We start from the raw sequence: 461,373 nt of genomic DNA on the forward strand, positions 1-461,373 counted from the left end.
TAAACGACTGGTATATCCTTTATACAAAAGGCGGAGGCTTATTATAAATAAAAGTTGGAGAAACAATCTTTTCCTGCGGAGTATTGTATTGGGATACTACAACAAACGAACTTGGTATACTTTGCTGATCATTTTCTGTATAGAAATTACTATCATTGATTAAATCAAACTGATGAGCATCAACAATAATATCACAAAGTTCACAAGAAATGGAAGTATCATCATCTGATAGATGGCTTAAAGCGTGCAGATTTGCCACTCTTGGGGCAAGAAATGCAGCTGTAAACAACAGCGTAATGATATGTGTAAGTACACGTTTGTGCATCCCCGCAATTTCAGAAATAATAAAATAGAATTTTTTGTTTTAACAAAACTTTAAATCGTTCATTAGGTTTCATTTAACCAATTCCTTAGTGTTTTATCTCAACTGCGCAAGAAGAATTTGAATTTCTGAATGAGTAGAAATTTATTCGTATCAGAAAGAATATTTTATAGAGAATCAATAGAGCATAGCAGAATTACAGCTCGATCAAAAATAGATAGTTATAACAAATTTTAGTTTAGATTACATCGTCTGCTTAAGGATATTTTAAACAACACTATCTTTTCTATTATGTAAAGTTAAGACCATAAAAAAATCCTTGAAATAGTATTTCAAGGATTTTTCTAGTATGATTAGAAATTTTACTGCTCAGAGTTTTCTTCTGTTGCCTTCTCCTGATCTTCTTTTATCATTTTTTCATCTTCTTCTGTTATTCGCTTATGCTCAGCTGTTATACTTTTATGCTCTTTCTCCATGTTTTCATGTTCAGCTTTCATAGACTCATGTTCCTTTGTCATTTGCTCAAGTGTAATCTCACCAGAAGTATGTTTTGTTTCTAGTTCAGCATGTTTTTCGATCAATACTTTATGTGCAGCAATAAGTTCATTATGTTTAGCTAACAAGGCCTTATGGTTCTTTTCTGTTACCAGGTGAATGGAATCATTTTCGATAGCTTTATGAGCAGCTTCCATTTGTTGATGATCATCTTTCATAGAATTGTGTTCTGCTTCCATTTTACTATGAGACTCTTCCATTTCAGAATGTTCAGTTACCATTGCTTTATGCTCAGGAGCTTCAGCAGGGTTTTGTTTACAGGATACAAATAAAAGAACTGCTGCAATTACTGTTAATTTACTAAATGTTTTCATGATTTTCGGTTAATTGGTTTACGTTTTTAAATCTTTTATAAAACTAATTTTTTACTAAATTATTTTAATATTTCTTTTTAATATCAAAATAACTACACCTTCTTAATACTAATCGAATTAAAAAAGATTCTATTTTGTATAAAATAAACTAGATAAAAACATAGTATTAAAGGATGGCTTTTTTCTATTTTATCAAAAAAAATCTCTAATGACTAAAAAATTACTACTTTAGATAAAGTAAAGGAGTTTGAATACTGTACCATGGAAATCAAAAAATCAAGAAATACTGAAAAGCAAAATCTTGTTAAGAAAATCCTTTCTGAAACAGAACATGCTATGTCTGCGGAAGATATTATGGCTGCAATACCTATAAAAGTTAATAAGACAACTATCTATAGAATTTTAGATCGATTTGCTGATAAGGGAGAGGTTCATTTCGTAACAGGCAAAAATGGTAAAGCATATTATGCGCTTTGTAATGGCTGTGGAACATCTCATAAGATTCATAATCACATACATTTTGAATGTCAAATATGTAAAGAGGTAACTTGTCAACCTAATACACTACATATTCCAAATTTAGAAGGTTTTACAATTCAAGAGACGCAGTTCCTGGTAATCGGTATTTGTAATAAGTGTAAATAAAAATGAAACCACCTGCTCTCCAGCCGATGGTTTCGTAACTACACGTGTCCCAACTTAAAAACAAAGACTATGTCTTTTATCTTACAGCAATAGGATAGTTTTCTCCTCTGTTACTTACAGTACCAGATGTTCTTGGTCCATTATTTCTAGCATGCATAATTCCTGCTACGTGAGGTGATGCCATTGAAGTTCCGCTTAATGTAGCATAACCTCCATTTAAATATGTACTTCTTACACTACTACCAGTAGCGATTACATCCACAGGGTTCATATTATAATTTGAGAAAGATGAAAATCCTCGATTACAAGTCATGGAAGCCACTGTATAAATATTCGTTCCGTTCACACAAGCTGGTTGGTAATTCGCCGAATTAGCACTACTATTTCCTGCAGCAATTGCTACTCTTGTTCCTGCGTTTCCTAAAGCCAATAATGCACTTCTGTAAGAAGAATTACTTGAACACCCAGATCCAAAAAATCCTCCTAAACTTAGATTAGCTACATCTCCAGCTAAATCATATGTACCAACGTGATTTATTCCTGATAATATCGTAGCAGTACTACTACCGCCATTACATCCAAAAACTCTTACAGGTACTACACTTGCACCAGCAGAAACACCTATAACGCCAATACCATTATTAATAGCTGCTGCTGTTCCAGCCACGTGAGTTCCGTGTCCGTTACAATCATTAGCAGATCCTCCTACAAAAGATCTTGCATATGTAGTATTGGTAATTACATTTAGATCTGGATGGTCTAAATCGATACCACTATCAATTACCCAAATCCATTCGTCTCTACCTGCACCATTAGCAGCTCCTCCAGCTCTTGTGATACCACAAGGAGTTTGTTGCGCCATTTTTTGTGACATTTTTCCATCAATTACCTCTTCCACTTCGAACTTTGGCAGTTCTACAACTCGATTATACTCGATTGCAGCTATGCTAGGATCTTTAGATAATTTTTGGAATTCATTATCTCCAAGTTTAATAGCCATTCCAGAAATTTTGGTAGTATAATAGCTAAGTACTTTCGACTGATCCAAATTATTTTCTGATAAAATAGTATTCATTCTTTTAATGGATACTTCAGAAATGTCTCGAACTGATTTTGATTTTTCTTCTCTACTCGTAAAAGATCGTTTTTCTAAAACTTTCGATGCCGGTACGATTTGAGAATCTTTAAATACTATGATGTACTCCCCAGGAATTATTTTCCCTTCTGTACTACTAGGTTCTACAATCGATTCTACCGCTCCATCGGAGAGATTTTCATTTTGACAAGAAGTCATTACTAATGCTGCAAGTAGTGTGCCTACAGCTAGTTTACCTAAATTTTTCATATTGAGTTTAATTTGTGTTAAGGATCAAATGTATAAATTCAAATGAAAAATTCATTATGGCAAAACCACAAGCTAAGTTGTTGGTATACAAAAAATAAGAAGGAATTTATATCATATCAAAATACATTATTGCAATTTTGTTGCTTTAGCAAAAACAATGTATTAGCAAGTATTTAACCAGAAAAATCTTTCAATACATATTTTGTAGGAAATTTCCATAAATCAATAATTAATCTATTAACATATTTTAACAATAATTAACTATTAATTAACATGTTACACAAATAAATCAGATGTATTAATCCCAATCAACTTTACCTACATAAGTAATTTATCCAATCATAAATTTCATTAATATTTTACTTAAAGCAACAATGTTGCGTTTAATAAATAATACTATATTTGTTATGATCTAAAAACGTATCCCATTGAGGCTACCAAATTTTAAAATAGCAGAAAGTGTATGATTTTTAATATTCCGGAATCTGGCAATTGTCTGTTTATGATTTGCCCGACAGACAATATAGAAAGTGTTTTAAGGCAGACTTACGATTGTCAAGCATTTTTCTATACTGCCCTTGGAGCTAATTTTAGATGGGATATTGATACTGAGCAGAGTCTTATTACATTAATTGAGAATCAAAAAATTACTCAGCTAATTTTTATAACAAAATACACGAACCTTTTCTATAGGGAAATACTTGAACCAGAAATTGAACCTTTTTTTAATGTTAATGAGACATTATTACAAGTAGATAAAACTTTGCCAGATTACTTCCTAAGCCAAAGTCATCCAATTTTAAGAATGATGCTTTTTGCTTCTCGTCATTTACAAAGACAACAAAAGAATATACTGGAAACCCCTATACTCGGAAAAGCTTTAAAACATAATATGATTACTACACAGAGCTTTGTATATCACCCCAATAATCATTCTTTTTATCCTCCAAGAATAATCGAAAAGAAAGTTTTACTATATGGTAAATTATCTCCTAACTAAATACTGATGTTATTATCTATTATCCTAAACAAATGATATTCTATTTTATCAAATACTATTTAAAGATGTACAGTAATAAATTAATTCTTGTTATTAGAAAGATGAAAAACACTTTTAAATATGTATAAACTAATAAAGATTTATTTAATCCTTTCGATTTTTTTTAGTTCTTGTAATAAGCAAGAAAAAAAAGAAGATTCCGAGGTTATCATCGATCGAAAAAAAATTGATGCAACTTTCAATAAGGATGTATCTAAGTTACTATTAGATCATTTATACGTAGTTGTCGATAGTATTACTTATGAAAAATTGATAAAAAACAACAATTGGAAAAACAAATATGCTTCTATAGATCTAGGATTACCAGACTTTGCTCCTGTACATTATAAAGCATCTACTTGTTATTTAAGAGGACATCAGCATTATATCGAAATTTTAAGTCCAAAAAACCGCTATAATGAACCTATAGGAAAAAGCGGAATTGGTTTCTCTTTAAAAAATAACGACGAGCATTTTCACCTGGGTGTTAAACCTAAATTAAAAGCAACAAAAGACTCATTTCTTTATGCTACCGAAACTGTAGAGATGTCGTTAGGAAATCATAATCAGACTTGGTTTAAGGCTTTTTATACGCCTAGCCCTGGTACATCTTTACATACTTGGTATGGTTTTTATAATCCAGCTTTTTTAGACAACCTTAACGGAAAGAGCCATACCACATACTCGCGCGAAACATTCCTTGAATCAACTTATACTGATCAAAAACTTTTTAACGGAATTAAAGAAATTCACTTAAGTTGTATACCAGATGATTACCGTCGCGTAACCCAAGAACTAAGGCATTTAGGCTGTAAACTTTTAAACAAAAATGGAAATACCCTTTCCATAGCCAGTGGTGACATTACAATTAACATAGCACCTTCTAACCAAGTTGAGTACAGTCAAATTACAAAAATAATTTGTCGATTAAACAATAAAGACAACAGTACTACCCAATTAGGGAATATTACCATAACCAATCAAGGAAATGAATCTATATGGAATTTTGATGCACTTCATAAAAATAACCTTTAAAAAAGCATTTAATACTATTTTAAAATTAAACAAAATGAACAAAAAAACTCACTATCAAATTATTACAATATTCTTATTATTTCTTACAATTACCTCTTGTAAGCAAGAAAAAAAGGCTGAAGAAACTACCAACGAGCTAGAAGCCGAAATTACTGAAGAAGTAGAAGTAGTACAACCTAAAATTACATTAGAGAAATTAGAAGGTTCCCCTACTTATGCTGATGCTGCACTTATTTTAGATACTTCAGAAGAAATAATTGCTAAGAAATCTGGAGAAATGGATTTTTCTTTTAACGTAGAAAATTATGAGTTAGGTGCTCAAACTAAAGGCCCAAATGTGGAAAAACTAGCGAATTCTGGTAAAGGGCAACATATTCATTTTATCCTGAATAATCAGCCGTACTCCGCACATTATGAACCAAGTTTCAAAAAAGAAATTCCTGATGGGATTCATCATCTGGTTGCTTTTTTAAGCCGTTCATTCCATGAATCAGTAAAGAATGAAAATTCTGTAGTTGTTCGTAAACTAATAGTTGGAGAAAAACCTGAGGATAAATTAAGCCTTGATATGGAAGCACCAACATTAATTTATAGCAGACCTAAAGGTGAATATTCTGGAAAAGATACAAAGGAAATATTACTAGATTTCTTTGTTCTAAATACAAAACTTTCTAAAGAGGGAAATAAAGTTCGTGCAAAAATTAACGATAAAGAATTTACAATCACAGAATGGGTTCCTCACGTTATCAAAGGACTACCTATAGGAGAAGTTACTATTCAATTAGAGTTAATTGATGAATCAGGCACTTTAATTCCAGGACCATTTAACAGTGTAACTCGTACTGTAATATTAAAAGAATAAATAGGCTTTAAACAAAAAATCAAATCAATGAAAAAACTACCTGTAACTGTATTGAGTGGATTTCTTGGTGCAGGAAAGACAACGCTGTTAAATCATATTTTACACAACAAAGAAGGATTAAAAGTTGCTGTCATCGTTAATGACATGAGTGAAATCAATATTGATGTGCAGCTTGTTAAAAATGAAAACACGCTTTCTAGAACCGAAGAAAAACTTGTAGAAATGTCTAATGGTTGTATCTGCTGTACATTAAGGGAAGATCTAATGGTAGAGGTAGAAAAGCTAGCCAAAGAACAACGTTTTGATTATTTGATTATAGAAAGTACCGGAATTTCTGAACCTATTCCCGTAGCACAAACTTTTAGTTTCGCTAGTGAAGATGGACAACTGGATTTAAGCCGGTTTAGTTATGTAGATACTATGGTTACCGTTGTAGATGGCTATAATTTTCTAAAGGATTTCTCTAGTCCACAATATTTAACAGATAGAAACCTCACTAATATTGAAGGAGATGATCGCACCATTGTTAATCTACTGACTGATCAAGTAGAGTTTGCAAATGTAATTTTATTAAATAAAATAGATCTTATAACAGAATCAGAATTAAGAAATTTGTATGATATCATCCATAAATTAAACCCAAATGCTCGTGTCATTCCTACCCAAAACTCTCAAATCTCTTTAGGAGAAGTGATTGATACAGGTTTATTTGATTTTGAGGAAGCAGAAACATCAGCGGGGTGGATACAAGAACTGGAAAATGAACACATCCCTGAAACCGAGGAATATGGAATTGGTTCTTTTGTTTATAGAAAATGTAAACCTTTTCACCCACAGCGATTTTTAGATTTTGCAACGCATCACTTCCCATCAAATATTATTCGTAGCAAAGGATTATTTTGGCTTGCATCTCGTCCCAATCAAGCACTTATTTGGGGTTCTGCAGGAGGCTCACTCAAAACAGATCCGGCAGGAGTTTGGTGGGCATCAATGCCTTTTAGTGAACGAATTAGTTATTCCTCTTTTCTAGATAACCAAAAAATGATAGAAGCCGAATGGGATATTACTTTTGGTGACCGTAAAATTGAATTAGTATTTATTGGTCAAAACATTGATGTAAATCTAGTAGCTAAGCAGTTAGATGACTGCTTACTCACAGAATTAGAAATTGATCAATGGAAAAATGGAGCGTTTACTGCAAACGACGATTGGCCGATTCCTAATTATCAAGAATCATAAATACAACAGATATAAATGAAAGATTCGAAAGGAACAGTCCGGTTTGTACATAATCTTACCGGGCCTGTTTTCTTTGAATGATAAAAACATTATTTCAAAAACTATTAGCAGTAAATGAAGTTCATTTATACTGCAATCGTACTTCCTTTAGAAACCTTACTTTTATCGCTATCAAAATAGAAATCTATTCTTCCTAAATACAAACCATAGCACCCAACCTGATTCACGAGTACATCTTTATCTTTTCTGTTTTTTACTAAGGTCGGCTCTTTAAGAAAAGTATGTGTATGTCCTCCGATAATAAGATCAATATTTTCTGTAGCTTTTGCAAGACTCAAATCACTCACTTTATTTGGTTCATTTTTGTAATCATATCCTAAATGTGATAAACATATTACTAAATCACACTTTTCTTCATTTTTTAATCTAGCACTCATATCCTGTGCAATTTCTATAGGATCAAGATATTTAGTTTCCTTATATAAATCCCGCATAACGAGTCCTTCTAATGCGATCCCTAAACCAAATATTCCAATCTTAATAGTATCTTTTATTAGTATTTCATATGGTTTCACAAAAGTATCCATTACGGTATTCGTAAAATCATAGTTAGCGGAAACAAATTTAAAACCAGCGTAAGGCATCTGAGCGTGTAACCCTTCAATCCCATTATCAAAATCATGATTACCTATAGTCGCAACATCATATTTAAGCATACTCATCAACTTGAATTCTAGCTCACCACCATAAAAATTAAAATAAGGAGTTCCCTGAAAAATGTCACCTGCATCCAATAATAATGTATTAGGATTCTCTTTTCTTATATTTTCGATAATTGTAGCTCTTCGAGCTACACCTCCTTTATTTGAGTTTCTTCCATCATCTGGACCAAAAGGATCTATATGACTATGCACATCGTTGGTATGTAAGATTGTTATCTTTTTTGCTTTACTTGCAGAAAAAGATGATAAACCAGCTCCTCCAATTGTTAACAAACCTGCCGTTAATGCCGAATGTTTTACAAATTCTCTTCGTTTCATTTTTTTATTTAATTAGTTGGTTTGTAAAAATCTATCATCAATCTTTGGAGCAATTGTATCTACTTTTTTGAAATAGTCAATCATTGCATTTCGAATTTTATAATTTAACTTATGAGCGTTGTCTGCTTGCTCAAAAAAATACATTTCATCACCTCCATTGTATAAATAATCATTAGTTGCAACGAAATAAACCTGTTCATCCTTAATTTCTGTATTATTGATCAATGCACTCACAATATTAAAATCTTTATCAACAGTTAATTTTAATCCTGAAATAGGATGTGCTTTTCGAGATTTTTGTAAATAGGCAATCAGTTTTCTGATATGGATCCCTTTCATTTCGGCGACTATAATACTGTTCTCAAACGGCATCACTTGATAGGCAGTACGCGCCGTAATAGTACCTTTTGGTATTGCTGCACGTATCCCACCGTGGTTTAATAGCACCATATCAATTGCATTTTTAGTCTTTGATATAAAGAAAGGATTGGATTGCTCTAAAACAATATCTGCCATTAAATTACCTATAGCTGTATTCAAAATTCCATCTTTTTTAGAGTATGTCTCTGGAGCATACGCCAAAGCACTATCTAAAGTTTTATTTACATGTGCTCTGTATGGTTTTATAAAAGCCTCTATATCTGGGTTGCCAGTAACAGTATCATTGATTTCAATTCTTACTCCTTCTACTTTGACAAGGTGCTCTTTTTTCTGGCAAGATGAAATCACTATTATGAATGTGAGTAAAAAAAAACTTTTATAAATTATTTTTTTTTGCAGGTAATTATGATGTATCATTTTATTCACGTATTGTAAAACTTGATTAATCCTTTCTCTAACAGCTAATGTAAAATTTTAATTCTATTTACTCGATAATCGATATTTAAATATTCCAAGGCTAGCTCCGAAATTAAAAAAACTAATAAATGCCTCCTAAACCTAACCTAGTGGTCATTGTTTACTGCACCAATCTAGCCGTTGCTTCTTTTAATATATAATTACAGTGATCTACATCATCTACATTTAATTCCAATATTCCAGTAACTTCTATTACTTGATCTGTTTTATAGTTTTGTTTATCTTTAAAAATAACTTCTATAATAGTTTCAGGACCAGCACCTCCACAGAAAAAACAAGAAGACATAGGGTTTCTGGAAACCATATAAAATTCTTGTTCGTAAGAAAAATCTAAGAAATACCCTCTAATAGTAATTTTATCTCCTTCATATGATTTTATAATGGGACCAAATGTTGGTTTCAAAAAATAATCATCATAATGTACGTTATAAATATTATGAAAACTAACTTCTTCTAAATCCTCCCAAGACAACTTTTGCTGGGCAATGAGATGAAATGAAATACTCATAAAAATAAGTGATAAAAGTACTTTAGGCATCGGCTAAAATTTTTGAAACATTTAATTTAAATAAAGAATAAGACGCTAAAATCGAAGCAAGTATCGTCATAAAAACCACTATAAGTAACATAAGAAACTCCTGCATATCTGGTGAACTGATCTCCAAATGATATTTATATGCATCCGAAGCTAAACTGGAAAATAAAACAATGCCTACTCTTCCTAGAAACCATCCTAAGACAAATCCTATTAAGGATAAAAAAAAAGCTTCTAGAAAAACTAGTTTTAATAATTGAAATGTAGTTGCTCCATACGTTCTTAATAAAGCGAGTTCATGTTTTCTTTCTCTTACTGTTTTTATAAGACCTATAAAAATACTTAAACCAGCTACTAGAAGTATTGCGATAGCAATTCCATTTATTGCCCGAAAACCGATACCTAAAAACTTCAATAATCGGTCAATTTCGAATTTTGGGAGTGCTGCTTGTAAGGAGGTATCTTTATTAATAGATCTAGAAAGTTGTAATGCCCCAATAGGATTCCTGAAATTTAATAATAAAGCTGTAACCTCTTTGTGCTCTTCCTTATGTTCTATATGTTCTTCCTCATGTTCATGAACCTCCCAAACACTTTCAATATTTGTTATAATAAGGTGATCTATCACTGTCCCGGTAGGTCTTAAGACACCAGTCATTATGAAAGGTTTTTCATCATGCTCCTCTACTTCATTTTGTATTAGCCCGTGGGAACTTACAAAAGAGCTTCCTATATTAAGCTTGAGTTTTTTGGCTACTTCAGCTCCAAATATTGCTTCAAAGTTTTTTGTGTTCAATTTTCCTTCTTTTAAGGTCGCACCATATTTACCTACATATTGATCTGAGGTCCCCAGAATCCTGTAACCCATATAATTATCACCATAAGAAACCGGTATAGCTTCTTTTATCATAGGATTTTTACGTATTCTTAAAACTTCATCTAGAGATATATTACCTGTAGGATTGTCCATGTGTAGGATAGCAGATAATACCAACTGCAGCGGACTCCCTTTTGCACCAATTACCATATCAAATGGTTTACTGTTTTTTTCCAGATGGTGGTTAAGTTGTTTACTTATTTGCAAAACAAAAGTAGCTAACAAAATGCTTAACGTTAACAGCAAAACACTAAGCAACGTATTCAAAGGCCTAGAAACGAGATTCTTGAAAGCTAAGTATAACAATTTTATAGAATTATATGTTTGTCGAAATGTGATTTAACTCTTTGGTCATGTGTTATAATGACCAAATTACTTTTACAAATTTGTGCCTCCTTTTTTAATAAGGAAATGACCTTTTCACAATTCTTATCATCTAAATTAGAGGTAGGTTCATCTGCTAATATGACCTTTGGTTTGTGGATAACCCCAAGAGCAATCGAAAGTCGTTGCCGTTGGCCTTCGCTTAATTCATGAACTTTCTTATTACTAACTTCGGTTAGTTCTAATTGCTCAAGCAATTGTCTTCTTCTGTTTTGATTAGTTCTTTTTTTCGATAGTTTCTCTCGTATCTTCAGATTTTCTAATAAGGTTAAAGACTTAATAAAATACCCTCTTTGAAGAATTATCCCAATATGTTTTCCTCTGAAATTATTTAGTTGATTTCTTGTGAGTTGGTGTACACAAGTATTACCAATAAAAACATTCCCTTTTTTAGGAATTAAGAGACCTGCCATAAGATGCAATAAAGTGGTTTTACCAACACCAGAAGGTCCTAGAATTAATGCGTTCTGTTCAAATGATAAATCTATGTCAGGAAAATAAAAAGTATGCGTTTTTGTATTCTGATATGTAAACCTTAGCGATGTTGTTCGGATCATAAAATCATTTTGACAAAAATAAATAAATTTATTAACGCAACAAAGTTGCATTTATTAAATATATATTATCTTTGCCCCCACTAAAATATATACATTTTTATTTTGAACATTTTACACATACGTAGTAACTCTGACACACTAGGCATTATAGCCAGTAGTTTATGCTTAGTACACTGTTTAGCAACTCCTTTTTTATTTTTAGCTCATACAGGATTAATAATTTCTGAAGGAACACACCCTTTTTGGTGGAAATCTTTAGATTTTATTTTTCTAGGACTATCTCTCATAGCTGTATATAGAACTACTCAAACTACTTCGAATCACAAACTGAAGTATTTTTTTTGGTTATGCTGGTCTCTTCTATTCATTATTGTAATTAATGAGAAACTGGATTTAATACCACTAGCTGAAGAGTTTATCTACATTATTGCTATTTCTTTGGCTATCCTACATTTTTACAATCAAAAGTATTGTAGCTGTAATAATGATAAATGTTGTACAAATTAATTGATCATGAGCACTAGAAAAGAAAATGAAATAGAATTAATTGGAGATGCACATATTTCTAATTCGACAGAAACGCCTTTACGAGCAGATGCTTTTGATACATCGGATGATGAAAAAATTAAAAACATACAACATCATTTTGCTGAAATTATGAAGGAGTTAGGACTTGATCTAACAGATGATAGTCTCTCTGGAACTCCGTACAGATTCGCCAAAATGTATGTCAAAGAACTCTTTTACGGTTTAAATCCGAAAAATCGCCCAAAGACTTCGATTTTTGAAAATAAATATGGTTATAAGAAAATGTTGATCGAACAAAACATCAATATTGATTCTTCTTGCGAACATCATTTTCTACCCATTATAGGTACTGCACACATAGGATATATTCCTAATAACAAAGTAATTGGACTATCAAAAATTAATAGATTAGTTGATTATTATGCACATCGTCCTCAGGTACAAGAGAGATTATGCTTGCAAATCTTAAAAGATCTACAAGAAACCTTAGGAACTGAAGATGTTATCGTATTAATACAAGCTAAACATCTATGTGTTTCTTCAAGAGGAATTAAAGATAAAAGCAGTTTTACTACTACTGTAGAATATAGAGGACAGTTTCTAGAAACAGATACCAGAAAAGAATTCTTAGAGGTTGTAAATAAACCTTTCGATATAACTTAACTATTGTAATCATTAAGTAAAGTCATGTAATGAGATATATACTAACAACTGTCCTACTTCTAACTTTTCTTAATTGTTTTCTTTCTCATTCTCAGAATGGAAAAATTATAGAAAAAGAAAGGTTAATTTTAAGCGATTCTACCATTGCCAAAATTCATAAGGCGGATTCAACAATGATTAAGGCTCTTAAAGAGATTGAGTTTTTTAAAATTACCTATCTATCGGATTCTCTAAAGATTAAAGGTTTTATAGCCAAACCGATTCAGGCAGGTAGCTTTCCTTGTATTATTTCAAATCGAGGAGGAACGGGAGAATTTGGACAATGGAATGAAACTGGCGTAGGCTTCTTTTTAGGAAAACTTGCTAGCTGGGGATATGTTGTAGTGGCTAGTCAATATCGAGGAAATAGTGGCAGCGAAGGAAAAGAGGAAGTAGGAGGAAAAGATTTAAATGATGTTTTAAATCTTGTACCCACTTTAGATGAAATTGATAATGCTGATACATCAAGAATAGGTATCGAAGGCGCAAGCAGAGGTGGTATGATGACATATCTTGCACTTAAAGAGACCTGTCAATTCAAAGCCGCCGTTGTACTAGCTGGAGCAGCCAATGCTTTTAAAGCGCTAAAAAATCGACCAGAATTTGAAAAACACGTATACGAGAAATTCATCCCAAATTATCATAAGAATAAAGAAAAAGAGCTCACTGCTAGATCGGCAGTATTTTGGGCAGATAAAATGTGTAAAACCACTCCGCTTTTAATAATGCATGGCAGTTCTGATTGGCGTGTTCAAGCTTCAGAATCACTAGAGTTAGTAAACAAGTTATATACTTATAAACATCCGGTGCGCTATATTTTATTCGAAGGAGCTGATCACGGAATAAGAGAATTCCGAAAAGAGTTTTTTGCTCAAACCAAAAGGTTTTTCGATTTTTATGTAAAAGATCTTAACGACTTACCAAATATGGAATTACACGGAAGATAGCCGACTTGTGTTTAAGAAAATCAATAATCACTCGGAGAGAAAACGAGTCTAATTCCCAAACATAATTTCTACAAATTTTATACGATCAATACTTAGAACTATCTTTCATTTGCTTAATAGTATGATCAGGAATTTCATCATTTTAATATCTCATTTGATTATATAAATTAATACCTGTTCTATGGGTACTATTTAAGTAATCCCCAAAAATCTTCCGCTATAAAGAAAAAATCAGCTGACCGCTTCTTTTTCCAACCGCCTCTTATTTTCATTAACAAATGTTAAACAAATTAAAAAAACAACCCCATAACCGTCTTTATAACAGTTTTTTAACAGCATAAAGAAGTGTAAACCGTAGTTTCAGTAGTATTTTAGTATTAATCACAAAAACCATATATATACAGTAAAAATGTTCAAATAAAATCAATCAAGCATATGAAACTAAAAGCTCTATTTTTTTGGATATTCCTTGCAAGTTATCAACTTGCCATAGGTCAATATGAGATTACCATTGATGCATCTGTTTTAAATAAAGAAACAAAACAAGCAGTACCTTATGTTAATGTAGGATTTCTAGAAAAAGGTATCGGTACCGTAAGTCAAAGTGATGGCAGATTTGTGCTACGGTACGATGAGAGTAAAATAAACGATGACGATGTTTTGCAAATATCCAGCATTGGTTACAAGAGCATTAAACTTACTGCCAAAGAGTTATATAAACTCTTATTAAAAGATGATCATATATATATCGAACCGGATATTTTCACTTTAGAAGAAACTGTGATTATAGCAAAGGAAAGACAAAAAATGACGATTGGTCCTTATGATTATTCTAAAAAATTTATGGGATACTGGAAAGATAAAAAAGCATTAGGAGGTGAAATCGCATCTTCTATGAAAATTAGAAAGAAAAATACAAAGCTTGAAAAATTAAAATTTTATGTCTTAGAAAATTATAGTGATAGTCTATTAGTGAGAGTCAATATTTATAAAAAACACCAAGGAAAACCGAAAACAAACATTCTCACTAGTAATATATATCACACTATAGTTACAAAAGATGGAGAAGAAAGTATAGACTTATCTTCTCATAATATTGTGGTCAACGAAGATATCATTATAAGTTTAGAACTTGTAGAAGTTTATGGCGACGATATTGGTTTTGCAATTTGTGGAAGTAGTAACAAAAAGGGATTTGTAAAATATATTAGTCAGGATGATTGGGAAGTCAAATACGGAATTAGTATGGCTTTTAAACTAGACATTTCGTTTCCAGATTCCTCTAATACCATCAAAAAAAGAAAGAAACCAGAAGATATAACATTATATTGGGATACCTCACTATCCAGAAAAAAGGTAGACCTAGAAACAGAATTAGATTTTTTAAAGAAATACATTGATAAGCTTAAAGAAGCTAGGATAACTTTAGTACCCTTTTCTAATATTATCGGAAAGGATAAAGTATTTTACGTAAAACGAGGGAACAGTAAAGAACTGCTTTCTGAGATCCGTAAGCTACGATATAATGGTGGCAGTAATTTTGTCGATCTTTTTAAACAAACACAAACACCAGATCAATATTTGGTATTTACTGATGGTATTCACACCTATGGAGATCATAAATTTATGTATACCACTCCTGCATTTTATGTAAACAGTAATCCAAAAGCAAATCATACGATCCTTCAAGATGCAAGTATTTCTAACGAAGGATATTATATTAACTTATCAAAAATAAATACGGAAACTGCTGTCGATGTTATCATGAATGATATCGAAGATCAATCTGTATACAATATCGATCTCACAAAAAACAGCATTCAAGGAACCGTATTCACAAAAAACAACATGCCAATACAAGGATGCAGTGTATCTTTAATTGGTTCTCTAAATGAGGTAGAGACGAATGCCAATGGTGAATTTTCAATCAATGCTGATTACGATGATATACTTGTTTTTAAATCATTTGGAATGGTTTCCAAACAAGTAAAAATTGATAGATCAAAAAAAATATCAGTAACATTAAAACCCAAATATAAAACTCTTGATCAAGTATACTTAAAATCAAAAAATGATTCGCGATCAAAACAAGACATAAACAGAGAAAATGAAAAGAAAAGAATAGTTGGAGCTAATTTTACTATATATAACGAACAGTTTCCTAAATCTTCATTTTTCTTTGCTGATGTTTTTCGAATCATACCAGGTGTTCAGGTTACAGGGTTTGGTGATCAAGTTAGTATCGGTGTTACCAAAGCTCTTGCTTGGTATGGAACCGCTCCTATTTTTGTTGTAGATGGTGCTGTATATAAAAGACCTCCAATTCATATATTACCATCACAAATAAAAAGCATCACGTTGATAAATTCATTTGCTCAAATGACTCAATATGGTACAAGTGGTGGCGTATTTATTATTACAACAGTTTTTAATATAGATGCTTTAGAAAAAAAAGAGTCTACTCCATCACTTTTGGTTGAAGGTAATGAATACAAAGAATCCCACTTTTTATTAGACCCTAACCTAAAAAGACCTGCATACTTGAACGCCTTATGGAAAAGCGATAGCTACTCAAATGCAAAAAACATCTATTTTTCATTGCTAAAAACACATCGATTAGAAGTACCTTTTCACATCTACAGTATGTACTATTTTAAAAGGTGGGACAAAAAATTTTCGGATCAAATTTTATCAAACCTGGCAGAGTTATCCGAAAGCAACTATAGTGTATTACGGACCTTAGCCTTTTATCTGGAAGAAAGAAATGAAATAGAAAAGGCTTTATTGATCTATGAAAAAATAGGAGATTTAAAACCACATTATGCTCAATCCTATCTTGATCTTGCCAGAAGTTATAAAGAAAACAAAAAGTATAAACAATCGTTTGAACTTTATAAAAGAATTTTAAATAATGACGATAAGAATATCGATTTCTCGGAAATATTACCTCAAGCAAAAGCACAATTCAGACATTTTCTTAATAATCATAGATCCGAAATATCATATACTGATTTGCCAAAAGATTTACTAGTTGCAGAAAGCTTCAACGTACGTATAGTTTTTGAATGGAATAAACCTCTTACAGAATTTGAATTACAGTTCGTTGATCCTCAGAAAAAGTTTTATAAATGGTCTCATACGTTTGAAGAAAATCAAGAATTACTTTCGAACAGAATAAAAAGCGGTGTCGTATCAGAAGAGTTTATTATAGATGAACCTTTTATAGAAGGAGAATGGATCATTAATATTCAGTCTTTTGAAAAAGAATCAAGCCCTACTCCTCCCTTAATGAAATATACAATTTATAGAAACTATGGGCTTTCTAATCAAACAAAAAGTGTGAAAGTCATTAAGCTGTATAATCAGGAACAAAAAGTAACACTTGATAAATTTGTTTTATAAAACGATATAAAGAGAATCCTCTTTTGACATTCTTAAGGCATAAATATAAAAGCATTACTAAGCTCTTTATTTTCTGATCAAACTGTTCTTAAAATACATTAACCTTTTTTGGACGAGGATTTTTCTATAATTATATACTCTTTATGTACTCATAAAAAATGATTGATTTATTTAAAATTGATCATACAGCTCTTAGATTATCTAAACCATTTTACAAGGTTACGTGATCCCCGATTTCTATGACATAATATTTTAGAAATATATCTGAATCCATGTAAGTCTTTATTTTTTTAATAAGGATTACTGTTTCTACTAATCACGTAGAAAAATCAAAAATATTTAAGCAATTACTACCCTCTTAGAAATTTAAGAAAAAACCTCTTCAATAAAACTATTGCATTTTGGTCATTTCATCTTGTAAAATGGTTACGTAATACGCTGTTGCCTAGGGTAAATTTGTAGTGTAATTATTTAATAATCTAAAAGACATTACTAATGAAAAACTTAAATAAAAATAAAATCATTCCAGGACGCTTATCCCAAAAGCAACTCAATGATTCAGAAAAAATACAACTGCTATACGATAGAGAAGTTATATCACAAATAGTAAGCACTTATGCTTATAGTCTTGATAAAAAGGATTGGGAAATGCACAGAGCGCTATTCGCAGATAATTTACAAATGGACTTCTCAGTATCTATAGGAGGTGCTGGTGGCATAATGGAAGTAAAAGCCGATGACTGGGTGGCTGGTGCAGCCAAATTCTTTGATGCCTTGGATGCTACACAACACGACCTAACACCATATAAAATAGTAGTTGAAGGTGATGAGGCTTATGTTTCGGTAATGCTGCATGCACAACACTACAAGAAAAACAATTTTGGAAGTCCAGTACAGATTATGGTCGGAACACATAATTTTTGGATGCGTAAATCAAACGAAGTATGGAAAATCTACAAAGTTATCGAAGAATTAAGTTGGAATGAAGGCAATTACAAAGTGTTTGACCTTGCTGTCGAAGAATCTAGTAAATAAAATCTAAATAAATACAAAAATGGAAAATCATAAAAAGAAAAACATCCTCATCGTAGGAGCAACAGGACAAATAGGTAACAAAGTAATAGAGTTACTAAGTACAAAAAACCATTTACAGCTTTTTGGAACGTCCAGGAACAAAGAAAAAGTAATTGATCATGCTAATGTAACAGGAGTATATCTAGACCTCGAGGACAAAGAATCTATTAGGCCCGCTTTGAAAGGAATGGATAGTGCTTTACTGATGACTAGCTATACAGCTGATATGATGAGACAAAGCAAACGTTTTCTTGACATAGCAAAAGAAGAAGGTGTTAAACACATCGTTCATATAGGTGCATCAAGTACAAAAACCAATGAAGTATCGCATTGGGGTTGGCATCAGTTTATTGAAGCTTATATCGAAAAACTAGGATTTGATTATACCCACTTACAACCAGAATCTTTTATGCAGAATATCTTCAATTTTGGGTGGCTACAGGAAAATACTTTGCATGACTATATAGGTAATTCTAATTGGACTTGGATTGATACAGATGATATCGCAGAGGTTATTGCACAGATATTTATCTATCCCGAGAAATATCATAATGAAACCATTCCATTAGGGTATGATGCAAAAACTATAAAAGAAATTTCAGAGATAATGACTGAGGTAACTGAACAGAATTTCAATGTAGTTAAACATCATCCTGATGAGTTTAGAGATATGACCTATCAAGGTACTAAAGATTCTGTATATGCTGATGCCTACATGAAGTGTGTATCTGATCAATTTGCCCTCAATGCTTCAGGTGAAATTCCTTCTGGAAAAACATTTGACAACTTCGAATATATTACCGGTCGTAAACCTACTACCTGGAAAGAATTTATTCAAAAGAACAAACATCGAATCGGTACTAAAGCCGTGTTGGTTTAATCATAAAAATAAAAATGATTATGGAAGCGATTGTCATTGAAAAAGAGGAGGAAAAAGCAGTGCCAAAATTTAAAAACATAGATGAATCAACACTTCCCGAAGGGAATGTTCTCGTAAAAGTGAATTATTCTGCTTTGAATTATTCTGATGCTGCAACGATGTTTAATATTTGGAATATGGTGGAGTCTTTTCCCCATATTCCAGGTATCGATTTTGTTGGTACCGTTATTAGGAGTTCAAACGAAAAATTCAATAAAGGCGAACGTGTGTTACACACCAGCCACGGTGTAGGTTACAATCGCTTTGGTGGATTGGCAGAAAAAGCAGTTTCCAATGATGATTGGTTGATTAAAGTACCTGATTCTGTAACGGATATCCAAGCTATGGGACTTGGAACCGTAGGATTTACAGCAATGTTAGCTATTAATGAATTAGAAACTAACGGGCTTATTCCGGATGATGGAAAAGTGCTAGTAACCGGGGCAACGGGTGGTGTAGGCTCATTAAGCATTCAATTATTACATCAATTAGGTTATATCGTTGTTGCCAGTACTGGAAAAGTAGATTCATCATCAAAATATTTAAAATCGATTGGCGCGAATGAGGTTATTGATCGTAAGGAATTTGAAAATCAAACCCTAGAAAGTCTTGAAGAAGAAAACTATGCTGCCTTTATAGACTCAATAGGTGGTAATACAGTGTCAAGAGCCATTAAACAATTACAATATGAAGGTATTGGTATCTCAACCGGTATTGTAACTGGATTGGATTTAGATATATCCTTGGCACCCTTTGTAATGAGAGGTATTAAATTAATCGGAATCAATTCTGTATATACAGAAAAAGAAAAACGTGAACGCGCCTGGAAGCGGCTTTTTGAAATAGTAGACTTTGATAATTTAGAGAAATCAATAATCATCGAACCATTAAAGAGCGTGCCAGAACTCGCCCAAAATATGTTAGCTGGGAAGAACGTGGGAAGAATTGTAATAAACGTATAGATTTATAATTCTTAATCAATTGTTTTTTTTAAATTAGAAGACCAATAAAATATTGCTTCCGAATTGAAAATAGATGATATATACACGTTCTCACACATTAAAGATTATTATGACTTTATAAATTTTGATTGTGAGGTTTTTGAAGGATTTTCTGTTGGCAAGCTAGAAGATTCTGCAAAAAACCTCCCCCAAGTAATGCCTCCTTATCGCAAACGGTTTTTTAAAATAATGCTAATTTTAGGTGGTGAAATTGACATGAAAAACAACTCTGAAGAAAAGCATTTGGAAAACAATATGCTCTTCTTCTCAGGAGAAGGTCATATACAGTCTTGGGAAAGTATCAAACCTTTGTCAGGCTTTATAATTTATTTCACTTCGGATTTTTATTCAGTCGTTCATAAAAAGAATAAACTACATTCTGATTTCCCTTTCTTTACCCGGAATGCCTCAATGGGTATTAAGATTACTCCAGAAGAAACTGCACATTTAAAAAACACCTGCGAGAATATCATCCAATTATCTAAACAAGATTTAGCAAACAAGAATGATATCTTTAGATCATATCTCAATATTTTACTATTAGAATCAAATAATTTATATGAACAGAAAGTTGGTACGAGTAGTGTCACTCAAGATTCTGATACTCGTATTTTAAATCAATTTAATGAATTGATTGAAAAACAATACAGCACCAATAAAGAGAATATTTTAAAATCCGTAAAAGAATTTGCTAATAAAATGGCAATTCATCCTACTCATCTTAATTATGTAGTTAAAAATTTAACTGGTAAGACAGCATTGCAGACCATTCATAATAGAAGATTATTAGAGGCTAAATCATTATTGCTACAAACTTCTAAAACCATAAGTGAAATTGCTTATGACCTTCATTTCGAAAATCCAACACATTTTGTTCGTTTTGTAAAGAAGAAAACTGGTAAAACGCCTGTTCAATTTAGAAATACCTGAAAATTTATCACCCTTGCTTCATTGTTAGTATAACCGTTAATATATCTTACTAGCAGTATCTTCGTCTTTTAATTAATATTGAGTATATAATAAAGTAATAGTCATCAAAAACTAAATTTATAAAAAAGCAGGATCCCTATAAATATTAATATTTACAGAGGTTCTCAAACTTAGAGTGACCTAGAGAGGGATTAACTATATTGATCCCATTAAGCTCACTACTGCATATAAGAAACCTCGAGCTAGCACTCTTGTTATTCATTTTATTCCAAAGCTTCAGACTACGTTTGGCTTTCCCATAAAATAAAGAACCACGCCAAATGGCGTGGTTCTTGCTTGATGTGACCTCGGCAGGACATATGTCGAACCCTTTTGAAAATGAACTAATGAAAATCAATGAGTTAGCAAGGTATTTTAGAGTTACTTAACAAAAAGAAATTATACATTTTCTAACCTGTAACTTCAGAACTCATAACTGGAAGGTCACAGGTTCGAGTCCTGCTTCTGCTACGATTTATAACCGATTTAAAATGAAGAGGTTATTTTTGTTGTAGTCATTTTTCTCTTCTAATAAAGAGTAAAAAACAGCGCTTTTCTTAAAAAAGTACCGTTTCAAAGTACTATTTTAGTGATTGTTTATTTCAATAAGCTGCGACTGCCACAAAGAAATGCAAAAAGTACCTAAGACTTATGAATATAAGACTAGATGTGGTTGTAAAATATGTGGTTGGGCTTACTAGTTTAATAATTATTACAGCAATTTGTTTGGGAGAAATCAATCCTAAAGCATTAGCTGGTTTAATAGATTATAACTACAGAAAAATTGAAGAAAAAATTGTAAAGGCATTGAGAAAAGATTATTTATATGCCTTAAATGACAAATTAGAGGTATACAAATATCCACAAGAAAAATCATGATCAAATAGCTTTAAAAACAGATAATTTTATTGGTAAAGACTTTGAAGAAAGGACACCACTTCGATAAAAAGAAGCACAGAATAATCCATAAAAATACAACTAAAAATATGGACATTGACTTTAAATCATATCAAATGTTTAAAGACTTCGATTTACTCATTATTGAAGGAATAAGATATAATACAGTGCTTAACGCCATGAGTGAAATAGGATTTGAAGGCATACATAATTTTAAAATAACTAAACACTTTACCTCTTGATTAAGATTAGCTTCTAATAACAAAGTAATTGGAGAAAAAGGTATTGTCTAGTAAAATAGGTAAAGGGAGTAATCGCTTAAAAATAGCGTTAAGAAATGCAGCAAATGCGATAGTGAATTTAAAAGATAGTACGCATGGAGGTTTTTTTCATTGAATAAATTTTAGAAAAGGTAGAGCGTCAGTTATTACTGTAACAGTTAGAAAACTTGCTATAATTGTATGGAATATGATCGTAAAAGCAAAACAATATCAAAAACCGGAAGGATATCTATAACTGGACCAGAAAAGAAAACTCTGACTGGTGAAAAGAATTAAAAAACAAATCGATAAATTTGATTTAAAACCAGAAGATCTAGATTTTTCTACATCCTGATTTTCAAAAATAAAAATTAATGTTAGTCAGAATGAAAAAAATCATAAATGAACATAATATATATATTTAATTTAGTCTTATTACTCTCAACTTTTAATGTTAAAGGGCAACAGCAGATAATAGATACTAAAACCTTAAATGATGGTCCATATATTTTTATCGAAAAAGATAAATTAATTAAAAAGGAAATCGTCGATGGAAATTTGATAATCAAAGATTTACGACTAACATCTTATGACACTATATTCAGAATTGAAAAAAGTGTCTACAAAAAAGTAAAAAACATTGTAGTATTAAGTGATATTCATGGTCAATATGACTTGGCTGTTGAGTTATTAAAAAACAACAAAATAATTGACAAAAATTCTAACTGGAAATATAACAATGGACACCTTGTAATTGTTGGAGATATTTTTGACAGAGGCCCGAAAGTCAATGAAATGCTTTGGCTGGTTTACAAACTTGAAAAGCAAGCAAAAAAGAAAAAAGGAAAAGTACACTTTATATTAGGTAACCATGAATACATGATTTTACATGGAAATTTGAAATATATCAACGATAAATATAAAAAGACTTGCGAACTGTTAAAATTGAATTACTCTGAACTCTATGGGAAACATACAATTTTGGGAAGATGGTTACGCTCAAAACCTACAATCGTAAAAATAGGTGATAACACATTTGTCCATGGAGGTATTTCAAAAAAGTTTTTGTCCATTGGTTATGATATAGAAAAAACCAACAAGATTATGAGGGAATTAATAGACAAAGACGAAGTGAAATCGACTGATTTTTACAAAACATATTTTGGTGAAAACGGACCAGTATGGTACCGAGGCTATTTCAAGGATAATTTGAGAGATAATGAAATCTCAGATATACTAAAAGAAATATTATCAAAACATATTGTCGTAGGGCATTGCTCAAATGAAAAAGTTGTACAACTATACGATCACAAAATATTTGGAGTAGATTCAAGTATTAAGAAAGGAGAATATGGAGAGCTATTATTCATAAAACATGGAAAGAAATATTATCGTGGTACTTTGCAGGGAAAGAAAATAAGATTTAGAAAATAAGTCGAGTAGGTAAATGGGGAGACCTCTAACAGAACCTTACGTGACAGTCTTCCATCAATTACTCTTCTTAATAAGTCTAAGGTTTAAATCCATATTGCCAAGCTAGGCTACTCTTGACAGTTACTATTTGAGAGCATAGAGCCAATATTTATACCTAAATCGCAGATATTTGTTGCGTACCCTCTTTGTCAGCGGCATATTCAAAAAACGGAACACTTATTGTAATTCACTGATCCTAAACTTGTCTTAATATTAAATCCATCCTAGTTTTCTTTATCAGAATGAAAAATTAAATGATTACTTCTATTTCTATTAGAAAGCACGATTTTTAATACTTTAATAGATGTTTGAGTTGCTTTCATAGTGCTACTTAATTTCCAATCGATTACTTTACGCTCAAATAAGCCTTAAATATAACCACCTTCTTTTGTTCTTAAGTATGTGAGATCTGACACCCATACTTGACCCGAATAATCAACTGTAAAATTTATATTTAACGAATTAGGGGTTATTGGATTACTGTGTTTAGAATTCACGATTACTATCCATTTTTTCTGACTTACTTTGTATATTATACTTTATTATTCTAGCAACTCTTGGACATGAATGATACTTTATTTCCTAGATCATATAATTCTTTTTATATTCGAAAACTTCCATAAGTACCATTATGATGATGATCATAAATAGTTAGTATTTCTTCTAAAAACTTGTTGTTTTCTTTTTCTCTGTTTGAAACAGATCTTTTACACATCTTCTCAATAGGATATTTTATTTTGAAAGTGTCTATAAAAATATTTACCTGTTCTTGGAGAAGATACTAACTGCTTTTTTTAAGATATCAAGCTCTAATTCTGCATACCTTAATGCTTTTTAATTCTAAGATTTGCTTTTATTCTGGAGTTAAATTTGGACGACCGTTTCCTGCCCCTCCCTGTAGAATTTGAATTAAATTCTCGACATAATCTTCCTAATAATTCTTGACGAATACCTAAATCAGTAATGACTTCTCGCCTACTTTTTCTTGTATTAACTAATTCAACCGCCCTGATCTTAAGTGACTTTTAAATTCACTCCAGAATTTTACCAAATCAACTCCTAAAGGGTTAGATTGCTCCATAATTAACAACAATATCTTCGTAAAAAACGATTTTGAATTTAAACATATCGATCTGAATAGACAGAATTGACTACCTTTTTATATAAGAGAAAGAATCCGACAGAAAGAAAGCTCTAAGTTATAGAAAAAATCAATGCTTTTGAGAGGGTGACTTAGTCCAGTATATCTAGGATTATTTAATGGTTTTTTGTCTTAGTAAGAATTTAAAATAAAAAATATTTACCTTTATGATGAATTATTTTTATAATTGAAGCAAAGGGAACAAATAAAGAATAATTTTTTCATTGAGAATTTAAAAGAGGGAAACGAGGAAGCTTTCAAAATTCTTTTTGAGCTTTACTATGCCAAATTATTACATATTACTAAAGGATATATTTCTAATGCTGAAGATGCAGAAGAGGTCGTTCAGGATGTATTTCTCAAAGCCTGGAAAAAAAGAAAATATATTAAAAGTAATGTAAATGGGTATTTATTTAAGATTACAAAAAACTCATGTTTAGATTACCTGAGATCTAAAAAATATAAACTGAGTAGTTCCAAAAATACAATCCAATTAGAAGCATTTATTAATCATAAAGCTCTTAGTGATGAGGGATCATCTTCTATAATAGAAAAAGAATTGGCACAAAAGATACAGTTAGCTATTGATTTACTTCCTGAAAAATGTAAAAATGTTTTTTTGAAAAGCCGAATAGAAGGTAAAAAAAATAGAGAAATATCTGATGAATTAGATATTTCAGTAAAAACAGTAGAGAATCATATGTCCAAAGCTATCAAGCATATGAGAGTCCATCTTAAAGAGTTTTTATCTTTTTTCTAAAATTTTTAAAAATAACTTAGGGGTAGTTTCATTTTTATACGTCTTTATATGTATAAGACAATAAATAATGGAAGAAAGAGAACTCATAAAATTTATCAAAGGAGAAATTAATCCTGAGGATAAAAGAGATGTGTTGAAATGGATTAATGAAGATCAAGCCAATCAAAAAAGATATAATCTTCTTAAGGCAACATATGTTTCTTCTACACTGGATGCTTATGAAGATATCAATAAAGAGAAAGCTTATCAGAAATTTTATTCTAGAAAAACCAGCAGTAAGCGGGCCTATAAATCTATTGCAATTGCAGCTTCTTTTGTAGTTTTATGTATCGCGGGTTATACATTTAGTTCGGTTACAGGAAATAATTTGATAGTAACTACAGTAGATTTTTTTAGTAATGATATAAAAAGTATTGCTACAAACCCCGGTGATCAAAAAACAATTATCTTACCTGATGGTTCTACTGTGGTTATGAATGCTGATAGTTATGTAACCTATCCCAAAAAATTTGCAGATAGTATTAGAACAGTAACCTTGATAGGAGAAGCTTTTTTTGATGTTAAGCGAGATACTACAAAACCATTTATAGTACATACAGACAATATAAAGATTCGAGTACTTGGAACTTCGTTTAATATTAAGTCTTATCCAAACGATGAAAAAGTAGAAACTACACTGGTAACAGGAAAGGTAGAAGTTTTAAATAATAAAAATGAGACTCCAATAGTCCTGGAACCATCACAGCAAGCTGTTTATACTAAAAAGAAGAGCAGTATTAAAGTTGATAGTGTAGATTCTAAGAACATTATCGCCTGGAAAGAAGGAAAACTAGTTTTTGATAAAACACCATTAAAACAAGTGGTATTAGATCTAAAAAGAAAATATAATACAGAATTTATAATACGATCTGACACACTATTACAATATAAATATACAGGAGAGTTTGATAACTTATCTCTGGAAGAAGTATTAGAAATTCTTAAACTTTCATCACCTATTAATTATAAACACTTAAACAATAAAATTATGTTAGAATCACAGTAATTGGAACACATGATCTAAAAAAAGAGGATGCGGCAACATCCTCTCCAAAGATCATTTAATTAGACTCAAGAATTAGAATAATTAAAATCAAACAAAATTATGAAAAAAAATCTATCCGGTAACTTTCTTTCCGGGAAAGACCTTATAAGAATTATGAAAATTTATTCGCTTTTGCTTTGTATTACTATTTCGAAGATATTTTCATTCAGTTCTTATTCTCAAAATATTTCTATATCTGTAAATGAAGTCAAGTTACAGATGGCGATTGAGGAAATAGAACAAAAAAGTGAATACAGTTTCTTCTATAATAATAATTTGATCGATATTTCGACGAAAGTATCAGTATCGGCAACAAACGAAAATATTTATGCCGTTTTAAGAAAACTTTTTAAGGGAACAGATATTAATTTTAAGATTTATAAAAATAGTATTGTCTTATTTCCTAAAAACTCAAAAGCTTCAGTGAGAGAGATTCGGAAAATTTTGGACGATATAGAGAAGAGAAAAAAACGACAATCTTCAAAACAAAAAACCACTATTGCTAAGACTGAATATGCGCCACAGTCAATTGTAAAAGGAACGGTGAATTCAGATGATAATCTTCCATTACCAGGAGTAAATATATTAGTGAAAAATACAAATATTGGTGTCTTAACAGATTTTGATGGAGAGTATAGTATTGAAGCTAAACGAGGTGATGTATTAATTTTTTCATATGTAGGTTTTCAAACACAAGAAATTGTTGTATCAGAAACAAACGTAATAAACATAACTTTAATAAAGGATGTAAATAGTCTGGAAGAAGTAATAGTAACTGCTCAAGGAATTAAAAAATCAAGGAAAGCATTAGGATATGCTATTTCGCAAATAGACACTGAAGAAACTGAAAGTAGACCGGAAGTTGATATTTCCAGATCGTTACAAGGTAAAATATCTGGAGTTCAAATTTCTCCGAGTAATGGTAGTAGTGGAGCAGCTGCTAGTATTACTATAAGAGGTAGTCTATCATTAACACAGGGAAACGGAGCTTTAATAGTTGTAGATAATGTACCTTTTTCAGGAGGTCTCTTGGATATAGATCCAAATAGTATAAAGAACATTATTGTACTTAAGGGTTTGAATGCATCTGTCCTTTATGGAAGCCAAGGTAGAAATGGGGTAATTCTTATAGAAACAAAGTCAGCTAATGCACCCATTGGCAAAAAAAGTTTTAATGCTAAAATAACGCAGACCACTTATACTAATACAGTGGCTAATTTACCAGATTTTCAAAATACCTATGGTGTAGGAAATAATTTAGTTACTGATGCTAGTACTTTAGGAAATGTAGGTAGTAATGGTGCTCGTTTTACAGATATAGATTTTGTCCCGCATCCATTAGCGCAGAATCCAGGTTTCCCTCAGTTTGCAAATGAAGTGGTTCCATTTGAGGCTGCCCGAAATAATGTTAAGGATTTTTTTGATACAGGAATTGGGCTTATAACATCTGCGAATATTAGTGCTACCGGAGAAAAAACATCTCTCAATTTCTCATTAGGATATACTGATGAAGGAGGGATCCTGGGAAATAATGATTTTAAAAGGTTTACTCTAGGGTTAGGAGGTACATCCCAATTAACAGATAAACTGAAACTGTCTTCGTCTATTTCATATAGTTCTAGAGATAGGTTTTCATATGGTGCTGTAAGTTCTGATGATGATGCAGGACAAGATATTCTAGAAAATCTCTATATCATACCAAGAAGTTTGGATATACAGAGTTTCCCTTTTCAGGATCCTATAACAGGAGAGAGTGTATATTATAGAACCAATCGTGAAAACCCAAGGTGGACTATAGAGAATACGGGTAGAGAATCTGCAATACGAAGATTTAATGCAACTATAAACCTGGATTATCAATTACATAAAAATCATACACTTAGATATAGAGGAGGATTACAAGTTGAATCTTTTAATGGTTTAGAGTTTAGAAATAGAGGAGGGTTAGGCACTACCGCATCTTTAGGATCATTAGAATTAACATCGAATACGGAATTTGATGTGGATAATACGTTAATTTTAGAATCAAATTATGAGCTATCTGATAAAATAGGCTTCGAATCACAATTGGGAGTAAACTCAAGATATGAAACATTTAGATCACAAGATTCTGAATATGCTGAGCAGATTGTTTTTGGTTTTTTAAGACCTAATAATTTTAGAACTCCAGGAGAAGGAGATTTTGATACAAATAAAGAAAACCTTCTTGGAGTATTTGGCCAATTTCAATTTGATTATAACAATTATTTATATCTTAATTTATCAGGAAGGTTTGACAAAGGATCTACTATAGAACGAGAAAATCAGGATCTGTTTTATCCCGGAGTTTCTATTTCATTTGTACCAACATCAGCATTTAATTTTGGAGGGAGTTTGGTTAATTATTTGAAAATAAGAGGTGCATACGCTACTTCATCTGGTTTTCCAGGTAGATTTAACACCAGGCAAAGTTTATCATCAGATCCCAGAGAATTTATTGATGTCAATGGAAACCCATTGGTAACCAATTCGTTCTTTAATGAATTGGCAAATTCTAATCTAAAACCAGAATTACACAAAGAATTTGAATTAGGGTTAGAAGGTAATTTTATAAATAATGCTGTCACCCTACAAGCGTCGGTTTTTTCTCGTATTTCGGATAACCAAATTTTTGGAACTGCTATTGCTCCTTCTACAGGTTTTACAGAAACTACTATTAATACTGGTAGAGTAGATACCGAAGGATTAGAAATAGACTTAGGTATTAAACTGTTTAGAAAATCTTCTTTTAATTGGAATATAAGAAACACATTTACCACTTTTAAAACAGTTGTAGTTGATCTAGCCGGTGATATTACCAGACAAGGAAACCTTATAGAAGGAGAAGAGTTAGGCGTTTTTGTAGGAAGTTATGTTGTTCGCGATACACAAGGAAATCCACTTATTGATCCTGCTACCGGAAACATAATTGATAGTGATGATGTAGGATTACCAGATGAAATTATTGGAAATAGTGTACCCGATTTTAGAGCTACATCTATTCATGAATTTAGATACAAAAACTTTACACTTTCTACACAATTAGAATACACACATGGCGGCGATCGTAGATCCAGTGTTGTGGAACTTTTATTAGAAAGAGGAGTTACTACCGATACTGAAAATAGAGAAGGTAGTTTTATACTACCAGGTGTGTACGGAGATGTTTCCTTTGGAGAACCTTTGTTTGATGCGAATGGTAATACGATACCGAATACGATACAAGTAACAGGTAATAATGCAGTATTTAATAACTTTTATGAACCTGATGAAAACATCACTTTTGATGCTTCAGTATTTAGAATAAGAGAAATCTCATTGTCTTATAATCTCAATAAAAAAACGTTTAAAAAATTGCCTTTTAGCAGTATGGATTTATCCCTAAGCGGAAGGAATGTCTTTTTTAGTGCTCCAGATTTTCCTGACGGAATTAATTTTGATCCCGAAACAACAGGTTTGTCTACACCAACAACCAAGAGATACTCTTTGTCTGTCTCTGTTAATTTTTAATATAATATATATATAAGATGAAAAAAATATATCTAACAATTAGCTTGTTATTTTTGATACTTGCTACATCTTGTGAATTAGGAGATTTTGGTGATAGTTTTCAGGAAAATCCTAATCTATTAGTGCCTGATCAGGCGGATCCAAATTTCTTACTTAACAATGTTCAGAAAGAAGTAGCAGATCTTCTCATGGATTTAAATCGTACTACTGATGAAGTAATGCGTTATACCGTTTTAAATGAAACATATGCGGACGTTGCAAGCCCAACCGCTTTAAATGGAGAATACACGAATTATTATGCATTCGTAGAAGATGCTACTATTATATATGACTTGGCTTCAAATGATGAAAATCTATTGTTTCATAGAGGTATGGCTACTATTTTGATTGCTTATGCAACTGTAACGATGGTGGATTATCTGGGTGATATACCATTTTCTGATGCTAACAATGCCACCGGAGGCGAACAAATATTTAATCCTAAACCGGATGATGATGAAGCAATATACAACGACTTGCTAGCTCGCATTGACACTGCCATCGAAGATTTAATAAATGCCACTATCGTACCGACCAATGATCTATATTATGAAGGGGATGCAGATAAATGGATTCGATTGGCAAAGTCACTACAATTAAAAATGTTGGTTAATATTGGAGATGTAGCAGGGATAAACGCTTTATTGATAGAAGATAACTTTATTACCCCAATAGAGGATTTTCAATTTCAATATGGTACCAACCAAACAGAGCCTAATAGTCGTCATCCGGATTTTAATACGGGATACGCTCCAGGTGGATATAGTCAGTTCTTAGGGAACTCATTCCTAAACTTACTTCTAAATGATAAAACGATCAGAGATCCAAGACTTAGGTATTATGTATATCGTCAGAATGGAGCAGATCCTTCTGATACATTGTTAGGTTGCGTTGGAGCTACTAATTTTGATTTTTGTTATCTGGGTAATTCCTATTACGGAAGGGATCATGGCGATACGAGATCTAGAGGAACAGATGCTATTTTTAGAGCTACCTATGGATTGTACCCTGTAGGAGGAACTTTTGATGAGGATAACCCAAGTGCTCCGGATTTTGCCATAGATACACAAAATCAATCTGGCGCCGGAATTTTGCCTATTTTACTGTCTTCTTTTGTAGACTTTTTAAGAGCAGAAGCAGCATTGAGATTAGGCACTAATGATAATGCAGAAGCATTATTAGAATCAGGCATTAGAAAATCAATGGATAAAGTAGTGAACTTTGCCGGTGGAATTGCTCTAAGCTCTCCTTTTGCCGCTTCTACAGCAGATATAGAAACCTATGTGGCAGAGGTAATGACTGCGTATAATGCTACTGATGCTCAAGGCAAGTTGGATATTATTTTGAAAGAATATTATTTAGCTTCTTACGGAAATTCTACAGAATCTTATAATGGATATAGACGCACCGGATTCCCTTCTGTTTTTAGCGCTCCAATTTTTGATAGCAATACACCCTTCCCAAGGTTGTTTTCATTGCCAGAAGATGCTGTTAATTTTAATAACCAATTGGAACAAAGACCAATTGTGACTCAGGTTTTTTGGGATAGAAATTCAGCAGGTTTTATTAATTAATTTAAATACTATTATTGATGAAAAATATATATCTATTAGCATTACTGATATTAGGAATATCTTGTAATGACAACAACGATGTACTGGAAGATAATTTTACGAGAGGTGGATTAGTAGTATGGGATGAAATACCGGAATCATTTAGACTTAACTTTTTAGAAATCGACAACCTTGAGTTTTCTAATGGTGTTGAAGACCCAAACAATAATATCATTTCGTATGATTTATCATTGACCTACGGAGATATTACGGTTGATAAATTTATAACATTAACCTCTTTCCCAAATACATTAACTTTTACTGGACAAGATATTTTAACAGCATTAAATCTGACTAAAGAAGAGATTGATATTGCTATTCCTTTAGATTTTGTTGCTATCATAAGTACGACGAATGGTGTTTTTGATGGAGCAATAACAGTTTTTAATAGTGACGATAACACCAATGATGGAGGTGATTCCGGTCCTGGATTATTAGATAACCCTTCTTTTAATCAAGCAATAAATTTTAGAATGTCATTCTTTGTGCCACCGCCATTAAAACTAAGAGGAACATCTTTTGAAGAGCCTTTCGGTACCGATGATCGGTATACAAGACCTGACGCAGTTGCCATAGGCGAGCTATTAAATAATCCAGGAGAAAGACATGTAATGCATACTGCGACTGGTATTGGTGTAGATGATGAAATAGGATTTAGATCTTTTTTCTCCGACCCAAACACCACGGTAAGTAGTCCTGGATTTACATCAGAGCAAATTGGAGTTAGTAATGATGGCGGTCCAACTGGTGGTTCATTTTTAGATGGGAATCAAGCGTACCAGATAGAAGATATAGATGGAACGATTAGAATAGAATTTGATAGAGTACCAGTGGATGTTGCACAACATCCATCAACAGGTATACAGATTCAGTATTTTCCTATTGGAGGAAACAATCGCGAAGACGATGATTTTATTAGAGTAACGGCTATTATAGAAAGAGCAGATAACACCACTGAAAACCTAGTACTTCTTGATATAGATGGATTAACTGTTAATGATGGGTTAGATACCTGGAATCTCGTGGATTCTGGTTTTTTAACAAATGTTGCGGCGTATACATTAATTGTGGAGATAGCTGTCGATGGAGGCTCAGAAGATACTTATTTTGATCAAATGCTAGTGTATATACCAGGATAGAGCTTTGCTAAAACGCTAAGTAGTAATAGTAAAAAATATAAAAATGAATAATATATATATATATAATAAAGTATCGGTAGTGATGTCAGTACTGGCATTGATTATGACAGGTATAATATCTTGTGGAGATGATGATTTTAGAGTAATACCAGAATCAGATCCAGCTCAAACAATTACTAACATTGATCCAGATGTAGCAGATATTGGATCTGAGGTTATTATCACAGGTACTAATTTTAGTCTCGTACGTGCAAATAACAGAGTGAGTTTTAATGGAGTATTTGCATCTGTCATCTCTGTCAGTGAAACAGAGTTGACAGTGAATGTTCCCGAAGGAGCTACTACAGGACCAGTAGCTTTAACAATTGGTCAGATTACGGTAGATGGTCCTAGTTTTAGAGTTGTTAGTGCGCCAATGATTACAAGCTTAAGCGTAACCGGAGCCGCAGTTGGAGAAACAGTTGTGATTACCGGAGTAAACTTTGGAGAAACTATTGCGGATAACTCTGTAGCATTTAATGGAACCGAAGCCGAAATTATTGCAGCATCAACGACGGAAATAACAGTGGTTATTCCTGATGGCGCCACAACGGGTCCACTTACGGTTGAAGTTTTAGGTCAAACAGGAACCATAGAATTATTTACGATAACACCGACTATTACATCGTTTAGTCCAGAAAGTGGCGCAGCGGATGATGAAATAACAATCACAGGAACAAATTTTAATGTAGATGTAGATGTCAATAATGTAAGCTTTAACGGAGTTTTAGCTAACGTAATTTCAGCTTCGACTACAGAATTGGTAGTGGAAGTTCCAGCTGAAGCCAGTTCTGGAAGAATAGCTGTAGAAATAGAAGGTTTATTGGCTACTAGTGAAACAGATTTTATCACGATACCTTCTATAGTATCCTTTTCCCCAGAAGTTGGAGCATCAGGAATAGAAGTAATTATAACAGGAGGTAATTTCAGTACAATTCCTGGAGATAATGTGGTTAGGTTTAATGGTGTTGTTGCTGTAGTTACAGAAAGTACGGTCACCAGTATTACTACATCAGTACCAAATGGATCTGAAACTGGACCAATTACAGTAGAAGTTGATGGTCAAATAGGTACAAGTACTAGTGATTTTGTAATTGACAATAGTGTTGTAACCCTACTGGTAGCAATTAATAATGTCAATGATGACGTAGAAGAAGCTGAAGACGGTAGAATGTTATTGGAAAGCGGTGATCTCGAATTAGGAGAATTTGATACTTTTAGTACACCAGATGTAGGACTACAAAAAATCGGACTTCGTTTTAATAATGTCACAATTCCAACAGGAGTAACCATTCAAGAAGCAAAAATTATATTCGTAGCGGATCAAACAGAAGGAGCAAACCCAACAGAAATGACAATTTTTGGTGAAGACGTTGGCAATGCTGCAGCATATACAGAAGATTTAGGAAATTTATCCGCCAGACCTTTAACAATGGCCAATGCGGTTTGGAATATACCTGAGTGGATAGGAACAGATACCCCCATTGCCGATAGAACAACCGTAGATATATCAAATATTATTAATGAGATTATCGCAAGAGGAGACTGGACTGAAGGAAATAGTATGAATTTTATTTTTGAAGCTTCAGGAGTTTCTGCAGGAGCAACAGAAAATAATGTCGGCCGAGAAGCGGAGACTTATGATGTTGATAACCCACAAGAAGGAGCTCAATTAATGATTAAATATATGATCAACTAAGACCAAAAAGACTTGGTTATCAGATTCATTTTGAAAACCAGGTCTTTCTTTAGATGTATCAGACTAACAGGTTATTCTTGGATTCTAAACGATCCAGATAGCATCTGTTATAGCTATTTTACACACAAAATTTATAGAAATATGAAATCTACGATATACACCATAATTACTTTATCATTATTGATGATGAGTTGTCAGAGTGATGATGATATTACTGCTTCTATTCAAGAAGGAGGCAATGTTTTTTTTAATCTTGAAAGCATTGAGGTTGACCGTACTTCATCTCAGCCCGTAATGGTTGAATTGAGATATGATGGACCAAAACAAGATTTGGATATTACAGTACCTTTTACAATTAGTTTTCCCGGAGAGAACAATGCGGTAGAAAATGAAGATTTTTTGCTACCTCAATCTGATTCTTTTATTATTAAAAGAGGGCAAGCTGTTACAAGCGTGGTTTTACTACAAAGGGTATTAAACAACCCAGAAGCAAACCAAAATAGATCTTTGACTTTTACATTACAATCTAGCGAAGGAGTTACTATAGGAAATTCATCCAGTAATGGTAATTCAATTACTATTACATTAAATTCAACTACCGAAATCGAAGAAGTGGATCCTAATGACCCAGAAGATTTTATAGGAGATAAAAAATTTGCTATTACTGTGGGAACTTCTACTTTGAAAATTCCATACTTCTCAGGTCGAGAAGATATTAGAGAAACAGATAATAACGATATCACAAGGGCTATAGTTGTTTTGCACGGTTCAGGAAGGACTGCAAAAAAACAATATACACGCATGTTAGCAGCTGCAAATCTGGAAACTAATAAGCTTGATTCACTATTAATTGTTTCGCCACAATTTTTAGAAGAAGAAGATATTGACAACTTTGTTTTGGATGAAGAACATCTGTATTGGAGTGGATCTGGATGGCGTATAGGATTTACTTCACAAGATGAAGATAGTAATCCTCGACCAGAAAGGGTGTCTTCTTATACCGTTATGGATTCTATAATGGTAAACCTGTCAAAATACCCTAATTTAAAAAAGATAGTATTAACAGGTCATTCAGCTGGAGGTCAGTTTGTAAATAGATATTCTGCAACTTCTCCAATTGCAGATGATTTAATAGCAGATGGGATTGATATAAGTTTTGTGGTTAATAATCCTGCTTCTTATGTATATATGAACAATACCCGTAAGGTTCTTGGTACAGAAAATACCTTTGCCGTACCTACAATTAATTGCTCTGGCTATAATGATTATAGATATGGTTTGGATGATTTACCATCGTACTTAAGAGATATAGGAGGTGAAGATGTTATTAGAGATAGATTAAAACAAAGAAAAGTAGCATATCTAATTGGTCAGAATGATAATGACCCCAATTTTCCGAATTTTGATGATTCTTGTGAAGCAGTATTGCAAGGGAGAGACAGGTTTGAAAGAGCTATTAATTATTTTGATCACTTAAATGATTTTTACGGAACTTCTATTAATGATCTTCAAAAAATAGAAGTTGTTCCGGGAGCAGGACATAGTAGTGAAGATATGTATTTGTCAGAAGTGGGGCGCAGGAATATATTTAGAAACTAATATTGATTTCTAATCCGAGACAGTACTATAAAGTTTGCTTCCTGTTGATGAGGTTTACTACAATTTAAATACCCCGATACTTATTTGAGTTAGCCATTGGATAAATGAGCCTGATATTATGATGAATCATCAGGCTCTTTATTTGCTCAATTTTGACAAGATCGATTATAGACATTACATAATATTATTTAATACAATGAACCGTGACAAATAAGATATTAATTATTATATCAATATTCACTTTTTGGCAGAGTACATCCCAGAAGAAACAGCTTACACATAAGGATTATGACTTATGGAAGGAAATTACAGATATCAAAGTATCCGTTAATGGTAAATTGATAGTTTCTGAAATTAAACGGGTTACCAGAAGAGGAGATGGCTATTTAGAAATATATAATTCTGATACTCAAAAAAAATATCAGTTTGAAAATGGATATGCTGCATCTATAACGTGCGATGAAAAGTATATCATTTTTAGGCAAAAACCCGAATATGAAACTTTAAGAAAAGAGATAAAAAAGAAAACAAAAAAAGAGGATCAATCTAAAGATAAGTTGTTAATTTTTAATGTAAAATTAAATAAAATAGTGGATACTATTCAGAGCGTAAAGGGATACAAAGTACCTGAAAAAACGCCTGTTTATATAGTTATAGAACATTTTAAAAATAGGAATAGAACTTCGAAGAGAGAAAAACAAAATACTGTAAAAGGAGAATATAGAACATCGTTTATTCAGGATTATATATTGATTTATAACCTGAAAAATAAACGAAAAGACACTGTTTTACAGATAAAAGATTATGTATTACCGGAGTTTGGAGATATCTTCTATTATTCTACAACTACAGGGAAAAATCAGAAAAAGAATAATAAAAGAGATATCGGTGTGTATTCATATAATATCCGAACTGGAGTGTCAAAAGTTATAGATACAGGAAAATACAAATACGATAAACTTTCTACGAATCAATGGGGCGATCATTTTGCCTACTTGTCGGCAAGGGATTCTACATCGTTAGATTCATTGCGATTCGAATTACAAGTATATGTAAAGGATACTTTGAAAACACTGGTTGATGTATTTGGTAATAATTTGCAAGATGGTTGGATGATTAGTAAAAATCAAAAACCTAAATTCTCAAAGAACAGCAAGAGATTATATTTCTACTCAAAACCAATACCAACATATTATAAAGACACAACACTTTTGGAAAATGAAATTCCCGAGGTTGATATATGGAACTGGAAAGATAAAATGATTCAACCAGAACAAGGATCAAATTACAAGGAACTAAGTGAAAAAGCATATTGCTCATACTATGATATCCAAAAAGAAGTTTTTGTGAGAATTCAGGATGAAAATATTGATGCTTTGTATATGAATCAGTTTAAAGAACAAAAATATATTCTAGGATCGGATAAGAGTCCTTATCAAAGAGAATACTCCTGGAAACATCCTAGAACCCAAGATTTTTATGTCGTTAATACGGAAACGGGAAAAAAAAGAGTAGCAGTACAAAATATTAAAACCCGTCCATTCTTATCTCCTGATAATAAGTTTGCTGTATATTTTGATAATAACCAGCAACATTGGTTTTCCTTAGAACTATCTACCCTAAAGCTTAGAAACCTTACGGGTAAACTTGATGTAATCTTTTATGATAAGGAAAATGATCGCCCTTCATCACCTTTACCCCATGGTTTTGGAGGGTTTGATCAAGACGGTAACGCGTTGATATATGATCAATTTGATATTTGGAGAGTTTTCCTCGATGGAAGTAAAAGGCCACAGAATATTACTAGAATTGGAGTAAGTAAAAAAATAGTATTTAGAACAGAAAGGTTAGACCCAGAACAAAAAGCAAAAGCAACATATGTTAATAAAAAATTATTAGTAACAAGCTTTGATAAAAAAACAAAAGTATCGGGGCTTTATCTTTTGAATAAACAACAATTAATAGAAAAAATAAAACCTACTTCATTTTTAATAAAGAACTATACAAAGGCTTCAAAAACGGATATTTTAGCTTTTACTAAAGAAAATTTCAATACTTCACCAAATCTATATTTTTCTAATAAAGAGTTTAAAAACATTTTGAGAATAAATGATATAAACCCACAACAAGAAGAATTTAAGTGGGGAATAGCAGAACTTTTCTACTGGAAAGCGTATGATGGCAAAAAGCTAGAAGGTATTATTTATAAGCCAGAAGATTTTGATCCTTCTAAGAAGTATCCTATGATAACTCACTTTTATGAAAAAAAATCTGATACATATTCGAAATATCATATTCCCAAACCTAGCAAATCAACAGTAAACCGTAGCTATTTAGTGAGTAATGACTATGTGCTTTTTGTTCCTAATATTATTTATGATGAAGGAAAGCCAGGAGCTAGTGCATATAATTGTATTGTATCGGGAGTAGAAGCAGTAGAAAAATTGGGATATGTCGATAGTAACAATATAGGGATTCAAGGACAAAGTTGGGGAGGATATCAGGTAGCGTATTTGATTACTGTGACCAATAAATTTAAAGCGGCTATGGCGGGAGCACCTGTAAGTAACATGACTTCAGCATATGGTGGAATTCGATGGGAATCAGGAAGAAGCAGAGCTTTTCAATACGAAAAAGGGCAGAGTAGGATTGGAAAAAGTCTATGGGAGCGTCCTGATTTTTATATAAAAAATTCTCCATTATTCGGAATACCAAATATAGAAACCCCCTTATTAATAATGCACAATGATCAAGATGGAGCTGTACCTTATTATCAAGGTATAGAGATGTTTATGGGGATGAGACGTTTAGAAAAGCCTGTTTGGTTATTAGTTTACAATAAAGAAGCTCATAATTTAAAAAAAATGAAAAACAAGCAGGATCTATCTATTAGGATGATGCAATTTTTTGATCATTATCTTAAGAACAAACCAGCACCTATGTGGATGACTAATGGAGTATCTAGAGTAAATAAAGGGATTGATTTGGGATATGAACTTGATATAAAAAATAAAAGCTAAATGCTTTTTTGAAATAATATTAATTGTATACAAAAAATTAGATAATTCACATGAAGAAACTTGCATTGCATTGGCAGATAATGATCGGAATGATCGCTGGGATATTATTCAGATTTCTTGGTGACCCAAAAGTCAAGGGTTGGAATGATCATTAATAAAAATAGACCTATAAATATGCTAAATGATTTCCTACACTTTAGTATTAAATCTGAAAATTATTATTTAAACAAAATATGAAAACAAGAAAAGAAACAGATCTCTTGGGAAGCTTAGAAATTTTAGAGAGTTCATATTATGGTATACATACTCAAAGAGCTATTAATAATTTTCAATTTTCAAATTCAAAAATTGGTCACTTTCCTATTTTTGTCAGAGCATTAATTTTAACCAAAAAGTCCTGTGCATCTGCAAATAGGGACATTGGTGCTATTCCTGAAGATAAAGCCAATATGATTCTTCAAGCCTGTGATCATATTTTAAGTGATTTAGAAAAATATACTAAGTATTTTCCTTCTGATGTATTTCAGGGAGGAGCGGGAACTTCTGTAAATATGAATGCAAATGAAGTCATTGCCAATGTTGCTCTTGAATTAAAAGGTTATGCGAAAGGTAGCTACGATGTTTTACACCCCAATGATCATGTTAATAGATCTCAATCAACGAATGACGCATATCCTACAGCTTTTAGAATTGCAATTTTTTACTATATAAATCATCTATTAGAGCGTATTGAGATACTATGTACAAGTCTTGATAAAAAAGAATTTGAGTTTAAAGAAATCATTAAAATGGGAAGGACTCAATTACAAGATGCAGTCCCAATGTCTTTAGGAGATGAATTCGGAGCTTGGTCTTCTAATTTAAAAGAAGAAATAAAGAATTTAAAAAATTGTCGTGACCTAATTTTAGAAGTTAATTTGGGAGCAACTGCAATTGGTACAGGTGTCAATGTACCCAATGGTTTTTCTAAGTTATCCATCGATTATTTAAAACAATATACAAAAGTCAATTTTGTTCCTTCTGATAATTTAATTGAAGCTACTTCGGATTGTGGTGCTTATGTTATGATTTCTGGGGCTTTAAAACGAACTAGTGTTAAGCTATCTAAAATTTGTAATGATTTACGTTTACTATCATCTGGTCCTCGATGTGGACTCAATGAAATAAACTTACCAGAAATGCAAGCAGGCTCTTCCATTATGCCGGCAAAAGTAAATCCAGTAATTCCTGAAGTTGTTAATCAAATTTGTTTTAAAATAATAGGTAACGATGTTACAATTTCTTTTGCCGCAGAAGCTGGACAGTTACAGCTCAATGTTATGGAGCCCGTAATTGCACAATGTATGTTTGAATCGGTAGAATTATTATCAAATGCATGTACTACACTCGCCAAAAAATGTATCGATGGTATTACATCTAATGAGGAGGATACCAGACAAATGGTCTTTAATTCTGTGGGTATTATTACATTTTTGAATCCATATATTGGTCATCATATGGGTGATCTTTTAGGTAAAGAAGCAGTAACCACAGGTAAAACAATACGAGAGCTAGTATTAGAAAAGGAACTTTTATCCGAAAAAGATCTGGACAATATTCTAAGTGTAGAAAATATGATGAATCCTAAATATAAAGCCACTTTACATAAGTAAAGTAATTTTTAATCTAATAACTTCTGTGGGAAAAAGAACAAATCTCGAAAAAAATGAAAATGAAGTTTTTACTTTTTATTAATTTCATATTTATTTTCAGAAGTTTGGGCACTCGGCAAGATATTAATGCTCGTACCCAAAATTTAATTCAGAACCTAACTTCTTAAAAACCCATTATTATCTAATTAATTTATTGATATGAATCTCTCTTTAAATCCAAAATTGTTGTTTTTATCATTTTTCACCTTAAGTATAACAGTCTTGTCACAAGATTTTAAAGCCTTACAATATCGCACTGTAGGTCCCGCTCGCGGCGGTCGTGTTACGGCGGTAACTGGAGTAGCTATGAAACCAGGCAATTTTTATTTAGGAGCTTCTGGAGGAGGTGTTTGGAAATCTGAAGACTATGGAACCACTTGGAATAATGTTTCTGATGGATTTTTTGACACACCATCGATAGGAGCAATACAGGTAGCAGAGAATGACCCAAACATAGTATATGTTGGTACTGGTTCTGACGGATTACGAAGTAACGTCATTAGTGGAAAGGGAGTATACAAATCAATTGATGCTGGAAAAACGTGGGAGCATATCGGGCTTAAACATGTAGGTCAGATTGGTGCTGTAGAAATTGATCCTACTGATAGTAATGTGGTTTGGGTAGCTGCTATTGGTAATGCTTTTAAAAGTAATCCGGAGCGAGGTATATTCAAAACTACAGATGGGGGAAAAAATTGGGAAAAAATACTATTCATTTCTGATAAAGTAGGATTTTCGGATCTTGAATTATTACCAGGAAATCCTAATGTAATTTATGCTGCGGCATGGAAGGCAGAACGTAAACCTTGGACTATCATATCAGGAGGTTCTTCGGAAGAAGGAGGTATCTACAAATCTGTAAATGGCGGTAAAGACTGGATACAACTTAAAAACGGACTTCCAAAAGGAAAGATTGGAAAGATTGATTTAGCCGTTTCACCAGTTAATTCTAGTATTATCTATGCTGTTATCGAAGCTCCAAAAGGAGAGCAAGGACTTTATAAATCAGTAGATCAAGGGAAATCATTTGAGCATGTTTCAGACGATAAGCGTTTAGTGAATAGGCCTTTTTATTATACCAATATAGAATTGGATCCAACAAACCCTGATATCGTTTATTCCAATGCAAATCCATTAATTAAATCAAAAGACGGTGGAAAAACATGGAAAGAAATGAAAGTCCCGCATGGAGACAATCATGATATTTGGTTGAATCCAAATAATCCTGAACTATTAATCCAAGCAAATGATGGTGGTGCTAATGTGAGTTTTAATGGTGGAAAGACTTGGTCTTCACAATTCAACCAACCAACCGCCGAATTGTATCAGGTTGAAGTTGATGATCAATACCCATATTGGTTATACGCAGGACAACAAGACAATTATACTACCATTGCTGTGCCAAGTTTTCCACCCAGCGCAGTACAGAGCGTTGGTTCTGCTTGGGTTATCAATACAGGAGGTTGTGAAACTGGTCCCGCTGTCCCAAAGCCTGGTAACCATAATATCGTGTATGTTAATTGCAAAGGGCGTTTTGGAGTATTCAATAAGTTAACTGGCGTTGAAAAAAGTCATTATGTAGGTGCAACTAATATCTATGGACACAATCCCAAAGATTTGAAATATCGCTTTCAGCGAGTGGCGCCAGTGCATGTTTCGCCACATAATTCAGATGTGATTTATCATGGATCTCAATTCTTGCATAAAACAGATTCTGATGGGTATTCATGGGAAATTATCTCGCCAGATTTAACGGCTTTTGAAGAAGATAAACAGGTAATTTCAGGAAGTCCCATTACTCGTGATATTACAGGAGAGGAATATTATAGTACATTATATTCTATAAGAGAATCTGAATTACAAGAAGGTTTAATCTGGATAGGATCCAATGATGGAGTCATCTCGGTGACCAGAGATGGTGGTAAAACATGGAAAAATGTAACTCCTAAAAAACTGCCAAAAGGAGGTAGAGTAGAATCGATTGCACCATCAAAACATGATGTTGCTACTGCTTACATAGCAGTAGATAGACATATCTTGGGAGATACACGACCTTATCTTTATAAAACTACGGATTATGGTATGAATTGGACCTTATTAAGTACAGGATCTAATGGAATTCCTGGTGATTACACCACCCGTGTTTTGAGAGAAGATCCTGTAAAACCAGGATTATTATATGTAGGAACGGAATACGGTATGTTTGTTTCATTTGATGATGGTATAACTTGGCAGTCGTTTCAACAAAATCTTCCTGTAACACCAATTACGGACATTAAAATTTTTAGAGGTGATTTGGTATTGAGTACAATGGGACGTGGTTTTTGGATTTTAGATAATATTACCAGCCTTAGGGATGAAATGATGCCAAATCTAGGAATAGCATCACACCTTTTTAAACCCGATACTACCATTCGATATCGGTATCCAAAAGTACGTGCTAATAATAGCTTCCCAAAATATCCAAGAACAGCTGTGCATATCGACTATTATTTACCGAAGGCAATTAAAGGGTTGAAATTAGAAATTTTAGATGTGAAAAAATCACCTATTATCACAGTTTTAAATGATAGTACTTTGCTGAAATCTTCAATAAACGAGGAAGAAGATATGAATCTAAGTACTACCTTTCGTTATGTCAATAAGAAATTAACATCAAAGAAAGGACTGAATCGTTTTGATTGGGATCTTCTGGAAAAAGGACCGTGGCATAAGGAGATCAAAAAAAGATACAAAAACGGACCGATGGTTCCTCCTGGAAAGTACACTGTTAGACTTACAGTTGACGATCAAACTATGGAACAAGAATTTGAAATATTGATCGATCCTCGTATAAAAGCAGATAGTATGACTCAAGAACTATTTCAAAAACAGCACGATATGCAAGTAAAAATAATAGCATTGTTATCTGAGGCTCGTTTAGAACAAGATCGATTGGAAAAAGAAGTGAAGGAATTAGAAGCCAAAAAAGATAAAGCGAATAAAGATAGGTTGAAAGATATAAAAACAGCTCTAAAACTACTTAAGAATGCAGAAGGAGCGTATCCCCAACAAATGCTAGTATCACAAATATCATACATCTACAATATGGTTAATAGCGCTGATCAAGTGATTGGAGAAGATGTGATGAATCGTTATAATGAATTGATGACCGATTTTAAAGAAATAAAAAACAAGATCCAGTAAATTTAATTCAACATAAGAAGCAGTTTGTCCTATAGACGTATTGAAATATACTAAAAAGAGAACTAGACTTCTATGTCTTGAGTATTACTCAAAGTAGAACAACATAAAAACAAACTGATCGATATGTTAGAAAAAGAGTAATTTAAACTCCTCATAATTTTAACAAAAATACGCTACTAAATATGCTTCTTTTCCTGAATGGATTAGTTAGTTTCTATATCGGCGTAATAAACTTAAATACTCATATTGTTTTTCAGTTACAATATTTTGTTGATATAATAATTTAAATCTGACTGAGACTAAATAAGTTCTATTATCTTTTAATCTAGTTTTCTGGCTATCAGAAGTTTTATTTGGAACAAGTTTTTTCCATATACACTCTATTATAACCTGAACTTGATCTAAGGATTTAGCAGAACAGTGCTAATTGATCAGTTTTAATGGTTTCAAATTTGATTGCAGGTTTCCCGCTAGTAACATATCTAATTCTTATAGGTATTGTGAATTTACTATTCAAACCCTTCCCTAGATTTGGAATAATTTATCTGAACATCAGCAATTACATATAGAGCATCACGTATGCGTTCAACCTGCTCATCGGTGAGATTTTCTCTACCAGATTTTTCTAAAACTTTTCTACAATAGGTTATACTTAACTTCTTTTCCATAACATGACCTCTGAAAGGATTCAAACCTCCTAAAACACTAAAAAACAACCACTTAAAATATGTTTTACTTAAATTAAAATTTAAACAAATTTTGCCGAACCCTATCACAATTATCTTAAGACCTTGATTATCAGTAATTAAAATAAAAAAGGACAAGTGAAGTTTTCACTTGTCCCCTGTGGTGACCGTGGAGGGATTCAAACCCCCAACCCTCAGAGCCGAAATCTGATGCGCTATTCAGTTGCGCCACACGGCCTAATATGTTGTTTCCTCCATCTTCTTCCCGCAGCAGACTTGAGATATTTCTCTCTAATCCTTGCTTCTTGTCGAGTTTCAAAAACTTCTTTTAAAACTATCTTCCAAGGTTTAAATGCCTTAGTTGACTGTGTTTTTCCTAAGTTATGCTCAAATAACCTTCTGTCCAAATTATCTGTCATACCTATATAATATTTGTCGTAATCCACACTATAAAGAACATACACATAATACATACTATTCGTTTTATGCGCCCCGCCCAAACGAAACTAACGTCAGTTCGGATCGGGAGGGTATTTAGTTGCGCCACTGGGCCTATTAAAAATCTTTACGATAATTTAGCTTTTACAATGGTAGAAATCGTTTTTCCATCAGCTTTACCGGCTAGTTGTCCAGATGCCATTCCCATTACCTTACCCATATCTTTCATTCCTGCAGCACCTGTTTTAGCAATTATATCAACAACTACTGCTTCTATTTCTGCTTCACTCATTTGCTCCGGTAAAAATTGCTCAATTACTTTTGCCTGGTCCAATTCTGGTTGCGCCAAATCATCTCTTCCCTGCTCTGTAAAAATAGCTGCACTATCCTTACGTTGTTTCACCTGCTTTTGTAATAGTTTCAATTCCTGATCCTCTGTCAATTCTTCTTTAGCTCCACTCTCAGTCTGAGCTAATAAAATTGCAGATTTAATAGCACGCAATGATGTCAAAGCATTAGTATCTTTAGCTTTCATTGCTTCTTTCATAGCAGTCATTACTTTTGCCTGTAAACTCATAGATAATCGGTTTTAATCTTTTGGATTGCGAAGATAAAAAATAAACCGATAATCCATTTTAGATTATCGGTTTAGTTTACACAATACTGTTAAATTTTGGATTCCAGTCTTTCATTTATTCTGAGTTGTCGAAGGGCTGGAATGATAAATGATTAATCTACATTATCATGTAGAAAAGAATTATTTTTTCTTAATTGAATATCATCATTACTATCAGTCCCTAAAGAAGTTCTTGATAATTCTGACGATCCTGGTTTAGAGTCTACATCTAGTCCTGCACGCTTATATGCAGGTTCTTTCTCGATATCATCAATATTAGATGCATTATTTCTAAACTTATAATTAAACTCCTTCATTTTAGCTCTACGCTCTGCAGCTCTGGCTTTTAAAGTTTCAGAAATTGGTTGATCTATTGGATCAGCATTTTCTGAAGGTTCTGATTCTTCGGCTGGAGCAATGGTTTTCTTCTCGAAAACTACTTCTTTATCCTCTTCTATTACCTGAGTTTCAGGTTTAGCCTCAGTTAATCTCTTTTCTTCTTCCATGTATTCCTCAAGACTATACTTACGAACACCACCTATTTCAGCCTCAGTTACCGGAACAACTTCTATTGGTTCATTAACCTCTACTTCTAAAATATCATCAGTAAGATCAAAAACAATTGGTTTTTCATCTTCTTCTTTTTTAGCAATTGGAGGTATGCTTTCCTTAGTAGTAGGCGGGTTACTTTCTTCCTGGTTTCCGCTTACCGGCATATCAAATGCCAAGGTAAACTGATCTTCTTTTTCCTGTTCGTTTTCTGCAGCAGCTACTTCATTAGCATCGTTTACCTCAATTTGGTTTATAATATCCTGAGCATTAATGATTACAAAATCATTATCTGTTGAGAATGGGTTTACTACTTCCGCATCTACCACATCCAAATTTTTCAAAAACTCAGTGGTAGGCAATAATAAAGATTCTTTGATATCTTCTTCCTCTTCCTCAATCAATTCGTGCTTAATTATAGGCTCTTCTTTTACCTCTTCTTTCTGAGTTACAGGTGCTATTATTGGAGTAGTTCTAGATGTCGACTTAGGAGTTAAATCCTGAGTTGTCGCTCTTTGTTCCTCTTCTAAAGTATGAATGATCCTTTTTGTCTCAGTATTTACAATTTCATCTTGTTGTTCTACATCAAAACCTGTTGCTATTACTGTTACAGAAATTGCATCTTCTAGTGATTCATCTTCTCCAACACCCATAATGATATTGGCACCATGACCTGCTTCTTGCTGAATGTGATCATTAATTTCTCCTATCTCATCAATAGTAATTTCTTCTTTTCCAGAAACTATTAATAATAATACATTTTTAGCACCGGTAATTTTATTATCATTAAGTAATGGTGAGTCTAATGCTTTTACAATAGCATCGTGAGCACGTTTTGCACCAGAGGCATTAGCTGACCCCATGATTGCCGTACCACTATTACTAAGTACAGTTTTAGCATCACGTAAATCAATATTCTGTGTATAGTGATGTGTTATCACTTCAGCGATTCCTCTGGATGCTGTAGCTAATACTTCATCTGCCTTAGAGAAACCAGCTTTAAAACCTAAATTACCATATACTTCGCGTAATTTATTATTATTAATAACTACTAAAGAATCTACATGTGCACGTAGTTTTTCTACACCTAACTGTGCTTGTTCGTTACGCATTTTTCCTTCGAACTGAAATGGAATTGTAACGATACCGACTGTAAGAATATCTAATTCTCTTGCCATTTTAGCAATGATCGGTGCTGCTCCAGTACCAGTTCCTCCCCCCATACCAGCGGTGATAAATATCATTTTGGTATTGGTATCCAGCATTCTTTTGATTTCTTCGTAGCTTTCTACTGCAGACTGTTCTCCTACTTCAGGATTTGCTCCTGCACCTAATCCTTCTGTAAGAGACACTCCCAACTGTATCTTATTCGGAATAGGACTATTTTCTAATGCTTGTGCATCAGTATTACAAATAACGAAATCAACACCTTTGATTCCCTGCTGGAACATGTGATTAATGGCATTACTACCACCTCCTCCAACTCCAATAACTTTAATTACATTTGATTGATTCTTGGGTAAATCAAAAGAAATGTTCTCGAACTCCTCATTGTTACTCATAATTGCTAATTTTCTTGTTCTCTTACTTTTATTTCTTACTATCTTTTTATGTTCAAAACTGAACTATATAACTTTCCAACTATTCTGCATTATCCAAAAACTCCTTGAACTTCTCTGTCCATTTCTCTAGAATATTTTTTCTAGGTCTGTTATCAATTACAGGTTTTTCCTCTTCGATACCTTCTCCTGCGATCGATGCGGTTTCTTCTTTTATCTCCTCTTCTACAATAGCTTCTTTTATAGCCGCTTTTTTCTGTTTACTGATATGTACTAGGCTATCCATGACTAATCCTACTGCAGTTGCGTACATAGGACTTGTAGTTTCTGGATCGCTATTACCTGCCAGATGCTCATTAGGATATCCGATACGGGTATCCATACCTGTAATATATTCTACTAATTGCTTTAGGTGTTTTAGTTGAGATCCTCCACCTGTCAAAACGATACCTGCAATTAATTTTTTCTTAGGCGACTCATGCCCATAGTTTTTGATTTCTAAAAAAACTTGTTCTATAATTTCCACAACACGTGCGTGTATAATTTTAGATAAGTTTTTTAGTGTAATCTCTTTTGGTTCTCTTCCTCTTAATCCTGGAATTGAAACAATCTCATTGTCTTTATTTTCTCCAGGCCATGCTGATCCAAATTTGATCTTAAGCAATTCTGCTTGTTTTTCTATAATAGAGCAACCTTCTTTAATATCTTCAGTAATCACATTTCCACCAAAAGGAATAACCGCAGTATGACGAATAATTCCATCTTTAAAAATGGCTAAATCTGTTGTACCACCTCCTATATCAATTAATGCTACACCTGCTTCTTTTTCTTCCTGACTTAGGACAGCATTAGCAGACGCTAAGGGTTCCAAGGTTACATCTGACAATTCTAATCCAGAACTTTTTACGCATCTCCCGATATTACGAATAGAAGTTACCTGACCAACCACTACGTGAAAATTAGCCTCTAATCGCCCTCCGTACATCCCTACAGGTTCTTTTATTTCTGCTTGACCATCTACTTTGTATTCTTGTGGCAACACATGTAAAATTTCTTCACCTGGTAACATTACTAATTTGTGCACCTGATTACATAGTGTATCAATATCTTCTTCGTCAATAACTGCATCTGCATTAGGGCGTGTGATATAATCGCTATGCTGTAAACTTCTTATATGTTGACCAGCAATACCTACCGTTACTTCACTTATTTTAACTCCAGAAACGCTTTCTGCTTCTTGAACAGCTTGCTGAATTGATTGTATCGTCTGGGTAATATTATTTACCACACCACGGTGTACACCAAGGCTTTTGGATTTACCAACACCCAATACTTCCATCTTTCCATACTCATTATATCTCCCCACCATAGCAACAATCTTTGTTGTTCCTATGTCTAATCCTACCGCTATTTCATTCTCTTCTCTTCCCATATTGGTATTATTTTATTGTACACACAACTTGGTTTCTAAACTGTAAACTGACTTTTTTATATTTATCCAGGCTCTGGTCTTTTAAAGCTTTTTGATAAAAAGCTTTAAAATTTTTCACCTTACTATCCAATTGTTCTACTTTACCAAAAACTACTTTAAAAGCATACACTCTTAATCCTAACTCATAATCTCCACTCTGGTTTCTATATACACTAACCACATGTTTTTTTAAAAACTCATCTTGTTGAATTTTTCTTAACAATGGGAAAATTTCAGAAACTTCTCGTTCTGAAACATTACTAACCAGAGGAACATGAGCTGAATAATTATCCGACAACGGCATCGTATTACCCGTGATATCTACATAAAAAGGAACAACCGCATTCACCCTAGCTATTGGAGTACGCTGCTTGATTCTTGCCTTAAGTTGTCCGTTTACAGTAAGATACACATCTGAATCTTCAATCATTTTGTGTGCATCCAGCCCCTTCTCTACAATATTCAAAACTAAAATTTCTTTACCTACGTCCGTCACTCCCACTTGATTTTGTATTAACAATTTATTAACCGTTAATTCATTTACGTATGGATTCTGCTCTTCGACAAATTCTATTTCTACTTCTTTGATCTTTCTACTATCATTTCTACTGCCTGTAAAAGCAAAAAGAAATGCTATCAAAGCAACAAGACCTACAAATTTCGCATATATCAAAATCTTCTTCATAACGCCAATAATGCTTGTTTTATATTCGTTACCTCTTCTCCTATATCACCTGCTCCAATGGTTGTAATAACCTGAGCATTACTTTTCAAAATTTCCTTTATTAAATTATTTTTATTAACTATTTTTTTATTTTCTAAGTTTATCATTTCCAGCAACCATTCTGAGGTCACACCTTCAATCGGTAACTCTCTTGCTGGGTATATATCCAACAATAACAATTCATCGAATTGACTAAGGCTTTCTGCAAACTCAATTGCAAAATCCTGCGTCCTGCTATACAAATGAGGTTGAAAAATTGCTAACACTTCTTTACCAGGATGCATCTCCCTTATAGCCTGATGTAATGCATTAATCTCTGTTGGATGATGGGCATAATCATCTACATAGACTAAATCATCGGATTTAATCTGATAACTAAAACGTCTCTGAACTCCTTTAAAAGAAAATAAAGCCTTTGCTAAGGCAGCGGTCGGGGAGCCGTATAGCAATGCCATAGCAAAGGCTGTTGTAGCATTTAACAAGTTGTGTTTACCTGGCAGGTTTAAATGCAAATCCTTGATGAGTTGAGTTGGTGTTTTTAAATCAAAAATATATGTACCATTATCAATCCGTACATTTTGAGCACAATAATCAGAATCATCTTCTATTCCGTATGTATTACCAGAAATAGGTAATCCATTACAAACCAAAAGATGATCTTTTGCTCTAGATGAAAATTCTTTAAATGATTCTTCTAGTGCATTGGCTTTTTTATAAATATCTAGATGATCTGCATCCATAGATGTAACCGCAGTAATGTCTGGATAGAGTTGTAAAAACGATCTATCAAATTCATCTGCTTCTACAACTACTACTTCATTTCCTTCTAGTATAAGGTTTGAATTATAGTTTTCACTTATACCGCCTAAAAAAGCTGTTACTTTTGCTCCACTTTCTTTTAACAGATGAGCCAAAATTGCTGTCGTAGTTGTTTTTCCATGAGTACCTGCCACCGCCAAGGTGTAGGTGTTTTTGGTAATAATCCCTAAAACCTCGGCTCTTTTCTTAATCGAAAACCCATTGTTTTTCACATAGTTCAATTCTGTATGATTCGCTGGAATTGCTGGAGTGTATATAATTAGTGTTTCATCAGGATTTAAAAATAATTCAGGTATTGCGGTAATGTCATCCCTAAAATGAATCTCAATCCTCAATTCTTCTAAACCCGAAGTAATCTGAGTTGGTGTTTTATCATATCCAGCTACATTTTTACCCAAAAACTTAAAATATCGTGCAAGAGCACTCATTCCGATACCACCGATACCGATAAAATATATATTATTTATGTCTTTTAAGCCCTTATTCATTCCTCAATTTTCTACCTTTTCTTTACTTATTATCTGTTCGATTTCATTTACAATATCTTTGGTTGCATTGGGCAATGCCATTTTTTTTATTGCGTGGGTCAATTTTATTTGCATAGCTTCAGATTCTAATAATTGAGTGATCGTTTTCTGAAACTTTTCATCCAGCTCACTTTCTTTTAACATCTTAGCTCCTTTTTGACTTACGATCGCATTCGCATTCTTAGTTTGATGATCTTCTGCTACATTAGGTGATGGAATAAACAATGTTGGCTTTGCCACAATACATAACTCTGAAACAGAACTAGCTCCAGCTCTTGAAACAATCGCATCAGCAGCAGCATATGCTATATCCATAGTATCCAGAAACTGATGCACTTGCACATCTTTATTAGCATCATACTTTTTATACTCATTGTAATATAACTTACCACATTGCCAGAGTATTTGAACTTCTTTCTTTGCAAAAAATTCAAGTTCTTTTTCTATTAGCTGATTAATTCTTCTAGCTCCAAGACTTCCGCCTATAATAAGAACTGTTTTCTTTTCTGGATCAAGATTGTACTTAGAAATTGCGCCCTTTCTCTTACTGTTTATCTCCAGTAAATCCTGACGAACTGGATTTCCTGTCTTTATAATTTTATCTTTTGGAAAAAAGCGTTCCATATCATCATAGGCTACACATATTTTATCCGCATCTTTTGCCAGCCATTTATTGGTAATACCTGGAAACGAATTTTGTTCCTGAAGTACTGTTGGGATCTTTGCTGAATTTGCCATTTTCAATAATGGCCCACTGGCAAAACCTCCTGTACCGATTACTATATCTGGATTAAAATTTTTAATAATTTTTTTGGACTTCCAAAGACTACTCAATAATTTAAAAGGAAACAACAAATTGCTCAACGACAACTTACGCTGAATTCCGCTAATCCATAAACCTTCTATCTCATACCCTGCTTGCGGAACTTTTTGCATTTCCATGCGATCTTTGGCACCTACAAACAATATAGAAGCTTCAGGATATCTATTCTTTAATTCATTGGCAATAGAAATTGCAGGATAAATATGTCCTCCTGTACCTCCACCCGATAGTATGATTCTTGGTTGTTGCTTCATATTGCTTCACTCAAAACCTCTAATGGATTTTCTTCTTTTATATTTAAATCATCCTTCTTTTCACTACTAAAGCCAGACTGATCTGATGCTAACATCTCCTCTCTACTACTACTTATACTTAATACCATTCCTATTGCCATACATGTCATCCAAATCGATGTCCCTCCACTACTAACTAGAGGAAGTGTCTGACCAGTCACTGGAAATAATTCTACAGCAACTGCCATATTAATCAATGCCTGAAAAACAATAGGTAATCCTACCCCGATTACTAGTAATTTACCAAATACATCAGAGCTTTTATGAGCAACGATGACCAATCTAAATAAAAGCATTAAATAGAGAAACATTAGAAAAACACCTCCAACTAATCCCCATTCTTCAATAATTATGGCATAAATAAAATCAGATGAAGATTGTGGCAAAAAGTTTCTTTGCACACTTTTACCTGGGCCTTTTCCCATTACACCACCTCTCGCTATCGCAATTTTGGCACGTTCTATCTGATAATCTTCTGGAGTATCTTTATCATTAAAAAAGTTTTCCGCTCTACTCACCCAAGTATCAACTCTATTCGGAAAAGCATCGGGAAAGGCCTTAGCTGTTAAAATAAAAAATGTCAGCGCTAATAAACCTGTTCCAAGCACTACAAAAATATGTCTTAAGGGATATCCTCCCAGGAACACCAACATAATTACCATAGAGAAAAGAATCGCTGCAGTAGAAAAGTTAGCTGGCAATATCAACATAAGAATTATAAAAACAGGCAACCAAAGCGGGATCAAAGACTCTTTAAAAGTTATTTTCTTATCTTTAATTTTCGACAAATATCTAGCTACATATGCCATTAGCACCACAGCTGCTAAGGTAGATGTCTGAAAGGTAACCCCCACAAAAGGAAGACGAATCCACCTACTAGCATTTGCTCCGCCTATTGTATTATTCTGAGCCATAGTAAACAACAACAAGATAACTACGACGGGTAACATGATAATAGAAAGTCCCTTAAAATAGTGATACGGGATCTTATGAACCCAGTACATAATACCAAACCCCAAAAGCAAATGTGCAAAATGCTTTACTAAAAACACAAAAGTATTTCCATCTCCATATAAATATGCTAAATTACTACTAGCACTATATACTGGCAGAAATGAAAACAAAGCCAATAGCGCGACGATTGCCCATATTACCTTATCTCCTTTTATATTTTTTAAAACCTTTGTCACTTTTATATTATTACTTATTTTTTATTTGAATTATTTATTCAACGCTACCTTACTAATCAATTATAATTCTCTTACCGCTTCTTTAAATTGCCTTCCTCTTTCTTCATAGTTTTTAAAAAGATCAAAACTTGCACAAGCCGGTGACAACAACACATTCTCATTACGCTCTGCAATTTTATAGGCCATATTAACAGCTTCTTTCATAGATTGCGTCTCTACTATATTATCTACACAATTACCAAAAGCATTAATTATCTTGGTATTATCTACTCCTAAACAAATAATTGCTTTTACTTTTTCGTTAACCAACGGATACAACTCTGTATAATCATTTCCTTTATCAACACCACCAACGATCCACACTGTTGCTGATTTCATAGCATCTAGTGCATAAAAAGTAGCATTAACATTTGTTGCCTTAGAATCATTCACATACTGCACATTGTTTATTTTGAGTACATTCTCGAGACGGTGCTCAACTCCGTGAAAATTTTCAAGACATTCACGTATTGTAGTCTTTCTAATTTTCAATAATTGTGATACCGTGGCTGCCGCCATTGCATTCTTAACGTTGTGATTTCCTTTTAATGCTAAATTTTTTGTTGGCATGATAAATTCGTTGTTGTCTATTGTTATTTTTATATTTTCTCCTTCCAAATACGCTCCATTTCTCACCTTTTTCTTTAATGAAAATGGTAATAATTTTGAACGAATAGGATGCTCTTCTATATATTTTGTAATTACTTCATCATCCCCATCATAGATGAAATAGTCACTTTCTGTTTGATTCATTGTAATCCTAAATTTTGAAGCGATATAATTTTCAAACTTATATTCATATCGATCCAAATGATCAGGTGTAATATTTGTCAGTACTGCAATATGCGGCGCAAATTTTTTAATACCATCAAGTTGAAAACTACTCAACTCCAGCACATAATATGGAGTATCATTTTCTGCCACTTGCTTTGCAAAACTATCTCCGATATTCCCTGCCATACTCACATCCAACCCCCCATCTTTAAGCACGTGATGTGTAAGCATTGTGGTAGTTGTTTTACCGTTACTTCCGGTTATTCCAACAATTTTAGCAGATGTAAACTCTGAAGCAAATTCAATTTCTGACACCACAGGTATTCCTTTCTCCAGTAGTTTTTTAATCATCACTACTTTATCCGGAATTCCAGGGCTTTTCATTACTATATCAGCATTCAGAATTTTATCTTCAGTATGCTTTTGCTCTTCCCATTCGATTTCAAAATTTCTAAGAACTTCTTTATATGTATCTGTAATCATTCCTTTATCAGAAACAAATACGTCGAACCCTTCCTTCTTTCCCAAAATAGCAGTCCCCACTCCACTTTCTCCAGCTCCTAAAACGACAAGTCGTTTTTTAATTTTTGAATTACGATTCACGATTTACGATTTCTCATTGTTTTTATTGAAGCAACAACTATTGATAATAATTCATTTGCTTCAGCCAACAACCTTTTTATTTCTTGATGTTCTTTTTGTGATATTTCAAAAAAGATCTCCAAAAAGTACATGCACTCATCTGCCTCTTCCTCAACAATTTTTAATTTATGTATGAAATCAGCATCAGATTTGGCTCTACAAGCCGCTCTATAATTAGCTCCAACAGAGCTTGAACATCTAATCAATTGTCTACAAAAAGCATCATATTCTCTTGTTACTGGAAACTTTCCACATAAGTGCCAACAATCAATTGCAAACCTCTTTGTTCTATTTTTTAATACTTCTTTCACAAATCGTTAATCTAAAATCTCTCTCATATCTTAAATTCTTATCTGACTTTTAAGGTAATAACAGCAATTATTGCTAGAAAAATTCCAATAATCCAGAATCTCGCTACAATCTTACTTTCATGAATTCCTTTTTTCTGATAATGATGATGTAATGGTGACATTAAAAATATCCTTCTTCCTTCTCCATATTTTTTTCTGGTATATTTAAACCAACTTACCTGCATCATAACCGATAAGGTTTCTATAAAAAAGATTCCGCATACAATCGGAATCAAAAATTCTTTACGTATTGCAATTGCTATTACAGCTATTATCCCGCCTATTGTCAAGCTACCTGTATCTCCCATGAAAACTTGTGCCGGATAGGTGTTATACCATAAAAATCCTACCAAAGCACCTGCAAATGCAGCTATATAAATCGTCATCTCACCAGAGTTGGGGATATACATTACATTTAGATAATCAGAAAAGACAATATTACCTGATACCCAGGCAAATAAAGCTAGTGTAAGCACGATAATCGCAGAAGAACCTGCTGCTAATCCATCAATTCCATCTGTAAGGTTTGCTCCATTAGAAACCGCTGTTACAATAAAAATCACAATTGGTATAAAGACCAACCAAGCATACTTTGCCAAATCAGGATTAATCCAAGTAATCAAACTTGAATAATCAAATTCATTATCCTTGAAAAAAGGAATAGTTGTTTTTGTAGATTTAACAGCCGGATTAAATTCAGATTCACCTTCTACTGATACGACTTGTTCTATATCGGAAATAGTCTTTTCTTCTTTGATGGTAATATCCTCATGAAAATACATAGTACATCCAACAATAAGACCAAGACCTACTTGACCAATTACTTTAAATCTTCCTGCTAATCCTTCCTTATCTTTCTTTTTTATTTTCAGATAATCATCCGTAAAACCAATAACACCCATCCACAAAGTAGTTATGATCAAGAGAATGATATAAATATTGTCAAGCTTAGCAAAAAGTAGTGCAGGAACTAGTGTAGCCAAAATTATTATAATACCACCCATAGTTGGAGTACCCGCTTTTTCTGCCTGTCCATCCAAACCAAGTTCTCTAATGCTTTCGCCCATTTGTTTTTTCTGCAGAAAACTTATAATTCGTTTACCATAAATAGTAGAAATCAATAGCGATAGAATAATTGCCATTGCTGCTCTAAATGTGATAAACTGAAACAAAGATGCTCCAGGAAATTGGTACTCACTTTCTAAATATTGAAACAAATAATATAGCATATATATCTTCACCTTTATATCCGTTCTAAACCGAACACAACAGAAAGGATTTATTTATTTTCCTATTTTTTTTAGTTCTTCTTTTACTATTTCAAAATCATTAAAATCTATTCGCTCTCCATTTATCTCCTGATAGGTTTCGTGACCCTTGCCTGCTATCAAAATAATATCGTTTTCTTCTGCAAATTGACAAGCGGTTCTTATGGCTTGCTTTCTATCGGTAATTGATATTATTTTCTTATAATTCTGTGGCTCAACCCCTTTCTCTATATCCTCAATAATTTGTTCTGGATTCTCTGTCCTTGGATTATCACTTGTAAAAACTACTTTATTACTTAGTGTTGTAGCGATATTACCCATTACTGGTCTTTTCCCTTTATCTCTATCCCCTCCGCAACCAACTACAGTAATTAAGGCTTCATTATTAGTTCGTATATCATTGATAGTCTCTAATACATTCTTCAGTGCATCTGGTGTGTGAGCATAATCAACTATAGCAGTAATTTTTTTATCAGAAATTAGATATTGAAATCTTCCGCTAACGCTTTCCAAATCACTTAATAGTTGTAAAATTTCTAATGTTTCAAGTCCTAATAATTCTGCTGTTCCAAAAATTGCTAACAGATTATAAGCATTAAAACTGCCTATCAGTCTTGTCCAAACATCATTATCGTTTATCTTCAACAGTAGACCTCCAAGACTATTCTCTAGAATTTGCCCTCTAAAATCTGCATACGATTTTAGTGCATATGTATATTGTTTAGCCTTCGTGTTTTGAAGCATAAAGCTTCCATTTTTATCATCTTTATTAGTTAATGCAAATGCCTTATTACCTAATTCATCAAAGAACACTTTTTTTACATCCCTATACTCTTTAAAGGTATTGTGATAATCAAGATGATCATGAGAGAGATTCGTAAAAACCCCTCCTTCAAATACCAATCCAGCAGTACGCTTCTGATCAATTCCATGAGAGCTTACTTCCATAAAACAATACTCTACACCAGTATCATTCATTTCTTTTAGGTAGTAGTTTATTGTTAAAGAATCTGGTGTTGTATGTGTTGCTTTATACTCCAAATCATCTACAAGGATTTTCACAGTTGACAACAAACCTACTTTATAACCAGCTTTTTTAAAAAGTTGATACAACAAAGTAGCTATAGTTGTTTTTCCGTTAGTACCTGTAACTCCAACAAGTTTTAAATTCTCTGATGGAGATCCATAGTAGTTAGCTGCGATAATAGCCAGTGCTCTCTGCGCATCCTCTACCTGAACATATACTAAACCGTCAATCAAAAATTCGGGCATGGTTTCGCATATGATAGCTATTGCACCTTGGTCAATAGCTTTTTCTATGTAATCATGACCATCTACTACAGTTCCCTTAATCGCAACAAACACGTCATTCTGCTCGACTTTTCTTGAATCGAATTCAACCTTTTTGATGCTTGTAGTTGTGTTTCCTACAACAGCATCCATAGGGACTTTATATAAAATATCTTTTAACTCGATCACGATAACTCTATTCTAATAGTTTGATTGGTTTGTACTTTGGTTCCTGGTTCTATCGATTGACTCTTTACTTTGCCCGAGCCTTTTACCTCTACTTTTAATCCCATATTTTCTAAAAGTGAAATAACATCCATAGCGGGCATCCCTTTTAAGTTTGGCATTATAGTTTTATACTTTCTTGCTTTCTGAAAATATTCTTCATAGCTCTTTGATATTTCTTGGCTTTCAACTATACCAGGAGACACCTCATCCACAACTGGTATATCGTTATAAACTTTTAAAGCTATTGTTTTAAAAACCGGAGCTGCAACAATATTTCCGTAGTATCCTTTTTCCTTATTAGGCTTATGAATAACTACGATACAAGAATATCTAGGATCTTCTGCAGGAAAATATCCTGCAAAAGAAGATATATACTCTCTTTCTTTAGCTTTTCCATAATTACCCCAACATGTACCTGTTTTTCCGGCAATCTGAAAATTCTCAGTCTGTATATTATCCGCTGTTCCTCTAATCACTACATTTTTCATCATTTCCTGTACAATCTTTGCTGTTTCTTTAGAGCATATTGCAGGATTAAGCACCTCTTTATCAAATCTTTCTCTAGTCTTATCCCAAGCTTTCACTTCTTTTATGAATCTGGGTTTTACCATCTCTCCATTATTGGCTATTGCATTATAGAAAGCTAATGTTTGAAGTGGAGTTATTGCAACACCATATCCATGTGCCATCCATGGTAATGTAGTACCATACCAATCTTTATCTCCTGGATAAGGAATTTTTGGTTTACCTTCACCTTTAATGGATAAGCCTAAGGTTTTATGTAACCCCATATTCATTAATCGATTCACAAACTTCTTAGGATCACTCTTATAATTTTCGTCAATTATCTTTGCAAAAGCAGTGTTTGATGATAATTCAAATGCTTTTGCTGCAGATATTTTCCCATATCCTCCCCATTTAGAATCTTTTACAACTCTATCATAAAATTTTACACGCCCATTTTCTGTATCTACCACATAGCTAGAATCGATAACTTTATCCTCTAAAGCTGCTACCATAGCCATTAGTTTAAATGTTGATCCTGGTTCGTGAGATTCACCTACCGCATAATTCAATTTCTCGTAATATTTACCCGATTTAGTTCGACCAAGATTAGAAATTGCTTTTATTTCTCCAGTTCTGGTTTCCATTACCACAACAGTTCCGTGTTCTGCTTCAAACTTTTCTAATTGTGCTAACAAAGCATGATGAGTGATATCCTGAACATTCACATCTATTGTAGAAATCACATCATATCCATCTTGAGGCTCTACTTCATTAGCATCTCCAATAGGTTTCCATTGATTTTTTGCGATTTTTTGTTTTTTACGTTTCCCTTCTTTTCCTCTTAAAAAAGGACCATATGCACCTTCCAGACCAACTCGAGTATAATATCCTTGATCATCGCGGCGTTCATACCCAACGGTTCTTTCTGCTATTTTCCCAATCGGATGCTCTCGAATTGTTCGCTGTTCTACGATCAACCCTCCTCGGTTCGCCCCATACTTCAACAAAGGAAAGTTTTTAACACGCATGTACTGAGAATACCCCAGATTTCTTCGAATTAAAAAGTATCTATTTTTATTGTCTCGAGCTCTTCGTAATACATCATCGTAATGTTCTGCAGACTTACCAAACTCTTTTGACAATGCCTTAGACAACTCTGTAATATTTTCTCTAAAATCTTTGTCTGTTACGGTAACTGCATCAAAACGGATATCATACTTAGGTACGGATGTAGCCAATAAGTTACCTTTGCTATCGTATAAATTGCCACGATTTGCTGGTATATCGAATGTTTTGAAAACACGCTGTTCTCCTTTAGCTCGATACATATCACCTTCTACAAATTGTGTTTTTGCCAGTTTCACCACAACTAAAATTGCGAAGATGAACATACATCCCGCAATGAAGTATAACCTATTTAATATGTTTTTATCTTTTACTGCCAAAACAACTTTACTCTTTTACTATTATTTTTTGTGGTGGTCTTGTTGGTCTTTTTATACCCTTTTTTGTCATTTTTTCAATGACAGATGATTCCATTTTTAATTGCATCAATTCTGTTCTACCATCTACAAACTGCGTTCTTAATTCTCGTACTTCATTATTTAATTTTGCAATTTCATGAACTTTACTTTCTGCATTATGAGAACTAGCAATCATAATAATTGCCAAAAACGACAAAAAAAGTAGCATACGCCAATTCTTCATTGCGTCGTCGGCAATTAGAAACTTACCTTTTAATATGTCATATACGGTTTGCTTCAAATCCTTTCAGCTATTCTTAATTTTGCACTTCGTGCTCTGTTATTTATTTTAATTTCTTCATCTGTAGGAACTATCAATCCTCCTACTTTCTTAAAAGGCACAGAAATATTACCATATATATCCTTCTCAGGTTCTCCTTCAAATAACCCACTTCTGATAAACCTTTTTACCAACCTATCCTCTAAAGAGTGGTATGATATCAGACTAATTCTTCCTCCTTCATCTAACATATCCTGTGTCTGCAATAAAAACTCTTTGAGCACTTCGATTTCCTGATTCACTTCTATCCTGATAGCCTGATATATTTGCGCTAATATTTTATGTTCTTTATGTTTTGGCATAAAAGGCTTTAGCACTTCCTTTAATTCTGCACTTGTTTTGATAGGTTTATCTTTTCTTGAACCAATAATAGCTCTTGCCAGCTTTGGAGCATTTCTCAACTCTCCATACTGAAAAAACATTGTTCTCAAATCCGACTCGTCATATTCATTAACCACATGATAAGCTGACAACTCATCACCTTGATTCATCCTCATGTCCAAGTCTGCTTCAAACCGAGTAGAGAAACCCCGTTCTGCTACATCGAATTGATGAGATGAAACTCCAAAATCACCTAAAATCCCATCTACTTTCCGCACTCCATGAAAACGAAGAAAACGCTTGATAAACCTAAAATTCTCATTAATCAGAACAAACCTCTCATCATCAATCACATTAAGTAATGCATCTTTATCTTGATCAAAAGCATATAACTTACCCTTATCCCCAAGTCTTTTCAAAATTTCTCTAGAATGTCCTCCTCCACCAAAAGTTACATCTACGTATACCCCATCAGGATTGATCGCTAGACCATCGACAGTTTCTTTTAGCAAAACCGGATTATGATATTCCATCTGTTTCATCGTCAAATCCCATTACTTCTTCGGCAAGATCAGCAAAGTCTACTGCGGCATCATCAATTGCTTTTTCGTACTGTTGCTTATCCCAAATTTCTATAATATTAACAGCAGAAGACAACACAAGTTCTTTTGTGATTCCTGCAAAACTTACTAAATCCTTTGGTATCAAAAGACGGCCACTAGCATCAATTTCTACTACTTTCACTCCCGCAGTAAACCTTCGGATGAAATCGTTGTTTTTCTTTTTAAATCGATTTAGTTTATTCATTTTTTGCATCAAAAGATTCCATTCTTCCATTGGATATAACTCCAAACAAGGCTGAAACACTGCTCTTTTCAACACAAAACCATCTTGCAATACAGGCGAAAGTTGTTTTTTAAAAGCAACAGGCATCATCAGACGTCCCTTAGCGTCTGCTTTACACTCGTATGTACCTATAAGATTTACCACTTTTGCTTTCTTACTGCTATAATTAGTCAAATATATTGAAAAATTTACCACTTTTTACCACAATCTACCACATTGTTAATAAGTTGTCACTGAAACGTAAGATCAACTTCATTCATAAACTTTAATATTTTGCTTATCCACAAAGCACATCAGAAGTATAAAATCTTGGTTTTGACGTATTCATGATCAAAAAAAATGACTGATTGAAAAAATCTAAAAAAATCATATCGCACTATTGATAAAAAATCTTCAAACTAATTATGAAAATGCTATATTTGCTTTTAATTCTTGTAAGAAGTATTAATGAAGCACGAATTAAAAAAAGACGGAAAATTCAGTTATCTTGAATTAGGGGAAGGCACACCAATCGTGATTTTACACGGACTGATGGGTGGCTTAAGCAACTTTGATGGCGTAAGCACTTATTTTCCGGAAAACGGATATAAGGTGTTGATACCCGAGCTTCCGCTATACGAAATGCCATTGATAAAAACCAGCGTTGGTACTTTTGCTAAATATCTTAAAGATTTTATCGACCAACTTGGTTACAAAGAAGTAATCTTACTAGGTAACTCTCTTGGAGGGCACATTGGATTATTATGCACTAAAATGTTTCCTGAAAAAGTAAAAGCTTTAGTAATAACTGGAAGCTCCGGACTTTACGAAAGTGCCATGGGAGAAAGTTATCCTAAACGAGGTGATTATGAATACATAAAAGCAAAAGCTGAAAATGTATTTTATGACCCAGCAATTGCCACTAAAGAAATTGTTGACGAGGTATACGCCACTGTTAATGACAGGAATAAGCTTATAAGAACATTAGCAATTGCCAAAAGTGCTATACGGCATAATATGGCTAAAGATCTGCCTAATATGAAAACTCCAACTTGTATTATTTGGGGCAGAAATGACAATGTTACTCCTCCTGAAGTTGCAGATGATTTTAATAGATTATTACCAGATTCTGATTTATACTGGATAGATAAATGTGGACACGCTGCTATGATGGAACATCCTGAAGAGTTTAATAAATTATTACATTCTTGGTTTCAGGAGCGTAATTTCTAATCAACTACAATTTATGAAGATTAGTAGCGCTGAATTTATAATGAGCAACAGCGATGTAGCAAAATGTCCAAAGAACAATTTACCTGAATATGCTTTTATTGGGAGATCTAACGTAGGTAAATCCTCTTTAATCAACATGTTAACCAGTCGCAAAAGCTTAGCAAAAACTTCTGGAAGACCTGGAAAAACGCAGCTAATCAATCATTTTTTAATTAATAAGAATTGGTTTTTGGTAGATTTACCAGGCTATGGATATGCAAGAGTTTCTAAATCATCTAAAAAAGTATTTCAGAAATTTATTACTGCGTATTTTTCTAAAAGGACCCAACTAGTTTCTGCATTTGTGCTAATAGATTGCAGACATGAACCACAAAAAATCGATTTAGAATTCATGCAATGGCTAGGTGAAAACCAAATTCCGTTTTCGATAATTTTCACAAAAGCGGATAAACTTACCAAGACCAAATTGCCTTTAAACATTGAGACTTATACTAAGGAAATGCTCAAGTACTGGGAAGAGATGCCTAATTATTTTATCAGTTCATCTTCTTCGGGATTAGGTAAAGAAGAAATATTGAATTATATACAAGAAATAAATCAGAAAATGGCTGATTCTTAGGCCAGCCTCTTTCGCAAAGTTTCTATTAAATCTTCTGCAGAATTCATCAAACTAAATTCATTAGCGCTTACCAGAACATTCAATATATTTCCTTTTTGCTCTAGAATTACAGGAAATTGAAACTTTTGATACTCAATTCCCTTAATTTCTTCCATAAGCTCATCTTTATACTTAAAAACAAATTCATAGGGAGCAAATTCTCTAAACTCTTTCCAAATTTTATTCTCTGAAAAATTCCCGTGTGTTAAGCTACAAAGATTACAAGAATAGGAAGATGGACTTATAATTTTATGCGCAAAATCTAATGATTTACTCCAAATATCAGAATCAGCGTTATATATAATTATAATTGTTCTTTTCAATCTTTCTTCTTTTAACAGTTTAGTCGATAGAAAGAACAATTTCTTATATCAAAATAATATTATTTTTCCTTGAGTTCCAGTTTCTCTGCGAAATAATCACAGAAATCCTTCATTGTTGCAGACATTTTTTCATCTTGAGTAGCTCTGTTAAAAGTTTCACTCATTGACACCAAAGTTTGATGAAAAAACACTTTCATTTCATCAACTGGCATATCCTTAGTCCATAAATCAATCCGAAGACTTTCCTTACTCTTATTATCCCAAACCGATAATAACATTGCCTTGGTTTCTTCGTTTTCAATCCCTCCATCTTTAGCAGTCCAGTGTAGCTTTTCAGGAACTTTGTTTTCATCAAGTTCTATTTCAATTTTGATTTCGGATTTATGTGTATTTGCCATTATCTTGAGGGTTTATATTTTGAAGCGTTAAAAATTGTCTCAGCATCTGTTAATAATAATTGCCGCAAAGATACATTGTTATTTTTCATATATGAACTAACTATTTTCCAACCTACATACTGCCCAACTCTGTCTGGCGCTTCTTGATCAATTTCTTCTAAATAAAACTTAGAAAAAGGCGCTGGATACAAGAATCTAGGTAACACCTCAGCTTCTGTACTATATAATAGTTGACGATCTATAAAGTACCTCCATATTTCTTCTTCATTTGCTTGCACCCAAGCAAATTGATCTTCTGTATATGCCATCTTCTGGCTATCTAAAAAACCAGGAAGAAATAAATCTTTTAAATACATCTCTTTCCCGTAATATATCATATTTGCCAAAAAAGTTCTATTTCTTGGCAACTCAACCAATTGTCTAGCGTACATAGTGGCCACATCTGGCAAGATTTGATCTCTCACAAAACGACTTTTAAGATACGCTTGTATACCTCCATAAAAATGATGATCTGCTCCCAAGTAAGTATCTAAGGAGATAATTAACAAATTATCCGACAATATAACTTTTCGTTGATAATCCACATTAGATGTTACCGTAATCACCCTTGGCACTGTAACCTCCGGGAAGTAATATTTTACATGTTGTAAAAGAGATTCGAGTTGTTCTTTTTCTGTTGAGAAATTGCTGAATGCCTTTTCTACTTCTTCATTAATCTCTAACTGTATCGTGTCTTTAGTTTTTTGAATCCAAACACTATCTGTAGTTTTTTCCGGAAACAAAAAAGGATATCTCATCTTTACATCGTCCAAATTTTCTGATGTTACATCTGCAAAAATTCTATCAAAACGTTCAATACCAATTTCTACGGGTATCGCCGCTATTTCTTTTTCGATTTTATTTTCTTTTGCACATGACGATAAAATGCAAAAAACCACAACTATTTTTAAAAACTTACTATACTTCATTATAATATTATCATATCTACATAAATAATTACCCTTACCCTCTAACGCGATCTTTTTTTATTAATTTTATAACCACAAATTTAATATTATCAAATTACGTTTTGCAAGATAATTGTTTACAAAAGCAATACTAACTTTAATACGATCATTACAAAAAAATAAAATATGCAAACTGAAAAAGTAATTGACCACATTGTAAATTGGTTAAAAGATTATGCGACTAAAGCAAATATTAATGGATTTGTTGTTGGAATTAGTGGTGGAATTGACAGCGCAGTTACCTCAACCTTATGTGCTAAAACGGGCTTACATGTTTTATGTGTAGAAATGCCAATACATCAGGCACAAAGCCAAGTAACCCGAGCACAAGAGCATATTTCTCAACTAAAAGAACGATTTAATAAAATATCTGATACTCGAGTAGATCTAACACCAGTTTTTGAAGAATTTAAAAATTCCGTTCCAAAAAGTGATTCAGACACTCGCTTAAACCTGTCTCTAGCCAACACTAGAGCACGATTACGGATGACTACCTTATATTATTTAGCCGGACTACATGGGTATTTAGTAGCCGGTACCGGAAATAAAGTTGAAGATTTTGGTGTAGGCTTTTATACTAAATATGGTGATGGCGGCGTTGATATAAGTCCAATTGCAGATTTATTAAAGAGTGAAGTTTATGAATTAGCAAGGGTACTGGAAGTACCTGATTCGATACAAGTTGCTACTCCAACTGATGGTTTATTTGGAGATAGCAGGAGTGATGAGGATCAGATTGGAGCGAGTTATGACGAACTGGAATGGGCTATGAAAATGAAGGACTTAGGCAAGAAAAATGAAGATTTTTCTGGTCGAGAACAAGAGGTCTTCAAGATTTATTCCCGTTTAAATACGGTAAATCAACACAAAATGATACCGATTCCTGTCTGCGAAATACCCGTTAATCTGATTTAAGTGACATTTTATCGATAACTTCATAAAAAAAAGTTTACGACTAGTAGTTCTTAGTAATTTTGCAATGAAAACAAATATCAGAATTACCCCTAGAGATGTTAACCCCTTTAAAATTAAAAATTAACATTTATCAATTGTAAACAAGAATGACAAACGTACTAATCGCAGATCATCATCCTATTACTAGAAAAGGGATCGTTTCTTTACTTAGAAACTCTGAAGATTTTGAAATCATCGGAAAAGTAAGTAATGGAAATGAAATGTATGATATTTTGAAATCTAATACTCCTGACATATTGATCATGGAATTAGACTTGCCTCAGATTAATGGCATTATGGCATTGCGAACCATAAAAAAAGAATTCACAGGAATTAAAGTTATTATTTTCAGCTCTCATCCTGAAGAAATGTATGCACTAAGTGCCATCAAAGCAGGTGCTTCTGCATATTTATCCAAAACAGTTGCTACTAAAACGCTTAAGAAAGCAATAGAGCGTGTTGCTCGGGGAGGTATTTACCTTAATGATAATCTAACTCAGCAGTTAGCTAATGGTAATACCAACGAAAATAATATGGTTGTGAAGTACAAGAAATTATCTTCTCGAGAAATCGAAGTATTAAATTTATTGTCTTCTGGAAAACGTAATAAAGATATCGCTAGTACTTTATCTATAAACGAAAAAACAGTTAGTACATACAAAACCAGATTACTTAAGAAATTAAAAGTAGATAATCTTGCTGATCTTATACATCAATCCAGATTATTACATATTAATTAAATAACACGATTTAGTTTCCTGTATAATAGTCTCCTTAGCGTATAATAATTATTAATATCCTCAAGGATGTTTCTATTATCATCAAAATTTTGAGCTTTCACTTCTTGTGAAAGCTCATTTATTTTTTCGTTAATTAAAAACCTTCTTAAATTAAGGATTGTATCAGAAACATATTGTGATACAGAATGTTCTTTTTTCTTTACGTGGATTTCCATATCCACCCATCGATGAAGAGAATGTCGCTCTTCATCCATCATAATTTCCGTAATTTCATAAGCAACCTCCGGTGGAATTTGATTTATGAAATGTTCAATTTTAAAATCCTCTTGCTGATTTAGCTGATCTATTAATATTTTATATACTTCCTTAAATGTACTTTGCGTGAATTCGATTTCATCTTCCTGAAGATCCAGGTATATTTTCTCAAAAACCTTCGTAGTATATAGTTCTGGTTCCAGAATTAACTCTCCTTCATCGTTTTCTTTCATAATGAGATCTTCAAACTCTTCTTCATGAGTCCCATATAACAATAAGATTTCGATAATCTTTTTTTCCAGACCATTTTGTTCATTTACCTTAGGTTGTTGCTGTACTGGTTGTTTAACAACTTCTAAAGGCTTCTTAGCTTCTTTTTGTTGTTTTCGTTGATCTTTGATATCAACATTACGAATTTGAGCTAACGTATCGAAAAGCACATCTTCTGAAATATCCATGATACGCGAACACTCCTGTACATAAATTTCTCGCTTAATGACATCAGGAATTTTAGCAATACTCGCCACCATATCCCTAACTAATTCAGCTTTTTTAATTGGATCTGTTTTAGATTCTTCTTGTAAAAGCGAAGCTTTAAACCGTATAAAATCCTGAGCATTTTCCTCTAAATAAGCTGTCAACTCTTCTAAAGTATTTTGCTTCGCAAAACTATCTGGATCCTCTCCATCGGGAAAACTACATACTTTTACATTCATCCCTTGTTCCAGAATCAAATCGATTCCTCTAATGGATGCGCGCATACCTGCAGCATCTCCATCAAACAAAACAGTAATGTTTTTGGTAAGTCGATTTATTAATCTAATTTGATCTGATGTAAGCGCAGTACCAGAAGAAGATACCACATTTTTCACTCCTGTTTGATGAAACTGAATCACATCTGTATACCCTTCTACCAAATAACAATTATCTTCTTTTGCTATTGATTGCTTTGCATGATATATCCCATAAAGCACTTTACTCTTATGATAAATATCACTTTCTGGTGAGTTTAAATATTTTGCAGCTTTCTTTTCATTAGTCAAAATCCTTCCACCAAAACCTAACACACGACCAGACATAGATTGAATAGGAAACATTACTCTTCCCTTAAATCGATCAAATTGCTTTTCTTCTTTTACAATGGTAAGCCCTGTTTTCTCCAAAAACTCCAGCTTATATCCCTTTTTTATTGCTTCGGATGTAAATGCATCCCAAGTATCGGGAGAATACCCTAATCCGAACTTCTCTATAGTCTCTGTAGTAAAACCTCGTTCTTTAAAATAAGACAAACCTATTGCCTTACCTTGTTCAGTCTTATGAAGTGTGTTTTGAAAAAAAGTATTCGCAAACTCACTAACCAAATACATGCTTTCTCGTTCATTAGCTTGTTCTTTTTGTTCGTCAGTTTGTTCTGTTTCTTCAATTTCTATATTATACTTCTTTGCAAGGTATTTAATCGCTTCAGGATAGGTGAAGTGTTCATGCTCCATTAGAAATGCTACTACATTACCCCCTTTGCCACTAGAAAAATCCTTCCAGATTTGTTTAACCGGAGAAACCATAAAAGAAGGGGTCCTTTCTTCACTAAAAGGACTTAACCCTTTAAAATTACTTCCTGATTTTTTAAGTTGAACAAAATCTCCTATCACCTCTTCTAATCTGGCAGTTTCGAATACAGTATCTATGGTTGACTTATGAATCATTAAGTAATCAATGTAATATTATACAACTAGCAAAAATAAAACAATTCATTGAAACTCCATTTCTCAATTATTTATATAAACAAAGAGGCTGCCTTAAAAAAGACAGCCTCCTTGTGGCTAAATATAGCTTTAACGAATTATTATTTCGAGATCACAAATTTTCTTGTTACTATAAGCTCTTCTTTATCAGAAATAAAACGGATAAAATAAGTACCAATAGCCAAATTACTTATATCTATTTGTTGTTGAGTTCCCTGGTCATTAATTTCTTTTACCAGTTGCCCATACATAGAGAAAATCTTCACATTATCAATAGACTTATCTCCAACAGTCACATTTAATATGTTTGAAGCTGGGTTTGGATAGATTTTAAACGCATCACTATCTTGAGAACGAAGTCCACTAAGAGGATATGTATCTAACCTAGCACCGCCTTCTATACAGAAATCTGTAGCTTCAGAATTACCAAATTCTCCTCCGGTTACGATAGTTCCAGCATCACTGGATAATGTATAAGAACCATTACCAAATCCACAGCAGATACCATCTCCAAATGAATCAGAAATTGTAAATGTATATGAACCATTTGCTAAACCTGAAATAGTCTCAGTAACTGTTGATCCATCTGGATTTGCAGTAGAATAGCTCTCTGAAGCCACTACAGTACCTCCAGAATCAGTTACCGTCCAAGAAGTTTCTTGAGGATAGTTATCAAAAGTAATACTTAATGTCACATCTCCTGAAGCACAATCTCCACCACCTGGTCCTCCGTCAGCACTTAATTGCACATCGTCAATAGCAGCATCGGCTCTCCAAGTTCCACCAGTTACTCTATTAAATCTTAATTGTACTCCCGTACCTACATAAGCAGCTAAATCGATATTAGCAGTTTGCCAAGAATTACCTTGATTACCACTTCTATTCCAAATACTGGTCCAGGTAACACCTTCATCATTACTCGCCTCTACATCTAATGATCCAAAATTATTAGCACCAAACATATGATACTGGAACGAGAAAGAAGCAGAAGAAGCACCTGTAAGGTCAAAACAAGGAGATGTTATAATCGCTTGTTTATCTGGGAATCCAATTCCATTACCAGAAGCTTCTACATAGATATAATTTGATCCATCTACAGCACTAGAAGGTCCTGTTCTATTAGATGGAGTTCCATTAGCATCTACAGTCCAATCAAGATCATCTCCAGCATCCTGAGTCCAAGCTGCAATACCAGCTTCAAAACTCTCAGCATAAGGTGGCACAACACCTCCTAAACAACCTGAAGCTGCTGGAGTTGTAACGCTAAGTGGCGCACTTGCTACTGATTCATTTCCTGCTGCATCTTTTGCTATAACTGTAAATTCATAAGTGGTTTCCTCAGTTAACCCACTAATTACAGCTGTAGTATCTGAAACCGTTGCAACAACAACTCCGTCTTGTAACACATCGTATTCTGCTACACCAACATTATCTGTAGAAGCATCCCAACTAAGTGTGGTTTGCCCTGAAGTAGTATTAGATGCGGTAAGATTTGCTGGAGCAGTTGGAGCTTCTGTATCAGGAGCTTCTGTAGTTACTGTTATTGCTGCGCTGGCTGCTGATTCATTTCCAGCGGCATCTTTAGCTACAACTGTAAAATCATATGAAGTTGCAGGAGATAATCCTGCAATATCTGCAGATGTAGTAGCAACTGTTGCCACTAAAACTCCGTCTTGAAATACATCATAAGCGGTAACTCCAATATTATCTGTAGAAGCATCCCAACTAATCGTCGTAGAAACATCTGTTGTATTAGATGCTACTAAATTCGCCGGCACTGTTGGAGCTTCTGTATCTGGTGTATCAGGTTGTAATTTAAATGCCACAACGTGACTTCTTCTTACATTAGGAGCAGGTCCTTTCATATACTCACTAATATGCCAAAAGGTCATATCATCTAAAGGATCAATCGTCATTTGTCCATAATCTCCATAACGACCATCTCCTCTATTATTTTGCGCATCACCATCAGCAGAAACTTGCTCTGCCAGTGTCATAGTACCCGAAGGATCACTCGCCAATCTACCTGTATATCTTAATGAGGTAAACACAGTGCTACTTACTACAGTATACGCCAAACCAATATTACCTTGAGCATCTTGTGCTATACTACCACAAAAAGCACTTAAGCCATCTGGTTGCACATATGTACCTTCTTGAAAAATTGTCCAAGGCTGTCCATCTCCTGTCTGTCTTAACTCGTACCAACGAATACCTGCAAGACTATCTGTTCCATCTAAATCAACTACAAAATTCAATACAATAGAATTGTGAGTACCAAAACGTCTATAGTTAGTCATGTACATCATTGTCGCTTGTAATGCATCGATATCAGGTCCATTTCCCGGCTCGTCCAAATTTTGGAATGATCCACCATCAAACACACTATCAAAAGGTGTAGTATCAATTTCCTGAGGTTGAGATATAGTTGAATTCCCAGGATTAGCCCAATCTACATCAGTAGTCCACACTTTTATGTGATCTTGAGAAACTCCAGACCAGCTATCATCTTGTAAATATAGTATAGAATGTCCTGTACCTACTGGTGGTAAATTTGGACCAGTAGAGTTAGAACCACCTGGACTGTAAAAACCATTAGTTGCTGCTCCTGGTAGCGGAAAACCTAAGAAACCTGCGTTAGGATCACCTACTAACATTTTATCTCTTTCTACAGCAAATACAACATCATTAGCACTTGGATTATTTTGATCTTTATTAGCAGTGATATAATACCCATCACTCCATATAGATAGTTTTTCGTAATCTGGAAATGATCCTGTATTAAACCTATACGTAAACCATCCGTCATTTACCGGATCCGGTCCTTGTCCAACTGCAATTAAAATACCGTTTGGAGTATTACTAAACTCCATGATAATAAATCGATCAGCATAATTATCATATACAACGATTGGATCTCCAAGAGTCTCACCAGGAAACAAAGTACCTAATGAAGCTTCTGGTAACAGTACATTACCCGATCTATCCAAAATACCGAATCCTGAATTAAAAGCATATACATAATGATTAGGTCCGATAGCTCCTGTTGCATCATTTAATACAGTACCAATATGTGCATCAAAAGAAGCAACTTCAGTACTAATCGCAGTCTTAGCATCAAAATTCTTTTGTACAGCCATAAGAGGATCATTCTGACCAAAAGCTGGGCTACCTTTTCCTGGAACAAACATATTTTGCCCTCTTTGTTTGTCTGGAGCTACATGTTGGAAATCTTGTGCGGATATTACATTATCCATTTTAGAAATTGCTGGTATGTTTCTTACATAAGCAGCTTTACTAATTGTTGAGGGGCCTCGTTTTGGTCCTACTTGGGCAAGCATACCAAAACTAAAAAGCATAAAAAATGCTACATAAAAGAATTGTGTTTTCATATATCTAAAATTTGGTTAACAGTTACATAGTTATATACCAATCTTAGCATAAGTAGTATCTTCATTAACTTGTGAAAAAAAGGGGGCATCACAAATCAGAGTATCAATCATTAAAAAATCATTTTTCAAGGGTTTTAAATATATGCTATTTATATAGAGAATAAAAAAAATAAATGTCATAAAATACTTACAACCAGTAACTTACTTTAAAACCGTAATTAAATTAAGGTATTCATGTTTGTTTACTTATATAACAATTGATGTGTATTTGTACAATATTTAACAAAAATAAAATAGCCCTAGTTCTCATAGTATATTAGTAGAGTATCTATAATCCCTTACAGAATCTAGGTAAAATAAAATGTCTTTTTTCATGAAGCTAAAAAAGAGTCGTGATTACTCACAACTCTTTCCCCGTAAAAATTGGCTAACACTAAAAAATTAAATTACACCCAATTTTGTATTTGTATTATGTATCAAAATTAAATTCTATAGAGAACCTTACCGATTATGGTAATTCTTAAAGGTCAAAACGCAACCCCAAAGACACATTGTTCTGATCTACTAATGCATTTTGGAAAATTGGAGATAAATCATACTTTGCGTATAATGACATGTCACCGAAACCTATATAGGTACTTAATCCATATATCAGATCACTTGTATTATAGTTTCTTTTTATTTTGTCTTTTACTCGATCACCGTCTTCTTTATATTTCAATTTCTGACGTGTACTAATATTTGCGCCAACATAACCTCCCAATCCAATCCTAAACTTTCCTACTGTTGAGAACCTGAGTCTTTTCTCTGTTTCTATTTTTTTGGAAGGCCCAAATTCCAGATGTACCGGAACCACTATATTATCCATTCTAAACTTTGATTTATCTAACTCTACCCTAAATTCCTGAAGTTCTGTTTGATCTCCATTTTCCACAAAATACCTGTTATCTGTAGGCTTTAATCCATTAGATTGATAGGAAATCCCATATTTTACTCTCATGAAATTCGAATTTTTAAACACCCTCGTTTTCCATGCCCAACCTAACTCAAAAAAACGACTTCCAGCGATCTTATAATCAGAATCATCCAGCGATTGCCCATCAACTATAGCATTATTCAATCCAAAGGCAACTACAAGATCTGAGTATGTGCGTCGGTCATATCTTACCTTTGTTTCCTTTCCAGTATTAACATTAATACCGAATAAAATATCTCCATCATCCTTATCTTTAGCTCCAAGACCTATTGAAATTTTACCTTTATTAGCATTTAAATAATCGCTATTATTCCTTCCTATTAAAGCAATTTGATTATCAATAATTGCCAACCTGTTTTCTATATTTAGTGCATGTTTTTCGGCTGCAACTTCTTTTAGCGTTTGTGCCTTTTCTTTAGTTATTTCTCCTTTTACTAATCTTTCATTAATAGCTTCTACTTCTTTTTTAAGTCCTTCTTTTTCTGAAATTATTATTTCTTCTTTTTCCTGTTTTAATTTTTCAATTTCAGCCGAATTATCGTTTTCCTGCGCATTTAGAAAATGAGCACTAAGCGTCATTGTCGTTAATACGACATACATTATTATTGTTCTCATAAATAGTAGATTTTACTTACTCTCCCTCTCAACTAAGAGAGGGAATTAGTAAGAATTGATTGATGAATGTTTAATTATCTCTTTCTGCTACGGTAGTTTTCAATTTCTCAAAACCTGTCTTTAGTGCTTCAAAAACACGATCTTTAAATGATTCATCAAGCTCGGATTCTACGTCTAGAAGCAAAGCTGAGGCACTTACCGTATTAGATTTTAAAATTTGTTGAGTAGTAATTTCTTGTTGGGCATTACGCAGTAATACTTCAATTTCTGCATCTGTAACTATTCCCTTATTCTTTTCGAGTTCCTTTACTTTTTCTGCAACACTGGCTATTTTACTATCTATAACCTCTGCTGTAACCTGTAAAGTTTTATCTCCTTTAGTAATTTCATTTTTAATGATTTCGGATTCCATAACAATAGCTTCTGAAGTATTCTCTTTGAAAACATCTTCCTGAATACTTGCTTTACTATTATTGGCTTTTACATCTTCCTTAGCTATGCTATTTCTTAATTTCTCATTCTCTTTTTTGTCTATTTCTTTTTCCTCTTTTTTTGCAATAACAACCGGTAATGTGAGATTTTCATCTATACTTTGATCTTTCTTTATTTCTGATTTAGATTCCTTAGTCATTATTTCTACAAAATCTGTTGATTTATCGTCTTTAATAACTTCTCTATCAATATCGACAAGCTCTACATCAGATGGTTTAATATCTTTATTATATGTAATAAAAACTGTTGAGATAATCAAGACTCCTACAATACTAGCTGCTATACCGAACCACTGATAATTTTTAACTTTTTTTTGACCCAATTGCTGCTCTAACTTATCCCAAGACCCATTAGATGGCTGTATTATGCGCTTCTCTAACTTCTCCTTTATACTATCTTCAAATTTTAATGGCGCCATTACTAATCTTATTTTGTTGGTTTAACTTTTGCTGTAGCATTTTTCTTGCCTTAAAAAGTTGAGATTTTGAAGTACTCTCACTTACTTTTAGCATTTTAGCGATCTCATTATGTTTATATCCTTCTACAGCGTATAATACAAACACCATTTTATAACCTTCCGGCAAACTATCTATCAATTCCTGTATCTGTTCAACCTCTAATTCTATATTAATGTTATTCCACGATTCTTCATGATACACTGAGATATCCTCTGTAAATAATATTTGTTTTTGTTTTCTTAAGAATGATATGGATTCATTAACCATTATCCTTCGGATCCATCCTTCAAAACTACCTTCAAAATTAAATTGTTTCAAATTTGTAAAAACCTTCAGAAAACCGCTTAGCATTACTTCTTCTGCAAAATGAATATCTCTAACATAACGCCTGCATACGCTTAGCATTTTGGGAGAATATTTATCATAAAGCTGACGTTGAGCATCGCGATGCTGTTTGGTAGCTTTGTTGATAAGCTGTGTTTCGTTTTTATAAAACTGAATAACTTTCAAAGTAAAAATCAATTATTTAAGACTCTCTATTTACATAGACGTGATAAAAATCAAAAAGGTTGCCTGGTACCAATAAAAAAATTATTTCTTTTGGTTGGACATTTTAATATCCTCTAAGATCCACTGTAATTCATTATCTACATCGTTTATAGTTCTTTTTATTGGAACATCTGGTTTTATACCATAGCCATCTGGTTCTATGGTATAAGGTGCATTTATTTTCATTAAACCTATACGCATATTAATTTTAGAATTGGGTAATTCTACTTTTGCATAGACTCCGGCCACTGTTCCGTTATAAGCACCACCTGTTTCTTCTCCAATAAAAGTGGCTCGCTTTGTTGCTTTTAAATGTGTAGCGAGAATACTACTTGCAGAAAAACTTTCTCCATTAATTAACACATATATTTTACCTGAGTAGGTATTAGATTTGGGCTTTCTTAATTTACTATACCTAAATTTAAAGTAAGGCTCTCCATTTTCATTTTTAACCTTGAAAATTTGATAGATTCCAAGTACTGGTGAAAAAATTGTTGCTACGGTTTTAGTCGCCCAAGATTTTGTATGAAAATATGGGTACAAAAAGCTTAGTCGTTTTGTCATTTTAGATTTCTCTATAAACACATACTCTTTATCTGTTAAATATGAATATAAGTCATCAATCTCTGTTAATCTACCTCCTAAGTTACCTCTTAAATCTATTATCAAATTTTCGCATTTTGAAGAGTCAATTTTAGCAAAGCTCTCTTCATAAAATTCTTTATAACCTCCGTTAGTGAAACTTCTAATTTTCATATACCCGATAGACGAAAGTGTGTCAGATTCTAAAAAGCTAAAATTTCTGTTATACTCGTTTGTTTTTTTGTTGTATCCATATTTATAATTCTTCTTACGTAGTTTCTTTCGAGTTTCTTTCGCTATTTTCTTATCTGATTTACTAAGCTTTTTCTTTTCTGAACGTATAGTGTCATTTTCTGTAGATACTTTTATTTTATCATAGTTCGCATACAGATATTTATCATACAAGCTGTCTTCATGTTTTAGGTGTAATAAAATACTATCTTTTTGTTTATGAGTATTTGAATAAAAGAAGCCAAAACGACTACCTATGAATTCAGGAATAAAAGTTTCATTATATCCATCACTAGAGTGCAATGTTTTAAAGTGAATTAGTAGATCACTAACTTTTTCATTGTCAACCGATATTACTTCTGATCCTGCTATTAATGTAGTATCTCCTTTAAAAACTTTTTTTACAAATAGTTTGTTAGCTGATGAATAAAAGGACAAAGAATTAAATGGAGAGTCTCTTTTTCCTTTTTCCTTTATTTCCTTTTTGGTTTGCCTTTTTGCAGGTGTATGAATTGACAAATGTCCTTGTTTTATACTTGTAATAACAGGCGCAAATAATTTATAGAATTCTTTAGTGGTTAGTGGTTCCTTTAATTGACTCTTTAGATCATCTATCTTTTTGTCCAGTTCACTTTTAGAGATATACCAATTTACATCTGGGTGTAATTTTTTAAGCTTTTTATAAGCATGATCAACATCGCGATGTAATTCTTCGGGACTATGGATTTTGCTTATTTGTTGATTGTACTTTTCTACAGATGCACAACTTGACAACAGTATAATGGTAACATATAAAAACAATTTTCTAATCATAAATACTATTTTTCTTTAAAATATAACAAACCTTATTTCTTACGGATAGACGTTAGAAAATACAAAAAGGTTGTCTGGTTATGAAAAAAATTCAAGCTTGATTAGTGATAGGCATCAAAACTAATACCAATATCTGTCTTTTAAATGAAATAAATATACTGTGTCTTCATTAAATGAAGTAGTGAGTTAAGATTATTTCTTGCGATCAATAACATAATTAACCATTAATTCTAATGAAGACTTGTATTCTGATTCTGGGTACTCAGATAATATAGCTAATGCATCTTCTTTAAATTGATGCATTATGTTAGTAGCATACTCTAATCCAGCACTCATTTTCACGAAATCAATAACTTCTTTAACTCGTTTCTTATCCTTATTATGATTTTTAACCGAGTTAATAAGCCATTTCTTTTTTTCTTTTGTACAGTGATTTAATGTATAAATTAACGGCAATGTCATCTTTTGTTCCTTAATATCGATACCAGTAGGTTTACCTATTGCTGTATCTCCATAATCAAACAAGTCATCTTTGATCTGGAACGCCATTCCGATAAGTTCTCCGAATTTTCTCATCTTTTCTACCGAATCAGATTCTGGTTCTACTGAACACGCTCCAAGACTACAACAAGCAGCAATCAATGTAGCTGTCTTTTGGCGAATAATTTCATAATATACTTCTTCAGTAATATCCAGATTACGTGCTTTCTCTATCTGCAACAATTCTCCTTCGCTCATTTCGCGTACAGCAACAGATATTATTTTCAATAGATCAAAATCACCATAATCGATAGATAACAATAATCCTTTAGACAGTAAATAATCTCCTACTAATACAGCAATCTTATTCTTCCAGAGCGCATTGATAGAAAAAAAACCTCTACGGCGATTAGAATCATCTACCACATCATCATGCACCAAAGTTGCTGTATGAATCAGTTCTATTACCGAAGCTCCTCGATAAGTTCTTTCATTAGTATCTCCTCCAGAAACCATTTTAGCCACTAGAAAAACAAACATCGGACGCATCTGTTTTCCTTTTCTATTTACTATATAATGTGTTATTCTGTTAAGCAAAGCTACTTTAGAAGACATTGATTGAGAAAACTTTTGCTCAAAAAGTTCCATCTCATCAATTATAGGTAGTTTTATTTGCTCAACGACTTTCAATCCCAGGTAGATAATTTTGTTTTCTAACTAGTTGCGAAGATAGTACAATCCTTTTTGAGCGTCAAAACTGATAATGAATAATTAACACCAGAGGTCTGATTATGTCTTATTTGCTAGTTGTCCGCAAGCTGCATCAATATCTTTACCTCTACTTCTACGCACATTTACTACAAAACCTCTTGACTCTAATGCGCTTATATAATTTTCTATTGCTGTATTTGAGGCTTGTTGAAACTCTCCATCGTCAATCGGATTATACTCTATTAGATTTACTTTACAAGGGACATAAGAACAAAATCGTAACAATGCATCTATATCTTCTTTTCTATCATTAATTCCTTTCCAAACTACATATTCGTAGGTTATTCTACTTTTAGTTTTCTCGTACCAATATTCTAATGCTTCTTTTAGATCTGCAAGCGGAAAGTTTTCATTAAACGGCATTATATTAGTTCTCACTTCATCAATTGCAGAGTGTAGAGATACTGCTAGTTTAAACCGTACTTCATCGTCAGCCATCTTTTTAATCATTTTTGGAACTCCAGATGTAGATAAGGTAATTCTTTTGGGAGACATTCCTAAACCTTCAGGAGAAGTGATCTTATCAATCGCTTTTAGAACATTGTTATAGTTCATTAGTGGCTCACCCATTCCCATAAAAACAATATTGGATAATGGACGGTTATGATATAATCTACTTTCATTATCGATAGCTACGACCTGATCATAAATTTCATCCGGATTAAGATTTCTCATTCTTTTTAAACGGGAAGTAGCACAAAATCTACAATCTAAACTACATCCTACCTGAGACGAAACACAAGCTGTAGTTCTACTTGGGGTAGGAATTAAAACCGATTCTACAACTAAACCATCGTGAAGACGCACTGCATTTTTAATAGTACCATCTGTACTGCGCTGCATTTGATCAACCTTGATATGATTAATTACAAAATTGTCTTCTAGTATTTCTCGTGTAGCTTTTGAAATATTGGTCATACTCTCAAAACTGTGAGCACCTTTATTCCATAGCCATTCATATACCTGATTTCCCCGAAAAGCTTTATCTCCATTTGTTACAAAGAACTCTCGAAGTTGCTCTTTTGTCAGAGCCCGTATGTCTTTCTTTTTTGACTTCATTTCTTTGCAAAAATATGCAAAAGATAAGTGGCTCTCTAACCGAAAGTGTAATCTATTTAAGAATTACCAAAGTTGGTAGGTTATATTTTTAGAATTTTACTGTACGAAAGTCCTCTCGGTTATCTTTACGTGAGTTTTCCACTCGCTTCCATTGATGCACACCGCCGCTTCCTTTATATCTTACATTAAGTACGTTCATATCATCTTCATCTATCCATATTTGACAGATTGATACTTTTCCACTTCTGATATCTGTAAATCTGCCATCTACATACTTAAACTCGCTTTTATTCCTTAAATTTTTTATAATAACCAATCCTTCTACTGGTTGATTTTTATCATCTCCTTCACATTGATAACATACAGCGTCTCTTTCTGATTGACGCAGCATCTGTTGTATAGATCCAAAAACCTTATTTTTTATCATATACAACTGAACAATATTAATTGCTACTCCTGTTTTTTTGTCATAAGCCTTCCACTGGCCTAATATCGGGTTAGTATCAAATGTTCCTAATAGATCTTCCTTTAGTTCTGAATCAACAGGGTTATCTCCTAACCAAATTTTAAAAAGTGCCCGTTTAAACTCTAAGCTGTTTTTTACGGCTCCAAGTCTTTCCTTATTTTTATAAAGGGTAAGACTTTCATCTTTGGTATAAACTATTTTAAAAATCTCATACTTATTGATCGCTTTTGGAAGAAGCTTAAGAAAATCTCTAATACTATCCTCCATTAGATAGCTATTACCATCAGTAGCACGTTCTAACCCATTTCGTATAATTTCTTTTAATTCCTCATTAGAAATATCAGAAATTGTTTTAATAGTCAGTGCCATAGTAGCGTTTTTGTCTGCTACCATAATCCCATCTTCGACTCCATCTACTTCAAAATCCAGATATAAGCCGATAGTATATAGTTTTCCTCTCTCTCCAGCTCCATTAAGCATTAGCTCGGTGTTTTCAAAAACATCAATATCATTAAAATGAAGATTACCGACTTTGGTTTGCGAAAATGAAATGAAGGTTACAAAAAACAAAACGATGTGTAAAATCCTGTTCATAGGTTACTATTTAGTTCACTTATTTATTTAGGGTATGCGCAATAAACGACTAATTTCTTAAAAAAGAAGAATCAATAATTCTCTCAATTCATCTTTTTCGACAAAAAACCAAATTAGTCGACATACAACTCGCTTAAACTACGGTAAAACCGTAATTTTTTTAAAAAGCTTCGCAAAATACTTATTTTTCATGAAACAAACATTATAACTTGTTAATTTTAAGATTTATACAACAAATACTTCTATACTTCATTTCATATTTATTGATTAAAAGCTACCAATTGTTATGAAAGTCTAATAATGAAAAAACTCTACTTTATATAGTAAAGTAGAGTCTTGTTTGGTATTTATTAAAAGATCTTTTGCTTATATAATTAGCATAGCATCTCCATAAGAATAAAACTGATATTTCTCTTTTACAGCTTCCTCATAGGCTTCTTTAATAAAATCGTGTCCTGCAAAAGCAGAAACCATCATTAATAAAGTAGATTTTGGTGTATGAAAATTTGTTATCATACTATTAGCTATACTGAAATCATATGGAGGGAATATAAATTTATTTGTCCATCCTCTAAACTCATTTAACGTATTGTCGGAAGAAACAGAACTTTCTAATGCTCTCATTACTGTAGTACCAACAGCACAAATTCTTTGTTTATTGGCAATACCATTATTAATAGTTTCAGTAGCACGTGCAGTTATATATGCTTCTTCACTATCCATCTTATGTTTGGATAAATCTTCTACCTCTACTGGGTTAAAAGTACCTAATCCAACATGAAGCGTAATCTCTGCAAAATCTACTCCTTTAATTTCTAAACGTTTCATTAGGTGTTTAGAAAAATGTAAACCTGCTGTAGGGGCAGCTACTGCTCCCTCATTTTTCGCATAAATAGTTTGATATCTTTCCTCATCTTCTGGCTCTGCATCTCTTTTGATATATTTTGGCAAAGGAGTTTCTCCTAAGTCTGTAAGCTTCTGTCTGAATTCGTCATATGACCCATCATACAAAAAGCGAAGTGTACGCCCTCTAGAAGTGGTATTATCTATCACCTCTGCTACTAAACTTTCGTCATCACCAAAATATAACTTATTACCAATTCTAATTTTACGAGCAGGATCTACAAGCACATCCCAAAGACGTGTTTCTGAATTTAATTCACGCAATAAAAACACTTCAATTCTAGCTCCTGTTTTCTCCTTATTACCATATAACCTAGCCGGAAAAACTTTGGTATTATTAAGAACCATAACATCGTTAGGCTCAAAATAATCAATAAGATCTTTAAATTGCTTGTGTTCTATTGTTTGATCTTTTCTATTAAGAACCATCAAACGAGCTTCATCCCTATTTTCTGAAGGATATTCTGCTAATAAATCTTGTGGAAGATCAAAACTAAAATGTGATAACTTCATTAGTGTTTGTTTTTTTGGAGGTGCAAATATACAATCTAGACATAGGGGTTGTCAAGTAAATGACCATATATATTTTTATTTACAGGACTTTAAAATCTAATTTCTTTAGATCATCCCAGAAATCCGGGTATGATTTTGATACTACATCGGCATCATTTATAAAAAGTGTTGTTCTTAATGCTAGTGGAGCGAAAGCCATAGCCATGCGATGATCGTGATAGGTATCTATAGCGATCTCTGATCTAATTGATGCAGCGGGAGCTAATCTCAGTGAATCCTCTGTTATAGTAACTACGCCTCCTAATTTTTCGATTTCCGTTTTTAGAGCTTCTAACCTATCTGTTTCTTTTATCTTTAATGTATGTAATCCTTTTAGATAACATGCTTTTCCTAACCCAAAACACGTAACAGCAATTGTTTGGGCAATATCAGGCGAGTTAGCCAAATCCAATTCTAATACTTCTGATTCATTTGACAATGAAACATTTTTTAAAGTAATCTTATTGTTCTCAAAGGTAGTTTCTACACCAAGGTTTTTATAAATATCTGCTAAAGCCGAGTCACCCTGATAACTATTTTGTTTATAGCTTCCTAATGTTATAGTACTACCTATAGACAACGCTACAATACTATAGAAGTATGAAGCAGAACTCCAGTCGGATTCAACCACTGTTAATTTTGGCGAAACTACTTTTACAGGTTTAATACTTATTACATTGTTTTTAAAACTTCCGGTAACCCCAACATCTTTAAGCAAACTTAACGTCATTTCTATATACGGTACAGAAGTGACTTTTCCTTCTAATATAATCTCCAAACCGTTCGAAAGTGATGAGGCAATTAGCATTAATGCTGAAATATATTGACTACTTACATTGGCTGCTAATGAAACTCTATTCGATATTGGATCTTTCCCAATAATTTTTATTGGTGGAAATCCTTCTTCTTTTTCGTAGTTAATATCACATCCCAATTGTCTAAGTCCTTCTACAAGAATTTTAATCGGGCGCTCCTGCATGCGTTTACTACCCGTTAGAATTGTTTGCCGTCCTTTTTGTACTGCAAAATATGCAGTAAGAAAGCGCATTGCTGTTCCAGCGTGGTGAATATCCACAAGCTCATCTTTGCTTGCTAATGCGGCTTGCATTAACTGTGAATCATCGCTATTTGATACATTATCAATTTCTATCTCCGGATATAGCGACTGTAAGATCAATAACCTATTCGTTTCACTCTTAGATCCGGTAATCTGTAATGTATTACTCTTAATGTTCGAAATGTGTTTTAATTCCAAATTCATTTTATTGGTTCGATTTGCGTTTTCTTAATTCAAAATAATAACCTAAAATCATCCCGTACAATGATCCTCCAATAATTCTAGACAATAGATATCGTATCCAAAGGCCATTATTTATTTTTTCATCTACAAAACTACTAAATGCCAAACCTCCATATTGCATGAAGTGTTCAATAACACTATATAGTACTATAAAAACAAGTCCTAACAAAAGTACTGACAACCAATATCTTTTCGAAGAAATAATTGATTTAAACATTATTTTAATTTATCGTTATTATGATGACGATCGTGGTCTCTTTTTGTTTTTATATCTAGCTTTTTATCAAATGCTTCCTGAAGATCTACTCCAGTCTGATTAGCCAAACATAAGACTACAAACATTACATCAGCCAACTCTTCGCCTAAATCTTTATTCTTATCACTTTCCTTCTCACTTTGCTCACCGTATCTACGTGCTATTATTCTTGCTACCTCCCCAACTTCTTCTGTGAGTTGAGCCATATTTGTTAGCTCATTAAAATACCTAACACCATGATTTTTAATCCAATCATCTACGGCTTTCTGAGCGTTTTGAATATTCATCTTATATTTTTTTAAGAACTACCTGTTCGTTTTCTTTCTGTATAATCTGATTATAAAATTCTTTAATAGCAGGATAATAATCAGCTGGGATAACAGGTGATGTAATGGTTTCATCTACCACAACCTGTATTACTCCATTAGACACAATAGATCTAAATGAAAATTTACCCATATCATCCGGCAGTTTAAATGCTGATGCTTTGGGATACTCCACAACTTCATACCCTTCTGGTATTTTAAGGTTCACCATATACTTATTTGAAAAACCATATCCAAAATCTATTGGAAATTTTCTATCGTCTGATTTAAAAACGTTTTCTTTATCCCTCAAAAATAATAAAGGAGAAAAGAATATCTCATCATCTATTGCTTCAATTTGATCTTCAATTATAAAATTGAATCTTTCATTGATGCCTTTACCATATTCTTTAACATCTTTTATGGTATATTCATCGAGTTCAGTAATTCCATATCTTTTTTCAAAACGTTTTACTTTACTCTCATCATCCTTTGCTCCATACACGGCTCTAAAGTTATGAGCTAAATAGTCTCTATGACTAATACTAACCTTCCCTTTTGCTATTCCCTGATCATCAATCTGGCATTGCACCTGATATATGTTTGCTGAAGGTTTTGTGGGTCTAAAACTTACCATCTGAGATGTTCCGTTTTTAGCAATTACTCTCCCCATTCCTTTTACAATTCTATTTGGCAAAATATTAGGCATTCCATACTTATCTGTAGCATCCAAATAAAAAACACTACCATCCGAAAGTTTAACTCTGGTGAGCACATAATTAAATCCATTTAACGTTGGAAAAAGAGATATCAATCTATCACTAGTACTCGCTATTACAGGATTTGCATCTATTTTAGCATAAGTAAGCATCGAAGTAAGCATTAAATTAATTTCTGAAGCATTACCGGTACCCTCTTTATATGCTTTTTTAACCCCTTTTCTAGTGTATACACCTCGTTTCTTATTCCAATTCATTTTGCTTTTTACAAAACTATAAATCAAACTTACCTTTTCCACTTCGCCCGTTGCTCCCTGAATAAGATTATTTACGTCTTCTTTGTAATACGATGTTTTCTTTAATTCATCACCAAAACTAGGGCTCTTATAAATCTTTTTAGTCACATCTTCCCAGGTGGTGGATCGATACTCTATAGCTTGATTTGGAAATTTAACAAATGACAATTCATAACTTAAAGATGAAATATAGTTTTCTGCATTACCAGAATAAGGTTCTTCTTTGAACGCTGGAACATTAGTGGACTGTATATTATCCTGCTTTACTCTAAAATCGACAGTGTTTTGATAAAAAGACGAGCCAGTACCGCGACCATGAGTAGGTCTTGTTCTAACCTTATTGTTAAAAGTAATCTTATCATTAAAACTAGATTCTTTTAAATTAACCGGTAAATATCCTGTAGAAAACTTCTTATAACTATAATATTCTGGTGATTCCACTTTCACCTCTATCTTTTTAATAGGAATCTTATACTGCAAATAAATTCTATCAATAATAGACAAAAAAGGCGAAACAATTCTGTATTTATAATCAATTACAGAACCTTCTTCTATAGAGGGCATCGTGAATTTTTGTTGATTATAATATTCGGAAAACTCACTTTTAAAAACACCATCCTTCTTAAGTTTAGTCTCCTTTATTTTACCATCAACCAATGTAAATGTGGTTCCTTTTAAACCAGTTATACTTTCTTTATCTCCACCATTTTTGTATAAAAACATCTCCTCTGTAGCATGTTCAAATCCATCTTTATTATATAATTTAATTCTTTTAAAAACCTCAGTTATGAGCTGGAAACCTTTTTCTGTATTATATTCTATACTTACTTTCTTCTTTTCGTATAATACTGCAGCATTAGCAGCGCTATCTAAGGGATATGCTTTTTCTAACAATTCCTCTTTAGATACTTTACCAAATTTATATTCTTGGGCTGACATATGAATGGTCAAAACCATAAACATGATCCCAATTATTTTATGTGTTTTTTTCATCACTGTTAATCGTTATTTATTGTTGTTTAAGTACTATTTTTGATTTATCTGCATTACGAATTTTAGACATGAACTGTCTATATTCCTCATATTTTTCTTTTGGATATGAACCATCATTAATTCTTAATGTCCTAGAATATTTCAAAGTGGATTCATCTATTTTTTCGAGACTGTTTTTATACATCCCAAAAACAGTTTCAAAAACTTTCACTTCTGGAAGTTTGTTAATCGAATACCCTGCTGGAATGTTAATTATATATTCATCGGTATCTACGTATCCTCTGGAAATTACTAATGGAGTTTTTCTATCCTTATACTTTGTCATTTTACCATTTAAACGATTAAAAACATTAGGAATCACCAACAATCTACTTCCTGCCTTTGTCGCATAGTTTCTAGCATTTATTTTTACTTTTTCTTGGTACTCAATATTATCTTTATCATCTTCTAAATCCATAGATAGAATATTAAGATTATTAATGTGATCCCAGTACTCTTTAAAATATAGTTTTTGATCTTTAACAGATTCTAACTTTGTCAAATATCTCCAATCATATTGTAAACCTTTGGATACAGAAGTTACTTCCGCTTCGATAGATGCATCTGGTTGCAATGAAATTGTTGCCATCGTATGCAAAGTATTTTCCTCTGGTATATACTTCTTGGTCCTTTTGATTTCTCCTCCATCAGGTTTAACAACCAGCACATTTCTATCATCAGTTGTGGAATCATTATAATCAAATGGCAGTGTCTGACTCGTACATTCTAACCAAATATCTTTCTCTCCATCAGGAATATTAAGAATCACATGGTTTCCTTCTAAAGAAGCAAATTCAGGATCAATATTCCTCTTATAATCATCTCTCCAAACTACGCAGTAGTACGATTCTATACCTTGACTATCCAATAGTGCTTTCGTATAATTGGTTAATGCCTTACAGTCTCCATACCCTAATCTATCCACATCACTTGCTAGCATTGGCATCCATCCACCAATACCTAATTGAATACCAACATATCTAGACTTTTTTTGAACATATTCATATATCCTCTTTGCTTTTTCTCTATTGGTCTTAGCATCTGACACTAAAGCATCCACTTTATGAATGGTTTCCGGAGAAAGTTCACCTCTCCCTGACACCAAATTATCATACTGCCATTTACCAAAGGATTTCCAATCCATTGCAGATCCTTCTACATTAACTAATGAAAAATCTTTTAAAGCTACTTTTGCATTGGGTACTAATTCACGAATAGGAGGTCCTTTTTGTTCTGGTTCGATTGCCGCGATTTTAGACAACTTATAAGTCAGTTCCTGATCTCCCCTTTTTACATCTACCGGATACCCATTAAATTGTTTTTCGTTTGTCCTTAATGGTATTTTTTCGGGATTAATCACAGTATACTTTGATTCTTCAACACTTAAATACACTCCTCCTATTGGAAACCAAGGTCTAATCCAAGCTGTACTTTTATTCTCAGTTATACATTCATAAACTAAAGTATAAGGGTATTCTGTTGGTGTGTGTTCAAAATAAAGTATACGATTATCATCTACTAAAGATCCACCATCATAAACACTCCTATCTTTAAAATCTTTCCTTTTAATTTTTTTTACCTCCTGTCCTAAAGCATTGTAAACAATTGCTTGAACCTTTTTAATTTTGATCTCAGGATCATAATACTCTCTAGAATTAGCGTGACGATTTCCATATTTATTCAATACGGTAACGACTCTTTTCGTTTTTACGGTTACAGAACTTACTGAATTAATAGTAATCGCAATATCTTCTGATCTCACGATAGCATTGGCATTTTTAGTAAGTACCGAATCAATAAGTATGGATTGCAGACTAAGATCATCTTGAGCATTAACTTTCGCAGAAACACATAGAAAAACGGCAACCAGAATTAGTTGTACTTTTTTTTGCATATAAAATTTTATTTTGGGGTAGTTATTATTCTTTGTTTTTAGTATCTATAATTATGGTTACTGGTCCATCATTAAGAAGGGATACTTTCATATCTGCTCCAAACACACCAGTTCCAATGTTTTTACCCAACTCTAACTCTAGCTGTTTTACAAAATCTTCATACAGAGGAATTGCAGTTTCTGGTCTAGCGGCCTTGATATAACTTGGTCGGTTTCCTTTACGTGTACTAGCGTGTAACGTAAATTGACTTACTACTATAGCTTCACCATGTATATCAAGAATACTTTTATTCATTATACCATTATCATCCGCAAATATTCTTAATCGGCTTATTTTTCCAGACAACCATACAATATCTTCTTTAGTATCTTCTTCTTCGACACCAATCAAGATTAAAAGACCACAACCTATTTGTGAAATTTTTTCTCCTTCAACCTTAACAGACGCTTCAGAAACTCTTTGAACAACAGCTCTCATATGTATGTGTCTTTTGGAAAGGAAATGTTACCCTCTAAATTCAAAAAAAATAATTAATTTTCATTATCGTAGTGATTTTTCCTATAATGCTCTTCTTCTCCTTCTAAAATCTGCAAGTAGCTTTTATAGCGTGACCAAGGAATCTCTTCATTATCTAAGGCTTCTTTTACTGCACATTTTGGTTCATTTATATGTAGACAATTATTAAATTTACATTGTTGTTTAAGTTCAAAAAACTCAGGGAAATAATCACCAACCTCTTCTTTATCCATATCCACAATCCCAAAACCTTTGATACCAGGAGTATCAATAATTTTAGCATCAAAACTAAGGTCATACATTTCTGCAAAAGTAGTGGTATGCTGGCCTTGCTGATGTTGATCACTAATCTCTGCTGTTTTTAAAGACAAATCGGGCTCAATCAAATTTACTAATGTAGATTTACCTACACCACTATGTCCAGAAAACATACTAACCTTTCCTTCCATCAACGTTTTTACCTTATCAATATTCTTACCTGTTTTTGCAGAGATACCAATACATTCATAGCCTATTTCTCTGTATAAAGCCGCTAAATATTTTATTTCAAGGAGTTCATCTTGATCATACGTATCTATTTTATTAAATAGTAACACAGCTTTAATATCATACGCTTCCGCAGTCACCAAAAAACGGTCTATAAACGCAGTAAATGTAGGAGGATTATTAAGCGTAATCAATAAAAAAACCACATCAATGTTTGCCGCAATGATGTGGGTTTGCTTTGAAAGATTAACTGATTTTCGGATAATATAATTCTGGCGCTCTCTGATATTTTCGATCACACCTGTTTCTGTATCATTATTAGTTTCTAGCTTAAAATCCACTCTATCACCTACGGACACAGGATTGGTACTTTTAATACCTTTAATTCTAAATTTACCTTTAATACGGCATTCATACACCTTACCATTATCTGCTTTAACGGTATACCAACTTCCGGTAGATTTATATACAGTACCTGTCATAGACGCAAAGATGCGAATAAATCTCTATATCAAATAGGTATTATACATATTTAAGATTTAGCAACTTTTTTCTGATGATTGATTGATTCCTGGTGAATCGCCTTATATATTCTTAACATAAACTCTTCACTTAATCCTTTTTCTTCTCCTTCCAAAATCATCTTCCCTAGAATTTCATTCCAACGTTTGGATTGTAATATAGCTACATTTTGTTTTGCTTTAGCTTTACCAATCTCGTCTGAAATTTTCATTCTTTTAGATAAAATATCTAGTAGTTGATTGTCAGCTACATCAATTTTTGCACGTAATTCATTTAAGGTTCTTTGATATGCCTCATCTACGCCAACTTCTTTACGGATTTTTAAGTCTTTCATATGTTGAATTAAAGTATCTGGTGTAATTTGCTGTGCAGCATCACTCCAAGCATTATCCGGATCATAGTGTGTTTCTACAATTAACCCATCAAAATTAAGATCCAAGGCTGTTTGCGATAGATCAAAAATCAGATCTCTTCTTCCTGCAATGTGTGATGGATCCAAAATCAAAGGTAGATCTGGAAAACGATTCTGCAAATCGATAGGTATCTGCCATTCTGGAATGTTACGATATTTTGTTTTTTCATAGGTTGAAAAACCTCTATGAATTACTCCAAGATTTTTGACATCACAAGTATAAAAACGCTCTACCGCTCCTAACCAAAGTGATAAATCTGGATTTATTGGATTCTTAATCAAAACTGGATTATCAATTCCTCTACAAGCCTCTGCAATATCTTGTACAATAAAAGGAGAAACAGTACTTCTTGCTCCTATCCATAATACGTCTACACCGTGTTCCAAAGCTAACTCAACATGATGAGGATTTGCAACTTCCGTAGCGATTTTCATCCCAGTTTCTTCTTTGGCGCGTTGCAGCCATTTTAATCCTAAAGCTCCAACTCCTTCAAAATTACCAGGTCTTGTTCTCGGTTTCCAAATTCCTGCACGCAAAACCGTTGCATCCGACTCCTTAAGTTGATGCGCGATTTTAACTACTTGTTCTTCTGTCTCTGCACTGCAAGGACCTCCTATTACTAAAGGGTGATCTAAATTATATTCGTCTAACCAGGTTCTAAGTTCTTTCTTATTTTCCATCTCTATTTTTTATTCTCTATTAGTATTTTATTTTATGTGGTTATTTTATGATATTCCTTTCAGAATTGTTTTTATATGATTCGTGTCTTCCATTTCCTTATAGATTTCTACGAAATTATCTTCTTCCATAAGCTCCTTAAATTGAGTAAGGTTTGCTATATATTCATTTAAAGTTTCAATTACGTTCTCTTTATTATGCTTAAAAATTGGTGCCCACATTTCTGGGGAACTTTTTGCTAATCGAACGGTAGATGCAAATCCACTGCCCGCCATATCAAAAATATCTCTTTCGTTCTTTTCTTTTTCGATTACTGTTTTTCCTAACATAAACGAACTAATGTGTGACAAATGCGAAACGTATGCGATATGTTTATCGTGTGATGCAGGATCCATGTATCGAATTCGCATTCCTAATCTCGTAAAAATTTCCATTCCTCGTTCTTGTAATTTAAACGCGGTTTTTTCTACTTCGCATATGATATTGGTTTTTCCTCGATACAAATTAGCAATAGCCGCTTGCGGTCCAGAAAACTCTGTACCAGCAATTGGGTGTGCTGCAAGATAATTTCTTCGTTTAGGGTGATCACTCACAGAGTTACATAATTTCATTTTGGTAGATCCTACATCAAACACTAGACATTCATCGTTTATCTTATCCAAAATCTCCGGTAAAATTTTTACTGTAACATCTACAGGAATTGATGTAATCACTATATCCGCTTGATCTAACGCTGAAAAATTTGATTTTTTATCTATAAGACCTAAAGAAATAGCTTTATCAAGATGCTCTTCATTTTTATCAATACCGTAAATCTCTGCCTCATTAAATGCTGCTTTGATATCAATTGCAAATGACCCTCCGATTAACCCTATACCAATAACGAATACTTTCATGCTATTTACGAATTACGATTTTTGATTTACGATGCTATTATTCGCTACTTGTAGTTCTTCTTTCTTAAATCTCTCGATTGCTTCTCTTATATTTTCCTTAGTTACACATAGCGAAAAACGAATATATCCTTCTCCGTTACTTCCGAAAATATCACCTGGAGTAATAAATACACTATTCTGATATAATATAGTATCAATAAATTCCATTGCATTTATTCCGCTGGGTAATTTTGCCCAAACAAACATTCCTGTTGCAGTTTTATCGTAGGTACAACCTAGAAGGGAAGCCAGTTCCCAAATCAATTCTCTTCTTTCTCTATAGATAGTGTTCATTTCAGAATACCAACTATCCGAAATATTCAATGCTGCAATAGCTCCTTTTTGAATACCCTGGAACATTCCACTATCCATATTACTTTTTACCTTAAGAATAGCTTCTATTTTATCTTTGCTTCCGCTTACCATTCCTACTCGCCATCCAGCCATATTAAACGTCTTACTCAATGAGTTTAACTCCAATACGACTTCTTTAGCTCCATCAATCGACAGAATGCTTAACGGACTATCATTTAGTATAAAACTATATGGATTATCATTTATTAATAGAACGTTATGTTCTTTAGCAAAGGCAATAAGCTTCTTAAATAAATTGACATTTCCGTTGGCGCCGGTAGGCATATGCGGATAATTAATCCACATGATTTTCACTTTACTTAAGTCTTTTTTAGATAAAGCCTCAAAATCAGGTTCCCATCCATTAGAGTTCACTAAATCGTAAAATACAGGTTTAGCTCCGACCAAATTAGTTACTGATGTATATGTAGGATATCCAGGATTAGGGACTAATACCTCATCTCCTTCATTAAGATATGCTAATGATATATGCATAATCCCTTCTTTGGAACCCATTAAAGGGAGAATCTCATTTTCCGGATTTAGCTTTACTTCGTATTTATTACTATAAAAATCCGAGATCGCCTGCCTTAATTCTGGTAATCCCTGATAACTCTGATATTTATGAGCCCCATCTAAAACTACCGCACTTTGTATCGCTTGCACTACTTCTTTAGGTGGATCTAAATCAGGACTACCTATAGCCATATTCAAAATAGGTTTTCCAGAAGCCGCTAGTGCTCTTACCTCGCGCAATTTTTTAGAGAAATAATATTCCTCTACCGTCTCTAATCGTTTTGCCGTCTGAATGCTCATCCGTTTTGATTTTTATATTCTCCTAAAATTTTAAGCTCTAAAGCCATGATTTTTAATATTGAAATAGCTTTCTGATAATCTTCATATTTATTAAAAGTAACATCTACGAAAAAGGAGTATTTCCAAGGCATATCGATAACCGGTAATGATTGAATTTTAGTAAGGTTTAATCTACAATCACTCATTACGTTTAATACAGTAGCTAAACTTCCTCTTTTGTGATCCGTTAGGAACTTTAAAGATGCCTTATTAATTTCCTTGCTATTAACACCTGAATCTTCTTTTGTGTTCAGTATAAAGAATCTCGTACTATTAGATTTAATTGTCTGAATCTCTTTTGCCAAGACATTTAGCTTATATATATTGGCTGCCGTTTCTCCTGCAACTGCTCCAACACCCTTCAATTGTTGTTCTTGAATTCTTTTTGCTACATCTGCTGTATCCGCATCTTCAACCAACTTAATATGCGGTAGTCCTCTAAAAAATTCTTTACACTGAAGTAATGCCATAGGATGAGAATATACTTCTTTTATATCCAAAATTTCTTGCCCATCCAATGCCATCAAACAATGATGAATAGGCTGAAAGTATTCTCCACAAATAGTTAAATTGTGCTCATCAATATATGCATAATTAGGAATAATAGAACCTGCTATAGAATTTTCTATCGCCATTACTGCGTCTGTACTTTTCTGATTCTCTAAACTATGAACAAGTTCTTGAAACGACATGCATTCATCTACATCAACTGCTTCACCAAAATATGCTTGCGCAACTCCGTGATGATATGATCCTTTTATTCCTTGTATGGCAACCTTCTTTTTCATCAGTTGTTCTTCTTCTTTTTCAATGGTCTGATGGAATTCGCTATTTTAACATTTTTACTCAAATTAATGCAATCACTATAGCTCATTTCAAACGTTATAAATTTTTATCTCAAAAAAAAATCCCGATTTTTCATCGGGATTCTAGTTTTATAAATTTTGCTGATTTATTTACATAGCGATCCCATTCTTACTTTTAAAATAAAAGAAGAAAAAATAAAATCGGTTCCAAGTAAATAAATTGCTCATTGTTGTTTCTTTATTACGTTGCTAAAGTAGCTAAAACTATAACTATACAAAATAAATTTTCATTTTTTTCATCGATTCATAGCTATTATCATTAAATATCAAATTTTTAATGATATTCAATGAAATATTTCAAATAAACAATCGCATATAATAAGAATCTTCTATGTTTTAAGACACTAACAAACGTTAGTAATTATATTACACCCAGTTCTTTACCTACTTTGGTAAATGCTTTTACAGCTTTTTCAAGATGCTTACGATCATGACCAGCAGACAATTGCACTCTAATTCGTGCTTTTCCTTGTGGCACTACCGGATAAAAGAACCCTATTACATAAATACCTTCATCTAACAACTTAGCTGCAAATTCTTGTGCTAGTGTTGCTTCATATAACATTACCGGAACAATTGGATGATCCCCTGGTACAATATCAAATCCTGCAGCGGTCATTTCTGATCTAAAATATCTGGTATTTTCTTCTAATTTATCTCTAAGTGCTGTAGACGAACTAAGCAAATCTAGTACTTTAATAGATGCTCCCACTATTGATGGAGCTACTGTATTAGAAAACAAATAAGGTCTGGAGCGTTGTCTTAGCATCTCCACAATTTCTTTTCTAGCTGCTGTAAATCCACCAGAAGCTCCTCCAAGTGCTTTACCATAGGTTCCTGTAATAATATCTATTCTGCCCATTACATCTCGATACTCATGAGTTCCGCGACCTGTTTTACCAAGAAAACCAGTAGAATGACACTCGTCTATCATTACCATCGCTTCATATGTATCTGCCAAATCACAAATTTTATCTAACTGTGCAATGGTACCGTCCATAGAAAAAGAACCATCTGTTACGATCAATATTCTTCTTGATCCTTTAGCAGATTCCAACTGTTTTTTCAGATCTACCATATTATTGTGCTCATATCTAAAACGTTTTGCTTTGCATAAACGAATACCATCTATGATAGATGCATGATTTAAAGAATCCGAAATTATTGCATCTTCTGCGGTAAGAATTGGTTCAAAAAGGCCTCCATTCGCATCAAAAGCTGCTGCATACAAAATACAATCTTCCATTCCTAAAAACGCTGCAGTCTTACGCTCTAATTCTTTATGAATATCCTGCGTACCACAGATAAATCGTACTGAAGACAATCCATAACCGCGAGAATCAATTGCATCTTTACCTGCTTTTATAACCTCAGGATTAGATGAAAGACCTAAATAGTTATTCGCGCAAAAATTCAATACATGTTTTGTATTTGTAGTATCTATTTCTGCTCCTTGGGGAGTTGTGATTATTCTTTCGGCTTTATATAGTCCTGCTGATTTAATTTCTTCTATTTCTTTTTGTAAGTCGTCTTTTATATTTGAAAACATGGTTAGTTATTCTTTATTTTTATTGCTAATTATCTATTTCTTATCTTGATGAGACATGTTTTAAAACATTAAAATCTCCTTATTTTGTGAACCTTTCTTATATCCTTCTTGTAATTTTTGGATCATTATCTCTGTAATATCTTTCAGATTAAACTCTGGTTGCCATCCCCAATCTTTTATAGCAGAGGTATCATCAATTGATCTTGGCCACCTTGAAGCAATTTCCTGTCTGAAATCCGGTTTATAATTCACTTTAAAATCAGGATATAATTTACGAATTTCGGCAACAACTTCTTCAGGAGAAAAACTAATTCCTGCAACATTATAAGAAGTTCTTACAGTAATACTTTCTTTTGGTGCTTCCATTAGTTCGATTGTTGCTCTAATCGCATCATCCATAAAAATCATAGGAAGTGTTGCATCTTCTTTCAAGAAACAATTAAATTCTTCTTCTAACACTGCTTTATGATAAATATCTACTGCATAATCGGTTGTTCCTCCTCCAGGTAATGATTGATACCCAATAACTCCAGGATACCTAATAGATCTAACATCCAAACCATATCTCATAAAGTAGTATTGTGCCCAATTTTCTCCAGCCGCTTTACTTATACCGTATACCGTTGCCGGATTAAGATACGCATCATCTGGTGTGTTCTCCAAAGGTGCACCTTCTCCAAAAACTGCAATTGAACTTGGAAAAAACACTTTATCAATATTATTATCCCTAGACACTTCCAAAACATTAAACAATGTCTTCATATTAATATCCCAAGTAGCTAATGGGGTTTCTTCACCCTTTGCCGATAAAATCGCAGCTAAATGATATATTTGAGTTATGTTATATCTTTCTACAATTTCCTGAATTCTACCCTTATCTGTGGCGTCTATAATTTCGAAAATGCCCTTATGATTATCGTTTTCTTTAAGATCTGAAGCTATTACATTTTCTATTGTATACTTCTTCCTAAGTTCCTTAGTCAACACTGAACCTAATTGACCATTTGCTCCAATTACTAAAATTTTTGTATCCATCTTCGTTCTTAAAATTTTAACACTTACTAAGCATTATTCACTTACTAAATTACTAATAGCAACTTTTATATCCGATTTTTATCAAAAACTAAGTAATTATTCCTTCATATTTAAATTATACAAGCTATATTTACTTTTACAATACGCTTAATTATCTATTTTAAAGTAATTTTTTACCATAACTAAATGGAACAATTAGATCAGACTGACACCACAATTCTTAGAATTCTTCAGAGAGATTCTAAAAAAACTGCAAAAGAAATAGCAATGATTCTCAATCTAACACCATCTCCTGTTTATGAAAGAGTTAGGCGATTAGAAAAACAAGGTTTCATAAAAAAATATGTAGCAATTCTTGATAAAAAACTAATAGACAGATCAATAACAACTATCTGCCAAGTTTCTATGCGATATCATAATGAAGCTTTTATCGAGAAATTCGAAGAACAGATTCAGAATTTAGATGAAGTTCAGGAGTGTTATCATATGGCTGGACAAGTAGATTTTATTTTAAAAATCCACACCAAAAGCCTGGAAGAGTATCATGATTTTGTAAAAACGAAGCTTTCCAAAATTGAAAACATTGGAGTACTGAACAGTACATTTGTTTTAAAAGAAATCAAACATTCTTCTGAGTTTTATATTTGATCAAAACATAAATATCAATAAAACCCGTTAGTATGGGAAACTTTATTGTTTATTTTTGATAAAAATTATTTCATGTCGATTTCAGTTTCGAATATTTCCAAAATATATGATCAGCAAAATGCTTTAAAAGAAGTTTCTTTTGAAGTAAATGAAGGAGAAATTGTAGGTTTTTTGGGTCCTAATGGTGCCGGTAAGTCTACAATGATGAAAATCTTAACCACATATTTGGATCCTTCAGAAGGGAAAGCATTGGTGAATGGTTTTGATATAAGTACGCAACCAATTGATGTACAAAGGAATGTTGGCTATCTTCCTGAACACAATCCTCTATATTTAGAAATGTATGTAAGGGAATATTTATCGTTTAATGCTCAGGTATATAAAATTTCAAAATCCAGAATAGAAGAAGTCATTAAACTAACTGGTCTTACACCAGAATCGAACAAAAAAATAGGTCAATTATCTAAAGGTTATCGTCAAAGAGTTGGATTAGCTTGTGCATTATTACACGATCCAAAAGTTTTAATCCTCGATGAACCTACTACGGGTCTTGATCCAAATCAACTGGTAGATATTAGAGAACTAATTAAATCGGTTGGCAAGGAAAAAACTGTTTTCCTTTCTACACATATCATGCAAGAAGTAGAAGCCATGTGTGATCGTGTTATTATAATTGATCAAGGCACAATAGTAGCTGACAAGAACTTAAACGAAATGATGGATCAAACGGATCAGATTATTGAAGTCGAGTTTGATTATCGAGTTGAAGAAGCTTTCTTACTAAAACTTGACCACATAAAAAATGTTAAGAACATTCATGGATTTGCCTATCAACTCGTATTTGATACAACTACGGATATGCGCTCTACCGTTTTTGATTTTGCACATGATAATGAGTTAAAAATTCTTCAACTTTCAAGAAAAAACAAAGATTTAGAGAGTCTATTTAGAGAGTTAACAAAGTAAACTTATAACAAGTACATCTAGCTAGCATTTTCAAAGTCTTGTAATACTTCTTTTAACATTTCTACTGTAACTGGCTTTACAATATAATCACAAACTTCCTCATAAGATTTTGCTCTAAGCACATCTTCAGGATCAACAGATGAAGAAACTATATATATTGTTATCTTCTTTCTACAAGGGATTTTAACAAATTCATCTAGAAATTGCCACCCATCTAGTATAGGCATATTCAAATCTAACAAAATAACATCCGGAACATTTTGGTTTTCAGAAATAATAGATTTTAAATTATCTAATGCTTCTTTTCCATTTTTAAAAACCAGAAGATTATTACAAAAACCTATAATCTTTATTATTCGTTTAATACCGAAAACAAAAATTGGATCATCATCAATTACACAGGCTACATCAATCTTTCTCATGTTTCATAAAAATTTTAAAAGTTGTACCTGAATTCACTTTACTTTCAACTTCAATTCGACCACCAATAGCTTCTACTTGATTTTTGGTTATAAATAAACCAATACCTCTGGATTTTTCGATACTAGGATGAAATGTTTTATACATGCCGAATAACTTTGATTGATGCTTCTCAAGATCAATCCCGAGTCCATTATCTTCAATACTTAACACTACTTCGTTATTTTTCTTAGTAGTCCTTAAAGTAACATAACTATCTTTTTCTTTGGCGCTGTACTTAATCCCATTGGTAATAAAATTAAGCAATATACTATCTAAATATGCCGGAATAGCTAATACTTTAATCCCTTCATCAACCTTATTGTTTATAGTTACATTAGACTCAATTGCAATCGCCTGCACACTTCTTGTAGCTTCATCAATAGACTTTTTTAAATCTATAGGCACTAAACTTTCATTTATTGAGGTATTTATTAGTACAACTTCATTTAAATGTGAAATCGTTTCTGAAAGGTTTTGAGATGCTGTCTTAAAAAGCTGGGCTATTTCATTAGTTCGCATATCTGGATTCTCCTGAAAAAACAAATCCAAAAGCATTTCAAAATTTCCGGAATGGGACTTAAGGTTATGCGAAACAATATGGGCAAAATTTTTCAATCTTTTATTTTGGCCTTCTGTTACCTTCAGTAAAGATTTAAGCTCTTGTTCTCTTTTTATTTTTGTAATATCCGAAGCGTGAAATATTAGCCCTCCTACTTTGTTTTCATTAGAATACCAAGGGCGAAGTTCCCAAGACAACCACTGAATAGTGCCATCTTCTCTTTCCACACATTCTTCGTCATTTTTTATAACTTCACCTTCTAGACACTTTTGATAATTAGATTTCCATTTTTCAGCTATTTCAGGTAATACCCTAAAATGTGATTCTCCAATTACATTTCTATCTTTTATATTATAAACTTCAAACCACTTTTTTGATGCAGCTAAATAGTTCATTTTACGATCAAACATAGCAATTGCACTTGGTGTTTGTTCAATAAAAAGCTTATTACGCTCAAAATCCTTTTTCTTTTTAGTAATTTCTTGATGAGACCCTATCATCCATTCAGGGTTTCCTTGATCATCCCAACTTACTACTCTTCCTTTGTCCAACACCCATACATAGTCTCCGTTTTTATGTTTCATTCGAGCTTCACATTCATAAATTGAAGTCTCTCCATCAAAATGTTCTTGTAAAAGTTTATTAGATTTCTCAAGATCCTCTGGATGGGAGTATTCCATCCAAGTATTAATAGTAGTTGGTTCTAACTCATAAAGCGAGTAACCGATAATTTCTGCCCAACGTTCATTAAAAACAGTTTCTCCTGTTTGCACATTCCATCGCCAAGTACCTAAATCTGTACCATCGATGATATGTTCAAAGAAATTTATTCTCTTCCTAAGATCTTGTTCTGCTCTTTTAACTTGCGTAATATCAGTATGCGCACCAAGCATTTTTCTGGGCGTCCCTTCATCATCTCGTAAAATTATCCCCCTACATTTAATCCAAACCGTATGACCCAATTTATGACGATATCTTACAATTTGATCGAATGGATACGATGGATCTTGGGAATGTTTAGAAAAATTAGCGTATACTCGTTTTAGGTCATCTTTATTGATAATATCCTGCCAAGCGGATGATTTATGAGGCATTTTATTCGGATCATATCCTAACGTAATCCAGAACTTAGGATTCATCCATTCATTTTCAGGTTTGTCTAAATCCCAAAACCAAAGTCCATCAATCGCTGCGTCCTGTAAGAATTCAAAAATTGAATCATCTTTTTTGATAAGATTGTATAATTCCTTCTTTAAATAATTTTCTCTATCACTTGAAATAGGGTTTACTTCTATATTTTCTCGTTCTTTCATAGCACAATTCCTTAGATTTTATAATGGGGGATTCTATTGGAAGGATTACATCAATGTATGAATTATTAACCACATTATGCAATAATAAAAACGCAATACTTTTACGGTATTAGTGTATATTTCTCTTTGAAAAACATTTAAAAAACTATAATAACAAAAACAACATAAATTCCTTTAAAACATATAGGTAAGAGGACGCTAACAATACTAATGACTTCGTGGAAAAGTTTAATAAACAAAATAAAAACCCGAACAAAGAAAGCTCACACCTTTTTAATAAAACAGAGAATATTCCTTTATTTAAACAAGAATATGGTTTATTGAAATATTAATCTACCAGTAAAAAACTCTTCAACTTCTATTATTGAAGGTCTATTTATAGAAATAACGTCTCCAGTACTTAATATCTCTCCTTTAATCGATTGCTGAGGATTTACAATTATCTTATTTGTTCCTCGATGAAAGACTTCTACATTTTCTGCAATAAGTTCTGATCCTTCAAATCGTCCTGTTCCGGAGAAAAACCCGATGTCTAGGTTTATAACATTCCCTTTTACAAAAAAAGAAGCAATATTGTTTCCTACGACAGACAATCTTTCAGTATCAATTTCTATAGTAAAAGTACCCGTAGTATTACCCCCATTATCTTCATTAAAATCCTCTGACAACAATCTTAATGAAGGATATCTTAAAACTCCATCAGAAGAAATACCAAACTGTGTTTCACTTCTAATTTCAGTAATATTAGGAGCTGTAACAAAAATTTTGGTTTGATTAAAATCTCTGACAAAATTGCAATCGTTTGTATTACTCAGAATTAGACGATCTCCTTCTACAACTGTAGATACTTCATCGAGTAAATTATCCCCTGTTTCTATAATCACAGAAGTTGTTTCCCCTTCTTTTAGGATTAATTCAACTCCTGGATTGACTAAAATTCTTGTGAAATCAGAAATCTCAACTTCTTGTCTTATAATATCTCCGGTTCTTTGGAAACAGTCCAAAGCATTTTCCGTATCGCAAGCGATAAATAAAAAAACTGACACTATTAGGGTTATTCTTTTCATAATCTGTATCCAATTGAAAACTCTACCGCCTCGGCTTTAGCCGCATGCGATCTTACTGTAATCGATCCGAATATATTTTTATTGAAATAATATCGCGCTCCAAAACGATTATATACTTGTCCCTCAAAATCATAGGGATAATAAGCATAATAACCTAATTGAGTAAGTATTGATATTTTATTAATTCTTAATTCATGTCCAAAAAAAACTCCAACTCTTTTTGAGTCTTCATCACCTGTAGTTCCATCATTAAAACTTCCTGTAGATCTAAAATCTATAAACCTTTCGAGTGCTTCTGAAAAAAACAGTTCTACTCCTAACTGAACACTACTCTTCTTATTCAATCGCTTATCTGCAAAAGCTCCAATAGTATAGAACGGATATTGACCAGATCCTACGACATCACTTTCATTAATTCCTCCTCGAAAAATAAATCCATAACCAATACGTTCAGAACCTCTAACAGCTCCTTTTTCTTTTTCAATATATTTAGGGTATTCTGTATCTAATAAATAATTAAGACCCACATTAAAAACAAAAGTATTAGTACTTTTATTAGGTGCTTTAAAGTTCGCATTAGAATAATGAATCACTCCTAACCCAGTTTGCAACCCTAATCCCCCAATTATATTTTCTTTTTTTAGATTTAACATAGCAAAAGTAGAACTCATAAAATGAGAACCATAGGCTACATTTCTAAAGTTATTATCTTCATCATAAGGACTTGTTGTATATGCCAAGCCTTGCCCAAGTCGCAGCATCAAAATTCGGTTAAGAAAATAAAAATTATAATGCGCATAGAGTCCATAGTTTTCTCCTAAAAACTCATTATCCATATTTTGATAAATAAACGACACTCCATAATCTGGAGAATTATACAATTGCTGCCATTCTTTATTACCAAAAGTTTTTCGATTTACAGAAAGAATAACTCCTGATGGATGTCCTGTAATTAAATGTGATATATCAGGATTATGTTTCAGAATAGTTCCGTAGAAATTATTTACATCAAAACTATAGTACGCTTTGCTGTAATCAGAATCTGTCTGGTCTTCATATTGTGCAAACCCCTGAAGAGAAAAAATAAAAAAAAGTATAGTAGTCCGTAAAATCATTCCGGCAAATGTAGTAATACCTTTTTAAACACTCTAAGTACTTCTAAATTACTGTTAGAAATAAACTTATTATAAAACAAAGATTCTTTTAAAAAATTAATATCCTGGATTTTGAACTGTATTGGGGTTAAGATTAATTTCAATCTGCGGTATTGGCCAGATAAATTCATGGGATTGAAAATCTTTCACATCTCCTGGATTGTTAATATTAAATGAATTAATTGTTGATTCTAATCTTTGTGTTCTTATAAGATCATCTTTACGATGTCCTTCGAAACACAACTCCAATTGACGCTCTTTCAGAATTGCATCTAAAAACTCTTCCTGGGTTAAACCATCTGTTAATTCATAATCTATAGAACCAAAGGCCCGCCTTCTAACTTCATTAATTGCATTATAAGCTGCTGGTGTAGGTCCATTAATTGCGTTTTCTGCTTCAGCAATCAACAAGAGAATATCTGCATACCGTAAATAAGGAAAATCAAAAGATTCTCCATTCCTAATAACGGGTAATGATACATCTTTTTTAAATTTATAAGGCCTCCAATTGGCTATATCTTCAGTATTTGTTGCAATACCATTTTGTACTGTAAACGTGGATATATTCTGATTAAATCTTTGATCGTTTATGTTTAATGGAAAAGCTATTGGACCTTCAAAATAATTTTCTAAAAAACTAGGAACTAATAGCAGGTTATCTTCTATAGCCAACCCTAAAGGTCCCCAAAGCACACCATAATTACTCCCTTCGTTAGGATCATCTGAACTGAAATCTATTGAAAAAATAATCTCGCTATTATTAACTTCATTAGACACATTAAAAACATCTTCATAATTTGGTTCTAAACTGTACCTGCCTTGAAGTCTTTCAAATTGCTCTAATGCTTTTTGATACTTATCAGCTTGAAAAAGTGGAAAACCTGCCATTTGGATATATACCTTACCTAATAATGCTTGAGCAGCTGACACCGAAGCTCTATTATTGGGACCGGAAACCATTAGATTATCTTGAGCATATTCTAAATCTGCAACTATCAAATCATAAACTTGCTCTGTATCCTGAATAAAAACAGGAGGGTTATTAATATCAATATTATTTCCAGAAGTGGTCAAAACCGGGTTACCATATAATTTTACTAAATTAAAATATAATAATGCCCTTAAAAACCTTAATTCACCAGTAAGCAACTCTTTATCTATCTCCGGATTAGAAATCGGATCAATTGATTCAAGAAATTCTATTCCTGTATTAGCTTCTATTATGGTTTCGTAATGACTAACCCAAATATCATTTATAATCGTATTAGTTGGCGTAAGGTCGAATTTATCTAATCCTCTATAATTAGAAGAAATTGTAGTGTTAGTCGAGACTATATCTACTCCAATGTCCCCCCAGTACATAGAGTAACCACCAGAATCAAAAAGCGTATTATCTTTTAAACGAGCATAAATAGTATTAATAAGAAAATTAATATCTAAAGGATCTGGTTCTATAACTACCACATCATCTACTATAATAGTCAGTAAGTTAAGTTGACCAGGCTCTATGACAAATTCTTCATTTATTGTATCTCCAGGAACACTAACCATAACAGTATAAGTTCCTTCGGACAAATTTTCGAAAAACACTTCGCCATTTTCATTTGTGATTTTTTCAATATCGTTAGGTAGTATTTTAACAATAGCACCTAAAACTATAATATTATTTTCTGTTACTACTGTTATTTTTATATCTCCAGTGCGCAACTGAACATCATCATCATTTTTACATCCAAAAATAGTAAAAACAAAAACAATAAGAAAAAACACCTTATTTTTCATCAAATTACTTATTAAATTATCAATACAAAATAAAAGTTTATTTATGAGTAATTAAAATACTTCTGAAGCTATTTTCTTTATATTATCCGACTTACCCATTGAATAATAGTGTAAAACCGGAACTCCGTATTCCATCAATTCTTTTGATTGTTGTATAGCAAATTCAATTCCTACTTCTCTAATTTCTTTATTTGTTTTACAACTTTCTACTGCTCTTACCAATTCATCAGGCATATCCAATTTAAAAACTTGTGGTAATAGTTGCAAATGTCTTTTTACTGCTACTGGTTTGATTCCTGGAATGATAGGCACGTCAATACCTGCTTCTCTCGCTTTCTCTACAAAGGCAAAATATCTCTTATTGTCAAAAAACATTTGTGTTACCACATAATCTGCACCTGCATCTACTTTGTCTTTTAGTCTTCTAATATCAGAATCCATAGATGGTGCTTCCATATGTTTTTCTGGATATCCTGCCACTCCAATACAAAAATCGGATTGGTTATCACTCTCTATCACCTCATGAAGAAATCGCCCATTATTCATATTTACGATTTGTTCTACCAATTCATTAGCATAACAATGGCCTCCATTTGTGGGATTAAAATACTTTTCTTCCTTCATAGCATCGCCACGAAGCGCCATTACATTATCTATTCCCAAATAATGACAATCTACAAGTAGATATTCAGTTTCTTCTTTTGTAAAGCCACCACAAAGTACATGTGGAATAGTATCCACATTATATTTATGTGTTATTGACGCACAAATTCCTACAGTTCCTGGACGCATACGAGTCAACTTTTTATCCAATAAGCCTTCTCGATCGATATAAATAAATTCTTCTCTAGAAGTAGTTACATCAATAAACGGAGGATTAAATTCCATCAAAGGATCTATATTATCATAGAGTTCCTGTATACTTCTCCCTTTTTGTGGTGGTATTAACTCAAAAGAAAATAAGGTCTTTCCTTTTGCATTTTTTATGTGATCTGTAACCTTCATTAATGTATAGTTCTAAGTTGGTAATTTTCTTTTAGTTAGTCAATAAGATTTGGGTTGAGCCACTTTTTAGCGTATTCAAAGTCAATACTCTTTCTTTCTGCAAAATCTCTTACCTGATCTTCTTTTATTTTACCTAATCCAAAATATCGGGCTTCAGGATTTGCGAAATAGTATCCCGACACTGATGCCGCAGGCCACATTGCTAATCCTTCAGTTAGCTCAACATTTATTTTTTCTTTGACTTGTAAAACTTCCCAGATTGTAAGTTTTTCCAGGTGATCTGGACAAGCTGGATATCCTGGAGCTGGTCTAATCCCTTTGTATGATTCTTTAATTAACTCATCATTAGTGAGTTGTTCTTCACTAGCATATCCCCAGTCTTCTTTACGTACTTTTTTATGTAAATACTCTGCAAAAGCTTCTGCTAATCGATCCGCCAATGCTTTGATCATTATTGAATTATAATCATCGTGATCTGCTTCAAAAGCTTCAGCCAGCTCTTTGGTTCCAAAACCCGTAGTTACGCAAAAACATCCCATATAATCTTGTCTATTCGACTCTTTTGGTGCAATAAAATCTGCTAGAGCAAAATTAGGTTTACTTGCATGCTTCTTCAATTGTTGTCGGAGTGTTCTGAATCTAAAATTACCCGCACTTCGACTTGGCTCAGTGTAAGGGTATTTAATTTCAATATCATCATCATTAACTGTGTTAGCTTCAAACAAACCATAAACCGCTTTGGCGCCTAATAGTTTTTCATCAAACACTTTTTGCAATAACTCTTGCGCATCTTTAAACAAGGAAGTAGCTTGTTCTCCAACCACATCATCCGTTAAAATTGCTGGATACTTACCATGTAAATCCCAAGACCTAAAAAATGGTGTCCAATCAATAAAAGGTTCTAATTTTTTCAAATCAAAATCTTCAATAACCTCTACTCCTAGTTTATTAGGTCTAGTAATTTCAGAAAAAGACCAGTCAATCTTATATTTATTTATTCTTGCTTCTTCTATGGATAAATATTCTTTCTGTTTGGTTCTTTTCAGAAAACCTTCTCTAAACTTTTCATAATCCTCTTTAAGGTCTCCCACATACTTTTGATTGCTTCTCTTATTAAGCAAATCTCCAACAACCGTAACTGCTCTGGAAGCATCATTTACATGGACTACGGCATTCTTGTATTGCGGATCAATCTTAACTGCTGTATGTGCTTTAGATGTAGTAGCACCACCAATCAATAATGGAACTTTAAAATTTCTGCGCTCCATTTCTTTTGCTAAAAACACCATTTCATCAAGAGATGGAGTTATTAATCCACTTAGCCCAATGACATCTACTTGTTCATCAATCGCCGTTTGAATAATTTTCTCTGGTGGAACCATTACTCCTAGATCCACAATCTCGTAGTTATTACAGCCCAGAACTACTGATACTATATTTTTACCAATATCGTGAACATCTCCTTTTACAGTAGCCATTAAAACCTTACCAGCCCCTCCCGTCCCCAAAGGGGAAGCTTTTTCAATAGTTTCTAAAATTTCATCTAATACAAAATCAATTTCATTTATTACTTGTTTATTTGTAAAACGAATAACTTTATACCCTTCTTTCTCCAACCATTCGGTTCGTTCTTTATCACTTGATTTGTTTTCAGGAAGTTGATGAATTGAACCGTCTATTTCAATTATTAAGTTTTCTTTCAAACAAATAAAATCTGCTATATAAGAACCTATTATATGTTGTCTCCTGAATTTGTATCCATTCAAATTTTTACCACTTAAAGCTTTCCAAAGAAAAGATTCCGCTTCTGTTGGTTGGTTTCGCATTCTTCCTGCATGTTCCTTCATTAATCCGTACAAAACGGGATCTGCGGTTTTCCAGTGCTGCTCCCCCTTTGGGGGTTGGGGGGCATTCTTTTTTTTCTCTTCCTCTATATATGGCAAAAGATATGCTACAGCTTTTTTCATAACCCTTGCAGATTTTACTACTTGTGGCAAGAACATTTTACCAGATCCAAAAAGGTCTCCAACTACATTCATACCTACCATCAAGTTACCTTCAATTACTTCTATAGGCTTTTCAGCAGCTTGTCTTGCTTCTTCTACATCCTCTACGATATATTGATCAATTCCCTTTACTAAAGCTCTTGTAATGCGATTTTGTAGTGATTCTTCTCTCCAGGAAAGATCAACTGTTTTTTCCTTACTAGTTCCAACAACGGTTTCTGCAAAGTCTAATAATCTTTCTGTGGCATCATCTCTGCGGTCCAGAATTACATCTTCTACATGCTCAAGCAGGTCTTTTGGAATATCATCATATACTTCGAGCATCGCAGGGTTTACAATACCCATATTCATACCAGCTTTAATAGCATGATATAAAAACACTGAATGCATCGCTTCCCGAACCGGGTTATTTCCTCTAAATGAAAACGAGACATTACTTACTCCACCACTTACACTACAGTGTGGAAGATTCTCTCGAACCCATCTTGTTGCTTCAATAAAATCGATAGCATTTTTTCGATGTTCTTCCATTCCTGTTGCTACAGGAAAAATATTTAGATCAAAAATGATATCTTCAGGAGGAAATTTTACCCGATTTACAAGAATATCATAGGATCTTTTAGAAATTTCTATTCGACGTTCGTAATTATCGGCTTGACCAACTTCATCAAAAGCCATAATAATAACTGCAGCTCCATACCTTTTTATTTTCTTAGCATGAGCAATAAATTCTTCTTCTCCTTCTTTTAAGCTAATCGAATTGACTACGCATTTCCCTTGAACAACTTGTAGTCCAGCTTCAATAATATCCCATTTAGAACTATCGATCATAATAGGTACTCTGGCAATATCAGGTTCTGCCATTATGAGATTAAGAAATCGTACCATGGCTTCCTCACCATCGATCAGACCATCATCCATATTGATATCGATCACCTGTGCGCCACCTTCTACCTGATGTCTTGCAATATCTAAAGCTTCATCAAATTTTTCTTCCTTAACTAACCGTAAGAACTTTCGGGATCCTGCTACATTAGTTCGCTCCCCAACATTGATAAAGTTAGTCTCTGCTGAAACAATCATAGGTTCCAGTCCAGAGAGTTTTAGGTACTTTCTAGTTGATGGTTGAGAGTTATCTGTTGATAGATTATGTGGTTTATTTTCTATCATCCCTTATTTTTTTATAATAGTTTATAAATCCACTTAATAGCTTTTTACATTTTAAAATCTGGATAAAAAGATTTTCATGATCTTTAGTTTGAATATAATCCTGATCCAAAGCCAAATAAGATTGCGTCTCTAATTCGTATAATGACCCTCTTGAAACATGTAAAAACTGCAACGTATCCGCTGAAGTTCTTCTTCCACAACCTTCAGCTATATTTGATGGTATGGAAACTGCACTTCTTCTCATCTGACTTGTTAATCCATATAATTCATCCTTAGGAAACTCTTTTGTTACTTCATACAAAACATTAACCAATATTCTTGATTCTTTCCAAACCTCTAATTCTACGTACTCCATAAACTAAAAACTATCAACTGTTAACTTTCTTGGTTCATACTTTTTAGCTAAATCAGCAATTGCTTTTATATGTTCTGGTGTTGTCCCACAACATCCTCCAACAATATTTACCAAACTTTTATCCATATATTCTTTTATCTGACCTACCATTTGTTCTGGTGTTTCATCATACTCCCCAAATGCATTTGGTAAACCTGCATTAGGATGTGCAGAAACTCCAAAACTAGCTTTTTGCGCTAAAACTTCTAAATGTGGAGTTAATTGACTAGCTCCTAAAGCACAATTAAAACCTACAGATAACATTGGAATATGTGATACCGAAATCAAAAAAGCTTCTGCAGTTTGTCCAGATAATGTTCGACCACTTGCGTCGGTTATCGTACCACTTATCATAATTGGAACTTCTATATTTCTCTCGTCTTTAACCTCTTCAATTGCAAAAAGTGCTGCTTTTGCGTTTAACGTATCAAAAATAGTTTCTACCAAAAGAATATCGGAACCTCCATCAAGCAAAGCTTCTACTTGCTCTTTATAAGCAATCCTAAGTTCGTCAAAAGTAACTGCTCTAAAACCAGGGTCATTTACATCAGGTGACATACTTGCTGTTCTATTGGTTGGACCAATGGATCCTGCTACAAAACGAGGTTTATGAGGTTCTTTTGCCGTAAACTCCTCCGCAACTTCTTTTGCAATTTTAGCTGATTGAAAATTCAGTTCATACACTAATTCTTCCATTTCATAATCAGCCATGGCGATTGTAGTTCCGGAAAACGTATTAGTTTCTACAATATCGGCTCCAGCTTCAAAATACAATCGATGTACTTCTTTAATAGCTTCAGGCTGAGTAATGCTTAGTAAATCATTATTTCCTTGAACCGGAATGGGCCAATCTTTAAATCGTTCTCCTCTAAAATCTTCTTCAGTAAACTTATGCCGTTGTAACATAGTTCCCATGGCTCCATCGAGTACCAAAATTCTTTCTTCCAGTATTTTTTTTATGTCTTTCATTTCTATCGTTTATCAATAATACGAGGTATTATAAAATATCCCCCTTGACCAGCCTTGACTGGCCATTCCCCCTTAAAAAGTGGGAAAACCCAATTTATCCTTTAAAAAAGGAATTGAATTAAAGTTATATCAAGAAAAAAATGGAAATAGCGAAAGCTATGGTCATTGTTATCTATTTCGTTTAATATACGAATAGAACGTAGCACCTTCTTTTAAAGAAACCTTATAGATTTGTAGATTGAACTTTCAAAATAAAAGATCCCGCTATCCTGCGGGATTAATTCAACTACGAATTTTGAATTCGTGGTTAAACACTTTTCAAAATTAAGTTTCATTAAAAGGGTTGCTAAGGTATCATAGGGTCTATTCCCTCCACCTTTCTTGATAACATATTAAATAAATGTATGAACTAAACAGTTTTACCTGCTATTCTTCTTACAAATTAAAGGCATAGCCTTTTGTTTTGCAAGTTTATTCTATTTTTTTAAGATTCAGGTGCTAATTCAATTTCTAAACCGTCTAATTCCGGGGTTATTGGAATTTGACATCCAAGTCTACTATTATCTTCTACATAAAAGGCTTCGGCTAACATTAGATCTTCATCTTGGCTCATTTCCGGAAGTTCATGATCTGATAAAATATAGCACTGACAAGATGCACACATTGCCATTCCTCCGCAAGTTCCTTCTACAGGAAGTTCATATGCTTTACATACTTCCATAAGGTTCATCGCCATATCGGTAGGGGCTTGCACTTCGTGTAATTCTCCTTCTCTATCTTTTATCTTTATGGTAACATCTGACATATTTCTTGTCTTAATAGTATAAAAATCCTCGCAAATATACCAAATCATTCAGTATAAATTGCGAGGACTATGTTATTCTATGTTTTTTAAACTATGGCTTTTACAACCTCTTTTTTCGCTTCTTTTTTAGAACCATCAAATCCTTCAACACCACCAACAGTGGTATATTTCATCACATACTTCTTGTCCGGGAAGATTCTTTGATAGGCACTCTGACACATAATTGCTGCTTCGTGGAACCCTGAAAGAATTAGTTTTAATTTTCCTTTATAGGTATTGACATCTCCTATAGCATATATACCAGGTATATTTGTTTGGTAATCATAGGAATTATCTACTTTTATTGCATTCTTTTCAATTTCTAATCCCCAGTTTCCGATAGGTCCTAGTTTTGGTGATAGTCCAAATAAAGGAATGAAATAATCAGTATCTACCACAATATCACCTTCTGTTTTATGCTTGATACCAACACCAGTTACGTGATCTCCTCCTTTGATTTCTTTTACCTCTGCTTCAGTGATAAGGTTTACCTTACCTAACTTTGTTAACTCTGCAACTCTTTCTACAGAATCTAAGGCTCCTCTAAATTCATTTCTTCTATGCACTAAAGTCACTTCGCTTGCTACTTCAGCTAAGAAAATAGTCCAATCTAAGGCAGAATCTCCTCCTCCAGCAATCACCACTCTTTTATCTCTATATACTTCTGGGTCTCTAATAATATAGGCAACTCCTTTATCTTCAAAATCCGTAATATTAGGAATCGGTGGTTTACGTGGTTCGAAAGAACCTAATCCTCCAGCAATCGCCACTACTGGCGCATTATGTTTTGTACCTTTATTAGTTGTAACCAAAAAGGTATCATCTTCTAGTTTTTCGATGGTTTCTGCTCTTTCTCCTAAGGTAAAACCAGGTTCGAAAGGCTTTATCTGCTCCATTAAGTTATTCACCAAATCTCCTGCAAGAATCTCAGGAAATCCAGGAATATCATATATTGGTTTTTTTGGATATATCTCAGAACATTGCCCTCCTGGTTGAGGTAATGCATCAATAAGATGTGTTTTTAATTTTAGTAATCCTGCTTCAAAAACAGTAAATAAACCTGTTGGTCCCGCTCCGATGATTAGAATATCAGTCTTGATCATGTTCAACTTCTTTTTTTCCTATTAATCCTTTGGTAAATTCATTAAGTGTTTCCACTTTTTCTTCGAAATCACCTTTTATTGTTTTTCTATATTCATTTAAATTTTTGACTAAATCATCAATGTTTTCCGGAATTACTTCTTCAAAAAACTGACGTAGTCGTTTGGCTGTTGTAGGTGACTTTCCATTAGTCGAAATTGCCACTTTTACATTACCTTTGGTTACAATACCTCCCATATAAAAATCACAATATGGAGGGTTGTCTGCTACGTTAACCAGTTTACTTCTTTTCCTGCAATCTTTATACACTTGTATATTCACTTCAGGAACATCCGTAGTAGCAATCACAATATGTTTTCCTTTTAGAAAACGTCTGTGATATTTCTTTTTAATCATTTCTATTCCAAATTTATTTGCTAACACAATTGTATCATCACGATACATTGGTGACACCATTGTTACTTTAGCATCTGGACTAGATTTTAATAAGAACGTTAGTTTTTCTTCTGCTACATTTCCTCCTCCTACGATTAGGATTTCTAGATTTTTAACTTTCAGAAAAACTGGATATAAATTATTTCTTTCTTCCATCTTTATAGCTATCCTGAACTATCAAGATACGATTTCTTCTGTTACTTCTTTGTAAATCGAAGCTAATTTCGCTCTTTGCTCCACTACCTCACCTATCACAATAATGGCTGGTGATGACAATTCTTTTTCTAAAACTACCTGCTCTATAGTTCGTATAGATCCGTAGCCAAACTTTTCATTTTCAGTTGTTCCGTTCTGAATAATAGCTACTGGAACGTCCTGTTTATTTTCGGCTGCAAAGATACTAACTATTTCGCTTAACTTGCTCATTCCCATCAAAATTACCACAGTTGCATTAGATTTAGCTGCCAGGCAAACATCCTGTGATAATTTATGGGATTTCGTCGTTCCTGTAATCACCCAAAAACTCTCTGATGATCCTCTTTTGGTTAAAGGAATTCCTTGATAAGCCGGAACTGCTAACGAAGACGAAATTCCAGGAACCATATGGGTTTCTATTCCAAATTGCTCTACATAATCAATTTCTTCTGCTCCGCGACCAAAAATAAAGGGGTCTCCTCCTTTTAACCTTACCACATGTCCATGACTTTTAGCTCTGCTAACAATTAGCTCATTGATTTGTTCTTGTTGAAAAGCATAGCATCCTTTTCTTTTACCTACAAATATCTTTTCTGCATTGGGTGCATAGTCTAACAACGATTCATTGATGAGTGCATCATATAACACCACATCTGCAGATTCTAATGCTTTGATCGCCTTTAGCGTAATCAAATCCGGATCTCCTGGTCCTGCGCCAACTACTGTTAATTTTGATGTTTTAGTACTCATTTCCAATTACTTATTATCTTTATTCTAAAGCTTTTACGACTTTGTAAAGATATTATACATTTTCTACTTCAAGGGCTCTAAACACTTGCACTTTCTGTAAAAATTGCCCCGCTTTTTTGATATAATCCACTGCAAAATCCTTGTTTGGTGCGTTTTTCTGAAGTTGATATATCAGATCTGCAAATGTTCCATCCAGGTTTATCTTTCCGCTAGCTACAAATTCTTCATCGAATTGACTTATAATACCTGCATGCGTATTGGTCTTTTTATTTTCTGCTAACAATAATGCTTTTGCAGAATTCACTAAAGAACTGTAAGCGTGATATATTGCATCAGAATATATTTCATTCTCAAATGATCTTTTTGCATTTTCAATCTTTTCTTCACTTTCTAAAAACAAGGTAGCAATTAAATCAATGACCACCCCTGCACATTCTCCAACTCCAATGGCTTTCACATATTCCTCTTCTGTTCCCCAATCAATAAAATCTTCTTGAGTTAAATTGTCTACATTAGACAAATCAGTTAGAAAATTATAGAAATATTTTTCTCCTTTATCAGCATAGTAGTCTACAAAAGTCTTACCATTTGCATTTTCTTCAAAATCATTCAGGATTCTGCGTAATGCTTCTGGACCTCTTCTACTTGGAATTTTCACTACTTTATCTGCAAAACGGCCTTTTCCATCTCCCAAATTACCTCCTCCAAGCAATACTTGCAATGCTGGAGCTACTAACTTATCCTTAGTTCTTACTGACATTCCCTGAAAGCCGATATTCGCCATATTGTGTTGTCCACAAGCATTCATACATCCACTAATCTTAATAACTAGATCTTCTTTTTCTAAATATTGAGGATACTCAGTTTTAATCACTCGTTCCAATTCTTCTGCAATACCGGTGCTACTTGCAATTCCTAAATTACACGTATCTGTTCCTGGACAAGCCGTAATATCAATTGCTTTATTATAACCTGCTTCTACGAATCCTAACTTTTCTAATTCCTGATAGAAAAATGCGATCAAATCTTCTTTTACAAAAGGAATCAAAATATTCTGACGTAGTGATAATCTAATCTCTCCTGCCGCATATTTTTCTACCAAATCGGCTAACAACCTTGCTTTATCAGTATAAAAATCCCCTAATAAAACTTTAATCCCAATAGCAACATATCCTTCTTGTTTTTGAGGAATTACATTGGTAGATTTCCATAAATCAAAAGCTTTTTGATTTTTAATTTCTACTTCAGGTACTTCAACTGAAACAGGAACTGATGCTGTATACACCTCTGGGTCTATTGTGACGGTTTTTTGAAGAATTGCGTTTTGCTCTGCTTCTACTAGTTCCTTGAAAGCTTCTACACCAATATCTTTTACAAGGAATTTCATTCTCGCCTTGGCTCTACTTTTACGTTCTCCATGACGATCAAAAATCCTCAATACTCCTTCCATTAAAGGAATAATTTTATCTGATGGTAAAAAGCTATACAATTCATCTGCGTGCCTCGGTTGTGAACCTAAACCTCCAGCAAGCATTACTTTAAAACCTCTTACTCCGTTTTCAATTTTGGCTATAAAACCAAGATCATGCATATAGGACAATCCTGTATCTTCTTCAGTTCCTGAGAAGGAAACTTTGAACTTACGACCCATTTCCTGGCATATTGGATTTCTTAAAAAGAAACGAAACAGAGCATCTGCATATGGAGATACATCAAAAGGTTCTTTAGGATCGATACCGGCCGTTTCTGAAGCCGTTACATTACGAACTGTATTACCACAAGCTTCTCTTAGTGTGACATCATCACGTTCTAATTCTGCCCAAAGTTCTGGAGTTCTATTAAGATCTACATAATGAATCTGAATATCCTGTCGAGTAGTAATATGCAACCTTCCTCTAGAATATTCATCAGAAACTTCGCAAATTCTTCGTAATTGATTACTCAACACCTTACCATACGGTAATTTAATTCGAATCATCTGCACACCTTCCTGACGTTGTCCATATACTCCACGTGCTAATCGAAGACTACGAAATTTCTCTTCATCAATTTTACCCTTATGGAATTGCTCAATTTTATTAGCTAATTCTATAATGTCTTTTTGGACAATCGGGTTTTCTATTTCAGTTCTAAAACTTTGCATTTTTTTTCGTATTTCAACCTTTAAAAAAGGATATAGTTATGACTTTTGTGTAAAGGTTTTTAATTCTAAAAATTCTTGTTTTTTTCTTTTCAGCAAAAGGCTTTTATCTATTCAATAAATCCTACTCCTGAAGTATTATTGGTTTGAGAATCTATTAATATAAATGACCCCGATGTTTTATTATTACTATAGGAATCAATGGCTAAAGGTTTGCTTAATTGTATTTGGACTTTTCCTATCTCATTAAGACTCAATGAATTTTTGTCAGTATCTTCTCCAGAAAAATCCGTAGCCACAGTTCCGCTAATATTTTTCACTTTTGCTAAAATTCTGCTACTACCACTCTGAATGAAATAATTCGTCCCTGGATTTAGATCTCTACTATCCATCCAACAAACGGTAGCGGTAAGTTGTTTTTCTACTCTTGGCTTTTCTGATGATTTTACGATCATATCTCCACGACTCACATTTACATCATCTTCTAATGTAATCGTACATGAGCTACCTCTACCAGCTGTATCAAACTTCTGGTCAAAAAAGAAGATTTCCTTCACTTTAGATGTTGTTAATGAGGGCAATATTGTTACTTCATCACCAACAGAAATTTCTCCTCCATACAATTTACCTGCATATCCCCTGAAATCATGAAACTCATCTTTCTTAGGACGGATTACTGTCTGAATTGGGAAACGAACTTCTGCTTTTTCATAAACATCTTGTGCGTCCAATTCTTCTAAATGTTCCAATAGTGTTTGACCATTATACCAAGGTGTGTTTTTGGATGTATCAACTACATTATCACCTTGTAATGCACTAACCGGGATAAAGGTTACATTTTGTTCTTTGTAATCACTTTTTGCGATTAACTTTTCAAAATCAGATTTGATTGCTTCGTATTTCTCCTGCGAAAAATCAACCAGATCCATTTTATTAACCGCTACAATAACATCTTTTACTCTCAATAAATTATTGATAAAAAAATGTCTATATGTTTGTTCTATAACTCCTTTTCTAGCATCCACTAAAATGATCGAAGCCTGTGAAGTAGAAGCGCCTGTAACCATATTTCTGGTATACTCAATATGACCTGGAGTATCCGCAATGATATAACTCTTTGTCTTTGTTGAAAAGTAAATATGAGCTACATCAATGGTAATTCCTTGTTCACGTTCTGCTACTAATCCATCTGTTGCTAACGAAAAATCCAAGTAATCAAATCCATTGGCTTTGCTTCTGGTTTCAATGGCTTCTAGTTTATCGGTAGTTAATGATTTTGTATCATATAAAATGCGACCAATCAAGGTACTCTTACCATCATCTACACTTCCTGCTGTTGCTATTTTTAATACGTCCATTTCTTTATAGTTGATTGTTAATGGTTGATCGTTGATGGAAAAAATTTATTAACCAACAACTGACAACTATCAACTTATTTTAAAAATACCCTTGTTGTTTACGTTTTTCCATGGCAGCTTCGGATCTTTTATCATCAATACGAGCTCCCCTTTCTGAAATAGTTGATTCTCTAATTTCTGAAACTACCTTATCTATGGTAATTGCATCAGAAAGTACTGCTGCGGTACAAGACATATCTCCTACAGTACGGAATCTCACTAATCTTTCTTCAACCAGTTCATCATCTTCTCTATGTACCACATCATCTTCTGCTGACCAAATCATACCATCTCTTATAAATGTTTTACGTTTATGTGCAAAATAGATCGATGGAATCTCAATACCTTCTTTTTGGATATAACTCCAAACATCTAATTCTGTCCAGTTACTGATAGGAAATACACGAACGTTCTGACCTAAATCAATCTTTCCGTTAAGATGATCAAATAACTCCGGACGTTGGTTTTTTTCATCCCATTGACCAAAATCATCTCTTACGGAGAATATACGCTCTTTTGCTCTTGCCTTTTCTTCATCTCGACGAGCTCCTCCTATAGCAGCATCAAACTTAAACTCTTCTAATGCATCCAAAAGCGTAGTAGTTTGTAAGCTATTACGACTAGCGTACTTTCCTTTTTCTTCTATTACTTTACCCTGATCTATAGAATCCTGAACATTACGAACAATTAATTCTACTCCAAGTTCTTTTACTAATCGATCTCTAAACTCTATGGTTTCTGGAAAATTATGACCTGTATCTATGTGCAATAATGGGAAAGGAATCTTACCAGGATAGAATGCTTTTTGAGCTAATCTAACTAAGGTGATAGAATCTTTACCCCCGGAAAAAAGTAATACTGGTTTCTCAAATTGAGCAACAACCTCTCTAAATATATAAATCGCTTCACTTTCTAAGGGATTTACTTTTAGCACTTTTGCATTCACAACTTGTTCTTTTATTTGTTCAATTACTTCCATTCTTTTTAGTTTCTTTCTTGATTAACTAGTATGCAACCCACATTCTCTATTTCCTAATACCTTTGTTGGATCAAAATACTTAAACTCATTTGGTAAATTGTGTTGTTCTAAATACACATCTAATTCTGCATCACTGTAATAATAGAAAGGACTCACTTTCAACACTCCATCACTCCCTAAACTAAGAATATCCAAAGAATCTCTTAAAGCAGTTTGTCCTTTTCTAAGATTTGTAAACCATACATCTGGTTTAAAATCCGACATTGCTCTTTTAAATGGCTCTAATTTTACTTGCTGTGTAAATTCTTTATGTTTCGGATCTTCAATATCTGGAATCCCCATAACTACATCTCTATGAGCAGACGTTTGCTTAGGCACATATAATTGCACATTAAGTCCCAATAAATCAATAACTTCCTCAGCATGTTTATAGGTGTTAGGTGTATTATACCCAGAATCACACCAGATTACAGGAATATCCGCTAGCGAACTAGAACAAACACTAAGAATTGCGGCTTCATAGGGTCTAAAATTTGTTGTCACAACTGGAGCTTTTGCATTCAAAATCGCCCATTGAGTAATCTCTAAAGGCGTTTTATCCTTTAGCGTATTATTTAAGTTCTCTATTTCCTTTTCTGTAAATTTCATTTTTAATATTTCTTTTTCTATCACTTCGAACGTAGTCGAAAAGTAAAACCGCAATTATCTTCCCCATTTAATACGATTCCAGATTCTTTCGTGAAAGAAATACAGAATCATTTTCGTAATAAAATCAATAGATGCTATCGAAGTAGCTAGTGCTATCTCACCAGTTAAAACATACGAAACTATCAATGTATCTAATGTACCAACTACTCTCCAACTCACTGCCTTTGCTATACTCCGCAATGGTTTTTCTGAAGTCCTATCAGTCTCATACGATGTTTTCTTCGTAGCTACCTTATCTAATATCATTTGATCTACAATCATTTTTTTTCTTAAAACCTATTACCCTATCGGAATAGTAGGTTATTAAACAAATGTATATATAAAAATCTATTCATTAGTCTTAAATCATTGAAAAAATTACCAGAAATAAAAGAATTATGATATTATTAATAAAAAGCCTAGTGATTTAGTAGATTATTATAAAACTAAGCAATCTCATAAAGAATCCAATACAATAACTTCTATCTTTTTAGTGCTACAATTATTAAAAGAGTCCCATACTTTAATTTCTAAAGTGTGATGTCCTTGTGATAATCTACTTAATGTATAAGAAATTGATCCTTCCTGATAACTATTTTCATTATTAGTATAAAAATCATTTAGGATTACCTTATATTTTTCTTTTCCGTCGATAATCATTTTCATTTGATGTCCGATTCCCATTGTAGAAACATTAATTCCATTCTCGTCGGCAAGCTCTATTTTCAATTCTGAATTAGTTTTAACAACATTAATTGCTTCCGACTTTTTACCATTTATTAATACTTTAATTTCTGGTCCTTTAGTATCCTGTGATTCTACATTCGATATTCCACCTAATACTACATTTTCATATACACCAACCGCATCTTCCAAATCACTATCCATTTTAGCATATAAACTTATTTTACAATTCCCTACAGACATGCTTACATCTTTTGGGACTATAAATTCGAAATCAAATCCTCCTTTTTTAATATTAAAATTTCCATTATATAGTATTACATCTTGATCTTTATATTCTAGTTGTATAAGATTTCCTTTTCTATCCTTAATCCTATTATTTCCTAATGTCTTTTTAGTGTTTTTTTTATCAAATATCTTGATATAAATTTCTCCATCGTAATTCTTTTTAACCTTCCCCAAACCATCTACTAGTTGTCCAGATATCCTAATCTTATCCAGAGCTTTTATTGTGTCTTTAAACTTTTGAGTAGGAACACCATTAATTTTAGTGATACGAATACCGGGTCTTGGCATCTGAAGCGACATTGCGGGGTCTCCAATAAAAAAAACACTTCTTTTATCTTGATATCTTAGTTCATTTTTTAGTCTTAACACTGTTTCTGCAGGTTTCAAATAAGGGCCGTTTTCTGAAAAAAGAGTTTTCATTATTTTATTATTGATACTAACTCCTGCATTCATAAATATTTCTCTAGTTGTTGCAATCATAGCTATAGCACCTCCATCTGGGTTTCTAAAAACATGTTCTCCAATAGAGATATCAAAAGGATTATCAAATCGAGTTGCCAAACAGGTCACCGTAATAAATAGTGGCAGTTTATCTTTATTCCTAAGGTTAATAGCATCATTTTTAGTAAAGAAAAACTCTGTACCAAAACCTTCTTCCTCTGCGTGTCCAAAATAATCTAATACCGCAACACCTTCTTCTATTCTCTCTATTAGTCTTTTAGTTACATTTGGATATCGCTCACCACCAGATGTTGATTTTTGAATATATGTGTCGCTATATATTTTAGAAATATTTAAAAAGGGATATTTTTTAACTAAAGAATCTCCTAAATTATTCAAATTTCTTTGAATGCCTTGCTCCCACTGTTTATCTACATCATCTGATAATAGAAGGATATTATTTCTCCAATCTCCAAAAGATTTTCTCTGATAGTATCTTATAATTTTATCTACTACATCACCAGCCATAATATCTGTATCAACCAATATTCGACCAAGTACAATATCGAGATCATCTGTTGATTTCATTTCTCCTTCTTCTGGATCCATCATTGCAAAAAAATCATCTGAAACATATGACCTCGTATTCGAAAAACTATCATAACTCATAAAACTAGGAATGATACTTTTCTTGTATGTATTTAGTAGTGAAGTATCATTAAGCATATGTTTATAATCTACCGTGGCATTTCCCATAAAACACACATAAGAAAGCTTCTTGCTATCATCTGATGCGTTTTCATACACATATCGAATAAAATTACGGATTGCAACTATATCTTGTTTCCCACTGCTAAACTCATTATAGATTTTCTGTACAGGAACCACTTTAACATTCAACTTATTCTGTACTCTATGAAAATCGGCTAATCGCTCTCCGGCGACTAACATATCTTTTTGAGTAATAATGATGTAATCAACATTTTTAAAGTTATTTTCTTTATCTAAAAAAATGGTTCCTTTCAGATTTTGATTCTCTACAATACTTGCTTTCGGTTTTACAGGTTCATAAAAATCCGAAGTAGTAACTGTAACAAACTTTTTTTTAGTATTTAATTGAGTTCTGAAAGAAAATTTATTAGAAAAAGAAGTGTTTTCGAAAACTCTAACCGCTTCTGGATTGGTTACATCCCAAATTTCAGAGATTTTCTTAGCTTTTCTGAAGCTTATTTCTCCTATTTCGTATTCAGAATCAGCACTGGGAATCGTAAATTCTAATTGTTTATCTGTTCCTACCAATGATCTTTCTGCAGAAACCCGAATATAATCCAGATAACTTTCTCCTAGTGATTTCGCTTCTACTTCGTATTGTAAACCTATCTGAACAACATCATCCTGGTTTTTAATCTTTTTTTCTAAACTACCTTCTATTGCTATTAATCTCTTTGATACAGATCTAAATTTAATTTGCCCAGCTTCTTGTTTATTTACCCTAATTTTAAGTTTTGACGGTTTATGAGATTTAGCTACTGCAACAATTTTATATGTAATTGGTGTTGCATCCACTTTATCAGGAAAGTAAAATGAAAATTGTTTTTCTTCATTGTTTTTAATTTGATCTCCTAACCACCTTCTACCCATTATACCCAAATTATATTGATCGATTTCATAAAACTGATCTTCTTTAAACGTAGTAATAATTGTATCTGCTTTTTTATTAATGGAATCTGGATTGATTATTCTGCTTCCCCTTTTTCCAGATGTGGTTATAAAATAATACGATTTATCATCGTATACATTAATATGGGTTTTACTATCTGTATTGTATGCTTTTGTGCTTTGACCATAAAAGAGGATATAACCATCTGATAGTCCACCATTTTTTCCTACTACTACTTTTATGGCATTTTCCTTTAGATCAAACTCAGTATTTTCACTATTCTTAAGAGGAAGCATGTGTCCTCCATTTCCGTAAATTTTAATTGTTGCAGGATCTATTGTCGTAATATCCAACCCTAAATCAGATAAAAATTTTGGAGTAAGTTTATATATTCCTGTTTTCTCAATATAAAACCTGTACCAATTACCGGTTGCTAATACAGAGTGAGATAAAGGAATCTTTTTTACAATTTGTTTTACAGTATCTTTCTTTTTTTCGGGAATAAACTGTGTTTGATTTCCATAAAAAGAAGCACTCAATAAAGCAACAAAACATAATAAAACACTTCTTTTCATAAAAATAAAATGATAAAATAAATATACATTTTATATTTCATGAATCGTACCATTCTTATTTAGAAAGAAAAGATTTCATTTATAAAAAGCTTAACGAATTAATAGGTTATTAAGCAGATCTCAAAGCAAGTATGATTTATACATATGATGATGATTATTAAATTTTCAAAAACCATCCTTTTTGGGTGGGAAAATTAATAATAGGTAATTTTACTTTTACGTTTGGCTAAAATTTAATTAGTACACTTTCTACATTTGAATTTTACCATTCAGATAAATTTATAAACCGATTGATTATTTTGTTATGAAAAAACTTACGTTGCTTTTATTTTTAATCTCTACTACTCTATTCATTTCCTGCGGAAGTGATGATAATGATCCTTCCATAGGGATTGATGAAACTCAAATTACAGGAGATTGGAAATTAGAGGCATTCCGATTGGATAATGGTCAGACTTTTGTTGAATCTGAAGGAACTAGTGTTCTATTTTCTGAATTCTCTTCATTTGGAAAAGATTTTAATACGATTATTACTTTTTCTGAAGACCCTCAAACTTTCACAAGTGATGGAGGATACACTACCGTTCTTACGAATACAATTATTGGTCAGGAAACCACTACTCAAGAAATTCCTACTCCTGGTTTCGCAGCTTCTGGAGAATGGAAAATTGAAAGCGGGAATCTAATTTTAGACGTTCAAGGAACTGAAGAGTCTTTTAAAATTTCTGGTTTGAATTCTCAAACTCTTTTACTTGAAAAAGCGCTAAATGAATCCATTCCTTTTTCAGGATTCACACAGGTTTCAACAGGCATGACATTTTTTACATTTACAAAACAATAGACTTTCTAAAGATTTTTAATAAAAAGGGTAGAAAAATTTTTCTACCCTTTTTATTATATAACTTCCAAGGCCTGTTTAATATCGGCTATCACATCATCAATATGTTCTAATCCTACTGAGCATCTTACCATTCCGTCAGTAATTCCTACCGCCAATTTATCCTCACAAAATGATAAATTATAATTTTATTTCAAAATTCATAGTAACAAATTATAAGTTTAAGACATTAATATAAAGATACTCTAAACCGCTTTTCTGAATTCCTCAATTAAAGAACATTTTGAAAATAAAATATTTGGAAAACTGTATTTTCAAATATTTAAAATAGAAATTTATCAAGTTAAAGAAACATGAGACATACCGTATTTTTATTAGCAATTTTTATTAGCAATTTGTGTATTTCGCAAACCGCTCCCTTTACTTGCGTAAAAAAAATTAATCCAGACACAAGAGGTACCGAAATTACAATTTCAGCAGAAAACTCTACAAACAATATAATTACCGAAGTTCCACCATGGATAATTATGGGATGTTGGAGAGGGTATTTTTACAACGAAGTGGGCAGAAACACACGTTTTATAACTACTGCAAAAAATATGGTAGATAATACTGAGGCTGGATCATGTAATAGTTTTATAGAAGCTTGCATTCCTAAAAGAACAGATTTCAACGTCTCCGTTAGAATACCTAACTATACCATTAGCGAAGTCCATCACGCAAATTGGCAAACCAGATCAACTGATCATATAAGAAATTATGCAGGAATATACGCAGCAGAAACGGTTAAGCAATTAGATAAAATAATTAATATAGGATTTGTTCATGGTGAAAATGGTGCGAATTATAGTCATGAATATCAAAACAACTTTAGAAGTTACGACACTACTGCTGTATGGTCTGCTCCATTAGAAAATTACTATGCATTTTTAAGTATGGCATGGTTAAAAAGTAATCAAGAAAATGGATGGGGGCATGAAGAGTATAATGATATGGGACCAATTGCTTGGCCAAGTACTGGATATTTAAAAAATGCCACCAAGATCAACTATGACAACAATTCAACGGCTCCAACATTTTCACCATACTACATAGGAGGCGAAAAGTTAACTAGCGGATTACGACACCCTTCATCTATTAAACACAATGGATATATCTATGTATTCTTTTCTGAATCTAGCCCAAGAATGATTTCTGCTTCTGGCATCAAAGTCCTAAGAGTTCCAGAATCCCAAGCTACAAACCCAAATGCATACAAAATTTATTATAATGGCGGTTGGTATAAATCATTACCTGAAAATTTCACTAAAGAAAGGCTAGCTGATTTTCTTCAAGTAGAAGGACCAAAAAGCACTTCTATTTTAGGATCTAGTCATCGATTTAGCGTTGCAAAAGTTCGAGACACCAATTACTTTATCGGAGTTAGAGAATATCGCAATCACACAAATAAAACTTACCATATTTCTTTGCACAAATCGTTCGATCTCACAAATTGGAGCGAAGGATATGACATCTATTTTGCTGATGATCAAGATGGTCAAGCTTGGAGTAAAAGTGATTTACATTATCCTATATTTATGGATAAATACGGAAAATCAAATACAGTTATCGACAGAGATAAGTTCTATATCTTGTTCAGTAAAACTAATGGCTTCGATAAAATAAGAAGATGGGAGCTAAATTTAACCTGTTCAGACGATGAAATACCTTGCCTTAAGCCACTAGATTTTACATTATCAAAAGAAAACAACACTCCCTCAACAACATTATTAGATTGTAGTAACATATACATTAAAAACAACATATTAATGTTACCAGTACTCACAAATGGTTCTTATAGTATCGAAATTTACAACATTTCCGGACAAAGGATAATGAGCAAATCACTTTCTAATAAAGAAAACTTACTATCACTTAAGAACTATGCTCCAAAGAATTCTATCCTATTGTATACTCTAAAAAACACAACTACAGGAAATTATTGCAATGGAAAAATAGTTTTTTAATAAAAAAGTCATAAAACATATCTAGTTTTAAATTAGATATGTTTTATGATTGTTCTAAAGCTTGCTCCAGATCCTCAATAATATCATCAATATGTTCTAATCCTACTGAGCATCTTACCATTCCGTCCGTAATTCCTACCGCCAATTTATCCTCTACCGCTAGTTTACTATGCGTTGTAGATGCAGGGTGAGTTACAATAGTTCTGGTATCTCCTAAATTCGCAGAAAGTGAACACATTTTTATGTTATCAAAAAATGTCTTTCCTCCTTTTACTCCGTTTTTAACTTCGAAAGCTACGATATTACCTCCTAATTTCATTTGCTTCTTAGCTACTTCGTATTGTGGGTGCGATTTAAGAAAAGGATATTTCACCCAATTTACTTTAGGATGTTCTTCTAAAAACTCGGCTAATTTTAAGGCATTTTCGCAATGTCTATCTACTCTTACTGCTAATGTCTCCAAACTTTTTGACAACACCCAAGCATTGAACGGTGATAAAGCAGGTCCCGTATTTCGAGAAAACAAATAAATCTCTCTAATCAATTCCTTTTTCCCTACAGTTACTCCCCCTAATACACGCCCCTGTCCATCAATCAATTTCGTAGCTGAATGAATCACTAAATCTGCACCAAATTTTATAGGGTTTTGTAAATATGGTGTTGCAAAACAATTATCAATAACCAATAACAGCTTATGTTTTTTCGCAATCTCACCTAACAACTCTAGATCTAATACATCTACCCCGGGATTTGTAGGAGATTCTGCATAAATGATTTTAGTATTAGGCTGTATCAGGCTTTCTACTTTATCAACCTCATTAACTGGAAAATAACTTGTTTCTATATTCCATTTAGGAAAGTATTTAGTAAACAACGAATGTGTGGATCCAAATACGGATCTTGCAGAAACTATATGATCACCAGCATCTAATAATGCCGCAAATGTAGAAAATACCGCAGCCATTCCTGTAGCAAAGGCATAGCCGTCTTCTGCTCCTTCTAATTTGCAGATTTTATCCACAAACTCTGTGGTATTGGGGTTACTAAAACGACTATACAAGTTGCGATCTTTCTCTTCTGCAAAGGCTGCTCTCATTTCTTCAGAATCTTCAAAAACAAATCCTGAAGTTAGATACATAGGTGTAGAATGTTCTAAAAACTGAGTTTTCTCTGTTTGAGTTCTTACAGCCTGTGTTTCAAAATTTTGGCTTTTTAAGCTCATACTTCTTTATTATTAACGACTACTTTATACTTGATCGTTGCGGTTGGCTCTAATGTTTTAGAAACGGAACAATATTTTTCGAATGATAATTGTGCTGCTCTTTTGGCTTTTTCTGGAGCTATCTCTCCTTCTAAATACACAGTAACCGAAATCTCTTTAAATGGTTTCGCTCCGTCAATTTCTACTCGGGATCCATCTACTTCGGCTCTATAATCTGTAATTTCTTGTCGTTGTTTTTTTAATATAGAAATCACATCGATAGCACTGCACCCAGCAACTCCCATCAACACATATTCCATTGGACTTGGTGCTAAATCATGGCCTCCGACTTCGGGTTTACTATCAATATAGGTTAGATGCCCTCTTTCATTTTTTAGCTCAAAATGATAATCGTTATCTATTCTTTTTAACTCTATTTTCATTGTTTCTGTTTTATTTATGTTATTTGGGCGTACCCTTCGACTCCACTTCGACAACACTTCGACAACACTTCGACAACACTTCGACAAGCTCAGTGTGACATCTTAGTGTGGCATCTTAGTGTGACATCTCAGGGTCGGGCTTTCTGCTATATTTTTTCTGTTTACTTTTCGACTCCGCTCTAAGTACCAGAAAAGGATGCCACATCAAATGTTTTACATTCATGATTTCTTAAATCGATAAAAAACAATGAGTAATCTCTAATGCAATTAAATTTTATCCTTTTTCAGTCAATCTTAATATATCTCCAAAGACTCCTCTAGCAGTTACTGCTGCTCCTGCTCCTGCTCCCTGAATTACTATTGGTTGATCTCCGTATGATTCTGTATAAATTTCGAATATAGAGTCGGATCCTTTTACTTGTCCTAACGCACTACTTTCTTCAACAGATACCAATTTAACATCCAAAATACCTTTTTCTTTGAATAAATCACCGTGTAAATCTCCAATATATCTCAACACATGGTTAGGTTTTTGTTCATCCTTTATTTTTTGATACACGATATCTAATTCTTCTAATTTCTCCAAAAACTCATTCGCACTTCCTTCTCTTAATTTCTCAGGTATCAAATTATGGATATTGATATCTGTAAATTCGTTACTAAGATCTAGTTCTCGTGCTAAAATCAACAATTTCCTCCCTACATCATTTCCACATAAATCCTCCCGAGGATCTGGTTCTGTAAAACCTTTATCAATAGCTTCCTGCAATACATCACTAAACAACCTTTTTCCATTAGAAAAGGTATTAAACAAATAACTTAACGACCCAGAAAAAACACCTTTGATTCTTGTAATATTTTCGCCAGATAAGTGTAAAAGTTTGATTGTATCGATTAGAGGCAATCCAGCACCTACGTTTGTTTCGTATAAATATTGCTTTTGATGTTCTTCTAACTTTGCTCGAAGCTTTTTATAGAAATCAAAACTTAATGTATTCGCTACTTTATTTGATGAAACTAAATCAAATCCATTTTCTACTAAAGTGATATAATTACCTACAAACTCTTCGCTAGCTGTATTATCAATTGCAATTAAATTTTCTAAATGATGCTCATCTACAAACTTAATGAGATCATCTATTCTATAAGAACTTCCTTCTTTTATATCCGATTGCCAATTAGCATCGACTCCGTTTTTATTTAAAAGTATCTTTTTAGAATTTGCAATTGCAAAAATATTTAAGTCAATCTTTTTTCTTTTTTCAATCTTCTTTGCAGATTCTAAAATCTGATCAATCAATGTTCCTCCTACCAATCCATGCCCAAATACGGCGATATTTATTTTTTTTGCTATTCCAAAAATTTCTCCATGAATCACATTCAATGCTTTATGAAGTTGATTTTTATAAACAACTAAGCTTACATTTTTTCCAGAAACAGTATTATTAAAAAGCAGTGGAATAACCTGATTCTTGATTAATGCATTATACGGACGATGAAAAGTACTTAGGTCTTGTCCGATAATAGAAATTACAGATACATCATTTTCTACTGTAATTGTAGTTACATCTCGTTTATAGAAATCCGCTTCAAACTCTTCTTCTAATACTTTTTTAGCTTCTATTGCTTTATTCGCTTCTACTACTAATCCTATACCTCGCTCTGATGAACCTTGAGAAATTATACTTACACTTATATTTTTATAGGCTAATGCCTTAAAAATCCTTGCATCTACTCCTACTTTTCCTAACAGACCTCTTCCTTCTAAATTAATTAAAGAAACATTTTCTAAAACCGAAAGAGATTTAATTCCTTTCTCATCATTTTCTGCAGTGATCAAAGTTCCTTTGTTTTTATGATCAAAAGTATTTAAAATACGCAAAGGAATATTTTTTTCTATCAGCGGAATAATAGTTTTAGCGTGCAAAATATTAGCTCCAAAATAAGCCAATTCATTAGCTTCCGTAAATGTCAGTTTTTCTATCTTTTTCGCATCAGGTACTAAATCCGGATTTGCAGTATAAATACCACTTACATGAGTGAAATTTTGTAGCTCTTCTGCATCCAAGTAATTTGCTAATAAAGCGGCTGTATAATTACTTCCATTTCTACCGAGTGTTGTCGTTTCATTATTCGTGTTAGATGCTATAAATCCAGTAACTACATTGACGGTTGTCCCATTATACTTTTTAAAATGATCAACTACATTTTTTTTAGATAATGTATCCAAAGGTTCAGCCTCGCCAAATTTACCATCAGTTTTGATTAATTCTCTACTATCTGTAAAATTAGCGTTCACTCCTTTTTCTTTAAGAATATGCGTAAGCAGTTTTGCAGAGATCACTTCTCCTTGAGACAATACTTGGTCTTTTATTCTTTTACTATAATCTCCTAACAGGGATACTCCCTCAAAAAGCTTATCTAAGGTTTCGAACTCATCATCTACGTTAAAATTAGGATAATCAGCTACTTGATATTGCTTAAATACTTCTAGTTGTTTCTGATAACTTTCACTTTTAACGGCTTTATTTAAAATAGCTTCTAATTCATCCGTTGATTTCCCCCTTGCAGACAACACCACGGTAATTAATTCGCCATTACTAACTTTATCTTCTATTATATCAACCACTTTATGAATTCCTTCACCATTAGAAAGTGATTTCCCCCCAAATTTTAAAATTTTCATCTTTATATTATTTCAAAATACATCTACTAACAACTTACTGAGTTGATCAAATTCTATTAAAAACGCATCATGTCCGTGAACGGAATCTATAATTTGATGCGTCACATTTTGTTTTACCTCTTTTAACTCTTTAAAAGTGATTTCATCTTCTGCTGCAGTAAAAAAGCCATCAGAATTCACACTGATGATATGGATATTGGATTTAATTGTAGTTGCTAACTCTTTAAAACTATCTCTTCCTTCTGTTATATCTATATTTGCTAATATGTAATTCAATTCTTTATATGCAGAAAGTGTAAATCGATCATCTAGTTTATTTCCGTGATGAAATAACCAACTTTCTACGTTGTACATATTTTTTTCATCATTATAACTTCTATCAAATTTTTGTCTAAATGACTCTGGAGATCTATAGATAAGCATCGCATGTAATCTAGCGTCATGGACAGGGTTATCAGAATTCGATAAAATCTGTTCTTGTACCAAGCAATTTGCCTTTAACCAATCGGTAGATTTCCAATCTGTTGCTACAGGAATTAAATGTTCAATTAAACCAGGACTTAAAGCAGCAATTTCCCAAGCAATCCCTCCACCAACAGATCCTCCAATAACAGCATAGAGATTGTTGATTCCTAGTTGTTCCAATCCTTTTACAAAAATTGCCGCGATATCTCTGGCGTTAAAAAGTTTATAATCAGAAATTAAATTCTCTTCTTTACCGTCATAACCATTACCCGGAATATTAAATGATAATACCGTGTACTTATCTGTATCTATACATTTTCCACTTCCTATCAAACCGTTCCACCATCCTTGATCACCACAAACTTTAGAATTACCTGTCAATGCGTGATTAACCAAAACTATTGGAGCCTTATATAAAGGTTTCCCAAACACTTCATAAAACAAAGGAATTTGGTTAATATTTTTTCCTTTAGAAGTTATGAAATCAGATATTTGAACTTGTAGGAGCATATTTTACGTTAACTTCATAAGAGTACAACCAACCTTTTTACCAACTTATAGTTAATGGGTCAGAAACTCAATGCTTGTGAATTATATCTATTTTACTTTTTCGGCTACTTTAGCAAATGCACTTTTTAGGTCTGTTTTTAAATCTTCTACATCTTCTAACCCGACTGAAAGTCTTATCAAGTCCTGAGTTACCCCAGTCGACTCTTGTTGTTCCGGATTTAACTGTTGATGTGTAGTACTTGCGGGATGTATAATCAGAGACTTAGAATCTCCGATATTTGCTAGTAATGAAAATATTTTGGTTTCATTCGCTACCGTTTTTGCTGAATCAAAACCTCCTTTTATTCCAAAAGTTATGATACCGCTCTGCCCCTTAGGAAGGTATTCTTTTGCTAATTTATTATAGGAATCAGTTTCTAATCCAGGATATTTTACCCAGGTAACCTCATCTTGCTCTTGTAACCATTTTGCCAATGAAAGTGCATTTTCACTATGCTTTTTAATCCTAATCTCTAAGGTTTCTAACCCTTGTAAAATCTGAAATGCATTAAAGGGGCTTAAGGCAGCACCGTGATCTCGTAATCCTTCTATTCGTGTCTTAGCAATAAATGCTGCAGCACCTAAGGCATCATGATATACTAACCCATGATAACCTGGTGATGGTTCCGTAAATTCAGGAAATTTACCGCTTGACCAGTCAAAAGTTCCTGCATCAATAATCACTCCTCCAAGAGAAGTTCCATTTCCACTTATATATTTAGTTAATGAATGAATTACAATATTAGCTCCATGCGCTATTGGATTCAATAATGCAGGTGTTGCAACTGTATTATCGACTATAAGTGGGACTTTATAGGCTTTAGCTTCTGTAGAAATAGCTTTTAGATCTAATACATCTAATTTGGGGTTACCAAGTGACTCTACAAAAAATACTCTGGTATTCTCCTGTACCGCACTTTTAAAATTCTCAACATCTGATGGATCTACAAAAGTTGTTGTGATTCCAAATCTTGGGAGTGTAACATTTAAAAGGTTATACGTTCCACCGTACAAACTACTAGAAGCAACGATATGATCACCTGCTTTTAATAATGTTAATAATGTAGTATTAATTGCTGCTGTACCAGATGCGGTTACTACGGCAGCAATCCCTCCTTCTAAAGCTGCCAAACGTTGCTCTAAAATGTCATTGGTAGGGTTGTTTAATCGCGTATAGATAAATCCAGGTTCTGATAAATTAAACAGGTTAGCGGCATGATCAGCATCATTAAAAACATAAGATGTAGTTTGATAAATAGGAACTGCTCTCGTTCCTCCGTTAGTTTTCACATCGTGACCAGCGTGTAAAGCTTCTGTTGCAAATTTTTGTGCGCTCATAATTTTCTATTTTAAATTTTAATAATTAAATAAAATTCAAATACATCAAACACTATTTAGTGTGTGGTTATAGAAAATTAAAAAGAAAGGAAACGACAGTTACAAGAATTGTAATTGTATCGAGTTATCTTCTTCGTCAATGACGAATAGAATTTAGCACCTTCTTTAAAATCCTGATATGCATCAGAACAAATAAAGGGTTGCTAAGGTTTCATAGGGTCTATTCCCTCCACCTTTCTTAATAACTTACTAATATGTATAAGAAACTTCGAAGCAAAGCTAGTAATTATTTTTAAACTTGAAACAATTTGTTTTAAAAATTATATGTATCGAAAAAAACACCCTTAAAAGGAATTTTTTATTGGAAGAAAATTAATGATACGTTAAATACTTTCGAATATTATCATTTTTTTTACCTTTGCCGAATTATTAAAAGGGATAGATTTGACTGATTGCAACCCTAAAAGGATCTGAAAATACGAGTATTCATAGTTGAATATAGAATTGATTCAGTAATTAAATGCTAAAGCAGTTCGATACGGTTTTATTCTAATCGAAAGCTTCTATATTGCAATCCTGTCATATTTACTATAGTTTATTCTATAAAAACAACAAAGAATGGCATATTTATTTACTTCGGAAAGTGTATCTGAAGGACATCCGGATAAAGTAGCAGATCAAATTAGTGACGCTTTACTAGATAACTTTTTAGCTTTTGACAAAGATTCAAAGGTAGCTTGTGAAACTTTAGTAACTACCGGTCAAGTTGTACTTGCCGGTGAGGTCAAATCCAAAACCTATCTTGACGTACAGCACATTGCAAGAGAAGTAATTAACGAAATCGGCTACACTAAAGGAGCGTACCAATTTAGCGGAGATTCTTGTGGAGTAATTTCTCTTATTCATGAACAGTCTCAGGATATTAACCAAGGTGTTGACAGAGAAACTAAAGAAGAGCAAGGTGCAGGTGATCAAGGAATGATGTTTGGTTATGCTACTAAAGAAACTGAAAACTATATGCCTCTGGCATTAGACATTTCTCACAAGATTCTTATTGAATTAGCTAAACTAAGAAGAGAAGGAACCGAAATCACATACTTACGTCCTGATTCTAAAAGTCAAGTGACTATAGAATATAGTGATGACAATGTACCTCAGCGTATTGTAGCTATCGTTGTATCCACACAACACGATGATTTTGACATTGATGATGATGTAATGTTAGCAAAGATCAAAAATGATATTGTTTCTATATTAATGCCTAGAGTAATTTCTCAATTACCTAAATATGTAAGGGATTTATTTAATGATCAAATAACATATCATATTAACCCTACTGGTAAATTTGTAATTGGCGGACCGCACGGAGATACGGGGCTTACGGGACGTAAAATTATTGTTGACACGTACGGTGGAAAAGGAGCTCACGGTGGTGGAGCATTTTCTGGAAAAGATCCAAGTAAAGTAGATCGTTCTGCTGCTTATGCATCTAGACACATTGCTAAAAATCTTGTAGCAGCAGGAGTTGCAAGTGAAGCATTGGTGCAGGTATCATATGCTATCGGAGTTGTAGAGCCAACTTCAATTTTTGTTGACACTTATGGTACAAGCAACTTAGATATTACTGATGGAGAAATTGCAGAAAAAGTAGCGGCAATATTTGATATGCGACCAGCTGCTATTGAAGAACGTCTTAAGTTACGTAACCCTATCTATAAAGAAACTGCGGCTTATGGGCATATGGGAAAAGAACCAAAACTAGTTACAAAAGTTTTTGAAAGTCCATACTCTGGTAAGGTAGAAAAAGAAGTAGAATTGTTTACCTGGGAAAAACTTGATTACGTAGATCAGGTAAAAAAGGCTTTTAAAATCTAATTTTATCATTAATTTGATGTAAATTTGTAGCCTCCAATGCTTTATGGTATTCATTAGTATTAAAACAAGTTTTATTACTAAATCAGATACTATATAAAGACCTACGAATACTAAATAGTTAAAGTGAGTATTATTCTAAACGAATATCTTTAACACAAATGATTAAATTATCAAAAAAAGTATTGAAATGAGATTAAAAATTGGAATCGCCTTCATATTGTTTTGTGTCTGTAGCATATCTTTCGGACAAGATTATAAAAGCAATACTAAATCCCTCAAAGAAGTTGATATCAAAATAGAGGAAGGGCAATACAGTGCAGATGACTCGGTTTCTGCCGACAGATTAATAATTGAAAGTTCTGAAAATGCGAAGTTAGGTGAAGATTATAATACCGCTTTTACCGATGAAGAATGGGCTGACATTAAAGAACAAATTCTAAACAATAAAAAAAGAATTACAGAAAACAATGAAGTTTTTGTTTCTAAAACTATAGATACTGTTTTTGTTACTGCCGCTAGCTTCGATAAAAAATCGCAATTATCTGGCTGGTAAAACAAACACTGATTATTTTATAAAACACTATAAAGACTGTCCTAAAAGACAGTCTTTTTTTATAGCTAATAATTACTATTTCTTAGTTAGGGGGATAATTCCTAAATAAAAAGGGTTGTTTTCCCTCTGGCAATATTATTATAAACATATTAAATTAGCTTCTGAAAATCAAACAGTTATAAAAAAGAAAAAACTATGAAATTAAAAATGATAATGATGATAGCTTTGGTATGGATTGGTCAAAGCACATTCGGACAAGTTAATGAAACTAAAAGCAACGCAATAGAAAACAGTATCTCTGAAAACCTAAAAGAGAAAAATACTAAAGATACTGTTATCAAACCTATTTCTGAACAAGACATATCCTATAACAATAATAATGATGCATTTTATAGTGAAAAGGAATGGAAAAAAATGAAAAGACAAATTCGAAGAAATAAAAAAAGAATTACAAGTAATAAGGATGGGATTTATAACTCAAAAGTCTTAGACACTGTTTACTTAGAGATAAAAATCACTAAAACTAACTCGCAAATTACTGATTGGTAAAACAGTAGAAAAGTTTATCTAAGTTTTATATTAAAATGATATCTTATTAAAATTTTGAAAGGAATTAGAAAAGATTAGTAATTATATACTATATCGGCGTAATTTTTGATATCAATTTAATATAAAACACTTCATTATGAAAACCGACAGTTACACCAAAACTATCTTAACTATTATTGCCGTTTGTTTAAGTATTATCGTTTTAAAAGATATAAACATCATACCAAAAGCATACGCTAACGATACAGGAATCTCATCCAATTACGGAATAGTGCCTGTTAATGATGATGGAACAATTACCGTTAAACTCGACACCTCTGACGAAATTGATGTAAACATAAAACGTATCAATACCTACGATAAACTGAAGGTAGATATCAATAAAGTAAGTACAAGTGATGAACTAAATATAAACATTGATGAAATAGGCGGCAACTACGTATCAAGCGGAGGCCCGATCAAAGTTAAAATACAAAATTAATTTTATAAGTTATTATCTCTATTGCTGCATTTTCAGATAATAGTCCACAGAATGTTTTCCTGAACCGTAAAACATAAAGAATACGCACAACAAAAACACAACACTGGCGACAATCAAGTTAGCTATGTGCATCTCGCCTACAAAATTGATAATGATTGCTCCAATCAAAAGAGGTAATTGTGCAGCAACAGACCACCGGGTCAATAAACCGAAAGCGATTAGAATACCTCCCATTAAATGGGCAGGAGCAACATAATGAATTACGATCATTCCTCCAGCAAGGTTTTGAACCGGTTTTAGTAAGTCTACTAATATTTGACTATTGCTAATGAAGTTTATTCCTTTTAAAAATAAAAATACACCTAAGGCAATTCTAAGAAGGTCTAATGGATAATATGTATGGGCATTAGCCCATTTATTTAATGATTTTATAGTTGGCATAATATAAAAAGATATTGATTAGACAACTATAAGATACTGATTTTTAATATAATAAAAAAAATTACAGCATTACCAATTATAATCCCGATGCAACAGAAGTGATTTTGTCTAAAGCAGCACTTATCTTAATCAATATTTCTTGTACATCCTTTATCTCATGACGTTGTTGTAAATACTTTGGATCATTGTATGAAATTCTAACTACATCCTTATCATCTTGCCATACTAATATTTTCTGTGGGAGATCTAACCCTGTCGTTTGAGCACTTTGCATTAAAGGAGTTCCTAAATTAGGATTACCGAACATAACAATTCTTGTTGGATTTAGCTTTAACCCAACAGAAGCTGCATTAGCTTGATGATCTAATTGCGCTATTATTTTCAGATTAGGATTGTTCTCGATCACTTTAACAAGTGTATTATATGTTTCATCAAAGTTCTTGGTACTTTCTTTAGTTATGATTCCTTTTTGTGTTGACATTTCCATTGGTTCTAATACATTTTGTTCTGTTTTAGACGTGTCATTAACAACTTGATTACAGGAAAATAAAGTTAAAATAAATAGATAGCTAAAAATCAATCTTTTCATTTGAAATAAATTTTAGTATAAAACTTGATTATCATTTTTTTCATAGTTACAATCATTCCTATTGACATACCAGATTACTTTTACATCATCACTATAGTCATCACTTTTATTTACATCAGAATGGTCTAGATAAACTTGGGTCATTTCTCCAGTTGTTCCCAAAACCGATTGCCAATAATGAGTCTTAACAAGATTTATATGATTTCGTTCTCTAGATGGAGCTTGTCCCATAATTCTGGATAACTGAGCATATACGTGTCCTTTATTAATTGTTAAAAACTGCGCATCGGCTGTATGTTCAACAGCAAAAACCCCTGTTAAACCATCTTTCTTATATTCACTATATTGCCCCCATCCAACTCGTATTTCGCATCCCTGGCGAACAGCTTTTTTAAGATTATCAATATCGCCTAATAATGGATTCCCTTCACTATCATTACTATAAACAATCTGCCATCCCTTTAAATCATTTGTAGAGTTTTTATTTTGTTGTCCTTTACTACAAGAGCTACACCAAACTACCAATAGAAACATTGTTAAACTTCTAAACATCCAGTTACTTTTTATAATAAAGATAATCGAAAACCAAAACAAATTCTAATTTCACATAAGATTAACGTGTTATCAAACTCTCTTAAAACTTGACTAATGGATGCTCCTAAAAGGTTAAAATCAATTTTCAGTAATTATTATCATAGATTATATTTTATACTTAATATCCAAAATCGAGGTTGTACAATATAACTAGAAGTACTATTGAATAGCTCATTAAAGTTATCTCTATTTATACTCTCGGTATCTAATAAGTTGGTAACCGAAAATTTATATTCCCATTTACTATCAGGTTTTTGATAAAACACTTCAGCATCCCAAAAACTATACTCGTTCAATGTAGTATTTGTATCACTATAATTATAATAACTATAAGAAGATTTTAACAAAAAGCCCTTAGCAAATGTCCAGTCCAGCCTTGCAAAAGGACGACTGGTATAAAAAGTACTTTTAGCACCATTATTATCGTAATCATTTATAGAAATACTATATCCTAAGTCAAAATTTGGACCTTTTTTAAAATTAGTGGACCATTCTGTTTGGTACGTTTGCGTAAGACTTATACTCTCGCTTGGTAATGTATTTACAATATTATTAAAACTAGACCAGCTAATATTAGCATTTAGGTTTCCTTTAATCTTACCAAAAGTTCTTGTAAAATTTCCGCTAGCCGAAAGTACCTGATCTGCAAGATTAGAGTTAATTGGAGTATCTACTCTATTTATACCTGATACAACACTTGTATTCTTAATGGGATTGCGTCTATTTGTATAATTCAATCTAGCAAAAATATTAGTATAATTAAACATATTAAAACTAAAATAGTTTAATGAATAATTATCATACAAAGCATTCTCCAAGTTCCTGTTTCCTTGGGATAACGAGTTATAATTACTAAACACATATCCTTCGGCTAAACGATTGATGTCCGTATAATTAGCCGTGATTGAATAATTAAAACGTAAACTCTCGCTCTTTTTAAACTGAACCAAAGCAAAAAAATCCGGTAATACTTGCCATTCATTTTGATTAACTATGGTACCTAACTGTTCATCCTTAAGACTATAATTATGAACACTTACTCCTGGGTTAAATGTAAAAATCCCAGTGATAAACTTGTAGTGTAACCCAGCATAAATATCATTAAAATTATAAGTCACATCATTAGTAAACTCATCCGCTTCAAAATCATTTTGATTTCCATTTTCTAAAATCTGAAAAATATCAGAATCAAATTTCTGAGTGCTTAACGTAGAACCTACTGTAAAGTTTATATTGCTTTTTTTATTTAAAACATAGTAATAATCAAGTGTCGCATCCAATTTACTAGTTTTTATATTTTTTTGTTGGTTAATATTGTATCTATCTGATTCTTCTAAAGGATCGTATGTATCTAAACTAGGATCATCTGGATCAGTAATTTGTGTAAAAATTCCTCTAAAAGGAATTTCTGACCTAATAGCATTATAAAACGGATCTTCTTCTTGAAATAAGTATTGAGCTTCAAAAGCAAAAATGTTTTTTGAATCAAGAGTATAATAAGTGCTTAAATTCTGTTGTATAGAAAAAGGACTATTCTCAAGCATTTCATTGATATCTTCAGAAATTTCATCTCTTTCAGAAATAAAAGTATCTTCTTCTTCTTGTTTTGAAATCTTTCCAAAAATGTCATAATCCAGCCTAAAATTATTATTTGGATTATAACTTGCACTTAATTTCAGCAATCCTAATTTACTTCGTTGTTCTGTATTATCAAAAGTCTCTTCTATTGTATTATCTGTAGGATCCGGTGTATCATCAATATAAGTTCTTCGGGTGGTAGTGATCAAATCTGTTTTGGTATCACTAACAATTCCATATCCGCTAACATCTAATTTTTCACTAGCAGATAAGCTAAAATTAGCTGCCCCAAACTTTGTATTAATTTCATTAGCTCGATTGTTCTGTAATACGGCAAAAGCAAGATCATCTGTTGTTATATTAAAGGATGTCCCTCCTCTTTCTAAATTTCTAAAACCACCAGTAAAGTTGAAGTAATCTCTTCTGGTAAATGGTACTTCTCCTATATCATTAAAATCTGTTAAAATATTAATACTGTATGTAGGACTGTAATAAAATAGTTTTGGTTTTACTAAATACCGTTCGGTCTCGCCAACTCCTGCACCGGCTACAACCTCTCCAAACCAAAAGTTTTTTTTCCCTTCTTTTAACTTAATATTTATTGCTACTTGATCTTGAGTATTTCGCAAACCACGCATCTGCCCAACATCTTCGTAATTCCTTAGCACTTCTACTTTATCCAAAGCATCTGCCGGAATATTTTTAGTAGCCAATTTTGAGTCACCGTCAAAAAAATCCTTCCCCTCAACCATGACTTTTGATACCGTTTTGCCTTCTACTTCAATCTCTCCATCATCGTTCACCTCTATTCCAGGCAATTTTTCTAGTACATCACCTAACTTTTTTTCATTACCATTGGTAAATGAGTCGGTATTATAAACTAGTGTATCTCCCTTAACCACTACTGGCATCTCATATACTATTTCTACTTCATCAAGGTTATTCTCTTCTGCTATCATTTCGAAATTAGTTGTAACATCTTGATTCGTAACCTTGATAGTCTTATCATTCGCAGAGAGCCCAATAAAACTAACCTTAAGTATATATGCATCATTTACAGGTATGGATAGTTTATATTTACCTTTATCGTTAGTAATACCATAGGCAACCATAACATTGTCTACTTTTTTATAAGCGATAACATTAGCCATTTCTAATGGGTTGCCTAATGAATCTTTTACAAATCCAGTAACTTGAATCTTTTGCGCAGACATAGTGATCCCTAGCAACAATATTGCATACAGTATTTTTTGCTTCATTTTTTTGATTGATTTATGATATCATCTTTATTAGTCTTTTACCTTGGTGGTCCGAACCTGTAGAAGATCTATCAAGTACTTGTTTTCATTTTACGCTTTGACAACACTTCGATACCGTGTCTGCCTCTGGTGGAAGCATAATGTGACAGCTCTGTGTGTATGGATATGCCATTTAACTATATTAAATTTTTAAAGAATTTTAATTTCTTCGTCCTCTACCTATGCCTCCTCGTCGTTGTGTACTAAACTGTTCGATCATTTCTTCTATTTTCTTCTTTGTGATCTGATCAAATTCAGCTTGTGAGACACCTTTTCCTTTTGTTGGGGGTTTAATCTTTTCTTTTTCTTTAGCGTTCAAAACTATTTTATTACACAATAGTGTTGTTCTTTCTTCCTGAACTTCTAAAATCAAACCCGGTAAGCCCCAATAAGCTCCTGGACCATGATTGACCGGAATTTCTGGTGTGTACCAAGCAATTACTTCGATTTCATTTGGCATTTCTGACGCATCTGTACTTGCTTTATCAACATTACTTTTTTCTCTCTGATTTCTCTGCTGTCTTGCCTTTCTTCTCATTGCTCGCCAATCCATTATCTTACTTACTTTCTTAGTAGTTGTAGCCTTGAAACACATATAATTTCCAATTTTCTTAGTTTCATTAACCAAAATCCAATTGTATGATGATAATGAATCCTTGATTAAAAAGTTTTTTCCATAAAATTCTCGTTGATCATAATACTCAGCTGTTTTGATATTTTTATAGTAGTTATTGGATGTTATTCCAGAAAGCATTGCTCCCCATCTACCTCCTCCATCAGTTGATTCGAGTTTTGCTTCCTCTTTATAAGTAGCAACACTTTTATCAAAAGTGAGTACAAATGTTCTTTCTAAAGCAGATTTCATTCGATCAGCTATAGCTTTTTTCTGTTCTTCAGACATTTGTCGTCTCCCAAAATCCATATCCATTCCAGTTTTACTGAAATAATAGGCTTTTCCCTGAAAATCTTGTGCAATTCCTAGTGAACTTACAAGAACAGAAACTAAGGTGAGTATAGTTTTCATATTAGGCAGTTTTAAATATTTAGACTATAGCATTAGCATACAGTTTAATAGAAATAAGTTAATTGTATCCTAAAAAAACTAATGACTGTATATTCCTTTTGTTAATATAAAACTGCCCTGTATATGTTTTCTGTTACGTTTTTTGATTGATCTTTAATAATTATCCTCCTATTCTTATTTGAATATTATTTCCATCATCTCGGTTGGATCTTCTATCTTGCATCTCTGTCATCTTTTTCAGTGTGATTTCTTCAAATTTAGTTTCTGTTACCACTTTACCTTTAGTAGGTTCTTTAATCTCTATTTTTTTCTTTGGATTCAATATTATCTTACTACATAACATACTCTGCTGTCCGTCATTGACCTCCATAATTAATCCGGGTAGACCCCAAAAAGTAGAAGGACCATTGCTAACAGGAATCTCTGGTGTATACCAAGCTGTAATTGTTATTTCTTCTTTTTCTACATTTTCCTCTGAATCGGTATTGGTCGACATACTTATCATTCTCTCAATTGTTCTCTTAGCTGTAGCCTTATAACAGTTATAGTTTCCTATTTTCTTAGTTTTATTCTCTAATTTCCAATCATAATTAGTTAGCGTGTCTTTTACTAGAAACATTTTTCCTAACATTTCTCTTTGAGCTACAAATCGCTCTTGTTTATTATTTTTATACAAAATATCAGAGGCTCCTGATCCAGTCACCATTATACGAACTCCTGAAGCAGGTTGGGGAGCACCTAAATTTTCTTCCTCTTCATATACCGATTCCGTTGTATTAAAACGTAAGGTAAATTCTTTCTGAAATTGTTTTTTCATCATCTCATGAATTTGCTTCTGCATTTCAGAATTTAACTGAGTACTATCTAATTTAACATCAAACTTCCTATTGGTCTGATAGGTTGCAATTCCCTGAAAATCTTGGGCAGAGATATTCTCTATGCTTAATAGGATGATCAGTACGATTAATCTTATCATAATTATATTTTTTTTAGTTATTATTAAAATCTTAATTATTCTTTCACAAAGATGAAAACCAAATGCAAACTAAACCGTTAACCAGTGTTAACGAGTGTTAAGCGATAGTTTTTATCTCATTTAAGAATCCTATTTTTGAGGTATGCAAAAGAATAGTTATAGAAATGTATTGTACTTTATTACTCTAGTAATTTTAGTTACATTGAGCATTCAGGTTTATTGGAACTTTAAAAATTATGAAGCAAGCAAACGGCAGTTGATTAACGAAGTCCAAATAAGCTTGGACAATGCAGTAGATCAATACTATACAGAATTAGCAGAAAAGAACACTATTGGATTCTCTTCAGACTCTTCGAACATTAGTGCTTTTTTCAAAAGAAGTGGTTTTTCAAAATTTCTTAAGAAAATAGACTCAGGAAACGTTAATTTTAAGAGTTATACATTTTCTGATGATTCAGACCATAGTGATATTAGAATATTTAGAAGTCTATCCATCGATAGTATAGATTTAAGAGATCAGCATATTCATAATTCAGATTCCTCAGAAACTACTAAATTTTCAAGTTCGCTTAGTAAAGCCGAAAATAATGATTCAAGAAAAAAGATTTTTGAAGAACTTACCTCGAAAATTATAATTTCCATTAATGAAGATTCTCTAAAACTTGAGACTCTAGATAGTATTCTTAAAGATCAACTTAAGCGGAAACAGTTAGATATAAGTTATGGAATTACCTTGACCAATCAAACAGGAATATCTTCTAATCTCAATAAAAATATCATAAATCAATCTGATTTAAAAACTAAGACAAAATCATCCTATTTACCAAGAGGTAGCGACTTAGAATTGTATTTTATGAATACTACGCGCACAATTCTAAAGAAAAATCTATTCAGTATTATATTATCTTTTTCATTACTAAGTGCTGTAATAGGATGTCTTTTATATCTTTTAAGAATCATCAATCACCAAAAACAATTGGCAGAGTTAAAAAATGACCTTATTAGCAATATTACTCATGAGTTCAAAACCCCTATTGCTACCATTAGTGCAGCTCTAGAAGGTATCCAAAATTTTAATCAGAAAAACGATCTCGAAAAGACTAAAAAATATGTTGAGATGTCCTCTAACCAACTAGGAAAGCTAAACACTATGGTTGAAAAAATATTAGAAACCGCCACTATGGATAGTGAAGAACTCGAATTAAACTTAGAAGAATTAAATCTTGTGGATCTTACGCAAACTATTGTTAACAGGTATCAGTCTAACATTTCGGAAAAAACTATTAAGTTTCATGCAATACACGAGAACATTTGGAAAAAAATGGATGTTTTTCATTTTGAAAATGCGATAAATAACATATTGGATAATGCTATTAAATATGGTGGAAATACTGTTGAAGTCTTCTTAAAAAAGACAAAGTCACACATTGTTCTTGAGATTAAGGATAATGGAACATCCTTAACTAAATCGCAAAAAGATAAGATATTCGAAAAATTTTATCGAGTACCAAAGGGAAATACTCATGATGTAAAAGGATTCGGAATCGGACTATTTTATACTAAGACTATTATCGAAAAACACGGAGGAACAATAGAATTGCTTCTTAATCAAGAGGAAACTAATTTTAAAATCACTTTACCCAATGGATAAAATTGTTGAAATAGTATTGGCTGAAGATGAACCTTCATTAGGGCAAATTATCAAAGAAAGTTTAGAAACAAGAAACTTTAAAGTACATCTAGCACAAAATGGTGAAGAAGCGTATTCGATGTATAAATCTGTTTTACCAAAAATATTGGTGCTAGATGTAATGATGCCTAAAAAAGATGGATTTACACTGGCCAAAGAAATCCGGTTAGAAGATGATACCATTCCTATTATATTTCTAACTGCTAAATCACAAACACAGGATGTGGTAGAAGGTTTCACAATTGGAGGCAACGACTATTTAAAGAAGCCTTTTAGCATGGAAGAACTTATTGTCAGAATCAACAATCTTCTGCATAGAACTAAAACGCAACAAAATTCTGAAACACTTGTAATTGGCAAATACACCTTTGATTTCCCAAAGCAAATCCTTAATTATCACGGTGAATCTCATCAACTCACTCATAGAGAAGCACATTTGTTATTTCATTTAGTAAAAAACAAAAACCAAGTATTAGATCGCTCTATGATTCTCAAAAAACTTTGGGGGGATGATGATTTCTTTAATGGCCGAAGTATGGATGTGTTTATTACCAAACTTAGAAAAAAATTAAAACAAGACGATTCCATCCAGATTATTAATGTTAGAGGGTTTGGGTATAAATTAGTTTGTTAGAAATGGCCTTATTTTTGTACTTTGCTAATTCATGAAGAAGGTACTATTCTTTTTAATCTTATTCGGGTTTATCTATAGCGGTTACACTCAGAAGAACACAATTGTACGAGACTCCATCTCATTAGAAGCAGATCATTTTTTGGGTTTTGACTCTTTTGGCGCAGTTTATTACACCAAAGGAAATATTTTTTATAAAAAATGGAATGATCAAGAATGGCAATTTGGTGATTTTATTCTAGGTCAACTCACACAAGTATCTATTTTGAATCCTTTAAAAATTGTACTGTTCTACGAATCCTCTAACACCATTGTATTGGTTGATAAATATTTATCCGAAATTGATCGTATAAATTTTAATACTATTGCTGAGTTTAAGAGTGTTTCTTTGGTTTCTCCCGCAAATGATAATAGTGTTTGGGTTTTTGATAATAATACGCAGCAATTAGAACTGTTTAATACGAACTCTAACAAAACGCTAGTCACCACGCAACCTATTACCGAACTTCCTACTAAACTACATAGTAACTTTAATTATTGCTGGATACTTACTTCAGAAACACTTTCTCAATTTAATATTTATGGAAGTCTATTAACCAGAAGTGGTAATAAAGGATATACTGATATGAGGATCATTAATGATGATTTGCTATTACTTAAGGAAGGCAGGTTATACTATTATTCTACAAAGACAAAAGAAATAGAAAAGATGAATCTTCTGGAAATTCCTATAAAACAGTTTTATGTTACTAATGAAATCCTTTATATTTACCACCAAAGTAAGATTTACAGTTTTGATCTAACACCCCGAAAAAATTAATCAACTATGCATGTAGCCATTGCTGGAAATATTGGTGCCGGAAAAACAACATTAACCAAACTATTGGCCAAACATTATCGATGGGAACCTCAATTCGAAGATGTACTGGAGAATCCTTATTTGGAGGATTTCTATAATAAAATGGAGCGCTGGTCTTTTAACCTACAAATCTATTTCCTTAATAGCCGTTTTAGACAAATTTTAGAAATTCGTGAAAGTGGAAAAGATATTATTCAGGATAGAACGATCTATGAGGATGCTTATATTTTTGCTCCTAACCTTCACGCAATGGGGTTAATGACCAATCGTGATTTCGAAAACTACAAATCGTTATTTGATTTGATGGAAAGCGTAGTAGAAGGGCCTGATTTACTAATTTATTTACGGAGTAGTATTCCTAATTTGGTAGCTCAAATTCATAAACGTGGTCGTGAATATGAAAATACAATTAGTATTGACTATCTCAGCCGATTAAATGAACGTTATGAGGCTTGGGCACATGGATATGATAAAGGCAATTTACTTATTGTAGATGTCGATCATCTTAACTTTGTAGACAACCCAGAAGATCTTGGTAGTATCATCAACCGTATTGATGCAGAATTAAACGGATTATTCTAGAAATAACAAAAGGCCTTTCAATTAAGAAAGGCCTTCTTTTTTTAAACTTACTATTAGCAAGTTTCTTCTACTTTAAATTCTTAAGATTGTTGCTCACCCTCTTTTTCAGTCTCTTTATTGTCTTCTTTTACTGCTTTCTCTAAAGACTTTTCAAGCTCTTCACCAGTCTCTTTTACCGCTTGTTCTGCTTCTTCTATAACTTCAGCAGATTCTTTTACAGCTTCTTCAGTAGTATTTTCAACTTCTTTTTGTACTTCGCTGGTTTCTTCAGTGGCATTTTCTGTTTCCTTATTTGTATCTCTACAAGAAACAAATGCTACATTTAAAGTAAATAAAAACACTAAGGCTAAAATTACTTTTTTCATAATATAAAAATTTTAGTTGTTATTATATGGCTATAACGTCATTCTAATCCCACTATTTCTATTACCTTGGTAATGTTTTCACAAAAAATCTTAATTTTTTTAACAGAATGAATTTCAATGATTTATTTCAATTCCTTTCAGAATTACAGCAAAATAATAACAAAGAATGGATGGATGCTAATCGAAAATGGTATCAACAAATCCGAAATTCTTTTATTAATTGGTTAGATAATTTGGATACGGAGTTTGCCAAAATTGACTCCAATTATTATCCAACTCCAGGCAGAAAAGGAATTAATAGAATTAACAACAATCTCCTTTTTCACCCTAACAAACCAGTTTATAAAGATCATTTTGCCGCTGGATTAGATCAACGAACCAAGCAGGGAGACTTTTATATACAAATTGGCATCAATGATTGTGAACTCGCTGGTGGTTATTGGAAACCTGATTCTAAAATTCTGAAAAGCATAAGAGAAGCGATCGATTATAATGGAGATGAATTAACCTCCATTATTAATAAGAAAAGTTTTCAGAAGACGTTTGGTCCATTATATGATGATGGAGAATCTCTGAAAAAGGCTCCTAAAGGATATACAATGGATCACGAACATATAGATTTATTACGCCGTAAAACTATTGCTGTTATCCATCCTTTAACCAAAAAAGAAATTCTACAAGATGATTTTAATGAAAGAGTAATCGAAGTGTATAAAGAAATGCTTCCTTTTAGAAGATACCTGAATGAGGCAGTAACGGTTTAGTTGCTATCCAATTTCTCAACCAAATATTCTATAATCATATCAGTAGCACCGGTATTGCTATTGATAAAATGACCAGCAATCATACCTGTTTGCTGTCTGAATTTTTTGTTATCAATCAACTTCTTCATAATACTTGAAAACTCTGTAGCATTAGAAACCGAAAATAATCCTGCTAATTTTTGAAGTTGTTTCGCTTCTCTGAATTTTTCAAAATTCTTCCCAATTATAATAGGGATTCCAAAAGTGGCAGGTTCTAGAATATTATGCAATCCAGATGTCCCCATTGCTCCGCCGACATAAGCTATGTTGCCATAACTATAGACTCGCGACAAGTATCCAATTGTATTCATTATAAATACTTGATATTCAATCATATTCTTTTCTTCTTTTTCGGAAAACAGCACGGTCTTACCTATCAGTTTCTGTTTTAATGCCTGTACACCATTATCTTTTATTTCATGTGGCGCAATGATAAAACACAAATCATCCGAAGCTTGGTTAACAAAATCCACGAATACTTCTTCATCTTCTGACCAAGAACTTCCTATCACTACACAAAGTCTATCTTCAATAAATTCTGAAATAAAATCTACCTGATTATCCATTTCGATTTGATGAGACACTCTATCAAAACGTGTATCACCACTGATAGTAACATTGTTAAAGCCTACTTGGTTTAATAATCTTTGCGAAATAGTATCCTGAACAAAAAAGTGATCTACCGTTTGTAAAGCCTTTCGCATAAAACCACCATACCATTTAAAAAATGCTTGATCTTCTCTAAATGTTGCAGAAACTATAGCAATAGGAATATTGTGAGATTTTAGCTCTTTTAAATAATTTGGCCAAAATTCATATTTTACAAAAATCACAAGTTGTGGATTTACTAATTTTATGAATCTTTGGACATTTGCTTTGGTATCTATCGGTAAGTAAACTATTACATCAACCAGGGTACTATTTTTTTTAACCTCATAACCTGACGGGGAAAAAAAAGTCACCAATAAAGTATAATTAGGGTACTTTTTCTTAACCTCCTCCATTATCGGTACTCCTTGCTCATATTCTCCTAACGAAGCACAATGAAACCAGATTACGTGATCTTCTTTTTTTATACTCTTTGATAATATCTCGAATACCGTTTTCCGGCCCTTTACGAACAACGAAAGTTTGGGACTTAGTAACCCAATAACCGGAAGTAACACATTGAATGCTGAGATAAGAAGATTATAGAGAAAATTCAAGAGTTCTGATTTTATGCATCGCTAAAATACGCTCTTTCTTATAAAAACGGGTAAACATTTGACCCAAAAAACATATTTATCAAATTGATTAAAATTCAATGAAATTTTCATTTTAACAAAAATAAACATGTTTTTTTGTGTTTTTAACAAAATATATTCATTAAAATTACTAAATTGACATCAACTATCACACAAACTCTAAACCTTATGAAATTAAAAACTACTTTAATTGCATTATTTTCCTGTACAATATTATGCTCACAGAACTTTGTAGAAGTTCAACTCCCAAAACCAGATCAACTTAGTCCTTTTTTTATAGGGCCACTTTTTAAATCCACTATTCATTACGGTGTTACTCCACCTAATTATAATGGAGAAGTGATTTTATTTAATCACGGATACATCGATCTTAATCAAACGCAATTTTTATTTGATAACAATTTCTATCAAAAAACATATAACGAAGGATATCAAGCTGTTTTTGTTGCTACTACCAGAGGTGGTGGTATATGGGTTAATGGAGAATTACTAGCCGAATCCATCGATATTATTACAGAAAAATATAATGTCTCTGATGTATCCATTATTGCACATAGTAATGGAGGAAAAGCAGTAGAGGCCGCTATGATTGAATATGGAAAAAAGGATAAAGTAAATCAGGTTTTTGCTTTAGGAACTCCTTATTGGGGAACTTATTTGGCAGATATTTCTCAAATGCCATGGTTAAACTGGGCTTGGCGTTTAACCGGTTTGAACGAAGGTGCCAGAACCTCAACCACTTATTACTGTAGAGATGTCATACGTCCTTATCTAGATAACAATCCTAATAATGAACCTGATAAATTTGTGGTATTAGGAGCTTCTGGATATTTTAATGGATCTAATCTCCTTGCTAGAGCAGCTTTTACCGCTACAGGCGGAATTTTACTCCCTGTTCAAGGAGCCAATGATGGAGTTGCTCCCTATAGAAGTACGCTAAGACCTGGTGCAGAATATGTGTTCAGAAAAAATGATTTTCGTGCCTTTTTTGATCATATCGACGTAAGTTTGGGACAGTTTAGCTGGCCTTATGTAAAATCATATCTCCAAAATCGCTCCTACAAAAGCAGTCAAACTTCTGAAACAGAAAACCCACTTAATTTTATAACGAAAAGTAACTATTACATCATTCATTCTGAAAACGAGTATGATCAAGTGCTATTGGATAAAAATTCCACATTTGCAGTTGCAGAGATTCTTCATGAAAAACCAACAGCAGAGTTTCAAGGTTTTGATCAGGATCAAAAACAAGTACACACACTAAAAAGCCATAATGAACAATATCACAAAACCGTGATTCCTTTTTCTACAAGTAATATTAAACTAAAAAGTGATTCTCGTTTTGCTGCTTTTATAAAACAAAATAATGGAATTACGATGTCTTTAGAACATCTAATAAAAAACAACTACCCTACATTAAAAGTTGATGTTTTTTCAAAACAAAAAAATGACAACTTACTTGCAAACACAGAAATACGCGGCGTAATTACTAAAACCTCCAAAATTGATGGAACTTTATTAAAAAATGATCCAGAAGTAATTACTTTCTATAAAAAGAATGGTAGTTTTTATTTTGATACTAAAAATCTAGAAGAAGGCGTATATAGTCTATTTCTAAATTCTGAAAGTAAAGGTAATTTTAAAAGGAGTATTATCTCCGGTTTCGTTGTTGGAGATATTAATAAAGCTTTGAATACTACCGAAGAAGTAATTGATGTCTTTAATGAAGTTGAAAAATCAATAAAAATAACTCCTAATTCGGTTAAAAACTTCGCTTTATTATCTCTTGAGGGATATAATGTTTCTGATAAACTATCCATAAATATTTATGATATTACTGGAAAAAAGATTACAGATTTTGTTGTTCCTGTAAATCAAAATTCACAATATAACATTTCGGAAAAGCTCCAATCATTATCGGGTGGTATATATCTTTTACGGGTTAATAGTAACAAAACTATAAAGTTCGTAAAAGAATAAGATTATAAACATCTGAAAGAAAAGCGTTTGCTAATATGGTGCTATTTTGATGCTATTCGTTAATAAAAAACATATCAAAATTAGTCATCACATTGGCAATCGTGTCATTATTTCGTACTTTCGTCGGGTTACAAAATACATCCTATGAAGAAGATTCAAATGGTTGACTTAAAGGGTCAATATGAACAAATAAAGGAACGTGTGGATGCATCTGTTCTTGATGTTATCTCCTCTGCCGCATTTATAAATGGTCCAGAAGTACATAGTTTTCAAAAAGAATTAGAAGAATATCTGGATGTAAAACATGTAATTCCGTGTGCAAACGGTACAGATGCTTTGCAAATAGCGATGATGGGATTAGGCCTAAAACCAGGAGATGAAGTTATCACTGCAGATTTTACTTTTGCCGCCACTGTAGAAGTAATCGCATTATTGCAACTTACTCCAGTTTTAGTAGATGTAGAACCGGATTCGTTTAATATTGATCCAAATGCTATCCGCAAAGCGATTACTCCAAACACTAAAGCGATTGTACCCGTTCATTTATTTGGCCAAGCTGCCAATATGGATGAAATTATGGAAATTGCTAAAGAACATAACCTATATGTAATAGAAGATAATGCACAAGGTATTGGTTCGAGTTACAAATTTGCAGATGGAAAAGTAGCTAAAACAGGAACCATTGGTCATGTATCCTCTACTTCTTTTTTCCCTTCTAAAAATTTAGGATGTTATGGCGATGGTGGAGCTATTTTTACTAACGATGATGATCTGGCACATACTATACGTGGAGTTGTAAATCACGGAATGTACAAAAGATATCATCACGATGTAGTTGGCGTAAACTCTAGATTAGATTCTATACAAGCTACGGTACTTAGAGCCAAACTACCTAATCTTGATTCTTATAATAATGCCAGAAGAGCGGCAGCAAAAAAATATAACAAAGCTTTTGAAAGTGTAAAGAATATAATAACACCGAAAGTAAAAGGAAACAGTTGCGGAACCAGTGAGGATGTAATTTGTGATACGTGTAACTGTCATGTATTTCACCAGTATACACTTCGTGTTATCAATGCAGATCGTGATGCCTTAGCAAAACATCTCAATGATACCGGGATCCCTTGTGGTGTATATTATCCAATTCCTTTACATAACCAAAAAGCGTATCGAGATGAGCGTTATAATGAATCCTATTTTCCGGTTACTAATCAACTGGTGAAAGAAGTGATTTCTTTACCTATGCATACAGAATTAGATGATGACCAAATTGATTTCATCACAAACACTATTATCAATTTTATTACTAAATAAGCTAAAAAAGTTAATTATCCATATTTGTTTAATTAATTATTACAAAACTCATAAACACCTATAATGGATTCATTTTGTATTTGTTATAATCTAGTAGATCATAATAATTTCCCTGGAATTCCCCCTTTGCCAGAAACCTATATTGTACCTGTAAATAATGACCGTCTTGGTTATGTAGAAAAACAGGCTACTCCTCAGACTTTAGCTAGTTTCAAAATACCATATCTAGAGACACCTCATGAGCAGTTATTAGAAATATGCTCTAGTCTAAAAATCCCTGTTTTAGAACAGCAATTCAGACCAGCTAAAAAAAGAAAAACATTTGGTTTAGCAGACATCCTGAAAGATCCCAAAATCAAAGATGTAGTTATCAATTATATAAACAATAAGCTTTCCGTTTTTTATTCTCTTTTAATTGAGAACCAATATGCAGTTGTACATAATGCTCAAAGAAAAGACCCATTTGAAGTTCATAGACTATCAATTGGCGATAGTATCCTCAATCCAATTTTAGAATTTACTAAAACTGATGAAGGTATAGATTATGCGTTTTCTCTGAAAGATGGAGAAAAAATTATAATCCCTCAAAATCATAGCATTCAGATATTACTAAATGAGCCTTCCTGGATTACAGTTGACAAGTCTATTTATCACATTAATAATCTAAATGCCAATAAACTAAAACCTTTTTTCAGTAAGGAAAAGATTACTATTGCTAAAAAACATATTAAAACTTATCTAGATAAGGTTATTATTCCTGTTATAAAAAATGTTGATGTAATTGCAAATGGTTTTGAGATTATAATTCACAAAAACATAGCATCTTACGGAATAGAAATTATTCAGGATTTTATAAAGGAAAACTATGTTGCCAAAGTAGTTTTTAATTACGAACAAACCTCTTTTGACTACAATAGTGCCAAAAAAACTTCCTCTGATGTACATTTTGGAGAAAATGAAGAAATTCAAATCACTCAAATCAAAAGAGATCCTAATGCCGAAAAAGAAGTCATAGCATTACTAGAATCTAAAGGACTAACAATCAATGCTAATCTCTTATTAGAGCTTGAAACATCTGATGATCCTTTAGCCATTTTTAATTGGGTTCAAACACATCATAAAGAATTAGAAAAAGAAGGGTTTGAAATAATACTTCCAGATCTGGAAGACAGATCTGTAAACCTAGATCCACATAAGATCGAAATTAAAAATAAAAAAAAAATGACTGGTTCGATGTCAAAGGAATAGTTATTATTGGTTTACAGGAAATTCCATTTTCCAAATTTATTAAATACATAAAAGAGAATAATCGCTTTTTTCCAATAGACAATGAATCCGTTTTCATTATTCCATTGGAATGGATGACACGTTACAAGAAATTAGCAAATTTTGGAAGAGTAAAAGAAGATAGTATTCTAGTAAACAAAGGTAATTACACGCTCTTAAAAGATCTAGTACCTCCAGAAGAACTTGCTCTCGCTGATGGTATTGGTTTAGACTATGAACCCTCTTCTAAATTGAAAGCCATCTTAAGACCCTATCAGGAAGAAGGTGTAAAATGGTTAGTAAAACATTATCAAAATCAACTGGGAGCTTGTCTTGCGGATGATATGGGACTTGGAAAAACATTACAAACCATCGCAACATTAGTGTTTGTAAAAGAACAGCTTACGCCAGCTCCAGAAGACACTAAAACGATTCGATTAGATTTATTTAGTGATCCGTTGGAGGTTAGAACTTATCTAAAAGCATTAATTGTATTACCATCCTCATTAGTATTTAACTGGGCTCAGGAAATATTGAAATTTGCACCACATTTAACTATTGCAAAATATATAGGAAGCGATCGCAAAAAAATAATCCCATATTTAGAAACTTATGACATTATTCTAACTACCTATACTACATTATCCAAAGATATCGCTACGCTACAAAAAACAGAGTTTACATATTTAATCACTGATGAGAGTCAACAAATCAAGAATAAAGAATCTAAAATATTTAAAGCGATTAACGATATCAATGTAATACATAAAATCTCTTTAAGCGGTACCCCCATAGAAAACTCATTATCTGATCTTTGGTCTCAAATGGAATTTATCAATCCCGGAATGTTAGGAAGTTATCCTTTTTTTAAAGATCATTTTAAAACTCCCTTAGAAAAGCATCAAAACGAAGAGCGTATCCAAGAACTTAAAACACTAATAGAGCCTTTCATTCTAAGAAGAACAAAAGAACAAGTAGCTAAAGATTTACCCGAATTATCAGAACAAACAATCTTTACCGAGATGCTTACAGAACAAGAAAAAGAATATGAGTCTCAAAAATCAGCAGCTAGAAATTTACTATTAGGTATTGACACCGTTTCTACTAACAAAATTCATATTATAAATACATTAACGAAGCTTAGACAACTAGCCAACCATCCTAAACTATTAAATACTAACACAAAAAATTCTTCTGGTAAATTTAAAGATGTTACCTCCTATTTAGAAACCTTAGTGAAATCTAATAAAAAAGTATTGATTTTCAGTTCTTTTGTATCTCATCTAGATTTGTATCAAGAATGGTGCATAGCTCAGGGCATTTCTTTTGTTAGTCTTACAGGTCAGACCAAAAATGTTGATCGAGAAAAAATTGTCAATGAATTTCAGGAAAACGATGCAATCCCACTGTTTTTTATTTCTTTAAAAGCAGGAGGAGTAGGTCTTAACCTTACCAAAGCTTCGTATGTGCTTATCCTGGATCCCTGGTGGAATCCTTTTATCGAAAAACAAGCTATTGCCAGAGCACATCGTATTGGTCAAAAGAATAATGTTATGGTCACTCGTTTTATCACTAAAAACACCATCGAAGAAAAGATTCTTCAACTACAAGAACAAAAGAAAAACCTTTCTGACGAGATTATAGATATTGAAGCAATTCCTGATTATATAGAAAGTGATTTGGAAGAGTTGTTACAATGATGTTTTGCTATGCAATTAGCTTTAGAGTTAGAAAAACATGAAATTCCAGGAAACACAAAACAATACTCGGAACCATATTTCTAAAAGAAATCATAATTTTTCATCAATTACAGTATTTTATTTTAAATTGTTATTCTTATAATTTAGCACAAATTCATTCACAAACAACTTTACACAATTTACTAGCTTATGAAATTCTTTTACACCTTACTTTTTGTTTTAATAAGTACTACACTTGTTGCTCAAGACACTTATCTTCATTGCGGAAAATTAATTGATACCAAAACAGGAAAAACGCTAACCGAAAGAACCGTTGTAGTTTCCGGGAATAGAATTACAAAAGTAGAAATTGGGTATACCGAAGGAGAAAGTGGCGACGTTATTATTGATCTCAAAGATAAAACCGTAATGCCAGGGCTTATTGATATGCATGTACATATGGAAAGTGAGTCTAATCCTAAAGCATATTTAGAACGTTATACAAATAATAATGCTGATGTGGCCTACAATTCTGTTGGGTTTGCTAAAGCAACATTAATGGCAGGTTTTACTACGGTAAGAGATCTTGGAGGAAGTGGAGTTAATATTTCTTTAAAAAAAGCAATCGCTCAGGAAAAAATTATAGGACCACGAATTTTTACAGCCGGAAAGATCATATCCAGCACAGGAGGTCACGGAGACCCAACTAATGGAAGCAAAAAATCTATTATCGGAGATCCAGGACCTAAAGATGGTGTTATAAATGGCGAGGAAGATGCAAAAAAAGCGGTGAGACAACGATATAAAAATGGAGCAGATCTTATTAAAATTACTGCGACAGGAGGAGTCTTAAGTGTTGCCAAAAGTGGTTCTAATCCACAATTTACTTTAGAAGAAATAAAGGCAATTTGTAAAACTGCCAAAGATTATGGATTTCATGTGGCTGCCCATGCACATGGAGATGAAGGAATGCAACGTGCTGTTAATGGTGGTGTCAAAACAATCGAACACGGAACATTAATGAGTACTAAAACAATGGACTTAATGAAAAAAAAGAGAGCCTATTTAGTACCTACTATTACAGCTGGAAAAGAAGTAACCGAAAAAGCAAAAATTGAAGGATATTACCCCGAAGTTATTGTTCCTAAAGCGCTGGAAATAGGACCACAGATCCAAGACACTTTTAAGAAAGCACATAAACGTGGTGTTCGTATTGCGTTTGGTACGGATGCGGGAGTTTTTAAACATGGACAAAACGCTAAAGAATTTGGATATATGGTAGAAGCAGGTATGCGCCCTATAACGGCTATACAATGTGCGACAATCGTAAATGCAAAAGTATTGAATATGAGTAAGGAATTAGGACAGATAGCTCCGGATTTCCTGGCAGACATCGTAGCAGTAAACGATGATCCTACCGAAGAAATAAAAACTATGGAGAATGTAATATTTGTAATGAAGGAGGGTAAGATCTACAAGCAATAGTTTATCAAACAGACTATTGATTAGCATCCAAAAAAATTATGATTGTGAAAAAAATATTGAATTATAGTATTCTTGGAGTAATCATTTTATTTGGATTATTCTATGTCTATACAAAATGGTCGGCTGCAGATGAAGGAGATCTAGCTCCGGATTTTGAAGCTACTCTGATAGATGGAACATCTTTTAAATTATCTAACTTACAAGGAGGATATGTTCTCCTGGATTTTTGGGGTTCCTGGTGTGCTCCCTGTCTTAAAGAAAGTCCTGAATTAGTAGCTCTTCATAAAAAACACTCTGATAAATTAACTGTGGTCAGTATTGCTCTTGAGAAAGATTCAAAATCTTGGAAAAAAGTAGTATCGAAATATGGCTATACTTGGAAAAATCAAATTGTTGATCAAAATAGATTTGTTATGTTATCTGAAATTGCAAGAAAATATGGTGTATCAGAAATTCCAGCTAAATTTTTGATTTCACCCGAAGGTAATATACTGGGAAAATATTCCTTTAAACAAATTGATAGTCTGTTATCCAAAACCTCTTCTAACTAATAAAAATCATGAATACTAAATACCTTTATCTTATACTAATTTCAGTATGTATTATAGGATGTAAGAATCAAGTATCAAAAAATTCCGAAACTGCTCTAAAAACAGAAACAAAGGAATTCAAAACAGATACGGTTTTACTAAAAACTACAGCACAGCCTAATGTAAAAGTATTAGAAAAACAATTCGAAATAGCTAACTTAGACCGTAATCGACAGATTCGAATTTATGTCCCACCTAACTATAATACATCTGATAAAAAATATCCAGTACTTTATATGCACGATGCTCAAAATTTATTTGACAAATTCACTTCATACTCTGGTGAATGGGAAGTTGATGAAAGTCTTAACGAACTAGCAGAAACATCTGGTTTAGAACTCATTGTTGTTGGAATAGATAATGGCGCTGAAAAACGCATGAATGAACTAAGTCCCTGGAAAAACTCAGAGTTTGGCGAAGCAGAAGGCGAGGCATATATGAAGTTTATTGTAAATCAAATAAAACCATACATAGATAACAACTACAGAACATTAGCTGATAAAAGTAACACAGCGATTATGGGGAGTTCTATGGGAGGATTAATTTCTCACTATGCTATCTACCAATATCCTGAAATTTTTAGTAAAACAGGGATCTTTTCTCCGTCTTATTGGTATTCTGAAGAGGTTTTTACATTTACACGAAATCATCAAATTTCTAAAGAAACTAAGATATTCTTATTGATTGGCAAAAAAGAAGGACACGGAATGGTAGAAAATACAGAGAAAATGTATACTCAAATCCTGTCATCGAATCATCCTAAAGAAAATATCCATCTGATCGTTGATCCCGAAGGTGAACATAACGAAGCGTTCTGGAAAGGACATTTTACTTCGGCAATTGAGTGGTTGTTTACTAATAAAGAATAAAATTTAAAAGATTATTATGAGAACGGTTAAAATTTTTCTTTTGATTGCTATGGTCTCGATATCTGTCCAGAGTCAAGAAACTGATCTTTCTATATTTAAAAATTTAGTAGAAAAAACATGGAAAGCTGAAGGTAAATGGGGAGATGGCACACTATTTAAGCAAGAAACCATATTTAAATATGACCTAGATAACACCTTAGTTATTTCTAAATCCAAAGGATTCACAGATAAAAACCAAACAAAATATGGTTCGCGTAATCACGGAATCAGAAAATTTGATTCAGAAACGAAAACTATTAAATTCTGGGAATTTGATATTTTTGGAGGTGTAACAACAGGAACAGTAACAATAGACAAAAAAAATCTCATCTATCAATATCAATATGGAGAATCGTTAGTAACGGATATGTGGGAATATGTTGATGATTACACCTATAATTTCAAAGTAGGAGATTATACAGATGGAAATTGGAAACAAGTATATCTTGAAACTCAATTCAAGGCAGAAAAATAGTAGAAAAGTGATCATTGAATTCTTTAAACAATTCACTCCATTTATAGAAAACTACTAACACTCTACAAGTTTTTAAGATTTAAATTCAGGAAACAAGACCCGGAACGACCAATATGCTATAATTGCTAGAAATAGTCAACAAACATATAATATGCAAATTCTTAGACCAGATCTTACTCGTTTTGAAACTATTAAAGATTTCCCTTACAAGGAAAATTTTATTGATTTTGATAATCTCAAAATGCACTATATCGACGAGGGAAAAGGTGAAACTATCTTAGCACTACATGGAGAACCGACTTGGTCATATCTTTACAGAAAATTTATACCTTCATTAAAAGACTATCGTTTTATCGCACCAGATCTAATTGGGTTCGGTAAATCTGATAAAATTGTAGGTTGGAAAAATTATACGTTTGATCTTCATTTTAGATCTCTAGAACATTTTATTCAAAAATTAGATCTCAATGATATTACTTTGGTTGTGCAAGATTGGGGTGGCATGTTAGGCTTAAGTTTATTAGCAAAATATCCAGAGAGATTTAAACGAGTTGTAATATTAAATACTTTTTTACCTGTAGGTAAAAAGATGTCTCTTTTTTTTAAGATTTGGAGAATGTATGCAAAATATCATCCATCATTATCGATAAGCACAATTCTTAAACGAGGTTCTTATCAGAAATTATCTAAAGAAGTTCTGGATGCTTATAATGCTCCTTTCCCTAACCGCAAACATAAAGGTGGAGCTGTTGCTTTTCCGTTATTAGTTCCTGCTGATAAGAATGATCCAGCGGTTAAACCAATTCAGAAGGCAAGAGACGTACTTTCAACCTGGAATAAACCTGCCTTGGTATTATTCTCAGATAAAGACAAAATTCTTGGTGGATTGGATAAATTCTTTTATAAACTGATTCCTACTGCAAAAGAACAACAGAAAATTAAAATTAAAGATGCCGGGCACTTTCTACAAGAAGAAAAAGGTGAAGAAATAGCACAATACATTCTTAAGTTTATGAAAGGCGAATTGAAAGTGTAAGAATAGCACCTATATCAATCATAAAAAAACTCGAAGTTTATTGGACTTCGAGTTTTTAATTTTTAAAATTTCTTCTATCCTAGATCGAAGCAGAAATAGTTTCCATAGATCGATCTACTTTTTTCACTAATCCTGATAATACTTTTCCAGGCCCCACCTCTGTAAATGATGTAGCACCATCTTTCATCATATTTTGTACACTTTGCGTCCATTTTACAGGAGCAGTTAATTGTGCAATCAGATTCTTTTTAATTTCTTCTGGATCTGTAACTGCAGTTGTAGTTACATTTTGATATATCGGACAGTTAGGTGTATTAAAAGTTGTCGCTTCTATTGCTGCGGCTAACTCTTCTCTTGCCGGTTCCATTAGCGGAGAATGAAAAGCACCACCAACTGGCAATACCAATGCTCTACGCGCACCTTTTTCTTTCATCAATTCACAAGCTTTTTCTATTGCTTCTACTTCTCCTGAGATCACCAATTGACCTGGACAATTATAATTTGCTGCGACTACTATTCCATCAATTTCTTCACATCCTTTTTCTACTACCTCATCATCTAATCCTAGAACCGCTGCCATTGTAGAAGGTTTTAACTCACAAGCGTGTTGCATTGCTAATGCTCTTTTAGAAACTAGTCTAAGTGCATCTTCAAAATTTAATGTTCCATTAGCAACTAATGCAGAAAATTCGCCTAAAGAATGCCCTGCTACCATATCGGGTTTAAAACTATCTCCTAATACTTTACTAAGAATAACAGAGTGTAAAAATATTGCTGGCTGAGTGACTTTAGTTTGTTTTAACTCATCCGCAGTTCCCTCGAACATGATTTTAGTAATTTCGAAACCTAAAATATCATTGGCTTTATCAAAAAGTTCTTTCGCGATTTCCGAATTTTCATATAAATCCAGACCCATTCCTGAAAATTGAGCCCCTTGACCTGGAAAAACATATGCCTTCATGTAATATGTATTTTTTAAATTTTAACAAAAGTAAGTATAAATGTCAAAAGTAATTCATCTAAAAAATGTTTTTAAATATCCTATTTAATTTTAAAACTCTTAAAGAAATCTACTTTTCTTGTTTTAGAAATTGATAGTTTTTTTCCATCATCCATTACAACAAATCCTCCATCAGATTTACTAATACGAGTTATATGATCTTTATTGATTAAGCTAGAATTATGGATCCTCAAAAAACCAAAACTCTCTAGTAAGTATTCATAATATTTTAGATTCTGTGAAGCAACAATATTTTTATTATCCTTAAGTGTCAGCTGCGTATAACTGCCATCAGCCAAGCAATACAGAATAGAACTTATGGAGACAATTTCATATCCATCAAAGGTGGGAATAGAAATCTTATTAAACTTGTCTTTTTCTAACTTTAGCTGTTCTATCAATTCTTTTGCATTATTAGCAAAATACCTTTTTTCTAATCCTTCCAACAGTCGATTTATCGCTTTTTTAAAATCATCAATATCAATAGGCTTTAAAAGATAATCTAATGCCATAAATTTAAAAGCTTCTAATGCATGATTATGAGCAGACATAAAAATTATTTCAAAATCTATTTTAGTGAATTTTTCTAGAAACTCGAAAATACTTCTAGTACCTATTTGGATATCTAAAAATGCTACGTCAACATCATATGACTCCAACAGTGTTTGAGCTTCTGTAAAAGTTTGAGCTGTACCTACTATTTGAATTTTCGGATAGAATGTTACAATCAAAGATTGTAGGTTTTCAATTCCGTTTAATTCGTCATCTACAATAATTGCATTAATTATTTTTGTCATACATATTCTTTAACGGTAGAATTAATATACTTCTTGTTCCTTTAATATTACCACTTTTTCCTATAAGATCTTCAAAATAATATCTAGCATCTTTATATCCAGATTTTGCCAAAATATCTATTCGTTGTTTCGTGTTAATCGAGGTAATTCCTACAACACCTTTCGGTTTAGACATTTTTATTTTTTGAGCTTCTTTTCTTCCTATACCATCATCCTCTATTATAACTTTCAAATTACCGTTATAAGGTTCAATTATTAAAGAAACATGGCCCCCTTCTGGTTTATTACTAATGCCATGGATAATTGAATTTTCTATGATTGGTTGTAAAATCATTGCAGGAATATAAGGATTTTGCTCCTCGACATTAACATTTACATTCATTGTAAAATCTAATCTATTCCTAAATCGTATTTTTTCTAAATCTACGTATACTTTAATAAGGTCTAATTCTTTTTGTAATCTAATAAACGAATCATTCGAATTATCTAAAATCAACCTAATGGATTGAGAAAACTTACTCAGGTAATTATATGCGCTAAATTTATCCGACTTCAATATAGAATTTTGCACCCCATTTATTGTATTAAAAATAAAATGAGGGTTCATTTGTGATCGTAATGCAAATAATTTCATAGTAGAAATTTGCTTCTGTTTTTCTGCCAGATATACTCTATTACGGTAAACATATAATATAATCATTCCTATGATGGCAATTAAAACGATACTTACAATCCAAATGATTCGTTCTATATCTGATTCGAATTCTTTTTTATCTTCTGCTTTCTCTTTTGATAAAGAAGCATAAGCAACATCTTTTTGTTCAATTACTTTTGAAGATTCAATTTTTGATATCTGTTCAGAGAAGTTTTCATCCAATAGTTTAGATTCTAATGAAGTGAATTTTTCATAATAGGTAAGCGCTTCTTTATAGTTTTGTGTTTTTTTATGATATCTATATAGATCCTTGTAAGCATCAATAATAGCGGTTTTAATTTCATATTCTTCTGCTATAGACAATGCTCGATTAAGATTAGATGCTGCTTTTTTATAATCACCTATATCTAAATATACATTTCCCAAAGTACGATACGTTTGAGCTACTCTACTATCAAATAATTTGTCGGGTTTAATAGCCAAAGATTTTTTAGCATACATAAGGCTAGAATCATGTTCCTTTATTTTATAATAATTAAATGCCAGATTGTTATAACAAGTTTTCTTTTGATTCTGATAAGTAAGGTTATCATCTAGATTTTTGCCTATAATCTTTTTATATAATACAATGGCTTTTTCGAAATTTTCTGACTGGGTTTGTATTACCGCTAAGTTTATATAACTAGTAATTTCTCTATCTTTTTCGCCTAGACGTATTGCTACATCTAGTGCTTCAGTGAATATATCAACAGATCTATTATTTTTATCTAGTTTAGAATATAAAATCCCAAGTCTATTTAGCGATTTATGTTTTTCTACAGAAGGTTCTTTATCCTTAAAAAAATAATAAGCTTCCATCAAATTATTTAATGATTCTTTATAATCACTTTTCCTCTGGTATAACAAACCTATATCTGATTGAATATCTGCAATCAGAAAATAATCTTTCTCATCATTTGCAATACGTTTCGCTCTTTTAAAATAATTATGAGCTAAGTCTGCATCCTCAGAATACATATAAATGACACCTAGTCGTTTTAAACTACGCGCATACAAACCATAATCTTTATGTAACAATGATAGTTTCTTAGCCGTTTCTGCATATTGTAAAGAAGTATCCATGTCGACATCTTTGTAATATAAGCTGAGACCATAAGACGCCTTGGCTTGTTCAATATCCTCACAAATAGTATAAATAGTTAATAAACTATCTCTTTTAGCAACGTTCTTCTCAGTTTGAGCCTGTGATATCGCTACTATAGTAGAAAGTAAAAAAAACCAATACAAAGGTTTATCATATACAATTCCTCTCATAAAGAAGTCCTATTATTTCTTAAGCAAACGAGTTTATGTATAAGAACTTATATCAAAACTACCGATTGGCAAGAATGATAAATATAATAGTTAAAGTGAGATAAAAAAATATTAAAATATTTTACCGAACGTTTGGTAACTAAATATTTTTATTTACCTTTGTCATATGAGACCACAAAAAATTTTAGATGAAGAGTTAATAATTGGGTTAACCAAGACTTTTAGAGCCAAAGGTTATGAAGGAACTAGCCTAAACGAAATAGCGGAGGTAACTGGTTTAAAAAAAGCGAGCTTATACCATAGATTCCCTAAAGGAAAAAAAGAGATGGCAGAACGTGTTTTTGATCACGTAGGTAACTGGGTAGAAGATCATATCTTTTTTGCATTGACCGATGAAAACACCAAACCCAGACAACGGCTAGTAAATGCATTAGCTCATATCAGAACACTATACAATGAAGGAAATGAAACTTGTGTTTTTCGCGCGTTTTCAATGCAGGCGGGATTAGAACTATTTGAAAAACAAGTTAATAATGGAATGAAATCTTGGATTAATGCATTTACAGAAATAGGACTCGCTCTGAATTTGCCTTCTGCTAAAGCGAAAGAAAAAGCAATTCAAACATTAATCGAAATTCAAGGTAGTCTTATCGTAACTAAAGGCTTACATGACACTACTATCTTTGAGAGCACTATAAAAACCATCGAAAAGCGATATCTGGAATAAAAAAATTTAGTTTAATTTTTTACCGAATGTTCGGTAATTTTAATATCAAATGATATGAACAAAAAATATCCGTTACCTCCTTTTAATCAAGAAACGGCAAAACAAAAGATTCAAATGGCAGAAGATGCCTGGAACAGTAAAGACCCTATTGCTATATCAAACGCCTATAGCTTGGATACAGAATGGCGTAATCGAAATCAATTCATTAATGGACGAGCAGAAGTACAAATTTTTCTGTCTGATAAATGGAAAAAAGAGCTCGATTATAAACTTAAAAAAGAACTATGGGCATATCAAGATAATAGAATTGCGGTACGATTTGAATATGAGTATCGAGACAAAAATAATCAATGGTTCAGAGCATACGGCAATGAAAACTGGGAATTTGATGAAAATGGCTTGATGAAAAAACGATACGCAAGTATCAATGATTTAAAAATAAAAGAATCAGAAAGAAAATTATAAACTCTAAAAAACAAAACAACATGAAAAAATTAATCTCACTAAACCTTGTAATACTAATGTTTGTATTCGGGTGTCAAAAAACCGAAAACAAAAAAGTGACAAATGATCCAATTACGAATACTGAAAACGTATCTAAAATAACAAGTACAAAATTTAAAAGCACTAACATTAACGGTATCAAAATAGCATACCGAGAAGCTGGAAACCCTGAAAACCCAACAATTGTATTATTACATGGTTTCCCCTCTTCATCTCATCAATATAGAAAAGTCTTGAACGCGTTATCAAATGATTATCATTTGGTTGCACCTGATTACCCTGGATTTGGAAATAGTGATTTCCCATCACCTGATGAATATGAGTATACATTTGATAACATTGCCAAAACAATAAATACCTTTTTAGAGGAAAAGAATCTAAGCTCCTACACTTTGTTTATACAAGATTACGGTGCACCAGTTGGTTTTAGAATTGCTACCGCTCACCCAGAAAGGGTAACAGCAATTATTAATCAGAACGGAAATGCATATGAGGAAGGATTAGGACCAGCTTGGGCCGGTATTCAAGCGCTTTGGAAAGATAGAAACGAAAATACTGAAAAAGCACTATTACCCGCCTTTTCTTTAGAAGGATTAAAATGGCAGTATACTCATGGTACAAGAAATGAAGAAAATATTAATCCAGACACTTGGCATTTAGATTACCTAAGACTTTCTAGACCTAACGCTCACGATGTAAACATTGACTTATTTGACGATTATCAAAATAATCTAAAATTATATCCTGAATGGCAACAATATTTAAGAGATAATCAGCCACCATTATTAATCGTATGGGGTAAGAATGATAAATTTTTCCCAGAAACTGGAGCAGAAGCTTTTAAAAGAGATGTCAAAAAAATTGATTATAACATATTTGATACTGGACACTTTGTATTAGAAGAAGATAGCGATGCAGTTATAGAAAAGATTAGATCATTCATGAAAAATATCAGAAGACCAAATTAGGTAAACAATATGAATCAAGCATAAACACAAGGCTGGTTAAACGCTTCTTTCTGAGACTAGAGCACTATGCATTAAAAAAGTAATGAAATTTTATTAGGAATAAATTTAATTATCTATATTTGTACTGTAATAATTTTAATTACAGTAAATAAAATGGTAAAAAGTAAATTTTCCATATCGCTTCATATAATGACTTTGCTGGCGTACTATCCAGGAGAATGGCATTCATCTGCTAAAATAGCAGAGAGCCTCAAAATAAATCCAGTTTTAGTACGAAAAGAGTTAAAAGCGCTCAAAAGTAGTGGTTTAATAGATAGTAAAGAAGGAAAAAATGGAGGTGTGAAATTAGGAAAATCCGCTAAAAACATTTCGTTAGCAGATATTTTTGAGGCCGTGAAAGGAAGCAGTCACGTGCTTAATCTTTCTAGTAATGTTCCAGATGTGAGTTGTAAAATAGGAGGTCAGATTAATGAAAAGTTGCTATCAATATTTGATGAAGTAGACAACGCGATTATAGATATTTTAGAACCTCAATCCTTGGAAGCGTTTAAAAATCAGTTTTGATTTTTTTTAACCAAAACTGTAATAAAAAAAATAACAGTTAAAACATTATCATGAACAAAACAATCAAAATAGACGACCTATCCATTTTTTATAGAGAAGAAGGTCAGCAAAACAAAGAGACCATTTTGTTTCTGCATGGAAACCCTACATCATCACATATGTATAAAGAACTGCTGAATCTGCTAAAAGACAAATATCATGTTATTGCGCCTGACTATCCCGGGTTCGGATTCAGTGCTAGACCTACCAAAAACGAGTATGAATATTCTTTTGACAACATTAGTCGCACAATGAACCAATTCATAGATAAACTTGAACTCAAGAAGTTTTATCTATTCATGCAAGATTACGGCGGTCCCATAGGATTCCGTATCGCCACACAACGACCAGAATTGATCAAAGGACTAATCATCCAAAACGCAAACGTTTACCTAGATGGTCTGGGAGAATGGGCTTTGGAAATTGGAGAATATATACATAATAATGATCAAGAAAAACTGAATCAATATAAAAAACACTTGGTAAGCTTAGAAGGTATTAAAGAGCAATATATAACAGGTACTAAGGACACTAGTCTAATTGACCCATCCTCTTATTATCTTGATTACGCTTTTCTACAAAGACCGGGTGTACAAGAACTATTTTTAACACTTTTCGATAATTATGGAACAAACTTCGAAAAATACCCAATTTGGCAAAATTATCTAAAAAAGCACCAACCTCCTACCCTTGTAGTTTGGGGAACTAATGATAAGTTTTTCAGTAAACCTGGAGGAGAAGCCTATGCTAAAGATTTAAAGGATGTAGAACTCCATTTCTTTGATGGAGGCCATTTTATGCTCGAAGAATATAGCTCCGAAGTAGCTCAATTAATAAAGAAATTTATTTCACAATAAATCAAGTTTAACAATTAAAAAACAATAAAAATGAAAGTATTTGTAACAGGAGCCACAGGGTTCCAAGGTAGTAATATAGCACAAGCCTTATTAAATGAAAATCATAATGTAACAACACTCAAAAGAGACCCTAGTGCTGGCATGCCGCCAAGAGAAGGAATTGAGTTAATACAAGGAGGACTAGATAATCAGGATTCATTAGCAAAAGCAATGAACGGAGCGCAAGCAGCTGTATATTCTTTCCCTCTTATTTTTGATATAGAACTCGCTAAATCCTATACTGAAAACTTCATAACTGCAGCAAAACAAGAAAACGTAGGCTTGGTAATTTACAACACTACTTTTCATCTTGCAAAACAAGAGACCGGCTTTTTGGCACTTGACATAAAAGTAGCCATGAAAAAACTACTAGATGAATCTGGTCTAAATGTTATTACATTGGCACCTGATATTTATCTTGATAATATTGCCGCTCCCTGGTCTATACCGGTTATTTTAGAACATAAAATTGTCCCCTACCCATTAGTATCTGATAAAAAGACACCCTGGATCAGTCACTCTGATTTAGCACAATATGTAGTCAAAGCTATTTCTAAACCTGAGTTGGCAGGACAGACACTTCCGATCGGTGGTAATCTTATCACAGGAAATCAAATCGCAACAGCTATATCAGCAAAAATAAATCAAGAGCTCAATTTTGTTACAGTACCAGTGGATGAATTCGAGCAACAGCTTAAACCAGGATTTGGAGAAATAGCTGCAAAAGAAATCTCAAATCTTTATAGATATGTGGAGCAAAATTACACTGATTTTACAAATAAAGATTTCGCAAGAACCAACCAACTTTTAGGCATTGAACCACAACCCATTAATGAATGGGTTAATTCTGTAAACTGGAATTTGTCTTAAACCTGAATTGTGTATTCATATTTCGATATGAAACTTTGAGTTCATTGCCCAAAATTAGTATTAAAACATACAAAGATGAAAAAATCACATTTTCATAAAGGAGAATTAGAAATCCAGAAAAAATATAACATTTCGCATAATCCACGTCTTGCAGAACGCATGTTGAAAGATCACATTATGGATCAACTGATTCCATTTATAGAACAACAATCGACTATTATTGTAAGTACTACAGATGCAAATACTAATATTTGGGCATCTATGCTCATTGGTGATAAGGGTTTTGTTAAAGTTAAAACATCTAAGCAAATTGATATCCACTTAGATCAATTGAAAAGCACTCAAACAGAGATTCTATTTAAAAATATTCTTGCTGAATCTAAGATAGGAATGTTATTTATAGACACAGCCACAAGATCCAGATATAGATTGAATGGTTATGCCACATTACATTCTGATAAAATAGAAGTCACAGTGTCTGACGCCTATCCTAACTGTCCTAAATACATCCAGCAGCGTATACCCGTTTTATCTGAAGAACCATCTGAACTTGGAGTTGAAGAATTAAAAGGGACAACCTTAAACAATATCCACAAACAATGGATAAAAAATGCGGACACCTTCTTTTTAGGTAGTATGAATGCAAATCGTGATATGGATGCCTCACATCGTGGAGGCGCTACTGGTTTTATTGAGATCCTAGATGATGGTACTTTAAAAATCCCTGATTACGTTGGTAATAATTTGTTCAACACCTTAGGTAATTTTGTTCAAGTCCCCAAAGCAGGTTTACTCTTTATTGATTTCGAAAAAGGGCATTCTCTGCAACTTTCAGGCGAAACAGAACTATTTTTCGATCAAGAAGAAACCAAAGATTTAGAAAAAACCATGGGTACAGGGCGTTATTGGCTATTTAGAACCAAACAATGGATTCAAACGGAGTTTCACAACCAAATAGACTGGAATTTGATTAGCTTTTCTCCTTTTAACCCAGAAATAAAGTAGTCTTATAAAAACGAAAAAAATGAACAATAATTTAATACAAGAAGTTAGAAATGCTTTAGATGAATGGCTTAACGCATTTAACAATAATGACATAGAAGCATTAATGGCTGTGTACGATCCGGAAATCATGTATGCTAATAGTGACAAACCTTTAGAAATAGGAATCCCTATAGTAAAAGAAGGTTTCATAAACAGTTTTGCCATAAAGCCAAAAGTATTTTTTAAAGAAGAACAAGTAATTGCTGTAGAAGGTCTTGGTTATGTAGCAGGACAATTTAGAATCGAAGGTAACAATCCCGAAGACAGCAGTAAAATAGTAGAATCAGGACGTGTAGTTGTTATTTTCAGGAAGAATGATGCAGGAGAATGGAAATTAATATTTGATATGGATAATCGTCCCCCAGATGTAACTATTTAAAACAAAGAAAATGACAACAAAAAAAGCAATGCGACCAAGAGATGTCGCCAATCTAATTAGTGAATGTATAACAGAAGGCAATATCGATAATATTTTAGATTTTTTCCATCCAGATTATCTCATGTCATTTCCTCCGACCGAACCACTCAAATCTGGATTAGATACAATAAGAGCTAGTTTTCAACCTTTTATTGATTCAAAAGCTAAACTGATAAGTAAGGTGACCGGAGAGCTTATTAATGGAGACATTGCCGTTCTACAGGCTAACTGGAGGATCGTTGATGGTAAGGGTAACATTATTGGAGAAGGTTCTTCTACAGAAGTACTTAAACAAAGAAAAGACGGATCTTGGCAATATTTTATAGATTGCCCTCTAGGATTACCTCTTTCAGAATAACTTATTCGAGTTTTAATAAATACTTGTGTAAAATAAAACACAATATTTCTGTGTAAAAACAACAACCTTATATTAGATAAAGCAAATGATCTAGTTCGACATCTGCTTTATCTATATTAAATATATGGTTACAAGTTTTATTCTTTATAAATTTTAATTGTTTTTTGTTCTTTATTTTTTATTGAAAAGATATTCACTAAGTACACTCCTCTAGGAAGATCATCTACATTAATGCTGGTTGCAATATCATTTGTTTCTGATGTAAACGATTTAAGTACTCTTCCTTCAACATTTACAACTTTTATTAATAGCGATTGATTTTCTGTATTCTCTACAAAAAGAGCATGCTGAGCTGGATTTGGATACACTACTATTGATTCTATTGTAGTTTCTCCTCTTCTGTTTTGACTACAAGACAAATCACCAAAATCAAAATTCCCATTACAATATAACCACTCTGAAGAACCGCATCCTGTTCTACTCGAGTACTCTTCAGTTTGATATAAAGTGCCGCAAATTTTAATCCAATCGATATAAGCATTTAAATCACAAACACTATTATTATCATTTACAAAAGCTATTTTAATATTTTGACCTTCTTTATAATCAGTATAGCGATAAACTTCGATATTATTAGTTAACGTAAATTGAGCCACTGCTTGATCATTCAGAAGAATTTCTATTTGCTCACCAGAACAATTTCCTTTTGCTCCTACTTCTAAAACTCTGGTAATTCCAGAGCCACCCGAAACACAATCAATATTAGGTTTGTTAAGATTGTCTAATCGATTATTCCAATTTCCTCCAATGGGAGCAATATATACTTGAAACTGATATGTATCGTTGCCAATAGGAGTATTTTCTGGTATAGAAAGTGGTATATCTATTGTTCCTCTACCCACTGAGACTCTAGTTCTGTTAGACTTATATACCGTATAAGGATTTGAGTCTAATTGAAAAACTATTGATATATCTCTATTTTCTTTTGCTTCATATGATATTGTTATAACAACTTCTTGTCCAGGTTGAACCTGATCAGCTACTGATGTAGCAATAATCTTGTCCTCTGTTGAATTTATTGTTCCATCAAATTCCTTTGCCCCTATATCTATTGATGTTCCAATAATGGCTCCAAACCCCACATTAGCACCAGTATCGATTGCTGGACTACTAGATTGTAAACTCATATCATGAATTGGAAAATTATTATTCTTTGTAGGAGTAAATAGTTTTGCTGAAGCCCCATTTATATTAAATGGATTTGATGTAGTAGCTAATAAATTAGTTTGCGATTCATTTAATGCTTGAATACTTTTCAATTTTGGGTCCGCTATAAGATCATTGGAACTTAAAGGTTCTGGATTTCCAGTTAGGTTCCAATGTATATTTTGATCATAGCTTATGTTTTCATCCTGATATCTTGATATTGTAGTTTTTGAGGCATTAGAATTATATAAAATATTATTCTTCACACGAGCATTTTTTACTCTTCCTATTGATAATTGAGAATCCCCTACGGCAATCGGATATGCTGGATTAGAAATACGCGTACTTTGGGCATTATCAAATAACGTATTATTATAAACATCGACATTATCACTAGAAAACACATTAATTCCCTGGCCTCCATTACCATAACAAATATTCCCTATCAATAAAGTTCTACTATTATATGGAATTCCGTTTTCTTTTTGATCTTGGATATGATCATCAACGATAATTCCATTACCATCTGTAATTCTATTACCTCCTCCTAGAAAACCTCTAAGGTTTACATTGTATCTTGAAACATTATCTTTATAAATGATTCTGTGATTCGGATACTCCGGAAAGCTATTCACGTTCAAATTTGCAGGTTGATAAGATGAAATACCACTATTCCCATTACGACTTTGAAACGCGCAGTGTTCCACCAAATTTCCTTCTATCAAAACTACTTCTGATCCTCCAATGGCAATTCCATTTCCTGGAAAATCGTGTACATAATTATTCCGGATAATAATATGATGAGAACCATTATCAATACCAATAGCTCTTCTTGCTCTCCAGAGTTCTAATCCAAATGAAGGGTTATCAATCATTCCTTTTACATCTTCACTAGCCGGAATAAACTCCAAATTTTCTATAATCACATATGAGGATCCCAGTAGATCGATCCCCTTTACCGAAGCTGAAATTATTGTGGGCAATTTTCCTTGCGTATCTGGCACTCCAGAAAAGGTAATATACTTTCCTTCTGATCCAGATATAGACATAAATATTTCACTCCAAGGACTATCATTTCCTCCTGTATAGATTCCTGGTAAAATCTTTACAGTATCCCCTTCATTTACAGAATTAACTGCCCTCTGAATTGATTTAAAAGCTATATTTTGTTCAAGTCCTGAGTTATTATCATTCCCATTTTGAGAACTTACGTAGTATGTTTTCTGCGCACTTGCGAAAATCGCGCATAGCAGACAAAACATTATCGCTAATTTTATTTTTTTCATAATCTGATATATTGTAAACAATGTATATGCTGGTAATAAAAAGAAATACAAAGCAGGTATTCATGCTCAGTATTTCTTTTTTAACATAATTAATTAACGATTATCTATAATTATTTTTTTAGTTTCAACGGTCTTGGTCGTATGATCATACATCTTTAGTAGATACAAACCATTGTTTAGATGTGCTGTAATAATGGTACTGGTATTAGAAATATTATTTTCTTCTTTTACCTTTTTTCCTTCCATGTTGTAAATTGCAATAGTATAAAGTTCAGAGCCTTTTATGGTAATTTTATTACTAGTAACCGGATTTGGATACATATCAAAAGTTTTCTGAATATCTTCATTTGGTTTTTTATTATCACAACTAGGACCTCCGAAATCAAAATTACCGTTACAGAATAACCACTCCGAGTTTCCACAACCATTTCTAGAAGCTACATTTTCTGTCTGATACCTTGTCTCACATACTTTAATCCAATCTACATATACATTTTTATCACAATTATTTACGTTACCATCATTTGTAAATGCTACTTTTATATTCTGATTATTTTTATATCCTTCATATGTATAAACCGAAATATTATTTCCGAGGGACCATTCTGACACTTTTTTGTTATCAATTAACAGTTGCATTTTTTCTCCTCCGCAGTTTCCTTTTGCTCCTATTTCAATAGTTCCATTTTGATTTAAATTATTCCCATTTCCAAAATTGATATATCCATTACAATGAATTGCTTGCGTAAAACTTCCTCCTCCACAAGTTCCATCCCATGCACCCGTATTTTCTTCTCTGGATTCTGCTTGAATTCTTTCTCCATCAATTTCTAACCAATCAATTTCTACATCTCGTCCTGTATCATCATTAATGAAAGCTACTTTAAAGTTTCCTGAAGTCTCAGAAACTGAAAAGTTATAATTAGCAAAGCTATTAGTAAGCGTTACAGCATTATCAATTGATGTATCATTATAAAGCACTTCAATTTTTGAATTGTTAGTTCCTTTTGCTCTAACTACGACATTCGAAGGATTGTTAGTGTTTTCGACACAATCGATATTTATTTTAGAAATTGTATGTAACCTTTGGTTCCAATCACCTCCTTGTGGTGTGATGAAAATTTGAAATTTATAGTCTTTATTAACAATAGGAGTATTCGCATCGATAGGAATATCCAATTTAATATCATCAGAACCTTCAGTAACATTTACTCTTTTTGACCCATACACGGTGTAGGGACTTTTGTTTAATTGAAAAACGGCTACTAGATCTCTATTTATACTTGCGGAATAGGCTATTTCTACGGAAGCTTCACTTCCTTGGATTACCTGATCTGGAGCAATTAGTGATTTGATCATATCCTCATCCGTTCCTCCCGTATCATCACAAGCAGATGGAAGAGTATTCACTGACCTAAAATGATCTCTATTCCATTTTCCTTCTGCAGTAAGATCATTATTATAATTCCAATTACCGTTTGGACTTGCTGACCTATTTAAAGAGGAGCTGATTTCATCTTTATTACTCAACGACCATTTGCAGTAGCTAATATCATTATTATCCATCCATTGTTCCCAACGATTCCATTCTGCAGCATCTAGATTATTGTTAGGACCATAATTAGTACCCACTCTTCCACACTCAGTCATAAATAATGCTAACCCTTTATTAATCGCATAATTTGCTTTATCTCTTAATGATTGCCTATGGGCTCCCGCATACGCATGTATTGTATAAGCAATATTACTTACTGGTTTATTATTAATATCTACGGTTAAAGGATTATCAGCAGCAATATCTACTCGTTGGGAATAGAATGGAGTTCCTACCACAATAATATTATTAGGATCATTTGCTCTGATCTCTGCAATAACCTCTCTAGAATAACTTTTTATTTCATTCCAAGTACCTACTGCATTTCCATAATCTCCGATGGGTTCATTCCATATCTCATAGATTATATTAGGATACGCTCCATATTCTTTAGACATTTGCCTAAAAAAAGTTTTAGCTTCTTGCTTATAATTAGGATGCGCATGAAAATCTATAATAACATAAATTCCATGTTCAATAGCCGCATCTACAACTGCTCTAACCTGATTTACTGAACCTACAGGATCATCAATATAATCTCCGCCACCACCTCGAACACCCATGGCTGCTCTTACTATCTCAACCTTCCAATCATCTCTAAGCCATTTTAATGTATTACTGTTCCAATATTCTCCGCCTTCCCATTGATGCCAGAAATAACTCATTCCTTTTAATTGCGTATTCCTATTACATTTATCTTTTATTTTGGCTCCCTCTACTTTTAATTGTCCGTGTCTTTCCACGATGGTTTGCGACACTAGTTGGCTTACTATAAATAGCATCACTATAGCAGTTATTATGTCTAATTTTCTCATAATCAAGATTAATTTGTGTTAGACACCTAATATAGAGTGTAACAGAATGTATTGAAATGCCCAATTTTATGAATGGACTATCTGGATCAATAGCTGATCACTCTTAATTTGCAATACGATTTAGAGAAGGAATAAAGAACAGCTCTTTATAGATTGGTTACACATAAAAACATTCTAAAAATGCCTGTTTTTCATTATGAAAGAAATGTTAAGGAAAAACGTCAATTCAAATGATTTTCCAAAATGAAATGGAGGAAAATTGTACTTCGATAAGCTCTGCAGAGCTATCGAGAATAACTTTTTGATCCAAAATGCACAACGGGTTAAGAATATCTTTTTAAGATTGAATGCACTTGTGATAAATAGGAACTACCAAACAGATTTAGATGAACTAACAAATAGTATAATTGCCAAATAGCAATTCTTTCTTCCCAATTTTCAACTAGAGGAAAAGCCTCGTTATACACCTTAAACAGTTCCTGATCAAAACCTCCAAAAAGCTTCATCATAGCGATATCCATTTCTCTAGGAGCAAAAGCCACCGCAGGATCTATTAGACAAGGAACTCCATCCTGACCAATCATAAAATTACCATTCCATAGATCTCCATGAATTAAACTTGATACTTCATCTGGAATTTTGGTTTCAATACTAGCATAAAAATCATCTAAATTTTTAAAAGAAAAACCTTTTTGGATTGCAATCTTAAACTGTGGATGTAAACGTTGAGTTATGTAGAATTCTGAAGCAGTAGCATAATGAGTATTATACTGTGGTAAACTCCCTATATAATTGTCATTTTTAAAACCAAAATAGGATTCACTTTTCTTATGCAAATCTGCTAATTGTCTCCCAAACACTTGCCAAAAATTTTTGGCTTGTCTTCCAGTTTCTATATACTGCAAAATTAAAAAAGCAGTATCATTATATTCTCCAAATTGTAATACTTCTGGTACCGCAAAAGTCCTCGACTTCTTCAATTCTTTCAGTCCATTAGTTTCTGCATTAAACATTCCTGGATATCTGGAAGCACTATTGAGTTTGACAACAAATTTTTCGGCATTACTAATTAACAGGTAAACATCATTTATATCACCTCCGGATAGTGGCATTGTATTTATTATCTTCTTAGAAAGTAGATTTTCAAGGTGATGTATGAGATTTTGTGATAGCAAGGCTGTGCTACTTCTTCTTATAAGTCAAATACGTAAATGCAAACTCATGCCGCTCATCTGCACCGTGAAGTTCTTTATTTTCAATTGTCCATATTTCAGGATCTATTTCCGGGAAAAAAGTATCCGCTTCGAATGTTCCGTGTACTCTGGTAAGCTCTATACAATCAGAATATTCCATCCCAATTTTATAAATCTCTCCTCCACCAATGATAAATGGTTGTGGGTCATTTTTTGCTATTTTTAAAGCGGCATCCATAGAATGTACAACAACTGCACCTTCGGGTTTATAATTCTGATTTCGTGTAATTACCACATGGACACGATTTGGCAATGGCTTCGGAAAGGATTCAAAAGTTTTGCGTCCCATAATGATATGATGTCCCGTTGTAAGTTTTTTAAAACGCTTAAAATCATCAGGCAAATGCCAAACCAGATCGTTATCTTTCCCCAATGCATTGTTTTCTCCAGCTGCAGCAATCATTGTAATCTTACGATCAGATTCCTGTGGAGTTATTATCTCAAAAGCTTTAGGCTTTTGTTGTTTAATAAACTTCTCCTTCTTTTTGATTAACTCATCTTTTGGGTACATCAGATCCACATCTTTCTGAATTAATTCAATTTCTGCTTTTTGTTTGGCTATTAATCGTTCCATCTGATTACTTGTCCAATTGGCTCCCATAAACTTATGAAACAACCATACGTTACAAAAATGTAAGACAAAAAGGAATGCCCAACAAACAACAGCTACCATATACCAGTTTAAACCAAAAAATGTAATTTCTTTACCAACTCCTATTAATAGGTTAAGAATAACCAAAAAAACAGAACCTACTAAAAAAACAATAAAATGCTGAAATAGCCTTTTCTTTTGAACGATCCGTTTACGAGCATGTTCATACAATTCTCGCTGTACAGGGTCAATTTGTGGAGTTTCTTTTCTTTTTGAAAACATTTTAATAGTACCTTAGTAATGCTTGATTAATATGCGCTAGTAAATATAAAGGTTTTGCCAAAAAGCCCTAAACTAACTTATGAAGAATTTAAGAAAAGAATTTCCAATACTATCACAAAACACTTATCTTAATACAGCATCCTCTGGATTACTATATGATTCCTTATTAGAGTATAGACAAGAGCATGATTTTGATTTTCTAATTGGGGGAAGTATATTTAGAGATACACAACAAGATTTTTTAACTAGTGTAAAAAAGTCAGTCGGGGATTTTTTGGGATGTGAATCACAAAACACAGTATTAACTCCTAATTTTTCTCTTGGTTTCAATACGATCCTAAACGGATTAGAAAAAAACAAAAAAGTACTTCTATTGGATAAGGATTACCCTTCTGTAAACTTTTCAGTAATCAATAAAGGTTTTAAGGTTTGTTATGCTGAAGTAAATACATCTTTAGAACAAAATATCGAAGAAGCTTTAATAAAGCATACGCCTGATGTTTTTGCTTTTAGTTTAGTTCAATACATTAACGGAATTGCCATTGATCTCAATTTTCTAAAACAATTAAAACTAAAAAATCCTAAATTATTAATCATTGCAGATGGAACACAATTTTGTGGAACTAAGATCTTTAATTTTAGTACATCGGGAATTGACATTCTGGGGTCTAGTGGTTATAAGTGGTTATTAGGAGGTTATGGAAATGGTTTTATATTATTTAAAGAGGGGATTCTAGATCTAATTACACCTAACGCATATAAAAATGCGGGTGTTGATACCAATTATGATTCCTCGTATACAAGCTTACAAGCCAGATATGAATGCGGACACCTAGATACATTTAATTTCGGTAGTTTACAGTATTCTCTAGAATTCTTATCAAAAATAGGACTTGCTACAATTGAAAAAGACATAAACAAATTAACATCTTACGCTAAAACAGAATTTGGTAATTTAAATTTGTTAGAAAAGGACGTTTTAGAAAGAAATAATCATAGCTCCATTTTCAATATAAAGGGTGACCAAAAACTATATAATACTCTAAAAGAAAAAAATATTATTACATCTCTCAGAGGAGATGGTATCAGAATAAGTCTTCATTTTTACAATACAATCAATGATATTGATAAATTATTAGAAAATATCTAAAAAAATCTTCTCAAAAGAGTATATTATTTCTACAGTACATGTAGAAAAATAGCACAATAGTCATACTATCAAAATATACAATAAGTGATTTCTACTAAGATCTCAAAAATGGCATAATTTTTAGAATATCTAAGCAGTTGTTATTGATTAATTACCAACCACAAAATCATAACAGATAACTACAAATTGGTATTCACCAAATATTGTTTTGGTATCCAAATATATAGAAGCAAAGAAGTATCTTTCTTGTTATAACAATATAACCAATAGATTACCCAATTTTCTTAAATCGTAAACACAAAAAATGTCATGAAAAAACTCAACTTATTTCTCACATCTCTATTCTTATTAATCACTTTTTTAAGTAACTCACAAGAAGTACCTATACCTAATAATAATTCGAATAATATAATTGCTAAGGTAGTAGGTCAAGAAGACAAAGTGCTACATATGTCTGCTAATCTAGTAGTAGATACTCCTGAAGATTTATTCGTTTATATAGATAGAGCGAAAGCAGCGGGAGCCAATACTGTATTATATTCAGATTCTAAATTAAACTCTTATGGCCTTAATGGAACAGCAGGATCGAGATGGGACGAAAGGATTCAAGTATTAGTAGATGGAATTAAAGAAAGAGGAATGAAACTACATTTCATTACTATTACTATGGGTTTTGCTGGTTCATTAATAGCTTCTGATCCCAATTTAACTACTGGCTATCCAATTGAAGAACAAGAATTACAAGCCTTAAATGGAGAGCTTATTCCTATTAAGTCTTCTAATCTAGTTAATGGAGATTTTGAAAATTTTGATGGAAATGAAGTTCTTCAATGGGGATTCCAAGATGCAATAGGAGAACGTACTTTTATTGATACAATTATTAAAAAAAGTGGTAATGCATCTTTTAGAGCAGAAGCAGTTAACAATGAAGATTCAAGAATTTTTACAGTTTTTGATGTTAAGCCATTTCATCAATATACATTGAAGTTTTGGATTAAAACTGAGAATTTAACTGCTAGAAACCTAGCGGCTCTTATAAGAGATGAGAATAACAGGGAGCGTACTTTAACAAATTTACATTTATCTCTCCCTAACGATAATGGAGGAAGAAAATATTATAATGGATCCAATAATCTAACTACGGTTGGTTGGGAAGAAGTTCGTATTGCATTTAATAGCTTAAATGCGACACAAGTTAATCTAGCATTAGCAGTTTTTGGAGGTCAACAAGGGACTATTTGGTGGGACGATATAGAAGTTATTGATTCTCCTGCTCTTAACTGGTTAAATCGAGAAGATTTACCAAAATCTTTAAAACACAGTAATGGTCAAACGCTTTCGTTTGGGTCTGATGTTACACCAATAAAAGATGATCAATTAGGCATCTCCGGGTTTCCTGGCGCATTTGATACTCAACATTTAGCTCCTAAAATAATAATAAATAATTCTGCTAACATAAAAGAAGGTGATATCGTAAAAATAAACGGATATCATGGGCTTCCAACTGCAAGCGGACAAATATCTGCTTCTTGGAATCATCCCGAGATATACACCAGAATGCGTACAATACATCAAAAACTTTATAATGATTTTCAACCAGATGGATTTATGCTCAACTATTCGGAAATAAGAACAGGTGGATGGGAACCATTAGACACACAAATAGGAAATTCTGGTGCTGCCTTAGCAACCAGTATAGAGCGTGCTTTCGATGACCTTTTTGAAGTCGCACCGGATGCGACGTATTATTTTTGGAGTGATATGATCGATCCTGAACATAATGCTATTGCTGACTATTATCAAGTTAACAACACATTAGATCAATCTTGGGTAACCGTGGATCCCAATAAAGTTATACTAGCAACCTGGTGGGAAGGCCAAAAGATTGTCGATAAAGGTACAAAGTCGCTTAAGTTTTTCTCTGATTTAGGTTTTAAACAAATTGTAGGCGCATTTTATGATGCTGATGTCGATCTTAATTTCAACCAATGGCAAACTGCTTCTCAAGGTGTAGAAAATGTTATTGGTTCAATTTATGCAACATGGGTTAAACCTCGTGACTTCTCTCAAATAGAAAATTTTGGTAATTTATGGTGGTCACAAAATGAAATAAACGATGAAATCATATCGATAGATGGTCCTGACGTAGTTTCTCCCGGTGATACTGGAATAATAAATTTAGAGTATTCAGCATCGGCAACTAGAGATATCATTCTTTCTCTACAACTTAATAGAGCCCCGTGGACCAACTATGGTGTCGCGATCACTACAGTTCCTCCAGGAACAGATAGTATAGAAATTGAAGTTGTAGTAAATGAAAATATACCAATAGCGGATAACGATTATAAATGGTTATCTTATATAGTTCCAGAAAATGAAAATTGGAATAGTCGTTTTGATGATCTTCAAGAAATAAATATTAGCGCTATAAACAATGACACAGAAATAGATATTAGTGGAGTACTATGGAGGTTAGAAAATAAAGCTACCAAACAATGGATAAGAACAAAAGGATGTTCTAATGATTATAGCGAAACCATTCCATTAGTTGTCACTTCTACTAATAATACAGGAAACTGCACAATGTTTGAATTTATTCCTACCGATGATGGATATTACTTTCTACAAAATAAAGCAACGAATGGAAGATACCGACCAAAAGATTGTAGTAACACTTCTAATGATTCTATTGAAATAGTGCAAGTAAGTCCAGGTTCTTTTGGATGGTGCGAACAGTGGAAATTAGTAGCAACAGATGAAGAAGGATATTTTAGAATCCAAAATAGACAAACAAGTAGCTGGATAAGATCGCAAGGATGCTCTGCAATCATTGATGAATCTATTCCAATCACACAAGTATCTCAAGGGTATACAGGCAATTGTACCAAATGGAAATTAATTGATGTAAATGATAGTCCATTAAACAGAGACTTTGTTATTACTAATGATGAAGAGGAAATAAAACTATTTCCTAACCCTGTGAGTAATAAAATATCTATTCTAACATCCCAAAACAATGCCAATAAAATTGTAGCAATCAACATCTATGATTTACAAGGAAGAAAACAGATGACAATTGATACTCAGAAATTAGCAACCGAAAAAAACAATATTGAAATATCTGGTCTGTCCAATGGTCTTTACATATTATCAGCTAAATACCTGAAAAAAGGAACTCAAAATATAAAATTCATGGTTAAACACTAGTGATAAATCTAGCCAAATTAAAATCACAAAACATCAAAACGCAATAGAATATTGTAGCATTAGAATTTTAGAATAATAACTACATCGTTATCGTTAACATTTAACTGTTAATTGTTGATTAAATTATTGAAAATCTGACCGTTTCCTCTTTTGTGTTTTGATGTTTTGTGTTAATTTCACTTAAATTTTATTAACTGAGAATTAATTATAAACTGAAACCATGGCAATAACCAAGCAATACTTAAAATCAAAACCTATTTGCAAAGTAACCTTTTCCGTTCCAGCTAAAGAAGCTACTAATGTTTGTGTAGCAGGAGAATTTAATCAGTGGAATACCGAAGCTACTGTATTAAAGAAGTTAAAAAACGGTACGTTTAAAGGAACTTTAAATCTACCGAAAGACCAAAAGTTCGAATTTAAATACGTTGTAGACGGGCAATGGACTAACGAAACTGAAGCTGATGGATATCAGTGGAATGATTTTGCTGCTGCAGAGAATAGTTTACTCGTACTTTAATAAAGAAAAAAATTGAGGTTGTAGCTATTATTCTACGACCTCAATACCTTTCCAGAACGCTACATATCCTTTTATTTGCTTAGCTAAATCACTAGTCTCCGGATAATACCAAGCAGCATCCATATTTTCTTTACCGTTTACGGTAACCGTATAGTACGATGCAACTCCTTTCCAAGGGCAATTAGTGTGTGTTTCACTTGATTTAAAAAATTCTTTTTTAATCGCCTCTGGCGGGAAATAATGATTATTTTCAATCACCTTTATATCATTGCTTTCTGCTATAATCTCATTATTCCAAATTGCTTTCATAGTTTTATTTTTTTAATCAAAATCTATTCAGATTTTTTAAACACATAGTTTTTATAATACTCATTTTCATCAGTAAAAGCGCCTGTAATCTTAAATCCTGACTCTTCTGCTAACCACTTAACTGTATCATCATCATATTTCTGAGAAATCTCAGTATGAATACTTTCCCAAGCTTCAAAATGTACTTGCAAGGACAAACAATCTATATCTACCGTTTGTTTTTTTGTACTAACAAGATAACTTTTAGCTGTTCCGGTTTCTGGATCGTATACCTCCCAATGGATAAAAGAATCCAAATCGAAATTTCCTTCAAGTTCTTTATTGATTCTTGACAAAACATTTTTATTAAATGCTGCAGTCACACCAGATTTGTCGTTATAGGCATCCAAAACTTTCTGCGGATGTTTCTTTTGATCAAAACCCATAAATATAAGATCATCCGGATGCATTACGGCATTCAATTTTTTCAAAAACTGAATAGCTCTTGGATGCAATAGATTGCCTATATTCGATCCTAAGACCATAATCACTTTTTTACGGTCACTAATATCTTTTAACCTATCTAAAACTTCAAAATACTCTCCTATCTGTCCCTGTACTTTAAGGCTAGGTAATTCCTTAAAAAGATTTTTAACTAATCCATCAACAGCATTTTCACTAATATCTATCGGATGATAGGTAACCGCATATTTTTTATCAAGTAATTCGTTTAGCAATACCTTTGTTTTTTTACCATCTCCAGCACCCAACTCTACAAGATCAAAACCTTCTTTATTGGTATCGAAACTTTGCAAAATATCAGTCTTATGTAATTGAAAAATATCATATTCTGCATTAGTAAGATAGTATTCAGGTAAATCCATTATCTTCTGAAAAAGCTTATCTCCTACTTCATCATAAAAGAATTTAGAAGATAAATATTTAGGAAAAGTCGTTAGACCTTCGTGCACTTCTTTACCGAAAGTACAGGTTAATACGTTTTGATCTTTTGAATTCATGTATCGGGATTATTTATTTTTTACTAATCGCAATCCATTAAATTGCCATCTTAGCTGAGGGTGAAAAAAATTACGATAGGTTGGTCTTGTATGATTTTTAGGAGTAGCTATAGAACCTCCTCGAAGTACTTTTTGATTAACCATAAACTTGCCATTATACTCACCAAGGGCTCCAGGAGCTTTGGAATAATTAGGGTAAGGTAGATAAGCACTTTCTGTCCATTCCCATCTTGCTCCCCAATCAAAAAATTGTTGTGCTGCTTCCCATTCAAATTCTGTGGGAATACGTTCTCCTTTCCATTGGGAAAAGGCAAATGCTTCATAATAAGATATGTGTGTTATTGGAGCATTAAGATCCAAGGGGGTCAATCCTCTTAATGTATATTGATAATACTCCTCATCAATTTCATGCCAGTATAAAGGTGTTTTTATATAATTATTCTTGATCCAATCCCAAGCTTCTGCGTGCCATAAAAGACTATTTTTATAACCGCCATCATCAATAAATTCTAAATACTCTTTATTTGTCACAAGACTTTTAGCTATACTATATTCTTCCAAAAACACTTTATGAACTCCTAATTCATTATCATAACAAAAGTTATCTCCTTTATAACCAATCTCATATACTCCTTCGCTCATTGCATGATACCCTGAGGAAGATAGCATCTTAGGGTTTTCGTTAAAAGCATCATTATACTTAGGCAATAATGGATTATTTCCTAATATGTACTTAATATCCGTAAGTAATAATTCCTGATGTTGTTTCTCATGATGGATACCTATCTCTACAAGAGATCTAATTTCTTTAGTATCCACCTCCTCTAATAAAGCGTGCAAATTGTTAGTTACGTAATCTCTATACTCGTATACTTCACTAACCGTAGGTCTAGAAAGGTTTCCTCTATTAGTTCTTATCACACGTTTACCAATACTTTCATAATAACTATTAAAAACGTACGCAAAATTATCATGAAATCGAGAATAGTCCTTTTTATATTTAGAGAGGATAAACTCTTCAAAAAACCAAGTTGTATGCCCTAAGTGCCATTTTGGAGGAGAAACATCTACTATAGGTTGAACCACGTAATCTTCTGTCTGAAGTGAAGCACAAATTTCTTCTGAATGAGCTCTAGTCTCTAACAAAGAAGAAAGTAAATTATCAGTTATTACCATAAAAAAAGAGTGTATTCGATTTACGAATACACTCAAATTTAATCATTTTTATCTTGTCACTACTTTACATCAGAGTTAATCCAATGTTAAAAAACTCCAAATATTTATTTTGGTTTAATAAAAGTAATTGGCACTTCATAAGCAACTGCAATGGGCTTTTTACCCCATTTACCAGGTTTCATCTTAGGAATTGCCCTTATAATTCTAACGGCTTCTCTCTGAAGATATCTATGAGCTCCTTTTACATCTATTACCTCAGGTTTACCTTTATTATTTATTATAAACTCTACAGTAACGGTCCCCTCTAATCCATCTTTTTCGGCAATTTCGGGATATCTAAAATTTCTAATAATGTGATTTCTCAAATTATTATCAAAACATTTAAGTGGACCTTGTCTGGAATCCTCACACTTAGGCCACATCGGTGTAATTCCTTTTTCATTTGCATTCTCCTTAGACAGAATAATATTATCCTGAGCAAACAAAAAAGTTGAGCATAAAATTGTTACAATAAGTAGTAGTTTTTTCATCATAAAAATCAGTTTAAGTTTTGGGGGTTAAACTGCAACTGCACCCTTTATATGAGGATGCGGATTATAGTCTTCCAATATGAAGTCATCAAAAACGAAGCCAAAAATATTTTTCACCTCAGGATTAATCCTTATGGTTGGTAATTTTTTTGGAGTTCTGGATAACTGTAATTCTAATTGTTCTATATGGTTATTATATATATGCGCATCTCCAAAGGTATGTATAAATTCTCCAGCTTCATATCCACATACTTGTGCCATCATCATTGTAAATAAAGCGTAAGAAGCAATATTGAATGGTACCCCAAGAAATATATCAGCGCTTCTTTGATATAGTTGACAAGATAGTTTTCCATCCGCAACATAGAACTGAAAAAAAGCGTGACATGGAGGCAATGCTGCTTTTCCATTGGCCACATTTTCAGAAAAAGATTTTGAAGTATCTGGTAAAACACTAGGGTTCCAAGCCGACACTAACATTCTTCTACTGTTAGGGTTATTCTTTAAAGCATCTACAATTTCTTTAATCTGATCTATTTCATCACCATTCCAATTACGCCATTGGTGCCCATAAACAGGTCCGAGATCTCCATTTTCATCTGCCCATTCATTCCAAATACGAACTCCATTCTCTTGTAAATACTTAACATTAGTATCTCCATTCAGAAACCACAACAACTCATAAATAATTGATTTAAGATGTAGTTTCTTTGTAGTAACCATTGGAAAGCCCTCGCTTAGATCAAAACGCATTTGATAACCAAAAACACTTTTAGTTCCCGTTCCAGTTCGATCTCCTTTTTCATTGCCATTTTCCAGTACGTGACGTACTAGATCAAGATATTGCTTCATATTCCCTTCTTAACTTTCTTTTGGGTTTGTTAAATAAATACTAATTCCTGTCAAATATACAAAAAATAGGTTTCCAGATATCTATTAATATGTAGATTATGAAATAGTTGTAAAACCTATTTCATAAATGAATATCTTATAAAAAAAATCTAAGATTTTTATCCAATAATCATTCCTGCTATTGTAGCTGATAATAACGAAGCGATGGTTCCTCCGATTAGTGCTTTTATTCCAAACTCTGATAATGTTTTTCGTTGTCCTGGAGCAAGCGAGCCAATCCCACCAATTTGGATTCCTATTGATGCAAAGTTTGCAAATCCACATAACATATAAGTAGCCATAATAACGGATTTGTTATAGGTTAAATGCGTTACATTTGCTACATTTTTTAAATCTGCTAATTGTATATAACCGACAAACTCACTAGCCGCTAGTTTTATCCCTAAGAGTTGACCCATTAATGCTATATCTTCTTTAGCAACTCCGATTAGCCACATTAATGGCGAAAAAAGATAACCCAAAATAAGCTCAAGAGACAAGCCTTGATAAACCGTATTTGATGCTATCCAAACGTTTATAGAAGTAATATCGCCAACCCAATTTAATATACCATTTAGCATGGCAATAAAGGCCACAAACACTAATAACATCGCTCCAACATTTACAGCTAGTTTTAAGCCTTCAGTTGTTCCGTTTGCTATAGCATCTAAAATATTAGATCCTATTTTTTCTGAAGAAACATGTACATCCGTGTTAATTTCTTCTATTTGCGGGAATAGTATTTTAGAAATAACAATTGCTCCTGGAGCTGCCATTACTGATGCTGCTAATAGGTGTTTTGCAAATTGTAATCTTAAAACTGGATCGTCTCCTCCTAAAAACCCTATATAGGCTGCCAACACAGCTCCTGCAACAGTCGCCATTCCGCCAATCATAACCAATAGCATTTCAGACTTATTCATCTTTTCCAAATACGCTTTAATTAATAGAGGCGCCTCTGTTTGTCCTAAAAAGATATTACCGGCAACACTTAAACTTTCTGCTCCAGATATCTTTAGTGCTTTGGTCAATAACCAAGCTAAGCCTTTCACTACTTTTTGAATAATACCTAAATAAAACAGCAAGGAAGTTAAAGCAGAAAAGAATATAATAGTTGGTAATACTTGAAAAGCGAATATAAAACCAAAGGTATCCATGTCTACAACTAAACCTTCAAATAGAAATTTACTCCCCGCTCTAGTAAAATCTAAAACACTAACAAAAAGACCGCCAACCCACTCAAATATAGTTTGAACAAAAGGTACTCTTAAAACTCCAATAGCGATAATTAATTGAAATCCGACACCTAATCCAACCGTTTTCCAATTAATAGCTTTTTTATTACTACTAAATAAAAATGCAATTATCAATAACGTTAACATCCCTAAAACACCTCTCCAAAAGCTCGTAAAAGAAAAACCTTGATTTGGAATCAGTTCATTATTTGCTACTACAGGAGTTACTTCGGCTATTTCCTTTTTAACAACAAGGGAGTATTCAAGATCTTTTTTTGACAAAACCAATGTAGAATCGGTAATGCTCCTTATTTTATATTTTATAATAGAATCTTCTGCTTTTTCTGGAAAAAAAAGTAACACCTTATTTTGTGTTACGTAATCACCATTTAGTCTTTCTAATTCGTTATTAAATGAATAAGAAAATAAACCCTGATCCAGATGTAAATAATCTTTCTTACCAACCTGAAAAGTATTTTCAGATGCCCCTTTAACACTTTCTAGGATCCACTTTTTCTCAATGGATTGAGCTGAGATTATAGTAAAAGTAAATAATGACAACAGGAAAGATAATAGTCCTTTTTTCATAAAAATAGAAGTAACATTATAATATTTCGAAATATGTGGTGAAAGTGATTAAAATTTAACCACGTTTTGAAATTTCATCTCTGATTCTTGCTGCTAATTCATAGTCTTCATTAGCCACAGCTTGCTCAAGCATACGATTAAGTTCTTCAAGAGATAAATCCTGATAACTTGTTTCCTTACCCACCATTTCCACATCATCAGAAACCAATTCATCTACCAACAGACTTTCTGGATCGTCTTCATCATCTTTTTTAGGATTTACTTTTAAATAAATTCCTGCTTGGTCTAAAATGTTCTTGTAGGTAAATATAGGTGCTTGAAAACGTAATGCTAAAGCGATCGCGTCACTAGTTCTAGCATCGATAATCTCTTCGATTTTATCACGTTCACAAATAATACTGGAATAAAAAACGCCATCTACCAGTTTATGTATAATTACTTGCTTAACAACCACATCGAATCGATCTGCAAAGTTTTTAAATAAATCATGAGTTAATGGACGCGGAGGTTTAATCTCCTTCTCTAACGCTATTGCTATTGATTGTGCTTCGAATGCACCAATGACAATTGGTAATTTTCTTTCTCCATCTACCTCACTTAAAATTAGTGCATAAGCACCATTTTGGGTTTGACTGTACGATATTCCTTTTATGTTCAGACGAACTAAACTCATAGTAATTTTCAATAAAAAAAAGGCTGTTTGAACAAATGGACTTTACCTGAGTTCAAACAGCCCTTGATTGGGCACAATTTATGAAAATTATGCGTTATTCGCCTTAAATTCCTTTAATTTTTCGATTAACTGAGGTACTACCTCAAAGGCATCACCAACAATACCATAATCTGCAGCCTTAAAGAACGGCGCTTCTGGATCATTATTAATAACTACTTTCACCTTACTGGAATTAATACCTGCTAGATGCTGAATAGCTCCTGAAATTCCTACAGCGATATACAAGTTAGTTGCCACAGGTTTTCCTGTTTGACCAACGTGTTCTCCGTGAGGTCTCCACCCCATATCACTAACTGGTTTAGAGCAAGCTGTCGCAGCACCAAGAACATCCGCAAGTTCCTCTATCATTCCCCAGTTCTCTGGTCCTTTAAGACCTCTTCCTCCTGAAACTACAACTTCTGCATCTGCTATAGAAACTTTATCAGTAGCTTTATCTACTGAAGTTACATTCACTGTAAAATCTTCATCGGATAAAGAAGGTTCAAATCCTTCAGCAGTGGCAGCTCCTGAAACTTCTTTAAGTCCAAAAGCATTGTTTGACAATCCTATAACTTTAACATCTGTTGAGATCTCAGTAATGTTAAATGCTTTATTTGTAAAAGCTGTTCGCTTTACAGTAAAAGGAGAAGCACTTTCTGGTAATGCAACTACATTAGAAGCATATCCGGCATTAAGATGCACGGCTAAAAGAGATGCTAAAAACTTGCTATCCGCACTAGAACTCACCACTACCACTTTTGCCGCTTCTTTATCAGCAGCTTGTTTTAATGAATCGGCATACGCTTTTGCATTAAAAGTAGTTAGTTTCTCATTTTTAATCTCTAAAACTTTATCTACACCGTAGTTCCCAAGTTCACTACTATCATCGGCATTAACACTAACCGCGGTAACTGTAGTACCAAGCATATTAGCAACCTCTTTTGCATAAGACGCTACTTCGAAGGCTGCTTTTTTAAACTTTCCTCCTTCACTTTCTGTGTATACTAAAACTGACATATATACTATTTTTTTATACTGAACCTATAATTAATAGGTGTTCGTTTATATTATTATATTGCTTTAGCTTCGTTATGTAATAACTCTACTAATTGACCTACATTATCCGGAGAAACTAAAGTTACTTCACCTTTTGGAGCTGGTTTCTCGAATTTAACCGCCTTTGTTTCTGGAGCACTTTCAACTGCTTCTACAACAGTTAGTGGTTTTTTACGCGCCATCATAATTCCTCTCATATTAGGAATACGAAGATCACTTTCTTCTACTAAACCTTTTTGACCACCAACAACAAGTGGTAATTTTGTTGTAGAAGTTTCTTTTCCTCCATCAATCTCGCGAACAGCAGTAGCTGTATCTCCTTCTACTTCTAATCCAATACAAGTGTTCACAAAATTAGCTCCTGTTAGAGCAGCTAACATTCCTGGCACCATACCACCATTGTAGTCAATAGACTCTCTTCCTGCAATTACAAGATCATAACCTCCATCCTGTACTACTCTTGCTAATTGCTTGGCTACATAAAAACCATCAGTAGCTTCTGTATTTACTCTAATCGCATTATCTGCTCCGATTGCTAGCGCTTTTCTTAGAGTAGGCTCTGTTTCTGCTCCACCAACATTTACTACATCAACAGACGCACCTTGCTTTTCCTTAAACCACATAGCACGGGTTAATCCGAACTCATCATTAGGATTAATTACAAACTGTACTCCATTTGTGTCAAACTTAGTGTCACCTTCTGTAAAATTAATTTTAGAAGTAGTGTCTGGCACATGGCTAATACAAACTAATATCTTCATTTTATATAGGTATTTTTTGAGAATTTAATAATAAAAGCGAAAGTACAAATAAAATGTCGAATTTACTATGCATGCATAGTAAATTTTTCAATTTTCAATGATCAGTAAAGGGTATTAATTGCTACTTTTGCCTTTCGAGTAGCACAAAAATAATTATTTTATAAATGAAAACGATACAATTCAGAGAAGCAATTTGCGAAGCAATGAGCGAAGAAATGCGCAGAGATGAGTCTATTTACTTAATGGGTGAAGAAGTGGCTGAGTATAATGGAGCTTACAAAGCCAGTAAAGGAATGCTTGACGAGTTCGGATCAGACAGGGTTATTGATACACCTATTTCTGAATTAGGCTTTTCTGGAATAGCAATAGGGAGCGCTATGAATGGCAATCGTCCTATTGTAGAATATATGACATTTAACTTTTCATTAGTTGGTATTGATCAAATTATCAACAACGCTGCGAAAATGCGTCAGATGAGTGGCGGTCAGTTTAACATTCCAATAGTTTTTAGAGGTCCTACAGCTTCTGCGGGTCAATTAGGTGCTACACATTCACAAGCATTTGAGAATTGGTTTGCTAATACTCCTGGATTGAAGGTCGTTATTCCGTCTAATCCTAAAGATGCTAAAGGATTATTAAAATCTGCTATTCGTGATAACGATCCTGTTATTTTTATGGAAAGTGAGCAAATGTATGGGGATAAAGGTGAAGTACCAGAAGGAGAGTATACAATTCCTCTTGGTGTAGCAGAAACCAAAAGAGAAGGTAATGATGTAACTATTATTTCCTTCGGGAAAATAATTAAAGAAGCTTATAAAGCTGCAGACGAGCTTGCAAAGGAAAATATATCTTGTGAAATTATTGACCTAAGAACAGTTCGCCCTCTTGATCTAGACGCCATTTTCACCTCAGTAAAAAAGACAAATCGCTTGGTTATACTTGAAGAAGCGTGGCCTCTTGCAAATATTGCGTCAGAAATCACATATCAAGTTCAGTCTACTATTTTTGATTATTTGGACGCTCCAATTATAAAAATAAATACGGCGGATACCCCTACTCCATATTCTCCTGTTTTACTTGAACAATGGTTACCAAATAGTCAAGATGTTGTTAAAGCTGTCAAAAAAGTAATGTATAAATAAAAGGAACCCTTTTCTTTGTGTTTATATAGTTTTCAGATTTTAAACCGTTTTTTACTAATATTGGCTCGGAATTTGATAAAACTATGTTTAATTTATAAACATTAATACTTAAGGGTACTTTGAAATACTAGAATTATATTTAAAAATGTTTTGTTTTAAACTTCTTATTAAAGTTTAAAACAAAACATTTTTAAATTTGCGGGATTAGAAGGTAGGGTATTTTTGTATTGATGTGTTTTAGATAAAAAAACAACAACATTTAGATTGATTAAACAGCATTAAATTTTAGTACCGGTAACTAATATCAAAAAAAAGAGGGCTTAAATGTTCCTTTTTTGATTTAAAACAGATTGAATTATTTCAATCAAAAAAAACCGGTCTAATGATGTTAAATCATAATTATTTAAAAATATTAGATGAGATATTGGGTTTTAGGGTTTGTATTTTTTGTTTTTAGTAACTCTTTCATTTTCGGACAGACCAAAGTAAGTGGTCATGTATATGACAGTAACAAACAAGCTGTCCCTTTCGCAAACATTGTTTTTGTAAATTCTACAATAGGAACCATCACGGATGAAAATGGTAAATTCTATATGGAATCTGAACAAAACCACAATAGTATTAAAGTTTCTTTCATTGGTTTTGAAACAAAAACAATAAAGCTTTCTAAACGTACTACTTACAATATGGAGGTTGTTTTGGAAGAAGAAGCAGCTTCTCTAGACGAAGTCGTTATTTACAAAGGTAAAACCTCTAAAAAAAATAATCCAGCGATAGATATCCTTCGTAAAATTTGGGACAACCGAAGAGAAAATGGTGTTAAGAAATTCAAGCAATACAATTACGATAAGTATGAAAAGTTAGAGTTTGACCTTAACACGATCGATAGCGCATTAGTAAATAGCAGAATTTTTAATGGTATGGAGTTTATTTTTGAAGACATTGACACTTCTAGAATAACAGGAAAAACATACCTCCCTATTTTTTTAAATGAAGCTATATCCAAAGTATATGGTGATAATGAACTTAACGAACTTAAAGAAGTTCTTAAAGGAAACAAAAATGCCGGCTTTAGTGACAACCAAACACTGATTGCTTTTGTAAAAGACTTATATTCTGATTATGATATCTATGATAATTATCTAAAGTTCTTTGACAAAAGTTTTACAAGCCCATTATCCAGAACCGGAATAAACGTATATAACTATGTGCTTTCTGATAGTGCTTACATCGGTGATAAATGGTGTTATAACATTATCTATTATCCAAGAAGAAAAAATGAACTAACATTTAAAGGAGATTTTTGGGTAAATGACACAACCTGGGCAATTAAAGAAATCAATCTAGAAGTAACCAAAAGTGCCAACATAAATTGGGTAAAAGATCTATATATTGAACAGGAGTTTGATGTTCTTAACGATTCTATATTTTTAATTACAAAGGATTACTTTCAATCAGATTTTGCCTTTAATAAAAAAGAAAAATCTAGAGGAGTATATGGTAAAAGAACTACCCTTTTTGATAACTACAAATTTGACCAGAAAAAAGGCAGGAAGTTCTATCAGAGTCAAGTAGATCCTTATAATCAAGAAATTTATAATCGAGATGATTCATTTTGGACAAATGCCAGAATGGAAGACTTAAACAAAGATGAACAAAAGGTATATAAACTTTTAGACACGTTAAAAACGGTTAAAGCATTTAAAAGATTATATAACATTGGAACCATATTAGCTACAGGTTACGTAGAATTTAACGGTTGGGATTTTGGTCCATTATTTTCTACCGTTGGTTATAACACCATAGAAGGTTTTAGATTAAGAGCTGGAGGTAGAACATATTTCACAGCAAATGATCGATGGAGAATAGAAGGATATGGTGCATATGGTTTTAGAGATAACAAGTTTAAATATGGATTGTCGGGAAAATATCTTGTAGACCGAAAATCCAGACTAATTGTTTCTGCCGGGAATCGAAGAGATGTGGAACAACTCGGAGCCAGTCTTACCAATACTAATGATGTAGAAGGGAGAAGTTTAGCATCTTCTTCTATTGTGGCGACTGGAGATAACAGTAGATTAACTTCTATTAACCTATCTGCATTTTCTATGCAAATAGAACCCAGAAAGAACTTTACTCTTGGAGTTACAGGATCTTTTAGGACATTAAAACCCGCAGATGGCAATTTATTTAGTTTAGATTTTGTTGATCCTGATACTGGTGAGATTAGATCAGAAATAAAACAAGCAGAAATTTCGACTTCGCTTGCATACTACCCAAAAAGAAAAACTACTGGATATGGTGTAGATAGAGTTACTGTTAATGATGGCGACTTTGCTCAATTATTCCTTAATTATTCTTTAGGTTTAGATCACATATTAGAAAGTGATTTTGAATATCAAAAACTTCAATTTTTCTATCGTCAACCCTGGAATATTGGTGGATTTGGAGTTCTGAACAGTTCTTTAGAAGTAGGAAAAACTTTTGGAGAAGTTCCACTTGGATTATTAAGCGTAGTACCTGGTAACCAAACATATTTATCAATTCAGAACACATTCCCATTATTGAACTTTTATGAGTTTGTGACAGACACCTATGCTGCAGTTCATATTGAACATAACTTCAATGGAAGAATTTTTTCTAGAATTCCATTACTTAGAAAATTAAACTTACGTGAACTTGTTGGTGTTCGAGGAGTATGGGGAGAACTATCTGATGAAAATATCGCTCTGGATGCTTCTGGCTTTTTACAAACCGTAGGAGCTCCTGATGATGAAATATATTGGGAATATAGTGTTGGTGTTGGAAACATCTTTAAAATCTTTAGGATAGACTTCCATTTTAGAGGAAATTACTTTGATAATCCTGATGCTCGTGATTTTGGAGTTACGGGCTCTTTTGGTTTCTATTTCTAAAATCAATCAGTAAATCTTAATTTATCTATGATTAATTATTAGTGATTTCTTCCTAAAAAGTTACCAAATATATTTTACGAAAAGCTTATAGGTTACCATAACATTAAAATTTAATGTATAAACCTATTATTTTTAGCTATAAATTTTAACCAACCCCTTGTAATACTTATATTTGCCGCCCATAAAAATGAGAACAAGAATATGAGCGCAGCAACTCGCGAAAGTTTCGATGTACTAATCGAAATACCAAAAGGAAGTCGTAATAAATATGAATACGATTTTGATATAAAAAAGATCCGATATGATCGCATGATTTTTTCTTCTATGATGTATCCTGCAGATTATGGATTTATACCAGAAACTTTAGCATTGGATGGAGACCCATTAGATGTTTTAGTATTAGTAACAGAACCTACATTTCCTGGATGTGTAATGGAAGTAAAACCAATAGGTGTTTTCCATATGGCAGATGAAAAAGGTCCAGATGAAAAAATTATCTGTGTACCAGTTGCTGATCCGATTGCCAGTCGATTAGCTGACCTAAAAGAAATGAATCCACATTTAATAAAAGAAATAGAACACTTTTTCCAGGTTTATAAAGATCTTGAGAAAAAGAAAGTTGATGTTGGCGGATGGGGTAATATAGATGAAGCTAAACAAATCATCAAAGACTGTGTAAAACGTTTTGAGGATATGCCAAATAGACCCGAAGGTTTATTTAGCATTTACTAAAGTTATATACAAAAAATAAATAAAAGCGCAATATTTTCTTAGAAATATTGCGCTTTTTCTTTTTAGCTTTATTTTACTACATTTAGCCACTAATTAACTAAAAACACATTTAATGGAATCAAATATGATTTATATGCCAATTGTTTTGGCAATATTAGGGCTTATTTATATGCTAGTTAAAAAATCTTGGGTAATGAAACAAGATGCTGGTGATGGTAAAATGAAAGAAATTTCAGATCATATATACGAAGGAGCCTTAGCTTTTTTAAATGCGGAGTACAAATTACTTGCGATATTTGTGTTGATAGTTAGTGTATTACTAACAATTGTTTCTTTTGTAGTACCTACTACTCATTGGTTAATTGTAATTGCTTTTATATTCGGAGCTGTTTTCTCTGCTTTTGCAGGTAATATAGGAATGAAAATAGCTACAAAAACTAATGTAAGAACAACGCAAGCCGCTCGTACTAGTTTACCAAATGCACTTAAAATTTCTTTTGGAGGAGGTACTGTAATGGGACTTGGTGTTGCAGGTTTAGCTGTATTAGGCTTGACCGCTTTCTTCATATTCTTTTTTCACTTTTTTATGGGTGGAGAATGGACCAACACAATGGATATGACTATTGTCCTTGAGACTTTAGCCGGATTCTCTTTGGGAGCTGAATCTATTGCTCTATTTGCTCGTGTAGGTGGAGGTATCTATACGAAAGCAGCTGATGTAGGAGCAGATTTAGTAGGTAAAGTCGAAGCGGGTATTCCTGAAGACGACCCACGTAATCCTGCTACAATTGCAGATAATGTTGGAGATAATGTTGGAGATGTTGCAGGTATGGGTGCTGATTTATTCGGTTCTTATGTGGCAACTGTATTAGCCGCAATGGTACTTGGAAACTACGTGATCAAGGATATGGGAGGTGCAATCTCTGATCTTTTTGGAGGTATTGGCCCAATCTTATTACCTATGGCAATTGCTGGTGCAGGAATTATCATCTCTGTTATTGGTACCATGTTGGTAAAAATCAAAAGCAATGATGCTAAAGAAGCTCAAGTAATGGGAGCACTTAATGTTGGTAATTGGACATCAATTATATTGGTAGCGGTAGCTTGTTTTGCTTTGTGTAAGTGGATGCTTCCGGAAACAATGAAAATGGAGTTCTTTGGAGAAGGACTTATAGAGATTTCTGCAATGCGCGTATTTTATGCAACACTTGTTGGTCTAGTAGTTGGAGCTGTAATATCATCAGTAACTGAGTACTACACAGGATTAGGTAAATCTCCAATCCTTAAAATTGTACAACAATCAAGCACAGGTGCCGGAACCAATATTATAGCAGGTTTGGCAACCGGTATGATTTCCACCTTCCCTTCTGTATTATTATTTGCAGGAGCTATCTGGGCCTCTTATGCATTTGCAGGATTTTATGGAGTAGCATTAGCGGCTTCTGCTATGATGGCAACAACAGCTATGCAATTGGCAATTGACGCATTTGGACCAATATCGGATAATGCTGGAGGAATTGCAGAAATGAGCGAACAAGAACCAATCGTAAGAGAACGTACTGATATATTAGATTCAGTTGGAAACACAACGGCTGCAACAGGAAAAGGATTTGCGATTGCTTCTGCTGCATTAACATCTTTAGCATTATTTGCCGCTTATGTAACCTTTACAGGGATAGATGGAATCAATATTTTTAAAGCGCCAGTATTAGCAATGTTATTTGTCGGAGGAATGGTACCCGTAGTATTTTCTGCCTTAGCAATGAATGCCGTTGGGAAAGCAGCAATGGAAATGGTGCAGGAAGTACGTCGTCAGTTTAGAGACATCCCAGGAATTATGGAAGGTACAGGAAAACCTGAATATGATAAGTGTGTTGCAATTTCGACACAAGCTTCCTTAAAGGAAATGATGTTACCTGGACTACTAACTATTGGATTTCCTTTAGTAATAGCATTTGTTCCATTATTATTCGGAATGAACACCTTAGCAATTGCCGAAATGCTAGGAGGATATATGGCAGGGGTAACTGTATCTGGTGTTTTATGGGCAATATTCCAAAATAATGCAGGTGGAGCCTGGGATAATGCAAAAAAATCATTTGAAGCTGGCGTAGAGATTAATGGAGAGATGACGTATAAAGGTTCTGATGCTCATAAAGCTGCCGTGACTGGTGATACAGTTGGGGATCCTTTCAAAGATACTTCAGGACCATCTATGAACATACTAATCAAATTAACATGTCTTATCGGACTTGTAATTGCTCCAATTCTTGGCGGTCACACTTCTGAAACAGCTGTAGCGACTAATGAAATAGAAGTTATAGAGACTAAATCATCTTCTAACCCTGTTGAAAAACAAATTGAAGTTAAGATGAATATGAATGGGGACTTAGCGAATGCCGAAGTTACTATTACAAAGACTGAAAATGGCAATACTTCTGTAGAAACTAAAAAATTAAAAGGCACAGAAGAAGAAGTGAAAATTAAAATTGAAGAAATTAGAGCCTCTATAAAATAATTATCAAAAGCTATTTAATAAAGAGCCTCGCTAATTAGCGGGGTTTTTTATCTTTATACTTTAAGAAAAATCTATGTTTAAAAAAAAACCATTACGAATTAATTCTTATCTAGGATATGGTACAACAACCAGATTAAGAGCTACCGGCAGAGCTTTAGAAGACGAAAACATTAATTTTGATGGTAACACAGGGATTCTTAGAACATTATACAATATATTTAAACAGTTTGAAAGTGATGAAATAAAAAAAGCGCACATTGAACTAAAACTATCAAATGGCCAAAAATTCTCTACAACCACCGACTCAGAAGGATACTATAATTTTGATGAGCTTTTATCAAACCCTCTTGAATTAACAAATAAAGAAGAATGGACACCCTATATTGTTTCCTACAAAAGTAATAGTAAAAGGATCATACAGGATAACATATTTGAAGGAAAAATGTTAACACCTTCTATGAAGGCTTCATACGGTGTCATAAGTGATATTGATGATACAATTTTACATACTGGAGTTGCTTCGTTTTTCAAATGGAGAGTGATTGCAAATACTTTTTTTAAAAATTTTGACAGACGATTGCCTCTGGAAGGAACCGTTCAATTCTATCAAGAATTAAAACTAGGCAAAAACACTTCACCTGTTAATCCCATATTTTATGTTAGTAATAGTCCTTGGAATTTATATGATTACCTAACAGCTTTTCTCAAAAAACACAACTTTCCTGAAGGTCCTATTTTGTTAAGAGATTTTAGAACACCCTTTGATAAAACACCTAAACCTGTAGCACCTCATAAACAATCCGAAATTTTAAATCTTATAAAAATATATCCCAATTTAAAATTTATTCTTATTGGAGATAGTGGAGAAAAAGACGCAGACATCTATACCGATATTGCAATAAAACATCCGAACAGAATTTTAGCAATCTACCTGAGAAGTGTAAATCACGAAAGAAAAGAAAAAAGAATCAAGAAAATCATAAATTCTTTTACAACTACCCCCATCCTTCTTGTTCATTCATCACAAGAAGCTGAAGAACATGCCAGAAAACATGGATTTATCACTTAGTTTTTCAAACTTCTAACTTCTGAGGTAAGCGTTAACATTGCATCTTGTAATTGCTTAATACTTGCTGCATCAGAATTAGCGTCAATATTAAAGCTTAATTTACTATTCACTTCCCAAACCTCCACAACCTGATGTGTTTGAATAGTATATGGTAAATAGTCAATATTTAAAGAAATCAATGTTAATATAGAAGAATCTTCATTTTTCCTGACTTTTTTTACCACTACGCTATCCTGCAATACTACTACATAAAGTGCATTACTTCGTAACTCGGAAAGATTATTTACTGCTCTTCCTATAACCCATTCTTTGGGCTCTAAAACAGGTAACATACTATCACCTTCTACCTGAAAACCTCTATAAGTAGCATTTCTATATTCCGGAAGAGGAATATCAAAAGCAGGTAATTGCTGATACCAATCCACATCCTGAACATTATGCGGATAACCAGCTGCTGCCTTTACATTAACAAGAACTATATTCTCATTATTTTCTGAATCTACAGTAACTACTTTTGGTGCAACATCACCATTATGTAACTGTATTCTCTTTTGCTCACTTTCGCCAAACAACCAAAGAGGATTTACTCCAAATTCCTGAAGTAATTTGGAAACAACTTTTCCCGAAATTTTCGTTTTCCCTCTTTCTATATCCGCAGTAGAATTCTTAATATTCAGAACTCTAGCAAAATCAGATTGTGTAAAATGATTTTCCTCACGGATCGATTTAAAGCGTTGAATGGTTTGGTTAGTTAAATTATCCATACAACTTTGATTTATAAATTAGTATACATTTCTGTTACTCTGATTTGGGATAATTATGTAACAAATATACTCTTTTTTGGAATATTTCCAATTTTAACACAGTTTCATTTTTATTTTATTGGAATATTTCCATAAATTTGGAAAAATTACTAGTTAACTAAATCCATATGACACCACAAATTGTTTTACACCAACCAGAATCAGAAAAAACTATTAGATATTCATTAAACAATTCAATTCCTGCTACAGAGGAACTTTATAAACGTTTAAGGGAAAAAGGATTTTTCTTTAAAAGGAACTATAAGATTAATAATTATACTTTTGATTTTTATTGTCCTTCATTAAAAATTGCCTTAGAGATTGATGGGTATGCACACGAGTTCTCAGAAGTCTATAGTCAGGATACTCCAAAAAAGTTGCACATTCATTCTTTAGGGATCACAGTATTACGTTTTACTGATTATCAAATTTTAGTAGATATCGAAGAAATTTTCAGAGCCTTAAAACATCAAATCAAACTATCCAATAGAAGTCGATATGTCGTTTGAGAGAACGCGTGAAAAGCTCTCGATTCTAGCAGACGCAGCTAAGTACGATGTATCCTGTGCAAGTAGTGGAGGAAAACGAGAAAACACCAACAAAGGTTTAGGTAATAATACAGGAATGGGTATATGCCATAGTTATACCGAAGATGGTCGCTGCGTATCTTTACTAAAAATTCTACTTACCAATCATTGTATTTTTGACTGCGCATATTGTGTTACCAGAAAAAGTAATGACATAAAAAGGGCGGCATTCAAAATACAGGAAGTTGTTGATCTTACTATTAACTTCTATCGCCGAAATTATATAGAAGGATTGTTTCTTAGCTCAGGAATCTTTAAGAATTCCGATTACACGATGGAACGATTAGTTGCAGTTGCCAAAAAACTTCGATTAGAAGAAAATTTCAACGGATATATTCATTTAAAATCGATTCCAGGCACTAGCGATGAACTTATGAGAGAAGCTGGATTGTATGCGGATCGTCTTAGTGTTAATATAGAAATCCCTACTATATCAGGGCTTAAGCTTTTAGCACCAGATAAAAAACACGAAGATTTCATGAAACCTATGCGAAAGGTAAAAAATGAAATCCTTCAATATAAATCAGAACGAAAAATTATAAAAAATACTCCTAGATACGCTCCTGCAGGACAAAGTACTCAAATGATCATAGGTGCTACCGGAGAAAGCGATAAGGACATTATGTATTCTGCCACTTACTATTATAAAAAGTTCAACATGCGAAGAGTATATTATTCTGGTTATGTTCCGGTAATTACTGATAATCGTTTACCATCTTTACAAACCGAAGTACCTATTCTTAGAGAAAACCGATTGTATCAAACCGATTGGTTATTAAGATTCTATGGATTCTCTGTAAACGAATTATTAAATGACCAATATAAAAACTTAGCACTTGATATTGATCCTAAATTAAGTTGGGCATTACGCAATTTGGATTTTTTCCCTGTTGATATCAACATAGCGGACAAAAGTATTTTAGCTAGAATACCCGGAATTGGAATGCAATCAGTTTCAAAAATATTGCAAGCAAGAAAATTCAGAAAATTAGATTGGACACATCTTAAAGCAATAGGAATAGCATTAAACAGAGCAAAATACTTTATTACCTGCAACTCTAAAGATTTCTATCACAAAGATGTAACACCGCTAACATTAAAGAATATTATTCTAAAAAATTCCAAAAGTAAACACACTAAGTATTTTAAGAACCAATTGAGTCTTTTCTAATAAATACAGACATGAATCCACAGACAATTTTATTATACGACGGAAGTTTTGATGGATTTTTAACATGTGTATTTACAGTATATGAACAGAAAATAATCTCTCCAATTATTAGAAAAGAATCTGAATCAAATAATCAATTATTTACAATTTCAGAACAAATTATTACGGATGAAACAAAATCTAGTCGGGTATGGAAGGGTATAAAAACTAAAATTCCATCCTCGCAACAAAAAGTTCTTTTCAAAGCTTTTCTAAGCGAAATTAAAGGAGTAGAAAACACTCTTCTATGTTATATTAAGAATATATTCAATACAGCTAATTCTACTCTTATTGATTACAGTAATAAAGATATTCTTAAAATAAGTCAAGTAGCCAAAATGGTAGGAAGGGAAAAACATCGAATGGAGGCTTTTGTTCGGTTCCAACGAACAAAAGATGATATTTTTATTTCAACTGTAGAGCCTGATTTTAATGTTTTACCATTATTGATATACCATTTCAAAGATCGATACGCGGATCAAAAATGGCTAATCTATGATATTAAGCGATCCTATGGAATATATTATGACCTTGATAAAGTAGACATAATAACCTTAGACTTTTTTTCAAAACTAAAAACAAACATTCAGAAAGAAAATTATGCTGATAATGAGTTAGATTTCCAGAAGCTTTGGCAAACCTATTTTAACAGTGTTAATATTAGGTCTAGAAAAAATTCAAAACTACATATACAGCATCTTCCCAAGCGTTATTGGAAATACTTAATAGAAAAAAACGAGATATAAAATAAAATGTTAAATTTGGCGTTCAATAACCCAATTAACTAAATCTATCAATTATGAAAAGATTATTTTTAGGAGCAATTGCTCTAATGTTAGCAGTTTCGGTAACCTCTTGTAGGGATACGAAAAAAACAGAAGAAGCTGCCAATGATGCTGTGGAAGAAGTAAAAGAAGCAGCTGAAGAAGTAAAAGAAGAAGCAAAAGAAGCTGTGGAAGAAGCAAAAGAAGCTGCTAGTGAAGCAGTAGAAGATGCAAAAGAAGCAGTAGAAGATGTAAAAGATGCTGCTGGTGAAGCAGTAGAAGATGCGAAAGATGCTGCTGGTGAAGCAGTTGATGCTGCAAAAGAAGTTGTAAAAGAAGGTGCTGATGCAGTAAAAGAAGGTGCTAATAAAGCCACTGATGCATTAAAAAAGCAGTAATATACAAGCAGTATATATAACGTAAAAACCATCCGCCTGAGGCGGATGGTTTTTTATTTTTAATCGTGCCATTCTACCTTTTCCTCAATAGAATTTCGTTTAGAACTTATCACTTCGTCAGTATCATAATTTCCTAAATACAAAAAACCTAAACAACGTTCTCCTTCTTCAAATTCTAAAAACTCATTCATATATTTTATCAATGCGGGACTACTCCAATAGCAACCAACTTTATTAGCTGCACAAGTAAGCCACATATTCTGAACCGCCATTGCGGTAGCTGCAATTTCTTCCCATTCAGGAACCCTCTCTTTGGGATCTCGCTGCATACATATTACAATAATCGCACTAGCAGCTGTGCACTTATTCTTAATCTTTTTATGCTTAAAAGGCGAAAAGCTTTTCTCTGGAGTAATATCAGTATATGTATCAGATAAAAAAGTTCCTAAACGATCTTTCGTTTCTCCCTGCATAACTTTAAAACGCCAAGGTTCCGTTAATCGATGCGTTGGTGCCCAATTCGCGTTTTCTAATAAAATCTTTATAAACTCTTTTGAAACAGGTTTATCATTATATTGAGAAGGAAATATGGCACGACGTTCTCTTATGATTTGATTTAAAAACTCTTTATTCATAAAATTCTCTTTTAAATGTAAAGTTATTATTAATATTGAGACTAATGAAAATAAATACCCGCTATAGATTTTGAATTTTAGTACACGCTCGCATTCAACTGAACAACTGGATAACCTATCTTTATCTGGCGAAGTATTGTTACGAACGCTATCAAGTTTAAAGTTCATCAATAAAATCTTCGGAAATCACAAGCACTTAGCCAACAGTTTACTCGAGTATTGTCTGGCAAATCCAGAGAAAAAGTTGTTTCATATTATAGACCTCGGGTGCGGTGGAGGTGATAGTATTCATTATATTTCGAAAAGGCTAAACGAAAACAACATAAAAACTTCATTTCTTGGAATTGACGGAAATCCTCAAAGCATCGCTTATGCAACTTCTAAATACGAAAATAATAGTACAATAAAGTTTAAAACTGATGACATTTTAGATGAACAGTTCTCTATACCAAAATGTGATATTATCATAAGTAGCCATTTTATGTACCACTTTAAAAATAATGATCTCTCCATCTTTTTAAAAAAAGCACAACAAAAAGGAATTAGCCATGTTATATTTAGTGAATTAAGGAGGAGTAGATTTGCCTATATATTATTTAAATATTTTAGTTATATAATGCCGATTTCTAGTCTCGCAAAAAAAGATGGATTAGTAGCTATCCAAAGAGCTTTTACAAGTAACGAATTAGATTTTATTTTGAATAAAAGTAATGTAAAAAACTACAGTATTAGTAAAAAACATTGGTTTAGAACCTTAACAAAAATTGACCTTTAATTATGAAAGACATCCTATTTCGAAACCTAAAAAAAATAGAACAAACTCCTAAAACCTTACTTTTCTCTTATATAACTATCTATTTTTTATGGGGGTTAGGAATGAATCAATTTGGAGCCGAAATGGAAATAGCAAAATTTGCTAACTGGTGGCAGGTTATTACCTGTTATATTTTGTATATGGTTCCTATATCTATTATGCTAAAAGAATATAACTTCTTTAATCAATATGCTTATGGCTTAGTAGCTATGGGGATACTAGAATTTTTAGGGTATTGGCTACAAACCTCTTATGTATATCCTAATAATATTCTTGATCAACTATTCAATCCTCAAAATTTCAGCTTAGGAATGGCTTTATTTTTTGCGTTGTATTTTCCAGCTGGAAATTGGTTAGTTGACAAAATTCACGGGCTTATCTTTAAAAATCATAAGGTAGATTCATCTTCTACCTTGCAACAAGAATAAACTGTTGTTTCCCTTGCTTTTTAACCCTATACTTATCTTGAATTGCTCTGGCTCCTTTTAAATCCAATGAATCTGTTACATAGGTTATCCAATCTTGCCGATGTACGATAACATTATCCAGGACTATATCCGTGAGGTTAGCATCTTCTAGCTTTGTCCCCCATAAGGTCGCCTCTGTTAAATCTGCTTCAGTTAGATCAGCTCCATATAACTTAGCATTCGTAAGATCGGCACTTAACAACTCAGAATTACTAAGATTAGCATTCGTAAGATTAGCTCTTTTCAGAATAGCGTCAGAAAGGTTTATTTTTTCCATATTAGCTTCTACCAATTCGCTTCTTTCCAAATTAGCGGCAGGTAAATTTACTTCGGATAAATTTGAATGACTTAAATTAACATATCTAAGATTAACTCCTCTACCTAAAAATATATCTTTAAAATACGTATAACTAAAGTCTGAAGCATCTAAGATCTCTCTATAGGATTGATCTGCTAGATTACTTCTTATTAGACTAAATAATAACTGCCCTTTTTCCGGGCTTATTTTTTTATCAATCAACTCTCCATCTTCTTTATATTTATACGGTTTCATTGCTCTAGACAAGCTTGCTATCCTAGCTTCCAAAACCGGGCTAATATTACGCTCGCTAGATCCTTTGTACTTGAGTTCTTCACTAAGGTCAGAAAGTAAGTTATCCATAATAAAAACCAAAGAAGATCTTCTTTCGGCTTCTATCAGTTCATTTTGGTTATCTACTAATGTATTCTGATTGATAACAAGTTTTGTCTGGTATATCAGAATGATAGAAGGAATAAGAGTTACCAGTAACCCAAAAAGACCAATTCTGGTAATACGCCAAATAATATTAGAGGATACATCAGAAACTGTATCTACTGATACTGATTTGGTTTCTTTATATTCAGTAATAGCATTGTTAATACTACCCTTAAGTCTTACTCCAAGAAGAGGCACACTAGATTTTTTAAGTATCCAAAATCCAATACTCTTTTTCTTCTCTTTTCTTTTCTTTATTTGATCTAATTGATCTTGTAGTTGCTTTTTTTCTTGCTCTAGCTGTTCAATTCGTTCTTGCTCAGTCACTTTATCTTAGATTTCGGGATTTACGAAGCTCAATATATTAAAGTTATATGATTCATGCCAAAATAAAAAGAAAGCCTTTTTTAATTAAAAAAGGCTTTCCAAATCTAACATAATAAAATATACTCCAAAAAGTATCCCTTACTTCATGTAGTTAGATATATCTTCTGAAATGTTTTCTATCAAAGAAGCTTGTTCTTCACTATCTAATTGATTTACAATTTTGACCAAAAGAAGTACATAACTCGCAACATATTCACGCTTTTTATCATCATTTACATATTCCTTTCCATCCACAACGATAAAAGTAATTAGATTGCGTATAACCTGTCTTAAATCCGAAATATTTAACTCCTCTTTCATTATATCAACTTTAGACTTGTTCCTAAAATCTATATTGAAATTAACACTCTAACTTCCTAAAAATGAATATAAAACTTTATAAAAACGTGGATTTCCGATAAAAGGCATTTTTTATCGTTTTAGAGAATTATCCCAATATTGAACTGAAAAATAGCACTAATAATAACGGTTTATACTAAGCAAACAGCATTAAATCATTAGCTATACTTATAGGGGTTAATGAAGGAATTGTATCCTCATAAAAGATGTTTTCTCCCTAAAGAATATTTCCGATTTCATCAAACAATGATAATTATGCATAGAACGGAACGAGTTTAAAATAAGTATCTTCACTTATAATAAAAAAACAAACAAAAATAAAACTCAATAAACCTAATGACTATTTAGGATAAACCTATGAAACGAAAGGACAATAGAAAAACGAGTATAAATTGGCTAGAGAAAGCTCGTGAGAGCTGGAGCAATATAGGTAAGGAAAGACCTCCATTTGCAATAGCACCAAAAAAGGGTCAGCGATCCGTTTGGGATTTTCCTCGTCCACCAATTATTGAAAAAGTCAATAAACAAATAGTAGTGAATCATCAAGGTAAAAACATAGCAGATTCTCACAATTCTTTAGCTGTTTTAGAGACTGCTAGTCCACCAACATATTATATACCGAAATCTGATATTGAAATAAACAAATTGGTAAAAATACTTGGTAAGACCTCCATGTGTGAATGGAAAGGAAATGCAATTTATTGGACTTTGAAAACCTTGACTGACCAACCCATTGCTTGGTCCTATCCGAATCCTTTTTCAGAATTTTCAGCATTAAAAGATCATATAGCATTCTATCCTCAGCATCTTGAATGTTATATAGATGGAAAACAGGTTGAAGCACAAACGAGTAAATTTTATGCAGGATGGATTACTCCAGACTTAGTAGGACCTTTTAAAGGAGAAATGGGAACAGAACATTGGTAAGTTTATTGTTTTTAACAGAAAATCAAAAAATACTTAAACCAATACGTATATTGTAGTTTTTCTATCGTTGACTAACGTCTTCTCCCACCCGAATAAGTCATTGCCTCTCCTTTGCCAAAAGCATAACTTAGTCCAAAAGTAAAAAAGCGTCCGCGCTGTCCAAAATTGTACGTTTCAAAAGTGGGTTGGTTCACAAAACGTTCTTGAATTCTGGAAGCAAAGACATCACGAATACCAAGATTTGCCACTATTTTTCCCTTTAGGATTTTTTTGCGCATACCAATATCGAGGAAGGCAAAACCACTTTGCTCCCCTTGTACTGTTTCAAATCCTGAGCGGTAATTACCATTTAATTCTAAGTCAATATCTGCAGGCAAACTAATTTTCGAACCTAAGCGAGTGGACCATTGATTCCCCGTAAAGTCAAAACTCTGGCCTTCAAAAGTTCCTTTCCGATCAAAATAATTAAAATTGAAATCTCCGGTAAAAGTCAACCATTTTACAACATTATATTTCCCATTGGTTTCAAAACCTATAGAAGAATTTGTACCAATATTTTCCGGAGTAGTAAAATTCACATTATCTACAAAAGTCGATACTCGTTCTACTACATCTGTCGTATAGCGATGGTACAAACTGGAACTCATACTTGCCCTTCCTATTTTATAAATACTCGTTAATTCATAGGAATTAGTAAACTCCGGTTGTAATTCTGGATTTCCAGTTCGAATATTAAAATTATTTCGAATATTGAAAAAAGGATTTAAATCCCAAAGTCTAGGTCTGAATATACGTTTTGAGTAGCCAGCCTGCAATGAAAACTTCTCGCTAAACGTATAAGAGGTGTGAAAACTAGGAAAAAAATTGGTGAAATTTCGCGAGTTACCTTCATTAGTATTTGCTAATAAAGTTTCTAAATCCGTATTTTCTATACGCAGGCCTGCCTTGATTCCCCAAATCTTATTTTCATAAGCTATCGTTCCATAAATTCCCAATACCTTTTGATTCCACTCAAAGTCATTGGTCAGGTTTTCATTGATTACAAATTCTCCATCGATAAGATCCTCAACCTTAAAATCATTTCCTACATCGTTTATAACATATTGCGCTCCGGTCTCTATGGAACATTCTTTAGTTAATGGATTGGTGTAATCTGCTTTGAAGGTAAAATCTGCTTGCTGAAAATTAGTAGCAGTCCGTTGATTATTATCTACATCTTCTCCTTCTAAAGTAGTGTCTGTAAATAAAGAAGACTGATCTTTTCCGAAGAAACTCCCTAAAGCACTAAGCTGAAACGTATGATCTTTATTATTTTTAAATTGTTTTTTCCAATTAAACTCGTACTGCCATTTAGGGTTGGTAGCTTCAGTAGTTTCATCACGTACCCATCGAGAGACCAAAGTATTGCTTGCGTCCAAAAAACGAAAGTTAGTTTCAGAAGGCTGGTCTTCAATTTCGTAGGCAAAGTTTCCGGAGAGCGTAAAAACGTTGTATTTATTCAAATGGTAGTCTGTCCCCAACGTAATGTTGAAAAAAGTCTCATTTCTAAAGTTTTCTCCGTCACTAAAAATTACTTCCCCATTTTCAAGGTTTCGGTTGATCGCCTCATTATCTCTAGGCAGCGAACGATAACCTGCACCCATTTGAGTAAACAGATTAAATTTTTCAGTTCTTCGATTAAGGCTAGCTCCTATACTATGATTGTCAGGTATACCTGTATTAAGTGAAACAGAACCGTTCCAACCTTTTTTCTCTTCTTTTTTTAAGATAATATTCAAAATACCTGAAGTACCTGAGGCTTCATATTTGGCAGAAGGGTTGGTGATTACCTCGATACTTTGAATCATATCCGCTGTGATAGTTCCCAAAGCATTACTTGATTCATCGGCTAATACAGAAGGTTTTCCATTAATCAAGATTTGGACTCCACCAGCTCCTCGCAAACTTATCTCTCCTTCTATGTTCACATTAACTGATGGCACATTGTTAAGCACCTCTAATGCACTAGCTCCCGCGGTACTCAGATCTTTTCCTACGTTAAAAACACGTTTATCCAATTTAAACTCTGTCTTAGAAACTTCTCCTCTCACGACAACCTCATCCAGTGTTTGGCTATCTTGATATAACTTAATTGTATCTAAATAAACTTTATTATCTTTTATTTTAAAATCTCTAAGCTGAATGGTTTTAAATCCTATAAAACTTATTTCTACATAAAAATCTTTTTTTGTAGTCGTTATCTCGAATAAACCATCATCATTGGTGATAGCCCCAGCAATTGCAGCTTTAGAACCCGTATCATTCAAAACAACCGTGGCATACGGAATAGGTTGACCTGTTTCGGCTTCCACTAACGATCCGGAAACTAGTATTTCCTTATTTTGAGCACAAACGCCAATCGTAAAAAAGAATAGGATTAAAAGAAACCGTATGTTCATTATATTTTAATTATAATTTGATTACTCAAAGAAAAGCAGAAGAAAAGATTTATAAAAATACATTTGGGTAAACTACTATTGTAATCCTATAAACGACATTATTGTAATTGACCTCGATAGATCTGCCGTTTATAGTAATTATTAAGAGGATTACCTTTTAAATCTTATAGTTGAAGAAGCAAAAACTATATTTGTTATACAGCTTTCGATATTGTGAAAAAAATATTCTTAAATAAAGAGGTTTGGTTTCAGGTGATATTGCATATCGTGGTATTTACTTTTTATTCATTTGACCGTCGTAATCCTGAAATAAAACCTTATCAATATGTGTTCTTTTTGAATTTTGTAATTGCTGGTCTTATGGTGAATTACGTACTTCTTCCTAAATTTCTATATCCTGGAGCATATCTTAAGTTTGCATTCTATGTTGCATTGGTGGTGGTATGGGTAATTTTTGTGGAAGAAGTTATATTAGAAAAAATCTACTTCCCAGATACGCGTGGTGCTAGGTTTCTGGGCGTAGCATATAATCTTATGAGCACTTTGCCAACTTTATCGGTCCTAGCGGGATTCAAATTTGGTTGGGATGCCCTTATCAAACAAAAAGAGGTTAAAGAATTAAAAGATTCTGTAAAGGAAAGTGAACTCCAATTCTTGAAGTCACAAATTAATCCTCACTTCTTGTTCAATAATATGAATAATCTGTATTCATATGCTATCGAAAAATCCCCACGCACACCAGAGATCATCTTAGAATTATCAGGTGTTCTGCGTTATATGCTTTATGAGTGCAAGGCAAAATACGTTTCGCTTTCCAAAGAAGTGGAACAATTAGAAAATTTTATCAATCTTGGACGTTTGCAAATAGAAGGGCGTGGCACAGTTACTTTCTCGAAAAGTATCATCCAATCAAATTTTCGGATAGCTCCACTTATTTTGATCGCTTTTCTTGAGAACGCATTGAAACACGGGAGTTCTAGTCAAACGGGGGGTATAATCATTGTTGTGGATATCAAGATTACTGAAGACGGATTGCTTTATTTTACATGTTCGAACACTTATAAAACGCAAACCAACACAAACAATTTAGATAGCGGAATTGGCTTGGAAAATGTAAAAAAACGGCTTGCTATTATATATCCAAATGCACACACATTACAGATAAAGGCAAACGAAGAAACATATGAAGTTAAATTAACCATCGATCTAAAAAAGTCTCAGGAACAATGAAGTGTATCATCATAGAAGATCAACTACCAGCACAACGTATTTTAAAAAAATACATTGAAGATACAGGTTCGCTAACACTCATAGCAACTTTTACAGATGCTCTGGAAGCTATGGAAATGATGAAATTGACTAAAGTAGATGTGATTTTTTTAGATATTCATTTACCCAAGATATCAGGTATTGACTTTTTAAAAACACTATCCAATCCACCTCAGGTTATTCTCACAACTGCTTTCTCTGAGTACGCTCTAGAGAGTTATGAGTTTGATGTAGTGGATTATTTATTGAAACCATTTTCATTTCAGCGGTTTATTAAAGCTATTTCGAAGGTCCAGACCAAACAGCAAAACTTAATTCCGACTGCCGAGACCTCAGAAATAAATGAAGTATACATAAAAGTAGGCTACGACCTTGTTCGTGTTCTTATTGACGATATAACCTATATCGTATCTGATGCTGATTATACAGAACTTCACCTACAAAACAAAAAACACGTATCTTCTGAAAGACTTCGTTACTGGGAGGAAATTTTGCCTTCGAAAAAATTTATGAGGGTACATAAATCATACATCATCAACACCACAAAAATTGAGAGAGTATCTGCTAATCAAATTTATTTAATACATCAGAAAGCGATTCCTTTAGGAAGAGCTTATAAGAATAATTTTATGAGAAAATTCTTGTAAAAAGAGATTGATTGATATTGTATACTGCTTTAAAATGTTTTAACTCAAAACCGCCTCTTTAAAAACAAAAAAGCCTTCAAAATCAAAAGATTAAGAAGGCTTTAAGTACTCGGGACGGGACTTGAACCCGTACGTCCTAATGGACATTGGATTTTAAGTCCAACGTGTCTACCAATTCCACCACCCGAGCGTGGTATATTATCTCAGAGCGAAAGACGGGATTTGAACCCGCGACCCTCACCTTGGCAAGGTGATGCTCTACCCCTGAGCTACTTTCGCATTTTATAATTGCTAATCAAAGGTATCCATGTCTTATCATTATAAAAAAAATGAAGCGACCCATATCCGCCTCAGGCGGATGATGCTCTACCCCTGAGCTACTTTCGCAGTTATTTTAAGAACTTCGCAATGTGTTATTGCGGATGCAAATTTAAAACATTTCTAGTAATACCAAAGTCTTTTCTAAAAAAAGAATAAAAAACTTTACACTGTAGAAGCTTTCTTCCTGGTTAACATACGTTTAATCTCATTTAATTTCATCAAAGCCTCCACTGGTGTGAGTGTATCTATGTCAATATTTACAATTTCTTCCTTAATTTCTTCCAATAATGGGTCATCTAAATTAAAGAAACTTAATTGTAATTCATCTTCTTCTTGGATTCCCTTTATTTTATCAGTTAATTCTTCACTGCTATGGGATTTCTCTAATTTCTTCAGCATTTTATTAGCTCTATGCAACACTTGTTGAGGCATTCCTGCCATTTTAGCTACATGAATTCCAAAACTATGCTCACTTCCACCAGGAACTAGCTTACGCAGAAAAAGCACATTATCCTTTAATTCTTTTACAGCTACATTATAGTTTTTAATTCTATCAAAGGTCTCACACATTTCATTAAGCTCATGATAATGTGTTGCAAACAATGTTTTTGGTCTTACCGGATGTTCATGGAGGAACTCACTGATTGCCCAAGCTATCGAAATCCCATCATAAGTACTCGTTCCGCGACCAATCTCATCAAGCAACACTAAGCTTCTATCTGATATATTATTAAGAATATTTGCGGTTTCATTCATCTCTACCATAAAAGTAGACTCTCCCATAGAAATATTATCGCTGGCTCCTACTCTGGTAAATATTTTATCTACAGCTCCAATCTTTGCTTCATCTGCGGGAACAAAACTACCCATTTGCGCTAATAAAACGATTAATGCTGTTTGCCTTAATATCGCAGACTTACCACTCATATTTGGCCCTGTAATCATAATCATCTGCTGATCTTCTCTGTTTAAAGAAACATCATTGGCAATATATTGTTCACCTGGAGGCAATTGCTTTTCAATTACTGGATGACGTCCATTTTTAATTTCCAGATGATGAGAATCATCAATAACGGGACATGTGTATTTATTTTCTTTGGCTAACTGTGTAAATGAACACAAACAATCCAGTTGGCCAATTAAAGTAGCATTTAGTTGTACTGGCTTAATATATTCACTCATCCATACAATCAGATCACTAAACAATTGTTGTTCTAATGATAGTATTTTTTCTTCGGCACCAAGAATCTTAGCTTCATACTCTTTTAATTCTTCGGTAATATATCTCTCTGCATTAACTAATGTTTGCTTGCGTATCCATGTTTCAGGAACCTTATCTTTATGAGTGTTACGTACTTCGATATAATAGCCGAAAACATTATTAGAAGCTATTTTCAAAGAAGTAATACCAGTAGCTTCTGTTTCTCGTTCCAGCATTTTATCCAAGTAATCTTTCCCTGAAAAAGCTATAGAACGTAATTCATCCAACTCATCAAGATATCCGTCTGCTATCGTATTTCCTTTAAGAATATTTACAGGAGCCTCTTCATTAAGCGTTTCTTTGATTTTATTACGTAATAACTCACAATCGTGCAGCGTATCACCAATCACCTTTAACGCTTCATTATCACTATTTGTAGCTTGTGCTTTGATCGGCACTATAGCTTCCAGAGAATTCTTTAACTGAATAATTTCTCTGGGATTTACTTTTCCTGTAGCTACTTTAGAAATCAAACGCTCTATGTCTCCGATCTGCTTGATTTGATGTTGAATCTTCTGATGTAATACACTATCATCTATAAAATATTGTACTACTTCATGGCGTTTTTGAATACTTATAATATTTTTAAGCGGTAATGCCAACCAGCGTTTTAAGGTACGACCTCCCATTGGAGAGATTGTTTTATCAATTACATCTATTAATGTTACCGCATTGGCAGCATTCGGATTATACAATTCCAGATTGCGAATTGTAAAACGATCCATCCAGATATACTCATCTTCCGCAATACGTTGTATTGCCGTTATATGTTGTAATTTATGATGTTGTGTTTCTCCTAAATAATGAAGAATTACTCCTGCAGCAATAACTCCTTCCCGCAAATGATCAACTCCGAATCCTTTTAGAGAAGTAGTTTCAAAATGAGTATTCAGTGTCTCTTGTGCATAATCTGTTTTAAAGATCCAATCTTCCAAGAAAAAAGTATGAAAATCGTTTCCAAAATCATTCTGAAAAGCTTGTTTCTTTGGTTTAGGAATTAAAACTTCGCTAGGACTGAAATTACGAAGCAACTTATCCATTTGTGCCACATCCCCTTGTGCGGTTAGAAACTCTCCCGTAGAGACATCTAAAAAGGCAACACCTAATTCCTTTTTACCGTAATGTAAAGCGCAAAGAAAATTATTAGTCTTACTTTGTAAAACCTCATCATTTAAAGCAACTCCTGGAGTCACCAGTTCTGTTACTCCTCTTTTTACAATAGTTTTAGTTTGCTTTGGGTCTTCTAGCTGATCACAGATTGCAACTCGCTCTCCTGCCTTTACTAATTTAGGTAAATAGGTATTCAAAGAATGATGAGGAAACCCTGCCAAAGCTGTTTCATGCTCACTACCATTTCCTCTTTTGGTCTGAACAATATTAAGAATCGCTGCTGCTTTAATAGCGTCTTCGCCAAAAGTCTCATAAAAATCCCCTACTCTAAATAACAACAATGCATCAGGATATTTAGCCTTAATCGCATTGTATTGCTTCATTAACGGAGTCACTTTTTTTTCTTTTTTTGCTGCCAAAAGGATATGATTTTTCTACATTGGCTAAAGTAGGTATTCTTCATTTTTTTTTGAAACGTAGTTAAAAGGAGTTATTCATTTTTATTCACAATTTTTCATTAGAGATGTTAGTCTTTATAAGTTAGTGGTTAGTCATAAATAAAATGTCATCTCGGCGCAGGCTGAGATCCATTATACTCAACAAACTATTCTTTATTTTGGATTCTGACCTACGTCAGAATGACAATAAATGATATTTTTGCGGTAATGGAAAAGAGTAGAAAACTAAAAAATAGCGAACTTGATCGCAAAACAGTTGCAGAATTTAAAGAGGCAAAAAAAACTCCTTTGATCATTATTCTAGATAACATCAGAAGTCTTAATAACATCGGATCCGTATTTAGAACCGCTGATGCGTTTTTGGTCGAAAAAATATATCTCTGCGGTATCACTGCGACTCCACCGCACAAAGACATTCAGAAAACAGCACTTGGAGCTACTGAAACTGTAGATTGGGAATATGTAGAAAACACAATAGATGTTGTTACTAAACTTCAATCCGAAAACGTAAAAATCGTATCTATTGAACAAGCTGAAAATGCAACTTTGTTATATGATTTTCACCCGGTATCCGATCAAAGCTATGCGATTATTTTCGGAAATGAAGTAAAAGGTGTTCAACAAGAAGTAGTTTCTGCTAGTAACACCGTTATAGAAATTCCACAATACGGCAGCAAACATTCTTTAAATATTTCGGTTAGTGCTGGTGTCGTGATATGGGATTTGTTTTGTAAGTTTAAGGCTAACTAACTCAATTACTATTTTTCGCGATGAAATATATCTCCATAATACTAGTCATCTGTTTAACTTTAATAGGTTGTAATCAAAAAAAAGCGGCACCAAAAAAAGAAGAACCTATAACAGAGGATCAACTCATCATAAAGGCAAAAGAAATACATAAAAACGTTATTACACTAGATACTCATTGTGATATTAATATTAAAAATTTCACGGATTCCATTAATTACACACAAGATCTAAACTCTCAGATCACCTTACCAAAAATGAACAAAGGTGGATTAGATGTTGCCTGGTTTATTGTCTATACAGGACAGGATTCACTGACTACAGAAGGGTTTGACAAAGCTCATAAGATTGCTATGTCTAAATTTGATGCAATTCATAGATTAGTAGACTCCATTGCTCCAAATCAAATTGAATTAGCATTAACTTCTGAAGATGTTCGTAGAATTCATAAATCTGGCAAAAAAGTAGCTATGATTGGTATTGAAAATGGCTATCCGGTAGGAACGGACATCAATAACGTAAAAAAGTTTTACGATCTTGGAGGAAGATATATGTCGTTATCTCATAACGGACATAGCCAACTCTGTGATTCTAATACTGGCGAAGCTGATGATATATGGCTACATAATGGATTAAGTGATCTTGGAAAAGAAGTTGTGGCAGAAATGAATAAGTGGGGTATGATGATCGATGTATCACATCCGTCAAAAGAATCCATGCGCCAGATGATAGCGCTTTCTAAAGCTCCAATTATTGCTTCTCATTCTTCCGCAAGAGCCTTATGCGATCATAGTAGAAATCTAGATGATGAACAATTACAATGGTTAAAAGAAAATGGTGGTGTTGTACAAACAGTTGCTTTTACATCCTACTTAAACACTGAAAAATTCGAAAAGAGAGTTGTTAAAGAAGTAGAAATCGGAAAACAAATTGCCGATTCTATGGGAGTTACCTGGTTAGAGCGAGAAGAAGTAATGAAACTTAGTTCTGAAGAAAAAGAAACTTACTATGATTTTTTAGGAAAAATGGCTGCGATAAGACGCGCAAAAGTCAAAACAATGAACGACTTACCTCCTGCAGTTGATGTGGTAGATTTTGTAAATCATATTGATTATATGGTCGACAAAATTGGTATCGAACATGTAGGTATTAGTTCAGATTTTGATGGTGGTGGTGGAATCGAAGGATGGAGTGATGCTTCAGAAACCTTCAATGTGACCTTAGAATTAGTAAAACGCGGATATACTGAAGCACAGATAGAAAAACTTTGGAGTGGTAATTTACTTCGTGTTTTGGATGAAGTACAAAAAGTAGCCAGTGAGTTGCAAAAAGGGTAAACTATTCGATTAATTGATTTAATATCGAAATATAATCTCTGCGATTTTTCACAAAATCTAAATCTGATATATCAATAACTTTCACATTAAAATGTGATTGTGCTTTTATAAACTGCAGATATCCTTTATTAATTTTATCTAAATATTCTGCAGGAATTTTCTGTTCGTAATCACGCCCTCGTTTTTTTATATTTTCTAATAAACGCTCTGTATTTTGATACAAATAAACGTACAATCCCGGCTTTGGCAAATCTCTGTACATAATATCAAAAACTTTCTTGTAAAGCTTATACTCATCTTCTTGCAGCGTTACCTGGGCAAAAATCAATGATTTAAACACATCATAATCACTAACTACAAAATCTTTAAATAGATCCAATTGTCCGATATCATCCTGTAATCGCTGATATCGGTCAGCCAAAAACGACATTTCTAACGGAAAAGCATATCGTTCCATATCTTCATAAAACTTCGGCAAAAAAGGATTATCTGCGAAACGTTCTAACACCAACTTAGCATTAAACTCTTCTGCTATCAAATGCGCTAAACTTGTTTTACCAGCTCCAATATTACCTTCTATAGTAAGGTACTGAAAAGTCGACAAGGAATATTTTGCCTTAGGATTTAGCATAACTTCATTCAGTTTAGTCACCACGGATGTATCTGTAGTTTCTCCCAATAATTGATGCACAGTTCGATTTAATATAGGGTGTATTAATTCTCCTGCTATTTCTGCAAGAGGTTTCAATACGAATCTCCGATCTTGCATAGACGGATGCGGCACCGTTAACTTTTTAGTTTGGATGATTCCTTCCGAAGAAAAAACAACATCAAGATCTATCGTTCGTGCTTCATATCCCTCTGCATCCGTTCTGTTTCTTCCCAAGGAATTTTCGATTTCCAAAAGTCTCCCTAACACCTCTGAGGTAGAATAAAAAGTCTGCACATGAACGCATGCATTATAAAAATCATCACTACTAAAACCCCAGGCAGGAGTTTGATAAATACTAGAAAAACTTACTATATCACCAATAGTCTCATAAATTGCACACATAGCTTGTTGAAGATACTCCAGACGATTTCCGATATTACTTCCTAACGAAATATGTATATGATTAAATGTTTTCAAAAGTGAAAATTTATTTTTCTGATCAAAACTGTGTATTTTTAAGAGCAAATTAAGGAAAACAAAACCACTTCACCTTATTTTTGTGCGAAGTATTATGAACTAATTACATTTTGAATAAAACTCCTTTAAATCTTAAAGACAAAATAGCCGCATACAGGATTTACTTGATACTTGGAGCTTTATTTATTTCCTCTTTAGTAGCATCTAATCTTATTTTTCAAAAATTTTTTTATTGGGATTTTTTCGGGGTATATACTTTTGAAATTTCTGTTGGGATTTTACCATATCCTATTACTTTTTTAATCACAGATATTATTAGTGAAATCTATGGAAAAAGAAAAGCCAATCAAATTGTCACTGCGGGTATTTTCGCTTCGTTCTTTTCTTTACTGATTATATATGTTTCTAAAGAAGTGCCTGCTACTAGCTGGTCCCCTATTAACGACGAAACATTTACCAAAGTTTTTGGCGCAACTGTGGTAGCAGTTTTTGCTTCCATGATGGCATACCTTTTTGCTCAATATATTGACATTCAGATTTTCCATTTTTGGAAACGTACTACTAAAGGAAAGCACTTATGGATCAGGAATAACTTCTCTACTTTTGCCTCTCAGTTTATAGACACATTTACTGTGTTACTGTTGTTATGCGCTACAGGAGTCATTGATTGGAATCGTTTTGGTGTATTATTACTTAATGGATTTTTATTCAAAGTATTAGTTGCTGCTTTTGACACTCCTCTCCTTTATATGGCTGTTTACATCTTAAGAAAAAGATTTAAACTTGGACAGGGAGAAGAATTACATCTTGAATATTAAAAATCTAACAAATAGTTAACTCAAAAATAGCAACATAATACCCTGGTAAATCGTTACTTTACATAAAAGCATTAAAATGATCAAAAAAGCCCTTAAAATCTTCGGAATTTTTGTTGTTCTATTAATTATAGGAATCATTTCAATACCTTTCTTATTTGGAGGAACGATAAAAGATAAAATACGGTATTTAGCTAATGAGCATATAAATGCTAAAGTGGATTTTGCTGATGTAGATATTAGTTTGATTAGGAGTTTCCCAAAGGCGTCCGTTATCATTGACGAACTTTCAATTATTAATTTTGCTCCTTTTGAAGGTGATACATTGGCGTATGCTAAAAAGATATCGCTAGACATGTCTATAAACGAATTATTTAAAGATGCTGAAGAACCTATCAGTATCCAAAAATTTATAATTGACGAAGCAAATATTGCAATTAAGACCGACTCGTTAGAAAACTCTAATTTTGACATAGCAAAAGCATCAGAAAAAACAGAAGTAGCTTCTGAAGAAGAAAGTGGCTCTTTTACCTTTGAACTAGATCATTATGAAATAAATAATAGCAAACTTTTATACCAGAATGACATAAGCAAAATTGCTTTACTTATGACCAATGTAAATCATAGTGGTGATGGATCTTTATCTGGAGAAAATATAGTATTAGACACAGCATCCAGTTCTGAAGTTTCTTTTAGCTTGGATAGCACCAAATACTTAAATAAAAATGCACTAAAACTTGAAGCCGAATTAGAACTAGATCTCGAAAACCAACGGTACGCTTTCAAAGAAAATAAAGCTTTTGTAAATCAACTTCCTCTGGAATTTGAAGGGTTTGTTCAGCTTTTTGAAAAACACACGGATATAGACCTTAGTTTTAAAACTCCTTCATCAGATTTTAAAAATTTCTTAGCTGTTATTCCTGAAGTATATGCCAAAAATCTGGATGGAGTTCAAACTACAGGAGATTTCTCGGTAAATGGAAGCATCAAAGGAAAAGCCGATGATGTATATATCCCAAAAATGGATATTAAAATTGCATCGCATAATGCTTCTTTTAAATACCCTGATTTACCAAAAAGTGTTCAGAATATTAATATCGACACACAAATTAAAAACGACACTGGCCTAGCCGATGACATGTATATAAACATTGGAAATCTTACTTTTAGGATAGATCAAGACACTTTTGCTGCCAAAGGTAGTTTGCGAAACATAACAACAAATATGATCGTAGATATGGCAGTAAACGGAACTTTAAATCTTGCTAATCTGGATAAAGCATACCCTTTAGAGTTAGAACAACAACTTAACGGAATGCTTAAAGCAAATGTAAACACCAATTTTGATATGCGATCTTTAGAAAAAGAGCAATATCAAAATGTAAAAAGTTCGGGTACCGCCAGCCTAGATGATTTTACCTACGCTTCTCCAGAATTACCCAATGAAATAAAAATTAAAAATGCCAATGTTGCTTTCAAACCAGAAACCATTACGTTAGAGAAAATGGAGGTGACCACAGGAAAATCTGATCTTACCGCAGAAGGTACTATTAACAACTTGATGGGGTTTTTATTTTCAAAACAAGATTTAAAAGGGAATTTTGATATTAGTTCTCAAGTTTTTGCAGTAGATGATTTCATGGTAGCAGAAAATGAAGCAACCGAAGAAAAAACCGAAAACACAAAGGAAGAAGCGTTAAAAATACCTTCATTTCTTGATGCTACATTGAATTTTGATGCAAAAAAAGTACTCTATGACAACTTAGAATTAAAAAACACAAAAGGGAGTGTAAAAATAAATGATGAGACCGCTTATTTACAAAACGTAACATCGAATCTCTTTGATGGTGGGCTTGCTTTAAATGGTAAAGTATCTACAAAATCAGAAACTCCTAATTTTGGTATGAATTTGGACTTAAGTAAAATTGACATTGCTAAATCTTTTTCGAGTCTGGAGCTACTACAAGGATTAGCCCCTATTGCCAAAGCCTTAACAGGTGCATTAACTACACAAATTAACTTAAATGGTAATCTGAAAAATGACCTTACACCAGTTTTAAATTCTGTAAAAGGAAACGCATTAGCAGAAATATTAAATGCTAAAGTAAGTACCTCTCAGACTCCATTATTATCTAACTTAGATGGACAATTAGGGTTCTTAAACCTTGACAAGCTTAATTTAAAAGACATCAAAACATCTCTTAGTTTTGATGACGGTAAAATTAATGTAAAACCTTTTGAATTTGATGTAGAAGGAATCAAAATAACTGCTGGAGGCAACCATAGTTTTGATATGAATATGGATTACAATGTTTCATTAGATGTACCTGCAAAGTACCTGGGTAATGAAGTAGGTGGACTAATCTCTCAACTTAATAATCAGGAGGCAAATGAAATGAAAGTTGCATTGCCTATTGGTATATCAGGCAACTTTTCTAACCCAAAGATAAATCTTAATACAGGTCAGGCGGTTAAACAATTAACACAACAAATCATAAACAAACAAAAAGAAAAAGCAACCGGAAAGATAGTGAACGAGGGAACCAAAGTACTTACAGATTTATTAGGAGGTTCCAAAAAAGATAAAGACTCCACTAAAACAACTACGGATAATCCAGAAGACAAATTAAAAGATGTTGCTAAAGATATTTTTGGAGGGTTTCTTGGTAAGAAAAAGAAAAAAGATACTACAAAGACCAAGAACTAAATCTACCTACATAGTAAAGATTATCTAGTTTTTTTATAATTTTATAAGCTCAGCTGGTAGATTTCTAAACTTTGTCTAAAAATTCTAATTATATCAAAGTTCTACTAGTAATAAGTTTTTTTTAACCCGATTTCTTACTACATTAGTACTGGGAAAACTCAGAAAAAGTATTGGATTTTAATTGGATTCGAAAACGAATATTAACCATTTAAAATCAAAACATTAAGGCTTCACAAATAACATTCGATGTTTTTTGCAACTATTTCATAAAAGAAATAGCATCCTCAACACAATAAATTTATTAAAATTGGATTAACTATTTAATAAAGTTAGACGCAATAGGTAGAACACTTATAGTTATAATTTTATTCCCAAAATACAAAACCCCCGTAAAACAGTTATGAAATCAACTATTTTATCCCTAACAATACTAATATTTTTCCCTTCCATAATATTGTCGCAAAATACAATTAACGACGATTCCATGAAATGGATCAATGGATGGGCTAATTTCGACCCGAATCATGAAGCATATCCACAATCAGATGAAGATATCCCTGCGATAATTGATCAAGACACTCACTTAACAAATGATTCCGTTTATTTTCTTTCTGGCAGTGTATATGTCATTAATGGCGCCACACTCTCAATCCAAGAAGGGACAATCATTCGTTGTGATACCAAAACTCAAACAAGTCTTGTAGTAAGTAAAGGATCAAAACTAATTGCCAGAGGTCTAAAAGGGCAACCTATTGTATTCACTTCTAACAAATCGCCAAAAGCAAGAAAAAGTGGTGATTGGGGTGGGATTATAATCTCCGGATCCGGAATTATCAATTCTCCATCCAAAGTGGGCGTTATAGAAGGTGATTTTCTTCCGCAGCATTCTCTTTATGGAGGAGAAAATAGCGATGAGATGACTACTATTATGACTTATGTACGAATTGAGTATGCAGGAAAAAAAATTAATCAATCAAAAGAACTAAATGGCCTATCTTTATATGCTTTAGGAAAAAAATCAATCCTTAATAATATTATGATAAGTCATTCTGCCGATGATTCTTTTGAATTTTTTGGCGGCACTGTAGATATGAACAATCTTATATCATACAAGGCTAAAGATGATGATTATGATTTCACTTTAGGTTACCAAGGAGAATTATATAATATTATAGCAATTAGACATCCATATATTTCTGACATCAGCGGTTCTTATGCAATCGAAATAGATGGCTATGATAAAAAATTAGGTATGACATCTCTAGAACTATCTAATGTAGATATAAAAGATGCTACTTTAATCAATTTATCAGACAGCAGTAATTATCAGCATACCGGAGCGGCAATTTCTTCTAAAAATTTAGCTCGGCTACATGTCGCAGATTCTAGAATATCTGGTTTTGCCAATGTAGCAAAATTTGACAAATCTTATTCATCTTATGTTAATTTAGAGACATCATTTTCTTTAGAAAATAGTATTTTCAATGTGCACGATACAAATGTTTTGGTTCCAATAGAACCAAAAAATGAAGTACAAGGACTGCTTAAATATAATATGTTCACGACACAATTTAAAAACGTATCTGATTTCTTTGAAAAACCGTTAGATGCTAAAAACCCAAAATTTACGTTAAAACAAGCACGTGACACTTACACGGTCATGCAATAAAACTATTTTTACCTTAATTAATATCTTTATAATGAAATCAATTACCTTGTTTCTAGCTCTTTTTTTAACCGCTATAGGTTTTACTCAAACTAAAAAGAATATCTTTTTTGATCAAAGCACCTTAATTACTAAATTTCATACTATTGATGAATTAGAAGATTTAAAAAAAGGAGAACTTGTCAAATTATATATAGAACGAGCAAATGAAATTATTACTGTATTACCTTATATAGCACTTACTAATGAAGCAGATGTAAGTCTTTCTGATATTGGAATTAAAGAAAACTCAGACAATCTAAAACTCCTAAAAAAACATCACGAAACGACTACGGAAGCATTTGAGAGTACAGGTAATTTAATAACCGAATTTATACCCTATGCGGATACAGAGAAAATAGTATGGTCTATTCTCTACTACGAAGAAATGATTAAAAAAATTCGGATAGGGGTGAACGGGAATTTCTAAAATCCACATTCCATAATTTACAAAAACAGCCACTTAGGGCTGTTTTTTTGTTTTTACACAAGTCTATCTATTTAAAAATAAGCGGATTAAAACAAAAACAAGTAGTAACATTTTATAACTTATTATTATTTCAACTTTTACAAAAAAATGTTAATAAATCATTTTTCATGTAATCTTCATCCCATTTCACCGAACTAAATGGAGTACTAACAAACGAATTTTAATTTTTGGATGAATAATCCAATGTGGTTTAACAAAGTGTGAGACTAAAAAAATGAAGTTATGAAAAAAAGAGAACTGTTAAGCATATTTTTATTTATTGCAATTTCGATTTCGGGATTATCTCAAAGCAACTTTAATCCTAATAATATGAAGTGGACCAGGGATTGGACCAATTTTGAACCAAACAAAACCAATTATCTTACCCACGATGAACAATTACCTAATATTATAAACAAAGACACCTATCTAAGAAGTGACATTGTTTATCTAATGTCTGGAGACGTGTATGTAACTAACAATGCTACATTAACTATACAAGAAGGAACTCTTATAAAAGCAGATACAGAAAAGTCTACGAATCTAATTGTTACCAAAGGAGCTAAACTAATTGCAGATGGTAGCAAAGCTTTGCCGATAGTATTTACGTCTAACAAATCCCGTAACTCTAGAAAAAGTGGTGACTGGGGTGGAATTACTATTATCGGTTCGGGTAAAGCAAACACTATAGAAGGAGAAGGAACTATAAAAGGAAAATTCAATCCGTTATATAGCATATTTGGTGGAAATAATATTGATGAAGAAACTACAATTTTAAGATATGTTAGAATTGAATACGCGGGTAAATCTACAAATGGGCTTTCATTATATACGCTTGGGAATCAATCGATAGTAGAAAATATTATGGTAAGTTATTCTGCAGATGACTCCTTTGAATGGCATGGTGGAGCATCTAAAGCTAAAAATCTTATTTCTTTTAAATCTAATGATGATGATTTTGACTTTACACAGGGGTATAGAGGTGAACTTATAAATATTCTAGCTATTAAGCACCCATATATTACAAGCAATAACGGATCTTACGCAATAGAAGTAGATGGTTATAATAAAAACTTAGGATTTGAAAATTCGAAAATATTATCTAGTATTGACATCACAGGAGCAACGTTGATCACCTTGGTGAATGAAAGCAATTATTATCATTCCAGAGCGGCAATATCTATAAACAACCTTGGTGAATTATATCTAAATGACTCCAATATATCAGGATTTTCTGATGTAGTTAAATTAGACAAATCTTTCTCAACTCTTAAGATGATAGAAACAGCTTTTAAGCTTGATAATAGCTTTTTTAACGTGCATAATGAAGGGGTTATTACTCATCACAATATAACTGGTGACACATTCAATTTACTTAAATATAACCGATTTACTAAAGATTTTCAGCAACCTGAAGAGGTTTTTAGCAACCCCTTAGATAATGCTCATCCAGATTTTACATTAAAAAATTCATTAAACAACTATATGGTAGTTCAATAAACTACACTTACATCAAAAACTAACATCATGAAAAAAATAATTACTTTATTACTAATAACATTTGCAATAAGCACTACAAGCGGGCAAACAAAGAAAAAGGGAGTTTTTTTTGATAACAGCAAACTGATTAATAGATTTCATACTATTGATGAATTACAAGATCTTAATAAAGGAGCGTTAATAGAACTATATCTGGAACGTGCTAGAGAAATTTTTGTAGTGCTACCTTATTTATCGTTAACCAATAAACCTGGAACCAGTCTTAGTGACGTAGGTATCAAAGAAGATTCTGATAAAATCAAAATAGTAGAGAAAAATAATGAAATAGCAGATAGAGCATTTGTTTATTCTACAAACACTATAAAAGAACTAGTTCCTTATTCTGATACAGATAAGATTATCTGGGCAGTATTATATTTTGAAGAAATGATTAAAAAGATGCGATTAGGTAAGGAAGGGAATATTTAGACCTTCATTTTAATAAATAACAAATTAAAAACAAATCGATTAACTACATAAAAAACTGTCATACGACTTCATAATTTTGTTTATTTCTGAATTTTAAAATTCAAACATCTATATAAAACGCGAAAATTTGCAATAAAATAAGAAAAAGGCAAAAACTCATAAATAACTGTTTATCAATTATTTAAAATAAACAATAATCTCTTCAAAAAAATAATTCACAACTAAATACATTTTTGTTTATCATTTATCTATAAAAAATAAACAATTATTAAATTATTGATAATCAACGACATAAAACCCTATTAAGTAGGAATTATACTCTTAAAGTTTTATTAAATTAATTAAAAAAAACGACGAACGTACATATTTTACGGAAAACCCGTAACCTAGTCTTCAAAAAGTATCTTAACTTAGTGACTTCGAAAAAAGAAGAAAGAATTTTCTTCCTATTTATAACCCCAAAATAAAACTTTTATGAAACTAAGATGCGCCTTGACTACATGTCTCCTACTAACTATTACTGTTCTAACATCTAATGCACAAGATTTTAATGGTAACGATAGTAAATGGATAAAAGGCTGGACCAACTTCACTCCCAACACCACAAACTATCCTGAAGCAGACGAAAAACTTCCAAATATAATAGCAGATGATACGTATTTAAATAATGATACTGTATACTTACTTTCTGGAGATGTATATGTTATTGGCAATGCTACACTAACAATACAGGAAGGAACTGTTATCAGAGGTGATCATGAAAACCCTGCAAACCTAATCATAACAAGAGGTTCTAAATTGATTGCAGTTGGATCTGAAGCTTATCCTATCGTTTTTACATCTAACAAAGCTCCTAAATCAAGAGCTAGTGGAGATTGGGGTGGAATCATAATAGCTGGTTCCGGAAGAGTAAATTCAGTATCTGGTAATGGTGTAATTAAAGGAAACTTTAATCCTCAGTATTCTGTATACGGAGGAAGTGATCAAAACGAACAAACTTCAATTTTAAGATATGTTCGAATAGAATTTCCTGGTAATAAAACTAAAAGAAGCGAAAACTCTAATGGACTATCTCTATTCGGAATAGGGACTGCTTCAATCATAGATCATGTTATGGTTAGCTATTCTGGTCAGGATTCATTTAACTGGACCGGAGGAAATAATAATATGAGAAATATGCTTTCTTACAAAGCAGAAGATGATGATTTTCAAATTTCTGAAGGTTTTAAAGGAGACCTAGACTATTTAATGGCTATTCGTCACCCATATATTAACAGTCCAAAAGGATCATATGCAATAGAAATTGACGGTTATGATAAAAATTCTGGATACTTGAAACCTAATGCTATTACGGATGTAACCATTACTAATTCCACTTTTGTAAATCTTTCTGACAAAACCAATTATATACATACATCATCAGCTATTTCTGCAGCAAATTCTGCTTTAGTATACATACACAACTCTAAAATATCTGGTTTTTTAAATGTGGTAAAATTCGATGATTCTTATACATCCCTTGCTGTTTTGGAAAGAGCTTTTAAAATGGACAATAGTTTTTTTAATATACACGGAGAAGGCGTAGAAGTTAGCTATAAGCCTAACAATGGGGTAATGAATGTTCTAAAGTATAATAGATTCACTAAAGATTTTGTAAGTGTAGATAACCTTTTTGAAGATCCTACAAGCAAATCAGCTCCAAAATTTCAGCTTAAGAAGGCAATGAATAATTATATGGTAATGCAATAAGTGTCACTTTTTCAATAATAAAATAATACTTTTTTTGTTCCGGATCCCCTAAATCCAACAAATGAATTTTAATACTACAGTATAAATTATGCTTAATTCAAAATTATTAATAGGTTTCATCTTTTTTCTATTTTTCCAATATACGAATGCCCAGGAAAAAGATGAAGCCATTTTTTTTGTTAAAAAAGATCAAATCACCAAATTTCATACAATAAATGATCTAGAAAATTTAAAAAAAGGACAGCTTATCAAATTATATCAGGATCGAGTTAGAGAAATTGTAACTGTAATTCCATTTTTATCTCTAACCAATGAACCTGGAGTTCGGTTAGGCGATTTAGGAATTAAGGAGGATTCTGGTCATGTAAAATCACTTAAGAAAAGTAATGAAGCTACTAAAGAGGCTATAGATATAGCACAAACTTCTATTGAAGAGCTTGTGCCCTATGCAGACACCGAAAAAATTATATTAACAATCCTTTATTACGAGGAAATTATTAAAAAAATGAGAATCGGAGTTACTAGAAGTTTTTAAATCAACTGTTAAACACACAAACTACAACTATTATAAGCATCACAAAAAGAAGCGATAATTTAAAAAATTATCGCTTCTTTTTAATTACACACAATACACTTAATTAATGTAAGGGTAGTTATAAAATTACTACTAAAGCCATATGATCGCATTCTATCTTATCCTAGGAATCTTAACCTCAGTTGCTGGCGCTTTACCTCTGGGTGCAGTTAATATTGCTGTAATCAACACAACAATTAAAGAAGATACTAGAAAAGCATTCCGTATTGCATTAGCAGCAGGTATCGGAGAAGTATTATTAGCTCTTTTTGCTTTACACTGTAGTATGGAACTCACTGGGTTTTTCGAAAACAACCGATGGATTCAATTAGTGATTATTTCTATATTTTTAGCAATCGGTATTTATTTTCTAGTACGAAAAAACAAAAAAGAAATGAATGAGAAAACACCTAAAATTAAGTTAGGGAAATCTAAATTCATAACCGGTTTTTCTCTTGCATTTTTAAACCCTCCAGTAATTCTATATTGGATAATAGCGATATCCTTAACAAACAAGCATCTTTTCGAACTCACATTATATACTCCTATTGTTGCCTTATTTCTTTTCTTTTCAGGAATATATCTTGGTAAAATTGGCACATTGTATCTATATAGTCAATGGGGAAATAAGATGGCTCAAAAATCTAATAATTCTAAAACCAAATTATTCAAAATTATTGGTATAGCACTCATAGTCATTTCTTTTGTTCAAGGAATAAAATTCTTAGTAGCGTAATTCTCTTTTTTTTTAAACATTCAATATATTTCTATTCATTCGTTTTAACACCCTTCTAAACAAAAGCTATAATATATAGTCAAAAACGAACAATAAGAATTAAGAGACATTTTTGCGCTACCCTATTAAAAGATTAAGATTTTATTAAAAAACAGAAAAATATTTTTACGTATCACCGTAATCTTAATTGCAATGTATTTGTCAATATTATGATGAGGCAACCTCATAGATATTTCTTATTGCTGCATTCTAAAAGAAGAATACCTTTTTTTAATAAATATATACTAGTAGATACTTCTTGAAATCGTATATTTTTGCAAATAAAGTAGGTAAAAAGATCCCAATGAAAGAAAATAACCTCAACGCTAAACTAGAGTTATCTAAAGAAGATATGAAACAATATGGTTATACAATTATAGATCATATTGTAGAACATTTTGACACTCAAGACTCTAAAAAACCAGTAGCAATAGCTACTAGAGAGGAAATGGATAGCTTATTAACAGAAGATATACCACATCACTCTACAGAAGCCAATGAAGTTCTTAATTTTGTGATGGAAAATGTTATTCCGCAAAGCACTATTGTATCACACCCTAAATCATTTTCTTTCGTACCAGGTCCAAGTAATTACATCAGTGCGATGGCAGATACCATTGCTACTGGCTTCAACATTTTCTCTGGTGGCTGGGCGGCATCACCGGGAGCTGCAGAATTAGAAATACTTACGATGAACTGGCTATTAGAAATTTTTGGATTTGGCACTAAAGAAGGAGGAGGTATTTTTACAAGTGGAGGATCCATGGCCAACCTTACTGCATTAGTAACTGCCAGAAGAATAAAATGTGGAGATGATTTTTCTAAAGCAGTGATTTACTTATCAGATCAGGCGCACTCTTCTAACATAAAAGCGATTAAAGTAATAGGCTTTAAAAAGAGTCAAATAAGAATTATACCTACAGATCTGGAATTCAAAATATCTCTTAATAAATTAAAAAATGCTATCGCTAAGGATCGTCTTCAAGGGCTAGAACCTTTTTGTCTAATCGCCTCTGCAGGTACTACAAACACAGGAACAGTAGATCCATTAGATGAAATGGCTAAAATTTGTGCTGAAGAAAAATTATGGTTCCACATTGATGGAGCTTATGGCGGTGCAGCCATACTGGCCAACAACGGAAAAGAGTTATTAAAAGGCATTGAAAAAGCCGACTCTCTAACAGTCGATCCTCACAAATGGTTTTTTCAACCTTATGAAATGGGTTGTTTATTAGTTAAGGATCATAATTGGCTTAGCGGAACCTTCAGCGAAAAACCCGAATATCTAAGGGATGTAGAAGGCAATGAATCTGAAATTAACTTTTATGATCACGGTATTCAATTAACTCGTAGGTTTAGAGCATTAAAGTTTTACATGTCATTAAAGACATTTGGTTTGGATTCTTTTAAAAAGGCAATTCAATACAATATAGAATTAGCCGACCAAACCGAAAGTTTATTAAGAAAAAGTCCTAAATGGGAAGTAATATCGCCTGCGACTTTAGCAGTAATAAATTTTAGATATAATCCTATTGATAAAAATTTCTCAGAAAAAGAAATCGACATAATAAATCAAAAAATTTCTGAAAAAATGATTAATTCTAGAGAAGCCTTATTAGTCACTACTGTACTTTTAGGCCAAGTAGTATTAAGAATGTGTTTAATCAATCCTAGAACAACTATGGATCATATTAAAGAAACTATCGAGCAATGCGAATTATATGGAAATGAAGTATTAGCTATAGAAAACGCTAATTAAATCATAGTTAACTGAACTACATACCCTTCATTATTTCTAACATTAAAAACGGTATCATCTTCAAAAATTAAATATTGCCCTTTGATACCTTTTAGCACACCCGAATATTCGGGTGTTTTTTCCAGGTTTAAGCTCTTTAGCTTACTAGGATACGCTAAAACAGGAAAATCAAGTTCTGTTTCTTTATTGTTTTCTATGAAATACTCTTTTACCTCATCAGGAATAAATTCTTTAAGCTTATCTCTATATATTGATAAGTCTTCATCTTCAATCTCATTCTTGAGCATTTTCCGCCAATTTGTTTTATCAGCTACATGATCTTTTAAAGCAACTTCGGTAATCCCCGCAAGATATCGATTAGGTACTTCTACAATTTCAATAGCCTCATGAGCTCCCTGATCGATCCACCTAGTAGGAACTTGTGTTTTTCGAGTTACGCCAACCTTAATATTACTAGAATTTGCTAAATAAACAATATGTGGCTGAAGTTGTACTTTCTTTTCAAAATCCAAATCCCGATCTTCTATATCTAAATGAGCTTTACTTAGTTCCGGACGCATTACCCAATCACCTACCTGAGGTTGATTATAAAAATCATCATAACAATATCCTTGCCTATATATTTTCTTGTTTTCGCCACAAGCTAAGCACTGATAACCTACAAATTTTATACTTAGGGTTTTATTCAGTAGTTGATTCATATGAATAAAATCAGAATCAAACACTAAATAGTATTGAATGGGGCTCCCTACTTCTGTTTGCATTTTGGTTAATACTCCTTGATATTGCATAAAAAGTTCAGTTATAAGTTAATCTATAAAAAGAATGATATTATTTTTATTATTTTAGTTTCCGACGAAAGTCAATCACACAATCATATTAATGCTAATTACAGCCTAAAGATACATCAAAAAATGCCAATTCCTTTAGTAAATTCTATCGCTAGCTGGTTTCTAAAAAAGCGTTTTCATCAGATGGAGCTTTTTCTAAAATACCCTAATGAAGTACAGCTGGAGTTGTTACACGTTTTATTAGAAACAGCCAAGAACACAGAGTTTGGCAAGACTTATGATTTTTCATCTATACACAGTTATGAAACCTTTAAAGAGCGAGTTCCAATCCGTTCTTATGAAGATTACGAAGAAATGATCGAACGCAGTAGACTAGGAGAACATAATATATATTGGCCTACACCTATTAAATGGTTTGCAAAATCTAGTGGAACTACGAATGCTAAAAGCAAGTTTATTCCTGTGAGTCAAGAATCGCTGGAAGATTGCCATTATGCAGCAGGAAAAGATCTTTTATGCATGTATCTTAATAACAATGAAAACTCTAAACTTTTTACCGGAAAAAGTCTTCGCCTGGGTGGAAGTAAAGAGTTGTATAAAGAAAACGGAACCTCATTTGGTGATTTATCAGCAATTATAATTGACAATATGCCATTTTGGGCAGAATTCAGTTCTACTCCAAGTAACGAAGTTTCTTTAATGAGTGATTGGGAAACGAAAATGATGGCTATTGTAAATGAAACCGTTCAGGAAAATGTTACCAGCCTTGCTGGAGTTCCATCCTGGATGCTGGTTCTGTTAAATCAAGTATTAGAGACAACAGGTCAAGAACATCTTTTCGAAATATGGAAAAATATTGAAGTATACTTTCATGGAGGAGTAAGTTTTGAACCTTATATTGATCAATACAAAAAGATCCTACCGCGAGATTCTTTTCGATATTATGAAATTTACAATGCATCCGAAGGCTTTTTTGCAATCCAGGACCGAAACGAATCATCAGAGCTATTATTAATGCTTGATTATGGTATTTTTTATGAGTTTATCCCTATGAACTCTTATGGAACCTCCGATGAAAAGGTGATACCATTAAGTGATGTAGAAATTGGTAAAAATTATGCTGTTATTATTACTACCAATGCCGGTTTATGGAGATATAAAATTGGTGATACTGTTCGTTTTACCTCTATTAACCCTTATAGAATAAAAGTATCCGGGAGAACAAAGCATCATATCAATGTATTTGGCGAAGAACTTATTATTGAAAATGCAGAAGAAGCACTTAGGAAAGCTACGAAAGAAACCAATAGTGAAATCATTGATTATACAGTTGCCCCTATTTTTATGGAAGGAAAAGAAAAAGGTGCTCACGAGTGGATGATTGAGTTTAAAAAGCATCCTAAGGATCTTGATGATTTTGCTAATATTCTTGATCGAAATCTTCAGAACATTAATAGTGATTATGAAGCAAAAAGGTATAACAACACTACATTAAACATTCTACAGATTAATAAAGCCAGACCTTATTTATTTTATGATTGGTTGAAAAAAAATGACAAACTTGGAGGCCAACATAAAATACCCAGGCTCTCTAATTCTAGAAAATATCTTGATGAATTGCTTATATTAAACAAAATTGGTTCGTATTCACTTTAATCGAGTAAAGGCTTAAATCTATACTAAAATTAGTAAAATTCCCCATCACGACTTTTTTAGTTATGGTTTTTACGTAAAAAATCTACGTAAGAAATTCTATTTTTTGGCTAAAATTGAGTATTTCATCGATTAAAAAAAACGATTGAACTAAAAAACAAAAAATATCTTTCACACCCCTTGTTTTCGTATTAAATTTGTTATCAGTAAGTTATGATTTAACAAATGTCCCAAGTATGAAAAATCTTTTACTCAGTCTTATTTTTATTTTATGTTCTGTAGCAGTTAGTGCACAAGAAACAGTTACTATCTCTGATAATTCCGAAGGAAATATTTCTATTAACGGGACTATTTCTAATGAATCTTCTTCATCTGTATCTACTACAGAAAACATGATTTTGGACATAAACAAAGTGTGTTACGGAGAAACATCTAAAGTCGCTTTTTATGAAGTATTGATTGCTAAAAATGGATTTAAAATAAACCTTAAGGATAGTAAGGATTTAGTAATAAGAAATACAGAAGAAATCATTTCTAAGAAAATAGAAGAAATATTATATTCAGAAGAAGATTAATTCACGTTTAATATCAATTTGAAACATCATCAATACTTTTATTCTAACAAGAAAGTATTATAAATATAAAAACTCCTTAAGCATTTAAAACTTAAGGAGTTTATTTTTTATATAACCCTTATAGATTATGAAACTGCTTTGAGCTTATTAATTATGGATTTGTTCAATTTCTTTTCAGCATAATCCTTTGTTACTCTCAACTCCGTTTCTTCACTCTCAGGCAATTCATACATTGCATCCGTTAAAATAGCTTCACACAAAGAACGTAATCCTCTTGCTCCTAACTTATACTCAACAGCTCTTTCTACTATATAATCTAACGCTCCTGGAGTAATTGTAAACGTTACATTATCCATTTCGAAAAGCTTTTTATATTGCTTTATAATTGCATTTTTAGGTTCAGTTAAAATAGCTCTCAATGTATTATTATCCAATGGATTCATATGTGTTAATACCGGAAGACGACCAATTATCTCTGGAATTAACCCAAAATCTTTCAAATCCTTTGGAATAATGTATTGCAATAGATTGTCTTTTTCTATTATATCTTCTGATTTAGAAGCACTAAAGCCCATTGCCTGCATATTTAGACGCTTCTGTATAGCACTTTCAATACCGTCAAAAGCTCCTCCTGCTATGAAAAGTATATTTTCGGTATTTACTTCAATAAACTTTTGATCCGGATGCTTACGACCACCTTTTGGCGGAACGTTCACTACAGTTCCTTCTAACAGCTTTAATAAAGCCTGTTGCACTCCTTCTCCCGAAACATCTCTGGTAATACTTGGATTATCACTTTTACGAGCAATTTTATCAATCTCATCAATAAAAACAATACCTCTTTGTGCTTTTTCAAGATTATAGTCCGCTGCTTGTAATAAACGAGTAAGAATACTTTCTACATCCTCACCCACATATCCTGCTTCAGTAAGTACGGTTGCATCAACTATAGCTAAAGGAACATTAAGCATTTTAGCAATAGTTTTTGCTATCAATGTTTTACCAGTTCCTGTTTGCCCTACCATAATGATATTACTCTTTTGTATTTCGATATCATCATCAGTACTAGGCTGCAATAAACGCTTATAATGATTGTATACTGCAACAGACATAACTTTCTTGGTAAATTCTTGTCCGATCACATATTCATCAAGAAATTTCTTTATAGCCATCGGCTTACGAAGCATTAATTCTGAGCTAAGCTCTCCTGTTTCCTCGTCTCTCGCCTCTTCTACAACAATTCCATGAGCCTGTACAATACAACGGTCACATATATGCGCATCTAACCCTGCAATTAGTAAATTGGTTTCCGGTTTCTTTCTCCCACAAAACGAGCATTCTAAATCTTCTTTCGGCATAATTATCTATTTCAACAAAACTCGTCTACCTATGTGATATTCATTGATAGACTTATTCTAGGGGTGCAGATGATCTTTAATCTGCAATTATTATTAACTATAAATTTATTCTCTTTTCAGTATTTCATCAATCATTCCATATTCAAGAGCTTTATCAGATTTCATCCAATAGTCTCTATCACTATCTTCATAAACTTTGTCATAACTCTGACCCGAATGTTTTGCTATGATATTATATAATTCTTCTTTTAGTATCAATATTTCGCGAGCAGTAATTTCTATATCACTAGCTTGTCCTTGAGCACCACCAAGTGGTTGATGAATCATTACCCTACTATGTGGTAGACCAGAACGCTTTCCTTTTTCACCTGCGCATAACAATACTGCTCCCATTGATGCTGCCATCCCAGTACATATTGTTGCTACATCAGGCTTAATAAATTGCATGGTATCATAAATACCTAAACCTGCATACACACTACCTCCAGGAGAATTTATATAAATCTGTATATCTTTTGAAGAATCTACACTTTCTAAAAATAACAGTTGTGCCTGTATAATATTAGCTACCTGATCATTAATGCCAGTACCCAAGAATATGATACGATCCATCATTAAACGAGAAAACACATCAAAAATAGCAACATTCATTTGACGTTCTTCTATAATATTAGGAGTCATCCCAGTTGGATACATACTACTGATAATTTTATCATAGTAATTACTATTAATACCATGATGCTGTGTAGCGTATTTTTCGAATTCTTTTCCGTAATTCATATGTTCTTTTTCTGAAATTTTATTTTTATAAAAAAGGCGTTAATCCAATCTTGGTTTAACGCCCTAAATATAAGTATAAATTCCTTATTAGTGTATGTTGATTATTTGTAAACTTCTTTTACAAAATCATCAAAACTCACTTCTTTTTCTTTCAATTTAACGTTCTCCTTATAGTAGGCAAGTAATTTCTGACTCATTAGTTGTTCAGAAATTCTTTTCACTTCATCCTGATTCGATAAAATTCTGGCTGCGATATCTTCCAGTTCTTTATCTTCTGGTGACATCTGACCAAATTGAGCCATTTGCCCTTTTATTAAATCTTTAGCAAACTCTTTTAATTCTTCAAAAGTAACCTGAAGGTTGTTATCATTAATTATTTTTCCTTCTATTAATTGAAAGCGCAATCCTTTCTCACTTTTTTCATACTCATCCTTCGCTTCATCTTCAGTCAAAGGTTGCTCACCCGTAGCCTGAATCCATTTTTGTAAAAACTCTGCAGGTAGATCAAATTTAGTATTTTCAAGAACACTCTCTGTTACATCATTAAGTAACTGCTGATCCGATTGTTGAACAAACTGACGCGCGGCATCTTCTTTGATTTTTTCTTTAAGTTCAGTAACTGATTTTACACCATCCTTACCGTATAGTTTATCAAATAGATCCTGATCTAAATCAGCTAGTTCCTGATTGTTGATTTCAGAAATAGTAAACGTTACTTCTACATCAAAACCTTTAGCATCATCCTGACTAATCTTTAGTGCATTCACCAAATCCTGATCCTCAGAAAATAACCCTTTGGTTTTTAATGTTAAAACATCTCCAACTTTAGAACCAATAAATTTATCTAAGTTTCTTTTTCCTTTTATTTTATCTAAAGAAATAGTTGTTTGATTCTCTATCTCTTTTTCTTCATTTACAAAAGTACCATTGATTAGATCATCTTTCTCAGCACTCTCTTTTGGCACTAACTTACCATATTGCTTTTGGATTGTTGTGATTTGATTATCAATCATCTCATCAGTAGCAACAATTTTATAGTGAGTTATTGCTTTTTTACCATTAAGTTTAATTTCAAATTTTGGTGCTAGACCTAATTCAAACTCAAAAGAATAATCATCAGTATCCCAATCGAAGTTATCTTGCTCTTTAGGTAAAGGATTACCTAAAACATCAAGTTTCTCTTCTGTCAGATACTTATTAAGAGCATCCTGTAACAGCTTATTTACTTCATCTACTAAAACTGCTTTTCCATATTGCTTTTTAACCAATCCCATAGGAACGTGACCTTTTCTAAAACCAGGAATATTGGCGTTTTTACGATAATCTTTAAGAATGTTCTCTACTTTATCGTTATAATCTGCTTTTGCAATATCTACTGTCACTACAGCATTTAAATCGTCTACTTGCTCTTTTGAAATATTCATTATCTCTACTTTTTTGTACTAAAAATCGGGTTGCAAAAGTAATACTTTTTTACAACTCAACAAAGTTTTAACTCCCTGAAAAACAGTTAGCTTTTATCTTTCTTTAAAATAGAGTATAATATAGATTGAAACACGGATAATAAAACACTAAATATCAATGCCCACAGCCAACCGTTAACATTAAAGCCTGAAACAAAATGGTCCGCCATTAGTATAATTGCAGCATTAATCACCAGCAAAAACAATCCTAAAGTAATGATAGTTACCGGTAAGGTTAGTATAACCAGCAAAGGCTTAACAACCGCATTAAGAATCGCCAAAAGAACAGCTACAATAAGAGCACTCACATAATTATCGACACTTGCTCCTGGTAAAATTTCTGCCAATACCAATACGGCAACAGCACTAAGAATCATTTTTAATAAGAATTTCATAATTACGTGATTAAGTAGTCTTTAAAAAAAGTATACATAAAACTACAAATATTATAGTAACAATTCTCAAAATTAAGACACTATATAGTATAACCTTTTAACTTTTAATATATTATTATGAAAACTATTTTAAAACTAATTTTTCTTTTTTTATTGCTACCCCAGACAATAACCTCTCAATGCTCATCTGCATATAATGATCTAAATTTTGAATACGAATATTCCACATTTGATGGGACCGGTCTAAACTTCTACATAACTTTTAATAACAATGGGTTCTTCAATAGTGATATCGCAGGGAACAAACTCGGAGTATTCATAATCAAATACCGAACATTAGACAACAACTCGAATCCTACAGGTAATTGGGAAACACAGCTTATAAGTGGAAATGACGAAATAGCTGATGGAAATGGCTTAAAATTTTATTACAAGTCAAGTAGATTAAGATTAAATCTCGCAGCTAGATCTCGTATGGAGTTTGAATTTCGTCTTTATCAATTTGACGTATTCAATCCATTAGTAAGAAGCTGTTTTTTTAGGATAATTGGCCCTGAAGATCTAGATGGTTTTTCATTTGATAATGATAATGATGGAATACCGAATTCTGAAGATAATTGTATTAACACTCCTAACCCTAATCAATCAGATTCAGACAATGATGGCGTAGGAAATATTTGTGATAACTGCCCAAATAATAATAATGATAATCAATCAGATATTGACAATGATGGTCTTGGCGATGCATGTGATACCGATATCGATGGTGATGACATCCCAAACAATAGTGATACTTGTCCTAATGAATATGGTCCAACTTCAAACAATGGATGCCCCCTATCACAAAATCCTAACCTAGTCGTTGATCCAGATGTTTCGGTTGCTTTCTCGCAGTGCATAACCTGCCCTCCTTCTTTAAAACTTTTCTTTGATAGTGGAAAAAAGCATTTAATAGCCAATGGCGGCGTAGGCAATCTAACTTTTGATAAACTAGAAATTAGAAATATTGGCAACACTACCTCTAATAGTGCAAAAGTTAAATTTTACTTTTCTCTAAACAATTCGATTGGCAATACCGATAAACTCATAAAAACAGTTAATATACCTAGTCGTAATATAAATAGCTCCTTTGGCATTTCTACTTCAATTAATGGATGGGATATTAACAATAATGGAGAGCTTGCTAATGGAAATTATTTTATTCTAGTGGATATTGATTCTGACAACTCTAACAACGAAGGCACAGCTGGTGAAGCTGACAATCTTCTTATCATACCTATTACATATACGGAACAAAATATATTCTCAAGGTTATTATCAGAAAAATCAACCAAAAACTTTTATGAAGTTTCTATTTATAATATCTCTGGACTACTGATAACTAAAAAAATAGTTGCCACAAAAGAAGAAGAACATATTTTTACTAAAAGTTTACCTAGAGGGTTTTATATAATTAAGAACGGCTCAGAAACCTATAAAATATCAAACTTATAGATGTTTAAAATTCAGATTTACTGTTTTTAATTTTCAAACGTTCCAAACATCAGATCTGATATTAAAATAAACTTCTCAGGATAAACCATCGAAGTATTTCAAAGAAACACTTACAAACGAAACAATTATTGGAAATATTAAACCCTTGTAGAACAAAAAAAGAGGCTGTCTAAAACTTTTTAGACAGCCTCTTTTTAAATGAATAAAAATTATTCTATTTAATTCACCTCATTACTTAAGGTAACAGTCCCGTAATCTCCTGGATTTACAGAAGGCAAAGTAGCTCCATATGCAATCTCTATCGCATTAATAATACCATTAGTTACTAAAGCATGTGCTCTAGGTGTAGGGTGTACACCATCTAGAGAAAATCCACCACCAGTTACAAAATCAGAAGTTATTACTCCGCCATCAAATGGAATCCCACCGTTAGCAGCTTGTGTTAAATCATTTGAAACATTATAAAAGGCTAAATCATTAGCATTGGCAACAGTAGCAATCGTAGTATTAAAAGCCTGACGAGCATTCTCTACTGAGGATTGTTCCGCTGGAGTTAATACATACTGATCTTCCAATGGAAAACTCACACCATTAACTGAAAATTGTCCTGCCTGCTCTGGTGTTAAACCAAATCCTATCAATTCTGTCAATCTTGCTTCATTTACCTGACCAATAACACCGGAACTAGTCAACACTAATAAATCATTAGCTGTCGCTTGTCTAGCCTGTCCGTATTGTGCAGCAACAATTGGAGCTAAAGGACCAAATGTACCCGCTAACGCAACTGCTAAATCAGCTGAAACATCGTCTAAAGATTCATCTTTAATAACAACAGGGCTAGCAGCGCTAGTTGAAAATGATATTGCTCTTTCTGGAACACCTGCAAAAGCAAAAGCAGCATTCAATCCTGCATAAGTTGCATTTAATGTTGGGATTTGAGGACCAAAATTAGGATCTAATGGACTTAGAGGAGCAAATGGCACCGTAGTAAAGAAAGGCAATGTCGTTACATTAGGCAAATTAAGTACTACTCCTTTTGCACCGTTAGCTGTAAGTGCAGCAATAAGCTGACGATACGTTGAATCAAAAGTTCCGCTATTCGTAATATCGAGACCTTGAGGAGAGTAAGTACTTGGGTCCATATTACCAGTAACATTATGATCCAAGCCTACACCACCTGAAGTAGCGTATCCTAAAATATCATTATTTCCTATCCACAAACTAAAAAACGTAGGGTTTTGTGCTACAGCATCTCCAATAACGGTTGCATTAGGCTCACTAGCAAAACGTCCAAAATATGGATTTAATGCACCATATCCAGGAAAACCTAAATGATAAACTCTTGCTCCAGGAACTCCCATATTATTAAAAGAAACTCCTAAATTAGTTGTAATATCAGTCGATGGCGCAGCTCCAGTATATAAAGAAGGACCTGGATTACCTTCAGCATCAAAAGCCAACACTAACCTTGGAGGGAACCTATCAGTTTGACCTGCAAACCCACCTACATTATCAGCCATTAGTGGTTGTGTAAATTCTCCACCACCTACAAGAGCAAATTGTTGCGACAGTATATTAGGATAAGAATTTTCCTGTCCTGTTATATACAATGCATTATCTGCAAAACCCGCCGTTAAAGAATTTCCTAAAGCAACAAAGTTAGAGAAGTCAGCCTCTCCGCTAGAATATACTCCAGCTTCATCAATTGGATTATCAAACTCTGGTTCACAAGCTACTAAACCTAATGCCAGAATTGCTAAATATTTTATATTGTTTTTCATCTTCAAATTATAATTTATAAGTTAAACCAAGTCCTGGCGCAAATGCGCTTGATTTATAAGTCCCTCTAAAAGGTACATTTTGTCCGTTTTCTTGATAAAAATCATAAGACTCATTCACCTCTTCAAATCTTAAGTAAAAGAAAGAAGCATCTATCGCTAACTTAGGAGTAATAGCAAAACTAACCCCTCCTGAAAACCCATTAGAATCATTACGAGGTGTCTCTGGAGCAAAAAACCCTGACTGCACTGGGGATTCATCGAAATAGTACCCTGCTCTTAGAGAAATTTTAGAAGTAGCATCATACTGCAATCCGAAACGATATACAGAAGAGTTTTTATAATTACGAGGGTTTAGTGAAGTAGAACCGTTACCAAATTGAATATCTAATGACTCATACACATCCCAGAATTGTCTGTTATAATCAAAAGCAAACAACCATTTTTTATGGAACTGATACGAAAGACCAATTGTTAATTCTGCTGGCAAAGGTAATTCTGCATCAAATGTTGTAGTACCATTTGCAGGAGTAGCAGGAGAATTAGGGAAATTTGAGAATGTTGCTTCACCACCTTCTGCTTCAAGAATAATTTCGCTACGATAGCTAAATCCTAATCTAAAATTTTCAGTTGGATTAAACATGGCACTCACACTCCACCCCCAATTAGTTACTCCAGAATCATCAACGGTAATATTAGAACGATTACCATCTATATCCGCTAATGTTCTATTTGCATTTCTGTTAAAGTTAACTGAACCTGTAACAAAAATAGGACCCCCTCCAATACTAAATTGATCAGAAAGTTTTATAGAAACCACTGGTTGGATATAAATAGCCGCTAACTCAATATTATTTACTAGGTGAGAACCTGCCCAATCTGTTGGCCAAGTTACCTCACTACCATAAGGAGTATATACTCCAAGTCCTAAGGCCAACCAATCATTAACTTTATAAGATCCGTATAAATTAAGCGGTGTACCAACAGAGCTATCTGTCTCAGAAGAAGATCCAAAATCAGAGTTTTGATAAATCACATCTGTAAAAATACCACTGGCACCAACACTTACATTTAATTTGTTTTCTAAATACACAAGACCCGCAGGATTGAAGAATACTAGTTCCGCACTATTCACCACAGCAACACCTGTATGCCCCATAGCCATCGCTCTCTGCCCTTGCACACTAACTCTATATCCACCAGCATAGGTGACCAAAGTCACTAAGGCGAATAGAACTAATAATAGTAGTTTTTTCATAATAAATTAGAATTGTTTTTGTTTTTTTAAGAATATTGAAAAAATAATGCACCAAATTTAGTAGAAAATACCAATTATCCAACTAAATCATTAAAATATTATGCATACATAGCATTTTTTGTTTAATTTCTAATAAATTCTAACACGGACGCTAAAAATTCCGTGGGATTTTCCGCGTGCAGCCAATGCCCAGCATTAGAAATCTCATCGATTTTTACTTTAGGAAATTGCCTTTTAATTCGGCTCTCATCTTCGCTCAAAACATAATTAGACTTTGCTCCTTTAATAAAAAGTACTTGCCCATTATAAACTAAATCCCCTGGAAGCTCTACTCCTATTTCTGAGGAATTCTGTATCAAACTATCCAAATTCATTCGCAAACCAAGTTCGTTCTTTTCTCTCCAAAATAGGTTTTTCATCAAAAACATCCGTACTCCAATATCTTGCACATACGCACTTAAAGCTTTATCTACTTCTCCCCTACTTTTTAACACCTCAAAATCTAAAGAGCTAAGTCCATCTAGGATATCTTGATGATGTAATGGATAGTATTTTGGTCCGATGTCAGCGATTATTACCTTTTTAAGTAACTCAGGATGATTAACAGCAAAGAACATAGCGGTCTTACCTCCCATAGAATGACCTAAAAGTATTACATCTTTCAGATTATTAATATGGCAATATTCTAACAAGTCAGAAGCTAAAAGCTCATAACTAAATTCATCGCTATGAGGGCTGCGACCATGATTTCTTTGATCAATCAGATGCATTTGATATCCAGATTCTGATATCTTCTTAGCGAGGGTTTTCCAATTATCCCCCATACCCAAGAAACCATGTAAAATTAGAAATGGCGTCCCTTCTCCAAAAACGTTAGCGTGTAATCTCATGCTTTCATTATTTAAGTCTGTGTAAATACATATTAACGACGTTTTCCAAACCAAGATATAAGGATTCACTAATCAATGCATGTCCAATAGAAACCTCAAGCAATCCAGGAATATTTTCTTTAAAAAATTTAATATTATCAAGCGAAAGATCGTGACCTGCATTTATACCTATCTCTAAATCTAAGGCCAACTTAGCACATTCTGCGTATGGTAGAATTGAATCTAAATTACCTTTATTATATTCAGACGCAAAAGACTCTGTATACAATTCGATTCGATCAGCACCGGTTTCTTTAGCTCCTTCAACCATCTGTCTTACAGGATCTACAAAAATTGAAGTTCTGATACCGTTTCTTTTAAACTCTGAGATTATTTCCTTTAAAAAGCTTTTATGTTTTACTGTATCCCAACCCGCATTACTAGTTATAGCTTCAACTGCATCAGGAACTAGCGTTACCTGAGTTGGCTTCACCTCGTTCACAAGATTAACAAATTTTGGTATTGGATTTCCTTCTATATTATATTCCGTATGAACTATTGGTTTTAAATCATAAGCGTCCTGATACCTAATATGTCTTTCATCAGGTCGAGGATGAATAGTGATTCCTTCTCCTCCAAAATCCTGAATATCTGCAGCCACTTTAAGTAAATTTGGCGTATCACCTCCTCTTGAATTACGTAGCGTTGCTATTTTATTGACATTAACACTTAATTTTGTCATAGTTTTTGATATAACTTTTAATAAAAAGCAAAAATACGAACTTGAGAGTGCCTCGGTTACATATTTTTGATTAATTTGCATAAAAAGCCCCGGGAATATGAAGACAAGCTTATATATAATAAATGAAATAGATCCACTGTCTACAACCGCAAAGGTTGCGGACGCACAATTATTATTTAACGAACTTACCTACACTCATTTTCCTGTCTTAAAAGATGGTATTTATGTAGGATGCATATCAGAAGCAGATGTTAGATGTTTTGAAACTGAAGAAATATTAGAATCCTATCTTTATGCTTTAGAAGGTTTTTTTGTTAGAGCTGATGCCAACTGGTTAGATATTTTAGAATCCTTTGCACAAAATCATTCTAACATATTACCTGTTCTTGATGATGACAACAACTATCAAGGATATTTTGAATTAAGAGATATTATGAATCTTTTTAACGAAACTCCTTTTCTAAGTGAGCCGGGTAATATTTTAATTGTAGAAAAAGGTGTATTAGATTATTCTTTTAGCGAAGTTTCACAAATTGTAGAATCAAATAACGCTAAATTGCTTGGTCTTTTCATTTCTAATATGGAAAACGATGTAATCCAAATTACGTTAAAAATAAATGATAGTGATATAAATAATATTGTCCAAACATTTAGAAGATATAGCTACAACATTGTATCTAAGCATCATGAAGATTCATTTTTAAATAATCTTAAGGAAAGGTCTCAGTATTTAGAAAAATACCTTAATATTTAACAAATAATATAAACTAACACCTAAACAAATTAAATCATAATGAAGATAGGTATTTACGGCCAGTTCTATCACGAAAAATCTGGAATTTATATCCAACAATTACTAGAAGCGCTGGACAAAAATAATATCGAGGTAGTGATTGAGAAAAACTTTCTCGAACTCATTAATCTTCATGACGATATTGATAAAAGCTATTCTCATTTTAGCACTTTTGAGGAGTTAGACCACTCCTATGATCTTTTTTTTAGTATTGGAGGAGATGGAACTATCTTAAAAACGATTACTTATGTTAGAGACTTAGGTATCCCAATTGCTGGAATCAATACTGGAAGACTAGGTTTTTTAGCAACTATTCAAAAAGAAGAAATAAAAGACACGATCAACCTTATATTAGATAAAAAATTTCATATCTCTCCAAGAACCATTGTAACAATAGATACTGTCCCACCAACAGAAGAGTTTGGAGTTCTAAACTTTGCAATGAATGAAATTGCAGTTAGTAGAAGAAACACGACTTCTATGATAACAGTACACACTAGTCTTAATGATGAATTTCTTACCTCTTATTGGGCAGATGGATTGATTATTTCCTCTCCAACAGGTTCTACTGGATATTCTTTAAGTTGCGGTGGCCCCGTTATGATGCCTGATGCAGAAAGCATGGTACTAACACCTATTGCACCTCATAATCTTAATGCCAGACCACTAGTTATTCCAGATGACAAAGAAATCAAATTACAAGTTTCTGGAAGAGAAGACACATATTTAGTTTCTCTAGATTCAAGAATACACACGTTACCAAATGAAGCTACAGTTGTTATAAAAAAAGCGCCTTTTAAAATAAATATGGTTGTTTTAGAAGGCGATAGTTTCTTAAAAACATTGCGAAAAAAAATGCTTTGGGGTGAAGATAAACGTAATTAGACAATAAAATCTACTAAAAAGTGTTTTTTAATTCATACTATTTTACTCAAATTCTTGTGTACTAAAGTTAATTGTTATATTTGCAAACTTTTGAAAATCTATGAGATACTTAGCATCCTTTGTATTAATTTTGTTTTTTGGGCAATCTATCACCTCTCAAACCTATGAGGTTGGACTGATGGCTGGTGGTTCTAATTATATTGGAGACGTAGGATCTACCTACTATATTTCGCCTAATGCTTTTGCTATTGGAGCGATCGGAAAATGGAATCGAAGTAAAAGACATGCTTTTAGAGCATCTTTTTTATACGCCAACCTTAAATCAAATGATTCTAAAGGAGATGACAGAAGGGTTCAAAGAGGTTTTAGTTTTAATAATTCTGTAAAAGAATTATCTGCAGGATTAGAATTTAATTTTTGGGAATGGTATCTATATGATGGTGAACCTCAGTTTACTCCATATCTATACACAGGTTTGACCGGTTTTAACTATAGTGCAAAAGCGGTTGACCCTAACAATGGCAATCAAATTAGCTCCTATAGTGAAAAATGGAGTGTTGCTATCCCGATGGTAGTGGGTGTTAAGAAAACTATCGGACGTCATTGGGTATTAGGTGCAGAAATTGGTGCGAGATATACATTCACTGACAATTTAGATGGAAGTGATCCAGACAGTGCGTTTGGAACAGGATTTGGTAATTTGGATAATAATGATTGGTATGTATTTACCGGCATAACATTATCCTACACATGGGGTAGAATCCCATGTTATTGTGCATTCTAAAAATGAATAATAAAGAACAACTCAATTCTAACATTCCGGAACATGTAGCCATCATTATGGATGGTAATGGCAGATGGGCAAAAAAGAAAGGATTCTTTAGAGCTGTTGGCCATGAAAATGGAACAAAAGCCGTTAGAGAAGTTGTAGAAGGAGCTGCTGAAATAGGAATAAAGTATCTTACATTGTATGCCTTTTCTACAGAAAACTGGAACAGACCTAAGTTAGAAGTAGAAACTTTAATGAAGCTTTTGGTAAGTTCCTTAAAGAAAGAAATAAAAACACTTCAAAAAAATAATATTCGCTTAAACGCTATCGGAAACCTACAAGCACTACCCGAAAAAGCAAGAAAAGAATTACTAGAAGTTATTGAAAAGACTAAGGATAACAAGCACATGACGCTTTCTTTAGCCCTTAGTTACGGTAGTCGAGAAGAGCTAATAAAAACTATTCAAGAAATAAGCAATAAAGTTAAAAATAATGTACTTTCGCCACATCTTATAAATGAAGCAGTCATTAATGAGCATTTGTATACCAAAACGCTACCAGATGTAGATTTATTAATACGTACCAGTGGAGAACAACGTATTAGTAATTTCTTATTATGGCAGATTGCGTATGCAGAATTATATTTTACTGAAATATTATGGCCCGATTATAAAAGAACAGATTTATTTGAAGCCATTTTAAATTATCAACAAAGAGAAAGAAGATTTGGAAAAACTAGTGAGCAGCTTAGTTAAAAAGATGACAAAAAAATTACCCATTACGTATTTTGCATTTATTGCATTTTTATTAAATACAGTATTACTTTCGGCACAAAACTTACCAGGTACTAGCGGAAAAGAGTATATTATCGGAGATATTGAAGTTACAGGAATATCTACTTATAGTAAAAACACCATTATAACCTTTACAGGTCTTAAGAATGGTCAACGAATTTCATTGCCAGGTGATCGTATCAGTCAGGTTATAAAGAAACTTTGGGATCTTGAATTATTTAGCGATATAAATTTTTACATCACTAAAGTAGAAGGCGACACTGCCTATCTTGAGATTAATATCCAAGAGGTTCCGGAGTTAAACCAAGCTCGTATAGAAGGTATCAGAAAGCGTAAAGCGGAAGAATTAATTAAAGACAACAGTCTGACATCTGGAGCAAAGGTTACTGAAAACCTCATTACTACTACACGTAATTTTATTACCAATAAATATCGTAAAGATGGTTTTCTTAATACCAAGGTTATAATCAACACTACTCCCGTTAAGGATACTGTTCCTACTAACAAGGTTAATATGTTAGTTCGTATCGATAAAGGTGATCGAGTAAAAGTTGATAAGATTAGGATTAATGGAAACGAGCAATTTTCTGATGGCAAAGTGAGATCAGCAATGAAGAACACTAAACAGAAAAAATTCTGGAGATTCTGGAAACGCTCGAAATACATAAAGAATGATTATCAGGAAGACAAAGAAAATATTATTAGTAAATACAAAGAAAAAGGATACCGAGATGCTAGAATCACTACTGATTCTTTAATTATAGAAGATAATAACAGTGTGTCTTTAAATCTTGCTATAGAGGAGGGTAATAAATATTATTTCGGAGATATTAATTTTCTAGGGAACAGCGTTTATACTGATAATCAATTAGCAAGACAATTAGTTATCAAAAAAGGAGACGTATACAATGGAGTTCTTCTGGAAAAACAGATTGCTGATAACACTAAACCCGATGCAAACGATCTTACCAACTTGTATCAAAATAATGGATATTTATTTTCTAATATTGATGCCGTAGAAACTAATGTTAAAAACGACACCATAGATTTTGAAATAAGAATTCGAGAAGGAAAACTAGTACATTTTGATCATATTACAGTTACAGGTAATGATAAAACTAATGATCATGTTGTTTATCGAATCTTAAGAACTAAACCAGGTCAAGTATATAGCAAAGATTTAGTTGTAAGGACAGTTAGAGAAATAGGTCAATTAGGATTTTTTGATCCTGAACAATTAGAACCTCAGTTTAAAAATGCCGATCCGCAAGCTGGAACTATAGATATCAACTATCCTGTAGTAGAGAAAGGAGCAAGTCAGATTGAGCTTCAAGGTGGTTTTGGTGGTGGAGGTTTTGTTGGAACCTTAGGTTTAGCCTTCAGTAACTTTTCTATCAGAAATATTTTCAATAAAGAAGCATATAGTCCTTTACCTATGGGAGACGGTCAAACGCTTCGTGTTAGAGCACAAGCTAGTCAGTTTTTCCAAACATACAGCCTGTCATTTATTGAGCCTTGGCTTGGTGGAAAAAGACCATTTCAGCTTTCTACATCTTTTTCTCATACAATACAGTTCTTATTTAACAACAGAACTAGAGATGTAGATAGAGATAGTAAGTTTTTAATTACTGGTGGGTCTATTGGTATTGCAAAAAGATTGAATTGGCCTGATAATTACTTTACCTTATCACAGGCGATAAGTATTCAACATTATAACCTAAAAAACTACAATACCAGATTATTTACCTTTGGTAATGGTTCTTCTAACAATCTTGCATACACCATAGGAATTAACAGAAATAATACAGCTATTAATCCAATTTTCCCGACATCAGGGTCAGAGTTTAATCTTATCGCTAAGCTTTCTCTACCTTATTCTTTATGGGATGGTACAGATTATAGTCAATTGGCAGAAAGAAGATCGGATATCCAAGGACAATTAGATGATCCAAATTCAGGATTGAGTACTGAAGAACTTCAGACACTAGCGGATGAAAGAGGTGAGATTGACCAAGAACGATTTGATTGGCTAGAATATTACAAGATTAAATTTGACGCTACCTGGTATACTACCTTAGCTAAAATAGGCAAACAACCATTAGTCTTGAGAACCAGAGCAGAATATGGTTTTCTTGGAGCTTACAACAATGATAGAGGAAATATTCCTTTCGAAAGATTTTTCTTAGGAGGTGACGGATTAGGAGCAACAGCCTTGGATGGAAGGGAAGTTGTAGCTCTTAGAGGATATCCAAACCAATCATTAATACCATTAAGTAGAGCAAATGACCCAGATTTTGTAGAAGATGGGGCAACAATTTATAATAAATATTCGTTAGAGCTTCGTTATCCTATTACTCTAAAACCATCAGCCTCTATTTATATGCTGGCATTTTTAGAAGGTGGAGCATCTTATGATAGCTTTAGAGGATTCAATCCGTTTCAATTAAATCGTTCTGCTGGAGCAGGTTTACGTATCTTTATGCCAGCCTTTGGATTGCTGGGTATTGATTTTGGGTATGGTTTTGACCCAATTCCAGGTACGACAGGAAATAATGGATGGGAGACTCACTTTATCATTGGACAACAATTTTAATTTTGGCACGATTATTTCTATAAACAAAACAGGATCATGAAAACAAAAGTTCTTTTAGTATTAGCAGCTATCCTTTGGTTATCTTTCTCCAACACAGCAGAAGCTCAAAAAGGTATAAGAGTCGGTTATATAGATATGGATTATATCTTAGAGAATGTACCTGAATATAATGAAGCTTCAGCTGATTTGGAAACCAAAGTACAAAAATGGAAAGTGGAGATCGAAGCTGAATTAAAGGAAGTAGAACAAATGAGGAAAGACCTCAACAATGAACGTGTTCTTCTGACTAAAGAACTTATTGAAGAAAGAGAAGAAGATATTTTCTTTAAAGAAAAAGAAATCCTGGAATATCAACAGAAGAGATTTGGACCTAATGGGGACTTATTTCTTCAAAAAAAGAGATTAGTACAACCAGTACAGGATCAAGTTTTTGTTGCAGTACAAGAAGTAGCAAAAAACAAAAAATATGATTTTGTATTTGATAAATCTGCAGACTTAGTAATGTTATATTCTGCCGACAGACATGATATCAGTGATCAAATTTTGTTAAGAATTAATAGAGCTTCCAAAAGAAAGCAAATTAATAGTAAAAAAGAGAAAAAAGCACTAGAACGTGCTGAAAAAAGAAATGTTGAACAGGAAAAAGAAGTAACAGACAGAGAAAAAGCGGCATCACTAAAACAATCTGAAAGAGAAAGATTACTTGCAGAAAGAAAAGCCGCACGAGATTCGATAAGAGCTGCTAAGAAAAAGGAATTTGAAGAAAGAAGAGCTAAACTTATAGAAGCTCAAAAGAGAAAGAAAGACTCAATAAAAGCTTTAAGAGAGCAATTGAAAAACGACACACCTTCTAATGATGAGGATGGTGAGACCGAGGAAAATGATGACAATTAGAGAAATTAATTTTTAAATTTATAACACACTTAATATTACTTGAAATGAAAAAGTTTAGAACCCTATTAGTAGCCTGTGCATTCATCCTAGGAGCATCAAGCTTCGTAAATGCACAATCTAAAGTAGCACATATCGCTTCACAGGAACTTGTGGAAGCAATGCCTGCTTTTAAAGCTGCCAAAAGCGAAATTGAAAAGCTAAACAAAACGTACGAAGCAGAAATCAGAAATATGGTTTTGGAATTGCAAAATACGATGAAAAAGTATCAAGCAGAAGCTCCTACCAAAACTGAAGAAGAAAATGCTAAAAGAGCTCAAGAAGTTCAGAATACAGAAAAAAGTATTGGTGATTACAGACAGAATGCTTTACAAGATCTTCAGAAGAAAGAAATTGAATTACTAAAGCCTATCTATGAAAGCGCACGTGTTTCTATTCAAAAAGTAGCAAGAGCACAAGGATTTCAATATGTATTAGATTCTACAACAGGAACAGGAGTTATCTTAGCTGATGGAAAAAATCTAATGGCAGATGTGAAAAAGGATTTAGGTATCTAAAAAAATTACCTTTATAGAATAAAATAAAAAAACAGTGAGTCTAAACTCACTGTTTTTTTTATTTTTGAAACAGTACTATCTCAGAAAATGAACAAACAAGCAATAGGTATTTTTGACTCAGGTATTGGCGGAACTTCTATATGGAAAGAAATCGCCATAGCAATGCCAAATGAAAACACCATATACTTGGCAGATAGTAAATATGCACCTTATGGCAAACGCAGTACTGATGAAATTATATCACTAAGTATTAAGAATACCAAAAAGCTTATTGAATTAAATTGTAAAATCATTGTTGTTGCATGCAATACTGCCACTACAAATGCCATAAAAATACTTAGAGAACAATTTGATATTCCATTTATCGGCATTGAACCTGCTATAAAACCCGCCGCCTTAAACACAAAAACTCAAAAGGTTGGCGTTTTAGCAACAAAAGGCACTTTATCAAGTGAATTATTTGCCAAAACATCCGATTTATATGCAAAAAAAATAGAGGTTATTGAAGTTATTGGAACTGGATTAGTTGAACTTATAGAAGAAGGAAAGATCCAAACTCCAGAAATGCATCTCTTATTGGACTCATATATACAGCCTTTAATTAAAAAAAACATTGACTACCTTGTTTTAGGTTGTAGTCATTACCCCTACCTCATCCCTATTCTAAAAAAAATGCTTCCGGAGCATGTTGGTATTATAGATTCTGGTGAAGCAGTAGCTAGACAAACTAAAGTAATTCTTTCTAAAAACAATCTTCTAAATACTGATGCACTAGAAGGAATACATACTTTTTTTACGAATGGATCATTACACATTTTAGAAGAGATTTTGAAAAAACATGATATCTCTTCCGTATCGAAAACATTGATATTTTAAAAATGTAAGAATTAACTTTCTTTTTATAATAATTAAATGTTAAAAAACAACTCTTTAGCGAATTTTAACACTTTTTGCCGTTTTTTAAATTCTTTTTTTCTTTTATTTGATAATCTCTTGATTGTTAAGTTTTTACAATAAAGAAGATACTAATAAACCCTTTTACCCCTAATTCTGTAGTTATGAAGAAAAGCATTGTAACGCTTTTTGGATTATTCTGTGTGACCTTTTCTGTGGCACAAAATAATGTTCAAATAGACGGAAGACTAAAACCGCATTTAGACAAATTCTTCGAGTATTGTAAAGAATATAATATTGAATATTATGACAAACTTTTTGAACTAAAAAATATCGATATTGTTGATACACTTACTGTTTCTCCTCAAGCTTCTACTTTAGGAATGCTTACAAGAGATAAAAACAATAAAGTGGAAAATATAGTAATTAACTGGGTAGCCATGCTAGATCAGGAAATACTAAAGATAGTTGCTTTTCATGAATTTGCGCATTATTTCCTAGAATACGAAAAGCACATCTGTGATGATTGTGGAAAAATAATGGCTGTAGTTAACAGTAGCTATTTTGATATCGCCAAGGACTGGGATAATCAGGTAAAAACACTGTTTCTAGAATCTCCTTTATACAAAAGAAGAAAAACAGTTGCTTATACTAATTCATATAGCAGACAGGATCATTTAGCTAATTAGGCTTATTCTTTCTTATTTAAAATAATCCAATAAAGCTCCCTTTTTAGAAGAGGAAACCATAAGCTCTTTTCCTGAGGATAACTGTACACTGCCTCCTTTGCCTTTTTTATATCGCACAATCGTACTTACATTGACTAAAAAACTTTTATGAATTCTAACAAATCCTTGATCAGACAAAGAATCTTCAAAATACTTTAAGGTTTTACTAACTAGTTTTTGCCCTTGATTAAGGAATATTTTGGTATAATTATCATCAGCTTGACAGTACAAAATTTCAGAAATTTTTAACACCTCGAAACCATCCTGTTGCGGTATGGTAATCTTTCCATCAGCCGCGGCGGATACTTTTGGCGTTAAAACTTTATCCTGTAGTTCTTTTTCACGCTCTTTTATATGATTAACGTGATCAACTGCTTTAATAAGATTATCTATCGCTATAGGCTTCAATAGATAGTATGTAGCCTGTACATTTAGCGCATCTACAGCATAGTGGTCATACGCTGTTACAAAAACGGTTTCAAACGTTCGGTCAGGTACTTGTTCTAACAAATCAAAAGCATTTCCATATGGCATTTCTACATCAAGAAATAAGAGATCAGGATTATTAGATTCTAATAAGGTTAGCGTTTCTTGAACGCTCGCTGCTTCTCCTAACACTCTAACTGTCGGACAATATTTTTTAAGATAATTTTTTAAGATTGCTCGGCTATTAGCCTCATCATCTACTACAATTGCTGTTAAATTCACAGTTTTCAGATTTATTGATTATTTCCAAGTCACATATACATAATAGTTTCAAAAAAAGATGTTATTTATCTTTTTTGAGTACTAACTTCACTTGAGTACCTTCTTGTTCATCTGTAAGGTCCGAAATAAAAACATCTACTTTATCCTTGTACATCGTATTTAGAATATTAATTCTCTTTTTGATATTACTCATTCCTTGCGACTTTTGCTTCTTTTGATTTAAAGTCTTCAACGCTTTAGACTTTTCCCTTCCGATTCCATTGTCAGTAATCGTTATTTCTATTGTATCCACATATGTTTTAGAGAAATTTATAGACAATAGTCCTTTATCAGGTCTGTATCGTAATCCATGCCAAACAGCATTCTCTACATATGGCTGGAGTAACATTGGTGGAATCATGTATTGTTTAATATCAATTTCCGAATCTACTTCTATCGTATAATCGAATTTATCCTGAAATCTAAAATGTTCTAACTGAACATACAATTCTAGCAATTCTATTTCTTTTTCTAAAGGAATAAAGTCTTCTTCACTATTTTCTAAAACCGATCGCATTAACAATGAAAAGTCAGTCAAATATTTATTTGCAGCTCTTTCATCACTAGTGGCTATGAAAGTATTTACAGAGTTTAACGCATTAAAAATAAAATGAGGATTCATTTGAGAACGCAATGATTTTAATGCTAATAAATTATTAGCATATTGTTGTTGTTTTATATTGCGATACATTAAATATGCAGCCAAAAACAAAAATATAGACAATCCAATCAAGGAATAGATAATTATCTTTTGCTGTCCAGCTAATTCCTGAGATGCGAAAGCAAGTTTATACTTACTTTCATTAAGCTCTCTATCTTTTTCTAAGGTAGCTATGCGATTTGCTTTTAGCGCTAACTCTCTACCAAATCTGGTTGCTTGGGAGATCTCTTGCTCTTTTTGAATATAAAGTTTATCAATGATTACTTCATATTCTTCAAAAGCTTCAGAGGCTTTTTTAAGTTCACCTTTTTCGCGATACACCTCTCCTAATTTTCTTGTAGCATCTTTTTGAACAACCAAATCATTTTCTGAGGCTGCTTTCTTAATGCTTTCTTTTAGGTAAGGTATTGCTTCATCATATTCAGCTTGAGCTGCAAAAGCATTGGCTATTTTATAGTTCTGCACCTGTGATGTAATGGCTCGATCATCTATACTTGCTGGTGCCGATGAAATAGTATCCTTTGCTGTCGTACTAAACTCCTCTTTTCGTTCAATATCCTGAATATCCTCAAGTGCTTCTTTTCTTAATTCAATCTCTTTATCAAAACTGTTATTCTTATTATAAAAATCGGCTGCTTTTGCTCTTTGCCGCGCCGATGATTTTTTGCTTCTCCTACTGGCCAGTTGCACTGAATTGCCCAAATACTCCTCTGCATCATCCAGATTTCCTTGCCTCTGAAGTGTTTCTGCTAACTTAGAATTTAACTCAACAATGATATCTTCATACTTCTTTTTTTGTGCCAGAGATAATGCGTTATTATAACTATTTATTGCATTGGTATTATCGTTTTGCCCTTTATAGCTATCTCCTAACCCTCCATACACTTTCACTTTCTGTAAGGAATTAAGCCTGGATTTCTCCAATTCAATAAAAGTTACTAGTGAAGCTTGATAATTTTTCCCTAATAATTGGGCATTTCCTAATTTTATTTTTACATCGGTGCTATACTTATTGGTAAGACTGGTTGCATAATTACTTTCTGCTAAGTCTGGTTGTTTCCAGTGAACGTAAATATCTCCTAACGTTTCAAAAAGTTCAGCTTTTTTCTCATCCCCAAAGGTGTCGTTTTCCTCTATTGTTTCTAGCGCTTTTGTAACATAATCAATACTAGTTGCAGCATCTTTTTTCAAAGAATTTCTAGCAGCAGTAAGGTTCGCACCGTATGCCGCGGATGCTCTTTTTTGTTTTTCAACATTTTTTACGGATACTGATGGATCTTCTTGAACTTTAACATCTATTCTTTCTCTACTCGTGATTGTATAATAAATTGTATTAAAACTGTCATGTTTAATAATAATATTATCACCAATCTTAGCTTGTATTTTAAAATCACCTAAATTGTTAGTGTGATATACTTTACCTTCTGCTCCTACTACCTGAATTTCTACATCTCTTATTGGTTTTAGGGTTTTATCTTCTTTTACAGTACCTCGTATTATTATATCAGCCTCTGCTGCTCTTCTTATATCATCTTGAGCAAAAAAGGTGCTAGGCAACAGCCATATAACCAATAAAATGAAATAAAATTTATTCATCATATATTAAATAAGGAAGGTAAACTTAATCCATTTATATGGGATAATAAAATCAGAAATTACTCATGAGTAGCTTTCATAAGAATATTTAGACTATAAAACATTACTTCCCTAACCGATAAGGTCAATTCACTCATTCATAACAAAGCATTCCTCATTCTTAGTTTTTATCCAAAAAAGTTCCTCTTAGTTTTAGCCTAAATTTTAAAAAAAGCAACAATTATGAAAACAGTATGTATATGGAGTTTATTATGCTTGCTAATGATTCCTGTTTCATGTAAGGCAGAAAATGATTCACGTTCGGAGCTAACATTTCAATCAGAAAATTCACATCAGATTTACACTTCAAAAACAGATCCAGACACTAAAAATATTCAAGTAGCCCTATTGCTAGATACCAGCAATAGCATGGATGGTTTAATCGATCAGGCGAAAGCACAGCTATGGGAAATCGTAAATGAATTGTCTTATGCAAAATGTGGTCATTACAAAATAAAACTACAGATTGCTTTATATGAATATGGCAATGATCGTTTACCATCAAAAGAAGGTTATATAAGACAGGTATTACCTTTTTCTGAGGATCTTGATGAGATTTCTAAAGAACTTTTTGCCTTAACTACCAATGGTGGAAACGAATATTGTGGTAAAGTGATTAATACTTCTATAAATCAATTAGATTGGAAAAAGAATAATGATCATCTAAAGCTAATCTTTATCGCCGGCAATGAACCTTTTACACAAGGTCCAGTAAACTACAAAGATGCTGCAACTGATGCTATGGAAAAAGATATCACTATAAATACTATTTTTTGTGGCAATTACAAACAAGGTATTGAAACCAGATGGAAAGATGGAGCTGATTTAACCAAAGGAGAATATAGTGCAATTGATCATAATAGAGAAACTATACATATAGCAACACCTTATGATGATATCATTCTACAATTAAATCGAAAATTAAACAATACTTATATCTATTATGGAAGCGAAGGTTCCAAAAAAATAAGCCTACAGGCCGAACAAGATAGTAATGCTAGATCTTATAGTCCGGCTAATGCTGTGAGCAGAACTGTAAGTAAAAGTTCTGGGTTTTATAAAAACAAAAGTTGGGATTTGGTAGATGCAGCAGAAGATAAAAATTTCGAGTTAGAAGAAGTTTCCAAAGAAGAACTACCTCAAGAATTAAAGAATAAATCTAACACTGAGCTAAAACAATACATTACTGAAAAAAGTAATGAACGAAAAGAAGTACAGAAAAAGATACAAGAACTAAACAAGAAACGAATAACGTATATAAAAGACAATAGCAAAAAGGATACTGCTAACCTAGAAGCTGCACTTATTAAAGCTATAAAAACTCAGGGAGAGAGAAAATCTTTCAGCTGGAAAGAGTAATAAAAACTAAAACTATGAAAACAAATCTAATCATCCTATTAATCGTTTTAACACCTATACCCATGTTGTCTCAAAAAAAACAAGAATTAAAAAAATCTAAAGTTGATTATAATTCTTTTTTAGAAATCACAGAGGAAGTCATGGAATATCGAAAAAACAGACTAATACCTTTGGATCAGTTTCTTGATTTTACAAAAGACAATGGCACCGTTTTATTAGATACAAGATCAGAAGCTGCTTATAACCGGAAACACCTTAAAGGTTCGATCCATTTAAACTTTTCTGATTTTACCGAGGAGAAATTAGCCAAATTGATTCCGGATAAAAAAACCAGAATATTAATTTATTGCAATAATAATATCGATGGTGATACTCTGAATTTCCCCACCAAGAGTATACAACTAGCATTAAATATTCCAACCTTTATTAATCTATACGGTTATGGATATAAAAATATATATGAACTATCTTCATTAGTCCCAATACGAGATGAACGCTTAAAGTTTACAGGAACTGAAGTAGAATGAATACGTAAAAGACCGGCTAAAAAGCCGGTCTTATTTTATATTTAAACAAAAAAAAAATTTAATTGTTAACAGCTGGGCAATGACAATTCCAACGCTCTTTTCGTTTTCCGAAATCGTACCCTAATGTTAACTGATGAAATCCACCATTAGTTAACACCACAGAATTAGACTGATAACTATAGGTATATCCTACCATCCATTTTTTATAATTTATACCTAGAAAAGGTGTAATGTACTGTAGTTTTTGGCTTTCAATTTCTGTACCTGTCTGAGAGAACTCTGCTCCATCAAAACTTCTTCGATAAGACAATCCTCCCCACAGCGAAACAAGCTCTCCAAATCTTCTATACACTTTTAAGTTTGCATCTATAGTACTTTCCTTAGTTTGGTCAGTTGCCTGATAAAGAAGTGAAGGTTCTAAACTCCAAGGACCGCCATTTCCTAATCCAAACACATATCCCACAGAAAAAATATATCTTCTCTGATTATTAGGCTCTGCAATAGTATTATTAGAATTATCAAAAAGGCCTCTTGTGGTAGGCAATATATTTTTTACGGTAAAATGAGCAAACCAATCTAGATAATGATAAGACATTCCTACATCTATATTAAAATATCCATCTTTTTGCAGTCGACCTTGTATTGCCGGATCAGGGTCTAAAGGGTCATCGAACTCAGTTGTATCTAAGTTAGACTGAATAAACGCACCACTAATACCAAAAGACAACATATTTAGATCAGTTCGATCACGAGAAAATAATAAATGATACGCAAATGTCGCAAACACTCCTGTCTGCGAAAAAGGACCATTTTCATCTTGATATATTATTGCTCCAAGACCTACCTTATCACCTGTCCTAAAATTAATATTAGCTGATTGCGTATTAGGAGCATTATCCACATCAAACCATTGTTTTCTTGCGGTAAGCCTAATTTTATTAGCATTAGAAGCTCCAGCCATAGATGGATGAACCAAATATAAGTTATCAGAAAGATAATCTGCATACACCGGAATTCCTTCCTGAGAAAAAATAAATTGTGAGGTCAATAAAGCAAACAACAAATAATATTTCTTCAAATTCATAAGAGGCATTATGTTTTAAAGGAAAAACCAGGTTAATTATTTCAATATAAACTATTTAATTCAGCTTATATTGTGGGGCATTAATATTTCTTTTCCCAAATTAAAATATTATTTCTTGCCAGGCTCAAATATATAAATTTTTACCAGAACATATCTTTTTACCCCAGTATTAAAACATTCTTAATGTTATAAACCCTACCACAAAATGGAATTACTTTTTAGTAAATTTGCCAAAAATATATCATGGAAAAGAAATTTGACATAAAAATAGAACCTACTTCCAATCCGAGTATTATAAAATTTGAAGCTAATTATTTCCTGACCGAACATACTAGCTATGAATTTGAAAATATAGATCACGCTAAAAATTCACCATTAGCCCAACAGTTATTTTATTTACCATTTGTAAAAAGAGTATTTATTGCGCAAAACTTTGTTGCTATTGATAAATATGACATTGTAGAATGGACTGACGTACAGGACGAGGTTGCGGAACAAATAAAAGAATATTTAAACAGTGGTCAGTTGGTGATTAATGAGGCTACATCTGCGAAAAAGACACCTATAACTATTTATGCTGAAAGCACCCCAAATCCAGCGGTACTTAAATTTGTGGCAAATAAAAAATTAGTTACATCCGGGCACGAATTTAAAAGCATTGATGACACTAAAGAAGCTCCTTTAGCAGAAAAATTATTTCACTTCCCTTTTGTTAAGGAAGTATATATTGATGAGAATTATATTTCTATCAATAAGTATGATATGGCTGATTGGAATGATATTACCATGGAAATAAGGGAGTTTTTGAGAGAATACCTAGAACAAGGTAAGGAAGTACTCTCAGAAAACGCTACCGTATCTAAAAGCCAAGTAGAAAAGCAAGCAGAGGCAACTTTCGAGAAACTGGACGATACCTCAAAGGATATTGTGAATATCATTGAGGAATATATCAAACCTGCTGTTGCTAGCGATGGAGGTAATATTATGTTCGAATCCTATGATCCAGAAAGCAAAGTAGTAAAAGTAATTTTGCAAGGAGCTTGTAGTGGATGCCCTTCTTCCACCTTTACTTTAAAGAATGGTATAGAAAATATGCTAAAAGAGATGCTAAAAGATAAAGTAGCCTTTGTAGAAGCTATAAATGGGTAGTTCATCGAATTATCTTTAATAACATCGAAAAAATCGTATAAATAATAGTGGTTATTATTTAATAAAAACCAAAGTATCTCGTATATTAGAGAACCTTTTATAAAATATTAACCAAAAAATTATTAATATGGCAATTGTTAAAGTAATAGAAGTAATAGCAACCTCAGAAAAAGGTTGGGAAGACGCTGCAAAAAATGGAATAAAAGAAGCTAGTAAAACAGTGAAAAATATTAAATCTGCGTGGGTCTCTGATCAAAAAATGATTATTAAGGATAACGAAATTTCTGCATATAGAGTTATTCTTAAAATCTCTTTTGAGATAAATTAAAAATATATTACTTATTGTAAAAAGCATCTTAATAGTATTAAGGTGCTTTTTATATTTTTAAACGTTAATCTACTAGCTAAATAAACAATGCAGATAAATACTCCAGAAGCGAAGAAAATCAAGTAGTTAAACAACTACATGAAGATTATTCTTACAAAATTACAACGTTTTCGTTATCAAAATTACTGTTTTACCATAAAAAATAGGTGTTATATTTTCAATGAATCATAATATTTTCCGTCAATACCTTGTCAAAAAAGTTAATCCATTGACAAATCAATAAAAATATTGTATTAAAACTTATATTTTTGCATTTAATCTCACATTTTATTACATTTAATTCACCTAAATCAATAAGCCGTGAGAAAAATATTACAATTTTTATTTTTAATAATGTCGCCTGTTTTATTTGCACAACTTCCGCAATCTTTAGTAAAACCGACTAAGAGAATAACTACGTTTGATGAATTTGATGGTTCTATCTTTAAACATCTTCGATATAAGGATGCAAGCGTGATAGATGAAAAATCAGGAACCTTTGATACTAAACTAAGGTATAATGCCTATACAGATGCATTACAGTATAAAAAGGGTTCTGAATTATTTGAACTTGTAAAAAGCCCTACATCACATGCCAGAATAGATGGTGATTATTATTACTATTGTAACTTTAAGACGCAAAGAGGCTTAAAGAGACCTGGTTACTACGTTTTAGTGGAACTAACGGAACGTTACAGAATATACAAGAAATATTCTGTTAAAATAACGGAGCCCGATAAAAAAGGGTCTGCGAGTGGAACTGCAACTCCTGGTAAGGTGCAAATACAAACAGCATATTTTCTTGAAGAACGCGGTGTTATCATGGAATTACCTATGAATAAAAAGAAAATATTAGCTGCTCTTAGCGACAAAGAAGAGGAATTAAAAAATTATATAAAAAAGGAAAAAATAAAAGTACGTAAAGAAGAAGATCTCATTCGACTTGTATCAAGATATAATGCTTTAAAAAGTACAGATGGTGGTCCATCAAGAAGTTTACTAAGCACTAGATCTAGGAGAAACTAACCTTTTTTAAGCTAATACAATACTTTATTTAATATAGCCATCTCATTTGTAGATGGCTTTTTTTTATTAATTGGTTTTGTTCAAATGTTCTCATTAACATTCAATGTTTTTAGCAATTATCTATTTCATCTAATTATGCTTAAACCGTATTTTAACTATGTTTTTCACCTTTAATCGAATTATTTTTCTTATATTAGTGTAATTAACATGTTAATTATGAGAAATTTACTACAAATAATAATTTTTTTAACAACTCCAATCTTATTGGCTCAGTTGCCACAAGAGTTATTAAAAACAACTCAGGAAACAACAGTTTTTGACTCGTATGTAGGCTCCATTTATACAAATAAAAAGTATCAGAATGCAACTATAATTGCAGAAAAAGAGGGAACATTCAATGCTCAGGTTAGGTATAACATTTTTAACGATGCACTAGAATATACTGACAACTCTAATTTATATGAGATTGTAAAAACCCCTACAACTCATGTAAGGATTGACAATGATTATTTCTATTACTGTACTTTTAGAGATGAACGAGGTTTTAATAACCATGGTTATTTTGTTCTTATAGAACTAACTGAGCAATACAGGATATATAAAAAATATGATCTAAAAGTTACCGAACCAAAAAGCATGGATGCTGATACGGGCACTACACAGGTAGGTAAAATAAAAACTATAGAAACTTATTATCTAGAGGAAAATGGAACCGTAATTGATTTGCCTACTAAGAAAAAAGATTTATTAGCTGTATTTTCTGACAAGAAAGATGAATTAAAAGAATATATCAAAAAAGAAAAAATAAAAATTAAGAAAAAAGATGATTTAATAAAATTAGTAGCAAAGTACAATGCACTAAAAAATATCGATGCTAACCCGTCACGAAGTCTTTTAAGTAATAGGGTTCGAAGTAACTAACATCTTCGAAATCATTTTCTAAAAACTTAGTGTAACTCACATTGGCCATCTGCATTGCGGATGGCAATTTATCCGAAATGAATACCGCATTTTTATGTGTGTTAATTTCTTCAAATTTAGCTACCCCATTCCCAATAAAATATACGTTACTTTTATGTAAATAGGTTTCATAAGAAGCTTCTGTTAAGATTTCTGCTTCTGTAGATCTTAGTTCTTCATAATCATTAGAGAAAATTGCGGAATACACTTCCATTCTCCTAGCATCAATCATAGGAACCACAAAACCTTCTTTAGTTTTTACCTGTAAGGCTAACGAATGTAATGTATCAATAGAAATTAATGGAATATTTAATCCGTAACATAATCCTTTGGCCGCAGAAACACCGATTCTTAAACCTGTATAGGAACCGGGCCCTTTACTTACGGAAACCGCATCGAGCTCAGCAAAAGCTATTCCGGCTTCATTAACAACAATATCAATAAATTGATGCAAACGTTCGGCATGAGAGTATTTAGTATCATAATCCTCTTTGGATGCCACTACAAGACCATTTTTAATTAAGGCAACGGAGCAATTAGTTGTAGAAGTTTCTATACAAAGAATATAAGCCATCTTAAAAAAATTTATGCAAAGATAGCCTTAATTATCATAATCATTCTTCCGTATTTTTTTCCTTTTTCGAAGTCACCTTATCGCCCGTTTTTAATGTTTTGGTAACTATATTATAAGGCCCTGTAATTACTTGTTCTCCCTCTTTTAGGCCATCAGTAATTTCTATATTACTATCATCCTGAATGCCTGTTTTAATCACTCTTAATTTAGCAGCATCACCGTCTTTCACAAAAACGCATTCAAACTTTTCATCAGACTCTTTCAACTTTTCCTTTGTATAGGATCTTTTTGCTTTACTAGAAGTATCGCTCTTAATTACAATAGCACTAATTGGAACTCCAATAATATTCTCTCTTTTATTAGTAATAACATCAACTGTAGCTGTCATTCCTGGTCTAAAAGGCGAATAGCTCTCTGGCTTATCCTTTACTAAATCTTTATATGATCCTTCTAGGATACGTACTTTCACTTTAAAATTAGTTACTTGATCAGCGCTTAGTGTACTTTCTGCTGAGTTAGCAATCTCTGTAACTAAGCCTTTAAATTGCTTTTTGAGATAAGCATCTACTTCGACAACTGTAGAATCTCCCAAAGAAATCTTGACAATATCATTCTCATTTACATCTACCTCAACTTCCATATTGCTTAAGTTAGCTACTCTTACGATTTCCGTACCTGCCATCTGCTGTGTACCTACTACTCGTTCTCCTAATTCTACCGATAATTTAGAAATGGTTCCATTCATTGGAGCATAGATTGTTGTCCTATTAAGGTTATCTTTTGCTTCATTTACTGTAGCCTGAGCACTTTTTACATTATAGAATGCAGATTGCTTTGCTGCTTCGGCAACCTCATACGCCGAAACTGATCCATCCCATTCTGCTTTAGAAATTACTCCTTTATCAAACAATTCTTTATTACGATCATAGCTTAACCTTGCTTCCTTTAGACTAGCTTCTGCTTGTCTTAATCCTGCTCTTACGTTTTCTAATGCAGCTTGAGATCTGTTTAATCCAGATTGTATAATATCTGGATTAATTCTCACTAAAAGGTCACCTTTCTTTACTTGTTGTCCTTCTTTAATAGGTAAGTCAATTATCTCTCCAGAAACTTCAGAAGAAAGCTTAACCTCAACCTCGGGCTGAATCTTTCCTGTAGCAGAAACAGTTTCGATAATATCTAGCTTTTCAATTTTAGATATATCCACCTCTTTTAGGTTTCCATCTTTACCTAACCATCCTGCTTTTTTACCAAAGACCAGTCCAATAACTAAAATTACAACGATGATTAAAATGGTTAGTAAAGTTTTTCTACTCATGACTTACATTAAAAAATTAATTCTATTGGATGAAATTACAACCTTTTGGTTAACAGCCCAAACGCACTGATATTTATTTACAATTTTATATCTGCTAGTTTTATTCCGAAAAAAAGTTCTAACACTTTAATTTTAAAAATATAATCAAACTTAGCTTGCACCTCATTACTCTGTGCATTTTCTAATCTAAATTTAGATTGACTAAAATCAAATGCATTAGTTCTTCCTACATCATATCGATCTTTAGCATACTCATAGGCTCTCTCTTGCGCTTTTACCGCTACTAAAGATGCTTCATAAGCTTCTGCAGATCCTTTAGCATCTACATATGCTTGATATACATTACTATCTAAGTCTAACTCCGCCTGCTCTAATTGGAAAGCTGTACGCTTTACATTGATTTTACTTCTCTTTACACTATTCCTTGTTCCAAAACCGTTAAACAGTGGTATTGACAATGAAACTCCATAATTAAGACCATAGTTATCCGAAATTTGATCAAAAAAATCAGGAGGACCAGTCAAACTTCCTTCTCCCGTAATCTCGTCAAAAATAACTCTATCAGCACCTGATTCACTTGTTCCTAATCCCAGAGACGCACTAAGAGAAGGATAATATGCTCCTTTAGCAATTTGTAAATCCTTTTCCGCTAGTAGTTTATTTTGTTCTGCTATCTGGACTTCATATCTTGATTCCCTTGCGGTAGATCTTATTTCCTCAATAGACTTATTCAATATATTTGTACTTGGTACTAAATATTTCTGCTCGGCTATGTCAAATTTTTCGTAATCCTTAATCAGTAATGTTTGCGCTAATCCTACACGAGCTATTAGCACTGCATTTTGTGCTTGTACAATACGAGTTAATTCATCAGCAGAAGTAGCTTCAATCTCAAAAATATCACCTTCTGGCAGTACACCCGCTTCTACTAAGTCTTTGGTTCTTTTTAGCTGCTCCAAAGTAATATCGTGTTGCTTTTCTATTACTTTTAATGATTCTTTGTTTAGCAAAACCTGTAAATAACTATTAGCTATAAAAAGTGCAATATCATCTTTGGACTTACCCAAATTATACTGGCTTAACAGTTTATTCATTTTAGCTCTTTGAAATTGCCTAATATTCCTTAATCCATCGAATAATGTAACACCTGAGTTCAGACCATAATTAGAACTTCTAAATGTTTGATTACTATTGGTTCCTGAGATTGGATCTGGTCTTAGTCCTGAACTCCATGAGTTCCCAGCATTAGCATTTAGTGAAGGCAAAAAATTACCCATGGCATCACTTCTATCAATCTCCGCAGCTTCTAAATTAAGTGCAGATTGTTTAATTGTTATATTGTTCTCCAAAGCATATTCTACACACTCCCTTAATGTCCATTTTTTATCTTGTGCCTGGGTACTTAGCATCCCAAAAAGAACACAGCAAATAATCGAAATTTTAACTTTCATCCGTTTTTCTTTATTTTAAGAGGTCAGATGGAAACTAACCAAAAACAACAAAGTGTCTTATAGTTTATTTCACAACACCTATTTGTATACTATTAATCGTTGTTGTTACACTTATTTATAAAAAAAATCATTTCTTTATAAAATACCCATAATGAAATCAAAAATAGGTATTATAATTTTCAGTGTTATTTAGTTTTCGTTTCCTTCAGGTTCTATTTTAATTGGTTCAGTCTTATTCCAAACTTTAATCTCATCTTCTTCAGTTAAACCAGATACTATTTCGACATTAATACCGTCGGATAAACCAATCTCTATTTCTCTTTTCTCAAACTCCTGATCTCCTGTTTTGATCTCTACATAAGGTTCTTCTGTTTCCCTGTCAAATTGCAATAATGCTTCTTTAATTGCTAAAATATCTTCTTTAACATCTAATACAATAGAAGCGTTAGCACTATACCCTGCTCTCACAAAATATTCTTTATCCAAAAACACTTCTCCTTCGATCTTAAATTGAACGGCACCTTGTTCTTCATTACCTTTAGGCGCAATGAATTTAAGTTTTGCATCAAATTCTTTATCCCTAATAGCACCTAGACTTACCTTTAGAGGCATATCAATTTTTAACTTGCTTACTTCTGCTTCATCTACTTTACCTTCAAAAATCATTTTGTTTAAATCAGCAATAGTGGCTATAGAAGTTCCTGCATTAAAATTATTACTTTCTATCACCTGATCACCTTCTTTTACAGGTATTTCTAGAATCGTTCCTGATACCGTAGCCCTAATGTTTGTATTTGCCGAAGAAGACCCTCCAGCAGATCCTAATCTTATAATCTGAAGGTCAGTTTGCGCATTAGAAACATCTTGCTTAGCTTGATTAAAATTTAATTCGATTGCATTAAAATCTTGGCTAGAAATAACTCCTTTTTCAAACAGCGCTTTATTTCTGTCATACTCCGTTTTAGAATTATTTAATACAATTTGTGCATTTTTAACACGTCCTCTAGCACTATTTAATGCTTGTTCATTAGGCACTACTTTTACTTTTGCAATTAAATCACCCGTCTTTATTGGCTCTCCTTCTTCTACAAATATTTTTTCGATGATTCCTGATATTTGAGGTTTGATTTCTACTTCATCCTCTGGAATTACTTTTCCTGTAGCTACTGTTTTTTCTTCTATGGATGTTTTAAAAGCCTTTTCTGTAGTAAATACTATAGGTGATTTACTATTGGAATCTATAAGATACTTACCAGAAAAACCTAGTAAGGCTATAAAAACTACAACTAATAAAATTTTAAAAAACTTCTTCATTTTGATCGATTAGGTTATTTTGATTGTTATTTTATTCTTCTCTTAATGCTTCAATTGGTTTTATACTTACTGCTTTTTGGGCAGGAATTAGACCGATTATTGTTCCTAAAAGGACTATAGAGAGTAATGCTCCAACTACAGCAAAGAAATCTACTGTAGGATTCAGGATAGGCACATCATCGCTATTACCGATAGCACTATTTACTCCCCAAAGGACAATAGTTCCAAAAACAAAGCCTATAAGTCCTGCTATAAAAGTTAGCATAATAGACTCTAACATTATTTGTCCGCGTATTTCTGCTGGAGTCGCTCCTAATGCTCTTCTGACTCCAATTTCTCGTGTACGTTCTTTAACAGTTATTAATAAAACATTACCAATAGCAATCACACCTGCTATAAGAGTAGCTATACCAACGATGTAGGTTATCAATCGCATTCCAGACAAAAACCCATTTACTTTTGCTACTTCTTCTCCTAAATTAAAACTTCCAAATGCCTGATCATCATCAGGATGCACATCGTGCATTCGTTTAAGTGTAGTTTTTATTTTAGCTTCTGTATTAACTATATTCTTATCTGCTTTAGCTGTTATTACCATCCAAGAAATATTTCTTCCTTGATTAAAAATACTTTGAAACGTAGTAAAAGGAAGAAAAATAGAATCATCTCCTTCAAATCCTTGTTGGGTAGGTTTATATACACCAATTACCTTAAAATATATACCGTTAATTTTTACAAAATCACCTATTGCTTCTTCTTCTTTATCATAAAACTGTTTATAAATATCTTCGCCAATCACACAAACTTTACGCTCATATTTAATATCTTCTTCATTAATAAACCTACCGCCATCAAACATTTTTTTCTTTGATACTTTATCGATGGTTGGATAATCTCCAAATACTTTAAATGCTCCAGATTTAGATCCTCTAACAAATTGACCAGGAGGTGTTCCCCATTGCCCTGTAACATTACGCGGTGCGATATATTCTATATCGTTTACTTGTGATTCTAACGCTTCTACGTCATCCAGAGTAAGTTGCATACCTCTCCCTCTTTTAAAACCATTATTGGGCATACTGGTTTGTTGTCCCCAAAGAAACATAGTGTTTGTCGCAAAATCATTAAACTGACTTCTGAAACTATTATCCAAACCTTTTGCCATTCCTAAAAGAACCACAAATAAAAACACTCCCCAGGTCACCCCTATAACAGTGATTATAGTTCTGATTTTATTCTTACGAATTGCTCCGTATATCTCTTGCCAGGTATCTCTTTCGAATATAAATTTCATAGCAAATTATTATTATTTATTCGTCTCTAAGCGCAATGATCGGTTTGATTTTTGCTGCTCTTCTTGCGGGAATATATCCAGCTAACAATCCTGAAAGTATTAACGTAATTGTTGCTACTACGATAACACCTGTATCCACCTTTGGGTTAAGAATAAAAAACTCTTCTAAGCTATTACCTATTAGTTTCAAAATTAGCATCCCCAATATCAGACCTAAATATCCGGCTACTGCAGTAATCAAAACTGACTCCTGAAGTACCATTGCTATTATAGATTTAGGAGACGCACCTAAAGCTTTTCTAATACCCAATTCTTTTGTTCTTTCCTTTATACTGAAGGTCATAATATTACCAATACCAATTACTCCCGAAATTAATGTCCCTATTCCTACCACAAATATAAGTGCGTATATACCACCAAGGATCACCATAGTTTCTTTGATATCTTCTACAAAACTTCGGACTCTTATTGCACTTTGATCATCAGGCGATACGTTGAATTTTTTCTTAAAGTCTTCTTCAATCTTCTTAGAAAAAGCAATAGCTTGCTCTGTATCCATTGCCATATTATAGGATATATTGATTTGATCTAAATCTTCATTATTCCCGAAAAGTAACTGAACAGTTTTATAAGGCATATATAGTATTCGCTCTTCATTATCTCCACCACTATCTTGAAATACTCCAACAATTTTATAAGCTATACCATCTACATCAAGGTTTTTTCCAAGAGCGTTTTCATTTTTAAAAAGATCTTTTTCTATAAGCCTACCAATTACAATATTTTTAGTCCTTTCTACAAGATCTGCTTCGTTTAGATAACGTCCTTTCATCATGATCGTTTTTTCTAGATACTGATGATCAGGATGAACCGCTCTTATACTGTAGTTTCCTGATTCTTTTTTATACTTAGCTAATCCATTACGATAAATTCTTGGTGTAGCATATTCTACTTTACCGAAATAATTAGAATTTATAAATTCGAAATCTTCATTTTCAAACTGAATTTTTCTATTTTCTTGAAAGCCTTTAAAAGCTTTAGAAGTTCTTCCTGCTCTAATAAAAATTACATTCTGAGCATCATCTACAAAACTGTTTAGAAAACTATTAAGCAAACCATTACCTAACCCCAATAAAATAGTAAAAATCAATATTCCTAATGCAACAGTGAATCCTGATAAAAAAGTTCTTAACTTATTTTTACCTATTGCCTCAAAAATTTCCTGCCATCTATCTCTATCAAACATATTGTGATGCTCTTACTTGTTCTACAGGCTTATCTTCTACAATAACGCCATCTTTGAGATGCACAATACGTTTGCACATATTAGCAATATCTTCTTCGTGAGTTACAACTAATATTGTTTTTCCTTCATCGTTAATACCTTGGATTATATCCATTACTTCGTAGGAAGTTTTGCTATCCAAAGCTCCTGTTGGCTCATCAGCTAGTAATACTTTTGGGTCAGCTGCTAATGCACGTGCGATTGCCACTCTTTGTTTTTGTCCTCCAGAAAGTTCACTAGGTAAATGTGTTGCCCATTCTGCCAAGCTAACTTTGCCTAAGTATTCCATGGCCTTTTCAGTTCTTTCCTTTCTTTTCTTCCTTTGATAATACAGAGGCAACGCTACATTTTCTAATGCAGATTTGTAATTAATTAGGTTAAAAGATTGAAAAACGAAACCTAAGAACTTATTACGATACTGTGCTGCCTTTGTTTCATTTAATCCTTTAATAGGAACTTCATCAAGAAAATAACTTCCAGTATCTGCTTCATCTAACATTCCTAAAATATTAAGTAATGTAGATTTCCCAGAACCAGAAGATCCCATAATCGCAACTAGCTCTCCTTCTTTAACACTAAAATTAATTCCTTTAAGAACATGAAGGGAATTGCTTCCCATTTGGTAAGATTTATGTAAGTCTTTAATTTCAATCATAATACAAGATTAAGATTTATCAGGTATAAAATCACACCTATTTCTTTTTAACTAAGACTCACTGACTTTAAAATAATACTAAATTAGTAGATCAATTTTCTAGTTTCCCTCTCTAGAAATAATATGGATTGGTTAGTGCCGTCTTATACCATAAGACTTATACTACGCTAATTTCGTTACACTTTATTATGTTATGAAAATGTTAAAGATTTAGTTGTATTAAAACTCCAGTTGTCCGATTTGCAATGTTTTTTTGCCATCTTCTAACTGGATAGCAATTCGTTTTGCCATCTGATCTTTTCTACCGTAATTGGTATACATCGTTGCATATACCGTAACTGGACCTACAATACTTTGTCGGGACTCGCTAAAATAATTCACGTATATAGTATAAAATCCTCTTGGTGCCTTCTTCAGCGTAAACTCTTCTGGGCCATATCCTGCAGTAATGTCGGTACTTATCTTACCTCCTATTCCTGTTAGTTTATTCTGATAGTAACACTTTTCTCCTTTAGGGTCCATCACCCATAGATCTATATCATTATCATTACTACTCCAATCTACTACAATACGGACATCTATAGGCATTTCATAAATAAGCTCTTTGTTCACTTTAGAAACATCTAAATTCACCTTATGCTGAACAATCAACATATTCATTTCATTTAATACAATTTCTTTAATCGATCCAAATCGTTCCCATTTTGTATTTAAGATATGATTGAACAGATTCAAAGCTTTCTGATATTCTTTGTTCTGAACATAAGCAAGAGCTAGATCGCGATGTGATTGAGGTTCTTCTGGGCGAAGCTCCAGTATCTCTTTATATACCTCAATCGCTAATTCATTTTCGTTCTCATCCAATAGTCTTCTTGCAACCACCTTAAGAAGTTCTGTATTTTCCAGATCAAGCTCTAATAGATTAGACAATACTATAACAGCTTGTTTTTTATTTTTATTCTGAAAGAAGAAATCTGCTACTTCGATATAAAAGGAAGGAGTATGCTTATATTCTTCTTTTAACCTGTGATACAATACAACGGTTTTTCTGGGAGAAACGTTTCTTAAACTATCAAGGTACGGAGCTTCTGGTTGCCACGCCAGGAGTTTAATTTTAGGACCTGAAGTTTTACTAGATCTTTTCTTCTTATCTACACTAATAGATTCTTCAATTGCCACATCCTCAACAATTACCTCTTCTAATTCATCATCAGAAACCCCATATTCTGATGTTCTACTTTCTATACTTTCTGCCTCTGCACTTTTATTTAAGGTTCTTCGATTTGCCTCTTGTAATGCTCTTTGTGTTTCTGCCAATTCAGCCATCCTTCTTCTTTCTGCAGCTGACATATTACTATTAGCAGCTCTTAAAACTTTTTCAGTATCATTTTTAGGTCTCACAACTGTTTCATACCACTCTTTTAATATTGACAATTGTTTTACGTTACTTTTTTGTATGTGACGATCATCTTTCGTTTTCTCTTTCGCTTTTCGTTCCAGTAGTTTATAATACTCTTTTTGTAATTCTTTAGGAGGGACTATTTCATGCGTTACATAATCTTCTATACGATCCAAAACGATAAAAGAAGTATTGCGAGTGACAATACCATGCTCTTTCCCTAAATTAGTTATTGTTTGTTTATTTTTTTGATACTGCATGTCAAGCTCTCCTATCTTAAATCCAGCCCAAACTCTTGGGATGATTGCTCTATCTGTAGTATTACCACTTACCTTTACCTTTTTACTCCATACAGTCCCTTTTTCGTTTCCGAAATTAACTGTAAATTCTGCATCCTGTAGTAAGGAGATTCCAGCCATTGTAAAACTACCCGTTTCATAGTTCTCTGGAGCAACCACAATATCTTTGAATTCTTCTTTATCAATATCTAAAGACATATACTGAATACTAGAGGTATTCAATTTATTCAGCACATCATTTATAGATCTCTCAGAAAGTTTCAAATATTTACCATTAGTTTTTGAAGCTATATACTTTAAAGTACTATAATTTGATCCTGGAGAAGAACTAAATGTGTAAATAGGTGTTTTTGGCAATATCATGTTTTCATTTCCGATAGTAGAAATTCCATCCGAAAAGAGTAAAATTTCATCATAACTTTTAGCAAAACTTAAGTTATCTAATCTAGTAGCACCATCAGAAGGAATGCTTTTCAAGTATGCAATTAACATTGATGCATCATCTGTAATTCTAAACTCTTTATTACCGACTTCTTTATAATTAAAAGCATGAACACAAACTTCTTTTTCTCCTTTTAGCTTTTCTAGATATTTCTTTAAGATTCCAAGTTCTAGTTCAATATTTCGTTTTTCTCCAGAAAAAGAAGAATCCCAATAAATTGCGATATTTTTGGGACTCAATTTAGGTTTAGTTTCAAATTCAGGAATCTTAAAACTAGTATAAAAATAGTTTTGTCCTTCATACATTTCTGTGTAAGCAAACTGATCAGACTTGTTAAAAAACGGAACTCTAAAATCCAATTCCTTTGTGGGCTGATACTCTTCTCGATTGAAGTTCAATTGATAAATTTCAGAAATATTGTCAAAGGTAAATTCTGGATAGTCTTCTGACCCTATTATTGGTTTTTTCTCACTTTTTATTACATTCACTTCCAAAGAAAATGTATCCACTTCCTCAGTCATACTCATAGGTAACAAATAGTGTAATTCATTCCCTATTACAGGAAGTATATGCACTATCGCAAAGACTACTCTTTTATATCCTTTTTCAGGAATCGGATATATCCTGGTTTTATAAAAATTACCTTTGGTTTTAGACAAAATCCCAGGGTCTATATTCTTACGAACCACTGCTTCATATACTTGCCTGGCTTTGATTTTTTCAATGACTACACCTTCTCTAAGACTTCCATTAACATCTAAAGCGTACCTGCAAACATCTTGTCCTTCATTAAGAGGAAATGAAAAATCTCCTTCTAAAACTTTTTCATAAGGGTTATAAAAGGTAATATCAAATGTGGTTCTGGAAATATTACCTACTACATCTACCTGAATTGATAATTTATGTATTGGTAAATTGGTCTTCTTATCATCTTTATGAATAGCAAGAGTAGGAATCTGGCCAAAGCCAAATGTAAACATCAATGACGCAATAGTTAAAAGTATATTTCTTATCATATGCAAAACCCATTTTTAAAATTGAAATAGGTAATAAACAAAAAATATACCACTATTCACTGTCTTGTCTCAATCCTATTTAGCTTTCTTTTTATTCCTATACATAACATACCCGATAACACCAATAAGCACGTATGGAATAATCATTAAATATACAATTCCATTATTAATCCCTCTCGCTGTTTGTTGTCCTTCTTCACTTTCTAATACTGCTCGACACATAGCGCATTGCGCATCTACCGGAATTGCGAAGAGTAAAAATAAAATTAATATGTAAAGTGTTTTTGTTTTCATTTCGGATTCCGAACTACAATTGAATGACAAATTAAGTTTTTAATATTAAGTATAATATGGAGCTATCATTACATATACAACTACACCGGTTATTGCTACGTATAACCATAGAGGAAATGTGATTCTTGCAATTTTTCGATGTCTATCAAAATTTTTTGCTAATGCTTTTACATAGGTTACCAAAACAAATGGAATCACAACGATCGATAATACTATATGCGTAATTAATATGAAATAATATATATATCGAATAACACCTTCTCCTCCAAACTTTGTCGAATCACTGGTCATATGATAAGCAACATACATTGCCAAGAATAATACGGAGCATACTATTGCGGTCTTCATTAGCTTTTCATGCAATGCCACCTTCTTATTTTTAATTGCCCAAAATGCTATTATTAGAATAACAGCAGTCAATCCATTAATACTTGCATAAATGGGCGGTAAAAAAGTAAGTGGTTTTACATCAAAACCTAATTTACGTAGATTTACGCCAAATAAAATAGCTACCACTAAGGGTATCGCTATAGACAATATAACGATCCACTTATTATACTTACTTTCTACATCTGATATGTTACTACTCATCGTTTTTCAATAATTTTTTGATATCTTCTAATAAGATTGTAATCTGCTCCTCTTCTCCATTTTCATCTTTTTCTTCTTCAATTCCTATAGTACCTCTATAATATATAATTGGGTTTCCAGAAGCATCATAACGAGATCTAATATACCCTTCCTGATCTATTAAAGCAAAGTATCCATTATGCTCAAAACCACCCGGAACTTCAGGGTTTTCTGCTGCATAAATATTAAACCCAGCATTAGCCAAATCATATAAATCTTCTCGATCTCCTGTTAGTAAATTCCAATCAGGATCGGTAATCTCATAATTTTCAGCATATTTCTTAAGAATACGTGGTGAATCGCGTTTTGGATTAATTGTAAAAGAAGCTACTCCAAAATTCTCATAGTTCTTAAGTTTATTTTGCAAATACACCAGATTGCTGGTCATTTTAGGACAAATAGTAGGGCAGCTTGTAAAGAAAAAATCAACCACATATACTTTTCCTTTATAATCATGATTTGTAATTAACAAACTATCTTGATTCAGAAATGCAAATTCAGGAACTTTTCTGGGTTTACCGTTAATCTTTATATAAGATAGTTTTTCATTAGCTACAGGATTATCGGCACTCATCCTATCATTTTTAACAATAGAAGTATCTTTAACCCTATTCACAATCTTAGGAATAAAAATAATTCCAAAAATTAATATAACAAACGATATACCTACGTATGAATACTTCTTCATTTTCTATTTTTCTTTACGATCTGCTTTATATTTCTTCAATGCTAAACGATATTCAGCCAAAATAACCTTTACATCATCTACCATAACGTTATTAAGATCCGCCACCGAACTAGTATCATAACCATATACCTTTTGCTCTTTTTTCTTCAGATTCTCTTCTCTACCTCTTAGATTACCATCTTTATCAATAATAAACACATAGTTAGTAGCATTTCTTTGATCTAATGTATAAGGAGTTTTAAGGCCTTTAAAAAAACTCTGAATACTCTCTGGAGTTCCAAAAAGGAACTTCCATCCAGATACATCTTCTATATCATCTAGTTCATCTAAAAGCTCCTTAGCAGCATTTTCACTTCCATATGGTAAAATCATAACGAATTGGAAATCTCGAAACTCGTAGTTTTTCTTGTAAATTTTTTGATTTAAATTAAAAGCGTTTCCTTTTTTATTATAAATACCTTCTCCAAAAAAACCTACTATTGTGATTTTATCTTTTAAAGTAACCTGTTCTCCTGTAAGGCTTTCGAAGTGATTCACACTACCTATAGATTCTTCTAATACAGGAAGTTTAGAAAAGTTATCTACTGCTGAAGCGAAAAATAAATACATTACTATCGGTAGTATAAACAGTACTCCGAGAACTAAAAATTTTTTCATTAAATCGTAGACTTTACTCGATAATCGAGATTTAAATAATGTGAGGCTTTCCTCGAAATCAAAATTATTCTCCAACCAATGCCTTGTGGGCTTCCCACGAAGTGGTTTATTTCATTTGCAAAAATAAAAAAGACGGTTGAAAACAACCGCCTTTTACTATCTTTTATTATGCTTTTAACGTATCTCAAAAAGGAATATTAGAAGTCCCAACTTTTGTGTCCAGCCTTAAATACTTCATATATATAATCCCCTTCTGTTAGCAGTATAAACATTAAGTAACAGATTAAAAATACTGCCGTCCAAACTACTGCTCTTCTTAAACCTTTTGTTTCGCCTTCCATATGCATAAAAGCCCAAGTAATATAGTACGCTTTATATATGGTTAGAATAATAAAGATCCAATTCAGTAATTTCATGCTAATTACTGTAGTCTCTATCAAAAATGCAGGTTTTATAATACCTAGAATCACTTCTACTATCGTAACTACCGATAGTAAAATAAATACCATCCAAATTCTCTTGGTATTTGATTCGTGATGTGCTGTATCGTGTGCCATAATATCTATTCTATATTCTTTTTATTATTAAACCAGGTAGAAGAATGTAAATACAAATACCCATACTAAATCTACAAAGTGCCAGTAAAGTCCAACCTTTTCTACCATTTCGTAGTTCTTTCTTCTTTCATAAGTTCCTAATATCACATTAAAAAATATGATGATATTTATAACAACTCCAGAAAACACGTGAAATCCGTGAAATCCAGTAATAAAAAAGAAGAAATTAGCAAATAAAGGTGTTCCATATTCATTATGGACTAAATTAGCTCCCTCTACAACACCAATAGCATCCGTATTTAGTCTTCTTAAGGATTCTTCTCTAGATAATATTGTTTTTTCTCCTTTATCTGTAAGTACTTGGGTTCTTATTAAAAGATCACTTCTTTTTGAAAAACCAGCTTTTATTTCTTCCACAGTATATGTAGGAAGCGTACCTTCTTTATCATACCATACACCTAACTTACTTTCGTGTTGCAGTCTTTCATTATGATCATCGACAATAGCGATATCGTGTAATGCAACTCTATGACCCTCATTATCTACAAATTGTAATATCTGACCACCTTTTGTTTCTATCGCACCATATTCTCCTTTAATAAAGTTTTTCCACTCCCAAGCCTGTGATCCTACGAATATTGCTCCTCCGATAATGGTAAGAAACATGTAAAGAATTACTTTCTTTTGTTTCATATGATGACCTGCATCCACAGCCAGCACCATAGTTACCGAAGAAAATATCAATATAAATGTCATTAATGCCACATAATACATTGGTGCATCAACCCCATGAAGAAATGGAAAGTGATTAAAGACTTCATCCGCTATTGGCCATGAATCGATAAACTTAAATCTCGAAAAACCGTAAGCAGCAAGAAACCCAGAGAATGTAAGTGCATCAGATAGGATAAAAAACCACATCATCATTTTACCATAACTCACCTTAAGCGGTTGATTACCTCCACCCCAAGTTTTACCTTCTGTACCTGTGTTAGTAACAGTTGTTTCCATATATAGAATTTGGTATTGTTAAATTTTCCACAAAAGTAATCAATTTTATTATCTAACGAAATATAAAAATAAAAAGAGATAAACCCACAAAACATCTACGAAATGCCAATACATAGCACCCAGTTCTAAACCAAGGGTTTGCCCTCTTTTATACTTTTGTTTAAAATGATTATAAATTACGACTAAAAGCACTATTAGCCCGACAATTACGTGAACTATGTGCAATACTACTATTATATATAAAAAAGTAGGAACAATATTAGCAGAGGGGCCGGTAAAATAATATCCCTGCGCCATGATGTCTTCAAATCCTTGAAACTGCATAATCACGAACAAGATTCCAAGACTCAAAGTCGTTAACAACAAAATAGTTGCCAAGCTTCTATTTCCCTTTTCGATTGCTTTTTTAACAAAATAAAAAGCAATACTACTTGCAATAATAATTAATACACTTGTTATAAAAGCATCTGGAAAAACAAGATCAGTTAACCAATCTTCTCTGGTTTTACTTACCACATAAGCACTGGTAAGACCTGCAAATGTCATGGTCATACTTACCATAGCAAACCACATCATGGTTTTTTTTGCTCTTTTCTGTTTTTCTATTGTTGTCCCTTGCGTTAAATCCATGCACGAATAAATTTATCTGCTACATAAATAATTTGTAGCAATGTAATATAAGACACACTTGCCAACATCAATTGTTTTGCTGTTTTAGCATCTCTTACTTTATATAAACGAATTGCATATCTAAATAAAAATCCGCCAAGTATTAAAATCAAAATTCCGGAAACCGGAGTAATATATAATTTACCTGTAACCCCAAATACTGGGATTAATGAGGTAATCACAGTCCATAAAGTATAAATAACCACTTGAGTAGCCGTTCCTTTATCTCTTTTACCGGTAGGTAGCATAAAGAAACCTCCTTTCTTATAATCATCAAACAAAAACCAACCTATTGCCCAAAAATGTGGAAACTGCCAGAAAAATTGAATCATAAACAAAGTACCAGGTTCTATACCAAAATCATTTGTTGCTGCTACCCATCCTAACATAAATGGTATTGCTCCTGGAATAGCTCCAACGAAAACTGATAAAGGAGTTTTAGTCTTTAAAGGAGTATATAAACTAACATATATGAAAATCGAAATCGCTCCAAACATAGCAGTCTGAGGGTTAATGAAATACAAAACAGAAATCCCTAAAATGGTAAAAATAGCAGCAATTGCAAAAGCCGTATTCACAGACATCCTACCAGATGGAATTGGCCTATCTTTGGTACGGTCCATCAAAACATCTAAATCACGTTCTATAATCTGATTAAAAGCATTAGATGCTCCAACCATAAAATATCCTCCAATAGACAAAAGTACTAATGTACTCCAAGAAATGGTATCAACTCCTAACAAATAACCAGCAACGGAAGAAAAAACTACGCTTAATGCCAATCGCATTTTAGTGATTTCTTTAAAATCCTGAATCACAGAAACTTTGGCAGTATCGACTTGGGTTATACTCAAATTTTGCACGTTAACTATATAGCTTTTTTAAAAAGTGGTGCAAAGATATGTGTTAAAAGCATTTTAGACAACTTATAACTATTTATAATTCACCTTTTAACAACTGTTTTAGCTAAACAAACAGGTTTAAGCATAGTTTGGGCACAATTTTAACTGTCTAAAATAACTATCAAAAGTAAAACCCAGCTAAAATTAGCTGGGCCTCATCACTTAATCTACAACCTTAAAAGTAATTGGTAAAATATAATTTACTTTTACTGGTTTATTTCCAATTTTTCCCGGTTCCATACTAGAAAACTTTTTAACAACTCTTCTAGCTTCTTTTTCTAAAGCTGGATGTGGAGCTCTTACCTGTACTTCTTTAATAACTCCATCAGTATCAACCTGAAATTGAACGTGGATTCGCTGCAATCCTTTTAGACCATACACCTCTCCTAAACCGGCATTAAATTTATTAGAAACTAATCTTCGGATTTTACCAGAAAAGCAAGCAATTCTCTCATCATTGCTACTAAACTTTTCGCAACCTGGATAAATAGGTGCTATAGTAACCTTATCAATATCATAGATGATTTTTTCAGTTTCACCTACATCTATAATAGAATCTATTGAAACTGCTTTGGAATGAACATCATTATCTTCACCTTCTAATTCTTTTTTAAGCTTTTGTAAAGCAGTATTATTATCCACTACTTCTGGTTTTGTGAAATCAGGTTTTTTAACTCTTTTCGTTTTAACGACTTCTTTCTTCTTAGGCTTTTGTTCAATCTTAAAAACATCCAGAGTAAAAACAGTATCTACAGTTTTGGTAGAACCGATATCAGGAGGTTTCACTACCGAAACGGATGTATACATTTCGAACATTACAAAGACGAATAAAAGGCTTGCAATAAGCCCAATCTGAAAGTTTAGCAATGTACTTTTTCGTACATTAGCATCATGCTTGTTACTCATACTATTTAGTTTTAACGTTACAATTAAAATCTGAATCAACAAGCATACCAAAAAGGAATCCCGTATACGATTATCGTAACGGGATTCTTATATTTTAAAATCATTTTTATTTAATCCTGAACTTTAAATACAATTGGTAACTGGTATTTTACCGTTACAGGTGTTTTACGCTGTTTTCCGGGAGTCATTGTAGGAAACAAACCAATCACTCTTTCTGCTTCTTTTTTAAGCTTAGGATGTGGAGCTCTTACCCTTATATTCTGTATAGTTCCATCTGCAGCTACATCAAATAAGGCATATATTCTTTGTACACCTTCTAAACCATAATCACTTCCAATATCTGTATTAAACTTTTTAGAAATGATCTTCCTAATCTTCTCAGAAAAACAAGCCGCTCTTTCTTTATTCGTTTTTAAACGTTCGCAACCAGGAAAGATCGGTACATCTTCTACTACAGAAAAAGGGACATCTGTAGGGATATCATCTTCTTCTTTGTCTACAATTGCATCTGGATTGAATGGAGCTGATTCCACTAGTGGTTCTTCACTCTTAAACTCTTCTGTTAGATCATCAATAGCCTTATCATCCTCAACTACCTCAAATTCTGTAGGGTCAGGGATTGGCTCTGGTCTTTTTTGCGCAACCACTTTTTGTTCTGGTTCCTGATAGACTGTAAATTGTTCATTCCAAACAAAGGATTCATCTTCTAAGACTATTTCTTTATCAAAAGTCTTATCAATTGGTTCTGAGGTGTACACCTCAAACATTACATAGGTAAATAATAGACTTGCTATAAGCCCAATCTGAAAGTTTACCAATGTGCCTTTTCGCACATTAGCATCATGCTTGTTACTCATATCATTTAGTTTTAACGTTACAGTTACTACTAAACACAACAAGCATACCAAAAAAGAATCCCCTTTGCTTTTACAACAAAGGGGATTATGATATCTAAAAAAATGTTTGTTAATCCTGAACCTGGAAAACAATTGGTAGAGAATACAGTACACCTACCGCTTTTCCTCTTTGTTTACCTGGAGTCATTTTCGGAAGCATTTTTACTACTCTCTGCGCTTCCTTCTCTAATCTTGGGTGTGGACCTCTAGCCTGAACTCCTACAATATTTCCGCTTCTATCAATCTTAAAACGAACATATATTCTATTCACTCCAGAAAGACCCAACTCACTTCCTAATTCTGTATTAAATTTACGGTTAACAAATTTCTTAACCTTATCACTCATACATTTCTTTTTAGCTGCATTTCCTGATTCTTTTTCACATCCTGGAAAAACAGGAACATTTTCAATTACAGCAAAAGGTACATCAGCAATTTCTTCCTCTTCTTCTACATCTTCTACTTCTTCTACCTCAACGATTTCTTCCTCTTGATTAGTTTCAGTAGATTCTATAATAGTTTCCTCTACTTCTTCTTCATCCTCTACAACGTCGATGATTTCCGGCGCTGGTGGTGGTGGTGGTGGAGGTGGTGGTGTATTTAAGTTCTGAGTAATAGGAACTTCTTCTTCCTCTAGTTCATCAAGATTTACCTGACCTATATCGATATTACTTCTGTCATAGGTTTTCCACTCTATACTTTGCCACGTAACAAATAAAACTAAAATTAGTCCAAGCTGTAAAAACAAGGCACTTTTTTTGGTCAAATCTGCTTTCGGATTTTTCTTCGGTTCCATATTACAATGTTATTATATGATTGCTAAAATAGCTAATTTCTTTTGTATTTTCCAACTAATAGTAAAAATGTAAAACAAAAAATACAATTTTTAACTTTTATCAGACACAAATTATGCCGGGATTATCCACAGCTAATAGAATATTCTTACTCATCAACTTTATTTTTCTCTTAAGTTAACAAGCTTATTTTTAAGTGTTTTCAAAATAATTAATGCAAAAATAATGCCACTGGTATTTGCTAACACGTCATTCCATTCCGGACTTCGATAACTCGTTAGTACTGCCTGAAGGAATTCCATCAAAATCCCAAATAAAAAGCTTAGAATGGATGCCCAAATTAAACTTTGAGAAAATTTTCTATGTAATTTTTCGGAATAAAAGAAAAATAAAAACCAGACTATCGTAAAAACAAGATATGCTAACAAATGTCCTATTTTATCACTGCCTTTTACGCTAATATTTACCGGAATAAAAACTTTAGCTAATGACAACCATCCAATCAAGCTCGTATAAACAAACACAAGCGAGAGTAAATATTTATGCACCAATAAGTTCTTTATAACCATCTGCTGATAAAAGATCATCAATTTGAGACGCATCGGCTATCTTAATTTTCACCATCCATCCATCTCCATACGGATCACTATTAACTAGCTCTGGGTCACTCTCTAAAGTTTCATTAAATTCTGCAATTTCTCCAGTTAAAGGAAGAAATAAATCCGAAACTGTTTTTACAGCTTCTACAGTACCAAAAACTTCTTCTTGTTCTAGTTCTTCACCAACGGTTTCAACTTCTACATAAACGATATCACCTAATTCACTTTGCGCAAAATCAGTGATACCAACTGTTGCTATGTCTCCGTCAATTTTGATCCACTCGTGGTCCTTTGTGTATTTTAAATCTGAAGGAATATTCATCCGAAAAGTATTTATAAATTGTTATTATTTAGAAGACGAAAATAAATCTATTTTATCAGATTTTAGAAAAACTATATTAAAAATTATTAAAAATTAATTATTGACTTGTTTCACTCATAAAAACCTCGTCAAAATCAATACTTGTAACACGTCAAAGAAAGATTATTAATTTCCGAAATTATACCTTAGTGTAAAACCACCACGAATTGTAGTCTGCGGGAAAGCCGTAGAGATTGAATATTTAGAAAAAGTATGATCATAAAACAGCAATGCAGTTAAATTTTTACTTAGTGCATAGTCTGTAGTAAACTTAATTCCGTAAATATCCTGCCCAGCAGTAACCTGAGTATTATCAATATCCAGATATCTTATAATGGTTTCATTCTGACGAAGTGATAAATCCGCTCTAAAATTAAGATCACTCTTTAAAGTCGTCTTTTTACCTGCAATTCTGGTTACAAATGTCAAATCCTGAACTCTATATCCTAGCCCAATAATATATTCATTTCCTTGAATTTCTGTAAGAAGGTTATTATCAAAGCTTAATGACAGTGCTCTATCTTTTTTCCATTCGGCTAAAATTTTAATTGAATTCTTCATCTCCATATCCAATCGTATCAATGGACTAAATTGCTCTGTAAGATTTATGTTAGCATACAATTCAGGGTTTTTGAAATTATCCCCCTGATCTAATTCATCTGGATTATTTGGATTATACTCAAGATTGGTTCTAAATTGATTAATGGTATAATTAGCACGATATCCATGAGCCATAGAAAATCTTTTGAATCGTTTCTTAAACCACTTCAAATTCATTAAACCTGTATACTTAATATCCCAATTCGGAAGTGGAACATCTCTAAAAGCTCCTTTCTGAACGCTTTCTGCATCTGCACCTGTATAAGCCGCAAGAAAAGCCGGTAAAAGTACCGCTTGATTTGTCCTTCCATATCCATTAGGAAAACCATCACCATCCGAATCCTCTGTAACTCCTCTTTCTAAAGCCAGACGTCTTGCAATCACCAACCTATTTTCTCTAAACTCATCAAAAGTTTCTGAATTAAACTCATCACTTTTCGTAAATGCTGTTTTAATCAATAGGGTAGATATCGTATAATTACCAAAGGTATTCGGTGTCAACGATTGATATTCTAAATCATTATTTACGTCTATTTTATAATTCTCCGTAAAGGTCTCGGAATAATTTCTATTAGCACTAATATCAATTTTAAGATCTTTTAGTAAATCTACAGAAGCCTGAATATTAAGTTGTCTTCCTTCTACTTCTCTATATTGCTGATTGAATTCTTGATACAATGTAAGCCATCCATTTCTTGCTGCTATATCCCTTATTTCTGATTGACTACCAAAGGTAAAACCAACTGTAGGTTTTAATGTCCCAACAAACCCTGGTTCACGCAAATAACCCGGTAAGAAAATACCATTATCTTGTTGGTAATTAATATTTACTTTCTTTACAGCGGTAACTAAACCCATCGCTGTGTTTAATACTTTATCACCAATTGTAAGCTTGCTGGATTTCTTTTTAGTTTTCTTCTTTTTAGCATCAGCCAAAGCCGGCTTGGACGCTTCTTTCCCTTCTCCACCCTTAGCTGTTTTCTTTTTCTTTCCTCTATTTCTTCCTGGTTTTTTCTTCGTCAGACCTACATACTTATATAAAGTACTCATATCTAATGATCCATTAACAGTATGCACATTCGCATTCTGAATAGTATTACCCAAATCAGGTATGCCTTCCAAGTTTTTTAAAGCTTCACTTCCCTTGGTCCATTGAAAGTCTGCCGAGTATGAATATGTTGCTCTCATAAACTTAAACAACGGAATCTTATTAAAAGGAATTTCATAGTTTACCTGTAATTGCTGACTGTGAAAGTTAGGATCACCTACATCAAATAGACCACTCCAAATACCAATTGCATCATTTACAGCACCATCATCATCGATAAAATTCTTAACAATCCGATTGTTAGCAGAGTTAAAACTAAAATTAAGAGATTTCGTTAAATTATAATTAATACCATATTGCCAATCAAATAAGAAATTACGTTGTGTAAGTGCAGGTAACCTAAGGTCATCTGGCCCTAATGTAATATCTCTAAAAACCTGCTCATTGAACTGTCTTGTAATGTTAGAATTCACAGAAATACTTGTCGGCAACAGATTAAAATTAAAGTCTTTTATTAGATTAAAGTATTTACTTTTCCCTAAAAGTTTTACTTTTTTGAAAGGTTCAACTTCCTTAGGCTGAAAACTAAAATCGTAAGTACCTCCTAAACGTACACTCTGATCTAAAGACTTCTCTATCTCAAAATCTCTATGATCTGTTTGATTATAGGTTCCTGAAAAAGCAAAATTCTCTACATCATATGGCATTGGCTTACTATCACCTGTTCTATCCTTACGGAGTCCTATAACATTAAAACTTTGTCGTTTCGTATAGTCCGTTGACTGCTTTAAAATTCTATCTTTTTCATCAGCATCAGTTTCCCGATCTAATCTATCTTGCAATTCAATATCCAAAAACTCTGGATCATACTGTGGGGTGATTAATTCCTCTCCTCTAGTATAATTAAAAGGAACTTGTAATCCCCATTTCTTAGGTAATAGCTGTCCTAAATTTACATTTGTTGTAAGATCATATTGCTTAACATCTTCGATACTACGCTCATTTGGTCCTTGTTCTATCCCTCCGAAACCTATAGTACTTATTCTACCAGATGCACTTACTGTAGCAAAGTCAGCAATATTAGCATCCATACTTCCTACAGCAGCCCAACCTCCTTGATTTTTAAGATCGCTCAAACGCATTTCGTTAAACCATACGGTACCGGATTCATCATTACCACTGACATTTTTAACACCCACCATCATGACCTGTACATCTCCAAAATTAGGATTTCCTTTAATACCAACTCTTAGGTTATTAGGTCCAGGAAAAAAGTTAAGATCGGTGGTACTGGAACCATCTCCGATTACGGTTGCTTTTACTTCTTGCAAAAATTCTAACGGCAAGTTTAATCTATTTGCTAGCGGCCAAACTTCGTCAGGATCTCTACTATTTAGTTCAGAGACTGTTAGTGGTAGCTCTATCTGATAAAAATTATTCGTAAAATCGTTCCCCATTCTTATAAATGCAACCAACTCACCGTCCGTCAATGTTGTCTGTCCAGGTAGATTTTCTGCGTGCAAGAACATTTCAAGATTTTCATATTGACGCATATCAACATTAAAGTTCTTGTATACTCCTCTTGAATCATTAGCTTCAAGATCATTAACTGTTAATGCTAGCGATCTTTCATCTTCTCTGATTGTTGTATTATTGTTAATTAATTCTTCTCTTTGTACTCCTGGAGGAGTTACATAATTAGGAGTTTCTTCACTACTTACTGAGGTAACTAAAACTTCATTCCCGTCATTATTCAATCCACTCGTTAAATCATTACCAGTATTAAGTTGTACATACCTTCTGTAATCCCCTCTTACTAAATCTAATGTAGCTAACCTTAATATAACTGGCTGATCAAAATCAGTTACTACCATCCTCATAAAACGAATAGATCGAAAATCATTTTCTCCTATATTCTGTCTATCTGTTGGCTCATATATTGGAACCTTAAAACGAACCCATCTATATGCATGAGTCTGTCCATTAAGTACAGTTCTAACTCCTTCCTGTACGTCAGTAATGTATCCAGTTCCGCGATCATCGCCAATATCCATATTTGGAAAAATAGGGATTTCGTATTCATAATAACTGTCAATCGTATTCATTGTATTATCACGATTCACGTCTTCTGCCGTAGGAAAAGTAGTATTACCACGATCATCATTAGCAACACTAGTAGGAGAATTTCCCTGAACACCATTGTAATCATTATAGCGTTGCACGATATTCCCTTCGGCTTGAAGGTAATATGTATAATTATCATTTGCCGGGTCATTAGCGTCAAATGATGAAAATTGTGCCGCTTCCTGAGCATCATCAAGACCATCATAACCAACATCCTGATTCAGTCTTGCTTGTCCTTCTGTATCGAATGCATAAATCAAAGATTGATTCACCGGTACTTTACCAAAATCCGTTGGAAAGGTATCCTCATCAGAACCATCAGCAGGAAGTCCATTTTCATATTGTTTTCTACCGTCTTTTAATACATCCTCACTTATGTTTCCTAAATGAAAAATTATCGTTCCATCTGTAGCTTCTGTAAGTGGGCTTTCTCCTCCTCCCGGATCAAAAAATGGATCCATCAACCAAAACTCTATAAACTCTACATTTGATTGTTCAAAATTAGTGGAGGTTAGTTGCCTCATGATTCCACCAAAATTACCTTCAGGATCCGGTAATGTATTACCTGTAGCTCTATCACTAAAATTATAAGGTCCACGCTCAGAAGGTCTGTAATGAAGATCTAAAGGAAATAGAGATAATGTTTGACCAGGCGGCCTATCTGTTTCAGGAAATATCTCATCAATAAAAACTCTTCTTGAGGCGTTGAATTCTACATCTTCATCTGTAACACCACTAGGTCTAGAGTTACTATAAAATATTGGATCGACCGTATACCAAGATAAGTCTGCTCTTCTGAATCCAGACTCAATCCCTGGATTCACTATAGTTTCATTCGAATTATCTGAACCAAAACCAATAGGCACACTAGAAAGCTCCCAAGACAAGGCAGAACTTACATCAATTTGTGTCTGTGCTCCTTCAAAATCATCTATATAGGTAGTCACTTCTCCTCCAAAATCTGCTCCTTTTGGCGCTCCGGCAATCAGATATGCCCCTTCTGCTCTAACCGAAACATTAGAAGGAACATCTGTATCAATATTAGGTAGTTTGTTCACCATTCTAGTAAGAAATGGAACTTCTGTAGAGTAATTAACATTAAAACCTAACAACGTATTATTTATAGGTTCAAAATTATAACTGGATTTTTGGGTAATTGGTCTTTCATTAAGGTTCAAGTACGTACCCCCTATAATAAAATCATCACTAAATTTATGCTCAACATTTATTCCTGTAAAACGCTTAGTCTGTTGGCCAAATACTGCATTATTCTCTGTCGAAACCTGAATAGGTGTATTAGATGACAATAAGGCTTCATCCAAAATATTAACTCGCCCTAGTTGATAATTCACTGTATAATCTACACCTTCTTGTAAAGTTCTCCCGCCAGCAGTAACTGTAACTGATCCTTGTGGAACATTAAAAGCACCTAATGGAATCCCATCTTGTCCAGAAGATTTATACCGTCCTCTTAACTGAAAATATTTATTATCAGCTCCTTGCTGTTCTGCTATTATTTTGGTTTCTGTATACAGTTCTCTAAAAACATATCTCCTTTGGTTTTCATTATAACTTGTTGGATTATCAGGCGTATTATAATCGTTGGGGTTTGGCGCACCATCATTATCCAATTTATTAAAAAGATGTTGTCCAAAGGGTTCTACTGTTGTAAAAATAATCCTTCCATTTTCTGGATCGATTGTTAATCCAGGGACGTAATCAAAGAAACCGTCTCCAGCACCATCTGCTCCCTGCACAGGATCGTTATTAGGGTTTAATCGATCCATATTAAAAACTGTAAGCAATCTTGTCTGTTCTACATCATCTGGTAACGGAGTAGCAGAACCTTCTGCTTGAGTAATATAGTTTACAGGAGAGGGGTTTGCATATACTATATTCAGTCTGAAATCTTGTGAATCCAATCTAAAAGCTCCTGTGTTATAGATATTTTTCATCATCAAATCCCATATTGGAAGATCAACTCTGAATATTGGACTTTTAAGCAATTTTACCACTAAACTATTACTAGAACCAGATTGAACTCCTCCGCTAGTATCATCACCTATAGTAGCATCTATACCATCATTAGCAAATTCACCAACTTGATAAACATTACCTCCTTCAGTATATTGAAAAGCTACTGCCAAAACCTCATCATTATTTAGCTTTTGATTTAAGGATATATACCCTAATTGCGTATTTAATGTATATTCATTTTGATTTAGCTGTCTGGCATTTTCTAAAACGGCATAATCCTCTCCTTCTCTAAAGCCTGCTATAGCTCCTGTAAAACTTTGCTGAACAGTAGATATCTGACGCACAGCATTAGAAATTGAACCTGTACCACCAATAGCTGAGGGATCCAAATCATTATTGCCGTTATCAGGAAAAGACCCTGCCGGTCTATTAAACAATGAAGTTGGTATTGTAAAATTCCCAGTAACCGGAGATTCTCCAATATCCTGTAATGCTACGATATTTCTAGCATCTGTTAGTGTCTGCGCACTTGTAGCTCTGTTCGTTACCCAAACTTCAATACGCGTTATCTGTATGTTGTTATTTATAAAAGGATAGTTTGTAAGGGCATCATCGTAGGTATCTCTAAAAAAATGAGACAAGAAGTAGTGTCTATTATCATCGTACTCCCAAGCATTAACTTCAAAATCTTCAACGGTTCCTCCTCCTTCTACATTTACAGATCTCGTTTCAGATCGTTGTTCAGAATATACTGCAGTAACACTAGTTCTACCAAACTGTAATCCTAATTTTGCACCAAAAAGACTTTGTGATCCCTGAATTAAAGAATTATTTATTGGCATTGTAACATTACCAATTTCTATACTTCTTATAATATCATCTTCTGTCGGTGTATATTCTAATTTTATCTGATTTTGGAAATCAAATGTAGACTCGGTATCATAATTAGCTGTTATCTGAAGTCTTTTACCAACTTTTCCTAATAAACTCAGACTTATTCTTTGATCAAAATCAAACGTAAAATTACTACGGTTTCTTGGAGAAAAAGCAGGGTTATCTTGTTTGGTATATAAAATCCCTAAATCCATTTCTACAGATCCTTGTGGGATTATCTCGATTTCATTTCCTCCAAAAATAGTTTCGAAAAAACTAGAATTTACATAGAAAATAGGAAGAAGGTTTTTACGCTTCTCTTCACTTCCTTCCGTTTTACCACTAAAAGCACTTATTTTTTCCTTAAAATAATCTCTTCTCTGCTCTTCTTCGACTAGCGCTTCAAACTCTTCAGGGGTTAGAAAAAGGGGATATTTAACATTAAACGACCCCAACATTTCACGATAAATATAACGATTAGTAATTGGATCATATTCGTATTTCGCTACTATACTATTAGGGTCCGGAAGTGAAATCTCACCTAGAGAATATGTAGTACTCGTAGAATCTCGTACGGTTTCATTTTCCTGACCAAAAAGTACTCCTCCATAGAGCACGATTAAACAAACTAGTCTTTTTAAAAATTTAAAATATAAGGAATGTAATGAACTCAATGTTTTTATAAATTTTTTAGTGCTTGTTTAATAATATTTTCAACTGTTTCGACAGGGCTAACCTTTAGAATTTTGTCAACAACTTTTTCTACTTGTTTTCTATTAAATCCAAGGGTTTCTAAAGCAGATAACGCTTCATCTTTGTTAGTATTGTTTTGGGATACAGAAAGTTCATCAATATTATAAACTTTAAGAATTTTATCTTTTAAATCAATAATCAAACGCTGCGCAGTTTTTGCCCCAATACCTTTGATCGATTGTATCGTTGCTACATCATTTGATGCTATCGCATCTTTAATCTGATCAGGATGCAATGAAGACAACATAGTTCTAGCTGTACTCGCACCGATTCCCGAAACCGAAATCAAAAGCCTAAAGATCTCTCTTTCTGATTTCTCTGCAAAACCAAATAATGTATGTGAATCTTCTTTTACTTGTAAATGTGTATATAGCTGTATTACCTCCTGATCCGATAGTAAAGAAAAAGTATGCAATGAAATATGAAGAATATACCCCACCCCATTACAATCTATTATTACATCAGTAGGATTTTTTTCTACAAGTCGCCCCTTGATTTGTGTAATCATTAGTTAAATGAATGTTAAGCATCCAAAAGTAATAAAATTATACTACAATACAGGTTAAAAAAATAAGCTTCAAAAATGATAAGTTTTTGAAGCTTATTAAACTATTAAAATTTGGTCTTCGATTTAATCACTGAACCTATCCAGAAACTAAAGAAAACATCTCTTTTTCTCTTTTTTCCTTCTCCTGAGCATCTATTACCGCTACTGCAGCAACATTTACCATTTCTTCGACGCTCGCTCCTAATTGAAGAATATGAACAGGTTTTTTCATCCCCATCATTATTGGACCTATAGATTCTGAATTGTTCAATTCTTTTAGCATTTTATAGGTACTATTAGCAGAATCTAAATTAGGAAAAACTAATGTATTCACCTTTCGTCCATTAAGTTTTGAAAACGGGAATTTATCTTTCCGCATATCTCTATTTAAAGCAAAATCCATCTGCAGTTCTCCATCTACGATAAGATCCGGGTAATAACGATGTAAATACGAAACAGCATCTTTTACTTTGGAAGCATTTGGATGCTTTGAGGATCCAAAGTTAGCATAGGATATCATTGCTATTACAGGATCAACCCCAAACATCTCTACCGTTCTTGCGGTCATCTGAGCTATCTTAGCTAATTCTTTTGATGTAGGGTCAATATTAATAGAAGTATCACTTATAAACAAAGGTCCTTTATTAGTCATCATAACATTCATTGTAGCGATTCTGGTAGCTCCTTTTGCCAATCCTATAAGCTCCAACATAGGTTTTAACACTGTAGGATAGCTTCGAGAATATCCTGATAACAACGCATCTGCATCACCTTCATTAACCATCATAGCAGCAAAATAATTACGCTCACGCATCAATCGTTGTGCTCCATAAAGCGTTATTCCTTTTCGACTATTATCTTGCCAATACTTCTGAGCATATCTATTTTTCCTATCAATTTCTTCATCCGCCTTAGGATCTATAATAGTAACTCCAGTAGAGTCAAAATCAATCTCCTTCATCAACTCTACAATAATATCTTTTCGTCCTAATAATATTGGAAAAGCAATTCCTTCTTCTTTAACTGTTTGTGCTGCTTTTAAAACATCTAGGTGATCTCCTTCTGCAAAAACTACTCTTTTAGGACTTAACTTAGCTCGATCCATTAACAATCTAACTAATTTATTATCGTTACCCATTCGCTCCAATAGTTCACTCTCATATTTATCCCAATCTTCTATTGGTTCTGTAGCAATCCCACTTTCTATAGCGGCTTTAGCAACGGCTGGAGGCACTTTGGCAATTAGTCTTGGATCAAAAGGTTTTGGTATTATATAATCTTTTCCAAAATTAAGTCGAGTCTCTCCATAAGCTATATTTACCTGCTCTGGAACTGGTTCTTTAGCTAAATCTGCTAAGGCTTTAACGGCTGCCATTTTCATCTCTTCATTAATACCAGTTGCTCTAACATCTAATGCGCCTCTAAAAATAAATGGAAATCCAAGTACATTATTAACTTGATTAGGATGGTCACTTCGGCCTGTCGCCATAATAATATCCTTTCGTGTTTGTACGGCCAAATCATATCTGATTTCAGGATCCGGATTAGCCATAGCAAATACAATAGGATTATCTGCCATTGTCAATAACATTTCGGGTTCTACTAGATTAGCCATGGATAATCCAATAAAAACATCAGCATCTTTCATTGCATCTTCTAGAGTATTAAGATCTCTATCACTTGCAAATTCTGCTTTTTCTGGAGTAAGGTTATCTCTGTCTTTACGGATCACTCCTTTACTATCTGTCATTACTATATTTTCTGCTTTTGCTCCAAAGGCTTTGTACAATCTCGTACAAGAAACCGCTGCAGCACCAGCTCCGCTCACTACTATTTTTACTTTGCTAATATCTTTTTCTGCAATTTCTAAAGCATTCAAAAGTGCTGCTGCCGAGATAATGGCTGTTCCATGCTGATCATCATGCATCACAGGAATATCCAACTCTTCTTTAAGACGTCTTTCTATTTCAAATGCTTCAGGAGCTTTTATATCTTCTAGATTAATCCCTCCAAAAGTAGGTGCAATATTCTTTACTGTTTCTATAAATGCATCCACATCTTTTGTGTCCACTTCTATATCAAACACATCAATATCCGCAAAGATTTTGAACAATAATCCTTTCCCTTCCATCACAGGTTTTGATGCTTCGGGACCAATATCTCCTAAACCCAAAACTGCCGTACCATTAGATATTACAGCTACTAAGTTTCCTTTTGCGGTATACTTATAAACATTTGCTGTATCTTTTTCTATTTCTAAACAGGGTTCTGCTACTCCAGGAGAATATGCCAATGACAAATCTCTTTGCGTTGCATATTTTTTTGTGGGTACTACTTTGATTTTACCAGGAGTAGGTTTTGCGTGATAAATTAGTGCTTCTCTTCGTTTACTTTCGATACTCATACTAAATCAATAAAAATTGTGTGCTATACAAAGGTACAAGTCTATGCGAGATGCAAAAGGCAAAACACAGTAATCTTCAAAAAAATTGAAACTTCAGAAAACTATCTATCTTTTTATGAATTATATTATGAATTCACTACCTAATTACTCTTTTTATTAAAGATATCATCAGGATCTACAAGTTTATCTAATTGAGATTTTAATTTTTCATCTAAAAAACTTAATCCTAATTGATATGATGCATTCATCCACCCAAACCCGCTTGGTGTAATATAATCAAACTCTGTACCTACGTTACCATATTCAGCATACACCTTATGTGTACATTTTACAACATCATATTTTTCGGGGATGGTCCCATTATAATTAACCGCATTTTTTGTGATCATCCACAACCAACGGTAAATTAATTCTTGAGCTTCTTTTTCATATCCATATTTATTCAGCCCTCTCCAAAGCATCATCTGATGTGGCGCCCATCCGTTTGGGTAGTCCCATTGACGTTGAGGGGCGTTAAGGTCTTCTTTGTTAGCAATATCTGAAGTTCCAGCAACACCTCCTTTTTGAACTAAATCAACAAATAAGTTCTTTACCAAAGACGCAGCCTGCTCTTTGGAACATAATCCAGCCCATAAAGGATAATAATTTGTTACCGATTCTATCTTTTGTTGTTTTTGAGTCACAAAATTATAATCATAGAAAACTTTCTTTTCCGGATCCCACATCAAGTCATTCATTTTCTTTTTTCTTTCTTCTGCCTTAGCTAACCAAAATGAAGAAGTATACTCTTTAGACTCTACCTTGAATTTGTCATCAAAAACTTCTCTAATCAAATAGGCAATATCTTGTTCATATTTATATAACAAACTATTTATTCCGACTGTATTTAAATGAGCACAAACATCATCTAATCTATTGGATGTATCGTGACCACTTTCTCTCATAGATCGATCATGTGTAAAATACAAATCAAGCTCCGGATCCTTTATTTCTCCCGAATTATACTTTTCTGTAAATTCCTTAAGGTTGATTTTATGTTTTTCTGCATATTTATTTAGTATAAAATCAAAATGACCTTGTTCAGTTTCCGGCGGAACTCCAATCCCTTCTCCATAAAAACGACTTAAACCGGTATCTGTAAGTCGTACTCCTTTTTCCATCCAAACGGTTTCGTATTCTTTAATCACCATTTTTAGATTAGCTCTTAACCAATCTTTGGAAATTTTAGGGTTTTTTTGATATATTTCTTTGGTCAAAGAACTAAAAAAAGGTGGTTGTGTTCTGGTGAGATAATAACTTCTGTTCGCGTTTAGAATTTTTCCATAATGTTCTATTTGATATCCAAAATTATCTGCCATAGACATAGCAAGATCAGTTCGACCATCAATCAACAATCCTATTGATTCGAAATAACTATCCCAACCATACATTTCATTAAATCTACCTCCAGGAACTACAAATGGTTTCGCTTTATACTCTCCTTTATCATCTTTAGCATGAGCCAAATTTAAAATACCCGGAATCTCATTAAGTGTTTTTACATATTTTGGTGTGATATCTTCTGGTAATGTTATCACTTTAAGCTTAGGAATTTCTGATTTTATAGATTCAAAATATGCAATAGCTTCCTTATCTTTATATGGCACATATAACCTAAAGGTATCTGTCTCGGATTTAGTATCTTCTAATACTTTTGCTAACCCCGCTTTGTCCACCGATCTAGTGAGATTATCCCAATATCTATTTTTTATTAATCTTGAAATTCGGTTACTTGGAGATTCTGCAATTTTACCTAAAGAAATCGTATCATTTTTTTCAGCAATTGCTAATTCCTGAAGCAAATTAGATAATTGATATGTTCCTTTTATTTGATTTATTTTTCCATTAGCATCAATAAATTCAAAATGTTTCGGTCCTTTATCGTCAACTGTTATCTTTTTATCTCCATCCGTATCTTCCTGTTGAATTAGCTTTTCTAACGTTTTAGCATGACCTAAATATGTTATCTTCTTATCATTTTCACAATTGATCACCAATAAAGAAAATAAAAGGATTATGAAATATTCAAACTTAAAATTTCGCATATCTAATTATTTATATTACCAGAAAAAACCAACTACAATAGCAGTTACAACCAAAAGAATTATAGATAAAATTCTATAGTTTTTATACCAAGGTAATCCGGTAAGGTCTTTCGATTCTTCTTTAAACATTTCTCTTTTGTATGTATATTCTTTGATTTGTTGTTCGGATTGAGGTTTGGTGGCCAAACTTACGATCATATGTAACACAACACATATTACGAACAGCCAAGTAGCTTTTGCTAAGAAATGTAATTCGTTTACGGCAGGAACCCAATCAAATGTCTGAGAAAGAATCATTAAAACCGCTAAAGAGAAACCTGTAAGTAAACTTACTATCGATCCATTTCCGTTAGCACGTTTCCAAAATAATCCAAGAACAAAGGTCGAAACAGCAGGCGGACAGGTATACGCAATTACCAATTGCAAGTACGTCCATAAAGAATCACTTACACTCTCAATAAACGGAACCCATGAAATTGCCAACACTACCAGAATTACTGTTGTAATTTGACCAACTCTTACTAGTTGTTTACTGTTAAGTTCAGGTTTAAGTTGTTTTACAAAATCCATGGTCACCAATGTGGAAGCAGAATTAAAAGTTGCTGAAACCGATGACATCATAGCCGCCATTAATCCAGCCACTACTAATCCTAATACTCCTACCGGCAATAATTGAAATAATAATACTGGATATGTAAGGTTTGGACAATCTGCAAGGTTATCACAAATAGTACCATCGGTTAATGCATAATTAAGACTTGTAATATCTAAAGTACTAAACAATAATAAAGCCAATACTCCCGGAACTACCATTATAAAAATAACTGGCAATTTAAGTAACCCGGCAAATAAAGCTCCCCAACGTCCGTGATTAAGATCCTTGGCTCCCAAAACACGTTGTACCATAAATTGATTATTTGCCCAAAAATAAAATCCAAGTAAAGGCACTCCTGTTAACAATCCCCACCAAGGCATGAATTCATCATTACCTGGCCTAACAAGACTAAATACCTCGTCTGAGTTAGCAGGGATATACTTCCCTTCAGCTAAACGATCTCCAAAATTCACTTCACCAGCAGATAACATTGTGTCTAGTTTAGCCATCATTCCTGACCATCCACCGCCTAATTGCTCAAAAGCAAAATAGGTTAATAAACAAGACCCGATGATCAATAAAATTGCTTGAATAACTTCTGTTTGGATTACAGAGTTTAACCCTCCTGGAATTGTATATGCAGCAGCAGCAACTGCTAATATTACTAAAATTAGCGTAGAATCCATTGAAGGAAACAACAATGTCAGCACTATTTTTCCAACATACAATCCTGCAGCAGTATCTACCAGAATATTACCAACTACTGTAATAAATGAAAAATAATAACGTGATCTTTTATCATATCTGCGTTCTAAGAATTCAGGCATTGTATACACTCCCGATCGAAGATAGAACGGAAGAAAGAAAATTGCGAAGAAAATTAATACAACAACCGCAAACCACTCATAATTATATACGTTAATATTAGTTTGATACGCATCTGAGGCAAGCCCCACTAAAGTAGAACTGGATATATTAGCAGAAAACAAAGCAATACCAACGATTGGCCAAGTCATTGTTCTTCCTCCTAAAAAATAATCTTCTGAACTTCCTCGTTTTGATTTGGAAATTCCATAGATAATAATCCCGATGAGATACACTACAATTACTGTAATGTCGATATAAGATAATTCATTCATGTGTGAAATATTTAATGCTTTGTATAATTTTCAGCTTCTTAGAATAAAGACGTGAGTTAAAATTAGTTAATTATTAAGCTAAAAAGCTGATGAATATACAAGTTTATCCTAAAATTATTAACGTTTTTATACCAAAAACAGTTAAAAACACCTATACAACCGTTTGTATTATGGAATCTTCAAAATAACAAAAGTTTTTATTTCAAAAACTTAATGTTTCGGCTTAACCCTGAAAACTTAGTCCGTTTTACGGCCGATTTTTGAAATACTTTGGAAAACACTTCTTGGGTAATTTCTTCCCAATCTTTTTTAGTCATTTCTAGTAGTTCTGGCTTTGGATTAAAAAGAGGCTCATTGTGAGATTTAGAAAAACGATTCCAGGGACAAACATCTTGACACACATCACAACCAAACATCCAGTTATCGAACTTTCCGCTATAATCAGAAGGGATTTCTTCTTTTAATTCAATAGTAAAATAAGAAATACACTTGCTTCCATCTACAACATAGGGATCTACAATCGCTTGCGTGGGGCAAGCATCTATACAAGCCGTACAGGTTCCACAATGATCAGTCACTGGAGTGTCATATTCCAACTCTAAATCTACAATCAACTCTGCTATGAAATAGTAAGACCCAACTTTTTGAGTTAATAGATTACTATTCTTGCCGATCCATCCTAATCCACTTTTTGCCGCCCAAGCTTTATCTAACACTGGAGCCGAGTCTACAAAAGCTCTTCCATTTACTTCTCCTATTGTTTCTGTAATAAATTCTTGAAGTTGTTTTAGCTTCTGCTTTATTACATGATGATAATCTTGACCATATGCATATTTAGAAATTTTAGGAGCATCTGGATCTTTTTGAGTTTCTGAAGGGAAATAATTGAGTAATAATGATATAACACTTTTAGAACCTTCTACCAACTTTGTTGGATCAAGGCGCTTGTCAAAATGGTTTTCCATATAAGACATTTGCCCCTGCATATTTTGGTTTAGCCACTTTTCTAAACGAGGTGCTTCTTCTTCTAAAAATTCAGCCTTACTAACTCCACAAGACAGAAAACCTAAGCGTTTTGCCTCGGATTTTATTAATTGGGTATGTAAAGCTATATTACCCACGAATCTTTACCTTTTTTCGAATTTTAACATTGCATTTACTGGCTTTAATGTAATCAAAGGCTCAATTTCTATTTGTGATATAGAAGTAGAAATTTTATATTTTCTAACCAGTTCACTAAGTGTATAAATCATTTCATACATCGCAAAATTACTACCTACACACATTCTTGGTCCTGCCCCAAAAGGAAAATACCAGTCAGAATACTTCTTTTTATTGTCAGAATGAAATCTATCTGGATTAAAAACAGCAGGGTTCTCCCAAAAACCTTTATTCCTATGTATTTCAAAAAACGAAATAAGAATAGTTGTTCCTTTTGGTAATTTAATATCCCCGTATTCGTCGTTTTCTATATTCACGCGATCAGAGAAATACGCTGGTGGATATAGACGCATTGCTTCTTCGATACACTGCGTGGTATATTTACTCTTCTGAAACTGTTCCATTAACGGCAACTCTTCTGAGTCAAATTCGCTAGCTTCCTTAAATACTTTATTTTGAATTTCGGGATGTAATGCCAATAAGCTTAAACAAAAAGATAATGCATTAGAAGTAGTTTCATGTCCAGCGACAAACAAAATCAATATTTCATCTATCAATCTTTCATTATCCATTGAACTACCATCTTCATATTTAGAGTTCAACAACATATCTAAGAGATCGTCATATGTATCTCTGGATTTTCGCCTTTCTTCAATGATATTGTCTAGTATATCACGAGCCTCTTGAGTTAACTGTAGTGTACTTTTAATCTGACCACTAAGATGAAACCACCATCTTTTATATGGCTGTCTAATTTCTTTAATTAATGATTTTTGTGCAGTTTCAGTTATGTGCTGTAATCTAGCCATAGTATTACCGGTGTCTGTATAACTGAATAATGATTTTGCTACCACCTTAAAAGCCAAATCATTCATTAAAGGATAAACATCCATTGAGTTATTTGGCTCTATTCTCGAGAGTTCTTCACAAATTGTTTCTCGAATTGTTTTTGCTATTACATCTATCTTCTTTTTATAAAATGCCGGTTGTATTAGCCTTCTTTGTCTTAACCAATGATCTCCATTAGATGTTAACAAACCGTTTCCTATGTATTTTCCCAGGTCTTTTGTCTGAAGAGGAGACTTATAATATTTTCGATGTTGATTCTGCAACATATGTTTTGCAAAACCAGCATCTCTGGTGAAGATAACTGAATTTCCAAATCCCAGGTTTACCTCGAACACATCTCCATGTTTTTCGAAGTTCTTATGATGAAATGGTAAAGGATTACTCAAAATGTTTTTAGCATTTTTGAGAACTTCAAAAAAGGAAACTTTAGGGATTGCCATACTTTTATTTTTACTGGACCGAATTAAAATAATCCTCCTTGGATTCCTCCTTTTATTCGCCCTAGATGTTTATAAGCTGCTTCTGTAACCTCTCTACCTCTAGGCGTACGCATAATAAATCCTTGTTGAATTAAAAAAGGTTCATATACTTCCTCAATTGTTTCTGCACTCTCACTAACAGCAGTAGCAATAGTAGTCAATCCAACTGGACCTCCTTTGAATTTATCAATCATAGTAGTTAGAATCTTATTATCCATCTCATCCAGACCGTGAGCATCCACATTAAGCGCTTTAAGAGCGAATTTAGAAATCTCTATATCAATCTTACCATTACCTTTAATCTGTGCAAAATCTCGCACTCTACGTAGTAAAGCATTAGCTATTCTTGGAGTTCCTCTGCTTCTTCCAGCTATTTCGATCGCCGCTTCCAAAGAAATAGGAACATTTAATATCTGTGCACTTCTCTCTACGATGGTAGCTAATAGTTCTGTAGTATAATATTGTAATCTAGACTGAATCCCAAAACGAGCCCGCATTGGTGCTGTTAACAAACCTGATCTGGTTGTTGCTCCAACTAACGTAAACGGATTCAAGTTAATCTGAACAGTTCGAGCATTTGGACCACTTTCAATCATAATATCAATCTTGTAGTCTTCCATAGCCGAATACAAGTATTCCTCTACGATTGGACTCAATCGATGAATTTCATCTATGAATAAAACATCTCTATCGTCAAGATTAGTTAATAACCCAGCTAAATCACCTGGTTTGTCTAAAACTGGTCCTGAAGTAACTTTAATCCCTACTCCTAACTCATTAGCAAGAATATGTGCCAATGTAGTTTTCCCTAACCCTGGAGGCCCATGAAATAGCGTATGATCTAGTGCCTCATCTCTTAAATTAGCAGCTTGAACAAAAATCTTTAGATTCTCAAGCACCTGATCCTGTCCAGCAAAATCCTCAAATGCCAGCGGTCTTAAAGCTTTTTCTATATCCAGATCTTCATTAGAATAGTTTTCGCTTGATGGATTCAGGTTTTCGTTCATAAAAGTCAATTTTCTATATTCCTTAACAAAGATAACATACTAACTGTGAAAAGTTATTTTGATTTAGTATCAAATTTTCCAAAGAAGTTTTCATTATTTTTTAAATCACCTTACTTTCTTAAGTATTCGAATAATTCCTGTTATAATTGACAACCTATTATACTAAATAAAGTTAGAGTCAATATTTTCTTCTATCGGCTCCGCACTTATTAAAAACTTTAAATAGAAAAGCATGGCAATAATATCCGCAGAATAGATAACTGCTTCAAAAATTGAATTACGGTAGTATAACTCTTGGATAGGCACCAAAGCATTTACCAAAATACAACTACTTGCTGCAATTAATAAATAATAAGAGTGCGTATAACGATTTCTTAAATAAATAATAAAGTTGCAACCCAAGAAATAAAACAATGAAACAATGATCATTATCCCGTAAACAATAGAACTCTCTAAATTGGGCATTGTTAGATTAAATATAGAAAAAGCAAGATATATAACCAACAATAAGCCGATCAGCACTGAAGGAGAGAACATTTCTTTATATCTAATATCCTTAAAAGATATAAAGGGCATCAAAAGGTAAGAGCTTACTAAATAATACGATGATAGCAACACACCTATATAATTAAAAAACCGATCAAAATCACTTAAGACAAAAACGTCATTTACCATAATAATTATGATAATTAAGGGATATAAAACATTAACTTTCTCTCTATTTTCGAAATAGATCCAAATTAATGTCAGAGATGAAATAGGTTTTATAAAAATCAGTTCTGTATTCCCAAAAAACAATCCACAAAAAAAGACTACTACTACAGTTACATAACAAAAGATATGTGCTAGGGAGAAGGAGTTCAATTTTTATAATTGTATTTATAATCTAAAATAAAACTAAAATTCAACTTAACAAATTACCAAGTACCATCTTTTAAATTATAAGCTAACTACTCACTTGAAGGTTTTTCATAAAAAAAACCTTTTCATAAAAACGAAAAGGTTCTATATATTTCTTTTTTCGAATAACTGCTTCTAATGATGCATTTCTTCCTCTCCCTCTTGTAACGGGGTAATCTGAGAAACATAATCTTGTCCAGCAATTACATATTCACCATCTTCATTCGTTTTACTATAGTCATAAGGCCATCTATACACGTGTGGTATTGCTCCAGGCCAATTACCATGCATATGCTCTACTGGAGTAGTCCACTCCATAGTATTTGACTTCCATGGATTTTGTACAGCCTTCTTACCGTAGAAGATAGAATGTATAAAATTATATAAGAAAACTAACTGAGCCGATGCTGTAATCAAAGCAAAAACAGTAATTAAGACATTCGTATCTGCTAAATCATCAAAATAAGGAAAAGCGCTATTTGTGTAATAACGGCGTGGTAATCCTGCCATACCAATAAAATGCATTGGGAAGAATACCCCATAAGCACCTATTGCTGTTACCCAGAAATGCACATATCCAAGATTCTTATTCATCATTTTACCATACATCTTAGGAAACCAATGATATACTCCGGCAAACAAACCATATAAAGCAGAGATACCCATTACCAAGTGAAAATGTGCAACTACAAAATATGTATCATGAACATTAATATCCAGCGTACTATCACCAAGAATAATTCCTGTAAGACCTCCTGTAATAAATGTAGATACCAATCCTATAGAAAATAACATTGCAGGATTGAGTTGGAGATTACCTTTCCAGAGTGTGGTTATATAATTAAATGCCTTTACTGCAGATGGTATTGCAATTAATAGCGTTGTAAACGTAAATACCGAACCTAAGAATGGATTCATTCCTGAAATAAACATATGGTGACCCCAAACAATTGTAGACAAAAATGCAATTGCTAAAATCGAAGCGACCATCGCTCTATACCCAAATATTGGTTTACGAGCATTTGTTGCTATAATCTCAGAAGTTATACCTAATGCTGGCAATAATACAATATATACTTCAGGGTGTCCTAAGAACCAGAATAAGTGTTCAAAAAGTACTGGCGATCCTCCTTGATTGTGTAATACCTCTCCAGCAATATAAATATCACTTAAATAGAATGAAGTTCCAAAGCCTCTATCCATAATAAGTAATAGTGCTGCAGATAATAATACCGGGAATGATACGATACCGATAATAGCTGTTACAAAGAATGCCCAAATAGTTAATGGCATACGTGTCATTGACATCCCTTTAGTACGTAAATTAATAACCGTTACTACATAGTTCAATGAACCTAACAACGATGAAGCAATAAAGATTGCCATAGACACTAACCATAACGTCATCCCTGTACCTGAACCACCAATAGCCTGTGGTAAAGCACTTAATGGAGGATAAATTGTCCATCCAGCAGATGCAGGTCCAGCCTCTGCAAAAAGAGACAATACCATAATTACACTACTTAAGAAAAACAACCAATATGAAATCATATTTAAGAAACCTGAGGCCATATCTCTTGCTCCAATCTGTAATGGAATTAAAAGGTTACTAAATGTACCACTTAAACCAGCTGTTAATACAAAGAAAACCATAATAGTACCATGTATTGTAACTAATGCTAAATACATTCCAGCATCCATTACACCATCTTCTCCGAACTTACCTAATAATACCTCAAAAATTGTAAATTTATGATCAGGCCATGCCAATTGCATTCTAAACAATAAAGACATCGCAATACCTATAATCCCCATAATTAAACCAGTAATCAAATACTGCTTGGAGATCATTTTATGATCCTGACTAAAAATATATTTAGTTATAAATGTCTCTTTATGATGATGTCCGTGATCGTGATCTTCTTCGTGACCATCTACGTGTGCTATTGCTGACATACAGTTATTCTTTTTAATAAAAATATAATATAATTTCTCTTTTTCTCTCTTCTTAATTACTTGCTTGAGCAGATAGTTGCTCCTTAAAAGTCTGTTGCGTTTTCAACCAAGCATTATAATCTTCTTCTGACTCAACAATGATTTTCATTTGCATATTGTAATGTGATTTTCCACAAATCTTATTACACAACAAATAATAATCAAATTCATAATTTTCTAAAGCCTCATCACCAGCTGCAACTAATTGTTTACTTTTTTCCTTTCGAATTTTATTTATAGTAGCAACTTTTTCTACCATAAACTCACTATTTTTCATCTCTTCAGAAGTCAAAATAGGCGTATATGAGAATTCAGTAATCATTCCTGGCACTACATTCATTTGTGCTCTAAAAAAAGGCATATATGCAGAATGTAAAACATCCTGAGAACGCATTTTGAAAATAACTTTTCTATTTACCGGTAAATGCAATTCATTTACAATCTTATCATCCATACCATAAGAATCAGATGCATCTAATCCTAAGGTATTAACTCCCTCAATAAAACGAACATTCGCCTTCCCCAATTCATTATCTTCTCCTGCATATCTTGCTCTCCAATCAAATTGATATGCATATAATTCAATAATTAATGGATCTCCTTCTTCTTCGTCGATATTCATAATATCTGTCCAAGTAAATAATCCATATATAATTAATCCCGCTAAAACAATAACTGGAATAATTGTCCAGATAAATTCTAACTTATCATTGTCTGCAAAAAACAATGCTTTATTGTTTTTATTACCTCTATACTTATAAGAAAAGAAATGTAATAATCCTTGTGTAATAAATTGTACAATAAATATTAAGATCATCGATATAATCATTAATCTATCATACTCAACACCGTGTTCTGAAGCAGATTCAGGAAGGAAAAATGTATGATATTGCACAAAGCAATATATAGTTAAAAGGTACATGAATATTACAAAAGCAAGCATTAACTTACCTTGTAAGTTATTATCCTTGTCGTTAGCTACTTGAGAGTTATCAACACCTTTAACTTGAGACAACTTCAATATTTTTGACATCTGCCATAAGGAGATTCCAATAAGCGCTATAACTACTATGGTTAAGAATACAGTCATTTTTTATCTATCTTCTTTTTTACGATCTAATTTTTAATAATGAAAGTGTTTACTTTCTTCTATATAAGGATTACCCTTTGCTAACAATGGGGCTTTAGTAAGTGCTTTAAATACTATAAATAAGAACAATCCTAAGAATAGTAACACAGCACTGATCTCCGTAATACCAATAAACCAGGACTCTCCTACCGTTGCAGGCATTACCATATTAAATATATCTACATAATGTCCACATAAGATAATAACACCAGCCATTACAACAAACCAATTGATACGTTTGTAATCACTATTCATTAATACCAATAATGGGAAAATAAAATTCATTACTACCATCCCAAAGAAAGGAAGTTTATAATCCTCTATACGTGTAATAAAATAAGTTACTTCTTCAGGAATATTGGAATACCAGATTAACATGAACTGAGAGAACCATAAATATGTCCAAAATATACTTACACCAAACATAAACTTGGCCAAATCATGGATATGACTATCATTTACAAACTCCATATATCCTTTTGACTTTAGGTATATTGTTATTAATGCAATAGTAGTAATACCTGAAACAAATAAACTTGCAAAAACATACCAGCCAAATAAAGTACTAAACCAGTGTGGATCAAAACTCATAATCCAATCCCAAGAAGCCATAGATTCCGTATATATAAAGAATACTAGGAATCCTGCTGCAATCTTAAAGCTTTTTTTATACCATTTATTACCTGTTGGATCTTCATCTTGCTTTCTAGAATACTTCACAGCAAAATGACGATAAAGCAACCATCCTCCTAAGAAAATTGCAGCTCGAATAATAAATCCTGTTCCATTTAACCAACCTGATTTACCTTGAATCAATTTATCATGAGCCACCACTTCTGGATCCGCCCATACGAATAAATGATTTATATGAAAACCTGATAAAGCAAGTATTACGAAAAGTATAATTCCACCAGGAACCAAATACGCTGTAATAGCTTCCATTACTCTAAATAAAACCGGAGACCACCCTGCTTGCGAAGCAAATTGAATTGCATAAAAAGCTAACACGCCTAATGCAATCATAAAAAAGAAAAATGCTGCTACATATAATGCTGCCCAGGGCTTATTTTGTAATTGATGTAACAAATGTTTATAATGCTCATCTCCACCATGTGCATCTTCTTTTCCATGAGTTTCTGTACCATGATTTTCATTTGCGTGATCACCACTTGTTGCTTTTGCATCACCATGGCCTCCTCCATGAGCATCGTGGGCTGCCATCTCTTTTTTTACATCTTCGATAGTACTAGGAGCTGATAGAAAACCATAAGTAAGCCCTAAAGCGCCTATAACCACGAGGATGATAGAAAATAATCTTAATTTACTTGATAGCGTATACATATTTATATAATATCGTTATTCTTAACTTTTACTAGTGCACTAGTGTGCGTTATCATGATTTTCTTCTGTTGCTTGGTGTGGAGTTTCCTCTACTTTTGCTGCTACTACATCAGAATCAATACGGGGTGTTTTACCTTCTAAATCTGCCTTCAGTTTTTGTACATACTGAACAATCTGCCAACGTTCGTGTTCGCTTGTTTGAGAAGCATAAGATCCCATTGAGTTAATACCATAGTACATTACGTGATAAATACTACCTTCCGTAATTGCTCTACCAATATCATCATAACTAGGAACACCTAAAATCTTTTCCCTTTGTACTAATGTTCCTTTACCATCTCCTTTACCTCCGTGACAAATAGCACAGTAAATATCATATAAAGCTTTTCCAGCTTCCTCGTTCTCCTTAGTGTAGCGTATTGCATTCTTTAAAGAATCCTTAGCCAGTTGGTAACCTTCTGTAGAATTTTTGTAATCATATGGCATCCAACCTCTCGGAATAGAACCTTCTACAGGCAACATAGCTTCCTGACCTCCTGGAAAAACTCCGTATTGACCATAAGTTTCATAACCTACTGGCGCATACATATTAGGCATATATTGATAATTAGGCTTTGTATCTTTTTTACAAGAAACAATACTGATCATCATTATTGCTACTACTATTATATTTATACTATTCTTCATTATTACTAATGGTTATCTTCTTGCTTATCTATTACTTTAATCTCTACCGCACCTGTATTACTTAAGAAACTTGTCATGGCATCCACATCGTGATGACCTGCATCAACTTCCATTAAGAAATGGTCATCAGTAGTTCTTACATCAGGATTTTCAGCTTCTTTAAAAGGCCACAATTTACTTCTCATATAAAAAGTAATTACCATTAAATGCGCTGCAAAGAAAACTGTAAGTTCGAACATAATTGGAACAAAAGCCGGCATATTCTCGATATAACTAAAACTTGGTTTTCCACCAATGTTTTGAGGCCAATCTTCAATCATGATGTAATTCATCATAGTGATTGCTACCGTAAGCCCAACACATCCATACATAAATGCAGTGATAGCCAACTTTGTTGGAGCTAATCCCATTGCTTTATCAAGACCGTGAACAGGAAAAGGAGTGTAAACCTCTTCTATATGATAATGTTCCGCACGTACTTGCTTTACAGCGTCCATTAGGACATCATCATCTGTATATAATGCATGTATAACTTTAGATGCCATACTTCTAGTTGTTTTTTAATTTTTCAGCTTGTCCTGCCCAATCATCGCGTTGTGCTCTTCCTGGGAAAGATCCTGTGATACTATCTAATAAATTATATTCAGTCTCGGTCATTCTGCTTACCTGATCAAAGGTGAATATCCCGATTTCGTTTAATTTCTTTTCCATTACCGGACCAATACCATTTACTTTCTTAAGGTCATCCGCAGTTTGTGTATCCGCGTCAAAAGTACCTAAGTTTCCTAGTAGATTGTTTATATCATCCTGACTAGCCTCTTCAGTTGGAGCAGGAGTTTCAGTATCTACTGATATTTCTTCTGTAGTAACTTGAGTCTTCACTTTAGGTAATTCATCCCTATGATCTATACCAGCTTCTCTAAGTTTTTTATATTTCTCTCCTGATGATTTTAAAATTGTTTTCACCTCCGCTTGTGCAATTACAGGGAACGTACGGGCATATAACAAAAACAATACAAAGAAGAATCCTATCGTTCCTATAAATATTCCAATATCAACAAATGTTGGCGAGAACATTGTCCAAGATGATGGCAGATAATCTCTATGAAGTGAAGTCACAATAATTACAAATCGCTCAAACCACATTCCAATGTTTACAACAATAGAAATTATGAAAGAGAACATTATACTTCTTCTTAGTTTAGGGAACCACATAAACTGTGGTGAGAATACATTACAAGACATCATTGCCCAGTATGCCCACCAGTAAGGCCCAGTTGCTCTATTTAAGAATGCATATTGTTCGTACTCTACTCCAGAGTACCAAGCAACAAACAGTTCGGTTATATACGCTACACCAACTATAGAACCGGTAATCATAATTACAATGTTCATTAATTCTATATGCTGTATAGTAATATAATTTTCGAGGTTAGATACCTTTCTCATAATAATAAGAAGTGTATTTACCATTGCAAATCCTGAGAAGATCGCACCTGCCACGAAATAAGGAGGGAAAATCGTGGTATGCCATCCAGGAATAACCGAGGTAGCAAAGTCAAAGGATACAATTGTATGCACAGAAAGTACTAGTGGAGTTGCTAAACCTGCAAGTACTAAAGACACTTCTTCAAAACGTTGCCAGTCTTTTGCTCTACCACTCCATCCAAATGAAAGGATACTATATATTTTTTTATTGAAAGGTGTAATTGCACGGTCTCTGATCATTGCAAAATCAGGTAACAAACCAGTCCACCAAAATACTAATGACACCGAGAGATAGGTCGAAATTGCGAATACATCCCAAAGTAATGGGGAGTTAAAGTTTACCCATAAAGACCCAAACTGATTCGGAATAGGCAATACCCAATACGCTAACCAAGGACGTCCCATATGTATGATTGGAAATAAACCTGCTTGAATAACCGAAAATATAGTCATTGCTTCTGCAGATCTGTTAATCGCCATTCTCCATTTTTGACGGAATAATAATAGTACCGCTGAAATTAAAGTTCCAGCGTGACCTATACCTACCCACCAAACGAAGTTGGTAATATCCCAGGCCCATCCTACTGTTTTATTTAATCCCCAGGTTCCAATACCTGTAGACACTGTGTAAATTATACAACCTATTCCCCAAAGGAAAGCAATAAGAGCGATAGAAAACACAATCCACCAAGATTTATTTGCTTTACCTTCAACTGGTGCAGCAACATCCACAGTTACATCGTGGTACGTTTTATCGCCAGTTACTAAAGGTTTTCTTATAGGTGCTTCGTAATGAGACATAATCCTTTATAATTGAATTGATTCTTTATTTAGTTAATTAGGCTTCCGTAGTATTTCTTACTTTCGTCTGATACATCACATTCGGTTTAGTACCTACGTGCTCTAGTAAGTGATACATACGTTTATCCTCTGTTAATTTAGCTACTTCACTATCTTTATCATTGATATCGCCAAATGTCATAGCTCCTGAAGAACAAGCTGCTGAACAAGCAGTTTGGAATTCTCCATCTTTAATAGCTCTTCCATCTCTCTTAGCATCCAAAATTGTCTTTTGTGTCATTTGAATACACATAGAACATTTTTCCATAACTCCTCTAGAACGAACAGTAACATCAGGATTTAATACCATACGACCTAAGTCATTATTCATATGATAATCAAACTCGTCATTCTCATTATACAAGAACCAGTTAAATCTACGTACTTTATAAGGACAGTTGTTTGCACAATATCTAGTACCTACACAACGGTTATATGCCATATGGTTCTGACCTTGTCTTCCGTGAGATGTTGCCGCAACAGGACAAACAGTTTCACAAGGTGCATGATTACAATGTTGACACATTACAGGTTGGAATGCAACTTCTGGATTATCAGAAGGCACTTCCATCTCTCCAAATTCAGACAAAGAACTACTTAACCCTTTCATGTCATTCTTCTTTTGATTATCACCATCAAAGCTATCTTCTGAAGAATAATAACGGTCAATACGTAACCAGTGCATATCACGAGATCTACGAATCTCTGATTTACCTACAACAGGAACATTATTTTCCGCGTGACAAGCTATTACACAAGCACCACACCCGGTACAAGCATTTAAGTCGATAGAAAGATTAAAATGATGTCCGACTGAACGATCAAATTCATCCCAAAGATCAACTTCCGGAGAAGTAACTTCGAATTCGATGTGATCTTTACTTACATGAGGAACAGAATTCCACTCTTTCTTATCTTTTGTATTAAATATCTCTAGTGTCGTTTCCTTAATAATATCTCCACGACCCATTAATGTATTATGCAATTGAACACAAGCAAACTCGTGAGTACCTTCAGCTTTAGTTATAGCTACAGATTGAACTGCATTTTGATTTTGATATAATGCATACGCATTTACACCAACTTGCATCTCTTCTTTAAGGCCCGCTTTTTTACCATACCCCAATGCTAGACCAATAGAACCCTGCGCTTGACCTGGCTGTATAATAACTGGTACTGTTATACTAACACCATTAACCGTAACAGTAGCATAGCTTCCGTTTAAAGCACCATTAGCTACATTTTCATTTATCAAGCCATTAGCCTCTGCATCTGCCCTAGAAATTGTAAGGTAATTATCCCAAGAAGCTCTAGTAATTGGATCTGGCATTTCTTGCAACCAAGGGTTGTTCGCCTGTTGCCCATCACCTAATGCTGTTTTTGTGTATAATGTAAGTTCTAGTCCGTTTGATTTTGCAGTAGATAATCTTCTTGCCGCAGCCCCAACATTAGGACCAACCGGCACTTCAGTTTCTGTAATATCTCCTTCTGGAGCAGCAATAGCAGTTTCTAATGACTCCTTTGCCAACACTGGCTTAACCAATACTCCATCATGTAATGCCTGATTCCAAGAAGTTCCACCAAGAACACCTGTCCAAGCACTTTTTATATAATCGTTATAGGAAGCAGTATTTCCAGTCCACTTTAATAATGTTTCCTGAAACTGTCTTGTATCAAATAAAGGTCGAATAGTAGGCTGCATTAAACTGTAGCTACCTTTCTTTAATTCTACATCTCCCCAAGACTCTAAATAATGTGGAGTTGTAGCAATATAATTACAACTTGAAGCGGTTTCATCATCATGCATGCTAAATGCTACTGATACATCCACTTTTTCTAAACCTGCTTTAAACTCAGCCGCATTAGCAAGAGAGTATACAGGATTAACACCTGCAATCAAAAGACCACCAACACGTCCTGCGTTCATATCCTTTACTAACTGAGCAACAGCTTTTGCATTACCCTGACGTATTTTTCGTGGTGTGCTCTCATTAAAGGCTTTACTACTAATATGTTTATTAATAGCTAAAACCAATAATTGTGCATCTACATCCTGAATTCCCGAAACAACAACAGCGTTGCTTCCGGCTTTCTGAATTTGCTTAGCTGCTTTTACAACCGCTGCATCTAATTCAGCATCTAACGATCCTTTAGACCCAGCACCTGTTACATATTTATATAATGCGGCTAACACCTGCTTTTGTTGTGTAGGTGTTGCTTTAATTCTTTTATCAGCATTTGCTCCTGAAAGTGACATATTTGCCTCAAACTGAATATGCTTTGACATTTTTCCGTTTTTCGGAACACGCCCTTTAGCATAACCAGAATCGTATCCTCCTCCTTGCCAATCTCCTAAGAAATCCGCAGCAACACTAACAATAGTATTTACTTTAGAAAAGTCATAATCCGCTAATGCTCTTTCACCATACATCATCTCATACGCGTCCAAAGCTTCACTAGAAGAAACAGCATCATATACAACGTGAGAAACATTACTATATTTAGCTTTGAATTCTGCTATTAACTTAGAAGTTGAGGGACTAGAAAAAGTCTGAGTTAATAAAACAATTTGTTTACCTCCAAGACTATTTAACTTAGTGCCTACCTCTTTATCTAGTTCTTCCCAACTAATATCTTGTTCTCCTTTTCTAGGACCTCTCAAACGAGAATTATCATATAAAGAAAGAACAGATGCGTGAACTCTAGCATTTGCATCTCCATTAGAAGTAGCTAGGTTATTATTCTCAACTTTTATTGGACGACCTTCTCTTGTTTTAATTAAAACACTTGCAAAATCAAAACCATCAGCAATTGTAGTTGCATAATAGTTAGCAACACCAGGAACAATTCTATCTGGTTGCACAACATATGGTATTGACTTAATCACTGGCCCTTCACAAGCTGCTAAAGATGCAGCTGCTGTACTAAAACCTACATATTTAAGAAAATCACGACGAGAAGTCGAAGAATTTTCCAGAGATGATTTATCTCCTAAAAACTCATCCGTAGGAATTTCCTGAACGAACTCATTTTGTTGTAGCGTCTCAACAATAGAGCTATCTTCTTTTAGCTCTTCAACACTTTTCCAGTATTTCTTGTTTGATGACATATATAATTGATATTAGCTTCTTACTTATTTTCTCGCTTAAACGAATAAATCATTTATTAATAATGGCACTTACCACATTCCAGTCCACCCATTTGAGCAGCCGTCAATTTATCCACGCCATATTTCTTAGACAATTCGGCATGAATTTTTTCATAGTACTCATTGCCTTCTACTTTTACATTTGTCTCTCTGTGACAGTTAATACACCATCCCATTGTTAACGGAGCATGTTGATACATAATCTCCATCTCTTCTACAGGACCGTGACATTTTTGACACTCTATCCCTGCAACACTTACGTGCTGAGAGTGATTAAAGTATGCAAAGTCAGGAAGATTATGAATACGAACCCATTTTACAGGCTCTGTATCTCCCGTGTAAGATTGTGTGTTTTCATCCCAACCTACGGCTTTATATAATTTCTTAATCTCTCCATCATAAAACTCTTTAGAGTAGTCTGCAGTTGCCGTAGCATCCGCAACTTCACTAATTGACTTATGACAGTTCATACAAACATTTAATGAAGGAATTCCTGAATGTTTAGAAACTCTAGCAGAAGAGTGACAATATTTACACTCTATCTTATTATCACCTGCATGAATCTTGTGCGAATAATGAATTGGCTGAATCGGCATATACCCTTGATCAACACCTACTTGCATAAAGTATCCATATACAAAGTACCCACTAGCCAACAATAAAAATATTGCAGACACTAACACTAAGAATTGGTTTTGTACAAATGCTTTCCATATTGGAGTTCTAGCTTCTGTCTCTGGTAATTCAACACCATTTGCTTCTGCAAAACTTCTAAGTGTTTTGTTTACTAAAAACAATACAACTACTAACATTAGGAACACTAATGCCAACGCAGCTAAAACCAGATTAGAAGAAACTCCTGACCCGTCAGAACCTGAACCTCCCCCAACTTTCTCTTCTCGAGGCGGTGGATCAGCTTTTGGAACAGAAACATATGCTAAAATATCATCAATATCCGTGTTTGTTAACTGCGGAAATGCGTTCATAGCAGTTTTGTTGTACTCTTCAAAAATAGCAACAGCATCTGCATCACCAGAAGCAATCATTGCAGCACTATTCTTAATCCAAGAATATAACCATTCCGTATCACGCCTTTCTGTAACTCCAAACAGCGCTGGACCTGTCATCTTTTTATAACGCTTATGACAAGCAGCACATAGCGATTTAAATAACGCTTCTCCTTTAGCCACATCTCCGCCTGCGGCAGATTCTGCAGCAACAGCTTCAGTAGATGCTGCTTCTTCTTGAGCAAAAACTGGATTCAATAAAGAGAACAAAAAAACAGTTCCTAGAAGTAGGAGTTTTGAGGCTGAATTTCGGTATTTCACCTGTTTCATATTATTAAGTAGAATTATCGTCTAAATTTTGGTATGGTTTTTTCACTATTCGCAAAAAACAGGTAAAAACCACATCCATTTAATTCGACAGCAAAAGTACTATAATAAGTCGATTTTAGAAATGTTAGCGAACTGTTAAGTACTAATTTATAATAATTCTAAATAATATTTTTAAAGGAAATTGAGTTATTAAACTTTACCTTTGTATCAAATCTATTTGTAATGAGAATTTTAAACAAAAAAAACAACCTTTTACTACTAGGTTTTTGTTTTACAGGAATCACTTATATAAACGCACAAGACTCTACTAATTCCGATAATCCATCGGTTTTTACTACAATAGAGATGACTCCTCCTGCAGAAGCTGTAGTAAACATTAATCAAGACCCCAGAATTAAACAACTACTGGATATCAAGACAAAAATGGACAAAGACGGTGTTCTTAGCGAAAACTACCGTATCCAATTATATAACGGAAACATGAATGAAGCCCAAAAGGTTCTAAAAAAAGCAGAAGCAACTTTTCCGCAATGGAGAACTGATATAAAATGGGAAACTCCAGATTTCAAAGTCTGGATCGGTAACTATAGAAGTAAACTAGAAACCGATAGAGCTTTAAAAGACATAAAAAAAGAATTTGCAGGCGCATTTCCTTTTAAGCCAGAAAAAAAATAAACACAACACATTTAAAAAAAACAAAGCCCGATCATATGATCGGGCTTTTTCTATACCATTGTCCTGTCCTAAAATAAGTTGACACAAACTTGACTTATTTATGAAATATTCAGAAGCATCAAGGAGGAAACGGACTCAACGTGATTACAATTTAGGCTTTAAGTTGTCAGTAGTTTCGCAGGTAGAAAAGGGCGAGATGACCTATAAACAAGCTCAAAAAGCTTATGGTATCCAAGGCAGGAGTACGGTTTTGGTTTGGTTACGAAAACATGGTACTTTAGATTGGAGTAAACCAGTTCAACATCAAATGCCTAAATCAAAAGAAACTCCAGCACAAAAGATCAAGCGATTAGAGCGTGAACTCTCAGATGAAAAACTCAAAAATGAGATTCTCAATACTATGATTGATATCTCGGATAAACAGTATGGTACTGGAATCAGAAAAAAGTTTTCACCCAATCAATCCGATGCATCCAACAACAAAGGTCAGTAAGTTTGTCGCGTTGTTGTCGATTGTTTGGGATCAGTAGACAGGTGATCTATCAATCACAAAAGCGGTCATTAACTCGTAGTAAAGAACTTAATCAGGTAAAACATCTAGTACAACAAGTGCGGATGGATATGCCTCGGTTAGGCACCCGAAAACTATATTATTTACTAAAAAAGGAGTTTGATCGTCAAGGAATCAAAATAGGAAGAGATGCGCTATTTGATTACCTGGGTAGTGAATCCCTACTGATAAAACCAAAGAAAAACTATACAAAGACCACAAACTCTAAGCATTGGCTTAGAAAATACCCTAATTTGATGAAAGATGCTAAGGTCTCAAGACCCGAAGAGTTTTTTGTTAGTGATATTACTTACATCAAAAGTAGAAAAGCTACTCACTATCTATCCCTTGTTACTGATGCTTATAGTAGGAAAATAATGGGGCATCATCTGAGCCAAGATATGGCAGCTGAAAATGTGGTTAAAGCAATGAAAATGGCAAATCAAAATAGAGTAACAAATACTAAATTAGTACATCATTCTGATAGAGGACTACAGTATTGCTCTTCTGTATATCAGAGAGAATTAAAACGTACTAATGTGACCCCATCGATGACTGATGGATATGATTGCTATCAAAACGCATTAGCTGAAAGAATCAATGGAATATTAAAAAACGAGTTCTTAATTTATCAATGCAAGGATCAAGATGAACTCAAACAATTAATTATTGAATCCATTAATACTTATAATAATAAAAGACCACATATGAGTCTTAAAATGAAAACACCTAATTTTGTACATAACAAAAAAACCGGAGAAGCTAGCTTCTCCGGTCTAATTTAAATTATTAAAAACTGTCAACCTATTTTAGGACGACTCACATATATAATTTATAGATTCTATAATTTTTTCTTAACTGCAACTTCTTGGAAGCACTCAATCACATCACCTATCTTAATATCATTATAATTCTTGACTTGCAATCCACAATCGTACCCTTTCGACACTTCTTTAGCATCGTCTTTAAATCTCTTTAAAGAAGCCAATTCTCCGGTATAAACAACTACTCCTTCACGAATTAGTCGTATTCCAGCATTACGGATAATCTTACCAGTTTGTACCATACAACCTGCAATAGTACCTACTTTAGAGATCTTAAATGTCTCCCTAATCTCTGCTGTACCCGTAATCTCCTCTTTCATAACTGGAGAAAGCATACCTTCCATAGCATCTTTCAGATCATTAATCGCATCATAGATAATCGAATATGTTCTGATATCGATTTCTTCTTTATCCGCAACTTGACGAGCATTACCTGCAGGTCTTACATTAAATCCAATTATAATTGCATCAGAAGCGGAAGCTAATAACACATCACTCTCTGTTATAGCCCCAACTGCTTTATGAATAATATTCACGTGAATTTCTTCTGTAGACAACTTTTGGAAAGAGTCCGTTAAAGCTTCTACCGAACCATCCACATCACCTTTCAGGATAATATTCAATTCTTTGAAGTCTCCAAGAGCAATTCGACGTCCAATCTCATCAAGTGTAATATGACGTTGCGTTCTTACAGATTGCTCTCTATGTAGCTGAGCTCTTTTAGACGCGATATCTTTTGCTTCTCTTTCATCTTCTAACACACTAAATTTATCACCTGCTTGCGGAGCACCATCAAGACCTAAAATTGATACCGGAGTAGACGGCCCTGCTTCTTTAACATTATTACCTCTTTCATCTTGCATCGCCTTCACCTTACCACTATTCTTACCAGCTAACACATAATCTCCGACACGTAAGGTTCCTGTTTGTACCAAAATTGTAGATACATAACCTCTACCTTTATCAAGGAAAGCTTCCACAACTGTTCCGGAAGCAAATCGATCTGGATTAGCCTTCAATTCTAGGATTTCAGCTTCTAGCAATACTTTCTCTAAAAGCTCTTTAACTCCTTGTCCAGTCTTTGCAGAAATATCGTGGGATTGAATTTTTCCACCCCAATCTTCTACCAATAAATTCATAGAAGCCAACTTCTCTTTTATCTTTTCCGGATTAGCTTCCGGTCTATCCACTTTGTTTATTGCAAAAATAATAGGAACTCCTGCTGCCTGTGCATGACTAATTGCTTCTTTGGTCTGCGGCATCACATCATCATCTGCTGCAATTACAATAATAGCTAAATCTGTCACCTGAGCACCACGAGCACGCATCGCTGTAAACGCTTCGTGACCTGGTGTATCTAAAAATGCTATTTTTTGTCCATTTTCCAATTGCACACCATACGCACCAATATGCTGAGTAATCCCACCACTTTCTCCTGCAATTACATTCTCTTCACGAATATAATCTAGCAATGACGTTTTACCGTGATCTACGTGACCCATTACTGTAACAATAGGCGCTCTTAAAACAAGATCTTCAGGCGCATCAACAATTTCTTCAATTGACTCCTCTATATCCGAAGTAACAAAGTCTACTTCATAACCAAATTCATCCGCAACAATGGAGAGTGTTTCAGCATCCAAACGCTGATTCATGGTAACCATAATACCAAGAGACATACAAGCAGAAATTACTTGTGTTGTAGGAACATCCATCATAGTTGCCACCTCCGAAACAGTAACAAACTCTGTTACTTTCAACACTTTACTTTCTTGTTCTTGTTGCGCTACATCATCTTCCGCTTTTTGACGGTGTTGATCACGTTTATCTCTACGATATTTTGCTGCTTTAGATTTATTTGATTTCCCTTGAAGTTTTTCAAGAGTTTCTCTAACCTGCTTTTGTACTTCTTCTTCGCTTGGCTCCTCTTTAACAATAGCTGGTCTTTTTCCTTTTCCAGGACCACGATTTCCGGGTCCACGATTTCCAGGACCTCTATTACCAGGCCCGCGATTTCCACCTCTATTACCTGGCCCTCCTGATTTAGCAGCACCTTCTTTACTTATTCTTCTACGACGCTTTTTTGCATCTCCATCAGAAGATTTATCTGATTTTTCTTCTTTCTTTTTAGGCGGTTTCTGAAACTTAGTTAAGTCAATTTTTTGACCTGTAAAATTAGGTCCATCTAATTTTTTATACTGTGTCTCAACCTTTACTGGCTCCGCTTGAACATCTGGTTCTTGAGAAGCTGGAGTTTCTTTTTTTGCAGTTGGTTGCTCTGCAGGTTTTGCAGCCTTCTTCTGCTCTAAATCAATAGGAGCAATCTTCGCAATTTTTATACCTTTTTTTGCAGGTCTATTGGATACTACTTCAGGCTCTTGCACTTGCTCCTTTTCTTTTTCTTTTACCTCTTCTTTCTTAGGAACTTCGGCTGCCTTCGTTACTTCTTTTTCTTCGGACTGTTCAGTAACTTCTTCCTTCTCCTTCTTATCCAATTCAATCTTACCTACTTGTTTAGGTCCTGTTAATTGGGCTTTAGCTTTTACAACTTCACGAGCCTCAGCACGCTTACGTCTTTCCTCCTGCTCAGTTTCAATCTGCACTCGAAGCGCTTCTTTTTCTTTTCTTTTTTCTTCACCAACCTCTTTTGAAGCCACCTTCTTACTCTTGTCTGTCTGGAACTCATCAAACAACAGCTGATAGATCTCTGCAGAAATTTTTGTGGTAGGACGCGAGTCTATCTCATGACCTTTTGAATTCAAAAAGTCAACAGCCCGATCTAGCGAGATATTGAATTCGCGTAATACCTTATTTAATCTCATTGTTTTTGCTTCAGCCATAAATGCCTTTTATTTTATGCTCAAATATAAATTAATTGAAGTTATTAATCTTCAAATTCTGATTTTAATATTCTAATAACTTCACCTACAGTCTCTTCCTCAAGATCTGTTCTTTTTACTAAGTCTTTAATATCTTGTTCTAAAATACTCTTAGCTGTATCTAATCCTATTTTAGCAAATTCTTCTATAATCCAAGAATCAATTTCATCAGAAAACTCCGATAACTCTACATCTTCTTCTACACCTTCTCTGAATACATCAATTTCATATCCAGTTAACTGACCTGCTAATCTTATATTATGACCACCACGTCCAATTGCTTTAGAAACCTCTTCTGGTTTCAACATAACTTCTGCTCGCCCACCTTCTTCATTCAACTTAATAGAAGTTACTCTTGCCGGACTTAACGCTCTGGTAATATAGAGTTGTAAATTATTTGTGTAATTAATAACATCTATATTTTCATTTCCTAGTTCTCTAACAATTCCATGAATACGAGATCCTTTCATACCAACACAAGCACCAACTGGATCAATCCTATCATCATACGAATCTACAGCAACCTTTGCTTTTTCACCTGGTATTCTAACTACTTTCTTAACAGTTATTAAACCATCAAATACTTCAGGTATCTCAGATTCAAACAACTTCTCTAAAAACAAAGGAGAAGTTCTTGACATTATAATTGCAGGTTTATTACCTTTTAATTCCACGGATTCAATCACTCCTCTTACATTCTCTCCTTTTCTGAAAAAGTCAGATGGAATTTGTCTGTCTTTAGGTAAAATAATTTCATTCCCTTCATCATCTAATAAAATGATTGCTCTATGACGAATATGATGTACTTCTGCCGTATATATCTCTCCTTCTAATTCTTTAAATTGCTTATAGATATTAGTATTATCGTGTTCATGAATTTTAGAAATTAAATTTTGACGTAATGCCAAAATCGAACGCCTTCCTAAATCTATTAATTTAACCTCCTGAGAAACATCTTCTCCTATTTCAAAATCAGGCTCTATCTTTTGTGCTTCAGAAAGAGATATTTCCTGATTCCCATCCTCTACTTCTCCATCAGCAACTACAATACGGTTTCTCCAAATTTCTAAATCTCCCTTATCAGGGTTTATAATGATATCGAAATTATCATCACTACCAAATTTCTTTTTTAATGCATTTCTAAACACATCTTCTAAGATCGCCATTAGCGTAACACGATCGATTAACTTATCATCCTTAAATTCTGAAAATGAATCTATTAATGCGATGTTTTCCATATCAATTTATAATTAAAATGTTATCATAACTTTTGCTTCTTGTATTTCTTTGTACGAAACACAAGCTTCTTTTGTTACAGTTATTTTTCCTTTACCCACTGGTTTCGGTTCTCTGGTTTTCCAAACCAATGTTATATTATCATCTGTCACAGAAGTTAATTCTCCTTCAATCGTAGTATTATCTTCTGTTTTAATTTTTAATTTCCTTCCTACATTCTTCTTATACTGTCGCTGATGCGTTAGCCCTTCAGAAACTCCTGCAGACATTACTTGTAATGAAAAGTCTTCCTCTTCGCGATCCAAATTATGCTCAATTGCTCTGCTCACGGCAATACAATCTTCTACCGTCACCCCTTCATCACCATCAATGATGATCTCAATACTATTACCTGGTTGTATTTTTTGATCAATCAAAAAAAGCGTAGACCTTTCTTCTAGGGCTTCTTCTAATAAACTCTGAACTTTATCTTTTAATGACATAAGTAGATAAAAAGAGGGGACTTTTCGTCCCCTCCATCTGGTTTTTTAATTTCAACGGTGCAAAGATAGTAATAATATCTTAGATTCAAAACCTAGTTAAGAATGAATTTATTCGTAATTTTAAATGACTATTAAGGGATTACCTTTATAATTTATCTAAAACAACACTTGTAAGACATATTATATCACAACCCTTCTTTTAACCAAAAAATGAAATAAAAATGTCATTTAATTGGCATTTTTTCCTAAACAAAATTAATCATGATCAAAAAAATTCTAGTACCTACAGATTTTTCTTCTCAAGCTGAAAGTGCACTTAAAGTAGCGGCGCAAATAGCCAAAAAAAATGACTGCCAAATTTATCTTTTACATATTTTAGAAATGCCAGTTCATTTAGTTGACTTAATGTCTTCCGGAGCTTCTGCTCCTGCACCAGAAGCTATTTTTTTCATGAAACAAACTCATAAAAAGTTTGAAGAAGTTATGGCTAGTGATTACTTACAAGGTTTAGAAATAATCGAAACGGTAAGCTTCGAAGATGTACTTCACGGTATTATGGATTCATGCAAAAAAAATGATATTGATATGATCATCATGGGATCTCACGGCTCTTCTGGATTTGAGGAGTTATTTATAGGGTCAAATGCTGAGAAAGTAGTGCGAACATCTGAAAAACCCGTACTGGTTATTAAAGAAGATTGTGATATCTTTAATGTCAATGATATTGTTTATGCGACAAATTTTGATGATGAAGATAAACCTTCTTTAATCGCTGCCCACGAATTTGCAAAGCAATTAAACGCAAAACTTCATTTACTATGGATAAATACTGCCAATAGCTTTAAAACCACAAGCGAAACTGAGGAAAAAATGAATTTGATGATTGCTGACCTTCCTATTGACAACTATACTTTAAATATTTATAATGATATTAATGTAGAGAAGGGAATTCTAAATTTTGCAAATTCTGTAGATGCTGGCTTGATAGGAATTAGCACACACGGAAGAAAAGGGTTATCTCACTTTATAAATGGAAGTCTTGGCGAAGATGTAGTAAATCATGCTAAAAGACCTGTATTGACATTTAAGATATAAAACACTAATTTACATTAATAAAAAAAGGAACAACATTAAATTTGTTGTTCCTTTTTATGTTGGTCTACTAGGGCTCGAACCTAGACTCTTCTGGACCAAAACCAGACGTGTTGCCAGTTACACCATAGACCAATGTATCTTTGCGGGTGCAAATTTAATATATTCTTTTTGGTCTACAAACATTTTTTTTTAAAATTTTATCTTACACCTCTTTTTTAACAGTTTTTACAGAATAAATTTAAATCGAAGTTTTGTCAAAATATAAACTTCTGTTAAGCGTTTGCTAAAAAAACTAATAGAGAAGTATTTTTATTACTAAATTCGCCACACTTTATATAACAGTTATCTTATGAGTACATTCAACTTTAAAAAGTGGAATCAAATATTAGGATGGGTAGTTTTTACAATAGCCTTATTAGTCTATTACCTAACCGTTGAACCAACTGCCAGTTTTTGGGACGCCGGCGAGTATATAGCCACCTCTTCTAAATTACAAGTAGGACATCCTCCCGGAGCTCCTTTGTTCCAGATGATTGGTGCTTTTGCTTCGATATTTGCATCGGATCCAACTAATATAGCATTTGTAGTAAATATGACTTCTGCTTTTGCTAGTGCTTTTGCTATTCTTTTCATGTTTTGGTCTATTACGATTCTAGTAAAAAAGCTCGTTATAAAAGATGAAGAATTTACACAAGGTAAAGCTTTAGCAACACTAGGAAGTGGATTGGTCGGATCTCTTGCCTTTGCTTTCACTGACAGCTTCTGGTTTAATGCTGTAGAAGCGGAGGTTTATGCTATGGCAACTTGTATCTTATCTGTACTTTTCTACCTTGGACTACTTTGGGAAAGAGATATGCATAATCCTCGAGGAAATCGTTGGCTGATCTTAATTGCTTTCATAGCAGGACTTTCTTTTGGAGTTCACTTTATGGGATTACTTTCGATTCCGGCTATTGGATTACTTTATTATTTTAAAAATTATAAAGTTACACTTAAAAACTTCATCACTGCTAACATTGTAGTTGTTGCCATACTCTTATTTATTTTCAAATTACTTTTACCATCAACTTTAAAATTATTTGGATGGTTTGAAGTAAAATTCGTGAATAGTTTAGGGATGCCTTTCAATTCAGGAACTATCTTTTTAGGCCTTATAATTGCAACTGCATTCTATTTTATTTTAAAGCAAACACGAAAAAGAGAATATCCTTTAATTAACTCCGCAGTACTTTGCGTATTATTTATTTTCATCGGATTCTCATGTTGGATAATGCTACCTATTAGAGCAAATGCAGGAACTGTTATTAATGAAAACAACCCTAATAATGCTCGGGAATTATTAGCATATTATAATCTGGAACAATACCCAGAAACCCATTTATTTTATGGACCACAATTTACCGAAATATATGCTGGATTAGATGAAGAAAACCCTTATGAAGATGATAAACCTAAATACGAGAAAAACCTTAAGACAGGAAAATATGATATCGTAAACGACTGGAAAAATGCCAGACAGAATATCGATGATGCTCAAAAAGCATTTTTACCGAGAATGTGGAGTACGGAACATATATCAAACTATATGGATTTTACAGGTCCTATCAAGTTTACTATTAAGCCAGAATATCAGGATGAATCAGAATTATTAGAGGCTGTAACACAGTTTAGAAGAGAATATGCCGTAGGTAAGCTTGACAATGATGATTATAATAAATTCTTACGTTCTTTTGGAGATTATCTTAATGTAGAAAAACCTTCATTTAAGTCAAATATTCAATATTTGATAGAATATCAAATGGGATATATGTACTGGAGATATTTTATGTGGAATTTTGTTGGAAGACAAGATGATAACCAAGGAAAATATACAGACCTCGAAGGAAATTGGTTAAGTGGTATTAAGTTTATAGATGAAATGCATTTAGGATCACAAGATAATCTACCTACCGATGTAACAAAGAACAAAGCTCGTAACACATATTACTTCTTACCTTTATTATTAGGGCTTATAGGTTTTGTATTCCAGATGCAAAGAGACAAAAAGAATTTCTGGATTTTATTCGTCTTTTTCTTATTCACTGGTTTAGCGTTAAAAATATATCTTAATGAAAGACCTTTCGAACCTAGAGAGCGAGATTACGCCTTAGTAGGATCTTTTTATGTTTTTGCCATTTGGATTGGTTTTGGAGTGTATGCATTATTTGATATTCTCAAAAACTCGTTAAAACCAAAATTATTAGCACCTATAGTAACCACAATATGTCTTCTTGCTGTCCCTGTTTTATTAGCTGCACAGAATTGGGATGACCACGATCGTTCTAATAGATATACTGCTCAAGCTATGGCGAAAATGTATCTACAATCATGCCAGAAAGATGCAATTCTTTTTACTATTGGTGATAATGACACATTTGCCTTGTGGTACGCTCAGGACATAGAAGAATACAGAACAGACGTAAGAACTGTAAACACTAGTCTTTTTGCTACAGATTGGTATATCGATCAGATGAAAAAAGCCGCGTACGATGGCAAACCAATTCCATCACAGCTAACACATCCTTTTTATCGATTCGGAAATAATGATGCTATTTATTACAAACCAGTTACCAATGATACCATGTTGATCAAAAACTGGATGCGATGGATAGAAACAGATGACCCAAGAACTAAAGGAGACTTACAAAACGGAAAGCAGGTTAATACATTCCCGACCAAGCACATTAGAATTCCTGTGGACAAAGAAGCTGTTCTTAGAAATGGAATAGTACCACAAAAGGATGCTGATCTAATAGTACCTTATATAGACATACATTTAAAAGGAGATTTGCTTTTCAAAAATCGCTTACTAATGTTAGATATCATTGCTAATAATAATTGGGAAAGACCTATCTATTTTACTGGAGGTAGTTTTGGAGATGATGACTATTTATGGATGAAAGACTATCTACAGTTAGACGGAGTTACCTATAAATTAGTACCAATCAGAACTCCAATAGACAAACGTAATCCATATGATATGGGACGTATTGACACAGACGTAATGTACAACAATGTAACAAGCTGGAATTGGGGAAACAGTGAAAACCCTAACATCTATCACGACCCGGAGACTCGTAAAAATGCAATAACTTACAGAAGTAATCTTGCAAGATTGGTAGAAGCACTAATTAATGAAGGAAAAAAGGAAAAGGCTAAAGAAATTCTTGACCTTGGAATGGAAAAAATGCCTATCGAGTACTATGAATATTATACACTATTAGAACCTTATGTTAGCGGCTACTACGAAGTAGGAGAAAAAGAAAAAGCCCGTGAACTATGGAACAAGATCGCTAAAAAGTACCAAGAGCAACTTACTTATTTTGGAAGTCTTACATTAGAAAATCAATATCAGTATGCTAGCGAGATTGTAAGCAATGTAGAGCGCTATAGGAGTGTTGTAGATTTATTGCTTATAAATCAGGATAGAGATATGATAGAAGAAAAAGCAGAAGAATTTAATAGATACCTTAGATTGTTTACAAGACTTTATTCTGAAGACGAAGAGTACGATAGAGACCAACCGATGACAATAGAGGAATTAGATGAGAATAGTTCAATCGGAAAAGAACTTTTAGAAGACACCCAAACTATTGATTCTTTAGATAGTATACCAAATTCATAAAATTAAGTGAGCCTCTTTTTTAAAGAGGCTCGGCTTTTATTGCTAGTTTGAAAATAATACCAGCCAAAACACCAGATAGTATTAAACTACTATTCCCAAATTATATTTGGGATTTTTATGCTGGACAAGAGAAAACGATGTATCTCACCTTTGATGATGGTCCTATTCCAGAAGTTACGGAATTTGTGTTAGACCAATTAAACTTATTCGACGCAAAAGCTACTTTCTTTTGTATTGGAGAAAATATCAAAAAGCATCCTGATATTTTTAATAAGATACTATCAAAAGGTCATAACGTTGGAAATCACACTATGAATCACATAAAAGCCAGAAAAAGCACATTTTCTGAGTATCTAAATAACACTGAAGAATGCGAAAAAAAGATAAATGAACACGCAGAAATAAAAGAAAAACTTTTCAGACCCCCATATGGACAACTCAGCAAATCGAAACTAACAGAACTAAGAAAACGCGAGTATCAAATCATATTATGGGATGTTTTATCAAAGGACTGGGACAAAAACACATCTCCAGAACAATGTTTCAATAATGTAGTAAACAATTCAAAAAGTGGAAGTATTATTGTTTTTCACGACAGTATCAAAGCCTCAAAAAATCTAGAATTTGCTTTACCTAAAGTATTGAAATACTTCACAGAAAAAGGATATATTTTTGATAAGATATAATCAACTGTTGTTCGATTATAATATTCTTAAACATATTCTTTCATAAGACCTATTAGGGTATTGGCATCCTGCTCTCCACTTTGCCTCCATACCATCTCACCTTCTTTGTAAATCATCAAGGTAGGAAGACCTTTAATACGAAGTGCTGTTGCCAGCTCTTCATTTTTATCCACATCTATCTTTATCACCTTAGCTTTATCACCAAGGGCGGCAGCTACATCACGCAATACAGGATGCATAGACACAGATGGTTCATTCCATTCGGTATAAAAATCCAAGAGAACCGGAACTTCAATACCTATTAACTCTCCAAACTTTGACATGTTTTAAAAATTTTATCTTCTTACTCTGTCATAGTAACGAACAAAGCCTATATATAATTGTAAATATAACATTTTCTACGAATTAAGCCGGCTTGGCACCTTTTCTCAATTCAATCACAGTAATTTCTGGCCAAATCCCCACTCTTCCAGGAAATGCGTGAAAACCAAAACCTCTATTCACATTAAGATAGCGTCCCATTTCATTATACATCCCAGCCCATTGTTTATATACATATTGAACTGGACTCCATTTTAAAAACCCTGGAATTTCTATACCAAACTGAAATCCGTGAGTATGCCCACTAAGTGTGAGGTGGTAATGATCTTCATGTTTTTTCACTTCATATTCCCAATGAGATGGATCATGACTCAGTAAAATCTTAAAATCTTCCTTGGAAATACCTGCTGATGCTTTCGTTAGATCTCCTGCCTTTTTGAAATTATGACCCCAATTCTCTACACCGACAATAGCAATACGCTCCCCATCTTTTTCAACGAAGGCATTTTCATTAAGTAATAACTTAAAATCAATTTTAGAATGCACTTCTTTAATCGCTTCAAAATTATCTTCTTTTTCTTCTTCCGTATCCCAAGTCACATATTCGCCATAATCGTGATTTCCTAAAATGGAATATTTACCATAAAAAGGTGTTTTAAGCCCTTTAAAAATATCAATCCAATCATCCATCTCACTTGCCATCGTATTTACTATATCTCCAGTAAACACTAGTAAATCACTTTGCTGTTCATTAATTAAATCAACAGCATATTCAATTTTAGCAACTTCGTCAAAACTTCCTGAATGAATATCCGAAATCTGTGTTAAACGAAATCCATCAAACGCCTTAGGAAGATCTTCGAAATACAGTACATGATTAATCACTTTAAAATTATATTTCCCTCTAAATATTCCATGAACTAATCCTGCAAAAGGAATTGCAGCTACACCCAAAGCCAATTGGCTAATAAATTTTCTGCGATCGGGTAAATACTGAGTGGCGTTTCCGTCAAAAAAGGTATTTGTCATATAAGTATAACCTGCAACACAAAGTCTTATAATATCTTCACCAAACATAAACAACACCAAAATCAACTTAGGAACCAAAGTGACTAACAATAAACCACTAGCTCTAAGAGAATATTTGGTAGGCCCCACACTCCTATCATAATTCGTAAAAACATATATTACATAACCTATAATAAGCAAAGAGAAAATTAAATATGCAATTTGAAACCACTGGTTTTTAGAAATGGTCCTAATCACCTGATAAGCGTATATTTCTATTAAAACATAAAGAACTAATGGGATAATCCAGCGCATACAACTAACAATTTTTTTATGAAACAAAACTATCTCACCTTTTTACAACCATAGTTATATTTAAGTAAAAATTAACGGTTTACAAACAATCCACAGGAAAATAAAGCTTTTAGCTATACCTAGAGACGCTCAACACCATAAATCTTAGAATTTTCTTTCGTATGTAAATTTTTTATTCGTACCTTCGTTTAACCATTTAATTATGGGGATTTACAAAAAAAATCTACTTTATTTAGAAAATATTACTATCGTATTTATAGCAATTGATAACATTGTTATCAATTTTATTTTGGGGCGAAATGCCGTCATTCTTTGACGGCATTTCTTATTTAGTATAATTTTGAAACCATATTCATCAATCTTCTTTTTATATTGCATTTCTAAAAATTGAATACACACTATGTCACAAAAACGTCTTTTCCTTCTGGATGCTTTCGCGCTTATTTTTCGCGGATATTATGCTTTGATAAAAAACCCTAGAATCAATTCTAAAGGACAAGACACCTCAGCTGTCTTGGGATTTGTTAACTCGCTTTTTGACGTTATCAAAAGAGAAAATCCAGATCATTTGGCAGTTGCATTTGATAAACAAGGGAGTAAAGACCGTTTAGAAATATTTCCAGAATATAAAGCCAATAGAGATGAAACTCCAGAGGCGATAAAAATTGCAGTTCCTATTATACAGGAAATCCTAAAAGCCATGCATATCCCTATTATCGAAAGAGCTGGTGTAGAAGCAGATGACTTAATTGGAACTATTGCAAAACAAGCTGAAAAAGAAGGATATCAAACCTACATGGTTACTCCTGATAAAGATTATGCACAATTAGTATCCGAAAATATTTTTATGTATCGCCCTGCACGGATGGGTAATGGTATAGAAATATGGGGAATTCCGGAAGTACAAAAAAGATTTGAAGTAGAGCGACCAGAACAGGTAATAGACTATTTAGGAATGATGGGGGATGCTGTAGATAACATTCCGGGTCTACCTGGAGTAGGAGATAAAACAGCCAAAAAATTTATTGCTGCTTATGGATCCATGGAAGGTCTTTTTGAAAATATTGACCAACTCAAAGGAAAAATGAAAGAAAAAGTAGAAGCTAACCAAGAATTAGGATTGCTATCCAAAAAATTAGCTACTATAATTCTTGATTGTGATGTTACTTTTGACGCAAAAGATTATGAGATCTCAACTCCTGATGCAAAAAAGGTCCAAGGGATTTTTGAAGAATTAGAATTCAGACGACTCACTGATCAATTTAATAAAATTTTCTTCCCTTCAGAGACTGGCTCAACTCCAACAACCGCAACCTCATCATCTAAAAAACCGTCAGAACAAGCTGGTGCAGGGCAGTTCTCTTTGTTTGGAGACAATCAAGAAGCTGGTTCGTCATCTACTTCCTTTTCTAGTAGAAAAACAATTGCAAATACTGAACATTTTTACCAAAGTATTGCTCCTGGAATGGGAATGAAGTTATTTCTTCAGAATTTACTAAAACAAGAAAGCGTATGTTTCGACACAGAGACCACCGGTCTTAATCCATTAACCGCAGAATTAGTAGGTATTGCATTTTCCTGGGAAGCTGGAAAAGGGTTTTATATTCCATTTCCAGAAGATCGGAAGGAGGCACAAGAACTTATCGAACAAATACGACCCTTTTTTGAGGCTGAGAATATTACCAAAATTGGCCAAAACTTAAAATATGACATCAAAGTATTAGCCAAATATAACCTAGAAGTAAAGGGAAAACTTTTTGATACTATGTTAGCTCATTATCTTATCAATCCAGATATGAGACATAATATGGATGTACTTTCTGAAACGTATCTTAACTACACCCCTGTTTCTATAACTGAATTAATTGGCAAAAAAGGCAAAAATCAATTGTCTTTCAGACAAGTCCCGGTCGAAAAACAAACAGAATATGCTGTCGAGGATGCAAATATAACATATCAACTCAAAGAACATTTTGCTCCAGAACTTAATGACGCCAATATATTATCTTTATTCGAAAATATTGAAGTTCCTTTACTAAGAGTTCTTGCCGATATGGAAATTGAAGGTATTAATCTGGATGAAGAATTTTTGCAATCGCTTTCTTCAGCATTAGATAATGATATTAAAGCTTTAGAGTCTAAAATATATACCGAAGCAGGAGAAGAGTTTAATATTGCTTCTCCAAAACAATTAGGAGTAATCCTTTTTGAAAAAATGAAATTAGTAGACAAGCCAAAGAAAACTAAAACTGGTCAGTATTCTACTGCAGAAGATGTATTATCATATCTCGCAAAAGATCACGAGATTATTCAAAATATACTTGATTTTCGTGGTTTATCAAAACTAAAGAGCACCTATGTCGATGCATTACCAAATCAGGTAAACAAATCTACAGGTCACGTACATACGGACTATATGCAAACCGTAGCTGCTACAGGTCGTTTAAGTTCTAATAATCCCAATTTACAGAATATTCCGATCAGAACAGAGCGTGGAAGACAGGTCAGGAAAGCATTTGTTCCCAGAAATGAAGAGTACACCTTACTAGCTGCCGATTATTCTCAAATAGAATTAAGAATCATTGCAGCACTTAGTGAAGAAGAAACTATGATCAATGCTTTTAAAAGTGGAGAAGACATCCATGCATCTACAGCCGCAAAAGTATTTAATGTTACACTTGAAGAAGTAACCAGGGAACAACGTAGCAATGCCAAGACAGTTAATTTTGGAATTATATATGGTGTTTCGGCTTTTGGACTAAGCAACCAAACAGATTTATCTCGTAAAGAAGCCAAAGAATTGATTGACACCTATTACAAAACCTACCCAAAGCTTAGAAATTACATGAGTGAGCAGGTAGATTTTGCCAGAGAAAATGGATATGTACAGACGGTTTTAGGAAGACGTCGATACCTGAAAGATATCAACTCTGCTAATGCAATAGTCAGAGGAGCAGCGGAGCGAAACGCTGTTAATGCGCCAATTCAAGGAAGCGCCGCGGATATAATCAAAATTGCTATGATCAATATTCATAAAAAATTAAAAGAAGGAAATTACAAAACCAAAATGTTACTACAGGTTCACGATGAATTGGTTTTTGATGTCTTCAAACCTGAATTAGAAGCAATACAATCTCTTATAAAATCCGAAATGGAAAACGCTTACACCCTAGCAGTTCCTTTGGATGTAGATATGGGATTAGGAGACAATTGGTTAGAGGCACATTAAAAAATATAACTACTTCTAATAACCTTACACATATAAACACAACTAACTAATCAATATTTATTTTATGGAACAACTCTTTACACTCGATAGCCTATTCACTTTACTTATGCTAGTTTTACTACAAGCGGTACTAGGTTTTGATAATCTTTTATACATTTCTTTAGAGTCCAAAAAAGCACCTGCAGAAAAACAAAGCTTTGTTCGTAAAATGGGAGTTGGACTGGCTATCATTTTACGTATTGTATTACTTTTTGTATTGATGTCTTTAATACAGTTTTTTCAGGATCCTTTTGTAAGTCTGCATGGTAATAGCATCATTGAATTTGAATTCAATGTACATAGTATCATCGTTCTTGCCGGAGGTGTATTTATAATATATACTGCCGTAAAAGAGATTTGGCATATGATGTTACTTCATGAACACGAAGCGGCTGAAAAGGAAAACAAGAAAAGTTCTACCAATAAAATCATTTTTTGGATTGTAATAATGAATTTAGTTTTTTCTTTTGATTCTATCCTAAGTGCTATGGCTCTTACCAGTCACATGGAATATGTGCCGCAGTTGATCTTGATGTCTATAGCTATCGTATTTGGAGGTGTTTTAATGATTGTTTTAGCAGATAAAGTATCTGATTTCCTTCAGAAAAACAGAATGTACGAAGTATTAGGTCTCTTTATTTTATTTATAGTAGGTATTATGTTATTATCAGAAGGTGGCCATCTGGCACATCTACATCTTTTTGAGAATGCAATCACCCCAATGAGTAAAACTACATTTTATTTTGTGATCATTGTATTAGTGATTGTTGACATTGTACAAGGACGTTATCAAAAAAATCTGTTGCTCAAAAAGAGCCAACAAGAATCTATGGCACAAAAAACAGAGGACAAATAGCCCCTAAGAACTCTATTTATTCTAAAATCTTATAAATCAAAAAGCGCTTCTTTTTCGAAAAAGAAGCGCTTTTTGATTTATATATACTTAAATTATTGTCTGGTAAAAACCAATGCGACAGCTCCTAAATCTTCTACTTCATCGGTAAAAGAAAGTGTTGTATTGGTTAGTGTTATAGTAACTGTTTTTGGATCCAATCCTGCACCGGCAAATGTTAATTCATTACCATCAAGACTCCACGTTCCTGTTTCATTAAGAATAGTACCTGTACAGTCGGCAGTTACTACTGGAGGTTGTACAAGTATATCCACATTAACGGTAATCTCAGTTACTTCCTGGCTGTATGTATTATCACTTACCGTAATAGTATCTTCAAAACAAGATAGTTCGTCCAATAAATTTGTAGAAGCATTTCCATCCATATCTAGATCAACAGGTAATGCACCAGAAGCAGAAGTAAGCTCCCAGGTCCCAACAAGAGAAACTGTTGTAGGATCTCCGCCATCATCATCAGAGCTACAGGAAGTAAAAAATAATGCAAAACTAATTGCAAAAAGAAAAAAAATGATTTTCATGATTTTTAGAGTTTTAATTAATAACGGTTTATTGGAAATTTTTAGTATCACAAAAGAACAATATATAGATCTAAGAACACCCCTATTTGCGATTACTCTCCTATAGTTGCAGTAAAAAATTGTTATAATCTAAAAAAAAACGAATAATCACAGTAACAAATTGGTTCTTTATGCAATTAAACTAATACAGTATCAAACAATTAAAATTGAGATTATTACAAAAACCTAAACTAATTTATTAATTTCGCCGACTATTAAAAAAAGCCCTAAAATGAAAAAACTATTACTTTACCTATTTTTATTATTATCGATCACGGTATCTTCTCAAGAAATATCGGAGAATGATAGAAACGCCCTTGTAGCATTATATAATGCTACAGATGGAGCCAACTGGACAAATACTTGGGACCTAAATGATTCTCCAACAAACTGGTATGGAGTAGTGACCAATATTGTATTTGGATCATCTGGAGCAGAAAGACACGTAGATGAAATCAACCTTTCCGATAATAATTTAACTGGAATCATACCTCAAGAATTAGGAAATTTAAAAGATTTAAACACATTAGAACTTTCCAACAATAACATATCTGGATCAATTCCAGGGGAATTGGGTAATGCAGAAGATTTAAACTATTTATATCTTCAAAATAACAATCTAAATGGAGATATTCCGCCAGAGCTCTTCTCACTAAACGATAGACACTTTTTAGAAGTTAATTTAAGTTATAATCAACTTACAGGAAAATTACCTAATGAAGCTCGAAGGTCCTTCGCTAATGAAGGTGATCTTTTAGTATCAAATAATTTACTAACTGATTTACCGGATTACACGTCATCGGATCTCTTTCTGATAAAAACCTTAGATATTAGCAATAATAATATTTATTTCTCGGTTTTTGAACGAGCACCATCGATAGATAATATAGCAACAGTATTAGAAGATAATGTCGCTAATCTTACCTATACTCCACAAAATAAAATAGACGCAACTGAAAACATAGTGTTAATTGAAGGAGAAAACATTATGTTGTCCGTAACTGGTCTGACTAGCACAAACAATACCTATCAGTGGTTTAAAAATAATACTTTGATTGACGGAGCCACAAATTCGACCTTTGAAATTTCTAATGCTACAACTTCAGATATAGGTCTGTATTATTGTGAAATCAAAAATCCACAAGTTCCCAATTTAACAATCCAAAGAAACTCTATAAATGTAGATACTCAAGGTGCTATTATGGATAGAACTGCGCTGCTAGCTCTCTACAATTCAACCAATGGTGCAAATTGGTCAAATCCTTGGAATCTAAATATTAGTTTCAAAAACAACTGGTCAGGAGTAGCCGTAGACTCCGAAACTAATAGAGTTGTAAGTTTAAATTTATCACAAAGAGGTCTGGAAGGTGAATTACCTGCAGAAATCGGAAATCTTTCAGAGTTAACATATCTTAGTATAGTTGATGACGCATCCAATTCAATGCTTACCGGATCTTTACCAGAAGAAATTATTAATCTGTCTAAATTAGAATTTATTCAAATAAGTCAAACAGGTTTGTCTGGTGTAATTCCCTCTGATTTATTTGCGATAAACTCTTTAAATAGTGTAAATCTCACCTCATTTACATCAAATTTCTTAACATTAGATTTACCAAACGACTTATCCCACCTTACTAATTTAGAAAGTTTAAGTCTCCGACGTATTGATCTTTCTTCTGAAGGTTCTTTTCCTGAAGCACTTTTTCAATTACCTAATTTAATAACCCTATCATTAAACAGCAATCTATTAACTGGTGGAGCATTATCAAACGAAATAGGAAACTTAACTAAACTACAAAGATTGAGTTTACAAGCTAATGATTTTACTGGTCCCATTCCAGAAGCCATAGGACAACTTTCGAATCTTCGCAGTTTAAATATAACAAGATGCGGGCTTAATGGAAACCTACCAGAATTTATAGGTAATCTTATCAATTTGTCATCCTTAACTATTTTTGGTAATGATATAGAAGGGGAAATTCCTAACTCATTTGCTGGTTTAGCCAATTTAACATCCCTAATTTTAACAGGAAACAATCTAAGTGGTTCCATTCCTGATTTCTTGGCTGGTTTTAATAATTTAAACACTATACGATTTGATCAAAATAACTTTTCTGGTCAAATTCCAGATTTCACATTTCTTAATCCAAACAATAATAGTTGGTTATTTTTTGATGATAATAACTTTGTATTTGAGGATTTTGAAAATGAATTTCCCCAGTATCAAACGAATGCTACAGTTTTTCAATTCTCTCCTCAGTCTAATGTTGATTCAGAAGAAACCATTGTAATTACTGAAGGAGAAGAAATAATTTTATCCGTAGAAGCTACGCAAAGCAGTAACAATCTATACCAATGGCGTAAAGATGGTGTAGAAATTGCAGGAGCTATGGAACGAACATACACTATATCTAACTCAACTACTTCTGACATTGGAGAATACGATTGTATTATCACTAATAGTATTGTGAATGACTTAACATTGTTTAGAAACAAAATAACTCTTGATGTTACTCTGGGAACTGAGGATTTCGATACTGCAGGAATTAAAGCGTATCCAGTTCCTACAAAAGATCAACTTGTTTTATCCTTAGGAGCGATTAATGGAGAGCACATTACCGCTTCACTTTACGGAATGCTAGGAAATAAAGTTTTCGAACAAAAGAATCTAACAGATAACCAAATATTAGATTTTTCTAATTTACAAAGTGGAACTTATATTTTAAAGCTACAAACAAACACAAAAACCTATGTGTCTAGAATTATAAAGCAATAAAGTTTTAAAATTAGATAACAAAAAAATAAGCTCTGGGTCTCCAGAGCTTATTTTTTTATAAAGCAACTTGAAATATTTTTTTTATAAATTAAATTCTAGAAATATTACCTCATCCTTTAGAAACATCTGTAAAAAAATCATAGTAACTCAAAAAAGTTGGGATCACAGGACCATTAAAAGGATTTGGGCCATTAAATAAAACACAAACACCTATCTTATTTTCTGGATCTATCATCAATTGTGTTTTATATTGATTAACATTTCCTCCGTGATAAATAATCGTTCTATTTCTATAATCTAACACTCTCCAGCCTTTTGCATAATAAGAGTCTGTAACACCATCCCACAAATTCACATAGGTGTCTTTATCACTAGTACAAATCATTGGGTTAAAAACCTCTGTCAGGCTTTCTTTAGAAATGATATCAGGGCGATACCCTAACAATACTTTTAAATATTCTGCCATGTCAGAAATAGAAGCGTTGATTCCTCCAGCTGCCGCTACATTATAATAGTTTTTATGAAGATTTGTTAACGAATATTTTTTAGAATAATGATTCCATTTATGAGGTAAGGCTACATTGGAATTTCCTTTAATTCCAGCAAAAGTGCTTGAAGCATTTCTCATTCCAGCAGGAACAAACAATCGTTCTTTAAGTAAAGTTTCAAAAGATTTTCCGGTTCCATTTTCCATGACCTCTTCAATTACCGAAAAAACAGCATTCTGATATTCATACGCTGTTCCTTCTTTGGCTACAACTCCGTTTCTTTTAAAATTAGAGATAATACTTTTTAACGGCAGCCCCTTATGTATAAGTTTAGAGTTCGTATACTTATATAATCCCGCAGTATGTGATAAAAGGTGATTAACTTTCAGTCTTTTAGCTTGTGCTTTATCTTTTAGATCAAAAGACTTTACGGATTCTTTTACACCTTGCTCCCATTGCAATTCATTATGATCTACCAGATTTCCGGCCAGAACTGAAGTAACCCCTTTGGATAGACTTGCAATCCTAAACACTGTATTGACATCCACAGAATCTGCTGTATGAATTTCTTTTACACCAAAACCTCTTTTATAAATTACCGTAGAATCCTTAACAATCACTATTGCTGCACCAGGACATTCTGATATATTAAAATTCGTAGCAAAAAATTTCTCATAATGATCCAAAAACAACGACAAAGAGTCTGTCTCTTCGGTTTCCGGTTTTTGATCCGAAACCACCTCTTTTTCCTCCATCTTAGAAGTTGTACAACCAATAATTGATAAAGAAATAAAAAAACCTATAATTTTTTTCATACAGCAATAATCTTAACTGCTGCAAAATACATTTAAAAAAACCTTTTGTAAAAACTTTCTTAGCACCTTTTTTCGATTTTTATAAGACAAATCTATATGTCGCTTTGATTAAAAACGTATTCTCTGGTTGTTGATCCAAAATTTGATTATTTAAGCTTCTAAACAAATGATCTCCTGGATCTCCAAAACCAGTAACACCTTGCGACCATACCAGAAAAATTTCTGATCCAGGAATATACTCCCAACGTAACACCAGGTTTGATCTAAACTGCACAAAAGCAAAATCAGGATTATCAAAGGTATAATCCACTCCTCCTCCATCTTCATCTATAGAGTACACATCATCTGCAAAAGAAATCTGATCTTCATCAAATAAAGTAACCCTTTCACTTAAATCTGAAGCAATAGAATTATTAACATAGTTAAAATCTTTATAAGTACCTCGGGAAATAAAAGGTTGACCGTAATATTGAATTGTAAGATTAGGATTAATATTATAATTGAGTCGAATACTAGCACTCAAGGTTTGCTGATCAATTCTCGCCGTAATATATCTCGGTGTTCCCGAAAAATCAACCTCGGTCACATATTGAGTTTTATTAGGATTTCTCTCGAATTCTGGATTTATAGACATACTAAACGCATTAAATGGCTGATATCTAAGTCTAAGCACATATCGCTGAAAAGAGAAATTATTCTGTTGCGCCTGAGAATTCACATGTCCCATTGTAAAGCTGAACTTTTTTCTTTGGTCAGAGCCAAAAAACAACACTCCGATATTTTCTTCTGAAAAACGGAAACGCGGTCCTCCACGTAAAATAGTGTTTGTAAAAATCCTGGGCTTATGAATATACTCTGCCTCTGCCCACCAATTATTTTTAAAGTTGATCCAACTACTAATCCCATATTGTATTCTGTTGTAGTTTCCATCAAAATCAAAAGTAGAAAATTGATTAAAATTAACATTCCCTCTTCTATACCATTTTGTTGGTTTTAAAAACAGGTAACGAACATTAGCGAATTGTCTAATTTCATCCGCTTGCCTCAAGAAACCAACGTCATTTAATTCTAATTCAGGAGAACGCCAAAACAATCCTCCTTCATATCGCCAATTTCCTCCTCCGGTCTTACCGCCAAGAATCTTACCTCCGGTTCCCGTAAGTGAAGTACGATTAGGGTCTACCTCTACATGATCTGCGTCTACTCTCTGAAAAAGATGCGTTAACTCGTTCTGAGTAGCTTCAATAGCTTCTTTAGATCCTTCTACATGACTCGTTACAATATTCCCTTCAATAAAATATTTTCTATCTTTCCAATTATGCCTAAAATCTAATCCACCAGTATAAGCTGATTTTCTCAAAAAGTTTAGATTATTTTCTCTCACCCCTGCCAGTTCGGATGTTTCGTCGGTATCAGGATCCTCATAATCTATATTTAATATATCGCCCAGGTTTCTATTAACTGCAGTAAAGATGCCTCCGATATATGTATTACGATCATTAAAATCTTTTTGCACTCTACCTACAAAATAATTTGTTAGTGGTTCGACTATTGTTTCTCTCCTATTTCCATCAGCATCTTCAATTTTAGCTATTTCTCTCTCTGTTACACTTTCTAAAATACCAATCGACCAACCATCTTTTGTCTTACCACTAAACTTAGCAGCACCCAAAATAGTTGTATTATTGGGCCGATCTATAAATTCTGTATTAATTGAACTTGATCCTATAGAACCTTGCGGACTTCTTCCGATTCTTCTGGAATAGAACACATTGTCCTGTCCATTCGCAAATCGATAGTCAAAAATGTTTTTATTTTCCACAAAAAATGGTCGTTGTTCTCTAAAGAATATCTGAAAACCGTCTAAAGCTATGGCTGCAGGATCCGCCTCTACCTGTCCAAAATCTGGGTTCACAGTTAGATCCATAGTAAGGTCATTAGTAATACCAATTTTAGCATCCAAACCTCCATTTAATTTAAAATCATCTCCATCTCTAAAAGGATTCCCATCCTCTTCAGGAAAAGTGTCATATTGTAAAACTCCAAAAGGCTGGATTTCTAATTGTTTCTGTGGTTCTATATTAATCAAACCATGCAATTCTCCAAATTCACTAACCCAACCTGGAGCATCTTGTGGAACACGCTGCCATACCGATCTTTCTTCTTTTCTAAAAAATCTTCTAGTTAATTGAAGTCCCCAGATTTGCTCTTTACTTTTACCAAATTTTAATTGACTTAAAGGGATTTTAACTTCAGCAGTCCATCCCTCATCATCTATATTAGTAGCGGTATACCAAATAGGATTCCAACTACCATCCCAGTTATTACCATTATTCGATATAAATTCATCACCTTTTACACCTGCAGCGGTAATGGTAAAAGAAAAACCGGTTCGTTTATCATGATAACTATCCAAATTAATCTCTACCCAATCTCCTGCGAAACCATCTCGTCTGGATAATCTTTTTTCTATTTTATCAGGCTCTGTATCATAACATCTATATGCTATATAAAGATATTTCTGATCATATAGTATTTTAAATTTAGTTTGCTGACTTGGCGGAGTATTTTCATCTGGTTGATTCTCAATAAAATCGCCAGACCATTCTACCAAATCCCAACTTGACTCTTCTATTAAACCATTAATTGTTGGCGCTTCTGACCCGTTAAGAGGTTTGGTAGTATAGACTCTTTTTTTTACAACTGTGGAATCCTGTGCATTGATAAATATTGTAAAAAAGAAGGCTCCTAACACTTGTAGAGTGTACTTCATGATGATTAGTTTTGTTGATTGATGTTTAATGAGTGACTCAAATTATGAATCTTTGTCACAGTTTTCTTACCTATTTAATAAAAAATTAACACGAAAGAGAAGTTTTAAGAGTCAAAACAATAAAAAACCATCCTATAATTGATCTACCTGAAAACCAATGGATCATCTTCTTGAAATAATATCAACTACCTATTTGCTATATAAATATATAATTGTACATTTGCACCCCTATTTTATATAGGAAAGGAATGTTTAATTAGTAAAATTAGTTAGTGTGGACACATTAAGTTACAAGACAGTATCTGCCAATAAGGCAACCGTTTCTAAAGAATGGTTACATATAGATGCTGAAGGACAGACTTTAGGACGTCTATCTTCTGTAGTAGCAATACTATTAAGAGGAAAGCATAAGCCTAACTTTACCCCACACGTTGATTGCGGTGATAATGTAATTATTACAAATGCCGAAAAAATCAACTTAACAGGAAAAAAGTGGACAGATAAATCGTACATCCGTCATACTGGTTACCCTGGAGGGCAAAGGAGTCTTACTGCTCAGGAGTTATTTGATAAAAACCCAGAGCGTTTAATCGAAAAAGCGGTAAAAGGAATGTTACCTAAAAACAAATTAGGAGCAGCTTTATTCCGTAATTTAAAGGTACATGCTGGAGCAAATCACAATCAAGAAGCTCAGCAACCGAAAACTATTAACTTAAAAGAATTTAAGTAATGGAAGTTATTCACAAAATTGGCCGTAGAAAAACGGCTGTAGCTCGAGTTTACCTTAAAGAAGGTTCTGGAAAAGTTACGATCAACAAAAAAGATCTTAACGATTACTTCCCTACTGCTACATTACAATACAAAGTGAACCAACCTTTTGCCTTAACAGACAATGAGGAGAAGTTTGATGTAAATGTAAATGTATATGGTGGAGGTATTACAGGACAAGCTGAAGCGATTCGTCTTGCGATATCCAGAGCAATGTGCGAGTTAGACCAAGAAAACAGAGCAGTCCTTAAACCAGAAGGTTTATTGACAAGAGATCCAAGAATGGTAGAGCGTAAGAAATTCGGACAGAAGAAAGCTCGTAAGAAATTCCAGTTCTCTAAACGTTAATTTATTAAAACAGTATTTGTTGTTATCCCCTATTATAGGGAGTTAGTTTAGCATCTAAATACTCAAGGCCATATCAAAACGATAGCCACTTGAGTATTGCTAATTCAACAGAACGTAAACTATTACAAAAATGGCAAACAATATCGAAGTAAAAGACTTACTTGATGCAGGTGTACATTTTGGTCACCTGACAAGAAGATGGGATCCTAATATGGCACCGTATATTTATATGGAGCGTAATGGAATCCACATCATTAATCTATATAAAACAGCTGCAAAAATTGATGAAGCTAGTGAAGCTTTAAAGAAAATCGCAGCTTCTGGTAGAAAAATCCTTTTTGTTGCTACCAAAAAACAAGCAAAAGAAATCGTTGCTGAAAAAGCAGCAAAAGCTAACCAACCATACATTACAGAAAGATGGCCTGGTGGAATGCTTACCAACTTTGTTACTATCCGTAAAGCAGTAAAGAAAATGGCTGCAATTGATAGAATGAAGAAAGATGGTACTTTCAACACTTTATCTAAAAAAGAACGTTTACAAGTAGACCGTTTAAGAGCTAAATTAGAAAAGAACTTAGGTTCTATTTCTGATATGACTCGTCTACCTGGTGCGTTATTTGTTGTAGATATTACTCGCGAACATATCGCAGTAAAAGAAGCTCAAAAATTAAACATTCCTATTTTCGCAATGGTAGATACTAACTCTGATCCACGTCAGGTACAGTATGTTATCCCTGCAAATGATGATGCTTCTAAATCTATCGACAAAGTAATGACATATGTTAGTGATGCTATTATCGAAGGATTGAGTGAAAGAAAAGCTTCTAAAGAGGCGCCAAAAGCAGATGCTCCAGCTAAAGCTCAAAAAGCACCTGCTAAAACTGAGGCTCCTGCAGCTGAAAAAGCACCTGCAACACCAGTTGTAGAGGCTCCAGCTAAAACCGAAGAAGCACCAGCAGTAACTGAAGCTGCTAAGCAAGAAGAAGAATAAACATTCATTGATTGCTTTCAATCATTAAAAATTATAAAATTAAAGTGTAAGCCTTAAAACTTAACTTTAATATAAAATTAATGAGTCGTTTAGTTCTTTACTTTCGTAGTAATCATAACTAAACGACTTATTTTTTTACACAAACACATTAAATATTAAAAGATATGGTTAAGATAACCGCCGCAGAAGTTAATAAATTAAGAAAAGCTACAGGTGCAGGAATGATGGACTGCAAAAAAGCATTAGTTGAAGCTGAAGGAGATTTCGACAAGGCTATAGATGTACTACGTAAAAAAGGACAGAAAGTTGCAGCTAAGAGAGCAGATCGTGACTCATCTGAAGGAGCCGCTATTGCCAAAATCAATGCAGACAATACTGCCGGCGTATCCATAGTTCTAGGTTGTGAAACAGATTTCGTTGGTAAAAATGATAGCTTTGTTGCTCTAGCAAATGAATTAGCAGAATCAGCACTAAATTATAATTCTAAAGAAGAATTTTTAGCTTCTGATTTTGGAGGAATGACCGTTGCAGAAAAATTAGTTGAACAAACTGGTGTTATTGGCGAGAAATTAGAAATCAATGCTTTTTCTAAATTAGAAGCCCCTTATGTTGGTTCATACGTTCATATAAACAAAATTGCTGCACTAGTTGGACTTTCTTCTAAAGTAGATAAATCTGATGTATTAGCTAAAGATTTAGCTATGCAGATTGCTTCTATGGGAGCGACAACACTTTCTTATAAAGATTTTGACCCTGCTTATGTAGCTTCAGAAACTGAAGCTAGAATAGCTGTAATCGAAAAAGACAATGAAGAATTAGGTCGTTTAGGTAAAACACTAAAAAATGTACCTCAATACATATCAATGTCTCAACTTACTCCTGAAGTTTTAGCGAAAGCAGAAGAAGATGCAAAAGCAGAACTAAAAGCTGAAGGTAAGCCAGAACAAATATGGGATAGAATTCTTCCTGGAAAAATGGAAAGATTTATTTCTGATAATACTACTCTTGATCAAGAGCAATGTCTTCTTGACCAAAATTTTATCAAAGACGAAAAAATCAATGTTGCTAAGTATGTTAAATCATATGGAGATGTTGAAGTAACTTCATTTGAAAGAGTTACACTAGGTTAATATCTTTAGACAAGATACAATCTATTTGGTGAAAACAAAAAGCCGCTTCAATTGAAGCGGCTTTTTTCTTCATTTTTCGAAATATTTTTTCGTAGAATTTAAAATGCTTTTCTAAACATTCTGGACCCCTCCAAAATGCTACCCCAAAAAAGACTAACTCCCCAATCAGTCTAGAATGCATATTACACTTTCGTGAACATGCAAATTCTTAAAAAACATTTCAATACTAATTCAAAAAAATTCCTCATCTCCCCTCTTTTTGTTTTCCTTGTACAAACCTATAACATTATCTAAAGCCAATCAATAGGGGCGTCAGGGGAAAAGAACCCTTTTTTAATATAGCAACTCTATTTTAACATTTCTAGCCTATTTCAGAAAGATTTACCTTTAGCTATTAAAGTATTTTCTAAATTAAGAATATCATTATATTTGCACCACAGTTCAAGCAAATGATGAAATACAATAGAATATTACTAAAATTATCAGGAGAAGCCCTGATGGGAGAGCGTCAATATGGTATTGACCCTAAAAGATTGGCGGAATATGCTAATGAAATTAAACAAATAACTAATAAAGGCGTAGAAGTAGCTATAGTTATAGGTGGTGGTAATATTTTTAGAGGTGTCGCTGGTGCTAGCAAAGGAATGGATAGGGTTCAGGCGGATCATATGGGGATGCTTGCAACTGTGATCAATGGTTTAGCATTACAAAGCGCACTAGAAGATGCAGATATACCTACCAGGCTTCAATCTGCTATAAAAATTAACGAAGTAGCAGAACCATTTATCAAAAGAAGAGCCATTAGGCACTTAGAAAAAGGAAGGGTTGTAATTTTTGGAGGGGGAACAGGTAATCCTTATTTCACAACAGATTCTGCAGCTGTATTAAGAGCAATAGAAATCAATGCAGATGTAATCCTTAAGGGGACAAGAGTAGATGGAATCTACACAGCAGACCCTGAAAAAGATTCGCAAGCTACTAAATTTGATTTCATTACATTTGATGATGTTTTAAGAAAAGGACTTAAAGTAATGGACACAACAGCATTTACGCTAAGTCAAGAAAATGAATTGCCAATTATAGTTTTTGATATGAATAAAACTGGAAACTTATTAAGAGTTATTTCAGGAGAATCTATTGGAACAAAAGTAAACCTATAAGAATAGTGGCTCGTTTTGTGATTCACTAACAAACAAAAGAACTATATTAAGATGAACGAAGAAGTAAATTTTATTCTGGATTCAACTAAAGAATCTATGCAGGGTGCAATAGCCCATTTAGAAAAACAGTTAATTGTAATTAGAGCAGGAAAAGCATCTCCAGCTATGCTTAGTGGAGTTATGGTAGAATATTACGGAAATCCTACGCCATTAAATCAAGTAGGAAACGTAAATACGCCTGATGCCAGAACAATTACAATACAGCCTTTTGAGAAATCTTTAATTCAAGAAATCGAAAAAGCAATTTTAGCAGCCAACCTTGGCTTTAACCCGATGAATAATGGAGAAAGTGTAATCATAAGCGTACCTCCATTGACTGAAGAACGTCGTAGAGACCTTGTGAAACAAGCGAAAGCCGAGGCTGAAGACTCAAAAGTTGGTGTACGAAATGATCGCAAAAATGCGAATACTGAGATAAAAAAATTAGAAAAGGATGGGTTATCTGAAGATATGGCTAAAAATACCGAGACAGACATTCAGCAATTAACTGATACCTATATCAAGAAAATTGACGAAATGCTAGCTGTTAAGGAAAAAGAGATTATGACAGTCTAATTATACTAAACTTACAAAACAGAAGTGTTTTTACAAAAACACTTCTGTTTATCTTCAATTCTTATGAATCAATTCGGATAATGCAAAACAAACTCTTCTGTTTATTATTTTTTACTCATTTTGTTTTACTATCTCAAATTAGCATTACCGGAAAAGTAATTGATCAAAGTACCAGCCAACCACTACCTTTTGCTACCGTAAAAACAGATCATAACTCTTATGCACTAACATCCTCAAAAGGTGAGTTCGTAATAAGATGTGATAGCTATCCTGTTAACCTTACCATAAGCTATATTGGATATAATAAGAAAAAATTTTCTATAAAATCCGAAGACATCGTAAAAGTAGAGATTCAACTTTCCCCTAAACAAGAAAGTTTAGGAACAGTAAAATTAGATGTCCCTGGAAGTATTGCTTCTAATATTATTAAACAAGCTATTATCAACAAAAGCGATAATAACCCAAATAAAACTCTACAAAATTATAATTATAAAAGTTATAATAAGTTTAAAATTACTGAAGATAATCAAGCAAGATTCGAAACTCCCGATACTACAGGCGTAGACATGGAACGTATCTTTAACGATGCTCACTCTTTTCTTTCTGAAAAAGTAAGTCAACATCAGTTCAATAAAGGCCGCGACGAAAAAGAAACTGTTCTTGCCTCCAGAATGACTGGATTTAACAAACCAGTATACAATGTACTAGGAATCAAAATTCAGTCTAACTCGCTATATCAGGAAAATTATGTGATTTTTAATAACCGATATGCCGGTCCTTTGTCCAACAGAGCTCTCAAAAATTATTATTACAAGGTACTGGACACTACACAAGGCAAAAGGCCAGCCTATGTCATACTATTTCAACCAAGACGATCTAAAAAAATAGCAAGTCTTGAAGGAGTTTTATATCTGGATATGGAAACCTTAGCCATTCAGAAAGCAGTTGCCGAATTAAGAGGAGAGCTCAATGTAATGGCGACCCATGATTTTGAATACAATGCTGAAGAAAAATTATGGTTCCCACTAAATCAAGAAGTAACTATTAGACCCGGTATTGGAAAACAAAAAGTTACTCTATTCGGAGGTCAAATTTCAGTTGGCAGGCTAGGGAATGATCAGAAAAGTTTTACAGGCAATAATGACTTCTTAATTTCTAAAACTGATTTCTTTGATTATACGATCAAACCGGATTCTAAAATTAAACTTCAACAATCCGCGATTGAAATAGCGCCTGAAGCAACTACTAGAAGTGAAGAATACTGGAATACATACAGGACAACAGCCATTACAGAAAAAGATTTAAAATCCTTTCCTATCGTGGATAGTATTGTCCAAGCGCAGAACATAGAACGAAGAATCGACGTTATTCAGAGTTTTAACATTGGATACTACCCTGTTGGATTTTTCGATTTTGATCTAACCTATCCTATTAAATACAACAATTTTGAAGGATTACGTTTGGGGCTTGGGGGATTAACAAATGAGAAATTTTCTAAAAGATTTCGTGCAGAGGGTTATCTCGTTTATGGCTTTAGAGATGGGAAATTTAAATTTGGACTAGGTGGTGGAGTTTTATTAAATAAGGATTCGGGATCTTGGTTAAATGTTAATTACACTGATGACCTTAAAGAAGTTGGTAGTTTCTTTTATTTAACTGATAGGCGTGTCTATTCGCTATTCGAACCACGTTTAGTAAATATAGATTTCTACTACAAACACAGGACCTGGAGCACAAGTTTACAGCATAGGATTTTACCAAAATTATTATCAGAAACTCAGATTTCTGTTAGTAATATTGATCAAACTGGTGGCTACACATATTTTGATGATGGCACTTTATTCTCGCAATACAAAACTGCAGAATCCACCATAGCACTTAGATGGAGTCCATTTAGCAAATTTTTAAAAACACCTAATGGTTACAAAGAAATACAAGACGGATACCCAAAAATCACAGCCCAATACACACAAGGGTATAAGGGAATATTTGATAGTGATTTTAATTATAGTAAAATAGGCATTAAAGCAGAATATATAATTAATCGCCTTAATCAATCAAGCACAAGTTTATTATTGGAAGCGGATATTGCAAGTGGCGATGTACCACTTACGCACTTATATCACGCATATCCAAATGCCCCAACCAAAGAAACAGTTTTTCAAAGGTTTTCTGTAGCAGGACGAAGAAGTTTCGAAACTATGTATTTTAGCGAATTTTTTAGTGATCGACTTGCTACTTTACAAATAAGACATAAACTCAGGCCCTTTAAGATAGCCAGTTGGCTTAAACCAGAAATGGTATTAATTACTAGATATGCAATCGGGGATGTAAGTAATAGAGATAAACATCTGGGTGTTAACTTTAATTCTCTTCAACAAGGTTATCAAGAATCCGGCTTCGAAATAAACAAGCTTTTTGCTGGTTTTGGACTAAGTTTTGCTTATCGTTATGGCGCATATCACCTGCCAAAACTAGAAGACAACATTGCGTTTAAATTCACTTTTTACCTAAAGCTATAACATAACTATATTTATTAATTTTCTTTTGGAGATTTTTTTAAGTATTAAAACCTCAAATTCTTACATTTGCAGAAGGAAAATAGAGCATGGCAAAGTTATTAACTTTCGGGTTTTGGAATACATTAGCTGGAATTATACTCCGTAATAGAGCAGCAATTTTTATAATTATAATCGGTATCACCGTTTTTCTCGGATTTCAGTGGAAAAATATGCGTTTTTCTTTTTCGGAAGCGAACCTTCTTCCAGATGATCACGAAGTAAACATAAAATATCAGGAATTTCTGGATAAATTTGGAGATGAGGGTAATCTCATTGTCATGGCGGTAAATGACAGCTCTCTTTTTACACCAACAAAACTAAAAGCCTGGAATGATTTTAATGATGCATTCAAACAATATAGCGAGATCGATCTGGTAATTTCTGTTAGTGATTTAAAAACTCTTAAAAAAGAAGATAATCCCGCTAGATTCGAACTTGTATCTTTTATAAAAGACAGTATATATACTGAAAAAAATGTTTCAGCATACGAAAACGAATTGTTCAACAAATTACCCTTTTATGAAGGGCTCATTTATAGCAACAAATCTAACACCATACAAAGTGCTATTTACCTTAATAAAGACATTGTAAATACAATTGTAAGAAAAAAGTTTATCGAAGAAGTTCTAAACCCTAAAGTTGAAGAATTCGAAGAAAAATTTGGGATGGACGTTAAAGTCTCTGGCATGCCATATATCAGAACAATGAATTCTCAGAATATCATGGATGAGATTCAGATATTTATTTTAGCGGCATTACTAGTTACATCGTTGATCTTCTTTTTCTTTTTCAGATCTTTCAGAGCAACTTTTATATCGATGACTGCGGTAATCATAGGTGTAATGTGGGCTTTTGGGTTACTAGGGCTTTTAGAGTATGAAATTACTGTTCTGACTGCTATAATACCTCCATTAGTAATCGTTATCGGAATTCCAAACTGTATATTTTTAATTAACAAATATCAGCAAGAAATAAAAAAACACGGTAATAAAGCAAAATCGCTACAACGTGTTATTACTAAAGTTGGAAATGCAACGCTAATGACTAATGTTACTACTGCTGCAGGTTTTGCTACATTTGCCTTAACAGAAAGTAAGTTATTAAAAGAGTTCGGTATTGTGGCTGCATTAAATATCGTAGCACTATTCATCTTATGCTTACTGGTTATCACTATCATTTACAGTTACATGCCTCAACCAAAAGAAAGGCATCTAAAACATTTAGGAAAAAGATGGGTGGAGCGATTGGTTAACTGGATGGAGCACGTAGTCAAAAACCAAAGAATAACTATATACATCTCCTCTATTGTTATACTTATAGCAAGTATTATTGGGATTTACACAATAAAAGTTTCTGGAAGTTTATTAGAAGACATGCCTAAATCAGCAGGTTTTTTTAAGGATATTCAATTTTTTGAAGATGAGTTTGATGGCATTATGCCGCTAGAAATATTAATAGATACAAAGCGTAAACAAGGAGTCCTAAAACTACCTACTTTGCGGAGAATGGAACAATTAGAAGAGCTACTAGAAGAAACACCAGAGTTATCTAAACCTATTTCTATTGTCAACTTAGCAAAATACGCTAAGCAAACATATTATAACGGAAATCCAAAATACTATCAACTACCCACAAGTCAGGAACGTAATTTTATTTTACCATACATCAAAAGCTTTGAATCTAAAACAGGAGCTATGAATAGCTATATAGATTCTACTGGACAATATGCGAGAATAACTACATTCATGAAAGATGTAGGTACTGAAGAAATGGAGCGAATAGAAGCCAGTCTTGCTCCGAAATTAGAGAAACTATTTCCTAAAGATCGCTATGAAGTTACTTTTACAGGGAAAGCATTAATTTTCCAGAAAGGGACTACCTATTTAGTATGGAATCTCATATTCTCTTTAGGTCTAGCTATTATATTAATAGCACTATTTATGGCTTGGATGTTTAGATCCGTTAAAATGATTGTTATATCATTAATACCTAATCTACTTCCTTTATTAATGACTGCTGGCTTAATGGGATTCTTGGGAGTCCCTATTAAACCATCAACGATATTAGTTTTTAGTATCGCTTTTGGGATTTCTGTAGATGATACTATACATTTCTTAGCAAAGTATCGACAAGAATTAAAATCTAATCACTGGAGAATTCGTAAATCTGTTTTTGCTGCGTTAAAAGAAACTGGAGTTAGTATGTTTTACACTTCTACTGTTTTGTTCTTTGGCTTCTCTGTATTTATGATTTCGAGTTTTGGTGGAACCAAAGCATTAGGTGGATTAGTTTCGGCTACTCTATTATTTGCAATGTTAGCCAATTTGTTATTATTACCTTCATTATTACTTTCTTTAGAAAGAAGTATTGCGAACAAAAAAACATTGAAAGAACCCGCATTAAAAATTATTGCAAGCGATGATGATGAAGAGCTTCCGGAAGAAGATGAAAAGCAATAAAATTTTCACTATTTACTTACTTAAAAAAAAGAAGCCTCGTTAGTAAACTAACGAGACTCCGTGTAAGATAGATTACCCCAAAACCTATCGAACTAAACTTAACGTAAACACAATCGTCATAATTGCATATGCAAGATACATTCCCTTTTTGTATTTTGAAACACATTCATGGGGGGGATTTCCCCCTTTTGTTAAAATAAACATTGTTTTAACATTTTTTTTGTAGTCATAAAATCATATTTAAAAACTCAAACAACTAATAAATAGATATTTATAATAATTATTTTTGTAAGAATTTTTATTTATATTTCGAAAATAATCTTAAAAAAAAGTGATTTTTTCCCCAAAAAAGCTTCTTTTTATGGTTTTAACATAGAATTGCTCTAGAAAAAACCGACAGATATTAGCATATTTTAAAAACACCCGTTTTTATTAAAACAAAAACACACAAAAACATTTATTACTAAAATTCGTTTTTTTGAATACTAAGATTATGCATCAATTCGATTAAAAAATTATCTTTGCTAACTTTAAATTTTATATCCTATATCTAGTAAAAAATGAAAGTTAGGCATATGACCTAATGAATTGATTAAATTAAGAGTAGAGGTAGTATTATAAGAAAAATAATACTGATTTTGCTCATATCATCGAACCGATGTAAAACAAATAAAATTAAACTGATGAAACATACCAAAGTAATAGATGTACTGCAAAGTGATAAACTTTTACAGCCTATCACCGTAAAAGGATGGGTTCGTTCTTTTCGTAACGATCGCTTTATAGCTATAAATGATGGATCTACCATTAAAAACATTCAATGTGTTATTGAAGATAATACTATAGATACTACTATTACTAATAAAATAAGCGTTGGCGCAGCTCTTTCTATTACCGGTACACTTACTGAAAGTGAAGGAAAAGGACAGCGAGTAGAGATTAAAGTCACCAATGTAGAAATAGAAGGCGAAGCTGATCCGGAAGAGTTAAAACTGACAATCCTTTCGCCTAAACGTCATAGCCTTGAAAAACTAAGAGAGCAAGCGCATTTAAGAGTTCGTACAAATACTTTTGGAGCTATTATGCGTATGAGATCTAAATTATCCTTTGCAATACACGAGTACTTTCAGAAAAATGACTTTTATTATGTACACACTCCTGTAATAACTAAAAGTGATGCAGAAGGAGCTGGAGAAGCTTTTAAAGTAACGAATTTAGATCTTAATAACATTCCTAAAAATGAGAATGGTGAAGTAGATTATAAGCAAGACTTCTTTGGTGGTGAAACCAACTTAACCGTTTCTGGACAATTAGAAGCAGAAACCTACGCTATGGGATTAGGCCAAGTATATACTTTTGGCCCTACATTTAGAGCAGAAAATTCTAATACTTCGCGTCACTTAGCCGAATTCTGGATGGTAGAACCAGAAGTTGCTTTTTGTGATTTGGATGGCAATATGGATCTTGCAGAAGATTTTATAAAATACGTAATTCAATTTGTTCTAGATAATTGCCAGGACGATCTTGAATTTTTAGAAAACAGATTAGTTCAAGAAGATAAACAAAAACCTCAGGCAGAAAGAGCTGAAATGTTACTTAGAGATAAGCTAAAATTTGTTTTAGAGAATAATTTTAAACGTGTAAGCTATACAGAGGCTATAGAAATACTTAAAAACTCTAAACCTAATAAGAAAAAGAAATTTAAATTTCCGATAAACGAATGGGGAGCAGATTTACAAAGTGAACACGAACGCTTTTTGGTTGAAAAACATTTTAAGTGTCCTGTAATATTATTTGATTATCCTGCAGACATCAAATCGTTTTACATGAGACTTAACGAAGATGGCAAGACAGTAAGAGCAATGGACATTCTTTTTCCAGGTATTGGAGAGATTGTAGGAGGTTCTCAGCGTGAAGAGCGACTTGATGTTCTTAAAGAAAAAATGGCTGCGTTAAATATACCAGAAGAAGAATTATGGTGGTATCTGGATACACGCCGTTTCGGAACTTGTAAACATAGTGGCTTTGGGTTAGGTTTTGAAAGATTAGTATTATTCGTTACGGGAATGGGTAATATTCGTGATGTAATTCCTTACCCAAGAACTCCATTAAACGCTGAATTTTAAAAACATAGTTTAATTTCTATGTTTCTTTAATAAAATCTCAGAAATTAGATCATCAATTACGTCTTGATTATAATCTGATTTCTGAGATTTGTTTTTTGCTTTTCGAATTTTTTCTGAATGCGGGACTTTTCCTGTTTCAGCTAACAACTTCATTGTATTTTCAAAAAAAGTATTCAAAATAGGCATTACATATTGGCTATGAGTATTTTTATCTCTAAGCTGAATAAATTTCTTAGCATACGCCAAAAACAGCTGCGGATATTGGGCAAATGTTATGATTGCCTCTGTAAAACTCTTCTGAACCTCTTCTTTATCAATAGAATGTCTAAATTTTAGTTTTGTAATATCAATATGCTTTAGAATATATAGAAGAGCGCTTTCTTTTATAAAATTGCTATAGTCAGTACTAGAATAGTAATAGACCTCCATACCAATATTTGTGTTTATGATCAGCACTTCATCTCCAATACTATCCTTAAGAAAAGATTGAAAGGTATCCGCTGTAAATGAAGACATTAATAAACGTCTTTTTATATCTGTAGAACGTATATTAACAGATTTTATATTTTCTATAAAGTCGTTTATACTCACTTGGTAACATTCAATAATTCAGAAAAATCAATTCCTTGATCTTTTGCATGCATCTCTGCTGTGTGTCCGTTATTATCCTGAGCTGTAATATCAGCGCCATTCTTTATTAATAATCGTATAATTTCTTTCTGACCGAAAGTAGCTGCAAAAATTAATGCGGTAGCATCGTTATAACTTTTAATATTGACATCAGCACCAGATGCGATCAACAATTCTGCTATTTCATAATGCCCTTTAAAACAAACGCCCATCAATGCGGTGTTTCCCGAAGCATCCTTTGCATTAACATCAGGATTATAACTAAGAATCAGTTTCGTAATCTCCATAAACCCATAATACGTAGAAAGTAAAAGTGGTGTAGAACCTCTTTGGTCTTTTATATGTATCAAACCTTTGTCCTTATCAAGAAAGCTTTTTACTGCTTCTAAGTTTTCAGACCTGATTGCATCAAAAATTGTATTCATTGAAATAAAATTGTAATATTCATAATGACTAAGCAATACTGCTCGTATTATTTTTGAAGATATCAAAAAAATATATCAGGAATACTCTAATTAGCAGAAATTTATAATTTCGAAGACAAAACTACTCTTCTATCCATTTCCGGAACTCCGATGTAGTAGCAGAACTTGTCATTACCTTTTCTTTTACACCTTTTAATTTTATTAACAATCTATTTTTAAAATGATTTTCGATCGTTTCGATATATTCAATATGAAGAATCTGACTTCTATTAATTCTAAAGAATTTTTTGGGATTTAGCTGTTCTGTTAAAACTCCTATTTTTTCTAAAACCGGATGTGTTTTTCCGACTAGATCTGTAGCAACGCAAAAATCTCCAGATGCCACGATCAGACTTATATCAGTAACATTTAACAACTGTATCCCCTTTGCTCGTTTAATTACAAAACGTTTTTTGTATTTCACCTGTTCTTGCTGTATTGCAGATTTTAATACATTAATTGTAGTATGATCTAATGGATTATAAATACCTTGTTTGAATAAGGATTGATATTTTTCTAAAGCTTTTTTAAAATCATTCTGCGAATATGGTTTTAAAATATATGCTACGCCGTTGGTATTAAAAGCCTGAAACAAATATTCATCATGTGCTGAACAAAAGATTATAGGGCACTCCACCTTTACTGTATTAAAAACATCAAATGAGGTACCATCTAATAACTGAATATCCGATAATATAAAATCATATTTGTTATTATTCAGAAATGTGATTCCATCTGCAACAGTACGAGACCAATCATGAGTAATTTCTTCTTCAAAAAAAGTATCCAAACTTGATGTCAATTTTTGATATGCAGGAATTTCGTCCTCTAAAATTAAAATATTCATAACCTTAAGATTCATTACTTAATTTCAAAATCGGAATAGAAACTTTGAATTTTGATTCCGTATTAATAATCTGTATCTCTTGATCAGATAATAATTTGTAACGCGCTTTTAAATTCTTTAAACCTGTTCCAAAAGATTCTTCTCTGGATTGAATTTGAGTTTTAGTATTTATTACTGTTAACCAATCTTCTTCTATACTAACCGTTACCTTAATAGTATTCGCTTGCCCTGCTTTATTATGTTTCACAACATTTTCGAACAGTACCTGTATTGATCCAGTAGGAATAAATTTATCTATAAGCGATATTTCTGTTTTAATCTGAAAATCATAATCGCTACCAAATCTAGTTTCTATTAAAAAAACATAATTCTCTGCAAAAGCAATTTCTTCAGAAAGTTCCATCACCTCAGCATCTTTAGTTCTTATCAAATAGCGATAAATTAATGATAAACGATTAATGTATTCTTTAGCTTTTATAGTATCACTATCAATTAATGCATCTAAAGTATTAAGATTATTAAATAAGAAATGAGGATCTATCTGAGATCTCAATAATTTCAACTCATTCTCCTTTTGTTGTTTTTGTACATTAAAAAACTGAGCCTGACCTTCGTAAAACTTTTTAGCTAATAAAATACCAAACACAAAACCAGCATCATCAGATAACCGAAAGAAACTTCGCAGCAAAAAATCATACCATTTTGGAAATTTACTCCAATCTCCTCCACCAGTCCAATATCCCGATATGTAATCAATAGCTCCAAAAAAACATAGCAATACAAGCCCAAAAAACACAAATTGAGTGTATTTTTTCTCTTTTACCACATAATTAGGAATAAGCCAATACATAAAAATTAAAATGATAACAAAAGAAAGTATAGCTGCTAAAGGAATATCAATAAGATACTCGATAAGGTCATTATCTTCTCTATAATAATCAATACAATTAAAGAGAATTGTAACCATATAGACAATAGCTACGATAATATAATCTGATTTGTTTAGCTTGGTATTCATACTCTAAATCTTCTGATTTTTACGTTTTCTAATACGTCGAATGATCCTCTTTACGAAAAACACTATCACAAGAATAAGTAAAATCGATAAGACACCTATAGTGATATATAATTTTGTACTGCCTGGATCAGCTAATAAATAGAAAAACATATCTTGCCCCAATTGTTCTCCATACTCAGAATTAGTAAACAAAATGTATCCCCAATCCTTTTCTGTATCTAAAAGGAACCAACTGGTAAAGCCAATATTATTACCTCCGTGACAGTAAATATTTGTAAAAGGTATTTGGATATTTGTAAAACCAAGTGTATATCTCACATCAAATTCATCATATGGCACTTTGGAATGAGGTTTTAATAATTCTGTATAGCTTTCTTCTGATAAAATTTCTTCATTCATTACTGCAATCATCCACTTAGAAAAATCTATAGATTCTGAATGGAGAGAAGCTGGTGCAGAAAATATATTATTCTCCTTTTTAAACCAATAGTTATTTTTCCAATCAACCCAATTATTATTTTCATCATATGGTTCTGCTTTATGTTTTCTGGTGTAGTCATCCTGAACATAAACTGTATGCTCTAGCCCAATTGGTTTTCCTATTCGCTTCTGAAATTCTGCCTCCAAACCTTTATCATCCGTATTCAAAATATGTTTTAAGACCTGAGTTATATATTGGTACCCTTCTCCAGAATAAAAATAATCTGTCCCTGGTTCGAACTGAATTTTCAGGATATTATCTTCGTCATCTTCTCTCCAGTTTTGAAAACCAGTTTGGTGACACAATGCCATACGCGTGGTTATTTTTTTGTAGCGTTCATCATGAGCAATATCAGGATACTCCATATATTCATACAATGGCTTATCGAGATCAAGAATCCCTTCTTCTACAAATGTCATTACAAAAAAACCAAATACAGGTTTTGATATAGAGGCACCTTCAAAAATAGTTTGCTCGGTAATTGGTGATTTTTCTTCTGCATTAGCATATCCTTGGGTTTTATTATAAACAACTTTCCCTTCATTGATAATAGCAATAGAAATTCCGGGAATTTTATATTCAGCCATTTTGGTACTTATAAAAGTATCTAAAGAATCCTTCGGAATATCGAATCCTAAATAACTATCAACTGAATCATTATCTACAGAAGTACAACTGGTAATTAAGCAACCAATCAGCACAATAACACTAAACTTTTTTACAAAATTTCTCATACTTTTATTTTAGTTTTTATCATCTATTCTATCCTGCTCCTCTTCAGAAACATTATTCCTCTTTTTCTTTTTACTAAACTTAGATCCAAAATTATAATTCAATTGAAGAAAAACATTTTGTCTTGGCCAATCATTTACTATTGTTGCATTTACATTATCATAATTTATAGTTCCTAAGAATTTTCTATTCAGAATTTCTTCAAATTCCAAGCTCACTTTTAAGCGATCATTCATGAATTTTTTACTTACAGCAACATCAATTCCTGCTATCCATTTATACGCTATTTGCCCTTCTAATCCACCTGTAGAATAATATCCGGATATTTCAGAGTTTATACCCCAAGGTAATTTATATTCTGCGCTTGTATACCAAGTTAGACTCCATTGTGATAAATCCAACGCCGGAGATAACTGCTCTGATCTATATTCATTATAATTAACGATTACACCTGTATATCCATCCAATCCTTTTATAAAATCCAAAGGACCGAATAAACTTGCATTAAAATTATTGTTTTCTGCAAGATTGATCACAGAACGAGATGTTTCTGCAGAGGTATCATTCTGGGTTATAATTTCGAATAATGCATCTTTCGTTTGTCCATAGCTAATACTAAAAAATGGTTGATCATCATAAGTTAGATTAAAACGAAAACTATTGGTAAAAGCAGGTTTTAGATTTGGATTTCCTTCTTCAAAAGTGAATGGATCGTAATAGTATACGAAGGAATTTAAAGAACTATATGAAGGCCTTTGAATTCGATAACTATACGCTACATTAACTCCTAACTCTTCCGTTATTTCTCTCCCTAAACTTAGACTGGGAAATAATTTAGAAATCTTTCTGGATCTTGTTTCATTCTGTGTAACAGAAGTACCTTCTGTATCACTTTCTTCCCAACGCAATCCTCCAGAGAACGACCACTTATTATATTTTGCATTAAATTTTGAATAAACTGCTAGGATGCTTTCATCTATTAAAAATCGATTACTTTGATTGATGTTGTTTATAAACTGACCCTGGTCATTCTCTTCTAAAGCTTGTAAATCACTATCAGAATTTACCTGTGAATATTTTGCTCCTGCTGCCCAACTAAAATTGTCACTCTGTGTTCGTTTATAATCTCCTTGATATGTAAAAATCTCATAATCCGCATTCTGAAAATATCTTTGATTGTCATAATCAACAGTACTTTCTGCAACCTTAAATAGGTTATTTTCATTTTCAAAATTATAATCGATATAATTAAAATCTAACGTTAGCTTATTCTTTTCATCATCATATTCGTAGTATGGATTTAGTGTATAAGTCACCCTATCTCTATCATAACTATTGTCTGTTAGTAATTCTACAGATGACACTCCATTGGTAATGGTTGTATTGTTTTTCGTGATTCGATCTGATAGTGACTGAATTCTATTTGCATTTAAACCAATAGTATTTTTATCATTAACATAATAATCAAAACCACCACTTATTCTAAACGTCTCAGGATCAAATGGCGAAATTGACGTTTGATTATAAGTTTCATCCAATACTTGTCTGGAAATTATTAAGTCTTCTCTCCACGAAGATTTATTATAACCTGCACTAGCCTGCCAGTTGAGTTTATTTTTATAACTAGCAATAGATGCACTAGTTCCATAAGTAAAGTCATCAACATAACCGATTGTACTTTTAATACTTCCGTGAGTTCCTAATTTCACATTTTTCTTTAAAATGATATTAACTATTGGGCCTGAACCTTCTGCATCATATTCTGCTCCTGGTTGTTGGATCAACTCTACTCTAGCAATATTATCAGCTGGCATTTCTCTCAACAAAGACGAAACATCCATATAATCTGTTGTTTTGCCATTAATTAGTATTCGTATGTTTCCCTGACCACCATAATTTAAGTTGCCATTCGTAACAATTACTCCAGGAACTTTTTTCATTACATCTTGTAAATTGGTGTTGATCATTTCGGATTTTTCTATATCCACAATTAACTTTTCAGCTGTTTGTTTGATAATTGGTTTCTTATAGGTTATCAAAACCTCATCTAACTGTTCTGATTGTAACATAAAGTTCATTGACAACTCTTTTCCTTTATCGTCAAGACTAAAAATTTCTGATATTTTTGTTTCGTAGCCTAACATTGAAACTTCGATTCGATAGGTTCCTGCTTTAATATTCTCAAAAAAATACGCTCCATTTTCACTAGTAGCCATTGCCGAAATTGCTGTATCAGTTTCATCTACGTATAAAATCACGTTTGCAAAAACCAAAGGTGCACTGTTTTGATCGGTAACATTTCCTTGAATTACGTTTTGTCCGTTTGTAATTTTTACTACAATGAGTAAAATAAATAATAGTACTTTTTTTAATCCCATAACTTTTCGTTTCTTGATTGATGATGAAACAAATGTATATTCCTAGGATCCTTATATATAAGTCATTCTGTCGAAAAAGGTTAAAAAAAAGATCAATTGGGTCTAATTCACTTTTAAAATGAAAAACAAAAAAAGGAGCTATTCGCTCCTTTATCATTTATTGAATGTAGAATTTGTCTAACCTAGTTTTTCTTTCATTCTAAGCAATTCTTGCTCGATCATTTGTAATTTCCCCTCCATTCCATCTGCAAATTCAGGAATACGTTTACAAAATACATATCGCACCCTCCACATTTCTTTAATTTCAGAAATAGGATATTCATCATCATCAATATTTTTATGATCTGCACGTAACACCACGCTATTCTTAGTGATATATAATCTTCTAAAAATTAACTTTGCATCAGTTAATGCAACTACCAATGTTCCATTATTTAGTTTTTTAATAACATCAGAAGGCACTTTCTCTCCGATAACAATGTCTTTAGGATAAAACCCTTGATCATGATTGGTCATTTCTAAGTTTAGAACAGTATATCCTCTAAACTCTTTAGACGGATTTACTGGTAATTGGATAGTTGGCAATTCCTTTATAAAGTTATTCTTATCATATAATGATATATACTCATTGGATGTACTCTCCGTAACACAAGGAATTAATGCAAATTGTTCTCGTTTTATATCCTGAGCATAAGTGGTAAGATCTCCCTTAAACTTCAAAAGCTCATTAACTGTGAGTTCACTGGTTAGTAATTTATCGATTTCTATGCTAAAATAATTAGCTATTTTTATTATAGTATCAATTTTAGGCTCACTTCTACCCTCTTCGTAAGCCCCTAAAGTACCACGTTTTAAGTCAAAAAGCTCAGCAAATGCTTGCTGACTTAAGCTTTTAACACTTCTAATCTTTTTAATATTTTTTCCAAAAAATGACATTTTTGCTAATTTTATTTGCAATTATAAAAATTTATTGTATTTTTACACTAACAATATTAGCTAATATATTTAATACATGCTAATTTTAGTAGAAATACTTTTCAAGAGTATATTGATTTTGGGCGAAATCATTCAGAATACTAAAAATTTTAGCAAACAACTAATTCATTAACTTAAAACAATAACATACCCATGATAGCAGTAGCAGAATATATTGCCAATTTAGCTGTCGATATAGTAGAAAAGTTATCTCACTTTTTGTAATATTGATACAAGGTCAGAAACAAGAAATAAATTACTAATTATCAATCAAAAACAACCATCACATGCAAGATCATTTCCAACGGGTGAAAGATTATTTACTGAAACTTAATTTCAACATAATTCACGAAAACAAAAAAGATGGAATTATAATGATCAGTAAAGAGAACGAAGGGATTAAAAATCTCATTCTTGGTGTAGCATTACCAATTTTAATTATAGAACAACATATTTTCAATATCAAAAACAAAAATGAACTCGTATATCGCAGTTTACTTCAGAAAAACAGAGACATCGTACATGGAGCGTTTGTTCTGGATGAAACAGGGGAAAAAGTAATCTTTAGAGATACCTTACAATTAGAAAACTTGGACCTAAATGAACTAGAAGGAACCTTAAATTCTTTAGGTCTATTATTGAGTGAATACTCGCAACAAATTATAAATTTTTCAAAATATTAATACTATGAACTTTTTCAAAAGACTATTTAAAATAGGTGAAGCTGAGGCAAATTCTGCTATCGATAAAATGGAAGATCCTATTAAAATGACAGAACAAGGGATCCGTGATATGAAAGTTGATCTCGAAAAAAGCCTGGAAGCATTAGCGCAAGTAAAAGCACTAGCTATCAGGTCTAAAAATGATACTGAAGAATTTGCTGCAAAAGCGGAAGATTATCAACAAAAAGCGATGCTAATTCTTAAAAAAGCACAAAGCGGTGATCTTGACACTGCAGAAGCGGATCGATTAGCTAAAGAAGCATTGATCAAAAAAGAAGAATCACTTCAGCATGTAACTCGTGGGAATGTCGAAACAGAAAAATTTGATGGTTCTGTATCTCAATTAGAAAAAAATGTGGAGGAGATCAAACAGAATATTAGCAAATGGGAAAATGAATTAAAAACCCTGAAAGCAAGAGTAAAAGTTTCTGCGGCCACTAAAAATGTAAATAAACAAATGGCAGAAATAGATAGTTCTAGCACAGTTTCCATGTTAGAACGAATGAAAGACAAAGTAAATCAGGAAGAAGCATTAGCAGAAGCATATGGAGATATCGCAAATGCATCAAAATCCATTGACGAGGAGTTAGATAAAGCTGCAGATATTACTAAAACCAATGCAGAAGATGATTTAGCAAAGCTAAAAGAGCAATTAGGACTGAATGACAAAAAGAAGTAGAAACAACTAATAATCAGACACTTTTAGTTCATTCAGGAAAATATTAACAAAAAAACCAAGAAATCATGGTAACATCTACGACAGAAACGATACCTAATAAAGAAGTAATTCAAATTTTAGGAATAGCAAGAGGAAGTACAGTGAGAGCAAGAAATATTGGTAGAGATGTTTTTGCAGGACTAAAAAACATAGTTGGTGGAGAAATAGAAGAGTATACAAAGTTACAAGCACAATCCAGAGAACAGGCTATGCAAAGAATGAATCAAGATGCGCAACGATTAGGAGCAGATGCAGTTATTAATGTGAGACTTATTACCTCTATGGTGATGCAGGGAGCATCGGAAATACTTGCTTATGGCACCGCTGTAAAACTTAAATAACAAGAATATGGAAATTCTATTTGTAGGACTTTTTTGGATATTTCTTATTACCTCTCTGATCTATTTCATTATTCGAAGGATTAAAGTCTACAAGACAGAAGATTTTGAAAAGAGAGACAATTAAATAATTAGTAACTAACTAAACAACTAAAACATTGAAGGAATTATTGGACATAGCTTTTTCGCAAGTAAATATGGTATTAACCATACTTATGCTCTTGTTAATTTTGTATTGGTTATTCACTATGATCTCAGGAATTGATTTTGATTTAGATGTTGATGTAGATATCGATATTGATGTTGATGCGGATGTTGATCTGGATATGGATGCTGATAGTAATATTGAAGGAGGAAATCTTGATTTTGAAGATATTGCAAATACTGAAGTAAATAAAGAAGATGTCATTGGTAAAAGAAGAAAACCACTAAAATGGTGGCAAATCCTACTGATTTATTTCAATTTTGTTGGATTACCATTTATGTTCACATTTACTTGTTGGATATTTATCTGGTGGCTCTGTACAACGATATCGACCACATTGACCAATAGTTATGATAGCAACTTTGGATTCATTTTTTTCCTTGGAGGAATTATTCCATCTCTATTAATAACTAAAGTTTTCACTACTCCATTTAAAAGCTTTTTCAAAAATTTAAATAAAGACGGTGATGCACCAATTGATTTACTTGGCAGAAAAGGAATCATACAATCCACGGTTTCTAAAGATAAAATGGGCTCAGCAGAAGTAATAGCAGATGGAAACCCAATGTCAATCTATGTAAAATCATTGAATGGTGAACAAATAGATTATCATCAAGAGATTTTAATCATTAAACAATCAGATGATAAGAACTTCTATTATGTACAATCTTATAACGATTAAAATAGACTACTAATGCCAGAACACTCGATTTCATTTATGGGTATTGCAATTAGTTTTATAATAATACTCATTACATTTTATTTTGTGATTTTTTTAAAGTGTTACAAAAAACCAAAACAAGGACAGGCAATAGTTAGATCAGGATTAGGAGGTGTTCAAATTAGTATTCATAGAGGAATTTATGTAATACCTATTTTTCATAAAATAGAATATGTTGACCTTACTATAAAAAAGGTTGAACTTGAACGCAAAGAAAACGAAGGAATTATTTGTAAAGATTTTATCAGAGCAGATATGAAAATAAGTTTTAATGTAAGAGTATTAAATACTTCTAATGATATTTTACTTGTTTCAAATATGTTTGGTTGTGAAAGAACTTTTGATGAAACTAAAATTAAACAAACATTTGAGGCTAAATTTTTTGAAGCCATAAAAACCATTGCTTTTACATATGAGTATGAGGAGCTACATCATAAAAAAAGAGAATTTAGAGATGAAATTTTGCTTCTAATAGGAACAGATCTTAATGGGTATAGTATTGAAGATTGTGTTATTGAGTATATAAAACAAACACCGATCGCATTTCTAAATCCCAATAACATATTAGATGCAAAAGGAATAAAAAAGATAAAAGAATTAACAGAAATTAACAACTAATAAACACTAAACTATTATGACAGGCATTTTACCATTTATTGGCATCGGGATAGGCTTGATTCTATTCTTAATCATTGTATACTTTGCGATCATCGCAATGTTCTACAAAAAAATACCCCAAGGACAAGCACTTGTAAGAACTGGATTCAAAGGCACACAAGTCGCAACAGATAAAGGATTATATGTCGTTCCTGTATTTCACAAAGTAGAAATCATGGATATATCTGTTAAGAAAATTCAAATCGAACGTTTAGGAGGTGATGGATTAGTCTGTAAAGACAATATGAGAGCTGATATTAAGGTAGCCTTTTTCGTTAGAGTAAATAGTGATGTAGATTCTATTAAAAAAGTAGCACAGACTATTGGTTGCGAAAGAGCTTCAGAAGTATCAACATTAGAAGAATTATTTGAAGCTAAATTTTCAGAAGCTTTAAAAACTGTTGGGAAGAAATTTCAATTCACCGAATTATATGAGGCAAGACGTGAGTTTAGAGACGAAATCGTGAATATTATTGGTACAGACCTTAATGGATACACCCTAGAAGATTGTGCTATTGATTACTTAGAACAAACACCTGTTTCATTTTTAAAAATGGACAATATATTAGATGCAGAAGGGATCAAAAAGATTACTGAATTAACCGCTGAGCAAAATATGAAAGCTAACCTTATCAAACGTGATGAGGAAAAAGTAATCCGTAAACAAGATGTAGAAGCACGCGAAGCGATTCTAGAATTAGATAAGCAATTAGCCGAAAAAGAGGAACAACAAAGACGTGAGATTTCGAATATCAAAGCTCGTGAAGAAGCAGAGATACAAAAAGTATCTGAAGAAGAAAGACTAAAATCAGAAACTGCTCGTATCTCTACAGAAGAAAAAGTAAAAGTTGCTGAAGAAAATATGCAACGTCAGATCATTGTTGCTGAGAAAAACAAACAACGTACCAATGCTGTAGAAACAGAAAGAGTAGAAAAAGACAGAATGTTAGAAGCTACAGAACGTGAACGTATCGTTACACTAGCTCAGATAGAAAAAGAGAAAGTAGTAGAAGTTGAGAAGAAAAATATCCAAGATGTAATTCGTGATCGTGTTACTTTAGAAAAAGGTGTGGTAGAAGAGCAAGAGAACATGAAAGATATTGAAGCTTTTAAAACTGCGGATCGTGAGAAGCAAGTGAAAATTACCATTGCCGAAGCAAATGCAGAAGAAGCATTAATCGCTACTATCAAAGCTGCTGAAGCTCAAAAAGAAGCTGCTAAACAAAAAGCAGAAGAAATCAATATCGAAGCTTTAGCACATAAAGAAGCCAGCGAAAAAGAAGCCGCTGCAAGAAAAACATTAGCAGAAGCACAAGCAAAAGAAGAAGCTACCATTGGTATGTCTGAGGCTCAGGTAATGCATGCAAAAGCAGAGGCTCATGAGCGTCAAGGAATTGTGGAAGCATCGATTATCGAGAAAAAAGCAAAGGCAGAGGCAGCCGGTATTTCTGCAAAAGCAGAAGCCTTAAAAGAAGAAGGTGTTGCTGAAGCTGAAGTAATCAAAGAAAAAGCACTTGCTAAAGCAATTGGTGATAAAGAAATTGCATTAGCAGAAGCAGTCGGAATCGAAGAGAAAGCTGAGGCTATGAAAAAACTAGACGGTGTCGGTAAAGAACACGAAGAATTCAAGTTGCGATTAGACAAAGAATTACAAGTAGACTTAGCTGAGATCAATATCCAAAAAGAAATTGCATACGCTCAAGCAGATGTAATCGGAGAAGCATTAAAAGCAGCTAATATTGATATCGTAGGCGGAGAAACCATGTTTTTTGATCAAATTATTGGACAAGTTACCAAAGCAAAAGGATTCGATAGACTTGTTAAGCACTCTGACACTGTAAAAGACGTAAAAGATGCAATTTTAGGAAGCGATGATATTAAAGGAAATCTTTTAGAAAAAGTAAAAGAATTTGCTACCAAATACGGAGTATCGTCAGAGGATATTAAGAATTTAACTATCGCTAATATTCTGATGGATCTAAAACAGAAATCAACTAATCAAGACGAAAATGATCTGTTTAGCAATCTGTTTAATCTAGCAAAAGGTTTAGGTTTATCTGATCAAAAATTGAAGTAACATTCAAAAAAAATCTCCTCCTTTTTTAAGGAGGAGAATGAATTCCGCAAAGCGGAAAAAAAAGGTGGTTAGAAACCCACAATACTTTATGAATACAATCATAAATACATTTTTAGACCCATAAAAGTCAATCCCTGAAAGTCTTGAACTCTCTTTGGGGTAGTGAGTGACTGACTAGATGGGATTTGTTTAACTTTTAAATACGGTTTAATTATGAGCATAGCAGCCATGGTAGCTTCGATTAAATTTAATGATCGAAGAAATAAAAGAGACGCTTTTAGCACTATAACTGGAACTACAGATACCAAAAGTCAAGGAATCAAAATAGAACCAGTTTCTGAAGAGACATTACAAGAAATAAGAGATAAGCTTAAGAAACAAAGAGTAAAACTTTTTAAAAAGCGATTCATAGTCTCAGCAGGTTTGATAGTTCTGATTACCACCTTAATCATATACATCGCATAATTATGGGAGGATATGGTCATAACTTAAGTAATCTTCTAAAAAATAGTAGAAGACAGGAGCGAAAAGCCTATGATGGATGGACAGAAAGTGATGAAGAGAGTCAGGGTGTAAAGATAGAACCGGTTTCTGAAGAAATATTACAAGAAATCAGAGATAAACTAAAAAAGCAAAGACATGGATTGTTAAAACGAAGATTTATTGGTTTTGGATTAGTAATCAGTTTTATTCTGGCAGTAATAGTATATAGTACATTTTGAATTATAAATTAAGGTTTCCTCTTCCTTGAGTGAGAAGGAACTTCTGAGTTAGCTAGGAATCTTTTTCGGTTTTAATTTTAATAGAAAGAATTATGAATAAAAAATTTATAGGATTAATCGCAGTATTATTAGTTGCAGTGGGAGTACTAGCATTCAACAATCATTATAAAAAAGAAGGATTGGTGAAAAATGGTGTTGTCACTACAGCGGTTATAGAAAAAATTTCAAGGAACAAAATTGATAATGAATTCTCACCTACCGTAGAGAATATTCATATCAAATACTCTTATACTATTGATTCAAAAGAATATAAAAAAACACAAGAAATTTCGAAACATGAACATGACTTATATTTTGCGAAAACAGGAAAAGTAGGAGATTCTTTAAAAATCATCTATGACTCAGAAAAACCGACTAATTCTAGAATTGAGAAACTAAAATCCTTGTCAAACTGAGCTTGTCGAAGTCACTATGAAAAACTATGATGAAATTATATTATGTCTATATAATCGAATGCAAAGACAATTCCTTCTACATTGGAATTACTAATAACCTGAAAAGAAGAATTTATGAACATAATATTGGGTTGAAAGAAGATTCATATACCTTCAAAAAAAGACCTGTAAGTTTAAAGTGGTTTGAAACTTTTGCTGACCCAAATGAAGCAATTAAAATTGAAAAACAATTAAAAGGTTGGAGCAGAAGAAAGAAAATAGCATTGATTGAAGAAAATTGGGATAAGTTAATTGAGTATTCTAAGAACTATACTCAGTTTGGAAATGAAATTGACAACATTGATATGTCTTCGACAGGCTCAGACTGACACCTGAACAAATAACTAAAACTAATTGTCAGACTGAGCTTGTCGAAGTCATTATGAAAACAAAAGGAAAATTCGGCTTAACAAACTATGGAAGAAACCAACAAGAACGACATACAACTAGACGGGGGAACCTATGAGATCATCCAAAAACGTTTGCAAAAACAAAAAGGTGAACTCCAAAACCGTCTTACACAACTAAATGATGCACGAAAAGAAGTTTTTGGTAGTGTAGAAACCAAACTTATTGCCAATAATCGTATCAACACTGAAAATAACTGTATTGCACGAGATATTGTAACTATTGGTGATTTTTGCCTTTTTGGGTATAATGTTCATTTCGGATTACGAACAGAAATAAAACTCGATGATGTATTCAGTATTTATACATATGCTGATGATCATTTTGTAAATAAAAAATTAGACCTCATCAATGATCCTGTTTTTATTGATGACTTTACGAATCTATATAAATATTACAGAAATACGATCTTTTCTAAATTCGCTATTGTTGGTAATTACCTGCACATGGTATTTCAGCTCAGTGAAAGTGTTTCTGACATTAAAACCTTCAAATGGTTAATAAATGAAGGAAGCCTTAGCTATATAGATAATCGTAGTGAACATGAATTTAAGTTTCCAAAACAATATGAATTCGAATGGATCGAAGTCACTCGTGATATGCATCGTTATGGCACACATCCTCATATTTCTATTTTGGATAAAGTTTTTGTAGAAACAGTAGGTGGCGATTTAACCATAAAAATCGAGGATAATACTGATGACGGAAAAGGAATATACGACGAAGCTGTAGAACAAGTAGATCAGACACTAGATGATGGTCAATATCGATATGCAAATCTTGGTAACCTCATCGCTTTAGAAATCAAACCTTTTCAAGAAGCTCCAAGGTATTTCGTGTATAATCATAAAGTGCAAGAGGTTAAAAAAATTGAGTGTATTAAAGATGCCTGTGTCCTTTTACCAGATGATCAAGGAATCATATACCCTAATGGATACTATCTGCAATCCGGAGAGGTAAAACTATTTACCAATGAGATTTCTGATGTTAAATTTCAAGAGAAAATTAGCTCACCTAATGGAGAAGACTTCTTATATGTATTTTATGAAAGTGAAAAAGGATTATATACGTTGATGTCCTACAATGTCATTGAACAAGAAGTAAAAACCCCAATTGTTTGTAATGGATTTACCATTTTAGCCGGTGGAGAACTTTGTTATTTCAAGACAGAAGATGAACAAACTAAGCATCACGTTATTCAGATATGGCAAACTCCTTTCTTAAAAGGGAACGAGATCCCTTCAGAACATACGGATACTTTATTATATAAAATTGGTAATAAAGATATCGTAAAAGCAATGGCCGAATGTCATGCCCTTATAACACTGCTTAACAAAGAAGATAATTATGATGGATTATACGATGATCTTGCCAAATCTTCTAGTGATATAATTGATAGTTACTATTGGATTAGAGAAGAAGACACCTGTCGCTTAGATATACCTTTAGGAGAAATAAGTAATGCTGCTAATGCTGCTATTGATGAGTTTGAGAAAGTAGTTCAACTGCGCAGAACCGCTACCAATGTTACCAAAGAAACTAAAGAAGCTGCAGAAAGCATATTTAATAAAATAAAAAGCAGCTCATTTCGGTCTATTGACGATTTTGTTCAAGTACTATCCCAACTCAGAACGCTACGTGGTGAAGTTATTGGTTTAAATGATATACGATACATTGATAAACAGTTTATCACCGATCTTGAAAATGAAATCGCAGAACAAACCGAAAAAATTTCGCAACGTTGTGTACAATTCTTATTAGATGATAAGGCACTACTGCCCTATCACGCTCGAGTAGAAGAAAAACAGCAGGAGCTGGAAGCTATTAAAAAAGTAATAGAAGCTAAAAAACTAGAAGACGAAGTCAATCAGATTGCAAAAGATTTAGAAATGTTGATTGATATTGTTTCTAATCTTCAGATTGAAGACACCTCTCATTCTACTAAGATCATTGATAATATATCTTTGATTTTTGCAACGATTAATCAGCTAAAAGCTGGAATTAAAAACAAAATAAAATCCCTTGGCAGTAAAGAAGCTAATGCTGAATTTGCTGCACAATTGAAATTAGTTGATCAGAGTATTATCAACTATCTTGATATTGCCAATACTCCAGAAAAAACAGATGAATTATTGAATAAAGTATCGGTTCAATTAGAGGATCTGGAAGGTAGATTTGCGGATTTCGAAGAGTTCATTACACTGATCATAGAAAAGCGAGAAGAGGTTTATAACGCTTTTGAGGCTAGAAAAAACAGCTTGATTGAGGCAAGGAATAAAAAAGCCGTTGCTCTCGAAAACGCAGCAGGTCGAATATTAAAAGGAGTTACTAAAAAGGCATTAAGCTTTGATTCTGTCGCCGATATCAATGGGTATTTTGCATCTGATCTAATGATTAATAAGCTTAGGGATATCATTGCTAATTTAATGGAATTGGATGATGCTGGTAAAGCTGAGACTATTGAAACTGCATTAAAAGTTGCTAAAGAAGATGCAACTCGTAAGCTAAAAGACAAACAAGATCTCTATGAAGATGGTGAGAATATCATTAAATTAGGAAAACATAAGTTTGGTGTAAATAAACAACCATTAGACCTAACCATTGTTTACAAAGACAATACATTACAATACCATCTTACCGGAACCGATTTCTATCAGGAAATTGAAAACGAAATATTACTAAAATCAAAAAAATACTGGGATCAAGAACTAATTTCTGAAAACCAGGAAATATATCGTGCAGCCTATTTAGCATATAAAATATTTATCAATTACAACAATAAAAACAGTCATCCCGAGGGGAGTCGAGGGACATCTAACAACTTCTCGACTCCGCTCGAAGTGACAGATAACAAAGACTTCGACAAACTCAGTCTGACAATGATGAATGAAAATCAGCTCCTAGAACTCATAAAATCGGAAAGTAGTAAAAACTATGCTGAAGGATATGTAAAAGGAGTTCATGATGTAGATGCTGCTACAATGCTAAAGGTTTTAGTGAGTAAAGATCACGATCTTGGGTTATTACGTTATGACTCACTCTCTAGATCCTATGCACAATACTTTTGGAGTAGTTTAGATACAGAAAAGAAAACATATTGGAATAATACCATAAAAGCATCAGGAGAAGTTTTAGAAATTTTCTCGGATAGTACGGAGTATCAAACAATACTTTCTGATTTAGCAAAAGAGATTTCTACTTTCGCGGAAACGCAAAAGCTTTTTGACAAAAAATATAGTAACACCATTAGCAATTACCTTTTTACCGAATTACAAACAGATGATGTGTTTTGTATCAGTCAAACTGCAAATGAATTACACGATTTATTTCTTGCCGAATTGGAAAAGAAAAAAGTAATTAGCAAGTTTAAGAAATCTATAGAGCCTACTGCCGGAAAGAGTCAAAAAGATCTAATACGTTTAACATTGCAATGGGTAACTGCTTTTCTGAAAGCACATCATCCAAAAGAGATAGAATATGCGCAGGAAATTGTATGTGTTTTATTATATAAAAAGGAATCAGTTTCAGAAGTAATTCACGTAAATCCTTCACAAATCATTGAAGGATTGAAAGGGAGTCATCCTACTATCAATGAAACTAATTTTGAATTTAATTATCATCATTTTATTACTCGATTATCAGAATTTTCAGATATAGAAGTTCCTGCATACTCAGCATATCGAGAAGCAAAACATGCAGTAACTGAATCCTTAAAAGAGGATCTTAAACTCGAAGAATTTAAACCAAGAGTTTTATCTTCTTTTGTACGTAATAAGCTAATTGATCAAGTCTACTTACCTTTATTTGGAGATAATCTTTCTAAGCAACTAGGAAGCGTTGGAGACAATAAACGTACAGATAGAATGGGTATGCTTTTACTGATCTCTCCACCTGGATATGGTAAAACAACTTTGATGGAATATATGGCTAACCGTTTAGGATTGGTATTTATGAAAATCAATGGCCCAGCGATTGGTCATGAAGTTACTTCAGTCGATCCAATGGCTGCTACTAATTCTGCTGCTCGCGAAGAACTAAAGAAATTAAATTTAGCTTTTGAAATGGGGAATAATGTAATGTTATACCTAGATGATATTCAGCATTGTAATCCAGAGTTTTTACAGAAATTTATTTCGCTAGCCGATGGTACCCGTAAGATTGAAGGAATTTATAACGGAAAACCCAAAACATATGATCTACGAAGTAAGAAATTCTGTGTGATAATGGCTGGGAATCCATATACCGAAAGTGGAGATAAGTTTCAGATTCCTGATATGTTAGCCAATAGAGCCGATATATACAATCTTGGTGATATTATTGGTGACACATCGGATTTATTCAAACTAAGTTTGATAGAAAATGCTTTGACTTCTAATCCTGTATTACACCAGTTAAGCAGTAAATATTTTGAAGATATTTATGGATTAATTGAAATGGTAGAATCCGGTACTCAGGAAGGCATAGAATTAAAAGGAAATCACACGAAACAAGAGATACAAGATTATCTAGCGGTGCTAGAAAAAGTAGTAACTATTCGCAATACAGTGATGCAAGTAAATGCTACCTATATACAATCTGCAGCAATGGAAGATTCATATCGTACAGAACCTTCATTTAAATTACAAGGATCTTATCGTGATATGAGTAAATTGGTCGCTAAAGTAGTTCCGATTATGAATGAGAAAGAATTACAAACCTTACTCCTATCGCATTATGAAAACGAGTCTCAAACATTAACAAGTGCTGCAGAAGCAAACCTTCTTAAGTACAAAGAACTGACAAACACCATTGCTGACGAAGAAACTATACGTTGGGAAACGATCAAAGAAACTTTTATTAAGAACAATAAGCTAAAAGGTTTTGGTAATAAAAACGAAATGGCACAAGTATTGGCTCAAATGATGCAGTTTAGTGAACATTTATCAGGAATTCAAGAAGTATTGAAAAAAGGGTTAGATAAGTAATAGTAAGAAAAATGAAAAAATCCCACAGCTTTGTAATTTTATGTCTATGTGTTTTTTCTCTTAGTAATTGTTCAAGAAGCAACAACAGACAATTAGTTCAAGATTATTACAATCAATTAAATCAAAGTAACTATATAGAATTATCGAAACTTATTGGAGACAGCATAACCATCAGTGAAGGAGACTATAATATGAATTATTCTAAAGACGATTATTATAAATTTTTTCAATGGGATTCGGTTTTCTCTCCAAAATATGAACTATTAGAAATTAAAGAAATTGACAACAAAGTAGCGATTAGAGTTTCTAAAACATGTACGAGAATTAAATTTCTAAATGAAAAACCTATCATCTCCAAAGAAGTAATTGAAATAAAGAATCAAAAAATTTCTAAAATAAAAAATATAGAAATGGACTCTGATTTTAAGCTTTGGAATCTTACGAAAAATGATATGATAACTTGGATCAAAAAAAATCATCCTAAGCTAGACGGTTTTATATATGACCAGACTAAAAACGGTGCTCAAAACTACTTAAAAGCGATAGCTTTATATAAGAAATTTAGTAAGCATTGAATAATTCTGTTAGGAAAAACTACATAAATTTAAAAGCATTTTTCTAAAGTCGATTTTATATAAAATCTAATCAAAAGGCAAAAATCCTTTAAAAATCATTTTTTTTACAAAACAATAAACTAAAAAAACAGTTATTGGATAAAATAGATTATATTATTTAAAATAAATAACATCAAACATTTTTTATTAAAAATCTAAAATGAAGAATCTATCAAATGCTATACTTGTCCTGGCTTTTATTTTCATTTCTTCTTGTAGTAATGAAAGTTTAAACACTACCGATGGAGTTTCCGAATACAGCGCAGATCCAGAAAACTTAGATGAAAATGGCTTGCCAATAATTGTATTTGATGTTCAGTTACCTACAATACCTGATAACTCAGAATACACTATCGATTTAGATCGATGGGATATTCCTAATAATCGTACTGATGCTATTAAAACTACAGCTAATCTGCAAGCAGCAATTGATTGGGCACATCAGGAGGGATATAACAGAGTTATATTACCAGAAGGAACATACTTAGTTGGTGAAGAAATCAATGATATATATCAAGGAGGCATTGAAATACACGGGGATACTGAATTTATATTCGGAGCAGGAGCTATTCTGGAAATGGCGACTAACAATAAATGGAATTATTGCGTAATTAGTCTAAATGGAGATAATATAACTATTCGTGATGGTATAATCAGAGGAGATCGAAATACCCATATTTTCACACCGCGAGATTCTGATGGAAATATTGCGCATGATGAAGGTCATGGAATCTGTATCTGGAATGAAAATAATCGTGTACTTATCGAGAATATGGAAATTCAGGATCTAACAGGCGATGGCTCTTTAGTGTTAGATGCTAATGATGTTACGTTCCTTAATAACGATATTTATAATAATAGACGTCAAGGTATTTCTATTGTAGGTGGCAAACGCATAGAAATAAGAGACAACGAAATACATCATATTAATGGAACAGCTCCTCAATTTGGAGTTGATATAGAAGGGCCTGGACGTGTTGATGAAGATATACTCATACAGAACAATTATTTTCATCATAATTCCGGTGGAGATATTGTTAATACTAGTGGTGAAAACGTATACATATTAGAAAATACAATGGAACAGGGTGAAGGCAATACATATGTAGATGGTCCGCTAGTTAGTTGGCATAAAACCCATAATATTATTGCCAGAAATACTATTACTATGCTTTCGGGTTCTGTTAATGGTAGATTGGGATATATTCAATATTCTAGTGGAGGTGATAAAGGTCACAACAGAGCTACTTTTGTACACGATAATGTCTGTAATAATTGTGGAATGTATATGTACAAAAGTTCTGATGCAGATGTTCGTAGGAATAAGTTTTTAGGTTACTTTTTAGCCTTTAGTGATTTTGAAAATGCTATACTAATAGACAATTTAGTTACATACTCAGATGCACATCCAAACCTTAGATTTTGTTGGTCATACCGTTTTGAAAATGTAACAGGAATGGCTGAAGGAAATTATTTAGGAGATACTTTAGAAGAAATCCCCTTGTCAGAGGTTGAACCATACTCGTTACAGTGTGTAATCGATGGTTGGTAAAACATATTGATAAACCTAAATGATCTTTTTAACAAAAATCGCACAGTTGTAAGAAGCTATAACTTTAATTATAAAGTTTAGTGATTATATAGGGCTAAGATTAAATCATAGATAAACTTCAAGACCTTTTCATCAAAACAAATTTATCATTGAAAATAGCATATCACAATTTGATATTAAATAGGAACGTAGAATATTTCCATAATCCCTTTGGAGGTATTAGTGATGAAGAATTAATAGAGGTGATTGACCCTAAATATTCTTTTGAGGAATTGACCGAAACATTAAATCAAAACAAACCAATTATCGTACAATTTGTTGGAAAAAAGGGAAGAGGAAAAACTATTCATTTAAGAGCTTTATACCAATTAGCATCTAATTCCAAAATATATATTTTAGATCGAAACAATCATAGAAACATCACAAATCCAGATAACTTAAACATATTCATTGATAGTGTACACCATATCCCTTTAAGAAAGAGATTACAACTATGGAGACAAACCAACACTTCTTATGTGATTACTACGCATTTTCCTCGTAATTTGGAATTCTTTTTTTGTAAAAGAAAATACAAAACTTTTTATTTTAATGAAATAACTTCAGAAAAACTGGAAGTTATTATAAAAAAAAGAGTCTCGAAATTTTCTTATTTAAAGTATGAAGATGTTGTTGTAGATCAGGATATTTTAAATCAACTAATCAAAAAATTCGACGATAACATTAGAGCAACGCTAAATTTCTTGTATGATCAATTTAAAGCTGTAAATCATTATGGATGAAATTATCCAAGTCTTTTATCAATTCTCAAATAAAACCGGTTTCTTAATTGCTAACAATACTACTAAGGCTAAAATATCTATAATCTGTAATCAGCCCATAAGCTTCTCTTCCGTTAATTTTCATTTACGATATGACATTAAAGGAAAATTAAATGTAGGGTCGAAAACCCCTTTATCAATACAGTTAGATAATAATAAAAACTGGGTTCACGATAATACTCAAGAGTATGAAATCGAATTTAAAACACCTAATACACCCATATCATTCTCTGGAGAAAATTTAGAAATTGTGTGGTATTTAATTGTGGAAGTTATTGTTGATGATCGAACTAAATCACAAATAAGAAGTCAATTATTAAGACAGACAAAACTGATTAGTCTTGCAAAAACATATAATGGAAAGATTATTACTAAACATCCTATTAAAGTTCGAAATATTGATTGCGATTATCAAATAGTGAATTTTGAGGAAATAAGTTATCAGAGAATTCATATTCCATTATTGTTCAGTGGTTTTATTCTAGCTACAGATGTCTTATTATACTTATCAGGATCCTATCATATAATTATATCATCGATTGCTGCAATACTTAGTATAGGGTTACTAGGATATGCTTTATATAAATATATTACAATTGGATTATTAGGAGAAGTAAGGTTGGTAGGAGAATATATAGATGAAAAAAAATTCAGAATATGTGTGACCCCAAAAAAGAACCTGAAAACAATTATAGGCATTAAATTATTTTATACAATAACCGAAGAGGTAATTGATAATCGAGGAAGCTCTTCGACCACTTTAAAGGAGAAAATATTTGAATCAAAAGATTATAGCTGTATCGTATTTAAAAATAAAATTTGTTCAGAAATAAATTATCCTAAAGAAGAGTATCCTACTTTTTTTAAATACGATACAGCCAGAATATTTTGGCAATTACACTTAAAATTTCAATTTAAAAATGGTTTATCTTATACTGTAAACCACGAATTTAAGGTGTTTTAAAAACCGAAGGGTTTATAGTGAACCGGGGATATTATAAAAAATGGGATGGAAATAACACCAAATCATTTCAACCCCATTTCAAATAATAAATTTATCTCTTAGAAAACAAGCACTAAGAAACTTATCTTTTAATAAACTTTAATGTATTCTGATCTTTTCCATTTCTAATTATCATAAAATACACTCCAGAAGGAATTCCTGATATATCAATAACATTATTTTCGGATTCTGAAATAGTTATAGAAGACATTACTTTTCTTCCTGTCATATCATAAACTGAACCAGTTCCAGTGGTTAGCCCTTTTACGTTTATAAAATTTTCAGCAGGATTTGGATATAAACTGAATTTCTTAATATCAAAATCATCCACAGAAAGGGCACAATCAACCAAAACTTCATCCGGTCCTGTTCCCGTAGGTTTAGTATAAGTTTGCGACAATACAAACTTATCCATCTCTACTCCATCTTCTCTCATAGAAAAAGAAATCGTATGTATTCCAGCAGAAGGAACATCTATATATATTAGTTCAGCTTCTCCGCAATGGTTCGCATTAGTTCTTTGTTTACTTTCCCAAGTCCATTGATTCTTACCTGCACACCACTGCATTCGTTGTCCTGATGCTGGCCAAGTACCATCGATTCCCACATGAATTCCATTATCTTCGGATCCCGTGGAATATAATCGTACCCATACAAAATACCTTCCAGGAGTCGTAAATTTCACTTTATAATCTAAAATACCAACAACACCAGGTGTATTAGAAAAGCTTTCTCCGTTTACTAGCGGATCATCATGAGTAACTCTAGTATCGGGTAATATTTCTAGATATCCATCACCACTTGCAGACGCATGATGACTTGGGTCTGGATCTGGTGTTGGCGTAGCAACAGTTCCATCTTGGAAATACCATTTTCTCTTTTCAGTTTTTGACTGACCTTCAAAATGCTCCGCCTCTACTGCAACGATTCCATTTTCTTCTAAAGCAACACAAGCATTATTTCCGTCTCCTCCGTCTCCACCATCATTGCAATCTAATTCTAAAATAAGTTTTGGGGCATTTGAACCTTCTTTAGACGAAAAAGAGACATCATTCCCACCTGCTTGCTTCACTACTAAAGAAACTGTTTCTCCTGCACTAATTCCAGATAAGTCCCATTCATATAATTGACCTTCGGTATATGTTGTGTTTAAAGAACCAAGTAGCGAACCTTCTCCTGGTTTATTATTATCAGACAGATTACTTTCTGTCCAATTGTTAGAAGTTCCTCTATATACTTCGATAAGTCCATTACCTCCATCTGTGCTAACAGACATTTGTAACTTTACTCCAGTTATCGTTTCTGTTGGAGTAGGAACAACAAATTGTAAATAAGATATTCTATTTCCGCTTTCCACTCGTAACTCTGAGGAGTTAAATAAGGTAGCTCCTTGTAGATAAGCATCTTGAACAGCCACAACATTTTGCGTATTGGTACAATCTGTTCCATCCGATTCTCCTTTAATTAAAGCCACCCAATCATTAGTATCTGGTGCAACTATAGTATTAGACACAGCAGTTGCGCTACTTAAACTTCCTCCAGATCTTGGGTTATACCACTGTACTTGCCAAGTTCCGGAAGGCAAATCGATATTTGTAGATCCACCATCTGGAAGATATATTGCATATATTTCTCCAGGTTTAGCCAAAACATAATCGTTTGCAGATGTTATACCATCAGAGGATACCATATCTACTAAATCTTCTTGTAAATAAGATTCAAAGAAATTTAGTGCATGACTCGCATGAGAATATTTAACATCTCTCGATCTGTGATTTTGAGCGGTTAAATCTGTTTCTCCTGTTTGATAACCATAATAATATTCTACTCCGGTACCTCCAGCCATAAGAGTGCCCCACAATACTTTATCGCGAACTAGTTTATCTTCTTTACCGTCTTGATCAACGCCTATATTTGCGCTTCCTTGTTCATCATTGGCAACAACCCATTTTTTTCCTGCATTTCTTGATTTCTCCAACCATCTTCTTACATCATTATGAACTTTATTTTTATCGGTCTGAATGGATGCTCCGGTAAGTTCAGAATTAGTTCCTAATAAGGGATCATATCGTTGATCTTGTTGACCAGGATACGTATGTAAAACAATATGATTATCATATGGATCTACATCTTTAATATAAGAAGCAATGGATTTTGTTACATTATCTGGCAAGGTGGTTTCTTCTGTAATATTCCAATTTAATGCCAGATGGTGTCCAAAACGAGCAATTAACTCACGGTAATAAAGTTTACGTTGTCTCCCATTGGTATTATCGTCCATGATATTATCATTTTCGGTTTCCAATGTTTTAAAATGTAGAAATACACCTTTTTTATCCGCGTATTCAAATATCTTCTCCCATTGGGCCATTTTGGAGATATCAAAACGATCTTTATGAACTCCTTGATTCCATTGTTGACCATCATTGTATCCATTATAAACATTTTCTGAAACTTTTATCAAGTGAGGGAAAACATTCTCATCATCTCCGTGAAGACTTAATGTTAAGAAAGAAAAGGCATTTAATCCTTTAGTAGAAAGATAATTAACCACACCTAAAAGCTCAGTTCCTTGTCCATTCTTCCAAGTATATTCGCCAGCATCACCGGCATCGTAATCCTGCTGATGTGGATTCCAATCTTTTCTTCTACCTCCACGATTTGGCGTATTATCAAAATCGTTATATGCCAATGTGTTTTCTGGAGCATCTGCTCCGGCTTTCACAAACCACGGACCGTTTGGACTCTTAGGGTCCGTACCTGAATGCTGTAGGTAATGTTCCCCAACATATTGGAGTTTTCCTTTATCTTTTGATCTAAAATCTCTTCCAGATTTATCAGATTCTTCTACAATAAATGATCCTGAGGAACCATCCATAAATCCAGCGCTAGAACCTCCACCATTAATAGCGACATCATTACCAGAAGTAAAAGCCGCTGACCAATTCCAGCTTCCTATTTTTCCTGGAGTAAAATGTACTTGCCATATATTACCTGAATCACAGCTAGAATCTGCAGCATCATTGCACCCTGCATAAAATCCTGGAACTATATAAGAAAGGGTTCCATTAGTAAAAGTAACTTCTAATCTATAATCCGAAAAAGGATTTGGGTTCGCTGTCTCTGAAGTTTCTGGTCCTTCGAAAGATAAAGTAATTTTATGCCAACGTTTTAATTCTCCTTCTGGAGTCTGTGCTGCCGCAAAAGAGGCTACTATTAGCAATACTACTAAAAGTTTTAATCGAGTTAAAAAGATCATGTGTGGTTAATTTAATATTGAGTTGAGTTTATTCTAAAAAATAATAGAAAAAAGTCTATCGTTTTTAGTAATGAGTTCGGTTATATTCTAAAAAAGTGTAATTTAATTACAACGGAACTCAAAGCTACATAGTGCCTTAAAATACATTTAAATAGTATTCGTAAAAAAGAGAGTGATATTCGCAAGCACTTAACTAGCATTCGATTAAGACCTGTAATTCATCAAGTTTTACAAAAATCACGGTTATATTTCATTCTATCCTATCTAGAAAAGATAGCTTATACTTTTAAAGTTTAAAAAAAATACTTATTTTTACATAAGTACTTATATAAATACTTATGCAAGATAAATTACAAGAATTTGGAGAGTTGGGTTTAGGCTCTAGATTAAATAGATTAAGTGAATATCTAATGAAAGAAACTCAACTCCTATATACCACATTAAAAATAGATTTTGACCCATATCTATTTCCTATTTTTAAAATTATAGCAGACAAAAAAAACTCTACCACTTCAGAAATACAAGAACAATTACAATACACTCAACCTGCTATTACGCAAGCCTTAAAAAAACTTCTAACTAAAGAATTAATTAAGTTTGAAGTAGATAAAACTGATAAAAGAAAAAAACTTTTTCAACTATCTAGTAAAGGAAAAAAAACACATAAACAATTGGTTCCCGTTTGGGAAGCAATAGATAAACAAGTAAAATGGCTTACAGAAGGTTCTTCAACAAGTTTAACGCGTCATTTAACTTATATGGAAAATCAATTCAAAGAAAAAGCACTTAGCAAACGTATACTAGAAAACCTAAAAGAACGACTATGAACTCTATCGAACAAATAAAAATCATCCCTTTTGATCCAAAATATGCAAAAGATTTTGCTGACCTTAATATAGAATGGCTAGAAAAATATTTTGTAGTAGAACCACACGACATAGATCTACTGGAACGATGTGAAGAAACGATTATCAATAAAGGTGGTCATATTTTCTTTGCTAAATCAGAAGATGAAATTGCAGGTACATTTTCTCTTATCAAAATAGAAGAAGGAATCTATGAATTAGGAAAAATGGCTGTGTCTCCAAAATTTCAAGGACAAAGCATTGGGCAAAGATTAATGTCCTTTTGTATAGACTTTGCTCAAGATCAGAACTGGACTAAGCTAATTTTATACTCTAACAAAATCCTAGAAAATGCTATACATATTTACAGAAAATATGGTTTTGTAGAAATTGATCTTGAAAAAGACTCTCCTTACCTACGAAGTAATATCAAAATGGAGTTATCACTTTAACTAAAAATTAAAGTCCGCCATACAAACACACATGTAAGGCGGACTTCTCCATTAAATAAACGTCTTTATTTAATTGTAAGAATTTATAGTTACTGTATAATTCTTACCATAATTATTATCCCAGTACTCATTTCCATTTACTCTATAAACTACCGCATATTCTAATTCATTAACCGAGGTATCCAATCTGGCATTACCTTGCCATCTTTCAATCCCAAAATTATTAGGACTCTGAATATAATACAACGGTCCATTTGTCCAGGTTTGTCTGTATGTAAGTGGCACATATGATTGTGTTTGCCATCCATCAGAAGAGTACACGACCCCAACTTCTTTAGTAGGGGCTAGATTTCTTACGTCTACAGTGATATTAAATGTGTTTTTATCGTCATAAGGAAAGTAAGACAAACTTACAAAATCAGTATCTGCACTAACTTGAAGGCTTTGATCAGCAAAAAGAGATCCCTCTGATCGAGACATTGCATAATTAGTCCCATTATTATTATCCCAATAAGTGATCCCGTCTACCTCATACTTTACCACGAACTCATCTGCATAAATACGATCAATACTATAACCTCCATTAGTATATTCTACTGTCCAAATTTCATTTTGCCCGTCATTGACACTTTGGCTATATGATAAGGGTATTTCATCCCAATTTCCATCTAATCTCTGATGATAAATACTTACGCTTTTATCGTATGCAAGATTTGCAACTTTAACAGTAAACTTTCTAGTATACCCTTGATACCCTCTATATGAACTATATGTCGTCCAAGCTTTGAGAAGACTTACTGGATTTGAGCTTTTAGCAGTGACTTCAGTTATAGTGATTTCTGCCTCTTGATTTTCAATAAAATCGTCTTCTGTGCTACAGGATAGCACCAATAAACTTATAAATAAATAAAAATACTTCTTCATTGTTGTTAGTGATTTGTGATTGTTTAATTATCTGATTGTTAATATATAATCTTATTTAAAGTATAGTTCTTTCCATAATTATTATCCCAATACTCTTGTCCGTCTATTCTGTACACAATAGCAAAATCTATGGATTGCACTTCATCAGCCACTCTTATGGATGTATTATACACGTCGACATCAAATTGATTAGGGCTCATAATATAATGAGCATACCCGACTCTAAAGTATCTTTGATATGTTAAGGGTACTGTATTTTTTGTTACCCAACCATCCGTAGTATAAACCACCTCTAGAGTAGCCGGAGTACCGTAATTACGTGTCGCATTAACATTGATAGCAAACGATGAACCGGTAGATCTTGTAAAACTATTGTTTAATTCTACTTTTATTTCTGGTGATAAATATCCTCCTACATTTACCAGCATACTATAGTTCTTACCGTTATTATTATCCCAATACGTTTCTCCATTCACGGTGTACTTTACTACGAATTCGTCACTATAGATCTCATAATCCGGAGTAACCTCTCCTACCCAGATCTCTTCATCATTATCAATTGCTTGTTCGAATGTTAATGGTATATCCACCCAATTTCCATTAAAAGTTGCGTGATGGATTACAACCTCTTTTTGGTACGCTAAGTTTTTAACTTTTACTTTAAATTTTCTCTGGTAATTAATATGTACAGGACTACTTCTATTCGCGGTCCAAGCGCTTAATAATTTTACATTTTCAGAACTAGTTTTTGCTGATAGTTCGATTGATTTCATTTCAGAATCCAAATTGTCTACATCTGATGTACAAGAAAATAGACCCAGGATCACACTAAGTACTAAATAAATTTTTCTCATGATTTTGGTTTTTGTTTTAAGATGTTAGTTGTAAAAAATTACTTTTCGAAAAGTTTAGTTCTATAGCTTTATAGCTACTATGAAGTAAGAGAAGAAAAAATCTCCCGACAATTGCGAGAGGTGTATTTAACAATTATTTTAACGAAAAACGTTTTCGTTAAATTAAAAATTTAACATTTTATTAAGATGTCATTTTTGCAATTATAAAGTTTAATAATTTTGATGTTTTTTAATAAGAAAACTCTTCTGTACGGCGAAAATATTTCGTCATACATTTCGAAAATATTTAGTGTAATATTTCGCAAATTTGGCTAATACGAAAACAAAACAAGATTTGTAGTGAGATAAAAAAAGTGAAACATCATCAAAACACACCTCTCCTTAAATCCTTGTTACATTTCGACAAACTCAATTATCTGAAGAGGGACTTCACTTAACTCCTTTTAACTCCCTTCCTCCGAAGGAAGGGTTGGGGATAGATGTTTTTAAAATTAATACTTTAGCAAAAAAGAAACTTTAAATAACATCTCCCTAAATCCCTCTTCAAAGAGGGACTTATCACAACTCATACTTCTTTAAAAGGATGCATATTAAACAAGAATTGCTTACTTTACTGCTCATTAACATTTATTATTAAAGTGGCACTCCAAAACATACTCCAATATGCACCTGAAGCCAGAGAACTAGCAAAATTGCTTAGAAAAGAAATGACCGAAACAGAAAAGGTTATTTGGGATAGGATTAGAAAAACACAACTTGGAGTTCAATTCTTTCGTCAATTTCCCATATTAGAATATGTTGTTGATTTTTACTGTAAAGAAATAGGACTTGCCATAGAAATAGATGGGGGTTCACATGATAATCAATTTCTTGAAGATAGTCATAGACAAAGTCGAATTGAAAAATTAGGAGTAAAATTCATTCGATTTACAAATGAACAAATTTTGAATGATCTAGAAACAGTTCTTGTAGAACTTAAAGAAGTCATTAAAAGTCTTAAACAGTAATAAATCATACTGTTTTTCAAATTACTCATAAGAACATCTCTCTAAATACCTTCCTCCTAACTGGCGGACAGGCTTTCGAAGAGGGACTTTACTTATTCTTATGATTAAAATTCATATACAAACGCTTTAACTCCTCTCCTTTGAAGGAGAGGCTGGGTGAGGATGTTACACACAGTTAAAAAACATCTCCCTAAATCCCTCTTCAAAGAGGGACTTCACTTAACTCCTTTTAACTCCCTTCCTTCGAAGGAAGGGCTGGGGATGGATGTTTTCTACGCTTATTGATTCCAAAGAATTATTAACTGAGAATATAACAAATCAACCGTTATTCCCCTTTTTATAATAGGGGTGTTTCCCCCTTTCTATAAAATCAGCTATACCGACAAAGATCTCTGAAAACCATTGTTACTCAATACTTTCTTTTATTTAAACTACAATTCCGGAAGCCTTAAATTTTTTAAAACTATTTAAAATGGTATTTTTAATTCTTAAAACTTTGTAAAACTAAGTTTTAACTTACTAATTATTTTGGCTAGCGCCAAAATCACACAAATACTTAATAAACCTATATCAAAAATGAAACAACAAACCAACCGTATTAAACAGTATCTGATTATCGCAATTATACTAATTGCAATGCCATCATGTAACAATGACACACAAATCAAAGAATTTAAAAATCAAATTGAAGCGTTAAATGTTACATTAAAAAGTAAAGACAGCACTATTCTTTCTTTAAAAGAACAACTGGGTAATGGTCCTGATACTCGCAGAGCACCAAAAAATATTATCCAATCTGATTTTGCTAAAGAAATTTATCATTTATATGATGAAAGAGAAGAACTCATTAACGAAGTCGTAGGACAGGATGGAGATGACAAACCGTTTAAAGCTACAAGATCACTTTTTTATGACTTTAATGATTTACAACAATACATTAGGTATGTAAAAATAAAATCACGTAAAGCAAGAGTAAAACCATCAGGGTTTAGATTTTATTTTGCATTGTATCCTGATGATTATGTCCGTGATGGAAAAAACAAGAAATATGCACAGCGACAGACCTTTTTTATTGCTCCAACAGTAAGAAAAAAAGTAGACGGAAAACTAGTAGATTTAGGATATACCTTAGATAACAAATTCAATGTTGAATTATTAAAAGATATTATCGGTTTTGATAGTATTAGAGGAAAAGACGGTAAATTGTATCAAAGAGCTGGTTTCTTTAATGTAAACCTTAGTAATTTATTAGAAGAAGAAAACAGTTTAATTGCTAATGAAGTAACGGGAACACCCCCTATGGGAGAAGAACAGTAAAACAAATAAAGACCTTGAGTAACGAGATTATAAACTTATTAATAAAATTTTGTGTAGGATTTGAAGTTCTAGCAGCTATAATTGGAACCATTTTCTTTTACAAATATAAAGACGCAAAATTTCTACGATATTTTATATTCTTCATTTGGTACGTTGCTTTTAATGAATTAACAGGACTCTATATTAAACTGGATGGAGGAATAAATGCAATAATTCACAACATCTATAATGCCGTAAATTTTACATTTTTCTTGTTATTATATCGTCACTATTTTAAAAACAAAAAAAATAAGAAATTAGCGCTTTACTTCGGTATTATATATTTAAGCTCTTTTATAATCAATGGTTTTTTTGAAAACTATATGATAGAATATCAAAGATTACCATATATACTGGGAGCATTATTTTTGGTCATTAGTATTTTACTTTACTTTTTTGAAATATTAAATTCAGAGCAGGTTCTACATGCAAAAAAGAATCTGCTCATATGGATTAGCTTTGGATTACTAATCTATTTTGTTGGCAATCTTCCTTTTCGGATTTTAAGAAACTACTATGAAGAACTAACTGATGCTACCGTTTTATTATTAGTTAACATCACTTTGACTGTAATCATGAATACCTGTTTTATTATTGGATTTATATGGAGCGACAAGAAACAGCAATATTAATTGCAACTGTAGTACTCATTATATTAGTTATACTTATTATTACGCTTTTCTGGGTTTTCCAGAGAAGAAAAAATAGTTTATTGCTACAACAAAAAGAGGCTGAAAAAAAGTTTGAGCGTGCGATTGCGGAAACACAGATAGAAATACGAGAAGAAACATTACGCAATATTAGTTGGGAGCTGCACGATAATATTGGTCAATTACTCACTTTGGCAAAAATACAAGTGGATGTGGCGAAAGAAGATCCAAAAAGACTTCCTGAGGTTACAGAAACGATCACCAAGAGCCTTACAGAGTTAAGAGCCTTATCCAAGTTAATTAACCCAGATGCGATTAAAAGTCTGAGCCTTACAGAAGCCATTGCATTAGAAGTAGAACGATTTAACAGATTACAATTTATTGAAGCAACCCTAAGCAGTAATACGGAAATAAGAACCTTAGACGACAAAGCGGAAATAATTATTTTTAGAATATTACAAGAGTTTTTTAGCAATACTATTAAACACTCTAAAGCTTCTAAACTTAGTGTTAATGTACGTTATGATCAAGAAAAACTAGTTATTAACGCAAAAGACGATGGTGTAGGTTTTGATATGAAGAATCTTACATCCAGAAAAAGTATCGGTATTGGATTATGCAATATGCAGAACAGAGGAAAATTAATAAACGCAGAGGTTAGTTTGGATTCTACCAAAGGAAAAGGCACCGCCATAACCTTGACATATCATTATAAAAAATTGGTTACAGAAGAGGAAATTGATTAATATAGCATTTAGATATAAATAATGTTTCTATATCACACAGAGCTTGTCGAAGTGTATAGAAAACAAATAATATTCGACAAGCTCAGACTGACAAATTAAGTTTCATTAAGCAAACTTTTTTTAAAAGTCATTGTCACACAAAAAATACACTCATGAAGTACTCAGTAGTCATTGTAGAAGATCACATCCTATTATCACAGGCACTTGCGGGATTGGTAAATGGATTTTCTAAATTCAAAATATTGTACCTGTGCAAAAACGGAAGAGAACTACTTACTCGATTAAAAGATCCTAAAAACATTCCGGATATTGTTCTTATGGATATCAATATGCCCATTATGAATGGTATTGAAACTACGATTGCTCTTAAAGAAGAATATCCACAGGTAAATGTTCTGGCACTTTCCGTAGAAGAGGATGAAAAAACCATTCTTAAAATGCTTCGAGCAGGAGCTAAAGGGTATTTATTAAAAGACACAGAAAAAAGTATTCTCGAAAATGCACTGGTAGAAGTACAGGAAACCGGTTTCTATCACACCAAAGATGTTACTAATTTATTATTAGGTTCGTTAAATCCTAAAAAAGAAAACAAAGTACTATTAAAAGAGCGAGAAATGGAATTCATCAAACACGCTTGTACAGAAAAAACATATAAAGAAATTGCTAGTGACATGTGTCTTAGCCCTAAAACCATTGAAGGATATAGAGATTCTATATTTGAAAAATTACATCTGAAAAATCGAACCGGATTGGTGATTTATGCCATAAAGAATAAAATTTTCATCCCCTAACCTAACATATCGACTGGACAGCTACTTCTTAAAAAAATCTTTCAAAAAGTAATAAATCGATTTTGGCGCGTTTATTGATAAGTTGCATGAAATAGTTTTGAAGTTTATTTAAAAAATAAATTTCAAAACTATTACGAATGAGATCCCGCACTAAATGCAGGATTAGTTCAACTGTCTTTTTTTTAATCTTCGCTTTTAACGAATTTTATAAAAAAGTTTCACTAAACTAACCATCGATTACCTACAGAAGTACGCCGTATTTTGTTTATTTTTGTGAGTATAAGAACATTGATATTTTTATGCTAAAGCAACAATTAAATTTTAAACTTTCTCAAAAACTTTCTCCTCAGCAAATTCAGTTGATGAAGCTAATCCAGCTTCCTACGCAAGCATTTGAACAGCGTTTAAAGCAAGAAATGGAGGAAAACCCTGCATTGGACAGCGGCAAGGAAAAAGCGGATGAATTTGAGGATGCTTTTGGTAATGAAAGTTCAGGTGATGATGATTATGGAACAGAAAAAATAGAAACGGACATTAACGTTGATGAATATCTTAGTGATGACGAAATACCTAGTTATCGTTTAAGTTCTAATAACTATAGTGCTGATGATGAAGAAAAAAATGTTCCATATGCTTCTGGCACATCATTTCACCAACATTTGGTAAATCAATTGAACACCTATCGATTTGATGAAGAAGAGCGAGAAATTGCAGAATTCCTTGTTGGTAGTATTGACGAAAGTGGTTATATCAGAAGGTCTTTAGCGGATATTCTGGATGACCTTGCTTTTACACAAAACGTATACACCACCGAAGAGAAGATAGAGAGTATCCTAAAAACAGTACATCAATTAGATCCTGCTGGTGTTGGCGCCAGAAATCTTCAGGAATGCCTATTAATTCAATTAGAAAGAAAAGAAACTACAATACCTATTAAATTAGCATCATTGATCTTAGACAAATCTTTTGATCATTTTAGTAAAAAGCATTATGACAAGCTTTTAACCAAATTTGACATTACAGAAGATTTATTAAAAGAAGCAATTGAAGAAATTGAGCATCTTAATCCTAAACCGGGGGGAGCTTATGCAGGTAACAATAAACTTATAGAACATGTAGTACCTGATTTTACAATCAGAATTATAGATGGAGAACTAGAACTTACGTTAAACGGTCGTAACGCTCCGGAATTACACGTTTCCAGAGAATATAACAATATGCTTCAGGGATATAAAGCCAGTAAAGAAAAATCTAAATCCCAAAAAGATGCAGTAATGTTCATCAAGCAAAAATTAGATGCTGCTAAGTGGTTTATTGAAGCTGTTAAACAAAGACAGCAAACACTTTTTTTAACGATGAGTGCAATAATGCACTATCAAAAAAGTTATTTCTTAAGTGGAGACGAGCGTAATCTAAAACCTATGATCCTTAAAGATATCGCAGATGAGATTGATATGGATGTTAGTACGGTTTCTAGAGTAGCTAATAGTAAATATGTAGATACTCCTTATGGAACGAAGCTGATCAAAGAATTTTTCTCTGAATCTATGACTAACGATCAAGGAGAAGAAGTTTCTACAAGAGAAATAAAAAAAATACTGGAAATTACAATAGGGGAAGAAGACAAGAAAAAACCTCTAACGGACGAGAAGTTAGCGAAAATCTTGAAAGAAAAAGGATACCCTATAGCCAGAAGAACTGTAGCTAAATACAGAGAGCAATTGGATATTTCGGTTGCCAGGCTACGAAAAAAGATTTAATGAACTTTTTATTAAAAAGCATTTCATATATTTTTCACCCATTATTGATGCCCATAGCTGGCTCAGTAATTTATTTTGTTACTGCTCCTAGATTTATTCCGGAAAATATCATTCAAGCAAAAATTTTTGGTTTAGTAGTTGTCACAGTACTTATCCCGATAGTCCTCTATTTTTTTCTTAAAACTACGGGCATTATCACCTCTATTCATTTGGAAGATGTAAAACAACGTAAAATTCCTTTATTGCTGCAATCATTATTATTACTTCTAGTAATTAAAATGATTATTGATGCATACAATTATCCTGAACTATATTTTTTCTTCTTAGGAGCTCTGCTATCGTCCTTAAGTGCAATTTTTATTGTGTTTTTTGACATCAAAGCAAGTCTTCATATGATTGGATCAGGAGCTGTTACAATGTTTACGATCGCATTAAGTATACATTTTGAGATAAATCTCATTCTACTTATAGCTGCAATGATCATAGCTAATGGTCTAGTAGCGACATCAAGATTACATTTTAAAGCACATACCAACTTAGAACTTACACTAGGCTTTTTAATAGGTGTTATCCCTCAGCTTACCCTTGTTAATTTCTGGCTATAGGATATAAAACATTAATCCAATTTTAGCAACGTTAAGACCAACTTCCTCATTACCTATTAGCGCATTGTTATTAAATAGAGGGTTTAAACTATAATAGAAGTGAAAATTAAAAGTGTTCCATCCGAAAGTAAAAGTAGCTCCTACTCTCCAACGGTTTAATTCATCAATTTTTGTTTGTCCTACTTGATTTCCTGGTTGTTCAAAATTAGAATTAAAATAATATAGATATCCAACTCTTAATCCGGTATAGATTCTCCAAAACTTATGCGTATCCGGAACAGAAGTTCTCCATCTAAATTCTAGTGGAGCCTCAACAAGATGTGTAGTAAATCTGTTTCTGTCATAATCTACTCCTTCGAGACTACTAAAAATACTCTGGCCAGTTTCTTCATTTTCTCCAATAAACAAATTTTGACCGTAAGTGTTGATAGAATACCCTAAACCTAATCCAATGGCTACATTACGTCTTTTATTAATGGGCATATCTCTGGTATAACCTAAATGAAATCCACCAGAAAACCCTGATTGACCAACATCAGGCGGAGTATTCCACAGTAAATTAAATGTAAGACCGACATAGAACTGATCTTCTCTATAAAGCGAATCTAATACTTTTTTCTTTTCTGAAACGAGATCATTTGAAACTGTTTCTTGCCCAAAACTGAGACAAGCTAAGAGGAAAAGGCTTAAAAATAAAAGCAATTGTTTCATCTGGCTAACATTTCTTAACATCCATTTCATAGAGGTTACTAAAATAAATCTATTTATTTAGAAAATAGAAGTACTTCTTAAAAAACAACAAGAATTAATAATCCCGCGAAAGATCACGGGATTAAATAAAAACAAATTAAAAATACATTATTGCAAGTTATTTGACACTTGTCCAGTTTTTGTTGTATAATTGATCTTAAGCATATGTATAGCTCTTAGTTCTTTTTTTATATCCCCAACAAGTCCCATTTTGGTGTCCTTATCCACCTTAAGTGCTGTTGTCAAAAAAGGACGTAATTCTTCAGGCTTAGATTTTATCTCTTCCAAAACAAAAGATTTAATCTCCTGAATAGGTGCGAACTTATCATTAAGCTGAATTTTTGCTTCTGTACCTACATTTTTATATCTCGAACTAGGTTTACCCGCATAAATATGTATGACCATATTTTTTCTATCTAGCTTTTCTATCTGATCTGCATATGGCAGTTCGTTCTTAACAATCAATGTATCGTTCCTCATTACAGTGGCAACCATAAAGAAGAACAACAACATAAAAACAATATCAGGTAAAGATGCAGTGGAAATTGCAGGTAACTCGGCTTTTTGTTTCTTTTTAAATATTGACATAACGAATAGTTTTTTAGTTATTATAATTCTGCGGTTACGGGTTCTGCTTCTGAAAGTTTCTCTGGATACAATAATTGGATTTCTTTTATCCGTTCTCTAAGTTTCTTCTTATCACCAGAGTGATTAGCATCTTTTAATTGTACCTGCATTTCTGTAAAAGATATTCCATATATCCTAAGCGCCTCTCTATTTCGTAATTCGTTATAAGCACTGATAAGTTCATTCTGCACAGTGATATATGTCTCATAATTAGTTTCTCTGCTATTAATAAGTGATATTATTGCCTTGTTCGGGTTATCCGAAGATTTTGGATCTCTTGCTCCTTGGCAATAACCACAGTGTTCTTTCTCTAAACCTCCTCCATTATCTAAAAAGGCAATAGCAGCTGCTTTTAACTCCTCGAATCGTAGAGGTTTCTTTTCAACAAATAATTCATTAGCCTGATTTAACTCTACTCTAAATAGATTTTTTTCTTTGACAATGATATCAGATTTGACTTCATCTGGTGGTGGAGGCAATTTTCTACTTATTCCATAGTCTGTTTCAATGGTAGTACTTACTAAAAAAAAGATAAGTAATAAAAAAGCGATATCCGCCATGGATCCCGCGTTCACTTCTGGTGCTAATCTTCTAGCCATAATAATACATATTTAGTTAATAATTACTTACTAAATCACACACTGTAAACCTGAAGTGGTATTATTTGGAAGAACAAAATAACTCTAATATCCATTCACATCTTATAAAGTTTTGATTACACTACTTAGAGTAAGTATTTTCAAAACTAAGACTATCATAGAATCAAACTGCATTATTTCTATTATTTCAATACCACTGACTTGGAAGGTTAGATATTGATCATATTAACAGATCACAGTTATAAATTGTAGCAACAATTGTTATGCCATTATAACAACATATGTAGAAATCAAGATTAAATATTCATAAAACCGAAAGTTCAAGAATGCATTGTAGTTCTTATAATTATCATTCAACCCTAAAAACATTTAAGGGATTTTTTATCTAGAATAATCAAAAAAATTAAGGCATAAAAAAAATCCCGCTAAATAGCGGGATTTTCGATATATTAAAATCTTTAACCTTTACTGAATATTACCAGTAGCATCACCTTGTCTTGTGGTGTAGTTAATTTTTAGCGCTTGAACTTCTCTCAATTCTTTTTTAATATCGCCAACAAGACCCATATTGGTATCAGTATCAACCTTTAGGGCTGTAATAAGAAAAGGTACTTCTTCTTCTCTTTTAGCAGCTCTTTCTGCTAATACAAAAGGTTTAATATCGCTTACTTCGGCAAATTTATCATTTAACTGAATTCTTGCCTGCGTACCAGCACTTGCAGCATATCTAGAACTAGGTTTTCCAGCATAAATATACATCACCAGGTTTTTCTTATCTAGCTTTTCTGTCTGATCCGCTTGAGGAAGTCTATTCTCTATCTTTAGATTATTCTCCCTCATAACTGTTGCAACCATAAAGAAAAACAGTAACATAAATACGATATCAGGTAAAGACGCTGTTGAAATAGCGGGTAATTCACCACCCTTTTTCTTTTTAAACTTAGACATAATTACGTTTTTATGTTATACTTATTTCTTTGGTTCTGCTTCAGAAAGTTTTTCTGGATACATCAACTGTATTTGTTTTATCTGATCCTTAAGTCTATCCTTACTACCGGAGTAGTTTACATCCTTAAGCTCAGTTTCCATTTGAGTAAATGTCTTTCCGTAAAGTCGTTCTGATTCTCTATTTCGTAATTCAGTATAAGCAGCAACTAATTCATTTTGTACGGCTATATATGTACCGTAACTAGTTTCTCTATTATTACGTAGAGATATTACCGCTTTTTCTGGATTATCAGAAGAACTAGGATCTTTATCTCCTTTACAATAACTACAAGCTTCATCACCGCTTCCTCCTCCATTATCTAAGAAAGCAACAGCTGCAGCACGTAAATCCTTTAACTCCATAGGAGCTTCTTCTACTAAAAGGTCATTATTTTTGTTCAATTCTACTACAAAAATATTTTTTTGTTTTAGAATTGGAGGCTCTACGGTTTCATCTAAAGGCGGTGGTAACTTACGACTAATACCTCTATCCGTATCTATGGTTGTAGTAACCAGAAAGAATATAAGAAGTAAAAATGCAATGTCCGCCATAGATCCTGCGTTCACCTCAGGTGCTGATCTTCTTGCCATAATTATTTACCTATTAATTTTTTTACACCTGATAATGCCATCAGGCCAACAGCAATAGCTGCTAAAAAGTAGAAAGCATAAATACCTGCTCCTACCAATTTAGATCCACCCTCAGAAAGAACTTCTCCATCTTTCATTGGTGTCTCAACACCTTCTGCCATTGCATAACCTATACCTAAAACGATTAGGAAAGCAACAAGTCCAATACCAGCATTTTTTAAACCAGCAGGGTTTTTAGCTAAAGCTGAAAAAACAGCAATTAATGTTGCTATTATAATAACAACAAAAATAACCAATGTAAGATTATACATAGGACTCACCAATGAAGTAGCTTCTGCAAAAGCCGATGAAGATGTATCTTTCACCAAATCTTTCGCTTCTGTAATACCATAGTTATCCATAAGTGTGGTAAAATTACCGTTCATTAAGAACAATAATATCGCACCTATAGCACCTACAGCTAGTACAACGTATGATAAAATTTTTGAAATTTTCATGTGACTAATTTTTATTGGGTTGTTATAATTCAACAACCCTATTTTTAAATAATAAATGTTCTAATATGCTATGAAGATTTTATTATCTTAAACAAAATCTAAACAGTCATTTATTATTTTTTGTTTTTGTAAGCTACTAACATATCGATTAAAGTAATCGATGCATCTTCCATATCATTTACTATACTATCAATCTTAGCGATAATGTAGTTATAGAATACCTGTAGTATAATTGCAACAATAAGTCCAAATACCGTAGTAAGAAGTGCTACTTTAATACCTCCTGCTACAAGTGATGGCTGCATATCTCCTGCCGCTTCAATCTTATCAAATGCATCAATCATCCCGATTACTGTACCCATAAACCCAAGCATTGGAGCAAGAGCGATAAATAAAGATACCCAAGATACATTTTTCTCTAATTGTCCCATTTGTACACCTCCGTAAGCAACTACTGCTTTTTCTGCAGCATCAATACTTTCGTCAGCTCTATCAAGACCTTGATAGTATATAGAGGCAACTGGACCTTTTGTATTTCTACAAACTTCTTTTGCTGCTTCTACTCCACCACTATTAAGAGCATCCTCTACATTTTGTTGTAGTTTCTTACTATTAGTAGTAGATAAATTTAAAAAGATAATTCTTTCGATTGCTATCGCAAGACCAAGAATCAAACATAAAAGAACGATTCCCATAAAGCTAGGACCTCCTTCTATAAAACGTTTTTTAAGGTTTTGGTGAAAGGATTCCTCTGCTGCAGGTTCCTCTTCAGCCTGAATAGTTGTTGTTATTGGTGCAATTAATAATTGCACGTTTGCCGTTAACTGGGCTGGAGCAGTGGCTGCTTGCATATTTCCAAAAGCCATTACTGTTGCGATTGCCAGAATAGAAAATAGTCTTTTCATTGCGCTGATTCTTAATTTTAATTAGTTAAAGGGTTAAAGATAAAAAAATATTACAAAATCTATTAAAAATTTAATAATAATGCAGAGAGGAAGGGATTCGAACCCTCGATACGCTTTTGACGTATACACACTTTCCAGGCGTGCGCCTTCGACCACTCGGCCACCTCTCTATTAAAAAATTTGCCAAAAAAATGGTTGAGCAAATAACAAAAAAAATGTTAACTACTAAAATTTGGGGCGTTAATTTTCTGACATTTCACCTCGCAAGGAAGTTTCATAAATGGTTTTGAGCACTTTAAGAGGTAACTTTTCTCCTAATAAATACATCAATTTAGCCACAGCGGCCTCCGTTGTTATATCTTTTCCTGATATAACACCTGCTTTTTTTAATGCAACACTCGTATCATACTTGCCCATTTCTACGCTACCTCCTGCACATTGTGTTACATTTATTATGGGTATTCCTTTTTTAATTGCATCAGAAATAATATCCAAAAACCAAGATTTGGTTGTGGTATTCCCTGATCCATAGGTCTCAATAATCACACCTTTTATTGCTTCTGACGAAAAAATACTCCTTAAAATCATTTCATTTATCCCTGGAAACATTTTAATAATTATAATATCATTATCAAAATGTGTATGGTATACCATTTTTTTTCTACGATTTGAAACTTGTAAAAAAGAGGCGTTTACTTTAAGGTGAACTCCGGATTCAACTAAAGTGGGATAATTAAGTGATTGAAACGCTTTAAAATGCTCTGCATTTATCTTTGTGGTTCTATTCGCTCTAAGCAATTTATACTCAAAATACAACCCAACCTCTGTAATTACTGGCTTCCCCTTTTTTTGTAAAGCCGCAATCTGCACTGCAGTTATCAAGTTTTCCTTGGCATCTGTTCTTAGATCACCTATAGGCAACTGAGATCCGGTAAAAATAATAGGCTTTCCTAGATTTTCGAACATAAAACTGATGGCAGAAGCAGTATATGACATTGTATCACTACCATGTAATACTACAAAACCATCATACTTTTCATAATTAGAATTAATGATACCTCCTAATTCTTTCCAGCGTTCAACATTCATATCAGAAGAATCTATAGGCTCTTTAAAACTTATAGTCTCTATATTGCAATCCAATTGTTTTAGCTCAGGAATATTGAGCAATAATTCATCAAAATCAAAAGCTATTAAAGCTCCTGTTTCGAAATTTTTGACCATACCTATAGTACCTCCCGTATAGATCAATAATATATTTGGTGAAGTCTTCATCGCAACCATACATTTATTGGTCTCACAAATGAACAAAATTTATATTACAATCTGCAAGCTATATTCCGAATATATCTTTAGAGTTTTCAGTTGTAATTCGGGCGATTTCTTCTGGCGACTTTTCATAAATTTCAGACAACTTTTCTACAACCTGAATCAAATAAGAACTCTCATTTCGCTTACCTCGATATGGAACGGGTGCTAAATAAGGAGCATCTGTCTCAAGAACAATATTTTTCAAAGAAAACTCATTTAGAAATTTGTCTATCTTGCCATTTTTAAACGTAACAACTCCTCCAATACCTAATTTCATATTATATCCAATAGCTCGTCGAGCATCATCAATTGTACCTGTAAAGCAATGAAATATCCCAAATAAATCTTCTCCCTTTTCAGACTCCAATACCTCAAACACTTCTTCAAAAGCATCACGACAATGAATTACTATAGGTAGTTTATATTTTTTAGCTAGTTGAATCTGATATCTAAATGATTCTTGTTGTTGTTTTAGAAATGTTTTATCCCAATATAAATCCACCCCTATCTCCCCTACTGCATAGAATTTTTTATCGCTGTTTTCACTTAATCGTTTTGCAAGTTCTTCTTCCACATGTTGGAGCTCTTCTTTGTAGTTTTCTTTAACATGAGTAGGATGCAATCCCATCATTAGAAATACATTATCTGGGTATCTTTTTTCAATATCATACATAGACTCCGTATAAGCAGAATCAATGGCTGGAACAAAAAAACGTTCTACTCCCGTAGAAATAGCTCTCTGCATCATTGCATCCTGATCTTCCTCAAAAGATTCACTATATATATGCGTGTGGGTATCGGTAAGTATCATGCCGCAAAAATAACCAAATTTAACTTTCATCAATACCTCTTTTAATATAATAAACAACAACATTTTAATTCAATTTTCAGTCTGTCATTATTAACTTTTGCTAGAGTTCAAATAAATCAGGGTAACATTTTATTCAGTTAAGACACTAACTAATACCGCCTATTTGATGCAATGATTAATAGTAAAACTGAAAAGCAAACTTTATGATCGTATAATATCAATTTTAAAGGAGCAAGTCGAAAATCCTAATTAACAATAGAGTAGACATATTCTTAAACTATTTTAAAAATGAAAAATTTATTAAACCTAAATGGGACCAAAGTAATTAGTAGAGACCAGCAAAAAAGTATAACAGGTGGAATGCCGCCTCAAAACTGTAGTACAGATAGCGATTGCGCTAGTTTTGGCAGTTGTTTTGTTTGTTTACCTATTGGTAGTTGTTTTATGTTTTTTAACAGTCCTTGTGGTGATTCCAACCCATAATAATATATAACTAAAAAACCCTGATGTCTCAGGGTTTTTACTTTTATAAATGTATTCTAAATAAAATCACATTTAATTAACACTAATAATTCTCTCTACAGGAATAATGGTCGATTGCTTTAGAATGACCGATTTATCAGTTATTCCCCAAATGGTTGTTTCTACTTTTTTAGCCCCTTCATCGTCCGCAAAAATTATCTTCACCTTTAGGTGTTCCAAATTACCCAAACTCAATCCTCGTACTAGTTTACGGTATCGATCACGTTTAGATCTTTTATCACTTAAAACTTCTTTATGCGGAAAATGTAGATGCTTTATTTGCTCTTTTTCTATTGATTCTATGTTATCATTTATCCCCATGACATATATTCTTTAAATTATTAATGAAATATCACTATAACTCATTAAAAGTTACATAATACAACGCTTTTATTAAAGAAAATATTGTTAATTAACAATTTGCATGTCAACTACTTATATAGATTTAAAGTTTTTTAAGCAATTTTTGCGCTTGCTGATAATCCTCAGCTTCTGGTGGTAATGATTTTAATAATTCTGCACATCGTTCTTCATTTTTCTGCTTTAACTGATTTAGAGCTTCAAACCAGATAGCTTTATATTTATATACAGAAGCTCCTTGTCTCAGTTTTTCAAAGATTACTGATGCTTTTTCATGTTTATCTTGTTCTACCAACGTAATTCCTAAATAAAAAAGATATTCAGAATTGGAGTTGTCATTTTTTAATAATTCGGAAAGATATTTCTCGGCTTCTTCATAGTTTTTAGAATTAAATGAAGCTTCGGCTTTCTTACTAATTTCATCTTCACTCCCTCTTTCTGTAATAGATAATTTTGGTATCGACGCAAAATCATTATAAGCCGGATCACTTTTAGTAAAAGTATACACTCCTAAGACAATTGCAACACTTGCAGCAACGGCATATACCCAGGAAGATATTTTTATTACTTTGGTTTCTTTTTTGGCTGGTTTTTTCTCAAAATACGAATCTCCGATTTTTTTCAAATTCTGTTCTAAATCAAACTGATCCTGTTCCAAATTTAGACTAGTATCTAAATAGGAACTCCATTCTTTGTATACGTTAAACTCCTCAGCAATCGTCTTATCTTCCTTAATTATCTGGGATAACATTTCCTCTTCATTACTTGAAAGCTCATCGCTAATCTTTCGCTCAAAAAGCTCGTATTTTTCTTCTGGGGTCATAACAAGTTTTTTATTTGATTATACTTAGGAGCGCTTTGAACCATTTTTGTTAACTGGCCAATACATAATGATTTCTTCTTGCGGACATACCCATAGGATTGCCCTAATTTTGTTGCTACTTCTTCCATAGATTTTATAGTAAAAGTTGCTTTTAACAATTCTTTACAAGCCTTACCTAATTGATCAAACATTTCTGCAAAAAGTTTATTTTTTGCTTCAAAAATCAATGTTTCATCGGCATATTGAACACTCTCATCATTAATAGATACCACCTCTTCATTAATTGTTACCTCTTTTGCAGTATTCTTTTTTAACTCATTAAGCCACTTCCGTTTACAGAGCAAAAAGAAATAAGCATCAAACGGACAAGTAAGCATTAGTTCTTTTTCTTTTGCTTGCTTATATATTGTGATTAAAGTTTCTTGAATTATATCCTGAGCTTTTGATTCATCTCCACTATTTTTCTTTATGTATCCTACTACTTTAGGAGCGAATTTTTCATAGATCTCTCTAATAACTATCGTATCATTCTTTAAGAGAGCTTCGATATATTTCTGATCAGCATGCGCTTTGTTATTTCCCATAAATGAATTGGTCTGGACCTCTAAATTAAAAAAGTTTTTAAGAAAAAGGGTAACAAAAAATTAGTGTTGCTGATATGAAGATGTAAACAACAAAATTTAGAAAGTCCACAAAGGGCAATTAAAACTAAAAAACATGAAAACAAATAGTACAACAATTACATTTCTGAACAGCAGTAAGAATGTAAAACAAACAATGATTAACTTTTTACTTTTAGGGTTTAGTATTCTTTTATTAGCAAGTTGTAGCAGCAATGATGACAATGATATAATTATCGAACAAGTTCTAGGTGGATTAGAATTGGAAGCCGAGATTATCGAAAATCGAGAAGATGCATTACAAACTTTTACCTTAAATGGAGGAGGCACAGGAGAAGTATATGGTGAAGATGGCACCATTCTATATTTTCCTCCTAATAGTATCGTAGATCAAAATGGTGATCCCGTTACTGGTTCTGTTACTATTGAACTTATTGAAATATATGACAAGGCAAAAATGCTATTAACGAAAATGCCGACGAACGGAAAACGTCCTAATGGTGATATCGAAACATTAGTTTCTGCAGGTGAATTTTTTATCAATGCTACTCAAAATGGAGAGCAATTACAATTAGCTAATGATTTTCAACTTTTTGCTCCTGCAGATGAATTTGATGAGGATATGAGAATTTTCAATGGTCAAGATAATGATTGTGACGGAGACGAAATGCAATGTGATATTGTATGGGAAGAAGATGAACAAGGAGGTTTAGAACCTATGCAAAGAGAAGGTCCTAATGGACAGGGAGTTTCTGGATACGGAGGTTTTCTTAGTAATTTTGGTTGGACAAATTTAGACCGCTGGTATAATTACGAAGGTCCTAAAACAATAGCATATGCTGATGTTCCTGAAGGCTTTGATAATACTAATAGTAACGTATACATATCTTATGACGGAGAACCTACAGCATTAGCGCTATTAGATATTTACAACCCGGAAACTGGTTTATTCTCTGAACATTATGGGTTAATACCAATTGGATTAGAAGTACATTTTATTTTTGCATCTGTACAAGATGACCAATATATATATGCAATCCAGGGAGCAACCATAGGAGAAAACCATACAGAAGTAATTGGCGCTACCAGTACTGGAACAGAAGCAGAATTAGTTGCATTAATAAACGGTCTCCCGTAGACAAACCTTACACACTGGAATATGCACATTAGGTAATGGGGGTTACAGCAAATTTCAGAAAAATTCCGGAGGGTTTACCTTCCGGAATTTTAATTCACTAAAGATTGTAATATCTGCGATTTAACTTTTTGTTTATCTTTATTAACACTAACAACCAATCATGAATAGATTTTTGGCTTTTTTTATAATCTTATTACTCCCTTTTGCTTGTATTGGACAAATACTAATCAATGACACCATTCCTAGAGTAGCACCAATATCTTACGAAATCCAGGGTAATCAAGTAAATTACAAGGCAGAAATGCCTCTTCTTAACCAAATTGCCGGTGCTCCTAAAGCTTTCTACACCTATTATTGGGAGTTTGGAGATGGTAATTATAGCTTTAAATCAACTCCAACACATACTTATAAAAAAAAAGGCACTTATGACACTAAACTATGGGCTACAAACAACTATGACAACGGAAAACCACCTACGAGTAGACCAAAATCAGTAACTATCGATAATTCACAAGACGAAGCATCTATTGAAGGTAATTCTCCTTTTACGGAAGAGGAAGATTTACTATTAAAAAGAAATCGTGAACCCATCCCTGATCAGGAAATGGTATTTATTACTAGTTATAAAAACAACAATAACTATGTCGCCAGTGGCAAACTATATTTATTTTATAATGACCGACAATTTAAGAATGATAATTTCACAATAGAAGATACTCGACTTCATTATGGAGAACGAATCGTTCCTTTGGAAGCTATTTCTTCCATACTTCCGGAAAACGATGATCATACCTTATTAGCCTCAAATAGTACTTCTTCATTATATAAAAAAACACTTTTCGTACAAGATACTACTAAACGAAAAAACTTTCCACTTACACTAGAAGAGTCAAAAGCGTTATACCGAAGCTATCAGATCATAGAATTTGATAATATGCAACCTGGAGAGGAACGTAACATCTTCAGAACACTAAAGACCACTCCAGAAATGATCAAAGACACCAGTGCTATTGTAACGTTAAGAAGTGTGTATGTACCTGACAATAATTTTGATGATCATACTGTTAAGGATACAGAGATGGAAATTGTAACCTCTCACGATCCCAATAAAATGTCATCTAACGGCTGGTTAATGAATTATCGTTTCGTAAGATTTAAACGATTAAAATTTAAAGTACGATTTCAGAATAACGGAGAAGGCCCTGCTAACACAATTAAATTAGAAGTAGATACCCCTGAAATGTTTGACAAATCTACACTTAAAATTGATGGTATGTATCCAGAATGTCCCATTTGCCCAAAAGAGCGAGAAGTAAATTATAGCTGTCTGGACACAATTTTGCAAAAAGATAAAATCATATTTCAGTTCAATAGGATTTACCTTCCTGGAAGTGAACAAAAAAATGTAACGGAAATTGATTCTACTAAAGGGTTCGTAAAGTACTCTATGAAATTTGGCAAAAACTTCCATAAGAAAAAAACCAGAAGTAGAACTGCTATTTATTTTGACAAAAACGATCCTATTATTACGAATTATGCGGCTACTCGATTCTTGCCTGGGATTTCGATTGGCGCAAAAGCAGGATATATTACAGTTCCTGAGCTAGAGAACCAAAGAGAATATTTTGTTGGCGCCACACTATCCCCATTTAAATCGTATAGAGGATATTATCAAGCAGAACTTTTCTTTTCTTCCTCTTCCTTTGACGAGACAAGAAATTTTGAAACACGTACGATCAATGCAGACGGAACTGAAAGTTTGATTCTATTTTCTGAGGCAAATCAATTCCAAAACATTTCTGCCTATGTGGTTCCAGGGTCATATCGCTATAACTTCAATAGCTTTTTCGCTATGGGTGTTGGAATTCAACTAAAAATGGATGTAACAACTACTAATGATCAAGAAACAACAGGTACTGGGTTTCGAATTTTCGAACAAGGACAACAAATCGTTCCTGATCGTGATCTGGACTCTTTTATCATGCAGGAAATAGATGATAATTTTACAAATTTTCAAACTGGAGTTTTTGTTGGAATGAATCTCGGAACTGTAAGGATTGGACCGAGTCTTGGTATTAGGTATGTATATAACTTTGATGTTCCGAATTCTCAAATTCAATTTTATGGGATTTGGAAATTTTAAAATAATCTTCTTGGTTTTCGTCGTTTTTCTATGTTTAGGAAATGAACTAGTGCTTGCACAACAAAAAACCAAAACTTCAGAGTTTTTATACAATCAATTAGATTATTTTTTAAAAGATTCTTCAAAATCCCGCTTACATAGATTAAATAAATTAATAGCCTCTAAAGAAAATCAACTCCTAACAAAAGAAGATAAACTTGCTTGGGTTATCGTTCATGCAAATATGGGCTATTACTACAATCAATTTGGAAACATCCCAACAGCTATTGTCTATTATGAAAAAGCATGGAAAACATTTAACAACAATAGACTCAAAGATTATGATATTATTGAAAATTGTTTGCAACCTTTAGGAAATCTATACCTGAAAATTGGGGATTTACAAAAAGCAGAAAACACAATCACTAAGTATTTATATCTAGCGGAGCAATCTCAAAATACTCCCAAAATAATCTCAGCTATCACCAATCTATCTATTGCTTATAACAACCAAAGCAATTATCAGAAAGCAATCGCAATACTTCTAAAAGGTCAAGAAATAGCTCCAAAAAATGTAAACATTCTAACAAACTTAGCTACAAATTATCTGGATTCTGGATCAATAGAAGAGGCAAAAAAGCAAGCTCTAAAAGCAATATCGATAGATGCTACCCAAGTAAATGCTTACCAAATATTAGCTGCGATCGCACTAGAAAATAAGAAAACACAAAATGCTCAAAACTATATTCATAAAGCCAAACTTCAGCTATTAAAAAAACCTAATACATCAGCACGAGATATTGCAAAATGGCAATTGGCTTATATAGATATTCTACTTTCTAAATCAGCATATGCAGAAGCATTAAACAGTCTTAAGGAGATATACACCTACTTACTTCCTGAATATTCTTTAAACATGGAGCTTCCGGAAAAAAAAATTCTCGTAGCGGATAGAGTATTACTGAAAGCATTAGATGTACAAGCTTATATCTATCAGGAATTAAACGATCCTCTTTTAGCGATTAATACACTCGAAGCAGCTTTTGAGGTAAACTCAAAATTAAATACCGCGTATCCTTTACAGGACACAAAAATTATTCAGCATGGTCAAAATCGAAATCGTACAGAATCCTATATTGATCTTTTATATTCCATGTACATTACTACAAAAGATCTAAAGTATGTAATAAAAGCATTTGAAGCGGCAGAAAACTCTAAAGCACCATTTGTCAATGAAGCCTTACTTTCTAAACAACTACTAACACAATATAAAAATGATTCATTAGTAAAGAGAAACAAGGAACTTACTAAAGAAATAGCAACATATGACACTTATATACTAAAAGAAAAACAAAAAGAAGACAGGGCTGACATCTCAAAAATTCAAAAATGGACATCGGCATATGAAATGACATCTATCGAACTTAAGGATGTAACTAAAGAGCTTCAGAAAAAATATCCCAATCTTCTTTTTAAACAAGAAAAAGTTTCAATTACTGAGCTTCAAGAAAAGTTACAACAAGATGACCTTACTTTGATTGAATATTTTTTTGGCAAGCAAACGATATATCAATTCAAAATTAATCCTGATTCAATTGAAATAATAAAAATTAATGAAGTTCAATATTTTAAAAATACTGTACAAAATTACATACGGTTTTTCGACAAACCATCTACTATTATAAATAACGTGAAGGTGTTTTCAGAAAGTAGTTTTGAATTGTACAACATATTAAATATTCCAGACACTAAAAAAATAGTAATCATTCCGGATGGGTTACTCAATTTCATACCTTTTGAAACATTATTAACTAAAAAAACCAATGTTCTGAGTTTCGAGAAAATGCCATTTTTACTGAAATCAAGTATTGTCAATTATGAAATTTCTGCAAATAAGTTTTTGAGATCAAATAGTAATGATATAAAAGCAAACATTTTAGGAGTGTTTCCTGTTTTTGAAAATACCAATCTAGAACTTCCTTTCTCTCTTGAAGAACAAAGTCACATACAACAAAAATTTGATGGTGTGTTCTTAGAAAAAGAGGAAGCGACCTATGTACATTTTCTGGATGCAGTAAAAAAACATTCGATTTTACATCTATCCACACATGCAGAAGCAGGAAGTTTTTCCAGACCAGCTTCTATACAATTTAGAGATCAGAATATTTTAGTAAATCAGTTATATGGATTACAATTAGAAGCTGATTTGGTTGTACTCAGTGCTTGTGAAACTGGCATTGGCACTTTGGCCAAAGGAGAAGGCCCACTTAGTATTGGTAGAGGATTTCAATATGCAGGAGTACCAAATGTATTGTTTTCACTGTGGAAAGTAAATGACAAAACTACTTCTCAGCTAATGCAATATTTTTATCAAAATCTGAATCTTTCTAACTCCTATGTTTACGGCTTGCATAAAGCAAAGTTAGATTTCCTTACATCAAAAGAAATCTCTAACACTCAAAAATCACCATATTACTGGGCTTCGTTTGTGTATTTCGGAAACCATCAATCCCCAACCGAAGAGAAATCAAATTGGATATTCATAATCGGAGGATTCTTATTAATTATACTATTTTTGTTCGTGATCCGACAAAAATTAAAATGACAACACTTCGCCAATTTCTAATTGAAAAAGAATATCATCGTATTAAACTTGTATATACTAAAACCAATCATTTTGAGGTGAAAGCAATGCTTAATGGCGTAGAGGGTAATTTTATCGTAGATACCGGAGCCTCTAATTCGTGTGTTGGTTTTGATGCGGTAGAAAAGTTTCATCTTTTTGCACAGGATAGTGATGTAAAGGCTGCTGGTGCTGGCGCTACAGACATGCTTACACAGCTTTCTAAAAAAAACACACTGCAGCTAGGCAAATGGTCAAAAAAAAGTATTTCGCTTATTTTATTTGACCTTACTCATGTAAATACTGCGCTTATCGCACATCAAGCCGAACCAGTAGATGGAATCATCGGAGCTGATGTTTTAAAAAGAGGAAAAGCCGTTATAGATTATGAACGAAAGTGTCTATATCTTAGGTAATGCGAGTTCGATGTAAGGATCTAATTTTAAAAAACCATCAAATTGAGTAGTTTTTCATAGAAATCTAGATGACAAGGCTTTTGATTGAAAATTTACTTGTCTTCGATAGTTCTGCTGAGCTTGTCGAAGCACAATCCACCCAAGGCACACACTCTGACTGACGTAAATTTTCTTAGGCCGAACTCACGTTAAGTAAATAATTTTTCCGAATTCAAACTTCTTCATTATCATACATCTAGTTTTAAACAAAAACAGATCTAAATTGCAGCACCATACACTTCACTTTATTTCTTTAAACCAAAAGAAAACACATTCCCACACAAAAAGCAGCGTTGGTAGTATAAAAGGTTCTTATAAAAGACAAACATGCGGTAAAAGATTAATAGTCTCATAAATTCAGGTAATTATACGTATTGATCAATTTTAATACTCTGTTTAGTTTTGGTAAACAGTGATATCAAAAAAATCACGTGAACAATTCAATCAATACAACTGGATATATCTGGTAGATTGTAAAACCTTGAATTCATGAAAACAATACTTATCGGAAGCTTTCCTGTCTGCCTTTCTGTATATAACAGTCTATCTAAAGATAATAATTTGGAAGCTGTATGTTTTCAAGAATCTGAAATTCCCAATCCGAATAAGAATTTTTGGCTTACCTCTATACAGAGAGAAGGTTTTGACACCTATCTTATCCATAAACAAAATATTGATACAACATTTAAAACTTGGTTGGTTAATAAAGCCCCTGATTTAGTATTGGTTTGTGGTTTCTCCATTAAGATTCCTAAAGAGGTATTAGCGGTACCAAAATATGGTTTTCTGAATGTTCATTTTGGAAAACTACCTGAGAATAGAGGTCCTGACCCACTATTTTGGTCTATAAAACAAGGAAAAAAACAAACTGCAATTACTATTCATCAGATGGATGAAGATTGGGATACTGGTAAAATTCTATTAGAACAATCTGTTCCTATAATTCCTGGAGAAACCTTGGGAATGGCTAATTCTAAAATGAGTTATATGCTGGATGGGCTTATTCAAAAAGCAATTCAATTGGTACATGATATTAAAAGCTTTACACCTCAGCCAATAAAAGAAATTACATATTACAAGAGACCTACAGAAAAAGATACTACGATTTCTTGGGAAACACAAACCGCAGATGAAATAGAAAATTTAGTCAATGCCTGTAACCCTAAATATGGTGGAGCAACCACATATTACCAAGGATCTCTTATAAGAATTCTGGAAGTTTCTCCTGTAGACAGTCAACCATTACTTGGCAAAACTGCTGGTGAGATCATCCACGCACATCCACAAGAAGGATTGTATGTGTATTGTAAATACGGAAAAATACTAAAAATAAATGCTATTAGTTCTGATGCGGGCATTTTATCAGGGACAAAATTTGTCCATCTAGGAATACGACAAGGGCATTGTTTTACAACAAGTATAAGCATAAAACAAGAACAAGTTCATTACTAAATAACTTAAATTAATTTATTAATCTTTAAAATCAATTATTTATGGAACCATTTTTAGGACAAATTATATTATTCGGAGGAAATTTCGCACCAAGAGGTTGGGCATTATGTGACGGACAATTATTACCTATTTCATCAAACAGTGCACTTTTCTCAATTTTGGGCACAGTGTACGGTGGAGATGGCAGAACTACGTTTGCATTACCAGATTTACGTGGTAGAGTTCCAATGCACGCTGGAAACGGACCCGGTTTGAGTGATCGTAGATTGGGTTCGAAAGGAGGCGGAGAAACACATACCTTAGTAACTCCCGAATTGCCTTCTCACAATCACTTAACTGGCAATAATGCAGCGGCTGATCAATCTCTTTTATTAAGTACTGAAAATGCAGTGAATGAAACTCCACAAACTGGTGATGTGCCAGCGGTAGCTAACTTTGTTGATGGTTTAGCTACTACGCAAGTAAAAAGTTTTGGACCACCAACGAACCCTGTAAATAGCCAAACTATTAGAAGTAATGCTGGTTTAACTATTTTAAATAATGGAGGAGGCCAATCACATAATAACATGCAACCTTATTTGACAACTAATTATATTATTGCTTTACAAGGACTATTTCCTTCAAGAAGCTAGCAATCAAAATAGTATTATTTAAAGTTTTTAAATAAAGCACAAAATTTCCTTAGATAAAATAGTATTTCTTAAACCAAGAAGTACTATTTTTAGTATGATAAAAATTCTTTATTATACGATATCTTAATTTTTTAAACCTATTCTTCTAGTTCATAAATAGTTTATTAAAATAATTATTAATCCATAATCAATAACTATGAAAAAATCTACTCATTATCTTTCTTATCAATTTACAGAGAGCTCATATCAGCGAGCAAGGTCTTCATTGCCTATATTTTTTTTTATTTACCTTACTATAGCGGTTTTCACCAATGTACAGGCTCAAAACTTCACTTGGTCAACGGCTTCAGATGCTGGTACAACCGTTTCTGAAACTGTAAATGGCATAACAGCAACTGTAAGTACATCGAATAGTGATGCTCAAGTAGTTAATGGTAGTGGGTTTGACGGATCATCTGGAAATGTTGTTTTTACACAAAATGCTGATACTAGTACATCTTTAACCATTACTTTTAGTCAGGCTGTTGATGTGGCAAGTATTTTTGCTTTTATTGCTGACAATGATAGCGGAGCAGACAGCTCCGTCGTTTTCACACCTACAGGGGGTTCTAATTCTGCTGTTACCGAAGGAATATCACAATTTGCGGGAGAAGTAGTCTCCCTTAATTTTACTGGTGTAACTGCCATAACTCTTACAGAATCTGGCGGAGGATTTGAAACTTTTGGGATAGATGAAATAGTAATAGGAATTCCTAATTCTGCTCCAATAGCAACAGCACCATCCGCACCAACGGTATTAGAAGATGCTACTAATGTAGCTCTTGCAAATGATATTCAAGTAACGGACACTGATGGTGATGATCAAACACTAACTTTTACCATTACAGGAGGAACGGTTGCATTAGGAACAACTGGTATTACTTTTGGAGGTAGTGGTAATGGATCTGCAAGTTTTACCGCACAAGGTACGCTAGCCAATATTAATGCTGCGCTAGATGCCGCCACCTTTACACCTACTGCTAATCTTAATGGTAATAATGCAGGAGGCATTTCTTTTATAGCAAATGACAATACCGATAATTCTAATACTGCAAGTGTAACGTTTACAATTAATGCAGTAAATGACGAACCTAGTTTTACTGCTGGAGTAAATGAAATCGTTAACGAAGATGCTGGTGCACAAACCGTAAATGGATGGGCAACCGCTATCGATGATGGAGATGCAGATGCTACACAAACACTTACGTTTACGGTAACAAATGATAACAATGCATTATTTAGTGCGCAACCAGCTATTGATGCAATGGGTAATCTAACCTATACTCCTGCTGCAAATGCAAGTGGTTCCGCGACCGTAGATGTTGTACTCTCAGACAATGGAGGAACTGCGAATGGAGGTGATGATACTTTTGCTACACAGCAATTCACAATTACTGTAAATGCCGTTAATGATGAACCTAGTTTTACTGCAGGTGCTAATGAAGCTGTTAACGAAGATGCTGGCGCACAAACCGTAAATGGATGGGCAACTGCGATAGATGATGGAGACTCAGACGCTACACAAACATTAACTTTTACAGTAGTCAATAACAATAATGCATTATTTAGTGCACAACCTGCTATTGATGCAACTGGAAATCTAACCTATACTCCTGCTACAGATGCTAGTGGTTCTGCAACAGTAAGTGTTGTACTCTCAGACGATGGAGGAACTGCGAATGGAGGTGATGATACTTTTGCTACACAGCAATTCACAATTACTGTAAATGCTGTTAACGACGAACCTAGTTTTACCGCGGGGGCTAATGAAGCTGTCAACGAAGATGCTGGCGCACAAACCGTAAATGGATGGGCAACTGCCATTGATGATGGAGATGCTGATGCAATGCAAACATTGAGTTTTAATGTATCAAATGACAACAATGCATTATTTAGCGTGCAACCAGCTATTGATGCAACGGGTAATCTAACATACACGCCTGCTGCAGATGCTAATGGTTCTGCAACAGTAAGTGTTGTACTCTCAGACGATGGTGGAACTGCGAATGGAGGTGATGATACTTTTGCTACACAGCAATTCACAATTACTGTAAATGCCGTTAACGACGAACCTAGTTTTACTGCAGGTGCGAATGAAGCTGTTAACGAAGATGCTGGCGCACAAACCGTAAATGGATGGGCAACTGCGATAGATGATGGAGACTCAGACGCTACACAAACATTAACTTTTACAGTAGTCAATAACAATAATGCATTATTTAGTGCACAACCTGCTATTGATGCAACTGGAAATCTAACCTATACTCCTGCTACAGATGCTAGTGGTTCTGCAACAGTAAGTGTTGTACTCTCAGACGATGGAGGAACTGCGAATGGAGGTGATGATACTTTTGCTACACAGCAATTCACAATTACTGTAAATGCTGTTAACGACGAACCTAGTTTTACCGCGGGTGCGAATGAAGCTGTCAACGAAGATGCAGGTACACAAACTGTAAATGGATGGGCAACTGCCATTGATGATGGAGATGCTGATGCAGTGCAAACATTGAGTTTTAATGTATCAAATGACAACAATGCATTATTTAGTGTACAGCCCTCTATTGATGCAACTGGTAATCTAACATACACGCCTGCTGCTAATACTAATGGCAGTGCGACAGTAACAGTAAGTATTTCTGATGATGGGGGAACTGCTAATGGAGGTGATGATACTTCTGATGATCAAACATTTACAATTACCGTAAATGCAGTGAATGATGAACCAAGTTTTACTGCAGGTGCGAATGAAGCTGTTAACGAAGATGCAGGTGCACAAACTGTAAATGGATGGGCAACTGCCATTGATGATGGAGATGCTGATGCAATGCAAACATTGAGTTTTAATGTATCAAATGACAACAATGCATTATTTAGTGTACAGCCCTCTATTGATGCAACGGGTAATCTAACATACACGCCTGCTGCAGATGCTAATGGTTCTGCAACAGTAACAGTAAGTATTTCTGATGATGGTGGAACTGCTAACGGTGGTGATGATACTTCTGATGATCAAATATTTACTATTACCGTAAATGCAGTGAATGATGAACCGAGTTTTACTGCGGGTGCGAATGAAGCTGTTAACGAAGATGCAGCTGCACAAACTGTAAATGGATGGGCAACTGCCATTGATGATGGAGATGCTGATGCAATGCAAACATTGAGCTTTAATGTATCAAATGATAACAATGCATTATTTAGCGCGCAACCCTCTATTGATGCAACTGGAAATCTAACCTACACGCCTGCTGCTAATACTAATGGCAGTGCGACAGTAACAGTAAGTATTTCTGATGATGGTGGAACTGCTAACAGCGGTGATGATACTTCTGATGATCAAACATTTACAATTACCGTAAATGCAGTGAATGATGAACCGAGTTTTACTGCGGGTGCGAATGAAGCTGTTAACGAAGATGCAGGTGCACAAACCGTAAATGGATGGGCAACTGCCATCGATGATGGAGATGCTGATGCGATGCAAACATTGAGTTTTAATGTATCAAATGACAATAATGCATTATTCAGCTCACAACCAGCTATTGATGCAACTGGAAATCTAACCTACACTCCTACTGCTAATGCTAATGGTAGTACTACGGTAACAGTAAGTATTTCTGATGATGGAGGAACTGCCAGCGGTGGCGATGACACTTCTGATGATCAAACATTTACCATTACTGTAGACTCCGTAAATGACGAACCAAGTTTTACAGCTGGAGCGAATGAAATAGTTAGCGAAAATGCAGGAGCGCAAACCGTAAACGGATGGGCAACTGCTATCGATGATGGAGATCCTGAAGTTATGCAAACACTTACATTTACAGTAACAAATAGTAACAATGCTTTATTTAGTTCACAACCAGCTATTGATGCAACTGGTAACCTAACATATACTCCTGCCACAGATGCAACTGGAGTGGTTACTGTAAGCGTAGTATTAACAGATGATGGTGGCACTGCTAATGGAGGCGACGATACTTTTGCTCAACAGTTTGCTATTACCATTACTGATGCTACCCCTCCAACAGTTGATATTACCAGTACCGAAAGTTCTCCAACTGGAGCTAACCCTATTCCAGTAACAATTACTTTTTCTGAACCCATTGATAATTTAGATATTGCTAATATTATAGTAGGAAATGGTACAGCAAGTAATTTATCTCCTTTAGTAAGTAATACTGTTTATACTGTAAATATTAATCCTACTTCCACGGGTATCGTAACAGTTGATATTAATGCTAATGTATCTTTTGATGCTGCTGGTAATGGAAATACAGCCGCTACTCAATTTAGTATTGAATCTGACATAACAAGACCAAGCGTTATTATTAGTTCTACGGTAAATTCTCCAACCAGTGTAAATCCAATCCCTATAACTATTACTTTTAGTGAAGATATTATTGATTTTGATCTAAGTGATATATCTGTATCAAATGGAACCGCTAGCAATCTTTCTGGATCAGGAGCCTCTTTTACCGTTGATATAACTCCAGTAGCATCGGGAAATAGTAATATTACTGTGATTATTGACGAAAATAGAGTGAGCGACCCGGTATTTAATGGAAATACTATTTCAAATGTTTTTGTTATTGAATTTGACAGTACATTAAGCATAGACGATGAAATATTATCAAATGGTCTTACTATTTATCCTATACCGTCTATTAATACCGTTAACATATCTGGAGAAATTAGTTTAGCTATAAAGCGTGCTGATATTTTTGATATTCAAGGAAAATTAGTGCTTTCTCAGAAATTGAACTCAAGCAGTGTTATAAATACAATTGATATTTCTTCAATTAGTTCTGGTTTCTATTTAATGACTATTCATTCTGAAAAAGGGTTTGCAACTAAAAGAATACTTAAGCAGTAAAGATATTTTTAATATCATATTTAAAAAGTCGAGGTTTCTCCTCGACTTTTTTTATGCTCAAGAATTTATGGATTAGCAAACAGCTGTCAAATGATTTTATGTAATAGTAAAAAAATTGAATAAGGGCACTTTATTATAAACAAGTATTTCTACCTATTTCCTTAACCTCTGATTCATAGTATCTTTGAACCATGATAACAACTGTAATGGCCCCAAACAAAAAAAGAAATATTATGATGAAAGTAATTCCGATTGCCGTATTAGTAATTATATTGATTGCCCTAGGTATGAATATTTACCTATTATCAAGATTTGTGTAAACTCAAGAGAACCTTGTACGTTACATTCCAGTTCTTATAGCCTCTACAGGATCTAATCTAGCAGCCATCCAAGCAGGAAAAATACCTGCAATCAAACCTATTAAGGTTGACCAAAACATTCCCCAAAACATATTAGAAGTAGAAAGTATAAATTCGAAATCTCCTGTCATACTAGAAGCTCCTTTTGAAATTAACCAAACCAAAATCAATCCGATTAAACCTCCAAAAACTGCCAGTATTACAGCTTCAAATAAAAACTGAAGTAAAATAAACTTCCTTTTAGCTCCTAGCGCTTTTTGAATTCCAATAAGATTAGTTCGTTCTTTTACACTAACGAACATGATATTGGCAATACCAAAACCGCCAACCAATAGAGAAAACATCCCAATAAAACCACCAATTTGAGACATGGTTCCCGTTATATTATCTATAAAATCAGTAAATCCTTGCAACTGATTTATAAAAAAATCATCAATTTCGTCAGGTTTTAACCCCCTGTAAGAACGAACTTTTTGAGTTAAGGAAGCCACAAATTCAGGTACATCACTTACTGTTTCAGGTTTAATAATGATCATAGGAAACGTAAACTTGTTGTTATCTCCATAAATTCTTCTCACAAGATTAACAGGTAATATTGCAGAAGTATCTTTAGAATCTCCGAAAAGACCACTCCCTTCTTTCTTTAAAACACCTATAACTGTAAACTTTCTTCCATATACTCGTATTTTTTTACCAATAGGATCACTTGTACCAAATAAACTATTGGCTATCTCGTCTCCAATTACAATCACAGGAGCTCCACCATTAGACTCTTGCTCATTAAAAAACCTACCTTTAACTACTTGTAATTCTTCGATATCATAATAATCGTGAGTAACAGGAGCCATACTCACATTACTAATACTTTTATCATTGTATTTTATAACCTCCTGACCAACATTTAATAAAAAACTAGCAGCTTTCAGGTTGGGCATGGTTCTTTTAACAAGTTGATATTCTTCAAAAGTAACATCTGGAAATTGTTCTCTTTTCCAATCAGGCACCTGTGTAGGACCAAAAGAAATTCTGGTAAGATATATGGTACTATTATCCAGAGAACTGATACTTCCTTTTATTTCTTTTTCCAAAGAATCAACAGCAGCCAGCACCCCAATGATTGAGAAAATACCAATCGTTACTCCTAACAAAGAAAGAAAAGTTCTTAATTTATTGTTTCTAAGAGCATTAATTGCAAAATTAAAACTCTCTTTTAACACTCTAAGATAAATAAGCATGTACTATTTTTTGAACAATATAAAGATAGGACGTTTTCCTTATAATTTTGTTACAAAATATCTAAAACAATTACTGACAATGGGTTGTCTAATTGGTAACTAAATTGCTACTTTTGCGTTTTACTAACTAAAAACTGTCATGAGCAACACAAAAACCGCTAAATCCGCATTAATTTCTGTATTCAGTAAAGATGGATTAGCACCTATCGTAAAAAAATTAGATGAACTTGGTATTACTATTTATTCTACAGGTGGTACTGAAAAATTCATAAAAGACCAAGGAGTTGAGGTCATTCCAGTAGAAGATGTTACTTCTTACCCTTCAATTCTTGGTGGTAGAGTGAAAACTTTACACCCTAAAGTATTTGGTGGAATCCTGAATCGCCAGAATAACGATAGTGATGTTGCAGAACTTGAGCAGTATGAAATTCCACAGATTGACATTGTTATTGTTGATCTATATCCTTTTGAAAAAACAGTTGCTTCTGGAGCTTCGGAGCAAGATATTATTGAAAAAATAGATATAGGAGGGATTTCTTTAATTAGAGCTGCCGCTAAAAATTTTGCTGATGTAACCTGTGTAGCTTCCGTTGATGACTACTCGGAGTTTTTAGAAATTATTTCTAAAGGCAATGGTAGCATTTCTCAGGAAGATCGTAAACGTTTTGCAGCAAAAGCTTTTAATGTTTCTTCCCATTATGACAGTGCTATTTTTAATTATTTCAACAGTGATCACGAAATTGCTTCACTTAAGATAAGTGAAACTAAAGGAAAAGCATTACGCTATGGAGAAAACCCGCATCAAAAAGGATTTTTCTTTGGAGATTTTGATGCAATGTTTGACAAACTACACGGTAAAGAATTATCATATAACAATCTTCTCGATGTAGATGCCGCTGTAAACTTGATGAATGAATTTAAAGGAGAAGCACCAACTTTTGCAATCCTAAAACATAACAATGCATGTGGATTAGCACAACGTTCTACAATCCATCAGGCATATGTGGATGCATTAGCAGGTGATCCGGTTTCGGCTTTTGGTGGAGTATTGGTTAGTAATTCTGAAATTGATACTGCTACGGCAGAAGAAATTCATAAATTATTCTGCGAAGTGGTAATCGCTCCTTCATATAGTAATGAAGCTTTAGAAATTTTAAAAGGAAAGAAAAACAGAATTATTCTGATTCAAAAAGATATTGAGTTACCAAAAACACAAGTTCGTTCTTGTCTAAACGGAACTTTAGTACAAGATAAAGATTTAAAAACTGATGCCAAAGAAGACCTAAACACTGTTACTAAAGTTGCTCCAACCGATGCTCAGGTAGAAGATTTATTATTTGCTTCTAAAATTTGCAAGCACACAAAATCCAACACTATCGTATTCACTAAAGGGAAGCAATTATTAGCAAGTGGAACTGGTCAAACATCTAGAGTTGATGCTTTAACTCATTCTATAGAGAAGGCAAAATCATTCAATTTTGATCTTAACGGAGCTGTGATGGCGAGTGATGCGTTTTTCCCATTTCCTGATTGCGTGGAACTTGCGGACAATGCCGGGATCAAAGCAGTCATACAACCAGGTGGTTCTATAAAAGATCAATTAAGTATAGATTACTGTGATGCAAACGGAATTGCAATGGTAATGACCGGAACACGTCATTTTAAACATTAATTTTAGTACATTTACTCAATTCTAACCCTTTTTATTGTTTTATATGGGATTTTTCGACTTCTTTACTGAAGAAATTGCTATAGATTTAGGTACTGCAAATACCTTAGTTATTCATAATGACAAAGTGGTGGTAGATAGTCCATCAATTGTTGCCAGAGATATTATGTCTGGAAAAATAATTGCAGCAGGAAAAGAAGCTGCAATGATGCAAGGGAAAACACACGAAAACATAAAAACTATTAGACCGCTTAAGGATGGAGTAATTGCGGATTTTGATGCTAGTGAAAAAATGATAAGTATGTTTATCAAAGATATTCCGGCATTGAAGAAAAAAATATTTACTCCTGCGCTACGTATGGTTATCTGCATTCCTTCTGGAATTACAGAAGTAGAGATGCGAGCTGTAAAAGAAAGTGCAGAGCGTGTTAATGGTAAAGAAGTATACCTTATTCATGAACCTATGGCAGCAGCTATTGGTATCGGTGTCGATATTATGCAGCCTAAAGGAAATATGATTGTAGACATCGGTGGAGGAACAACTGAAATTGCCGTAATTGCCTTGGGAGGAATAGTATGTGATAAATCTGTAAAAATTGCGGGAGATGTTTTTACGAACGATATTATATATTATATGCGTACCCAACATAATTTATATGTAGGTGAGCGTACAGCGGAAAAAATAAAAATACAGATAGGTGCAGCAACAGAAGATCTGGAATTACCACCAGAAGAGATGAATGTTCAAGGGCGAGATCTTCTAACAGGAAAGCCAAAACAAGTTCAGATTTCATTTCGTGAGATCGCAAAAGCTTTGGATAAATCAATTCTTAGAATTGAGGATGCGGTGATGGAAACACTATCACAAACTCCTCCTGAACTTGCTGCAGATATATATAATACAGGAATTTACCTGGCAGGTGGTGGATCTATGCTAAGAGGACTTGACAAAAGATTATCTCAAAAAACCGATTTACCGGTTTACATTGCAGAAGACCCATTAAGAGCAGTTGTAAGAGGAACAGGAATTACTCTGAAAAATATTAATCGCTATAAGAGCGTATTAATTAAGTAATAGTTTTCAGAAAAATATAATTAGAATATACCTAAAATCTATTTTTTACGTTATTCTGCTTTGATTGTTTTTAATTATGCCAAAAGCATTGTTAAAACGAGATATTATTATTTTTAGAATTTAGTACCCCCATAACCCATGCAGCAGATTATTAATTTTTTAATACGGAATAAAAACTTCCTATTATTTCTGCTTCTACTATTTTTATCTCTCATTCTAACGATACAATCGCATAGTTATCACAAGAGTAAATTTATAAGTTCTACAAACTTCCTTACAGGTGGAGTTTATGGATGGAGATATTCTATAAATAATTATTTTGGACTTAAAAGTGAAAATGAACGTTTACTAGAAGAAAACGAACTACTCCGAAATCAAATAAGTTGGCTTACCGCAGATACCATTGCCACAAAATACATCGACACTACATCATTTAATAAGCCTTTTACTTTCATTAAAGGAAACGTATTTAGAAATGATTACAGTAAAATGGACAATTACATCTTAATCAATAAAGGAGAAAAAGATGGAATCGAGGAGGATATGGGAGTCATTACTGATAAAGGTATTATTGGTATTGTAGAAAATACTTCAAAAAACTACAGTAGAGTTATTTCTATTTTAAACAGTAATTCTAAAATTAATGCAGGTTTAAAAAATTCAAATCAATATGGTTCATTAGTCTGGAATGGTAAAGATCCTAATATTGTACAATTAGAAACTGTTCCTAGACAAGCAACTTTACAAAAAGGAGATACTATTATTACTAATGGTCGCTCAACGATTTTCCCTCGTGGAATAGGAATTGGCACTATTCTAAATTATAAGTTAGATCAAAATCAGAGTTATTTTTTAATTGACGTACAGCTATTTAATGACATGACTGATATTGGTTTCCTCTACGCCATAAAAAGCAATGATGTTTCAGAAATTAAGTCACTAGAAAATCCAAAAATAGATGAATAACAACGTTCTTTTATATATTGGCAGATTCTTTAGCTTGGTTTTGGTTCAGGTTTTTATTCTGAATCATATTAATTTTCTGGGATACCTTAATCCGTACATATATATTATTTTTATATTATTAGCTCCCATAAACATAAACAAAAGTTTATTCCTTTTTCTTAGCTTTATTCTGGGACTTACGGTAGACATGTTTGGTGACTCTGGAGGTGTTCATGCCGCAGCCTGTATCGTTATAACATATATACGTCCAGTAATTCTAAGATCTGTTTTTGGCTTAAGCTATGAATTCCAAACTGTTAAACTTAGCAAAGTTGGTTTTGGGCAGCGATTAGCATATGTTACTTTAATGGTTTTCGTACACCATATTATACTTTTTTCGTTAGAAATATTTAACTATTCTCATACACTATTAATAGCAAAAAAAACGTTATTTTCTAGTCTATTCTCAATCATCGTAATTATGTTGGTTTTGGTATTGTTTAGAAGAAAAGATTCATGAGAAAATTATTACTTTATCTTATCATAATGAGCACTGGTATTGTTTTTATCGCCAGACTCTTTTATCTGCAAATTTACAACACTTCTTTTGCTGCCCTCTCAGATGACAATGCTATTAAAGTACTATATGATTATCCTCAACGAGGAGCAATTTATGACAGGAATGGCAAACTTTTGGTAACCAATCAACCTTCGTACGATGTTATGGTAATACCAAGAGAATTAAAACCTTTTGACACTTTAGAATTTTGTTCTATCCTTAAAATAACAAAAGAGAAGCTTGTAAAGCAATTACACAAAGCAAGAGTATATTCTCCTCGTGTTCCTTCTGTAGTTATCCCTCAGTTAACAAAAGATGAATACGCCTACTTGCAGGAAAAAATGAGGAAATTTGATGGGTTTTATATCCAGAAACGTTCTCTTAGAGATTATCACACAGTAAATGCATCTAATGTACTTGGATATATCGCAGAAGTAAATGATGGATTGATAAAAAAAGATCCGTATTATCTTTCTGGTGATCTTATTGGAATGCAAGGTGTAGAAAAGCAGTATGAAAACGAGCTTAGGGGAATAAAAGGAATTAAAAGGATTCAAAAAGATAGATTTAACCGAGATATTGGTCCCTATAAAAACCGTAAATATGATACATTACCCGTTAATGGGAAGGATCTGACTATTACTATTGATGAGGAATTACAGGCATATGGACAAAAGTTAATGGAAAATAAACGTGGAGGAATTGTAGCACTAGATCCAGCTACAGGAGAAATCCTTACTCTAATTACCGCTCCAAGTTATAAACCAGAATTATTAGTAGGGCGAAAAAGATCTCCCAACTACACAAGACTTCACTACGATTCTATTTCCAGACCATTATTTGATCGAGGTGTAAAAGGTGAGTATCCTCCGGGGTCTCCATTTAAAGCTATTACAGCGCTGATCGGTTTACAAGAAGGCATTGTAGATACCAAAGAAAGTTTTTCTTGTAATCATGGATTTCGATATGGAAAAAAAGCAAAACTTGGCTGTCATTCTCATAGAAGTCCATTAAGCATGATTCCAGGAATTGCACAATCATGTAATGCATATTTTGCAAATGTATATCTAAGGAGTATCAACAAATATGATACGCCACAGGAAGGTATTGATAATTGGGAAAAACATGTAGAAAGTTTTGGGTTAGGAAATTATTTAGGCAATGATTTATCTAGCGGTAGTAAAGGTTTAGTTCCCAATTCTAAATTCTATAATAAACAATATAATTATCCTAAATACAAATGGTATCCCACTGCTACCATATCAAATGCTATTGGACAAGGAGAAGTATTAGCTACTCCAATACAATTAGCTAATATGACTGCAGCCATAGCTAATAGAGGATATTTTTACACACCTCATATTATCAAGGCTATTGACGGCCGACCTATAGAAATAGAAAACTTTACAAAACCAAAGTACACCACGATCAATAAAGAACATTTTGAGCCTGTTATTGAAGGAATGCATCAAGTATATGTTCAAGGTACGGCAGCTGCATTACAAGTAAAGGATATAGAGATCTGCGGTAAAACGGGTACTGCAGAAAATTATACTGTTATTAATGGGGAACGTATGCAACTAACAGATCATTCTGTTTTTATTGCATTTGCTCCAAAGAACAATCCGAAGATTGCACTAACAGTATTTATTGAAAATGGTTATTGGGGATCCAGGTATGCCGGTAAGATAGCTAGTTTAATGATAGAAAAATATATAAAAGGATCCATATCGAGAATAGATCTTGAAGACTGGGTACTAACTCATAGTCTTGAAGAAGAATATGCAAAACCATATAGCGGAGAACCTTTTAAAATTAACCAATAATGGCCAGATCGACTATTGTAGCCATAGATTGGTTAACTGTACTCATATTTTTATTATTAATCGGTTTTGGATGGGTAAATATATACTCCGCATCTTATGATGATGAGATTTTCTCTTTAACTGATTTTTCTAGACCCTATGTAAAACAATTATACTGGATAGCTCTAAGTGTCATAATTGTAATCATTACCCAAGCAATCGAAACTAAGTTTTATGAACGATTTGCAGGTTTAATTTTTGTATTATCCATAGTATCACTTCTGGGGCTTTTTTTATTCGGAAAAAACATAAATGGAGCCACATCTTGGTATGCCTTTGGTCCCGTTGGATTACAGCCTTCAGAATTTGCAAAAGCAGCTACTGCATTAGCACTCGCAAAATTCTTAAGCGATATGCAAACAAATATTAATTTGATCAACCACCAGTTAAGAGCATTCTTAATTATAGCACTACCGGCACTAATTATTATACCTCAACCTGATCCTGGAAGTGCATTAGTGTATGCTGCGTTTTTCTTTCCATTATACAGAGAAGGTTTAGCAGCTACCTATCTAATCATTGGAGCATCTGCTGCTGCCCTATTCATACTAACTTTATTATTTACACCTTTTTGGGTAGTTCTCGGCATTGGAGCTATAATGTTATTAATTCTAATTAAAAACAGGAAACAAAAACCAAGTTATTCCAGATATTTACTGATTATTCTCGTTGTAACAGGATTTTGTTTTTCGGTAAATTATATTTTTAATAATGTTTTCGAACAAAGACATCGAGATCGTTTTAATATTGTTTTGGGGAAAGAAGTAGATTCTAAAGGTATTGGTTACAACACAAATCAAAGTCAAATTGCTATAGGTAGCGGAGGCTGGACTGGAAAGGGATGGAAAGAAGGTACTCAAACTAAAGGTGGCTTTGTACCAGAACAACATACAGATTATATTTTTAGCACGGTTGGAGAAGAATGGGGCTTTCTCGGTGCATCCACAGTGGTGATACTATTCATCGGATTGCTTATAAGGCTTCTGTATTTGGCTGAACGACAGAAATCTCAATTTAGTAGAGTGTATGGATATAGTGTAGTAGGTATCTTATTTGTACATTTTGTTGTAAATGTAGGAATGGTTACAGGTTTACTTCCAACAGTAGGAATTCCTCTTCCTTTTTTTAGTTATGGTGGCTCAGGATTATGGGGATTTACACTTCTTCTTTTTATCTTTATTAAACTTGATGCTAATCGAGTTAATGAATGGTAATCATTAGAATTTCCAACCATTCTTATTCGACGACGCCTCAAGTTTATTCTCTATAGCATCTGGTAATTCCTTGAAAAAATCAATCCCTGTTAATTTTTCGATACTGTCTGCAGTAACAATAAAATCTTCTAATGGTTTATCTGTATCATTATGAGGAATCAAAAATGCTATCATCTTTGAATTTTGCGAGTTCTTATCGAGAATTACTTTATAAAAATATTTCGGTACAGAAACTGCTTCATAACCAATGGTCTTAAGATCATCAGTTAAAACTCCTCCCGTTACCACATAAACGCCATCATACTTACCCGCCCAATATCTAACTTTCTGCTCTAAATTGTTCCAGATACCTGCATTAAATTGATGGTTCTGAGGAGAAACATTCGATGTAAAAAAAGTTTCCTTAAAAGCATCATACGAAAATCTTCTATCTCCTGCGGGACATAGATGACCTCTGTCATATCCTGAGTTTTTGTAGTTCCTCCAATCCGCAGAAGAAGACCTTATCTTATTATCAATTTCAAAAAAAGGTCTCTTGAATTCATTTTTGACTAGATGTTCTTTTTTTAACTCATAAGCTACCCATTCTGGTTGCTCATGTTTTTCGGAGTAGGATAAAGAGTAGTTATCATGTAACACTACAATATCTGTTGTGGATGTAGGAAGATAAAAAAAACTAAGCTCTTTACGTTTATCTATCCGCTCAGTAGCATCTTTCGTGTTAGTTGTATCAATTTTTTTCTCTATGTAATAAAAGCCAATGGTAACAATAAAAACCAATAACGGATATATAAATTTTCTTTTCAAATTTCGATCTTTTATAATTACTATCAATCAATTCACAAAAATATCAAAATCAACCTATATTCAGATATAGTTTATTTTTTAAGACTATAATTAGTCAGAAAAGTTACTATTAACTATTATATGAAGCATCAAGTTTAGAATAAAACCAAACTTTAACACAAATCAAACGTTAGATTTTTAGAGTGTTTTTAAAAAATACAAATCATTGAAAAACAGGTTTTTAAATCGTAAAATTAACATAAATAAACTCTAAAATTACGGTTATTCCATTTCTATTTTATGTAGTATCCTCGTCGAGTATACGTTTTAAAATCTCTAATTTAGATGGCTTTTAATTTTGAAAAATTATTTTTCAAAATATCTGATATGAAGAAAAAACAGTGTGTAAGTTGATATGGGGCGATCAACTTTTATAGTATCTTTATCAGAAGTTAAGCACACGAAAACAAAATCATCTTAAAGGATACATGAAAAATAACATTGAAAATATAGTTGAAACTGTTTTGATTCAGAATAGGATCAGCAACTACGACAAAAAGGATTTAGAACTACAATTACAAATACATCCCAATTATCCAAGTTTTCAATCTATTACGGATACACTGGATTATTTTAATATTGATAATATTGCCGTAGAAGTTCCAATAGAAGCTTTAGATCAACTCCCTAAAAGTTTTGTCTCATTAGTGCAAAAGGATAACGCAGAGGAAATTGTTTCTGTTATTAATAAGAATGGAAGTATTCAACTGAAACATACGGATCTTAAGAATACAAAATTCACCTATGAAGAGTTTAAAAAAATATGGGTTCCTAAGGTAATAGCCGTAGAGCATAATACCGGAAAGAATGCTATTTTCTCTAAAGAATCTCTTGTTCAGAATATTCTGTTTGGGGCTCTGTTGGTAAGTTCAGTTGCAGCCCTAGTATTTAGACCTTTTGATCTTTATCAAATACTATTTTTATTATTATCGATTTCTGGAGTTGTTTTTAGTCTTTTTGCTGTTAGAGAAAGCCTTGGTATACAATCTAATACTATGCATCAATTTTGTACATCTGTTGGAAATTCTAACTGTGGAGATGTAATTAATAACAATACCGGAAAATTGTTTAAGAATTTTTCGTTAGCAGATGCAAGTATTGTTTTTTTCGGTATTCTTACGATATATCAACTGTTTTATGGCTTTGATAGCACATTATTACTACCAACCCTTATCGGAATTCCATTTATTGCATATTCCATATATTCTCAAGCATTTATAATAAAAAAATGGTGCGCAATATGTATTGCTATTAGTACTATATCTATTAGTTTAATTATAGTAGCTTTACTCGGCCTTTCTTTTAATTTTACTTTGGTATCAATTGCTGCTTTTGTAATGGTTTCAACGCTATCTACGTTAGGATATATTCATGTTAAAGAGAATATGGTAGCGAATAAAGATTACAAAAGTGATAATATAAAACTTAATCACTTTAAGCGTGATAGACAGATATTTGATCATTTATTAAGTATCTCTGATAAAATAGAAGATAACACTTCAATTACAAATGAAATTGTACTAGGTAATCCTAATTCCAAATTTAAAATTACAAGTCTAACCAATCCTATGTGTGGTTATTGTAAAGGTGCTTTTGAAGCCTACACTCGCGTACTAAGAACGATGAGCGAGCAATTACAAATTGTTATACGATTGAAAGTGTCATTAGATGATCTTGATAACCAAGCTACTCAGATAAGTTTACGATTAATGGAACTATATCATGATAATGGATCTGATAGTTTTATTAATGCATATAGTGAATGGTTTAATGATAGAACTTTCAGTACCTGGATAAAAAAGTATGGAACTCCAAAAAACAGTGAACACCATATTGAAGTCCTTAAAAACCAATCCGAATGGGCAGAAAAGAATAACTTATTCTATACTCCCGCTTCTCTTATAAACACCTCTATATACCCTAAAAAGTATAGCTATGATGAGTTTTTTCACTTTACAAGTATGATGATTGAAAATCAAAATGAACACGATTATGAAATAGAAGAAAAATCAGTAGGTGTTTAGTTAAAATACAATCCAACTTAAATCGAATTATATGTTATCAAAAATATTAACAGTAAAAGGCGTTCAGGAATTGAACAAAAAGCAACAAAGATCAGTCAAAGGAGGCATTACACTTCCTTCATCGGATAATTGTGGATGTATTGTTATGGGACGAAACGGATATCTTGAAATTATTGCAGTATCCTGTAGTAGTACATGCCCTGATGGCACTGATCCAATTGGTGGTTTAGGATTCTAATACCTTAATGATTTCCTAGACTCAAAAAGAAACTTTTCTTTTTAGAAAAGCTATATTATGAAAAGAAGTATTGTATACTCTTTTTCTTCACACACTCACTCAGATATTTCCCCAAATGTCTTTAAACTTTTGGGGAATATTTTTTTTAACTCTTAAACCTATAATTATGTTACAATCAATTTTAAACCTTACCGAGGTTAAAACATTAAACAAGACACAACAAAAATTAATTTCTGGAGGTTATATACCTACCTTAGAACAATTCTGTTGTGGACCACGTTCTCAAGGGTGGTGGATACAGCAATATCCCTTTCTAGGCGATGATCCTTATTACACTTGCACTTACGATGTGTGTAATTAATGGATGAGCTTGATAAGCTATCATTTCTAAACAGAAAATAGTCTCGAAACCTTTAAATCAGGAAATAGTTTAACCCCAATACCAATTAATTAAATAAAACGTAAACTGTTTTGTCTTCTAAATAATCCATTCGATTATAGTGAAGAATGTCGGTGTGGTTTTTATTGCCACGCTTATCAGATTTAATCCTTTTCAATATCAAAACTCTAAAAACCTAGAAATTATGAAACAAATTAAAAAATTAGAAGGAGCTAAAGAGCTTTCTAAGAAACAACAACAGGATGTAACTGGCGGAGTATATGTTCTTTCTAAAAATCAAAATAGAAGACGACGTTGTGATCCAGCATTAAGTTGCTGCTATCATAATGGATATACCTGGGTACAAGGACCTCCTTGTTTCTAAAACACCCTTAAGTTAAGGTTGTTAAAAAGTTATTTACTAAAAAGGATTAAATCAATGATTTAATCCTTTTCTTCTTTGATATTTTACTTAGTAATTTTATTTCTCTATTAATCTCCAACCAGCAACAATTCTTTTGCCTTATTATAATTAAAATTAGTGGAATCACTGATTATATTAGAAAGTGTTTTTTTTAATTCAACCGTATCATTCATCTTTAAATATAGCAGGCTTTTATACCATAAAGCCTTAGACTTATCCAAAGAACTAGAATACAAAAGCTTATCAAAGCTACTAAGTGCTTCTTTTGTTTTATCCAATTCAAGATATGAAATCCCTATATAACTATATAGTAACGGATCATTATTTTCTTTTAAATAATCTTCAAAAAAAGTGATCGCTTTCTCATATTTTCTAGCTTTAAAAGCTATAATCCCTTTGTTCAATAATTCATTTTGAGATCCTCTTTTAACTATAGAGGGTAGATCATTTTCTGTATAATATTTTGAGTACAAATTAGTCGTAGATGAATTTTGATTAAAAAAAACAGTAGATACTAATGTAATTACAAAAACCCCAGCGATAGAAACAATGAGTAATCTTCTTCTTAAACCATACTGTGATTTTTTATACCTTTTTCCTGCAAGGTTTATTTTAGATTTTATTTCATTAGCTTCATTACTCTTAATATAATCTTCTATATCATTTTTTGCCTGTTTACTTTCTGATTTCTCCAGAGAAAGCCAACTTTCCTCATGTAAATGATGATTAATTTCATTGGCTAATTTTACCTCCTTTTGCAACTCTATATCCTTAGACATCATTAGCTCAAACTGTTTCTGCTCTTCTGAAGTCATATCACCTCCTAAATAGGCTTCAATTTTCTTATATATATCTTCGTCCATTTTTAACTTAAATCTTGATATTTGCTATCTCTTTTAATAAGCTCCGCTAAGCGTTTTTTACATTTAAAAACCCTTTGAAAAGCTACATTTTCTGATGAATAATTAAACTTCTTTACGATTACATCATACGACACTTTATTAAAATAATCTTTTAAAAGCTTGATACAATTATCCGAGAGTTGATTGATCTTTTCTTCAAAAAGTTCCCAACGTTCTTGTTCTAAAATAAACGAGCTATGTTTATTTTCTTCAATTACTAGTTCTATTACATCTGTATTTCTTACCCTATTTTTTTGTTTATTTAATTCTTTACGCCAAAGATTTTTACAAACCGTAAATAAATATCCTTCGAATGTGGATGTAATTTCAAATTTTCTAACTTTCAATCTAACGATTAACTGAAATAAAGCATCCTGAAAAACCTCTTCCGCATCTTGATAACTTCCATTATTTTTTCTTACAAAAGATAAAACTGGCTGGAAGTTATTCTTATAAATCTCATCGATCACAGATTGATCACCAGATAAAAGACCTTCTAAATAGTTTTTATTTGCTAATTTTTGCATTTTTGAAATCTTCTGAGGATATTTATTATTAACATTATCTATAATTTGACTCTAAAGAAAGACTAAACTAACATATTATCAATTCTTTCTATACTCTATATAGCAAAAATCACTCCTAAGAATGAAAAAAATCGCAAATCTTTCGGGTAAGAATCTTAATTTGGTATAACTATATTATGGAAATGTATTAATATTTAAACTTTAAAAACTAGTATGAAAACAAAAAAGGTAATTTGGGGATTGTTGATTTCATTTATCACTATAAGCTGTTCTACAGATGATTCGATAATTGAAAATGAAAAAAATATAGAAAATTCACTCAGTAAATCTTTATCTTTCGATCCAGAAGATCTGACAGAAGAACAAGATTACGGAATGCCTTTCGATAATAGCTATGAAGGTCAAGATTTTATTATTGAAGTAATATATATTACAGAAAATGATGAGACACGAGTAGACGTTCGCAGAAAGTTTTCTGAAAAACATCCGGACTTAGTTCTCGTTCAGGTTGTTACAACAACATCTGAAATAGAACAATGGTTCTTAAAATCGTTAGACGGAAGAACGAATTCCAGGGGAGCTCAGGATTTACCTGAAGAAGATGACGACCCAACACAATCAGATGAGTTTGCATTTGAATACATGAACATACTTTCTGAAATTAGACAAGATCCGAGAATTCGTTTACACGAATAGCAAAACTTCATGCAAATTTTAAAAATATACTAAATAGATGATATAAGGGTATATAATCTTTATCTTGGATAAAAAATTATATACCCTTTATCTTAATGTCTTTAAAAAGTTACTATTTACTCCTAACTCTTTTTATTCTTTATCTTCACTCCAATGGACAAACCACTACCAATTGGGAGGCTATTTTAACTTCGGATCTTACTACATCACAAAAACGTACTAAAGTTGATTCTTTAATCAGTTTTTACGCAAAACAAGGAAACGATTCTTTGTTAGAACGAATAACGCATAAATATGCGATATGGCACTATAAAAACACTTCTTTAAACCTGGCAATACACGTAGCAAAACAATCTCTAGAATTAAAGAAAAAAAAGACTCCTAGCAACCCTTCATTAATTCAACATGGATTAAAAAACTTAGGATTTTTCACTTATAAACAAGGTAATTATTCTAGAAGTATTTCGTATAATGAAGAAATAATTGCTATTAACGCTAAAAACGATTATGCTGCGGATGCTTATTCTAAATTAGGTAGATGCTATACCAATACTTACGATTACCATAACGCTTTAGTTCACTTTGAACTAGCAAATTCTCTATTTTGGGATAATAGAGATTATAGAAGTATTGTGGCCAATGCCATTAATTCGGGTAAACTGTATATAAAAATTGGGACTACAAAAAGTTTAAAAAGAGGAATTGAAAATGCTCTAATCGCAGACTCCTTATCATTACAAATTAAATCCAGAGCGACAACGAGATACAATCTAAAAATAATTCTTGGCACACTTTATAACCAGGATGATAATCTTAATACCGAAAAAGCTTCTTTTTATTATGATCAAGCTTTATCTATAGCAAAAGATCTTAAGGATTCTATCTTAATAGCAAAAACTTATGAACTTAAAGGCAACCTTTACAATACTATAGATCAGGATTTGGCAATTCGATACCACCAAAAAGCTATTCAAAACTTCACAAAAAATGACTCTGTCTCTTTGGCTATAAGTATATCCAATATTGGATTTTGTCTGATTGAACAGGAGAAATTTAAAGAAGGGTTTGCACATTATCAAAAGGCTTTTAGTTATTTTACAAGACAAAAACTGAATAACCTAGAAGCTTCCTCACAAACAAGTATCATATCTGAAACATTAGATTCATCTCATCTTTTAACAACTCTGGAAGATTTAGCAGACGCGTATTTAAAACATTATCGATTTACTAATGACCAATCATCTCTTAATAAATCAATAAATACATTTTTACTCGCCGATGAATTAATTGATCTTATCCGTATTGAGAGCCAGGAATTTCAATCTAAATTATATTGGCGTGAGCATAGTTCTGCACTATATGGACAAGCAATAGAAGCTTGTTTTCTTGCTAAGGATATCGATAATGCTTTTTATTTTATGGAGAAAAATAAAGCGTTAATTTTAACGGAAGACATAACAAATAATAGACTTAAACAATCAATTTCGCTTCCAGAAAGTATTGTAAACAGAGAAATTAAACTTAAGAAAAGTATATACTTACTTAATAAAGTAAAAAACAATGATCCCAATAAAAAAGAACTAGATATTATTACCATAAAAATTCTAGATCTTAAAAGAAATCTAAAAACATTACAGGATAGTATAAAAGATGTTTTTTCAGATTACTCGAAGTTTAACGTTCAATATTCTCCTATCGCTAGCCTTAAATCAATCCAAAAAAAACTTGACGATCAAACCGTTCTTATAGAATATAATATATCTAATCACATTGATTTTAAACCTATTGGTTATGATAATAGTTATACTCCAATTTATGAAGGAAGTGATTATGGTAAAAAAGAATATTCTAAAGGATATCTTATCTACATTACTAATAATGAAAGTCATTTTATACAATTGCTAAATATCGATGAATTAAAAACTACTGTTGATTTATTTATCAAAAAAGCAGCTATTCCTTTCGGTACAGAAAAAGATATTATATCATATTCTAAGATTGGATACAAAGTATTTACCTATTTATTTCCTGATAAAAACATCAAAGAAATCATATCTGGTAAAAAATTAATTATTATTCCTGATAACTATTTAAACTACATCCCTTTCGAAGCATTAGTAACTACTAACAAGTTAGATAAAACACCTAAATATCTAATTGAAGGTTCGGAGATCAGTTATGGATATTCAAATTTTTTCTTAAAAAATTCTCCAAATACTGCTTCTCCTGAAGGTGAAGTTTCTTTTCTGGGTTTTGCTCCTGGTAATTTTGATAAATACAACCTTACTCCCATAGAGAACAATAAGAATGAAGTTAATAATATCAATAACCTCTTTTCTGGAGAAGCATTGATTAATGATAATGCTACTAAAGAAAATTTTCTTGCTAAACTAGAAAATCAGAACATCATACATCTGGCAACACACGCCGATGCTTTAGATTCTATTTCTCCTTGGATTGCTTTTAGCGATCATAAATTAGATCTTGAAGAATTATACCTTACTAAAAACCAAGCTGATCTAGTAGTACTAAGTGGTTGTAATACTTTACTTGGTAAACAAGAAACTGGTGAAGGAGTCATGAGCTTGGCCAGAGGTTTTTTTCATTCTGGAGCCAAAAGTGTAGTTTCTTCTTTATGGAATGTTGATGATAGATCCACATCCTACATAATGAACGAGTTTTATAAAAACTTGAAAAATCAACAAAATAAATCACAAGCTTTAAGAGAGGCTAAACTGCAATATCTTAAGAATAGTTCTTTATCAGAAAGCTCTCCTCATTTTTGGGCCACCTTTGTTTTACTAGGAGATACTAGCCCAATTCCAAGTCAATCCAATGTATCTCTGTATTGGTTACTTCTATTATTACCTATTTTCTTCTTATTTATAATATCATATAGAAAGTATAAAAATAAAATTGCATGAAAATTCTTACACAAAGCAGAGATAACAAACTCTTCTCTAAACAATTATACTTCTAGACAACTACCACTTATTATTTTCTCATTTTCTAAACCTCCGCACAAATATTTAATAATATGAATAGATTAAAACTACTCTAAATAGATGAAATTTATTAATGAAAAAAATATTTTTATTTTTGGTATAAGCATAGAATTTACTTCTTTCCCATTTTAGCTAGATACGCTACAATAAATTAAAAAATAATAAAGGGGGTAAGATTTTTAATTTAATCTAACTATACGTAAAGAAGTATTAATTTTTTTAAATTTTAAAAACAAGTATGAAAACAAAAAAAATAATTTGGGGATTGTTAATTTCATTAATCATGATAAGTTGTTCTACAGATGATTCTGAAACCTTTGATGAACAATTAGAAGTAAATGCTAAACTTAGTATTTTTGCATTTAATCCTGATTTTGATTTTGGTATGCCTTTAGAAGACCACGATCTTACTGAACCTGGAATAATTAAAATAGGATATTATACTAATGATCCAGATACAAGATTTCTAATACGTAAAGAGTTTTCAGAAAAATATCCATCCCTAGTACTTGTCTCTCCATCAGCATTACCTGATACAATTGATATTTATCATCCATATATAGAATATTGGTATGTAAATCCCGAAGAATGGGAACAAAACATAGTTGTACATCCTGAAGAAGATGATGACTTAACTCCACCTCCAGCACCACTAATAGCGGAGATTAAGGAAGATATCACAAATCATTATATGATTGATTTATATAATGAAGGGGATATTTGGTTGTTATTCGAATAATAGGTTTATAATATTAATGATATAGTAGCATAGAGGCTTTAATTAACTTTAAAGCCTCTATTTTTTGGCATTGATAATCTAAAGTTTTAATATCAAATCATATAGCATATCTTTGAATTCATTGAGTTATCAATAAAGCTTCCATATGCTGGGTAAAAACAAGTACTATTTTATTTTTCTTATTGTCTACAATCTCAGCCATGGGCAGAATAATATCTCTTGGCAACAAATATTGAATTCGGAATATTCTTATGAGCAAAAAAAGAATAAGCTTGATTCTATTATCAAAAACTATCAAAAAGAGGAAAACGATTCTATCCTAGAACGCATCACTCATAAATATGCTATTTGGTTATATAAAAACAAAAAAATAAAACAAGCAATACAAACCGCACATTACTCTCAAGAATTAAAAAACAAAAAACTTCCTATAGACACTTCAGTGGTACAACATGGATTGAATAATATCGCATTTTTGTATTATAAAGATAATAATTACCAAAAAAGTATTTACCACTATCAAAAATCAATTTCTCTTAACTCTAAAAGTAATTATGCTTCCAAAGCATATTCGGAATTAGGCAGATGCTATAAGGAGACCGGTGATTTTTATAAAGCTAAAATATATTTTGAGCTAGCACATTCGCTATTGAAAAAAAATAATGATTTAAAAAAAATAATTACTAATTCAATTAATAGTAATGAAGTTTATATAAAATTAGGCGGTCAGAATAATTACGACAGAGGCATAAAGAATATGCTATTAGCAGATTCTTTATCCAATGTAATAAAATCAAAAACGAGTACTAAATATAACATAAAAATTGCTCTCGGAAATCTATATAACCAGAACGAAACTATTAACACTGAAAAAGCATCTTATTATTATAAACAAGGATTAGATATTGCCAAAAACATTGGAGACTCCTCAAAAATTGCTGATGTCTACAATAATATCGGCAGTCTTTATAATAATGGAAATCCTGATGTAGGAATTGAATACCACAAAAAAGCTTTGCAACATATGGATAACCCTATTCGATATGCAATAAGTTATTCTAATATCGGATATTGCCTTAGTATGAAAGAAAAGTACAATGAGGCTATTGAATATTATCACAAAGCCCTAAAACTATTCATAGGATATCCTATATCCGAAATTAAAAATGGATCTTTTGCTGAAAAATCATCTCAGATACTTTATAAATCTGAATTGTTAGTAGTTATAAAAGACGTTGCTAATATCTATCTAAAGCAATTTAAGACAACAAAAGAAAAATCATTGTTACATAAGTCTTTGACTACTTTTTTACTCGCCGATGAATTAATTGATCTTATTCGTATTGAGAGCCAGGAATTTCAATCTAAATTATATTGGCGTGAGCATAGTTCTGCGCTATATGGACAAGCAATAGAAGCTTGTTTTCTTGCTAAGGATATCGATAATGCTTTTTATTTTATGGAGAAAAATAAAGCGTTAATTTTAACGGAAGACATAACAAATAATAGACTTAAACAATCAATTTCGATTCCAGAAAGTATTGTAAACAGAGAAATTAAACTTAAGAAAAGTATATACTTACTTAATAAAGTAAAAAACAATGATCCCAATAAAAAAGAACTAGATATTATTACCATAAAAATTCTAGATCTTAAAAGAAATCTAAAAACATTACAGGATAGTATAAAAGATGTTTTTTCAGATTACTCTAAGTTTAACGTTCAATCTTCTCCTATCGCTAGCCTTAAATCAATCCAAAAAAAACTTGACGATCAAACCGTTCTTATAGAATATAATATATCTAATCACATTGATTTTAAACCTATTGGTTATGATAATAGTTATACTCCAATTTATGAAGGAAGTGATTATGGTAAAAAAGAATATTCTAAAGGATATCTTATCTACATTACTAATAATGAAAGTCATTTTATACAATTGCCAAATATCGATGAATTAAAAACTACTGCCGATTTATTTATCAAAAAAGCCGCTATTCCTTTCGGTACAGAAAAAGATATTATATCATATTCTAAGATTGGATACAAAGTATTTACCTATTTATTTCCTGATAAAAACATCAAAGAAATTATATCTGGTAAAAAACTAATTATTATTCCGGATAACTATTTAAACTACATCCCTTTCGAAGCATTAGTAACCGCTAACAAGTTAGATAAAACACCTAAATATCTAATTGAAGGTTCGGAGATCAGTTATGGATATTCAAATTTCTTCTTAAAAAATTCTCCAAATACTACTTCTCCTGAAGGTGAAGTTTCTTTTCTGGGTTTTGCACCTGGTAATTTTGATAAATACAACCTTACTCCCATAGAGAACAATAAGAATGAGGTTAATAATATCAATAGCCTCTTTTTTGGAGAAGCATTGATCAATGATAATGCTACTAAAGAAAATTTTCTTGCTAAACTAGAAAATCAGAACATCATACATCTGGCAACACACGCCGATGCTTTAGATTCTATTTCTCCTTGGATTGCTTTTAGCGATCATAAATTAGATCTTGAAGAATTATACCTTACTAAAAACCAAGCTGATCTAGTAGTACTAAGTGGTTGTAATACTTTACTTGGCAAACAAGAAACTGGTGAAGGAGTCATGAGCTTGGCCAGAGGTTTTTTTCATTCTGGAGCCAAAAGTGTAGTTTCTTCTTTATGGAATGTTGATGATAGATCCACATCCTATATAATGAACGAGTTTTATAAAAACTTGAAAAATCAACAAAGTAAATCACAAGCTTTAAGAGAGGCTAAACTACAATATCTTAAGAATAGTTCTTTATCAGAAAGCTCTCCTCATTTTTGGGCCACCTTTGTTTTACTAGGAGATACTAGCCCAATTCCAAGTCAATCCAATGTATCTCTGTATTGGTTATTAATTTTACCGTTTGCTCTTTTTATTTTGATAATTATTTATCGAAATAAAAAGAGAAATTCTTAAAAGAAATAAAGTTCTAATATCTACTTTAAAAAGCCTATTGAATTGAATTCAATAGGCTTTTCTAATTTTAACATTTTCTAGTGGGTAAGAAATCACAAAATGAATAACTGTTATACAGATGGTCGGTATCAACTTATATCAGGTCTCACCATCCATTCATCAATCAAAAAAACGACAATCCACAGTATGAAAACAATTGTATTAATCGAGAATGACACTTTTTTACAGACAAATTGTACATCGTTAATAAATAGTTCTAAGAGATTTAAAGTAATTGCTAATTTTAATAATTACGAATCAGCATTACAAAACATCCAAGAATTACAGCCGGATATTATTCTGATAGATATTGACATCCCAAATACTAATGGGATTGATAAGATAAAGCATATCAAAAATATCTTTCCCGAAATCAAGTTAATTATTTTGACAAAAAACCAACAACACAAATTCGTTTTTGATGTACTATCTTCTGGTGTTCTTGGGTATCTCATCAAAAACGACGACCTCCAAATTATCGAAGCCTTAGAACAGCTAGAACAAGGTGGCGCTCCGATGAGTACTATTATTTCGCGAATGGTTATTGAATCTTTTCAGGATCATGATTTTAAGGAACTTACTAAAAGAGAAAATGAAATACTTAAACTATTAACTAAAGGTAAAAGCTACTCTACTATTGCAGAAAAACTTTATGTAAGTCGTAATACTGTAAAATATCATATAAGAAACATTTATGAAAAGCTAAATGTTTATTGTAAAGATGAAGCCATAAAACTTGTGAATAGCAAAAAAAGATATTTAAAAGCTGGATGAAATAAAATAATATCTGGAATCTTATGAATACGTTTTAACCCTTTACATCCAATGCATCTCGTAATGCATTACCTATAAGCATAAATGACATAACAAGACTCATAATACCCAATCCAGGTATGATCGCCAGATATGCTTTACCTAGAATGATATAAGAATAATGATCCTTAATCATGGCTCCCCAACTAGCCATTGGTGGTTGGGCGCCAATACCTAAGAAACTTAATCCACTTTCTATTAAAATTGCGGCTGCAAAGTTAGCCGCAGAAATTACAATTACAGGTGCTAAACTATTAGGTAATACATGCTTTGTTATTATCCTAAAATGATTAAACCCTAATGCTTTTGCTGCAGTAACATATTGCATTTGTTTTATACTTAAAACCTGCCCTCTAACGACTCTAGCTACCTCTACCCACATCGTTAATCCAACAGCTATGAAAACCTGCCAGAAACCTTTATCTAAAGCTAATGTAATAGCAATCACCAAAAGTAACGTAGGTATAGACCAAGTTACATTAATTAGCCACATGATTAAAACATCTACTTTGCCTCCAAAATATCCTGCTATTGCACCCAAAGAAATACCTAATAGCAATGAGATTAAAACCGCTACAAAACCAATAGAAAAAGAAATTCGAATTCCGATAAGCATTCTACTTAATAAATCTCTCCCATATTTATCCGTTCCTAAAATAAAGGTTCGTTTTTTAATAAATTCTTGCTCTATTTCTTCTTTTTGAAAATGACCGGGAAAACTTGTCAATTCGATATTTTTAGTAATCTCTGTAAGCTCTCCTTCAGTATACGGAGTAATTTCTACCGATGTCTCTTTGAAACTATATGCTTCAATAGGGATTTCAGTATCCATGTTTTTTGTACCAAAGAATATTCTATTAAGATAAGATTGATCATTTTCAGTTTCTGAAGGTATGGTTAACATCGTTACTGAAAAACCAGGCCCTTTAGAATGGATGGATAAATGCATCTGATTTGCATTCTTAGAATTATCAGGTGCTAGTACATATGCCATAACAGCTAATAACGCACAACTAACAATAAACCAAAAACTCAAAACGCCCCAAAAATTTTTCTTAAATCTTTGGAGCGCTAGCTTTGATAATGAATTTGATGTTGTCTTTTGCATTAAAGCAAATTAATTCTTTAGTGTAAGTGGATTTTTTGATTTACGTATATTGTTGATTTTCATATCTTCTAATACGCTCAATGCCTCTTCTACATAAACATCTTTACTCAGACTTTGATGCCATCTATTTCTCTTTTCCTTAAGAATAGAATCTTTTTCCATAAGATCTTTTTCGTACGGTAATGATTCAAAAGTAAGATTAGTTTTGTAATCATTTAGGCTCTCGAAACGTTCTGCTTGTTTTTCGTTTAGCTCGATATTCGCTTTGTATTCATTATAATTCAGCGAGTATTTATTTACATCTCTCTTTTCTCTTACCCACTTTGCATTTTCTTCGATAAGTTTTAATTGCTCATTAGTTGCCATACGAGCTTTACTTTTACTAATAGTTTGATCAAAGTCAATATAACCATCCCACAAATTATAATCTGCTGCTGGTATTTTATCCCAAGGAAGTGGATTTTCTTGATCTTTTTCGCCAATATCAATGTAACTATAACGATCCGGAACTACGACATCACTTTTTACTCCTTCTAATTGTGTAGAACCTCCATTGACACGGTAGAATTTCTGAGTTGTTAATTTTAAAGCTCCTAAGTCTCCAAAATCATTACTACGCATCCATCTATTAAGATCCATAACATTCTGTACAGTTCCTTTTCCATAAGTTTGCTTACTACCAATGATAATTGCTCTTTTATAATCTTGCATTGCGGCAGCTAAAATCTCTGAAGCGGAAGCCGAAAGTTCGTTAACCAAAATAACTAATGGTCCATCCCATAAAATATTTCGATCTTTATCACTTAAAACTTCTGGAGATTCTCCTTTAGTCCTTACCTGAACAATAGGTCCTTTATCAATAAACAAACCAGCAATATCTACAACAGTCTGTAAAGATCCTCCTCCATTATCTCTAAGATCTATAACAAGGCCTTCCATATCTTGTTCTTTAAGACGAATAATTTCTTGCTTCACATCTTTTGCAGCATTACGCTGATTGTAATCTTGCATATTAAAATAGAATTTAGGTAAATTGATTATCCCAAAATTCCTATCATTTTTCTTAACCACAGAAGATTTTGCATAGGTTTCTTCCAGCTCAACAACGTCTCTCACAATCTCTACATTCTCTATTGTTCCATCAACTTTCTTAACAGTTAGAACAACCTTAGTTCCTTTAGGACCTTTAATAAGACTTACAGCATCATCAAGTCTCATTCCTACGATGCTTACTGGTTCAACCTCATCTTCTTGTTTTACCTTCATAATGAAATCTCCTACCTCTACTTTATTTCCTCTCCAAGCAGGTCCACCAGAAATAATCTCAACAATTTTTACATTATCATTTTTTTTCTGTAATCTAGCACCTATTCCTTCTAACTTACCAGACATGGCAATATCAAAACGATCTTTATCCTGCGGAGCAAAATAGTAAGTATGTGGATCAAATTCTTCTACAATAGAATTGATATAGATAGAAAACCAATCTTTTCTCTCTAAATCATCAGCAAACTCAAAATATTCCTTTAATGAAGTTTTTGTTAATTCACGAGACTCTTCTTCTAACACAACAGCAGATTTTCTTTTAAATTCTTTGTTTTTTGTTATAGAATCAACTTGTTCATCAACTTTGTCATAATAACTTGATAATGCATTGAACTTAAGCTGCAATCTCCAGCGGTTCTTCATTTCATCTTTATTACTAGCATATGACAACTTATCATAATCTGTATTTATATCTTCTTCCTTTTCGAAATTAAAAGGACGTTCTAATATTTCTTTGTACAAAGACCTAGCCTCAGTCATTCTTTGCTGCAGTCTTTCATATGTAAGATTGAAGAAATCAATTTCTTTGTCTCTGATTTGATCATCGATTAAAGCTTCAAATTTCTTAAACTCTTCTATGTCACTTTTATAAAAATATCGTTTTAAAGGATCCAATGCATCTATGTAATCAACAAAAACATTCTTAGAGAAATCATCATTAATATCCTTTGCGTCATAATGACCTTTACTTAACACATAGCTGATTAAATCAATCAGTATACGATCTTTATCAGGGTCATTGTCAACTTTTGTTGTAAAGCTGCAGGAAGCAGCTGATACAATTACGGTAAGCATCAATACCAAAAAACTCTTTTTCATACGCTCATTTTTAATTTAGGGGTGTTCCTGGCAAAATACATTAAAAATCGTGCCAATATCAGGTAATAATACTAAATTTTTCTTAAAAGAACTAATAATATACACTACTGATTATGAATAATATATTTAGAATAAAAAAAATGTATTTTTACCAGTGTAAAAAACAATTCCATGTCACAAAGAAAACCGTTGATTTTAGTTACCAATGATGATGGCATTACAGCCCCTGGAATAAGGGCTTTGATTAGTATCATGAATGAAATCGGCGATGTATGTGTCGTAGCTCCAGACAGCCCTCAAAGCGCTATGGGTCATGCTATTACTATAAACAGCACATTGTATTGCGATCCAATCACTATTGACAAAAAAGCACCACAAAAAGAATACAGTTGTTCTGGAACTCCTGTGGATTGTGTCAAAATGGCAACCAGAGAAATATTGAAGCGAAAACCAGATTTATGTGTCAGTGGAATCAATCACGGTTCTAATTCTGCTATTAATGTAATTTATTCTGGTACCATGAGTGCCGCTGTAGAGGCCGGAATCGAAGGAATTCCTGCTATTGGCTTTTCCCTATTAGATTATAGTATGAATGCCAACTTCGAACCTTCTAAAAAGTTTGTCAAAGCAATCGTAGAAAATGTACTTAAAAACGGACTACCAAAAGGTATTGTTCTCAATGTTAATATCCCAAAGTTAGATGAAAAAGATATAAAAGGCATTAAAATTTGTAGACAAGCCAATGCACATTGGGTAGAAGAATTTGATAAAAGAACAAACCCTATGGGAAGAGATTATTATTGGTTGTCAGGAAAATTTATTAACGAAGATAAAGGAGAAGATACTGATGAATGGGCATTACACAACGGATATGTTTCCATTGTTCCAACACAATTTGATCTTACCGCACATCATTTTATACAAGAACTAAACAACTGGCCATTACATGATTAAAAAAGAAATTCTTATTGGTTTTTTTACTGGAATATTTGCAAATAGCATTGGCATCATTTTATACATTTTATTATTTTCTGAATTAAGTATCGCAGAAACGTTAAAAGCCGCACGAGAAAATAATTTTTTAGGAAGTTTAATTGCTTTGGGAGCGATTCTTAATTTGATAATTTTCTTTTTATTTTTAAAACAAAATAAACCATATAGAGCACGTGGCGTGCTTCTTGCTACACTTATTGCGGCTGTTTGTATAGCAATTAGTAAATTTAGTTAATACATGAAGAAAGTTTATTGAAGATGAAATATTATCTTATAGCAGGAGAGGCATCAGGTGACTTACACGGTGCTAACCTTATGAAATCTATCCTTAAAGAAGATCCGGATGCAGAATTCAGATTTTGGGGAGGAGACTTAATGCAATCGGTAGGTGGCACTATGGTTCTGCACTACAAAGAAAGAGCCTTTATGGGGTTTTTTGAAGTTATTCTAAATTTATTTAAGATTTTAGGTTTTATAAAGGAATGTAAAAAAGATATTGAACAATATAATCCCGATGCACTTATTCTGATCGATAACTCTGGTTTTAATCTTCGTATTGCCAAATGGGCTAAACCAAAAGGCTATATTACTCATTACTATATTAGTCCTCAAGTATGGGCATCTAGAGCCGGCAGAGTAAAAACTATCAAGGCTAATGTGGATCATATGTATGTCATACTTCCCTTTGTACCTGATTTTTATAAAAAATACAACTATGAGGTAAATTTTGTGGGGCATCCGCTTATAGATGCTATCGCCGACCATCATCAAATAATGCCTGATGTTTTTAAAAAACAATTCCAATTAGATGAGCGACCGATTATTGCGATATTACCAGGAAGTAGAAAGCAAGAAATAAAAAAAATGCTGGAAGTTATGCTTAGTCTAGTAGATGATTTCCCATCTTATCAATTTGTAATTGCTGGTGCTCCTAGTCAAGAGGAAAAATTTTATGAGCCTTTTATAAAAAAAGAAGGGGTACATTTAATTATGAATCGTACTTATGATATCTTAAGTTTAAGTAATGTAGCTTTAGTGACTTCTGGAACTGCAACACTAGAAACTGCATTATTTAAAGTTCCACAAGTGGTCTGCTATAAAGGAAATACTATCTCATATCATATCGCCAAAAGAATTATCAATTTGGAGTATATTTCTTTAGTAAATTTAATAATGGATAAACCTGTTGTTACAGAACTAATTCAAGACGATTTCAATACAAAAAGGTTAAAAGAAGAGTTCACGAAAATATTAGATGATTATAACAGAGCTGTAATGTTCTTAGATTATTATGATTTAGAAAAGAAACTTGGTGGAAAAGGAGCTAGTGACAAAACTGCTAACTTAATTGTAGAAACCACAAAATAAAGCGCCCCGAAATGAATAAATTATTTTATTTTTTAGTGATAATTTGCATAACCCTTTCTTCCTGTGGAGGTTCTAAAAAGAGTACTTCTGTTACTCAAAGAACTAAAAACACTTCTAGTAAGAAAACGAAAACAAATCCTAAAGGCAAAAAAATCAAAAGTATTATAAACTATGCAAAAACTTTTGAAGGAACCCGATATAAATACGGAGGAACTACTAAAAAAGGAATGGATTGTTCGGGATTGATATACACATCATTTAAGAAAGGAGAAGTCGTGCTTCCAAGAACATCCAAAGCTATGGCGACACAAGGAGACAAAATCTCTCTAAAGAATGTGAAGATTGGTGATCTTTTATTTTTTAAAACTAATAAAAACAAAAATGTCATAAATCACGTAGGATTGGTTGTCGCTACCGGAAAGCATATTGAATTTATACATGCATCCACTTCTAAAGGAGTAACTATATCAAGTCTTGAAGAAAGATATTGGAATAAATGTTTTGCAGGGATCAGAAGAATTTTATAATCCACAAACTTATTTTTCTTAGCAACTTTTTTGTTTTATTCCCCTAAATACTTTTATATTAGTATACTATAAAACTCATTTTTGTTATGGAATACTCTTTAGCACCTTCAGAAGTAAAAAAAGTTATAGATGCCAAAGTTAATGGCGAAGAATACAATGAAGAACAATTTATTTACTATCATCTAAATAGAAATCTTTTTAATGTAAAAAAAGAGATTACTACACTGACCCATTTGATGAGTAATAAATTTAGAGATAATAGAGGTTTTATTTGGGAAGAAGCTCCAAGGTTTAAGAATTGGTATCATACTCCTAAACCTCAATATTTTGGTAGTCTTTTGGGATTCCAGCCTTATAGCAGAAAATTTTTACGCCTAGATAATGAAACCGGTATCGGAGGTGAATTCGAAATGATCATAAGACACGATGGAAAAAGAATTGATGCCTTGACTCACGAAGGATATCAAGAAACTTATAATTTTGGTCCAACGTCAAATTCATCTTTACATATTCTTCTGGATGTAGATCCCCATGGACCACATCCTGATTATACTGTAAAAATAGATACAGGAAGAGTCACAATCATAAATAGAGAAATGAAATTAACAAGAAGAGGATTAAGACCTGTAAATAGACCTTTATAATTATAATTGTTTCTAAAGTAAACTACCTCAGAGCAAGCCCATGAGGCATTAGATAGAAAATAATTTTAGATTTCGAGGCAAGCCTAGGAGCATTTAAATCTCGATTATCGAGTAAATTATCCTTTTTTATCTTATTTTCTGAAAGCACATATGTTGTGTAACAACTTTATACATCCCACCAACCATTTTTTTTAATATAAGTAATGATATTTGTTATTGTACTTGCAATCAGAAGTACTAAAAATAACACATAGTGTTTATTATAATAAGAGTCAAATATTCAAATCATAGTGGACAAACTAACTATTGCCTATGAGGAGTTTTAAAATTTCTTAAGCAAAAAAAACAGATTTCACTGGTAACATATGACTCTTAGACAACACGATTAATTGTAGGGACTAAAAACCCTATGCAATTAATACGTTAGACTCTGTGCATAGATTACTTAATATTCCTTTTTTGATTCTTACTTTTTCATTGATCATCGGAATCGTCTTTGGTTATTATACTTCAGTCAGTCTTAGGTTGGTACTTATATACGAAACAATCACTATTGTAGGTTTGTCGATTTCCTGGTGGTATACAAAAAAGCCATTTCGTAGTTCTCATGTTTTTAGTGTTTTTGTAATCATTACTTTTATTTTTTTCGGAATTATCTTAGTGCAAATTCATCATCCTAAGAACAATCCTAGCCATTACACCAACCTATTAGCGAATGAATACCAAGAAACTCCTGTAACTATCAGTTTTTATATTAAGGAAAGATTAAAACCCACCTCCTACTATGAAAAGTATGTAATTACTCTTCAATCAATCAAAAACAAAAATGTAACAGGAAACCTACTATTACAAATACCTAAAAAGGACATACAGACAACCCTTATCACTGGACAATCGTATGTAACATATTCTAAGATATCATCAATCTCAAAGCCCTTAAACCCAAATCAATTTGATTATGCACATTACCTATCCAAACAATATATTTTTCATAAAATCACAACTGATTTTAAACAACTAATACACACAAAGAATTCAATCCTTTCTATTTATCGTATAGCAGCTTTCATTAGAACTGATATTAATAAAAAACTTGCTCCTTATCATTTTAGTCAAAAACAGCTATCCATCATCAATGCGTTACTACTAGGACAAAGACAGGATATTGACAATAAAATCTTCGCAGATTACAGAGATGCGGGAGCCATTCATATCCTTGCAGTTTCAGGTTTGCATGTCGGCATACTTCTAATAATATTAAATCTTATTCTTAAACCTCTAAACTGGTTTGGAAAAAACGGTAAGATTATCAAAACCACTATTGTTATTTTATTACTATGGTGTTTTGCAATTATCGCTGGTTTATCTCCATCAGTTCTAAGAGCCGTAACTATGTTTTCTTTTATAGCTATAGGAATGCATATTCGATCTAAAACGAGTATCTATAATGCACTAACTATCTCAATGTTTATATTATTATGTTTACGTCCGTTATTACTATTTTCCGTTGGATTCCAGTTAAGTTATTTAGCTGTATTCGCAATCGTCTGGATACAACCATCTTTTGTTAAATTATACAGACCGAGATTTTATATTGATAAGGTATTATGGGAAACCTTTACGGTTACTATAGCTGCTCAACTAGGTCTCTTACCCTTAACATTATTTTATTTCCATCAATTCCCGCTTTTGTTTTTTATAGCGAATCTTATTATCATTCCAGTATTAGGGATCATACTTGGTTTTGGAATATTAGTAGTTATATTAGCAGAAGTTCGGATATTGCCCAATTCGGTAGCATCCACCTTTGGAAGTTGTATAAATGCGATGAATTACATTGTTCATTGGGTCTCGAAACAAGAATCTTTTTTAGTAACGCATATTTCGTTTTCCTGGAGAATGCTCATAATTGGTTATATTCTTATAATCTCATTAATATTTACGTTTAAAAAATTTAACCCAACGAGTATTTTAGCAGTTACAGTAAGCATAACTCTTCTATCATTTAATTTGATGTATGAAAATCAACAAAATAGTGAGAAGGAAGAGCTTATTATTTTTCATAATCAACGCAACACTACTTTAGGCTTTCTACAAAACCAATGTCTCTCTATTTACAGTAAAGATTCTATTTCTAAAAACTCCGAAAAATTTTTATTAAATGGTTATCTCATTGAAAATAATTCTCGATTTACCACTAATAAAAAACTAAACAATGTTTATCGCTACAAGGATAAAACAATACTAGTATTAGATAGTATTGGTATTTATAATGTAAAAGGACTACGTCCTAATGTCATCATTTTAACTAACTCTCCAAAAATTCATTTAAAAAGAGTAATTGAAACGTTACAACCCAGACAGATTATTGCCGATGGAAGTAACTACAGAAGTTATCTTGATCAATGGGAATTAACATGTAAACAAAAAAAAATCCCTTTTCATCGTACTGATAAAAAGGGAGCATATATTTTTAAATAGTTATAAGTTACAATATGTCGTTTAGGTCAGAAACTTCTGCCACTAATTGTTCTTCTGGCATTTCCATAACCTGTTTAACAATTTTATGAAGATCAGGAATTACTGTTCTCGCTAATTTCGTAGGACTATTAAAAAGGATTGTAATCCCAAGGTCTTCCTGAGGGAATATAGCAATCTCACTTCTATAACTGTTTACGTGGCCTCCGTGATGAATCATTCTATTTGATTCTCCTGTTTCTCTATTTTTAAAATCGTGAATACGCCATCCATGTGCATAGTGTGATCCTTGATGTCCATCCCATCTCTGGTAATATTTACTTTTACCGGGAAGATTAATCACAGGATTAAAAACATTCTTTAAACCATCGGCACTCATCACATTAGGATTATGTCCTAACAAAAATCGCATCCATTTAGCCATATCAGTTACACTGGCATTTACTCCTCCAGCTGGAATAGCATTATAATATTTTTGATTTAGTTTTAAGGACTTCCAACGTCTACCATATTTTCTATGAGGCATCGCTACATTAGTAGATACTTTAAGGGAATTATAATCTGTTGATGCAGTATTCATCTTAAGTGGCTTAAAAATCTTTTCTGCAATTGCCTCTCCATATGATTTGCCAGTTACTTTTTCTATCATTTCTCCACTAAGCGCAAATACAGCATTTTGATAGCTATATATTTTACCAGGTTTATCAATTGTCGGAATACTTTTAAACTGACCAGCAATTGTATTTAAGTCTACACCATCTTCAACCAGGTTGGTAAAACTATGATATGGTAATCCAGATGAATGAGATAAGATATGAGAAAGCGTTACACTATCCGTCCATTTTCTACTAGCAAGTTGAAAAGATGGAACATAATTATTTACCTTATCTTCCCAATTAAGCAATCCTTCTTCTACATACATTCCGGAAAGCACACCTGCAAATCCTTTAGAAACAGATCCAATCCTAAAAACAGTTTCTTCATTTATAGTATCGTTCAACGAAGCATTTCTTTTTCCGAAACCACCTAAATAAATAACCGAATCACATTTTACTATACCAACACCTGCTCCTACAATTTTATGTTGCTTTAATGCTTGGTCGAAATAAGACTCTATAGCATCTACTAAAAGCTCTTTTTGCATATCTGAAATCGGATTCTTAAAAAAATCGACAGATGATCGGACTTGACTAAGTTCTTTAGAAGGTTTAGGAGGCTCTATCTTATTAGCAGAAATAAGAGGAAAAAGCAATCCAATTAATAACAACATTGAAGGGGCAATGATGAAGCGTTTTTTCATAATAGGTTAAGCTCAGATGAATATTTAAAACCGAAAAAAAATGGGGAGGATTTTAAATACTTTTATTAAACGATTTGGTTTATTATTTATTTCAATTCTGGCCAAATATAACGATTATATGCAAATATCATCGTTGAAAAGCATTATTTTGCAAAATTTAACATTTATACAGTTTAAAAAAATAATTTTTAGAAATTATTTGTAGGAAATCACTTTCTTTAACAAAATTACGGTTTACATATTACATTAATTTAACTCAGGTTATTTACAAAAAACACAGCAGCATGTAAGTATGGTCTATCTATTTGCGACAATTATTAAAAAAATACTATGAAAAGAGGTCTTTTATTATTGCTACTGATTGTTGGTGTCATTTTTATTAGTAATGCACAACAAATAAATACAATCCCTACAAAACAGATTCGCCAATTACCAAGTGGATGGCATAAGTTTATTTCTGAAGGCGTCACTTTTGATGTAGAAGTACTAAATGGCACTTTAATTAAAGGGAATATCTTTTGGTTTGACACAGCTGCATACTCAGGTACCTTTTATAATAATCAAATTTCGGGAAGAGGAACCTATACATGGCCTAATGGTGATCGTTATGAAGGTTCTTTTAGAAAAAATCAAATGAACGGCAAAGGAACCTTATACAAAACTGATGGATCTAAACATCAGGGAAAATGGAAACACAACAAGAAAAATGGAAAAGGAAAAGTCTATGATAGTAGTGGCGCTATAGTAAAGCAAGGTCTTTGGAAAGAGGGTGCGTATATTGATAAAATCACCAAAAAATAATCCGTACATATCTCAATAAAAAGGACACATTTTATATCTCAAACCAATTTTATATCTTCTTTAAATAGCATATGAATATATTCGGCATGAATATCAGCATTATGTTTGCTCTCAAGACAGTGAAACAATAAATGAATTAACCCATAGTCTCCTAAACAATCACGATACTCATCTTGATCCTTATTTTTCACCCAAAGAATAAAACTACATAAATGTCCTATCTCCCCCAATTTCTCAGGTTTCTTTAAACATTTTTTAAACTCATTTAAATCCATAAGAGCATATTCATCATACTTTTGCTTACAAAAGTTATAATCAAATGTGTGCTTATAAGATCTAAGCTTCCTGTTCTGTATTTCATACTTAATACCGCTCATAAGGTATATTTCTTCAATTATGTATTGGTGCTACACATACATTTTGTTTTACTCTATAATAGCAACATGTACTCCATAATTGTGTTTTTAAGATTCTTTTAATGAAGTTTAACGAATTTATAGGAGTAGGAATTATTCCAAAACAAAGATACAAAATTAGGAATAATTCCTAGTATGTTTGACTATTTTATTTTCTAGAATCAGCTATGAAATAGGATAAAAAAATAGTGGAGTAGCATAGTATCAGAAAAGTAGATTGGGTTACCTTACTTTTTAAACCAATCAATAAAATTCAAAAAAAAACTTCTTTTACCATAATTGGTAAAAGAAGTTTTTTCTAGTAAAGTATTTTTTTTAATTACTAAATGTACTCACAAATGATTGTTCATATTGCTGCCAAGCTTCTGCACTAGTCAATTTTTTATATTCATCTGTATGGATCATCTTTAGATAAATCTCTAGCTGTTGTGGTGTCTTATATCCTACAACAGGTGCTATTAAATTTCCTTTTTCATCGAAGAAAACGATACTCGGATATCCACTAATTTTTAATGCATTCGCAAAAAAGTGTTGGCTATTTCTTCCTTTTCTATCTGGATTATGATTAGGATTGGTGTAGGTAAAGTCATTATAACGAATTTCCTCAGTTCCTTCACCATTAAATTTTACGGCATAATAATTAGAGTTCACATATTCAACCACATCTTTATTATGAAAAGTATTCTTGTCTAATAATTTACAAGGCCCGCACCAATTGGTATACACGTCCATAAAAATCTTCTTAGGAGTTTTCTTTTGTGCCTCTAGCGCATCATTCATCGACATCCATTTAATCTCCTGTGCCTGCATAGGCAAAACAAAGAGAAATCCAATTAGAAAAAGTAGGTTTTTCATATGTTTAAAATTTGTATTTACATATTAGTCGAAACAAAAACTGTTCCTTATTAAAAACTTTACCCGTTTTGGGTAACGGGTAAAGTAATGTTTTAGTATTAACGGATCCCGTGCATTAGTCTCTTTAACAATGGATTCAAAATTATAATTAATGTTCCAGCCGCTATAGGGACTATTGTAAATATCAAAAAAAATGTTGACAAATTATAATTAGCTGTAACCTCATCGATCATTCCCCCAAGTGTTCCTGCAGCTTTTTGACCTATTGCTATTGCCAAATACCAGATACCAAACATAAACGCAATCATTCTACCCGGAACTAACTTACTTAAATATGACAAACCAACAGGGGACAAACATAGCTCTCCTAAAGTATGGAAAAGATATGCTAAAATTAACCAAATCATACTTACCGAAGCTGTCTTTGCTCCTTGTGGGATTCCGGAAGATCCATAGGCCAATAATGCAAACCCAATACCTAGTAAACCAAGTCCAAAACCATATTTAAAAGCTGCACTAGGGTTATATTTACTTTCCCACCATTTAGAAAACAATGGTGCTAATGCTATTATAAAGAATGAATTTAAAATTCCAAACCAAGTGGCACCAACTTCTGTAGTATCTTTACTAAATTCATTGTTCAATTTCCAAATCACAATTCCCCATATTATTATAAAGGATATTGACAATATTATATTGGATACACCTATTTTAGAAAATGTCTTTTTAAATAATAAATACAAAACCCAAGAAATAATCACTAAAGGAACGACCGTTAAAATAGCATCAATAATCTTAAAAATTAAAGCTGATGAACCTGATAAATCCCTAGCAACATAATCTCTTGCAAAAATATTCAGTGATCCTGCCGCTTGTTCGAACGCTGCCCAAAAGAATACGGTAAAAAACGCAAAGATTGCAACAGCTATCATTCTATCCCTAACTGTAGAACTATACCTAAGAATTCTAGAGATAATTAAAAACAGGAACAAAAGTACTCCTAGAATAATTACTATAGTTGGACCTTCGTAACTTCCTAACGTGAAACCAAACAAATTAATGTTTCCGATCTTTGACATCGGGTCATTTATCAACCAAGTGAATCCTATAGTCGCACTAAGTGCTATCAAAATCTTATCAAAAATGGTAAAAGGATTTAGCTTATCTCCTTTTTCCAGAACAACCTCTTGTTTTATTTCTTTATTTGGTCTTGCCCCTATATCACCAAATAAAGGATTCGCTAACCAAAATTGAATCATTCCTAGAAACATAAAAATTCCAGCTAACCCAAAACCTAATGCCCAACTAAAATTTTCACCTAAATATCCGCAGAGCATAATCCCAAAGAAAGCTCCAGCATTTACTCCCATGTAGAATATCGTGTAAGCTCCATCTTTTTTGGCATCATTTCCTTTATACATTTCGGAAATAATAGAAGTAATATTAGGTTTAAACAAACCTGTACCTATCACTAACAAACCCAAACCAATATATAAAGTAGTTTCGGTTTCAAACGCCATAGAAACATGTCCCAACGTCATTACTAAGCAACCAATAGTAACAGCCCATCGATATCCAGTAATTTTATCAGCGATATACCCTCCTAAAATTGGTGTTAAATACAGTAAAGATGCGTACGTCCCAAATAATGCTAAAGCATGTTCCCTTGGCCAATTAGCCCAACCAGGATTCTCTCCAAATAATGGCTGAGTTAAAAAAATCACCAAGAGAATTCTCATTCCATAGAATGAAAATCGTTCCCACATCTCTGTAAAAAATAACACAAAAAGTCCGGCAGGATGCCCTAAAACCTTATCTTCAAATAAGTTCTCTATATCGGTATTCATATATAGAATTTTTAGTTGTCTGCTAATTCGAAGCCTTCTGCTTCTTCATTTATGGTTCCTTCCTTATCCTCAACTCCATGAGTCAAGACTTCTAATTTCTTTCTAAATAACATTACCAAAAGACCAAATACAACACAGAAAACAGCAATACCTGTAAATATGGTAAACTCTCCTAAACTCTCAGCGGATTCTCCTAATAAACCGGCCAATTTGTTACCAAATCCAGTCATTGCGAAATAAACCCCCATCATTAAAGCACCATACTTAACAGGAGCCAATTTGGTAATAAACGACAATGCAACAGGAGATATACAAAGCTCACCAATTGTATGGAACAAATACGCTAATACTAACCAATACATAGCTGAAGAACCATTTGATTCAAATTCCATTGAAGCAGCAGTCATAAAAAAGAAACCTGTTCCCATGATAATAAGACCTAAAATCATTTTAAATAATGAACTAGACACTTTTCCTTTTAATTTTCTATTAGCCCAATACCAAGCAACAGAAGTTCCTAAAAAGATAATAAACATTGCATTTAGTGATTGAAACCATGAAGCAGGAATTTCCCATCCCATTAACATACGATTGGTCTTTTCTTTCGCGTAAATATTCATTAAACCACCAGCTTGTTCAAAGGCTCCCCAGAAGACAATCACCAATAAAAATGATATTAATAAAACAACTATTCTATCCTTTTCAATCTTTGTCAAAGGCTTTTTCATCGCTTCTTTATCTTCAACTTTCTCAGAAGTACCAAGGAAATTTCCAACATTTTTCAGATATTTTTGCCCTAAAAGATATTGCAATAACCCTAAAGCCATTCCAATTCCTGCAAGACCAAACCCATAATGCCAACCATGAACCTCTCCAACATATCCAACAATCAAACTGGATAAAAATGCTCCTAGATTGATTCCTATATAAAAAATTGTAAAACCTTTATCTCTTCTAATATCCCCTTGTTTATAAAGACCACCAACCATTGTGGAAATATTTGGTTTTAACATCCCTACACCAGCTATAATTAAACCAAGTCCAGAATACCAAGCCCACATTTGTTCAATAGCCAGAATACTATGTCCTGCTACTAATAAAATCCCTCCTATTAAAACAGATTTTTTCTGACCCAAAAACTTATCAGCTATCCATCCTCCAGGAATAGATGCTACATAGACCAACATAGTATACCAGCCATATAATGACAAAGCTTCTCCAGAAGACCAGCCTAAACCTGCATTTTCATCAATTGTTTTAGCCGTTAGATATAATACAAAGATTGCTCTCATTCCGTAATAAGAGAATCGCTCCCACATTTCTGTAAAAAATAATATATATAATCCAACCGGATGTCCAAAAAGCTCTTTTTGATGAGCTGCTTTAACTGTATTTGCCATTATGTTAGTTTAATTAAATGAGTTGTTTAATGATTTATAAGTTCGTTTTAATAAAATTAGTCATCTTATTATACAGATGTAATCGAGTGTTACCTCCATAAATTCCATGATTCTTATCCGGGTATATTGCCCAATCAAAATCTTTGTTTTTCTGCACCAATGCTTCAATTAAACGCATTGTATTCTGTACATGTACATTATCATCTGCGCTACCGTGCACTAACAAAAATTTACCTTTTAACCCATCCACAAAATTGATTGGCGAATTATTATCATATCCTTTTGCATTCTCCTGTGGAGTCATCAAATATCGTTCGGTATAGATCGTATCATAAAATCTCCAACTGGTTACCGGAGCTACTGCAATAGCCATTTTAAAAGTATCCGGCGCCTTAAATAAACAGTTACTGGACATAAAGCCTCCGTAACTCCATCCCCATATCCCAATTCTTGATGCATCAATATATTCTAGTGCTCCTAATTGTTTTGCTGCCGCAATCTGATCCTGAACTTCTAAATTCCCCAAATCATTTTGAGTAACTTTCTTAAACTTTGCTCCTTTAAAACCAGTACCTCTTCCATCTATACAAACAACAATATATCCTTGCTGCGCTAACATCATATACCAATAATCGTTACTTCTATTCCAAGAATTACTAACCGATTGAGATCCTGGTCCAGAATATTGATACATAAACAGTGGATACTTCTTAGCAGGATCGAAATCCTTTGGTTTGATCGTCCACATATTTAAGGTTTCGCCATTAATATCTATCGTAGAAAATTCTTTTGGTCTTACATCATATTCTGCAAGCTTATCTTTTAACCCTTTATTGTTTTTAATCTCACGAATTACTGCTCCATCAGCCGCATTATTTAAGGTAAACTCAAAAGGAGTAGATGCATTTGAGAAATAATTAATGTATTGACTAAAATCTGCGCTAAAATCCGCATCATTAGTTCCTTCTTTAGTGCTTAGTCTCTTCTTGTTTTTTCCATCTAAACCAATTGAATAAATATCTCTATTGATGTTCTTATTTTCTACACTTTGATAAAAAATGCTTTTACTTTTAGCATCGTATCCATAATAATCTGTTATTTCCCAAGAACCAGTAGTAACCTGATTAATCAATTCTCCTGTCTCTTTATAATGGTAGATATGATTGTATCCGTCCTTTTCACTAGTCCAAATAAAACTATTGTCTTCTAAAAATGTAAGATTATCTGTAATATCGATATAAGCTTCATCTTTTTCATTTAGAACAACCTTTGGAGTTTTTGTTTTAGCATCTACAAAAATTAAATCCAGATTATTTTGGTGTCTATTTAAAACCTGTACACTCAAAATATCTGGATTAGCAGACCATTTTATTCTAGGGATATAGAAGTCTTTATAATCCCCCAGATTTACTTTATCTAAAGACATACTTCCTAAATCTGCGATATGCAATGAAACTTCTGCATTTTTTTCTCCAGCTTTAGGGTATTTAAAAACATCTTGTTTTTGGTATAACTCAGCACCATATACATCCATAGAAAACTCTGGAACATCTTTCTCGTCGAATCTTATAAAAGCTACTTTATTGCTATCAGCACTCCAATCAAAAGCTCTTACAAAAGCAAATTCTTCTTCATATACCCAATCCGTAATACCATTTATAATCTCATTCTTCTTACCGTCATCCGTCAGTTGGATCTCCTCTCCGCTTACAAAATTCAGCACATAAATATTATTCTCGAATACATATGCCAATTTGTTTCCGTCTGGAGACAAAGCCGGAGATTGTATTTTCTTATCACTAATTTTGAAACTACTATTAGAAGGAACATCAAAGATATGGTAGATTCCTCTTGATGAACGACGATAGATTTGCTCTAGTTCACTAGCAAGTAAAACTCTTTTTTCATCTTTACTAAATTCGTACCCTTGAATATATTTAAGGTCCTCTATATTAGAAGATTTTATTAATGTGTTTGCTTTTTCTCCAGTTGCATAATCATAGACTTCAATAGATGTATCTCCATTAGTATTATCTCTTTCTAAAACAGAATACTCTTTACCATTATTCATGGAGTGTAAAGATTGTAATCTTTCTGTTCTAAAAGTTCCTCCCCATATTTCTTCTAGAGTGAAAGCTTTATCCTGTGCAATTGTCACAGAACTTAATAATACTATAATTCCAAAAAACAATCTGGTTATTCTCATATTATACTTTTATAAAAAATTGTTAGCGCCAAGAATACTAAAAAATCCGTGAAAAATACAACAATTGACGTTAAATACAATAAAAAGCTCCCCGAGAAAGGAATATTTATTAGCATATCATCAACTAAACTGCTATAATCTATCAGATATTATAATTTAAAAATAAGCGAGTAAAAGTGTTTTAAGAATTAACAAAAATCGTTTGGTATAAAAACAGAATAGTATCTTTGAAGCCTGACAGTAAAAAAATAATATGGCTCCAGTGGTTTCTGGCTTTTCTAAGCTTTCTAAATCTGATAAAATTAAGTGGTTGGTTGAACATCATTTTAACAATGATCAAAATACGGTTGACACCCTAAAAACATATTGGAATTCTGATGATAAACTCCAGCAATTGCATGATGAATTTACAGAAAACACCATTTCTAACTATTATTTACCTTTTTCTGTAGCACCAAATTTTCTGATTAATGGTAAGCGATTTACAATCCCAATGGCTATCGAAGAGAGTTCCGTAGTCGCTGCTGCAAGTAAAGCAGCTAAATTCTGGCAGAATAAAGGCGGATTTAAAGCAGAAGTACTATCAACTGTAAAAGTTGGGCAAGTACATTTTACATATACAGGAGATCTCAAAAAACTAAAATCATTTTTCGAAAACATTAAACCTCATCTTATTTCATCTGCTTCTCACATTACTAAAAATATGGAGAAACGTGGTGGAGGTATTATTGATATAGAACTTAGAGATAAATCTTCGGAAATTGAAAACTACTATCAACTGCACTGCACATTTGGCACCGCTGATGCTATGGGAGCAAATTTTATCAATTCTTGTTTAGAGCAATTTGCTGATTCTTTAACCAAAGCGGCATCTAACTATACTGACTTTTCAGAAGAAGAAAAGAACATAGAAATTATTATGAGTATTCTCTCGAATTATGTTCCGGAATGCCTTGTTAGAGCATATGTTTCTTGTCCTGTACATGAGTTACCCAAAGTAGGAGAATTATCTTCTCTCCAATACGCAGAGAAATTTGTAAGAGCAGTACAAATTGCAAAAATAGAACCTTATAGAGCTGTAACTCATAATAAAGGTATTATGAACGGTATTGATGCAGTAGTATTAGCGACTGGAAATGATTTTAGGGCTATCGAAGCTGGAGCGCACGCATTTGCTTCAAAAGACGGAAAATATACAAGTCTAACAAATGCCAAAATTGAAAATGATATTTTTCATTTCTCAATAGAGATCCCATTGGCTCTTGGCACAGTAGGCGGACTAACTGCACTACATCCTTTGGTAAAATTGGCTTTACATCTGCTAGGAAATCCGAACGCTAAAAAACTTATGGAGATTACGGCGGTAGCAGGTCTTGCGCAAAATTTTGGTGCGATCAACTCACTTATTACCACAGGAATCCAACAAGGACACATGAAAATGCATCTAATGAATATCTTAAATCAGTTTCAGGCTACTAACGAAGAAAAAGAGCAATTGGTAAACTATTTCAAGTCCAATACCGTAACACATAGTGAAGTAGTACAACAAATCGAAAAACTGAGACGTTAACTAGTTGATGAAAAAATCTTTTTATAGCCACGGTAAACTTCTTCTAACTTCGGAATATCTTGTTCTTGACGGAATCAAAGCACTCGCTTTACCAACAAAAAAAGGTCAATGGTTAGTTGTTGAAGAAAATGATTCAAAAAATATTATCTGGAAAAGTCTTGATTACGAAGGTAACTGTTGGTTCGAAACCAAAATTCAGCTGCCTTTACATTTATCTGGAACTACTAATACTTCTGAAAAATCAATTCTAACTGATGAGGAAGGGCTAGGCATTTCTGAAACACTTCTGGAAATTTTACAAGTTGCTAACGAATTGAATCCTGATTTCCTTTCTAATGAAAAAGGTTACACTATTGAAACTCGATTAGAATTTGACCGTCAGTGGGGATTAGGCTCCTCTTCTACTCTTATTAACAACATTGCGCAATGGGCAGAGGTAGACGCTTTCTTACTACTGAAGAAAAGTTTTGGAGGAAGTGGTTATGATATTGCAAGTGCACAGCACAAAATGCCTATACTCTATACACGTAAAGAAGACAAACCTTTGGTTGAAGAATCTAACTTTAATCCAGTTTTTAAAAACCATTTATTTTTTGTGTATTTAAATCAAAAACAGGATAGTAAACAGTCCATTAAACATTACCAGTCATTACCACTTAAAGATTTTGATAAAGCTGCTGAAATAATAAAACAAATAACTGATACCATATTAAATTGCTCTTCGTTAACAGAATTCTGCAAACTTATCGATCAACACGAAGAAGTGATTTCTAAAATTATAAAAACACCAACTGTAAAATCTACCCTATTCCCAGATTATATTGGCAGCATAAAAAGCTTAGGTGGCTGGGGAGGTGATTTTGTCTTAGCAACAGGTTCTTCATCTGAAATGGAATATTTCGAAAACAAAGGATATAATACAATAATTCCTTATGAAGAAATGGTTTTATAATCTACCCATCTCAAATAAAACAAGAGTTCTTATTAAGGCTTTTTTATAACAAAGTGTATTCTTTCTTTATATAAAATATCTTTAATTCAGACATTTTATAACGATAATATTTTTTTCAAAAACCTCAAAGAAATTAGCTAATAGGGGAATTTTCGTTACATAGTTTTTAAAAAAACTATATGTACATAAAATGTTAAGATATGAATATAAATATAATACCCTCATTCTTTTTTAACTTTACTTCTTAGCTTAACCTCAATACTTATTAATTGATGTGCTAAACATAAAATTAAACTGGTTTTTTAAAGAAGAGAAAAAGAAATATTTACTTAAAATTAAATCGGAATTTTCGTGATTCTTTAAATTTTACTTTTCTGATAGCCTGATAATAATCTAATTTTGCATATCAATTATGAGGTATTAAATACATCTAATTGAAAAATAAAAAAATTGTCCCAATGAAAAAGAGAATGCTATTCACAATTGCCTTTATATTATTTGTAGTTCCGTTGATTAACGGGCAAGTTATCTACAGTGATAATTTTGAAGAAGGCATTTTAAACATTGAATCATCGAGTTCTTATTCTTCTTCCCTTGCGGGAGGTGATTTAATTATCGAAGGAGATGGTACCGCTGGAGATTTTGATTCAATTGTATATACTTTACACAATTCTGGTAGTGAAATATCTGTTGACATATCTAACAACATCAAATTATTTATTAAAGTTTCAGGAACTTCTAATCCCAACTTTAGAATTGATATTCAGGATGAAGATGGTTTTGTAACTAATGCTAACGCACAATCCCTTAGAATAGATAATTCATCCACGATTTATGAATTCGACTATACAAACACTTTACAAGATGGAGGATATGGAGGTTCTGATTGCACACAAGCGACAGCTCCTTGTCCAGTAGATCCGTCAAAAATAAGATTTATTCAATTCTTTGTAAATCCAGGCACAAATTTAGGCAAATATGATGGTACTATTTCGATAGATTGGATTTCTTTCGGAGAGCCTTTAGAGGCTTTTCCTCCTACTTCTACCTTTGATGTTCGTTATAATCAAGTGGCGTATTTAACTGGTAGAAACAAAACTATTAGCATTGCTGCTCAAAGTAGCTTTAGTAACCAAACATATAGCATCATAGACAGCTCTAACAATGTAGTACTATCAGGAACTACAGGAGCGTCATCTTTATGGAATGATTCTGGAGAACATATAGCAAACGTAGATATATCAGAAGTAGATGCGGAAGGGACGTATCGTTTTCAGGTCGATCAGGAAGAAATTACTTTTAATGTAAGTGCAGATGGATATACTGAACTTAGAGAAGAAGCTTTTAAATATTACTATTACAATCGTTCTTCTACAGCGCTAGAATCAGCTCATGCAGGCATATATGCAAGACCGGTAGGAACCCCTGATAATGTTGTGAGAGTACATTCGTCTGCAGCTACATCAGCAAGACCTGAGGGAACAATCATCTCTGCTCCAAAAGGTTGGTATGACGCAGGAGACTATAATAAATATATTGTAAACAGTGGAATTAGCACATATACTTTGTTAGCCGCCTTCGAACATTATAGAACGGAATGGGAAAACTTACAATATAATATTCCAGAACAAGGCGGAGACCTTCCAGATATTTTAGATGAAGTTTTATGGAACCTAGATTGGATGTTGGACATGCAAGACCCTAATGATGGTGGAGTTTATCATAAACTAACTGCTAAAAACTTCTCCGGAAGAGTTATGCCTGCTGCATATAACTTAGAACGGTTTGTTGTACAAAAGTCTACAGCTGCTGCTCTAAATTTTGCCGCGGTAACAGCGGTAGCATCAAGAATATTTTCTGATTATGAGAGTGTAAGACCAGGATTTAGTGGACAACTAGAACAAGCTGCAAAAGATGCTTACACTTGGGCAAAAGCGAATCCTGCTATTTATTATAGTCAAGGCAATGGCACACCTGTTTCTGATATCTCTACAGGAGAGTATGGAGATAATAACGTAACCGATGAATTTCAATGGGCAGCTGTTGAATTATTTATTACAACCGGAGAAAACACTTACCGAGATGATATTGATGTAAATTCTATTGGAGGTGGAACTCCAAGCTGGCCATATAGTAACCCTCTAGCACTAATTTCTATTGCTCAACACACCAACAGTTTAGCAGGTTCTATTAATGTCACTACTACTAACAACACTTTACTAGGCACAGCTAATCAATTAAGAGACAGAGTTAATTCTTCTCCTATGAAAATTACAATGGGTTCTAATGACTACGCTTGGGGTAGTAATGGAGCTGTAGGTAATCAATTGATAATACTGATAAGAGCATATGAGCTTACACAAGATGAATCATATTTGGATGCAGCTTATACATCCATGGATTACATTTTCGGTAGAAACGGAACGGGATACTCTTATGTAACTGGGTTTGGAGATAGACAGGTATTTGAACCACATCACAGAATATCAGATGCAGATGGTATTTCTGCCCCAATTCCAGGAATGATTGTAGGTGGACCACAAAATGAAAACAACCCTGATACAGGTGATTGTTCTGGTTCTGGAGTAAGTTTTCCATCGAATCTACCGGCTTCAAAATATGTAGACCACTGGTGTTCGTATTCTACAAATGAAATTACCATTAACTGGAATGCTCCTTTGGTCTATGCAATGCACGCTTTAGATTTTTATCAAAAACAAGCCGTTACCTTATCCGTTGATACTTTTGAAGAAACTTCGGAAATATTTAAAATTTTTCCAAATCCAACAAGTCAGGTTTTAAACATTAAATTCCCTGTTTCTATGGGATCTTCTAATATTAAGATATATTCAATTCAAGGCAAAATAATCTTATCCAAACAATTACAAGGCGCAGCATCTAGTATAAATGTTAGCAATCTAACTTCTGGACTTTATTTAGCAAAAATAACTACTGAAAATGGTAGTTATACAACGAAAATTATAAAACAATAAAAAAGCCTGAGTTAGTGAGAGTATTTTTCATAATGCATATTGACAACAAAACTAGTAGATATAATCTTAAGTGAAATTGACTCATCTTTGTAGAGTTTTAATTATAGAATACTTATAAATTCTAATTAAAAAGCTCAAAACAAATGTATTTGTTTTGAGCTTTTTACATTTTAAAACCAGACTATTATTTAGAAAGCTTACGTAGTGTAACCCATTGCTTAAGCATTTCTCTTGAATCACAAGCAGGATAACCCAAAACCGTTTTTCCTGCAGGAACATCGTTCATTACACCTGACCCAGCGCCAACTATAGCACCAGAATGAATTGTAGTATGATCTTTTATAGAAGCACTCCCTCCAATAACAACCCCATCACCTAATGTTACAGAACCTGCTAAGCCGCTGCTCCCTGCCATAATACAGAAGCGTCCTAACACACAATTATGGCCTATTTGCACTAAATTATCAATCTTACAACCATCTCCTAGTATAGTAGAACTAAACTTTGCACGATCTACACAAGAATTAGCGCCAATTTCAACTCCGTTACCTATAACAACATTACCAATATGCGGTATTTTCATAAGTCCACGACCATCTTCACGAGGAAGATACCCAAAACCATCTGCACCAATACTCACATTATTATGAAAAATACAATCACTACCAATTTTAGAACGTTCTCTAATTACAGCACCAGACCAAATAATAGTTTTATTACCTATTACAGAATCATCAAAAACAGTCACATTAGGATATAGCACAACGCCATCTCCCAAAATAACATCTTTACCCACATAACAACCTGCACCAATTTTACTTCCTGCTCCAATAATAACAGATTTATCGATCACCGCAGTTGGATGAATATCAACATCAAATACCGGATCATTAAGACGAAAAATTTCTAATAATTTAGACATTGCAAAATCTGCATTTTTAACCATAATAAATGCTCGATCCGGACCAGGCTCAATATCTAAAGCTTCATTTACAACAGCAACACAAGCATTAGATGTACCCCACAAACGAGCATATTTCATACTTCTTAGAAATGTAATCTGGTCGCTTTTTGCATCCTTTAACTGATCTAATCCTGTTACTCTTTGCTTTGTACTACCTAGTAATTTTCCTTGTAAAATAGTATTAATCTCTTCTATAGTATATGATATCATTATGTTTTATTATGCGTTATTGAACTCCTTAATTTATCATTTTATGAAATTCACAAAGCCCTAATAAAAAATAATGCTTTAAAAAAGTAATGAAATACTAAAACAATACAAAAAAATCAATTTAGTTAATTTTTTAACAAAAATGGTTTTAAAACAAAAAAACCTTTAATTTTTATTAATTTTCGATGTATTACAAATCCTGATTAGTAGTAGTATTCGGAATAAACATATGTTTATTTCCTCGTTTTATTTTTGATATATAATCTTCATTAAATAAAAAAAACCTCAATTCCTAAAGGAATCGAGGTTTTCATAATATATAAATAGTATGATATTACATTTCTAATGCCTTACTTATATTATTATCCATTAATAATTCTTCTGGATTTTCCAGTGCCTCTTTTACTGCTACTAAAAATCCAACAGATTCCTTACCATCAATAATTCTGTGATCATATGATAGTGCCACATACATAATAGGAGCTACTACAATTTGTCCATCTCTTACTATCGGTCTTTCTACAATATTATGCATCCCCAAAATAGCACTCTGTGGTGGATTAATAATTGGTGTAGATAACATACTTCCAAAAACTCCTCCGTTAGTAATCGTAAAAGTTCCTCCAGTCATCTCATCTACAGTAATCTGTCCTTCACGCGCTCTTATCGCCAATCTTTTCACTTCAGACTCAACACCTCTAAAGCTTAAGTTTTCAGCATTCCTTATTACAGGAACCATTAATCCTTTTGGTCCAGAAACTGCAATACTGATATCTTGAAAATCAAAAGAAAGCATCTCTTTACCATCTATCATAGAGTTTACAGAAGGATACATTTTTAACGCACGTACACAAGCCAGTGTAAAGAATGACATAAACCCTAAACTAACACCATGCTTACTCTTGAAAGCTTCTTTATACTGTTTTCTTAAGTTAAAGATAGGTTGCATATCCACTTCATTAAAAGTGGTTAACATAGCGGTTTCATTCTTAACTGAAACTAATCTTTCTGCTACTTTACGACGCAGCATTGATAGTTTTTTACGAGATTCTCCTCTACTTCCAGGTCCTGGTGTTCCCATTGATGGAGTAGCATCTACAGCATCTGCTTTGGTAATACGACCATCACGTCCAGTACCCTTAACCTGAGAAGCATCAATACCTTTTTCTGCCAATACTTTTTTTGCAGCTGGAGAAGCAGTACCTGTTGCATATGTTTCAGTTTTAGCAGGAGTTACTGGCGCCACAGGAGCAGGAGCTTCTTCTTTCTTAACCTCCTGTACTGGAGCTGAAGTATCACCATCAGGTTTAGCTGCATCTGTATCAATAAGACATACAACTTCACCTACAGCTACAGCATCTCCCTCTTCAGCTTTTAGTGTTATAATACCACTAGCCTCTGCAGGAAGTTCTAATGTTGCTTTATCACTATCTACCTCTGCTATTGCCTGGTCTTTTTCTACATAATCACCATCTTCTACAAGCCATTGAGCTATTTCTACTTCTGTAATGGATTCTCCCGGAGAAGGAACTTTCATTTCTAAAGCCATAATTCTAAATTTATACTTATATCGCTTTCGCGAAAATATTTCTATTTATTGTTATTTTATCCTACTATTTCTTTTTTCATCTTTGATTGTTCTTTGTTTTATCAAAAACAAAATCAATCACTTCCTGATGTCTTCTTTTAGATCTTGTTGCACTACCAGCCGCTGGCGCTCCATATGGTCTTCTACTTGCAAATCTAAATGTACTCGCATCATCATAATGCATTAATATATGACTTAGCGCTCCCATATTACGAGGTTCTTCTTGAGCCCAAACAATATCAGCTGCTTTATACTTTTTGATCAAAGTATCCATCTCTTTTGTAGGAAGCGGAAACAATTGTTCTAATCTTACCAAGGCGACATCTTCTCTACTTAACTTTTCCTTCTCTTCTAGCAGATCATAGTAAAATTTACCAGTACAGAATACCAATGTTTTAGTATCTTTTGCTTTTGCTTCTGGATCATCAATTACAGTCTGAAAACTTCCATTAGCAAACTCTTCTACGGTAGATACTACATTCTCTTTTCTTAATAAACTCTTAGGTGTAAAAACTATTAATGGTTTGCGGTAACCTGCTTTCATCTGCCTTCTTAACAAATGAAACATATTAGCAGGTGTCGTTACATCCGCCACAAACATATTATCTTTTGCACACAATTGTAAATAACGTTCCATTCTAGCAGAAGAGTGCTCAGCTCCTTGACCTTCATATCCATGAGGTAATAATAGTACCAAACCATTCTGAAGCTTCCATTTATCCTCTGCAGAAGAAATGTATTGGTCAATCATAATTTGAGCACCATTACTAAAGTCTCCAAATTGAGCTTCCCAAATAGCCAAGGTTTTTGGACTAGCCATCGCATACCCATAATCAAAACCTACAACTCCATATTCTGATAATAATGAGTTATAAATATAGAAATCTCCTTGATCTCCTTCTAGATTATTAAGTAAGACAACCTCTTCTTCACTATCTTCTACTTTTATAACCGCATGTCTATGAGAGAAAGTCCCTCTTTCGACATCTTGTCCGCTCATACGAACATCATATCCTTCTTTAAGTAAAGATCCATAAGCTAGTAATTCACCCATTGCCCAATCTAATTGATCTGTTTCAAAAAATCGTTTATTACGATCTTTTATGATTTTATCAATTTTACGCAAGAATTTCTTATCTTCTGGCAAATTGGTTATTACTTTTGCAATTTCAATTAGGCCTTCTTTAGGATAGGTTGTATCTACAGCCTCCATCATCTCATCTTCTTGAACTCTGGTAAAACCTGCCCATTCATCTTGCATGAATGGAGTGATTACAGTTTTTTCTAATTTTCTGGAATCTTCTAATTCTTCTTCTAAAGATGTTTTATATTCTTTCTCAAGTTCTTTTACATAATCTTTATTGATAATACCTTCAGAAATCAGCTTTTCTGCGTAAATATCTCTTGGATTATTGTGCTTGGCTATCGCTTTATATAGTTTAGGTTGTGTAAAACGAGGTTCATCTCCTTCATTATGTCCGTATTTTCTATATCCTAAAAGATCAATAAACACATCACGTCCAAAATTCATTCTAAAATCTAACGCAAAATTGGTTGCATGTACTACTGCTTCGGCATCATCTGCATTTACATGAAGTACAGGAGATAATGTCACCTTACCAACATCTGTACAATAAGTAGATGAACGCGCATCCAGGTAATTGGTTGTAAATCCTATTTGGTTATTTACGACAATATGAATAGTACCCCCCGTTTTGTATCCATCTAATTGTGCCATCTGCACAATTTCATATACCAATCCTTGTCCTGCAATAGCCGCATCACCGTGAACTACAATAGGCAAAACTTGTGATATATTATCCTTATAATGTTTATCTTGTTTCGCTCTGGCTATACCTTCTACTACTGCTCCCACGGTTTCTAAATGCGATGGGTTCGGAGCAATATTCATATTGATTGCCTTACCAGAATCCGTTTCACGTTTAGAAGTCCAACCTAAATGATATTTTACATCTCCATCAAAAACTGCCTCCTCATAATCTTTACCATCAAACTCACTGAAGATATCTTTCGGGCTTTTCCCAAAAATATTAGTCAATGTACTTAAACGACCACGATGTGCCATCCCCATAACGAATTCTTTAACTCCCATATCAGCTGCCTTTTCTACTAAAGCATCCAATGCAGGAATTAATGATTCTCCTCCTTCCAGAGAAAAACGTTTTTGACCAACATATTTAGTATGTAAAAAACTCTCAAAAGAAACTGCTTGATTTAATTTTTTAAGAATATGCTTTTTTTGGTCTGCAGAAAACTTAGTCCTATTCGTATTAAAATTCACTCGACCCTGTATCCATTCTCTTTCTTCAGGATTTCGAATATACATATACTCTATCCCGATTGCATCACAATAGATTTGCTCTAAATGAACAATAACATTACTTAAGGTATTCGGTCCTACACCAATAATCTCTCCAGCATTAAAAACAGTATTAAGATCACCTTGACTTAAACCAAAATTCTCTAAAGCAAGTGAAGGATGATATTTTCTTCGTTCTCTTACTGGGTTCGTTTTGGTAAATAGATGTCCACGGGTTCTGTAGGCATCGATAAGGCGTACTACCTGAAATTCTTTTTGAACATTCTCGGGAACTGCAACTGTTCCCTGTGAGTCTTTTTCTATATAAATCGTTTCACCGGAGTCATCTGCACTTTCTAATCCAAAATCAAATCCTTGAAAAAATGCTCTCCAACTAGGTTCTACGCTATCTGGGTTTTGCAAATATTGATCATATAAATCTGCAAAAAATGCGGTATTAGCCGCATTCAAAAATGAATATTTATCCATATGTAAGTATTCAACCGTCTTTTTATTATAAAACAACACAAAAATACAATAATTACAGTATATTGAGTATCGAATTATATATATTTATTATAACATTTTTTTAGAGATTTAACAATGAAAGTGTTTCTTATTCAGAAAATCAAATTCTTGATCTTAGTATTCTTAATTTTCTTTTCCTTACAAAAAGGGTATTCTCAAGATGATAATTTTTGGTCTCGTGTCAGAATCGGCGGAAATATAGGAATTGGTTTTACGAATGACACTTTTAATGGCATTATAGCACCTTCTGCAGTCTATGATTTTAATAATCAGTTCAGTATGGGATTTGGACTTAATTTTGGGTATACGGATTCACGTAATTTTACCGCGACCAATTATGGTGCTAGTCTGATTACTTTATACAACCCTTTTCCTTCAGTGCAATTATCCGCAGAATTTGAGCAAATGGGAGTTAGTAGCAGTTTTGAGATTGAAGGAGGACGAGATATCAAAGATGATTATTGGTATCCTGCCTTATTCATTGGGGCGGGTTATAGGTTAGGATTTGTTAGTGTTGGTCTTCGCTATGATGTTTTATATGATGATGACAAAAGTATTTATGCCAGTCCATATGCACCATTTATAAGAGTATTTTTCTAAGCAAAACATAATAACATCATCAAAAGTGCGTTTTTTATCTATAAAAAAACACCAGTTATCTAATATCCAGGAGAATAACTACAATTTTACTGTATTTTCTCTATTTTTAGATATTAATTACTATTAAAACCCCAAAATACAATGAAAAAATACATTCTAATGCTATCCATTGGGATAGCCATGTCATCTTGCTCTAGTAACAAAAAGACTGTAACGACAAAATTTGATCCTACTAACAATCCTTATTACGTAAAAAAAGAAGAAAAAGGGTTAAGAGAGGTAAACGACCCAAAAGTACAAGGTAAAATTACTACCATCATAGAAAAACATCTGGGAATTTCTATATCTTCTATTGCTATATCTCCTATAACATTAACAGATTCTGGTTATCATTGGAAATTTATGAATGTAAGGAATGGCAAAACTTTTATTGGATCAACGGATCTTAAATTTGAATCTGTTAAAATAATCAAGAATAACAAAAAAGCGAACACCCAAGTATCTGATTTCTAAAATTAGATCAAACTACCAGATGTAAAAAATACATTTACGTTTTCGATTAGAATAATTTACCAATTTCTTTTCTGCTTTTCTAAGTAATCTATACTTATAACGTATTTCTTCAGCATCTTCAATACAATTACTTTTTCCAAACGAAAGAGTACTAAAATACTCCTGATCCCATTCTGAGAGTTTTTCTCCGTGCTTCCTTTCGAAGCACACTTTGCTGTTGTCTTTATCGAAAAACATTCTTTGTTCTGTAACCTCAACCACTTTCTCTACACTTGTTGATGATATTCCCTGGCTACTTTCTTTATACAATGTATTCATATACATTTCTTCAGAAATTGAAGTCTTTATCCTTAGTGTATCATTTTCAATAAAATAATTTTCTAAAAATGTTTCGTTACCAAAACCTTGTTTATAAACATGAGTCATTAACCTTAACTCTTCATTTTGGTAATAAAGCTCAATTCTTCCAGATAAGTCTTCAGAACATTCATAATACTTGGTCCAGTTTTTTATGAGCGTATCATTATCAGTAATTCTCTGTAAGAAGGTTTCATATAGGTCATTGGTTTTATCAAAACCTTGCTGACCATAACCAAATTTTAATATGAATAAAAATAAAATACTAATACAAAGCTTCATATATTTAATAAATTTTCATAAAATATTTCTATAATATACTTTTTGCCATTCTCTTTTTAAAATCAAGTATGTAGCATATCGCCCAACAGTAACACCTTCTTCGGAATTACAATTTTTTATATCTCTTTCGGAAACATCAACGGCATATAATAAATTTAAAAAATCATTGAACGCGTTGTTTATTTTCTCTAAAAGCAATTGTTCAATCTCTAAAAAAAGTTCTTTAAAAGTCGAATTCTTGTTTATTTCGTAATCAATACCGGCTCGATTAAGATCTTTCTGAAGTTGTAAAATTAATTGTGGATATAGATCAGATTCAGAAATCTGCTCCATCAACTCCTCAATCGATACAATATTTAGGTGTTTAGACACTTCTATTCATTAATTGTTCTCCAAAAGCCTGTAAAACTTTCTTTT

387 protein-coding genes, 5 tRNA genes and 2 riboswitches (1 of these 394 cut by a window edge) are annotated in these 461,373 nt (G+C 33.0%); of the genes, 183 read left to right on the forward strand and 209 right to left on the reverse strand.

Features of this window, described 5'->3' with window-relative positions; genetic code table 11:
• Positions 1-19: 19 nt before the first annotated feature.
• A complete protein-coding gene (locus tag Q0829_RS06905) occupies positions 20-325 on the reverse strand; it encodes a hypothetical protein (protein ID WP_298541432.1) in 306 nt (101 codons plus the stop codon).
• 359 nt (positions 326-684) lie between these two features.
• Entirely contained in the window at positions 685-1,191 is a 507-nt protein-coding gene (locus tag Q0829_RS06910) for a hypothetical protein (RefSeq protein WP_298541433.1), read from the reverse strand.
• Between the two features lie 261 nt (positions 1,192-1,452).
• Here Q0829_RS06910 and Q0829_RS06915 point away from each other — a divergent pair, with 261 nt between their 5' ends.
• Positions 1,453-1,836: a transcriptional repressor gene (locus Q0829_RS06915; RefSeq protein ID WP_298541435.1), complete on the forward strand. Its 384-nt coding sequence runs from the start codon at positions 1,453-1,455 to the stop codon at positions 1,834-1,836.
• A gap of 76 nt (positions 1,837-1,912) precedes the next feature.
• Here Q0829_RS06915 and Q0829_RS06920 read toward each other — a convergent pair whose 3' ends face one another.
• Positions 1,913-3,181, reverse strand: coding sequence for a S8 family serine peptidase (locus tag Q0829_RS06920; protein WP_298541436.1), 1,269 nt, complete (start codon positions 3,179-3,181; stop codon positions 1,913-1,915).
• A gap of 463 nt (positions 3,182-3,644) precedes the next feature.
• On the opposite strand from Q0829_RS06920, the gene Q0829_RS06925 reads away from it, so the two are divergent.
• The 4 genes from Q0829_RS06925 (at position 3,645) to Q0829_RS06940 (ending at position 7,356) form a co-directional block, all read left to right on the forward strand.
• Positions 3,645-4,181, forward strand: a complete 537-nt coding sequence (locus tag Q0829_RS06925; RefSeq protein WP_298541437.1) for a hypothetical protein — start codon at positions 3,645-3,647, stop codon at positions 4,179-4,181.
• A gap of 120 nt (positions 4,182-4,301) precedes the next feature.
• Positions 4,302-5,255, forward strand: coding sequence for a DUF5829 family protein (locus tag Q0829_RS06930; protein ID WP_298541438.1), 954 nt, complete (start codon positions 4,302-4,304; stop codon positions 5,253-5,255).
• Between the two features lie 34 nt (positions 5,256-5,289).
• Positions 5,290-6,117, forward strand: a complete 828-nt coding sequence (locus tag Q0829_RS06935; RefSeq protein WP_298541439.1) for a hypothetical protein — start codon at positions 5,290-5,292, stop codon at positions 6,115-6,117.
• 27 nt (positions 6,118-6,144) lie between these two features.
• Entirely contained in the window at positions 6,145-7,356 is a 1,212-nt protein-coding gene (locus tag Q0829_RS06940; RefSeq protein ID WP_298541440.1) for a GTP-binding protein, read from the forward strand.
• A gap of 125 nt (positions 7,357-7,481) precedes the next feature.
• Here the strand turns inward: Q0829_RS06940 and Q0829_RS06945 are convergent, their stop codons facing one another.
• The 5 genes from Q0829_RS06945 to Q0829_RS06965 all read right to left on the reverse strand — a co-directional run bounded on the left by Q0829_RS06945 (position 7,482) and on the right by Q0829_RS06965 (position 11,607).
• Positions 7,482-8,396 carry a bifunctional UDP-sugar hydrolase/5'-nucleotidase gene (locus Q0829_RS06945; RefSeq protein ID WP_298541441.1) on the reverse strand — a complete coding sequence of 305 codons (915 nt, stop codon included), beginning with the start codon at positions 8,394-8,396 and terminating at the stop codon, positions 7,482-7,484.
• Between the two features lie 12 nt (positions 8,397-8,408).
• Positions 8,409-9,125, reverse strand: a complete 717-nt coding sequence (locus Q0829_RS06950; RefSeq protein ID WP_298541442.1) for a 5'-nucleotidase — start codon at positions 9,123-9,125, stop codon at positions 8,409-8,411.
• A gap of 229 nt (positions 9,126-9,354) precedes the next feature.
• The gene (locus tag Q0829_RS06955; protein ID WP_298541443.1) at positions 9,355-9,792 is read right to left on the reverse strand and encodes a hypothetical protein; all 438 of its coding nucleotides are present in this window, start codon (positions 9,790-9,792) and stop codon (positions 9,355-9,357) included.
• Complete coding sequence (locus Q0829_RS06960) at positions 9,785-10,873, reverse strand: FtsX-like permease family protein (RefSeq protein ID WP_298541444.1); 1,089 nt, start codon at positions 10,871-10,873, stop codon at positions 9,785-9,787. Before Q0829_RS06960 ends, Q0829_RS06955 begins: the two co-directional genes overlap by 8 nt.
• A 101-nt stretch (positions 10,874-10,974) precedes the next feature.
• The gene (locus tag Q0829_RS06965; protein ID WP_298541445.1) at positions 10,975-11,607 is read right to left on the reverse strand and encodes an ABC transporter ATP-binding protein; all 633 of its coding nucleotides are present in this window, start codon (positions 11,605-11,607) and stop codon (positions 10,975-10,977) included.
• A 102-nt stretch (positions 11,608-11,709) separates the two neighbouring features.
• Between Q0829_RS06965 and Q0829_RS06970 the strand changes: the two genes are divergently transcribed.
• From Q0829_RS06970 to Q0829_RS07065, 20 genes are all read left to right on the forward strand, one after another.
• Positions 11,710-12,114, forward strand: coding sequence for a MerC domain-containing protein (locus tag Q0829_RS06970; protein WP_298541447.1), 405 nt, complete (start codon positions 11,710-11,712; stop codon positions 12,112-12,114).
• Positions 12,115-12,120: 6 nt separating this feature from the next.
• Positions 12,121-12,798: a GTP cyclohydrolase I FolE gene (gene folE / locus Q0829_RS06975; protein ID WP_298541448.1), complete on the forward strand. Its 678-nt coding sequence runs from the start codon at positions 12,121-12,123 to the stop codon at positions 12,796-12,798.
• Between the two features lie 29 nt (positions 12,799-12,827).
• Positions 12,828-13,784: a prolyl oligopeptidase family serine peptidase gene (locus tag Q0829_RS06980; protein WP_298541449.1), complete on the forward strand. Its 957-nt coding sequence runs from the start codon at positions 12,828-12,830 to the stop codon at positions 13,782-13,784.
• A gap of 435 nt (positions 13,785-14,219) precedes the next feature.
• Positions 14,220-17,186, forward strand: a complete 2,967-nt coding sequence (locus Q0829_RS06985) for a carboxypeptidase-like regulatory domain-containing protein (RefSeq protein ID WP_298541450.1) — start codon at positions 14,220-14,222, stop codon at positions 17,184-17,186.
• A gap of 495 nt (positions 17,187-17,681) precedes the next feature.
• Complete coding sequence (locus Q0829_RS06990) at positions 17,682-18,221, forward strand: nuclear transport factor 2 family protein (RefSeq protein WP_298541451.1); 540 nt, start codon at positions 17,682-17,684, stop codon at positions 18,219-18,221.
• Positions 18,222-18,240: 19 nt separating this feature from the next.
• The gene (locus Q0829_RS06995; protein WP_298541452.1) at positions 18,241-19,140 is read left to right on the forward strand and encodes an NmrA family NAD(P)-binding protein; all 900 of its coding nucleotides are present in this window, start codon (positions 18,241-18,243) and stop codon (positions 19,138-19,140) included.
• 20 nt (positions 19,141-19,160) lie between these two features.
• On the forward strand, positions 19,161-20,141 hold the full coding sequence (locus Q0829_RS07000; RefSeq protein WP_298541453.1) for an acryloyl-CoA reductase: 981 nt from the start codon (positions 19,161-19,163) through the stop codon (positions 20,139-20,141).
• Positions 20,142-20,204: 63 nt separating this feature from the next.
• Complete coding sequence (locus Q0829_RS07005) at positions 20,205-21,110, forward strand: AraC family transcriptional regulator (RefSeq protein ID WP_298541454.1); 906 nt, start codon at positions 20,205-20,207, stop codon at positions 21,108-21,110.
• Between the two features lie 690 nt (positions 21,111-21,800).
• Entirely contained in the window at positions 21,801-22,028 is a 228-nt protein-coding gene (locus Q0829_RS07010) for a hypothetical protein (protein ID WP_298541455.1), read from the forward strand.
• Between the two features lie 680 nt (positions 22,029-22,708).
• Positions 22,709-23,740, forward strand: a complete 1,032-nt coding sequence (locus Q0829_RS07015; RefSeq protein ID WP_298541456.1) for a metallophosphoesterase — start codon at positions 22,709-22,711, stop codon at positions 23,738-23,740.
• A 1,367-nt stretch (positions 23,741-25,107) separates the two neighbouring features.
• Positions 25,108-25,680, forward strand: a complete 573-nt coding sequence (locus Q0829_RS07020; protein WP_298541457.1) for an RNA polymerase sigma-70 factor — start codon at positions 25,108-25,110, stop codon at positions 25,678-25,680.
• Positions 25,681-25,747: 67 nt separating this feature from the next.
• Positions 25,748-26,725, forward strand: coding sequence for a FecR domain-containing protein (locus tag Q0829_RS07025; RefSeq protein WP_298541458.1), 978 nt, complete (start codon positions 25,748-25,750; stop codon positions 26,723-26,725).
• A gap of 99 nt (positions 26,726-26,824) precedes the next feature.
• Positions 26,825-30,292 (forward strand): SusC/RagA family TonB-linked outer membrane protein, encoded by a 3,468-nt coding sequence (locus tag Q0829_RS07030; RefSeq protein WP_298541459.1) that lies wholly within the window; start codon positions 26,825-26,827, stop codon positions 30,290-30,292.
• A 17-nt stretch (positions 30,293-30,309) separates the two neighbouring features.
• Entirely contained in the window at positions 30,310-31,905 is a 1,596-nt protein-coding gene (locus Q0829_RS07035) for a SusD/RagB family nutrient-binding outer membrane lipoprotein (RefSeq protein ID WP_298541460.1), read from the forward strand.
• 17 nt (positions 31,906-31,922) lie between these two features.
• Positions 31,923-33,083, forward strand: a complete 1,161-nt coding sequence (locus Q0829_RS07040; protein ID WP_298541461.1) for a hypothetical protein — start codon at positions 31,923-31,925, stop codon at positions 33,081-33,083.
• 43 nt (positions 33,084-33,126) lie between these two features.
• Entirely contained in the window at positions 33,127-34,821 is a 1,695-nt protein-coding gene (locus tag Q0829_RS07045) for an IPT/TIG domain-containing protein (RefSeq protein WP_298541462.1), read from the forward strand.
• 141 nt (positions 34,822-34,962) lie between these two features.
• Positions 34,963-36,420 carry a hypothetical protein gene (locus Q0829_RS07050; protein ID WP_298541463.1) on the forward strand — a complete coding sequence of 486 codons (1,458 nt, stop codon included), beginning with the start codon at positions 34,963-34,965 and terminating at the stop codon, positions 36,418-36,420.
• A 203-nt stretch (positions 36,421-36,623) separates the two neighbouring features.
• Positions 36,624-39,440, forward strand: a complete 2,817-nt coding sequence (locus tag Q0829_RS07055; protein ID WP_298541464.1) for a prolyl oligopeptidase family serine peptidase — start codon at positions 36,624-36,626, stop codon at positions 39,438-39,440.
• Positions 39,441-39,673: 233 nt separating this feature from the next.
• On the forward strand, positions 39,674-41,092 hold the full coding sequence (gene aspA, locus Q0829_RS07060) for an aspartate ammonia-lyase (RefSeq protein WP_298541466.1): 1,419 nt from the start codon (positions 39,674-39,676) through the stop codon (positions 41,090-41,092).
• Positions 41,093-41,290: 198 nt separating this feature from the next.
• On the forward strand, positions 41,291-44,317 hold the full coding sequence (locus Q0829_RS07065; protein ID WP_298541467.1) for a hypothetical protein: 3,027 nt from the start codon (positions 41,291-41,293) through the stop codon (positions 44,315-44,317).
• Positions 44,318-45,164: 847 nt separating this feature from the next.
• Here the strand turns inward: Q0829_RS07065 and Q0829_RS07070 are convergent.
• The 17 genes from Q0829_RS07070 to mraZ all read right to left on the reverse strand — a co-directional run bounded on the left by Q0829_RS07070 (position 45,165) and on the right by mraZ (position 62,224).
• Positions 45,165-45,241 (reverse strand) — tRNA-Arg (locus Q0829_RS07070).
• On the reverse strand, positions 45,219-45,476 hold the full coding sequence (locus tag Q0829_RS07075) for a GIY-YIG nuclease family protein (RefSeq protein WP_298541468.1): 258 nt from the start codon (positions 45,474-45,476) through the stop codon (positions 45,219-45,221). The genes Q0829_RS07070 and Q0829_RS07075 overlap by 23 nt, the downstream gene beginning before the upstream one ends.
• Before the next feature lie 92 nt (positions 45,477-45,568).
• Entirely contained in the window at positions 45,569-46,018 is a 450-nt protein-coding gene (locus tag Q0829_RS07080; protein ID WP_298541470.1) for a GatB/YqeY domain-containing protein, read from the reverse strand.
• A gap of 152 nt (positions 46,019-46,170) precedes the next feature.
• Positions 46,171-48,168: a cell division protein FtsZ gene (gene ftsZ / locus Q0829_RS07085; protein ID WP_298541471.1), complete on the reverse strand. Its 1,998-nt coding sequence runs from the start codon at positions 48,166-48,168 to the stop codon at positions 46,171-46,173.
• A gap of 79 nt (positions 48,169-48,247) precedes the next feature.
• On the reverse strand, positions 48,248-49,597 hold the full coding sequence (gene ftsA, locus Q0829_RS07090) for a cell division protein FtsA (RefSeq protein WP_298541472.1): 1,350 nt from the start codon (positions 49,595-49,597) through the stop codon (positions 48,248-48,250).
• Between the two features lie 7 nt (positions 49,598-49,604).
• The gene (locus Q0829_RS07095) at positions 49,605-50,321 is read right to left on the reverse strand and encodes a hypothetical protein (protein ID WP_298541473.1); all 717 of its coding nucleotides are present in this window, start codon (positions 50,319-50,321) and stop codon (positions 49,605-49,607) included.
• Complete coding sequence (gene murC, locus Q0829_RS07100; protein WP_298541474.1) at positions 50,318-51,667, reverse strand: UDP-N-acetylmuramate--L-alanine ligase; 1,350 nt, start codon at positions 51,665-51,667, stop codon at positions 50,318-50,320. The genes Q0829_RS07095 and murC overlap by 4 nt, the downstream gene beginning before the upstream one ends.
• Before the next feature lie 3 nt (positions 51,668-51,670).
• The gene (murG, locus tag Q0829_RS07105; RefSeq protein ID WP_298541475.1) at positions 51,671-52,783 is read right to left on the reverse strand and encodes an undecaprenyldiphospho-muramoylpentapeptide beta-N-acetylglucosaminyltransferase; all 1,113 of its coding nucleotides are present in this window, start codon (positions 52,781-52,783) and stop codon (positions 51,671-51,673) included.
• Positions 52,780-54,012 (reverse strand): FtsW/RodA/SpoVE family cell cycle protein, encoded by a 1,233-nt coding sequence (locus Q0829_RS07110; RefSeq protein ID WP_298541477.1) that lies wholly within the window; start codon positions 54,010-54,012, stop codon positions 52,780-52,782. Before Q0829_RS07110 ends, murG begins: the two co-directional genes overlap by 4 nt.
• A gap of 60 nt (positions 54,013-54,072) precedes the next feature.
• Complete coding sequence (gene murD, locus Q0829_RS07115) at positions 54,073-55,410, reverse strand: UDP-N-acetylmuramoyl-L-alanine--D-glutamate ligase (RefSeq protein ID WP_298542764.1); 1,338 nt, start codon at positions 55,408-55,410, stop codon at positions 54,073-54,075.
• 14 nt (positions 55,411-55,424) lie between these two features.
• On the reverse strand, positions 55,425-55,778 hold the full coding sequence (locus tag Q0829_RS07120; RefSeq protein WP_298541479.1) for a four helix bundle protein: 354 nt from the start codon (positions 55,776-55,778) through the stop codon (positions 55,425-55,427).
• Between the two features lie 38 nt (positions 55,779-55,816).
• The gene (gene mraY / locus Q0829_RS07125; protein ID WP_298541480.1) at positions 55,817-57,046 is read right to left on the reverse strand and encodes a phospho-N-acetylmuramoyl-pentapeptide-transferase; all 1,230 of its coding nucleotides are present in this window, start codon (positions 57,044-57,046) and stop codon (positions 55,817-55,819) included.
• Between the two features lie 54 nt (positions 57,047-57,100).
• A complete protein-coding gene (locus tag Q0829_RS07130) occupies positions 57,101-58,564 on the reverse strand; it encodes a UDP-N-acetylmuramoyl-L-alanyl-D-glutamate--2,6-diaminopimelate ligase (protein WP_298541481.1) in 1,464 nt (487 codons plus the stop codon).
• On the reverse strand, positions 58,561-60,501 hold the full coding sequence (locus Q0829_RS07135) for a penicillin-binding protein (protein ID WP_298541482.1): 1,941 nt from the start codon (positions 60,499-60,501) through the stop codon (positions 58,561-58,563). The genes Q0829_RS07130 and Q0829_RS07135 overlap by 4 nt, the downstream gene beginning before the upstream one ends.
• A 61-nt stretch (positions 60,502-60,562) precedes the next feature.
• Positions 60,563-60,874 carry an FtsL-like putative cell division protein gene (locus Q0829_RS07140; RefSeq protein WP_298541483.1) on the reverse strand — a complete coding sequence of 104 codons (312 nt, stop codon included), beginning with the start codon at positions 60,872-60,874 and terminating at the stop codon, positions 60,563-60,565.
• A complete protein-coding gene (gene rsmH, locus Q0829_RS07145; RefSeq protein ID WP_298541484.1) occupies positions 60,871-61,767 on the reverse strand; it encodes a 16S rRNA (cytosine(1402)-N(4))-methyltransferase RsmH in 897 nt (298 codons plus the stop codon). The genes Q0829_RS07140 and rsmH overlap by 4 nt, the downstream gene beginning before the upstream one ends.
• Complete coding sequence (mraZ, locus tag Q0829_RS07150; RefSeq protein ID WP_298542767.1) at positions 61,754-62,224, reverse strand: division/cell wall cluster transcriptional repressor MraZ; 471 nt, start codon at positions 62,222-62,224, stop codon at positions 61,754-61,756. Before mraZ ends, rsmH begins: the two co-directional genes overlap by 14 nt.
• A gap of 303 nt (positions 62,225-62,527) precedes the next feature.
• On the opposite strand from mraZ, the gene Q0829_RS07155 reads away from it, so the two are divergent.
• Positions 62,528-63,292 (forward strand): alpha/beta hydrolase, encoded by a 765-nt coding sequence (locus tag Q0829_RS07155; protein WP_298541486.1) that lies wholly within the window; start codon positions 62,528-62,530, stop codon positions 63,290-63,292.
• A gap of 13 nt (positions 63,293-63,305) precedes the next feature.
• Positions 63,306-63,911 (forward strand): ribosome biogenesis GTP-binding protein YihA/YsxC, encoded by a 606-nt coding sequence (yihA, locus tag Q0829_RS07160; protein ID WP_298541488.1) that lies wholly within the window; start codon positions 63,306-63,308, stop codon positions 63,909-63,911.
• On the opposite strand, the gene Q0829_RS07165 is transcribed toward yihA, so the two are convergent.
• Genes Q0829_RS07165 through gldB form a run of 3 tightly spaced genes read right to left on the reverse strand, consistent with a single transcriptional unit; the run spans position 63,908 to position 65,639 of the window.
• A complete protein-coding gene (locus tag Q0829_RS07165; protein ID WP_298541489.1) occupies positions 63,908-64,273 on the reverse strand; it encodes a GTPase in 366 nt (121 codons plus the stop codon). The genes yihA and Q0829_RS07165 overlap by 4 nt on opposite strands.
• 59 nt (positions 64,274-64,332) lie before the next feature.
• Positions 64,333-64,671, reverse strand: coding sequence for a gliding motility protein GldC (gldC, locus tag Q0829_RS07170; RefSeq protein WP_298541490.1), 339 nt, complete (start codon positions 64,669-64,671; stop codon positions 64,333-64,335).
• The gene (gene gldB / locus Q0829_RS07175) at positions 64,671-65,639 is read right to left on the reverse strand and encodes a gliding motility lipoprotein GldB (protein ID WP_298541491.1); all 969 of its coding nucleotides are present in this window, start codon (positions 65,637-65,639) and stop codon (positions 64,671-64,673) included. Before gldB ends, gldC begins: the two co-directional genes overlap by 1 nt.
• Before the next feature lie 165 nt (positions 65,640-65,804).
• Between gldB and nadE the strand changes: the two genes are divergently transcribed.
• Positions 65,805-66,593 carry an NAD(+) synthase gene (gene nadE / locus Q0829_RS07180; protein WP_298541492.1) on the forward strand — a complete coding sequence of 263 codons (789 nt, stop codon included), beginning with the start codon at positions 65,805-65,807 and terminating at the stop codon, positions 66,591-66,593.
• 146 nt (positions 66,594-66,739) lie between these two features.
• Complete coding sequence (locus Q0829_RS07185; RefSeq protein WP_091407582.1) at positions 66,740-67,372, forward strand: response regulator transcription factor; 633 nt, start codon at positions 66,740-66,742, stop codon at positions 67,370-67,372.
• Here Q0829_RS07185 and dnaG read toward each other — a convergent pair.
• The 23 genes from dnaG to Q0829_RS07300 form a co-directional block, all read right to left on the reverse strand.
• Positions 67,369-69,330, reverse strand: a complete 1,962-nt coding sequence (gene dnaG, locus Q0829_RS07190; RefSeq protein ID WP_298541493.1) for a DNA primase — start codon at positions 69,328-69,330, stop codon at positions 67,369-67,371. The two genes, Q0829_RS07185 and dnaG, sit on opposite strands and share 4 nt — an antisense overlap.
• Before the next feature lie 140 nt (positions 69,331-69,470).
• Entirely contained in the window at positions 69,471-72,761 is a 3,291-nt protein-coding gene (locus Q0829_RS07195; RefSeq protein WP_298541495.1) for a T9SS type A sorting domain-containing protein, read from the reverse strand.
• 520 nt (positions 72,762-73,281) lie between these two features.
• The gene (locus Q0829_RS07200) at positions 73,282-74,352 is read right to left on the reverse strand and encodes a hypothetical protein (protein ID WP_298541496.1); all 1,071 of its coding nucleotides are present in this window, start codon (positions 74,350-74,352) and stop codon (positions 73,282-73,284) included.
• A 70-nt stretch (positions 74,353-74,422) separates the two neighbouring features.
• Positions 74,423-75,262, reverse strand: coding sequence for a hypothetical protein (locus Q0829_RS07205; RefSeq protein WP_298541497.1), 840 nt, complete (start codon positions 75,260-75,262; stop codon positions 74,423-74,425).
• Positions 75,243-75,812, reverse strand: coding sequence for an RNA polymerase sigma factor (locus Q0829_RS07210; protein WP_298541498.1), 570 nt, complete (start codon positions 75,810-75,812; stop codon positions 75,243-75,245). The genes Q0829_RS07205 and Q0829_RS07210 overlap by 20 nt, the downstream gene beginning before the upstream one ends.
• A gap of 81 nt (positions 75,813-75,893) precedes the next feature.
• Positions 75,894-77,477 carry a S41 family peptidase gene (locus Q0829_RS07215; RefSeq protein WP_298541499.1) on the reverse strand — a complete coding sequence of 528 codons (1,584 nt, stop codon included), beginning with the start codon at positions 77,475-77,477 and terminating at the stop codon, positions 75,894-75,896.
• Between the two features lie 192 nt (positions 77,478-77,669).
• Positions 77,670-78,647 (reverse strand): polyprenyl synthetase family protein, encoded by a 978-nt coding sequence (locus Q0829_RS07220; RefSeq protein ID WP_298541500.1) that lies wholly within the window; start codon positions 78,645-78,647, stop codon positions 77,670-77,672.
• A 99-nt stretch (positions 78,648-78,746) separates the two neighbouring features.
• Positions 78,747-79,787, reverse strand: coding sequence for a 23S rRNA (adenine(2503)-C(2))-methyltransferase RlmN (gene rlmN, locus Q0829_RS07225; RefSeq protein ID WP_298541501.1), 1,041 nt, complete (start codon positions 79,785-79,787; stop codon positions 78,747-78,749).
• An 88-nt stretch (positions 79,788-79,875) separates the two neighbouring features.
• Positions 79,876-80,847 carry a chalcone isomerase family protein gene (locus tag Q0829_RS07230; protein WP_298541503.1) on the reverse strand — a complete coding sequence of 324 codons (972 nt, stop codon included), beginning with the start codon at positions 80,845-80,847 and terminating at the stop codon, positions 79,876-79,878.
• A gap of 366 nt (positions 80,848-81,213) precedes the next feature.
• Positions 81,214-82,263 (reverse strand): tRNA preQ1(34) S-adenosylmethionine ribosyltransferase-isomerase QueA, encoded by a 1,050-nt coding sequence (queA, locus tag Q0829_RS07235; RefSeq protein ID WP_298541505.1) that lies wholly within the window; start codon positions 82,261-82,263, stop codon positions 81,214-81,216.
• A gap of 79 nt (positions 82,264-82,342) precedes the next feature.
• Positions 82,343-83,563 carry a 3-phosphoshikimate 1-carboxyvinyltransferase gene (locus tag Q0829_RS07240; RefSeq protein WP_298541506.1) on the reverse strand — a complete coding sequence of 407 codons (1,221 nt, stop codon included), beginning with the start codon at positions 83,561-83,563 and terminating at the stop codon, positions 82,343-82,345.
• Between the two features lies 1 nt (position 83,564).
• Complete coding sequence (locus Q0829_RS07245; protein WP_298541508.1) at positions 83,565-83,819, reverse strand: hypothetical protein; 255 nt, start codon at positions 83,817-83,819, stop codon at positions 83,565-83,567.
• The gene (locus Q0829_RS07250; RefSeq protein ID WP_298541509.1) at positions 83,819-84,145 is read right to left on the reverse strand and encodes a nucleotide pyrophosphohydrolase; all 327 of its coding nucleotides are present in this window, start codon (positions 84,143-84,145) and stop codon (positions 83,819-83,821) included. Before Q0829_RS07250 ends, Q0829_RS07245 begins: the two co-directional genes overlap by 1 nt.
• 1 nt (position 84,146) lies before the next feature.
• Complete coding sequence (locus Q0829_RS07255; RefSeq protein WP_298541510.1) at positions 84,147-86,171, reverse strand: transglutaminase; 2,025 nt, start codon at positions 86,169-86,171, stop codon at positions 84,147-84,149.
• Positions 86,172-86,187: 16 nt separating this feature from the next.
• Positions 86,188-88,104, reverse strand: coding sequence for a DUF3857 domain-containing protein (locus Q0829_RS07260; RefSeq protein ID WP_298541511.1), 1,917 nt, complete (start codon positions 88,102-88,104; stop codon positions 86,188-86,190).
• Positions 88,105-88,129: 25 nt separating this feature from the next.
• The gene (dtd, locus tag Q0829_RS07265) at positions 88,130-88,582 is read right to left on the reverse strand and encodes a D-aminoacyl-tRNA deacylase (protein WP_298541512.1); all 453 of its coding nucleotides are present in this window, start codon (positions 88,580-88,582) and stop codon (positions 88,130-88,132) included.
• Between the two features lie 53 nt (positions 88,583-88,635).
• Complete coding sequence (gene rsgA, locus Q0829_RS07270; RefSeq protein WP_298541513.1) at positions 88,636-89,589, reverse strand: ribosome small subunit-dependent GTPase A; 954 nt, start codon at positions 89,587-89,589, stop codon at positions 88,636-88,638.
• 50 nt (positions 89,590-89,639) lie between these two features.
• A complete protein-coding gene (locus Q0829_RS07275) occupies positions 89,640-90,722 on the reverse strand; it encodes a bifunctional 3-deoxy-7-phosphoheptulonate synthase/chorismate mutase type II (protein ID WP_298541514.1) in 1,083 nt (360 codons plus the stop codon).
• 45 nt (positions 90,723-90,767) lie between these two features.
• The gene (locus Q0829_RS07280; RefSeq protein WP_298541515.1) at positions 90,768-91,616 is read right to left on the reverse strand and encodes a prephenate dehydrogenase; all 849 of its coding nucleotides are present in this window, start codon (positions 91,614-91,616) and stop codon (positions 90,768-90,770) included.
• Positions 91,617-91,628: 12 nt separating this feature from the next.
• On the reverse strand, positions 91,629-92,825 hold the full coding sequence (locus tag Q0829_RS07285; RefSeq protein ID WP_298541517.1) for an aminotransferase class I/II-fold pyridoxal phosphate-dependent enzyme: 1,197 nt from the start codon (positions 92,823-92,825) through the stop codon (positions 91,629-91,631).
• Complete coding sequence (locus Q0829_RS07290) at positions 92,822-93,652, reverse strand: prephenate dehydratase (RefSeq protein ID WP_298541518.1); 831 nt, start codon at positions 93,650-93,652, stop codon at positions 92,822-92,824. Before Q0829_RS07290 ends, Q0829_RS07285 begins: the two co-directional genes overlap by 4 nt.
• A 439-nt stretch (positions 93,653-94,091) precedes the next feature.
• Positions 94,092-95,279, reverse strand: a complete 1,188-nt coding sequence (gene kbl, locus Q0829_RS07295; protein WP_298541519.1) for a glycine C-acetyltransferase — start codon at positions 95,277-95,279, stop codon at positions 94,092-94,094.
• A 60-nt stretch (positions 95,280-95,339) separates the two neighbouring features.
• The gene (locus Q0829_RS07300) at positions 95,340-96,314 is read right to left on the reverse strand and encodes an NAD-dependent epimerase/dehydratase family protein (protein ID WP_298541521.1); all 975 of its coding nucleotides are present in this window, start codon (positions 96,312-96,314) and stop codon (positions 95,340-95,342) included.
• Between the two features lie 186 nt (positions 96,315-96,500).
• On the opposite strand from Q0829_RS07300, the gene Q0829_RS07305 reads away from it, so the two are divergent.
• Together Q0829_RS07305 and gldA are read left to right on the forward strand one after the other, a co-directional pair.
• On the forward strand, positions 96,501-96,962 hold the full coding sequence (locus Q0829_RS07305) for an Lrp/AsnC family transcriptional regulator (protein WP_298541522.1): 462 nt from the start codon (positions 96,501-96,503) through the stop codon (positions 96,960-96,962).
• Between the two features lie 72 nt (positions 96,963-97,034).
• Positions 97,035-97,928 (forward strand): gliding motility-associated ABC transporter ATP-binding subunit GldA, encoded by an 894-nt coding sequence (gene gldA / locus Q0829_RS07310; protein ID WP_298541523.1) that lies wholly within the window; start codon positions 97,035-97,037, stop codon positions 97,926-97,928.
• 17 nt (positions 97,929-97,945) lie between these two features.
• On the opposite strand, the gene Q0829_RS07315 is transcribed toward gldA, so the two are convergent.
• From Q0829_RS07315 to porU, 19 genes are all read right to left on the reverse strand, one after another.
• Positions 97,946-98,350, reverse strand: a complete 405-nt coding sequence (locus Q0829_RS07315) for a response regulator (RefSeq protein WP_298541524.1) — start codon at positions 98,348-98,350, stop codon at positions 97,946-97,948.
• The gene (locus Q0829_RS07320) at positions 98,337-100,262 is read right to left on the reverse strand and encodes a PAS domain-containing protein (RefSeq protein ID WP_298541525.1); all 1,926 of its coding nucleotides are present in this window, start codon (positions 100,260-100,262) and stop codon (positions 98,337-98,339) included. Before Q0829_RS07320 ends, Q0829_RS07315 begins: the two co-directional genes overlap by 14 nt.
• 317 nt (positions 100,263-100,579) lie before the next feature.
• On the reverse strand, positions 100,580-101,329 hold the full coding sequence (locus Q0829_RS07325) for a head GIN domain-containing protein (protein ID WP_298541526.1): 750 nt from the start codon (positions 101,327-101,329) through the stop codon (positions 100,580-100,582).
• On the reverse strand, positions 101,326-102,444 hold the full coding sequence (locus Q0829_RS07330) for an acyloxyacyl hydrolase (protein WP_298541527.1): 1,119 nt from the start codon (positions 102,442-102,444) through the stop codon (positions 101,326-101,328). The genes Q0829_RS07325 and Q0829_RS07330 overlap by 4 nt, the downstream gene beginning before the upstream one ends.
• Positions 102,445-102,540: 96 nt before the next feature.
• A complete protein-coding gene (locus Q0829_RS07335) occupies positions 102,541-104,265 on the reverse strand; it encodes a RagB/SusD family nutrient uptake outer membrane protein (RefSeq protein ID WP_298541528.1) in 1,725 nt (574 codons plus the stop codon).
• A 51-nt stretch (positions 104,266-104,316) separates the two neighbouring features.
• Positions 104,317-105,270, reverse strand: coding sequence for a methylenetetrahydrofolate reductase [NAD(P)H] (gene metF / locus Q0829_RS07340; RefSeq protein ID WP_298541529.1), 954 nt, complete (start codon positions 105,268-105,270; stop codon positions 104,317-104,319).
• A gap of 35 nt (positions 105,271-105,305) precedes the next feature.
• Positions 105,306-108,446: a vitamin B12 dependent-methionine synthase activation domain-containing protein gene (locus Q0829_RS07345; RefSeq protein ID WP_298541530.1), complete on the reverse strand. Its 3,141-nt coding sequence runs from the start codon at positions 108,444-108,446 to the stop codon at positions 105,306-105,308.
• Complete coding sequence (locus tag Q0829_RS07350; RefSeq protein WP_298541531.1) at positions 108,433-108,801, reverse strand: four helix bundle protein; 369 nt, start codon at positions 108,799-108,801, stop codon at positions 108,433-108,435. The genes Q0829_RS07345 and Q0829_RS07350 overlap by 14 nt, the downstream gene beginning before the upstream one ends.
• Before the next feature lie 3 nt (positions 108,802-108,804).
• The gene (locus Q0829_RS07355; protein ID WP_298541532.1) at positions 108,805-109,809 is read right to left on the reverse strand and encodes a homocysteine S-methyltransferase family protein; all 1,005 of its coding nucleotides are present in this window, start codon (positions 109,807-109,809) and stop codon (positions 108,805-108,807) included.
• Positions 109,810-109,974: 165 nt separating this feature from the next.
• Positions 109,975-110,200, reverse strand: a riboswitch (SAM riboswitch).
• 93 nt (positions 110,201-110,293) lie between these two features.
• On the reverse strand, positions 110,294-110,614 hold the full coding sequence (locus tag Q0829_RS07360) for a 2Fe-2S iron-sulfur cluster-binding protein (RefSeq protein ID WP_298541533.1): 321 nt from the start codon (positions 110,612-110,614) through the stop codon (positions 110,294-110,296).
• Between the two features lie 86 nt (positions 110,615-110,700).
• The gene (locus Q0829_RS07365) at positions 110,701-111,756 is read right to left on the reverse strand and encodes an NAD(P)/FAD-dependent oxidoreductase (protein WP_298541534.1); all 1,056 of its coding nucleotides are present in this window, start codon (positions 111,754-111,756) and stop codon (positions 110,701-110,703) included.
• Positions 111,743-112,345 (reverse strand): bifunctional precorrin-2 dehydrogenase/sirohydrochlorin ferrochelatase, encoded by a 603-nt coding sequence (locus tag Q0829_RS07370; protein ID WP_298541535.1) that lies wholly within the window; start codon positions 112,343-112,345, stop codon positions 111,743-111,745. Before Q0829_RS07370 ends, Q0829_RS07365 begins: the two co-directional genes overlap by 14 nt.
• 21 nt (positions 112,346-112,366) lie before the next feature.
• On the reverse strand, positions 112,367-113,134 hold the full coding sequence (gene cobA, locus Q0829_RS07375; RefSeq protein WP_298541536.1) for a uroporphyrinogen-III C-methyltransferase: 768 nt from the start codon (positions 113,132-113,134) through the stop codon (positions 112,367-112,369).
• 52 nt (positions 113,135-113,186) lie between these two features.
• The gene (locus Q0829_RS07380) at positions 113,187-115,277 is read right to left on the reverse strand and encodes a HEPN domain-containing protein (RefSeq protein ID WP_298541537.1); all 2,091 of its coding nucleotides are present in this window, start codon (positions 115,275-115,277) and stop codon (positions 113,187-113,189) included.
• 107 nt (positions 115,278-115,384) lie between these two features.
• Positions 115,385-116,632 (reverse strand): GTP-binding protein, encoded by a 1,248-nt coding sequence (locus Q0829_RS07385; RefSeq protein WP_298541538.1) that lies wholly within the window; start codon positions 116,630-116,632, stop codon positions 115,385-115,387.
• A 79-nt stretch (positions 116,633-116,711) separates the two neighbouring features.
• Positions 116,712-117,650: a sulfate adenylyltransferase subunit CysD gene (gene cysD, locus Q0829_RS07390; protein ID WP_298541539.1), complete on the reverse strand. Its 939-nt coding sequence runs from the start codon at positions 117,648-117,650 to the stop codon at positions 116,712-116,714.
• 21 nt (positions 117,651-117,671) lie between these two features.
• Complete coding sequence (locus tag Q0829_RS07395; RefSeq protein ID WP_298541540.1) at positions 117,672-118,298, reverse strand: phosphoadenosine phosphosulfate reductase family protein; 627 nt, start codon at positions 118,296-118,298, stop codon at positions 117,672-117,674.
• Positions 118,299-118,352: 54 nt separating this feature from the next.
• Positions 118,353-118,619, reverse strand: a complete 267-nt coding sequence (locus Q0829_RS07400; protein WP_091407649.1) for a DUF2061 domain-containing protein — start codon at positions 118,617-118,619, stop codon at positions 118,353-118,355.
• Between the two features lie 174 nt (positions 118,620-118,793).
• Positions 118,794-121,985, reverse strand: coding sequence for a type IX secretion system sortase PorU (porU, locus tag Q0829_RS07405; RefSeq protein WP_298541541.1), 3,192 nt, complete (start codon positions 121,983-121,985; stop codon positions 118,794-118,796).
• A 304-nt stretch (positions 121,986-122,289) separates the two neighbouring features.
• Between porU and Q0829_RS07410 the strand changes: the two genes are divergently transcribed.
• A complete protein-coding gene (locus tag Q0829_RS07410) occupies positions 122,290-122,826 on the forward strand; it encodes a hypothetical protein (RefSeq protein ID WP_298541542.1) in 537 nt (178 codons plus the stop codon).
• A gap of 53 nt (positions 122,827-122,879) precedes the next feature.
• On the opposite strand, the gene Q0829_RS07415 is transcribed toward Q0829_RS07410, so the two are convergent.
• Complete coding sequence (locus Q0829_RS07415) at positions 122,880-122,981, reverse strand: PLP-dependent transferase (RefSeq protein ID WP_298541543.1); 102 nt, start codon at positions 122,979-122,981, stop codon at positions 122,880-122,882.
• Between the two features lie 195 nt (positions 122,982-123,176).
• On the opposite strand from Q0829_RS07415, the gene Q0829_RS07420 reads away from it, so the two are divergent.
• Positions 123,177-124,829 (forward strand): hypothetical protein, encoded by a 1,653-nt coding sequence (locus tag Q0829_RS07420; RefSeq protein WP_298541544.1) that lies wholly within the window; start codon positions 123,177-123,179, stop codon positions 124,827-124,829.
• A 43-nt stretch (positions 124,830-124,872) separates the two neighbouring features.
• Here Q0829_RS07420 and Q0829_RS07425 read toward each other — a convergent pair whose 3' ends face one another.
• The 5 genes from Q0829_RS07425 to Q0829_RS07440 form a co-directional block, all read right to left on the reverse strand.
• Positions 124,873-126,051 (reverse strand): aminotransferase class I/II-fold pyridoxal phosphate-dependent enzyme, encoded by a 1,179-nt coding sequence (locus tag Q0829_RS07425; RefSeq protein ID WP_298541545.1) that lies wholly within the window; start codon positions 126,049-126,051, stop codon positions 124,873-124,875.
• The gene (locus tag Q0829_RS07430) at positions 126,048-126,473 is read right to left on the reverse strand and encodes an OsmC family protein (RefSeq protein ID WP_298541546.1); all 426 of its coding nucleotides are present in this window, start codon (positions 126,471-126,473) and stop codon (positions 126,048-126,050) included. Before Q0829_RS07430 ends, Q0829_RS07425 begins: the two co-directional genes overlap by 4 nt.
• 274 nt (positions 126,474-126,747) lie before the next feature.
• Complete coding sequence (gene thrA, locus Q0829_RS07435; RefSeq protein ID WP_366892854.1) at positions 126,748-129,159, reverse strand: bifunctional aspartate kinase/homoserine dehydrogenase I; 2,412 nt, start codon at positions 129,157-129,159, stop codon at positions 126,748-126,750.
• Positions 129,160-129,171: 12 nt separating this feature from the next.
• Positions 129,172-130,134, reverse strand: a complete 963-nt coding sequence (locus Q0829_RS27605) for an alpha/beta fold hydrolase (protein WP_366892856.1) — start codon at positions 130,132-130,134, stop codon at positions 129,172-129,174.
• A gap of 87 nt (positions 130,135-130,221) precedes the next feature.
• Positions 130,222-131,511, reverse strand: coding sequence for an O-acetylhomoserine aminocarboxypropyltransferase/cysteine synthase family protein (locus Q0829_RS07440; RefSeq protein ID WP_298541547.1), 1,290 nt, complete (start codon positions 131,509-131,511; stop codon positions 130,222-130,224).
• A 121-nt stretch (positions 131,512-131,632) separates the two neighbouring features.
• A riboswitch (SAM riboswitch) is annotated at positions 131,633-131,759 on the reverse strand.
• Positions 131,760-132,129: 370 nt separating this feature from the next.
• Between Q0829_RS07440 and metK the strand changes: the two genes are divergently transcribed.
• From metK to Q0829_RS07460, 4 genes are all read left to right on the forward strand, one after another.
• Positions 132,130-133,386, forward strand: a complete 1,257-nt coding sequence (gene metK / locus Q0829_RS07445) for a methionine adenosyltransferase (RefSeq protein ID WP_298541548.1) — start codon at positions 132,130-132,132, stop codon at positions 133,384-133,386.
• A 187-nt stretch (positions 133,387-133,573) separates the two neighbouring features.
• Positions 133,574-133,939, forward strand: coding sequence for a hypothetical protein (locus Q0829_RS07450; RefSeq protein WP_298541549.1), 366 nt, complete (start codon positions 133,574-133,576; stop codon positions 133,937-133,939).
• 195 nt (positions 133,940-134,134) lie between these two features.
• The gene (locus Q0829_RS07455; protein ID WP_298541550.1) at positions 134,135-134,488 is read left to right on the forward strand and encodes a hypothetical protein; all 354 of its coding nucleotides are present in this window, start codon (positions 134,135-134,137) and stop codon (positions 134,486-134,488) included.
• A gap of 136 nt (positions 134,489-134,624) precedes the next feature.
• Entirely contained in the window at positions 134,625-134,969 is a 345-nt protein-coding gene (locus tag Q0829_RS07460; protein ID WP_298541551.1) for a hypothetical protein, read from the forward strand.
• Between the two features lie 18 nt (positions 134,970-134,987).
• Here Q0829_RS07460 and Q0829_RS07465 read toward each other — a convergent pair whose 3' ends face one another.
• The 6 genes from Q0829_RS07465 to Q0829_RS07490 all read right to left on the reverse strand — a co-directional run bounded on the left by Q0829_RS07465 (position 134,988) and on the right by Q0829_RS07490 (position 141,469).
• Positions 134,988-135,410 carry a DoxX family protein gene (locus Q0829_RS07465; protein ID WP_298541552.1) on the reverse strand — a complete coding sequence of 141 codons (423 nt, stop codon included), beginning with the start codon at positions 135,408-135,410 and terminating at the stop codon, positions 134,988-134,990.
• A gap of 76 nt (positions 135,411-135,486) precedes the next feature.
• Positions 135,487-135,999 carry a DUF302 domain-containing protein gene (locus Q0829_RS07470; RefSeq protein WP_298541553.1) on the reverse strand — a complete coding sequence of 171 codons (513 nt, stop codon included), beginning with the start codon at positions 135,997-135,999 and terminating at the stop codon, positions 135,487-135,489.
• A 12-nt stretch (positions 136,000-136,011) separates the two neighbouring features.
• A complete protein-coding gene (locus Q0829_RS07475; RefSeq protein ID WP_298541554.1) occupies positions 136,012-136,551 on the reverse strand; it encodes a hypothetical protein in 540 nt (179 codons plus the stop codon).
• Between the two features lie 140 nt (positions 136,552-136,691).
• The gene (locus tag Q0829_RS07480) at positions 136,692-139,430 is read right to left on the reverse strand and encodes an outer membrane beta-barrel protein (protein ID WP_298541555.1); all 2,739 of its coding nucleotides are present in this window, start codon (positions 139,428-139,430) and stop codon (positions 136,692-136,694) included.
• 199 nt (positions 139,431-139,629) lie between these two features.
• The gene (locus Q0829_RS07485) at positions 139,630-140,493 is read right to left on the reverse strand and encodes a GLPGLI family protein (RefSeq protein ID WP_298541556.1); all 864 of its coding nucleotides are present in this window, start codon (positions 140,491-140,493) and stop codon (positions 139,630-139,632) included.
• A 160-nt stretch (positions 140,494-140,653) separates the two neighbouring features.
• Positions 140,654-141,469: a GLPGLI family protein gene (locus tag Q0829_RS07490; protein WP_298541557.1), complete on the reverse strand. Its 816-nt coding sequence runs from the start codon at positions 141,467-141,469 to the stop codon at positions 140,654-140,656.
• A gap of 142 nt (positions 141,470-141,611) precedes the next feature.
• On the opposite strand from Q0829_RS07490, the gene Q0829_RS07495 reads away from it, so the two are divergent.
• From Q0829_RS07495 to Q0829_RS07510, 4 genes are read left to right on the forward strand one after another with little or no spacing between them, the layout of a single operon-like run.
• The gene (locus Q0829_RS07495) at positions 141,612-143,120 is read left to right on the forward strand and encodes a HAMP domain-containing sensor histidine kinase (protein WP_298541558.1); all 1,509 of its coding nucleotides are present in this window, start codon (positions 141,612-141,614) and stop codon (positions 143,118-143,120) included.
• Positions 143,113-143,793 (forward strand): response regulator transcription factor, encoded by a 681-nt coding sequence (locus tag Q0829_RS07500; protein ID WP_298541559.1) that lies wholly within the window; start codon positions 143,113-143,115, stop codon positions 143,791-143,793. Before Q0829_RS07495 ends, Q0829_RS07500 begins: the two co-directional genes overlap by 8 nt.
• Positions 143,794-143,824: 31 nt before the next feature.
• Complete coding sequence (locus Q0829_RS07505) at positions 143,825-144,610, forward strand: hypothetical protein (protein WP_298541560.1); 786 nt, start codon at positions 143,825-143,827, stop codon at positions 144,608-144,610.
• A gap of 6 nt (positions 144,611-144,616) precedes the next feature.
• Positions 144,617-145,231, forward strand: coding sequence for a deoxynucleoside kinase (locus tag Q0829_RS07510; RefSeq protein WP_027393042.1), 615 nt, complete (start codon positions 144,617-144,619; stop codon positions 145,229-145,231).
• Positions 145,232-145,311: 80 nt separating this feature from the next.
• Here Q0829_RS07510 and Q0829_RS07515 read toward each other — a convergent pair whose 3' ends face one another.
• A complete protein-coding gene (locus Q0829_RS07515; RefSeq protein WP_298541561.1) occupies positions 145,312-145,596 on the reverse strand; it encodes a hypothetical protein in 285 nt (94 codons plus the stop codon).
• A 107-nt stretch (positions 145,597-145,703) separates the two neighbouring features.
• On the opposite strand from Q0829_RS07515, the gene Q0829_RS07520 reads away from it, so the two are divergent.
• Positions 145,704-146,360, forward strand: coding sequence for a DUF2461 domain-containing protein (locus Q0829_RS07520; protein WP_298541562.1), 657 nt, complete (start codon positions 145,704-145,706; stop codon positions 146,358-146,360).
• Here Q0829_RS07520 and Q0829_RS07525 read toward each other — a convergent pair.
• A complete protein-coding gene (locus tag Q0829_RS07525; protein WP_298541563.1) occupies positions 146,357-147,604 on the reverse strand; it encodes a glycosyltransferase N-terminal domain-containing protein in 1,248 nt (415 codons plus the stop codon). The two genes, Q0829_RS07520 and Q0829_RS07525, sit on opposite strands and share 4 nt — an antisense overlap.
• Before the next feature lie 207 nt (positions 147,605-147,811).
• Here Q0829_RS07525 and Q0829_RS07530 point away from each other — a divergent pair, with 207 nt between their 5' ends.
• The 9 genes from Q0829_RS07530 to Q0829_RS07570 all read left to right on the forward strand — a co-directional run bounded on the left by Q0829_RS07530 (position 147,812) and on the right by Q0829_RS07570 (position 158,376).
• Positions 147,812-149,623 (forward strand): T9SS type A sorting domain-containing protein, encoded by a 1,812-nt coding sequence (locus Q0829_RS07530; RefSeq protein ID WP_298541564.1) that lies wholly within the window; start codon positions 147,812-147,814, stop codon positions 149,621-149,623.
• Positions 149,624-149,767: 144 nt separating this feature from the next.
• Positions 149,768-150,937 (forward strand): DegT/DnrJ/EryC1/StrS family aminotransferase, encoded by a 1,170-nt coding sequence (locus tag Q0829_RS07535; RefSeq protein ID WP_298541565.1) that lies wholly within the window; start codon positions 149,768-149,770, stop codon positions 150,935-150,937.
• A 63-nt stretch (positions 150,938-151,000) separates the two neighbouring features.
• Positions 151,001-152,185, forward strand: a complete 1,185-nt coding sequence (locus Q0829_RS07540; RefSeq protein WP_298541566.1) for an SNF2 helicase associated domain-containing protein — start codon at positions 151,001-151,003, stop codon at positions 152,183-152,185.
• 113 nt (positions 152,186-152,298) lie between these two features.
• A complete protein-coding gene (locus Q0829_RS07545) occupies positions 152,299-153,903 on the forward strand; it encodes a DEAD/DEAH box helicase (RefSeq protein WP_298541567.1) in 1,605 nt (534 codons plus the stop codon).
• A 189-nt stretch (positions 153,904-154,092) separates the two neighbouring features.
• A complete protein-coding gene (locus Q0829_RS07550; protein WP_298541568.1) occupies positions 154,093-155,367 on the forward strand; it encodes an amidohydrolase family protein in 1,275 nt (424 codons plus the stop codon).
• Positions 155,368-155,411: 44 nt separating this feature from the next.
• Positions 155,412-155,918, forward strand: a complete 507-nt coding sequence (locus Q0829_RS07555; protein ID WP_298541569.1) for a TlpA disulfide reductase family protein — start codon at positions 155,412-155,414, stop codon at positions 155,916-155,918.
• Between the two features lie 8 nt (positions 155,919-155,926).
• The gene (locus Q0829_RS07560; RefSeq protein ID WP_298541570.1) at positions 155,927-156,826 is read left to right on the forward strand and encodes an alpha/beta hydrolase-fold protein; all 900 of its coding nucleotides are present in this window, start codon (positions 155,927-155,929) and stop codon (positions 156,824-156,826) included.
• A gap of 16 nt (positions 156,827-156,842) precedes the next feature.
• On the forward strand, positions 156,843-157,340 hold the full coding sequence (locus tag Q0829_RS07565) for a hypothetical protein (protein WP_298541571.1): 498 nt from the start codon (positions 156,843-156,845) through the stop codon (positions 157,338-157,340).
• A gap of 151 nt (positions 157,341-157,491) precedes the next feature.
• Positions 157,492-158,376 (forward strand): haloalkane dehalogenase, encoded by an 885-nt coding sequence (locus Q0829_RS07570; protein ID WP_298541572.1) that lies wholly within the window; start codon positions 157,492-157,494, stop codon positions 158,374-158,376.
• Between the two features lie 79 nt (positions 158,377-158,455).
• On the opposite strand, the gene fabD is transcribed toward Q0829_RS07570, so the two are convergent.
• From fabD to Q0829_RS07585, 3 genes are all read right to left on the reverse strand, one after another.
• Positions 158,456-159,337, reverse strand: a complete 882-nt coding sequence (fabD, locus tag Q0829_RS07575) for an ACP S-malonyltransferase (protein WP_298541573.1) — start codon at positions 159,335-159,337, stop codon at positions 158,456-158,458.
• Between the two features lie 80 nt (positions 159,338-159,417).
• A complete protein-coding gene (locus tag Q0829_RS07580; protein WP_298541574.1) occupies positions 159,418-160,173 on the reverse strand; it encodes a LytTR family DNA-binding domain-containing protein in 756 nt (251 codons plus the stop codon).
• Positions 160,157-162,142 carry a tetratricopeptide repeat protein gene (locus Q0829_RS07585; RefSeq protein WP_298541575.1) on the reverse strand — a complete coding sequence of 662 codons (1,986 nt, stop codon included), beginning with the start codon at positions 162,140-162,142 and terminating at the stop codon, positions 160,157-160,159. Before Q0829_RS07585 ends, Q0829_RS07580 begins: the two co-directional genes overlap by 17 nt.
• Positions 162,143-162,308: 166 nt before the next feature.
• Between Q0829_RS07585 and Q0829_RS07590 the strand changes: the two genes are divergently transcribed.
• The 9 genes from Q0829_RS07590 (at position 162,309) to Q0829_RS07630 (ending at position 168,530) form a co-directional block, all read left to right on the forward strand.
• The gene (locus Q0829_RS07590; protein ID WP_298541576.1) at positions 162,309-162,869 is read left to right on the forward strand and encodes a TetR/AcrR family transcriptional regulator; all 561 of its coding nucleotides are present in this window, start codon (positions 162,309-162,311) and stop codon (positions 162,867-162,869) included.
• 54 nt (positions 162,870-162,923) lie between these two features.
• On the forward strand, positions 162,924-163,334 hold the full coding sequence (locus tag Q0829_RS07595; RefSeq protein WP_298541577.1) for a nuclear transport factor 2 family protein: 411 nt from the start codon (positions 162,924-162,926) through the stop codon (positions 163,332-163,334).
• Between the two features lie 20 nt (positions 163,335-163,354).
• Entirely contained in the window at positions 163,355-164,341 is a 987-nt protein-coding gene (locus Q0829_RS07600) for an alpha/beta hydrolase (RefSeq protein ID WP_298541578.1), read from the forward strand.
• 153 nt (positions 164,342-164,494) lie between these two features.
• On the forward strand, positions 164,495-164,905 hold the full coding sequence (locus tag Q0829_RS07605; protein WP_298541579.1) for an Rrf2 family transcriptional regulator: 411 nt from the start codon (positions 164,495-164,497) through the stop codon (positions 164,903-164,905).
• Positions 164,906-164,955: 50 nt separating this feature from the next.
• Positions 164,956-165,801, forward strand: coding sequence for an alpha/beta hydrolase (locus Q0829_RS07610; RefSeq protein WP_298541580.1), 846 nt, complete (start codon positions 164,956-164,958; stop codon positions 165,799-165,801).
• 30 nt (positions 165,802-165,831) lie between these two features.
• Complete coding sequence (locus Q0829_RS07615) at positions 165,832-166,710, forward strand: NmrA family NAD(P)-binding protein (RefSeq protein ID WP_298541581.1); 879 nt, start codon at positions 165,832-165,834, stop codon at positions 166,708-166,710.
• A gap of 75 nt (positions 166,711-166,785) precedes the next feature.
• Positions 166,786-167,715 (forward strand): pyridoxamine 5'-phosphate oxidase family protein, encoded by a 930-nt coding sequence (locus Q0829_RS07620; protein ID WP_298541582.1) that lies wholly within the window; start codon positions 166,786-166,788, stop codon positions 167,713-167,715.
• 19 nt (positions 167,716-167,734) lie between these two features.
• Complete coding sequence (locus Q0829_RS07625) at positions 167,735-168,133, forward strand: DUF4440 domain-containing protein (RefSeq protein WP_298541583.1); 399 nt, start codon at positions 167,735-167,737, stop codon at positions 168,131-168,133.
• 10 nt (positions 168,134-168,143) lie between these two features.
• Positions 168,144-168,530: a nuclear transport factor 2 family protein gene (locus Q0829_RS07630; RefSeq protein WP_298541584.1), complete on the forward strand. Its 387-nt coding sequence runs from the start codon at positions 168,144-168,146 to the stop codon at positions 168,528-168,530.
• A gap of 137 nt (positions 168,531-168,667) precedes the next feature.
• Here the strand turns inward: Q0829_RS07630 and Q0829_RS07635 are convergent, their stop codons facing one another.
• The 4 genes from Q0829_RS07635 to Q0829_RS07650 all read right to left on the reverse strand — a co-directional run bounded on the left by Q0829_RS07635 (position 168,668) and on the right by Q0829_RS07650 (position 175,558).
• On the reverse strand, positions 168,668-171,022 hold the full coding sequence (locus Q0829_RS07635; protein ID WP_298541585.1) for a T9SS type A sorting domain-containing protein: 2,355 nt from the start codon (positions 171,020-171,022) through the stop codon (positions 168,668-168,670).
• Positions 171,023-171,115: 93 nt separating this feature from the next.
• Positions 171,116-173,431, reverse strand: a complete 2,316-nt coding sequence (locus tag Q0829_RS07640) for a cellulase family glycosylhydrolase (RefSeq protein ID WP_298541586.1) — start codon at positions 173,429-173,431, stop codon at positions 171,116-171,118.
• Positions 173,432-173,754: 323 nt separating this feature from the next.
• Entirely contained in the window at positions 173,755-174,606 is an 852-nt protein-coding gene (locus Q0829_RS07645) for a fructosamine kinase family protein (protein WP_298541587.1), read from the reverse strand.
• A 7-nt stretch (positions 174,607-174,613) separates the two neighbouring features.
• On the reverse strand, positions 174,614-175,558 hold the full coding sequence (locus Q0829_RS07650; RefSeq protein WP_298541588.1) for a dihydrofolate reductase: 945 nt from the start codon (positions 175,556-175,558) through the stop codon (positions 174,614-174,616).
• Between the two features lie 79 nt (positions 175,559-175,637).
• Between Q0829_RS07650 and Q0829_RS07655 the strand changes: the two genes are divergently transcribed.
• From Q0829_RS07655 to Q0829_RS07665, 3 genes are all read left to right on the forward strand, one after another.
• A complete protein-coding gene (locus tag Q0829_RS07655) occupies positions 175,638-176,708 on the forward strand; it encodes an aminotransferase class V-fold PLP-dependent enzyme (RefSeq protein WP_298541589.1) in 1,071 nt (356 codons plus the stop codon).
• Positions 176,709-177,017: 309 nt separating this feature from the next.
• Positions 177,018-179,915 carry a T9SS type A sorting domain-containing protein gene (locus Q0829_RS07660; RefSeq protein WP_298541590.1) on the forward strand — a complete coding sequence of 966 codons (2,898 nt, stop codon included), beginning with the start codon at positions 177,018-177,020 and terminating at the stop codon, positions 179,913-179,915.
• 220 nt (positions 179,916-180,135) lie between these two features.
• Positions 180,136-180,432 (forward strand): isoamylase early set domain-containing protein, encoded by a 297-nt coding sequence (locus Q0829_RS07665; protein WP_298541591.1) that lies wholly within the window; start codon positions 180,136-180,138, stop codon positions 180,430-180,432.
• Positions 180,433-180,459: 27 nt separating this feature from the next.
• On the opposite strand, the gene Q0829_RS07670 is transcribed toward Q0829_RS07665, so the two are convergent.
• From Q0829_RS07670 to Q0829_RS07710, 9 genes are all read right to left on the reverse strand, one after another.
• Positions 180,460-180,741 (reverse strand): DUF427 domain-containing protein, encoded by a 282-nt coding sequence (locus Q0829_RS07670; RefSeq protein WP_298541592.1) that lies wholly within the window; start codon positions 180,739-180,741, stop codon positions 180,460-180,462.
• A gap of 23 nt (positions 180,742-180,764) precedes the next feature.
• Complete coding sequence (locus tag Q0829_RS07675) at positions 180,765-181,739, reverse strand: L-histidine N(alpha)-methyltransferase (RefSeq protein WP_298541593.1); 975 nt, start codon at positions 181,737-181,739, stop codon at positions 180,765-180,767.
• A gap of 9 nt (positions 181,740-181,748) precedes the next feature.
• Complete coding sequence (gene egtB, locus Q0829_RS07680; protein WP_298541594.1) at positions 181,749-182,915, reverse strand: ergothioneine biosynthesis protein EgtB; 1,167 nt, start codon at positions 182,913-182,915, stop codon at positions 181,749-181,751.
• A 104-nt stretch (positions 182,916-183,019) separates the two neighbouring features.
• Positions 183,020-183,445, reverse strand: a complete 426-nt coding sequence (locus Q0829_RS07685; protein ID WP_298541595.1) for an energy transducer TonB — start codon at positions 183,443-183,445, stop codon at positions 183,020-183,022.
• Positions 183,446-183,472: 27 nt separating this feature from the next.
• Positions 183,473-184,297, reverse strand: a complete 825-nt coding sequence (locus Q0829_RS07690) for a thymidylate synthase (protein ID WP_298541596.1) — start codon at positions 184,295-184,297, stop codon at positions 183,473-183,475.
• 158 nt (positions 184,298-184,455) lie between these two features.
• Positions 184,456-186,159 carry a nucleoside transporter C-terminal domain-containing protein gene (locus tag Q0829_RS07695; RefSeq protein WP_298541597.1) on the reverse strand — a complete coding sequence of 568 codons (1,704 nt, stop codon included), beginning with the start codon at positions 186,157-186,159 and terminating at the stop codon, positions 184,456-184,458.
• Positions 186,160-186,214: 55 nt separating this feature from the next.
• Positions 186,215-186,832, reverse strand: coding sequence for a bifunctional nuclease family protein (locus Q0829_RS07700; protein WP_298541598.1), 618 nt, complete (start codon positions 186,830-186,832; stop codon positions 186,215-186,217).
• 87 nt (positions 186,833-186,919) lie between these two features.
• Positions 186,920-187,888 carry an electron transfer flavoprotein subunit alpha/FixB family protein gene (locus Q0829_RS07705; protein ID WP_298541599.1) on the reverse strand — a complete coding sequence of 323 codons (969 nt, stop codon included), beginning with the start codon at positions 187,886-187,888 and terminating at the stop codon, positions 186,920-186,922.
• Between the two features lie 53 nt (positions 187,889-187,941).
• The gene (locus tag Q0829_RS07710; protein ID WP_298541600.1) at positions 187,942-188,688 is read right to left on the reverse strand and encodes an electron transfer flavoprotein subunit beta/FixA family protein; all 747 of its coding nucleotides are present in this window, start codon (positions 188,686-188,688) and stop codon (positions 187,942-187,944) included.
• A gap of 164 nt (positions 188,689-188,852) precedes the next feature.
• On the opposite strand from Q0829_RS07710, the gene Q0829_RS07715 reads away from it, so the two are divergent.
• The 5 genes from Q0829_RS07715 to Q0829_RS07735 all read left to right on the forward strand — a co-directional run bounded on the left by Q0829_RS07715 (position 188,853) and on the right by Q0829_RS07735 (position 197,064).
• Positions 188,853-189,830: a pyruvate dehydrogenase complex E1 component subunit beta gene (locus Q0829_RS07715; protein WP_298541601.1), complete on the forward strand. Its 978-nt coding sequence runs from the start codon at positions 188,853-188,855 to the stop codon at positions 189,828-189,830.
• 416 nt (positions 189,831-190,246) lie between these two features.
• The gene (locus Q0829_RS07720; protein ID WP_298541602.1) at positions 190,247-192,745 is read left to right on the forward strand and encodes a DUF5686 and carboxypeptidase-like regulatory domain-containing protein; all 2,499 of its coding nucleotides are present in this window, start codon (positions 190,247-190,249) and stop codon (positions 192,743-192,745) included.
• A gap of 201 nt (positions 192,746-192,946) precedes the next feature.
• Positions 192,947-193,477: an inorganic diphosphatase gene (locus Q0829_RS07725; RefSeq protein ID WP_298541603.1), complete on the forward strand. Its 531-nt coding sequence runs from the start codon at positions 192,947-192,949 to the stop codon at positions 193,475-193,477.
• Positions 193,478-193,589: 112 nt separating this feature from the next.
• Positions 193,590-195,995, forward strand: a complete 2,406-nt coding sequence (locus Q0829_RS07730) for a sodium-translocating pyrophosphatase (protein ID WP_298541604.1) — start codon at positions 193,590-193,592, stop codon at positions 195,993-195,995.
• A gap of 73 nt (positions 195,996-196,068) precedes the next feature.
• The gene (locus Q0829_RS07735; RefSeq protein ID WP_298541605.1) at positions 196,069-197,064 is read left to right on the forward strand and encodes a phosphatase domain-containing protein; all 996 of its coding nucleotides are present in this window, start codon (positions 196,069-196,071) and stop codon (positions 197,062-197,064) included.
• On the opposite strand, the gene Q0829_RS07740 is transcribed toward Q0829_RS07735, so the two are convergent.
• Positions 197,061-197,828: an XRE family transcriptional regulator gene (locus Q0829_RS07740; protein WP_298541606.1), complete on the reverse strand. Its 768-nt coding sequence runs from the start codon at positions 197,826-197,828 to the stop codon at positions 197,061-197,063. The two genes, Q0829_RS07735 and Q0829_RS07740, sit on opposite strands and share 4 nt — an antisense overlap.
• A gap of 167 nt (positions 197,829-197,995) precedes the next feature.
• Between Q0829_RS07740 and Q0829_RS07745 the strand changes: the two genes are divergently transcribed.
• Genes Q0829_RS07745 through Q0829_RS07760 form a run of 4 tightly spaced genes read left to right on the forward strand, consistent with a single transcriptional unit; the run spans position 197,996 to position 200,826 of the window.
• Positions 197,996-198,376, forward strand: coding sequence for a DUF559 domain-containing protein (locus tag Q0829_RS07745; RefSeq protein ID WP_298541607.1), 381 nt, complete (start codon positions 197,996-197,998; stop codon positions 198,374-198,376).
• Positions 198,366-199,625, forward strand: a complete 1,260-nt coding sequence (locus Q0829_RS07750) for a putative DNA modification/repair radical SAM protein (protein WP_298541608.1) — start codon at positions 198,366-198,368, stop codon at positions 199,623-199,625. The genes Q0829_RS07745 and Q0829_RS07750 overlap by 11 nt, the downstream gene beginning before the upstream one ends.
• A gap of 11 nt (positions 199,626-199,636) precedes the next feature.
• Entirely contained in the window at positions 199,637-200,410 is a 774-nt protein-coding gene (locus Q0829_RS07755) for a TIGR03915 family putative DNA repair protein (protein ID WP_298541609.1), read from the forward strand.
• 53 nt (positions 200,411-200,463) lie between these two features.
• The gene (locus Q0829_RS07760) at positions 200,464-200,826 is read left to right on the forward strand and encodes a hypothetical protein (RefSeq protein WP_298541610.1); all 363 of its coding nucleotides are present in this window, start codon (positions 200,464-200,466) and stop codon (positions 200,824-200,826) included.
• Positions 200,827-200,885: 59 nt separating this feature from the next.
• Here Q0829_RS07760 and Q0829_RS07765 read toward each other — a convergent pair whose 3' ends face one another.
• Positions 200,886-201,461 (reverse strand): nitroreductase, encoded by a 576-nt coding sequence (locus Q0829_RS07765; protein WP_298541611.1) that lies wholly within the window; start codon positions 201,459-201,461, stop codon positions 200,886-200,888.
• 70 nt (positions 201,462-201,531) lie between these two features.
• Between Q0829_RS07765 and Q0829_RS07770 the strand changes: the two genes are divergently transcribed.
• Together Q0829_RS07770 and Q0829_RS07775 are read left to right on the forward strand one after the other, a co-directional pair.
• Entirely contained in the window at positions 201,532-202,236 is a 705-nt protein-coding gene (locus Q0829_RS07770; RefSeq protein WP_298541612.1) for a methyltransferase domain-containing protein, read from the forward strand.
• Between the two features lie 2 nt (positions 202,237-202,238).
• Positions 202,239-202,703, forward strand: a complete 465-nt coding sequence (locus Q0829_RS07775) for a hypothetical protein (RefSeq protein ID WP_298541613.1) — start codon at positions 202,239-202,241, stop codon at positions 202,701-202,703.
• On the opposite strand, the gene Q0829_RS07780 is transcribed toward Q0829_RS07775, so the two are convergent.
• Together Q0829_RS07780 and Q0829_RS07785 are read right to left on the reverse strand one after the other, a co-directional pair.
• On the reverse strand, positions 202,684-203,805 hold the full coding sequence (locus Q0829_RS07780; protein ID WP_298541614.1) for a pentapeptide repeat-containing protein: 1,122 nt from the start codon (positions 203,803-203,805) through the stop codon (positions 202,684-202,686). The two genes, Q0829_RS07775 and Q0829_RS07780, sit on opposite strands and share 20 nt — an antisense overlap.
• Positions 203,806-203,943: 138 nt before the next feature.
• Positions 203,944-204,165, reverse strand: a complete 222-nt coding sequence (locus tag Q0829_RS07785; RefSeq protein WP_298541615.1) for a hypothetical protein — start codon at positions 204,163-204,165, stop codon at positions 203,944-203,946.
• A 396-nt stretch (positions 204,166-204,561) separates the two neighbouring features.
• Here Q0829_RS07785 and Q0829_RS07790 point away from each other — a divergent pair, with 396 nt between their 5' ends.
• Positions 204,562-205,131, forward strand: coding sequence for a DUF427 domain-containing protein (locus tag Q0829_RS07790; protein ID WP_298541616.1), 570 nt, complete (start codon positions 204,562-204,564; stop codon positions 205,129-205,131).
• 71 nt (positions 205,132-205,202) lie between these two features.
• Here the strand turns inward: Q0829_RS07790 and Q0829_RS07795 are convergent, their stop codons facing one another.
• Positions 205,203-207,569: a TonB-dependent receptor gene (locus tag Q0829_RS07795; protein WP_298541617.1), complete on the reverse strand. Its 2,367-nt coding sequence runs from the start codon at positions 207,567-207,569 to the stop codon at positions 205,203-205,205.
• A 213-nt stretch (positions 207,570-207,782) separates the two neighbouring features.
• On the opposite strand from Q0829_RS07795, the gene Q0829_RS07800 reads away from it, so the two are divergent.
• Both Q0829_RS07800 and Q0829_RS07805 read left to right on the forward strand, forming a co-directional pair.
• Positions 207,783-208,799 (forward strand): histidine kinase, encoded by a 1,017-nt coding sequence (locus Q0829_RS07800; protein WP_298541618.1) that lies wholly within the window; start codon positions 207,783-207,785, stop codon positions 208,797-208,799.
• Entirely contained in the window at positions 208,796-209,485 is a 690-nt protein-coding gene (locus tag Q0829_RS07805; RefSeq protein ID WP_298541619.1) for a LytTR family DNA-binding domain-containing protein, read from the forward strand. Before Q0829_RS07800 ends, Q0829_RS07805 begins: the two co-directional genes overlap by 4 nt.
• A 106-nt stretch (positions 209,486-209,591) precedes the next feature.
• On the opposite strand, the gene Q0829_RS07810 is transcribed toward Q0829_RS07805, so the two are convergent.
• The 3 genes from Q0829_RS07810 to mutS form a co-directional block, all read right to left on the reverse strand.
• Positions 209,592-209,675: transfer RNA gene (locus Q0829_RS07810), tRNA-Leu, on the reverse strand.
• A 17-nt stretch (positions 209,676-209,692) separates the two neighbouring features.
• Positions 209,693-209,764: transfer RNA gene (locus Q0829_RS07815), tRNA-Gly, on the reverse strand.
• 204 nt (positions 209,765-209,968) lie between these two features.
• Complete coding sequence (gene mutS, locus Q0829_RS07820) at positions 209,969-212,560, reverse strand: DNA mismatch repair protein MutS (protein ID WP_298542770.1); 2,592 nt, start codon at positions 212,558-212,560, stop codon at positions 209,969-209,971.
• A 282-nt stretch (positions 212,561-212,842) separates the two neighbouring features.
• On the opposite strand from mutS, the gene Q0829_RS07825 reads away from it, so the two are divergent.
• Together Q0829_RS07825 and Q0829_RS07830 are read left to right on the forward strand one after the other, a co-directional pair.
• Positions 212,843-213,385, forward strand: coding sequence for an RNA methyltransferase (locus tag Q0829_RS07825; RefSeq protein ID WP_298542773.1), 543 nt, complete (start codon positions 212,843-212,845; stop codon positions 213,383-213,385).
• A gap of 20 nt (positions 213,386-213,405) precedes the next feature.
• A complete protein-coding gene (locus Q0829_RS07830; RefSeq protein ID WP_298541620.1) occupies positions 213,406-214,719 on the forward strand; it encodes a dipeptidase in 1,314 nt (437 codons plus the stop codon).
• A 1-nt stretch (position 214,720) separates the two neighbouring features.
• On the opposite strand, the gene folK is transcribed toward Q0829_RS07830, so the two are convergent.
• Positions 214,721-215,848, reverse strand: a complete 1,128-nt coding sequence (gene folK / locus Q0829_RS07835; protein ID WP_298541621.1) for a 2-amino-4-hydroxy-6-hydroxymethyldihydropteridine diphosphokinase — start codon at positions 215,846-215,848, stop codon at positions 214,721-214,723.
• 110 nt (positions 215,849-215,958) lie between these two features.
• Here folK and Q0829_RS07840 point away from each other — a divergent pair, with 110 nt between their 5' ends.
• From Q0829_RS07840 to Q0829_RS07885, 10 genes are all read left to right on the forward strand, one after another.
• The gene (locus Q0829_RS07840) at positions 215,959-216,666 is read left to right on the forward strand and encodes a queuosine precursor transporter (protein WP_298541622.1); all 708 of its coding nucleotides are present in this window, start codon (positions 215,959-215,961) and stop codon (positions 216,664-216,666) included.
• A 76-nt stretch (positions 216,667-216,742) separates the two neighbouring features.
• The gene (locus Q0829_RS07845; protein WP_298541623.1) at positions 216,743-219,370 is read left to right on the forward strand and encodes an AsmA family protein; all 2,628 of its coding nucleotides are present in this window, start codon (positions 216,743-216,745) and stop codon (positions 219,368-219,370) included.
• Between the two features lie 400 nt (positions 219,371-219,770).
• Entirely contained in the window at positions 219,771-221,039 is a 1,269-nt protein-coding gene (locus Q0829_RS07850) for a hypothetical protein (protein ID WP_298541624.1), read from the forward strand.
• A gap of 31 nt (positions 221,040-221,070) precedes the next feature.
• Positions 221,071-221,505 carry a hypothetical protein gene (locus Q0829_RS07855; RefSeq protein WP_298541625.1) on the forward strand — a complete coding sequence of 145 codons (435 nt, stop codon included), beginning with the start codon at positions 221,071-221,073 and terminating at the stop codon, positions 221,503-221,505.
• Positions 221,506-221,787: 282 nt separating this feature from the next.
• Positions 221,788-223,044 (forward strand): hypothetical protein, encoded by a 1,257-nt coding sequence (locus Q0829_RS07860; protein ID WP_298541626.1) that lies wholly within the window; start codon positions 221,788-221,790, stop codon positions 223,042-223,044.
• Positions 223,045-223,071: 27 nt separating this feature from the next.
• Positions 223,072-223,512 carry a hypothetical protein gene (locus tag Q0829_RS07865; protein ID WP_298541627.1) on the forward strand — a complete coding sequence of 147 codons (441 nt, stop codon included), beginning with the start codon at positions 223,072-223,074 and terminating at the stop codon, positions 223,510-223,512.
• A 474-nt stretch (positions 223,513-223,986) separates the two neighbouring features.
• Entirely contained in the window at positions 223,987-225,261 is a 1,275-nt protein-coding gene (locus Q0829_RS07870) for a hypothetical protein (protein ID WP_298541628.1), read from the forward strand.
• A gap of 88 nt (positions 225,262-225,349) precedes the next feature.
• Positions 225,350-225,796, forward strand: a complete 447-nt coding sequence (locus Q0829_RS07875) for a hypothetical protein (protein WP_298541629.1) — start codon at positions 225,350-225,352, stop codon at positions 225,794-225,796.
• A gap of 142 nt (positions 225,797-225,938) precedes the next feature.
• Positions 225,939-226,571, forward strand: a complete 633-nt coding sequence (locus Q0829_RS07880; protein WP_298541630.1) for a LysE family transporter — start codon at positions 225,939-225,941, stop codon at positions 226,569-226,571.
• A gap of 343 nt (positions 226,572-226,914) precedes the next feature.
• Positions 226,915-228,369, forward strand: a complete 1,455-nt coding sequence (locus Q0829_RS07885; RefSeq protein WP_298541631.1) for an aspartate aminotransferase family protein — start codon at positions 226,915-226,917, stop codon at positions 228,367-228,369.
• On the opposite strand, the gene Q0829_RS07890 is transcribed toward Q0829_RS07885, so the two are convergent.
• Positions 228,366-229,160 carry a DUF2797 domain-containing protein gene (locus Q0829_RS07890; RefSeq protein WP_298541632.1) on the reverse strand — a complete coding sequence of 265 codons (795 nt, stop codon included), beginning with the start codon at positions 229,158-229,160 and terminating at the stop codon, positions 228,366-228,368. The genes Q0829_RS07885 and Q0829_RS07890 overlap by 4 nt on opposite strands.
• Positions 229,161-229,283: 123 nt before the next feature.
• Here Q0829_RS07890 and Q0829_RS07895 point away from each other — a divergent pair, with 123 nt between their 5' ends.
• Entirely contained in the window at positions 229,284-230,816 is a 1,533-nt protein-coding gene (locus tag Q0829_RS07895; RefSeq protein ID WP_298541633.1) for a GH3 auxin-responsive promoter family protein, read from the forward strand.
• A 233-nt stretch (positions 230,817-231,049) separates the two neighbouring features.
• Positions 231,050-231,388 (forward strand): hypothetical protein, encoded by a 339-nt coding sequence (locus Q0829_RS07900; RefSeq protein ID WP_298541634.1) that lies wholly within the window; start codon positions 231,050-231,052, stop codon positions 231,386-231,388.
• 125 nt (positions 231,389-231,513) lie between these two features.
• On the opposite strand, the gene clpX is transcribed toward Q0829_RS07900, so the two are convergent.
• The 4 genes from clpX to Q0829_RS07920 form a co-directional block, all read right to left on the reverse strand.
• Positions 231,514-232,746: an ATP-dependent Clp protease ATP-binding subunit ClpX gene (gene clpX, locus Q0829_RS07905; RefSeq protein WP_298541635.1), complete on the reverse strand. Its 1,233-nt coding sequence runs from the start codon at positions 232,744-232,746 to the stop codon at positions 231,514-231,516.
• A gap of 105 nt (positions 232,747-232,851) precedes the next feature.
• Entirely contained in the window at positions 232,852-233,526 is a 675-nt protein-coding gene (gene clpP, locus Q0829_RS07910) for an ATP-dependent Clp endopeptidase proteolytic subunit ClpP (RefSeq protein WP_298541636.1), read from the reverse strand.
• Positions 233,527-233,627: 101 nt separating this feature from the next.
• Complete coding sequence (gene tig, locus Q0829_RS07915; RefSeq protein WP_298541637.1) at positions 233,628-234,950, reverse strand: trigger factor; 1,323 nt, start codon at positions 234,948-234,950, stop codon at positions 233,628-233,630.
• 86 nt (positions 234,951-235,036) lie between these two features.
• Positions 235,037-235,384 carry a phage holin family protein gene (locus tag Q0829_RS07920; protein ID WP_298541638.1) on the reverse strand — a complete coding sequence of 116 codons (348 nt, stop codon included), beginning with the start codon at positions 235,382-235,384 and terminating at the stop codon, positions 235,037-235,039.
• A gap of 117 nt (positions 235,385-235,501) precedes the next feature.
• On the opposite strand from Q0829_RS07920, the gene Q0829_RS07925 reads away from it, so the two are divergent.
• The gene (locus tag Q0829_RS07925) at positions 235,502-236,878 is read left to right on the forward strand and encodes a thrombospondin type 3 repeat-containing protein (protein WP_298541639.1); all 1,377 of its coding nucleotides are present in this window, start codon (positions 235,502-235,504) and stop codon (positions 236,876-236,878) included.
• A gap of 218 nt (positions 236,879-237,096) precedes the next feature.
• Here Q0829_RS07925 and Q0829_RS07930 read toward each other — a convergent pair whose 3' ends face one another.
• The 4 genes from Q0829_RS07930 to Q0829_RS07945 form a co-directional block, all read right to left on the reverse strand.
• Complete coding sequence (locus Q0829_RS07930; RefSeq protein WP_298541640.1) at positions 237,097-238,659, reverse strand: G-D-S-L family lipolytic protein; 1,563 nt, start codon at positions 238,657-238,659, stop codon at positions 237,097-237,099.
• Between the two features lie 7 nt (positions 238,660-238,666).
• Positions 238,667-239,914 (reverse strand): outer membrane protein transport protein, encoded by a 1,248-nt coding sequence (locus Q0829_RS07935; protein ID WP_298541641.1) that lies wholly within the window; start codon positions 239,912-239,914, stop codon positions 238,667-238,669.
• Positions 239,915-240,036: 122 nt separating this feature from the next.
• The gene (locus Q0829_RS07940) at positions 240,037-240,804 is read right to left on the reverse strand and encodes an alpha/beta fold hydrolase (RefSeq protein WP_298541642.1); all 768 of its coding nucleotides are present in this window, start codon (positions 240,802-240,804) and stop codon (positions 240,037-240,039) included.
• 7 nt (positions 240,805-240,811) lie between these two features.
• Complete coding sequence (locus Q0829_RS07945) at positions 240,812-241,525, reverse strand: pyridoxine 5'-phosphate synthase (RefSeq protein ID WP_298541643.1); 714 nt, start codon at positions 241,523-241,525, stop codon at positions 240,812-240,814.
• Between the two features lie 97 nt (positions 241,526-241,622).
• Between Q0829_RS07945 and Q0829_RS07950 the strand changes: the two genes are divergently transcribed.
• From Q0829_RS07950 to Q0829_RS07990, 9 genes are all read left to right on the forward strand, one after another.
• Positions 241,623-242,279: a CBS domain-containing protein gene (locus Q0829_RS07950; protein WP_298541644.1), complete on the forward strand. Its 657-nt coding sequence runs from the start codon at positions 241,623-241,625 to the stop codon at positions 242,277-242,279.
• A 39-nt stretch (positions 242,280-242,318) separates the two neighbouring features.
• Positions 242,319-243,203 (forward strand): NAD kinase, encoded by an 885-nt coding sequence (locus tag Q0829_RS07955; protein WP_298541645.1) that lies wholly within the window; start codon positions 242,319-242,321, stop codon positions 243,201-243,203.
• A gap of 100 nt (positions 243,204-243,303) precedes the next feature.
• Positions 243,304-243,987, forward strand: a complete 684-nt coding sequence (locus Q0829_RS07960) for a DUF6089 family protein (protein ID WP_298541646.1) — start codon at positions 243,304-243,306, stop codon at positions 243,985-243,987.
• Positions 243,988-243,989: 2 nt separating this feature from the next.
• On the forward strand, positions 243,990-244,727 hold the full coding sequence (locus Q0829_RS07965; protein ID WP_298541647.1) for an isoprenyl transferase: 738 nt from the start codon (positions 243,990-243,992) through the stop codon (positions 244,725-244,727).
• Between the two features lie 4 nt (positions 244,728-244,731).
• The gene (locus Q0829_RS07970) at positions 244,732-247,359 is read left to right on the forward strand and encodes a POTRA domain-containing protein (RefSeq protein ID WP_298541648.1); all 2,628 of its coding nucleotides are present in this window, start codon (positions 244,732-244,734) and stop codon (positions 247,357-247,359) included.
• Between the two features lie 36 nt (positions 247,360-247,395).
• Complete coding sequence (locus tag Q0829_RS07975; RefSeq protein ID WP_298541649.1) at positions 247,396-248,253, forward strand: OmpH family outer membrane protein; 858 nt, start codon at positions 247,396-247,398, stop codon at positions 248,251-248,253.
• Between the two features lie 44 nt (positions 248,254-248,297).
• Positions 248,298-248,807, forward strand: a complete 510-nt coding sequence (locus Q0829_RS07980; protein WP_298541650.1) for an OmpH family outer membrane protein — start codon at positions 248,298-248,300, stop codon at positions 248,805-248,807.
• Between the two features lie 87 nt (positions 248,808-248,894).
• On the forward strand, positions 248,895-249,683 hold the full coding sequence (murI, locus tag Q0829_RS07985) for a glutamate racemase (RefSeq protein WP_298541651.1): 789 nt from the start codon (positions 248,895-248,897) through the stop codon (positions 249,681-249,683).
• 182 nt (positions 249,684-249,865) lie between these two features.
• The gene (locus tag Q0829_RS07990; protein WP_298541652.1) at positions 249,866-250,390 is read left to right on the forward strand and encodes a hypothetical protein; all 525 of its coding nucleotides are present in this window, start codon (positions 249,866-249,868) and stop codon (positions 250,388-250,390) included.
• Positions 250,391-250,402: 12 nt separating this feature from the next.
• Here Q0829_RS07990 and Q0829_RS07995 read toward each other — a convergent pair whose 3' ends face one another.
• Positions 250,403-251,137, reverse strand: coding sequence for a LytTR family DNA-binding domain-containing protein (locus Q0829_RS07995; RefSeq protein ID WP_298541653.1), 735 nt, complete (start codon positions 251,135-251,137; stop codon positions 250,403-250,405).
• Positions 251,138-251,198: 61 nt separating this feature from the next.
• A complete protein-coding gene (locus Q0829_RS08000; RefSeq protein ID WP_298541654.1) occupies positions 251,199-253,436 on the reverse strand; it encodes a histidine kinase in 2,238 nt (745 codons plus the stop codon).
• A 219-nt stretch (positions 253,437-253,655) separates the two neighbouring features.
• On the opposite strand from Q0829_RS08000, the gene Q0829_RS08005 reads away from it, so the two are divergent.
• Positions 253,656-254,831, forward strand: a complete 1,176-nt coding sequence (locus Q0829_RS08005) for a vWA domain-containing protein (protein WP_298541655.1) — start codon at positions 253,656-253,658, stop codon at positions 254,829-254,831.
• Positions 254,832-254,845: 14 nt separating this feature from the next.
• Positions 254,846-255,358: a rhodanese-like domain-containing protein gene (locus Q0829_RS08010; protein WP_298541656.1), complete on the forward strand. Its 513-nt coding sequence runs from the start codon at positions 254,846-254,848 to the stop codon at positions 255,356-255,358.
• Positions 255,359-255,416: 58 nt separating this feature from the next.
• Here Q0829_RS08010 and Q0829_RS08015 read toward each other — a convergent pair whose 3' ends face one another.
• Positions 255,417-256,442 (reverse strand): type IX secretion system membrane protein PorP/SprF, encoded by a 1,026-nt coding sequence (locus Q0829_RS08015; protein ID WP_298541657.1) that lies wholly within the window; start codon positions 256,440-256,442, stop codon positions 255,417-255,419.
• Positions 256,443-256,685: 243 nt separating this feature from the next.
• Between Q0829_RS08015 and Q0829_RS08020 the strand changes: the two genes are divergently transcribed.
• The 4 genes from Q0829_RS08020 to Q0829_RS08035 all read left to right on the forward strand — a co-directional run bounded on the left by Q0829_RS08020 (position 256,686) and on the right by Q0829_RS08035 (position 259,905).
• On the forward strand, positions 256,686-257,591 hold the full coding sequence (locus Q0829_RS08020) for a NifU family protein (RefSeq protein WP_298541658.1): 906 nt from the start codon (positions 256,686-256,688) through the stop codon (positions 257,589-257,591).
• 127 nt (positions 257,592-257,718) lie between these two features.
• Positions 257,719-257,919, forward strand: coding sequence for a dodecin family protein (locus Q0829_RS08025; RefSeq protein ID WP_118459056.1), 201 nt, complete (start codon positions 257,719-257,721; stop codon positions 257,917-257,919).
• A 360-nt stretch (positions 257,920-258,279) separates the two neighbouring features.
• On the forward strand, positions 258,280-258,984 hold the full coding sequence (locus Q0829_RS08030; RefSeq protein WP_298541659.1) for a hypothetical protein: 705 nt from the start codon (positions 258,280-258,282) through the stop codon (positions 258,982-258,984).
• A gap of 216 nt (positions 258,985-259,200) precedes the next feature.
• A complete protein-coding gene (locus Q0829_RS08035) occupies positions 259,201-259,905 on the forward strand; it encodes a hypothetical protein (protein ID WP_298541660.1) in 705 nt (234 codons plus the stop codon).
• On the opposite strand, the gene tsaB is transcribed toward Q0829_RS08035, so the two are convergent.
• The 38 genes from tsaB to Q0829_RS08225 form a co-directional block, all read right to left on the reverse strand.
• Positions 259,859-260,518 carry a tRNA (adenosine(37)-N6)-threonylcarbamoyltransferase complex dimerization subunit type 1 TsaB gene (tsaB, locus tag Q0829_RS08040; protein WP_298541661.1) on the reverse strand — a complete coding sequence of 220 codons (660 nt, stop codon included), beginning with the start codon at positions 260,516-260,518 and terminating at the stop codon, positions 259,859-259,861. The two genes, Q0829_RS08035 and tsaB, sit on opposite strands and share 47 nt — an antisense overlap.
• A 40-nt stretch (positions 260,519-260,558) precedes the next feature.
• Entirely contained in the window at positions 260,559-261,836 is a 1,278-nt protein-coding gene (locus Q0829_RS08045) for an efflux RND transporter periplasmic adaptor subunit (RefSeq protein ID WP_298541662.1), read from the reverse strand.
• 77 nt (positions 261,837-261,913) lie between these two features.
• The gene (locus tag Q0829_RS08050; RefSeq protein WP_298541663.1) at positions 261,914-263,287 is read right to left on the reverse strand and encodes a TolC family protein; all 1,374 of its coding nucleotides are present in this window, start codon (positions 263,285-263,287) and stop codon (positions 261,914-261,916) included.
• 189 nt (positions 263,288-263,476) lie between these two features.
• Positions 263,477-264,601: an efflux RND transporter periplasmic adaptor subunit gene (locus tag Q0829_RS08055; RefSeq protein WP_298541664.1), complete on the reverse strand. Its 1,125-nt coding sequence runs from the start codon at positions 264,599-264,601 to the stop codon at positions 263,477-263,479.
• A gap of 31 nt (positions 264,602-264,632) precedes the next feature.
• Entirely contained in the window at positions 264,633-265,895 is a 1,263-nt protein-coding gene (locus Q0829_RS08060) for an ABC transporter permease (protein ID WP_298541665.1), read from the reverse strand.
• Positions 265,896-265,911: 16 nt separating this feature from the next.
• Entirely contained in the window at positions 265,912-267,141 is a 1,230-nt protein-coding gene (locus Q0829_RS08065) for an ABC transporter permease (RefSeq protein WP_298541666.1), read from the reverse strand.
• Complete coding sequence (locus Q0829_RS08070; protein WP_298541667.1) at positions 267,134-267,835, reverse strand: ABC transporter ATP-binding protein; 702 nt, start codon at positions 267,833-267,835, stop codon at positions 267,134-267,136. The genes Q0829_RS08065 and Q0829_RS08070 overlap by 8 nt, the downstream gene beginning before the upstream one ends.
• A 219-nt stretch (positions 267,836-268,054) precedes the next feature.
• Positions 268,055-270,991 (reverse strand): VIT domain-containing protein, encoded by a 2,937-nt coding sequence (locus Q0829_RS08075; RefSeq protein WP_298541668.1) that lies wholly within the window; start codon positions 270,989-270,991, stop codon positions 268,055-268,057.
• A 75-nt stretch (positions 270,992-271,066) separates the two neighbouring features.
• Complete coding sequence (locus Q0829_RS08080) at positions 271,067-271,285, reverse strand: hypothetical protein (protein ID WP_298541669.1); 219 nt, start codon at positions 271,283-271,285, stop codon at positions 271,067-271,069.
• A 45-nt stretch (positions 271,286-271,330) separates the two neighbouring features.
• Positions 271,331-271,876 carry a DUF420 domain-containing protein gene (locus tag Q0829_RS08085; RefSeq protein ID WP_298541670.1) on the reverse strand — a complete coding sequence of 182 codons (546 nt, stop codon included), beginning with the start codon at positions 271,874-271,876 and terminating at the stop codon, positions 271,331-271,333.
• Positions 271,869-272,603: an SCO family protein gene (locus Q0829_RS08090; protein WP_298541671.1), complete on the reverse strand. Its 735-nt coding sequence runs from the start codon at positions 272,601-272,603 to the stop codon at positions 271,869-271,871. Before Q0829_RS08090 ends, Q0829_RS08085 begins: the two co-directional genes overlap by 8 nt.
• A 3-nt stretch (positions 272,604-272,606) precedes the next feature.
• Positions 272,607-273,260, reverse strand: coding sequence for a hypothetical protein (locus Q0829_RS08095; protein WP_298541672.1), 654 nt, complete (start codon positions 273,258-273,260; stop codon positions 272,607-272,609).
• A gap of 197 nt (positions 273,261-273,457) precedes the next feature.
• A complete protein-coding gene (locus tag Q0829_RS08100) occupies positions 273,458-273,817 on the reverse strand; it encodes a cytochrome C oxidase subunit IV family protein (protein ID WP_298541673.1) in 360 nt (119 codons plus the stop codon).
• A 27-nt stretch (positions 273,818-273,844) separates the two neighbouring features.
• On the reverse strand, positions 273,845-274,828 hold the full coding sequence (locus tag Q0829_RS08105) for a cytochrome c oxidase subunit 3 (RefSeq protein ID WP_298541674.1): 984 nt from the start codon (positions 274,826-274,828) through the stop codon (positions 273,845-273,847).
• 48 nt (positions 274,829-274,876) lie between these two features.
• Positions 274,877-275,458 (reverse strand): cytochrome c oxidase subunit 3, encoded by a 582-nt coding sequence (locus Q0829_RS08110; protein ID WP_298541675.1) that lies wholly within the window; start codon positions 275,456-275,458, stop codon positions 274,877-274,879.
• A complete protein-coding gene (gene cyoE, locus Q0829_RS08115; RefSeq protein WP_298541676.1) occupies positions 275,449-276,351 on the reverse strand; it encodes a heme o synthase in 903 nt (300 codons plus the stop codon). The genes Q0829_RS08110 and cyoE overlap by 10 nt, the downstream gene beginning before the upstream one ends.
• Before the next feature lie 210 nt (positions 276,352-276,561).
• Entirely contained in the window at positions 276,562-277,305 is a 744-nt protein-coding gene (locus tag Q0829_RS08120; protein ID WP_298541677.1) for an energy transducer TonB, read from the reverse strand.
• A gap of 110 nt (positions 277,306-277,415) precedes the next feature.
• On the reverse strand, positions 277,416-278,162 hold the full coding sequence (locus tag Q0829_RS08125; protein WP_298541678.1) for an energy transducer TonB: 747 nt from the start codon (positions 278,160-278,162) through the stop codon (positions 277,416-277,418).
• A gap of 109 nt (positions 278,163-278,271) precedes the next feature.
• Positions 278,272-278,997, reverse strand: coding sequence for an energy transducer TonB (locus tag Q0829_RS08130; protein ID WP_298541679.1), 726 nt, complete (start codon positions 278,995-278,997; stop codon positions 278,272-278,274).
• Between the two features lie 159 nt (positions 278,998-279,156).
• A complete protein-coding gene (locus tag Q0829_RS08135; RefSeq protein ID WP_298541680.1) occupies positions 279,157-279,519 on the reverse strand; it encodes a VanZ family protein in 363 nt (120 codons plus the stop codon).
• 16 nt (positions 279,520-279,535) lie between these two features.
• Entirely contained in the window at positions 279,536-279,916 is a 381-nt protein-coding gene (gcvH, locus tag Q0829_RS08140; RefSeq protein ID WP_298541681.1) for a glycine cleavage system protein GcvH, read from the reverse strand.
• Positions 279,917-280,081: 165 nt separating this feature from the next.
• The gene (gene sprA / locus Q0829_RS08145; RefSeq protein WP_298542776.1) at positions 280,082-287,194 is read right to left on the reverse strand and encodes a cell surface protein SprA; all 7,113 of its coding nucleotides are present in this window, start codon (positions 287,192-287,194) and stop codon (positions 280,082-280,084) included.
• 62 nt (positions 287,195-287,256) lie between these two features.
• Positions 287,257-287,838, reverse strand: a complete 582-nt coding sequence (gene ruvA / locus Q0829_RS08150; protein ID WP_298541682.1) for a Holliday junction branch migration protein RuvA — start codon at positions 287,836-287,838, stop codon at positions 287,257-287,259.
• 136 nt (positions 287,839-287,974) lie between these two features.
• Positions 287,975-290,281: an NADP-dependent malic enzyme gene (locus Q0829_RS08155; protein WP_298541683.1), complete on the reverse strand. Its 2,307-nt coding sequence runs from the start codon at positions 290,279-290,281 to the stop codon at positions 287,975-287,977.
• A 140-nt stretch (positions 290,282-290,421) separates the two neighbouring features.
• Positions 290,422-292,365: a trehalase family glycosidase gene (locus tag Q0829_RS08160; RefSeq protein ID WP_298541684.1), complete on the reverse strand. Its 1,944-nt coding sequence runs from the start codon at positions 292,363-292,365 to the stop codon at positions 290,422-290,424.
• A 15-nt stretch (positions 292,366-292,380) separates the two neighbouring features.
• A complete protein-coding gene (locus Q0829_RS08165) occupies positions 292,381-294,099 on the reverse strand; it encodes a sodium:solute symporter (RefSeq protein WP_298541685.1) in 1,719 nt (572 codons plus the stop codon).
• A gap of 197 nt (positions 294,100-294,296) precedes the next feature.
• Positions 294,297-295,220, reverse strand: coding sequence for a tRNA epoxyqueuosine(34) reductase QueG (gene queG / locus Q0829_RS08170; protein ID WP_298541686.1), 924 nt, complete (start codon positions 295,218-295,220; stop codon positions 294,297-294,299).
• 6 nt (positions 295,221-295,226) lie between these two features.
• On the reverse strand, positions 295,227-296,549 hold the full coding sequence (locus Q0829_RS08175) for a cytochrome P450 (RefSeq protein ID WP_298541687.1): 1,323 nt from the start codon (positions 296,547-296,549) through the stop codon (positions 295,227-295,229).
• 23 nt (positions 296,550-296,572) lie between these two features.
• Entirely contained in the window at positions 296,573-297,595 is a 1,023-nt protein-coding gene (gene ruvB / locus Q0829_RS08180; RefSeq protein ID WP_298541688.1) for a Holliday junction branch migration DNA helicase RuvB, read from the reverse strand.
• A gap of 162 nt (positions 297,596-297,757) precedes the next feature.
• The gene (locus tag Q0829_RS08185; protein WP_298541689.1) at positions 297,758-298,459 is read right to left on the reverse strand and encodes a hypothetical protein; all 702 of its coding nucleotides are present in this window, start codon (positions 298,457-298,459) and stop codon (positions 297,758-297,760) included.
• 171 nt (positions 298,460-298,630) lie between these two features.
• Complete coding sequence (locus Q0829_RS08190) at positions 298,631-300,451, reverse strand: cbb3-type cytochrome c oxidase subunit I (protein WP_298541690.1); 1,821 nt, start codon at positions 300,449-300,451, stop codon at positions 298,631-298,633.
• Between the two features lie 52 nt (positions 300,452-300,503).
• Positions 300,504-301,580: a cytochrome c oxidase subunit II gene (locus tag Q0829_RS08195; RefSeq protein ID WP_298541691.1), complete on the reverse strand. Its 1,077-nt coding sequence runs from the start codon at positions 301,578-301,580 to the stop codon at positions 300,504-300,506.
• Positions 301,581-301,613: 33 nt separating this feature from the next.
• Entirely contained in the window at positions 301,614-302,960 is a 1,347-nt protein-coding gene (locus Q0829_RS08200; RefSeq protein ID WP_298541692.1) for a quinol:cytochrome C oxidoreductase, read from the reverse strand.
• Positions 302,961-302,999: 39 nt separating this feature from the next.
• Complete coding sequence (locus Q0829_RS08205; protein ID WP_298541693.1) at positions 303,000-303,647, reverse strand: cytochrome c; 648 nt, start codon at positions 303,645-303,647, stop codon at positions 303,000-303,002.
• Between the two features lie 5 nt (positions 303,648-303,652).
• Entirely contained in the window at positions 303,653-304,192 is a 540-nt protein-coding gene (locus Q0829_RS08210; RefSeq protein WP_298541694.1) for a DUF3341 domain-containing protein, read from the reverse strand.
• A gap of 4 nt (positions 304,193-304,196) precedes the next feature.
• The gene (gene nrfD, locus Q0829_RS08215) at positions 304,197-305,939 is read right to left on the reverse strand and encodes an NrfD/PsrC family molybdoenzyme membrane anchor subunit (protein WP_298542778.1); all 1,743 of its coding nucleotides are present in this window, start codon (positions 305,937-305,939) and stop codon (positions 304,197-304,199) included.
• A gap of 34 nt (positions 305,940-305,973) precedes the next feature.
• Positions 305,974-309,084 carry a TAT-variant-translocated molybdopterin oxidoreductase gene (locus Q0829_RS08220; protein ID WP_298541695.1) on the reverse strand — a complete coding sequence of 1,037 codons (3,111 nt, stop codon included), beginning with the start codon at positions 309,082-309,084 and terminating at the stop codon, positions 305,974-305,976.
• A gap of 56 nt (positions 309,085-309,140) precedes the next feature.
• Positions 309,141-310,460 carry a c-type cytochrome gene (locus Q0829_RS08225; protein WP_298541696.1) on the reverse strand — a complete coding sequence of 440 codons (1,320 nt, stop codon included), beginning with the start codon at positions 310,458-310,460 and terminating at the stop codon, positions 309,141-309,143.
• Between the two features lie 222 nt (positions 310,461-310,682).
• On the opposite strand from Q0829_RS08225, the gene Q0829_RS08230 reads away from it, so the two are divergent.
• Together Q0829_RS08230 and Q0829_RS08235 are read left to right on the forward strand one after the other, a co-directional pair.
• Complete coding sequence (locus tag Q0829_RS08230) at positions 310,683-311,135, forward strand: SPOR domain-containing protein (RefSeq protein ID WP_298541697.1); 453 nt, start codon at positions 310,683-310,685, stop codon at positions 311,133-311,135.
• 100 nt (positions 311,136-311,235) lie between these two features.
• A protein-coding gene (locus Q0829_RS08235; RefSeq protein ID WP_298541698.1) for an IS3 family transposase occupies positions 311,236-312,470 on the forward strand; the annotation gives its coding sequence in 2 pieces (ribosomal slippage) (positions 311,236-311,572 and positions 311,572-312,470; 1,236 coding nt in all).
• 56 nt (positions 312,471-312,526) lie between these two features.
• Here Q0829_RS08235 and infB read toward each other — a convergent pair.
• The 3 genes from infB to rimP are packed head-to-tail and all read right to left on the reverse strand — an operon-like array spanning position 312,527 to position 317,106.
• Positions 312,527-315,349, reverse strand: a complete 2,823-nt coding sequence (gene infB / locus Q0829_RS08240; protein ID WP_298541699.1) for a translation initiation factor IF-2 — start codon at positions 315,347-315,349, stop codon at positions 312,527-312,529.
• Positions 315,350-315,393: 44 nt separating this feature from the next.
• Entirely contained in the window at positions 315,394-316,626 is a 1,233-nt protein-coding gene (nusA, locus tag Q0829_RS08245; protein ID WP_298541700.1) for a transcription termination factor NusA, read from the reverse strand.
• Between the two features lie 12 nt (positions 316,627-316,638).
• Complete coding sequence (rimP, locus tag Q0829_RS08250) at positions 316,639-317,106, reverse strand: ribosome assembly cofactor RimP (RefSeq protein ID WP_298541701.1); 468 nt, start codon at positions 317,104-317,106, stop codon at positions 316,639-316,641.
• A gap of 261 nt (positions 317,107-317,367) precedes the next feature.
• Here rimP and Q0829_RS08255 point away from each other — a divergent pair, with 261 nt between their 5' ends.
• On the forward strand, positions 317,368-318,201 hold the full coding sequence (locus Q0829_RS08255) for a universal stress protein (protein WP_366141988.1): 834 nt from the start codon (positions 317,368-317,370) through the stop codon (positions 318,199-318,201).
• A 59-nt stretch (positions 318,202-318,260) separates the two neighbouring features.
• On the opposite strand, the gene Q0829_RS08260 is transcribed toward Q0829_RS08255, so the two are convergent.
• Positions 318,261-318,333, reverse strand: a tRNA-Gln gene (locus tag Q0829_RS08260).
• A gap of 217 nt (positions 318,334-318,550) precedes the next feature.
• Between Q0829_RS08260 and Q0829_RS08265 the strand changes: the two genes are divergently transcribed.
• Together Q0829_RS08265 and Q0829_RS08270 are read left to right on the forward strand one after the other, a co-directional pair.
• Positions 318,551-321,865, forward strand: a complete 3,315-nt coding sequence (locus Q0829_RS08265; RefSeq protein ID WP_298541702.1) for a DUF2723 domain-containing protein — start codon at positions 318,551-318,553, stop codon at positions 321,863-321,865.
• Positions 321,866-321,912: 47 nt separating this feature from the next.
• Positions 321,913-322,551 (forward strand): polysaccharide deacetylase family protein, encoded by a 639-nt coding sequence (locus Q0829_RS08270; protein WP_298541703.1) that lies wholly within the window; start codon positions 321,913-321,915, stop codon positions 322,549-322,551.
• A gap of 26 nt (positions 322,552-322,577) precedes the next feature.
• Here Q0829_RS08270 and Q0829_RS08275 read toward each other — a convergent pair whose 3' ends face one another.
• Positions 322,578-322,874 carry a thioredoxin family protein gene (locus tag Q0829_RS08275; RefSeq protein ID WP_091407947.1) on the reverse strand — a complete coding sequence of 99 codons (297 nt, stop codon included), beginning with the start codon at positions 322,872-322,874 and terminating at the stop codon, positions 322,578-322,580.
• Positions 322,875-322,956: 82 nt separating this feature from the next.
• The gene (locus Q0829_RS08280; protein ID WP_298541704.1) at positions 322,957-324,195 is read right to left on the reverse strand and encodes a metallophosphoesterase; all 1,239 of its coding nucleotides are present in this window, start codon (positions 324,193-324,195) and stop codon (positions 322,957-322,959) included.
• Between the two features lie 400 nt (positions 324,196-324,595).
• On the opposite strand from Q0829_RS08280, the gene polA reads away from it, so the two are divergent.
• Positions 324,596-327,424 (forward strand): DNA polymerase I, encoded by a 2,829-nt coding sequence (gene polA / locus Q0829_RS08285; RefSeq protein ID WP_298541705.1) that lies wholly within the window; start codon positions 324,596-324,598, stop codon positions 327,422-327,424.
• 64 nt (positions 327,425-327,488) lie between these two features.
• Positions 327,489-328,319: a tellurium resistance protein TerC gene (locus tag Q0829_RS08290; protein ID WP_298541706.1), complete on the forward strand. Its 831-nt coding sequence runs from the start codon at positions 327,489-327,491 to the stop codon at positions 328,317-328,319.
• Positions 328,320-328,411: 92 nt separating this feature from the next.
• Here Q0829_RS08290 and Q0829_RS08295 read toward each other — a convergent pair whose 3' ends face one another.
• Complete coding sequence (locus Q0829_RS08295; RefSeq protein ID WP_298541707.1) at positions 328,412-328,894, reverse strand: lipocalin family protein; 483 nt, start codon at positions 328,892-328,894, stop codon at positions 328,412-328,414.
• A gap of 271 nt (positions 328,895-329,165) precedes the next feature.
• Between Q0829_RS08295 and Q0829_RS08300 the strand changes: the two genes are divergently transcribed.
• Positions 329,166-331,709, forward strand: a complete 2,544-nt coding sequence (locus Q0829_RS08300; RefSeq protein ID WP_298541708.1) for an immunoglobulin domain-containing protein — start codon at positions 329,166-329,168, stop codon at positions 331,707-331,709.
• A gap of 109 nt (positions 331,710-331,818) precedes the next feature.
• On the opposite strand, the gene Q0829_RS08305 is transcribed toward Q0829_RS08300, so the two are convergent.
• Both Q0829_RS08305 and Q0829_RS08310 read right to left on the reverse strand, forming a co-directional pair.
• Complete coding sequence (locus tag Q0829_RS08305) at positions 331,819-333,012, reverse strand: serine hydrolase domain-containing protein (RefSeq protein WP_298541709.1); 1,194 nt, start codon at positions 333,010-333,012, stop codon at positions 331,819-331,821.
• Positions 333,013-333,091: 79 nt separating this feature from the next.
• The gene (locus Q0829_RS08310; RefSeq protein WP_298541710.1) at positions 333,092-335,785 is read right to left on the reverse strand and encodes a DUF5916 domain-containing protein; all 2,694 of its coding nucleotides are present in this window, start codon (positions 335,783-335,785) and stop codon (positions 333,092-333,094) included.
• Between the two features lie 274 nt (positions 335,786-336,059).
• Here Q0829_RS08310 and rplM point away from each other — a divergent pair, with 274 nt between their 5' ends.
• The 9 genes from rplM (at position 336,060) to asnS (ending at position 347,943) form a co-directional block, all read left to right on the forward strand.
• Positions 336,060-336,515 (forward strand): 50S ribosomal protein L13, encoded by a 456-nt coding sequence (rplM, locus tag Q0829_RS08315; protein ID WP_298541711.1) that lies wholly within the window; start codon positions 336,060-336,062, stop codon positions 336,513-336,515.
• A complete protein-coding gene (rpsI, locus tag Q0829_RS08320) occupies positions 336,515-336,901 on the forward strand; it encodes a 30S ribosomal protein S9 (RefSeq protein WP_298541712.1) in 387 nt (128 codons plus the stop codon). The genes rplM and rpsI overlap by 1 nt, the downstream gene beginning before the upstream one ends.
• 130 nt (positions 336,902-337,031) lie before the next feature.
• Positions 337,032-337,892, forward strand: a complete 861-nt coding sequence (gene rpsB, locus Q0829_RS08325; RefSeq protein ID WP_298541713.1) for a 30S ribosomal protein S2 — start codon at positions 337,032-337,034, stop codon at positions 337,890-337,892.
• Positions 337,893-338,056: 164 nt separating this feature from the next.
• Positions 338,057-339,022: a translation elongation factor Ts gene (gene tsf / locus Q0829_RS08330; RefSeq protein ID WP_298541714.1), complete on the forward strand. Its 966-nt coding sequence runs from the start codon at positions 338,057-338,059 to the stop codon at positions 339,020-339,022.
• Positions 339,023-339,474: 452 nt separating this feature from the next.
• Positions 339,475-340,182 carry a UMP kinase gene (gene pyrH / locus Q0829_RS08335; protein WP_298542784.1) on the forward strand — a complete coding sequence of 236 codons (708 nt, stop codon included), beginning with the start codon at positions 339,475-339,477 and terminating at the stop codon, positions 340,180-340,182.
• 51 nt (positions 340,183-340,233) lie between these two features.
• Positions 340,234-340,797, forward strand: a complete 564-nt coding sequence (gene frr / locus Q0829_RS08340) for a ribosome recycling factor (RefSeq protein ID WP_298541715.1) — start codon at positions 340,234-340,236, stop codon at positions 340,795-340,797.
• Positions 340,798-340,877: 80 nt separating this feature from the next.
• The gene (locus Q0829_RS08345) at positions 340,878-343,319 is read left to right on the forward strand and encodes a DUF5686 family protein (RefSeq protein ID WP_298541716.1); all 2,442 of its coding nucleotides are present in this window, start codon (positions 340,878-340,880) and stop codon (positions 343,317-343,319) included.
• A gap of 86 nt (positions 343,320-343,405) precedes the next feature.
• Positions 343,406-345,817 carry an efflux RND transporter permease subunit gene (locus Q0829_RS08350; protein ID WP_298541717.1) on the forward strand — a complete coding sequence of 804 codons (2,412 nt, stop codon included), beginning with the start codon at positions 343,406-343,408 and terminating at the stop codon, positions 345,815-345,817.
• 683 nt (positions 345,818-346,500) lie between these two features.
• Positions 346,501-347,943, forward strand: coding sequence for an asparagine--tRNA ligase (gene asnS, locus Q0829_RS08355; protein ID WP_298541718.1), 1,443 nt, complete (start codon positions 346,501-346,503; stop codon positions 347,941-347,943).
• Positions 347,944-347,952: 9 nt separating this feature from the next.
• On the opposite strand, the gene Q0829_RS08360 is transcribed toward asnS, so the two are convergent.
• From Q0829_RS08360 to Q0829_RS08390, 7 genes are all read right to left on the reverse strand, one after another.
• A complete protein-coding gene (locus Q0829_RS08360) occupies positions 347,953-348,459 on the reverse strand; it encodes a hypothetical protein (RefSeq protein ID WP_298541719.1) in 507 nt (168 codons plus the stop codon).
• Between the two features lie 71 nt (positions 348,460-348,530).
• Positions 348,531-348,998: an ankyrin repeat domain-containing protein gene (locus tag Q0829_RS08365; protein ID WP_298541720.1), complete on the reverse strand. Its 468-nt coding sequence runs from the start codon at positions 348,996-348,998 to the stop codon at positions 348,531-348,533.
• Between the two features lie 121 nt (positions 348,999-349,119).
• Positions 349,120-349,884, reverse strand: coding sequence for a LytTR family DNA-binding domain-containing protein (locus tag Q0829_RS08370; protein WP_298541721.1), 765 nt, complete (start codon positions 349,882-349,884; stop codon positions 349,120-349,122).
• Between the two features lie 4 nt (positions 349,885-349,888).
• Entirely contained in the window at positions 349,889-350,902 is a 1,014-nt protein-coding gene (locus Q0829_RS08375) for a histidine kinase (RefSeq protein WP_298541722.1), read from the reverse strand.
• A 3-nt stretch (positions 350,903-350,905) separates the two neighbouring features.
• Positions 350,906-352,117, reverse strand: coding sequence for a serine hydrolase domain-containing protein (locus tag Q0829_RS08380; protein ID WP_298541723.1), 1,212 nt, complete (start codon positions 352,115-352,117; stop codon positions 350,906-350,908).
• Between the two features lie 9 nt (positions 352,118-352,126).
• Positions 352,127-354,493, reverse strand: a complete 2,367-nt coding sequence (locus tag Q0829_RS08385; protein WP_298541724.1) for an outer membrane beta-barrel protein — start codon at positions 354,491-354,493, stop codon at positions 352,127-352,129.
• A 177-nt stretch (positions 354,494-354,670) separates the two neighbouring features.
• On the reverse strand, positions 354,671-355,429 hold the full coding sequence (locus Q0829_RS08390; RefSeq protein WP_298541725.1) for a helix-turn-helix domain-containing protein: 759 nt from the start codon (positions 355,427-355,429) through the stop codon (positions 354,671-354,673).
• A 326-nt stretch (positions 355,430-355,755) separates the two neighbouring features.
• On the opposite strand from Q0829_RS08390, the gene Q0829_RS08395 reads away from it, so the two are divergent.
• The 15 genes from Q0829_RS08395 (at position 355,756) to Q0829_RS08465 (ending at position 371,445) form a co-directional block, all read left to right on the forward strand.
• Positions 355,756-356,151: a molecular chaperone Tir gene (locus Q0829_RS08395; protein ID WP_298541726.1), complete on the forward strand. Its 396-nt coding sequence runs from the start codon at positions 355,756-355,758 to the stop codon at positions 356,149-356,151.
• A gap of 4 nt (positions 356,152-356,155) precedes the next feature.
• Positions 356,156-356,869, forward strand: coding sequence for a PspA/IM30 family protein (locus Q0829_RS08400; RefSeq protein WP_298541727.1), 714 nt, complete (start codon positions 356,156-356,158; stop codon positions 356,867-356,869).
• 65 nt (positions 356,870-356,934) lie between these two features.
• Positions 356,935-357,249, forward strand: a complete 315-nt coding sequence (locus Q0829_RS08405) for a YbjQ family protein (protein ID WP_298541728.1) — start codon at positions 356,935-356,937, stop codon at positions 357,247-357,249.
• Between the two features lie 212 nt (positions 357,250-357,461).
• Entirely contained in the window at positions 357,462-358,133 is a 672-nt protein-coding gene (locus tag Q0829_RS08410; protein ID WP_298542787.1) for a hypothetical protein, read from the forward strand.
• A gap of 12 nt (positions 358,134-358,145) precedes the next feature.
• Positions 358,146-358,790, forward strand: coding sequence for an SPFH domain-containing protein (locus Q0829_RS08415; protein ID WP_298541729.1), 645 nt, complete (start codon positions 358,146-358,148; stop codon positions 358,788-358,790).
• A gap of 16 nt (positions 358,791-358,806) precedes the next feature.
• The gene (locus Q0829_RS08420; RefSeq protein ID WP_298541730.1) at positions 358,807-360,906 is read left to right on the forward strand and encodes a flotillin family protein; all 2,100 of its coding nucleotides are present in this window, start codon (positions 358,807-358,809) and stop codon (positions 360,904-360,906) included.
• 213 nt (positions 360,907-361,119) lie between these two features.
• A complete protein-coding gene (locus tag Q0829_RS08425) occupies positions 361,120-361,371 on the forward strand; it encodes a hypothetical protein (protein WP_298541731.1) in 252 nt (83 codons plus the stop codon).
• A 2-nt stretch (positions 361,372-361,373) separates the two neighbouring features.
• On the forward strand, positions 361,374-361,628 hold the full coding sequence (locus tag Q0829_RS08430) for a hypothetical protein (RefSeq protein WP_298541732.1): 255 nt from the start codon (positions 361,374-361,376) through the stop codon (positions 361,626-361,628).
• Positions 361,629-361,720: 92 nt separating this feature from the next.
• The gene (locus Q0829_RS08435) at positions 361,721-362,083 is read left to right on the forward strand and encodes a DUF3592 domain-containing protein (RefSeq protein WP_298541733.1); all 363 of its coding nucleotides are present in this window, start codon (positions 361,721-361,723) and stop codon (positions 362,081-362,083) included.
• 26 nt (positions 362,084-362,109) lie between these two features.
• The gene (locus tag Q0829_RS08440; protein WP_366141987.1) at positions 362,110-362,451 is read left to right on the forward strand and encodes a GIY-YIG nuclease family protein; all 342 of its coding nucleotides are present in this window, start codon (positions 362,110-362,112) and stop codon (positions 362,449-362,451) included.
• Positions 362,452-362,538: 87 nt separating this feature from the next.
• Positions 362,539-367,494, forward strand: coding sequence for a DNA repair ATPase (locus Q0829_RS08445; RefSeq protein WP_298541734.1), 4,956 nt, complete (start codon positions 362,539-362,541; stop codon positions 367,492-367,494).
• A gap of 11 nt (positions 367,495-367,505) precedes the next feature.
• Complete coding sequence (locus Q0829_RS08450; RefSeq protein ID WP_298541735.1) at positions 367,506-368,069, forward strand: hypothetical protein; 564 nt, start codon at positions 367,506-367,508, stop codon at positions 368,067-368,069.
• Positions 368,070-368,268: 199 nt separating this feature from the next.
• On the forward strand, positions 368,269-369,660 hold the full coding sequence (locus tag Q0829_RS08455; protein WP_298541736.1) for a right-handed parallel beta-helix repeat-containing protein: 1,392 nt from the start codon (positions 368,269-368,271) through the stop codon (positions 369,658-369,660).
• A 149-nt stretch (positions 369,661-369,809) separates the two neighbouring features.
• Positions 369,810-370,442 (forward strand): hypothetical protein, encoded by a 633-nt coding sequence (locus Q0829_RS08460; RefSeq protein ID WP_298541737.1) that lies wholly within the window; start codon positions 369,810-369,812, stop codon positions 370,440-370,442.
• Positions 370,435-371,445: a hypothetical protein gene (locus Q0829_RS08465; RefSeq protein ID WP_298541738.1), complete on the forward strand. Its 1,011-nt coding sequence runs from the start codon at positions 370,435-370,437 to the stop codon at positions 371,443-371,445. The genes Q0829_RS08460 and Q0829_RS08465 overlap by 8 nt, the downstream gene beginning before the upstream one ends.
• Before the next feature lie 121 nt (positions 371,446-371,566).
• Here the strand turns inward: Q0829_RS08465 and Q0829_RS08470 are convergent, their stop codons facing one another.
• Positions 371,567-374,743, reverse strand: a complete 3,177-nt coding sequence (locus Q0829_RS08470; protein ID WP_298541739.1) for a DUF5060 domain-containing protein — start codon at positions 374,741-374,743, stop codon at positions 371,567-371,569.
• Positions 374,744-375,081: 338 nt separating this feature from the next.
• Between Q0829_RS08470 and Q0829_RS08475 the strand changes: the two genes are divergently transcribed.
• Positions 375,082-375,570 (forward strand): MarR family transcriptional regulator, encoded by a 489-nt coding sequence (locus Q0829_RS08475; RefSeq protein WP_298541740.1) that lies wholly within the window; start codon positions 375,082-375,084, stop codon positions 375,568-375,570.
• Positions 375,567-376,040: a GNAT family N-acetyltransferase gene (locus tag Q0829_RS08480; RefSeq protein WP_298541741.1), complete on the forward strand. Its 474-nt coding sequence runs from the start codon at positions 375,567-375,569 to the stop codon at positions 376,038-376,040. Before Q0829_RS08475 ends, Q0829_RS08480 begins: the two co-directional genes overlap by 4 nt.
• 69 nt (positions 376,041-376,109) lie before the next feature.
• On the opposite strand, the gene Q0829_RS08485 is transcribed toward Q0829_RS08480, so the two are convergent.
• Entirely contained in the window at positions 376,110-376,964 is an 855-nt protein-coding gene (locus tag Q0829_RS08485; RefSeq protein ID WP_298541742.1) for a carbohydrate-binding protein, read from the reverse strand.
• Positions 376,965-377,002: 38 nt separating this feature from the next.
• A complete protein-coding gene (locus Q0829_RS08490) occupies positions 377,003-377,818 on the reverse strand; it encodes a carbohydrate-binding protein (protein WP_298541743.1) in 816 nt (271 codons plus the stop codon).
• A gap of 638 nt (positions 377,819-378,456) precedes the next feature.
• Here Q0829_RS08490 and Q0829_RS08495 point away from each other — a divergent pair.
• The 7 genes from Q0829_RS08495 (at position 378,457) to Q0829_RS08525 (ending at position 384,733) form a co-directional block, all read left to right on the forward strand.
• Entirely contained in the window at positions 378,457-378,825 is a 369-nt protein-coding gene (locus tag Q0829_RS08495; protein WP_298541744.1) for an endonuclease domain-containing protein, read from the forward strand.
• A 576-nt stretch (positions 378,826-379,401) separates the two neighbouring features.
• Positions 379,402-380,142: a hypothetical protein gene (locus tag Q0829_RS08500; RefSeq protein WP_298541745.1), complete on the forward strand. Its 741-nt coding sequence runs from the start codon at positions 379,402-379,404 to the stop codon at positions 380,140-380,142.
• 14 nt (positions 380,143-380,156) lie between these two features.
• Positions 380,157-380,813, forward strand: coding sequence for a hypothetical protein (locus Q0829_RS08505; RefSeq protein ID WP_298541746.1), 657 nt, complete (start codon positions 380,157-380,159; stop codon positions 380,811-380,813).
• Positions 380,786-381,577: an ATP-binding protein gene (locus Q0829_RS08510; protein WP_298541747.1), complete on the forward strand. Its 792-nt coding sequence runs from the start codon at positions 380,786-380,788 to the stop codon at positions 381,575-381,577. Before Q0829_RS08505 ends, Q0829_RS08510 begins: the two co-directional genes overlap by 28 nt.
• A gap of 152 nt (positions 381,578-381,729) precedes the next feature.
• Entirely contained in the window at positions 381,730-382,368 is a 639-nt protein-coding gene (locus Q0829_RS08515) for a response regulator transcription factor (protein WP_298541748.1), read from the forward strand.
• A gap of 299 nt (positions 382,369-382,667) precedes the next feature.
• Entirely contained in the window at positions 382,668-384,128 is a 1,461-nt protein-coding gene (gene rpoN / locus Q0829_RS08520; protein ID WP_298541749.1) for an RNA polymerase factor sigma-54, read from the forward strand.
• Positions 384,128-384,733, forward strand: coding sequence for a hypothetical protein (locus tag Q0829_RS08525; RefSeq protein ID WP_298541750.1), 606 nt, complete (start codon positions 384,128-384,130; stop codon positions 384,731-384,733). Before rpoN ends, Q0829_RS08525 begins: the two co-directional genes overlap by 1 nt.
• Here the strand turns inward: Q0829_RS08525 and Q0829_RS08530 are convergent.
• The 10 genes from Q0829_RS08530 to Q0829_RS08575 all read right to left on the reverse strand — a co-directional run bounded on the left by Q0829_RS08530 (position 384,728) and on the right by Q0829_RS08575 (position 391,811).
• A complete protein-coding gene (locus Q0829_RS08530; RefSeq protein WP_298541751.1) occupies positions 384,728-385,444 on the reverse strand; it encodes a porin family protein in 717 nt (238 codons plus the stop codon). The genes Q0829_RS08525 and Q0829_RS08530 overlap by 6 nt on opposite strands.
• Positions 385,445-385,591: 147 nt before the next feature.
• Positions 385,592-386,071: a biopolymer transporter ExbD gene (locus Q0829_RS08535; RefSeq protein WP_298541752.1), complete on the reverse strand. Its 480-nt coding sequence runs from the start codon at positions 386,069-386,071 to the stop codon at positions 385,592-385,594.
• A gap of 20 nt (positions 386,072-386,091) precedes the next feature.
• On the reverse strand, positions 386,092-386,709 hold the full coding sequence (locus Q0829_RS08540; protein WP_298541753.1) for a biopolymer transporter ExbD: 618 nt from the start codon (positions 386,707-386,709) through the stop codon (positions 386,092-386,094).
• A 465-nt stretch (positions 386,710-387,174) separates the two neighbouring features.
• Positions 387,175-387,657: a biopolymer transporter ExbD gene (locus Q0829_RS08545; protein WP_118459217.1), complete on the reverse strand. Its 483-nt coding sequence runs from the start codon at positions 387,655-387,657 to the stop codon at positions 387,175-387,177.
• A gap of 21 nt (positions 387,658-387,678) precedes the next feature.
• Positions 387,679-388,287, reverse strand: coding sequence for a biopolymer transporter ExbD (locus Q0829_RS08550; RefSeq protein ID WP_298541754.1), 609 nt, complete (start codon positions 388,285-388,287; stop codon positions 387,679-387,681).
• Positions 388,288-388,289: 2 nt separating this feature from the next.
• Positions 388,290-388,784 carry a phosphoethanolamine transferase domain-containing protein gene (locus Q0829_RS08555; RefSeq protein ID WP_298541755.1) on the reverse strand — a complete coding sequence of 165 codons (495 nt, stop codon included), beginning with the start codon at positions 388,782-388,784 and terminating at the stop codon, positions 388,290-388,292.
• Positions 388,785-388,897: 113 nt separating this feature from the next.
• A complete protein-coding gene (locus Q0829_RS08560) occupies positions 388,898-389,689 on the reverse strand; it encodes a MotA/TolQ/ExbB proton channel family protein (RefSeq protein WP_118459220.1) in 792 nt (263 codons plus the stop codon).
• An 82-nt stretch (positions 389,690-389,771) separates the two neighbouring features.
• Positions 389,772-389,859 (reverse strand) — tRNA-Ser (locus Q0829_RS08565).
• 70 nt (positions 389,860-389,929) lie between these two features.
• On the reverse strand, positions 389,930-390,964 hold the full coding sequence (locus Q0829_RS08570; protein WP_298541756.1) for an asparaginase: 1,035 nt from the start codon (positions 390,962-390,964) through the stop codon (positions 389,930-389,932).
• A gap of 58 nt (positions 390,965-391,022) precedes the next feature.
• A complete protein-coding gene (locus Q0829_RS08575) occupies positions 391,023-391,811 on the reverse strand; it encodes a TatD family hydrolase (protein WP_298542793.1) in 789 nt (262 codons plus the stop codon).
• A 288-nt stretch (positions 391,812-392,099) separates the two neighbouring features.
• Here Q0829_RS08575 and Q0829_RS08580 point away from each other — a divergent pair, with 288 nt between their 5' ends.
• Entirely contained in the window at positions 392,100-392,294 is a 195-nt protein-coding gene (locus Q0829_RS08580) for a hypothetical protein (protein ID WP_118459221.1), read from the forward strand.
• Positions 392,295-392,366: 72 nt separating this feature from the next.
• Here Q0829_RS08580 and Q0829_RS08585 read toward each other — a convergent pair whose 3' ends face one another.
• The 3 genes from Q0829_RS08585 to Q0829_RS08595 all read right to left on the reverse strand — a co-directional run bounded on the left by Q0829_RS08585 (position 392,367) and on the right by Q0829_RS08595 (position 394,100).
• Complete coding sequence (locus Q0829_RS08585; RefSeq protein WP_298541757.1) at positions 392,367-392,654, reverse strand: hypothetical protein; 288 nt, start codon at positions 392,652-392,654, stop codon at positions 392,367-392,369.
• 124 nt (positions 392,655-392,778) lie between these two features.
• Positions 392,779-393,516, reverse strand: a complete 738-nt coding sequence (locus tag Q0829_RS08590; protein WP_298541758.1) for a hypothetical protein — start codon at positions 393,514-393,516, stop codon at positions 392,779-392,781.
• On the reverse strand, positions 393,513-394,100 hold the full coding sequence (locus Q0829_RS08595) for a sigma-70 family RNA polymerase sigma factor (RefSeq protein ID WP_298541759.1): 588 nt from the start codon (positions 394,098-394,100) through the stop codon (positions 393,513-393,515). Before Q0829_RS08595 ends, Q0829_RS08590 begins: the two co-directional genes overlap by 4 nt.
• Positions 394,101-394,233: 133 nt before the next feature.
• Between Q0829_RS08595 and Q0829_RS08600 the strand changes: the two genes are divergently transcribed.
• From Q0829_RS08600 to Q0829_RS08630, 7 genes are all read left to right on the forward strand, one after another.
• On the forward strand, positions 394,234-395,274 hold the full coding sequence (locus Q0829_RS08600) for a hypothetical protein (RefSeq protein WP_298541760.1): 1,041 nt from the start codon (positions 394,234-394,236) through the stop codon (positions 395,272-395,274).
• A 160-nt stretch (positions 395,275-395,434) separates the two neighbouring features.
• The gene (locus tag Q0829_RS08605) at positions 395,435-397,417 is read left to right on the forward strand and encodes a PKD domain-containing protein (RefSeq protein WP_298541761.1); all 1,983 of its coding nucleotides are present in this window, start codon (positions 395,435-395,437) and stop codon (positions 397,415-397,417) included.
• Positions 397,398-400,001 (forward strand): CHAT domain-containing protein, encoded by a 2,604-nt coding sequence (locus Q0829_RS08610; RefSeq protein ID WP_298541762.1) that lies wholly within the window; start codon positions 397,398-397,400, stop codon positions 399,999-400,001. The genes Q0829_RS08605 and Q0829_RS08610 overlap by 20 nt, the downstream gene beginning before the upstream one ends.
• A complete protein-coding gene (locus tag Q0829_RS08615; RefSeq protein WP_298541763.1) occupies positions 399,998-400,435 on the forward strand; it encodes a retropepsin-like aspartic protease in 438 nt (145 codons plus the stop codon). The genes Q0829_RS08610 and Q0829_RS08615 overlap by 4 nt, the downstream gene beginning before the upstream one ends.
• A 528-nt stretch (positions 400,436-400,963) precedes the next feature.
• Complete coding sequence (locus Q0829_RS08620; RefSeq protein WP_298541764.1) at positions 400,964-401,926, forward strand: formyltransferase family protein; 963 nt, start codon at positions 400,964-400,966, stop codon at positions 401,924-401,926.
• Between the two features lie 41 nt (positions 401,927-401,967).
• Positions 401,968-402,558, forward strand: a complete 591-nt coding sequence (locus Q0829_RS08625) for a tail fiber protein (protein ID WP_298541765.1) — start codon at positions 401,968-401,970, stop codon at positions 402,556-402,558.
• A gap of 196 nt (positions 402,559-402,754) precedes the next feature.
• Complete coding sequence (locus Q0829_RS08630) at positions 402,755-407,476, forward strand: Ig-like domain-containing protein (RefSeq protein ID WP_298541766.1); 4,722 nt, start codon at positions 402,755-402,757, stop codon at positions 407,474-407,476.
• Positions 407,477-407,816: 340 nt separating this feature from the next.
• On the opposite strand, the gene Q0829_RS08635 is transcribed toward Q0829_RS08630, so the two are convergent.
• Entirely contained in the window at positions 407,817-409,070 is a 1,254-nt protein-coding gene (locus Q0829_RS08635; protein WP_298541767.1) for an ABC transporter permease, read from the reverse strand.
• Positions 409,071-409,209: 139 nt separating this feature from the next.
• Here Q0829_RS08635 and purH point away from each other — a divergent pair, with 139 nt between their 5' ends.
• The 6 genes from purH to rodA all read left to right on the forward strand — a co-directional run bounded on the left by purH (position 409,210) and on the right by rodA (position 416,397).
• The gene (gene purH, locus Q0829_RS08640) at positions 409,210-410,742 is read left to right on the forward strand and encodes a bifunctional phosphoribosylaminoimidazolecarboxamide formyltransferase/IMP cyclohydrolase (protein ID WP_298541768.1); all 1,533 of its coding nucleotides are present in this window, start codon (positions 409,210-409,212) and stop codon (positions 410,740-410,742) included.
• Between the two features lie 43 nt (positions 410,743-410,785).
• Entirely contained in the window at positions 410,786-411,814 is a 1,029-nt protein-coding gene (locus tag Q0829_RS08645) for a rod shape-determining protein (protein WP_027393894.1), read from the forward strand.
• Positions 411,815-411,952: 138 nt separating this feature from the next.
• Complete coding sequence (gene mreC / locus Q0829_RS08650) at positions 411,953-412,780, forward strand: rod shape-determining protein MreC (protein WP_298541769.1); 828 nt, start codon at positions 411,953-411,955, stop codon at positions 412,778-412,780.
• Positions 412,773-413,279, forward strand: coding sequence for a rod shape-determining protein MreD (gene mreD, locus Q0829_RS08655; RefSeq protein WP_298541770.1), 507 nt, complete (start codon positions 412,773-412,775; stop codon positions 413,277-413,279). The genes mreC and mreD overlap by 8 nt, the downstream gene beginning before the upstream one ends.
• On the forward strand, positions 413,276-415,144 hold the full coding sequence (gene mrdA, locus Q0829_RS08660) for a penicillin-binding protein 2 (protein WP_298541771.1): 1,869 nt from the start codon (positions 413,276-413,278) through the stop codon (positions 415,142-415,144). Before mreD ends, mrdA begins: the two co-directional genes overlap by 4 nt.
• Positions 415,144-416,397 carry a rod shape-determining protein RodA gene (gene rodA, locus Q0829_RS08665; protein WP_298541772.1) on the forward strand — a complete coding sequence of 418 codons (1,254 nt, stop codon included), beginning with the start codon at positions 415,144-415,146 and terminating at the stop codon, positions 416,395-416,397. Before mrdA ends, rodA begins: the two co-directional genes overlap by 1 nt.
• A gap of 3 nt (positions 416,398-416,400) precedes the next feature.
• On the opposite strand, the gene Q0829_RS08670 is transcribed toward rodA, so the two are convergent.
• Complete coding sequence (locus Q0829_RS08670; protein ID WP_298541773.1) at positions 416,401-417,204, reverse strand: DNA/RNA non-specific endonuclease; 804 nt, start codon at positions 417,202-417,204, stop codon at positions 416,401-416,403.
• Positions 417,205-417,671: 467 nt separating this feature from the next.
• On the opposite strand from Q0829_RS08670, the gene Q0829_RS08675 reads away from it, so the two are divergent.
• The 4 genes from Q0829_RS08675 (at position 417,672) to Q0829_RS08690 (ending at position 420,269) form a co-directional block, all read left to right on the forward strand.
• Positions 417,672-419,267, forward strand: a complete 1,596-nt coding sequence (locus Q0829_RS08675; RefSeq protein ID WP_298541774.1) for a vitamin K epoxide reductase family protein — start codon at positions 417,672-417,674, stop codon at positions 419,265-419,267.
• Positions 419,268-419,298: 31 nt separating this feature from the next.
• A complete protein-coding gene (locus Q0829_RS08680; RefSeq protein WP_298541775.1) occupies positions 419,299-419,505 on the forward strand; it encodes a hypothetical protein in 207 nt (68 codons plus the stop codon).
• 166 nt (positions 419,506-419,671) lie between these two features.
• The gene (locus tag Q0829_RS08685; protein WP_298541776.1) at positions 419,672-419,866 is read left to right on the forward strand and encodes a hypothetical protein; all 195 of its coding nucleotides are present in this window, start codon (positions 419,672-419,674) and stop codon (positions 419,864-419,866) included.
• A 223-nt stretch (positions 419,867-420,089) separates the two neighbouring features.
• Positions 420,090-420,269 carry a hypothetical protein gene (locus Q0829_RS08690; RefSeq protein ID WP_298541777.1) on the forward strand — a complete coding sequence of 60 codons (180 nt, stop codon included), beginning with the start codon at positions 420,090-420,092 and terminating at the stop codon, positions 420,267-420,269.
• 107 nt (positions 420,270-420,376) lie between these two features.
• On the opposite strand, the gene Q0829_RS08695 is transcribed toward Q0829_RS08690, so the two are convergent.
• Positions 420,377-421,171, reverse strand: a complete 795-nt coding sequence (locus tag Q0829_RS08695) for a hypothetical protein (RefSeq protein WP_298541778.1) — start codon at positions 421,169-421,171, stop codon at positions 420,377-420,379.
• Between the two features lie 2 nt (positions 421,172-421,173).
• Positions 421,174-421,737, reverse strand: coding sequence for a sigma-70 family RNA polymerase sigma factor (locus Q0829_RS08700; protein WP_298541779.1), 564 nt, complete (start codon positions 421,735-421,737; stop codon positions 421,174-421,176).
• 213 nt (positions 421,738-421,950) lie between these two features.
• On the opposite strand from Q0829_RS08700, the gene Q0829_RS08705 reads away from it, so the two are divergent.
• The 5 genes from Q0829_RS08705 to Q0829_RS08725 all read left to right on the forward strand — a co-directional run bounded on the left by Q0829_RS08705 (position 421,951) and on the right by Q0829_RS08725 (position 429,952).
• Positions 421,951-422,433 carry a hypothetical protein gene (locus Q0829_RS08705; protein WP_298541780.1) on the forward strand — a complete coding sequence of 161 codons (483 nt, stop codon included), beginning with the start codon at positions 421,951-421,953 and terminating at the stop codon, positions 422,431-422,433.
• A 95-nt stretch (positions 422,434-422,528) separates the two neighbouring features.
• A complete protein-coding gene (locus tag Q0829_RS08710; RefSeq protein ID WP_298541781.1) occupies positions 422,529-425,357 on the forward strand; it encodes a CHAT domain-containing tetratricopeptide repeat protein in 2,829 nt (942 codons plus the stop codon).
• A gap of 319 nt (positions 425,358-425,676) precedes the next feature.
• Positions 425,677-426,177 carry a hypothetical protein gene (locus Q0829_RS08715; RefSeq protein ID WP_298541782.1) on the forward strand — a complete coding sequence of 167 codons (501 nt, stop codon included), beginning with the start codon at positions 425,677-425,679 and terminating at the stop codon, positions 426,175-426,177.
• Between the two features lie 145 nt (positions 426,178-426,322).
• Positions 426,323-429,139 carry a CHAT domain-containing protein gene (locus Q0829_RS08720; protein WP_298541783.1) on the forward strand — a complete coding sequence of 939 codons (2,817 nt, stop codon included), beginning with the start codon at positions 426,323-426,325 and terminating at the stop codon, positions 429,137-429,139.
• A 186-nt stretch (positions 429,140-429,325) separates the two neighbouring features.
• Complete coding sequence (locus Q0829_RS08725) at positions 429,326-429,952, forward strand: response regulator transcription factor (protein WP_298541784.1); 627 nt, start codon at positions 429,326-429,328, stop codon at positions 429,950-429,952.
• A 34-nt stretch (positions 429,953-429,986) separates the two neighbouring features.
• On the opposite strand, the gene Q0829_RS08730 is transcribed toward Q0829_RS08725, so the two are convergent.
• Together Q0829_RS08730 and Q0829_RS08735 are read right to left on the reverse strand one after the other, a co-directional pair.
• Positions 429,987-431,099 carry an ABC transporter permease gene (locus tag Q0829_RS08730; RefSeq protein ID WP_298541785.1) on the reverse strand — a complete coding sequence of 371 codons (1,113 nt, stop codon included), beginning with the start codon at positions 431,097-431,099 and terminating at the stop codon, positions 429,987-429,989.
• Positions 431,100-431,108: 9 nt separating this feature from the next.
• Entirely contained in the window at positions 431,109-433,244 is a 2,136-nt protein-coding gene (locus Q0829_RS08735) for a carboxy terminal-processing peptidase (RefSeq protein WP_298541786.1), read from the reverse strand.
• 171 nt (positions 433,245-433,415) lie between these two features.
• Here Q0829_RS08735 and surE point away from each other — a divergent pair, with 171 nt between their 5' ends.
• The 6 genes from surE to Q0829_RS08765 all read left to right on the forward strand — a co-directional run bounded on the left by surE (position 433,416) and on the right by Q0829_RS08765 (position 439,257).
• Positions 433,416-434,198, forward strand: a complete 783-nt coding sequence (surE, locus tag Q0829_RS08740) for a 5'/3'-nucleotidase SurE (protein ID WP_298541787.1) — start codon at positions 433,416-433,418, stop codon at positions 434,196-434,198.
• Positions 434,191-434,472: a hypothetical protein gene (locus Q0829_RS08745; RefSeq protein ID WP_298541788.1), complete on the forward strand. Its 282-nt coding sequence runs from the start codon at positions 434,191-434,193 to the stop codon at positions 434,470-434,472. The genes surE and Q0829_RS08745 overlap by 8 nt, the downstream gene beginning before the upstream one ends.
• Positions 434,473-434,495: 23 nt before the next feature.
• Positions 434,496-435,605 (forward strand): lipid-A-disaccharide synthase, encoded by a 1,110-nt coding sequence (gene lpxB, locus Q0829_RS08750; RefSeq protein WP_298541789.1) that lies wholly within the window; start codon positions 434,496-434,498, stop codon positions 435,603-435,605.
• Between the two features lie 11 nt (positions 435,606-435,616).
• Positions 435,617-436,132: a C40 family peptidase gene (locus Q0829_RS08755; protein ID WP_298541790.1), complete on the forward strand. Its 516-nt coding sequence runs from the start codon at positions 435,617-435,619 to the stop codon at positions 436,130-436,132.
• 86 nt (positions 436,133-436,218) lie between these two features.
• A complete protein-coding gene (locus tag Q0829_RS08760) occupies positions 436,219-436,776 on the forward strand; it encodes a hypothetical protein (RefSeq protein ID WP_298541791.1) in 558 nt (185 codons plus the stop codon).
• A 432-nt stretch (positions 436,777-437,208) separates the two neighbouring features.
• Positions 437,209-439,257 carry a ComEC/Rec2 family competence protein gene (locus Q0829_RS08765; RefSeq protein WP_298541792.1) on the forward strand — a complete coding sequence of 683 codons (2,049 nt, stop codon included), beginning with the start codon at positions 437,209-437,211 and terminating at the stop codon, positions 439,255-439,257.
• A 7-nt stretch (positions 439,258-439,264) separates the two neighbouring features.
• On the opposite strand, the gene Q0829_RS08770 is transcribed toward Q0829_RS08765, so the two are convergent.
• Complete coding sequence (locus Q0829_RS08770) at positions 439,265-440,554, reverse strand: serine hydrolase domain-containing protein (protein ID WP_298541793.1); 1,290 nt, start codon at positions 440,552-440,554, stop codon at positions 439,265-439,267.
• A gap of 330 nt (positions 440,555-440,884) precedes the next feature.
• Here Q0829_RS08770 and Q0829_RS08775 point away from each other — a divergent pair, with 330 nt between their 5' ends.
• Positions 440,885-441,355 carry a hypothetical protein gene (locus Q0829_RS08775; RefSeq protein ID WP_298541794.1) on the forward strand — a complete coding sequence of 157 codons (471 nt, stop codon included), beginning with the start codon at positions 440,885-440,887 and terminating at the stop codon, positions 441,353-441,355.
• A gap of 38 nt (positions 441,356-441,393) precedes the next feature.
• Here Q0829_RS08775 and Q0829_RS08780 read toward each other — a convergent pair whose 3' ends face one another.
• The 5 genes from Q0829_RS08780 to Q0829_RS08800 form a co-directional block, all read right to left on the reverse strand.
• A complete protein-coding gene (locus tag Q0829_RS08780) occupies positions 441,394-441,732 on the reverse strand; it encodes a hypothetical protein (RefSeq protein WP_298541795.1) in 339 nt (112 codons plus the stop codon).
• Between the two features lie 354 nt (positions 441,733-442,086).
• On the reverse strand, positions 442,087-442,626 hold the full coding sequence (locus Q0829_RS08785; protein ID WP_298541796.1) for a thioredoxin fold domain-containing protein: 540 nt from the start codon (positions 442,624-442,626) through the stop codon (positions 442,087-442,089).
• A gap of 98 nt (positions 442,627-442,724) precedes the next feature.
• Complete coding sequence (locus Q0829_RS08790; RefSeq protein ID WP_298541797.1) at positions 442,725-444,473, reverse strand: peptide MFS transporter; 1,749 nt, start codon at positions 444,471-444,473, stop codon at positions 442,725-442,727.
• An 11-nt stretch (positions 444,474-444,484) separates the two neighbouring features.
• Positions 444,485-445,873, reverse strand: coding sequence for a peptide MFS transporter (locus tag Q0829_RS08795; RefSeq protein ID WP_298541798.1), 1,389 nt, complete (start codon positions 445,871-445,873; stop codon positions 444,485-444,487).
• Positions 445,874-445,907: 34 nt separating this feature from the next.
• Positions 445,908-448,079, reverse strand: a complete 2,172-nt coding sequence (locus tag Q0829_RS08800) for a S9 family peptidase (RefSeq protein WP_298541799.1) — start codon at positions 448,077-448,079, stop codon at positions 445,908-445,910.
• Positions 448,080-448,332: 253 nt separating this feature from the next.
• On the opposite strand from Q0829_RS08800, the gene Q0829_RS08805 reads away from it, so the two are divergent.
• From Q0829_RS08805 to Q0829_RS08815, 3 genes are all read left to right on the forward strand, one after another.
• Positions 448,333-449,649 (forward strand): hydroxymethylglutaryl-CoA reductase, degradative, encoded by a 1,317-nt coding sequence (locus tag Q0829_RS08805; RefSeq protein WP_298541800.1) that lies wholly within the window; start codon positions 448,333-448,335, stop codon positions 449,647-449,649.
• Positions 449,650-449,656: 7 nt separating this feature from the next.
• Positions 449,657-450,601: a GYDIA family GHMP kinase gene (locus tag Q0829_RS08810; RefSeq protein ID WP_298541801.1), complete on the forward strand. Its 945-nt coding sequence runs from the start codon at positions 449,657-449,659 to the stop codon at positions 450,599-450,601.
• A gap of 458 nt (positions 450,602-451,059) precedes the next feature.
• Positions 451,060-453,594 (forward strand): glycoside hydrolase family 9 protein, encoded by a 2,535-nt coding sequence (locus Q0829_RS08815; RefSeq protein WP_298541802.1) that lies wholly within the window; start codon positions 451,060-451,062, stop codon positions 453,592-453,594.
• Between the two features lie 184 nt (positions 453,595-453,778).
• Here the strand turns inward: Q0829_RS08815 and lpxD are convergent, their stop codons facing one another.
• The 3 genes from lpxD to Q0829_RS08830 form a co-directional block, all read right to left on the reverse strand.
• Positions 453,779-454,768, reverse strand: coding sequence for a UDP-3-O-(3-hydroxymyristoyl)glucosamine N-acyltransferase (lpxD, locus tag Q0829_RS08820; protein ID WP_298541803.1), 990 nt, complete (start codon positions 454,766-454,768; stop codon positions 453,779-453,781).
• 334 nt (positions 454,769-455,102) lie between these two features.
• A complete protein-coding gene (gene odhB / locus Q0829_RS08825; protein WP_298541804.1) occupies positions 455,103-456,317 on the reverse strand; it encodes a 2-oxoglutarate dehydrogenase complex dihydrolipoyllysine-residue succinyltransferase in 1,215 nt (404 codons plus the stop codon).
• A 76-nt stretch (positions 456,318-456,393) separates the two neighbouring features.
• Positions 456,394-459,165, reverse strand: coding sequence for a 2-oxoglutarate dehydrogenase E1 component (locus Q0829_RS08830; RefSeq protein ID WP_298541805.1), 2,772 nt, complete (start codon positions 459,163-459,165; stop codon positions 456,394-456,396).
• Positions 459,166-459,279: 114 nt separating this feature from the next.
• Between Q0829_RS08830 and Q0829_RS08835 the strand changes: the two genes are divergently transcribed.
• The gene (locus tag Q0829_RS08835; protein WP_298541806.1) at positions 459,280-459,804 is read left to right on the forward strand and encodes an alpha-ketoglutarate decarboxylase; all 525 of its coding nucleotides are present in this window, start codon (positions 459,280-459,282) and stop codon (positions 459,802-459,804) included.
• A 141-nt stretch (positions 459,805-459,945) separates the two neighbouring features.
• Positions 459,946-460,317 carry a hypothetical protein gene (locus Q0829_RS08840; protein ID WP_298541807.1) on the forward strand — a complete coding sequence of 124 codons (372 nt, stop codon included), beginning with the start codon at positions 459,946-459,948 and terminating at the stop codon, positions 460,315-460,317.
• A gap of 12 nt (positions 460,318-460,329) precedes the next feature.
• Here the strand turns inward: Q0829_RS08840 and Q0829_RS08845 are convergent, their stop codons facing one another.
• The 3 genes in view from Q0829_RS08845 to Q0829_RS08855 are tightly spaced (at most 15 nt apart) and all read right to left on the reverse strand, a layout consistent with a single transcriptional unit that may run on beyond the window.
• Positions 460,330-460,956 carry a hypothetical protein gene (locus Q0829_RS08845; RefSeq protein ID WP_298541808.1) on the reverse strand — a complete coding sequence of 209 codons (627 nt, stop codon included), beginning with the start codon at positions 460,954-460,956 and terminating at the stop codon, positions 460,330-460,332.
• A gap of 15 nt (positions 460,957-460,971) precedes the next feature.
• Entirely contained in the window at positions 460,972-461,328 is a 357-nt protein-coding gene (locus Q0829_RS08850) for a hypothetical protein (protein ID WP_298541809.1), read from the reverse strand.
• Positions 461,321-461,373: the 3' end of a polyprenyl synthetase family protein gene (locus Q0829_RS08855; RefSeq protein ID WP_298541810.1), read on the reverse strand. 922 nt of this gene lie beyond the right edge of the window; 53 of the gene's 975 nt are visible here — the last part of the coding sequence; the start codon falls outside the window, past its right edge; its stop codon occupies positions 461,321-461,323. The genes Q0829_RS08850 and Q0829_RS08855 overlap by 8 nt, the downstream gene beginning before the upstream one ends.

Source organism: uncultured Aquimarina sp. (genome assembly GCF_947492405.1).
In the GTDB taxonomy this organism is placed as follows: Bacteria; Bacteroidota; Bacteroidia; order Flavobacteriales; family Flavobacteriaceae; genus Aquimarina.

Bases quoted from the DNA above. Each gene is read 5' to 3' on its own strand.
- Q0829_RS06905 (WP_298541432.1), bottom strand. From the start codon at position 325: ATGCACAAACGTGTACTTACACATATCATTACGCTGTTGTTTACAGCT.
- Q0829_RS06910 (WP_298541433.1), bottom strand. From the start codon at position 1,191: ATGAAAACATTTAGTAAATTAACAGTAATTGCAGCAGTTCTTTTATTT.
- Q0829_RS06915 (WP_298541435.1), top strand. From the start codon at position 1,453: ATGGAAATCAAAAAATCAAGAAATACTGAAAAGCAAAATCTTGTTAAG.
- Q0829_RS06920 (WP_298541436.1), bottom strand. From the start codon at position 3,181: ATGAAAAATTTAGGTAAACTAGCTGTAGGCACACTACTTGCAGCATTA.
- Q0829_RS06925 (WP_298541437.1), top strand. From the start codon at position 3,645: ATGATTTTTAATATTCCGGAATCTGGCAATTGTCTGTTTATGATTTGC.
- Q0829_RS06930 (WP_298541438.1), top strand. From the start codon at position 4,302: ATGTATAAACTAATAAAGATTTATTTAATCCTTTCGATTTTTTTTAGT.
- Q0829_RS06935 (WP_298541439.1), top strand. From the start codon at position 5,290: ATGAACAAAAAAACTCACTATCAAATTATTACAATATTCTTATTATTT.
- Q0829_RS06940 (WP_298541440.1), top strand. From the start codon at position 6,145: ATGAAAAAACTACCTGTAACTGTATTGAGTGGATTTCTTGGTGCAGGA.
- Q0829_RS06945 (WP_298541441.1), bottom strand. From the start codon at position 8,396: ATGAAACGAAGAGAATTTGTAAAACATTCGGCATTAACGGCAGGTTTG.
- Q0829_RS06955 (WP_298541443.1), bottom strand. From the start codon at position 9,792: ATGCCTAAAGTACTTTTATCACTTATTTTTATGAGTATTTCATTTCAT.
- Q0829_RS06965 (WP_298541445.1), bottom strand. From the start codon at position 11,607: ATGATCCGAACAACATCGCTAAGGTTTACATATCAGAATACAAAAACG.
- folE (WP_298541448.1), top strand. From the start codon at position 12,121: ATGAGCACTAGAAAAGAAAATGAAATAGAATTAATTGGAGATGCACAT.
- Q0829_RS06980 (WP_298541449.1), top strand. From the start codon at position 12,828: ATGAGATATATACTAACAACTGTCCTACTTCTAACTTTTCTTAATTGT.
- Q0829_RS06985 (WP_298541450.1), top strand. From the start codon at position 14,220: ATGAAACTAAAAGCTCTATTTTTTTGGATATTCCTTGCAAGTTATCAA.
- Q0829_RS06990 (WP_298541451.1), top strand. From the start codon at position 17,682: ATGAAAAACTTAAATAAAAATAAAATCATTCCAGGACGCTTATCCCAA.
- Q0829_RS06995 (WP_298541452.1), top strand. From the start codon at position 18,241: ATGGAAAATCATAAAAAGAAAAACATCCTCATCGTAGGAGCAACAGGA.
- Q0829_RS07000 (WP_298541453.1), top strand. From the start codon at position 19,161: ATGGAAGCGATTGTCATTGAAAAAGAGGAGGAAAAAGCAGTGCCAAAA.
- Q0829_RS07010 (WP_298541455.1), top strand. From the start codon at position 21,801: ATGAATATAAGACTAGATGTGGTTGTAAAATATGTGGTTGGGCTTACT.
- Q0829_RS07015 (WP_298541456.1), top strand. From the start codon at position 22,709: ATGAACATAATATATATATTTAATTTAGTCTTATTACTCTCAACTTTT.
- Q0829_RS07025 (WP_298541458.1), top strand. From the start codon at position 25,748: ATGGAAGAAAGAGAACTCATAAAATTTATCAAAGGAGAAATTAATCCT.
- Q0829_RS07030 (WP_298541459.1), top strand. From the start codon at position 26,825: ATGAAAAAAAATCTATCCGGTAACTTTCTTTCCGGGAAAGACCTTATA.
- Q0829_RS07035 (WP_298541460.1), top strand. From the start codon at position 30,310: ATGAAAAAAATATATCTAACAATTAGCTTGTTATTTTTGATACTTGCT.
- Q0829_RS07040 (WP_298541461.1), top strand. From the start codon at position 31,923: ATGAAAAATATATATCTATTAGCATTACTGATATTAGGAATATCTTGT.
- Q0829_RS07045 (WP_298541462.1), top strand. From the start codon at position 33,127: ATGAATAATATATATATATATAATAAAGTATCGGTAGTGATGTCAGTA.
- Q0829_RS07050 (WP_298541463.1), top strand. From the start codon at position 34,963: ATGAAATCTACGATATACACCATAATTACTTTATCATTATTGATGATG.
- aspA (WP_298541466.1), top strand. From the start codon at position 39,674: ATGAAAACAAGAAAAGAAACAGATCTCTTGGGAAGCTTAGAAATTTTA.
- Q0829_RS07065 (WP_298541467.1), top strand. From the start codon at position 41,291: ATGAATCTCTCTTTAAATCCAAAATTGTTGTTTTTATCATTTTTCACC.
- Q0829_RS07075 (WP_298541468.1), bottom strand. From the start codon at position 45,476: ATGTATTATGTGTATGTTCTTTATAGTGTGGATTACGACAAATATTAT.
- Q0829_RS07080 (WP_298541470.1), bottom strand. From the start codon at position 46,018: ATGAGTTTACAGGCAAAAGTAATGACTGCTATGAAAGAAGCAATGAAA.
- ftsZ (WP_298541471.1), bottom strand. From the start codon at position 48,168: ATGAGTAACAATGAGGAGTTCGAGAACATTTCTTTTGATTTACCCAAG.
- ftsA (WP_298541472.1), bottom strand. From the start codon at position 49,597: ATGGGAAGAGAAGAGAATGAAATAGCGGTAGGATTAGACATAGGAACA.
- Q0829_RS07095 (WP_298541473.1), bottom strand. From the start codon at position 50,321: ATGAAGAAGATTTTGATATATGCGAAATTTGTAGGTCTTGTTGCTTTG.
- murC (WP_298541474.1), bottom strand. From the start codon at position 51,667: ATGAATAAGGGCTTAAAAGACATAAATAATATATATTTTATCGGTATC.
- murG (WP_298541475.1), bottom strand. From the start codon at position 52,783: ATGAAGCAACAACCAAGAATCATACTATCGGGTGGAGGTACAGGAGGA.
- mraY (WP_298541480.1), bottom strand. From the start codon at position 57,046: ATGCTATATTATTTGTTTCAATATTTAGAAAGTGAGTACCAATTTCCT.
- Q0829_RS07135 (WP_298541482.1), bottom strand. From the start codon at position 60,501: ATGTTCATCTTCGCAATTTTAGTTGTGGTGAAACTGGCAAAAACACAA.
- rsmH (WP_298541484.1), bottom strand. From the start codon at position 61,767: ATGGAATATCATAATCCGGTTTTGCTAAAAGAAACTGTCGATGGTCTA.
- Q0829_RS07155 (WP_298541486.1), top strand. From the start codon at position 62,528: ATGAAGCACGAATTAAAAAAAGACGGAAAATTCAGTTATCTTGAATTA.
- yihA (WP_298541488.1), top strand. From the start codon at position 63,306: ATGAAGATTAGTAGCGCTGAATTTATAATGAGCAACAGCGATGTAGCA.
- gldC (WP_298541490.1), bottom strand. From the start codon at position 64,671: ATGGCAAATACACATAAATCCGAAATCAAAATTGAAATAGAACTTGAT.
- gldB (WP_298541491.1), bottom strand. From the start codon at position 65,639: ATGAAGTATAGTAAGTTTTTAAAAATAGTTGTGGTTTTTTGCATTTTA.
- nadE (WP_298541492.1), top strand. From the start codon at position 65,805: ATGCAAACTGAAAAAGTAATTGACCACATTGTAAATTGGTTAAAAGAT.
- Q0829_RS07185 (WP_091407582.1), top strand. From the start codon at position 66,740: ATGACAAACGTACTAATCGCAGATCATCATCCTATTACTAGAAAAGGG.
- dnaG (WP_298541493.1), bottom strand. From the start codon at position 69,330: ATGATTCATAAGTCAACCATAGATACTGTATTCGAAACTGCCAGATTA.
- Q0829_RS07195 (WP_298541495.1), bottom strand. From the start codon at position 72,761: ATGAAAACACAATTCTTTTATGTAGCATTTTTTATGCTTTTTAGTTTT.
- Q0829_RS07200 (WP_298541496.1), bottom strand. From the start codon at position 74,352: ATGAGAACAATAATAATGTATGTCGTATTAACGACAATGACGCTTAGT.
- Q0829_RS07205 (WP_298541497.1), bottom strand. From the start codon at position 75,262: ATGGCGCCATTAAAATTTGAAGATAGTATAAAGGAGAAGTTAGAGAAG.
- Q0829_RS07215 (WP_298541499.1), bottom strand. From the start codon at position 77,477: ATGATTAGAAAATTGTTTTTATATGTTACCATTATACTGTTGTCAAGT.
- rlmN (WP_298541501.1), bottom strand. From the start codon at position 79,787: ATGAAGTCAAAAAAGAAAGACATACGGGCTCTGACAAAAGAGCAACTT.
- Q0829_RS07230 (WP_298541503.1), bottom strand. From the start codon at position 80,847: ATGAACAGGATTTTACACATCGTTTTGTTTTTTGTAACCTTCATTTCA.
- queA (WP_298541505.1), bottom strand. From the start codon at position 82,263: ATGAAGTTATCACATTTTAGTTTTGATCTTCCACAAGATTTATTAGCA.
- Q0829_RS07240 (WP_298541506.1), bottom strand. From the start codon at position 83,563: ATGAATTTGGAATTAAAACACATTTCGAACATTAAGAGTAATACATTA.
- Q0829_RS07245 (WP_298541508.1), bottom strand. From the start codon at position 83,819: ATGTTTAAATCAATTATTTCTTCGAAAAGATATTGGTTGTCAGTACTT.
- Q0829_RS07250 (WP_298541509.1), bottom strand. From the start codon at position 84,145: ATGAATATTCAAAACGCTCAGAAAGCCGTAGATGATTGGATTAAAAAT.
- Q0829_RS07255 (WP_298541510.1), bottom strand. From the start codon at position 86,171: ATGAAAAAAACACATAAAATAATTGGGATCATGTTTATGGTTTTGACC.
- Q0829_RS07260 (WP_298541511.1), bottom strand. From the start codon at position 88,104: ATGCAAAAAAAAGTACAACTAATTCTGGTTGCCGTTTTTCTATGTGTT.
- dtd (WP_298541512.1), bottom strand. From the start codon at position 88,582: ATGAGAGCTGTTGTTCAAAGAGTTTCTGAAGCGTCTGTTAAGGTTGAA.
- rsgA (WP_298541513.1), bottom strand. From the start codon at position 89,589: ATGACAGGTACTGTATATAAATCTACCGGAAGTTGGTATACCGTTAAA.
- Q0829_RS07275 (WP_298541514.1), bottom strand. From the start codon at position 90,722: ATGGAAAATAAGAAAGAACTTAGAACCTGGTTAGACGAATATAATTTA.
- Q0829_RS07280 (WP_298541515.1), bottom strand. From the start codon at position 91,616: ATGAAAGTATTCGTTATTGGTATAGGGTTAATCGGAGGGTCATTTGCA.
- Q0829_RS07285 (WP_298541517.1), bottom strand. From the start codon at position 92,825: ATGAGCATTCAGACGGCAAAACGATTAGAGACGGTAGAGGAATATTAT.
- Q0829_RS07290 (WP_298541518.1), bottom strand. From the start codon at position 93,652: ATGAAAAAGAAGGTTGCCATACAAGGAATAAAAGGATCATATCATCAC.
- kbl (WP_298541519.1), bottom strand. From the start codon at position 95,279: ATGTTTTCAAATATAAAAGACGACTTACAAAAAGAAATAGAAGAAATT.
- Q0829_RS07300 (WP_298541521.1), bottom strand. From the start codon at position 96,314: ATGGATACAAAAATTTTAGTAATTGGAGCAAATGGTCAATTAGGTTCA.
- Q0829_RS07305 (WP_298541522.1), top strand. From the start codon at position 96,501: ATGGAACAATTAGATCAGACTGACACCACAATTCTTAGAATTCTTCAG.
- gldA (WP_298541523.1), top strand. From the start codon at position 97,035: ATGTCGATTTCAGTTTCGAATATTTCCAAAATATATGATCAGCAAAAT.
- Q0829_RS07315 (WP_298541524.1), bottom strand. From the start codon at position 98,350: ATGAGAAAGATTGATGTAGCCTGTGTAATTGATGATGATCCAATTTTT.
- Q0829_RS07320 (WP_298541525.1), bottom strand. From the start codon at position 100,262: ATGAAAGAACGAGAAAATATAGAAGTAAACCCTATTTCAAGTGATAGA.
- Q0829_RS07325 (WP_298541526.1), bottom strand. From the start codon at position 101,329: ATGAAAAGAATAACCCTAATAGTGTCAGTTTTTTTATTTATCGCTTGC.
- Q0829_RS07330 (WP_298541527.1), bottom strand. From the start codon at position 102,444: ATGATTTTACGGACTACTATACTTTTTTTTATTTTTTCTCTTCAGGGG.
- Q0829_RS07335 (WP_298541528.1), bottom strand. From the start codon at position 104,265: ATGAAAAATAAGGTGTTTTTTCTTATTGTTTTTGTTTTTACTATTTTT.
- metF (WP_298541529.1), bottom strand. From the start codon at position 105,270: ATGAAGGTTACAGATCACATAAAAAATGCAAAAGGAAAGACCTTATTT.
- Q0829_RS07345 (WP_298541530.1), bottom strand. From the start codon at position 108,446: ATGATAGAAAATAAACCACATAATCTATCAACAGATAACTCTCAACCA.
- Q0829_RS07350 (WP_298541531.1), bottom strand. From the start codon at position 108,801: ATGGAGTACGTAGAATTAGAGGTTTGGAAAGAATCAAGAATATTGGTT.
- Q0829_RS07355 (WP_298541532.1), bottom strand. From the start codon at position 109,809: ATGAAAGACATAAAAAAAATACTGGAAGAAAGAATTTTGGTACTCGAT.
- Q0829_RS07360 (WP_298541533.1), bottom strand. From the start codon at position 110,614: ATGTCAGATGTTACCATAAAGATAAAAGATAGAGAAGGAGAATTACAC.
- Q0829_RS07365 (WP_298541534.1), bottom strand. From the start codon at position 111,756: ATGATCAAGACTGATATTCTAATCATCGGAGCGGGACCAACAGGTTTA.
- Q0829_RS07370 (WP_298541535.1), bottom strand. From the start codon at position 112,345: ATGGAAGAAAGAAATAATTTATATCCAGTTTTTCTGAAAGTTAAAAAT.
- cobA (WP_298541536.1), bottom strand. From the start codon at position 113,134: ATGAGTACTAAAACATCAAAATTAACAGTAGTTGGCGCAGGACCAGGA.
- Q0829_RS07380 (WP_298541537.1), bottom strand. From the start codon at position 115,277: ATGCAAAGTTTTAGAACTGAAATAGAAAACCCGATTGTCCAAAAAGAC.
- Q0829_RS07385 (WP_298541538.1), bottom strand. From the start codon at position 116,632: ATGGACGTATTAAAAATAGCAACAGCAGGAAGTGTAGATGATGGTAAG.
- cysD (WP_298541539.1), bottom strand. From the start codon at position 117,650: ATGGAAGTAATTGAACAAATAAAAGAACAAGTTGTGAATGCAAAAGTG.
- Q0829_RS07395 (WP_298541540.1), bottom strand. From the start codon at position 118,298: ATGAAATTTACAGAAAAGGAAATAGAGAACTTAAATAATACGCTAAAG.
- Q0829_RS07400 (WP_091407649.1), bottom strand. From the start codon at position 118,619: ATGATTGTAGATCAAATGATATTAGATAAGGTAGCTACGAAGAAAACA.
- porU (WP_298541541.1), bottom strand. From the start codon at position 121,985: ATGAAAAGAAGTGTTTTATTATGTTTTGTTGCTTTATTGAGTGCTTCT.
- Q0829_RS07410 (WP_298541542.1), top strand. From the start codon at position 122,290: ATGAAAAAACTTACGTTGCTTTTATTTTTAATCTCTACTACTCTATTC.
- Q0829_RS07420 (WP_298541544.1), top strand. From the start codon at position 123,177: ATGAGACATACCGTATTTTTATTAGCAATTTTTATTAGCAATTTGTGT.
- Q0829_RS07425 (WP_298541545.1), bottom strand. From the start codon at position 126,051: ATGAGCTTAAAAAGCCAAAATTTTGAAACACAGGCTGTAAGAACTCAA.
- Q0829_RS07430 (WP_298541546.1), bottom strand. From the start codon at position 126,473: ATGAAAATAGAGTTAAAAAGAATAGATAACGATTATCATTTTGAGCTA.
- thrA (WP_366892854.1), bottom strand. From the start codon at position 129,159: ATGAAAATTTTAAAATTTGGGGGGAAATCACTTTCTAATGGTGAAGGA.
- Q0829_RS27605 (WP_366892856.1), bottom strand. From the start codon at position 130,134: ATGCTCCTACAAGTTCAAATATCTGATTTCATAACTTCTAAAGGAAAA.
- Q0829_RS07440 (WP_298541547.1), bottom strand. From the start codon at position 131,511: ATGAGCGCACAAAAATTTGCAACAGAAGCTTTACACGCTGGTCACGAT.
- metK (WP_298541548.1), top strand. From the start codon at position 132,130: ATGGCATATTTATTTACTTCGGAAAGTGTATCTGAAGGACATCCGGAT.
- Q0829_RS07450 (WP_298541549.1), top strand. From the start codon at position 133,574: ATGAGATTAAAAATTGGAATCGCCTTCATATTGTTTTGTGTCTGTAGC.
- Q0829_RS07455 (WP_298541550.1), top strand. From the start codon at position 134,135: ATGAAATTAAAAATGATAATGATGATAGCTTTGGTATGGATTGGTCAA.
- Q0829_RS07460 (WP_298541551.1), top strand. From the start codon at position 134,625: ATGAAAACCGACAGTTACACCAAAACTATCTTAACTATTATTGCCGTT.
- Q0829_RS07465 (WP_298541552.1), bottom strand. From the start codon at position 135,410: ATGCCAACTATAAAATCATTAAATAAATGGGCTAATGCCCATACATAT.
- Q0829_RS07470 (WP_298541553.1), bottom strand. From the start codon at position 135,999: ATGAAAAGATTGATTTTTAGCTATCTATTTATTTTAACTTTATTTTCC.
- Q0829_RS07475 (WP_298541554.1), bottom strand. From the start codon at position 136,551: ATGTTTAGAAGTTTAACAATGTTTCTATTGGTAGTTTGGTGTAGCTCT.
- Q0829_RS07480 (WP_298541555.1), bottom strand. From the start codon at position 139,430: ATGAAGCAAAAAATACTGTATGCAATATTGTTGCTAGGGATCACTATG.
- Q0829_RS07485 (WP_298541556.1), bottom strand. From the start codon at position 140,493: ATGAAAACTATACTCACCTTAGTTTCTGTTCTTGTAAGTTCACTAGGA.
- Q0829_RS07490 (WP_298541557.1), bottom strand. From the start codon at position 141,469: ATGATAAGATTAATCGTACTGATCATCCTATTAAGCATAGAGAATATC.
- Q0829_RS07495 (WP_298541558.1), top strand. From the start codon at position 141,612: ATGCAAAAGAATAGTTATAGAAATGTATTGTACTTTATTACTCTAGTA.
- Q0829_RS07500 (WP_298541559.1), top strand. From the start codon at position 143,113: ATGGATAAAATTGTTGAAATAGTATTGGCTGAAGATGAACCTTCATTA.
- Q0829_RS07505 (WP_298541560.1), top strand. From the start codon at position 143,825: ATGAAGAAGGTACTATTCTTTTTAATCTTATTCGGGTTTATCTATAGC.
- Q0829_RS07510 (WP_027393042.1), top strand. From the start codon at position 144,617: ATGCATGTAGCCATTGCTGGAAATATTGGTGCCGGAAAAACAACATTA.
- Q0829_RS07515 (WP_298541561.1), bottom strand. From the start codon at position 145,596: ATGAAAAAAGTAATTTTAGCCTTAGTGTTTTTATTTACTTTAAATGTA.
- Q0829_RS07520 (WP_298541562.1), top strand. From the start codon at position 145,704: ATGAATTTCAATGATTTATTTCAATTCCTTTCAGAATTACAGCAAAAT.
- Q0829_RS07530 (WP_298541564.1), top strand. From the start codon at position 147,812: ATGAAATTAAAAACTACTTTAATTGCATTATTTTCCTGTACAATATTA.
- Q0829_RS07535 (WP_298541565.1), top strand. From the start codon at position 149,768: ATGAAGAAGATTCAAATGGTTGACTTAAAGGGTCAATATGAACAAATA.
- Q0829_RS07540 (WP_298541566.1), top strand. From the start codon at position 151,001: ATGGATTCATTTTGTATTTGTTATAATCTAGTAGATCATAATAATTTC.
- Q0829_RS07545 (WP_298541567.1), top strand. From the start codon at position 152,299: ATGACACGTTACAAGAAATTAGCAAATTTTGGAAGAGTAAAAGAAGAT.
- Q0829_RS07550 (WP_298541568.1), top strand. From the start codon at position 154,093: ATGAAATTCTTTTACACCTTACTTTTTGTTTTAATAAGTACTACACTT.
- Q0829_RS07560 (WP_298541570.1), top strand. From the start codon at position 155,927: ATGAATACTAAATACCTTTATCTTATACTAATTTCAGTATGTATTATA.
- Q0829_RS07565 (WP_298541571.1), top strand. From the start codon at position 156,843: ATGAGAACGGTTAAAATTTTTCTTTTGATTGCTATGGTCTCGATATCT.
- Q0829_RS07570 (WP_298541572.1), top strand. From the start codon at position 157,492: ATGCAAATTCTTAGACCAGATCTTACTCGTTTTGAAACTATTAAAGAT.
- fabD (WP_298541573.1), bottom strand. From the start codon at position 159,337: ATGAAGGCATATGTTTTTCCAGGTCAAGGGGCTCAATTTTCAGGAATG.
- Q0829_RS07580 (WP_298541574.1), bottom strand. From the start codon at position 160,173: ATGACAAAAATAATTAATGCAATTATTGTAGATGACGAATTAAACGGA.
- Q0829_RS07585 (WP_298541575.1), bottom strand. From the start codon at position 162,142: ATGAGAGGAATTGTATATGATAAACCTTTGTATTGGTTTTTTTTACTT.
- Q0829_RS07590 (WP_298541576.1), top strand. From the start codon at position 162,309: ATGAGACCACAAAAAATTTTAGATGAAGAGTTAATAATTGGGTTAACC.
- Q0829_RS07595 (WP_298541577.1), top strand. From the start codon at position 162,924: ATGAACAAAAAATATCCGTTACCTCCTTTTAATCAAGAAACGGCAAAA.
- Q0829_RS07600 (WP_298541578.1), top strand. From the start codon at position 163,355: ATGAAAAAATTAATCTCACTAAACCTTGTAATACTAATGTTTGTATTC.
- Q0829_RS07605 (WP_298541579.1), top strand. From the start codon at position 164,495: ATGGTAAAAAGTAAATTTTCCATATCGCTTCATATAATGACTTTGCTG.
- Q0829_RS07610 (WP_298541580.1), top strand. From the start codon at position 164,956: ATGAACAAAACAATCAAAATAGACGACCTATCCATTTTTTATAGAGAA.
- Q0829_RS07615 (WP_298541581.1), top strand. From the start codon at position 165,832: ATGAAAGTATTTGTAACAGGAGCCACAGGGTTCCAAGGTAGTAATATA.
- Q0829_RS07620 (WP_298541582.1), top strand. From the start codon at position 166,786: ATGAAAAAATCACATTTTCATAAAGGAGAATTAGAAATCCAGAAAAAA.
- Q0829_RS07625 (WP_298541583.1), top strand. From the start codon at position 167,735: ATGAACAATAATTTAATACAAGAAGTTAGAAATGCTTTAGATGAATGG.
- Q0829_RS07630 (WP_298541584.1), top strand. From the start codon at position 168,144: ATGACAACAAAAAAAGCAATGCGACCAAGAGATGTCGCCAATCTAATT.
- Q0829_RS07635 (WP_298541585.1), bottom strand. From the start codon at position 171,022: ATGAAAAAAATAAAATTAGCGATAATGTTTTGTCTGCTATGCGCGATT.
- Q0829_RS07640 (WP_298541586.1), bottom strand. From the start codon at position 173,431: ATGAGAAAATTAGACATAATAACTGCTATAGTGATGCTATTTATAGTA.
- Q0829_RS07650 (WP_298541588.1), bottom strand. From the start codon at position 175,558: ATGTTTTCAAAAAGAAAAGAAACTCCACAAATTGACCCTGTACAGCGA.
- Q0829_RS07655 (WP_298541589.1), top strand. From the start codon at position 175,638: ATGAAGAATTTAAGAAAAGAATTTCCAATACTATCACAAAACACTTAT.
- Q0829_RS07660 (WP_298541590.1), top strand. From the start codon at position 177,018: ATGAAAAAACTCAACTTATTTCTCACATCTCTATTCTTATTAATCACT.
- Q0829_RS07665 (WP_298541591.1), top strand. From the start codon at position 180,136: ATGGCAATAACCAAGCAATACTTAAAATCAAAACCTATTTGCAAAGTA.
- Q0829_RS07670 (WP_298541592.1), bottom strand. From the start codon at position 180,741: ATGAAAGCAATTTGGAATAATGAGATTATAGCAGAAAGCAATGATATA.
- Q0829_RS07675 (WP_298541593.1), bottom strand. From the start codon at position 181,739: ATGAATTCAAAAGATCAAAACGTATTAACCTGTACTTTCGGTAAAGAA.
- egtB (WP_298541594.1), bottom strand. From the start codon at position 182,915: ATGGTAATAACTGATAATTTACTTTCTTCTTTGTTAGAGACTAGAGCT.
- Q0829_RS07685 (WP_298541595.1), bottom strand. From the start codon at position 183,445: ATGAAAAAACTACTACTTATTGTAACAATTTTATGCTCAACTTTTTTG.
- Q0829_RS07690 (WP_298541596.1), bottom strand. From the start codon at position 184,297: ATGAAGCAATATCTTGATCTAGTACGTCACGTACTGGAAAATGGCAAT.
- Q0829_RS07695 (WP_298541597.1), bottom strand. From the start codon at position 186,159: ATGAAAAAAGGACTATTATCTTTCCTGTTGTCATTATTTACTTTTACT.
- Q0829_RS07700 (WP_298541598.1), bottom strand. From the start codon at position 186,832: ATGAGTTTAGTTCGTCTGAACATAAAAGGAATATCGTACAGTCAAACC.
- Q0829_RS07705 (WP_298541599.1), bottom strand. From the start codon at position 187,888: ATGTCAGTTTTAGTATACACAGAAAGTGAAGGAGGAAAGTTTAAAAAA.
- Q0829_RS07710 (WP_298541600.1), bottom strand. From the start codon at position 188,688: ATGAAGATATTAGTTTGTATTAGCCATGTGCCAGACACTACTTCTAAA.
- Q0829_RS07715 (WP_298541601.1), top strand. From the start codon at position 188,853: ATGAAAACGATACAATTCAGAGAAGCAATTTGCGAAGCAATGAGCGAA.
- Q0829_RS07720 (WP_298541602.1), top strand. From the start codon at position 190,247: ATGAGATATTGGGTTTTAGGGTTTGTATTTTTTGTTTTTAGTAACTCT.
- Q0829_RS07725 (WP_298541603.1), top strand. From the start codon at position 192,947: ATGAGCGCAGCAACTCGCGAAAGTTTCGATGTACTAATCGAAATACCA.
- Q0829_RS07730 (WP_298541604.1), top strand. From the start codon at position 193,590: ATGGAATCAAATATGATTTATATGCCAATTGTTTTGGCAATATTAGGG.
- Q0829_RS07735 (WP_298541605.1), top strand. From the start codon at position 196,069: ATGTTTAAAAAAAAACCATTACGAATTAATTCTTATCTAGGATATGGT.
- Q0829_RS07740 (WP_298541606.1), bottom strand. From the start codon at position 197,828: ATGGATAATTTAACTAACCAAACCATTCAACGCTTTAAATCGATCCGT.
- Q0829_RS07745 (WP_298541607.1), top strand. From the start codon at position 197,996: ATGACACCACAAATTGTTTTACACCAACCAGAATCAGAAAAAACTATT.
- Q0829_RS07750 (WP_298541608.1), top strand. From the start codon at position 198,366: ATGTCGTTTGAGAGAACGCGTGAAAAGCTCTCGATTCTAGCAGACGCA.
- Q0829_RS07755 (WP_298541609.1), top strand. From the start codon at position 199,637: ATGAATCCACAGACAATTTTATTATACGACGGAAGTTTTGATGGATTT.
- Q0829_RS07760 (WP_298541610.1), top strand. From the start codon at position 200,464: ATGAAAAGATTATTTTTAGGAGCAATTGCTCTAATGTTAGCAGTTTCG.
- Q0829_RS07765 (WP_298541611.1), bottom strand. From the start codon at position 201,461: ATGAATAAAGAGTTTTTAAATCAAATCATAAGAGAACGTCGTGCCATA.
- Q0829_RS07775 (WP_298541613.1), top strand. From the start codon at position 202,239: ATGAAAGACATCCTATTTCGAAACCTAAAAAAAATAGAACAAACTCCT.
- Q0829_RS07785 (WP_298541615.1), bottom strand. From the start codon at position 204,165: ATGAAAGAGGAGTTAAATATTTCGGATTTAAGACAGGTTATACGCAAT.
- Q0829_RS07790 (WP_298541616.1), top strand. From the start codon at position 204,562: ATGAAACGAAAGGACAATAGAAAAACGAGTATAAATTGGCTAGAGAAA.
- Q0829_RS07795 (WP_298541617.1), bottom strand. From the start codon at position 207,569: ATGAACATACGGTTTCTTTTAATCCTATTCTTTTTTACGATTGGCGTT.
- Q0829_RS07805 (WP_298541619.1), top strand. From the start codon at position 208,796: ATGAAGTGTATCATCATAGAAGATCAACTACCAGCACAACGTATTTTA.
- mutS (WP_298542770.1), bottom strand. From the start codon at position 212,560: ATGAAGCAATACAATGCGATTAAGGCTAAATATCCTGATGCATTGTTG.
- Q0829_RS07825 (WP_298542773.1), top strand. From the start codon at position 212,843: ATGGAAAAGAGTAGAAAACTAAAAAATAGCGAACTTGATCGCAAAACA.
- Q0829_RS07830 (WP_298541620.1), top strand. From the start codon at position 213,406: ATGAAATATATCTCCATAATACTAGTCATCTGTTTAACTTTAATAGGT.
- Q0829_RS07845 (WP_298541623.1), top strand. From the start codon at position 216,743: ATGATCAAAAAAGCCCTTAAAATCTTCGGAATTTTTGTTGTTCTATTA.
- Q0829_RS07850 (WP_298541624.1), top strand. From the start codon at position 219,771: ATGAAATCAACTATTTTATCCCTAACAATACTAATATTTTTCCCTTCC.
- Q0829_RS07855 (WP_298541625.1), top strand. From the start codon at position 221,071: ATGAAATCAATTACCTTGTTTCTAGCTCTTTTTTTAACCGCTATAGGT.
- Q0829_RS07860 (WP_298541626.1), top strand. From the start codon at position 221,788: ATGAAAAAAAGAGAACTGTTAAGCATATTTTTATTTATTGCAATTTCG.
- Q0829_RS07865 (WP_298541627.1), top strand. From the start codon at position 223,072: ATGAAAAAAATAATTACTTTATTACTAATAACATTTGCAATAAGCACT.
- Q0829_RS07870 (WP_298541628.1), top strand. From the start codon at position 223,987: ATGAAACTAAGATGCGCCTTGACTACATGTCTCCTACTAACTATTACT.
- Q0829_RS07875 (WP_298541629.1), top strand. From the start codon at position 225,350: ATGCTTAATTCAAAATTATTAATAGGTTTCATCTTTTTTCTATTTTTC.
- Q0829_RS07880 (WP_298541630.1), top strand. From the start codon at position 225,939: ATGATCGCATTCTATCTTATCCTAGGAATCTTAACCTCAGTTGCTGGC.
- Q0829_RS07885 (WP_298541631.1), top strand. From the start codon at position 226,915: ATGAAAGAAAATAACCTCAACGCTAAACTAGAGTTATCTAAAGAAGAT.
- Q0829_RS07890 (WP_298541632.1), bottom strand. From the start codon at position 229,160: ATGCAATATCAAGGAGTATTAACCAAAATGCAAACAGAAGTAGGGAGC.
- Q0829_RS07895 (WP_298541633.1), top strand. From the start codon at position 229,284: ATGCCAATTCCTTTAGTAAATTCTATCGCTAGCTGGTTTCTAAAAAAG.
- Q0829_RS07900 (WP_298541634.1), top strand. From the start codon at position 231,050: ATGAAAAATCTTTTACTCAGTCTTATTTTTATTTTATGTTCTGTAGCA.
- clpX (WP_298541635.1), bottom strand. From the start codon at position 232,746: ATGCCGAAAGAAGATTTAGAATGCTCGTTTTGTGGGAGAAAGAAACCG.
- clpP (WP_298541636.1), bottom strand. From the start codon at position 233,526: ATGAATTACGGAAAAGAATTCGAAAAATACGCTACACAGCATCATGGT.
- tig (WP_298541637.1), bottom strand. From the start codon at position 234,950: ATGAATATTTCAAAAGAGCAAGTAGACGATTTAAATGCTGTAGTGACA.
- Q0829_RS07920 (WP_298541638.1), bottom strand. From the start codon at position 235,384: ATGAAATTCTTATTAAAAATGATTCTTAGTGCTGTTGCCGTATTGGTA.
- Q0829_RS07925 (WP_298541639.1), top strand. From the start codon at position 235,502: ATGAAAACTATTTTAAAACTAATTTTTCTTTTTTTATTGCTACCCCAG.
- Q0829_RS07930 (WP_298541640.1), bottom strand. From the start codon at position 238,659: ATGAAAAACAATATAAAATATTTAGCAATTCTGGCATTAGGTTTAGTA.
- Q0829_RS07935 (WP_298541641.1), bottom strand. From the start codon at position 239,914: ATGAAAAAACTACTATTATTAGTTCTATTCGCCTTAGTGACTTTGGTC.
- Q0829_RS07940 (WP_298541642.1), bottom strand. From the start codon at position 240,804: ATGAGATTACACGCTAACGTTTTTGGAGAAGGGACGCCATTTCTAATT.
- Q0829_RS07945 (WP_298541643.1), bottom strand. From the start codon at position 241,525: ATGACAAAATTAAGTGTTAATGTCAATAAAATAGCAACGCTACGTAAT.
- Q0829_RS07950 (WP_298541644.1), top strand. From the start codon at position 241,623: ATGAAGACAAGCTTATATATAATAAATGAAATAGATCCACTGTCTACA.
- Q0829_RS07955 (WP_298541645.1), top strand. From the start codon at position 242,319: ATGAAGATAGGTATTTACGGCCAGTTCTATCACGAAAAATCTGGAATT.
- Q0829_RS07960 (WP_298541646.1), top strand. From the start codon at position 243,304: ATGAGATACTTAGCATCCTTTGTATTAATTTTGTTTTTTGGGCAATCT.
- Q0829_RS07965 (WP_298541647.1), top strand. From the start codon at position 243,990: ATGAATAATAAAGAACAACTCAATTCTAACATTCCGGAACATGTAGCC.
- Q0829_RS07970 (WP_298541648.1), top strand. From the start codon at position 244,732: ATGACAAAAAAATTACCCATTACGTATTTTGCATTTATTGCATTTTTA.
- Q0829_RS07975 (WP_298541649.1), top strand. From the start codon at position 247,396: ATGAAAACAAAAGTTCTTTTAGTATTAGCAGCTATCCTTTGGTTATCT.
- Q0829_RS07980 (WP_298541650.1), top strand. From the start codon at position 248,298: ATGAAAAAGTTTAGAACCCTATTAGTAGCCTGTGCATTCATCCTAGGA.
- murI (WP_298541651.1), top strand. From the start codon at position 248,895: ATGAACAAACAAGCAATAGGTATTTTTGACTCAGGTATTGGCGGAACT.
- Q0829_RS07990 (WP_298541652.1), top strand. From the start codon at position 249,866: ATGAAGAAAAGCATTGTAACGCTTTTTGGATTATTCTGTGTGACCTTT.
- Q0829_RS08000 (WP_298541654.1), bottom strand. From the start codon at position 253,436: ATGATGAATAAATTTTATTTCATTTTATTGGTTATATGGCTGTTGCCT.
- Q0829_RS08005 (WP_298541655.1), top strand. From the start codon at position 253,656: ATGAAAACAGTATGTATATGGAGTTTATTATGCTTGCTAATGATTCCT.
- Q0829_RS08010 (WP_298541656.1), top strand. From the start codon at position 254,846: ATGAAAACAAATCTAATCATCCTATTAATCGTTTTAACACCTATACCC.
- Q0829_RS08015 (WP_298541657.1), bottom strand. From the start codon at position 256,442: ATGAATTTGAAGAAATATTATTTGTTGTTTGCTTTATTGACCTCACAA.
- Q0829_RS08020 (WP_298541658.1), top strand. From the start codon at position 256,686: ATGGAAAAGAAATTTGACATAAAAATAGAACCTACTTCCAATCCGAGT.
- Q0829_RS08025 (WP_118459056.1), top strand. From the start codon at position 257,719: ATGGCAATTGTTAAAGTAATAGAAGTAATAGCAACCTCAGAAAAAGGT.
- Q0829_RS08035 (WP_298541660.1), top strand. From the start codon at position 259,201: ATGAGAAATTTACTACAAATAATAATTTTTTTAACAACTCCAATCTTA.
- tsaB (WP_298541661.1), bottom strand. From the start codon at position 260,518: ATGGCTTATATTCTTTGTATAGAAACTTCTACAACTAATTGCTCCGTT.
- Q0829_RS08045 (WP_298541662.1), bottom strand. From the start codon at position 261,836: ATGAGTAGAAAAACTTTACTAACCATTTTAATCATCGTTGTAATTTTA.
- Q0829_RS08050 (WP_298541663.1), bottom strand. From the start codon at position 263,287: ATGAAAGTTAAAATTTCGATTATTTGCTGTGTTCTTTTTGGGATGCTA.
- Q0829_RS08055 (WP_298541664.1), bottom strand. From the start codon at position 264,601: ATGAAGAAGTTTTTTAAAATTTTATTAGTTGTAGTTTTTATAGCCTTA.
- Q0829_RS08060 (WP_298541665.1), bottom strand. From the start codon at position 265,895: ATGAAATTTATATTCGAAAGAGATACCTGGCAAGAGATATACGGAGCA.
- Q0829_RS08065 (WP_298541666.1), bottom strand. From the start codon at position 267,141: ATGTTTGATAGAGATAGATGGCAGGAAATTTTTGAGGCAATAGGTAAA.
- Q0829_RS08070 (WP_298541667.1), bottom strand. From the start codon at position 267,835: ATGATTGAAATTAAAGACTTACATAAATCTTACCAAATGGGAAGCAAT.
- Q0829_RS08075 (WP_298541668.1), bottom strand. From the start codon at position 270,991: ATGATAAGAAATATACTTTTAACTATTGCGTCATTGATGTTTACATTT.
- Q0829_RS08080 (WP_298541669.1), bottom strand. From the start codon at position 271,285: ATGAAAACAAAAACACTTTACATATTAATTTTATTTTTACTCTTCGCA.
- Q0829_RS08085 (WP_298541670.1), bottom strand. From the start codon at position 271,876: ATGAGTAGTAACATATCAGATGTAGAAAGTAAGTATAATAAGTGGATC.
- Q0829_RS08090 (WP_298541671.1), bottom strand. From the start codon at position 272,603: ATGAAGAAGTATTCATACGTAGGTATATCGTTTGTTATATTAATTTTT.
- Q0829_RS08095 (WP_298541672.1), bottom strand. From the start codon at position 273,260: ATGAAAAAATTTTTAGTTCTCGGAGTACTGTTTATACTACCGATAGTA.
- Q0829_RS08100 (WP_298541673.1), bottom strand. From the start codon at position 273,817: ATGGCACACGATACAGCACATCACGAATCAAATACCAAGAGAATTTGG.
- Q0829_RS08105 (WP_298541674.1), bottom strand. From the start codon at position 274,828: ATGGAAACAACTGTTACTAACACAGGTACAGAAGGTAAAACTTGGGGT.
- Q0829_RS08110 (WP_298541675.1), bottom strand. From the start codon at position 275,458: ATGGATTTAACGCAAGGGACAACAATAGAAAAACAGAAAAGAGCAAAA.
- Q0829_RS08120 (WP_298541677.1), bottom strand. From the start codon at position 277,305: ATGAGTAACAAGCATGATGCTAATGTACGAAAAAGTACATTGCTAAAC.
- Q0829_RS08125 (WP_298541678.1), bottom strand. From the start codon at position 278,162: ATGAGTAACAAGCATGATGCTAATGTGCGAAAAGGCACATTGGTAAAC.
- Q0829_RS08130 (WP_298541679.1), bottom strand. From the start codon at position 278,997: ATGGAACCGAAGAAAAATCCGAAAGCAGATTTGACCAAAAAAAGTGCC.
- gcvH (WP_298541681.1), bottom strand. From the start codon at position 279,916: ATGAATATTCCTTCAGATTTAAAATACACAAAGGACCACGAGTGGATC.
- ruvA (WP_298541682.1), bottom strand. From the start codon at position 287,838: ATGATTACACAAATCAAGGGGCGACTTGTAGAAAAAAATCCTACTGAT.
- Q0829_RS08155 (WP_298541683.1), bottom strand. From the start codon at position 290,281: ATGAGTATCGAAAGTAAACGAAGAGAAGCACTAATTTATCACGCAAAA.
- Q0829_RS08160 (WP_298541684.1), bottom strand. From the start codon at position 292,365: ATGCGAAATTTTAAGTTTGAATATTTCATAATCCTTTTATTTTCTTTA.
- Q0829_RS08165 (WP_298541685.1), bottom strand. From the start codon at position 294,099: ATGAATGAATTATCTTATATCGACATTACAGTAATTGTAGTGTATCTC.
- Q0829_RS08175 (WP_298541687.1), bottom strand. From the start codon at position 296,549: ATGGCAATCCCTAAAGTTTCCTTTTTTGAAGTTCTCAAAAATGCTAAA.
- ruvB (WP_298541688.1), bottom strand. From the start codon at position 297,595: ATGAACGAAAACCTGAATCCATCAAGCGAAAACTATTCTAATGAAGAT.
- Q0829_RS08190 (WP_298541690.1), bottom strand. From the start codon at position 300,451: ATGTCAGCAATAGCACACGTAGATGGTCACGAAGAAGATCACGATCAC.
- Q0829_RS08195 (WP_298541691.1), bottom strand. From the start codon at position 301,580: ATGACTGTATTCTTAACCATAGTAGTTATAGCGCTTATTGGAATCTCC.
- Q0829_RS08200 (WP_298541692.1), bottom strand. From the start codon at position 302,960: ATGTATACGCTATCAAGTAAATTAAGATTATTTTCTATCATCCTCGTG.
- Q0829_RS08205 (WP_298541693.1), bottom strand. From the start codon at position 303,647: ATGAAGAATAGTATAAATATAATAGTAGTAGCAATAATGATGATCAGT.
- Q0829_RS08210 (WP_298541694.1), bottom strand. From the start codon at position 304,192: ATGGCATCTAAAGTTATACATGCATTATATACAGATGATGATGTCCTA.
- Q0829_RS08220 (WP_298541695.1), bottom strand. From the start codon at position 309,084: ATGTCATCAAACAAGAAATACTGGAAAAGTGTTGAAGAGCTAAAAGAA.
- Q0829_RS08225 (WP_298541696.1), bottom strand. From the start codon at position 310,460: ATGAAACAGGTGAAATACCGAAATTCAGCCTCAAAACTCCTACTTCTA.
- Q0829_RS08230 (WP_298541697.1), top strand. From the start codon at position 310,683: ATGAGAATTTTAAACAAAAAAAACAACCTTTTACTACTAGGTTTTTGT.
- infB (WP_298541699.1), bottom strand. From the start codon at position 315,349: ATGGCTGAAGCAAAAACAATGAGATTAAATAAGGTATTACGCGAATTC.
- nusA (WP_298541700.1), bottom strand. From the start codon at position 316,626: ATGGAAAACATCGCATTAATAGATTCATTTTCAGAATTTAAGGATGAT.
- rimP (WP_298541701.1), bottom strand. From the start codon at position 317,106: ATGTCATTAAAAGATAAAGTTCAGAGTTTATTAGAAGAAGCCCTAGAA.
- Q0829_RS08255 (WP_366141988.1), top strand. From the start codon at position 317,368: ATGATCAAAAAAATTCTAGTACCTACAGATTTTTCTTCTCAAGCTGAA.
- Q0829_RS08265 (WP_298541702.1), top strand. From the start codon at position 318,551: ATGAGTACATTCAACTTTAAAAAGTGGAATCAAATATTAGGATGGGTA.
- Q0829_RS08275 (WP_091407947.1), bottom strand. From the start codon at position 322,874: ATGTCAAAGTTTGGAGAGTTAATAGGTATTGAAGTTCCGGTTCTCTTG.
- Q0829_RS08280 (WP_298541704.1), bottom strand. From the start codon at position 324,195: ATGCGCTGGATTATCCCATTAGTTCTTTATGTTTTAATAGAAATATAC.
- polA (WP_298541705.1), top strand. From the start codon at position 324,596: ATGTCACAAAAACGTCTTTTCCTTCTGGATGCTTTCGCGCTTATTTTT.
- Q0829_RS08290 (WP_298541706.1), top strand. From the start codon at position 327,489: ATGGAACAACTCTTTACACTCGATAGCCTATTCACTTTACTTATGCTA.
- Q0829_RS08295 (WP_298541707.1), bottom strand. From the start codon at position 328,894: ATGAAAATCATTTTTTTTCTTTTTGCAATTAGTTTTGCATTATTTTTT.
- Q0829_RS08300 (WP_298541708.1), top strand. From the start codon at position 329,166: ATGAAAAAACTATTACTTTACCTATTTTTATTATTATCGATCACGGTA.
- Q0829_RS08305 (WP_298541709.1), bottom strand. From the start codon at position 333,012: ATGAAAAAAATTATAGGTTTTTTTATTTCTTTATCAATTATTGGTTGT.
- Q0829_RS08310 (WP_298541710.1), bottom strand. From the start codon at position 335,785: ATGAAGTACACTCTACAAGTGTTAGGAGCCTTCTTTTTTACAATATTT.
- rpsI (WP_298541712.1), top strand. From the start codon at position 336,515: ATGGAAGTTATTCACAAAATTGGCCGTAGAAAAACGGCTGTAGCTCGA.
- rpsB (WP_298541713.1), top strand. From the start codon at position 337,032: ATGGCAAACAATATCGAAGTAAAAGACTTACTTGATGCAGGTGTACAT.
- tsf (WP_298541714.1), top strand. From the start codon at position 338,057: ATGGTTAAGATAACCGCCGCAGAAGTTAATAAATTAAGAAAAGCTACA.
- pyrH (WP_298542784.1), top strand. From the start codon at position 339,475: ATGAAATACAATAGAATATTACTAAAATTATCAGGAGAAGCCCTGATG.
- frr (WP_298541715.1), top strand. From the start codon at position 340,234: ATGAACGAAGAAGTAAATTTTATTCTGGATTCAACTAAAGAATCTATG.
- Q0829_RS08345 (WP_298541716.1), top strand. From the start codon at position 340,878: ATGCAAAACAAACTCTTCTGTTTATTATTTTTTACTCATTTTGTTTTA.
- Q0829_RS08350 (WP_298541717.1), top strand. From the start codon at position 343,406: ATGGCAAAGTTATTAACTTTCGGGTTTTGGAATACATTAGCTGGAATT.
- asnS (WP_298541718.1), top strand. From the start codon at position 346,501: ATGAAACATACCAAAGTAATAGATGTACTGCAAAGTGATAAACTTTTA.
- Q0829_RS08360 (WP_298541719.1), bottom strand. From the start codon at position 348,459: ATGTCTTCATTTACAGCGGATACCTTTCAATCTTTTCTTAAGGATAGT.
- Q0829_RS08365 (WP_298541720.1), bottom strand. From the start codon at position 348,998: ATGAATACAATTTTTGATGCAATCAGGTCTGAAAACTTAGAAGCAGTA.
- Q0829_RS08370 (WP_298541721.1), bottom strand. From the start codon at position 349,884: ATGAATATTTTAATTTTAGAGGACGAAATTCCTGCATATCAAAAATTG.
- Q0829_RS08375 (WP_298541722.1), bottom strand. From the start codon at position 350,902: ATGAATACCAAGCTAAACAAATCAGATTATATTATCGTAGCTATTGTC.
- Q0829_RS08380 (WP_298541723.1), bottom strand. From the start codon at position 352,117: ATGAGAAATTTTGTAAAAAAGTTTAGTGTTATTGTGCTGATTGGTTGC.
- Q0829_RS08385 (WP_298541724.1), bottom strand. From the start codon at position 354,493: ATGGGATTAAAAAAAGTACTATTATTTATTTTACTCATTGTAGTAAAA.
- Q0829_RS08390 (WP_298541725.1), bottom strand. From the start codon at position 355,429: ATGTCATTTTTTGGAAAAAATATTAAAAAGATTAGAAGTGTTAAAAGC.
- Q0829_RS08395 (WP_298541726.1), top strand. From the start codon at position 355,756: ATGCAAGATCATTTCCAACGGGTGAAAGATTATTTACTGAAACTTAAT.
- Q0829_RS08400 (WP_298541727.1), top strand. From the start codon at position 356,156: ATGAACTTTTTCAAAAGACTATTTAAAATAGGTGAAGCTGAGGCAAAT.
- Q0829_RS08405 (WP_298541728.1), top strand. From the start codon at position 356,935: ATGGTAACATCTACGACAGAAACGATACCTAATAAAGAAGTAATTCAA.
- Q0829_RS08410 (WP_298542787.1), top strand. From the start codon at position 357,462: ATGCTCTTGTTAATTTTGTATTGGTTATTCACTATGATCTCAGGAATT.
- Q0829_RS08415 (WP_298541729.1), top strand. From the start codon at position 358,146: ATGCCAGAACACTCGATTTCATTTATGGGTATTGCAATTAGTTTTATA.
- Q0829_RS08420 (WP_298541730.1), top strand. From the start codon at position 358,807: ATGACAGGCATTTTACCATTTATTGGCATCGGGATAGGCTTGATTCTA.
- Q0829_RS08425 (WP_298541731.1), top strand. From the start codon at position 361,120: ATGAGCATAGCAGCCATGGTAGCTTCGATTAAATTTAATGATCGAAGA.
- Q0829_RS08430 (WP_298541732.1), top strand. From the start codon at position 361,374: ATGGGAGGATATGGTCATAACTTAAGTAATCTTCTAAAAAATAGTAGA.
- Q0829_RS08435 (WP_298541733.1), top strand. From the start codon at position 361,721: ATGAATAAAAAATTTATAGGATTAATCGCAGTATTATTAGTTGCAGTG.
- Q0829_RS08440 (WP_366141987.1), top strand. From the start codon at position 362,110: ATGATGAAATTATATTATGTCTATATAATCGAATGCAAAGACAATTCC.
- Q0829_RS08445 (WP_298541734.1), top strand. From the start codon at position 362,539: ATGGAAGAAACCAACAAGAACGACATACAACTAGACGGGGGAACCTAT.
- Q0829_RS08450 (WP_298541735.1), top strand. From the start codon at position 367,506: ATGAAAAAATCCCACAGCTTTGTAATTTTATGTCTATGTGTTTTTTCT.
- Q0829_RS08455 (WP_298541736.1), top strand. From the start codon at position 368,269: ATGAAGAATCTATCAAATGCTATACTTGTCCTGGCTTTTATTTTCATT.
- Q0829_RS08465 (WP_298541738.1), top strand. From the start codon at position 370,435: ATGGATGAAATTATCCAAGTCTTTTATCAATTCTCAAATAAAACCGGT.
- Q0829_RS08470 (WP_298541739.1), bottom strand. From the start codon at position 374,743: ATGATCTTTTTAACTCGATTAAAACTTTTAGTAGTATTGCTAATAGTA.
- Q0829_RS08475 (WP_298541740.1), top strand. From the start codon at position 375,082: ATGCAAGATAAATTACAAGAATTTGGAGAGTTGGGTTTAGGCTCTAGA.
- Q0829_RS08480 (WP_298541741.1), top strand. From the start codon at position 375,567: ATGAACTCTATCGAACAAATAAAAATCATCCCTTTTGATCCAAAATAT.
- Q0829_RS08485 (WP_298541742.1), bottom strand. From the start codon at position 376,964: ATGAAGAAGTATTTTTATTTATTTATAAGTTTATTGGTGCTATCCTGT.
- Q0829_RS08490 (WP_298541743.1), bottom strand. From the start codon at position 377,818: ATGAGAAAAATTTATTTAGTACTTAGTGTGATCCTGGGTCTATTTTCT.
- Q0829_RS08500 (WP_298541745.1), top strand. From the start codon at position 379,402: ATGAAACAACAAACCAACCGTATTAAACAGTATCTGATTATCGCAATT.
- Q0829_RS08510 (WP_298541747.1), top strand. From the start codon at position 380,786: ATGGAGCGACAAGAAACAGCAATATTAATTGCAACTGTAGTACTCATT.
- Q0829_RS08515 (WP_298541748.1), top strand. From the start codon at position 381,730: ATGAAGTACTCAGTAGTCATTGTAGAAGATCACATCCTATTATCACAG.
- rpoN (WP_298541749.1), top strand. From the start codon at position 382,668: ATGCTAAAGCAACAATTAAATTTTAAACTTTCTCAAAAACTTTCTCCT.
- Q0829_RS08525 (WP_298541750.1), top strand. From the start codon at position 384,128: ATGAACTTTTTATTAAAAAGCATTTCATATATTTTTCACCCATTATTG.
- Q0829_RS08530 (WP_298541751.1), bottom strand. From the start codon at position 385,444: ATGAAACAATTGCTTTTATTTTTAAGCCTTTTCCTCTTAGCTTGTCTC.
- Q0829_RS08535 (WP_298541752.1), bottom strand. From the start codon at position 386,071: ATGTCAATATTTAAAAAGAAACAAAAAGCCGAGTTACCTGCAATTTCC.
- Q0829_RS08540 (WP_298541753.1), bottom strand. From the start codon at position 386,709: ATGGCTAGAAGATTAGCACCAGAAGTGAACGCGGGATCCATGGCGGAT.
- Q0829_RS08545 (WP_118459217.1), bottom strand. From the start codon at position 387,657: ATGTCTAAGTTTAAAAAGAAAAAGGGTGGTGAATTACCCGCTATTTCA.
- Q0829_RS08550 (WP_298541754.1), bottom strand. From the start codon at position 388,287: ATGGCAAGAAGATCAGCACCTGAGGTGAACGCAGGATCTATGGCGGAC.
- Q0829_RS08555 (WP_298541755.1), bottom strand. From the start codon at position 388,784: ATGAAAATTTCAAAAATTTTATCATACGTTGTACTAGCTGTAGGTGCT.
- Q0829_RS08560 (WP_118459220.1), bottom strand. From the start codon at position 389,689: ATGAAAAGACTATTTTCTATTCTGGCAATCGCAACAGTAATGGCTTTT.
- Q0829_RS08570 (WP_298541756.1), bottom strand. From the start codon at position 390,964: ATGAAGACTTCACCAAATATATTATTGATCTATACGGGAGGTACTATA.
- Q0829_RS08575 (WP_298542793.1), bottom strand. From the start codon at position 391,811: ATGATACTTACCGATACCCACACGCATATATATAGTGAATCTTTTGAG.
- Q0829_RS08580 (WP_118459221.1), top strand. From the start codon at position 392,100: ATGAAAAATTTATTAAACCTAAATGGGACCAAAGTAATTAGTAGAGAC.
- Q0829_RS08585 (WP_298541757.1), bottom strand. From the start codon at position 392,654: ATGGGGATAAATGATAACATAGAATCAATAGAAAAAGAGCAAATAAAG.
- Q0829_RS08590 (WP_298541758.1), bottom strand. From the start codon at position 393,516: ATGACCCCAGAAGAAAAATACGAGCTTTTTGAGCGAAAGATTAGCGAT.
- Q0829_RS08595 (WP_298541759.1), bottom strand. From the start codon at position 394,100: ATGGGAAATAACAAAGCGCATGCTGATCAGAAATATATCGAAGCTCTC.
- Q0829_RS08600 (WP_298541760.1), top strand. From the start codon at position 394,234: ATGAAAACAAATAGTACAACAATTACATTTCTGAACAGCAGTAAGAAT.
- Q0829_RS08605 (WP_298541761.1), top strand. From the start codon at position 395,435: ATGAATAGATTTTTGGCTTTTTTTATAATCTTATTACTCCCTTTTGCT.
- Q0829_RS08610 (WP_298541762.1), top strand. From the start codon at position 397,398: ATGGGATTTGGAAATTTTAAAATAATCTTCTTGGTTTTCGTCGTTTTT.
- Q0829_RS08615 (WP_298541763.1), top strand. From the start codon at position 399,998: ATGACAACACTTCGCCAATTTCTAATTGAAAAAGAATATCATCGTATT.
- Q0829_RS08620 (WP_298541764.1), top strand. From the start codon at position 400,964: ATGAAAACAATACTTATCGGAAGCTTTCCTGTCTGCCTTTCTGTATAT.
- Q0829_RS08625 (WP_298541765.1), top strand. From the start codon at position 401,968: ATGGAACCATTTTTAGGACAAATTATATTATTCGGAGGAAATTTCGCA.
- Q0829_RS08630 (WP_298541766.1), top strand. From the start codon at position 402,755: ATGAAAAAATCTACTCATTATCTTTCTTATCAATTTACAGAGAGCTCA.
- Q0829_RS08635 (WP_298541767.1), bottom strand. From the start codon at position 409,070: ATGCTTATTTATCTTAGAGTGTTAAAAGAGAGTTTTAATTTTGCAATT.
- purH (WP_298541768.1), top strand. From the start codon at position 409,210: ATGAGCAACACAAAAACCGCTAAATCCGCATTAATTTCTGTATTCAGT.
- Q0829_RS08645 (WP_027393894.1), top strand. From the start codon at position 410,786: ATGGGATTTTTCGACTTCTTTACTGAAGAAATTGCTATAGATTTAGGT.
- mreC (WP_298541769.1), top strand. From the start codon at position 411,953: ATGCAGCAGATTATTAATTTTTTAATACGGAATAAAAACTTCCTATTA.
- mreD (WP_298541770.1), top strand. From the start codon at position 412,773: ATGAATAACAACGTTCTTTTATATATTGGCAGATTCTTTAGCTTGGTT.
- mrdA (WP_298541771.1), top strand. From the start codon at position 413,276: ATGAGAAAATTATTACTTTATCTTATCATAATGAGCACTGGTATTGTT.
- rodA (WP_298541772.1), top strand. From the start codon at position 415,144: ATGGCCAGATCGACTATTGTAGCCATAGATTGGTTAACTGTACTCATA.
- Q0829_RS08675 (WP_298541774.1), top strand. From the start codon at position 417,672: ATGAAAAATAACATTGAAAATATAGTTGAAACTGTTTTGATTCAGAAT.
- Q0829_RS08680 (WP_298541775.1), top strand. From the start codon at position 419,299: ATGTTATCAAAAATATTAACAGTAAAAGGCGTTCAGGAATTGAACAAA.
- Q0829_RS08685 (WP_298541776.1), top strand. From the start codon at position 419,672: ATGTTACAATCAATTTTAAACCTTACCGAGGTTAAAACATTAAACAAG.
- Q0829_RS08690 (WP_298541777.1), top strand. From the start codon at position 420,090: ATGAAACAAATTAAAAAATTAGAAGGAGCTAAAGAGCTTTCTAAGAAA.
- Q0829_RS08695 (WP_298541778.1), bottom strand. From the start codon at position 421,171: ATGGACGAAGATATATATAAGAAAATTGAAGCCTATTTAGGAGGTGAT.
- Q0829_RS08700 (WP_298541779.1), bottom strand. From the start codon at position 421,737: ATGCAAAAATTAGCAAATAAAAACTATTTAGAAGGTCTTTTATCTGGT.
- Q0829_RS08705 (WP_298541780.1), top strand. From the start codon at position 421,951: ATGAAAACAAAAAAGGTAATTTGGGGATTGTTGATTTCATTTATCACT.
- Q0829_RS08710 (WP_298541781.1), top strand. From the start codon at position 422,529: ATGTCTTTAAAAAGTTACTATTTACTCCTAACTCTTTTTATTCTTTAT.
- Q0829_RS08715 (WP_298541782.1), top strand. From the start codon at position 425,677: ATGAAAACAAAAAAAATAATTTGGGGATTGTTAATTTCATTAATCATG.
- Q0829_RS08720 (WP_298541783.1), top strand. From the start codon at position 426,323: ATGCTGGGTAAAAACAAGTACTATTTTATTTTTCTTATTGTCTACAAT.
- Q0829_RS08725 (WP_298541784.1), top strand. From the start codon at position 429,326: ATGAAAACAATTGTATTAATCGAGAATGACACTTTTTTACAGACAAAT.
- Q0829_RS08730 (WP_298541785.1), bottom strand. From the start codon at position 431,099: ATGCAAAAGACAACATCAAATTCATTATCAAAGCTAGCGCTCCAAAGA.
- Q0829_RS08735 (WP_298541786.1), bottom strand. From the start codon at position 433,244: ATGAAAAAGAGTTTTTTGGTATTGATGCTTACCGTAATTGTATCAGCT.
- surE (WP_298541787.1), top strand. From the start codon at position 433,416: ATGTCACAAAGAAAACCGTTGATTTTAGTTACCAATGATGATGGCATT.
- Q0829_RS08745 (WP_298541788.1), top strand. From the start codon at position 434,191: ATGATTAAAAAAGAAATTCTTATTGGTTTTTTTACTGGAATATTTGCA.
- lpxB (WP_298541789.1), top strand. From the start codon at position 434,496: ATGAAATATTATCTTATAGCAGGAGAGGCATCAGGTGACTTACACGGT.
- Q0829_RS08755 (WP_298541790.1), top strand. From the start codon at position 435,617: ATGAATAAATTATTTTATTTTTTAGTGATAATTTGCATAACCCTTTCT.
- Q0829_RS08760 (WP_298541791.1), top strand. From the start codon at position 436,219: ATGGAATACTCTTTAGCACCTTCAGAAGTAAAAAAAGTTATAGATGCC.
- Q0829_RS08770 (WP_298541793.1), bottom strand. From the start codon at position 440,554: ATGAAAAAACGCTTCATCATTGCCCCTTCAATGTTGTTATTAATTGGA.
- Q0829_RS08775 (WP_298541794.1), top strand. From the start codon at position 440,885: ATGAAAAGAGGTCTTTTATTATTGCTACTGATTGTTGGTGTCATTTTT.
- Q0829_RS08780 (WP_298541795.1), bottom strand. From the start codon at position 441,732: ATGAGCGGTATTAAGTATGAAATACAGAACAGGAAGCTTAGATCTTAT.
- Q0829_RS08785 (WP_298541796.1), bottom strand. From the start codon at position 442,626: ATGAAAAACCTACTTTTTCTAATTGGATTTCTCTTTGTTTTGCCTATG.
- Q0829_RS08790 (WP_298541797.1), bottom strand. From the start codon at position 444,473: ATGAATACCGATATAGAGAACTTATTTGAAGATAAGGTTTTAGGGCAT.
- Q0829_RS08795 (WP_298541798.1), bottom strand. From the start codon at position 445,873: ATGGCAAATACAGTTAAAGCAGCTCATCAAAAAGAGCTTTTTGGACAT.
- Q0829_RS08800 (WP_298541799.1), bottom strand. From the start codon at position 448,079: ATGAGAATAACCAGATTGTTTTTTGGAATTATAGTATTATTAAGTTCT.
- Q0829_RS08805 (WP_298541800.1), top strand. From the start codon at position 448,333: ATGGCTCCAGTGGTTTCTGGCTTTTCTAAGCTTTCTAAATCTGATAAA.
- Q0829_RS08810 (WP_298541801.1), top strand. From the start codon at position 449,657: ATGAAAAAATCTTTTTATAGCCACGGTAAACTTCTTCTAACTTCGGAA.
- Q0829_RS08815 (WP_298541802.1), top strand. From the start codon at position 451,060: ATGAAAAAGAGAATGCTATTCACAATTGCCTTTATATTATTTGTAGTT.
- lpxD (WP_298541803.1), bottom strand. From the start codon at position 454,768: ATGATATCATATACTATAGAAGAGATTAATACTATTTTACAAGGAAAA.
- odhB (WP_298541804.1), bottom strand. From the start codon at position 456,317: ATGGCTTTAGAAATGAAAGTTCCTTCTCCGGGAGAATCCATTACAGAA.
- Q0829_RS08830 (WP_298541805.1), bottom strand. From the start codon at position 459,165: ATGGATAAATATTCATTTTTGAATGCGGCTAATACCGCATTTTTTGCA.
- Q0829_RS08835 (WP_298541806.1), top strand. From the start codon at position 459,280: ATGAAAGTGTTTCTTATTCAGAAAATCAAATTCTTGATCTTAGTATTC.
- Q0829_RS08840 (WP_298541807.1), top strand. From the start codon at position 459,946: ATGAAAAAATACATTCTAATGCTATCCATTGGGATAGCCATGTCATCT.
- Q0829_RS08845 (WP_298541808.1), bottom strand. From the start codon at position 460,956: ATGAAGCTTTGTATTAGTATTTTATTTTTATTCATATTAAAATTTGGT.